We start from the raw sequence: 447,233 nt of genomic DNA on the forward strand, positions 1-447,233 counted from the left end.
CTGCGGTCAGCGTCGTCTTGCCGTGGTCAACGTGGCCAATCGTGCCAATGTTGACGTGCGGTTTTGTACGCTCAAACTTTTCCTTTGCCATGATGGCCTCCTTTTTCGGAAATGAAGGGAGCCCGGGCAGCAGGCTCCCTCTATTTTTCGGTTATGCGTATTTTGCCTGGATCTCTTCCGCGATGTTCTGCGGAACCGGATCATAGTGGTCGAACTGCATGGTGAACTGGGCGCGGCCCGACGACATCGAACGCAGAGTGTTGATGTAGCCGAACATGTTGGCCAGCGGCACGAATGCGTCGATCGCAATCGCGTTGCCGCGCGGCTCTTGTCCAGACACCTGGCCCCGACGCGAAGTCAGGTCGCCGATGATACCGCCGGTGTACTCTTCCGGGGTGATCACTTCGACCTTCATGATCGGTTCCAGCAGTTTCGCGCCGGCCTTTTTCAGACCTTCGCGCATGCACATCCGCGCCGCGATTTCGAACGCCAGAACGCTCGAGTCGACGTCGTGGAATTTACCGTCCAACAGGGCAACCTTGAAGTCGATCACGGGGAAGCCGGCCAGCGGGCCGCTGTCCATGACGGACTGGATGCCTTTTTCGACACCCGGGATGTATTCCTTCGGAACGGCACCACCAACGATGCGGCTTTCGAACGAATAACCTTCGCCCGGTTCGGTCGGAGTGATCTCGAGCTTGACCTCAGCAAACTGACCCGAACCACCCGACTGTTTCTTGTGGGTGTAGGTGTGTTCGATCGGCATCGAGATGGTCTCACGATAGGCCACCTGCGGCGCACCGATGTTGGCTTCGACCTTGAACTCGCGCTTCAGACGGTCGACCAGGATGTCCAGGTGAAGTTCGCCCATGCCCTTCATGATGGTCTGACCCGATTCCAGGTCGGTTTCCACGCGGAAGGACGGGTCTTCGGCGGCCAAACGGGCCAGACCCTGAGACATCTTTTCCTGGTCGCCCTTGGTTTTGGGCTCGACCGCGATCTCGATCACCGGATCGGGGAAGGTCATGGTTTCCAGAACCACGGGATCCTTCGGATCGCACAGGGTGTCACCGGTGGTGGTGTCTTTCAGACCCGCCAGAGCGATGATGTCGCCTGCGAACGCCTCTTCGATCTCTTCCCGGTTGTTCGAGTGCATCATCATCATACGACCGATGCGCTCTTTCTTGCCTTTGGTCGAGTTCAGGATCGAGTCGCCCTTGTTCAGAACGCCCGAGTAGATCCGGGTGAAGGTCAGCGAGCCAACGAAGGGGTCGTTCATGATTTTGAACGCCAGGCCCGAGAAGGCCATGTCATCGTCAGCGCGACGCGCGATGTTGCGGACTTCTTCCTCGTCACCGGGTTTGAAGCCCATGTAGTCGACAACGTCCAGCGGGCTGGGCAGATAGTCGATCACGGCGTTGAGCAGCGGCTGAACACCTTTGTTCTTGAACGCCGAACCACCCAGAACCGGCACGAAGTGCAGCGCCAGGGTGCCCTTGCGCAGCAGTTTGCGCAGGGTCGGAATGTCGGGCTCGTTGCCTTCCAGGTATTCCATCATCGCGTCGTCGTCTTCTTCGACGGCCGCTTCGATCATCTTGCCGCGCCATTCTTCAGCCATGTCCTTCAGGCTGTCGCGGATCGGAGCTTTGACCCAGCTTGCGCCCAGGTCTTCGCCCTGCCACAGCCATTCTTCCATGGTGACCAGGTCGATCAGGCCTTCCAGCTCGTTCTCTGCACCGATCGGGATACCGACAGGGACGGCGCGCGCGCCGGTGCGGTCTTCGATCATGCGAACGCAGTTGAAGAAGTCGGCGCCGATCTTGTCCATCTTGTTGACGAAGACCATGCGCGGAACTTTGTAGCGGTCAGCCTGACGCCACACGGTTTCGGTCTGGGGTTCAACACCGGCGTTTGCGTCCAGAACGCAGACGGCACCGTCGAGAACCGCCAGCGAACGCTCGACTTCGATGGTGAAGTCAACGTGGCCGGGGGTGTCGATGATGTTCAGGCGGTGCTTGGGGGTATCGGCGGTCTGACCGTCCTCGGTGCGCTCCCAGAAGGTGGTGGTCGCAGCCGAAGTGATGGTGATGCCGCGTTCCTGCTCCTGCTCCATCCAGTCCATGGTGGCTGCACCATCGTGCACCTCACCGATGTTGTGGGATTTGCCGGTGTAATACAGGATACGCTCCGAGCAGGTGGTCTTGCCTGCATCGATGTGCGCCATGATACCGAAGTTACGGTATAGTTCGAGCGGATATTCGCGTGCCATTTGGATAAGCCTCTGGGATTACCAACGATAGTGGCTGAAGGCTTTGTTCGCCTCGGCCATCTTGTGGGTGTCTTCGCGCTTCTTAACGGCAGTACCGCGGGACTGTACGGCGTCCAGCAGTTCGCCGGCGAGGCGTTCTTCCATGGTGTTTTCGTTGCGGCCGCGCGCGGCGGTGATCAGCCAGCGGATGGCCAGAGCTTCGCGGCGCTCGGGGCGCACTTCGACCGGAACCTGGTAGGTTGCACCACCAACCCGGCGCGAGCGAACCTCGACCGACGGCTTGATGTTGTCGAGTGCTTCGTGGAACACCTCGACAGGAGCGCGTTTGATCTTGCTCTCAACGCGGTCGAAGGCGTTGTAGACGATACGCTCTGCGACCGACTTCTTGCCGTCGATCATCAGGTTGTTCATGAACTTGGTCAGGACCTTGTCGCCAAATTTGGCGTCAGGCAGGACTTCGCGTTTTTCGGCGGCGTGACGACGTGACATATCAGCCTCTCCTTCTTACTTGGGACGCTTCGCGCCGTATTTCGAACGACGTTGCTTACGGTCTTTGACGCCCTGGGTATCCAAAACACCACGCAGGATGTGGTAGCGGACACCCGGAAGGTCTTTCACACGGCCGCCACGGATCAGAACAACCGAGTGCTCTTGCAGGTTGTGGCTTTCACCCGGGATGTACGAAATGACTTCGTAACCGTTGGTCAGGCGCACCTTGGCAACCTTACGCATAGCCGAGTTCGGCTTTTTCGGCGTGGTGGTGTACACGCGGGTGCAGACGCCACGCTTCTGCGGGCACTGCTCCAGGTGCATGGACTTCGAGCGTTTTACTTTGGGCTGCCGCGGTTTGCGGATCAGCTGTTGAATAGTTGGCATTCCGGTTTCTTCCCCGTTTTGCAACACACATGACATGCACGCGCGTTGCGTGCGGCTAACTTCGCTGCGCCAATGCGTCCACAAGCGCAAAACCCGCGAGCGTTCCCATTCCGAGGTGAACGTCGCGGTTGGTTATCAGAGGGCGCGAACTGCAAAATTGTCCGGGCCTTGACCAGTTCAATACTGAAATCGGTTTTGGGGCGGCCCCCGGTACCGAGATGACGGGCGTATAGGGGGAGTCGGCCCGACTGTCAACAGCCCCGGCAGATGCCTGCCCGCCTTGCAGCCTTGCGTCGCGGCGGAAGCGACATCGGTTGCGGTGTCACATCCCTCAGGGCATAGTCCGCACTGGTGTATTCCTACCGGAAGTGAAGATGCAAGTCATTGGTCTGTGCCGTTTCTCCTACCCGGCCATCGGCGGGTTCCAGACCATGCACGAGTCGGTCGAAGCGCGCCGGCGCTATCTGTATGACCCCCGGCGTCTGGACGCGCGGTTCCGCCTGTTCGAGACCTGCGCCCTGCCCGCCCTACGCGCCCAGACGGATCCGCGGTTTCAGTTTCTGATCGTGACGGGGGCCTGCCTGCCTCGGGCCGCCCGTGATCGTCTGAACGACCTGACTTCGGGCATGAAACAAGTGCAAATCGTCTCGCGGGAACCCGGCCGGCATCGCTCTATCATGAAGGACGTCCTGAACCGGGCACGCTTGAACCCTGACCTGCCATGCCTGCAATTCCGTCATGATGACGACGATGCGATTGCGGTGGATTTCGTCGAATTGCTGCGCCGCGCGGTTCAGGACGCCGAAGGGCTGGTGCGGCGCAACAAGATGGTTGCCATCGATTTCAATCACGGCTTTCTTGCCCGGTTCGACGCCAGCGGAATCCAGGCCACGCCGGTTCACCGGTCCCTGCTGGGTGTTGGTTTTGGGATGTATGTGCGCGGCGGTTGTGAGCTGACGATCATGAACTTTGCCCACCAAAAGATCGGCAACTTCATGCCAGTCATCAGCCAGAACGAACCGCCGATGTGGGTGCGCAGTCTCAACGGGTTCAACGATTCACCCAACACCCGCACAAGCAAGGCCAAGCTGGAACCGTTGACCCCCGCTCTGGCAAAGCAGTTCGAAACCCGGTTTGCAATTGATCCGGCGGTGGTCCGACGCGTCTATTCGGACGCCTGAAGTGCCCGCTCGCGAAAGAGGGTGAACAGGCCCGCGGTGACCACCAGTGCGGCACCCAGCATGGTGATCCGGTCAGGCCAATCTCCGAATACCGCCCATCCCAGACCCAAGGCCCAGATCAGGCTCGAGTATCGGAACGGCGCGACAAAGCTGACCTCGCCGACGCGCATCACCATGACGCTGAAGAGATACCCCAGCAGGACGAAAACAGCCGCCGAGGCAATCAACATCCCCGACCCGGGCGTCATCGGCACCCAACCCTGAAAAGCCGAGGCAATTGCCGCACCGGTGGTAATCGTCAATGAGGTTGCCAAGGTAACGACCATCGATGGCACCTCGGGCGACATTCGGCGGGTGATCAAATCCCGAGCCGTCACGCAGATGACGGCAATCAGGGCATACATGGCGTAGATGCTGAACCCGTCCGGACCCGGTCGCACGATCAGCAACATGCCTGCAAACCCCAATGCAATGGCCATGATCCGCCGCCACCCGATCTGTTCCGAAAAGAACAGGGCCGCACCCAGGGTTACGGTCAGCGGCAGGGCCTGCAGAACCGCGGTCACATTGGCCAGCGGCATGTGCATCAAAGCCGTGAGGAAGAAGAACGTCGCCGACAATTCCGCCACGCAGCGAAAAGCCACCAACCAGCGGTCGTGCCGCCCGAACCGCAGATGCAATGCCCCCAGATGCCGCGCCAACGCAAAAACCAGGATGGTCGCCAACAACCCACGCAGAGCCACCAGTTGGAACAGTGGCACCTCCTGACCAGCCGCTTTGACCAGCGTGTCGTTCACAGTGAATGCGGCCATGCTGCCCATCATCAGCAGGGCGCCTTTGACGTTCGGTGTCATTGCCGTGGCCCGGTTTCAATCTGGTCCCGGCATTGGCATCTCACCTGAGCAGATTGTCAACTTGTGATACGGCCAATTCGATTTTGTTTGGTCCGTTCGCAGTTGTTCCTGATCACTGCCATGGGGCGGGTTTCTGCGTTGCCGCCTACAGGTAGTTCAGCTTCTGCGTGACCCAGAACAGAATCTCTGCAAGTGGCGAAATCGGCCCCGCCTTGTCAGTCATCACAAGCGCGGTGCCCGACGCGCCGAATTGAAGTGTTTCCAGAGGTACATCGCCAGGCAGTTCGATGAGGACCGGAAAGCTGGAGATCCCGACAAGTTCGCGCATCGAAGGTAAACCGGAGCGGAGATCCAATGCGCCCTCAGACAGGGCCGGCGGAAACCCCGAAATAGTTCCCGTGATCTCGGATCCCGGCTGGGTTCGCAGCGCCACACGTATTTCATCGCCAAGGCCGACATTGGAACGGCTGGATTGGGGCAGCGAGGCCACCAACGCGTGGTTCGTCGGATCTATGAAGGTCAATGCGCCCTGGAAGGTTGTCGCGCGATTGCCCGGGCGCAGCGTGACCGCACTGACGATCCCGTCGCCCGGCGCGTAGACTTCCGTCTGCTTGAGGTTCCATTCGGCCTGCGCAAGCGCCTGTTCGGCCTCCACGACCGCCACATCCTCACCGTCGATCTGAGCTGCGATCCGGCGCTCCAGCCCCGCTTTTCGCGCTTCTGCTGCACGAATGCTTGCGGTGAGCTGTTCGATCGTCGCGACCGCTTCCTGCAGTTTGAAGGTGGTGGATGCGCCACGCTCTTCCAGTTGAACGATGTCATCCCGCCGCCGCTGCCCAAAAACAAGTTGCGCGGTCAATGAAGCGATATCGGCTTCGGCAGCCGCCAGATCCGTGGTCAATTGGTCCGCTGCCGACCGGGCGGCTTCCAGAGATGCCTCCAGCCGCGCTACCTCGAGCACGTAGAACTCGGGATCGATTCTGAACAAGAGATCGCCTTCGTTGACCTTCTGGTTCGGCTCAACGGCAACTTCGACGACCGTTCCGGAGACATTAGGCACAATGCTTGTCTGAACACCCAGAACCGACACAGGCCCCGTAGGCGCCGTGTGGTTGAGTGCGCCGATGACAACCAACGCGACGACGGCGGCCCCACCGTATGAAACGGTCTTCCAGAAGCCATTCCAGGGCAGCAGGCTGAACTTGGAGAAGACCAGCCAAATCACGCCAAAATACAATCCAAGGACTATGAGCATCCGATCAAGACCCGTGTTGAGATCCAAACAGTGATGACGGGAGCAATTCCATTACCACATTCTGATTTTTGAGTATGCAGCAGTTCCGTTTGAAATCACAGTGTTTGGATCGAACCCTGGCCGCTTCCGGCACCGGCCGAAACAAAAAAGGCCCCGCGGAACCGCAGGGCCTTTCTGAGTTTCTCGTCGCCGATATTATTCGCGGCTTTCCGGAGTTTCCACCAGCGAGTCCAGCTCATCGCCGACCATGTCATCATCCATCATCGGAGCGGCCAGCGCGGCTGCGGCCTCGGCCTCTTCGCGACGTGCCTCAATGACGACATTGTCACGCTGCTGCGCGATCTGGCGGACACGCTGTGTCGCACCACCGGTACCGGCCGGGATCAGACGGCCGACGATGACGTTCTCTTTCAGGCCAACCAGCTTGTCCTTCTTGCCCTGAACCGAAGCTTCGGTCAGCACGCGGGTGGTTTCCTGGAACGATGCCGCCGAGATGAACGAACGCGTTTGCAGCGAAGCCTTGGTGATCCCCAGCAGGATCGGCTCGCCCTGGGCCGGACGACCACCGCGGGCGATGGTCTTCTCGTTGGCCGCGTCGAACTCCTGTTTGTCGACATGCTCGCCCTTCAGCAGGGTGGTGTCGCCCGAGTCCAGGATCTCCCACTTCTGCAGCATCTGGCGTACGATGACTTCGATGTGCTTGTCGTTGATCTTCACGCCCTGCAGACGATAGACGTCCTGCACCTCGTCGATCATGTAATCCGCCAGCGCTTCGACACCCATGATGGACAGGATGTCGTGCGGAGCCGGGTTACCGTCCATGATGTAGTCACCCTTCTGCACGAAGTCGCCTTCCTGCACCGGGATGTGCTTGCCCTTGGGCACCATGTACTCGATCGTCTCCAGCGACTCGTCGACCGGCTCGATGCTGATGCGGCGCTTGTTCTTGTAATCGCGGCCAAAGCGCACGTAACCATCGGCTTCCGCGATGATTGCGTGATCTTTCGGACGACGCGCTTCGAACAGTTCGGCCACACGCGGCAGACCACCGGTGATGTCCTTGGTCTTGGCGCCTTCACGCGGAATACGCGCAACAACGTCACCGGCTTCGATCTTCTGACCGTCTTCGACCGACAGGATCGCGTCCACAGACATCGGATAGTGAACCGGGTTGCCCGCATCGTTGCGGACCGGCTCGCCATTGTCATCCACAAGAATGATCTCGGGCTTCAGATCGCTGCCTTTGGGGGCGGCGCGCCAGTCGATCACGATCTTCTGGGTCATGCCGGTTGCATCGTCGGTCTCGTCGCGGACAGCAATGCCCGAAACCAGGTCGACGTATTTTGCGGTACCGGCTTTCTCGGCGATGATCGGCAGGGTGTAGGGGTCCCACTCGAACAGCTTGTCGCCGCGCTTGACCTTGGTGCCTTCCTTGACGAACAGCTTCGAGCCGTAGCCCAGCTTGAAGCTGGCGCGTTCTTCGCCGTGTTCGTCGTTGATCACCAGCTTCATGTTCCGGCCCATGACCAGGCTTTCGCCGGCGGCATTGACCAGGATCTGCGGGTTCTCAAAGGCAACGACACCGTCCTGGTTCGCTTCCTGGAACGACTGCTGACCACCTTGCGCAACGCCACCGATGTGGAAGGTCCGCATCGTCAGCTGCGTACCCGGTTCACCGATCGACTGCGCGGCGATGATGCCGACAGCCTCACCGGTGTTCACCATGGTCCCGCGTGCAAGGTCACGACCGTAGCAGGTTGCACAGACGCCTTCCTCGGACTCACAAGTCAGAGGCGAGCGGATGCGCATCGAGGCAACACCGGCCTCGTCGATCGTATCGGCCATGCGTTCGTCGATCAGCTGTCCGGCGGCGACGATGACCTCGTCGGTTCCCGGACGCAGAACGTCATCTGCGGCCACACGGCCCAGAACGCGTTCCGCCAGCGACGCGACGACTTCACCGTCATTGACCGCAGCTTCGGCCGTGATCGCACGGTCGGTTCCACAATCAACCTCGCGCACGATGCAATCCTGCGCCACGTCAACAAGACGACGGGTCAGGTAGCCCGAGTTCGCCGTCTTCAGAGCGGTATCCGACAGACCCTTACGGGCACCGTGGGTCGAGTTGAAGTATTCAAGAACGGTCAGACCTTCCTTGAAGTTCGAGATGATCGGCGTCTCGATGATGTCGCCGTTCGGCTTGGCCATCAGGCCGCGCATGCCGCCCAGCTGCTTCATCTGGGTCACCGAGCCACGCGCACCGGAGTGCGCCATCATGTAGACCGAGTTCGGCTCTTTGTCGGCGCCGCCCTCATCCTTGGCCACGGCCGAGATGGTGCGCATCATGGCTTCGGTTACGCGGTCGTTACACTTCGACCAGGCATCGACAACCTTGTTGTACTTTTCGCCCTGAGTGATCAGGCCGTCCATGTACTGCTGTTCGAAGTCTTTCACTTGTTCGCGAGTTTCGTCCACGATGCCCCACTTGTCCTCGGGGATCACCATGTCGTCCTTGCCGAACGAAATACCGGCCTTGAAAGCTTCCTTGAAGCCCATCGACATGATCTGGTCGCAGAAGATCACCGACTCTTTCTGACCGCAGTAGCGGTAGACGGTGTCGATCACCTGCTGCACTTCTTTCTTCCGCAGCAGACGGTTGACCAGTTCAAACGGTGCCTTGTTGTTCTTGGGCAGCAAAGCCCCCAAGCGAACACGGCCCGGCGTGGTTTCAAAACGCTTCTGAACCTCGTTGCCTTCTTCGTCGATCTGGGTGATCCGCGCGGTGATTTTCGAGTGCAGGTGCACCTCGCCCGCGTCCAGCGCGTGCTGGACTTCGTCGATCGAACCAAAGACCTTGCCTTCGCCGGGCATGCCTTCGCGTTCCAGGGTCACGTAGTAGAGACCCAGGATCATGTCCTGCGACGGAACGATGATCGGAGCGCCGTTTGCAGGCGACAGAACGTTGTTCGTCGACATCATCAGAACACGCGCTTCCAGCTGCGCCTCAAGGCTCAGCGGGACGTGAACGGCCATCTGGTCACCGTCGAAGTCGGCGTTGAAGGCCGAACAGACCAGCGGGTGCAGCTGGATGGCTTTACCTTCGATCAGGACCGGCTCGAACGCCTGAATGCCAAGACGGTGCAGTGTCGGCGCACGGTTCAGCATGACTGGGTGTTCGCGGATCACCTCGTCGAGGATATCCCACACTTCGGGACGCTCTTTCTCGACCAGCTTCTTCGCCTGCTTCACGGTCGAAGACAGACCCTTGGCTTCAAGGCGCGAGTAGATGAACGGCTTGAACAGTTCCAGCGCCATCTTCTTGGGCAGACCACACTGGTGCAGCTTGAGTTCCGGACCGGTCACGATGACCGAACGGCCCGAGAAGTCGACGCGCTTACCCAGAAGGTTCTGACGGAAGCGGCCCTGCTTGCCTTTCAGCATGTCCGACAGCGATTTCAGCGGACGCTTGTTGGCGCCGGTGATCACGCGGCCACGACGGCCGTTGTCAAACAGAGCATCAACAGATTCCTGCAGCATCCGCTTTTCGTTGCGGACGATGATGTCAGGTGCACGCAGTTCGATCAGGCGCTTCAGACGGTTGTTCCGGTTGATGACACGGCGATACAGATCGTTCAGATCCGAAGTCGCAAAACGGCCACCATCCAGCGGAACCAGCGGACGCAGTTCCGGCGGAATGACCGGGATCACGGTCATCACCATCCACTCGGGGCGGTTGCCCGACTCGAGGAAGGATTCAACAACCTTCAGACGCTTGATGATCTTCTTGGGCTTCAACTCGCCGGTTGCTTCGGCCAGATCAGCGCGCAGCTGCTCGGCTTCGGCTTCCAGATCGATCTGGGCCAGCATCTCACGGATGGCTTCGGCACCGATATTCGCGGTGAACGCGTCCATGCCATAGGCATCCTGCGCGTCCATGTACTCTTCCTCGGTCAGCATCTGGCCGTAGGTCAGGTCCGTCAGACCGGGCTCGATGACGACGTAGTTTTCAAAGTACAGAACGCGTTCCAGATCGCGCAGCGTCATGTCCAACATCAGACCGATGCGGGACGGCAGCGATTTCAGGAACCAGATATGTGCGACGGGCGCGGCCAACTCGATGTGGCCCATACGCTCGCGGCGAACCTTCTGCAGGGTGACTTCCACACCGCATTTCTCGCAGACAACGCCGCGATACTTCATCCGCTTATATTTGCCGCACAGGCATTCGTAGTCTTTGATCGGGCCAAAGATACGCGCGCAGAACAGGCCGTCACGCTCGGGCTTGAACGTCCGGTAGTTGATGGTTTCGGGCTTCTTGATCTCGCCATAGGACCAAGACAGGATCCGCTCGGGCGACGCCAGCGAGACCTTGATCTCGTCGAAAACCTTGGGCGGCGTCAGCGGGTTGAACGGGTTGTTGGTGATTTCCTGGTTCATTTGTTACCTCAAATCTTGCGGAAGGGGGGACGGGAGAAAGGGCAGCGCCCTTACTCCTCAACCTCCGCATCCAGGAGTTCCATATTCAGGCCGAGGCCACGGACTTCTTTAACCAGAACGTTGAACGATTCCGGTACGCCCGCCTCGAAGTTATCCTCGCCCTTGACGATCGACTCATAGACCTTGGTCCGGCCGGCGACGTCATCCGATTTCACGGTGAGCATCTCCTGCAGGGTGTAGGCGGCGCCGTAAGCTTCCAGAGCCCAGACCTCCATCTCACCAAAGCGCTGACCACCGAACTGCGCCTTGCCACCCAGCGGCTGCTGGGTCACCAGGCTGTACGGCCCGGTCGAACGCGCGTGGATCTTGTCGTCCACCAGGTGGTGCAGTTTCAGCAGATACTTGATGCCCACGGTCACCGGACGCGCGAACTGCTCGCCGGTGCGGCCGTCGAACAGGATCGACTGACCGCTTTCCGAGAAACCGGCGCGGATCAGCGCGTCATTGACGTCGGCCTCTTTGGCGCCGTCAAAGACCGGGGTTGCGATCGGAACACCGCGGGTCACGTTGCTGGCCGCTTCGATCAGCTGATCCTCGTCCATGCCGCTGATGCCCTCTTCGTAGACATCCTCGCCATAGGCGTGTTTCATCGCGTCACGGACCGGCGTCAGGTCGCCCGAGCGGCGGTATTCCTGCAGCGCCTCGTCGATCTTCAGACCCAGACCGCGCGCGGCCCAACCCATGTGGGTTTCAAGGATCTGACCGACGTTCATACGCGACGGCACGCCCAGAGGGTTCAGACAGAAGTCGACCGGAGTACCATCCGCAAGGAACGGCATGTCCTCCATAGGCACGACCTTCGAGATCACACCCTTGTTCCCGTGACGGCCGGCCATCTTGTCGCCCGGCTGCAGCTTGCGCTTCACGGCGATGAAGACCTTGACCATCTTCATCACGCCGGGCGGCAGGTCGTCGCCACGGCGGACCTTCTCGACCTTGTCCTCGAAACGGGCATCCAGGGCGCGTTTCTGCACCTCATACTGCTCGTTCAGAGCCTCGACGATCTGGGCGTCCTTCTCGTCTTCCAGCGCCAGCTGCCACCACTGACCGCGGGTCAGCGATTCGAGAAGCTCTTCGGTGATCTCCGAGCCCGCCTTGATGCCTTTCGGCCCCTTGACGGCGGTTTTGCCCAGGATCATCGACTTGAGACGCGCATAGATGTTGCGGTCAAGGATGGCCAGTTCGTCGTCCCGGTCACGGGCCAGACGTTCGACTTCCTCACGCTCGATCTGCAGCGCACGCTCGTCTTTCTCGACACCGTGACGGTTGAAGACGCGGACTTCGACGACCGTACCGTAATCGCCCGGTTTCACGCGCAGCGAGGTATCGCGCACGTCAGATGCCTTTTCACCAAAGATGGCGCGCAGCAGCTTTTCTTCCGGGGTCATCGGGCTTTCGCCCTTCGGAGTGATCTTGCCGACCAGAATATCGCCCGGCTCGACGTCCGCACCGATGTAAACGATGCCCGCCTCGTCGAGGTTGCGCAGCGCTTCTTCACCGACGTTCGGGATGTCGCGGGTGATCTCTTCCGGACCCAGCTTGGTGTCACGGGCGGCGACTTCGAATTCCTCGATATGGACCGAGGTAAAGACGTCATCACGCGCGATGCGTTCCGAGATCAGGATCGAGTCTTCGTAGTTGTAACCGTTCCACGGCATGAACGCGACGACCACGTTCTTGCCCAGAGCCAGTTCACCCATATCGGTCGACGGACCATCAGCGATGACCTCGCCCTTTTGGACGGTGTCACCCACCTTGATCAGCGGACGCTGGTTGATGCAGGTGTTCTGGTTCGAACGCTGGAACTTGCGCAGACGATAGATGTCAACGCCAGCGTCGCCCAGTTCCAGATCTTCGGTGGCCCGGATAACGATACGCTGGGCATCAACCTGGTCGATGATGCCGGCACGTTTCGCCTGGATCGCAGCACCCGAGTCGATCGCAACCTTTTCCTCAATCCCGGTACCGACCAGCGGCGCCTCGGCCCGCAGCAGCGGAACCGCCTGACGTTGCATGTTCGAGCCCATCAGAGCGCGGTTGGCGTCGTCATTTTCAAGGAACGGGATCAGCGAGGCCGCAACCGAGACCAGCTGCTTCGGCGAAACGTCGATCAGGTCCACGTTCTCGCGCGGGGCAAGCGTGTAGTCACCGGCCTGACGGGTCGAGACCAGATCGTTGATGAACTTGCCATCCGTATCCAACGTCGCGTTGGCCTGGGCCACGGTGTGACGCATTTCCTCGGTCGCGGACATGTAGTGGACCTCATCGGTCACCTGCCCGCCTTTCACGACGCGATAGGGGGTTTCGATGAAACCGTACTTGTTCACGCGGGCAAAGGTGGCCAGCGAGTTGATCAGACCGATGTTCGGGCCTTCCGGCGTTTCAATCGGGCACATCCGGCCATAGTGGGTCGGGTGGACGTCGCGCACCTCAAAGCCCGCACGCTCGCGCGTCAGACCACCCGGGCCAAGCGCCGACAGGCGGCGTTTGTGGGTGACTTCCGACAGCGGGTTGGTCTGGTCCATGAACTGCGACAGCTGCGAGCTGCCGAAGAATTCACGCACGGCGGCCGCCGCCGGTTTCGCGTTGATCAGGTCCTGCGGCATGACGGTGTCGATCTCGACCGACGACATGCGCTCTTTGATGGCGCGTTCCATGCGCAGCAGGCCGACGCGGTACTGGTTTTCCATCAATTCGCCGACCGAGCGCACACGACGGTTGCCCAGGTGGTCGATGTCGTCCACGTCGCCCTTGCCGTCACGCAGCTCGACCAGTGCCTTGATGCAGGCCACGATGTCTTCGCGGCGCAGAGTCCGCAGGGTGTCCGGAGCATCCAGGTTCAGGCGCATGTTCATCTTCACGCGGCCAACGGCCGACAGATCATAGCGCTCGCTGTCGAAGAACAGGGTATCGAACAGAGCCGACGCGGCCTCGACGGTGGGTGGCTCGCCTGGGCGCATGACGCGGTAGATGTCCATCAGCGCGCTTTCGCGGCCCATGTTCTTGTCCTGCGCCATGGTGTTGCGGATGTACGGACCGACGTTGATGTTGTCGATGTCCAGAACCGGAATGTCGGTGATGCCGGCATCGATCAGCTCCTTCACGGTGCCGCCGATCAGCTCGCCATCCTTGTCATATTCCAGGGTCAGCTCATCACCGGCTTCGACATAGATCGCACCGGTTTCTTCATTGATGATGTCCTTGGCGACGAACTTGCCCACGATGTGGTCGAACGGCACCAGAAGGTCAGTGACCTTGCCCTCGTCAATCAGCTGTTTGACCGCGCGCGGGGTGACCTTCTTGCCGGCTTCGGCAATCACTTCACCGCTTTTTGCGTCGATCAGGTCATAGGTGGGGCGGGTGCCGCGCACACGTTCGGGGAAGAACGGGGTGACCCAGCCCTTCTTCTTGTTCAGCTTGTAGGACACGGTGTCGTAATACGCGTCCATGATCGCCTCCTGGTCCAGGCCCAGGGCATAGAGCAGCGTGGTCACCGGCAGTTTGCGGCGACGGTCGATGCGTGCGTAGACGATGTCCTTGGCGTCGAACTCGAAGTCCAGCCAGCTGCCGCGGTACGGGATAATGCGGCAGGCAAACAGCAGCTTGCCCGAGGAGTGAGTCTTGCCCTTGTCGTGGTCGAAGAACACACCGGGCGACCGGTGCATCTGGGACACGATCACGCGCTCGGTGCCGTTCACGATGAAGGTGCCGTTCGGCGTCATCAGGGGCATGTCGCCCATGAACACGTCCTGTTCCTTGATGTCCTTGACCGATTTGGCCCCGGTGTCTTCGTCGACATCAAACACGATCAGGCGCAGAGTGACCTTCAGCGGCGCGCTGTAGGTCATATCGCGCTGCATGCACTCTTCAACGTCGTATTTCGGCTTTTCCAGCTCGTATTTCACGAATTCCAGCACGGAAGTTTCGTTGAAATCCTTGATCGGAAAGACCGATTGGAACACGCCATTGATACCTTCGCCGTCGGTCGGCTGGTCGGCATCGCCAGAGCGCAGGAATAGATCATAGGAGGATTTCTGGACCTCGATGAGGTTCGGCATTTCCAGGACTTCGCGGATTTTGCCGTAGTATTTCCGAAGACGTTTCTGGCCAAGGAACGATTGAGCCATGTCAGATGTCACCTTTCGATGTTCTCAGCGGGCAAAAACACCGTCGGGCCCCGGCGCCTTGCACATACGAGACGACACGTCCGGATCAATTCGTGGCCACCGTCCCGAATGGTAGCCTCCCGATCCGCGAACCGCGTCTTAGAAAACGCCCCAGCACATGAGGCCCTTTCTAAGACAGGTTCGGCTGGACCCGGATTTCTCCGGGCCCAGCCAAATTCCACGGCGCATCCGCGATGCACCGAAAGACAGGCTTAGGCCAGCTCGACCTCGGCGCCAGCTGCTTCCAGCTTGCCCTTGATCTCTTCGGCTTCTGCCTTGTCCACGCCTTCTTTGATCTTGCCGCCGGCTTCGACCAGTTCCTTGGCTTCTTTCAGGCCCAGGCCGGTGATGCCGCGAACTTCTTTGATGACGTTGATTTTCGAAGCGCCGGCGTTCTTCAGAACGACGTCGAATTCGGTTTTCTCTTCCTCAGCTGCACCGCCGGCATCGCCAGCTGCGCCTGCGACCATGACGGCGCCGCCAGCTGCGGGCTCGATGCCGTACTCGTCCTTGAGGATGGTTTTCAGTTCTTGTGCTTCCAGCAGGGTCAGACCAACGATCTCTTCTGCCAGTTTCTTCAGATCAGCCATTGTATCAGCTCTTTCCGTTTACAGTGTGTGTTCCAACGTCAGGGCATGTGCCCCACGCAGATCATTCAGTGCCAACCGCTTACGCAGCTTCCGCCTTCTCTTCGATGGTGGAAAGGATGCTTGCGATGTTGCTTGCAGGTGCGCCAATTGCACCGGCGATGTTCGAAGCAGGCGCGCCGATGCAACCCACGATCGAAGCAATAAGCTCTTCACGCGACGGCATTTTCGACACGGCTGTAACACCAGCCCGGTCCAGAGCGTTCTCGCCCATTGCACCGCCAAGGATCTCGAACTTCTGGTTCTCCTTGGCGAAGTCCTCGGCCACCTTGGCTGCTGCCACGGGGTCCTCGGAATAGGTCAGAACAGTCATACCCGTCAGCAGGTCAGCAATGCTCGCACATGGCTTACCGTCGAGGGCGATTTTGGCGAGCCTGTTCTTGGCAACACGCACGGAGCCGCCCGCGTCACGAGCACGTGCGCGAAGGTCCTGCATCTCGGCAACTGTCAGACCGGCGTAGTGAGCAACCACTACGACGCCAGAGCTTTCGAAGATTTGGCCGAGTTCCTCGACCACTTTCTCTTTCTGGGCTCTATCCACAGTTCTCTCCAAGTTAGGGGCGATATTTCACCCCGGCTCATATTTGCCGAGGGCTGCGCCCCGGCGTTCAGGTCCGTTGTTACGGGATTGGCCAAAATGCGCCCGAGGGTCAGGACCCTCGAAATTCTTTGGTCTTACCCGTCTCAGGCAGGGAATTAAGGGGCCGGAAGGACCCACCCACCGTCTTGGACGAAACGAAATAAAGCGCACGACGAATCGCACGCTTTATTCCGCAGCCCTCTTTAGGGCAGATGGCCGGGGTTTCCAAGGGGTAAATTGACCGAACCCCAAGCCGGTAGACAATGACCGCAAACCCGAACAGGATCAACGGATGATCAAGTTGAAATCCATTTCCAAGCCGCAATTCCTGTTTCGTCAGATTTCTCGCCAATTATGGGTTCGAACCAGCCTGATTGCTGCTCTCGCCGTGGTCAGCGCGGGGATTGGCACCTACCTCGGTGGCTTCGTCCCCGACTTTCTCGCACAACGGCTGAGCACCGAGGCCGTGGCAAAGATCCTCGGCATTCTGGCGTCATCCATGCTAGCGGTCACGACCTTTTCGCTGTCGATCATGGTCGCGGCACAGCGATGGGCCTCGAACCAGTCCTCCCCCCGCGCCCAGCAGGTGATCGAAGAAGACAGTGTCTCGCAAAATGTGCTGGCCACGTTTCTCGGCGCATTCATCTTCGCGCTCGTATCGCTGATCCTTGTCGAAACCGGGGTCTACACCCAGCAATCCATCGCCGTTGCGCTTGCGTTCACCTTGGTGGTGATCTTTTTGGTGACACTGGCGCTCTTGCTCTGGATCGACCAATTGCCCAGCTATGGCAGCATCTCCGAAACGGCACGCAAGATAGAAAAAAACGCCAGGGACACCATGACCCGAGCCATGGAACTGCCGTGCCTCGGCGCCATTCCATATCAAGCCGCCGCGGATGTTCCGCGAACCGGGCACGACGTGCGGGCCAGTTCGACTGGGAACGTGCGCCACGTGGATGTCGGCATGCTGCATTCCTGCGCCGAAGAGAACGACTGCGAGATCTGGATCATGGCGCTGCCGGGGCAGTTCGTGACCGAAGGCCAACCCCTGGCCAGAGCGACCCGGAAAATGGATGGTGAAACCATCCGGGAAGCCTTCGTGATCGGGACCGAGCGCAGCTTCAATCAAGACCCCCGCTTTGGCATTCAAACCCTGTCGGAAATCGCACAGCGCGCGCTCTCGCCGGGTATCAACGACCCGATGACGGCAATTCAGATGGTCGAGAGGTTGCTGCGGGTTCTCCTGCCACTTGGCTCGCGGCCCACCCAGCCCGCCGACCCGCAATTCCCGAGAATCCATGCCCCGGAAATCGCGATCGACACATTCCTGCGTGACGCTTATGCGGCCATTTCCCGGGATGCCGGCGACAAGGTCGAAGTCCACGAGGCCATTCTCAGCGCGCTGACCCGACTGACGCAGACTCAAGACGGAGCAATGACAACCGCGGCGCGGGCGGCTGCGAACCAGGCATTGACCGTTGCCGAGCGCGACCTCAGGCTGGAGGCTGACAAGGCACGCGTGCGCGAAATACCCAATCAGGTCACAGTCGAACCTGCTATCTGAGAGCAAAAGAAAACCCCGGGCAGCATGACCGCCCGGGGTTCGAATTTCCGAAAGAACGTGTCAGCTTATTCGCCCGAAGCTTGCGCCACATCCACGGTCACGCCGGGGCCCATGGTCGAGCTCAGCGCGATTTTCTTCATATAGGTGCCCTTGGCGCCCGACGGCTTCGCCTTGGCAACGGCCGAGATGAAGGCGCGGACGTTTTCCGCCAGCTTGGCTTCGTCGAACGACGCCTTGCCGACGCCTGCGTGCACGACACCACCTTTTTCCGCCTTGAACTGAACTTCACCGCCCTTGGCTGCTTCCACGGCCGCTTTCACGTCCATGGTCACGGTGCCGACCTTGGGGTTCGGCATCAGGTTGCGGGGGCCCAGAACCTTACCCAGACGACCGACGATCGGCATCATGTCCGGGGTTGCGATGCAACGGTCAAAGTCGATGTTGCCGGCCTGGATGCTTTCCATCAGGTCCTCGGCGCCGACGATGTCCGCACCGGCTTCTTTCGCCTCTTCAGCCTTGGGGCCGCGCGCGAAGACAGCAACGCGCATGTCCTTGCCGGTACCGTTCGGCAAACCGACGACGCCGCGCACCATCTGGTCTGCGTGACGGGTGTCGACGCCCAGGTTCATGGCGATTTCGATGGTTTCGTCAAACTTCGAGGTTGCGTTGGCCTTGACCAGTGCAACTGCCTCTTCGACCGACAGGTTTTCCTTGCCGGCGACGGCTTCGCGCGCTGCGCGGGTACGTTTACCGAGTTTTGCCATCTTACTTCACCTCGATGCCCATGGAACGGGCCGAGCCCAGGATGATCTTCATTGCGCCTTCGACGTCGTTGGCGTTGAGATCCTTCATTTTGGCTTCGGCGATCTCGCGCACCTGCTTGGTGGTCACGGTTGCCACGGTCTCACGGCCGGGGTTCTCCGCGCCACGGGGGCGGTTGCGCTTGCCGACCGGCTTCAGACCGGCCGCCTTCTTCAGGTAGTAAGACGCGGGCGGCGTCTTGATGTCCATGGTGAAGGACTTGTCCTGATAGTAGGTGATCACGGTCGGGCACGGAGCGCCGGGCTCCATGTCTGCGGTCTTGGCGTTGAACGCCTTGCAGAATTCCATGATGTTGATGCCGCGCTGACCCAGCGCCGGACCAACTGGCGGCGACGGGTTCGCCTGACCTGCAGGAACCTGCAGCTTCATCGTACCAGCAAGCTTCTTGGCCATTTGGTTTTCCTTTCAACGTGAATGGGACGCGTCCCATCCGGTTTTATGTTGCGTGGTCCGATCCGGAATCGCGATCCCTGCGATCTCCCACGAGAGAATCTCGCCCGAAGACGATAGGGGCGGCGTTTACAGGGGAACGAATGGGTTGGCAAGTAGCCCAGTTCACGCCTTGGAAGCGCGTTTAACAGGGGGCATTCTAGATTGAGCTTAACACGGGCCTTCGCCTTACACTGCAAAGGATTGGAACCCTCAACTCGTCTGGCAGCTGCGCCAGACTAAATTTCATCGACTTTTAAGCTGATTACTCCTGCAAGTTTAACAATAACATACCAGCGGATTACTACACCAAAACCTTGTGGACGCGGCACAAAATTGTAGCTATGCGCATAATTGAGCAACCTAGTTTTTGGGTAATTTGCCCGTATCAACGCGTCATTTACAAATCGGAGAGAGGTTCTAATGCCTGTCGAAAAAAAAGCTCTTTTTCTGGGTTTTGTTTTATTTGGGTTGTTAATTGCAAAACACGACGCTTTTTTTCATGACGACGCCTACATCTCACTAAGGTACGCTCAAAACTTTTCCGAGACCGGCCTACTACAATGGAACCTCGGCGAAACAGTTGAGGGGTACACCAGTCTGCTGCATGTTCTGTTGGCTGGCTGGCTTATTGACGTTGGCATACCAGCGGTTTTGGCTGTTCAACTTTTGAATGCGATAGCAGCAGCTGCGGTAATTTTCATCACTTATCGTGCAACGAAAGAAATAACCAGCGATCCACAAGACAGGTTGGCGCGCTCGCTAACAACTTTAGCAGTCGCTTGCTCTTCGTCGATCGCAATATGGACCTTGGGTGGGCTGGAAGCGGTTTTCGTCGCGGCGCTTCTCATAGGCGGTGTTTGGGCGCTTCTTAGCTTTTTAAATAGAGAAGATCCTTGGGTGCTTGCCTGTTCTTGCACAGCATTTTCGCTCGCAGCCCTAACCAGACTAGATTCGTCAGTATTTATTTTTGGTGCAGCAATTGGCCTTTTACTCTCGTCCCAATTGCCTATTAGACAAAAATTCGTGGCAGCATCTTTAGTTGTGGGCGTTCCTGCGGCCGTGGCGTTTGCACAAGTCGGTTTACGCTTAAAGGTCTACGGTGAGGTTCTCCCACTAACTTACTACGCCAAAGCAGATCTTCCCATTTTGTTAAAAATTCAAAGCGGCGCACCCTATGTTGCCCGGGCCGTAGTGGTCGTTCCGGTAGTTGGCTTGGCGATACTCGGTGTTGCGTTAGCAACTATTAAGAAAAGGATTGATGGTTCCACAGTCTTGTTGCTTGTTCCCATAATCCTGCAGTTATCTTATGTGGTATGGGCGGGCGGAGACCACATGCCATCAAATCGTATGATTGTACCGCTTATCGCACCCAGTGCATTACTGCTACTTAGTGTAAGCATACAACTTGGAACTCGATGGCTTTATTGGCTGCCCCGAACCGCTTTTTTGCTGACGGTAGGCATAGCTGTCATGCAACCAAAAAAACACAAAGATCCTGCCGCGTTTTTTGGTGAGATTGTGGGTAGGCACATCGACGAGAAGTGGCCGCGCGACATCACTGTCGCATTAAACACAGCGGGCTCCACTCCTTTTTATGCCAACACTGGGCGAGTATTTATCGACATGCTTGGGCTGAACGACCCTGTAATCGCAAAACGAGAAAACATTCCGATACTGATTGACAACCAACTGAGACCGGGACATGCCAAAGGCGATGGTGAGTATGTGTTGACGCGAAAAGCGGATCGCATTGTGATTGGACCCTCGCAGGGCGCAAAGGCCGAAGATCCATGGTTTTTGTCTGACGTCGAGCTAAACCAATCGATTGAATTTCACTCTTGTTATGAAGAGCGTACTGAAGAAATTACCTATTCTCGTGATCCATTAAGGCTAGGTCCGGAACAACCTGAGTTGCTAATATTTACCTACTACGAACGTACATGCCCCCTAGGTTTGTAATGAATTCAATAAATCAAAAAAATAAGTGCGTTCTGAATTGATACGCCCCCCCCCTATGGACCGGCAGACGCCTCCGGCTGCACGGCGCGCTGGTAGAGATGCCAAGTGGTATGCCCTAGGATCGGCAACGTAACGACAAGCCCCAGAAACGCCGGCACCAGCGACAACAGCATAGTGACCGAGATGATGGCCGCCCAGCCAAGCATGACCACAGGGCTTTCGGCGACAACACGGAGCGATGCAAGCATTGCCGTTACGAAATCGGTGTCGCGATCCAGCAGCAAGGGCATGGCAACAACAGTCACCGAAAACAGAACGGCGGACAGAAACGCGCCGACGCAGGTGCCAACTGCCAGGAAAGCCCAGCCTTGGGGGGTAAAGAACACGGTGTTCAGGAAACCGTCGAAATCCGAAAACGAGGCATTCTGCAGGATGATCGCCAACCAAAGCCGAACCTGGTAGATCCATACCCAGAAAACGAACAGCGTAACGAAGGCCATCCAGCCCATTTCCCGCTTACGCTGATTGGCCATGACCGTCAGTATTTCCGACCAGCCAAAATCCTCTCCGGCCTGAAGTCGACGCGACATCTCATAGAGGCCTGCAGCGGCGAAAGGGGCGACCAGCGGAAATCCCACGACGGCAGGAATGATCATCCAAATCTTTCCAAGCCAGACCAGGCTCCAGACCAGCAGAAACCCGAAGACGGCATAGAACAGTCCGAAAAATCCGCTCATGATGGGACGCGCCAGAAAGTCGGAGAACCCGGCCTTCAGCGAGTCGGTGATGTCGGCGGCAGTGACCGTGTTGACCATAGGCATCGTCCGCTGAGGCGGGGTCAGCTTGTCGGGTGGCGTGGGGCCTGCAGCCTTGGATGTCATGACAGAGTCCTCCCAAAGCATCACTGCGCGCAAATCCTCTGGCCCATGAGCCCGGCTGCGCAACGGTCATACCTGTACCAAGCATAAGTGTGCATCAGGCAAGGAGTTAGGGCAAGCGGCCAAGGCTGTGGCGAAACCTTACCGGCAAGCACCAGAAACAGTTGCGCCGCCTGTTACGGCGGCGCGTTCGATTCCGGCACGATCAGTTCCTGCAGGAATGATCAGCTCTGCTTGGTGACCTGCGTAAAGTCCAACTCGACCGGAGTTTCGCGCCCGAAGATCGAGACGGTAACCTTCAGCTTCTGGTTCTCGTCGTCCACGCCCTCGACCATACCGTCGAAATCCTCGAACGGGCCGTCGTTGACTTTGACCTTCTCGCCAACCTCGAAGCTGATCATCAGCTTGGGTGCTTCCTCACCTTCCTGAACACGGTTGAGGATCTGGTTCACCTCGGCGTCGCGCATCGGCATTGGGCGGCCCTGCGGACCCAGGAAACCGGTGACCCGGTTGATCGAGTTGATCAGGTGATAGCCTTGATCCGACATTTCCATGTGCACCAGTACGTAGCCGGGCATGAAACGGCGTTCAGTCGTGACCTTCTTGCCCCGGCGCACCTCGATCACCTCTTCGGTGGGAACCAGAACCTCGTCGATCTCGTCCTCAAGGCCGTGCTCGGCCACCGACGTGCGGATCTGCTCTGCGATCTTCTTTTCGAAATTCGAAAGAACGCTGACCGAGTACCACCGTTTCGCCATGAACCTGTCGTCCTTGTTTGCCTTTGGCGCGCCGCGTCGGGCGGACGCACCTGAATTGAAATTTTGTCGCGGTCCGGCCGCGTGTTCCGGAATAAAAAGCGGCGCGCAGTCCGAATCGCCGCACGCCCATCCCGAAAGGTCCCGCGTCAACTACTCTGACATTGCCTGCTGTGCAAGGGGGCAGTGCCGGTCGGGCGCCCGAAGCGGGCGCGTCTCGGCGCGATCCGACGGGACCCGGCAGTCGGCTTTAGCTGAACATACCCAGGATCAGTTGCAGACCGCCGCGAATGCCCAAATCCACCAGAGCAAAGAACACGGCAGTCAGAGCCGCCATGATGAACACCATGACCGTGGTCAGCAGAACCTCGCGCCGCGTCGGCCAGACGACCTTTGCAACTTCGGCACGGACTTGCTGAATGAACTGGATCGGGTTTGTGGTGGCCATTAGGCTTGGTCTCTCTGCTAGCGGATGGGCCGGACATAGCCGGGCATTGCGGCAATTTCAAGGGCCGTCGGCATCACGATTGCACCCGGTCAGGACTTGGGGCGATCATCCCACTCATTGCTCAGAATCCGTCGGGCATCGCCTTCGGGGTCGTCATATTGGTTGCTGCGGACCGTGTAGATGAACGCCACCAGCCCAACACCGCCCAACAGCAGCGAAATCGGTATCAGATAGGCCAGAACTTCCATTCGGATCACCTCAGGCGCAGAGCGTTCAGAGATACGGTAATCGACGATGTGGACATCGCCAAGGCCGCGATCAAGGGCGTCGCAAGGCCGGCAACGGCCAAAGGCACCGCGATGACATTGTAGATCGTCGCAATCTGAAAATTCTCGCGGATGCGCTTCGTCGCCCGGACAGCAGTATGGCAGGCATCGGCGATCGGCGACAGGTCATTGCCCAGCAGGACGATGTCCGAAGCCACGCGGGCCGCATCCAGTGCCGATGCCGGAGAGATCGACGCATGGGCCGCCGCCAGCGCGGCTGTGTCGTTCAACCCGTCACCGACCATTAAAACCCGGCGGCCTTGGTCTGCCAGCCTCTGAATGTGTCGCGCCTTGTCCTGCGGCAGTGCCCGCGCGACCCAGGTCTCGATCCCCAGATTCTCGGCCAGGGTTTTCACGGCGTTGGTCGTGTCCCCGGACATGAGGATGACGTCCTTGCCCGCATCGCGCAAAGCCGCGACCGCGTCGGCGGCGCCGGGGCGCAATGAGTCGGCAAAGCGGAACTCGACCGGGCGATCGTCCCCCACCGCCAACCAAGCCGCGGTGTAATCACCTTCCGTCGCGCCCACCCATTCGGCTCGGCCCAGCCGCACGAGTTGCCCCTGAAACTGGCCTTCGGTCCCGCGACCGGGAATCTCGGTGACGTTTTCAACCTCGGCCGGGGTATACCCCTCGGCCCGAGCGGCCCGGGTCAGGGCGACCGCCAGCGGATGCGCCGAAGCCTGTGCCAAGGCCAGAGCGATCTCGATCTCACGGCCTGTGTGTTCGCCACCGTTGACCAGTTGAGGCGCGCCTGATGTGAGCGTTCCGGTCTTGTCGAACACTACGGTGTCGACCTCGGCCAACCGCTCCAACGCGGTGGCGTCCTTGATCAGCATCCCCTTGCGGAACAGCCGCCCCGAGGCTGCGGTGGTGACCGCAGGAACCGCCAACCCCAACGCACAGGGGCAGGTGATGATCAGCACAGCGGCGGCGATGTTCAGAGCTGTGCGCAGATCGCCAGAATAGATGTACCAGCCAACGAAACTGAGTGCGGACAGGATATGAACCCCGGGGGCATACAGCTTGGCCGCCTTGTCCGCCAAGGACGTATAGCGCGACCGCCCGGATTCCGCGATGGCCACAAGATCTGCCATGCGGTGCAGCGAAGTCTCTTCGCCCACCGCCGTTGCCTGAATGGTCAGCGGCCCGGTCAGGTTGACCTCACCCGCGCTGACCTGTGTTCCCGGCTGGGCGAATACCGGCAGGGTTTCACCGGTCAGCAAAGACCGGTCCAACTCGGATTCACCGGTCACGATCTTGCCGTCCACCGGCATCCGCCCCCCTGGTCGCACCAGGATCAGGTCACCGACGGCCAGTTCGGCAACAGCGACCTCGCGCTCGGCCCCGTCAACAAGACGGATGGCGCGCGGCACCTCGAGGGCTGTCAGCTCTTCCGCGGCGGACCGGGCCGCGGCACGGGTGCGGTAATCCAGATAGCGCCCCGCCAGCAGAAAGAACGTCAGCGTCAAAGCCGCATCGAAATAGGCGTGCTCACCGCTCAGCGCCGTTTCCCAAAGCGAAGTGACCAAGGCCAGCAGGATTGCCAGAACGATCGGCACGTCCATGTTCAGGCGGCGAACACGCAGCGCGCTCCACGCGTTGGCAAAAAACGGTTGGGCCGAGAACGCAATGGCCGGGAGGGCGATGGCCGCCGATATCCAATGAAACATGTCGCGCGTCGCGTCAGTGGCGCCGGACCAGACGGACACTGACAGCAGCATCACGTTCATCGATGCAAAGCCGGCGACAGCTAGCCGCATCAAAAGGTCTCGTCCGGCCTTGTCTGATTGCGTGGCTGACAGGGCACCGGGATCCAGCTCATGCGCCTCGTACCCGGCCCGATCGAGGACCGGGATCAGGTCCGTTGCCCGAACCTCGGGGCCCGCCTTGATCAGAACGCGCTTGAGCGTCAGGTTGACCCGCGCGTCCTGTACGCCGGGGTGCGCGTTCAACGCACGTTCGACATTGGCAATACAGGCCGAGCAATGAATGCCCGGCAGTGACAGCGCGATCTGAACGTCGACCGGTACCGGCCTGGCCGGTTCCGCCGGAGCCGCGATGCAGCCCGGACAGGCTGCGGTCCCGGATGTCACCTGCGACGACATCAGCCTAACCCTTGATGTACAACGGAATGCGCCGACTGAATTCCGCGCCGTCCGCATCGCGCGCGACGATACGGACATTCCAGTTGCCTTTTCCAAGTGTCGCCGGGGTGGAATACGCCACACCATCAAAGGTGAAGTCCGGCGAAAAATCCTCGCGCATATGAGTTGCGCGGCCGACCACGGCTTGCAGCTCGGCCACCCGCACAGGCACGCCTTGCGCATCCGTGATGCGAAGGATCAGCAGGCCGCCCTTGGTTTCCACGTCTGCATCCCAGCCCAGAGACTGCTGCTCCTGCAGCTTTTCATTGAACTCCTGACTGGCAACGTAGGAGTTCTTGACCTCGAGCCCGGGAAATGTCGCGACTGCTTTGTAGGCCAGCACCAGATTGACGGCGATGATGACCCCGAAGGCCCCGACAAAAACCGCGAGAGCGTGCTTTCCGGTGAATTTGCGCTCGGCCATGGTTCAGTTCCCCCGCCCGTTGAACGTGGTGTCCTTGTAGGCGCGCTCGCCGCTTTGCAGGTCTTCAACCCAGATCCGGACCGGTGTCGTTTCAGCCATTGCGGGCGCTGTATCTTTCGCGGCGACGATGTAGACCCGGGTCAACTGTGCCGTGTCCGCAGTTACGTTTACCGTATCCAAGTCCGTTCCTTCAATCTGAACCTGCAGGCTTGGGTCACCGACCAGAGACAGTTTGAACAGCCGGTCTTCGCCATGTTTGTTCCGCAACCGCACGTCGTAGGTGTTGCGGATCGAACCGTCGGACATGGTCACGAATGTCGGATTGCGCACCGGCGCCACCGTCAGATCGATATCCGACCGGATGAACAACGCAAACAGCAGGCCAAATCCCACCAGCGACCAAAGCGCGGTATACATGATCGTCCGGGGCCGCAGGATGTGCTTCCACACGTTCTTGGGAGCCTGGCCTGCGCGTTCACGCGTTTCGTCGCTGAGCGCCATATAGTCGATCAGACCGCGCGGCTTGCCGATCTTGGCCATCATGTCGTCGCAGGCATCGATGCACAGCGCGCAGGTTATGCACTCCAGCTGTTGGCCATCACGGATGTCGATCCCGACCGGGCAGACATTGACGCAGGCCATGCAATCGATGCAGTCGCCCAGTTCAGAGTCGGCCGTCCGTTTGCCCTTGCCGCGCGGCTCGCCCCGCCATTCTCGATAGCCAACCACCAGCGTGTCCTCGTCCATCATCGCCGCCTGAATTCGCGGCCACGGACAGGCATAGATGCAGATCTGCTCGCGCGCGAACCCGCCGAAGAAAAAGGTCGTGCCGGTCAGAACCAGCATGGTGGTATAGGCGATCGGATGAGCGTTGCCGGTCACAAGGTCCCGCGCCAGGGTCGGCGCATCCGCGAAATAGAACACCCAGGCCCCGCCGGTCGCCAGACCGATCAGGAACCAGACCACCCATTTGGTCAATCGCAGGCGGGCCTTACGGAAATCCAGCTTCTTCTGACGATGAAGGCGCAGGCGGGCGTTTCGATCGCCTTCGATCCAGCGCTCGACCAGAATGAAAAGGTCGGTCCAAACCGTCTGTGGGCAGGCATAGCCGCACCACACCCGCCCCAAGGCCGACGTAAACAGGAACAGGCCCAAGCCGGCCATGATCAGCAGTCCGGCCACAAAGTAGAATTCGTGTGGCCAGATCTCGATCCAGAAGAAGTAAAAGCGGCGGTTCGCAAGATCCAGCAGCACCGCCTGATCCGGAAGGCTGGGCCCCCGATCCCACCGGATCCACGGCGTCACATAGTAGATGCCAAGCGTGACGGCCATTATGATCCATTTGAGGTTCCGAAACTTGCCGGAAACGCGCCGTGGAAAGATCGGTTCCCTTGCGGCGTAAAGGCTGGGGGCTGGGGTGTGATCGCTCACGGCATGGCTCCGGATCTTGCTGTTTGTCGGGCGACTTGTTCCAGATCATACACCGGACAACTTTGACATGGGTCAAAAGCGCATCGCGCAGACACCTTTTGTCACACCTGGTTCGCTTGGCGTTTCAGCCACCCGACGAACGTCTTCACCGCCTTTCTCTGCGGCGTTTGCGCCGTCACGATGTGGTAGCCTCGGGCGTCAGGTGCGACATGCAGTTCAACTAGTCTTCCGGCCACGATATCACGTTCGACGAAATGTCGCACCGTCACCGTGACACCCTGCCCCGCGCGAACGCCCTCAAGGACCAGGTTGCCCGGCAGACTGGTCCGTCCGGCGCCTGGGTCCATGGCCGCCCCATGTTGTGCCAGCCATGTGCTGGCTTCGGTCGTGCCCACCTCTTCCAGCCACGGCAAACGGGCCAGATCAGCCGGCGACCACTCGGATCTGGACCCTAAGAGACTGGGCGCGGCAACGATGACCATCGGGGTTTTCAACAACATCTCGGACCGGACACCCGGCCAACCGCCTGCCCCATATCGAATCGCGACATCCACCCCGCCGGGGCGCAGATCGACCAGTTCCGGTGACGGATCCAAGGTCAGATCGATCCCGGGGTGATCCGACCGGAAAATCGGCAGCCGCGGCATCAGCCATGAAGCCGCAAATGAGGAGGTCAGCGAAACGTGTACCGGCCGATCCTCGCCCGCGTTCACCAGGTCCGAGACCGCCGCATGGATGGCGCCAAACCCCAGCTGAACGCTGCGCGCCAGGTGTTCGCCATCCGACGTCAGGACCAGCATCTTGCCCGACCGGTCCAACAGGGTCACGCCCATATGCGCCTCAAGCGCGCGCAACTGCTGGCTTATGGCGGCATGACTTACATTCAACGCATCGCCAGCTTTGACGATATTTCTGTGCTCGGCAAATGCAGCGAAAGCCCGTAGCGCCGATAGTGGCGGAAGGTTCAGCCAGTCCATATGTAACCTCTGCTTACATCGGAACACGGTAATTGAGTCGCAAGTATCCGGTCAAGAGCCGATGCTGGAACCCGAGTTCATCGCATCAGGAGAAAGACCATGCTGAACATCTACGCTGCTTCCTTCATGACCGCCACGCGGTTGAACGCCCCCAAGCTACGCGACGCGCCCAAACCGAATGCGCCAAAAAGGAAAAGATGGCTGCCCGCCGGACACTGGTGGGTCAGCAAGAGCCGCGAGTTGGATCCGCGCAACCTTTAGGATCAGTTTGCGTGCCCGCGCTGGACCGGGGCCATTGTCAGCACTATTTTCGGAAAATGCGGTGCCGGCTGTTCAGGAAACGCGCGAACAGATGGAACAGCCGGCACCTAGGCCTTCGGGCGGCACGCCGCCCGAAGGTGTTCCTGGATCTTATTGACCGCCACCCAACTGGTGGACATAGGCCGACACGGCGCGGATCTGCGCCTCGGTCAAACGCGTATCCCAGGGGGGCATGACGCCAAAGCGGCTGTAGGTCACCGTTTCGGTCAGCGTTTTCTCATCGCCGCCATACAACCAGATCGCATCCGTCAGGTTCGGTGCGCCCTGCGCGATATCGCCCTTGCCGTCTTCGCCGTGACAGGCCGCGCAATTGTCGTCGTAGACAACCTTGCCCGCCTGCGCCGCAGCATCGTCGGTTTGGGCGTTGGTCAGCGACATCACATATTGCACGACCTGGGTGATTTCCTCGGGCTCGAGGATCTCGCCGAATGCCGGCATTTCGGAGTAGCGCGCGTCGTCGCTTTCTTCGTTGCGAATGCCGTAGCTGACCGTGGTGACGATGTCATCCAAGGTGCCGCCCCACAGCCAGGCGTCGTCCAGAAGGTTCGGGAAACCCTTTGCGCCCTGCGCGCCCGATCCGTGGCACTGAGCGCACCAGGTGCGGAACACTGCACCACCGGCGTTGACCGCATATTGCTGCAGCTCGGCATCCTTGGCGATATCATCCAGCGGTGTCTCGACCAGCTTGGCGTTCCACGGAGCGTTGGCCTCTTCAAACGAAACCATCTCCTTCTGAACCAGCTCGCGCGAGGACCAGCCAAGCACACCGGCGGTTGCAGATTGCACCAGCGGCCACGCCGGATACATGATCGTGTAGATCACACCCCAGAAGATGGTCGCGTAGAAGGTCCACAACCACCAACGCGGCATCGGATTGTCGAATTCCTCGATGCCATCCCAGCTGTGACCGGTCGTCTTGGGATCACCCGGCTGTTTTTCAGGTGTCTTGCTCATTTCCGCGCCTCCTCGGATGTGGCGGGTTTGTCTTGATGCCGGAACGGGATGTTTGCGGTGTCCTTGTATTCCTTGCTGGCACCGGGGCGGAACACCCAGATGACGATGCCGACAAAGAAGGCGAACAACAGAAGCAGCATCCAGCTATCCGCGAATTGCCTCAGGATCGTGTATTCTTCCATCACACCCTCCTTTAGCGGCTTGCATCCGGGGTGAAGGTCGAGAAGTCGACCAGCGTTCCCAGCATCTGCAGATATGCAACCAACGCATCGGCTTCGGTCAGTTCCGGCTGACCATCGAAGTTGCGCACGTTGACGTTTTCGCCATAACGCTCCAGCAGCCCGTCATAGTCGCTGTCCGGATCGGCCTGCGCCCGGAAATCGGCAACTGCGTTTTCCAGCATCTCGTCTGTGTAAGGCGTGCCCAAAACCGCATTGGTGGCCATGATGTCACCGATATACCGGCCGTCGATCTTGCGGTTTTCCAGAAAGCCGTATTTCGGCATCACGGACTCCGGCACCACCGATTGCGGATCACGCAGATGGTCCACGTGCCATTGATCCGAGTAGCGGCCACCCACACGGGCCAGATCAGGCCCGGTGCGTTTGGACCCCCACTGGAACGGGTGGTCGTACATCGACTCGGCCGCCAGCGAGTAGTGGCCATAGCGCTCGACCTCGTCCCGCATCGGGCGGATCATCTGACTGTGGCAGACATAGCAGCCTTCGCGGATGTAGATCTCACGCCCCGCCATCTCGAGAGGGGTGTAAGGGCGCATGCCCTCCACCTTCTCGATTGTGTTCTCAAGGTAGAACAGCGGGGTGATCTGAACGATGCCACCGATGGTCACGACCAGGAAGCTGAAGATCAGCAGGAGGGTCGCGTTGGTCTCGAGGATCTTGTGTTTGTCGAGAATTGCCATTGCTCCGGCCCTCCTTATTCAGCCGGGACCGCGACGGTCAGGCTGGCCTCTTTGGCCGGAGCCCGCCGGACGGTCATCCAAAGGTTGTAGCACATGATCAGCGCACCAGCGACGAACAGAACACCGCCCAGCGCACGCACCACATACATCGGGAACTTGGCCGCCACGGTGTCGGCGAACGAGTTCACCAGGAAGCCGTTGGCATCCACTTCGCGCCACATCAGGCCTTCCATGATACCGGTGACCCACATCGACGCGGCGTAGAGCACGATACCGATGGTGGCGAGCCAGAAGTGCCAGCTGACCATCTGCAGCGAGTACAGACGCTCGCGCTTCCAAAGAACCGGCACCAGGAAGTACAGCGCACCAAATGTGATCATGCCGTTCCAGCCCAGCGCGCCGGAATGTACGTGACCAATGGTCCAGTCGGTGTAGTGCGACAGCGAGTTCACCGCGCGGATCGACATCATCGGGCCTTCGAAGGTGGACATGCCGTAGAAACCGACCGAGATCACCATCATGCGGATGACAGGGTCTGTGCGCAGCTTGTCCCAAGCGCCCGACAGGGTCATCAGACCGTTGATCATGCCACCCCACGAAGGCATCCACAGCACGACCGAGAACACCATGCCCAGCGTCGAGGCCCAGTCAGGCAGCGCGGTATAGTGCAGGTGGTGCGGACCAGCCCAGATATACAGGAAGATCAGCGCCCAGAAGTGGATGATCGACAGTTTGTAGCTGAAGACCGGGCGTTCGGCCTGCTTGGGAATGAAGTAGTACATCATGCCCAGGAAGCCCGCAGTCAGGAAAAAGCCCACGGCGTTGTGCCCATACCACCACTGGATCATGGCATCCTGAACGCCCGACCAGACGATGACCGATTTCGAACCCCAGATGCTGACCGGAATGGTCATGTTGTTGACTAGGTGCAGCATCGCGACGGTAACGATGAACGCCAGGTAGAACCAGTTCGCCACATAGATGTGGGGCTCTTTCCGCTTGACGATCGTCCCCAGGAACACGGCCAGATAGGCCACCCAGACGATGGTCAGCCACAGGTCTACATACCATTCAGGCTCGGCATATTCCTTGGACTGGGTCCCGCCCAACACATAGCCGGTCGCGGCAAGAACGATGAACAGCTGATAGCCCCAGAACACGAACCAGGCCAGGTTGCCGCCCCACAGACGCGCGGCGCTTGTGCGCTGCACGACGTAGAAGGATGTGGCGATCAGGGCGTTGCCGCCGAACGCGAAAATGACCGCTGATGTGTGCAGCGGGCGCAACCGGCCAAAGTTCAGAAGCCCCTGCGCCCATTCGAAGTTCAGCACCGGAAAGGCCAGCTGGAACGCGATGAAGGTTCCCACCAGGAACCCTACGACACCCCAAAAGGCGGTTGCGATCACGCCATAGCGGATCACGCCATCCATGTACTCACCCGAACGATCGACAAGAATATCCGGCTCATCCGTGTTTCGCAGCGTCCAGATGAACAGGCCACCGGCGATGAGCATCACCAGTATCGCGTGCACCTGATACGCCAAATCCCGCGCATAGTTGGATCCGATCGCTGCGAACAGCACGACCAGACCAAGCGCGATCAGCTTGATGTAATTCGACATATTGCGTCCCTTTGCCATGCTCCGGGCGATTCTTGTGCCGCATAGAGCTTTCGTTGACTGGTTGCTGTATGATCCATGCACAACCAATGCTGCTTTGATCTGCATCAAGACAATAGCCTGAAAACTGTGACAGGCATAAGCAAATGAATGGGTTACCTGGTCGCACAGGTTTCAGAACCCGAAACACGAGGTCGAAATGGCTTATAAATCTCTTCTCACCGTCATGACGGAAATCAAGTTTGCCAAGCCGGCTCTGGCCCAGTTGGTCGCCTTGGCCGAAGCGCAGGACGGCCATGCCGAAGCGCTGTGCCTCGGTGTCGACCGTAGCCAGACCGGCTACTACTACGCGGGCGCAAACGCCCTGATCCTTCAGGAGACCTTGAAGCGTGCAAATGCCGAGGCCGATGAAGTGCTTGCCTTTGCCGAGGATTTCCTGGGCAAGTCAGGCGTACGCTGGTCCGCTGAAAACGGCGTGGCGCAGATCGCCGACCTGGGTCGGCACGTCGCGCATCGGGCCCGTTTCTCGGACCTTGTCGTTTTGCCGCAGCCCTATGGCAAAGATCGCGGCGCCGAGGCCGAACCGATCATCGAAGCCGCCATGTTCGAGGGTCACGCCCCGGTTCTGGTGGTCCCGGATGACGCGAAACCGTTCGCCAGCCCTCGGACGGTGCTGATCGGCTGGAATGAGAGTGTCGAGGCGATGAATGCCATTCGGCGCGCGCTGCCGTTCCTGCGAGCGGCCGAGCTGACCCGGATCGTTGTGATCGATCCGCCGCGTCACGGCCCTGATCGCTCGGACCCGGGCGGTATGCTGTCGCAAATGCTGTCTCGCCATGGCGTGAAATGCGAAATCGACGTGCTGAGCAAGACGATGACGCGTGTGTCCGACATTCTGAATCGTCACGCCGCAGACGTCGAAGCCGACATGATCGTGATGGGCGCCTATGGTCACTCGCGGTTCCGCGAGGCCATTCTGGGTGGCGCTACCCGGAACATGTTGGAACAGTCCTCGGTTCCGGTTTTCCTGGCCCACTGAACCGCGGGCACGGCAAAAAAAATAACCGCCCCGTCCGGGGCGGTTTTTCGTCAGACCTTTTTGACCAAACCGATCAGGAACAGAAGGATGACGGCTCCGATCGTTGCAAAGAAGATCGACGACATCATACCGCCGCCGACGGAAAACCCGAGTGCGGGAAAAATCGTTCCGGCGAGAAAAGCGCCAACGATCCCGACGATGATGTTCCCGATCACGCCAAAGCCGCGCCCCTTCATGATCCTGCCCGACAACCAGCCCGCGATCGCGCCGATGATCAGCATTGCCAATAGGCTACTGAATTCCATGCCTTGCTCCTGAATATTGTTTCACGCAAAGGCATTAGAACACGGCCGGGCCGTTGGGTCACGCACGAACGTAGTGCATCCCCTGGAACCCGGATCGCAGATCCCGCACCTTGGGCGCAACCGATGCGGGATCATCCGCCGACAGCGCCTCGGCGAACAGGGCCACAAGGTCTCCGACATGTTCGGGGGTCACGCCCCGCCGGACCAACTCGGGCGTTCCGATCCGCAATCCGTTCATGTCACCCGCAACCGAGGCGATCGGCAAACCGATACCACATGCCAGAAACCCAGCCCGCCGCAGGTGTTTTGACACCGCCTGCCCGCCCCCATAGTCGGCGGCCTTCAGCGCGAATTGGTGCGAAGTGGTGGCTCCACCAGCCCCCTTGAACACTGGCAATCCCTGATCTTCCATCTCGCTGGCCATTGCCTGCGCAAGATCGATCATCGCTTGCCCATAGGCCGGCCCGAAGTCGACCCAGTCCAGCAACGAGATTGCCAGAGCCGCCGATTTCGCGGCATCGAAATTGGCCGTCATTCCGGGAAATGCGATGGCGTCCAGCCGTTCCGCGATTTCGGCCTCGTTGGTGACGATCAGCCCACCCGCCGGGCCGCCCAGGCTTTTGTAGGTGCTCATCGTCATCAGATGCGCGCCTTCATCCAACGGGTTCGCCCAAGCCCCGCTGGCGATGATCCCGCATTGGTGGGCCGCATCGAACAGAACCTTGGCCCCGATTTCGTCGGCAATTTCGCGCACGGCCGACACAGGATGCGGAAACAGGTTCAGCGAGCCACCGACGGTGATCAACCGGGGCTGGTGCGTTTTGGCCATGTCGCGCAGAGCGGCCAGATCCAGACTGTACCCGTCCGCATCCACTGGTGCATTGACCGTTTGCAGACCATAAAGCCCTGCGCAGCCACCCTCATGGTGGGTCACGTGCCCGCCGATCGCTGCCGGAGGCGCGATGATCGTATCGCCGGGCCGGGTCAGAGCCATGAAGCCATACAGATTGGCCAAGGCGCCGGATGCCACCCGGATCTCGGCGTATCGCGCGTTGAACACGCGGGCCGCAAGCTCGGCCGCGATCACCTCGATCTCCTCGATGGCCTCGAGACCCATCTCGTATTTGTCGCCCGGATAGCCCAAAGATGGACGACTGCCCAGACCCGCGGCCAGTGCTGCCTCGGCCCTTGGATTCATGACATTCGTCGCCGGATTCAGATTGAAACACTCGGCATCGTGAATATCCGAGTTTCGCGCGATCAACGCGTCGATCCGGGCCTCGATCGCCTCCGAGTTGCTGTCGGCAACCTTCTGGGCGATGGTCTGAACAAGGTTTTCGCAGTGGCCCGGAACCCAGGCACGGTGAGCAAGGTGCTGCATCTGATCCTCCGTCTTTGCGGCCAACGATGCAAAGATCCTGACTTGCGCGCAAATCAGTTTTGCGAAAAATTAGGGTCAGAAAAATTGAGCCTAAATCCATGCCCGTTGCTCCACCGCGCCCCAAACCCCTACCTCTGAACGCGCTGCGTGCGTTCGAGGCCGCAGCCCGCCTGGGCGGATTCTCGGCGGCGGCTACGGAACTTGGCGTCAGCGCCGGCGCGGTATCAGCCCATGTCAAAACGTTGGAAGACGAACTGGGTGCGCCCCTTTTCGAGCGCACCGCAAGAGGCGTTGCCCTGACCGCGCTGGGACAGAAGGCGTTGCCGGACCTGACCAAGGCCTTCGACACTTTGGGACAAGCCACATTGTCCATGCGCGCCCAGGCACAGCCGCAAGTGGTGCACATCGTGACGCTGCCCTCGATTGCACAGCTGTGGCTGTCGCCAAGGTTGCCCGAACTTCGAGCCGCAGAGCCCGAGATCGAAGTTTCACTCACGGCCGAGGAAACCCCGCCCAACCTCAAGCGCGCGCCCTTCGACATCTACCTGTTTTTCGGCGGAGACTTGGGGGACCCCATCGCCGAAGACGCCATCTTTCCGGTTTGCGCGCCGGCCTTGGCGCATCGCCTGACTACGCCCGAGGACTTGGCGAATGTGACCTGCCTGTCCGATTCGACCTGGTTCGACGATTGGCAAACATGGGTGGCGGCGGCGCGACCCGGATGGGCGTTCACACCCCGCGGGCCGGTCTTCTCTTTGTACGCGCTGGCGGTCGAAGAAGCGCTGAACGGTGCGGGTGTGTTGATGGGACACAAAGCGCTGGTCCAGCCGCATCTGGACAGCGGTCGACTGGTGGCTCCGTTCGAAACGACGGTCACTCTTCCCGACCGGCTCAAGCTGTGGTCGCCACGTGCCGTCCGACCGCAGACACCGGTCGGGCGCGTCGTCGGGTGGCTCAGAAAAACCGCTTAGACCAGAAATCCACCGTCCGAATCATCCCCGGCCTCTTCCATCAGGCGGCCGATATCCGGAACGGTCACGTGGCGCTTGCCCTGCAGCAGGATCACTTCATCCTTTTTCAGCGCAGATATCTGACGGCTGACGGTCTCCAGTGTCAGACCAAGGTAGTCGGCCATCGCCTCGCGGGTCAGCGGCAGGTCGAAGACGATGGGGCCGGATGAGCCCTTCTGGCTGGCAGACGCATCCCGGCGTGCGATGATCGACAACAGGCTGGCGATCTTCTCTCGCGCGGTCTTGCGGCCAAGAACCAGCATCCATTCACGCGCCGCGTCCAACTCGTCCAACGTCATTTGCAGCAAGCGGTGGGCAATATGCGGCGTGCTGTTCATCAGCTCTTCGAACGGTTTCTTTCGGAAACAGCACATGACCACGTCAGTGGTCGCTTGCACGTCATAAGGCGCCGAGTCGCGCCCCGGCCGCCCGACGAAGTCGCTGGGCAGCAGCAGGCCCACCATCTGTGTGCGCCCGTCCTCCATGGTTTGGGTCAGAGACGCGATCCCGGACACGACCGAGCCTACGAAATTCATCTGATCGCCCGACCAGATGATCGTCTGACCGGCCTCGAAGCTGCGGTAATACTTGATTTCTTCCAACGCGACCAACTCGTCTGCATCGCAGCGCGCGCAGACGGCTCGATGCCGAATTGGGCAATCTTCGCAATTGGAGTGGTCAACGAGGGTATTCAAAGTCATGCGCGCGTCCACTTGATCTCGGTCAAGGTTTTCTGGTCGTCGAGCCTATACCGGTGTCGTCATGATAGTAAAACCTCAATTGGCAAAGCTCGGACTATTTGACGCGAAGGTACCGCGTTATACCAGCTATCCGACCGCCCCCCACTTCAGCAATGACGTGGGGCCCGACATGTTCAGCGACTGGATTTCCGCCATCCGGCCGGGCAGTTCGATCTCGCTCTATGTCCATGTGCCGTTCTGTCGCCGGCTGTGCTGGTTCTGCGCCTGCCGCACTCAGGGCACCCAGACCGACAACCCCGTCATCGCCTATGTCGATGTCCTCAAGGCCGAGCTGGACTTGCTGGCCGCGCGCCTGCCCAGCGGGGTGACCCTGTCGCGCCTGCACTGGGGCGGGGGTACGCCCACGCTGCTGAACCCCGACCTGATGCGTGAACTGGCTGCGCATATTCTGGGCATCGTCCCACTTGGACCCAACGCGGAATTCTCGGTCGAGATCGACCCCAACGAGGTGGATGCCGCTCGACTGGATGCGCTGGCCGAAGCCGGGATGAACCGCGCCTCGATCGGGGTTCAGGATTTCGACGACGAGATCCAGAAGACCATCGGGCGCATCCAGAGCTATGACACCACCCGCGAGGCGATCGACATGATCCGCGAGCGCGGTGTGCCCAGCCTGAACGCCGACATCCTGTACGGACTGCCGCACCAGACCAAGGCGCGGATGACCGAAAGCGTGCAGAAGCTGCTGTCCCTCAACCCCGACCGGGTGGCCCTGTATGGCTACGCGCATGTGCCGTGGATGGCGAAACGCCAGCAGCTGATCCCGTCCGACGCCCTTCCGACGCCGGAACAGCGGCTTGATCTGTTCGACACCGCGCGCCGTCTGTTCCTGTGGGACAATTACGAAGAAATCGGCATCGATCATTTCGCCACCAAGGATGACGGGCTGACCCACGCGCTGAAGGCCGGGCGGCTGAAACGCAACTTCCAGGGCTATACCGACGACCAGGCCGAGGTTCTGATTGGCGTCGGCGCCAGCTCGATCTCGCGCTTCCCGCAGGGCTATGCGCAGAATGCACCGGCCACGTCGGCCCATACCAAAGCGGTGCGCGATGGCCGGTTCTCGACCTCGCGCGGGCATCTGTTCAAGGATCAGGACATTCTGCGCGCCCGCCTGATCGAGGCCCTGATGTGCGACTTCCGCATCGAAACGGCCGAGATCCTGCGCGACCACGACATCTCGGCGGCCGAGCTGAAGGCGATGTACCAGCGCGCCAATGACGCCTTCGACGGGTTGTTGCAAATCACCGATGACGGGCTGTTCATCCCGCCCGAAGCGCGCGCCTTGGCTCGGATGATCGCCCGGACCTTCGACGCTTATGACCTGAGCAAGGCAGGCCACAGTTCGGCGATCTGACGACGGGCGACAGGCCGCAAGCCGGCCAGTCGCCACAATGCAAAAAAGCGGGGGGTTGACGCGCGCGGGGGGTTTTCCCCACACTCGGAAGGCGGGCGGCAGGCCGCCCGACGCCGAGGCAGGCCATCATTCAGACAGACTCGCCGGCGCATCCGCGTTCGACAGCTCCTTTCGTGCAACCACTCTGCAACTTGACGAAGGGACAGCACCCATGCGCGTTTTTACCGTCCTCGGCCCCAGCCAATCGGGCAAGACAACACTGGTCGAGGCCATCAGTCGCCTTGATGGCCGGCCCACCACATTCGACCTGTCCGGAACCGTGCATCTGCACGGTTTTTCTTATCTGGACGAACCGTGGTGCGCGATCGACGTGGATGGCGGGGGCGATGCGCTGGCCTATGCCGGACCCGCCATGGCCATTTCCGACGCGGCGGTGGTGGTGGTTCCGCCAGACCCGGACGCGGCGGTTCTGTGCGCCCCCTATCTGCGGCTGGTCGAGGAGGCGGGCATTCCCTGCTTTCTGTTCATCAACCGGATGGACAACCCGAACGGCCGAATCCGCGACATCATCGCCGCGCTGCAGACCTATTGTAGCCATCACATTACCCTGCGACAGGTGCCGATCCGTGAAGGCGAAACCATCGTCGGCGCCGTCGACCTGATCTCAGAGCGCGCGTGGAAATATCAGGAAGGTCAGCCCTCGGCGCTGATCGAACTACCGCAATCGGTGGCCGATCGCGAGGCCGAAGCCCGTACCGAACTGCTCGAAACCTTGTCGGATTTCGACGATCACCTGCTCGAGCAGCTGATCGAGGACAAGCAGCCGCCCAGCGCCGAGATCTATGACCTGGCCGCGCAGGTGTTGCAGAACCATCAGTTGATCCCGGCCTGTCTGGGCGCGGCCAGCCATGGCAACGGGCTGACCCGCCTGATGAAGGCCCTGCGGCACGAGGCGCCCGAGTTCGACATCGCCGCCGACCGCGACGCGGCGCCAGAGGCCGCCCGCGCCATCGCAGGTTTTGCCGACGTCAAGAAGCACATCGGCAAGATCACCGTCCTGCGGGGGCTGGGCGACGGGATCAAGGCGCATGACCCGCTGGGCGGCGAAACCGTTGGCAACCTGACCGCGCTGGACGCCAAGACCCAGATCGACGGGCTGAAGGCCGGCGAGATCGGGCTGGCGGTGAAATCCGATCACCTCAACCCCGGCAATATCTATGACAGCAGCGGCTCCACGCCGCTGCCGGACTGGGCCACGGCGCATCCGGTCGCCTATCGGCAGGTGGTTTCGCCGGCCCATGAACGCGACGACGTGCGCCTGTCCAACGCGCTGTCCCGGCTGGTCGAGATCGACCCGGGCCTGACGCTGGAACAGGACGAGCTGAGCGGCCACGCCGTTCTCGGTTCCCAAGGGCCGCAGCACATGCGGCGGGTGGTCGCCAAGCTGGCCGAGGATTTCGGGATCGAGATCGAAACCTCTCCGGTCGAGACCGCGTATCGCGAGACCATCCGCGCCACCGTCGAACACCGGCACCGCCACCGCAAGCAATCCGGCGGCGCGGGGCAGTTCGCAGACGTGGTGATCTCGGTCGCGCCGCTGCCGCGCGGATCGGGTTTTCAATTCGACGAGGTGGTCAAGGGCGGCGCCGTGCCCAAGAACTATATCCCCTCGGTCGAACAAGGCGCAGTCGATGCACTGGCGCAGGGCCCCGAGGGCTTTCCGGTGGTGGATGTGAAGGTCACCCTACATGACGGCAAGCATCACAATGTGGACAGTTCCGATTTTGCCTTCCGGACGGCAGGCAAGAACGCCGTACGCGAGGCCTTGCCGCAGGCCAAACCCGTCGTGTTGCAGCCGATCCTGAACGCCGAGATCCACGTTCCGTCGGCCTTCGTGGGCGATCTGGTACCCACGATCAGTTCGCTTCAGGGGCAGGTCCTGGGGTTCGAGGGCAACCCGAACGCGCCGGGCTGGGAAATCTTCAACGCCAAACTGCCCGCCGTGGCCGAGGACGAGCTGCACCGCACGCTGGCCAGCGCCACGCGCGGGACCGGCTGGGTCAAGCTGCAGTTCGACCACTATGAAGAGCTTCGCGGCCCGGTGCCGAAATCGGCGGCGCGCGAAGCGGCCAACGCCTAGCCCGCCGCTGCGATCAGTTCGCGGGTATAGTCATCCTGGGCGTTGACGAAGAGGTCTTCGGCAGCGCCCATCTCGACCACGTCTCCGTTGCGCATGACGATCACCTTGTGTGACATCGCCCGCACCACCTTCAGGTCGTGACTGATGAACAGGTAGGCCAGCCCGTATTTCTTCTGCAGGTCGCGCAGCAGTTCGACGATCTGCACCTGCACCGTCATGTCCAACGCACTGGTGGGCTCGTCCAGCACCAACAGCTTGGGCCGCAGCACCATGGCGCGGGCAATCGCGATGCGCTGGCGCTGCCCGCCCGAGAATTCGTGCGGGTAGCGGTCCATGGCCGCCGGGTCCAGGCCCACTTCGGTCATCACCTCGGCCACCAGCTCGCGCGGGGCGCGGTGCGGATCAACCTTGTGGATCGCCAGACCCTCGGCAATGATCTGCTGGCAGGTCATACGCGGGCTGAGGCTGCCGAACGGGTCCTGAAACACGATCTGCATGTCCTTGCGCAAGCGGCGCAGCTCGCGCGTGGACCAGCGGCGCACATCCTGCCCGCGGAAGGTGATCCCGCCCTCGGAGGCGATCAGCCGCATGATCGCCAGCGCCAGCGTGGTCTTGCCCGAGCCGCTTTCGCCCACGATCCCAACGGTTTCGCCCGCCCGCACGCTGAGTGTGGCGTCGTTCACCGCCTTCACATAGCCGACCGTGCGCTTCAGGAACCCGCGCTGGATCGGAAACCAGACCTTCAGATGCTCGGTCCGGGCCACTTCTTCGGCGGCGGGGTCGATCGGGTCGGGTATACCCGTGGGTTCGGCCGCCAGCAGCTTGCGGGTATAGGGGTGCTGAGGGTTGTCGAAGATCTCGGCCACGGGGCCGGTCTCGACGATCTCGCCATCCTTCATCACGCAGACCCGGTCGGCGATGCGTCGCACGATGCCCAGATCATGGGTGATGAACAGCATCCCCATGTTTTCCGATTTCTGCAGTTCGGCCAGCAGTTCGAGGATCTGCGCCTGAATCGTCACGTCCAGCGCAGTGGTCGGCTCGTCCGCGATCAGGATGTCGGGCTTGTTGGCCAGCGCCATGGCGATCATCACCCGCTGCCGCTGTCCGCCGGACAGCTGATGGGGATAGGCGTCCAGCCGTTCCTCGGGGTCGCGGATACCGACCTTGTTCAACAATTCGACGATCCGGGCGCGCGCCGCGTCGCCCGTCAGACCCTGGTGCAGGGCCAGCGATTCCGCCATCTGCTTCTGGATCGTGTGCAGCGGGTTCAGCGAGGTCATCGGCTCCTGGAAGATGAAGCTGATGTCGTTGCCGCGCACCTCCATCAGGCGCTGCTCGGATGCGCCAATCATCTCCTGCCCGTCATAGGTGACCGACCCTTCGACGATCGCGCTGTCGCCCAGCAGCGACACGGTGGACAGCGCGGTGACCGATTTTCCCGACCCGGATTCGCCCACCAGCGCCACGGTTTCCCCGCGATCAACATGGAACGACACGCCCCGAACCGCCATGGTCACCTGCCCGTCCTGACGGAACGAGACCTTGAGGTTTTTGACATCCAGCAAGCTCATGAGAAGGTCTTTCGCGGGTCGAACGCGTCTCGCACGCCTTCGAAGATGAAGACCAGCAGAGACAGCATGATGGCAAAGGTGAAAAAGGCAGTGAAGGCCAGCCATGGCGCCTGCAGGTTCTGCTTGGCCTGCAGGGTCAGCTCACCCAGCGAGGGCGCCGAGGACGGCAGACCGAAGCCCAGAAAATCGAGGCTGGCCAGCCCCCCGATCGTGCCGGTCACGATGAAGGGCATGAAGGTCAGCGTGGCCACCATCGCGTTGGGCAGCATGTGGCGGAACATGATGGTCAGGTTGCCCACGCCCAGCGCCTTGGCCGCGCGCACGTACTCCAGATTGCGGGCGCGCAGGAACTCGGCCCGCACCACGCCCACCAGACCTGTCCAAGAGAACAGGATCATGAGGAACACCAGCAGCCAGAAACTTCGCCCCAGCACCGCGAACATGATGATGATGACGTAAAGCGAGGGCGTCGCCGACCAGATCTCGATGATGCGCTGGAAGATCAGGTCCAGCCAGCCGCCGAAAAAGCCCTGCAGCGCGCCGGCAAATATACCGATCAGGCTGGCTGCGCCGGTGACGATCAGGGTGAACAGGATCGACAGGCGGAATCCGTAGATGACGCGCGCCAGAACGTCGCGTTTGGTGTCGTCGGTGCCCAGCAGGTTCTGCCCGTTGGGCGGCAGGGGCGCCGCGCCGGGACGGTCGACGCTGGTGTTGTAGGAATAGGGGATCGGCGGCCAGATGGCCCAGCCGCGCTCGAATCCTTCGGCCTGGAACGTCCCCGCCTCAATCTGCTCGATGATGCCTTCGGGGTCGTCGAAACACTCCTCCAGCCCGCCGCTGTCGATCAGGCAACGGACCTCGGGGTCACGATAGATCGCCTCGGTCTGGAAGTCGCCGCCGAACTCGGTCTCGGCGTAGAAGTTGAAGATGGGCGTATAGAGCTCGCCCCGATACTTCACAAGGATCGGTTTGTCATTGGCGATGAATTCCGCGAACAGCGACAGACCGAACAGCACCGAGAAGATGATCAGCGACCAGAAGGCCCGGCGGTTGCGGCAGAAATTGCGCCAACGGCGCTGGTTCAGAGGAGAAAGTGCCATTTACCCCTCGCGTTTCTCGAAATCGATGCGCGGGTCGACCAGCACATACATCAGGTCGCTGATGATGCCGACGACCAGACCGAGCAGACCGAAAATGAACAGCGTCCCGAAGATCACCGGATAATCGCGCGCCACTGCGGCCTCAAAGCCCAGACGACCCAGACCATCCAGCGAGAAGATCGTCTCGATGATGATCGACCCGCCGAAGAACACGCCGATGAACACCGCCGGAAAACCGGCGATCACGATCAGCATCGCGTTGCGGAAGACGTGGCCGTACAGAACGCGCTGCTCGCTCAGCCCCTTGGCGCGGGCGGTCATGACGTATTGTTTCTTGATCTCGTCCAGAAACGAATTCTTGGTCAGCAGCGTCAGCGTGGCAAAAGCGGAAATCGTCAGTGCGATGGTGGGCAGGGCGATGTGCCAGAAATAGTCGGCCACTTTGCCCAGCAGGCTGAGGTCTTCCCAATTGTCCGAGGTCAGCCCGCGCAGCGGGAAGATCTGCCAGTAGGAGCCGCCCGCAAACAGCACCAGCAGCAGGATCGCGAACAGAAAGCCGGGAATCGCATAGGCCACGATGATGGTTGCGCTGGTCCATGTGTCAAAGCGTGAACCGTCCTTGACCGCCTTGCGGATGCCCAGCGGGATCGAGACCAGGTAAGCGATCAGCGTCGACCACAGGCCCAGCGAGATCGAGACCGGCATCTTTTCCAACACAAGGTCGATCACCGAAACCGAGCGGAAGTAGCTCTCGCCGAAATCCAGCGTAAGATAGTTGCCCATCATGTTCAGGAACCGCTCGACCGGCGGCTTGTCGAAGCCGAATTCCTTCTCCAGTTCGGCGATGAATTCCGGCGGTAGGCCGCGGGCGCCCACGTATTTGTCATCGAATACGCCACCGCCGGGTTCGGCCCCGGCGCCCGCGTCACCGGACCCCGCAAAACCCGCAAATACATCGCCCTGCCCTTCGATCTGGGCGATGATCTGCTCGACCGGACCGCCGGGTACGAACTGCACCAGCGTGAAGTTGACGATCATGATGCCCAGAAGGGTCGGAATGACCAGCAACAGGCGTCGAAGAATATATGCGCCCATGTTAACGCAGCGCGCCTTCTGCTTTCAGGGCCGCTTCCTTCTCGGGATTGATCCACCACAGATCAAGGTATCCCAGCGCATAGGGCGGCAACTGATCGGGGTATTCGTACATGTTGTAGTAGGCTGTCCAGTATTCCGCGATATACCCATCCGGTATGATGAAGAACTCATAGCGCAAGGCGCGATCCAAGGCCATAAGCGCTGCATCCTGATCGGTTTGATTGTTGGTCGCAAAAGACGCCTCGATGATGGCGTCCACCAACGGGCTTGCAAGGCCTGCCGGGTTGAACAGGCTGAACTCGGCCTCTTTCGAGCCATACATCTGACTGAGGCCGCCGCCAGTCGACAGGAACGCGCCATAGCGTGTCGAATAAACCATGTCATAGTCACGCTCGCGGCTGCGCAGGGTGTACTGCGCCGGATCGACCTTTTCGGCCGAAGCATCCACGCCCAGCGCCTGAAGGTTCTGGACAAAGGTCTCGATCATCGTGGCCGTCGATGTCGGCAGGTTGGACGGATAGGGGATGTTCACCCGCAGGGTCTGACCCTGAGCATTGCGGCGCAAGTTGCCGTCGCCCACCGGCCATCCGGCTTCGTCCAACAGTTTTGAGGCTTTGCGCAGGTTGCGCCGATCGTTCAGGCGCGCCGGGTTGGATTCGTGAACGGTCGTCACCGGTTCGGACAACAGCTCGGGTGGAACCACGTCGCCCAAGGCCTGCAGAAATGCCAGCTCTGCCCCCTGCGGTGTATCCATCGCTTCAAGCGGCGTGCCTTCGATGAACGAATCGCGGGGAGAGTTCAGGCCGAACAGCAGAGATTCATTGGCCCATTCAAAGTTGAATGCCAGCGCCAGTGCCTTTCGAACATTCTTGTCCGCGAATTGCGGACGCGCGAGGTTGAACACAAAGCCCGACGGGGTCGGCGGGCTGCCATTCGCTATCGCGTCCTTGACGACGTAGCCCTCTTTCAACTTGGGGAAGTCATAGCCGGTCGCCCACAGTTTGGGGTCGCTTTCGATCCGCAGCGTGTATTCGCCTGCCTTGAAGCCTTCAAAGGCGGCTGTCTGGTCCGCGAAATACTCGACTCGGATGGTATCGTAGTTGTGCCGGCCCTTGTTGAACGGCAAGTCCTTGCCCCAGTAGTCGTCCCGGCGTTTGTAGACGATGCGCCGGTTGATATCGTAGCTGTCCAATTTGTACGGCCCAGATCCAACGGCGACTTCAAGTCGCGGCTCGTCGAGACGGCGGGACGGGTCTGCCTCGAACCACGCTTTCGAGAATACGGGCGTCGCGCCGACGGTTTCGATCCGGCTGCGGGCCGTCAATTCGGGATTGAACGTGAACTTGACCGTGTGCTTATCCAGCGCCTCGGCGCCGGTCACCATCCGCCCGACGGCCTGTGCATATGACGGCAGGCCCTGTTCGATGAACAGGCGGTGGCTGTAGACCACATCCTCGGCGGTGACAGGCGTGCCATCCCAGAACGTCGCTTCGGGGCGCAGGTGGAAAATGACCCAGTTGCGGTCGGCGTCATACTCGAGGCTCTCGGCCAATACGCCGTAGTACTGACCGACACTGTCATCGGTGCTGTCCATCAGCCGATCGTATTGCAGTGTCGTCAACGCTCCGGGGCGACCTTTGCGCGAATATGGGTTCAGGGAATCAAACGTGCCCGATGCGGCCAATGACAGCTCGCCGCCCTTGGGTGCATCCGGATTGGCATAGTTCAAGTGCGTGTAGTCGGCGGGGTAGTCGAGATTGCCGAAGTACGAGTAGCCATGGCTGCGAATGATCTGGTCCTCGTCGGCCCGGACTGGCCCCGCCTGCCCCAGAACCAACGCCGCCGAAATGCCCAATGCCGCGACCCAATGACGAAAACCTTGTTCGCGCGCGCCAGGCAGATGGGAAATCATACGGGTCATCCTTCGATGTTGTCTTCTGTCCATGTCCTTGTGGGCAAGCTAAAAGCCCAGCACTGACACTTGCAAGTTTAGAATGCGTGAGCGCTTTGTGAAGTTTTGCTCAGACAAAAAAAGCCGCTGCACATGGCAGCGGCTTTCGCTTTTCGGTGTCTGGGTGGGCAGATCAGCCGCCAATCGTCTGCAGGTACGCGATCAGGTCTGCGCGTTCCTGAGCCTTTTTGAGACCGGCAAAGCTCATCGAAGTGCCTTGGATATAGCCTTTGGGGTTTGCAATGAACGCATCCAGCTCTTCCGGGGTCCAGTTGCCGCCATGCGACTGCATCGCCGCCGAGTAGCCGAAGCCCGCAGCCGCCGCCACAGGGCGGTCCACGACGCCATACAGGTAGGGACCGGTGCCATTGGCGCCTTCTTCCAGCTTGTGGCAAGCCGAACACTTGCGGAAAACCTTCGCGCCCTTTTCCGGGTCAGCCGCGGCCAGCAGATCGGCAAAGACCACCTCTTCGCCGTCAGCGCTTTCGCCCGAGCTTTCGGTTTCAATAACATAGGCGGCTTCGCCGTGCCCGCCGACATGGTAGAGAACATCGCCCCCCCATTTTGCCAGGAGGAGTACAAGGAAGGCACCGAACAGGCCGGCTGCGGCCTTGGTAACTGTCATCGTGTCGAACATTGATCGCGAGTCCATTTCAGCTGTCTTCGGGGTGTCTAAGGCTTCCCCTTGCAAGAGGCAAGGTATAGACACCGCGACGAAACGCCCAATTCTGGAACTTGTTGCACGGAATCGACCAAATGACCAAACGCATCGCCTTTCAGGGGGAACCCGGCGCCTACAGTCACGAAGCCTGTCGCAATGCGCGCCCGGATATGGAGGCGCTACCCTGCCGAACATTCGAGGACGTGATCGAATCGGTGCGCTCGGGCGAGGCCGATCTGGCCATGCTGCCGGTCGAAAACAGCACCTATGGACGAGTGGCCGATATCCACCGCCTTCTCCCGCACAGCGGGCTGCACATCGTGGACGAGGCCTTTGTGCGGGTTCACATCAACTTGCTGGGCGTGCCGGGCGCAAAACTCGAAGATATCACCGAAGCCCATTCGCATCTGGTGCTGTTGCCGCAATGCGCAAACTTCCTGAAGGCCCACGGCATCCGCGGGCGCGTCAGCCCTGACAACGCCCGCGCGGCGCGCGAGGTCTCGGAAGCGGGTGAGAAACATTCGGCGGCCCTGGCCAGCGAACTTGCTGGCGAAATCTATGGCCTTGAACTGCTGGCGCGCCACATCGAAGACAGCGACGACAACACGACCCGCTTTCTGGTGATGTCCCGCGAGGACGACCGCAGCCGCCGTGGCGAGCACGGGATGATCACCAGCTTCGTGTTCCAGGTCCGGAACATTCCGGCGGCGCTGTACAAGGCCATGGGCGGTTTTGCCACCAACGGCATCAACATGACCAAGCTGGAAAGCTACATGGTTGATGGCTCGTTCACGGCGACTCAGTTCTACGCCGACATCGTCGGCCACCCGGAAGACCGCAACGTGCAGCTCGCGATGGATGAACTGCAGCATTTCACCACGAATGTGGAAGTGCTGGGCGTGTACCCCGCTGCTCGACCACGCGGTTAGTCTGCGCCCACGGGCAAGCAGCTTGGGAGTGCCCGCCGCCGGTCAAACGCCGGCTCTCAAGCGCCGTGCAGATAGCGTTCTTCCATTTCGCGCGCAAAATCGCTCAGTCGCATCTGGAACTGGCGCCGGAATCTGGCCTTGCCCAGCTTCAACGACTGCAGAAGCAGACGCGCAGGCAAGGTCTTGGCCGCCAGTGACATCTCGATGCTCAGCCGCGTCTGCTTTTGCGACAGCGACAGAAGATCAATCGTGGTCAGGCCGTTCATCCCCTTGCTGGTCGATCGAAACCGCATGGCTGTGGGGCGATCAAACTCGGCCACCTCGATCGCGACGTGGCGTGGCTTGCCACGGATCATGATATCGGCTTCCCAGCACGACCCGACCCAGTGGCCCGGCATTTCGACAGTGCGTCGAACCTCGACACCGCGGCGCATCGCCATGCGCTCGAACCGTTCGAAGTCCGCGACCATGTCGAACACCGCATCGATCGGCGCCTGGATATCTTCGCGTGCTGAAACCTGCATGTCGGCCTTTTCTGCTCAGTCAGGGTGTCAGTGTTTCGTCAGTCCAGCGTATCTGCAAGCCAGTTACGCAAAAGAAAATGCGCGATTGCCCCCTTTCGCGCCGGCAGAAGCTTGGGGTGCTCGCCTGCAAAAGCCTGCATCATCTCGGACTTGGTGACCCACATCGCGTCCTCGATCTCGACTGGGTCGATCGTGATCTCGCGGGACAGCGCCTGCGCTGCACACCCGAACATCAGCGACGACGGAAATGGCCAGGGTTGACTTGCCAGATAGCTGACGTGTCCGACCGGAACGCCGGCCTCCTCCATGACCTCACGCCGCACGGCGGCTTCAAGGGTCTCGCCCGGCTCGACGAAACCGGCCAACAGGGAATACATGCCGTCGGGCCACCCCGGAGATCTGCCCATCAGGACGGAATCGCCCTGCGTGACCAACATGATCACCACCGGATCGGTCCGTGGAAAGTGCTGGCCGCCACAGGCCGGGCACAGTCGTTGCCACCCCGCCTGCGAAATGTTGGTCGGGTTGCCGCAGCGCGCGCAAAACCTGTGCGTCTCGTGCCAGCCGATCACGGCTTTGGCGGTGGCTGCCAATTCGGCGTCCCGGGCCGACAGCCGGGTCATGATCCGACGAAGCTCGGCGAACACGTGGCCGACGGGCAGCCCCGGATGCTGCTGTTCGGTTCGGTCCACGAACGCTCCAACACCCGACAGGTCCAACCCGTCGGCAGACCAATTCGAAATGTCCATTGCAAACAGCGGCGCACCCGCATCACTGCGCCCCAGCAAGATCGGTTGGTCAATCGCCCCGCCGGGTCCGTTCGCAACCAGATCGTGGTCCATCGGAACCATGGCCAACTGGTCCAGCGCTTCGCCCATGACCAGCGGTTTGCCCCGCCACATCAGGATGCACCGCGCAGTGGTATCGGACCGTGCTGCCTCCAAAGCTCTGGCATCGGTACGGATCTGCGCCGCCCGGTCCAGTCCAGAGCCGCCAAATGTCACGCTTTCCGCCCGTTTCATGCCTGTCCCTTTGGAATTTGCACAAGGGCTGCCACGACTTGGGCACTGGTGCAATGGGAATTCACACTCGCAAAAAGCATCGTTGTCGCAAAGGACGCATGGAAGCCCTGACGATTGCCTGTATTCTACCTTTCAGTGAAAACGTATGCACAACAGCACCTAAAAGAAGAAAATTGGCTCTGAAATCCTCCCTGCTTCAGGTACATCCCCACTTAAAAACCGCGCACATCCGGATTCTTGCAACGACCGATCTGCACATGAATCTGAACAGTTTCGACTATTATGCGGACCGGCAGGAACCAAGTGTGGGCTTCACCCGAACCGCCAGCTTGATCCGCTCTGCACGTCAAGAGGCGGAAAAGGCAAATGCAATTGTCCTGCTGTTCGACAACGGCGATTCCCTTCAGGGGACACTTCTGGGTGACTGGGCGGCCGAACAGACCGACGCGACCCACCCCTTGATGTCCGCCTTTGGGCGCTTGGGCTACGACACAATTGCGCTGGGGAACCACGACTTCGGCTTTGGTCTGCCAACTCTGGGCCGGATCGTTTCTCGGGTACCTTGCCCGGTTTTGTGCAGCAACATGCAGTGTCTAACCGGGGTCGCGCCCTGGCAGGAACAGGCCATCCTGACCCGTAATGTCCACATCAACGGCCAAAGCATTCCTGTCCGAATTGGCGTTTTCTCGATCCTGCCTCCGCAGACGGTGAAGTGGGAAGCACCACAATTGGAAGGCCAGGTTGCAGCCGAGGATGCCGTCGCCACGGCGCGCCGGATGGCCGAGAATTTGCGACGTCAGGGCTGCGATCTGATTGTGGCTCTTGCACATTCCGGCCTAGGCGAGCCCGACGCCGCGCCGATGTCGGAAAATGTGGTCGCACAGCTTTCTGCTCTGGACGGTATTGATGCAATCGTGGCCGGACACACCCACCTGACACTACCCGACCCAAGCGATGGTAACGCGCAGCTGGCCAGACCCGTGGTCATGCCCGGATCAGCGGGGTCGCATTTGGGGGTGATCGACCTGACGCTTGCCGTGAACGCCACGGGAGAAGTGAGAATTGCTGGTCACAGCGCGCATCTGCGCGCGATCTGCCCGGGCGGGGCTGAAACCGGCGCTCGGGTCGTTCCTGAAGACCCTGAGATGGTCGAACTTTTTGCCGCCGCCCATAAGGCGACCCGCAAAGCCGCTGCCCAGCCGGTGGGCCGGATCAATCGTACCCTGCACAGCTATTTCACCTTTTGCGGGGTGGATCAGGGGCTGAACTTGGTCGCCGCAGCACAGGCGGCAGCCCTGCGACCGGTTCTGGCCGGAACGACCTTTGAAACCCTCCCTGTTCTGTCCGCAGCCGCACCTTCGAAATTCGGAGGCCGGGCCGGACCACGGCATTACACCGAAGTCCCGGCTGGCGATGTCACCGTAAGGCATGTCTCGGACTTGCATGTGTTTCCAAACCAACTGGCCGCCATGCTGCTGGATGGCCGCCAGATCGCCGAGTGGCTGGAGATGTCGGCTGCCCAGTTTTCCCAACTTGGCAACAGCGACGAGCAGGTTCTGATCAACCCCGAGGGCACCGGGCACAATTTCGACGTGCTGCATGGGGTGACCTACAGGTTCGATCTGACCCAGCCCGCACGATATGATTTAAGCGGCCAGTTGATCGACACGTCCCATTCCCGCCTGCGCGATCTTGCCTTTCAGGGCCGCCCCGTCGATCCGGATGAACAATTCGTCGTTGCATCAAACAGCTACCGAGCCAATGGCGGCGGCAACTTTCCCGTCCCAGACCCGGCCCGCCTGATCCCGGTGCCGCCACTGAGCCTCCAGGGTATCTTGCGCGACTATCTGGCGGGACGATTGGGGCCAGATCCGGTGGAAAACACCGCCCAGAGCTTTTCCTTTGTTCCGCAGGCGGGCCGGTCCGTGATTCTGAAGACCGGGCCACGCGCTGCGAACTACCTGCACGAGCTCGACCACTTTGCAGCCACCACCGACGGGCAGGACGCGCGCGGGTTTCTTCGGGTACGCCTGTCTTTGTGACGGGTTGCCAAGCGGCTGCGTGATGCCTATATCGGCGGTCGAGAGGTTGGCGCGGGCAAGCGCCTCGCCAACCTGGTCAGGTCCGGAAGGAAGCAGCCACAACGAGCCCCGCTTGGGTCGATGTCCAACCTCTCACTTGACGCCGCTCCGCGTATTCGGCCGGGTCAATCAAACCTCTGCATTTCGTCGTTGTTCCTGAAAACCGCGCTTGCGGGCGGGTCAGGCGATCAATCGCGGCCAAACGGCACTGCTGCGCCGGGCGAAGGCGCCGATATGACCGATTTCGGACAGTCCGAAATCCTTGGGCTCCAACAAGTGCCGACGGGCGGTCGGACCATAGAGCTCAGCCAGCCGCCAGACGGCGGGCGGTGGCACTGTCTGGTCATCCTCGAACGCAATGATATCCGCCGTGGCGTTCGCCCGGCTCCAATCCGCCTGGGGAAGCGTGTCACCAAGTTCGGGCAGATAGCTGGTGGGCGATGTACACCACTTGCGCCATTGCCAATAGACGCCCGCCGGCAAGTCGGCTCCGAATCCCAGAAGTTTCCCCGGCAGGTACCCCAGAAGACGCACCAGAGGTGGCACATGGCCATACCAGAACAAAGTCGCCAAGCCCTTGTAGGGCCACGGGTGATCGGCCACCGTCACCAAACCTGCGCACACACAGATCATCCGGTCGATCTGTTCGATTTCCGGTTGCAGCGGACCCAGCATTCCACCGACCGAATGCCCGATCACCCACAGTTTTGCCTGCGGGTAGCGACGGCGCATCTCGGCACGCGCTGCGGGCATGTCGATCAGCGCCCAGTCCGCCATCGTGGCCTTCGAGTCCTTCAGCCGCCCGATCAGCGAATGCTCGAAATCCCGGTAATCATATGTCAGGCAAGCCATACCGCGCTCGGCGGCCAGCCAGCGAGCAAAGTGCTGATAGTAGTCACGTGGCACTCCTGTTGCGCCGTTGAGCACAACAACGGTTTGCGGCTCGACCGCCGGAGTGTAAAGCCGCGCCGCCAGCTGGGTCTGGCCCGACGGAAACTGAAAGTCTTCCACGTCAACCGCGTGCTGCGAATCCAACATCTTTGCCTCCAAACACTCTGGACCGATCGGTCTAATACTTTGTGTCTGGACCAATTGGTCTAGGCCTGTCAATATTTGGCCTGCATGACCCAACGTCCACCAAACACCAAAGATCGCCTGATTGTGACTGCCGCCCAACTGTTCCAGCGCTCGGGCTATAACGGTGTCGGTCTGGCGGAATTGCTGGCCGAAGCGCAGGCCCCCAAGGGTTCGCTTTATCACCATTTTCCAAAGGGCAAGCCGGATTTGGCCCTGGCGGCGGCCAGTTGGGCTTCGGACGGGATGTTGAGCATGATTGCTGCGGCATTCAACGACGCCGCGGATTTTCGCGACGGGGTCATCACCCTGTGCCACAAGATCGCGAAGCTGTTCGACACCTCGGCCCAATGGGAGACCTGCCCCATCGCCGCCACCCTTTTCGAAAGTCCCGACAACCGCGCGTTTCGGGAACATGCCGACCGTCTGTATGAAAGCTGGATCGTCGAAGTTCGAAATCACGCCGCGCGGTTCGGAGTTTCCGACCCTGAAAATGCTGCGGACACCCTGTTCATCGTAATGCAGGGCGGCTGGCAATTGGCCCGTGCCCGCAGGGATTCGAATGTGCTGCGCAGACTGCCTGATCTGTTCCCTTGGGACTCACTCCGGCAACCGGGCTGAAACCGTCTTGACTCGATCCCGGATACACCGCTAGCGATGAGGGGATGGTTCCCGTGCCGTTTCGGTCCGGGATGAAAAGGGAACACGGTGCGGTCCAACCCGGAACTCCGGAGCGGACCAAGGCCGCGACTGCCCCCGCAACTGTAGGCGGAGAGCGATGCCGAAATACCACTGACCGCAAGGTTGGGAAGGTCGGCAAAGCAAAGACCCGCAAGTCAGGAGACCTGCCATCAAACGTGAAACCGAAACTCGGACGGGGTGTCCGGGCAGGGTCTGGCCTTGAAACCGGCGTCTGTCCAAATCCACCCCGCCCAGCGCGCGGAGGGCGCAACATGATTTGGAAGACCGACACCCATGAATTCGCGGCAACCATCTGCCAGCGCACCGGAAAGACCTGCCCGGCACTGGCGCGCATGGCACGGGCCATCGCGCAGGCAATGGCGACGGCGCAGGCCGCGACATCCCCCGACTTCCAAGTGGAAGGCAGCGGCGAACTGGCCCACTGCGAACATGGCTGCACGGCGCGGTTCGATGCACGTTCCGAACGGATCCGCGTGTATTGCGGAGCGGCCGCCGACACCCCGTCCGACTGTCTTGAAACCTATGCCGACATGCTGTTTGACGACCAGAGCGACGCCCTGCCCGCGCAGGTCATCAGTGATCGACCCTGTGCGATGCTGCAGGCTACGGCGATCATGCCCGTGGTCAGGGCCGAGCGCGAGTTCCGCGCAACCGCCTGAAGGTCAGGTCGCCAGAGCCTCGCGCGCCGGGGCGGCGGCCCAATCCATCTGAGCATCGGTTTCGACCGCGCAGGGGCGTACGGCCCGCAGGCGTTTCAGAGCCTGTTCCGGCTGCTCGCCGCATTCGATCATCAAGCGCAGAACAACCATGCCCGACCGTCCGCAACCGCCCCGGCAGTGGACCAGTACCCGCCCGCCGCCCGACAGCGCATGGCGGGCGGCGGCGCTGACTGCGGGCCAGCGGCCGGATATCTCGGTCGACGGCGCCGAGAAGTCTGCGACCGGCAGATGTGCCCACCGACAGGCGCGCCGATGGATGTCACAACCCAATTCGCCCGCACCCACGGCAACCAGTTCGGCAAGGGTTGTCATCGAAATCACCAGCCCCGGCGCCCAAGCTGAAATCAGGTCTAGGTCTCCCTCATAGTCGCCGCCACCGCCGGGAACCGAGGTCAGGGCCAGCGTACCGCCGCCCACCTGCAATGCATGAACCACAAGATTTGTCATCAGACGTTCCCCCCGAAACTGGCTGATTGAACTTGATCCGCGCAGTATGCCTCACACCGCGCGCTCGCCAAAGCGAAAAACCTGCACCGGCGCTGTGGACGTGGGGCACCGGGAACTCTACCCTGCATTGTCAGTACGAATCCGTCAGAGCAGACATGACCACACAGTCCAGCCCCGCCTATCAGGTTCTCGCCCGAAAATACCGCCCGGAAACCTTTGCCGACCTGGTCGGTCAGGATGCTATGGTGCGCACGCTGAAAAACGCGTTCGAGGCGGACCGGATCGCGCAGGCCTTCATCATGACCGGCATCCGCGGCACCGGCAAGACGACCACGGCCCGGATCATCGCCAAGGGCATGAACTGCATCGGCCCCGACGGCAATGGCGGCCCAACGACCGAACCCTGCGGCCAGTGCGAGCATTGCGTGGCCATCATGGAAGGCCGCCATGTGGACGTGCTGGAAATGGACGCCGCCAGCCGCACCGGCGTGAACGACATCCGCGAGATCATCGACAGCGTGCGCTATCGCGCGGCCAGCGCGCGGTACAAGATCTACATCATCGACGAAGTCCACATGCTGTCGACCAGCGCCTTCAACGCGCTGTTGAAAACGCTGGAGGAACCGCCCGAGCATGTGAAATTCATCTTCGCCACGACCGAGATCCGCAAGGTTCCGGTCACCGTGCTGTCGCGCTGCCAACGGTTCGACCTGCGCCGGATCGAGCCCGAAGTGATGATCGGCCTGCTGCGCAAGATCGCCACCGCCGAGGGCGCGGAAATCTCGGATGACGCGCTGGCACTGATCACCCGCGCCGCCGAAGGCTCGGCCCGGGATGCGACCTCGCTGCTGGATCAGGCAATCAGCCATGGTGCCGGCGAAACCACCGCCGACCAGGTGCGCGCGATGCTGGGACTGGCCGACCGGGGCCGCGTGCTGGACCTGATGGACATGATCCTGCGCGGCGATGCGGCCGGGGCCCTGACCGAACTGGGCGCGCAATATGCCGAGGGCGCCGACCCGCTGGCGGTGCTGCGCGATCTGGCCGAAATCACGCATTGGGTCTCGGTGGTGAAGATCACCCCCGACGCGGCCGAAGACCCCACCGTCTCGCCCGATGAACGCACCCGCGGCCAGCAGATGGCCGAGGCGCTGCCGATGCGGGCGCTGACCCGGATGTGGCAGATGCTGCTGAAGGCGCTCGAAGAAGTCTCGGCCGCCCCCAACGCCATGATGGCCGCGGAAATGGCGGTGATCCGCCTGACCCATGTGGCCGATCTGCCCAGCCCGGAAGAGTTGATCAAACGCCTTCAGGACAGCCCTCCGCCGCCCGTCGGCGGGCCGGGGGGCGGCGTTCCGGTTGCCGGAAACAGCGCCCCGCCCGTGACCGCGACGGCCTCGGCCCATGCGCCTGCCCCGCGTGGCGTGGGCGGTGCGCCGACGGCGGCGTTGGCCCAGGACCTGCAGACCGCGCTGGCGCGTTATCCAACGTTCGAGCATGTGGTCGAGCTGATCCGCGCCAACCGCGACGTGAAGCTGCTGGTCGAGGTCGAGAACAGCGTCCGCCTCGTCTCGTACCAGCCGGGCCGGATCGAATTCACACCCACCGAAAAGGCCCCTACCGACTTGGCCGCGCGGCTCGGGTCCGCGCTGCAGCGCTGGACCGGAAATCGCTGGGCGGTCTCAATCGTCTCGGACGGGGACGCGCCCACCATCGCCGAACTGCGCGACGCGGCCGAGCTGGCGCTGAAGGCCAAGGCCGAAGAACACCCTTTGGTTCAGGCGGTTCTGAGTCAGTTCCCCAAGGCCCGCATCACCCGGATTGAAACACCCGAGGACCGTGCGGCCAAGGTCGAAACCGAAGCCCTGCCCGAGGTCGAAGACGAATGGGACCCGTTCGAGGAAGACTGATCATCCGCGCAGAAGGCGCGCTGCCCTTGTGAAGGACGCAGACGGCCCGTATTTAGGCCGCAAATCGAATGACAGGAGACATACAAATGCTCAAAGGACTCGGCGGTCTGGGCGACATGGCCAAGATGATGAAATCCGCGCAGGAACTGCAGACCAAGATGGCGCAGATGCAGGAAGAGCTGAACACCATCATGGTCGTCGGCGAATCCGGCGCGGGCCTGGTCAAGGCCACGGCCTCGGCCAAGGGCGAACTGAAAGGTCTGGACATCGACCCCTCGATCTTCAACAGCGACGACAAGGAAGTGGTCGAGGACCTGATCCTGGCCGCCATCAAGGATGCGCAGACCAAGGCGGCCGAGCGGTCGCAGGAAGAAATGGCCAAGCTGACCGAAAGCATGGGTCTGCCGGCGGACATCAAGCTGCCGTTCTGATCTTCGCCCCTCAAACCCCCGCCGCCAAAGCCACGCAGGACAGGCCATGAGTTCGAACAGTGACATCGACGCCCTGATCGACTTGATGGCCAAGCTGCCGGGGCTGGGGCCGCGCTCGGCACGGCGGGCGGTGCTGCACCTGATCCGCAAACGCGCCCTGCTGCTGACGCCGTTGTCGGACGCCATGCAGCAGGTCGCCGCCACCGCGCGCGAGTGCCTGAACTGCGGCAACGTGGGCACCACCGACATCTGCGACATCTGCAATTCCGAAGACCGCGCCACCGGTGAGCTGTGCGTGGTCGAAGACGTGGCCGACCTATGGGCGATGGAACGCGCGGGCGTGTTCAAAGGCCGCTACCATGTGCTGGGCGGAACGCTCTCGGCGCTGGACGGCGTCGGCCCGGAAGACCTGCGCATCCCCCGCCTGCGCGACCGCGTCACCGCCGAAAACATCACGGAAGTAATCCTGGCCCTGAACGCGACCGTCGACGGGCAGACCACGGCCCATTACATCGCAGATCAGTTGGAAGGACAGGTCCGCCTGACCTCGCTGGCGCAGGGCGTGCCGATCGGGGGCGAGTTGGACTATCTGGATGACGGGACCATCACCGCAGCGCTGCGGGCGCGAAAAGAACTGTAGCCGCCGCGTGCTGCCTGCAAGCAGCACGCTCTCGCCCCTCCCCGATTGCAAGGTACCACTTTACCCATCGGTCAGGTGTAGGCACCCGACGAGTAGGTCAATTCATAGGAATGGCTGTAGATCTCGAAGACTATCCCGAACGGATCCTCGACATAGACCATGCGGTAGGGTTTCTCGCCGGGGTAGTAGTATCGGATAGGCATGCGTTGTTTCCCGCCGGCCGCCACGATTTTTTCCACCAAGCCTTCGACATCAGGATCCTGGACGCAGAAATGGAACGTCCCGTTCCTGCGAAAGTCGATGTTGTTTTCCGGCGCGTAGTTTCCATCAAACTCAAAAAGCTCGATCCCGATACGATCGGCGGTCGCCAGATGCGCGATACGCAGTTTTTTCCAATTCGGGCCAAACACGTCCGTGCACATCACGCCGATGTCCGTGTCATCCTCGACCACGTCGGTTGGCGGCATGATCACGTAAAATCCCAAAACCTCGGAATAGAATTTCACGGCTTCGTCCACGTTCGGGACGGACAACCCGATGTGAGAGAATGTTCTTGGATGTTGAGGCATGGCTTGCTCCTTGGTCTATTGGGCAAGACGTATTTTGCAACGTCCTTGTTTCAAGCGCCCGCCCCACAAGGCAAAGCCGTGTTGTTCCATGCACATAGATCATCATGCACTGCTGCCGAGGCCTAGAATGATCTTTCCGTCGACCCCGCACCGTGTACTATGCCCTAGCCTGACCCATTTGATATCGGAACCCGCCATGAAACGCCTTCTCGCCCTGACCTTCGCCGCCTTCACCGCCACTTCCGCGTGGTCACAGCAACTGGTCGACAAGGGGTTCGTCGAAGGCTGGAACATCATGATGGACCCCAATCTGGGCAACGGCTGTCTGATCCAGACGGTGTATCAGGACCTGTCCGTGGTGCGCCTGGGCTATGATGCTCTGGACAATCGGGGCTATTTCACCGTTTTCCACAAGGGGTGGGGCAACATCGAGCCCGGCAAATCCTATCCGATCCGGTTCGAGCTGGACGGCAAGAGCTTTGACGCCACAGCCATCGGGTTCAAGCAGGATCGGGTGCCCGGTGCGACCGTGTTCTTCACCGACCGGAACTTTGTTGCGGCCATCGCCCAGAACAAGACGATGACGATCTACAACCCCGCGGGCGAGCGGGTTTTGGCGATCGATCTGAAAGGCACCGCCAAGGCATTGGACTATGCGCGGGACTGCCAGAACAAGAAGCTCTAGCGGATCGGATCGAACAACGAATCCGAAGCGGTGCAATCACGGATCACGTCCCGCCCACAGGGCACCGGGTCCAGATCACGTGACAGACAGACGCGCACTTCTTCGATGTAACCGTGCTTGCAAGTGACGGTGATCATGTCTGGCTCGAGCCCCGGATTGGCGTCGAGGAAGGCATCCTCGACCACGCGCGCCGGCAGTTTCACGGCTTTGTCCAACTTGCGAAACACCGGCGGTCGGGCGATGCGGTCATAGGCCTGCCGGGACAGCGCGTAGTAGTCCGCTGCGGACAGGCCCGAACAGGTGCCGTGTTTCTTCCACTGGTGCCAGGCCAGACCCGAACTGCCTTGAATATCTTCCATCTGTCGGGTCATCGCACGGGACGGCGGCGCCTTGGCTGTCGGGCAATAGGAGGGCCAGCCTTGGTGGTATTGCGGCCACAACCCGTGCAGGATCCAGCCGTGATCGTGGCGCGCATCGCATTGGTCGGATCCGCGCGCGTCGCCTTCGCGGGCGCACCAGTTGGGCGACCAGCTCAGCGACAGGACGTAATAGTCGAACTCGCCTGACTTCTCGCCATTGGCCAGCGCGGCCATCGCGCCGAAAATCCACACCAGCAGCCCCAATAATGCCCAGCGCATTCGCCTCTTCCCTTCTTGCATCTGCACGACTATATACGGGCCAAGTTCCCCGACAACGGAAACCTGCCCCAAGACCACGGGGCCGCCGAATTCCGGCGACGGGACAGATGTATTCAAAGGAGACGGGCTGATGGCAAAACCCCTGATGGCCAAGGCAACCGCCGTTTGGCTGGTGGACAATACCACGATCAGCTTCAAGCAGATCGCGGATTTCGTGGGCATGCACGAGTTGGAAGTGCAAGGCATCGCTGATGGCGATGTGGCGGCAGGCGTCAAAGGGTTCGACCCGATCGCCAACAACCAGCTGACTCAGGAAGAGATCGACAAGGCCGAGAAAGATCCGCTGCACAAGCTGAAGCTCAAGTTCAACCCCGCCGCCGCCGGCGAGGAAAAGCGCCGCGGTCCGCGCTACACGCCACTGTCCAAGCGCCAGGACCGCCCGAACTCGATCCTGTGGCTGGTCAAGTTCCACCCGGAGCTGACCGATGGCCAGATCGCCAAACTGGTTGGCACCACCAAGCCCACGATCCAGTCGATCCGCGAGCGCACCCACTGGAACATCGCCAACATGCAGCCGATCGACCCGGTCGCGCTGGGCCTGTGCAAACAGTCCGAACTGGATGCCGCCGTCCAGAAAGCCGCCGCCAAGAAGGCCGCGGAAGGTGGCGTCATGAGCGATGACGAGCGCCGCAAGCTGGTCTCGACCGAACAGTCGCTGGAAATGGATGCCGCTCCCAAGATCCCCACGGCGATCGAGGGGCTGGAAACCTTCTCGCTGTCCGATGACGGCGACGAGGAAAAAGAAGACGAAGCAGTGGTGGATGCCGACAGCTTCTTCAACCTGCCCAAGGGCGGTGCCGAAGAAGACGACGAGGACGATCTGCGCAACTGACACTGTGCTGGCCCCGGTCCGATGGACCGGGGCCTTTTTGGAACTGGACCATGCTGAACATTCTATCGTCTATCTTCGGGCCGCACCGGGCGGTTTCGATCTACGCTTTCGCAAAAACCAAGGGACTGGCCATTCTGGGCGGCGTGGCCGTTATCGCCGTAGCTGCCGGTCTGCTGCTGTTCAGCGGCGATGGAAAACACGAACACGAAGCGTTTCTGACCGTTCCCGTACTGTCGGCCACACCGATCAATGGTGATCTCAAAAACGGGGTCATCGCGTCGGTTCGGTTGCCGGACGGATCGGCAACTTCAATCACCGCGACCGAGGCGCCGATCGCGCGCAGCGTCGGAACCACGGCCTGTGTAGAAAAGCGGGTTTTCGTGGACAGCGGCGAACCACGCTATCGGTTCAAATTGCCAAGCAACTGCGGCGCAAGCTGATATGCAGAACCGCCCGGAGAATACTCCGGGCGGTTTTCTTCTTACAAAAGCTGGAACAGAATCCCTGCTGCAATAGCTCCGCTGATCCCAAGCCCGATATAGGCTGCGAACACACGGGGTTTGACCAGAGACCAGACAGCCGCCATGGCCGGAATGGAACTGACGGCCCCGGCGATCATGAAGGACATCGCCGCGCCCGCGCTCATCCCCTGCTCCATCAGGCCGGCCAGAAGCGGCGGCGCGACATACGAGTTCAGGTAGGCCGGCATCCCGACAAAGGCGGCGATCACGATCGGCACCGCACCGTCGCCACCAACCAGCCGCGCGATCAGATCAGCCGGAACATAGCTGACCAGCAGCGCCTCGAGCACATAGGCCAGAGCGAGCCACTTCAGCAGGAACAGGCCGTTCTGCACAAATTCCCGACGGAACCGGACGCGGCGTTCGGGCTCTTGCCAAAAGCGCCAAAGCAGCGTGTCTTTCTTCGGACCGCAGCCACAGCATCCGGCCGGTTCATAGTGGCGCAGAGGTTGGGCAAACGCACCCTGACGCATAAGAAAACGCACCGCGAACCCGCCGAACAATCCCAGTGCCACGGCGGCAACCGCTTTGCCGATCGCAAACGGCCAGCCCAAAGCGCCCGCCGTGATCAACAGCGTGGGCGGGTCAATCAACGGCGAGCTCAGCCAGAAGGCCATGACCGCTGACAAGGGCGCACCCAATGCAAGCAGGCCTGCGATGAACGGGATCACCTCGCAAGAGCAGAACGGAGCCAACCCGCCAAACAAAGCGGCCAGCAGGATCATCCGGGTTTCGCGGCCCTCGAAGGCCCGGGCAACCATAGTCTCGGCCCCGCTGGCCTTGAGGTAGGACAGCAACAGCACTGCAAACAGGATGTACTGACCGGTGTGCACCAGAGCCTTGGCTGCAAAAGTCGTGACGTTCACCCAATTGCCTGGGTCCAGAATGGCCACAAGCACAAGGATCGCCACGATCAGGGCCCAGGGTGTCTTCAGCAGACCGGACAGGGTTTGACCAACGGCCTTCGGGGATTGGGTCAATTCAGCCATCGTTTGCGACCTTTCTGGATTCATCCGCGCAGCATTCGCTGAGGATGAACTGCGCCAGTGATCTCAATTCATCGAAACATGCTCGGTTGATTGTGGTCCGCCCGGATTTCTCCTGCTCGACCACGCCGCCTGCCGCCAGGAATCGCAGGTGATGAGCCAGGGTGGACGGTGCCATCCCAGTCCGACTTTGGATCTCTCCGACCGTCAGACCAGCCTGTCCGGCCCGCACAAGGGTCTTGAGCACCTGCAATCGCGCCTCGGACCCCATCGCCGAAAACCCTGCAGCAGCTTTTTCCCACATTTGGTTATCTCCATTAAACTAGATTTCTAGTTTTTTAGTTTTTTAGTGATGAGCAAAGCTCGTGTCAACCGTATGGGTAAATTTCCATTGATCCTGAATAAGTCCAGATTGCCCTGCACTTAAGTCCAACATATAACGAGGCATGGGAATTTCGGTCGATACCTTCTTTCTGAAACCGGGCGGTCAGGGCACTCTGCAGGCGCAGATCCAGCAGATGATTGCCGAGGGCATCCTGTCAGGCCGCTTTCATGTCGGTGAGAAACTGCCGTCGTCGCGCAAACTGGCCGCGCATCTGGGTGTCAGCCGCATCACGGTGACGCTGGCCTATACCGAGTTGCTGGCAAATGACTATCTGACGGCCAAAGGCCGGTCCGGGTACTACGTGTCACAGAACGCGCCGGTGCCACCGAAATACACACCGGTTCAGCGCAGCGAAGAAACCGTCAACTGGGACGCCGCACTGGCCCGCCGCTTTTCCGAGGGTGATTTTCTGGCCAAGCCACCGGATTGGCGGGAATATAGCTATCCGTTCATCTACGGCCAGGCCGACCGCACCCTGTTTGATCATGCGAACTGGCGCCTCTGCGCCGTTCGGGCCCTTGGCCACAAGGATTTCGACTCGCTGACCGGCGACTACGTGGATCAGGACGATCCGTTGCTGATCGAGTTCATTGCCCGCCACACCTTGCCCCGCCGCGGTATCGCCGCTCGGCCCGAAGAAATCCTGATCACGCTGGGCGCTCAGAACGCCCTTTGGCTGACCTCGCGCATTCTTCTGGGCCATGGGCGCAAGGCTGCGATCGAGGATCCCAGCTACTACGCTCTGCACGAGCTTATGCGCTGCTCGGATGCCTCGATGACACCATTGCGGGTGGACAAGGATGGGTTACCGCCCGAGTCCATCCCGGACGGCACCGACGTGATCTACACCACGCCCAGCCACCAATGCCCGACAACCGCGACAATGCCCGTCGCCCGGCGTCACGACCTGTTGAAACGCGCCCGCGAACTGGACGCGATGATCGTCGAAGATGACTATGAGTTCGAGATGGCCTTCTTGGGTGCCCCGTCCCCGGCGCTCAAGTCCTTGGACAAGGACGGGCGTGTAGTCTACGTGGGCAGCTTTTCCAAGTCTTTGTTCCCGGGATTGCGGTTGGGGTACATGGTCGGATCCGAACCGTTCATCCGCGAGGCCCGCGCGCTGCGGTCGCTCGTTTTCCGACACCCACCCGGCCATATCCAGCGAACGGCGGCCTATTTCCTGTCGCTCGGGCACTATGACGCCCAGATACGGCGTATGTCCAAGGCTCTGATGCAGCGGCGCAAGACGATCGAGGACGCGATCGAGGCGAACGGGTTGACCGTGGCCGGACGCGGCGTCTTTGGTGGATCGTCGATGTGGATGAAGGCACCGGACCACGTCGACACCGCCGAACTGGCGAAAACGCTGCAGAATCAGAGTGTTCATATCGAGCCCGGTGCTGCGTTCTTCTCGGGGCCGGATCGGCCCAGGAACTATTACCGCCTGGGGTATTCCTCGATCTCGGCTGACCGGATACCTGCGGGAATCGAGCGGGTTGCGGCCGCAATCCGGGCCTGCTGAGGCCACACTGGACCTACTCCGGCGCCGTGTCTGGCCCTAACCCAGATGCCCCCGTTGCGCCAAAACCAATGGCAAGCCAAGGCGTATCGCCTGACCGTTTCCACCATTGCTTGGAGAGCGTCCAAATGAAAATGACGACAGAAGAGGCCTTTGTTAAGGTTCTGCAGATGCACGGCATCGAACACGCGTTCGGGATCATCGGCTCGGCCATGATGCCGATCTCGGACCTGTTCCCCAAGGCCGGGATCATGTTCTGGGACTGCGCTCATGAAGGCAGCGCCGGCATGATGGCCGACGGTTACACCCGCGCCACCGGCAAGATGTCCATGATGATCGCACAGAACGGCCCCGGCATCACCAACTTCGTCACTGCAGTCAAAACCGCCTACTGGAACCACACACCGCTGCTGCTGGTCACCCCGCAGGCCGCGAACAAGACCATCGGACAGGGCGGCTTTCAGGAAGTCGAACAGATGAAGCTGTTCGAAGACATGGTCGCGTATCAGGAAGAGGTCCGCGATCCATCCCGCGTTACCGAGGTTCTGAACCGCGTGATCATGAAGGCCAAGCGCGCGAGCGCCCCGGCCCAGATCAACATCCCGCGTGACATGTGGACTCAGGTCATTGACGTCGAACTGCCCGCGGTCGTCGATTTCGAGCGTCCCGCAGGCGGTGAAACCGCTGTCGCAAAGGCCGCCGAACTGCTGTCGAACGCCAAGAATCCCGTGATCCTGAACGGAGCGGGCGTGGTGCTGGCCAAAGGCGGCATCGAGGCCTCCAAGGCCCTGGCCGAGCGTCTGGATGCGCCGGTTTGCGTCGGCTACCAGCACAACGACGCCTTCCCCGGAAGCCATCCGCTGTTTGCCGGCCCGCTGGGCTACAACGGGTCCAAGGCAGCGATGGAGTTGATCAAGGAAGCCGACGTGGTCCTGTGTCTCGGCACGCGCCTGAACCCGTTCTCGACCCTGCCGGGCTATGGCATGGAATACTGGCCGGCCGACGCCAAGATCATCCAGGTCGACATCAACCCCGACCGGATCGGCCTGACCAAGAAGGTCTCGGTCGGTATCGTCGGCGACGCGGCCAAGGTTGCAAATGGCATTCTGGCGCAGCTGAGCGACACGGCCGGAGACGAAGGCCGCGCCGAGCGCAAGGCCAAGATTGCCGAGAAAAAGTCGCGTTGGGCCCAGCAACTCAGCAGCATGGACCACGAGGACGACGACCCGGGCACCACCTGGAACGAGCGCGCCCGCGCCGCCAAGCCCGACTGGATGAGCCCCCGCATGGCATGGCGCGCCATTCAGGCCGCGCTGCCGAAAGAAGCCATCATCAGCTCGGACATCGGCAACAACTGCGCCATCGGCAACGCCTACCCGTCCTTTGAGGAAGGTCGCAAGTATCTGGCCCCCGGCCTGTTCGGACCGTGCGGATATGGCCTGCCCGCCATCGTCGGCGCCAAGATCGGCTGCCCGGACGTGCCCGTAGTTGGCTTTGCCGGTGACGGCGCCTTCGGCATCGCGGTGAACGAGCTGACCGCCATCGGCCGCGAGGAATGGCCTGCCGTGACGCAGATCGTGTTCCGCAACTACCAGTGGGGCGCGGAAAAGCGCAACTCGACCCTGTGGTTCGACGACAACTTCGTGGGCACCGAACTGGACACCAAAGTGTCCTATGCCGGCATCGCCCAAGCCTGCGGCCTGAAGGGTGTCGTCGCCCGCACCATGGACGAGCTGACCGCCGCCCTGAATCAGGCCATCGAAGACCAGAAGAATGGCATCACCACCCTGATCGAAGCCCTGATCAACCAGGAACTGGGTGAACCGTTCCGCCGCGACGCGATGAAAAAGCCTGTGGCCGTGGCCGGCATTTCCGCCGACGACATGGTGCCGCAGCAGGTCTGAGCGGGAACGGAGCTGGAGCGGATGACCCTGACACCCATCGAGTTGTTGCGTCAGCAAGCTCCGGCAATCCGGCCAGTCGTTGCTCTGAGCGAAGGCAGTGATCCCCGCATCGTTGCGGGGGCGCTTGCCGCCCGGTCCGCAGGGCTGTCCGACATCATCCTTGTCGGTCCGCGGGCAGAAATCGAAGCCGAGTTGCTGGCGCAGGGCGCCGCACCGGGCGATGACCTCTCCATCCATGACCCGACCGAGTCGCCGCTGACCGAGGAGTTCGCGGCCATCTACCACGATCTGCGCCGGCACAAGGGCGTGGATGCGGTGTCGGCCCGGTCCGCCGCCGAAACGCCCTTGGTCTACGCGGCCATGCTGGTCCGGACAGGGCGCGTCACGGGAACGGTCGGTGGCGCTGTCCACACGACCGGTGATGTAGTTCGCACGGCGATTCAGGTGATCGGCCTGGCCCCGGATGCCGGATTGGTGTCCTCGTTTTTCCTGATGTACCCGCCGGACCAGGGCGGACCTGATGCGCGCGCGATGCTGTTTTCCGATTGCGGGCTCGTGATTGATCCGACCGCATCGGAGCTGGCCCATATCGCGGCGGCCTCGGCCCAGTCGGCCCGGGCCATCCTGCGGGAACAGCCCTCACTGGCGATGTTGAGCTTTTCGACCAAAGGCAGCGCAAGACATCCCGGTGTCGACAAGGTTACCGAGGCAACGCGCCATTTGCGCGAACAGCATCCCGAGCTGCATGTCGACGGCGAGCTGCAATTCGACGCGGCTTTTCACCCCCCCGTCGGCCAGAAAAAGGCTCCGGGATCGACAGTGGCCGGCAAAGCCAACGTCATGATCTTTCCCAATCTGGACGCGGGAAACATCAGCTACAAGATCACCCAGAGGATCGGTGGATACATGGCGATCGGCCCGGTGCTGCAGGGTCTGGCCCGACCGGCGAATGATCTGTCCCGGGGCTGCAGCGCCGAGGATGTCGAACAGATGATCGCCGTGACCGTGCTGCAGGCATTGGGAACATGACCATCAAATCTGGCGCCATCGTCAGAACAGTATTCTAAATCCGGGCTGAAAGTGACAAGTTCGTCCCGACGCAAACGACTGGATCCGCAAATGACCCATCAGCAGCCAATCCTCGACACGTCCCCCAAGGTCTCGGACGAGGTTCGCAAGACAACCTGCTACATGTGTGCCTGCCGGTGCGGGATCAACGTCCACATGAAGGATGGCAAGGTCGCTTACATCGAGGGCAACCGTGACCACCCGGTGAACAAGGGGGTTCTGTGCGCCAAAGGCAGCGCGGGCATCATGCAGGTCAACGCCCCGTCACGCCTGCGCGCTCCGCTCAAGCGGGTGGGTCCGCGCGGGTCGGGTGAGTTCGAGGAAATCAGCTGGGACGAAGCGTTGGACATCGCCGTCGGCTGGCTCAAACCGCTGCGCGAGGACAACCCCGAAAAGCTGGCCTTTTTCACCGGCCGCGACCAATCGCAATCCTTCACCAGCTTCTGGGCCCAGAATTTCGGCACCTGCAACTATGCCGCCCATGGCGGTTTCTGCTCGGTCAACATGGCGGCCGGCGGCATCTACACGATGGGCGGCGCGTTCTGGGAATTCGGCCAGCCCGATTGGGACCGCACCAAGCTGTTCATGCTGTTCGGCGTGGCCGAAGACCATGACAGCAACCCGATCAAGATGGGCATCGGCAAGATCAAGGCGCGCGGTGCCCGCGTGATTGGGGTGAACCCGATCCGCACCGGCTACAACGCAGTTGCCGATGACTGGGTCGGCATCACGCCCGGGACCGACGGGCTGTTCATCCTGTCGCTGATCCATGTGTTGATGAAAGCCGGCAAGATCGACCTGGATTACCTGAGCCGCTATACCAACGCCCCTGTTCTGGTGAATGCCGCCGAAGGCCCTGAAAAGGGCCTGTTTCTGCGGGACGCTGACGGCAAGCCGCTGGTGATCGACCGGGTAACGGGGCAACCGACGGCCTTCGACAAACCGGGCGTCCGGCCCGACCTGACCGCCACCTATGACATAGACGGCATCACCCACCGCCCGGTCTTCCACGTGATGGCGGAAAAATACCTCAGCGACGAATACGCCCCCGAAGCGGTGGCCCAGGATTGCGGCGTACCCGCCAGCCGGATCCGCGCCATCGCCGGTGAACTGGCGCGCGTCGCCTTTGACGAGGCCTTTGAGCTGGACCAGGAATGGACTGACTTCCGGGGCGAAAAGCACAGCAAGATGATCGGCCGGCCGGTGGCCATGCACGCGATGCGCGGCGTTTCGGCCCATGCCAACGGATTCCAGACCTGCCGCGCGCTGCACGTGCTGCAGATCCTGCTTGGCACGGTCGAAGTTCCGGGTGGGTTCCGCTTCAAGCCGCCCTATCCGAAGCCGGTCGAAGCACACCCGACCCCCCATTGCAAGGTCACGCCAAACTCGCCCCTGGACGGCCCGCATCTGGGTTTCGTGCGCGGCCCCGAAGATCTGGCCCTGAAGGCCGATGGCAGCCCGGCGCGCATCGACAAGGCCTTTACCTGGGAAAACCCGATGTCCAGCCACGGGCTGATGCACATGGTGATCTCGAACGCTCACGCGGGCGATCCCTACAAGATCGACACGCTGTTCATGTACATGGCCAACATGTCCTGGAACTCGACCATGAACACTAAGGGCGTGATCGAGATGCTGACGGACAAGGATGACAACGGAGACTACGTGATTCCGCGGATCATCTACTCCGATGCCTATTCCTCGGAAATGGTGGCCTATGCCGACCTGATCCTGCCCGACACCACCTATCTGGAGCGGCATGACTGCATCTCGCTCCTCGACCGCCCGATCTGCGAGGCCGACGGCGCCGCAGATGCGATCCGCTGGCCGGTGATCGAACCCGATCGCGACGTGCGCGGATTTCAGACGGTGCTGATCCAGCTGGCCAACAAGCTGGGTCTGCCGGGTTTCACCGATGAGGACGGCTCGGCCAAATACACGGACTATGCCGACTACATGGCCAACCATCAGCGCAAGCCAGGCATCGGCCCACTGGCTGGATTCCGCGGCGCAGATGGCTCGCAGGTGGGTCGAGGCGACGTGAACCCGAACCAACTGGACCGCTATATCGAGAATGGCGGCTTCTACCTGGAACACATCCCGGACGAGGCCCTGTTCTACAAACCCTGGAACGCCGCCTATCAGGACTGGGCAGTGGGAATGGGCCTGTATGACAGCCCGCAACCCTACCTGTTCCAGCTCTATTCCGAACCGATGCGCAAGTTCCAGCTGGCCGCCGAAGGCCATGGTGACCGCCAGCCCCCCGACCACCTGCGCGGCCGCATCACGGAAACCATGGACCCGCTTCCGATCTGGTACGAGACTGACCAGACCGGAAACGAAGGCTTTACCGTCAACGCCCTGACCCAGCGCCCCATGGCGATGTATCACAGCTGGGGCACCCAGAATGCCTGGTTGCGGCAACTGCACGGGCGCAACCCGCTGTATGTTCCCACCAAGCTGATGTGCGAACACGGACTGAAGGACGGGGACTGGGCCAAAGTCAGTTCTCCGCACGGAGAAATCACTGTGCCGGTGATGGAAATGGCGGCGTTGAACGACAACACCGTCTGGACATGGAACGCCATCGGCAAACGCAAAGGGGCATGGGCGTTGCAGCCCGACGCGCCCGAGGCAACCAAAGGATTCCTGCTCAACCACCTGATCCACGAACTGCTGCCGCCCAAGGGCGACGGTCTTCGCTGGGCCAATTCCGACCCGATCACCGGACAGGCCGCCTGGTTCGACCTCAAGGTCAAGATCGAAAAAGCCGAAGCACCGGCAGACGCCCAAAGCCAGCCGGAATTCCCGTCAATCAAATCTCCGGTCGGTACCGGCCCCAAGGATCTCGCATGGAAGGTTGGCAAATGACCCAGCGCCACACTCCATTTGGACCGCAATACTCCGGGGATGAATTGAGCCGAGCGGCTCAGGAGGGGGCTGCCCCCCTTTCGGCCCCGGGCCTCGACAAAGAGCAGACGCCATGACCCAACTTCCCCAATCCACCGAGCGAAAAATGGGCCTGGTCATTGACCTGGATACTTGCGTCGGCTGTCATGCCTGCGTGATCTCCTGCAAGGGCTGGAACACCGAGAACTACGGCGCCCCCCTGTCCGATCAGGACGCCTATGGCGCGGACCCCTCGGGCACATTCCTGAACCGGGTGCACTCGTACGAGGTGCAGCCGGCCGAAGGTGCCGCCCAGCTGATCCATTTCCCGAAATCCTGCCTGCATTGCGAGGATGCGCCCTGCGTCACCGTCTGCCCCACCGGCGCCAGTTACAAGCGGGTCGAGGACGGGATCGTGCTGGTCAACGAAAGCGACTGCATCGGCTGCGGCCTGTGTGCCTGGGCCTGCCCCTATGGCGCGCGCGAACTGGACGCAGCAGAGGGGGTCATGAAGAAATGCACCCTGTGCGTCGATCGCATCTACAACGACAACCTGCCCGAGGAAGACCGCGTTCCCGCCTGCGTGCGGACCTGCCCCGCGGGGGCCCGCCATTTCGGTGATCTGGGCGACCCCGACAGCGAGGTCAGCCAACTGGTGGTCGAGCGCGGCGGAATGGATCTGATGCCCGAAATGGGCACCAAACCGGTCAACAAATACCTGCCACCCCGCCCTAAGGATACGGTCGAAGAGCAGATCGACATCCTGGCGCCCCTGCTGGCGCCGGTCGCCGACGAGCCGAAGGGCTTCCTTGGCTGGCTGGACAAGGCATTGGAGAAGCTCTGACATGCATCCCGCACCTTCCGTCATCCTGTTCACCACTCTGTCGGGGCTGGGCTTCGGCCTGCTGTTTTTCCTGGGCCTCGGCTTTCCGAATGTCTCGGGCTGGGTGGCCTTCGTGTTTTTCGCCATCGCCTATGCACTGTCCGTGGGCGGGCTCATGGCCTCGACCTTTCACCTCGGCCACCCCGAGCGCGCGCTCAAGGCGTTCACCCAATGGAAGACAAGCTGGCTCAGCCGCGAGGGCTGGTGCGCAGTTCTGGCCCTGTTGGTCATGGGGCTCTATGCGATCGGCGCGATCTTTCTGGACCAACGCTGGTCCGGTCTGGGTCTGATCGGTTCGCTGCTCTCATTGGCGACCGTATTCACGACCTCGATGATCTACACGCAACTCAAGACGATCCCACGGTGGAACCTGACACTGACGCCCGTAATGTTTCTGAGCTTCAGCGTGGCCGGTGGCGCGCTTCTGGCGGGGCAGACCGCATTTGCGATCCCGCTGCTGTTGATCGCCGCGCTGGTTCAAATTCTTTACTGGCGTTCGGGCGATCAGGCCTTGGCCAACTCGGGAACCAACCTTGGTACGGCAACTGGTCTTGGCGACCGGGGTTCTGTCCGCGCGTTTGAACCGCCGCATACAGGAACCAACTATCTGCTGCGCGAATTCGTTCACGTTGTCGGACGCAAACACGCAGACAAGCTGCGGGCCATTTCCTTTGCCTTGGCCTTCGTGGTTCCCGTCGGTCTGTTGATCCTGCCGTTCAACCACCTGGTCGGAGCGCTGGCGGTGCTGTCTCATATGGCGGGTATCGCGACTTCTCGCTGGCTGTTCTTTGCCCAGGCCGAACATGTGGTCGGGCTGTACTATGGCAAGCGCTAAGTCGCTCTGCAGGCAAGCAAAGGGCGGTGCCGGTTCTCCCGGACACCGCCCTTTTTCTTTTGGAACACGCCTGATCAGATCAGGCCCGCATGCTCCATCGCGGCATCAATCGCGGCCTTTGTGCTGTCTTCCAGCGTCGTCAGCGGCGACCGCACTTCTTCGGCGCAGCGTCCCAGTTTGCTGAGCGCGTATTTCGCACCCACCAGGCCCGGTTCGATGAATATGGCCTCGTGCAGCGGCATCAACCGATCCTGATACTCCAGCGCCGTCGCATAGTCGCCCGACAGGGTCGCCTGCTGGAACTCGGCGCACAGCTTGGGGGCCACGTTCGCGGTGACCGAGATACAGCCAACGCCACCATGGGCGTTGAAACCCAGGGCCGTCGCGTCCTCACCAGAAAGCTGGCAGAAGTCTTTGCCGCAGGCAGCGCGCTGCTGGCTGACGCGGGCAAGATCGCCCGTGGCGTCCTTGACACCGATGATCCGAGGCAGTTGCGCCAGCGCACCCATGGTGTCCGGGTTCATGTCGATGACCGAGCGGCCCGGGATGTTGTAGATGATGATCGGAATATCCGCACAGTCATGCAGCGCCCGAAAATGGGACAACAGGCCTTTCTGAGTCGGCTTGTTGTAGTAGGGCGTGACGACCAATGCCGCATCCGCACCCACTTTCTGTGCGAATCGCACGAACCGGATGGCTTCGACCGTATTGTTCGACCCGGCCCCGGCGATGACCGGCACGCGCCCCGCGGCGGCCTTGACCACCTCGGCCACTACGGTTTCGTGTTCCTCGTGGCTCAGCGTCGGGCTTTCGCCGGTCGTGCCGACGGGCACCAGACCGGTCGACCCTTCGGCAATCTGCCATTCCACCAATTGTTTGAGCGTATCCAGGTCCAACTCGCCGTTGCGGAACGGGGTGACGAGAGCTGGCATCGAGCCTTTGAACATGGAACGCTCCTTGAGGTTCAATCGTGTGATGTGCGTCGCGGGCCGACACGAATTTAGGTTTCTTGAGTTGATCCCGGCGGCGCAAGGTTTATCCTGAATGGCTGTATCCTCGGTTGGTCGGGAAATGCAAGGGATGACACGGATTCTGTCGCTGATCGCGACGATGATTCTAGCTTTGACGCTTCAAACTCAGGCCGTGCGGGCCGATGCGGTGTCCGATCTTCGGGCCGCAATGTCCGAATTGCGCAAAGGCGACTGGAACGCCGCCTTGCGCGTGGCCGGCACCCGCGGCTCGGTCGCGCGCGACATCATCGTGTGGCACTGGCTGCGCCAAGGGTTCGGCAGCTCTGGCGATGTTCTGGTCTTTCTGGACCGGCGGCCCGATTGGCCGGGCCTTGCCTGGCTGCGCCGCAAAAGCGAGCCGTCCTTTACCGGCGCGGACCCGGACCGGGTGCTGAAGTTCTACAAGGACAACCCGCCACAGACTGCCGAAGGAGCTCTGAACTATGCCGTGGCACTGAAGGCCAAAGGCCGAACCGGTGAGGCCGAGGCGGATATCGTCACTGCCTGGCGGACGATGCCGATGGGCTCGGGCTTGCAGCAGGACTACGTTCAGAACTTCGGGTCACTGCTGAAACCGCATCACGAGGCTCGTCTGGACCGAATGCTGTGGGATGGTCATCTGATCAGCTCGGCCCAGATGCTGCCGCTGGTCAGCGAAGACTACCGCAAACTGGCCGAAGCGCGGATCGCCCTGCAAAAGCGCCAACCCGGCGTGGATGGCAAGGTTGCCGCCGTTCCGAAGGCGCTTGCCGATGATCCGGGGCTGGCCTTTGACCGGTTCGTATGGCGGGACCGCAAAGAGCTGGACGACAGCGCCATTGATCTGATGCTGGCGCGCTCGACCAGCCCGCAGGCACTGGGGGAACCCGACAAGTGGGCCGAAGGGCGACGCAGGCTGGCTCGGCTGGAAATGCGTCAGGGTGATGCGAACCGGGCCTATGCCATCGCCGCCAATCACCACATGACACCCGAGATGGGGTATGGATATGCCGACCTCGAGTGGCTGTCGGGTTTCCTGGCTTTGCGCAAGCTGAACGACCCGGCCACAGCCGTTCGGCATTTCCAGAACTTCCTGGGGGCTGTGAAGTCTCCGATCTCGATGGGTCGGGGCGGGTATTGGTTGGGCCGGGCCTACGCCGCAACCGGAAACGCCGAGAAAGCCTACGAGGCTTATGCAATCGGCGCCGACTACCAGACCTCGTTCTATGGCCTGTTGGCTGCAGAACAGATCGGACGGCCATTTGACAGCGACCTAGCCAACCCGCGCCGGGCGCCCCATTGGAAACAGGCCGAGTTCGCCAAGTCCAGTGTGCTTGAGGCGGGGCTGCTGCTGATACGAGCTGGCGAGCCGGAATTGGGCGAACGGTTCCTGACGCACCTGGTCGAAAGCCTGGATCCGGTGCAGGCCGGCCAGCTGGGTGATCTGGCGGTCGAGTTGAAGGAGCCGCATCTGGCGGTGATGATCGCCAAACGGGCCGCGACGAATGGAGTCGTATTGCCCGCGGCGTATTACCCGGTCCATCCCGTTGCGGATATCGGATTGCCCATGGCCAAGGAAATGACCCTGGCCATCGCACGCCGCGAAAGCGAATTCGACCCGGTCGTGATCAGCGGTGCCGGCGCGCGCGGCCTAATGCAGGTGATGCCTGCGACCGCCAAGCTGGTCGCGCAGGAACTGGGCATTCTCAGCGGTCATCAGACGGGACGTTTGACCTCGGATTGGCGATACAACGCCAAACTGGGGGCAAACTATCTGGCCGGGCTGGCTGCCGAATTCAACGGCAACGTCGTGATGATGGCCGCAGGTTACAATGCCGGCCCCAATCGCCCGAAATCATGGATGGACCGCTACGGCGACCCGCGAACCGGCGCGGTGGATATCGTCGACTGGATCGAGACGATCCCCTTCAACGAGACCCGCAACTATGTGATGCGGGTGACCGAGAGCCTGCCTGTCTACCGCGCAAGGCTGGGCAAACCCGCGCTGCCGATCCCCTTCTCGCAGGAGTTGCTCGGATCAACCCTGTCTGCGTTCGCGCCATAGGGTAAACAGACCCGCCGCCACCACCAGCCCCGCCCCGGCGACCACCGCGGGGCGCAGGGTCTCGTCAAAGATCGTGATGCCCAGAATTGCGCTCCACATCAGGTGGAAATAGGCAAAGGGCTGTACGGCGCTGGCCTCGGCCATCTCGTAGCACTTGATCAGCAGCCAATGCCCCAGAACGCCGGTAATGCACAGCAGCCCCATCCAGAACCAATCCCGCGGCATCATCGGCTCCCAGAACCACAGGCCGATGCAGGTCATGACCAATGCTCCGACGATCCCGGTCCAGAAGAAGCTGGTTGCGGTGCTGTCCTGACGCGCGGCATAGCGGGTCAGCAGACCATAGAACGCAAACATCAACGCCGAGATCAGGGGGACTACTGCCCACGGATTGAAAACGCCCATGCCGGGCTGCAGAATGATCAGCACGCCAACGCATCCGACCCCGATGGCCGACCAGCGCCGCCAGCCGACCTTCTCGCCCAGCACAGGGCCGCTGAGCGCGGCGACCAGAAGCGGATAGCAGATGAACACCGCCTGGCTCTCGATCAGACCGAGAATGGTAAAGCCGTAGACGGCGACGCAGATCTCGCCGGCAAGCAGCAGACCGCGCAGAATCTGCAGGCCCGGTTGCCGCGTCCTGGCGGCGGCCGCCAGACCACCGGGTGCACGCGCCGCCAAGGCAATCACGAAAGCTGCAAAGAACCAGTATCGCAGCATGACCACCATGTAGGTGTTGTACGTGCCTGCCAGATGGCGCGAGATGCCGTCCTGCAGCGCAAACACGATCGTGGCCGCGATCATCAGGGCAATACCCGCCCGCACGTTGTTTGTCTGGGTCATGCCTTGGTCGCCCGCGTCATGTGCCGTTTTCGGCCGTATCCCGGCGCGCGGGATACCGAAAACCCGGCATCCTGCAACCCTCGCCGCACAAACCCGGCTGCGGTATAGGTGGCAGCCGTCCCTTCGGGCGCTGTATGGACCGCCACTTGCCGCATCAGTTCCGGCTGCCACAGCTCAGGGTTCTTGGCGGGCGAGAACCCATCCAGGAACCAGGCATCGGCGAGCCCGTCCCAAAGGGGCAGGGTCTGGCGGGCATCACCTTCGATCACGGTCAGACGCAGCGTGTCCAAATCACGGCCGCCACCCTGCCATCGGTCAAGGAACCGGTCGGCCCAGGGCGCCAGCTCGGGAAAGGCCGCAAGCGCGCGTTTCATATCGGCAGGGGCCATCGGAAAGGCTTCGAAACTGGTAAACGTCAGCGGACCCGATTGCCCGGACTTCTCCCATTCCGACCAAGCGGTCAGCATGTTCAGTCCGGTTCCGAACCCCAACTCGGCGATGTGAAAACCAGGGGCAAAGCGCGCGGGCAGATCGTTGCCCTGCAAAAAGACATGACGGGTCTCCTCCAGTCCGTTCTGAAGGCTGAAATAGGGGTCGTCGAAACGATCAGAAACAGGGACTGTCTCATCCCTCCACGACAATTTGGCGCGCTGGTCTGCCATCGGGAATTCCTGTAGCTAAGCGGCGCGACACTGAACAAGGAAAAGGGGATTGGCAATGGTCGATGTGACGATCCGCGGGGCTGGTATATTTGGCCTGTCCATCGCCTGGACTTGTGCGCGACGTGGCGCCAGGGTCCGGGTCGTCGATCCCTACGGCGCGGGTTCAGGGTCCAGCGGCGGGCTGGTGGGTGCCCTTGCCCCGCACGTTCCGGAAAACTGGAACGACAAGAAAGCATTCCAATTCGAAAGCCTGCTGATGGCCGAACCGTTCTGGCGACAGGTGGAGGCCACCGGCGGCGTTTCGCCCGGCTATGCGCGTCTGGGGCGGATCCAGCCCATCAACGACCCAAAGTACCTCGACCTGGCGCATCAGCGTGCGGCCTCGGCCCGCGACCTTTGGCAGGGTCGGGCTGAATGGACCGTGGTCGAGGCGCGCTCGGTCGGATCATGGTGCCCGCCCAGCGCAACGGGTTTCGTCATCCACGATACGTTGAGTGCACGCATGCATCCACGCCGGGCCTGCGCCGCGCTGGTGGCCGCGCTGGCCGTGATGGGGGTTGAGGTCGTGCCCGAGGCCCCGGACACCGGGGCAGTCATTCATGCGACCGGGGTGTCCGGCCTGTTGGAACTGTCCGATGCTTTCGGCAAGGTGGTCGGAAACGGGGTCAAGGGACAGGCGGCACTGCTGCGGTTCGACGCGGGCCAAGTGCCGCAGCTGTTTGCGGAGTCGATCCATTTCGTGCCCCACGCCGACGGGACACTGGCCATCGGCTCGACGTCCGAGCGGGACTATGACGACCCGACCGGCACCGATGCTGCGCTTGACGATGTGATCCAGCGCGCGTTGCAGGCGGTTCCCGTTCTACACGGCGCGGAAGTGATCGAGCGTTGGGCCGGAGTCCGCCCCCGCAGCAAGAGCCGAGCGCCGATGCTGGGCGCACACCCGCTGCACAAGGGCCAGTTCATTGCCAATGGCGGCTTCAAGATCGGGTTCGGCATGGCCCCAAAGGTGGCCGAGATCATGGCAGACCTTGTACTGGACGGACAGGATTCGATCCCCGAAGGCTTCCGCCCCGAGGCGTCACTGTGACCGTGGAAGGGCCACGGCCTGCATGCACTGCCGACCGTCAGGACCGCGGACCCAAAAATCGTTCCCGTTTCGGCACAGCGTGGCAGCCTCGAGATGCATCAGCGGAGAGGACGCGCGAAAGGAAAACTCGGCCAGCGGCCCCATGAGATCAGTGGCGAGCAGCATCAGATGCTGCGCCAGAAGCGGTCCATGAACCACCAGCCCGGCATAGCCTTCGACATCGCGGGCATAGTCAAGGTCATAGTGGATGCGGTGGCCATTGAATGTCAGCGCCGAGTACCGAAACAGCAGCGTGGTGTCGAACGCGACCTGGCGCAGGTCTGTTTCGTCCGTCCGGGCAACCGGGGCCGCTGATTTTGGTGCATCGGCCGACGGATCCTCGCGATAGACAAGGTCCTGCCATTCGGTCAGGCACAGCGTGTCGTCCTGCCAGATTTCGTGCTTGAGGGTCACAAACCCCAAGGGCCCAGTCCGTCCGGTCTTGGTGCTTACATTGCTCAAGGTCGAGCGGCGTTCGGCCGGTGTGCCAGCGATCAGCGGAGCGGCGAACCGCAGTCGACCACCGGCCCACATCCGACGCGGAAGACCGAAGTCGGGGACCAGCCCTCCGCCCACCGCGGGATGGCCGTCGCGCCCCAAGCCCTCGGGCGGGCGCGGTGACCAGAAATACAACTGGTGAAAAAAAAGTGGCAGCGACGTGCCCATGCCGATCGAAGGTGCCTGCCCCAACGCCACCTGAAACGCCGCCGCCCGGGCAGGGTCCATCACGTCATGTTGAATTTCCGAGGAAACTTGATCCGTCATGGCCGCACCCTAAGCAGGCTCGGCCAGCCCGACAAGGCTCAGAAACCTGCTTCGGCCCGCAGCTTCTCCATCAACTGGCCCAGCGTCCGTTCGTACCGGTCGCTGCGCAACCGACCTGAATCGTCGAACTCGTTCGAGCTGTCGGCCAGATGAATTTCGGGGCCCTGAAGGATACGCGGCTGAAATGGCACCATGAACGACCGCAGGATCATCTGCGCCCGTTCGCCTCCGGCCCGGCCCGCCGCTGCTGACATCACCGCAACCGGTTTGTCGGCCCAGGGATTGCCCTTGGTCCGGCTGACCCAGTCCAGCGCGTTCTTCAGAACGCCTGACGGCCCCTTGTTGTATTCCGGAGTGGAAATGACCACCGCATGGGAACCGGCGATCTGGTCCGCCAGGATCTGAACTTCGGCCGGGACCCCCTCGGCCTCCTCAGCATCTCCATCATAGAGCGGCAGGTTCAGATCAGCTTCGATGAACGTTCCCGCGCCGAACAGGCGCGCCGCTTCGCGGATTAGGCGTCGATTGGTGGCGTTCTGCCGCAACGAGCCGGACAGGCCCAGAAGGATCGGTTCGGACATCAGGATATCTCCGTCATGTGTTTCGGCTGCAGTTTAGTCATCCCGACCGCAAACCATAGCCCGCCTGACGCGCAGTCAATGTGCAAAAAGAAAGGGGCCGCTCGCGGCGGCCCCCGGCGGTTGGCAGTTGATCGGCTCAGGCGTTGCCGCTTGGCACGATCACGATCTCGACCCGGCGGTTCTGCGCCTTGCCCTCGGGCGTCAGGTTCGAGGCGATCGGTTGGTTTTCTCCGCGGCCGATCGTGGCGATACGCGCATAGCTGACGCCATTGGCCTGCAGAACATCCGCCACCGCGTTGGCGCGGCGTTCAGACAGGATCTGATTGTAGCCGGCTTCACCATCGCTGTCGGTGTGCCCGATGATCTGTACGTTCGAGTTGGGATAGTTCACCAGGTTTTGCCCCACGCGGACCAGATCCGCTCTCAGCGCAGGCCGGACCGTGGCGCTGTCGGTGTCGAAGGTGATGTCATTCGGAACCGTGACGATCAGCCGGTCTCCGGCGTTGACGATCGTGATACCGTCATTGGCCAGTTGCTGACGCAGTTCGGCTGCCTGCCGGTCCAACTGGTTGCCGATCAACCCGCCGCCGGCAGCACCGATGGCCGCACCGGCAACGGCACCCAGCCCAGGGTTCGAGTCATTGGCGATGGCACCAACTCCGGCGCCAATCAGACCGCCCAACAACGCTCCCTGCTTGGCGTTCTGGTTCGGGTCGTCCTGAACCCGCAATGTACCGGGGTCGGTACAAGCCCCCAGCACAAATGCGGCGCTCAGCCCGACCGGCAGCAAGAATCTGGAAATTTTCATGGGTTCACCTTCTGCTCCTGCACCCGTTTTTCCGGGTTACGTGTTTGACGTGATTATAGCACGCCTGACACAAACAGGCTCAAGCGACAAAAACGTGAGATCGGCGAATACCCGCCGCCCCGAAGGCGCTCAGAAATCCGGCAGAGCGCGAAATTTCATCGATATGCCATCCTCGGGGTGTTTGACGCGCAATTCCTCGGAATGAAGCATCAGCCTGGGGAAATCGCGCGCCGGTCCTTCGGCATAGAACGGGTCGCCCAGGATCGGATGGCCCAGTGCCTGCATATGGACCCGCAACTGGTGCGAGCGACCGGTTTTTGGAAACAGGCGAACGCGGGTGGTGTCCCCGTCGTACCGGACGACCCGCCAATCCGTGACGGCCGGCTTTCCGGTCTCGTGGCACACCATCTGGCGCGGCCTGTTGGGCCAATCCACGATCAACGGCAAGTCTACCGTGCCGGTCTTTGGTTCCACCCGGCCCCACACACGGGCGACGTAGGTTTTTCGTGTCTGCCGGTTTTCGAATTGCTGTCCCAGATATCGTTGGGCGTGCGGTGTCTGGGCAAAGATCATGACGCCTGAGGTGTCGCGGTCCAACCGGTGGACCAGCAAGGCCTGCGGGAATGCGGCCTGCACACGGACCAGCAGACAATCGGCCAGGTGCTCTCCACGGCCGGGCACCGACAGCAGGCCCGCCGGCTTGTTCACCACGATCACCTGCGCATCCTCGTGCAGCACGTCCAGCGGCGTTTTAGGGGGATCATAGGTATCGCTCATGCGCGCTGCCTATCGCAGGGCGCCGCCTCTCGCAACGTCGTCCTTGCGATGAGAAGGCTTCTCGGCAACTCTCGCGCCAGGCAGAGGAGATGACATGCACCCGACGATCGAACGAATGCAGGAAGTGGTCGCCAAGGGCGACGAGAGCCTGATCCATGAATTGCTGGCCGAAGACGTGCAGTTCCTTCCGCCGACCTACTACAGCACCTGGACAGGCCGCGCCCCGGTGGCGGCGGTATTGGGTCATGTTGGACAGGTTTTTTCCGAGTTTCGCTACCGCCGGATCATGGGCGATGGCAAAGACTGGGCATTGGAGTTTCAATGCAAGGTGGGTGAACTGGACGCTGTTGGCGTTGACCTGATCAAGCTCAACGATGACGGGTTGATTCAGACATTCGAAGTCGCCATGCGTCCCTACAAGACCGTTGGCGCCCTGCGCGAGGCCATGATGGCGCGCGTCATGAAAGACCCCCGGTTCCTGGAATTTCGGAACGCTTTGAGCTGAGCCACCCGTGCCCATTGCCGCCGATCAGCTTCTGAGAGTTCCGCTGCTGCCGGTGCTGGCGGCACAGGCTCTGCTGGTGCGACGAAGGGCCGTGCAGCTGCCCGAACCTTCCGGTGCGCGTGAGGGCCGGCAAGGCCGCGGGCCGAGACTGCGCCTGCTGATCGCCGGCGACAGTTCAGCCGCAGGCGTTGGGGCAGGCACTCAGGAACAGGCGCTGTCGGGCCAGTTGGTGAAACTGCTCAGCCGCCAGTTCAGCGTTGAGTGGCGCCTTGTCGCAACGACCGGCCACACGACCAGTAACGCGATCGAAGACCTGCGCAGGATCGAAGGCCAGTTTGACGCGGCTGTTACGGCCTTGGGCGTCAACGACGTCACCCGAGCCGTGACCTGCAACCGGTTCAAACGTCAACAGGCCGAGTTGATGCGCTTGCTTTCCGTCGATCTGGGCGTGCGGACTGTGATCGTGACGGGCGTCCCGCAGATGGATCGGTTCCCGGCGCTACCACAGCCCTTGGCATGGATTTTGGGACGCCAATCCGCGCGCCTTGACGAAGGGCTGAGAGAGGTGATCGCGAGCTTCCCCAAGGCCCGGCATCTGGCGCTGCACCTGCCCGACGATCCGGCCCTGGCGGCTGTGGACGGCTATCACCCAAGCCCCAAAGCCTATCGGCTTTGGGCAGAGCAGGCCGCGCGAATGATCCTCGATCAGGTCTGACCGCGCACCTGACGGATCATGGGCACTGAATAGACTACCAGTGCGGCCCAGATCAACGGAAAGGCAATCATGCGCCCGCGGTCGATCTGCTCACCAAACAGCGTGATCGCCGTGATAAATATCATGGTCGGCGCGATGTACTGCAGGATACCCATGGTCGAAAGCCGCACCAGCTTGGCCCCGTTGGCATAGACCAGAAGCGGAACGGCGGTCACGATACCTGCCCCGGCCAACAGCATGGTATCTGTTGCGGCGCCTCCAAAATGTCCGGTACCCTCCGCGCCCAACCAGGTCACATAAGCCAGCGCGGGAACCAGCAAAATCAGAACCTCAAGCAGGAATCCCTGGTTTGGTCCGATGGGCAACGAGCGCTTGAAGAACGCGTAAAATCCCCAGCTGACCATCAACCCCAGCGCCGCCCATGGCAGACGGCCGGCCTCGACCACCAGAACCAGAACGCCCAAGGCGGCAAGCCCCACGGCAATCAACTGTGTTCGGGTCAGGGACTCGCGCAGCAGGATCGCTCCCAGCGCTATGCTGAACAGCGGGTTGATATAATACCCCAGCGCCGCGTCCAGAGCGTTGCCACTGGCGATCGCCCAGACGTAGATAGCCCAGTTCACTGAAATCAGGGCCGCCGTCAGGCATGCCATTCCCAACATGCGCGGATCGCGCAGCGCCGCCTTCAGATCACCGGTTCGCCCCAGCGCGACCAGCAACAGCCCGGCCACCGGCACCGACCAGATGATGCGATGCGCCACGATTTCGACGGGACCGATATGCGCCATTGCCTTCATGTAGAGCGGCAGAAAACCCCAAAGGACATACGCCGTAACAGCCAGCGCAAGGCCTTTTGGCGAATCCGTGTTCTGGGCTTGGGTCGGGCGCTCGGCCATGAATGGTCTCCAGCTGATACCCCCCGTCTTTAGGCAAAGTCCTTTGCCATTGAAACTCAGAAAAGCTTGAAGACGCCCATAACGAATTGTGATGGGTCGGCGGCCCTATCGTCCGGTGTGCGACCGGCAGAACCATGTTCGGCTATGCTTGGTTTTCCGGTAAAGTCTTGGCCAGACAGAGGCCTCGTCAAGAACCTCCGTCCGGCCCTATGCAATTGCATAGGAGCAACGCCCCCAACCCGCCATCAGACCTTCACACGTTCGGATTTCGGATCGTACATGGGTTTGAGCGACGCCTCGGCGCGGACCTTTACTCCGCAGACGTCAATCTCGTATGTCGAGGACAGCACGTCGGCCGCGCTTTCGCCCTTGCAGGGGACATAACCCATGCCGATCGCGCCACCCAAAGTGTGGCCATAGTTTCCTGAGCTGATGTAGCCCACATATTCGCCATCTCGGATAATCGGTTCGTTGTGGAACAGCAGAGGTTCAGGGTCGGTCAGCTTGAATTGCACCAGCCGGCTGTGGGGGCCGCTGTCCTTGCGGGCAATCACCGCATCTCGGCCAATGAAATCACATCCCTTGTCCACCTTGACGGCAAAGCCGAGACCGGCGTCCACAACGTGATCTTCGCAGGTGATGTCATGGCCGAAGTGACGGAAGCCCTTTTCGATCCGGCAGCTGTCCATCATGTGCATGCCGCACAGCTTCAGGCCCATGTCCTGCCCAGCCTCGTGCAGCGTTTCGAAAACGTGCCCGGCCATATCCGACGACACATAGACCTCCCACCCAAGTTCGCCCACATAGGTCACGCGGTGAACGCGTGCTAGGCCCATTCCGATCTCGATTTCCTGTGCGGTGCCGAATGGGTTTGCCGCGTTCGAGAAGTCGTTGGGCGAAACTTTTTCAAGCAAGGTCCGCGCGTTGGGGCCCATCACCGCCAGAACGCCTTCGCCGGCCGTGACATCGGTGATGACCACATTGAAATTGCCCGAATGACGCATCATCCACGTCTGGTCGGCCAGTCGCGTCGCCGCCGGGGTCACGACCAGATAGGCGGTCTCGGAAAGGCGGGTCACGGTCACGTCTGCCTCGATCCCGCCATGCCGGTTCAAGAATTGGGTGTAGACGATTTTGCCGTTTGGAACCGCGTAGTCGCCGCCACCGATATAGTTCATGAAAGCCTGGGCATCGGGGCCTTCGACCCGAATTTTTCCGAACGAGGACATGTCATACATGCCCACGTTCTCGCGCACTGCGCGGTGTTCGGCGGCCGAGTTCTCGAACCAGTTCTGGCGCTTCCAGCTGTAGCGGTATTCGCGTTCCTGCCCCTCATTGGCAAACCAGTTCGCGCGCTCCCAGCCGGCCAGCTCGCCAAAGACGGCCCCGTTTTCTTTCAGGTGGTGGTGGAACGGCGTCCGGCGCACGCCGCGCGCCGTGGCCTTTTGCCGATAGGGGTAGTGGTCGGCATAGAGCAGGCCCAGCGTTTCCTTGGACCGCTCGAATAGATACTGCTTGTTGCCCTGGAATGGCTGCATCCGGCTGATGTCCACGTCGCCCAGGTCAAAGGGTTTTTCACCCGAGTCCATCCATTCCGCCAGCGCCATTCCCGCGCCGCCCGCAGACTGGATCCCGATCGAGTTGAACCCGGCGGCGACCCAGACATTGTCCATCTCGGGCGCAAGGCCAAGGTGATAGGCGTCGTCGGGAGTGAAGGATTCCGGCCCGTTGAAGAAGGTATGGATGCCCGCCTCCGCCAACATCGGCATGCGGTTGCAGGCGGCCTCGAGGATCGGTTCGAAATGGTCGAAATCCTCGGGCAGTTGGTCGAACTCGAAACTGTCGGGGATGCCGTACATCGCCCAGGGCTTGGCGTTGGGCTCGAAGGCGCCCAGCAGGATTTTCCCGGCGTCCTCCTTGTAATAGGCGCATTCGTCCGGCACCCGCAGAACCGGAAGCTGGGTCAGGCCGTCGATGCCCTCTGTCACTATGTAGAAATGCTCGCAGGCATGCAGCGGAACGTTCACGCCCGCCATGCGCCCCACCTGATGCCCCCACATGCCGGCGCAGTTGACCACCATGTCACACTCGATATGGCCCGAGGCGCTGCCATCATCCGCCACCCAGTCGACGCCGGTAACTTTGCGGCCCTGCTTTGCGATCTCGGTGACCTTGACCCGTTCCTTGACGACGGCGCCGCGCTGACGGGCACCCTTGGCCAGCGCCAGCGCGATATTGGCCGGGTCGCCCTGGCCGTCCAGCGGCAGATAGACGGCGCCCTTGACCCCATCCAGATTCAGATGCGGATAAAGCTCGGCCACCCACTCGTTCGAGATCTCCTCGACCTCGACCCCGAAGGCGCGGGCCATGGCGGCCTGGCGGTAGATCTCTTCCTTGCGCTCATCCGTCAGCGCCACGGTGATCGAGCCACAGCGTTTGAAGCCGGTGCCGACGCCGGTTTCCTCCTCGAGCGCGCCATAGAGTTCCTGGCTGTATTTCGCCAGTTTGGTCATGTTCGCGGTGGCGCGCAGTTGGGCGATCAGGCCGGCCGCGTGCCATGTCGTGCCGCTGGTCAGCTGCTTGCGCTCCAGCAGAACAACGTCGTTCCAGCCTTTCTTGGTCAGGTGATAGGCCACCGAGCATCCGATCACACCGCCACCGATGATCACCACGCGGGCCTTGCTGGGAAGATCAACCATTCCGAAGTCTCCAATCTCGAGTCGGCATAAGAGTGCCACGAACAGGCGACAAAAAAGGCAGCAAAAACGTCAACTGCGGCACAAAAATCACCGCAGCGCCGATTGGCGTTTCTGGCGGCGCAGAGCGAATGGCGTGATCCCGAAAAAGCTTTTGTAGACGGATGAGAACCCGTTGGGAAAGCCGCAGGCGAGGCCGATTTCACGCACGCTCATAGTGGTATTCAAAAGCAGGTTGTTGGCCTTGGCCAACCGCATCTCCCGGTAGAACCCATTCGGTGTGGTGCCAAAAAACGTTTTGAATTTGCGCTCCAGCGAGCGGTTCGACATTCCAAGCTCTTCGACCAGTTGATTGATGGGCAACGGATCTTCGATATTGGCCTGCATCAACTTGATGCACTGATCCAGTCGGGCGTCCCCGGTCGTTGTCGTCTTGGCGCCCGAAAACGGCTGCAACGACGAAAAGTCGCGGATGTGTTCGTGCAGCATGATGTCAGCCACCGTCATCTTGGCCGGCCCCGAGATGTGACGCCCGATCACCGCCAAAGCAATATCGGCCGTGGCCCCCATTCCCGCGCAGGTCACGACCGGGCCCTGCTCGGTCGCGATCGAAAGCTTAGCCTCGAACCGGGCACCGCGTTCGCGGAAGATCGACGCGTTTTCCCAATGTGTTGCCATGTCGGGCGTTCCGTGTTCGTCGATGTATCGGCTGGCGGCCTCGGCCAGCAAAAAGACCTGCGCACCGCGATAGGTATAGTCGGACACAACCCGGCCCAGCGACAGCTCGGGCTGGTCCGGGTCGGTGTTGCCGATCACGAACAGATAGTCGGCGTCCGGTTGGCGCGTAACGGGCTGGGTCGGAATGCTGGCGCCGCTGCTGCTGACGATGGTCCCTCCCTTGAGCGACCGATAGGCATAAGTGAACGGCGGGTGCGGGCAAACCCGATTGGCGAGACGCAGCACATCCACCACCGACGCCAGTTCCAGCAGAACGAAGCCCGGCGCGGTGATGATGTCAAAATGCCACTGCGCCTTGACGCCTTCGGGTTTTCCAGGGTCCGATTTCTCCGCCATACCCGCCACTCACACGATCCTGTGCCCGGCCGAGCGCAGGGCGTTGGCCAAAGCTTCGATGTGCTCAGGGCCCACTTCGCAGCATCCACCGATGATCGTGGCCCCTTGGTCAACCCAACTCATCGCATGTACGGCATAGGCCGACGGGTCCAGATCGTGGCGCGCCTCCAGCGCGTCGACTGTCGGAGCGTCTTTCAGGAAGCCGTCGGAAATCCGGGTGAAACCATTCGCGTAGGCACCGTAGGGCTTTTCAAGTTCCGCAAGGATCTCCAGCGCCGCAGGAACCGCCTCGGGTCGGGTGCAATTGATCAGAACCGCCTGGGGATCGAAGCGTTCGACCAGTGGCGCGATCGCGCCCAGCGGTTCGCCCGACCTCAGCCGCGTACCGTCCTCGTCCATGACCGACAGGGCCAGCCAGACCGGCTTGCCACAGCCTTCAGTTCCACGCAGCGCGCCTTCGGCCTCGGTCACGGACGAGACGGTTTCGATCAGAAACAGGTCCACCCGGTTCTGCATCAATCGCACCAGTTCCGCGAATTTCTGCGCGGCCTCGTCGGGATCGGGGTTCAGATCGGGGCGATAGGTGGCCAGCAAGGGGCCCAGCGCACCGGCAATACGCCCCGCCCGCCCATAGCGCGCCAGTTCGGCCTGTGTCAGAGCCGCATCAATAAGTTGCTCCAGCTGGTCCTCGATCCCCGCTCGTACGAGGCGAGAACGGTGCACGGCGTAGGTGTTTGTCGTCGCGACGGTTGCCCCGCGGTCAAAATAATCCCGATGGATCTCTCCGACCAACCCCGGCTCGTCGATCATTACGCGGGTTGACCACAAGGCGGTTGGCTGTTCGCCACGACGTTTGACCAGCTCTTGACCGATCGAACCATCCAACAGCGTGATGTCTGCCATCTCGGTGCCTCCTTACGGTATGAGAACCAGCTTTCCGGGCAGGGTCTTTGATTGAAAGTCCGTCTGCGCCTGGACGATCTCGCGCAGCGGGTAAGTCTTGGAAATCAACGGCTTGATCCGACCCGCGTTCATCAACTCGACCAGTCGGCCAAAAACTTCGAAGGCTTGGTGAGTGCAGCCGTGGATCGTGATGTCGCGCAGGTAGATTTCGCGCAGATCAGCCTGCACGATCGGGCCGGCGATGGCCCCGGACACGGCATATTGGCCGCCCGGCTTCAGTGCCAGGATCAGGCCGGAAAAGGCCGGGCCGCCGACCACGTCGATCACCACGTCAAAGCTGTCCTGAGGCAGCGGCGCGTCGCGCTCGAACGTACCAGCCGCACCCTGCGCCCGTACCACTTCGGCCTTGGCGGCACTGGTCACCCCCCACACGGTTGCTCCCCGCAAGGCTGCCAATTGCACGGCCGCCAGCCCGACGCCGCCCGAGGCGCCGGTGATCAGCACCTTGTGCCCGGCAGTCACGCCCGCGCGGGTCAACAGGTTCTCGGCCGTGCCAAACGCACAGGGGATGGCGGCGATTTCCACGTCCGACAGCGGTGAGGCGGTCACGTCATAGAGGTCATCCGCCTCGAGCAGGCAGTATTGCGCAAAAGACCCGTCGATCTCGGACCCAAGCGCGATGAAGCCTGTCGGGTTACCCGGGCGCGGGCGCGGCAGGTTGATCGGGCAGGTCACGCGTTGCCCCGGTTTGACGCCGGCACCCGGCCCGATCTGCTCGACTATGCCGCAAATATCTCCGCCTTGAATGCGGGGAAAGGACAGCGCGCCGCCCCACCCGCCGGCTTCGACCTCTTGGTCAACCGCGTCCGTCGCGCCGGTGACGTCCGAGGAATACCATCCGATCCGCGTGTTGATGTCGGTGTTGTTGACGCCTGCCGCGACCACGCGAACCAGAACCTGCCCGGGCCCGGGTACTGGAACCGGAATATCCTCGCGCCATTCCAGAACTTCTGGACCACCGTGGCCTGTCAGATAGACACCGCACATCGTCTTTGGAGCATTCATTTCGCTGGCTTCTCAGGTCTGGTCGTCGGGATGGGGCGGCACCGGCCCCATCGGCACGATGTCGTAGCGGACATTCAGATCGGCCATCTTGGCCTCGTCCTCAAAATCTGCCTGGGTCATGGTTGCCAGTTCCGCAAGGAAACCGTCAAACCCGGAGGGTTGAAAGATCATGAGCATTCGTGCCGGTTTGTTGTCGGCGACGCGGCAGGCATGCGGCACACCCGGCGGAACATGCATGGTGGTGCCCGGCGTGCACAGGTGCCAATCTCCGTCGACGTAGAAATCCACGGCGCCCTCGAGGAAATAGAAAGTCTCGGCGTGGCTGTCGTGGCGATGAAGGCCAAGCGCGAAGCTGGCCTTCAAGTTGTCTTCCATCAGGGTGTAGGCCCCGCCCGTGTCCTGACCGGAAACCTTCACGAAGGTATGGTCATTCTCCCAGTCATAGTTGGGACCCTCACCGGGTCCCTGCTTGGAATATCGCGGGCGCATATTGGCCTCCTTGTGTCAGGCGCGCAGCCGCTCGTTGGCGGGATCCCACAGCGGCTGATCCTCCTGTACCACGGCGCGACACTTTTCGCCGTAGATTTCCACCTCGAGCTCGGTGCCCGGGTTGGCCAGATCGGCCTTGATCATGCCCAGCGCGACGGACTTGCCGACACGATAGCCCCAGGCGCCCGATGTGGTCTCGCCCACGATCTGGTCGCCCTGCCAGATGCAGGACATGTAAGGCGCATCGCAGTCACCGGCCTCGACGACCAGCGTGACGAAAGACTTCTTCACTCCACGCTGCTTTTCCGCCAGCAACGCGGTCTTGCCGGGGAAATCCTGCGGCTTGTCGAACTTGACGAAGCGCTCCAGCCCGCCTTCGAGCAGCGAGTAGTCGGTGCTGAGATCTCCCTTCCACGCGCGGTATCCCTTTTCGATGCGCAGGCTGTTCAGCGCATACATGCCGAACGGCTTGGCCCCGGCGGCAAGGATCGCGTCATAGATCGCGGGCATGTGCTCGTTGAGCGAATGCACCTCCCAGCCCAGTTCACCGGCAAAGGACACACGGATCAGGTGGGCGGGCTGTCCGGCCACGGTGGCCGCCTGATGGGTCAGCCAACCCAGCGAGAGGTCGGCATCGGTCAGACCCGACAGGATCTCACGCGATTTCGGACCGGTCACGATCAGCGTGTCGCGGGTGGTGGTCACGTCCTCGACCGCGACGCCCGCGGGCATTGCGTTCATCAGGATGTCGCGGTCGTGCCATTGCGCGGTGGCGGCGGTGATCATCACGAACTCATCCTCGCCCAGGCGCATGCAGGACATCTCGGTCAGGATGCGGCCGCGATTGTCGGCGATGTAGACGAGGTTGATCCGCCCCACCTTGGGCAGGCCGCCGGTGACCAGCCCGCGCAGCGCCTCGGCCGCGCCTTCGCCCTTGACGACAAAGCGCGAGAAACCCGGCAGGTCGAGCACGCCGCAATGGTCGCGCACGGCCTCGCATTCTTCCTTGATCCGCTGCTCCCACGGACCCGAGCGGCCCCAGGTGTGGGTGCTTTCCTCGGAGGTGTCGTCACCCGGCTGCGCGAACCAGTTGGCGCGCTCCCAGCCGTTGTAGACGCCCATGACGCCGCCCAGTTCCTTGACCTTGGCATGCACGGGCGACAGCTTCTTGTCGCGCGCGGCGGGCCATTCGTGATGGGGGAAGTGCATGGCGTATTCGTTGCCGTAGACCTCCATGCCCTTCTGGTTGCAGTAGTCCTGATCGGTGTAATCGGTGTAGCGTCGCGGATCGACGGCCCACATGTCCCATTCGGTGGCACCATCCACGATCCATTCGGCCAGCACTTTGCCTGCACCGCCGCCTTGGGCGATGCCGAAGGTGAAGGTATGCGCCTCGAAGGCGTTCTTGACGCCGGGCATCGGCCCGATCAGCGGCAGGCCGTCGGGCGCATAGGGGATCGGCCCGTTGATCACGCGGCCCACGCCCGAGGTCGCCATCAGCGGCACACGCTCCATCGCGTCAGTGACGATGTCCTCGATCCGGTCCAGATCGTCGTTCCACAGCTGAAAGCTGAAATCCTCAGGCATCGGGTCGTCCTCGGTCATCCAGTGGCCCTTGCAGTTGGGCTCGTAGGGGCCGAGATTGAAGCCGTGCTTTTCCTGTCGCAGGTAGTAGGAGATATCCACGTCGCGCAACAGCGGCAGCTTGCCGCCGTTTTCCTTGGACCAGGCTTCGACCTCGGGGATCTCGTCGGTCAGCAGGTACTGGTGGCTCATGACCATCGCGGGCACGGTGCGGCCGCCAAAGGGTTTGAACCATTCGCCCACGCGCTGCGCGTAGTAGCCGGCCGCGTTGACGACATAGTCGCAGTCGATGTCGCCTTTTTCGGTGTGGACGGTCCAGGTGCCGTCGTCATGCTGGGTCACGCCGGTGGCCGGGCAGAACCGGATGATCTTCTGCCCCATGTCGCGTGCGCCCTTGGCCAGCGCCTGGGTCAGCTGCGCAGGGTCGATGTCCCCATCGGTCGGGTCATACAGAACGCCCTCAAGATCATGAGTTTCCAGGAACGGGTAGCGTTCCTTGGCCTGCTCCGGCGTCCACATTTCCATCGGGATTCCCTGGTAGCGGCCCATCGACATGGCCCGCTGGAACTCCTGCATTCGCTCTTTGCTGTGCGCCAGACGGATCGAGCCGGACACGTGGTAGTTCATCGGGTAGTCGACCTCTTCGCCAAGACGTGAATACAGCTCGGTCGAATAGCGCTGCATGTTCATGATCGCCCACGAGGTCGAGAATGTCGGCACGTTGCCCGCCGCGTGCCAGGTCGACCCTGCGGTCAGCTCGTTCTTTTCCAGCAGAACGCAGTCGGTCCAGCCCTTTTTGGCCAAATGGTACAGCGAGGACGCCCCTACGACGCCGCCACCGATGATGACCACGCGGGCCTTGGTCGGAAAATCGCTCATGTTTCTAGATCCCTGTCATTGTGCCCTTTGGGGCAGTTCATCCGTGATGTCGTAGTAGTCGCCCTTGTCCGCCACGAAGATGTGGCGGGCCAGTTTCAACTGAGTGGGCTGGTCCAGAGCCCCCATCGAAACCGAAATCGTGTCTTCGTCCTTGTGCTGCCAGAACAGAAAGCTTCCGCATGCCTTGCAGAAACCACGCCGGGCCGTGTCCGAAACCTGAAACCATCCCAGTGTATCGCTGCTGTTCAGGGTCAGGTTGTCCTGGTGGGTCGCGGTCGAGGCCCAATAATGCCCAGACTGCCGACGGCATTGCCCGCAGTGGCAGGCCGAGGGCGGTGACAGCTCTCCGTTGATCGTGAAGGCCACCGAACCGCAAAGGCACGATCCTTTTTGCATGGCTCTATCCCTTTCCTGCAGGTGTCGCGCTGGTTCCCAGCAGGACGCCATAAATGATGAAACAGGTGGCCATGACGCGGCGCACCCAGACGTTGAACACGGCGCCCAGTGCAGCCCGCCCCATCACCGCACCCAACAGTGTGAACCCGGTGTAGCTGAGCGTCGTGATGATCAGCGCCGTCGGCATGATGATCGCCATTTGCTGCCAGATCGGCACATCAAGCTGCACGAACTGGGAAAACGCGGCCAGGTAACCTGCGACGCTCTTTGGATTGATCGTGGCGACGGCCAAGGCATGGAGATAGACATGGCGGGCCGGGCGCTGGCTGGCCGGCGCGGGACGCGCGGCGTTCATCCACCCGCGGAGTCCCATCCAGATCAGGAACCCCGCCCCGATCAGTTTAGCCACGAAAAACCCGGTTGGCGAGGCCGCGATGAGGGCTGTCACCCCCAGAGCCGACAGGATCAGAAAGGCGCTGGCCTGGGTCAGGATCGCCAGAACCCCAAGCATTGCCTTGGGAAATGGCAGGCTCATCCCGTTCGAGATACAATTCACCGCATTCGGACCCGGCGTGGTCACGAACACCACCCAGAACAGCGCGAATATGGTCCAGGCCTCAAAGCTCATCAGTACACCGGCGGAGCGATCACCCAGACGGCCACGGCGGGTTCGTCGTAAGGGTTCGCCCATTGATAGGGTTCGTGCTTGATCCGAAAGCTGTCCCCGACGCCGACGGTGAAATTTCGGCCTCCGATCGTAAGGTCGAGACGGCCCGAGATCATGTATCCAACCTCCTGCGTCGGACGGTTGGCCGGGGTCTGCATCCGGGAGTGGGGCTCAAAGGTGGAATGCACCATCTCGAAATCATCGGTCAGGTCAGGCGACAGCAATTCCTCGATCAGCCCTTCCTCGCCCGACCCCATCGGCCGGCGCGAACCGGCGCGCACCACATAGCCCTGTTCCTCGGCCAGAACGCCGGTATGGGCGAACAGCATCGACATCGGCACACCCAGGCATTCCGCGATCAGGCGCAGATCCGAGATCGACGGAGCAGACAAATCGCGCTCGACCTGGCTGAGCCAGCCCACCGACCGGTCCAACCGCGAAGCGATATCGGTCAGCGTCAACCCGCGCGCCTTGCGCAGCGCGCGAATGTCCGCCCCCAGCGTCGCAGCGATATGGGCCTGGTCGTTCACGCTACCACCCCCGATTCATGAAATTTACGTCACATTTTTCACGATGTCCCGAATCGGTGAAAATTCCAAGAGATTTTTCACTACCGATCCTGATCCTTCCACGCTATGGCTGCGGAATGTGGATCGTCATTCTGTATTTCTGGGCCATCAACGCGTTGACTTTGCTGGTGTTCGGCTGGGACAAGCTGCGGGCGATCCGACGCAGGCGGCGTGTCCCGGAGAAGTGGCTTTTGCGACTGGCGCTGTTGGGCGGCAGCCCCGCAGCTTAGTTGGGTCGCTGGATATTCGGGCACAAGACCCGGAAAAAGCGGCTGACGACTGTGCTGTATGCCATTACGGCTCTGCAGGCGGGCGCGATCTACCTGTTCCTCACCTACAGTTCTGTTTGAAACTGGCATTTGGCAGTGCGATCGGGCAATGGTTGCAAATGATTGACAGAACTTCGTCCCAGGCGCTGGCCATCGGGTCAGTGGCGGTGTCCCTGCTGGTGCTGCTGCTCAAGGTCCTGGCATGGCATTTGACCGGGTCGGTCGCTCTGTATTCCGACGCAATGGAGTCTTTGGTCAACGTGGTCGGCGCGCTGCTGGCGTGGTTTGCCATTCGGATGGCAGAGCGTCCTGCCGACAGCAATCACCCTTTCGGACATCACAAGGCCGAGAACTTCTCGGCCATCGCCGAGGGGACCCTGATCGTTCTCGCCGCAATCCTGATCATTCAGGAAGCCTGGGGCGCCTTGTTCGCCCCTCACCTCGACCAGCTCGGACCGATCGGACTGGCCGTGAACGCAGCGGCCATGGTCCTGAACCTGGTCTGGGCCCGCGTCTTGATCTCGGCGGGTCAGAAACGGCGCTCGCCGGCCATGACCGCCAATGGGCGCCACCTGATGACCGACGTCTGGACCTCGGCCGGGGTCTTGTTGGGACTGATCCTGGTATTGCTCACAGGCTGGGCCGTTCTTGACCCGTTGCTGGCCATTCTGGTGGCCGCGAATATTCTGCGCGAAGGTTGGAAGGTCATTTTCCATTCGGCCGGAGATCTGATGGATTCAGCGGCCCACACCGAGGACACGGACATCATCGAGGCCGCCGTTCGGAACTCGTCTCAGGGTGCCTTGCAGATCCACGATCTGCGCACCCGACGGGCCGGCAAAGCCGTGTTCATCGAATTTCATCTGGTCGTCGATCGCAACATGACAGTCGGTGACGCCCACGACATCTGTGACGCGATCGAAGATGCAATCGCCGAAAAGCTGCCCGAGGCCCGGACCATCATTCACGTGGAGCCGGACTCTCAGCTCAAAGCCTCGGGAATCGAACCGGAATAAAGGTTCTACAGACGCCCGAAAACCTGCGCGAGGATACGCGACAGCCCATCGGCATCGGCCTGCTCGAACGCATCGGGCTGATCGCTGTCGATATCAAAGACCCCGATGACCTGCCCCGCAGAGTCCCGCACCGGCAGAACCAATTCGGACCGGGTCGACGAGGCACAGGCAATGTGCCCCTCAAACGCATCCACATCCGGGACCAGCTGAACCTCTCCGGTCCGCGCTGCTGCCCCGCAGACCCCGCGCGAGAACGGGATGACCAAACAGCCGTGCCCGCCCTGATAGGGTCCGATCTTCAACAACTCCGGCTCGGTCACACGGTAAAACCCTGTCCAGTCAAAGCGGTTGTCGCTGTGATGCACCTCGCAGGCGACGGTGGCCATCAGAGCGACCTGGTCAGTTTCACCTTCCGTCAGGGCTTCGATGGTTTTGGACAAGAGCGCGTAGTCAGCTTTCATGGGGTCATTTCCAATGTGCAACCGGGCCGCAACCTCTGCGGCCCGGTTCAGCTAATGGCAAAAAGCCAAAGCGTCAAACCCGCTCGATCGCGATTGCGGTGCCCTCCCCGCCTCCGATGCAGATCGCGGCCACTCCGCGCTTCAGGCCACGCTTCTCGAGTGCATTTAGAAGCGTCACCATGATGCGTGCACCTGAGGCACCGATCGGATGACCAAGGGCGCAGGCGCCTCCGTTTACGTTGACCTTGTCGCGCGGCAGGCCCATCTCGTGCATGAAGGCCATGGGAACAACGGCAAAAGCCTCGTTCACTTCCCACAGGTCCACGTCGTCCTTGCTCCAACCGATCCGTTCCAGCAGCTTCTGCGCGGCCGGGACCGGAGCCGTCGTGAAAAGGCCGGGCGCCTGGGCGTGGCTCGCGTGGCCCAGGATGCGGGCACGTACATTCAGGCCGCGCGCCTCGGCCGTGTCAGCCGCGGCAAGAACCAACGCCGCCGCGCCATCCGAGATTGACGAGGAATTGGCCGCCGTCACCGTGCCATCCTTGCGGAATGCCGGCTTCAGCGTCGGTATCTTTTCCGGCCGCGCCGATTTGGGCTGCTCATCCGAATCCTGGATGATCTCACCTTTGCGGCTTCGGACCGTGACGGCTGCGATCTCGTCCGAGAAGGCTCCGCTGGCCTGCGCTTCGAGCGCATTCGACAGCGACTTCAACGCGTATTCGTCCTGCGCCTCTCGGGTGAATTGATAAGCCTCGGCGCAGTCTTCGGCAAAAGTGCCCATCAGGCGGCCCTTGTCATAGGCATCTTCCAACCCGTCCAGGAACATGTGATCCACCACCTGGCCGTGACCGATACGAGCCCCGCCGCGCATCTTGGGCAGCAAGTAGGGCGCATTCGTCATGCTTTCCATCCCACCCGCAACCATCGAGTCTGCATGGCCAAGCGCGATCTGATCGAACGCCATCATCGCCGCCTTCATGCCCGACCCGCACATCTTGTTCAGCGTGGTCGCAGGTACCTCTTCTCCCAGACCTGCCGCAAACCCTGCCTGACGCGCCGGAGCCTGCCCCTGACCGGCGGGCAGAACGCAGCCCATCAAAACCTCGTCGACCGTCTGCGTCTTGGCGTTTTCAAGCGCCGCGCGAATGGCGACGCCACCCAGTTCCGCCGCAGGCACGCCGTCGAACATTCCTTGAAACCCGCCCATCGGCGTCCGGGCCGCACCAGCGATCACAACCTCTTTCATGTGACGACTCCTCCTTTTGTCGAGTGCTTGGATACCGAATGGTAAGAAATGCCGTCTAGCGTATTTCTACGATCGATCGACGGAATCCGAGGGGAGTCACGTGGCACTGAGCAGCAAAACGACAGGCGAGACGCAGATCATCACAGTCGACGCCGCCCGCATCGACGCCGCCATGGCGATACAGTTCAAGGAAGACATGCGGACCCAAACCGCAGATGGCGCCGGACGGATCATCCTGGACCTGTCTGCGGTCGAGTTCATAGACTCCAGTGGATTGGGAGCGATCGTGGCGTCCATGAAGCAACTTGGAAATGGGCGCGGGCTGGAACTGGCGGGATTGCAGCCTGTCGTGGCAAAGGTTTTTCGGCTGACGCGGATGGATACGGTTTTCAAACTGCATCCCAACTTGGATGACGCGCTGGCCTCCGAGTTGGAGTGAAGCGCCAGGGAGCAAATGGCGTGACAGTCAAATGCGAAGACGGCCGACTCGAAGTGGCGTTCCCAGCCGTCGAAGCCGAGGCCAGCCGCGCCATCGCTTCGTTGCACGCGGGGCTGTCGAATCTCGGTTTGCCGGGGCAAAAGACTGCCGACATCAAGATCGTGTTGGCCGAGGCGATCAACAATGTTGTCGAACACGCCTATGCTGAGCGCGCGCCCGGAATGGTTCGGGTTTCCGTGCTGGACTCCAAAGATTACCTGGAGGTCCAGATCACTGACACCGGGCACCCCTTGCCCGGCCTGAAGATGCCTGATGGCATTCCTGCCAGTGTGGAAACCGATACTTCAAACCTGCCCGAAGGTGGATTCGGTTGGTTCCTGATCCGCACATTGGCCGACGAGGTGCGGTATGACCGCAGAAACGGCCAAAACCTGCTATTCTTGCGGTTTGAGCGCACAAAAAAAGCGGATCGGCCACAATAACGCCCAGATCGGACCATTGTCGCGCCGCAAACGACCGGCAGAAACAAGGGGTAGCTCAGATAGCTTCCCTCGGCGCCATGTGTCACAGCCCCCACCCAGTGAACGGCGCCGAGGACCTTCTCCTTGAAATGACTGGACATCAGCCAACGGCACCCTAGTGTCGACGCGTTCAGGAGGAGACCCATTCCATGCGCGATTTCCATGCCCCCGGCCGTTCCGAGGTTTCGTCGACCGAAGGGATGTGCGCAACCTCGCATCCGCTGGCTGCAAAGGTGGCGCTGGATATTCTGGGCCGCGGCGGAAACGCAATGGACGCCGCCATTGCCGCGGGCGTACTTCTGGGCATCTGCGAACCGCAGATGACAGGTCTGGGTGGCGACTGTTTCGTTCTTTACAATCGCGCTGGCGAAACGAAGGTGCGCGCGCTGAACGGATCCGGGCGGGCGCCCGCTGGCGCCTCGGCCGAAGATCTGCGGGCCCGTGGGTTGGCTGCGGTGCCACTTGACGGCCCCGAAGCGGTGACGATCCCCGGGGCTGTTGACGCATTCTGCCACCTGTCAGAGGCCGAGGGTCGATTGGGGATCGAGGCCCTTCTTCAACCTGCAATTCACTATGCCGAAACGGGCGTTCCGGTTGCACCTCGCGTCGCGCATGACTGGTCGATCGGGGCCGAAACGCTGCAGGGCGCAGCCCGGGATCACTATCTGATCGACGGCCGCGCCCCAACGACAGGTCAGATGTTTCGCGCTCCGGGTCAGGCAGAAGTCCTGCTTCGCGTGGCCCGAAGGGGGCGTGACGCCTTTTACGAGGGCGAAATCGCCGATGACATGCTGGCCGCGTTGAATTCTCGAGGCGGGATCCATTCGGCCACCGATTTTCACGACACAAAGTTCATCGAAGCCTCACCGGTCGGAGGTGACTACCGCAACGCTGAACTGCTGGAACATCCGCCGAACGGACAAGGCGCGACTGCGATCCTGCTTCTCAACATCCTCAAGCATTTCGACATTGCAGGCATGGACCCGTGGGGCGCCGAACGGGCGCATATCGAAGCCGAGGCGACCAAGCTGGCCTACGATGCACGCAACCGGTTCATCGCCGACCCGGATCAGTCGTCGCGCATGGAACATTTTCTGGCGCCGGAAACGGCGGCAAAGCTGGCCGAGCTGATTGATCCCCGGCGCGCCATGACCGCCGCCGCCCCGCTGACCGAAGCGGTGCACAAGGACACGGTTTATGTCACGGTCGTCGACCGGGATCGTATGGCTGTTTCTCTGATCTACTCCATCTTCCACAGCTTCGGATCGGGCATCGCCTCGGAAAAGTTTGGCATTCTCCTGCAGAACCGCGGATGTGGTTTCAACCTTGAACCGGGACATCCGAACGAACTGGGCGGCGGCAAGCGCCCGATGCACACAATCATTCCCGCGATACTGAAGCAAAACGGGCAGATAGCCATGCCGTTCGGCGTGATGGGCGGGGCCTATCAGCCGACAGGCCACGCGCGCCTGGTTTCCAACCTTCTGGATTTCGACTTGGGGCTGCAGCACGCCGTCGACGCACCCCGCGCTTTTGCCGACGGTTCGATCTTGAAGATCGAACCCGGCTACGACCGCAAGATCGCGCAACAATTGTCGGAAATGGGGCACAATGTCGTCGAAACGGAAACGCCTCTGGGCGGCGCGCAGGCGATCCGAATCCATCAAAGCGGAGTATTGGAGGGCGCCAGCGACCCCCGAAAGGACGGTTGCGCTTTGGGTTATTGACGCCTCAACGGCGTCAGCACCGTATCAGTTCAGCTGGAAGTGCAGCGGATAGCTGCCGTCCTGAAACGGCCCGAACATGTTGGGAATATCAGGATGATCAACAGGTTCGCCTGACTGGTCGGCAATCAGATTTTGCTCTGATACATAAGCCACATAGAAGGATTGATCGTTCTCGGCCAGCAAATGGTAGAACGGCTGATCCTTGATCGGGCGGCTGTCTTCGGGAATTGCCTCGTACCATTCCTCGGTGTTCGCAAATTCCGGATCCACGTCAAAAATCACCCCTCGGAAGGGATGTTTCTTGTGACGAACCACCTGGCCCAGGCGGTACTTTGCATGTGTCTTCAGCATTGTTTCAGCCCCCAAGGCACTTACTAAACCTTTCCGCCGGCAATTGCCAATCATTGATCTGAAATTCGCGGAAACAGTCTGTGAACCTATGCCTGACAGTCGTCGGCCTGCTGCAGGGTTTCTTATACGATTGTGATTTCCTCGGCCTGCAATCTGCGCTAGAATAAAGAAAAAAGGCACGAGGCACATGAGCAGAAAACTTCTCGTACTCTTCGGGGTGCTGTTTTTGGCATCCTGTGGGGGCGGCGCACAGCGTCCGCCCAGCAACCTCAATGACGCTTGCGCCATCGCGCGCGAACGGCCGGACATGATCAAGGCATTCAAAAGCACCGAACGCAAATGGGGTGTTCCGGTCCATGTCCAGATGGCAACCATCTACCAAGAAAGCCGCTATCGTCACGACGCCCGGACGCCCCACAAATATGTTCTTGGGGTTATTCCGATGGGCCGTCAGAGCAGCGCCTATGGCTTCAGCCAGGCCCTGGACGGAACCTGGGAAGAATACCAGCGCGAAACCGGGAAGCGGCGCGCCAAGCGTGACCGCATTCGTGACGCATCAGATTTCGTCGGATGGTACATGAACAAAAGCAGTCAGAAGATCGGCATCTCGACCAGCGACACGCGGAACCAGTATCTGGCGTATCACGAAGGTCGCGCGGGTTACGCACGCGGCAGCCATTACGGCAAGACCTGGTTATTGAACGTGGCCAATGACGTGGACGCACGCGCGCAGATGTACCAGGCGCAGCTGTCCAGCTGCCGCTATTGAAAGAGCCGCGGGTCAGCGATTTTCTGACCCGCGCCGCGCCTTGTTCGAAAACAGGCCGCTGTCGATTCTGACATCTTCGTTGAGGGGACCCAGCAGCACCGTGGTTTGACCCCCGGCGTTGTCGTAGATGACCCATTTCCTCAGCTCGATCGGATTAGCCGTGAACATCAGCTCGATCCGCCCGGACTCGGGGTTTTTCGGGTCCTGCGCGGTGACGACCGTGGCTGTGCCATCAAATGTGTGGCCTACTACCATGTTGGCCTGCGACAGGTTCACGTTTCGCGCCAGAACCAGCGACAGCGGCGTGCGCTTCAACGGGTACTGCTCGGGCGGCTGGTTTGATTTGGGGTCGAACACCATCACGGTGCCGGCATTGGCCAGCACGACCGCGCTGTTGGGCGGATCGTATTCGAACCGCATCTTTCCGGGCCGCTGCAGCCACAGCTTGCCGGTACTCAGCGATCCGTCATCGTTGACTTGGGTAAACGTCGTCTGAACGGCCTTCAATCCGTTCAGATAGTTCGAGATCTGCGACAAGGCCAGCTTGTCGGCGGCCCAGGCTGCAGGGGCAGTCAAAGCAAGGGCAAGGGCAAAGGCAATCTGTTTCATGACACACAGATATGCGCTCTGCCCTTGTTATTAAATATCCTACTGTTCCGGGACGAGGATTTCGCGTTTGCCCACGTGATTTGCTGCCGAAACAACGCCTTCGTCCTCCATCTGCTCGACCAGCCGCGCAGCCTTGTTGTAGCCGATGGCAAGTTTCCGCTGGATGTACGAGGTTGAACACTTGCGATCCTTGATCACGATGGCAACCGCCTGATCGTACAGGGCGTCCTCACCATTGGTGTTGCCGCCGGTATTCAGACCCAGAACCGCGTCGATATTGTCGGCCTTGTCCTCGGACGGACCATCCAGCACGCTGCCGACATAGTCCGGCGGACCATACTGCTTTAGGTGGTTCACGACCTCCTCGACCTCTTCATCCGACACGAACGGCCCGTGGCAGCGGGTGATCTTGGCGCCGCCAGCCATGTACAGCATATCGCCCTGCCCCAGCAGCTGTTCGGCCCCCATCTCGCCCAGAATAGTCCGGCTGTCGACTTTCGACGTCACCTGGAACGAGATCCGGGTCGGGAAGTTGGCCTTGATCGTACCGGTGATGACGTCCACCGAGGGCCGCTGCGTGGCCATGATCAGGTGAATGCCCGAGGCCCGCGCCATCTGCGCCAGGCGTTGAATGCAGGCCTCGATCTCTTTGCCTGCAACCATCATCAGGTCGGCCATCTCGTCGACGATGACGACGATGTATGGCATTGCCTGAGGTTCGAATTCTTCGGTTTCGAATATCGGCTCGCCGGTTTCATCGTCAAACCCGGTCTGGACCGTGCGGCTGAACAGCTCGCCCTTGGCCAGTGCGTCCTTCACGCGGCCGTTGTAGCCGGCGATGTTGCGCACACCCATCTTGGACATCTTGCGATAGCGGTCCTCCATCTCACCCACGACCCATTTCAGCGCCACGACCGCCTTTTTCGGGTCGGTCACGACCGGCGACAGCAGGTGCGGGATGCCGTCATAGACAGACAGTTCCAGCATCTTGGGGTCGATCATGATCAGGCGGCATTCATCCGGGGTCAGCTTGTACAGCAGCGACAGGATCATCGTGTTGATCGCCACCGATTTACCCGAACCAGTTGTGCCCGCGATCAGAAGGTGGGGCATCTTGGCCAAGTTCGCCACAACCGATTCACCGCCGATATCCTTGCCCAGCGCCAGCGGCAGCGCGTGGTTGCCATCGCCAAAGTCACGGCTGGCGAGAATTTCGCGCAGGACCACCATCTCGCGGTTTTCGTTAGGCAGTTCGATGCCGATGACTGAGCGTCCGGGCAGGGTCGAAACCCGCGCTGACAGGGCCGACATCGACCGGGCGATATCATCGGCCAGTCCGATCACGCGGCTGGCTTTCAGGCCCGGCGCGGGTTCCAACTCGTACATCGTGACGACAGGGCCGGGGCGGACACTGACGATCTCGCCTTTGACCCCATAATCATCCAGCACGTTCTCCAGCATCCGCGCGTTTTCCTCCAGCGCCTCGTCGCTCAGGTGATGGCGCGGGATGCCCGACGGGTTCGTCAGCAGGCTGAGCGGTGGCAGTTCGAAATCGGTGTGCCGCTCTTCGAAGGACAGGCTGGGCTGAGCCTCGGCCTGAGCCCGTCGCGAGGGCAGGACGTTGCGCCGGACCGGCTGCGCGACAACTGGCTTGCGCGGTTCGGCAACCGGGATCTTCATCGCCGGACGCGCCTCGGCGATTGGGTCTTCTGCATCCTCGAACACCTGATCGTCGTCGGCGTCCAAAGGCGAATACTCTGAGACCTGGTCTTCGGTGAACGTCTCAATTTCCGCATAAGGCTGCGCTGGCTGACTGGTCAACGGCGGCTCGGGCGGAAGCCCGGCAGCAGCCAGTGGTGGCTCGGGCGGAAGGTTGCCCGCTCGCGGCGCATTCAGGATCAGCGGGTCGGGGCCACGGCCACGCCCCTTGGTCAGCGGGCGGTTCGGATCAGGCTCGGGCGCGATTTCACCGGTGGCGACCTTGCGGTTCTGGATCACCGCGGAAATCTTCGAGCGGATCCGGTCCTCGCCCGGCATCTCGTCATATCCGGTGACGGGTTCCGGGTCGACCAGCTCGGGTTCGGGCATCGGCTCGGGGCGGCGGATCAGGCCGGGCATGCGCGCAAGCAGGCCCGTCTTGACGGGTTCGGGTGCTGCGATCTCGGGCTCTTCAAAGACCGGATCGGCATAGGCCAGTTCATCCTCAAATTCGGCGCCAGCGGCCTGGGTTGCCTTGCGTTCCTGCCATTTTTCCCGGCGCGCCTGTGCGGCCCGGGCGGTGGCCGACGCCCCCTGCCCCAGCGCGGTCATCAGCATGTCATAGGCCATCACCAGACCCAGCAGGAAAGCCCGGAACCCGTGCCGGACGTCCGATTTGGTGAAACCCAGCACAAAGACGCCCAATGCCAGCATGCCGGCCGCCATGGCCAGCGACATCAGCTTGACCATGAAATGCGACGAGATCGGCAACAGCGTCAGCAGCGCCCCCATCACCGTGTCGCCGAACAGACCGCCCAGGCCAAAGCTGTGCGTCGCGCGCCATTCGGCACCGGGCACAAGCGTTGCGGCATAGACCGAGAGCACGGCGATCCAGATCGGCGCGAAAATCAGGCGGGCCACGGCGCGATCCTCGCCGAAATGGCCGGCGAACCGCACGCCCCAGCCGACCAGCACCAGCGCGATGCCAAAGCTGCCCCAGCCCACGATCATGAACAACGGCGCAGCGATCGAGGCGCCGAACCGGCCCAGCCAGTTCTGCACCGGCGCGTCGGTCGAGACCATCCAGTTCGGATCATCCGGCGTGTAGGACCAGATCATCGCCGCGGCGGCCAGGCCGGCCAGGATCAAGGCGATCCCGATCAGTTCCTTGCTGCGCCGCTCGATCGCGGCCTGGGTGGTGCTGTCCAACAATGGGTCGCGGTTGCGCGCGTTGTAAGATGCCATGTGCCCTCGTACCTCACGAATAGATGCAGTCGCGGAGCGTGATCAGCCCGCGCTGCATCTCTGTTTTTGGGGCCACCATCGCGACCCTGATAAAGCCTTTGCCCGGGTTCTGCCCCGGATCCCCTTGTGAAAGATATGCGCCCGGCAGGACCCGAACCCCGGTTTCCCGCCACAGCTTCAATGCGGCCTGCTCGCCATCCTCGACGGGCAGCCAAAGAAAGAACCCCGCCTCGGGCGGCATATAGCCCTGAACGCCCGCAAACACCTGATCGGCGATCGCGTATTTTTCTTGATACAGCGCGCGGTTTTCTTGAACATGCGCCTCGTCGGCCCAGACCCTGGCCGCGGCGGCCTGCAACGGCGACGGCAAGGGCGCCCCGGCATAGGCGCGCAACTGCTTGACCCGCTTGATACTTTCCGGCCCGCCCGCGATCAGCCCCGACCGCAGCCCCGCCAGGTTCGAGCGTTTCGACAGCGAGTTGAACAGCGTGATCCGCTCGGGGTAGGCGCCCAGCTCCTGCGCGACGGTCAGGATGCCGGTGGGCGGCGCGTCGCGGTAGATTTCGGAATAGCACTCGTCGGCGAAGATGCGGAAATCGTACCGCTCGGCCAGCCGGATCAGATCGGCCCAGTAGTCGCGCGAGGCGACGGCACCCTGCGGGTTGGCGGGCGAACAGATATAGGCCACGGCGGTGCGGTTCAGCACATCCTCTGGAAGGCCGGCATAGTCCGGAAGATGCCCGGTGGCCGCGGTGGCGGGCACGAAATACGGCTGCGCCCCGACCGAGATCGAGGCCACCATGTAGACTTGGTAGAACGGGTTGGGGCACAAAACGATCGGCTGCTGGCCGTTCTTCTGCTCGGGGCAGAGCGCCATGGCGGCGTTGTACAACCCCTCGCGCGTGCCGTTCAGCGCCATGATGTTGGCCTCGGGGTCCATCCGCACGCCATAGCGGCGGTCGATCCAGTCGGCGATGGCCCCGCGCAGCGCGTCCGACCCCTCGTTCGGCGGGTATTTTTGAAATCCGGCGGCGTTTTCCACGATGACATCGGTCACCCAGGGCGGAAAGTCATGCTTGGGCTCGCCAATCGTCATATGCACGACTTCGCCGCCCGGCGCGTGATGGTCGAGCAGGGCGCGTAGACGCGGAAAAGCATAGGCCGGTAGGTTCGAAAACCGCTCGGGGAAATTCATGACTGCTGCCTCGATACCGGGATCATTGGCGCCCCGGTTTTCCAGCAGATTACAGGCCGAACCCCCGCGCGTCCAGACAAAGAGGTTCCGAATCAGGGGATTGTGGCATTCAGGCCAGAACCGCCTCGGCAGCCGCACCCAGCCGCAAAAGTGCCTCCTCCGAGCCCGGATAGCCCAACATCATCAGTCCGCAGGACGGTGTCGTGGTGGGCAGCGACAGCGCCGCCAGCCCCATCAGGTTGCCGATCCGGGTGTTGCGCAGGGCCAGAAGGTTCTCGGTGACGTAGTAGTCATGGTCATTCATCAGCCGGTCCAGATCCGGCGGCAGGATCGGCGCGGTGGGGGCCAGAACCGCGTCGAATCCGGCGGTAGCCGCGTCCCAGGCCGACCGGCAGGCCTTCAGCCGAGACCACGCGGCCACGTAATCCGGGCCGGAATGCCCCTTGCCCGCGCGGAACCGTTCAAGGATCTCGGGATACATCGCCTCGGGGTTGGCCTCGATAACGTCACGCCACAGGCCATAGGCTTCGGTGGTGTAAAGGACACCGGACAGGCCCATCGCCTCGACCAGCTCCGGCACCTCCAGCGGCACGATCTCGGCCCCGGCATCACGCAAGCGGTCCAGCGCCTCGGCATAGGCCTGGCGTGGCGCGTCGCGCAGATCGTCCTGCGCGATGGTCTGCAGATCGGCAAACCGCCGCCCCTTGAGGCTGGCGCCCCGCAGATCGGCCGGCGTTCCACCCTCCAGCAGCGCCAGCATCTGCCCCGCATCCTCGACCGACCGCGCCAGCGGGCCGACCGTGTCGAACCGCAGGCACAGGGGCACCACGCCCTCAAGGCTCAGCCGCCCCGAGGTGGTTTTCAGCCCAACCAAGCCGTTCCACGCGGCCGGAATGCGCACCGATCCGCCCGTATCCGAGCCGATTCCGCAGGCCGCCAGACCAAAGGCCACCGACGCCGCCGCGCCCGAGGACGACCCGCCCGGAACCGCCTTTTCGTCATTCACGCAGGGCGGCGTCGCGGTGACGGGGTTCAGGCCAAGGCCCGAGAAGGCCAGTTCGCTCATATGCGTCTTGCCCAGACAGACCGCGCCCATGGCCGTCGCGTTGCGCAGGACTGTTGCGTCATGCTCGGGCACGCGGCCGCGCAGCAGGGCCGATCCGGCCTCGGTTCCGATCCCGTCGGTGTCGAACAGATCCTTCCAGCTGATCGGCACCCCGTCCAGCAGGGACCGGCGCAGACCTTGGGCCGCCCGTTCCTTGGCCGCGCGGGCTTCGGCGCGGGCGCGGTCATGCGTGACACGGGCATAGATGCGGTCGCGGTGCGGATGGGCGTCGATGGCCGCCAGATAGACCTCGGTCAGTTCCTCGGGATCGATCTGGCCCATGCCGATCCCCCGGCCCAGGTCACATGCCGTCATGGTCAGCCAGTCCTGCATCTTTGCCCCCTTGTCGGAAAAATTCGTGTTTCGGCGACGGTAGCGACAGGACTGCACATGGACAATCCCGAAAGGGCGCGCATATTGCACCGCATGACACAGGTTTCCGATATCTTGATCGTGGGCGGCGGGCTGAACGGCCCCGCCCTCGCGCTGGCGCTGGCGCAGACCGGGCACAGCGTTACCGTGATCGACGCACTGGCCGAGAAGGTGCGCAAGACCGCGGCGTTCGACGGGCGCGCCTATGCGCTGGCGCTGGCCTCGCAACGGTTGCTGGCCGCGATCGGCATTTGGGAGCGGGTCGCGGACCACGCCCAGTCGATGTTGGAGATCAAGGTCACCGATGGCCATGCGGGCGCAGGCCCGTCGCCGTTTTTCATGCATTTCGACCATGCCGAGATCGAGGAAGGCCCGATGGGCTATATGGTCGAGGACCGTCACCTGCGGCGCGCGTTTCTTGCGGCGATGGAGGCAGAACCGGCGATCACTCGGGTCGATGGCAAAACCGTGGTTGCGCAGGAAACCGGGCCTGGTGGCGTGACCGTGACGCTGGATGACGGATCGGCGCTGTCCGGTCGGCTTCTGGTGGGGTGTGACGGCCGCCGCAGCGGCACCGCCGCCCGCGCCGGGATCAAGCGGACCGGATGGGACTACGGCCAGACCGCGCTGGTCTGCGCCATCGAACACGACCTGCCCCATCACGGCATCGCACATCAGTTCTTCATGCCCCCCGGCCCGCTGGCGATCCTGCCGCTGACCGGCAATCGCAGCTCGATCGTCTGGAGCGAACGCTCTGACACCGCGCAGCGCATCAACGCGCTGGACGAGGCCGAGTACCTTCAAGTTCTGCGGCCCAGATTCGGCGATTTTCTGGGTAACATCCGCCTGCAGGGCGACCGGTTCACCTATCCGCTGAACCTGACCATCGCCAATTCCTTCATCGCCGAGCGGCTGGCGCTGGTGGGTGATGCGGCCCATGGCATGCACCCGATCGCCGGTCAGGGGCTGAACGCCGGGTTGCGCGACGTCGGCGCGCTGGCCGAGGTTCTGACGCTGGCCGGGCGGCGCGGCGAGGACATCGGCTCGGTGCTGGTTCTGGAGCGCTATCAGGAATGGCGCCGCTTTGACACGGCGGCCCTGGCAATGGCGACGGATGTGTTCAACAAGCTGTTTTCGAACGACAATCCGATACTGCGGCTGGGGCGCGACATCGGAATGGGCATCGTGGGCTCCCTGCCCAGCCTGCGCCGCGGCTTCGTGCGCGAGGCCGCCGGTTTGACAGGCGACCTGCCCAAGCTGCTGCAGGGCCGCCCGATCTAGTCGAGCTTGCGCGCCTCATCCACCAGCATCACCGGAATCCCGTTGCGGATGGGAAAAGCCAGACCAGCGGCTTTCGAGACCAACTCCTGCCGCTCGGCGTCATATTCCAGGGTGGTGTGGGTCTGGGGGCAGATCAGCGCCTCGAGCATGTGGCGGTCGAACCCCGGTTCCGTTTCAGTCATTGCAGTTGTTCCTCGTTTGAACCCCCGCGCAGCGAGAATTCGATCAGTGTGACAAGCGTTTCGCGCCGGGTGCGCAGACAGGGCGCCTCAAGCAGGGCCTGCTTGTCCTCAGGGTCGAAATCCAGAAGCATAGACAGGGAATTGACCAGCAACTCGTCATCCGCCTCGTTAAGTGACTCCCAATCGGTCGAGAGTTGGCGGGCGGAAAAGTACCGCCCCAGCAAACGCAGGAAGCCGGACCGGTCGAACGTATCGTCTATTTCCCCTTTGCCCAGATCGCGGTCGAACCCGTCCCAGGTGACGGCGCAGCGACGATACGGCGTGAAACCATCCAATTCGGATTGGATGCGAAACCGGGATACACCGGACAGAGTGATCAGATAGCGCCCGTCTTCGGTCTCGGAAAACTGCGTGACACGTCCGGCGCATCCGATCCGATGCAACTTGGTGTCGTCGTTCTGACAAGGGTTCGGCTGGACCATGCCGATCAACCGCTCTTTGGTTTTCAAGGCGTCATCCAGCATTTGCAGGTAGCGTGGCTCGAAAATATGCAGCGGCAGGCGTGACCGGGGCAGCAACAGCGCCCCGGGCAGAGGAAACACGGACACCGTGTCCGGCAGATCGGCGGGATGCATCATGTTTCCGATTCTAGCTCTGATGCGCGGTTAGGCAAATATCATCGAGCTGAGTTTGCGGCGACCGTTCAAAACGATCGGGTCATTGGCCTTGAGCGCATCGAAGATGGTGAACAGCTGTGCCTTGGCTGCGCCATCATTCCATTCCCGATCGCGGCGGAACAGCTCCAGAAGCTGCTCAACCGCCTCGGCGGCCTTGCCGTTGGCATAGAGCGCCTGCGCCAGGTCAAACCGGGCCTGATGGTTGTCGGGATCAGCTTCGACCGCTGCCGTCAACTCGGCCACCGGCCCGGCATTTGCGGCCTGTTTGGCAAGTTCCAGCTGCGCATGGGCAGCTTCCAACTCGGCCGTCGTTGAAATCTCGGCCGGAGCGCCGTTCAGGATCGCCTCGGCCTGATCAAGGTCACCCATCGCGATTTGCGCCCGCACCAGGCCGCCATAGGCCGCGGCATGTTTGGGGTCTTCGCCAAGAATGGCGGCAAAGGTCTGGGCCGCATCCACTGCCGCGCCATCATTCAGCATCTCTTCGGCGGCCTCCACGGCCTCGTCCAGCTGGCCGCCCGGGCTCTGGCCCCCCGCGGCCTCGATCACACGGTCGATAAAGGCCTTGATCTCCGATCCTGGCAGCGCGCCTTGGAATCCGTCAACCGGCTGCCCCTTGAAAAAGGCATAGACGGTCGGAATCGACTGGATGCGCAATTGCGAGGCGATCAACTGAGCCTCATCCACGTTGATTTTCACCATCTTGACCGCGCCCTTGGCCGCGGTCACGGCCTCTTCCAATGCCGGACCCAAGGTCTTGCACGGTCCGCACCAAGGTGCCCAGAAGTCAACGATGATGGGCATTTCCTGCGATGCCTCGACGACATCGGCCATGAAAGTGGCCTCGGTTCCGTCTTTGATCAGATCGGTGGCTGCGGGGCTGCCTGCGCCGTTCAGAAGTTCCATGGCATTCACTCTCCGGATTCAGTCTTGCGCCTTATATGCAACCAGCCGACCGGGAAACCAAGGGCCGAGTTGCGGAATCCCGCACCGATCAAAGATCGAAACTGGCAAAGACGGGCGCGTGGTCGCTGGGCTTCTCCCAGCCGCGCGCGTCGCGCAGGATGCGGCTGGAATGGCCGGCGTTCGAGATATCAGGCGTCGCCCAGACGTGATCCAGGCGCCGCCCCTTGTCAGCCGCATCCCAGTCGCGGGCGCGATAGGACCACCAGCTGTAGAGCTGTCCCTCGGGGATGTCCTGCCGGGTGATATCGACCCAGCCCCCCGCATCTTGGGTTTCAGCCAGTTGCTCGACCTCGATCGGCGTGTGCGACACGACCTTTAGCAGTTGCTTGTGCGACCACACGTCATCCTCGCGCGGGGCGATGTTCAGGTCACCGACCAGAATGGATTTCTGCGGCTTTTCAGCGTGAAACCAGTCGCGCATGTCGGTCAGGTAATCCAGCTTCTGGCCAAATTTCTCGTTCACCTCGCGATCGGGAACGTCGCCGCCTGCCGGGACGTAGAAATTGTGGATGATCACCCCGTTTTCCAGTTGCCCCGCCACATGCCGAGCATGGCCCAGCCCGGCAAAGTCCTGATCGCCCAGATCCGTGATCGGCAGGCGCGACAGGATGGCCACGCCGTTATAGCCCTTTTGACCGCGGGCGATCATGTGGGTGTAGCCCAGTTCCGCAAATCCCTCGGTCGGGATCTTGTCGACCGGCGATTTGCACTCCTGCAGGCAGAGCACGTCCGGCGCTTCGTCCTGCAGCAGCTTCAGCACGATCGGCTCGCGCAGGCGAACGGAATTGATGTTCCAGGTGGCCAAAGTGAAAGGCATGATCGGGTTCCCTTGTCGCGACTCGGGCAAACTAGCGCGGCAGGTGCCGGGGTGCCATCCGAAAAAAAGCCGGGCCAAAGGCCCGGCAGTCCAACAGGGAGGTACATGTCATAACCCGGACATGCACGGGATGAGATTATCCTAAAGATGCTTTCAGAGTATCACTTTGATCCACATCAATCCACCTATGGTTACGACACCAGTCGATATCCACCAGATTCTGTGACCAAAAGGCGCGCATTGGAGGGATCGGGTTCGATTTTCTGACGCAGGCGGTAGATGTGCGTTTCCAGCGTATGTGTGGTTACACCGGCGTTGTAGCCCCAGACCTCGTGCAGCAGCACATCGCGCGCCACCACGCCGTCGGTCGAGCGATACAGGAATTTGAGAATGTTGGTTTCCTTCTCGGTCAGCCGAATCTTGCGGTCGTCCTCGGTGATCAACATCTTCATCGCGGGTTTGAAGGTATAGGGCCCCAGGACAAAAACCGCATCCTCGGATTGTTCATGCTGGCGCAGCTGCGCACGGATCCGGGCCAGAAGCACCGGGAACTTGAACGGCTTTGAGACATAGTCGTTGGCACCCGCGTCCAAACCCAGGATCGTATCGGCGTCGCTGTCATGGCCGGTCAGCATCAGGATCGGGCTCTTGACCCCCTGCTTGCGCATCAGCCGGCACAGCTCGCGCCCATCTGTGTCGGGCAAACCCACATCCAGGATCACAAGGTCATAGATGGCTTCGCGCGCCCGCTCCATCGCGGATTGGCCGTCGGAGGCTTCGAATACATCAAAGTCCTCGGTCATCACCAACTGCTCGCTGAGCGCTTCGCGCAGGTCTTCATCGTCATCGACCAGCAGAATTTTCTTGAGTTGCGCCATGTCCCGGTCCTCCTAAACCTTTTGCAACACTTGAGCTTGGAAGATGCAATCAACAAGTTTTGCTGCAATGCTCTCACGCCCTCGTGTCTGGTGGGCCGGAAATGTTTCACATTTCCTTTCGAACGGGCTAGGACGAGGGTCGAACGTTACAGGATAACATCAATGAGTCTCATTCCAGACATCACCGAGTTGCTGGCCCGGGCGCGTGCCGACCTTCGGATGGGCGTTCCGGTCGTGCTGACGGATGACGGGGATTTCAGCGTTGTTGCCGTCGCCGCAGAGACACTCAACCCGCAGCGTCTGGCGGACCTGAGGGGGCTTGGCGACACGCCTGTGGTTGCCATCACAGGACGACGGGCCGAAACGCTGAAAGCCCGCGCCTATGACGGTGATCTTGCTCGGGTCGTGATACCGGCCGAGGCTGATCTGGGGTGGGTGCAGGCGGTTGCAGACCCGTCCGATGACCTGAATGCCCCGATGAAGGGGCCCTTGATGACTCAGCGCCAGGGCAATGCGCACCTGCATCGCATCGCAATCGCACTGACAAAATCCGCCCGCCTGCTGCCCGCTGCGGTGGTGGTTGCGGTCGAAAACGGCCGGGCCTTTGCGGCGACACACGGTCTGACCTGCATCGACCACACACGCGCCGCGCCGCATCTGGCCGATCGCAGCCCCTTGCACGAGGTGGTTGCCGCGCGCCTGCCGATGGAGGTGTCCGAGGCCGGTCGTCTGCACGTCTTCCGCCCAGAGGACGGTGGCGAGGAGCACTATGCCATCGAAATCGGCCGGCCGGATCGCTCGAAACCTGTTCTGGCACGGTTGCATTCGGCCTGTTTTACCGGTGATCTGATGGGCAGCCTGAAATGCGACTGCGGCCCGCAACTGCGCGGTGCCCTGGCCCAGATGGGGGCCGAGGGGCATGGGGTTCTGCTGTATCTCAATCAGGAAGGTCGCGGGATCGGCCTGGCCAACAAGATGCGCGCCTATTTCCTGCAGGATCAGGGCTTCGACACGGTCGAGGCCAACCACCGGCTTGGGTTTGAAGATGACGAGCGCGACTTCCGCCTGGGATCGGACATCCTGAAATCGCTCGGGTTCAGTTCGGTCCGGTTGCTGACCAACAACCCGGCCAAGATCGCAATGATGGAACGGACCGGTATTGCCGTTACCGAGCGTGTGCCGTTGAAGGTCGGGGAAACCGCCCACAACCGGGCCTATCTGGCGACCAAGGCCTCAAAATCGGGCCACCTGCTGTGAGCCCTCTTGATCTGGTGGTAATGCAGACCGGAGTGCGGTTCTTCGGCCGCAGGTTTCCCTGCACCATCGGCAAAGGTGGCCTGAGCAACCACAAGCGCGAGGGCGACGGGGCCACCCCCACAGGGCACCACCACATTGTCGGGATGCTGTTCCGCCCGGATCGGATTGCGCTGCCCGCCCCGTGGGCTTTGCCCATCGGGCCGGGCGATCTGTGGTCGGATGACGATAGGGATCAGGACTACAACCAACACGTTCGGGCGCCCTATCCATGCAGTCACGAACGCCTGCGTCGGGCTGACCCGCTGTACGATCTGGTGCTGATTACCGATTGGAATTGGCCCGTCGCCACACCGGGCGGCGGATCAGCGATCTTTCTGCATCAGTGGCGCAGACCGGGTTATCCGACTGAAGGCTGCGTGGCGTTCCGGCGCGACCATCTACACTGGATCGCGCGGCGCGTCGCACCCGGAACCCGGATCATCATTCCTCGGGTTTGACCCGGTCACCAAAGATGGCCGACCCCACCCGGACATGAGTTGCACCCAGCGCGATCGCGGTTTCAAAATCGCTGCTCATCCCCATGGACAGGCCATCCAGCCCGTTCCTGCCCGCGATCTTGGCCAGCAAAGCAAAATGCAGCGCGGGCTCCTCGTCGACGGGCGGAATGCACATCAACCCACGCACCGGCAGGTCAAGTGATCGACATTCGGCGACAAAATCATCGGCCTCGGCGGGTATAACCCCGGCTTTCTGGGCCTCTTCGCCGGTATTTACCTGAATGAATAGATCAGGACACTGCCCCACCTCTTGCGCCAGCCGCGCAAGGGTTTTGGCCAGTTTGGGACGGTCGACCGAGTGGATCGCGTTGCACAGTTCCATCGCCTGCCGCGCCTTGTTGGTTTGCAGCGGACCAATCAGATGCAGATCAATATCGGGATAGCTTTCACGGAAGGCGGGCCACTTGCCGGCGGCCTCCTGCACCCGGTTTTCACCAAAACACCGGTGACCCTGCTTCAACACGGCCTCGACCCGGTTGTTGGGCTGCACCTTGGATACGGCAATCAGCCGGACCGAGCCCTTGGGGCGGCCGACTGCGGCTTCGGCCTTAGCGATGCGGGCGGTGATTTCTTGCAGCGACATGGATTCCCTCTGTTTCCATTTGTCCGCAGAAAAACACCATGTCGGCGCAAAAGAAAAGGGCGGGTCCGAAGACCCGCCCTCAAACCTTGCGGTTCAGATCAACTTAGAAGTTGAACTGAGCACCGAAGTCAGCGCGCAGGCGGCCGTCGCCGTCGCCAACTTTCGACTGGCCGATACCACCGCGCAGCGATGCACCGCCGCCCAGGTCGTAGATGGCGCCAATGCCGTACTGCTGGGTGTCGTTGTCAGCCGAACCGTCGCCGTAAGCGAAGGTCAGGGTGGTTGCAGCGCCAACGTTGTAGGCTGCCGACAGACCGTATGCAGTGCCGTTCAGCGAGTCGTCTGCAACGTCATCGTCTGCGACGAAGATGGTGCCCGAGAAGTCGCCGAATTCAGCACCCAGGGTCAGAACTGCCAGGCTCTGCTTCTCAACAACGTCGCCGATGGCGCTGGTTTCACCATAAGCAACAGCTGCGGTGAAGTTGTTGAAGCTGTAGGTGAAGCTGATGTCCCAGCGGTCTGCGCTGTCTGCAACACCGTTCAGGCCAAAGGTTGCCTGGTCGTACGATGCACCGAAGGCGAAGTCACCAACTGCGTACTGGAAGAACACAGCGTTCGAACCTGCACCGGTCGACGAGTAGCCCAGGAAGCTGTAGTCGACGCCCGAGTACTGACCGATGAAGTTTTCCAGGCCCGGCTCGTTACCGTAGTAGTTTGCCAAGTTGTCGAACGAACCAGCAACGTTGCCGGCGTCAACACGCAGACCACCGTAGATGACCGAGAAGCGAGCGCCGTTCAGGCCGGCTGCGTTTGCTTCGCCGGTGCCGGCGTTTTCGTCAGCCTGCAGACGAACACGTGCTTCAAAGCGGACGCCACCGTCGGTTTCCGCGATGCCGTCGATGTTCAGGCGGAAGCGCGAGACCAGGATGGTTTCGTCGGTTGCAACGGTTGCGGTGTTTGTGGTGGTCTGGTCGGTCAGCGTGGTGGTGGTGGTACCACCCGACGTGGTCGTCACGGTGACGCCGGTCAAGGTCACGCCGGTGTTGAAGTTGGTCACAACGCCGGTACGGTCTTCCAGGTAACCGATACCAAAGCGGCCATAACCGCTGAACTTAACTTCGGCCGCGGCAACCGATGCGGTTGCGATCAGTGCGGTCGATGCGAAGAGAACTTTTTTCATCTTGTTTCCCTCGGTTTCAATAATTTCTACTCGACACATACCTGCTGCATATGTCTCAGCACGCAGACCGTTTCGCTCTTTTTGCCCCTGTTGCGCAAGCATGCCTTGGACAGCTTCGGTTCTTTGGCCCCAAATTGGTGCAAGGATGCCACAGTCGAATTCACCCCGATATTTCAGCGGCACCGGTACGTAAGCCAAGAATGGGGTTGTTGCAGCACAGTACGTTGTCTAGGAGTATCTCCTAGCAAAGCAAAACATGTGAAAACAGGACCTGCCGACGATGCGCCTGCTGACGATTTTGGGTTTGACCGTTTTGACTGCCTCCGTTTCTGCGTGCGGACAGAATCGGAGCACGTCGCCCAACCCCAATGTTCTATCCGCCGACGGCAGCTCGTCCGAGGCCCGCGAGCTCAACGATCCGAATCGTTCGACCATCTGGGATGTGTTCGGCCCCAACAACTCGGAACAGGTCACTCAGGTCAACCGGTACCTGTGGGCGGCCTCGCTGGATGTGCTCAGCTTCCTGCCGGTGCAGGAGGTGGATCCGTTTACCGGCGTTATCATAACGGGTTACGGCAAACCGCCGGGCGGTGGGCGGTCCTATCGGGCGACGGTGCACATCAGTGATCCGGCCCTGGCGGCGCGGTCCCTGTCGGTGGCGCTGCAGACCAGCGGAGGCGCTCCGGTCAGCGCGGCGACCACGCGTGCGGTCGAAGATGCGATTCTTTCGCGGGCGCGTCAGCTGCGGATTGCGGACAACAAGCTCTAGCAACCCGCAAAAAATCACAATATTACCACGCCGGGCCCCTGCCCGGCGTTTTCATTCACGAAGGACCGCATGATGTCGCGTTACTCGGCCAACGAAATCGAAGCAAAATGGCAAGAGGCCTGGGACAAGGCCGGGATCTTCACCGCCAAACGGACGGCGGACAAGCCGAAATACTATGTGCTGGAAATGTTCCCCTATCCTTCGGGGCGCATCCACATGGGGCATGTGCGCAACTACACCATGGGTGACGTGATCGCGCGCCACAAGCTGAGCACCGGGCACAACGTTCTGCACCCGATGGGCTGGGACGCTTTCGGGATGCCGGCGGAAAACGCGGCCATGGCCATCGGCGGCCACCCCAAGGACTGGACCTATGGCAACATCGCCGACATGCGCGCGCAGATGAAGCCGCTGGGCCTGTCGATCGACTGGTCGCGCGAATTCGCGACCTGTGACCCGGAATATTACGGCCAGCAGCAGGCGCTGTTCCTCGACATGCTGGATGCGGGCCTGGTCTATCGCAAGAACGCCGTGGTCAACTGGGACCCGGTGGACATGACCGTGCTGGCCAACGAACAGGTGGAAAGCGGCCGCGGCTGGCGCTCGGGCGCATTGGTCGAGCGGCGCGAGCTGACCCAGTGGTTCTTCAAGATCTCCGAGTTCTCGGAAGAGCTGCTTGATGCGCTGGATACGCTCGACAACTGGCCCGCCAAGGTGCGGCTGATGCAGGAAAACTGGATCGGCAAGTCACGCGGTCTGGAGTTTTCCTTCGAGCGCACCGACGGCAGTGCACCCATCACCGTCTATACCACGCGGCCGGACACGCTGTTGGGGGCGTCTTTCGTGGGTATCTCGCCCGATCACCCGATAGCCAAGCAGCTTGAGGCCGAGAACCCCGAAGTCGCTGAATTCGTTGCGGAATGCCGCAAGGGTGGCACCACGGAAGAGGCTATCGAGACCGGCGAGAAGCTGGGTTTCGACACCGGCATCCGCGTCAAACACCCGCTGGACCCGAACTGGGAACTGCCGGTCTGGATCGCGAATTTCATCCTTATGGATTACGGCACCGGCGCGATCTTCGCCTGCCCCGCGCATGACCAGCGCGACTTGGATTTCTGCCGCAAATACGACCTGCCGGTGATCGACACCTTCTTTGCACTGGAGGACGACACGCCGGTGGACAAGATCGCTTTCGTCCCGCCGAAAGAGCAGAAAGTGCGCTGGGTCAACCATTTCGCCGGCCTAACCGAGGCCACAGGGCAAAAGGCGATCGACGCGACCATCGACTTTGCCGAGAAGGCCGGCTGGGGCAAGGGCGTGACCAAGTACCGCCTGCGCGACTGGGGCCTGTCGCGCCAGCGCTATTGGGGCTGTCCGATCCCGGTGGTGCATTGCGACGATTGCGGCGTGGTGCCCGAAAAGAAGGAAAACCTGCCGATTCGCCTGCCCGACGATGTCACCTTCGACAAACCAGGCAACCCGCTGGATCGTCACCCGACCTGGCGCGACTGTGCCTGCCCGTCCTGCGGCAAACCGGCCAAGCGCGAAACCGACACGATGGACACTTTCGTCGATTCGTCGTGGTATTTCGCCCGTTTCACCGCCCCGCGGGCGGAAACGCCGACCGATCTGGCCGAAGCCGAGTACTGGATGAACGTGGACCAGTATATCGGCGGCATCGAACACGCGATCCTGCACCTGCTGTATTCGCGGTTCTTCGCCCGCGCCATGCACATCACCGGGCATCTGCCGAAAAAGGCGATCGAGCCGTTCGACGCGCTGTTCACCCAGGGCATGGTCACCCATGAAATCTATCAGACCCGCGACGACAAGGGCCGCCCGGTCTATCACCTGCCGGAAGAGGTCGAGGACGGCAAGCTGAAGGCGACGGGCGAACCGGTCGAGATCATCCCCTCGGCCAAGATGTCGAAATCGAAGAAGAACGTGGTGGACCCGGTCAGCATCATCTCGGCCTTCGGGGCGGATACCGCGCGCTGGTTCGTTCTGTCCGATTCGCCGCCCGAGCGTGACGTGGAATGGACCGCCGCCGGCGCCGAGGCCGCGCACAAGCACCTCAGCCGCGTGCACCGCATCGTGTCCGAGATCGCCGCGTCCGACGCCCCGGCCAATGCCGAGGACGAAGCGCTGCTGCGCGAGATGCACAAGACCATCCATGACGTGACCGGCGGGGTCGAATCCTTCGGCTTCAACGCCTCGATCGCCAAGCTCTATGCCTTTACCAACACGCTGGCCAAATCCAAGGCGGGCGCACAGGCCAAGCGGCAGGCGGCCAAGACGCTGGCGCAGCTGATGTCGCCGATGACGCCGCACCTGTCCGAAGAGCTGTGGCAGATGCTGGGCGGCGAAGGGCTGGTGGCGCTGGCGCCCTGGCCGGTGGCGGACGAGTCGATGCTGGTCGATGATACCGTCACCCTGCCCATCCAGATCAACGGCAAGCGCCGTGCCGAAATCAGCGTGGCCAAGGATCTGGACAAGACGCAGGTTGAAAGAATCGCGCTCAGCACCGAAGCTGTGCAGAAGGCGCTGGATGGCGCTGCTCCGAAAAAGGTGATCGTTGTTCCGGGCCGGATCGTGAATGTCGTTGTTTGACCGCAGAAACCTGCTGCTTTCGTTGGCGGCGTTGACCGTGGCGCCCGCTTGTGGGTTCCAGCCGGTTTATGCCCCGGGCGGCGCTGGCAGCGAATTATACGGCAAGGTCGCCGTGTCAGCGCCAGATTCGGTCGAAAGCTACCTTCTGGTGCAGAATCTGGAGCAGTCCCTCGGGCGCAGCGTCAGTTCAGCCAAGGATTACAGCCTGAATGTGCAGGTCTCTACGGTGACCCGCGGGGCCGCCATCACGACCTCGAACGAGACCAACCGGTATTCGATTGACGGGCGCGCCAGCTATACGCTGAGATCCAATGAAACGGGCCAGATCCTTGTGTCCGGCACTGTGGCCGATTTCGTAGGTTACTCCGCCGCGGGGTCCACCGTTTCCACGCTCGCTGATGAACGGGATGCCAAAGAGAGGCTGATGGTCATCCTGTCCGATCAGATCGTCACGCGCCTGTATTCCGCACCGGGCCTGGCTTCATGAAGCTGTCCCCGCGCGACGCCGAGGGGTACTTCGCCAAACCTGACCCCGACAAGACGGGATTGTTGATCTACGGCGCCGACGCGATGCGCGTCGCGCTCAAGCGCCAGCAGGTATTGGCCGCGCTGTTGGGCCCGGGTGCCGAAGAGGAAATGCGCCTGACCCGTCTTCCGGCCTCGGATCTGCGGGCGGATCCTGCCCTTCTGCTGGATGCCGTGAAGGCTGTCGGGTTCTTTCCCGGCGCGCGCGCCGTATTCGTCGAGGATGCAACAGACGCCGCAACCCCGGCGGTCGCCGCTGCGCTCGAGGATTGGGCGCCAGGCGACGCTCAGATCATTGTGACCGCCGGGCAGCTCAAGGCCAGCTCGAAGCTGCGCAAAGCGTTCGAAGGCCATCGGGCCGCCTATGCGGTCGGGATCTATGACGACCCACCGTCGCGCGCGGAGATCGAGCGTGTTCTGGCCCAAGCCGGACTTGCGAGCGTTCCCCGTGACGCGATGTCCGTGCTCAGCGATCTGGCCACCGAACTCAGCCCGGGCGACTTTGCGCAAACCGTTGAAAAGCTGTCTCTTTACAAACGCGGTGATGCCTCAGACGTTGCCGTCGAAGACATCGAGGCCTGCGCGCCGCAATCCAATGAGGCGGCCCTGGATGACGTTCTCAACGTCGTTGCCGAAGGCCGATCCGGTGAAATCGGGCCCCTGATCCGGCGGTTGCAGGCGCAGGGAACAAATGCAGTGTCCCTGTGCATCGGCGCGACCCGCCATTTTCGCACGCTCTATGCCTGCGCCTCGGACCCCGGTGGCGCAGCGCAAGGGATCGGCAAACTCCGGCCGCCGGTTTATGGCAAACGGCGTGACCGGATCCTTCGGCAGGCGCAGAATTGGGGCGCGCACAAGCTGCAGACGGCTTTGACCGTGCTGACGGATACGGATCTGTCTCTCCGGTCGGCAGGGCAGACTGCCCCGGCCATGGCCCTGGTCGAGCGCGCTCTGATCCGGCTGGCCATGCTGGCGCGGTCACGCTGAATTGAACTGACGGCGCGTCCGACTTGACGCGGCGGCGCAGTCCCCCACCCTGTCGCCAGGGCAACCACGCAGGAGCATGACATGTACAAGATCTACGGGCGCATCCAGAGTCGTGCCTCTCGGGTGATCTGGCTATTGGAGGAACTGGGGCAGGACTATGAGTGGATCGATGCGGGCCCGCACGACCCGCGCGTTCTGGACCTGAACGGCACGGGCAAGATTCCTGTCCTGCAAGATGGTGATGCAGTCATTTCGGACAGCGCGGCGATCATGACTTATCTGGCGGACAAGCACAGGGCCTTCACCTACCCCGCCGGCACCCCGGAACGGGCCGAGCAGGATTCGTTGTTGCACGCGCTGTTGGAAGAATTCGATGCTCCGCTGTGGCTGGCCGCCCGCCATATGTTCATCCTGCCCAAGGACAAACGCGTTCCACAGGTCGTCGAAACCGCCCAGTGGGAGTTTGACCGCAGCTTTCAACGCATGGGGCAGCGATTCAAAGGGCCATTCCTCCAGGGCGAGCAGATGACGATCGCGGACATCCTGTGCATTCACTGCATGAGCTGGGCAAAATCGGCTGGCTTCCCGATGAATTCAGACAGCCTGAAAGCCTACGGCAAGCGCGTTCGCGAGCGTCCGGCCTACAAGAAACTGGGTGAAATGGCCAACTCCGCCTAATCCGCTTGGGACAGCCCGGCCCATTCTGCGGCCGAGCGCCCCGCCCAACGACCGGTCGCCAGGCATGCGGTCAGCAGATAGCCACCGGTCGGGGCTTCCCAGTCCAGCATCTCGCCTGCGCAAAACACGCCGGGCTTGGCTTTCAGCATCAGCCCCGAGTCCAGCCCGCTTCTCGCAACCCCGCCTGCGGTCGAAATGGCTTCGTCCAGCGGGCGCAAGCCTGCGTTGCGAACAGGCAAAGCCTTCAAAGTCTTGACCCAATCATCGCGCCGCTGATTCTGCCCATGTGTCATTTCGTGGAACAAGGCGATCTTTGGCGGCGGCAGTCGCATGCCGTTCTTCAACCAACGGGTCAAAGTGGTTTTCGGGCCAGCTTTTGACAGACGCCTGGACAGATCCTGAATCGTGCGGTCCGGCGCGAGGTCCACATACAGATCAGCACCCTGCCGCAGCGCGGGTGTCAGCGGGTAAAGACCGCCCCCTTCCAGGCCTTTGGCTGAAATGACCGCCTCGCCACGGCTGGCAAGGTCGCCCGCGCGCCACCGAACAGATTTCAGCGCCTGACCGAAATACGCGGCCATATGGGGGCTCCATTCGACGGACAGTGCGGCGTTCGATGGTGCAAAAGGGACCAGCGGAACCCCAGCATCGGCCAGAGCCGGCGCCCAGGCGCCATCCGACCCCAGACGCGCCCAGCTGGAACCGCCAAGCGCCAGAACCGTGATGTAAGCAACCACTTTCTGCCGACCTTCCGGCGTATCAAAGACCAGCGCGGGGCCGTCCCAACCCAACCAGCGCCAACGGGTGCGGATCTCGACCCGCATCTCGTCCAGCCGCGCCAGCCAGGCGCGCAGCAATGGCGAAGCTTTTTTTGATTTGGGAAATACCCGCCCTGTGGACCCCGTGAACAGATCTTGGCCCAAGTCCCGCGCCCAGCTTTGCACGCTCTGCGCATCGAATGCGGCAATCATTGGGTACAACCAGTCCGCCGCATCGCCGTAGGCCGAAATCAGGCGGTCAAACGGCTCGTCCTTTGTCAGGTTCAGACCGGACTTCCCCGCCATCAGGAATTTGCGGGCCACCGAGGGTTTGGCCTCGGCAACCAGCACATTGTGCCCGGCCCCGGCAAGCTCTTGGGCGGCCATCAGCCCGGCGGGGCCTGCCCCGATCACCACTGCCTGTGCCATATCTGCCCTCTTGCCTCACTTGCGTTCAGCCGCGACTGTGTTCCGGTGATGACGAACAGCGATCCGATCTGCCCGCTCTGCAACCGCCCGATCCCGAACGGGACCGGCAGCCTGCACCATCTGATCCCAAAACTCAAAGGTGGCAAGGGCGGTCCCACGGTTCTGCTGCACAAGATCTGCCACAAGGAGGTGCACGCCACCCTGACCGAAGCCGAGCTTGCGCGAGACTTCAACACTGTCGAAAGCCTGCGCACGCATCCCCGGCTGAACCGGTTTCTGGACTGGGTACGCAAACGTCCGCCGGGATTTCAATCCAAAGTCCCGGGCCGACGCCGCGGCCGTTGATCAGGCTGGCAAGAACGGGTCACCCATCGGGTCTGTTTCCGTTGCAGCCAGGCCCTCGACCTCGATGCCCAGAAAGTCTGGCGCGGGAACGATTCGCGCATCGGGAATATGCTGGTATTCCAGAATGGTATAGGGACGTTTCCACAGCCATTCGCGATTTGCGACCGCCCAGAGATCAGGGTCCGGCGGCACCTCGGTCGTGAAGGCATAGAAATGCAGATCAAACCCGTGCGAGGCCACGTCCTGCATGGAAAGCAGGCGCAGGCCCAAATCCCTGCAAAACGCATCCTCTGCCGAAATGTCGCCGGTCCGCAGAGTGATCTGGCCCACGGCGGCCTGTCCGAACGGGTTCTCATCCGGCTGCTTTTTGGGCCGCTTCCCCTCAAAATCATGCTGAAGAAGCTCGATCGAGAAGCCTTCGGGGTCCGAGAGGTGGCACATGTAACCGATATCTCGAAACTGGGCCGGACGGCTGACGTTGATGCCAGCGCGCCGAAGCCATTCCGCCGCTTGATCGAGATCTGGCAAGGTGATGCCGATCTTCCAGTATCTCTGACCCCGGTCGTGGGCGTATCCGCCGCCTTCGGGCAACAGCAGAAGGTCGGCGCTGGGCCCCGGATAGCCCACTCGCCGCGCATCTCCCTCGGCACGAACGACCATGCCGAAGTTTACCCTGTAGAAATCGGCCAGCCGTGCGGGATCAGCCACACGCAGGCGAAGGGCAGCGATCCTCATCCGCACATCCCGGCGATACCGGCCGCCGTCTGCGGATCAGCGGACAGACTGTCGGCAACTAGGTCCCGCGCGGTCTGCATCAGATCTTCCGGAGCGACCACCCGGTCCACCAGGCCAAAGGCAAGCGCTTCGTCCGCCGTGACCTTCTGGCCTGCCATCAGGATCAACTTGGTCCGGGCGGGGCCGATCAGCGCCCGCATGCGTTTCACGTCCGATGGCTGCGGCAGGAACCCCAACCGCATGACAGGGTAGAAGACCTTGGCCGTGGGTACCGCGATGCGCAGGTCACAGGCCAATGCCATACCGTTGGCCCCGCCCGCCATGGTGCCGTTCAACGCAGCGACGGTCAGGCAGGGCAGCGCCGCGATGGCTCCGGACAAACGCTCCCACAGGTCCGAGGTCGCAAGACCTGCCCGCGCCTCGTCCAGATCGGCGCCGGCACTGAACACCTTGCCCGCTCCGGTCAGGATCAGGGCGCGCGCCTCTTGGGCCGCTTCCGCGATCTGCAGTAGGTCCGACAACATGGCCCCGGTCAGGGCATTGGCCTTGCCGGGGTTGTTGATCGTGACCGTCCACAGACCGTCCTGCTGGGTCAGGTCGATCACGTCAGGCCGATCCTCTGGCGAATGTCATCACGGCGCAGCGAAATCTCGGTTCCCAGAAACTCGTCCGCATCTTCCGAGCACATCCACAGCAGCGCCCGCGCCGGCCAGTCGGCCGGGATGTGATCGTCCCAGTCCAACTGGCTGACCGGGTTGATGCCGCTGGCCTTGATGACCCGCTGCATGTCGGTCGCCACCGTGCCCGGGGACAGACCCATGGCACGTATGCCATGATGCGCCTCTTCCAGGTGAAGACATTCGGTCAGCATTTTCGCCCCGGCCTTGGACGCGCAGTAGTGGCTCCAGGCCTCGACCGGGTTCGAGGCGGCTCCGGAGGAAACGGTCAGGACCGTCCCGCCGCCCGCCGCCCGCATCAGCGGCAGAACCGCGCGCATCCCGTGGAACACACCTTTGAGGTTGATATCGATGGCCTTGCTCCAGGCCGCTGGATCGGCATTTGACAGGTGAAAAATCGGATCGATCACACCCGCATTGCCGATTAGCACGTCCACGCGGCCAAAGCGGTCGGCGCAATCCGCAACCGCTTGTTCCACCTGCGCAAAATCGCTGACGTCGCAGGACAGCGCGATGGCGTTCTCACCCAGTGCCGCGGCCAATGCATCGATCTGATCATGGCTGCGCGCTACCAGCGCGACATTGGCGCCGGCTGCGGCAAATACGCGCCCTGCTTCGGCGCCGATGCCGCGGCTGGCTCCGGTGATCAGTACTGTTTTGCCCTTCATGTGCATCCTGTAATCCTTTTGGATTGAAATCGGGTAAAGTGGTACCGCGCAAACGGGGAAATCGTCCAGCCCTTGCCCCTTGACGGCAGCCGCGACAACCACGACCATGCGCGCAATTTTTACCGAGAAGGGTTCCCTTATGTCCGTTTTTTTCCGCCGCAGCTGCGGTGCCGCGCTGGCTTATGCCGTTGCAACCCAAGGCGCTTTTGCCGATCTGTCCGCCAACGATGTCTGGTCGGATTGGCAGGCCTACATGGGCAGCATGGGGTACACCATCACCGGCGAGCAGAACACCTCTGGCGACGTCACCACCATCACGAACATGATCATGAAGATGGACCTTCCCGAGGGAGAAGGCTCGTTCGACATGGTCGTTCCGGAAATGACCCTGACGGAAAACGGCGACGGAACGGTCAGCATCGAATTCCCCGAAAGCTTCCCCATGACGGTATCCGGCCAGGCCGAGGAGGAAGAATTCTCGGTGGATATCCTGTACTCGCAGACCGGGTTGAAAATGCTGGTTTCGGGGTCGCCCGACGACATGACCTATGGCTACTCTGCCAGCAAGCTGGCACTGGCACTCGACAACATCATGGTCGATGGCGAAGCGATGCCCGACGACGCGCTGGATCTGGGTTTTGAGATGATCAACCTAGCCGGTGCATCCCGGATGCAGATCGGAGAGGGCCGCAAGGTCGACCAGAATTTCACCGCGGCAAACCTGACCTATGACCTGAATTTCCAAGACCCGGAAACGGGCGAAGATGCCCGCATCAACGGCAAGCTCGACCAGCTGGAGTTTGAAGGCAAGAACGTAATCCCCGAAGGCTTCAGCCTGGCGGACGTGGAAGGCGCATATGAGGCTGGTTTTGCCTTTGACGGGATCTTCACCTACGGCGCTGGCCAAACCAGCATCGCAGGCACCAGCGAGGGCGAGGCTTTCTCGATGGCCAGCAGTTCGGACGGTGGCCGCTTCGGTGCCAGTATCGACGCCGAGCGTCTGGCGTATGACGTCGAACAGAACAATGCAAAGCTCGAAGTAACCACGGCAGACCTGCCGTTTCCCATCGAGATTGCAATGGCGAAGGCCGGTCTGAAACTCGAGGCACCTATCCAGGCATCAGAAGAGGTCGAGCCGTTCGGCTTTGCGATGAATCTGACAGACTTCACCATGTCCGACATTCTGTGGAGCATGTTCGACCCCGCAGGCGCGTTGCCACGCGATCCAGCCACGATCGCGCTGGATGCGACGGGCACCGCAAAGGTTCTCCTGAACTTCCTGGACCCGGAAGTTGCCGAAGCATTGGAAGGCTCGGACGAGGTTCCGGCCGAACTGCATTCGCTCAAAATCAATGAACTGCTGGTCTCGATGGTCGGTGCCAAGCTGACAGGCACCGGTGATTTCACCTTCGACAACTCGAACACCGAAGAGTTCGGAGGCGTTCCGGCGCCGGTGGGTGAGGCAAACCTCCAGTTGGTGGGTGCCAACGCCCTGATCGACAAGCTGATTGGAATGGGGTTCATGTCCGAGAACGACGCCATGGGCGCGCGCATGATGATGGGGATGATGGCCGTTCCCGGCGACCAGCCCGACACGCTGAACTCCAAGATCGAGTTCACCAAGGACGGCCAGATTTTGGCCAATGGTCAACGGATCAAGTAAGCTCGCTTGGCCCGGCCTTCGACCAAGGGCGCGGTGTTCCGCGCCCTTTTTCTTTGGTCCGATGCAATCTCGGGCTTTTCAAGCCTTCAAATCAAGTTCCTGCACCAAAGCCCTGGCCATCCGACGCGTGACTTTGCGCCCGTCGAACAGTGCTGGTACGGGATGCTCAGCCGCGATGCTCGCCATATGAAATCGGTGGTTTCCATCGTAGAACTTGAAGTTTGTTTCGCACAAGAACAGTTGACCGGTCTTGGCACAGGGAAGGATATCGTGGGCATAAAGCCCGACACCCAAAGCGGCCTTTACACCCCTTGCAATCGAGTTGATCCGGCCAATGTTGGGCGTGATCAGCAACCTGTGAAAATACCTTATCATCTGAGGGTTTACGGGTGTGTCACGGGTATGGACGCTGGCTTCGCGTCCCGCTCTAACCCAAGAAAACAGAACCTGTTCGCCCACCGCTTGCGCACGAATGCAGACGTGCCACATCTCACCTTCATACTCGTGACGACAATCGACATACTCGGTGTTGTAACGATCCGGGTCCAACTCTGCGACATTCCCGACAAGCTGAACCGGAACATGAGCGTTCGAAACTTCGTTCGAGAACGCAGTTTCAAACGAAGACCCAGTCTCGATAAGCCGAGGCATTGGAACCCCTGCCGCTGTCAGAACCTTGTTCTGACGGATCTTGTGCCCGACGACGCGGCCATGTTCAACCGAGTGCAAAATCCTGTGGCCCAGTGCCTCGATTTCAGATTCCCGCGCACGCAGCCAGTCAACTTTTTCGTTCTGAACGACAAACAGCTCGTTGTAGTGAAGCAGAACGTAACTCTGCGGGTCGTCGATCGCACCGCGTGCCTTCAATTCGGCGAAGGGCAAAACCTCGGAGGGAACGCCCAGCTTACCCATCACCCGTGTCAGGCGCACGATGATGTTGCGGGACCCTTTGCCCTTGGCCAGGACGCCGGGCTCGTCAAACTCAACCACATAGAAGCGCGCCAAACCTCATACCTCAAATTTCAGTGCCGCCGGGCGACCGGTCATTCTCTGAAGTCAGCTTACCCTGCAGCTGCGGCCCTTCCCAGCGGGATCTATTTCCGTGGACCCCGATTTCCCAATGTGCCGTCACCATCCGTGACGCATTGGATACACCCAAGGGCTTGCGAGGCGGGTTGACCAAGGCTAGGTCCAATACAATCAATTGGAGGCACCATGACCCGATCACCCGAAGCAATCAGCCAAGAAATGCTGGACCTGGCCCGCAAGGCCGGAGCCGAAGCGGCCGACACGATCGTGATCGACGGATCCTCGGTCTCGGTCGAGGTGCGTGGTGGCGCTTTGGAGCACGCCGAACGCGCCGAAAGCACCGACGTGGGGTTGCGTGTTTTCATCGGCAAGCAGCAGGCCATCGTGTCCGGCTCGGACAGTCGTCCCGAAACGCTTGCCGCCATGGCCGAACGGGCCGTGGCCATGGCACGCGAAGCGCCCGAGGATCCGTTCGCTGGCTTGGCAGATCCGGAACAACTGGCCAGCGGTTTTTCCGTCGACTCCTTGGAGCTTTTTGACCCCACGCCCGAACCTTCAGCAGACGCTCTGATGCAGGACGCGCTGACCGCCGAGGCTGCGGCCCTGGCGGTGGAAGGCGTTACCCAGGTGTCTGATGCGGCGGCATCCTATGGCACCCACCGGGTTCATCTGTCCGCGACAAATGGATTTTCCGGTGGCTATGCGCGCAGCAGCCGCTCGGTTTCATGCGTGGCGATCTCGGGCGAAGGCACCGGGATGGAACGCGACTATGACGGAGACAGCCGCAGCTTTCAGTCCGACCTGCGCAGCCCCGACGAGATCGGCCGGATCGCGGGCGAGCGTGCCGTGCAGCGAGTGGGTGCCCGAAAGCCGGAAACAGGGCGTTTCCCCGTATTGTTCGACGAGCGGATTTCGTCCTCATTGATCGGGCATCTTCTGGCGGCCAGCAACGGCGCGGCGGTGGCCCGCGGTGCCTCCTGGCTCAAGGACAGCCTGGGCCAGCAGGTGCTGCCTGCACATCTGTCGCTGATCGAAGACCCCCATCGCCCGAGGATTGCGGGATCGCGCCCGTTTGATGCCGAAGGATTGCCGACCGCGCGCCGGATGATCGTCGAAAACGGCGTGCTGACCGGATGGACCCTGGATCTTTCAAGCGCGCGCAAACTGGGCATGAATTCCACCGGGAACGCCGCCCGTGGCGTGTCCGGTCCTCCATCTCCCAGCAACTGGAACCTGAGCCTGACCCAAGGCGAGGTCAGCCGCGACGACCTGCTTCGCGACATGGGAACGGGATTGCTGGTGACCTCGATGATCGGGTCCACCATCAACCCCAATACCGGCGATTACTCACGCGGTGCGTCGGGTTTCTGGGTCGAAAACGGCGAGATCTCGCACCCGGTCAACGAATGCACGATTGCCGGAAACCTGCGGGACATGCTGATGCGGATCATCCCGGCCAACGACGCGCGTACCTATCTGTCCCGGGTCGTGCCCTCGCTTCTGATCGAAGGGATGACACTTGCCGGAAACTGACCTGTCCCTGCTGATCGACGCCGCACGTGAGGCCGGCCGGATTGCCGTCGCCTATGCGGGCCGCGAGATGCAGAGCTGGGACAAACCCAAGGGCGCCGGGCCGGTGACCGAGGCTGATCTGGCCGTAAACGCGATGCTGGAACAACGCCTGCCCAGCGCGCGGCCCGGATATGGCTGGCTGAGCGAGGAGACCGAGGACAATCAGGACCGATTGGCCCGTGACCGAGTGTTCATCATCGACCCGATCGACGGCACCCGCAGCTTTGCCGAAGGGTCGCGCACCTGGGCTCATTCATTGGCGGTCGCCGATCGCGGACAGGTCATCGCCGGCGTGATCTACCTGCCGATGCGCGACATGCTGTTTGCAGCCGCGCGGGGACAGGGGGCAACCCTGAACGGTCAGCCGATCCGGGTGACCGCGGCGGCCACAGAGGCCGAAGCCGAGGTTCTGGCCGCAAAGCCGAACCTGAGCCCGGATCATTGGCAGGACGGGGTCGCGCCGATCTTCCGTCGGGCCTATCGCCCGTCGCTGGCCTACCGAATGGCGCTGGTCGCACAGGGCAGGTTCGACGGGATGCTGACCTTGCGCCCAAGCTGGGAATGGGACATCGCGGCCGGAGACCTGATCCTGCGCGAAGCAGGCGGCACCTGTACTGACCGTACCGGGCGCCCGTTGCGGTTCAACAACCCCAACCCACGGCTGAACGGTGTTGTTGGCGCCGGGTCCGACTTGCATAAGGTGCTGATGGGCCGACTGGATCAGCCAATTCAGGGGCATCGGGCATGAGCAAACCGCGATCCCTCAGCCTGGCGGCCTATCGCGCGTTGTCCTGGGGTGTTCCCAAGCCCACCGGACACAACACGCCGCCTCGCCCCGCGGGTGAGTTGCTGTGGATTCATGTTGCCAACGCTCAGCGCCTGCGCGCGGTGAACGACTTTTGCAAGCGGCTGCAGCAGTCCCGGCCAGGGCTGTCGATTTTGTTGACCGTCCCGCCTGACGCTGACCTGACACGCTGGGCAGGCTGCGACATGGAATTGGTTCCGCTGCCTGACGAAAAAACCGGCGCGGCGCGTGGATTCCTGGAGCACTGGCAGCCCGACATGGGGCTGTGGGTCGGCGGCGGCCTGATGCCCAACGTGATCACCCGCGCGGCCGAACGCGGTATACCCATGGTCCTGCTTGAGGGCGAGAACGACGTTCGTGTTGCCTTTGTCGGGAAATGGCTGCCGGACATCAACCGCTATACCTTTGACTGCTTCCGTGCGATCCACGTCACGTCCGAGGACGCAGCCCGGCAAATCCGACGTCTGGGCGTCCCGGCTTCGAAGGTGGCACTGTTTCCGCCGCTCAGTATCAGCCCCACCCTTCGCCCCTGGCCCGAGGACGAACTGATCGAGACGAACCATGCGTTGGCGGGGCGGCCGGTCTGGCTGGCGGCGTGGGTCGACGCCAAGGAATTCATCTCGGTTCTCAGCGCACATCGGCAGGCCATGCGGATGCTGCCGAGGCTGGCCCTGATCCTGCACGTCGCGGACATGTCCGAGGCGGCGCCCCTGCGCAAAAGGCTGGAAACGATGGACCTGCGCTGTGCCAACTGGGAAGATGGGGACATGATCGAAGACATGACCCAGGTCATCCTTGCGTCGGACCCCGAGGCCCTTGGCCTTTGGTATCGCGTCTCTCCGGTGACGTTCATGGGCAGCACGCTCGAGTCGGGAAAAGGCGGGCATGACCCGATCGCGGCCGCAGCCTTGGGCTCGGCCCTGATCCATGGACCAGACGTGAGCGGCCACAAGGCCCTGTATGACGCGCTTGATGGTGTAGGAGCCGCTCGAGAGATTCGCACCGCCACCGAACTGGGCGACACTGTCGTTGAATTGCTGGCCCCGGACCTGGCCGCGAACATGGCCCTTGCCGGTTGGCAACTGGTGACCGAGAGCGCGCCCCAGGTGGATACTCTGATCGACATGGTACAGGAACATCTGGACCAGCACGGAGCGGAACATGAGGGCGCCTGAATTCTGGAACAACGCGCCGGATCACCCCGGCCTGCGCGCAAGGCTGCTGGCGCCGCTTGGCCGCGTCTATGCGCGGGCAACGGCCCGGCGGGTGGCGTCGGGGCCCGGGGTTGATCCGGGTGTGCCCGTGATCTGCGTCGGCAACCTGAATGCTGGCGGCACCGGAAAAACGCCGACGGCGATCTGGGTTCTTGAACAGCTGCGCGACGCGTATCACACGCCGCATGTGGTCACCCGCGGCCATGGCGGATCGCTTGAGGGGCCGGTTCGGGTCGACCCGGTCCGACACACGGCGGCGCAGGTCGGAGACGAGCCATTGTTGCTGGCGGCCTTCGCCGAGGTCTGGGTCGCCAAGGACCGTGCCGCCGGCGCCCGCGCCGCCGTCGAGAACGGCGCTACCGTGATCGTGCTGGACGACGGGTTCCAGAACCCCTCGGTGGCCAAGACATTCTCGATCGTCGTGGTGGATGCGGCCCGCGGCTTTGGCAACGGCTTGTGCCTGCCGGCCGGACCGCTGCGCGAACCGGTCGACGTGGGGCTGCAACGGGCCGATCTGGTGCTGTCGCTGGGCGACTCGGCCGCGCAGGAGCGGTTCGCGCAGCTATGGGGCGACAAGCTGGGCGTTTCGCACGCAACCGGTCAGGTCACGGCGCTGCAAACCGGGATGGACTGGAGCGAAACTCCGGTTCTGGCCTTTGCCGGTATCGGCCACCCCGAGAAGTTCTTTCAGACCCTGCGCCAACAGGGTGCGCGACTGCTGCGGGCCGAGGCGCTGGATGATCACCAGCCGCTGACGCCGGCCCTGATGACCCGGTTGGAAAACGAGGCGCGGCTGCTGGGCGCGCAGATGGTCACCACCGAGAAAGACGCCGTGCGCCTGCCGCCCGCCTTCCGCAGCAAGGTCATCACCCTGCCGGTGCGCTTGCAGGTGGATCAGGCCGACGACGTGCGACAACGGTTGCTGACGGCCGCGCCGCCGCCCTAGTCGTCTTCGCCCAGTTTCGGGGCGGGGCGCGACAGGTTCAGATCGGCATCCGAAAAGACGAACGGCGCGCGAATCCCCGGCACCCCGTCCAGGTCGATCTGCATGCCGCGCGCGATCACCTGCGGATCGGCCATGACCTCGTCCAGCGTATTGATCGGCCCGGCGGGGATGCCTTGCGCCTCGCAGGCCGCCAGCAGGTCGGCCTTGGCCCAGGTCGCCGTGGCCCCGTTCAGCCGTGCGATCAGGGTGCGGCGATTGGCCAACCGGTCCTTGTTGTGCAGATATTCGGGCGCCTCGGCCATGTCAGGCAGGTTCAACACCTGGCACAGGCGCTGATATTGCCGGTCATTGCCGGTGGCGATGATGATGTGACCGTCGGCACAGTCGAACACCTGGTAGGGCGCCAGGTTCACATGCGCGTTGCCCATGCGCTGCGGCACCTGACCGGTGGTCTGATAGTTCAGCGCCTGATTTGCCGTAACCGCCACGGCGACGTCCAGCAGGGCCATGTCCACATGCTGCCCGCGCCCGGTGCGCTGGCGTTGGTGCAAGGCGGCCAGAACCCCGGCCACCGCATAAATGCCCGTAAACACATCGGTGATCGCCACGCCTGCCTTCTGCGGCTGGCCGTCGGGCTCTCCGGTCACGGACATCAGCCCCGACATGCCCTGGATGATGAAATCATACCCGGCCCGGTGCGCATAAGGCCCGGTCTGCCCGAACCCGGTGATCGAGCAATAGACGAGGCGCGGGTTCAACTGGCTGAGGCTGTCATAGTCCAGCCCGTATTTCTTCAGCCCGCCGACCTTGAAATTCTCGATCACCACATCGGCGTCAGCGACCAGCGCGCGCACCTTCTCCTGCCCTTCGGGGGTCGAGAAATCGGCGATCACCGACGCCTTGCCGCGGTTGGTCGAATGGTAATAGGCCGCCGAGACATCCTGATCGCGGGTCACGAAGGGCGGACCCCAGGCGCGGGTGTCGTCACCGGCCGGGGACTCCACCTTGATGACTTCGGCGCCCAGATCGGCAAAGGTCTGGCCGGCCCAGGGGCCAGCCAGAATGCGCGCCAGTTCGACAACCCTGAGACCGGCCAGAGGCCCGGTCATCAGTTGCCCAGTTCCTTTTCGATCAGCGCCTTGAACTCGTCATAGGACTGGTTATCTACCTTCTTGCCGTTGACGACAAAGGACGGGGTGGCCTGGATACCGTCTTTCTCGGCGTTTTTCTGATACCAGGCGACGAGGGTCTGCGCCTTGGTGCCGTCCTGCAGGCAGGCTTCCAGCTGATCGTTGCTCAGCCCGGCCAGACGGCCGATCTTGCGCAGTTCTTCCACGATCTCGGCCGGGCCTCCGGCGCGCGTCCATTCGGACTGACCCTGATAGATCAGGTCGGTGATGCCAAAGAACTTTTCGGGGCCACCGCAGCGCGCCACCATCGACGCCCAGATGCCGTAGCGGTCGAAATAGACCTCGCGGTAGATGAACTTGACCTTACCGGTGTCGATGTATTCCTTCTTGAGCTGCTTGTACGGCCCCTGATGGAAGTTCGCGCAGTGCGGGCAGGTATAGGACGCGTATTCGATGATTTCGACCGGTGCATCCTCGGCCCCCTGCACCATCTCGACGATGATCGAGGTGTCCAGATCGGCGTTTTGCGCTTCGGCGCTGCCGACCAGTTGTGGCACAGGCACGGTGCTTGGCGATTGGGTCAGCCAATAGCCGCCTGCGGCCAGCGCCACGGCCGCGCAGATTACGGTTGCAATACGGCTCATACTCAGCCCTTTCTCAGCGTTTTTGTTTGGATAGAACGTTCCGGCCCAGTCGTTCAAGGGCCGCGCGCAAGTCTTGGTCGTGAACCTCGCGCGTCACTTTGTCTGCCTCGGCAACGACTTCCGGTGCGATGGTGGGTTTCGCCTGTTTCGGCCGATGCTCGAAACTGGCCTGCCCCTCGGCAAATCCTGTAGGAGCAGTCTGGGTGATGCGGATGCGGCTGATGGCACTGTAGCCATAGACGGCATTCACTTTGTCGCGCAGACGGTCCTTCTGCATCTCGAGCATCGGGGCCTGCGGTCCGGTGGTCAGCACGGTCAATGTGGCGCCGAACCCACCCTTTCCATAGCCCACCTTGACCGGTCGGGCGATGGCGGCGATGTCGGGGCCCACGATATCGGCCCAATGGGTCAACAGGCGCGACACGGCAAAGCCGCGACTTTCACCGGCTTTGCGGATCCGATCGCTCAGCAAGGACGCGGTGCGTTTGAACCCGCGGGTGGTGGACCGTCTTGGTTGCATCTGGTTTCCAACTCCTGCGCCGCTATTGTAATGGGCGTGCATCCGGGCGCCAGCGAAACCCGACAGAGAAATGGATAAAACTTGCGTGACACCGCCACTTTCGACCTGAGCCGCAGCCTGCTTGCCTGGTACGACCGTCATGCCCGCGATCTGCCGTGGCGGGTCAGCCCCGCCAACAGGGCCGCGGGCGTGCAACCCGACCCCTACCGCGTGTGGCTGTCCGAGGTGATGCTGCAGCAGACCACGGTGGCCGCCGTGCGGGATTATTTCCTGCGCTTCACCTCGCGTTGGCCGGATGTCCGGGCGCTGGCCGCTGCGCCCGATGACCAGGTGATGGCAAAATGGGCCGGGCTGGGCTATTACGCCCGCGCCCGTAACCTGCTGAAATGCGCCCGCGCGGTGGTGGACCAGCACGACGGGCGCTTTCCCGACAGCCATGATGCGCTGCTGAAGCTGCCCGGCATCGGCCCCTACACCGCCGCCGCCATCGCGGCCATCGCCTTTGACCGGCCTGAAACCGTGCTGGACGGAAATGTCGAACGGGTCATGGCCCGGCTGCACGACATCCACGACCCGTTGCCGAAATCGAAACCTCTGCTGAAGGCGAAGGCCGCCGCGCTGACCCCGGACGACCGCCCCGGCGACTATGCTCAGGCGGTGATGGATCTGGGGGCCACGATCTGTACGCCGAAGTCTCCGGCCTGTGGCATCTGCCCCCTGCGAGACCCGTGCGAGGCCCGCGCTGCCGGAACACAGACGGACCTGCCGCGCAAAACACCCAAAGCGCCGAAGCCCACCCGTCTTGGCCACGTCTACATCGCGCAGCGCGCCGATGGCGCAATCCTGTTGGAGCGCCGACCGGAAACGGGGCTGTTGGGCGGGATGCTGGGCTTTCCGGGCTCGGACTGGGCCGAGGACGCGGCCGAGACGCCGCCCTTTCCGGCTGATTGGACCCTGTTGCCCGCCGAGGTGCGCCATACCTTTACCCATTTCCACCTGACCCTGCGCGTCTGGACCGCCGCCGTTCCCGCAGAGGTGGACCCCGTGGGCTTGGTCGTGACGCCCGTACATGCCTTTCGCCCCGGCGATCTTCCGACCGTGATGCGCAAGGCGCATGATCTGTGGCGCGGCAGTTCTGCATCTGGGAAAATGGATCGGGCAGGATTATCCTGACGGCAGAGTTTCGGAGCCTGACCATGATCTCGACTGATACCCTGTCGCGCTGGCAATCAGCCCTTCCTTTCTGGGTTTCGTTCCTATTGATCCCGATCCTGTGGTTCACTGCTTTCGCCGGTGGCTGGTGGGTGCTGCTGGTGCCGCTGTCCACCTGGTGGTTGTTTGCAGCGCTGGACGGGCTGACCGGGCTGAACCTTGAAAACGCCGACCCCGAAACGCCTGAGGACGCGCTGCGTTGGTACGTCCTGCTGACCAAGGCCTGGGTGCCGTTGCAGTTTTTCACGCTCTATGGCCTGATCTGGTACGCCACCCGCGCCGAACATCTGTCATCACTGGAAAAGATCGGGCTGTTCTTCGGGATGGGCGTGATCTCGGGCACGATCGGCATTAACTACAGCCACGAACTGATGCACCAGAAGGGCCGGCTGGAGCGGTGGCTGGGCGACATCCTGCTGGCGATGGTTCTGTATTCGCATTTCCGGTCCGAACACCTGCTGGTGCACCACCGCTATGTCGGCACGCCCCGCGACCCGGTGACCGCGCGCTACAACGAAGGGTTCCACCACTTCTACCCGCGCGTCCTGCGCCAGTGCCTGGTGTCCGCGTTTCAGGCCGAAAAGGCCAAGCTGGCGCGCAAGGGGCTGAACTGGACGGACCGGGCAAACCCGTTCTGGCGGTATTGGGCGCTGCAGGGGCTGATGCTGGCGCTGGCGCTGCTGCTCGGCGGGTGGCCAGGGCTGGGGCTGTTCCTGGTTCAGGCGGGCACCGCGATCTGGCAGCTGGAGCTGGTCAACTATGTCGAGCATTACGGGCTGACGCGCAAATACCTGGGCGACGGCAAATACGAACATGTCCGGCCGCGCCATTCGTGGAACGCCGCGCACAAGGCCTCGAACTGGCTGCTGATCAATCTGCAACGCCACTCGGACCACCATTACAAGCCCAACCGGCGGTTTCCGCTGCTGCAGAACCACCCTGCCGAAGCGGCCCCGCAACTGCCCTATGGCTATCCGGTGATGACGATCGCGGCGATGGTCCCGCCGCTGTGGTGGCGTGTGATGAACCCGCGGGTGCGGGCTTGGCGGCGACAGTACTACCCCGAGATCACGGACTGGAAGCCGTACAACAAGGCAATGCTTCCGATGCCGCGGTCCTGAGAGCGGTCAACGCAGCGCCCAGATATCGACCGGCCGCTCGACGCCGCCAACCGCCTGTGCATCGTGGCGCTGGAACCCGTTCATCAGATCGGCAGCCGTCGACGCTTCGCTTAGGGCCTTTTCGCGCAGCGCGTCGCTGATGACAATCCGCGCACCCATCTTTCGCGTCATTGCTTCAAGCTTGGCAGCCAGATTGACCGCGTCTCCGATCACCGCGAATTCCAGCCGGTTGGCCCCGATGTCGCCCAGAACGACCGGACCGTAGTGAACACCGATGCCAACCTGAATCTCCTGCTCGCCTGCCCGTCGGCGTTCCAGATTCCAACGGTCGATGATGTCAGCCATTGACCGCGCGCAGGACAGGGCGTTGACCGCGTCCAGCGGGGTTGGAACCGGCGTGCCGAACGTGGCCATCAGCCCGTCGCCCAGATACTTGTCCAAGGTTCCGTGGTGATGGAACACCTCGGCCTCCATTCGCGCATGGAAGCCCCGCAGCACCTCGATCACCTCATACGGGTCGCGGCCGGCAGCGAATTTCGTGAAGCCCACGATGTCGATGAACAGAACCGCGATGTTTTCCTTGCGCACCTGCTTGAGCGGTTCGTCGTTCTGGCTCAGCTCCTCGACCACGTTGGGCGAGAAGTATCGCGACAGGTTGGCGCGTTCCCGCTCCAGTCCGGCATTTGAGATCAACAGGCGATTGAGCCGCCGCATCGACACGCCCAGCGTAACCGCGACCATCATGAACACGATCACCTCTTGCACGCGCATCGGAACCATGAAGCTGTTGGGGTCCAACAATTCAGCCACGGCCGGATAGCCCCGCAAGGCGGCCGCAACCTTTTCGCTGAGGCCAGAGATGGGCGTGGCCACCCACCAGGCGACGACCCAGCCCGCCGTCCACATCAGGGCCGTCCAGCTGCCCATGGCGATCACCGTGCGCCAGGAATAGGCCAGCGTACCTGCGGCCAGGATGATGAAGAAATACTGGAAATTGTCGAACCGGTACTGCATCGCCAGCGGGCGCACATCGTCGCTGAACGGGTTGGGAACGACCATGCCCAGCGTCATGATCAGCAGATCGGCGAAAATCAGCAGAAGCTCGATCCGGGATTGGCCCACACGGCCAGCGCGCCGGATCAGCCAGCCGTTGCCGCAGAGCAGCAGCAGGATGAAATGATACCACATCACATCCCAGTTCGGATTCAGAAACACCAGCAGGACACCGGTCAACGCCATGGCGATCCAGCGGGCGCGGACGGCCAGTTCCAGCCCCTCGCGCTTGTGCCGTTCCAGCGCGGCTTCGGTGTATTTGTTGTCCAAATTGAATTTGTCCGGCGTGGTCACGAAAAACCGCTGAAACCGGGATTGGCTGGCCGTGGTATCAGACATTTCTGATGCTCCCTCGCTATGTAGCGGGATATGGGGTCGCACCATCCAAACATCACGGGGCCAAAAACAAAAGACCCCGCCGGGTTCGGCGGGGCAAGGCTTGGTACCATGTGTCAGGCCACAGGCACCGGCGGTATTGGTGTGATCAGTTGTGCAATTCGGCCCGGATCTGCTGGCGCAGCACGTCGATCGGAACGGTTTTTCCGTCGCGCTTGAAGCACCAGTATGTCCAGCCATTGCAGGACGGCGCGTTTTCCAGATGCGCGCCCACCTGATGGATCGAGCCCTTGATGTTGTCGCCCACCAGCGTGCCGTCGGCCCGCACCTTGGCCTTGTGTCGCTGGTTCATCGAATACAGCTCTTCGCCCGGGCGCAGCATGCCGCGTTCGACCAGCTGGCCAAAGGGCACGCGCGGCTCGGCGCGTTTGCTGGCGCTGACCTCCAGCGCGTCACGGTCGAACTTGCGCACCTTGGCGATGCGCTTTTCGGCCACCTTGCGATAGCTGTCCTCACGCTCAATCCCGATGAACTCGCGGCCCAGCATCTTGGCCACCGCGCCGGTGGTTCCGGTGCCGAAGAACGGGTCAAGCACCACGTCACCCGGATTGGTCGAACCAACCAGAACCCTGTGCAACAAAGACTCGGGCTTCTGCGTCGGGTGCGCCTTGTCGCCGTTTTCATCCTTCAGACGTTCATGGCCCGTGCAGATCGGCAGCACCCAGTCGCTGCGCATCTGCACGCCTTCATTCAAGGCCTTCAGCGCCTCATAGTTGAAGGTGTATTTCGCCCCTTCCCGCTTGCTGGCCCAGATCATCGTTTCATGCGCGTTGGTGAACCGCTTGCCCCGGAAATTCGGCATCGGGTTCGACTTGCGCCAGATCACGTCGTTCAAAATCCAATAGCCCGCATCCTGCAGGGCCGAGCCCACGCGGAAGATGTTATGATACGAGCCGATCACCCAGATCGCCCCATTGGGCTTGAGCAGGCGATGCGCGGCCTTCAGCCACTCGCGGGTAAACTGGTCATAGGCGGCAAAGCTCGAGAACTGGTCCCAATGATCATCGACCGCATCCACCTGGCTGTTGTCCGGGCGATGCAACTGTCCTTTCAGTTGCAAATTATACGGCGGATCCGCAAAAATCAGGTCAACCGACGCCTCGGGCAGACTGTTCATCACCTCGATGCAGTCGCCAGATAGAATCGTGTTTAAAGGGTGCGCGGATGCGCCCTTTGTCTTGGTAGTTGTCATGTCTCTGCCTCAAGTTCCACGGCGCTTTTGCGCTCATTTGGTTGAGACTAGGATGAGTCAAACCGGATTCGGCGTCAAATTCTTTTTTGAATCAGAGGGTTACGATTTACTCTTGATACAAGATATTGTGGACGGGCTTGAACGAACGTCTATGGTGTGGGGTTACCCCAAGATTTTGCAGCGCCTCGCGGTGTTGTTTGGACGGATAGCCCGCATTGGTTTCCCAGCCGTAGCCCGGATGCTGTTGCGCCAAATCCACCATCAGTTGATCGCGCCAATTCTTTGCAAGGATCGACGCCGCCGCAATCGAGACTGACTTCGCATCCCCTTTGACCACAGCCTGCGCCGGCAAGGTCAGCCCTTTGGGGATCAGATTGCCGTCGATCAACAGGTAGTCCGGCGCAGGATGCAGGGCGGCGACGGCGCGCTCCATCGCCAGATGAGAGGCATACAAGATATTGAGGTCATCAATTTCCTCAACCGACGCCTCGGCAATGGCAAACTCGGCCCGGGCGCGCAGATCTTCGTCAAGGGTGCGCCGCATGCGCGTCGTCAGCTTCTTGGAGTCATTCAAACCGTCGGGGATGTCCTGCGGATTCAGAATGACCGCGGCCGCCACGACTGGACCGGCCAACGGGCCGCGACCCACCTCGTCTACACCTGCTATTCGGGGATAGCCCTGCGCAATCTGCGCCTGTTCCAATTCAAACGTCGGAGTCGTCATCCCCTCGGCAAACCGCTTTTTGGTCCGAACCGCAACAAAAAAGAAGGAGGCGACCCAGGCCGCCCCCTTCCCGTACAGCGCTTCTGCGGCGCTGCTCCTGCTCGAAACCGACTACTGGTAAACCACGCGGTATCCTTTCTGGCGCAGGCAGGCGGGTTCGTAGGCCCGCTTCACCTTCTTGCCGTCCCAGAACCCCACTTTGCACTGTTGTGGCAGGCTATCGGCATGTTTGTAGTGTTTCTCGAGGCAATTCGGCCCCAGCAAAGGACGTTTCTTCGAATAGCCGTTGTAGGTCTTCAGGCAACGTTGCGGCAGGTCGTAGCGGGCGACGCGCCGGGGCAGTGGGCGGATATGATCGGGCCGAACGTTTTGCGGCTGGTAGACATAGTTGTTCTGCCGGGTGACACGCTCTTTGCGCTTTTCCTTGTTATAGTGATTGACGGCCGCACCGATGATGGCAATGGCCGCCAACCCGCCCAGAATATCATGGGCGTCGGCCGCCTTGGCCTGGGATGCGGAAACGCCGGTGATGGCGACTGCGGTGGCGACGACGAGGGCGATGAACTTCCGGTGCATGACAAGTGTCCTTTCAAAGCTGGACGCGGCGCCACTGGCTGACCGCGAAACTGATGCAACAGCTTTCGGCCACCCGCCGACAGACAAGCAATAACGGCCCGGTGTTATCCGATATCATCGCCGCAAACCCTTTGAGATATTGAATATCGTGCCAAGCCATGCGCAGGATGCAGCCTATGAAACAGATCCTCTCTTTCCTGGTCGTTGCGACGTTGATATCGCTGAGCACCACCGTTTCGGCGGCCGAATGCTATGCCGATTACAAGGCCAAACAGGACGACCCGCTGCGCCTGCACTATGGCGTGATGCAGGTGTCCGCCTGCAAAAAGGGGCAAGCCAAGCAAGAGGTGGCCAAAAGGCTGAAATCCTCGGGGTGGACGTTGCTCAACGTGATCAGCGTTTTTGGACCGGAAGGGTTGGATCAAAGGAAGGCCAATGCCGGAAAATTCTATCTCCGTTTCTGAGGCGCGGCGGTCTGGCACCCGGCTGGTCGGAGCAGGCATCGCCGCAATCGTCGTGATCCTGATCACGGCCGCAGCCTTTTTGTTCTGGACCCTGCCCGATGCCAATGCGTTCAACGCCCGGGTCGAGCGGCTGTTCGTCGAAAGCGATCTGACCACCCAGGCTGAAATCCGATTGCTGGAGATCCTCGCGCAATCCGGAACCGCATTTGCCGACACGCTGGCCAGCTACCGGATGGTGATCTTCGTACTGCTGATCTTTGCCACGGCCATGCTGTTGGCCGCCTTGGTCTTTCTGGTGATGCTGGTGACGTTGAACCGTCGAATGGCCCAGATCGAACGCACGGGAATCCAGGTCACGTCGCTGCTGATCAGTCGCGAAGAGAACACCGTCTACCTAAACAACATGGATTTCAAGCTGACGCCCGCAGCGATGGAAACGCTGGCCGTCCTAGCCGAGTCCCGCCTTGACAACGAAGTTCTGTCGGGGGTTCAGATCGAAGCCATGATCTCTGGCCGAGACATATCGGACTGTGACGAAGCTGCCGGGGCCACGCGCATCAAACGGCTGCGGGACGCGCTGGGCAATCAGATGGTCAGCGAGCTGTTGGTCAAAAACATCGCCAAAAAGGGCTATATGCTGGCGATCGAAAAAGACGTGATCCAGATGGTCTGACCACCTCGACCGTGGATCGCGATCGGTAAATTCTGTGTTGCGCCCCTTGGAAATCGGGCTGCAAAAGCCCATCCTCTAGGGACCCGGGCAAGGGAGACGGCCGATGAATGTCCACGCCACACGGAATACGAACGGCTACGGAATTTCGATCGAAACGCTTGACGGCAGGGTTGCCATCTACCGCGATGACATCCTTCTGGCTGAAAGCACGAATGCCAAGGTCATGTATGAAACCCGGCTGCCGCCTGCGATTTATGTTCCGCGCGAAGACGTGCGCGTTGATCTGAGCGGCGAGACCGAATTGCAGACCTTCTGCCCGTTCAAGGGCACAGCAACCTATCACGATGTCCTGATTGGCGACGAACGGTTGGCAAACTCGGTTTGGGCCTACGAGGATTCCCTGCCTGAGAGCAAAGCCATTCAGGGTCACATCGGCTTCATGCCGGCGGCCTACACTCATATCGATCTGGGCGACAATCAATTGCGCCAACCGCGAGACGGCAACATCAGCGGCCCGTTGATCGATTGGTTGATGCGTGGCGCGGGGTCAATCTCAACACCGGAAGATTTCACCAAGACCCTGGCCGAAAAAATGCTGGAACACGGCATCGCCATTCAACGTCTCAGCATCCTTGTCTGGTCGCTGCATCCCCTGATCGCAGGCAAGCACTACATCTGGGAAAAGGGTGCCGAGGAGATTTCGACCAATATTCCAACCTACGAGATTCACGACCACCCCGCGTTCATCAACAGCCCCTTGCGGCATGTCTCGAACGGGTTGGGCGGCGTTCGGCAACGGCTGAACGTAGACAACCCCCACAACAGTTTCCCCATCATGGAGGACCTGCGCGCCAAGGGGGGCACCGATTACGTGGCAATGCCTCTGCCGTTTTCCGACGGGCGTATCAATGTCCTGACGTTGACCTGCGACCACCCCAACGGCTTTACCACGGAAAACCTAGGGCTTGTCTTTGAGTGCTCGGCCGTCATCGCCCGCTACTATGAGGTGTTCATGCAGCGCGAGAATGCCCAGGCCCTTCTCGAGACCTATGTGGGCAAACGAACCGGGGCCCGCGTTTTGGGCGGCGACATTCGTCGCGGCGACGGAGACGACATCGACGCGGCCATCATGTTCTGTGACCTGCGCAACTCAACCAGCCTGGAAGAGGATCTGGGCCGCACGGAATACATCAACCTGTTGAACGAATTCTTCGAAACGGTGTCCGGCATCGTCCACGACAACGACGGTGAGGTTCTGAAATTCATCGGCGACGCCGTTCTTGCGGTTTTCCCGGCAAGTGAGGACCCCGGCAAGGCACGGTCAGACGCTCAGCGCAGTGCCGTTGAAATCGTCGAGAAATTGGCCGAGCTGCGTCGCTCCGACAAGAACCGGCAATGCGATTGTTCGATCGGGGTATCGTTCGGGCGTGTCACGTACGGAAATGTCGGTTCGCGCGAGCGGCTTGATTTCACGGTGATCGGACATGCAGCCAATGTCGCGGCGCGGTTGGGCGAGTTCGGCAAGCTCAATGGCCATCGGATCGTCGTTTCCGAAGATATCGAGCCGGCCTGTTCCCGGGCCGTTCCATTGGGGCCGGTCGACTTGCACAACGTTTCGCATCCGGTGATGTCTTTTGCCTTGCAGACATCCGCTGACACGGTTCTGGATGCCTGAGCATCCGGCACCCTCCCCCCCCGATCCCAAATAGCCATTCATAGCTGCGCACGGCACTGGTGCGCTTTCTGATCCTGGCGCGAGGTACTGACCTTAGCCCGAACGGTTCAACTTGCGGCGCCCAGCAAAATCAACGCAGTTTGCGCGGGAGAAATCGAACTCTGCATCTGTGCGATCTGAGTTCGGGCGAGATAAGTATCCGTCAGTTCGGCAATTGCATCGGCATCGACGAACTGCGAAAGGTTCGGCGAACCGGTCACTCTGCTCAGCTTGTCCCGAAATACGTCCAGCTGCTTGTCGATATCCAGCTGGCCAAAGCTTGACGGCAGGCCCAACGCTGTTTCCATCATGCTGCGCAACGGCGGCAGGCTCATCAGATCGTACCACTTCTTGGTCTCGCTTCCGGACTGCCAGGCAAGGTCTTTCAAAGCGTGCTGGGCAAAAAGTGCGATCCGCATCGAGTCGTCGGTTTCTCCGACCGAGCTTTCGAACCGGGCGACGACATTCTTCTGAGCGATCTTGTCCATGTCAGTGATCAGTGCGGTTTTCCGAACTTCGCCCGGACCCAAGCCGAATGCTTCGGAAAACTCCCGATATCTGCTGTCAGCAAGCCGGTTCGCAAGGGCGTCATCCGAACTCGTACCGTCTGACAAGACCTTTTGAATGAAGTACCGATTGTCCAGGTCACCTTCCAATCCGAACGCGCCCAACGCGACCTGCAGCAGGCGTCGGTCAGAGACCAGATCTTCTGCCGATCGGACGTTTCGGATGTTTTCCACAAAATACTGCGTGTCCCGGTCATTGACCGCCGAGGTGGAAAAGGCCTGCAACTGGGCGTCATAGGTGCGCTGCAAAAAACGCCACCCCACGATACCCCCAGTTGGAATGACCGGCAGGAATGTCATTGCCGATAGGCCATCAGACGCTCTTCGCGCGGCAGCAACGATCGAAGCGCCTTCAGGCATTTGTAGTACTGCTCGGTTACCAGGGCTTCGGTCGCCTGTGCCAGGACCTGGCGACTGTCGACATCCGTGAAGACCTGGCTCAGTTCCTCGATCCGTCGCAGCAGCTGTTGTTTTGCGTCTCCGGCTTCCAGATCTCCGGACAGGACCAGCTGGGCCGCGTAACACACGCGCCGGACCGGGGTTGTCACTTCGTCGGGATGTATCGCGTCGCGCAACCGAAGGACATTTGCCTCGGGCGTCATGATTGAAAAGCGGGTCCGCCGATCGCCGTTCTCGATCACTACGCCATTGATCAAAACCCGCTCTTTCGGCGCCAGCTTCAGAACCAGCCCGCCCATTACGCGGTCCCCCGCTGACGCAGCCCGCGCAAAACCGCCAGATTGATTTCAAGCAGCGGCTCGACCCCAGCCTTGCTGGCCAGAACCTGGCCCGTGTGCTGCTCGGTGAACTCGGCCAGATAGAAGATCCGCGCGCGCAGCTCATTCGGCAGTGCATTGTCCGAATCCACGACGCCGTTGGCCAGAACGGACCACAAGCGGCGGTTTTCATGCAGGGCCTGAACAAAGCCCGCGAAATCCGAGGCTTTGCGCGCGGCCGCTGCCTTGAGCCGATGCGTGATCTTTGAAATCGCCTCATATTCGGTATCACGCGGGGTTCGCGTCGGAGCGGCGGACTGAGCATATGCCCGTTGGGCAAGCGTTTGCGGGGTCACTTGAAATCCTTTCAAAAGGTCGTCGTACTTGCAGTCACAGCCGGGGCGCGTTGGTCACGCCCCGACCAAGTTTCCGCCCTAGCGGAACAGCGACAGGATCGACTGCGGGGCCTGGTTGGCAATCGACAGCGATTGTGTCGCCAATTGCTGCTGGACCTGCAGGGCCTGCAGACGGGCCGAGGTCTCTTCCATATCGGCGTCCACCAGCGAACCGATGCCGGATTTGAAAGAGTCAGTAAGGTTCGAGATGAACTCCTTCTGGGTCTCGATCCGCCCTTGCGCCGAACCGAACGCGGCCGACGCGTCAATCGCCGTGTCGATCAAGGTTTCGATCGTGCCCAGTGCTGCGGCAGCGCCGGCACTGGTCGAAACGTCAATCGACGACAGCGCACCAAGACCGCCAGAACCGGCATTGGTGAACTGGGCCGAAACGGTTACGTCGCGATCTGCGTCAGCACCAGCGGTTGCGGTCCCGGTCACGAAGGACAGGGTGCCCGGCGCGCTGGAGTCATAGTCGATCGCTACACCGGTGATCCCAAGCGCGTCGATCTGGTTCTTCAGCCCCACTGCCACGATGGCATCTGTGTAGGCAGAGTCATAGGTTCCCGAAGGGTCCAGATCGCTGGCCTGTACGGTGTATGATGCAACTTTGTCCCCGATGGTGATCGACACTTTGTCACCGACGGCGAAGTTGTCGGTCGAACTATCGATCACGATGTCACCGGACCCGCCGGACTTGTCCATTGTGAACCCGGCGGCGTCATTGTCAGTGGTCGCGTTGTCCGAGCCGGCCAGAACGCCCTTGCTGGCATATCCACCGGTCGACAGGTCCTGGCTGGCCACCGAAATCGACGACGCGGTCACGTTGCCAGCGCTGTCGCGATCCAGCGACGACAGGATCGATGCGGTACCCGCTGACCCGTCCACAAGATTGAGGCCGTTGAACTGTGCGGCACCGACAACCGATGCGATCTGGTCCCGCAAGGCGGTTACGTCATCATTGATCTTGCCGCGGTCGACGTTGTCCTCCTGCGCGGCGACGATCTTGTTCTTCATCTGGGTCAGCAGGTCGGTCACGGTTTCCGAAGCGTTCCGGGCCACGGCGACAGTCGATTCACCCAGTGCCAGGCTATCCTTGATCGCATTGAAACCGTTGACATCGGATTCCATCACCTTGGAAATCGCCCATACGGCCGAGTTGTCCTTGGCCGTAGCGACATCCTTACCCGTCGAAATCGCGTTCTGGGTTGCTGCAAGGTTCTTGTTGACCGATTTCAGGGTCTGCAGCGCAACCATCGCGCCGTTGTTTGTCAGAATGCTGGACATGTTTTTCATCCTTTTCCATTCGGGCCTTCTTCGCCCAGTGACGCCCGACCATCATTGGCGGACGTGTTGTCGTTCTGACCTGTGCGAGCTACCGATCGGTGTTCGCGCCACCTTCTTTCGAGGTGCGGGACCACTTTTGGGCCTGATCTCCTAACGGAGTGCTAAGGCGGTCCGACGGAAAAAGACGGATTTGAATCAAACCCGCCGCTAGGCACGTTTTTCCAGCTTGGGGTCCTGACGGACGGCGAAGCCATTGCGTTGCCCTGCCGCGTCATAGGTCGTGAATTCCTGCCGGATTTTTCTGAGTTCAGCCATCCGGTTCATGACCGCCCGAATCCCTTCGGCTGCGCTGGTCAGCAGGCCCTGATTGCGCTCGACCTTCTTGTGCAGTCGAATCAAGTCGTCACTGTCGTGCACCTGCATCTCGTTGAGTGCGCCGATCAGTTTTTCCTTCTGCGGCATCATCTGGCCCAGCCGATCCAGGTCCCCTTCGACCAAAGCCCTGCGCTCGAGATCGAGAACCTCCTCGAGAGCCTTAATCAGTCCCTGCTTGTGCTCAGTCGGCATGGGTCTTCTCCATCATTGCATTGAAAAGGGTTTCCGACAGTCCGATCCCGCCGGATCGGGCCAATTGCCTGGCCTGCTCCTGCAACAGGAAAGACGCGAACTGGTCTTCGCCCGCGCCACCTCCGAAAGCCTGCCGCGTCTTATCCAGGCCTGCGGCCTTCAGCATTTCGGCTAGAAAAGTTGCCTCAAGCTCGACCGCTGCGGCCTTGAGTCTTTGTTCGGTCATATTGCTGCGCGGTACCGGCGCGAAGTTTGGGATTTCCATCGCCCTCTCCGAAAATTGTTTCGATCTTTGTCGATCAAAGCGAAGAGCGGTTAAAATATACGTAACTACCTTGAGGGCAGGTTTGGGCCAAACAACCGGAGCCGGAGCAAAATGCCCAACGCCCTGACCATGATGACCAATGTGATTTCCGGCGGAAAGCCGGATTGGGCCGCAAAGTCCGAGCCCCCAACAAAAGGCGACTCTGATTTCGCGGAGCTCATGGCCGAAGATGAGATGCTGAACCTAGAGGCCGAGGCGAAACCTCATCCGGACAGCCGCGCGGGTCCGAAAATCGTGGATGGCGATGAAAACACCGACCCTGACGTCCCGCAGGTCGAACCCGATTTGGCTGAACCGCTGGAATTGCAGGGATCACAACAGGACGCTCGACAGAAAGACACGCCTCTGTCCGCGGCAACGCCCGGTGAATTTCCAAGGCACCAAACGACGGCGCACGCCACTCTCGAGGCACGTCCCCCTGCGGAGGGGAGCCAGTCAACTGCCGCCGCGGCCATGCGCGCAGAAACCTTTGATCCCGATCGCCGATCGCTCGCGGGCGACACGGGCAAGGGAACCGAAGCGCCCGAGCGTGCCGCGAGCACAGCGTCTCAACATGGGTCAGCCGCAAAAGAGCAGTTGAACGCCACCGAACCTGGAATGAGTGGGGGACTGCAGAACCGTAAGGACGAATTGCGCAATGCAGCAGGAAAAGAAGCCAGACGCGACGAGCAGGCAACCGGATCGGGGGTAGTGGTCCATCGACCGGCCAAACCTGCTGGCCAAGGGACGGAATCCATCATCCGGGCGCAGATCGTCGGGACATCGGAACGCGCAGCATTGAAGGACCCGATGTCTGAGGACAGTCTGCACGATCGGATGCCAACGCAGGACTTGGGTACGACCCCAGCGCAGAGGGATAGAGGCCCGACCAACGGCGCCCCGCTCTCGGGCCGGGCGGAAATTGCTCGGGCAGTCGCCGGGCAAATGGCGGCCACCATCGTCGCAAAGCCGGGAAGCGGAAGCGTGGAAATCGCACTGACTCCGGAAGAGCTGGGCAAAGTTTCGATCAAGGTGACCGGGCGCGAAGACGGGATGCACATGATGATCGTCGCTGACCGGCCCGAAACCATGGATCTCATGCGCCGGCATATTTCGATCCTGTCAGCCGAATTCAAGGAGATGGGGCTGGGCGATCTTTCCTTTGATCTGGGCACCTCGGCGAACCCAGAACAGGACGCTGAGCCAACTGAACGAAGCACATTCATCACCACAGGGGAGCTTGACCCTGCAACCGAAACACCCGCTCTGGCCCGCCCAACTCAGGTGGACCGGGCGTTGGACCTGAGGCTTTGACCCATGATCACCACAGCGGCATCCGCGACACATACACCCTCAACAGCGCAGCCAACGAGAACTTCGACAGCGACAGGGCTGACCTCGGACTTTGAGACGTTTCTGATGATGTTGACGGCGCAGGCGCGCAACCAGGATCCTCTGGAGCCACTGGATTCGTCGGAATATGCGTCGCAACTCGCCCAGTTTTCGATGGTCGAGCAGCAGGTGCAGACCAACGACCTTCTGGCAAACCTCACCGCCACCCTGAGCAGCGTCAATCTGGATGAGCTGTCCAACTGGATTGGGGTCGATGTTCAGGGGGCAGCCTCCTTCCGGTTTGATGGCCAGCCGCAGACCATATTCACTCAGCCCGACCTGGGCGCGGATGCGTCTGTGCTGGTCATCAAGGATTCTGACGGAACCGAAATCGACCGGGTCTCTGTTCCGGTCTCCGAGACCGAGTTTCTTTGGGCTGGAGTGGATGCATCGGGCAATCCGCTGCCCAACGGCACCTATTCCGCAACGCTGGAAAGCTATTTGGGGGATGAACTGCTCTCGGCGCGGCCCGCGGCCACCTACAGCCGCGTCGTCGAAGCCCAAGTCGGGGCCGGTGTCGTCATGTTGACCTTGGACAGCGGCGTCGTGATTCCGGCAACCGACGTCGTTGCCGTTCGTACCGGCGCTTGAACTCGGGAGCGCTGCGGGCCAAGGATTGGCCGTCCAGATTCGCAACGCTCCGGTGTCTCAACTGTCCGTTCCAACCGCTCCTCCACCCGGCCTTGCAGACCAACTTGTCGAAAGCGGGTTGATCGCAAAAGACGCCCAGTTCGAAACGCTGTATGGCGGACGCACGAACCAGGTGTGGAAGGTATTGGACGCCGAGCCGGACCGGGTTTTGAAGTTCTATCGGTCTTCCCTTCAAAACCCGCTGTTTCGCAACGACGCTCAACTCGAAGCAGCCTGTCTGCACGCACTTGCTGCGACGGGGTTTGTTCCGCGGCTTCGCGCCTCGGGCAGCTTTGGCCCGGATCGCTGGGTTTTCTATGACCATGCGGCCGGCACTCCGTGGCGAGAAGGGACCGCGCAGGTGGCGAAACTGCTGCATGATCTTCACGCCCAAGAAATCGGGCTAGAGGTCCCTAAGGGATGCAATGGAAGCGTTGATCTCGATCATCACGGCACCCGTATTTTGAACGGTTGCCGCTCGGAACTCAGCGCCGTTCTGGCCGAACGCAAACCCAGATCCCAGGTGCCGCCGACCCCCCGAGTATGCCTGATCCATGGCGACCCAGTGGCCGGCAACATCCTCGTCTCCCCCGCGGGGCTGACACTGATCGACTGGCAATGCCCGGCGATGGGTGACCCATGCGAGGATCTTGCCCTGTTCCTGTCACCCGCCATGCAGCATCTCTATCGCGGCAATCCGCTGAGCCCCGAGGAAGAGGCTACGTTTCTGTCGGCCTATGACAGCCCGCAGACGGTGCGCCGATACCTCGCGCTGAAGCCCTGGTACAATTGGCGTATGGCTGCCTACTGCCTGTGGCGGGCCGAGAATGGTGCGCCAGCCTATAGGGCCGGCTTTGACCTTGAGGTTGCGGCCCTCTGACTGTGAGCCGTATCACAAATCGGCAAGGGCCATGGCCGCATAAGCCGGCGGCATCAGCAGTCGCCGCCAGCGCCCGAATGGGAACTTTGACGGCGGTTTGGCGATGACGTCCGGAATATTCGCGGGCTCCCCCAAAACCAAGCGGGCCAATGCCCGCCCGCAATAGCTGCCCATCGCCACGCCGTTCCCGTGATAGGCCAGACCGGCAAACAAGCCCGGGTGGTCCGGAACCTCCCCGACAAAGGGCAGCAGGTCGCGGGTCAGGCAAACCATACCTGACCACATATGAGTTGCCTCAACCTCGGCCCAACCCGGGAACATGCGATCAAAGTCACGGCGTACTTTGCGACGGATCGCAGCTTCGGCGCGCGGAGAGGACATGAGGCCACCTCGCATTCCGAACAGGAACCGGTTGTCCGGCATCAGGCGGAAATAGTGCAGAAGGTTGCGCGTGTCGTACGCCATCTGGTGCGAAGTCCAACCCTGTGCCTGCAATTCAGCGCTGGTCAGCGGGCGTGTCACCATGACCGTAGACTGTGCGGGCATGTAACGGGCGGCCAACCAGTCGGGCAGATCGTCGCTGGAATAACCGTTGGTGCAGATCAACACCGTCTTGGCCTGAACACGGCCCGCGGGGGTGGTCATCTTGTACTCGGACCCGGCTTTTCTGATGTCCTGAACCGGGCTTTTCGAGAATACTGCGGCACCTTGCGCCTGCGCGGCCCGGGCCAACCCGAACAGGTATTTCCGCGGGTTCAGCCCAAAACCGACCGGGTCGGTATATCCGCCAAGGAAACGGCCCCCCATACCGAGGCTTTCCAAGTCCGAGGGCTCATGCAGAACCCCACCGCTTTCCGCGCGACGCCGCAGCCGCTCCATCGCGCGCGGGCTGTGCGCAAGCTGCGTCTCTCCTTCGGAGTGAACGTCTGCGTCGATCCGAAAGCGCTGCAAAAGATCCGCAACCAAGGCGACCGCGTCGGTTTCGGCCTGCGCATAATCCTGTGCCGCCGAAATCCCATAGCGCCGCGCAAGTGTCGCCGAACCAAGCTTGGACCCTCCTTGGCAGCAAAATCCACCATTGCGCCCCGAAGCGCCCCAGCCCGGAGTTTCGGCCTCGAACACTGCGACAGAAACACCGCGTTCAGCGAGGTGCAGGGCCGCAGACAGTCCGGTGAACCCGCCGCCGACAATCGCAACGTCGGTCGACAAATCACCCGAATGAACGGGCCAGTCAGGCGCCGTAGTGGTTTCATCCCACCAACACCCCTCACGGGGGCCGGGGCCATAGGTATAAGCCGGAAAGATCCGCCTCATTCGGTGCGCGCGGCGGCTTGTTCCTCTTGCCGCTGCCGGACCATCGCGCGTTTCGACACCAGCGACGCAGTGATCACACCGACGGTGACCACGGCGATCATGATGGTCGACAGCGCGTTGATTTCGGGGCTGACACCCAAACGCACCTGCGAGAAGATCTTGATCGGCAGGGTCGTGGCCGAGGGGCCGGACGTAAAGGACGCGATCACCAGGTCATCCAGCGAGAGGGTGAAGGCCAGCAACCACCCCGAGATCACCGCAGGCGCGATGATCGGGAGCGTCACCAACCGAAAGGCCTGCGCCGGCGAGCAGCCCAGATCCAACGCCGCCTCTTCCAGCGACTGATCGAACGTCACCAGCCGCGAAGACACCACGACCGACACGTAGCACATCGAAAAGGTCGTATGCGCCAGCACGATGGTCAGGATGCCTCGGTCCAGCCCGATCCCGATGAACAACAGCAACAGCGACAGGCCGGTGATCACCTCGGGCATCACCAGCGGCGCGTAGATCATCCCGGAAAACAGCGTGCGGCCAAAGAACCGCCCGCCCCGCACCATGACATAGGCGGCCATGGTGCCCAGAATGGTCGCCAGCGTCGACGAGAACACGGCGACGCGAACGGTGACCCAGGCCGCATCCAGAAACGCCTGGTTCTGCATCAGCTCGCCATACCATTTGGTCGAGAACCCTGCCCACACCGTGACCAGCTTGCTTTCATTGAAGCTGAAGATGATCAGGATCACCATCGGGATGTACAAAAACGCAAAGCCCAGCGTCAGCGAGACCGTGTTGAACCAGCTCAGCCTGTTCATTGCTCTGCCTCCGCCTGTTTCTGCTGGTTGCGCTGGAACAGCACGATCGGGATCACCAGGATCAGCAGCAGGATCACCGCCACGGCGCTGGCCACCGGCCAGTCGCGGTTCGAGAAGAACTCCTCCCACAAGACCTTGCCGATCATCAGCGTGCCCGACCCGCCCAGCAGCGAGGGGATCACGAATTCACCGATCACCGGAATCATCACCAGGAAGCATCCCGCAATGATGCCCGGGCGCGAAAGCGGAATGGTCACCAGCCAGAAGGCCTGCGTGCGCGAACAGCCCAGATCCTCGGCCGCCTCGATCAGCGAGCCGTCCAGCCGATCGAGCGCGGCGTAGATCGGCAGGATCATAAACGGCAGATAGGTGTAGACGATGCCGATATAGACGGCCGTCTGCGTGTTCAGAATGGTCAGCGGGGTCGAGATGATGCCCGTCCACAGCAGGAACTGGTTCAGGTAGCCTTCGTTCGACAGGATCCCCATCCACGCATAGACGCGGATCAGGAACGAGGTCCAGAACGGCAGGATCACCAGCATCATCAGCGTCGGACGCCATTCCTCGGGCGCGCGGGCCATGCCATAGGCGATGGGATAGCCCACCAGCAGGGTCAGCGCGGTCGCGATCAGCGCGATCTTGACGCTGGACAGGTAGGCTTTCCAGTACAGGTCATCCTCGGTCAGCCAGACGAAATTCTCGAAATCCAGTAGGCTGAAGAATTCCTTGATCCCGGCCCAGCCCTGCGACAGATCAAGGGTCGGGGTGTAGGGCGGGATCGCAAGCGCGATGTCCGACAGCGAGATCTTCAACACGATGAAGAACGGCACCAGGAACAGGGCCAGCAGCCAGACATAGGGAATGGCGATCAGGACTGCGCGGCGCATCAGTCTGCCAGCAGAACCGCCGCCGTGGCTGTCCAGGACAGCCAGACAGGGTCTTCCCAAGTAAAGGACCGGCGGGAAATCCGCCGTGTATTGGCCGTCTGCGCCTTGATGATCGTCCCGTTTGGCAATTCGACATGGTAGGTCGACAGGTTGCCCAGATAGGCAATGTCATGCACCTTGCCCTGCACGGCGTTGACGGCATCGGCAGGACGCTCGGCCGAGATCGTTACCTTTTCCGGCCGGATGGCCAGGTGACAGGCCTGCCCGTTTCCGAAGCTTGCCGCGGACGTGGCGGTCAGAGGCGGCTGGCCCTCGGCCCATTCGATACTGTACGTGCCCTCACCGGCTGCGGTTGCACGACCTTCGATAATGTTCACGTCCCCGATGAAATCGGCGACATAGACGGAATTGGGGTTTTCATAAATGCGGTCGGGCGTTGCGACCTGCATCAGCTTGCCCTGATCCATCACCGCAACACGGCTGGCCACCGTCATCGCCTCTTCCTGGTCGTGGGTCACGATCACGAAGGTGGTGCCGGTCTTTTCCTGAATGTCCATCAGTTCGAACTGGGTGTCCTGGCGCAACTTTTTATCCAGTGCACCAAGAGGTTCGTCCAGCAGCAGCAGTTTGGGCGCCTTGGCCAGCGACCGGGCCAGCGCCACGCGCTGACGCTGGCCACCGGAAATCTGGTGCGGTTTGCGGCGGGCGAATTTCTCAAGACGGGTCAGGCGCAGCATCTCCTCGACCCGGTCTTCCAAATCATGCTTGGGCATGTTGTCCCGGCGCAGGCCAAAGGCGATGTTGTCCCAGACGTTCAGATGGGGAAACAGCGCATAGGACTGGAACATCATGTTGACCGCCCGCTTGTTCGGCGGCACCGGATCGATGTCCTGACCACTCAGCATGATGTGGCCTTCGGTGGGTTTCTCGAACCCCGCCAGCATCCGCATCATCGTCGTCTTGCCGCAACCCGACGGCCCCAGCAAAGCAAAGAATTCCCGCTCGAAGATGTCCAGCGACAGATTGTCGATGGCAGTAAAGTCCCCGAATCGCTTGGTCACATTTTTGAACTGGATCAAGGGTTTCGCCTGCGGATCTTCCCACGGCGCAAAGACGGTAGAGTTCAAATCGGCCCCCGTAAGTCAGCCTGTACAGGTTGTGCGCAAGGCAGAACCATTCTGCCTTGCGCAATCATTTCGGATCAGGTGCCCGATTTGATCTTGGTCCACAGACGGGTCACGACCCGCTGCGTTTTGGCCGGGTAAGGCGTGGTGATGTAGAGGTTCTGCATCGTGGCATCATCCGGGTAGATCGCCGGATCGCCGATCACGTCTTCTTCCAGAAACTCCTGCGACGCCTTGTTGCCGTTGGCGTAGTAGACGTAGTTCGACGCCGCCGCCATGTTGTTGGCATCCAGGATGAAGTTCAGGAATTTATGCGCGCCGTCCGGGTTGGGTGCATCCACCGGAATGGCCATCTGGTCGAACCACATCAGCGAGCCTTCGGCAAACGGATGGTATTCGATGGTCACACCGTTGTCGGCCTCATCCGCCCGATCGCGGGCCTGCAGAATGTCGCCCGACCAGCCCACGGCCACGCAGATGTCCCCATTGGCCAGTGCATTGATGTATTCCGAGCTGTGGAACTTCTGGATGTAGGGACGCACGCCCGTCAGCACCTCTTCGGTCTTGGCGATCACGTCGGTGTCATGGCTGTCCGGATCTTCGCCAATGTACTGGAGTACCATGGGAATGATCTCGGACGGCGCGTCCAGGAAATGGACGCCGCATGAGGCCAGCTTTTCCATGTTCTCGGGCTTCAGCACCAGGTCCATGCTGTTCAAGGGCGCATCGTCGCCCAGAACTTCCTTGACCTTGTCGACATTCACGCCCAGCCCCGTGGTGCCCCACATGTAGTTGATCGAATAGGCGTTGTCCGGGTCATAGCCGGCCGTGCGTTCCTGGATCACGTCCCAGAGGTTAACTGCATTGGGCAGCTTGGACATGTCCAGTTTCTGGAAGGCTCCAGCCTGGATCTGGCGCTGAAGGAAGGTGCCCGACGGCACCACCACATCGTAACCGGATCCTCCGGCCAGCATCTTGGTTTCCAGAACCTCGTTGCTGTCGAACACGTCGTAGATCAGGGTCAGACCCGTCTCTTCCTGGAATTTGCTCAGCAACTCCTCGTCGATGTAGTCCGACCAGTTGTATACGCGCACCTCTTCCGCAACAGCGGCCGACGTCCCCAATGCGACAATTGCCGTCATCGTCAGCGTTTTGATTTTCATTTTCTTCTCCCTGCAAGTGTACGGGCATTTTCCCGTTTTTTTGGATTTGATCAAGTTTTGCGTTTTCCCTCGATACGTCGTATGGTTTCACGGGGCAAGAAACCTGACAAGCCGGGAGCATTGGGATCGGGGTGAACCAATTGGATTTGATCAAAAATAAGGCATCTGCTGCAGTGACCCAGACCGAAAAACGACCAGCACATGAACAGGTGTACCAGACACTGAAGTCGCAGATCATGTTCGGCGATCTGGTGCCGGGGCAACCGGTCACGATCCAAGGCTTGACCGATTCGCTGGGCGTGGGCATGACCCCGGTGCGCGAGGCTATCCGGCGCCTGATCTCGGACGGTGCGCTGATCTTTCAGGGCAACCGGCGGGTCAGCGTTCCCCTTCTGACCGCAACAGATGTCGAACAGATGATTTTCGCCAGAAATGCCGTAGAATCAGAGCTTTCCCGGCGCGCAGCAGTCAACATGACCACGGCGGATATCGACCAGCTTGAAAAGATCGACGAACAGCTGGATCGCACGATCGCCGACGGGGACGTTGGCGGCTATCTTCGCCTGAACCATGCATTCCACGAAAAACTCTATGACCATGCCGGCGCGCCGATTCTAAAGGATTTGGCCGAGCGCCTGTGGCTGCGATTCGGGCCGTCCTTGCGCGTCGTCTGCGGGCGCTTCGGCACCCAGAGCCTTCCAGACCGGCACAAGGACATCATCGATGCCTTGCGCGCCAGCGACGCTGAAAAAGTCGCAAAAGCAACGACCCAGGATATCGAACAGGGCATGGAATTGATGGCCGAGGCGCTGGCGACCGAATAGGTCAGCGCGATTCGATTGACAGAAAAAAATTTGATCATATTGTGACGGCAACCGCTGTTGCAGGAGTAGAGACCGATGTCGACCATCACCAACCACATGCCGACCGCCGAATTGCAGGCCCTGGATGCGGCGCATCACCTTCACCCGTTTTCGGCCAACGGCGCACTGGGCAAGGAAGGCGCGCGCGTCATCACCCGAGCCAAGGGCGTCTATCTGACCGACAGCGAGGGCGAAGAGATCCTGGATGCCATGGCCGGCCTGTGGTGCGTGAACGTCGGCTATGGCCGCGACGAACTGGCCGAAGTGGCGGCGCGCCAGATGCGCGAACTGCCCTATTACAACACCTTTTTCAAAACGACCCATGTCCCGGCGATCGCGCTGGCGGCCAAGCTGGCCGAACTGGCACCGGGTGACCTGAATCATGTCTTCTTCGCCGCCGGCGGGTCCGAGGCCAATGACACCAACATCCGTCTGGTCCGCACTTATTGGGCGGAAAAGGGTCACCCCAACAAGAACATCATCATCAGCCGCCACAACGCCTATCACGGGTCGACCGTCGGGTCGGCTTCGCTGGGCGGCATGGCCGGCATGCACGCGCAGGGCGGCATCCCGATCCCGAACATCCACCACATCAACCAGCCCAACTGGTGGGCCGAGGGCGGCGACATGACGCCCGAAGAGTTCGGTCTGGCCCGCGCACGCGAGCTGGAAGAGGCGATCTTGGAACTGGGCGAAGACCGCGTTGCCGCCTTCATCGCCGAGCCGGTCCAGGGTGCGGGCGGCGTGATCGTCGCGCCCGACACCTACTGGCCGGAAATCCAGCGCATCTGCGACAAGTACGACATCCTGCTGATCGCCGACGAGGTGATCTGCGGCTTTGGTCGAACCGGCAACTGGTTCGGCTCGCAGACCATGAACATCCGCCCGCATATCATGACCATCGCCAAAGGGCTCAGCTCGGGCTATGCGCCCATCGGCGGCTCGATCGTCAATGACGAGATTGCCGAGGTGATCGGCGGGACCGAGTTCAACCACGGCTATACCTATTCGGGCCACCCCGTCGCGGCGGCCGTCGCGCTGGAAAACCTGCGCATTCTGGAAGAAGAAAAGATCGTCGAGCATGTGCGCGATGTCGCGGCCCCCTATCTGAAACAGAAATGGGAGGCGCTGGTCGAGCACCCGCTGGTGGGCGAAGCCAAGATTGTGGGCATGATGGCCTCGATCGCGCTGACGCCGGACAAGGCCAGCCGGGCCAAGTTCGCATCCGATCCGGGTACTGTCGGGTACATCTGCCGCGATCGCTGCTTTGCCAACAACCTGATCATGCGCCATGTGGGCGACCGGATGATCATCTCGCCGCCGCTGATCCTGACCCCGGCCGATATCGACGAGATGTTTGTGCGTATCTACAAGTCGCTGGACGAGGCCCAAGCCGAGATCATCGCCCAGGGCCTGATGAAAGCGGCCTCCTGATTTCAGGGAAATATCGAAAAAGGGCGGTCCGGTAGGGCCGCCCTTGTTCGTTCACCGCATCCGTTCCAGCAATTGCACGGTTGCGTACCCATCCGGCAAAAGACCACGCGCCATCTGATAGGCCCGCAGCGCACTGATGGTGTTCGGACCGATCCGCCCGTCGATGGCCTGCGTGTCGAACCCGGCCAGGGTCAGGCGCAGCTGCAATTCCTTGCGTTCGCTAAAACTCAGCACCCGGTCGCCGCGCGGCCAGCTTGCGCGGAACGGACCCTGCCCGGCCAGCCGGTCTGACAGATGGCCGATGCCGATCACATAGGCATCGGCGCCGTTGTAACGCTCGATCACGCTGAAATTGTCAAAGATCATCAGGGCCACGCCACCGCTGCCGGCCGGCAACAGGATCGAGGCGGGTCCAAAATCTGGGATGCCACCGCCGTTCGCAGCGCGGACGCCGCGTGCGGCCCATTCCGAGGGCAACAGAGTAACGTCCCGACTGGCGCTGGCATAGTCGAACCCTTTCGGCAAACGCACCTCGACCGCCCAGGGCTGGCCTTTGGTCCACCCGAACTTGGCAAGGTAGGCGGCAGCGGACGCAAGCGCATCCGTAGGATCGTCCGACCAGATGTCGCGGCGTCCGTCGCCGTCGAAGTCAACCGCATGCTCGAGGTATGAGGTGGGCATGAATTGCGTGTGCCCCATGGCGCCTGCCCAACTGCCCGTCATTCGGTCCGAGGTGATGTCGCCGGCCTGCACGATTTGCAATGCCGCCAGCAACTGCGTTTCGAAGAACTGCGCACGCCGCCCGTCATGGGCAAGCGTTGCAAGCGACCGGATCGTCTGGCTGCTGCCCCGATACGTGCCGTAGGATGTTTCCAGCCCCCAGACCGCGACCACCACCTCTTTTTCGACCCCGTACCGGGCTTCGATCCGGTCCAGCGTATCCTTGTACCGCACCAGCGCCTTGCGCCCATTCGCGATGCGCAGGTCTGACACGGCCGAATCCAGATACTCCCAGATCGGTTTCGAGAACTCGGCCTGACTGCGATCGCGCTTGATGGCGTCGTTGTCGTAGGTCAGGCCTGACAATGACCGGTCCAGGACCTGCGGCCGGATACCTGCCGCAACTGCCCGGTGCCGGAAGGCGTTCAACCAAGTCTCGAAGCTGGTGTTGCCTTCGACGACCACCCGGTGCATGCCGGTGGTCGGCCTTGGCACCGGCCGGATCGAAACCGTCAGATCGGCCGACGCCAACTGGATCGAATCCAGCGCCGGTCTGATCTGTGGTCGTTTGGTTGTATTCGAAGTCTCCGCCTGCAAGATGGATGCCCAAAATGCGGCGGCCACAAAGCCACACACATATTTCATGATTCAGGTTTTCCTGATTACTGCTCGCAGACAGGGTACCCCAGATTGCGCAAATCACAAAGCGCTCAAGACTGGCTCCTTTGATCTTTTGCTTCACGCTCGGCCCGGATCTTGGCCAGCGCGTCGCGCAGCAATGGCACCCGGTTGGGGCGGAAACTGTCCTGGGTGACGGACATCGCGCGCATCCGGTCCAACCGAAACACGCGAAAATCCCGCCTCAGATGGCACCAGCTGAGCAGTACGCTGGCATGATCCATGTACACGATGCTCAGTGGGCTAACGCGGCGCTGGGTGTCGTCACCTTTCGCATCGGTATAGTCGAACTCGACCACACGCTCGTCCCACGTCGCCTGTCGCAGGTCGGCAACTTCGATGCTGGGGGCGGCAGGACGGTCGAACCGGGTGGCGGTCAGCACTGCGTGGCTCAGGCGGTGGGACTGGCGGTGGGGCAGCCGGCCCTGCAGTTTGCGCAGCGCCGCACCGGCGGCGTCCGACAAAGCCGGGTCTCCGATCAGTTGCACCTCGCGCAGGCCAAGAACCAGCGCCTCCAACTCGTCATCGGTGAATCCCAGCGGCGGCAGTGTCGCGTCTTCGATCAGGGTGAACCCGAACCCGGCCTCGCCATCAATGACTGCACCGAGACCACGCAGGGCGTCGATGTCGCGATGCACGGTGCGGGCCGAAACCCCCAGATCCTGCGCCAACTGCGCCGAGGTCTTGGGCGACGGGCCAGACCGCAAGGCCTGCATCAATTGGAACAGTCGGGCGGTGCGGGACATGATGTCATTCAATCTAAACCTAATGACAGAAACTGTCATTAGCCCGCGTTAGACCGGCAGCACCCCAATTTCGGAGCCCATTATGTTGACCCTTCTTACCTACCCTTCCGCTTTCGGACTTTTCAGCGCCAGCCCCTTCTGCGTCAAAACCGCCTATATGCTGCAGCTGGCCGGGCTGCACTGGCGCCGCTCGGACATGGTCGATCCGCGACAGATGCCGCACAGCAAGTTGCCGGTTTTGCGGACACCCGAACGCCTGGTGCCGGATAGCGACCAGATTCGCGACTGGTTGGAAGCGCAGGGCGCCGAATTCGACCGTGGCCTGAGCGATGTGCAAAAGGGCCAGTCCCGCGCGTTGATCCGCATGGCCGAGGAACATTTGTACTTCCAGATCGTCATGGACCGCTGGGCCAACGACGAGGTTTGGCCAGTTCTGCGCGACACTTTCTTCTATGAGATTCCCCGAATCGTCCGACGCCCGATCTCGAACTCGGTCCGGAAATCGGTCTTGAAAGGCCTTCGGTCGCAAGGGATCGGGCGCTTCTCCGAGGCTGAACGGATGGCGCGGGTCGAACGCGACCTCGAGGCGATCTCAGCCTATCTGTGGCAAGCCCCGTATCTTTTGGGGGATCACCCCACTTCGGCCGACCTCAGCGTCGGCCCGATGCTGGCTGCGATGCGGGCCACTCCGGCCGATACCCGGCTGACCCGGCGCATCAAACAGGATACGCTGCTGAACAGTTATGTTGACCGGATGGAACAGGCGATCCCCCTGCCATGAGGCCTTTCGATGACCCCAACGTGGCGTCTGCCTACGAGGCATTCGCCGCGGACACCAGAAGCGGCGCTCTGGCTCTGCGCGATCTGGTCTTCGCCACCGCGCAGGAACTTCAGCCGGCCGTTGCGGTGATCGAGGCTCTGCGATGGAGTCAACCGGCCTATCTAAGCCCCAGGGGGACAACCATCAGGCTGGGTGGACACACCTCCGCCCGGTTTGCCCTGTTTGTCCACTGCCAGACCCGGCTTATCGGTGAGTATACCTCAGCCTTTCCCAACGCTGACAGGATTGACGGCAATCGCGCCATCCTGTTCGACGGGATCGAACAGATCGACCCCGTCCGGCATGGATGGCTGATCGCCCGGGCGTTGACCTATCACCGCTGACGGCGCTTGCGCTCGACCTTGCGTTTGATCTTGTCCTTTTTGCGCTTGGTGCTGACCGCCTTGCGCCGTGTCGGACGGCCAGGCCGCCCACGTCCGCCGCCGCGCGGCATGGCCTGATCTTCGATCGACAGCAGCTCCAACTCCAACCCGCCGGTTACCGGCGTGGCCTCGGTCAGGCGCACGGTGACGCGCTGGCCGATGGCGATGGTCAGGCCGGTATCGGCCCCCATCAGGGTGCCGGCCTCGGCGTCGAAGTGAAAGAACTCGCGCCCCAGCGACCGCACCGGCACCAGCCCGTCGGCCCCGGTTTCGTCCAGTTTGACGAAGGCCCCGAACCGGGCGATGCCGCTGATGCGGCCGGTGAACTCGTTGCCGACGCGCTCGCTCAGATAGGCCGCCAGATAGCGGTCAGTCGTGTCGCGCTCGGCCATCATCGAGCGGCGCTCGGTGTCCGAGATGTGGGTAGCAATCTCCTCCAGCCGCTCAATCTCGTCGGCGGTCAGCCCGTCCTTGCCCCAGCCATGGGCCGAGATCAGCGCCCGGTGCACGATCAGGTCGGCGTAGCGGCGGATGGGCGAGGTGAAATGCGCATAGTTGCGCAGCGCCAGCCCGAAATGGCCAAAGTTCTCGGGGCTGTAATAGGCCTGCGCCATCGACCGCAAGGTGCTGAGATTGATCAGCTCAGCATCCTCGGTGCCGGCGGCGGCATTCAACAGCGCGTTCAGGTGACGGGTCTGCAGCACCTGCCCTTTGGCCAGATTCAGCCCGGCGGCCTGTGCCGTCTCACGCAGGCTTTCCAGCTTTTCGGGCGCGGGTTCCTCGTGCACCCGGAACAACAGAGGGCTGCGCTTGGCGATCAGCGTCTCGGCCGCGGCCACATTGGCCAGGATCATGAATTCCTCGATCAGCCGGTGCGCGTCCAGCCGTTCGCGGAAGGCCACGCTTTCGACCTCGCCCTTGTCGTTCAGCACGATCTTGCGTTCCGGCAGGTCCAGGTCCAGCGGCTGGCGTTCGTTGCGCGCCGTCTTCAGCGCGCCATAGGCGGCATAGAGCGGCTTCAGAACGCTCTCCAGCAGCGGGCCGGTCCGGTCATTGGGGGTGCCGTCGATGGCCGCCTGCACCTCGGCATAATGCAGAGACGCGGCCGAGCGCATCAGCCCGCGCACAAAGCGGTGGTCGATCTTGTTGCCGTTTGCATCGATCCGCATCCGCACCGCGACACAGGCGCGCGGCACGCCTTCGTGCAGCGAACACAGATCGCCCGACAGACGGTCGGGCAGCATCGGCACGACGCGGTCGGGGAAATAGGTCGAGTTGCCCCTTCTGCGCGCCTCGCGGTCCAGCGCACTGCCGGGGCGCACATAGGCCGCCACATCGGCAATGGCGACCCAAATCACGTGACCGCCCGGGTTTTTCGGATCATCATCGGCATGGGCATAGCAGGCGTCGTCATGGTCGCGCGCGTCCGAAGGGTCGATCGTCAGCAGAGGGATGTCCCGCAGATCCTCGCGCCCTTTCAGCCCGACGGGCTTGGCCCGGTCGGCCTCGGCGATCACGTCATCGGGAAAATCATCCGGGATGCCGTGCTGGTGAATCGCGATCAGCGACACCGCCTTGGGCGCGGACGGATCGCCCAGCCGTTCCACAATGCGCGCGCGCGGCAGCCCCATGCGGTTTTTCGGCCCCGCCTGCTCGGCCTCGACCAATTCGCCATCCTTGGCGCCCAGCGCCGCGCCTTCGGCAACCAGCCATTCGGTCGATCCGGCCTTGTCGATGGGCACGATTCGACCGCCCTCGGCGCCCTTGCGGAAAATGCCCACGACCCGGCGCGGATTGGCGCCGATGCGGCGGATCAGGCGGGCCTCGTAATTGTGGTCTTCTTCATGCACCTGGGTCAGCCGGGCCAAGATCCGGTCACCCTCGCCCAGCGCCGGGTCGCTGGCGCGGGAAATGATCAGCACGATCGGCTCGACCCCTTCGCCATGCCATTCCAGCGGCCGCGCGAACAGGTCGCCGTCGGCGTTCGGCGCCTTGACCTGCAGCACGCTGACCGGCGGCAGGCGGTCCGGGTCGCGATAGCTGCGCTTGCGCTTTTCCAGATGGCCCTCGGCCTCAAGCTCTTTGAGGATCCGTTTCAGGTCGATCCGGTCCGCGCCCTTGATGCCAAAGGCCTTGGCAATGTCGCGTTTCGAGGTGAGCGTGGGGTTCGCCGAGATCCAGTCGAGGATCTCCTGCTTGGTCGGTATGCGTTTCATGATTTCCGCCTAGCACGCCGATACGACCGCGTCATGACCAAAAAGTGGCCGGACGCATCAATCGCTCAGGCGAAATAATCGGCCAGGATCCGGGCATAGATCGCCTTGAGCTGGCGGATCTGCTCGACCGGGACGGATTCGTCCACCTGGTGCATGGTGCGTCCGACCAGGCCGAACTCGACCACGGGGCAATGATCCTTGATGAACCGCGCGTCCGAGGTGCCACCGGTGGTGGACAGCTCGGGCCGGCGGCCGGTCTCGGCCTCGACCGCGCGGGCCACCAGTTCCGACAGCGGCCCCGGAGGGGTCAGAAAGCTTTCGCCCGAGACCTTGATCCGCGTGTCGATCTGCACGCCGAACTCGGCCGCCACGTCGGCTGCCTGCGCCTTCAGCCAGTCACTGAGGCTGGCGCCTGTATGCAGGTCGTTGAACCGGATGTTCACCGCGCCACGGCACTGGGCGGGAATGACGTTGGTGGCCGCGTTGCCGGTGTCCATCGTGACCACCGCCAGGGTCGAAGCGTCGAAATGGTCCGTCCCCCGATCCAGTTCGTGACTGGCCAGCCGATCCATCAGCCGCGCCAAGGCCGGCAGCGGGTTCCTGGCGCGATGCGGATAGGCCGAATGACCCTGCACGCCCGTCACCTCGAACCACGCGGTCATCGACCCGCGGCGGCCGATCTTCATCATCTCGCCCATCTCGTTGGGGCAGGTCGGCTCGCCCACCAGACAGACCGACATCCGCTCGTCTTGCGCCTGCATGTAGTCCAGCAGCGCGGTGGTGCCGTCCACCGCATCGCCTTCTTCGTCCCCCGTGATAGTCAGGATGATCGCCCCGTCGGGCGGGGTGTCGCGCACGAAATCCACCGCCGCCGCGACAAAGGCCGCCACCCCCGATTTCATGTCGGTCGCGCCCCGACCGTACAGAATGCCATCATGGATTTCCGCGCCGAACGGCGGGCGGGTCCATGCGGCCTCATCGCCCACCGGCACCACGTCGGTATGGCCGTTGAACCCGAAACTGCGCGCATGCCCCTTGTCGCCCCACCGGGCGAACAGGTTGCAGACGCCGCCGCGATCCACCCGCGTGCAGGTGAAACCGGCCCGCGCCAGGATATCTTCCAGCAGAATCAGCGCCCCGCCTTCCTCGGGTGTGACCGAGGGGCAACGGATCAGGTCTGCGGTCAACTGGACAGAGTCGGTCATTCAGGGGCCTCGCAGGGTCGACAGGATGTGGGTTCACGCACAGATTCAACGAATTGGCCGCAATGCCAACCCCGATCGGTGGTTTTCCGGTCGCCCAGCCCGAAAAAACGGCAAAAAAGAAATCCCGGTCGATGACCTCGCGACGACCTTGCCGCGCCATGGCAAATTGCGCTAGAGCGCCGCGAAACAGGTGAACCAGCCATGACGCGCGCCCTTTTCGCATTGATCTGCCTGACCTTCGCGGTCTTTGCACGACACAGCCAAGCCGAAACTCTGACGGTCACGACGGTGGAGCGTCCTCCGTTCTCGTATGTGGATGAGGGCGAGGGCACCGGCTTCTCAATGGACCTGCTGGCCGCGCTGGCTGAAGAACTGGGCTGGGAATACACGGTCGTTCGAGTCGACGCGTTCGGGGACATGCTGTCGGCGGTCGAGAACCGCGAAGCCGACATGGCGATCGCGAATATTTCGATCACCGCAGGCCGAGAAGCCCGGATGGATTTTAGCCAACCGATTTTCGAAGCGGGCCTTCAGATCATGGTACCATCAGACGCGGCGCGCAGCCCGTCCTTGATGCAGGCGCTGCTGTCACGCGAGCTGTTCATCGCCATCGGGCTGGCCTTTGCCATCCTGCTGGGTGGCGGCATGCTGATGTGGGGGTTCGAACGCCGATCCCAACCCTATTTCGACCGCGACCTGAACGAGGCCTGGTTCCCATCCTTCTGGTGGGCGTTGAACCTGGTGGTCAATGGCGGATTTGAAGAGCGGATGCCCCGGACCCCATTCGGGCGAATTCTGGGTGTGATCCTGGTCGTATCCTCGCTGTTCATCGTGTCGGTTTTCACCGCAAGGATCACCTCGGTCATGACGGTGGATGCGATCACCAGCAACATCAACTCGGTCAATGATCTGTACGGCAAGCAGGTCGGGACGATCTCGGGTTCGACCGCCGCCAGTTTTCTGAACCGGCGCGAGGTCGAATTCACCGGGTACGAAGACCTGGACAGCATGTTGACCGCGTTCAGGGATGGAGACCTTGATGCCGTCGTGTTCGACGCACCGATCCTGTCGTATTTCGCCGCACATGAAGGCCGCAAGATTGCGGCGATGACCGGCGGCGTCTTCCTGCGCGAGAATTACGGTATCGTCTTCCCGACCGGGTCACCTCTGGTCGAGGATGTGAACCAGGCGCTTCTGGGCCTCCGGGAAGATGGCACCTATGACCAGATCTATCGCAAGTGGTTCGGCACGCGCCGCTAGGCGCTTTCGGGCTTGTCGCCGAAGAAGGGCGTCATCTGCGCAACAATAACCGCGTTTTCCTCAAGCGCCCTCTGCATCAGAGCGCGTTCGTCGGGGTCGATCTCGTGCCCCTGCGCCTCGCGCTCGGCCAGGGTGCCATAGCCGGTTACGTCCAGTGGAGCCGTATCGGCCTGCTTGAGAATGGCCACGGTTTCGCGCACGGCCTCGGCCTCGTCCACTCCGCTGGCATAGCACATAAGCGCCGCGCCGGTGGCGCCTTCGGGCAGGCCGTCGCCATCCTTGCGGCCAATCTGAACCAACAGAGTATAGACCTGCTGGCGCGAGGGTTTCTTTTGCTTTTCCATGCCGTGGGCCTTAGCCGGGGGCCGGTCGATGGTCAAGCATGGCAGCTGGACGCGGTTCTCGGATGCCGTGTCGTTTTTTGACGCGCTCAGGCCCACCGTCCGGTCAGACTGGTTCCGCAAAACGACGGAGGACATCATGACCAAACGCGGCCGCTGCCTGTGCGGCGAAACCCGCTGGGAGTTTGAGGGCGCCGAGAGCTGGAGCTGCTACTGCCATTGTGACGATTGCCGCCGCAACTGCGCCGCGCCCGTGGTCGCGTGGTTGGGCGTACCGTTGCGCAATTTCCGATGGACCGCCGCAACTCCCCGTATTTTCGCCAGTTCGAAAGGCGTTCAGCGACATTTCTGCGCAACCTGTGGCTCTCCGATGGGGTTCGAGGCCGACCACTATGAGGGCGGGATGCACCTGTACGCGGCCTCGTTGGAAGACCCTTCGGACTTTGCGCCAACCTTTCACGTCAACTATCAAAGCAAACTGCCCTGGCTGGATCTGCGCGATGACTTGCCGAAATACGACGGCACCCTGCTGCACGCGCCCGAGGATCTCGCCGACTACACGACGGGATAGGTCCGACCCTGCCGAACAAAAAAGGCCGCGGACCAGAGCCGCGACCTTTGGAACTTTGAACAATGCCTGCGATCAATCGCGCAGCAGCTCGTTGATCCCGGTCTTCGAGCGGGTCTTTTCATCCACCCGCTTCACGATCACCGCACAGTACAGGTTGATCCCGTTCTTTGACGGCATCGAACCGGACACCACCACCGAATAGGGCGGCACCTCGCCATAGAACACCTCGCCCGACTCGCGGTCGACGATCTTGGTGGACTGGCCGATATAGACTCCCATGCCCAGAACCGAGCCCTCGCGGATGATGCAGCCCTCGACCACCTCGGACCGCGCCCCGATAAAGCAGTTGTCCTCGATGATGGTCGGGCCGGCCTGCATGGGTTCCAGCACGCCGCCGATGCCGACGCCGCCCGACAGGTGCACGTTCTTGCCGATCTGCGCGCAGGACCCGACGGTGGCCCAGGTATCGACCATCGTGCCTTCGTCCACATAGGCGCCGAGGTTCACGAAAGACGGCATCAGCACCACGCCCGGCGCGACATAGGCCGACTTGCGAACCACGCAGTTGGGCACCGCGCGGAAACCGGCCGCGCGCCACTGGTTTTCACCCCAGCCGGCGAATTTGCTGTCGACCTTGTCCCACCAGCCGCCGCCCTGCGGGCCGCCGGGCTGAATTTCCATGTCCTTGATGCGAAAGCCCAGCAGAACCGCCTTCTTGGCCCACTGGTTCACATGCCAGCTGCCATCGGCCTGCTTCTCGGCGACCCGCAGCGTGCCGCTGTCCAGCGCGTTCAGCGTGTCCTCGATCGCTTCGCGCTGTTCACCGGTGGTGGCGGGCGTGATCGTGTCGCGGGCCTCCCATGCGGCCTCGATGGCGGTTTCCAGTTGGGCGTTGGACATGGGGTAACTCCGTGCTGACTCTCGTTTGGTTGGTGTTGCCTATATGAAAGCCGGGGCCAATGCGCAATGCGACGTTGGCGGAGCCGTTTGCGGCCACCCGGCGCGAAAACCCGTCGGTCTCAGCTGGCGCGGCGGATATGGCGCACCAGAATCGCTGTGGCCGTGGCGGTCTCGCGGCGCTTCATCGCCTGCACGATGGCGGCGTGGTCGGTGTCTTTCCGCTGGACCCAGCGGTGACGCCAATGGGCGAACAGATGGCGGGCGCTGGCGATATGCAGATCGTCGATCGTATGCAGCAGGCGCGGCCGCGCGCAGGGTGTCAGGATCGCCCGATGAAAGGCGCGGTTCCGGGTTTCCCATGTGGGCATGTCCTGCGCCTCGTCGCAGGCGATGCGGGCCTTGTCGGCCGCCTTGAGATCCGCCGGTGTCAAATTCTGGATCGCATGTTGCAGGGCCAGCGATTCCAGGGCCACCCGCATCTCGATCACCTCGCGCACCTCGGCCGGGTCCAACGCGGTGACGCGCATGCCGCGCCGTGGTTCGCTGTGGGCCAGGCCATGCGCCTGAAGCCGCAACAGCGCCTCGCGCACCGGGACATGGCTGGTGTCGAACGCCCGCGCGATATGGTCCTGCCGCAGTTTCTCACCCGCGGGGAGCTCGCCCGTGATGATGCGCTGGCTGAGCCGGTCATAGATGGAATCTGCGATCGTGGCGGTCATGGGATTTTATCTATAATCCCAAGGCTCGGGCCTCAAGGCGCAAATTCAGGCGGTCAGAGGGTCAGGTGCGATATTGCCCCCGCAGACCAGAACCGCGACCCGTTCGCCCGGTTCCGGCGTGTAGACGCCCGAGGTCAAGGCCGCCAGGGCCGTCGCGCCCGCCGGCTCGACCAGAATGCGATGCGCCTGCCACAGGCGCTGTTGCGCCTCGGCGATCGCGTCATCGCTGACCAGCACCGACGTCATCCGCTGCGCCAGCCCGAAACAGATGTCGCCGATCCGCCGCGCACCCAGCGCGTTGGCAGCTATGCCGGAAACGGACACATCCACCGGCGCTCCGGCCTGCAACGCCGCGTTCAAGGCACATGAGGTTTCCGGCTCGACCGCAACGACCTTGCGCGCGCCCTGAAACCAGGCCAACGCGCCCGCGATCAGCCCGCCGCCGCCCACCGCCACCAATACGGTATCGGCTTGAAGGCCTTGGCTGTCCCATTCGGCAAAACAGGTGCCCTGCCCGGCCACGGTGGCCGGCGCATCATAGGCATGGATCTGCATCGCACCTGTTCGATCTTCGTGTTCACGCGCCATCGCCAGGGCGTTTGCGTATTCACCCGGCACCACGCTCAGATCCGCGCCGATCCGTTCGATCAGGGCGATTTTGGACGGGCCGGCCATTTCGGGCACGAAGATCTTGACCGGATGGCCCAGCGCCCGCGCGGCATAGGCTGCAGCCGCACCGTGATTCCCGCCCGATGCCGCCACGACCCCTGCCGCCGGAACATCGAGGCTGAGCAACGTGTTGAACGCCCCGCGCGCCTTGAAACTGCCGGTGTGCTGGAAATGCTCCAGCTTCATCTCGACCGGCTGCGCCAGTCCCAGCGCGTCGCTTGTCATGACCGGTGTCACCTGCGCGTGGCCATTGATGCGTTCGGCTGCGGCCGAAATTTCAGTCTTCCAATCCATTCTCGTCTTTCCGTGACTGGCACTCTGCCCGCGAACCCTATAGCTGTTTGAAAAACACGCAAGCAGGGAACCCCCAGCAATGAGAGAAGACCGCCTCAGCCCTTTCCGCGATGCGCATACCGACCGCTCGACCGCAAGCGAAGTCCCCGACACGCCGCAGACACGCTCGCCCTCGTACCGGCTGGCCTTTGCCGATGACGATTTCCTGTGCCGCGAGGAACTGCGGCCCGTGCGTCTGCAACTGGAACTGCTGAAGCCCGAAATGATCATGGCCGAACGCCAGATCACGTCGACCATCGTGATGTTCGGCGGCGCGCGAATCCCGGAACCGGCCAAAAAGGACAGCGCCCGGACGGCCACGTTGGCCGGTCTGTCGCAATACTATGACGAGGCGCGCGAATTCGCCCGGCTGATGACCGAGAAATCCAAGCAAAGCGGGTGCCGCGAGAACGTCATCGTCACCGGCGGTGGCCCCGGCGTGATGGAGGCCGGAAATCGCGGCGCCAAGGATGCCGGTGGCTGCTCGATCGGGCTGAACATCGTGCTGCCGCACGAGCAGGCGCCCAATGCCTATGTCACCCCTGAGCTGAGCTTCAATTTCCACTATTTCGCCATACGCAAGATGCATTTCCTGATGCGCGCCCGTGCGATCACCATCTTCCCCGGCGGATTCGGCACGATGGATGAGTTGTTCGAGTCCCTCACCCTGATCCAGACCGGCCGGATGGAGCGCGTGCCGTTCCTGCTGTTCGGGCGCGAGTTCTGGGAGCGGGTGATCAATTGGGAAGCGCTGGCCGATGCCGGGACCATTTCCGAAGAAGATCTGGACCTGTTCCGCTTTGTCGATACCGCGCAGGAGGCGGTCGACATCATCGAGCGCTGGGAGCCCGCCCCGCCGCGCGACGACATTCCGGGGCGCTGAGCGATGGCGCGCACCCCCAAGGCCGGTGAGATGCTGCATCTGCGCGGCAATGCCCTGAGCAAAGGCGAACCGGTGGCCCTGCCGCTGACCCAAAGCAGCATGTTCCACCTGCCCGGCGCGCCGGACGGGCACCCGACCTATGGCCGCGTGGACAACCCGACCTGGACCCAAGTCGAGCATGTGCTGGCGCATCTCGAAGGCGCACCCTGCCTGATCTTTCCGTCCGGCATGGGCGCGATTTCGGCGGCGTTGTTCGCCACCGTGCGGTCGGGGTCGCGCATCCTGATCCCGTCGGACGGGTATTATGTCACCCGCCTGCTGGCCGACCGGTTCCTCGCCCCGCTGGGCGTGTCGGTCGAAGCGCGCCCCACGACTGCATTTGCGCAGGGCGGGCTCGACGGGTTCGATGTTGTCTTCGTCGAAAGCCCGTCCAACCCCGGGCTCGACATGATCGACCTGGCGCAGGTGGCCCGCGACGTGCGCGCCGCGGGAGGCATCACCATCGCCGACAACACGACGCTGACCCCGCTGGGACAGCGCCCGCTGGACCTGGGCATCGACATCGTCGTCGCCTCGGACACCAAGGCGATGGGCGGGCATTCCGATCTGCTGATGGGCCATGTGGCCAGCCGCGATGCCCAGATCATGGAACGGATCGAGGAATGGCGTCGCGTCTCGGGCGCGATCCCAGGCCCGCACGAAGCCTGGCTGCTGCATCGCGGGCTGGAGACGCTGGACGTTCGGTTCGACCGCATGTGCAGCTCGGCGCAGGTTCTGGCCGAACGGCTGGCCGATCATCCGGCGGTCACGCAGATCCGCTATCCCGGCCTGCCGACGGACCCATCGCACGATCTGGCCCGCGAACAGACCGCACGGTTCGGTTTTCTGCTGACGATCACGCTGGCCTCGGAAGACCAGGCCGAACGGTTCATAAATGGCTGCCCGCTGTTGCGCCCGGCCACGTCCTTTGGTGGCGTGCACAGCTCGGCCGAGCGGCGCGCGCGCTGGGGGGATCAGGTCGATCCCGGTTTCGTGCGTCTGTCGGTCGGGTGTGAACCGGTGGACGAGCTGTGGCAGGCTCTGAACGACAGCCTAAATGCGCTGGCCTGAGCCTTATTTCTTGGGCTCGCGCAGTTCGGTGAAGACGTAGATCGGCAGCAGAACCCCGGCGATCAAGGCGCCCAGCCACACCAGAAGCGTCGCCGCCAGCAGGTTCGAGATACCGCCCACGGTCAGCCCTGCAGCGACCAGATCGGTGATCAACAGACCCACGAAGGTGACCACCAGCGCGATGCCGCCCTTCAGCGCCGGCACGTTCTTTTCCCCGATCTTCAGGATCAATGGCTCGGCCACGACCTGAACCAGGGTGAACACGATCACCACCACGATGAAGGACACCGGCTTGATCGAAAAGCCGGTCAGCAACAGGCTGGCCAACAACAGACCGATGGCATTGCCCGCCAACAGGGCCAGGGCCGACTTGATTCTGCGTGACATGCGTTTGACTCCATCCGCAACAGTTCGAAACATGCGGATATTATCAGGATGCCGGAATTTTTCGAGAAAATTCAATCTTCTCGGTATTCGGTCCTGTTGAAATTCCATGACACGACACAATCTGAAAGGTTAACTGCCAACAACATCCACTGGCGCAACCCATCAGAAACGAGAGATATATGAGCGACAATCCATATTCGGTGTTGGGCGTCTCGAAAGACGCCAGTGCCGCCGAAATCAAGAAAGCCTACCGGCGCATCGCCAAGGACTGCCACCCGGACCTCAAACCCGGGGACGCCAAGGCCGAGGCCAAGTTCAAGGCCGCCGCCGCAGCCTATGACCTGCTGAAGGACCCCGAAACCCGGGCAAAATTCGATCGGGGCGAGATCGACGCCTCGGGCCAGGAGCGCCCGCAGCAGCAATACTACCGCGAATATGCGGAAACCGCGGGCAACCCCTATCGCGCGGGTGGCGGGGTTGAGGACGACGACATGTCCGATATCTTTGCCCAGTTCTTCGGCAACCGTGGCAACGGAGGCTTCAACGGGGGGCGTGCGCGCGAGTTTCATGCGCCCGGTCACAACGTGAACTACAGCCTGCAGATCAGCTTCCTGGACGCGGTCTTTGGTGCCACGCAAAAGTTGACCCTGCCCAATGGCGACCGGATCGAGGTGAAGATCCCCGCCGGCATCACCGACGGCCAGACCATCCGCCTGCGTGGCAAGGGCGCGCCGGGCTATGGCGAGGGGCCGCCGGGCGACGCGCTGGTCACGATCCGCGTGGCCGAACACCCGGTGTTCAAGCGCGAGGGCGACGACATCCGCATCACCCTGTCGATCACCATCGACGAGGCCGTTCTGGGCGGCAAGGTCCCCGCGCCCACGATCGACGGCCGCGTGAACGTGACCGTGCCCGAGGGCACCAGCAGCGGCAAGACCCTGCGCCTGCGCGGCAAGGGCGTCAGGAAACGCGGCTCGGACAAACGCGGCGACCAGCTGATCGAGCTGAGCGTGGTGATGCCCGACAAGATCGACGACGAACTGAAGCAGTTCATGCAGAACTGGCGCAAGTCACACAGCTATGACCCGCGGAAAGGAATGCCGGCATGACCCGTTCTCTGACCGAAGCCGAACTGATCGAAGCCGTCCAGAACCTGACGTCCGAGCGGTTGTCCCGATTCCTGTCCGCCCGGATCGTGATCCCGCGCCAGTCCGACCAGGGGCTGGTCTACGAGCGGCTGGACATGGCGCGCCTGCAACTGGCCTGCGAGCTGGACGACCAGTACGAGATGGAGCCCGACGCCCTGTCGATGGTGCTGTCGCTGATCGACCAGATGCACGGCCTGCGAGCCGAACTGCGCGAGGTGCTGCGCGCCATCGACGCCCAACCCGACCCGGTGCGCAGCCAACTGGTCGAACGGATCGGAACAGCGCGGTTCCGCCGCAGCTAGGGCCTGCGTGCAAGGCGGGTTTGCCCTTCTGGACTCGGTGGTTTTGCCTTAGAAGGCGCCATCGATTCAGAACCGGGTGCTGCGATGACACGGACCAAGTCGGAACTGCTGATGCCTGCGGGCAATCTGCGCAAGCTGAAACTGGCCATCCTGTACGGGGCGGATGCGGTGTATCTGGGCACGCCCGACATGTCCCTGCGCACCAAGTCCGAGTTTTCGCTGGACGAGGTGATTGAAGGGGTCGAGTTCTGCCACGCGCATGGCCGCCGCGCCTATCTGACGCTGAACCTGTTTTCGCACAACAAGGACATCCCCAAGCTGGACGAATACATCGACACCGTGCGCAAGGTACGGCCCGACGGGTTGATCATCGCGGACCCCGGCGTGTTCCAGTATGTGCGCGACCGCGCGCCCAAACTGCCGCTGCATATCTCGACCCAGGCCAATATCTGTTCGTGGCTGTCGGTGAAGTTCTGGCAGGATCAGGGGGCCGAACTGGTGGTGCTGGCGCGCGAGGTCTCGTACCCCGAACTGGTGGAAATCCGCGAGAAATGCCCCGACATCCGGCTCGAGGCTTTCGTGCACGGCGCCATGTGCATGACCTATTCGGGCCGCTGCCTGCTGTCGAATTTCATGGCGGAACGTGGCGCCAACCAGGGCAACTGCGCCAATTCCTGCCGCTGGAACTATGCGCTGAAGCTGCGGCTCAAGGACGGCACCCATCAGGAACTGCGGATCACCGAGGAAAACGCCGACCTGTTCGAATTCCTGCTGGAAGAAGGCTGCCGCCCGGGTGAACTGATGCCGATCGAAGAGGATGATCGCGGCTCGTACATCCTCAATTCGCGCGATCTGTGCATCATGCCCAAGCTGGACGAATATCTGAAGATCGGTGTCGACAGCCTCAAGGTCGAGGGGCGCGGCAAGTCGGAACATTATGCCGCCATCGTCGCGCGCGCCTATCGCATGGCCATAGACGACTACTATGCCGACCCCGAGAACTGGGACCCGAAGCCGTATATGCGAGAGTTGGAGACCGTGGGAAACCGCGGCTACACGCTGGCCTTTCACGAAGGGCGGCTGACCAATTACGCGCATGATTACGAGCACACCGCGACCATCGCCCAGTGGGAATATGCCGGACTGGTGACCGACGTGACCGAGGATGCCTTCCTGGTCGAGGTGAAGAACAAGCTTGAACCCGGCGACGTGCTGGATTTCGTCTCGCCCATCTCGCGCGAGACGGTCCTGCTGCGCGTCTACGAATTTGAACGCGCCAGCGACGGCGCCAAGCTGGACGTGGTGCATGGCAGCACGAAAACCGTGATCCGCCTGCCGTTTTCCCTGTTCGATCACGAAGACCCCGACGACCTGCGCGCCCGTTTCCCGGTATATTCGGTCCTGCGCAAGGAGCGCGCTCTGACCGACGAACATTGGAGCCGCATCCGTTTTGACAAGCTGGTGCAGGGCTTGGAAACCTCGGGGCGCGACAATCCCGCCGCCTATGCCCGCCGCCGGGACGAGCTGGTGGAGAAGATCGGTCAGGACGGCACCGCGCGCCGGTTCAAGACCAACCGCGTGGGCACCGAGGGCTGTTGCGGCAAGGGGTGCAACGGCTGCCTGATCTTCTGGCAGGATGACAGATACGCCCTGGCGCGCGAGGTTCTGTCGAAACGCAAGCAGGGTGAACAGCTCAGCCGGCGCGAGGCCGCCGCCCTGAAACTGCCCGGTGACGCGGCCCGCGATCAGTTGCCGACGCGGTAATCCTCGGGCACGAAGAACGTATAGTCGCGGTCAGCCACCGCTTCGTGGCAGTCATGGCAATAGGCAACCGCCCCCGCGCGATCCCCCATCGTGTCACCGAACAGAGACCCGTCGGGCATCACCATGACATAGCGCCAGTCGGCGGTGTCGGGGCTGGTGCCTTCGGGCAGTTTCTCCATCACGAACAGGGCGCCGGGATGCACCCGGCCCTCATCCGTGACGGTCATGCTGTCCTTGGCCAGAACCGAGCCCACGGGCAGCTTTTCCCCCGGTTGCAAGGTGCCGTAATTGTGGGCTATCCGGTTGGCATAGCTGTTGACGTAGCGCTGCCCATGCGTGGCCGACAGGTACGGCGCGTCGTTGAACAACGGCCAGTTCTGATAGTTCATCAGTTGATCCAGATGCGCGGTGGCATAGCCGCGATCCATCTGTTTCCTGAGGGCGCGATAGTGCTGCCGCGCGTCCTCTTTGCTCAGGTCCGCCGGATTCTCGATCGCCAGATGCGCCTCAGTCTCGTTGGATTGCGCCCATGCAATGGCGGCGCCCGATGCCACCAATACGGCGGTCATGCAGATCGTGGACAGGTTCGTCAGTGCGTTCATGTATTGGCCCACCCTGTTCCAGGCTTGCCTGAATTCCGCAGATTTCCCCGACAAATTTGAGCGGACTGGACGAAACGCACCAGAACCGGACTGTCCAACTCACCGTCTTGTGCGCAGATTTTACGTGCGCGCAACCGCGCACCTCTCATGCCTCAAGACTACCAAATTCAGCCGTAGAATTACAGACCATTTGCCCGCGAACCCGCGGGCATCGGATCAACCTTTCAGCCCGGCCTCGGCCTCGATCTGGCGGCGCGACTTGCGGGCGCGCTCGGTGGCTGATTTCAACTGACCGCAGGCGGCCATGATGTCCTCGCCCCGCGTCTTGCGGATGGGCGAGGCGTACCCGGCCTGATAGATGATGTTGGCAAAGGCCCGGATCCGGTTGTTCGAGCTGCGCTTGTAGGGCGCGCCGGGCCACTCGTTGAACGGGATCAGGTTGATCTTGGCCGGAATGTTGTGGCGTTTGATGTGGTCGATCAGGCGATGCGCGTCCTCGTCGCTGTCGTTTACGCCGTCCAGCATCACGTATTCAAAGGTGATCCGCTCGGAATTCGATGCGTTGGGATAGCTGGCCAGCGCCTGCAGCAGTTCCTCGATGTTCCAACGCTTGTTGATCGGGACCAGAACGTCGCGCACCTCGTCCGTGGTGGCGTGGAACGAGATCGCCAGCAGGCAGCCGATCTCTTCCGCCGTGCGGGCGATCTCGGGCACCACACCCGAGGTCGACAGGGTGATCCGCCGGCGCGACAGAGAAATGCCCTCGGGGTCCATCGCGATCTTCATCGCGTCGCGGACGTTTTCGAAATTGTACAGCGGCTCGCCCATGCCCATCAGCACGATGTTCGACAGCAGGCGCGTCTCGTTCTTGGGCGCGCCCGGGGTCGGCCATTCGTCCAGATCGTCACGCGCCATCATCACCTGACCGATGATCTCGGCCGCAGTCAGGTTGCGCACCAGCTTCTGCGTTCCGGTGTGGCAGAACGAACAGGTCAGCGTGCAGCCCACCTGCGAGGAGATGCACAGCGTGCCGCGATCCTCTTCGGGGATGTAGACGACCTCGACCTCGTGCCCTCCGGCAATGCGCACCAGGTACTTGCGAGTACCATCCTCCGAGACCTGGCGGGTAACCACCTCCGGGATTTCGATCACGAAATTCTCGGCCAGCTGCGCGCGATAGGCCTTGGCCAGATTGGTCATCTGGTCAAAGTCGCGCACGCCCCATTGATAGATCCACTGCCAGATCTGGTTCACCCGCATTTTGGCCTGCTTTTCAGGCGTTCCATGTTCGATCAGAACCTCGCGCAGCCGGTCGCGGGTCAGACCGACAAGGTTGATCGTTCCCTCGGGCAATTTGCGGGGAATGGTCATGACATCCTGGGTGATCGGCGCTTTGGCGGACATGGCGGTTCTCGGGCGTTCTGGCTTGGGATGCGCCTCTATATAGGAACGCCGCCAAAGATCAAAAGGATTCGTGAGAACCTGTCCGGACGTCAGTCGAGGAACCGCAACAGTTCGGTGACACGGGCCCGCCCCAACTCGACCCGGCACGAGGTGATCGCAATGCCCGTTCCGGATCCACCACCAAAAGACGCGCCAACTGCTTCGCACTGCGCATCGCGATAAGTCTTCCAGGCCTCTTGAGAAGTTTCAAGCGCTGGCAAAGCAACAGCCCGACCCGTCACTTCGTCCAGTTCCTTCGCCGCATCGACTGCGAACCCAAACGCCGCGACCAAAGCGGCCTCGACATTGGTCTCGGCCCGACCGACGCATGTCCCGATCTCGACCTGAGATCCGGCATCGGTACATTCCAGCGCCGGGTCTGCAAATGCCGATACCGGAAGAAGAATTGCTGCCCAAACCCAACGCATGTCCGTCTCCTCGCCTGTCTACCCATGGTTTCAGACAGAGCTTAGCACAGTGGTCAGGCTTGGGCACGTTTTAGGTGCAGCGAGCGATCACACCCCGGCTGGCGGGATGTAGCAGTCCTCGGCATCCAGTGTCTTGACCGGATCATTCGGGCCGCATTGCTCGCCCGTGACCGGATAGGTTTCGGTGGATTTCTCGCACGCGCTCAGAGTTGCCGCTGCAACAATCAGAACCGCAATAAGGGGTTTGGTCGACATGTCTGGACTCCTTCTTCGTTGTCTGAACCGATTGGTTCAGAAATCGAGTCCGTCAACCTTGATGCGGATCAAGTTTTGATACCGACGTTGCGTAAACGGATGCACAAAAACGCAAAACCCCGCCATTTTGGCGGGGCATGAGATCTGGACGGGTTGGGCAGTTACTTGGTGCAGCGCTTCTCGGCGTCTTCGATGGCTGCGGTAAAGCCCAGCAACGAGAACGTGTCCTTGGTCTGGGTCCCGCGTTCGGACCGTGCGGTCAACACGGCCTCGGTCCCGCGCTTCATCGCCGTGACGATCTTGGCATCATCCGCGGCGCTGGCGGGCCACGCCCACTCGCCCTCGGTGAACAGTTCGAACTCGGACCCGTCGATTTCCAGATTCACCGTGGACCCGGGGGCGAATGGGTAGCCTCCGGTGAATGTCACCTGGCCTTTGACCTCGGCGTTGGGGCGATAGAACACGAACAGCAAAATGTCGCTGCGACGCACCGATACCACACGGCCACCGCGGGTATTCACGGTCTCCTTGGGCGCGGATACGCTCCAGCACTCGGTCGGATCGTCTTCGACGAACACGCTCCAATCAGTCTGAGCGGACACACGGTTCGTACTGGTCGCCTGCTGGGCGATCGCTGTCGTGGCCATCCCTGCCACACAAAGGCCCGCGCATACGCGGGCGAGCATTGTTTTCATTCGTTCAGCCTCCTGGCTCGACCCACACCTCAACTCCATCCCGGAAGGCCGCGAACCCTGACGGTCCGTCTGTTGCAGTTGCGCATCCGGATGATTGCCGACATACACACACTAACGCAGGTTTCGCCACAGGCGAAAGGGCGATTGGCAGAATTTTGCGCACATTCCGGAGGGACGACATGACGCAGCCAGTACCGATGACCGAACTGTGGCGCGGACCGCTGTTGGAGAGCCTTCATCTGGGCAATGCGGTGATCTGCGACGACAGCGGTCAGATCGTGCGCAGCTGGGGCGATCCGAACGCGGAGATCTATCCGCGGTCGTCAGCCAAGATGATCCAGGCGCTGCCGCTGATCACCTCGGGCGCGGCGGCCAAATACGGGCTGGGCTCCGAGCATCTGGCGCTGGCCTGCGCCTCGCACAACGGCGCAGCGATCCATACCGAGCGCGTGACCGCCTGGCTGGATCACCTGGGCCTGTCCGAGCCCGATCTGCGCTGCGGCCCGCAGGAGCCGGCCGACATGGCCGCGCGCGACGGCCTGATCCTGGCCGACGACACCCCCTGCCAGATCCACAACAACTGCTCGGGCAAGCATTGCGGGTTCCTGACCCTGGCCCGGCACATGGGCGCAGGCCCGGATTATATCGAGATCGACCACCCCGTGCAGCAGGCCTGCCTGTCGGCTTTCGAAGAGACCACGGGCGAGGACAGCCCCTGTTACGGAATCGACGGTTGCTCGGCGCCCAATTTCGCCACTTCGCTGGTCGGGCTGGCGCGGTCGATGGCGTGGTTTGCCTCGGCCGGCGACCGGTCGGACCGGGCCAGCGACGCGGCCCTGCAATTGACCCGGGCGATGGTCTCCCACCCCGAGCTGGTGGCGGGCGAAACCCGCGCCTGCACCGAACTGATGCGGGCGATGAACGGCCGTGCCGCGATCAAGACCGGGGCCGAGGCCGTGTTCGTCGCGATCATCCCGGAAAAGAAGATGGGTGTGGCGCTGAAGATCACCGATGGCGCCACCCGCGCCAGCGAGTGTGCCATCGCCGCCATTCTCGTCAGCCTCGGCGTGCTCGAGGCCGATCACCCGGCCACGCGCAAATTCATGAACGCCACGCAATACAGCCGCCGCGGGCTGGAATGCGGCGTGATCCGCCCCGCGCCGGGTTTCCCCGGCTGAGGGTCACATCTCGATCTCGTGGATCTCGGCCACCTCGACCGAGCCCGAGCCGTTGACCACCATGGGGCAGCCCTTGGCCATCTCGGTGGCGGCTTCGACGCTGTCGGCCTTAACCACTGTAAAGCCCGAGGCCGGGTTCGGCCCGCCATTGCCGGCCACGCCATCGGCGCTGACGGTATGGGACTGGCCCACCGGGTTGCCGGGGATTTCCAGCGCCGGCCCTATGTTCTGGAACCACGCGCCCCAGGCGGCCATGGTGGCTTCGATCTCGGCCGGGTCGGTCGGCGTGGTGCCGCCGTGATAGACAAACAGGTACTGAGGCATTTTCTGGTCTCCCTTTTGGTCAGACGGGGTTGGCAAGCCGGGCTTCCAGCTTGCGCAGCGACGAAGTCCAGCCGCTTTCATGATTGGCCGAGACGTCGTCATCGCCCAGATCGCGGTGATCCAGGATCAGGCGCGCTCCGGTGTCGGTCGGCTCGACCGCCAGCTTCACATGGCTCTCGGCGCCGCGCTGGTCCTGGTCGTCATGCCAGCCCCAGGTGAACCCGACCGAGTTCGGTGGGTCCACATGGGTCACATGCCCGGACACCTTGAAACGCTGCCCCTCGCGATTGACCATGACCGAATACCACGGACCTAGGCGCGAGAAATCCAGATCGTGCTCCGGCACCTCGACCCCTTCGGGCCCCCACCACTGCAACAATCTGGTTCCGTCGCTGATCCAGGCGAACAGGGTTTCGGCGCTGACCGGAAAGTCACGCACCAGCTTCAGGTCGGCCATGAGGAGTCCTCCTGCAGAATGTCGCCCAGGCGGTTCAGGCTGGCCTCCCAGAACTGGCGTTTCGAGATGGTCCATTCGGCAATCGCCCGCAGCCCCTCGGGGCGGATCGAATAGATGCGCTGGGTACCGTTGACGCGCTGATTCACCAGCCCGGCCTGCCGCAGAACCTTCAGGTGCCGGGAAATGGCCGCGCCGGACATGCCCTTGCCCTGGGCTAGGTCTCCGGCAGGCAGTTCGCCGTGATCCATCAGTTGTTCAACGATCGTGAATCGGGTCGGGTCGGACAGGGCCGAAAAGGCATCGAGCAGCGTGTTCATAGCTATTGATTAACACGAATGTTAAACAATGGGAACCCGAAACCGTCGGATCAGCCCCGCGCAAAGTCCGATCGGGCATATCCCTGCAGGTACAGCAGCGCGGTCAGGTCTCCATGGTTGATGCGCACGTCGCATTGCGCGGCGACCGAGGGCTTGGCGTGCAGGGCCACGCCTGTTCCGGCGCGCTCCAGCATGCCCAGGTCATTCGCCCCGTCGCCCACGGCGATCACTTCGGCCTCGGAAATACCCAGCCGGGCCGATATCTGCTCCAGCGCCTCGACCTTGGCCTGACGGCCCAGGATCGGGCGCTGCACGTCACCGGTCAGCTTGCCGTCCTCCGCCAGTAGCGTGTTGGCGCGGTTCTCGTCAAAACCCAGCAGCTCGGCCACGCGGGCCGTGAACGCCGTGAACCCGCCCGAGACCAGCGCGGCATAGCCACCATTGGCCCGCATCGTCGCCACCAGTTCGCGGCCGCCCGGCATCAGGGTGATGCGCTGGTTCAGCACCCGGTCGATCACCGACACGTCCAGCCCCTTCAGCAGGCCCACCCGCTCGGTCAGCGCGCCTTCGAAATCCAGCTCGCCATTCATGGCGCGGGCGGTGATGTCCTTGACCCGCTCACCTACCCCGGCCTCGTCGGCCAGTTCGTCGATGCATTCCTGCTGGATCATCGTGCTGTCCATATCGGCCAGCAGCATCTTCTTGCGGCGGCCCTCGGCCGGCTGCACCACCAGATCGACGCCCAATTTCTGCAGGTCGGCCCAGACATCCCAACGGTTGGCCGGAACCGCCGGCAGGGCAAATTCGGCCGCCTCGTCGGGGCTCAGCCACTGGATGTCGCCCCCGCCCCAGGCATTGCGCAGCGAGTCGATCAGCGCCCCGTCCAGCGACGGCGTCTTGGGGTTGGTCAACAGGGTGGCAACGTACATCTTGATCCTCCGGCAGCCTGCCCTGCGCATATCGCAGGTGCAGCATTTCCGCCAGAGGCCAATTCCGCGCCGCTAGCCCAGAATGCCCGGCAGGCGCAGCCCGTGTTCGCGGGCGCAGTCCTTGGCGATGTCATACCCCGCATCCGCATGACGCCACACGCCCGAGGCCGGGTCGTTCCACAACACCCGCTCCAGCCGCCGCGCGGCGTCCTCGGTGCCGTCGGCGCAGATCACCACGCCCGCATGCTGGCTGAAGCCCATGCCGACCCCGCCGCCGTGATGCAACGACACCCAGGTCGCGCCGCTGGCGGTGTTGATCAACGCGTTCAGCAGCGGCCAGTCCGACACGGCGTCGGAGCCGTCCAGCATCGCCTCGGTCTCGCGGTTGGGGCTGGCGACCGAGCCGCTGTCCAGATGATCCCGGCCGATGACGACCGGTGCGCTCAGTTCTCCGTTCGCGACCATCTGGTTGAAGGCCAGTCCGGCCCGGTGCCGATCGCCCAGCCCGATCCAGCAAATCCGCGCGGGCAGGCCCTGAAACGCGATCCGATCCTGCGCCATATCCAGCCAACGATGCAGATGCTCGTTCTCGGGGAACAGCTCCTTCATCTTGGCGTCGGTCTTGTAGATATCCTCGGGGTCGCCCGACAGCGCGCACCAGCGGAACGGGCCGATGCCTCGGCAGAACAGCGGGCGGATATAGGCCGGGACGAAGCCGGGAAAGGCAAAGGCGTTCTCAAGCCCCTCGTCCTGCGCGACCTGACGGATGTTGTTGCCATAGTCCAGCGTCGGCACGCCCGCGTTCCAGAAATCGACCATCGCCGCGACATGCTGCTTCATCGAGGCGCGCGCGGCCTTTTCCACTAATTTAGAGTCTGTTTCCCGCTTTTCGCGCCACTGCGCCAGGGTCCAGCCCAAGGGCAGATACCCGTTGATCGGGTCATGGGCGCTGGTCTGGTCGGTTACGATGTCGGGGCGCATCCCGCCGGCGGCCATGCGGCGGTAGATCTCGGGAAAGATCTCGGCCGCATTGCCCAGCAAACCCACGGACTTCGCCTCGCCCGCCTTGGCCCAGCGGTCGATCATGGCGAGCGCCTCGTCCAGAGTTTCGGCCTTTTCATCCAGGTATTTGGTGCGCAGCCGGAAATCGATGCTGTCGGGGTTGCATTCCACCGCCAGACAGCAGGCCCCGGCGAAGACTGCCGCCAGAGGCTGTGCTCCGCCCATGCCGCCCAGCCCCCCGGTCAGGATCCATCGGCCGGTCAGGTCGCCGCCATAGTGCTGGCGCCCGGCCTCGGCGAAGGTTTCATAGGTGCCCTGAACGATGCCCTGCGTACCGATATAGATCCACGACCCGGCCGTCATCTGGCCGTACATCATCAGGCCCTTCCGATCCAATTCGTTGAAATGGTCCCAGGTCGCCCAATGCGGCACGAGGTTGGAATTGGCGATCAGAACCCGCGGCGCGTCCTTGTGCGTGCGGATGATCGCCACCGGCTTGCCGGACTGTACGATCAGGGTCTCGTCGGACTCGAGATCCTTCAAACTGGCAACAATAGTGTCGAAATCCTTCCAGGTTCGGGCCGCGCGGCCAATACCGCCATAGACCACCAATTCGTGCGGGTTTTCAGCCACGTCGGGGTGCAGGTTGTTCATCAGCATCCGCAACGGGGCCTCGGTCAACCAGCTTTTGGCATTCAGGTCCGGCCCGGTCGGCGGAAAGACGTCACGGGTGTTCTTGCGCGGGTCACTCATTTCGGGGCTCCTTTTTCGGCCAGCGCGCCCGACAGGGCCAGGGCGCGCAGGCGGTCAAGCATCTCTTGCAGGTGTGGGCGCAGGCGTTCGGCCCGGTCCGCGCGCCAAGTCCAAGGCGGGGTCTCGTCCATATAGGCGCGTTGGGCGATCTCCATCTGGATCGCATGTATGCCCGTGTCCGGACGGCCATAGTGCCGGGTGGTCCAGCCACCCTTGAACCGGCCGTTCAGCACTGCGGTACAGCCCGACGCCCGGGCCACGGCATCCACCGCCTGCGCGACCTCGGGTGCGCAGGTGGTGCCGTCATTGGTGCCCGTGTTGAACACCGGCAACTCTCCGTCGAACAGGAAGGGGATCAGGGACCGGATCGAGTGGCAGTCGAACAGGATCGCCACGCCATGCCTGGCCCGCACCCGCTCCAATTCTTCCTGCAACGCGGCGTGGTAGGGGGCGTGGAACTTCTCGCGCCTCTCCTCGATTTCATCTTCCGACGGCTCCTGCCCTTCCAGCCAGATGGGTTGCCCGTCGAAATCGGTCAGCGGCACCAGGGTCGTCGTGTTCTGCCCCGGATAGAGCGACTGACCTGCAGGGTCACGATTGGCGTCGATCACATAGCGGTGCACGCGGGACTGAACCACCGTCGCATCGCCCAATAGCCCTTTATAGAGCCTATTTATGTGCCAATCCGTGTCCGCCAACGCCCGGCCGGTCTGGTTCAGGCGCGCATGGATCTCCTCGGGCACGAAGGTTCCGCCATGCGGTTGGCCCAGCACGATCGGGCCCTGCCCCCGCTGCACCTCGACCACGGTCATGCCGTCACCTCCGGCAGCGGTACGCCCAGCGCCTCCAGCATCGCGCCGCTGGCCACAAGATCCTTGGCCTGCTCCAGTTCCGGGGCCAGGTACCGGTCCTCCGCCAAAGGCGGGATATCGGCGCGCAGCCGCGCAATCACCCGCTGCAAGGGCGCGCTGGTGACCAGCGGGGCGCGGAACTCGACGCCTTGGGCGGCGCAGAGCAGTTCGATCCCTAGAATGTGGTTCAGGTTTTCCACCATGCGCGTCAGACGCCGCGCCCCGTGGGCGGCCATCGAGACGTGATCTTCCTGGTTGGCCGAGGTGGGCGTGCTGTCGGTGACGCAGGGGTTGGCCAGATGCTTGTTCTCGCTCATCAGCGCGGCGGTCGTGACCTCGGCGATCATGAAGCCGGAATTCAGACCCGGATCGGGGGTCAGGAATGGCGGCAGATCGAAGCTGAGCGTCGGATCCACCATCAGTGCGATCCGGCGTTGCGCGATGGCCCCGATCTCGGACAGGGCCAGCGCGATCATGTCGGCGGCAAATCCCACCGGTTCGGCGTGAAAATTGCCGCCCGAAACGATCATGTCGGGATCGGACAGCACCAGCGGGTTGTCAGTGGCCGCGTTGGCCTCGGTCTGCAGGGTGGCGGCAGCCTGCCGGATCACGTCCATCGCGGCACCGGTGACCTGCGGCTGGCAGCGAATGCAATACGGATCCTGCACGCGGCTGTCGCCCTCGCGATGGCTTTCGCGTATTTCCGACCCCTGCAACACGGCCCGCATGGCGCTGGCGGCCTCGATCTGGCCGCGATGACCGCGCAGGGCATGGATCTCGGGTTGCAGCGGCGCGGTGGAGCCCATGATGGCATCGGTCGATACGGCCGAAACGACGAGCGCGTTCTGCGCCGCGCGCCAGCCCTCGAACAGGCCCGCCAAGGCGTAGGCCGTCGAAAACTGGGTGCCGTTGATGAAGGCCAGCCCCTCTTTCGGCCCCAGCTGAACAGGCTCTAATCCGGCCTTTTTCAAGGCTTGTGCGCCTGGCATGACCGTACCGTTCAGCTCGGCTTCGCCTTCGCCGATGATCACCGCCGTCATGTGCGCCAGCGGCGCCAGATCGCCCGAGGCCCCCACCGAGCCCTGCGCGGGGATCACCGGCGTCACGCCACGGGCCAGCATCTGCTGCAGCAGGTCCACCAGCACCCACCGCACCCCAGATGCGCCGCGCCCGAAAGACAACAGTTTGAGCGCCATCATCAGGCGCGCCAGCCGCCGGGGCACAGCCGGGCCGACCCCGCAGCAATGGCTGAGGATCAGGTTGCGCTGCAGCGCCGAGGTGTCCTTGGCCGCGATCTTGAGGCTGGCCAGCTTGCCGAAACCGGTATTCACGCCATAGACGGGCTGGTCACCGGCGGCGGCCTCGGCGATGCGGGCGGCGGCGGCCTCGAAAGCCGGGCGACAGCCCTGATCCAGAACCACCGGCGTTTCGTTCCAGTAGATCTCCGCCAGTTGGGCCAGCGAGACCAGCCCCGGAACCAATGTCAGAGCGCTCATGCCTCCCCTCCGAAAATGCGTGCGTGCAGCGGGTTGAACCCGATCCGGTAGGCCAGCTCGGCCGGGTGAGAGACGTCCCAAACGGCCAGATCCGCCCGCTGGCCCGGCGCGATCGTGTCGACATCGGTCAATCCAAGCGCGCGGGCAGCATTGCGGGTGACCCCGGCCAGCGCCTCGGCCGGGGTCATGCCAAACAGGGTGCAGCCCATGTTCATCGTCAGCAGCAGCGACGTCAGCGGCGAGGACCCCGGGTTGCAATCGGTGGCCAGGGCCATCGGCACCCCGGCCTTGCGGAAAAGGTCGATCGGTGGGACCTGCGTTTCCCGCAACGTGTAGAACGCGCCGGGCAGCAGAACCGCGGTCGTTCCGGCCTCGGCCATGGCAGCCACGCCGGCCGCGTCCACGTATTCGAGGTGATCGGCCGACAGGGCGCCGTAGGACGCGGCCAGCCGGGCCCCGCCCAGGTTCGACAATTGCTCGGCATGCAGTTTGACCGGAAGCCCCAGGTCACGCGCGGCATCGAACACCCGCGCGACCTGAGCCGTATCGAAGGCGATTCCCTCGCAGAACCCGTCGACCGCGTCGACCAGCCCCTCGGCATGGGCCGCGCGCAGGGTTGGGATGCAGACCGTGTCGATATAGGCGTCCGCGCGCCCGGTGAATTCGGGCGGGACCGCATGCGCGCCCAGAAAGCTGGTCCGAACCCGCACCGGGCGCTGTTTTGCAATTTCCCGGGCCGCGCGCAACATGCGCAGCTCGGTGTCCTGATCCAGTCCGTAACCGGACTTGATTTCAATGCAGGTCACACCCTCGGCCAACAGCGCGTCTATGCGAGGCAGCGCCTCTTCGATCAGGTTCTGAATACTGGCGGCGCGTGTGGCGGTGACCGTCGACAAAATTCCCCCGCCGGCGCGCGCGATCTCCTCGTAGGTTGCCCCGTTCAGCCGCAATTCGAACTCAACCGCCCGGTTGCCCCCGAAAATCGCATGCGTGTGCGGATCGATCAGGCCCGGAGTGATCAACCGATCTGCGAAATCGACGATCGGCCAGTCGGCGTGATCCGGCGGCAGATCTCGGTGCGGCCCGACCCATTGGATCCGGCCCGACGAAACAGCAATCGCCGCGTCTTCGACCAAGCCATAGGACGCAACCCCATCCGCCATGGTTGCGATCCGCCGACAACAAATCACCGAATTTCTGGTCATCGCGATTCTTTTGGACTCCCCTCGGGTTTCAATTTTTCGTATACGTGTAAAAAATTAAAGTCTACACAAAAAGAAGCACTGATGCCGATCCATGCCAAAACCGCCTTGTTAGGCTCTGACTGGGTTTCGGACCTGAGGGTCGAAACTGCGAATGGCGTCATCACCGGATTGGAGACCGGTGCGCGTCCGCAGTCGGCCGACACCTGCGTTGATGTCCTGCTGCCAGCCTTGTCGAACCTGCATAGCCACGCGTTTCAGCGCGCCATGGCAGGTATGACCGAGTTTCGCGCAGCCGGGCGGGAAAGCTTCTGGTCCTGGCGAAATCTGATGTACCGCTTTCTGGACAGGTTGACGCCCGAGCAGATGGAGGCCATCGCTGCGCTGGTGTTCCTTGAGATGCAGGAGGCCGGATATGCCGCGGTCGGGGAATTCCACTATGTGCATCACCAGCCCGGCGGCGCGCCCTACGACCAGCTTTCCGAGCTGAGCCAGCGTATCTTCGCAGCAGCTTTGCGGACGGGAATCGGTCTGACCCATTTGCCGGTTCTCTATTCCTACGGCGGCGTCCGGCAAGAGCCCCTGTCTGGCGGCCAGTTGCGGTTCGGCAATGACGTGGACCGGTTCATGGACCTGTATCACGAGTGCCGGTCGGCTGCCGCAGATCTTGCCGCGGACACGGTGGTCGGCATCGCGCCGCACTCGTTGCGCGCCACCTCACCCACGGACTTGGCCCTGCTGATGGCGCAGGTTCCGGAGGGTCCGGTTCACATCCATATCGCCGAACAGGTGAAAGAGGTCGAGGACGTGCAATCCGCTTTGGGCCAACGCCCGGTCGCCTGGCTTCTGGACAATGCCCAGATCGACTCACGCTGGTGTCTGATCCATGCCACCCAGATGAACGACGCCGAAACACGCGCTCTGGCGCGTTCGGAGGCCGTGGCCGGCCTGTGTCCGATCACAGAAGCCAACCTGGGCGACGGGATCTTCAACGGAGTGCCCTACCTTGACGCTGGAGGACGGTTCGGTGTCGGGTCAGACTCCAACTTGCGGATTTCTCTGCCAGAGGAGTTGCGCAGTCTGGAATATTCCCAGCGCCTTCGCGACCGATCCCGCGCGGTTCTGGCGGCAGCCAACGGTTCCGTAGGACATGCGTTGTACACCGGCGCGGCACAAGGCGGGGCGCAGGCTCTGGGCCGCAATGCCGGAGAGATCGCGGTCGGCAAACTGGCCGACCTGGTGGCGCTTGACCGGTCGCACCCAACGCTTTGCGCGCTGGCGGATCATCAGCTTCTGGACGGCTTGTGCTTTGCCGCACCCGATGGTCTGGTAACGGATCTGTGGTCGGCAGGCCGTCATATGGTGCGGGATGGCAGGCATATTGCGCGCGAGACGATAATCAGAGACTACAAAGCCGCGATTGCAGACCTGTTGACCGACGTCTGAACCGGCAAAGAACTGAGTTGAGATCAAGATGACCCAGACCGCTGACACGACCGGCTACAAGGAAATCAAGCAGACTGTGCTTGACCGCATCCGCTCGGGCCAGTGGCTGCCAGACATGTTGCTGCCCAACGAGCAGGACCTTGCGGTCGAATTTTCCTGCACGCGTACCACCGTCAATCGGGCATTGCGCGAACTGGCCGAGGAAGGATTTCTGGAACGTCGCCGCAAGGCCGGTACCCGGGTGCTGAGCGCGCCGCAGAGACAGGCCCGGTTCACCATCCCGTTGGTCCGGGAAGAGGTCGAGGCTCTGGGCGGCACCTACCGCTATGCACTTGTTTCAGCCCAAGCCGAACAGGCGCCCGAATGGCTGGCCGCGCGGCTGGCGCTGGGTTCGGATCAGCGGGTGATGCATGTGCGGTGCATGCATTTTTCGAACAACACCCCGTTTCAGTTCGAGGATCGCTGGATCGTTACGGCCAGCGTTCCGGCTGTCGAACAGGCTGATTTCTCGACGCTGGGACCCAATGAATGGCTGATTCAGACGGTCCCCTTCACCAATGTCGAGCTGTCTTTTCTGGCAAGCCGCGCCGATGCCGAACTGGCCGGATTTCTGGACGTAACGGTTGGCGAGCCGGTCTTTACCGCGGAACGTATCACCTGGTTGCAAGGCAGCCCAGTTACCTTCGCCAAGATGTATTTCGCGGCCGGTTACCGGATGACCACCCGGTTCTGAGGCTGTCCGGGCCTTTACCGCGGCCCGATTCCGGTACAGGTTCGCCTTGACCGAGCAACGGCAACACGGAGAACGGGATGAGCAACCCGCTATACGATCGACTTTTTGGCATTCACGCGGGTAAGACAACGCCGTTCCTGCATCTGCCGGACGGACGCGTTCTCTCACATGCCGATTTCCTGGACATGGCGGCCCGGATCGCCAACGCTTTGACGGCCTGCGGACTGGAACCGGATGACCGCGTTGCGGTGCAGGTCGCGAAATCGCCCGAGGCGCTGGCGCTTTATGCAGCCTGCGTTCAGGCCGGGCTGATATTTCTGCCGCTGAACACCGCCTACACGACAGACGAGCTGCGGTATTTCATCGAAAACAGCGGTGCTCGGATGGTTGTCGCGGATGCCAATTCACAAGCCGATATCGAGCCGATTGCCCAAGCGCAGAATGCAATGCTCGAAACCCTGAACGCGGACGGTTCCGGCAGCCTGATGCGGCGCGCACTTGGGATGTTGCCAGCCTTCGAACCCGCGCATAGGACCGAGGATGACCTCGCAGCTTTCCTTTACACATCGGGCACCACCGGGCGGTCCAAGGGTGCCATGCTGACGCAGGCGAACCTGCTGTCGAATGCCGAAACGCTGGTGCAGGAGTGGCGCTTCACCGCGGACGACGTGTTGCTGCACGCGCTGCCGATCTTTCACACCCACGGCCTGTTCGTGGCCACCAATGTCATGCTGTCGGCCGGTGGATCGATGATCTTTCTACCGGGCTTCGATCTGGACGACATCCTGCGCCTGATGCCCAAGGCCACCTCGATGATGGGGGTGCCGACCTTCTACACCCGGCTTCTGGACGACGACCGGTTCACCGGAGATCTGACCCGGCACATGCGGCTGTTCATTTCCGGCTCGGCGCCGCTGCTGGCCGAAACCCACACGCGGTTCGAGCAACGCACCGGCCACCGCATCCTTGAACGCTATGGCATGACCGAGACCAACATGAACACCTCGAACCCCTATGACGGCGAACGTCGGGCCGGAACCGTGGGCTTTTCGCTGCCGGGGGTCGAGTTGAAGATCACCGACCCCGAAACGGGCGATCCGCTGCCGCAGGGCGAGATCGGCATGATCGAGGTGCGCGGCCCGAACGTGTTCAAGGGTTATTGGCAGATGCCCGAGAAAACCGCCGCCGAACTGCGCGAGGACGGGTTCTTCATCACCGGTGATCTGGGCCGCATCGACGCGGACGGCTATGTGCATATCGTTGGGCGCGGCAAAGACCTGATCATCTCGGGCGGCTACAACATCTATCCCAAGGAAGTCGAGCTGGTTCTGGATGACCAGCCCGGCGTGCTGGAAAGCGCGGTGATCGGCGTACCGCACCCGGATTTCGGGGAGACCGTGCTGGGCATCCTGGTACCCGAGGCCGGCGCGGCGCCGGATCTGGATGCGATCATGGAGGCGGTGAGCCAGAGCCTTGCCCGTTTCAAACATCCCCGCAGGCTGATCCTGCTGGACGAACTGCCGCGCAATACGATGGGCAAGGTGCAGAAAAACGCCCTCCGCGAGGCCTACAAGAACATGTTCGCGGGCGGCTGATCAGGGGCGCAGCGGCACGCGTCCGGCTTCGGTCAGCAGCCAGCAGTCGCGCCGCTCGAACACGGCAACCCCGGTTTGGCGGCCATAGCCCGCGCCGCTGTCCAGGTTGATGCGGTTCCCGTAGTGGGTAGGGCGGTCCACCACCGTGTGGCCATGCACGATCAGCTTGGGGTGCGGGGTTTCGCAGGCGTGAAAACTCTGACGGATCCAGACCAGATCGTCCTCGGCCTGCGCGCCTAGCGGCACGCCCGGCCGGATGCCGGCGTGGACAAAGGCAATCTCGGGGGTCTGATGCATCCGCACCAGGTCGCGTAGAAAAGCCCTGTGCGCGACCGGCACTGCCGCAACGGCCGCGCGATGCACATCCTGCAGCCGGGTGCGGTCTTCGAACTCGACGCCATAGCTGCGCAGGGTTTCGGTGCCGCCCAGCCGCTCGTGCAGCCAGTGGTAGCCGACCAGAAGATGCGGATCATGGCGCGGCTCATCCTGCAGGAACCACGCGAACATCCGGTCATGGTTGCCCAGTAGCGTGACCCAGTTCCGCCCGGCGTCGCGCCCGGCAATCAGCCGGTCCAGCAGGCCCTTGCTGTCGGGGCCGCGATCGACGTAGTCGCCCAGAAACACGATCCGCGCCTCGCGCCCGCCATCCTGCTCGATCAGCGACAGGGCGCGGTCGAACTCAGCCGTCTGGCCGTGCAGATCTCCGATGGCGTAGATGGGCGCGGTCATGTCCATGTCTCCGTTCCGGGCGGGGTTGGATTTGCGGGCTTTTGCAACGACAACGCCTGCACCGGGCGGGTGCAGGCGTCAATCGCTTTCATCCGGGTCTTGCCGGATCAAACCACGTCGAACTCCAGCGGCTTGATCTGGGTGAACAGCCCGGTTTCGGCCAGCTTGGCGCGGGCTTCTGCCGGAACCGGCTCGTCAACATACAGCAGCGCGATCGCCTCGCCCCCCGCCTGGGCGCGGCCCAGGGTAAAGTTGGCGATGTTCACGCCATGCTCGCCCATGGTCTTGCCCAGGGTGCCGATGATGCCCGGCACGTCCTCGTTGGTGGTGTACAGCATGTGCGCACCGACTTCGGCATCGATGTTGATGCCCTTGATCTGGATGAAGCGCGGCTTGCCGTCGCTGAACACGGTGCCCCCGATCGAGCGTTCGCGCTTGTCGGTCACCACGGTCACCTTGATATAGCCCTCGAAGGCGCCCGACTTGTCCTGGTTGGTGGTCGAGATCTTGACGCCGCGCTCTTTGGCCACGACCGGAGCCGAGACCATATTCACCTCAGGGTTCGAGCGTTTCATGATCCCCGCCACCACCGCGCAGTTCAGCGCGGCCAGGTTCATCTGCGCCGCCACGCCGTCATACAGGATGTTGATCGCCTTGATCGGCTCGTCGGTCATCTGGCCGATGAAGCTGCCCAGATGGCCGGCCAGCTTGATCCACGGTCCCATGACCTTGGCCTCTTCGGCGGTGACGCTGGGCATGTTCAGTGCATTCTCGACCGCCCCGGTCAGCAGATAGTTCGAGATCTGCTCGGCCACCTGCAGCGCCACGTTTTCCTGCGCTTCTGTGGTCGCGGCGCCCAGATGCGGGGTGCAGACCACGTTGGGCAGGCCGAACAGCGGGTTCTCCTTGGCCGGTTCTTCGCTGAACACGTCGAACCCCGCGCCGGCGACATGGCCGGATTTGATCAGTTCGGCCAGCGCCTCTTCGTCGACCAGACCGCCGCGGGCGCAGTTGATGATGCGCACGCCCTTCTTGGTCTTGGCCAGATTCTCGCGGCTGAGGATGTTGCGGGTCTGGTCGGTCAGCGGCACGTGCAGGGTGATGAAATCGGCCCGTGCCAGCAGCTCGTCCAGCTCGACCTTTTCCACGCCCATCTTGTCGGCCTTCTCCTGGCCCAGATAGGGGTCATAGGCGATGACCTTCATCTTCAACCCGTGCGCCCGGTCGCAGACGATGCCGCCGATATTGCCGGCACCGATCACGCCCAACGTCTTGTTGGTCAGCTCGACCCCCATGAACTTGGACTTTTCCCACTTGCCTGCATGGGTGCTGGCATTGGCCTCGGGGATCTGACGCGCCACGGCGAACATCATCGCGATGGCATGCTCGGCAGTGGTGATCATGTTGCCGAAGGGCGTGTTCATCACGATCACGCCCTTTTTCGAGGCCGCGTCCTTGTCGATGTTGTCAGTGCCGATACCGGCGCGGCCGATCACTTTCAGCTTGTCGGCCTTTTCCAGAATCTTCTCGGTGACCTTGGTGGCCGAGCGGATGGCCAGGCCGTCATAGTTGCCGATGATCTCGGCCAGCTTTTCCTTGTCCTTGCCCACGTCGGGCATGAAATCCACGTCGATGCCGCGGTCGCGGAAGATCTGAACCGCGGTTTCGCTGAGCTTGTCGGATACGAGTACTTTGGGGGCCATGTGCGTGGTCCTTGAATGGAATGATGACTCCGGGCCGGACGCGGCCCGGATCTTGTCGGGGAAAGGAGTCAGGCGGCTTCGGCCTGGGCTGCGATCTCGGCCTCGAACGCCCATTTCAGCCAGGGCAGCATTGCCTGGATGTCGGACGTTTCGACCGTGCCGCCGCACCAGATGCGCAGCCCGGCCGGCGCGTCGCGATAGGCGCCAATGTCCAGCGCCACGTTCTCGGCCTCCAGCCGCTTGGCGACCGCCTTGGCAAAGCTGGCGCCGTCGCGAATGCGCGGATCGGTGAATTTAAGGCAGACGCTGGTGTTCGACCGGGTGGCCGGGTCTTCGGCCAGGTTCTCGATCCAGTCGTTCTGGTCGCAGAATTCGAAAATCGCCTGTGCATTGGCATCGGCGCGGGCGATCAGGCCCTGCAGCCCGCCGACCGAGCGCGCCCAGTCCAGCGCGAACAGGTAATCCTCGACCGCCAGCATCGACGGCGTGTTGATCGTGGCGCCCTGGAAGATGCCCTCGATCAGCTTGCCGCCCTTGGTCAGGCGGAAGATCTTTGGCAGCGGCCACGCGGGGGTATAGCTTTCCAGCCGCTCGACCGCGCGGGGGCTGAGGATCAGCATGCCATGCGCGGCCTCGCCACCCAGAACCTTCTGCCAGCTGAAGGTGGTGACATCCAGCTTGTCCCAGGGCAGGTCCATCGCGAAAGCGGCGCTGGTGGCGTCGCAGATGGTCAGGCCGGCGCGGTCATCGGCGATCCAGTCGCCATTCGGAACCCGCACGCCCGAGGTGGTCCCGTTCCAGGTAAAGACCACGTCATTGTTGAAATCGATGGACGCCAGATCGACGATCTGCCCGTAATCGGCGGTTTTCACCTCGGCGTCGATCTTCAGCTGTTTGACCACGTCGGTAACCCAACCCGCGCCAAAGCTTTCCCAGGCCAGCATCTCGACCTTGCGTTCGCCCAGAAGCGACCACAGCGCCATTTCCACCGCGCCGGTATCCGAGGCCGGAACGATCCCGATGCGATAGTCGGCCGGAATGCCCAGCAGCTCGCGCGTGCCTTCGATGGCGGCCTTCAGCTTGTCCTTGCCGACGGCGGCGCGGTGCGATCGGCCCAGCGCGGCACCAGCCAGCTTGTTCAGCTCGAATGTAGGGGGTTTGGCGCAGGGGCCCGAGGAAAAACGCGGATTGGCCGGCCGCGCTGCCGGTCGTTCGATGGTCATTGGTGTTACCCTTCCAGATATACGCCCCTCGTTGGGGAGGGGTGTCCCGCGGCCAGACCTAGGGGGCCGCGGATGGGCGGGCAAGCGGAAAAGACGCTTTGAATATCAAAAACGACACGGGCGGTGACGCCAAATCGGAACACAGGTTTCCGATCGGCGCATTTTGCACCCGCAGAAAGACCTCAGCGATCCAGCCGGACGGTTTCGCCCGTGGCCAGCGATTGCTGCGCCGCCAGACCCATGCGTACTGCCCACATGCCGTCGGTCAGGCTGACATCCGGGGCGTCGCGCTCACCGCGCACCAGCGCCAGAAAGCCCTGGTGCTGATAGAAGGTCGAGCCGTTGTGGTCGCCCGCCGCCAGCAGGCGCGGATCGACGGGAATGTCGCGGGCGATCGGGCCCTTGGGGTCGCGCGGGCTGACGATCAGCTGCGGCACCGGCGGCGCGCCCAGATGTTCGGGCCAGAACCGGCCCGGCCCGGGCACCAGCGCCTCGATCTTGGCCTTGGGGCCGATGACCGAGATTTCCTCCTGATACCGCGCGCCCTCGGCGAACATGCACAGCTCCAGCATCGCCCGCGCGCCCGAGGCGAAATCGACGATGACATAGCCGTGGTCGAGGATGTCGGGCGTCTCGCCGTCATAGGTTTCGTCCAGATGGTTCACGGCCTGCCCGCCGCTGGCGCTGACGCGTACAGGATCAGATTGCAGGATCAGGCGCATCAGGTCGAAGAAATGACAGCATTTCTCGACGAAGGTGCCGCCCGTGTTGCGGTTGAACCGGTTCCAGTTGCCGACCTTTTCCAGGAACGGAAAGCGGTGTTCGCGGATGCTCAGCATCTTTACCCCGCCGCTGGTGTCCTGCGCCTCGGTGATCAGGGCGGCGATGGGCGGCATGTAGCGATATTCCATCGCCACCCAGATCGGACAGGGATACCTGCGCTCGATCTCGGCCAAACGGGCCGCATCCCCGGGGTTGGTGAACAGCGGCTTTTCCACCAACAGCGGCAAGGGACGCGTTTCGGCGATCTGGGCGATCTGATCCACATGCAGATGGTTGGGGCTGGCGATGACCAGGCAGTCCAACTCCTCGACCGCCAGCAGATCCTGCACCGAAGCCACCATTCTGGCCCCCGGCGCAATCGCCAGCGCGGCGCGCGCCATCTCGGGGTCGGGCTCGAAAATGGCGGCCACTTGCGTGCCCTCCAGCAGGGCGATGTTGTGCAGGTGTTCCTGCCCCATCATGCCACATCCGATCAGCCCGTAATTGATGGTCCGGGTCATGCGCGTTTCCTCGTCATTTCAGTCGTTGGACGTAAGTTGCCCGGTCCGGGTCGAACCAGGTTTTCGAAAACTCGACGGGTTCAGGCCGTTCCGACCAGCTGAACCGCTCGATATAGCCGACGGTCTCGCCCGCCGGCCGGGTGAAGTGCGCGGGGGTCCAGTCGGGCAGCCGGCCGACCGAAACCCGATCCTCGGCGCGGGTGATCCAGAACCCAAGCTGCTGCTGGTAGTAGCGATAGAGCGAGTCCGACAGCAGCCGCTGGTCGATCAGACCGGCTGATTCGTCCAGCCAGATCTCCTCGACCGCGATGATTGTGTCATTCAGATAGCGCATCCGCCGCACGCGCGACCCGCGCCGCGAGGTGCCGAAATCGGGCAGGTCGGCGGGCTTGTCCAGGTGATCGACCGACAGGATGTCGGCGCGCGGCAGGCCGCCGCCCTCGGGCAGTTCCAGCCGGAACATGGCATAAACGCTGTTCTGGGTCCCGGTCTCGCGCACATAGTTGCCCGAGCCCTGGATCCGCTCGAGCATCCCCTTTTTTTCCAGCTCGGCGAGCGATTTTCGCAGCGTCCCGACCGAGACGTTCAACTGCGCCGCCATGTCCCGCTCGGGCGGCAGACGCTCGCCGTCGATCAGCCGGCCGGCGGCGATGTCGCGGATCAGCAGCTCGGCGATCTGCACATAGATCGGCAGGGCGTTGGGGTTTCTGGTGGATGGGGGCACGCGGGCGCTTCACTTGGTCGCAGAAAAAATTGATACACTATTGATCTACATCAATGTGGTTGCTACGCAAGAGAAAAGTTGAGCCCGGCAGGAGAGAGAATCAGATGACGATCGTCCCCATCACATCCCCCGATCTGGATGCGGCCGAGGTTTCGTGGTTCGCGGCGCTGTGCTCGGACGATTATCAGTTTCTCGGCGTGCCCGACGGTGATCTGCGCTCCAGTTGGGAGCATTGCTCGGGCATCGTGAAAGAGGCCGAGGCGCAGGGCTTCCGCAACATCCTGTGCCCGTCCTCGTATCAGGTGGGGCAGGACACACTGAGTTTCGTGGCCGGCTGCGCGCCGATCACGGAAAAGATCAACCTTTTGGCCGCCGTGCGCTGTGGCGAGATGCAGCCGATCATGCTGGCGCGCACCATCGCGACGCTGGATCACATGCTGAAGGGGCGGCTGACGGTCAACATCATCTCGTCGGATTTTCCGGGCGAAAAGGCCGAAAGCAGCTATCGCTACCAGCGCTCGCGCGAGGTGGTCGAGATTCTGAAACAGGCCTGGACACAGGATGAGATCAATTACCAGGGTCAGGTCTACAATTTCTCGGGTCTGACGACTGATCCGGCCAAACCCTATCAGACCGGCGGGCCGCTGCTGTATTTCGGGGGCTATTCGCCCGATGCGCTGAAGCTGTGCGGCCAGCATTGCGACGTCTATCTGATGTGGCCCGAAACCAAGGACCAACTGGCCGAGCGGATGAAGGCCGTGCACGCGGTGGCCGACGAGTACGGCCGCACGCTGGATTATGGCCTGCGGGTGCACATGATCGTGCGCGATACCGAGGCCGAGGCCAAGGAATACGCCGACTACATCGTGTCGAAACTGGATGACGAATACGGCCGCGCGATCCGCGAACGGGCGCTGGACGCCACCTCGCTCGGTGTTTCGCATCAGGCCAGGAACCGCGAGCTGGCCGACAAATACGGCTATGTCGAGCCGGGCCTGTGGACGGGCGTCGGGCGGGCGCGGTCAGGCTGCGGCGCGGCGCTGGTGGGCTCGACTGATCAGGTGCTGTCGAAGATCGAAGAGTATCAGAAGATGGGCATCCGCGCCTTCATCTTCTCGGGCTATCCGCATATGGACGAGGCCCGCCATTTCGGCACCCGCGTGATGCCGCATCTGAAAACCTGTTCCCTTCCCGAAGCCTATGGAAGGGTTCCTGCTGACACCCCGGCGACGCCGCTGGGCAACGGAGTTCGTCGTTGATGCAACGTATCAAGCTTTCCGACACCCTGGAACTGAGCCGCCTTGTCTATGGCATGTGGCGGCTGGGCGATGACAGCGACACCTCGGCCGCGCATGTGGCGGCCAAAATCCACGCCTGTCTGGATCAGGGCATCACCAGCTTCGATCAGGCCGACATCTATGGCGACTATGGAGCCGAGGCGATTCTGGGCAACGCCCTGCGCGCCAATCCCGGCCTGCGCGACCGGATGGAGATCGTCACCAAATGCGACATCGTCGCCCCCTGCGGGCGCTATGCGGATGCAAAGGTGAAATACTATGACACCTCGCGCGCGCACATTCTGAAATCGGTCGACACCTCGCTGCGGGAAATGGCGATCGACCATATCGACCTGCTGCTGATCCACCGCCCCGACCCGTTCATGGACCACCATGAAACCGGCGCCGCGCTGGACGAGGTCGTGGCCAGCGGCAAGGTCCGCACAGTGGGCGTGTCGAATTTTCGCCCCTGGGACTGGCAACTGCTGCAATCGGCCATGAAGACCCCGCTGGTGACCAACCAGATCGAGATTTCTCTGAGCGCGATCGCTCCGTTCACCAATGGCGATCTGGCCTTTCACCAGCAGCACGGCCACCCGGTGATGGCGTGGTCGCCGCTGGGCGGCGGAGCGCTGATGGCGGGTAATCCTCCGGTGGGCGTGGTCGCGGATGAGATCGGCGCGCAGTTCGGCGTCGACCGGGCCGCGGTGGCCGTGGCCTTCCTGCTGGCCCATCCGGCCGGCATCCTGCCGGTTCTGGGCACCAACAGCCTGGACCGCATCAAGCGCATTTCGGACGCCCTCAAAGTCAATCTGGATCGTGAAGTCTGGTTCCGCCTCTACGAGGCGGCGCTGGGGCATGAGGTACCATGATGAACGCATTTTCGAACGACATGGCGCGCACCTTCATTCCGCACAAGGACGACACCCGCACCCTGCGGGACGCTTTCGGCCGGTTCGCCACCGGCGTTACCGTGGTGACGTGCGACAGCCCCGACGGGCCGGTCTGCATCACGGCCAACAGCTTTTCCTCGCTGTCGCTGGACCCGCCCTTGGTGATGTGGGCCGGCGACCGGAACTCGCGCCGGTTCCCCTATTTTTACAAGGCGCGTCATTTCAGTGTTCATGTTCTGTCGGCCGACCAGGCCGAGCTGTGCTTTGGCTGCTCGAAAGACGCCTTTGCCCTACGCGACATCGACCACGACCGCTGCGAAAACGGCACGCCGCTGCTGCGCGGATGCCTGGCGCGGTTCGAATGTGAACAACATGCGTATCACGATGCGGGCGATCACGTTATCGTGGTGGGCAAGGTCTTGCGGGCCAGCATGGCGGACGGAGACGCGCTGACCTTTTACGCCGGCAAGCTCGGCCAATTCGCGCACCAATAAGCGCGGGACACGGTCGCGGGCAAAACCCGCGGCCTGAACAGGGAGGATCCGCATGGGCGGATTGACGTCGGTGCTTGCGCCGATTGCACTCGTGAACGAAACCGCGCTGCGTCTGGGCCGCGCGGTTGGTGTCGTTGCGATCGCCTTCATGGTGGTCGCGATACTGATCCAGGTGTTCTTCCGGTACGTTCTGGGCAACGCCCTGCCCTGGCCCGACGAGGCCGCGCGGTTCTGCATGTTGTGGATGACCGGCCTGATGGCGCCCACCGCATTCCGGCGCGGCGGGTTTGTGGCCATCGACATGCTGGTCCGCTTTCTGCCGCGCGTACCCGGCCAGTTGCTGAACCTGTTCCTGCTGCTGCTCAGCCTGACGGTTCTGGTGGTCGCCGTGCGCATCGGCTGGTCCGAGGTCACGGGCTTTGGCGGGCGTTTCGCCACCGCAGCGCTGTACCTGCCCACTTCGCTGGGCTTTGACGAATGGTACCGGATCCCGCGCAGCTGGATGATGGCCTCCCTGCTGGTGGGCGTGATCCTGCTGCTGTCGGTCAACATCGAACTGATCCTGCGGTCGATCATCACCATGCTGGGCGGCGGTGACCTGCTGCCCGAGATCCCCGAAGCCGCCGTGGGGGCCGAATAGATGCTGGTCTGGTTCCTGCCCGTCTTTCTGGTGTTTCTGCTGATCGGCCTGCCGGTCTTTTTCGCGCTGCTGGCCGCGCCCGGCCTGCTGCTGTGGCTGAACGGCCAGACCAACGACATCACCTTGCTGTATCGCAACGTCTACAACGGGATGGACAGCTTTCCGCTGATGGCCATCCCCTTCTTCATGCTGGCCGGAGAGCTGATGAACCGCGGCGGCATCACCATCCGTCTGGTCGAGTTCAGCCAGGCGCTGATGGGGCACCTGCGCGGCGGGCTGGCGCATGTAAACGTGCTTAGCTCGATCCTGTTCGCGGGGCTGTCGGGCTCGGCGGTGGCCGATACCTCGGCGCTGGGGTCGATGCTGATCCCGGCGATGGAGAAGCAGGGCTATACCCGCAAATTCGCCGCCGCGATCACCGCCGCCAGCTCGGTCATCGGGCCAATCATCCCGCCCTCGGGGATCATGATCATCTATGCCTATGTCATGGGCGAAAGCGTCGCGGCCCTGTTCCTGGCCGGCATCGTGCCGGGCGTCATGGTGGGCATCGGCCTGATGCTGATGATCAAGGTCATGGCCAACAGGTATGATTTCCCGGTGGCCAGCCGCAAATACACCTGGCCCGAGCGCGGTCAGGCCAGCCTCAAGGCCTTTTTCCCGCTGATGACGCCGGTAATCATCCTGGGCGGCATTCTGGGCGGCATCTTTACCCCGACCGAGGCCGCAGCCGTTGCGGTGGGTTATGCCTTCATCATCGGGTTTTTCGTGCTGCGCACGCTGACCTTGAAAGAGGTGCCCGAAGTCCTCAGCAACGCCGGCATGACCTCGGCCGTAGTGCTGCTGCTGGTGGGGGCCGCGATGGCGTTCAAGACCGTGGTCAGCCTCAGCCATGCGCCCGAGCAACTGGCCGCGCTGATTCTCGGACTGTCCGAAAACCCGCTGATCCTGCTGTTCCTGATCAACCTGCTGCTGTTCGTCGTGGGCATGTTCCTGGATGCAGGCCCGGCGATCATCATCCTGGGGCCGATCCTGGGACCGATCTTCACCAGCCTGGGCGTAGACCCGATCCATTTCGCCATCATCATGAGCGTCAACCTGACCGTTGGCCTGGCCACGCCGCCCATGGGGCTGGTGCTGTTCGTGGCCGCCGCCGTGTCACGCGAACGGGTGGAAACCATCGCCAAGGCGATCCTGCCGTTTCTGGCCGTCGAAATCGCGGTGATCTTCCTGATCACCTATGTCCCCGCAATATCCATGACGATCCCGAGACTGACGGGATTTGCAAACTAGACTGAGTACCACAGGGAGGAAACGCATGCTCAGAACATTCTTCAAAACCGCAGCACTGGCCACGTCGCTGGTGGCGGCCTCGGCGCTGGCAGCCTCGGCGGCCGACTATACGCTGCGCGCCACCGCCAACTCGAACGAAAACGACGAGGACTATGACGGCCTGGTCGTGTTCAAGAACTTCGTCGAGAACGCCTCGAATGGCGCGATCGAGGTCGAGCTGTTCATCGGCACGCAGCTGTGCTCGAACGGGGCCGAATGCCTGCAGGGCGTGGCCGACGGCACCATCGACATCTACATCTCGACCTCGGGCGGGGCCTCGGGCATCTTTCCGTATGTGCAGGTTCTGGACCTGCCCTATCTGATGGCCGACGACCGCATCGCCGAGCGGGTCCTGTCGGGTGATTTCACCCGCAAGATGCGCGAAATGGCGCTGGAGGATTCGGGCGGCGCGATCCGCCTGATGACCATTGGCAACACCGGCGGCTGGCGCAATTTCGCCAACACCAAGCGCCGCGTGACCCAGCCGTCCGACATGGACGGGCTGAAGATCCGCACCGTGGTCGCAGACCTGCCGCAGGAACTGGTCAAGGCCCTGGGCGCCTCGCCCACTCCGATCCCGTGGCCGGAACTCTTCACCAGTTTCCAGACCGGCGTGGTTGACGGCTCAAAAAACGGCATCACCGACATCATGGGCATGAAATTCCCCGATGCCGGCCTGCAATATGTAACGCTGGACGGGCACGCCTATATGGGCGCGCTTTGGTGGATGAACAACGCCAAGTTCCAGGAAATGCCCGAAGACCTGCGCCGTGTCGTCGTCGATGGGTTCTATGCGCTGCAGCAGGCCACCTTTGCCTCGCCCAAGCGCAAGTCGATCCAGGCCTACGAGGATTTCGTGGCCGGTGGCGGCGACCTGTACGTGCCGACCCCCGAGGAAAAAGAAGCGTTCAAGCAGGCCGCGACCCCGGTCTATGACTGGTTCCAGCAGAACGTCGCGCGCGGGGACGAGATCTATGGCGCTCTGACCGCGGCCGTGGCCGAGGCCGAGGCCGAGATCAACGCGGAACGCGCCGCCGACCTGAACTGATACGGTTCGGGCCGGGGTGTCGCGTCATCCCGGCCCGCCTTTACCGAAAGGGGTACATCCACCCCTTGTAGTCATTGACCAACACATGGGCCTTTTCGATCTGTTCGGGCGTCATCTTCTTGACCACCTCTTCCAGGCTGATCGCCGCATCGGGGTCGCCGCCGATGGCGCTGAGCGTGTACCACATGTAGGCCCGAACCAGATCGGGCGCGGGCAGTCCCAGGCCCAGCTCGTAATACCACCCGACACCCGATTGCGCGCCCGGATGCCCCTTCATCGAGGCGCGCAGATACCATTCGAACGCGCGCTCATAGTCCTGCTCGACCCCAAGGCCAAGGCCGTACATCACGCCGATCAGCTCCTCGGCCTCGGCGTTGCCCGACCGGGCCGCGGGCAGAAGCTGTTCGCGCGCGGCGGCAAACTCGCCCGCCTCCATCAGATCGCGGGCCTGTTCCAGTTCGGCCCAGACGGGCGTGGCGGCAACACAAAGGGCAAGCACAAGCTGGCGCATGGGGCGGCGGGTCTCCTGTTTTGCGGGGCGGCCTGGGCGCAGGAGCTACCCGCGCCGCTGACCGATGACGCCTTTCTGTTCTTTGATAGGGATCAGGCCGCGATCGGTCACCAGCTATTTTATGACGCGATCCTGTCGGGCAACCGCAACATCAGCTGCGCTCATTGCCACCACCCCGATTTCGGCACCTCCGACGGCCTGTCGCTGGGCATCGGCGAGGGCGGCCAGGGTCTAGGCCCCGACCGCACGCCCGGCACCGGGGCGGACCGCATCCGCAAGCGCATCCCGCGCAACGCGCCGGGCCTGTGGAACCTGGGCGCGCGCGGCATCCACACGATGTTCCATGACGGGCGGCTCAGCCTGTCGGACGTCTATGGCAACGGGTTCAATTCTCCCGCGCAGGAATGGCTGCCCGAAGGGCTGAACTCGCTGCTGGCCGCGCAGGCGCTGTTTCCGCTGACCGCTCAGTTCGAAATGGCCGGAAACGTGGCCGAGAACGAAGTTACAGGCGCCGTGCATGACCGGATCGACAAGGGCTGGCCGATCATCGCCAAACGGGTGCGGACCGACCCGAAATACGGCCCAGCGATGGTGGCCGCCTTTGACGACGTGGACAGCACCGAGGACATCACCATCACTCATGTCGCCAACGCTCTGGCCGCTTTCATGGCCATCGAATGGCGCAGCACCGACAGCCCGTTCGACCAGTACCTGGCCGGAGACAAGACCGCCCTGACCCCCGATCAGAAGGCCGGGATGCGGCTGTTCTACGGCAAGGCGCGGTGCGCCACCTGCCATTCGGGGCCGCTGCTGTCGGATCAGAAATTCCACGCACTGGCCCTGCCGCCTTTCGGCCCCGGCCGCACCCGGCAATGGGACGCCTATGCCCGCGACGTGGGTCGCATGGGCGAAAGTGACCGGCTGGAGGACGCCTACCGGTTCCGCACGCCGATGCTGCGCAACGTGGCGCTGACCTCACCCTATGGCCACAACGGCGCCTTTCCCGACCTCGAAGGGATCACCCGTCACCACCTGAACCCGGCAACCAGCCTGTCACGCTGGACAACCGATCAGGCCGCGCTGCCCCGGGTGCCGTGGCTGGAACAGGCCGATTTCATCGTCTGGCAGGACCAGTTCGAGATGGCACGCCAACGCGCCAAGGTCGACATCACGCCAGTTGACCTGAGCGACGGTGAAATCGCGCAACTGGTGGCGTTCCTGCACGCCCTGACCGGGACGAGCGTGGAGACGCCGCCCTTTGGCGTGCCCGCGGACTTCAAGCCCTGAGAAAACCCCCGCCGGATCGGGCGGGGGTTTCGGTGTTTTTATTCTGCGGCTTCTTCGTATGCGTCCATGGGCGGGCATGTGCAGACAAGGTTCCGGTCACCGTAGGCGTTATCGACGCGGTTGACGGGCGACCAGTATTTGTCGACGCCCATAGATCCCGGCGGGAAGCAGGCCTGTTCGCGGGTGTAGGGTCGGTCCCACTCGCCCACCAGGTCGCGCACCGTGTGGGGGGCGTTCTTCAGCGGGTTGTTCTCGGGGTCGATCCTGCCATCGATGACATCCTGCGCCTCGGCGCGGATCGACAGCATGGCGTCGCAGAATCGGTCCAGCTCGTCCTTGGGTTCCGATTCCGTCGGCTCGACCATCAGCGTGCCAGCAACCGGCCAGGACATGGTCGGCGCGTGGAAGCCGCTGTCGATCAGCCGCTTTGCGACGTCGTCGACGGTGATGTTGCCGGCCTCGGCCAGCGGGCGGGTGTCGAGGATGCATTCATGCGCCACACGACCGGTCTCGGAGGTGTAGAGGATCGGATAGGCCTCCTGCAGACGTGCGGCGATGTAGTTGGCGTTCAGGATCGCCACCTTGGTCGCCTGGGTCAGACCCGCGCCGCCCATCAGCAGCACATAGGCCCAGCTGACCGGCAGGATCGACGGAGACCCGAAAGGCGCCGCCGAGACCGGACCCACGGCGGTGCCGTATTCCGGGTGGCCCGGCAGGTAGGGCACCAGATGCGCCTTGACGCCGATCGGACCCATGCCCGGGCCGCCGCCGCCATGCGGGATGCAGAAGGTCTTGTGCAGGTTCAGGTGGCTGACATCGCCGCCGATGTCGCCGGGGCGCGACAGACCCACCATGGCGTTCATGTTGGCCCCGTCGATATAGACCTGCCCGCCGTGGTCATGGGTGATCTGGCAGACCTCCTGCACGGTTTCCTCGAAAACGCCGTGGGTCGAGGGGTAAGTGATCATGCAGCCGGCCAGGTTATCCGAGTGTTTCTCGGCCTTCTCGCGGAAGTCGACGATGTCGATGTTGCCATGCGCGTCCGCCTTCACCGGCACCACCTGCCAGCCGACCATCTGCGCCGAGGCCGGGTTGGTGCCATGCGCCGAGGTCGGGATCAGGCAGACGTTGCGGTGCCCCTGCCCGTTGGCGATGTGATAGTTGCGGATCGTCAGCAGGCCCGCATATTCGCCCTGCGCGCCCGAGTTGGGCTGTTGGCTGATCGCGTCATAGCCGGTGATCTGGCACAGCTTGTCGTTCAGATCGGCGATCATCTCGTGATAGCCCTGCGCCTGATCTTCCGGCACGAACGGGTGCATGTTGGCGAACTCGGGCCAGGTGACCGGGATCATCTCGATCGTCGCGTTCAGCTTCATGGTGCAGCTGCCCAGCGGGATCATCGCGCGATCGAGCGCCAGGTCGCGGTCAGCCAGACGGCGCATGTAGCGGGTCATCTCGGCCTCGGCCCGGTTCTTGTGGAAGATCGGGTGGGTCAGATAGGGCGTCTCGCGCAGCGCATAGTCCGGAAGGCGGTACTGCTTGTTCGAGCTGTCGTCCTTCTTGTCGATGCCGAAGGCGCCCCAGACCGCTTCGATCGTCTCGGCGCGGGTCTGTTCATCCAGGCTGATGCCGACGCGGGTCTCGCCCACCTTGCGCAGGTTGACGCCGCGCGACACCGCCGCCTCCATGACGGTCTTCTGCAGCGGGCCGACCTCGACCGTGATCGTGTCAAAGAACACCTCGGGCTCGACCTTGAAGCCGTGCTCTTCCAGCCCGGCGGCCAGGCGCGAGGTCTTGCGGTGCACCGACTGCGCGATCGCCTTGATCCCGTCGGGGCCGTGGTACACGGCATACATCGAGGCGATCACCGCCAGCAGCGCCTGCGCGGTGCAGACGTTCGAGTTGGCCTTCTCGCGGCGGATGTGCTGTTCGCGGGTCTGCAGCGCCAGGCGATAGGCCTTGTTGCCGCGGCTGTCGATGCTGACGCCGATGATCCGGCCCGGCATCGCGCGTTTCAGCTTGTCGGTGGTGGCCATGTAGGCGGCGTGCGGGCCGCCATAGCCCATCGGCACGCCGAAGCGCTGGGTCGAACCCACGGCGATGTCGGCCCCCATCTCGCCCGGGGATTTCAGCAGCGCCAGCGACAGGATGTCGGCGGCCACGATGGCGATGGCGTTGTGTTCATGCAGCGCGGCGATTTCCGATGTGAAGTCGCGTACATGGCCATAGGTGCCCGGATACTGGAAGATCGCGCCGAACACCGCGCCCGGATCCAGCTCGTCAGGGTCGGCGACCTTGACGTCGATGCCCAGCGGCTCGGCCCGGGTCTTGATCACCGCGATGGTCTGCGGGTGGCAGTTGCGGTCCACGAAGAAGGCCGCGTTGTTGGCCTTGGACCGGCCGCCGCGCTTGGCCATCGCCATCGCCTCAGCCGCCGCGGTCGCCTCGTCCAGCAAGGATGCGTTGGCCACGTCCAGCCCGGTCAGGTCGCTGACCATGGTCTGGAAGTTCAACAGCGCCTCGAGCCGGCCCTGGCTGATCTCGGGCTGATAGGGCGTGTAGGCGGTGTACCAGGCCGGGTTTTCCAGGATGTTGCGCAGGATCGGCGCAGGCGTGGTGGTGCCGTAATAGCCCTGACCGATCAGCGAGGTCAGAACCTTGTTCTTCCCCGCCACTTTTTTCATGTGATAGAGCGCGTCGCGTTCCGTCATCGCCGGGCCCCAGTCCAGCGGCTCTTTCTGCCGGATCGCCGGGGGGACGGTGGCGTCGATCAGATCGTCCAGCGTCTTGAAGCCGATCACCTTGAGCATGTCGCGCATCTCGGTCGGGCTGGGACCGATATGGCGACGGTTGGCAAAGTCATAGGCTTCGTAGTCGGTCAGTTTGAAGGCCATTGCAGCGCTCCCATGAATAGGTCAGGCCCGGCGGAGACTGCGGGAGCCTCCGGCGGGGAGTAAGGGCCGTCCCGGAAACTGTCCGGTGGACAGTTTCAGGCCCGAACGGGCGGAGCCCAAATTCGGCGGCATTTGTCAAAACGATGGAGCCCCAAGCCGGGACTCTGTTTGGGTTTACCCGATGAATGCCTTGTAGCCGGCCTCATCCATCAGATCTTCCAGCTGCGCGGCATCGGTGATCTTGATCTTGTAGATCCACGCCTCGCCCTCGGGATCCTCGTTCAAAGCGCCCGGATTGTCGGCCAGCGTCTCGTTCACCTCGAGGATCTCGCCATCGACCGGGGCATAAATCTCGGAGGCCGCCTTGACGGATTCGATCACCCCGATCTCGCCGTCCTTCGCAAACTCTTCACCCACGTCCTGCTGCTCGACGAACACCACCTCGCCCAGCTGCTCGGCCGCGTGCTTGGTGATGCCCAGCGTGGCCGTGTCGCCCTCGACCGTCAGCCATTCATGTTCTTCGGAATAATAGGTTGCCATGCTGTCTCTCTCCTGACTTCAACGCTTGTAATTCTGTTTGACGAAGGGCAGCGCCACGATCTGCGCCGGCTGCGCCTTGCCCCGGATGATCAGATTTACCTGTTCGCCCGGCTCGGTGTGGCCGGCGGCGACGTAACCCATCGCAACCGGGCCGCCGACCGTTGGCCCGAATCCGCCCGAGGTGATCTGACCGATCGTGTTGCCCTGAAGATCCTGCACCTCGACCCCCTGTCGCGCCGGGGCGCGGCCATCGGGCTTGATCCCCACCAGCTTGCGTGCCGGGCCTTCGGCCAGTTCGCGCTGGATGCGATCCGCGCCGGGAAAGCCGCCCTCTTCCTTGCGCCGCTTCTGGATCGCCCAGGCCAGGTTGGCCTCGATCGGCGAAGTGCTCTGGTCGATGTCATTGCCATACAGGCACAGACCCGCCTCCAGCCGCAGGCTGTCGCGCGCGCCCAGGCCCGCAGGTTCGCAATCCTCATGCGCCAACAGGGCGCGGGTGACCTCGATCGCCTTGTCCTCGGGGATCGAGATCTCATAGCCGTCCTCGCCCGTGTAACCAAGTCGCGAGATCCGGCATTCGACTCCGTCGATCGGGGCCACGGTGGTTTCCATAAACTTCAGATCGCGCGCCGCCGGGCACAGCGCGCCCACCACGTCCTCGGCTTTAGGGCCCTGAACCGCCACCAGCGCGCGGTCGAAGACCTCGGTCACCTCGACCCCGTCCAGGTGCGCGCGCATGTGCGGAATGTCCTGATCGCGCAGCGCCGCGTTCACCACCACGAAGAAATGATCGCCCGCGTTCGACACGATCAGATCGTCCATAATCCCGCCGTCCTCGTTGGTGAAGAACCCATAGCGCGCCTTGCCCTCGGGCAATGTCGCAAAAGCCTGCGGGCACAGCGCCTCGAGCTTCTCGCCCACATTCTCTCCCCGAAGGATCACCTGGCCCATGTGGCTCACATCGAACAGCGCCGCCTTCTCGCGGCATTGCTTGTGCTCGCCCATGATTCCCAAAGGATACTGAACGGGCATCTCCCAGCCCGCAAAATCAACCAGCTTGCCTCCCAACTCAACATGAAGGTCATACAACGGCGTGCGCTTCATTCCAGGCATGTCAGTGTTCTTTCTTTTGGCAAAAGTGGCGCGATGGACCGGATCCAAAAGCACATGGCTGGGAATAGCATGCCACGGCAGCCTTTCCGGATCGAGTCAGTGGAATTCTGGCTGGGCGACATGCATTTTCCGGTACCGGCAACTTCGCGGCTGGCGGTGTTCCGTCCGACTTCAGATCGCAGGTATTCATCACGGCCTAAATCGCTCATGGACAAGGAGTATACATCTGCATGCTGCAGCTTTGTGTCGTATAGGAAACTTTTTTCCGTTACGCAACAGCTGAAATTGCAATATTCACGGTCGGCGGCCCCATACCTCAGCGATCGGCAAGTGCCGCCTCCAAGGCCTTCAACCCCGTCACCAGATCGTCTTCGGCAGTGTCCTCCGCGAAGTCATGACTGATACCGTTGATGGATGGCACGAACAGCATTCCGACCGGCATCAAGGCTGCCACGTTCGACGCATCGTGCAAGGCCCCGGATGGCATGACCCGCCAGTTGCCGGGCGCGACGGTCTGGGCTCCGTGTTCCAGCGACCGCCGGAGGGTTGGATCCATCTCAACCGGTTCGATGCCCAACATTGGCCCGAACTGCGCATCGCCCCCGATGGATTCACTCACCTCTTGGGCGGTCGTACGAATGATGCTTTCCATTCGGGCCAGACGATCCGTCTCCTGATCGCGCCACTGCATCGAGAAACGGACCCGGCCGGGAACGATTGACGAGGCATTCGGAGACAGCTCAACATGACCGATCGTCCAGACCGTCTGCGGGGTCACCACGTTGCGGAACCGCTCGTTGATCAGGCCATTGAAGATCGTCAGAGCCTGGAACGCGTCTCGGCGCAGGTGCATCGGCGTCGTGCCAGCGTGGTTCTGCTGGCCGGAAAACTCGATGACCACGTCGCGAATGCCCACGATGTCCGAGACCACACCGATGGCCTCGGCGTTGGCATCCAGAACCGGACCCTGCTCGATATGCATTTCGATGAACCCGGTGAATTGGGCGGGGTTCACAAAATCCTGCGTCAGACTTTGCATCCGAGCGCGCGCATCGCCAAACCCTATGCCCGCGTGGTCGGTCAGGTCGTCGGCCTGCGCAAGGGGCAACTTGCCGGACCAGATGGCTGATCCGGTCGTGACGCCGAACCAGCCCTCCTCATCCTGAAAGCTGACCACCGAGATCGGGCGCTGGCTGGAGCGAGCCAGCTCCAACGCCGCGATTACGCCCAGCGCGCCATCCAGCCAACCGCCCTCGGGCTGGCTGTCTGAATGTGACCCCATCAAAAGCGACGGCGCGGATGCCAGACCGAACAGGTTTCCGACCGGATCAAAATGCGGTTGCAGCCCGGCCTCCTGAAATCGGTCGGCCAGCCATCGCCGCGCCGCAATGTCCGCGTCTGAATATGCCGGGCGCACGACGCCTTTACCAACCCCCGCAGCTCCGAATTCCCGCAGCTTGTGCAGATCATCCAGAAACCTCTGCGCATTCACGGCCATTGCGCTGTCCTTTCTTGTCGCTTGCTGGAACTCTATCGCCGGGCCGTCCGCCCGCAAGCCCGGTTGCAGGCTGTCCCGGTTTTTTGACGGCAACCGGCCGAACACCTCTGGCCCCTGCGGGCAAGCTGCCCTAAGACTTCGGGCCAAGAGGGACCGACATGTCATACATCACATTGGTACGCCACGGGCAGGCCAACACCACCGCACGAGACGAAGACAGTTATGACAAGCTCAGCGAGCTTGGGCATCAGCAGGCGCGCTGGCTTGGGGCCCATCTGCGCGAGACCAAAGCCCATTATCCACGGGTGTTTTGCGGCACCCTGACCCGGCATGTGGAAACGGCGGCAAGCATGGGTCTGCCGGAACCCGTCCGCGATGCACGTCTGAATGAAATCGAGTATTTCACCCTTGCGCAACTGTTCGAGGAACAGCACGGCGTGACGATCCCGACGGACCGCGAAGGCTTCGTTCAGCACCTGCCGCTGACCTTCAAGGCCTGGGCCAACGGCGACATTCGGAACGCGCCCGAAACCTTCGAGCAGTTTGAAACCCGCGTCTCGGACGCTCTGCGCGAAATCCATGACGGCGACGGGCCGGCCATCGTGGTGACCTCGGGTGGGTTAATCTCGATGGTGGTGCGGCAGGCGATGGGGCTGGACATCCCGGCGATGGCGCGCGTGGCCCTTGCCATCATGAACACCTCATTGCATCGTCTGCACCCGATCGGAGCGGACCTGAGCCCGGTTCTGTTCAACGCGGTTCCACATCTGGAAGCGCCGGACCGGCATTTCGCCCAGACCCACCTGTAACCGGATCGGAGGTCCCAGATGCAGATCTACTACGCACCCCGCACTATCTCGATCGCCGTCGTCATCGCGCTGGAGGAAGCCGGTCTGGACTATGAGGCGATCAGGCTCGACTTCGCAGCGGGCGAGCAGACGACGGCGGCCTACAAGCAGATCAACCCCAAGGGTCGCGTTCCCGCTCTGGTGGTCGATGGTGGCATTCTGACGGAAACCGGCGCTCTGCTTGAATACATCGCAGCCAAGGCCCCGAAGGCCGGGCTTGTTCCGGACGATCCGGTCCTGGCCGCGCGGATGCGCGAGGTGATGTACTACCTGGCTTCGACCATGCATGTGAACCATGCGCACAAGATGCGCGGTCACCGCTGGGCGGATCAGGAGTCCAGCTGGCAGGACATGAAGGGCAAAGTGGCCCAGACGATGACCGAGTCCTGCGCTTACATCTCGTCAAACGGGCTGCGCGGCCCGTTTGTTTTGGGCGAGGCATTCTCGCTGGCCGACGCCTATCTCTACGTAGTTTGCAGCTGGTTGGAAGGTGACGGTGTCGATGTCACTGCCTTTCCCAAGATCCAGGCCTTCCGCGCGGCGATGGAGGCCCGACCCTCGGTTCAGGCGGTACGGGCCGCCGGAATGCTCTGACAAAAGGACATCGCATGACACATCTCTGGGTCCGGGCTGAACAACGCCCGAACGAGGAACGGGTTGGCCTGACGCCCGAGGGCGCGGCGCGACTGATCGCCGCCGGCATTCGCGTGACGGTCGAGGAAAGCCATGTCCGCGCCATCCCGATCGACGGCTACCGCGACGCGGGCTGCGAAATCGCGCCGGAGAACTCGTGGCCGGATGCGCCGCTGGACGCGATCATCTTCGGCCTCAAGGAACTGCCCGAGGACGGTACGCCTCTGCCGCATCGCCACATCATGTTCGGCCATGCCTTCAAGGGCCAGCATTCGGGCCGCAAGCTGCTGGAGCGCTTCAAGGCCGGCGGCGGCACGCTGTATGATCTGGAGTATCTCGTCGATGAAACCAGGCGGCGAGTCGCGGCCTTTGGATATTGGGCCGGGTATGCCGGTGCGGCGGTCACGCTCAAGACCTGGGCGGCGCAACAGCGCGGCGAGATTTGCGGCCCTGTCGGCGTCTATCCCGGCAAGGACGCACTGAACGCCGAGTTGCTGGCCGAGCTGGACGCCACCGGCGCGCCCCGCCCCCGCGCCATCGTGATCGGCGCGTTGGGCCGCGTGGGCACCGGCGCGTCCGACCTGTGCGAGGCGATGGGGGTCGCCGTGACCAAGTGGGACATGGCCGAAACCGCCGATGGCGGGCCGTTCCCGGAAATCCTTGAACACGACATCTTCCTCAACTGCATCTTCGCGCGCCCCGGCACCCCGGTCTTCGTCCCGCGGGAGGCGCTGAATGCCCCGCGCAAGCTGACCGCTATCGGCGACGTGGCCTGCGACCCCGACAGCGACTACAACCCGGTGCCGGTCTATGACCGCGCCACAACCTGGGAAGAACCCGCCCTGCGCGTGGCCACCGACCCGGTGCTGGACGTGATGGCCATCGACAACCTGCCCTCGATGCTGCCGGTCGAAAGCTCGGAAGACTACGCCGCGCAACTTCTGCCCTCGTTGCTGACCCTGACAGACCTGACCTCGGGCGTTTGGGCGCGGGCCGAGGACACCTTCAAATCCCATATCGAAAGGATCTGAGCCATGGCGATTCACTGGTGTGGCACCGGCCTGTCGGCCATCCCCGGCCTGCGCCGCCTGATCGAGGCCGGCCACAAGGTCACCATCTGGAACCGGACCGTCGACAAGGCCCGCGCCGAGGTCGGCGACCTGACCGACGACATCCGGGCCTTCGACATTGATGCTCTGAGCGCGGTGCTGGAAAAGGGCGACGTGATCGTCTCGATGCTGCCGGGCGACTGGCACGTGCCGCTGGCGGAACTGGCGATCGAGAAGGGCGCGCATTTCGTCTCGTCCTCCTACATCGCGCCCGAGATGCGCCCGCTGGACGACAAGGCCCGCGAAGCCGGCGTCGCGCTGGTCAACGAGGTCGGGCTGGACCCCGGCATCGACCACCTGATGGCCCATGCGCTGGTCGATGACTACCGCGCGTCCGACGCCTTCGACCCGGAAAACCACCTCAGCTTCATTTCCTATTGCGGCGGCATCCCCAAGAACCCCAACCCGTTCCGCTACAAGTTCAGCTGGTCGCCCCTGGGCGTGCTCAAGGCGCTGCGCTCGCCCTCGCGGTCGATCCGCGACTATGCCCCGCTGGACGTGGCCCGGCCCTGGGACGCGATCAGCACCTATGTCGCGCCGCTGCCCACGCCCGAAAGCTTCGAGGTCTATCCCAACCGCGACTCGATCCCCTTCATGCAGCAGTACCATTTCGAGGAGCACTGGCCGGTCAAGGAATTCGTCCGCGGCACTCTGCGGCTGAACGGCTGGTCGGATGCGTGGTCGGACGTGTTCCGCGAAATCGAAACGCTGGAAGGCCCCGAGGGCGATGCCAGGCTCAAGGAAATGTCCGACCAGTTCTGGGCCGAGAACGCCTATGAGGAGGGCGAGCCCGACCGCGTCGTGCTCTGCGTCGGCCTGAAGGCCGAGAAGGACGGCGTACCGGTCTGGCACAAGACCTATGTGATGGACGCCTGGGGCGACGCACGCGGCAGCGCGATGGCGCGTCTGGTGTCGATCCCGGTCTCGCTTGCGGTCGAGGCGGTGCTGAACCGCGCCATCCCCGCCGGCGTCCATGCCGCGCCCAGCGATCCGAAACTGGTTCAGAGCTGGATGGCCGAGATCGACAAGCTGGCACAGCACCTGCAGGTGGTCGACCACCTGGCCTGACCCAACCAAAAAGCCATTCCGGACGCACCGGAATGGCTTTTTACTGGTGTTTTCACCAACCGTTGGATTGGCGCTTGTGGTTCAGATGTAGCGCTCGATCGTTTCCTCAAGATCGCTGCGGTTGATGCCAAGCTCGGACAACTGCCGGTCATCCAGACCGCTCAGATGTTGCGCTGCGCGTACGATGTCATCCTTTACCGCCCGGATGCGCATGGCGCGGTCGAACAGAAGCAGCGCGCTGGCGGATGGGCAGGGTTGTTGAGTCGGTTGCATTGTGTCGAGCATCGGCTGTTTCCTCCCAGTTTGGCCGGTGTCCTGGTGGGGCGCGGCCCCGGTTATTGCGTCAACGCGGCGCGCTGATAGACGCTCTGATAGGCCGTTTGAGGGATGTCCGCGCGGGTGATGCCGATATCGTAGAGCTGCTGGTCGCTCAGGCGTTCGAGGTCACGGACCGTCTTCGCAAAGATCTGCTTCCGAAACCGTTCGGTCTTGGCCTCGGCGTATTTTGCAAAAAGGTCATGAAACAGGCTGTGGTTCGACTGTGTGGTTTGTGCGGTTGCCATTGGTTTGTCCTCCTGAAATCCGAACTGCATTGCAGTACTGTCATCAGATAAAAGGACGCCGCGTTAACGGTTCCGGACCAACGGATTAAGCTTTGTTAACCTTACGTCAGGGTTGGTGGGGTCACTGACCGGTTGGCAGGGCCACCCGGATGGCGAAGGCGGTGGCGGGGTCGATCTGCGGGTCAGCCAGAAGCGCCCGCAGCGCAGGGGCAAGCGTGTCATCCCCCCAATCGCGCGTGGCCAGGGCGATCTGCCCGGCCGTGTTTTGGTCGTGCGCAATCTCGCCGGCAAAGATATCAAGGATCTTCCCGCGGTGTTCCGGCATCGCATCGCCGCCGTCAATCAGCGCCGCGATGATCGCCTGTCGATCCTGTGGGGAAAGCGGGCTGGCGGTCAGGGCCTCCTGGATCGTATTCAGGGCTTGGTCGCCGTCGATTTCGATACCGGCAAGCGCCCATTCGCGCAGGTTGAACCCTCCGGTGGCGACCGCCTTTGGATAGACCGCGCGCACTGCCTCTGCCGCTGCCGGATCAGATTGCAGGCCCAGCAGCCGGATCGTTGCCGGGGCATAGGCGACGCGATTCAGGCTCCGCAAATCGCGCAGAAGATCCGGGGTTGCAGCAGCATCGCGAAGGTCGCGCACAGCCGCATAGGGTGCCCGGTGGAGTTCGATGAGAGCGGTGTTCCGCAACAACCGGTCTCCGGAATTCAGATAGGCCGCGAAAAGCGCGGCGCGCTCGGCGGATCGGGATCCGTCCAACCGCCAACCTTGGCCTTGCGCCTGTACCTCGGCAACAAAATCGGCCCGCTGTGGCGTCATCAGAAACCCCTTGCTCCAGGACTGATCAAAGGCGCGCCCGGCCTTGTCCCGACTGCCGGGGCCATAGATCATCAAGACTACCCGGTCAGGATCGGCCCGCAGAGCATTCCGCGTGCTGCTGTCCACCAGAAACGGTATCTGGGGGAGGTCCGCAACCTCGTCCCAACTGCCTTTCAGCAACCCGACGGGTGCATAGCGGAACGGGTCGTCGGGCGCGGGCGCGGCCAGAACGATGACCGAAGCAGACAACAACCGGTCGGCCAGAGAGTTTTCGGGAAGCGCCAGACAAACGGTGCAGGCCTGCGCCGGACGCTGCGGCCACGCCGGCACGGCCATAAGGGCTAACAACAATATCGTCTTCAACATGCGCGGCATCTGGCGCCCCTGCTGTGGACCGGGCGCTGTGCCATACACGGCGCCCTCTGCCCCGGAGCATAGCGCAGAAACACCGTGCGGGCGACCAAGTCTACATCAGGTCGTTCTCGACATCTTCGGCCGAGATGCCCAACGCGTCCAACCCGTTCTCAAGGTGATCCGACAGATGCGGTGTGCCGATGAGGTAATCGGCGCATGGCGTCGAAGCCTCGGCCTTGGCCGTAGCGATCGCCTCGCTGAGGTCGTCCGGGAAAAAGCTTTCACGTCCAATCCACATGATCGCCACCAACTCGGCTTGCTCGTCCTCGTCCATGCGATCGATAAAAGCCCGCAGCTCGCCCTCGGCGCGATCCAGCTCGCGGCCCATCATGGCGACCTGGGCGACTTTGGTTGGCGAGATTTCCAGCATTGGTTTCAACTCCTCTGTCCGCAATTGGAGTCCATCTCAACCATTGCATCACGCCCGCGTCCTTGATCTTGCGCAAACTGCAGATCGTCACTCGTGCGGGCGCGAGACCGGGTGAGAGGGCACCGGTGCGGTGCGGAACGGTCGGAAAGTGGCCTTCTTGATCCACAGTTTCAGCGCCTGCCAGTGGATCAATGCAACCGCCCGCCGCGCGCCAAACGGGCGTCGCAGCAGCGAACGAAGGATCGCGCCATTGGTGAGAGGTTGCCGGACGCCCGTGAGCGTAGCAATCAAACCGCCCCCGTCGCGGACGTAGTCGATCCAAACCCCGACCCGGTCCGGGCGCAGGTCGAACCGGAAAGTGTAAGTGCCCTCGATCTTTTGAAACGGTGAGACATGCATCACCTTGGTCGCGCAAATCCGATCGGAAGGAGCGATCACGTCAAACCCCGGCTTGTGGCAGACATAGCTGTGCCGCGTTCCATGAGTGTTGGTGACCTCGGCCACCACGGCAAACAGCGCGCCTGCGTCATTCAGGCAAAACCAGAAACTGACCGGGTTGAATACGTGGCCCAGCACCCGGGGTTGGGTCAGCAACAGGACCTGCGCGGGTTGGGGGATTTGCATCGCCCGCAGACCGTCGCGGAGCCACGGTGCACCTCGACCATCGCCAGGCTCCCCTCCATGATCCCGGGTCCGCCAGCCGGTGAGGTTGGGTTTATCTAACGAAAACAACGCGGGCGTTTCCGCCACTTGTTCGGGATCCAGCAGGATGTAGTCGACCGAGTAGCGAAAGGCGTTCTCGATCGCACCTTTCCTTCCGTGAAAGGTATGGGCCGGAACGAAGTCGATTTCTGGCATGGTCGGACTGATCTTTTCTAGCGGTCAACATTCTGGATCGGCTGGGTTTTTCAGCGAACATCCATGGTCATGATACGAAAAAAACGCGCGACCGGATCAAAAATCTCGGGCAGGCGTGATCCGACTTGGGTGCGGCAGCGTAATACAGTTATGTTTACCGAGATGGACACCGTTGTTCCGGACGATGTCGCGACCGCCCCGGCGGCGCGGCCGGCTGGGCACGGCACGAAACGAACCAAGGGATCGTCGGTGAACGGTACGAAGAACAATGGCGCGGCAAAGTGCGAGTGGGTGTCCCACGTCAAACGCATCCGGCAGTCGCAGGATCAGGCGGCATTTGCCGAGCTGTTCCAGCACTTTGCCCCTCGGGTCAAAGCGTTCCTGATCCGGTCGGGTTCGGACGCGACGTTGGCCGAGGAGTGCGCGCAGGAAGTCATGGCCACGTTGTGGCACAAGGCGCATCTGTTTGATCCGTCACGGGCCACCGTGGCGACATGGGTCTTTACGATCGCGCGGAACAAACGCATCGACGCCATTCGCAAACAGCGGCGTCCTGAACCGGAAGAACTGACATGGGGCCCCGAGGCGGAACCCGAACAGGAAGACGTAATCGCGCTGCAACAGGAAACGGCGCAACTGAAGACGGCCCTGCTGCAATTGCCCGAGGCACAGCGGGAACTGATAGAGAAGGCATACTTTGGTGACCTGAGCCATCGCGAGATCGCCTCGCAGACCGGGCTTCCGTTGGGCACCATCAAATCGAGAATACGGCTGGCGCTGGACCGCTTGCGCCACGCGATGAACTGAGATGATAGAGATGAGCAACGAGATCAAACATCACCTGACGGACGACCTGCTGATGACCTACGCCTCGGGCACACTGCCCGAAGCGTTCGACCTGATGGTCGCGACCCACCTGTCCCTGTGCGACCATTGTCGCGCCCGCGCCGAGAGTTATGACGCGGTGGGCGGACACATGCTTGAGGACCAGGTCGAAGCCGCGCCTTTGTCCGCGGATGCCCTGTCGTCGACAATGGCTCTGATCGCGCAGGGTGCGCCGACCCCCAAGCCCGCGCGCGCGAAATGCGACGTGCTGCCGGCACCGTTGCAAGATTACGTTGGCGGCGATGTGAACAGCATCCGCTGGAAGCCGATTGGCATGGGCGTCAAGCAGGCCATTCTGCCAACCTCGCGCGACGCTACGGCGCGCCTGTTATTCATCCCGGCCGGTGCGGCGGTACCGGACCACGGCCACAAGGGCATGGAACTGACCATGGTTCTGCAAGGCGCGTTTTCCGACGAGGTGGATCATTTCGCCCGCGGCGATGTCGAGATCGCAGACGAGGACCTGGAACACACGCCCGTGGCCGACATGTCCGAGGATTGCATCTGCCTGGCGGTGACCGACGCTCCGCTGAAGTTCAACAGCCTGATCCCACGTTTGGTGCAGCCCTTCCTGCGAATCTGAACGGTCCCTCGGTTGTGCTAGGCTTGGAGCCGGGAATCACCGGGAGGATATGCAGAATGTTGAAACAAGCTCTGGCAGCCCTGTTCATTGCCGTTGTGGCCTTGCCCGCCTTGGCCCAAAGGACAGCCGAGGTGAGATTCCAGCCCGGAAACTTCGGGACGATGGTCAACGGCACCATTACGGGTGATGAATATTTCGACTACGTGCTGGGTGCAAAAGGCGGGCAGGAATTGTTTGCCGAGCTTCAGGTCAGCGATACCAACGGCAGCGGCGTAGTCTATTTCAACATCCTGCCGCCGGGCAGCGACGGGGTTGCGATCTACAATGGCTCAGTCAACGGCAACACAGCCCGCATCACCCTGCCCGAGGACGGAGACTATACCATCCGCGTCTACTTGATGGGCAACGACCGCGATACCGGCAAGACCGTCGGCTACAATCTGGACCTGTCGATCCAGTAGGCCTCAGCCCTCGGACTTGCCCAGCGGCACCACGTTGGCGCGGTCTTCGGGGGCCAGTTCCTCGAAATCGAAATTGTCCAGCCGCTGCGCGCGCCTGCCGGCCTTTTCGGCGCTGATCTTGATTTCCGAGATATCCTTGGCCGCCTGCCCGAAATGCCGGTCGAGATTGGCCACCCGGTCGCCCAGACGCTCCACATCCTTGTGCAGCATTCCCAGTTCCTTGCGGATCGCGCCCGCCTGTTCGCGCATCCGCGCATCCTTGAGGATCGCCCGCATCGTATTCAACGTGGCCATGCAGGTGGTCGGCGAGACGATCCAGACCCGTTTCGAGAAGCTCTCCTGCACCAGTTCGGGGAACTTGGCGTGCAGCTCGGCATAGACCGCCTCGGAGGGCAGGAACATCAGCGCCCCGTCGGCGGTTTCACCGTCCAGGATGTATTTCGTCGAGATGTCGGTGATGTGTTTGCGCACCGTGCTGCGGAACATCTGCACCGCCGCCTTCAACTCCATGTCATTGCCCGCGCCCACCAGCGCCTCATAGGCCTCCAGCGGGAACTTGCTGTCGATCACGATGGGCCCCGGCGGGTTGGGCAGGCGGATCAGGCAGTCGGCGCGTCTGCCGTTCGACAGGGTCGCCTGCAGCACATAGCTGTCCGAGGGCAGCGCCTTGGACACGATGTCGTTCAACTGGATCTCGCCGAAGGCGCCGCGGGTCTGCTTGTTCGACAGGATGTCCTGCAGCGACAGCACGTCGCCCGAAAGCTTGGTGATGTTGTCCTGCGCCTTGTCGATGGCGGCCAGCCGTTCCTGCAACTGGGTCAGCGAGGTCGCGGTCTGTTTCGAAGACCCATGCAGGGTTTCCTTCATCCGCTCCTGCATCTCGGCCAGCGCGCGGGCGGATTTCATGGCGTTGTCGGCCAGCCGGTCGTTCATGTGCTGCTGCACCGCCGACAGCCGCGCCTCGACCGTCTGGATCACCTGCACCTGCGCATTGGCCTGCGTGTCCGAGACATGCTGCAACCCGCCGCGCAATTGCTCCTGCCCCTGCCCCAACTGCTGCACATGCTGGCCCAGATAGGCCAGCTGCTGCGCCAGCGGCTCGGCCATCCGGGCCGAGCGGTTGGCCGCGCGCAGGGCCAGAAACAGCAGGACGAGGATCAACAGAACCACGCCCGCCCCGATCAGGGCGGCCATCACCATGGGGTCTTCCAGCGAATATCGGGTGCCTGCAATCTCGATCATCTCAACCTGTGCGTTCTTGTTTTGTTTCTTCTTTTCTACCGCCGATCGGCGGCCGGATCAACTGCGGCCGAACAACCGTTCGATATCGCTCAGCTTCAGCTCAACGTAAGTCGGCCGCCCGTGGTTGCACTGGCCGGAATGGGGCGTGGCCTCCATCTCGCGCAGCAGGGCGTTCATCTCTTCGGCGCGCATCCGGCGGCCCGAGCGGACCGAGCCATGGCAGGCCACCCGGCTGAGGATCGCCTCGATCCGCGCCTGCACCGTCTGGCTTTCGCCCTGATCGGCCAGCTCGTCCAGAATGTCGAGGATCATCGCCCGCGCGCTGACCTCGCCCAGAATGGCTGGGGTCTCGCGCACCGCCACCGCGCCCCCGCCGAAGGGCTCGATGGTCAGGCCCAGGCGCGACAGGTCGTCGGCCACCGCGAGCAGGCGGGCGCAGTCGCCCTCGGACAGTTCGACGATCTCGGGGATCAGCAGCGCCTGCGCGGCCACGCCGTTCTCGGCCATCTGTGTCTTGAGTTTCTCATAGACCAGCCGTTCATGCGCGGCGTGCTGGTCCACGATCACCATGCCGTCGGCGGTCTGGGCGATGATGTAGTTTTCATGCACCTGCCCGCGCGCGGCCCCCAGGGGTAGGTGCTCGGGCGGGGTCTGGTCGGGCTGCTCGGCTTCGGCCACGGGCTCGACCACGCTGCCGCTGTAGGCATTGGCCAGATCGGCAAAGCCGGGCGCCTGCGCCTGATAGGCCATGGCCCGCGCCGCGGGCGAGGGCCGGTCCATCTGATAGACCCGCGCGGGTACCGCGGGGGCCGGCTCGGGCCGCATCGCACCCAGCGTTGCGTTGGCCACGGTGGTCGAGGCGCGGTGCCCCGCCTCGGCCAGCGCGTGACGCAGGCTCGAGACGATCAGCCCGCGCGCCACGCCGGGATCGCGAAACCGCACCTCGGATTTCGCGGGGTGCACGTTCACGTCCACCAAGGTGGGCTCGCAGTCGATGAACAGCGCCGCCGCCGGGTGCCGGTCGCGGCTGAGGAAATCGAAATAGGCCGCCCGCAGCGCCCCGGTCAGCATCTTGTCGCGCACCGGCCGGCCGTTGACGAACAGGAACTGCGCCACCGCCGCGCCGCGCGAATAGGTGGGCAGAGCGGCATATCCGTACAGCCTGATCCCCTCGCGGGTGGCGTCGATCTGCAAGGCATTCTCGGCAAACTCGCGCCCCAGGATGCGGGCCAGGCGGGCGTGCAGCGCGTCGAACAGGTCTCCGTTCTCGCGGTCGGCGCGGAACACCACGCGCCCCTCGCCCCCGCCCGAGACATCGCGCAGGGTGAAGGTGATGGAGGGTTCCGCCATGGCCAGCCGCTTGACCGTGTCCGAGATCGCCTGCGCCTCGGCCCGGTCGGTGCGCATGAATTTCAGCCGCGCGGGCGTGGCATAGAACAGGTCGCGCAGCTCGACTACGGTGCCGGCGCGCAGGGCGGCGGGCTTCACCGGTTCCATCTTGCCGCCGGCCACGCGGATCTGGGCCGCCTCGGTCCCCGTCGCGCGGCTGGTGATGGTCAGGCGCCCCACCGCGCCCAGCGAGGGCAGCGCCTCGCCCCGGAACCCGAAGGTGTGAATGTTGAGCAGGTCCGACCCGTCGATCTTGGAGGTCGCGTGGCGCGACAGGGCCAGCGGCAGATCCTCGGGCGCGATACCGCATCCATCGTCGGTGACGCGAATCAAGGTCTTGCCGCCATCGGCGATGTCGATGGCGATCCGGGTCGCGCCGGCGTCGATCGCGTTCTCCACCAGTTCCTTGACGGCGGAAGCGGGGCGTTCGACCACTTCACCGGCGGCGATGCGGTTGATCGCGGCCTCGTCGAGTTGCCGGATTACCGGGCGATTTTCGCTGATATTGGGGTTTGCCTGCGCCATACCGCTAGACCTAGCACAATCGCACGCGATTCTGCCACCGGTTTACGCTGCTTTGGTATAGGGGGTCGGATCGCCCGGCCAATCGAGATGCACAACCCGAATTGGTTGCCATAAGTTTCACGATTGCCCGGACGATCCGTGGTGAGTGGTGGTCATTAACGATGTAATGGCGCGGTGTCTAACACGGTGCGTTGGACAAATCTGCTTAAGGTTCGCTTGCCCCGATTGGTGGGCAAAGTTTGGCCGATCACCGACCGGACCGGGTGGCGGGAACACGCCGGATCAGCCCGGACCCGGCGCTGCTGCGCGCATCCGGCAGGGGCCAAACACGGCCGTGAATGCCAGAATCAGGCCGGACATGGTGGCAATCATCCCGGCCGCACTGACGGCGTCCGACCCGCCCAACCACAGCGGGCCATATCCAGCCAGGATATAGCCGGACACGGCGGATAGGATGGCGAAGACAACACTCCAGGCAATCTGGGTCTCAAGCCGGTCGGTCATCATCCGGGCGGCGGCCGGCGGGCAGATGAACATTGCGATCACGATGATCGAGCCGACGGCATCAAACGCGGCCACGGCTGCAATCGCCGCCGCAATCACCAGCGCCATTCCCAGCGCCCCGGTTCGAATTCCGATCGTCCGGGCAAAGCCTTCGTCGAAGGTCGAGATCTTGAGCGGCCGCCAGAACAGCCAGACGAACAGGCTGACACCCACCAATGTCAGGGCGATCCGAGCAAGCTCGGGCGGCAGACCGGCCAGCGCGACCGGATCCAGCAGCGAGGACCAGCCAGTCGCGTCAAGCCAGATCAGGCTTTCCAGGCTGCCATAGAGTGCGTGTTCGACATCCAGATGAACGCTCGAGGTGTCGGTCTGCTCCAACAGCAGCACCCCTCCGGCGAACATGGTGGTGAACACGACGCCCATTGCGGCGCCCGGTTCGATCTGGCCCAGCCTCCGGATGGTCTCGATCAGCACGACGGCGACAACCGCCGCGCCCGCGGCGCCCAGCATCATCGGCCAGGTCGAGATCGCGCCGGTGACAAGAAAGGCCACGACGATCCCGGGCAGAACCACATGGCTGATGGCGTCGCCGATCAGTGCCTGTTTTCGGAGCACAAGGAAGTTTCCTGGCAAGGCGCAGGCGATGGCCGCGAAAGTCCCGATCAGCAGCGGCGTCAAGGACAGGGGAACAAACTCTTCACCGCTCATGGGCGAACCTCCCGTGGTCCGCCAATGCGGCGGTCGATGTCGTCGATCTGGTCCCGGGTCAGAACCGTTTCGATGTCGCGCAATCCGTCATACAGGGCGGCGGCTGCCTCGTGCGCATTGTCGGCGCGTACGATTTCCCAGCGTTTCTCGTCGCGCAGCGCCTTGGCCGCCTGCGCTCTGCCGGCATCTGTAGCCACCCCGTCGGGCCAGGCAAGTCCGGCCTGACGCAGCAGGCGCAATGTGTAGGGCTCATAGATGTTCTGGCCTTGTGCAAGCGCCAGCAACCCCTGTCGGATGTGAACCCGCCGCTGGAACCGTAGATGCCGCACGATCGCGGCCAATACGCCGCGCACCGGAGCCAGAAACAGCGATAGGACAAAAAAGCCAAAGCTGAACAGGACGATGATCGGTCCGGTCGGCAAGTTGGGCGCCGAGGCGGACACCGCCGCACCCAGATAGCCCGACAACCCACCAATGACCCCCGACAACACCACCACATGGTCGGACCGGTCCGACCAGAACCGCGCCGTGACCGCGGGTATGATCAGCAAAGCCACGATCAGGATCAATCCGACGATCTTCAGCCCGACAACCGTGACCGCCATGACAAGCCCCATCATCGCTAGGTCGATGCGATGCACGGGCAGCCCCAAGGCGGCCGCATATTCGGAATCGAACGCCACCATCATCATGGGGCGGCGGATGATCATGACGAGCAGCAGCGTTGCAGCGCCGCCGATCGCGATGATCAGAGCGTCAGACCACAGCATCCCGGCCGTCGAGCCCAGCAAGAACCCCTCAAGCCCGGCCTGTCGGCCCACTCCCATGGTCTGGATGATTGTCAGCAGAACGATACCAAAGCCGAAGAAGACCGACAGGACCGCCCCGATCGCTGCGTCCTCGGCCAGACGGGTGCGGCGGATCAGCCAGTTCATGCACAAAAGGCCCACGGCGGCCGAAATCGCGGAGCCGGACAGCAGTCCGATCAGGTTTCGCCCGGTTCCGCCCAGCGCCACCAAAACCATAAAGGCGATGCAGACGCCCGGAAGGGTCGCGTGGCTGATGGCGTCACTGACCAGCGCCCGCTTGCGCAGAAACAGAAAGGTGCCTGTCACGCCAGCCGAAAACCCAAGCAGCGTGGCCCCGATGGCAACCAAGGTGGCGTTGTACCCCAATTGCAGGGTCAGAGCGTCCCACAGCATGTGTCAGCCCGCAGTGCCCGAGATCTGGTTGATCTGGGCGGTGGCAAGCCGCCCCCCGTAGGCGGCCTGAAGAGTTTCGGCGGTAAAGGCCTGCTCGACCGGGCCCTCGGCGACCTTGCGGGTATTGATCAGGAACACGTGGTCGAAATAATCCGTGACCGTGGCAAGGTCATGGTGGACCACGACCACCGTCTTGCCGGCTTCCTTTAGGGATTTGAGGACCGAGATGATGGCTTTTTCGGTGGCGGCATCGACCCCGGCAAACGGTTCATCCAGCAGGTACAGATCGGCATCCTGAGCAAGTGCGCGCGCCAGGAACACCCGTTGCTGCTGACCACCCGAAAGCTGGCCGATCTGGCGGTCCGCAAACTCATGCATCCCGACCCGATGCAGGCACTCCATCGCGTGGGCCATGTGTCGCATCCGGACCCGGCCCAGCAAGCCCAGTTCCCGTGACAGGCCCATCAGGACCACGTCGATGACCCGCGTCGGGAAGTCCCAATCGACACTGGCGCGCTGCGGCACATAGGCGATACGGGCCCGCTGCCGGTCCAACGCCTTGCCGAACACCAGCACCTGGCCCGACAGCGGCTTGACGATACCCAGCGCCGCCTTGAGCAACGTCGATTTGCCAGCGCCGTTCGGTCCGATGATGGCCGTCATGGCCCCGGGTTGCACCGTCATGTCTACCGAGAAAATGGCCGGTTTCTGACCGTAGGATACCGTCATCCCCCGGATCACGAGCGGGCTGTCCTGCACCGTCAGGTCCCCGTTTGATGACGATTTGCCAGCCGCAAGCTCCAACATGGTCAGAGCCCCGCCGACAGCTTGCCGGACATGCCGCGTTCGGGCACATCCGCACCCAGGCCCCGTGCAATGACCGTGATGTTGTGATCCAGCATCCCGATATAGGTGCCCTCATAGGTGCCCGGCTCGCCCATGGCGTCCGAATACAACTCACCCCCGACCGAGACGGTATGACCCTTCGCCGCCGCACCCTCGATCAACGCCCGCATCGACCGATCCGAGACCGAGCTTTCAACGAAGACGGCGGTCAGGTTGCGCGCGACCAAAGTGTTGACCAATTCTCCGATCCGGTTCAGCCCCGCCTCGGACTGGGTCGAGATACCCTGTATCCCCAACACTTCGAACCCGAATTCCTCGCCGAAATAGGCAAAGGCGTCATGGGCGGTGACCAGCACCCGGTTGTCTTCGGGCACCTGGACCAGAACCTTTTTCCCATAGGCGTCCAACTGGTCAATTTCAGCCAGAAAACGCTGTGCGTTGGCGGCGAAATAAGCGGCGGAGTCTGGCCGCACGTCGGTCAGCGCCTTTTGCACCTCGACGACGACGTCTTTCCACAGAACCGGGCTCATCCACACATGCGGATCGTATTTGTCGGCATAGTCGGCATGCGCACGCAGTTTCGACTTGTCGATGGCATCCGCCACGGCAACGACTTTGCGTTTGCGCCCGAGGTCGTGGAAGAAGTCTTCCATCTGCGCCTCAAGATACAAGCCGTGCCACAAGACCAGGTCGGCCCTTGTCGCAGCAACGATATCGCTGCGGGTCTGGCGATAGCCGTGCGGGTCGACTCCGGGACCCATCAGCCCTTTGACTTCGACCTGATCACCGCCGACCTGCTGCACGGCGTCCGCAATCATTCCGGTCGTCGCCACGACCTTCAGCGGCGCCTCGGCCCACGCCGCCAAGGGCAGCGCGGCACCAAGAGCAAGGGCAAAAATAAAACTGCGGCGAATCATATGTGACCTCGTTCCGAGTACCAGTTGAGAATGAATATGCGAACCATTCGCAACTAAGTCAACCGTGTTGCGAATTACTCGCAAGAAAAAGCCGGATTTGTCCATTTGGTCAAAAAAGTGTCCAAAGGCGTCCAGTTTGCCTTTCCTTTGGCCGTTTCCCGTGCGATTTTGGCGCAAACCTCCCAAAGGACGTGACAATGGATACGCAGAGCTCAGAAAGCCCCGTGCGCACCGCGCATCTGCCGCAAGTGACCGAGCCCCGAAACCCCGGCATGGATCTGGACCTCGACTGGGTGCGCGCCGTGCAGGCCAACACCTCGGCCATTGAACGCCGGGCCGCGACCCTGCCCGGGCGCCGGTCGGTCAAGAAAGAGCATCAGGCCGCCTGGCTGCTGAAGGCGATCACCATGATCGACCTGACCACCCTGTCCGGCGATGACACCGAGGGCCGCGTGCGCCGCCTGTGCGCCAAGGCCCGGCAGCCGGTGTCCCCTGCCCTGCTGAGGGCGCTGGACATGCCGCCGATCACCACCGGCGCGGTCTGTGTCTATCACGACATGATCGAAACGGCGGTGGATGCGCTGACTGGCACCGGCATTCCGGTCGCGGCCGTGTCCACAGGCTTTCCGGCGGGCCTGTCGCCCTTTCACCTGCGCGTGGCCGAGATCGAGGAAAGCGTAAAGGCCGGGGCCGAGGAGATCGACATCGTGATCTCGCGCCGCCATGTGCTGAAGGGCGACTGGCAGGCGCTCTATGACGAGATGAAGGCGTTTCGCGCCGCCTGCGGCGATGCGCATGTAAAGGCCATCCTCGCCACCGGCGAGCTGGGCAGCCTGCGCAACGTGGCGCGCGCCTCGCTGGTCTGCATGATGGCGGGGGCGGATTTCATCAAGACCTCGACCGGCAAGGAAAGCGTCAACGCCACCCTGCCCGTGTCGCTGGTGATGATCCGGGCGATCCGTGACTATTTCGACCGCAGCGGCTATCGCGTGGGCTACAAGCCCGCGGGCGGGATTTCCAAGGCCAAGGATGCGCTGGTCTACCTGTCGCTGATCAAGGATGAGCTGGGCGACCGCTGGCTGCAACCCGACCTGTTCCGGTTCGGCGCGTCGTCGTTGCTGGGCGATATCGAGCGGCAGTTGGAACATTTCGTCACCGGGGCATACTCGGCCGGATACCGGCACCCGATGGGCTGAGGACAGGAACAATGACAGTCAAAGAGATTTTCGAGACCATGGAATACGGACCCGCCCCGGAAAGTGCCGCCGAAGCCCTGGCATGGCTGGTCGATCAGGGCGACAAGTTCGGCCATTTCATCGACGGCGCCTTCACCAAACCCGGCAAGGGTTTTGAAAGCCGCAACCCGGCCACGGGCGAGGTTCTGGCCAAGCTGACCCAGGCCACCCAAGCCGATGTGGACGCCGCCGTGGCCGCCGCCCGCAAGGCGCAACCCAAATGGGAAAAGCTGGGCGGCCCGACCCGCGCCCGATACCTATATGCAATCGCGCGGCTGATCCAGAAACACGCCCGCCTGTTCGCGGTGATGGAGACGCTCGACAACGGCAAGCCGATCCGGGAATCGCGCGACATCGACATTCCTCTGGTGCAGCGGCATTTCTACTATCACGCGGGTATGGCCCAGCTGATGGAAACCGAGCTGCCCGACGCACAGGCGTTGGGGGTCTGCGGCCAGATCATCCCGTGGAACTTCCCGCTGCTGATGCTGGCGTGGAAGGTGGCCCCGGCGCTGGCCATGGGCAACACGGTGGTGTTGAAGCCTGCCGAATACACTTCGCTGACGGCGCTGCTGTTTGCCGATATCTGCATGCAGGCCGGTCTGCCCAAGGGCGTGGTCAACATCGTCACCGGCGACGGCGCGGTGGGCGAGATGATCGTGAAGGCAGACGTGGACAAGATCGCCTTTACCGGCTCGACGATCGTGGGGCGCCGCATCCGCGAGGCCACAGCCGGGTCGGGCAAGGCCCTCACGCTCGAGCTGGGCGGCAAGTCGCCCTACATCGTCTTTGACGATGCCGACATCGACAGTGCCATCGAAGGTCTGGTCGATGCGATCTGGTTCAACCAGGGCCAGGTCTGCTGCGCGGGCTCGCGCCTGCTGGTGCAGGAGGGCATCGCCGAGCGGTTCTATGCCAAGCTGCGCGCCCGCATGGACACGCTGCGCATCGGCAACCCGCTGGACAAATGCATCGACGTGGGCGCCGTGGTGGACCCGGTGCAGCTGCAGACCATCAAGTCGATGGTCGAGGGCAACGCGGTAGGCCAGGTTTACCAACCCGCCTGTGAGTTGCCCGCGAACGGCTGCTACTACCCGCCAACGCTGATCACCGGACTCGAGACCTCGGACCCGCTGATGCAGGAGGAGATATTCGGTCCGGTTCTGGTCTCATCAACCTTCCGCACCCCGGCCGAGGCGGTCGAGCTGGCCAACAACACCCGTTACGGGCTGGCGGCCACGGTCTGGACCGAGAACGTCAACCTTGCGCTGGACATCGCACCCAAGCTGGTCGCGGGCGTGGTCTGGGTCAATGCCACCAACCTGTTCGACGCGGCCGCGGGCTTTGGCGGCGTGCGCGAAAGCGGCTTTGGCCGGGAAGGTGGCTGGGAAGGGCTGAGCGCCTATACCAAGCCCAAGGGCAAGACCAAGCCGCTGGCCAAGATCGAACCCGTCGCGGGCGAAGGCGGTCCGGTCGATCCGGTCGACCGTACCGCCAAACTGTACATCGGCGGCAAGCAGGCCCGGCCCGATGGCGGCTATTCCCGCGCGGTCTGGGGCAAGGCGGGGCTGCTGGGCCATGTGGGTCTGGCCAACCGCAAGGACGTGCGCAACGCGGTCGAGGCCGCGGCAGGTGCGGCGAACTGGTCGAAAACCACCGGCCATCTGCGAGCGCAGATCCTGTATTACATCGGCGAGAACCTCTCGGCCCGCACCGACGAGTTCGCGCATCGCATCGACGCGATGACCGGCCGCAAGGACGGCGCGAAAGAGGTCGACGCCGCGATCCAGCGCCTGTTTACCGCCGCCGCCTGGGCCGACAAGTATGACGGCCAGGTTCATGGCGTTCCGATCCGGGGCGTGGCGATTGCAATGAAGGAACCGGTGGGCGTGATTGGTGCGCTTTGCGCTGACGAAGCGCCACTGCTGGGTCTGGTCTCGGCCATGGCCCCGGCGATCGCGATGGGCAACCGGGTGGTTCTAGTGGCGTCCGAGCCCTATCCGCTGGCGGCCACCGATTTCTATCAGGTGCTGGACACCTCGGACGTGCCCGCAGGCGTGGTCAATATCCTGACGGGCAGCCACGAGGAACTGGCCAAACCGCTGGCCTCGCATCTGAACGTGGATGCGGTCTGGTCCTTCTCGTCATCGGACCTGTCAGCGCAGATCGAGGTCGTCTCGGCCGGGAACCTGAAACGGACCTGGGTCAATAACGCGACGGCATTCGATTGGGGCATGGACCACACCCGCCGCTTCCTGCAGGCTGCGACTGAGATCAAGAACATCTGGGTGCCCTACGGCGAGTAGGGCCCCTTCCAAAGCGGGAGGCTCTACATGGACTTTGCAGGAAAGACGGTCATCGTCATCGGCGGAACCAGCGGTATCAATCGGGGCATCGCCGAGGCCTTCGCGGCCTCGGGCGCCAAACTGGCCGTGGCCAGCCGCTCGCAGGAGAAGGTGGACGACACCATCGCCGCGCTGAAGACGGCCGGCGCGGCCGAGGCCATCGGCGCGGCCTTCGACGTTCGTGATGCCGAGGCGGTCGCGGCGGGGCTGGAACAGTTCCACGCGGCGCTCGGTGATTTCGACGTGCTGGTTTCGGGGGCGGCGGGCAACTTCCCGGCGCTGATGGCGGAGATGTCGGTCAACGCCTTCCGCACCGTGGTCGAGATCGACCTGATGGGCACCGTGCATGTGCTGAAAGGCGCCTATCCCTATCTGAAACGGCCCGGCGGCAACATCATCAACATTTCGGCCCCGCAATCCTATCTGCCCTACGAGGGCCAGGCCCATGTCTGCGCGGCCAAGGCGGGGGTCGATCAGATCACCCGCACCCTGTCGATGGAATGGGGCGTGGAAGGCATCCGGGTGAACTCGGTGGTGCCGGGTTTCATCGAAGGCACCGAGGGCGCCAAGCGTCTGGCCCCCACCCCCGACGCGGGCGAGCAGCTGCGCCGAGACGTGCCGCTGGGCCGCTGGGGCACGCCCCAGGACGTGGCCAACGCCTGTCTGTTCCTGGCCTCGGACATGGCCAGCTATGTCAGCGGTACGGTTCTGGCCGTGGACGGGGCGCTGTATCAGCGCGGCTCGGGTCAGTTCGGCCAGATGATGGGGCAGATGCTGCGCAGCATGAAAAAGGGGTGATCCGCGTCCGACAGGCTCGGCCGACCTTGCCGAACACAGGCAGGGCCGTGGCCGCTTGGCAAACCGCCTCTACTGCAACTGCAGGATATCCGGGATGCAGAGCTTTCTTTGTGCCGGCATCTGGTCTGCACCATCCGACCGCTTCAGCCTTTTCGGGCCGTCCTTGACTTTGACCTTGGGCTCAGCGAGCGCGCCCCTCAGGGTCACTGGCCACGGGCTGCGCGCAAGTGGCTCGCCAATCTTTCTTGGCTGGATGTTCAGGTCCAACACCTTGTCCGTCAGGTCGACAGCGCCAAAGACAACGACCTGAACATGATCTGTTTCCAGCGTCGTCTGTTTCGTCTCGATTCTTCCGTTGGAAATGCTGATCGGAGCGCGCAGGCACACGATTGGCGCCACTTTCTGTTTTTCCTTGGTAAATACCCAGGGAAGAATACCCAGCCCGGCCAGATCCAGAAGCTGGGTTTCGATCGAACCGTCACGCATGGAAACCGTAGCATTGCCACTCATGCTGCCAACGAATTGCTTGACGGTGTCCGTGCCCCCCGTAACCGAGAAATCTGCGTACACCGTACCGCTGGCGCCCTTCTTGAAGTTCAGGTTTTGCAGAAGGTCATCCAACTGCCATCCGCCCGCCTTTCCGGTCAGGGTCAGCAGATGCGCCTCATTCGAAAGATCCATTTGCCCGCTTACGTCGAAATGACCACCTCCGTATTCAAACTTCAGAGGTCCGGCCCGTAGCTCGTTTTCGTCCAGAGTCAGTTCGCTCTGCAGGCTGCTGATGCCCTTTGCACCCTCAATGTGACGCAGGTCTATGTCGACATCTACATTCACACCCGACAGCAAAATGGCCCGCCCGATGGGTTTGAGGGTCACATCCCTCAACGGACCTGTGTCACCGTCGCCTTGCTCGGCATCTTCCTGCTCCGGCGGTGAACCACCTATCTTGCGCAGTTGGGCGGCCGCCTGAACGATGGTCCGGATTTGATCGATTTTTATCAGATCGCTCTCGATCGACCCCTGCAGCACGGGATCGCTTGTTGCGTCATCAAGATCCGCCGCGATTTTCAAGACCGACTCGGAAACCTCGACATTGGCATTGGCATTCCAATCGGTGCCTTCACTTACCAGGTCGATTTCAAGATGGGCCCGCCCGGTGTCCACCGGCTCCAGCGACAAGGCCTTCAGAAGGTCCGCGCCAGACGGAACATCCACGTCGATTGCCAGATCCAGATTCTCGAACTTGAGGACATTTTCTACGGACCCGTGCACCTCCAGGTTCCAGACCTCGGTTTCGCTTGTCTGACCATCCAGATTGGTCAAAGCAAGCTGTTCGATGTTTCCGTCCAAATGAAAGTTTCCCGAAAACCTGCCCAGCTGGTCATCGGGGCCCAACAGTTCGGGCGAGATCAGACTGCTTGCCGGAATATCAATCAAACCTTCGGCGGATACGCCCTGCAACTGCAACGCATCCTCGACCGAACCGGTCAGAATTATAAACGGATCGGCGGGGTTTCCGATCCTCAAATTGATGTTGCCCACGCTCAGGGCGCCTTCGGGCGTTCTCGCAAGCTCAGAGAATTTGATCGGCGGCGGGCCCTCACCAGAGGTGTCCAAGGTGAAACCGTTCGTCTTGATGACCATCTGCCGTTGCGGGACCTGTCCCGGGACACTGTCGATGACCATATCCACAGCGATAAGCTTGAGGTCATACCGCGAGGCAGCCGGAGCCGGCTCGGCATCCTCTGGATACAGGCGAATGCGGGTCGTCAAAGAAACATCTTCCGGATTGCCCAATTCTCCGATTTGTCCGGTGACGGAAAGGCTTTGGCCACCATCCAGCTCGGCCAGAACAGACAGGTCATCAACCCGTGCGACGCCGTCTGCCAGCTTGAATGTTGCACCAACATTGCCCGAACCCTCCAACACGCGGTTGAGTTTCAAGACATCGAGCAGTTGACCCAATTGATCGACCTCAAAGGTCGTCTTGACCTGAAGGCCGGTCTCCACAGGAATCTGTTGGGCTTCAACCGAAATCTGATCAAAGTTCAATGCCACTTGGAACGGGTCCTGAGGCGGGAACGTGCCCTTCAAGTCAAAACTCTGACCGTTGAGCGACCCCGTTCCGACCGCCGAGGCAACATCGGTTTCGGCATCGCGCTGCAAAACCAGTTCTGGAAGCTGCAAGTCCAGCCCAATGCCGTTCAGGTCGTTCTGATAAAGTACCGTGACATCCTTCAGGTCGATCGTGCGATCCGTCAGGATACCGGCCAAAGGCTGGGTCGGACGTTCCGAAGCCGTGTCGGTTTCGGCCCCGGTGCGCGAAAAGGACTGCCAGTTGGTCACGCCTTCTTCGTCTGTGATCAGGTTCAGATGAACCCCAGACACTGAAAGATTGCTCACCGACAGCTTGCTGTTCCACAGGTCCCGTGCAGATACGTCGAACTCGATCTGATCGATCGCTGCCAGATCCGCCTCGGCCTTGGGCGTTGCAGGAAGGACCAGTCCCGCTGCTGATACCTGCAACTGACGGCCAAGGCCCAAACGCACCTCATCCTCAATCAAGACCGGCTGACCCAGCTTCTTTGAGATCAGGTTCTCAACGAAACTGGTCCGCACCGACGAAAACAAAGCGGACGACAGAAACAGCCACGCCGCGGCAAAAACCACAAGCGCGACCGCGCAACAGATCAAGACACCTTTGACAATTATTCGCACGTTATCCCTCAGTGTCCCGATTCAGCATGTGATTACCCTAGAGCATTTATCCATCATGTTAATGGAATACATGTTTCGCGCGCCTTCCGAGGCCACGAGATCGCCTTTGCCCCGGCCAACTCACCCTTTGGATTCACACAATCATCCAATTACTGCTATACGTGAATTCTTTTGCGAATGAGGGCATGATGAATTCACTGACCAGAATAACGCGTGGGATAGGTGTCGCTTTCAAGGACGGCAGAGTGAAAGGCATACTCGCCTTCACCGTCGGAATGATCCTTTGGGCGTCCGTGTTCTACCATTTTGTCGAGGGGTGGAGCTGGTTGGACTCCGTCTATTTTTCCGTAGTGACGATCTCGACCGTGGGTTTTGGCGACTTTTCTCCCGAAACCGCTGCGGGCAAGATCTTTACGATGGCGTACATAATCGTCGGTCTGGGTATCTTCGTCACCGCCGCGACGACCGTGGCCGACACGATCCTGTCCCAGGAGGATGAGACCCCGAAAAAATAGGCTCTGGCAAGGTGAGCCACTGCGTGCTTTGCGCCCCACGATCCGCTTGTAAATTTGGGGCTGAGTCAACCATCGCACTGCCGGGCATCCCCTAATAGCTCAAAAAATATACATATTTACTTTTTTGAGTGTAACATACGGAAAAACATACCAGGGGGATGGAATGGAAAAGACTCAGGACGCAAAGATTGTCGACCTTGCGATAAGGTTGCTGTTTCTCGGGCTGTTTCTCTACAGCGCCTTGGTCATGGTCGCCCCGCTTGCAAGCGTGGTCATCTGGGCCACAATTCTTTGCGTTGCGCTTTATCCGGCCTTCGATTGGCTTCAGTCCAAGCTGGGGGGACGGAAGAAGCTGGCAACGACGATCCTGGTTTTGCTGGGTCTGGTTCTCACATTGGGGCCGGTCGCAACGGCGGTATCTGGGGCTGCGGAACTGGGGTCCGAGTTTGCCGAGCAAGCTGACAAGGGCGAGTTGAAGATACCTCCGGCGCCGGAAGGCCTGAAGGATCTGCCTCTGGTCGGTGCCAAGCTTGCCGATGCCTGGGGCATGTTCGAACGGAACCTGGATGGTGCGCTTGCAAAATACGGCGCGCAAATCCTCGAGATCACCAAATCGCTCTTTGGCAAAGTTCTGGGGATCGGAATCGGGCTTCTCGGCCTTGCGCTGTCGGTGGTGATCATGGGCGCCCTGTTCAGCCCCGGACCGGATCTGGTGCAGGGCCTTCAGCGCTTTGCCAACCGCGTCTTTGCGCCACGCGGCGGCGAATTCGTCACTCTGGCAGGGGCCACGATCCGGAACGTCACCAAGGGAGTAATCGGGGTTGCCGCCATTCAGGCCGTCGTTGTCTGGGTCCTGTTGGCGCTGTTCGGGATATCCTCGGCCGCGACGCTGGCGTTCATCTGCCTGATCCTCTCGATCATCCAGATCGGCCCCGGCCTCGTTCTTCTGCCGTTGGTCATCTATGCATGGAGTTCCATGTCCGGCGGAGCGGCGCTGATCTTCACCGTTCTGGCCATTCCCGTCAGCATAATGGACAGCTTCTTGCGGCCGGTTTTCATCTCAAAAGGCCTGGAGACACCGATGCTCGTGATTCTCATCGGGGTTCTGGGCGGGATGATGGCCTATGGCCTGATCGGCATCTTCATGGGGCCGGTCTTGTTCGCCGTCTTCTACGAGTTGTTCAAGGTCTGGATCGACGCCTCACCAGCGACCGATGACACCGCCGAGGGAGCCGCAAAATGAGGAAGACGATCTGGACGACACTGGCCGTCATTCTCATCTTCCTCATCTGGTATCTGGTTGCCGACCGCAAGACGCCGTTCACCGGGAACGCACGGGTAAAGGCCGTGGCGACCCAAATCGTTCCGCAGGTCACGGGAACCGTGATCGAGGTATTGGTAGAAAACGGGCAGGTCGTCTCGGCCGGCGATCTGCTGGTTCGGATCGACCCGAGACCCTACGAGATTGATCGCGACAGAGCCCAGGCCGACCTTGAGGCGGCCACTCAGGAGGTCGGCGCATCCTCGGCCGAGGTAAGTGCGGCGCAAGCCAAGTTGGCCCGCGCGCAGAGCGATCTGGATACGATGCGCATTCAGACGGAGCGGGTCTTCGCGCTCGAGAAGAAAGGGCTGATTGCCATCTCGAAAGCTGACGATGCCCGAGGCCAGCTGGCCGAGTCCGAGGCGAACTATGAAAACGCCAAAGCAGATCTGGAGAAGGCCAAGCAAAGGCTTGGGGACGAAGGGAATGAGAATCCCAAAATCCAACGTGCCTTGGCGGCTTTGGCCGAAGCCGAGCTCAATCTGGAATGGACCGAACTGCGCGCGCCGGCTACGGGCGTCATATCCAACTTGTTAATTGCACCCGGCACATACGCCCGGTCCGGCCAGGATCTGCTGACGTTTCTTGATGCGACGGACGTGTGGATCGAGGCGTATTTCACCGAGAACAATCTGGGGCGCGCCACCGTCGGGTCTCCGGTGGATGTCGTGCTGGATATGCACCCCGGTCAGATCATACCGGGCAAAATCGAAAGCTTCAGCGCGGCGGTCTCGCTGAGTGGCGGCGACACACCCGGACAATTGGCAAGCCCGCCGAGCACCAAAGGCTTTCTGCGCGAACCTGAACGGTTTCCCGTGCGCATCATACTGCCGGGCTACGAGGCCGGAAGCGCGGAAGACGACCTCAGGTTTCAGTTGAACGGTCAGGCGGATGTCATCATGTACCTCAGCGACAACGGGATACTGAACGCGGTCGGCCGGACATACATTCGTTTGGTTTCGATCTTTTCTTATGCGTACTGAGGACAGAAACGCCGTTTACAGACTTGCACTGGGTGTGACCGCCGTCTTTTCCCTGGGGCTTTTCCTTGGGTGGCCATTGGCGGTTGTTGGCGCGGTGTTCACCGCGCTCTTCCTTCAGGCACCTACCGCATTACCGCTGGCCGCGTTTGCGAAACTGTTCATCTTCTCGATTGCGTTGATGTTCGTTTCTTTCCTGCTTTCATCGGTTTTCGCGCCCTATCCGGTCGTGTTTCTAATACTGGTGGCGATCGGGATAATCCTGTCCTTCATATGGTCCGTGTCTGGTGCCGGTGTCCTGCCGGGCGTCATCGCCCTGATGGGGGCGCTGATGATCCCTAGCCTCGTTCTGCAATCTCCGGATCTGGCGCTGGTGCTTGTATTCTGGATCCCGCTGAATCTGTTGTTTGCCGGTTTCGTATCGACGCTGATGTTCACGCTGATTCCAGCCGCCCCCCAGAACGCCACGCAGGCCAAAGCCGCATCCGCCGCTGATTTTGACAAGCATCGGCGCATCGTCAGAATGTCGCTTGTCACGGTTCCTTTCGCCCTGGCATTTTTTGTGTCTGGGGCGTCTGCCCTGCTGGTTCTGTTCTTTGTGGCTCTTCTCAGCCAGCAGCTCGCTGCGATGCCTGCCGCCGGCAAAGCCGTGGCCAAGGCGATGCTGACGGCAAACCTGCTCGGCGCAGCAGCGTCCATCATCTGCTACGAAGTCAACGTCATCGCGCCGGTCATTCTCACGCCGATCCTGCTGTGCTTTTTCGCCTGTGTGACGCTGGGCGCGCTCGGCAAATCCCAGATCCCGCTGGCCGCCGCCGCCGGATCGGCCCTGACGACGGTCCTGATTGTCTACGGCGGGTCGATTTCACCGTTTTCGGACGAGGCCGACGTCAAAAGCATCACTCGCGTTCTGCAAGTCGCAAGCGCGGCCCTGTTCGTCATCATAGCCTACGTGGTCGTGGATGAGTTCTGGCCGGAAAAGAAACGCGAAAACCCGGTGAATGCATGACGCAGCCGCCAACTTTGGCGCCCGAGGCAAATTGGACTGACATTAAAGCTGCAGGGGCGGCCCCAGAAACTCGATCTGCCATTTTTCGGAGAATGCATTCAGCACGTCCCGGTCGGGAACTCCGTCTGCCATGATGTCTCCCAGCCCGTTGAAAAAGGCGACCGTGTCGAAGGATGGCAGTATCATGACCAGTTGCCGCGCTGGCCCGTCGGAAAGGTTGCGAAACGCATGCGCGGCGCCCCCGGGGATCGTTACGACGTCGCCTGTTTCTGCAACAAAACGCTTTCCATCGCACTCATAGAGATACCGCCCGTCCAAAACGCGAAAGATCTCAGTTTGCGGGTGACGGTGCAGGGGCGGGCCAAAGCCCGGTTCGTTGATTGTCTCTATGACCGAGATATTCTCGTCGGTGGTGTCGTGCGGTATCCGGACAAACAACTGCAGTCCGATCGCCGGGACGTGGATGGGAGGGTCGGTCAACTTCGAATGCCAGAACTGATAGGGCATCGATGACCCCTCCTTCCTTACCCTCGACAATGGTTCCGCTTCATGATGACATCTGTCCATCAAGTGAAACAAGCCCGCCGACGGGCCCGCATGACCGTGAGCACCGTACCGGTTTTACGGAACAGGTGGCGGATACGCGGACGATCCAGAGGTTGCGGACGCTTCCGGTTCAAGGGACCCGGGGCGAGCGGCGTTGAATGGCCGCTCGTCGAGAATTCTGCAAAAGGCCTGCCGACTGCCGGCCCTTCGCGTCAGTTCGTGGTCTCAAGCCCCTCGGGTTTGCCCACAACCACGAAATGCAGCCCGTCCGGGTCCAGCAGCTCGGCCGCAACGCGGTTCACCTCGTCCAGCGTCACTGCGTTCACCTTGTCGTTTCGGGTCGCGATGTAGTCGATCGGCAGTTCTTCCATCTGCATGCCCACCATGATGCCCGCGATCTGGGAATTGCCGTCAAAGCGCAACGGATAGGCGCCGGTCAGATAGGTCTTGGCGTCGTCCAGCTCTTTCTGGGTTACACCTTCGGTCGCCGCGCGCCGCCATTCGTCGCGAATTACCTCGATAGCCTGCCCGATCCGGTCATTGGCCGAGGATACCGACCCCAGATAGACCGAGGCCAGATCCTTGGGCACCAGATAGGTCCCGACGCCATAGGTCAGGCCGCGTTTTTCGCGCACTTCCTGCATCAGGCGGCTTTCAAAGCCGCCGCCGCCGAGGATGTGGTTCAGGATGTAGGCTGCAAAGAAATCCGGATCGTCGCGGTCGATACCCTTCTGGCCGAACAGCGCCACCGATTGCGGCGTGTCGAACTCGACCACCGTGACGCCACCGGGAATCGTCACCTCTGCATTCCCGGGAATCGGTTTGCCCGTTTCGGGAAGGTCCGACAACAGATTGTCCAGCAACGCACCCAACTCTTGGGGTGTGATGTCGCCCACTGCGCCCACATACAGACGGTCCTTGGCGAAGACGCCTTTGTATGCGTCGATGATATCGTCACGGGTCAGGGCCGATACGCTGTCGATCGAGCCTTTGCCGTTGGATCCATACGGATGATCGCCATAGGCCATTTTGGCGAATGCCTCACCCGCGATGTCATTGGGGTCGGTCTGTTCCGAGCGCAGCCCGGACAGGACCTGCGCCCGAACCCGGTCGATCGCGTCCTGATCAAAGCGTGGTTGCTGGATTGTGGTGCGCAGCAGGTCAACGGCGTCGTCCCGGTTTTCAGTCAGGAACTGGGCCGAGATCGCAACACTGTCATCGGTGGCCCTGTATCCGATCGACGCCGCCAGGGATTCCAGCGCCCGCGCATAGGTGCGAGAATCCATGTCGCCCGCGCCTTCTTCGAGAAGGCCGCTCATCAGATAGACCGCGCCGCGTTTGTCGGGATCGTCCAGTGACGTGCCCCCGCGGAACCGCAGTTCCAGCGCAGTGAACGGGATCGAGTGATCCTCGACCAGCCAGGCCCGGATGCCGCCGGGCGAGGTGACCTCCTGAATCTTGATCTCGGCCCAGGCAGGCAGAGCGATCAGCAGGGCGATCAAGGGGGCAAGGAAACGGATCATTGGGTCACCTCGTCATCACGCATCAGCCAGCCGGTGACAGACGCTTCGGGCTGAAGCACCTCGCGCGCGGCGGCGATGATTTCTTCGCCGGTGACGGCCTGCAAGATGTCGGGCCAGGCTTGCACGTCCTCGACCGTCAGGCCGCTGGTCAGCGCCCGACCATAGCGATTGCCGATTCCATCGACATTGTCTCGGGCATAGACCTGTGCGGCGCGCAGCTGCATCTTGATCCGGTCCAGATCCTCCGGGTTGACGCCTTCGGCGATGAAATCGGCCACCGCCTGATCCATCGCATCCTCGGCCTCTTGCAGTGACACGCCTTCAGCCGGAACAACGATCAGATCAAAGGTCGTGTCATCCAGCGACACCCCACGATAAAACGCCCCGGCATAAACAGCCAGCTGCTGTTCAAGCTGGAGTTTCTCGTTCAGGTAGGACGTGGTGCTGCCGCCCAGCAGTTCGGCCAGCAGGAACAACGCCGCAGCTTTCTCCTGCGCACCGGCATCACGCTCGGGCGCGAGGTAGCTGCGCTGAACATATGGTTGCGACACCCGCGCATCCTTGAAGGTCAGACGCCGCTCGGCGGTCTGCGGCGGTTCCTGTGATCGGACCCGTTCAGGCAGGTCCGGGTTGGCGGGGATCACGCCATAATAGGTGTCGGCCAAGGCTTTGACCTCAGCCGGATCCACATCGCCGGTCACCACGAGGATCGCATTGTTGGGCGCGTAATAGGTCTGGTAGAAGGACAGCGCGTCCTCCATGTCCAATGTCTCCATCTCGTGCTTCCAGCCGATCACCGGAACGCCGTAACGGTGGTTGAGATACTGCGCCGCGCTCATCTGTTCGCCGAACAGGGCGCGGGGGTTGTTCTCGGTACGCTGGTTGCGTTCCTCCAGGATCACGTCGCGCTCGGTGGCAATGTCGCTCTCGGTCAGCCGGATGTTGCGCATCCGGTCGGCCTCCATCTTCATCATCAACTCCAGCCGGTCGGCCGCGACACGCTGGAAATAGGCCGTGTAGTCATACGACGTGAAAGCGTTGTCGTTGCCTCCATTGGCAGCAACGGTGGCCGAAAGCTCACCCGCCTCCATCGTATCGGTGGCCTTGAACAGAAGATGTTCGAGGAAATGCGCCACACCTGACGACCCGATCGGCTCGTCCGCCGATCCGGCCCGATACCAGACCATATGCTGAACCACGGGCGCGCGGTGATCTTCGACCACGACGACATCCATGCCGTTGTCCAGAGTAAAGGTGGTGACGGCCTCGTGCCCGGTTTCGGCCAAAACCGGGGTTGCGGTCATCAAAGCGGCGCAAAACGCCAAGGCCCGAGCCATGGGGCATCCTCCGTTTCGTTACGGTGTTCAAACTACGGTGACGCCGAACGGGTTCAAGAGCGATGACGGAAAGTTAAGAATTATTCATCCGGCGGCGACGAGGGTGTTTCCACGCCCTGTCTGCGCAAAGCTTCGGTCTGCACCTGGGGATCGATGGAATTGCGCTTGTAGACCTGCGAATAGCGGTCCACCTTGAACAGGCGCAACCGCGTCCAACGGCTTTGACGCTTGCGGAAATCCGCATCTTCCTGCGCCAGAACCTGGCGGGTGTTGGGGGAAACGCCATAGCGGCTGGAAGCCGTCACCAGCGCCCCGTCAGACGACGGAATACCGGTGCCGGGGTTCAGCGCCCCGGGATTGCCACCTAAGGCAGCTACGGCATCGGCATTCGGGTTCGGGTCGGTCAGGTTCCCGCCACCCGGCGTCGGCGCGGGCAGGAACGCATAATCTTTGGGCTGGGTCAGTGGCTTGACCGGCATGACCGAAAACTCGTCAGGCCCGGGCCCTGGCGCTTCGAGATGGCGCAGGCCGATATCGGAACATCCTGCGACCGCAGCAGCAAGTGTCAGAGCAATAATGGCGCGCGGCATCCGCATCTTGGTCTCCAGCCTGTTTCAGGCGCTTTTATCGCATAACATCCGGCGCGTCACGAGGGCTTTTTGCCTTCGAACAGCACCAACCCGAGGGCACCCGCGAAAATGAACACGTCGGCGAGGTTGAAGACGAACGGGTTGTTGATGCCACAGCAGGACATGTTCAGGAAATCCAGAACGTATCCATACAGCACCCGGTCAACCACGTTCCCCAACGCTCCGCCGATCAGCAATCCGCCGAAAACCAGCATCCGCCTTGAAGCGGCCGTACGCCAGAGCCAGACGAAAACGCCGATGCTGATGGCCAGCGAAATAGCGATGAGAAACCAGCGCGCGGCTTCGGAATTGCCTTGGAACAGGCCGAAATTGATGCCGCGGTTCTCGCCGTACCGAAAGGTCAGCAGCGGCGGCAGTACGTCGATGCCGCCGGGCCAGTCGGCCACGCGCAACACGTGGACCACCAGGTACTTGCTGAGCTGGTCGATCACAAATGCGGCCAGCCCGGCCCAGAGCAGAACCCGGGCCCGCATCAGTGACGGAAATGCCGCATGCCGGTGAACACCATGGCCAGACCGGCTTCGTCGGCGGCGGCGATCACCTCGTCATCGCGCATCGACCCGCCCGGCTGGATCACGCAGGTCGCGCCTGCGGCGGCGGCCTCCATCAGCCCGTCGGGGAAGGGGAAGAACGCGTCCGACGCCACGGCCGAGCCGATGGTCAGCGGTTCGGGCAGGCCCAGGGTTTCGGCCATGCGCTCGGCCTTCTTGGCGGCGATCAGGGCGGAATCCACCCGGCTCATCTGACCGGCGCCGACGCCCACCGTGGCCTCGTTCTTGACGTAGACGATGGCGTTCGACTTGACGTGCTTGGCCACTTTCCAGGCAAACAGCAGATCGCGCATCTGCTCAGGCGTGGGGGCCAGCTTGGTTACGACCTTGAGGTCATCCATCTCGATATGCCCGTTGTCTTTGTCCTGCACCAGCAGCCCGCCGGCCACCTGGCGCACGGTCTTGCCGCCGGCGCGCACGTCGGGCAGCGCTTCGGTGGTCAGCAGGCGCAGGTTCTTTTTGGCGGCAAAGATCGCCTTGGCCTCGTCGGTGGCGCCGGGGGCGATCACGACCTCGGTGAAGATGCCGGTGATTTCGCGCGCGGTTTCGGCGTCCAGCGGCCGGTTCAGCGCCACGATCCCGCCAAAAGCCGAGGTCCGGTCGCAGTCGAATGCGGCTTTGTATGCCTCGAGCAACGTGGCGCCCGTCGCAACGCCGCAAGGATTGGCATGTTTGATGATGGCACATGCGGCGCTGTCGCGCGGGTCGAACTCGGCCACCAGTTCAAAGGCGGCGTCGGTGTCGTTGATGTTGTTGTAGCTCAGCTCCTTGCCCTGATGCTGCACGGCGGTGGCGACGCCGGGGCGGCCCGAGCCATCGACATAGAACGCCGCCTGCTGGTGGCTGTTCTCGCCATAGCGCAGGGGCTGTTTCAGCTCGCCGGCGAACACGCGGCGCTTGGGGGTGTCGATTTGCAGTGCATCTGCCAGCCAGCTGGACACGGCCGCGTCATAGGCTCCGGCGCGGGCATAGGCCTTCTGCGCCAGCCACTGGCGGAAGCCCAGCGACGTCTTGCCGTAATTTTCCTCGAGCTGATCCAGCAGGGCCGAGTAGTCTTCGACATCCACCACCACGTTGACGAAGGTGTGGTTCTTGGCCGCGGCGCGGATCATCGCGGGACCGCCGATGTCGATGTTTTCGATGCATTCGTCATAGCCCGCGCCCTTGGCCACCGTTTCCTCGAACGGGTAGAGGTTGACCACCAGCAGGTCGATCGGGCCGATGCCATGCTCCTGCATCGCCGCCACATGGGCGTCATTGTCGCGCAGCGCCAGCAGGCCACCATGCACCATCGGGTGCAGCGTCTTGACCCGGCCATCCATCATCTCGGGGAACCCCGTGACCTCGCTGACATCCTTGACCGCAAGCCCCGCATCACGCAGCGCCTTGGCGGTGCCGCCGGTCGACAGCAGCTCGACCCCGCGGTCGGCCAGGGCCTTGCCCAGATCGATCAATCCGGTCTTGTCGGAAACGGAAAGCAACGCGCGGCGCACGGGGTGAAGGTCGGTCATGGGTCCAAAGATCCTTTTGGCTCAGTCGAAATCGGGCTCGTCCCGGTGCACGTCGCGCACGGCATAGGCTGTATCCTGCGCCTTGCTCAGCGTCCACCGGATGCGCGTCGCATACTCGATTGCGCGGCCGGATAGAACGATCTGTTTTGTCGCGCGGGGCTTCAGGCGGCCTTTTTCCAGGTAAACGCTTGGCTCAAGCGACAATTTTCCGGCGCCGTCATGGCGAAAAACCCAGATCTCGCCGCTTTTGAGCGCCATCGACACCGCGGATCCCCCCAGATCCAGCGCGGCGTCCACGTCCGGATGAAGGTGAAACAGGATGTCAAAACCGATCCCTGACAGCTTGGATGCGTCAACCGCCCGGTCGAACTGGCGTTTTGCCTTGTCGGTGGCCGTCAGAAGGATGTCTTCACCGGTTACCTCGCGCCCGTCAAAGCGCAGCTCGATCGTACGGGCATGGGTGAGTCCGAACACCTTGGCGTACCCATCATGGCCCGCCATCACGCGCGCGTCTTCGAACGAACCCTCGAACTCCACCGGCACCTCGCTCGGGGCGTCCACCATTGCTTCGTTCGCGGTTCCCTTGGCCGGAGCGGCCAACCGGGCGCTGGAGTATCCATCCAGGCAAAGGGTCGAGTGCGAAGGCGTGGCCCGCCCGGCCCGGCGCCACTCCAACCCGAAGCTTTCGCCCGAACCGCAGTTGACGATCAATGGCCGACGACCCGAGGTCAGCTCGAAAGCCAGCGTCGAGGCGTGCGCCATGTACGAGGCCGCCCCTTTGGCCGGGGGTGCTGCGTCGATGATCACCGTGGTGCGGGCGGCGGCCAGACGGGCATAGCCCATGGTCAGACCTTTGACGGGTTTGGGCTTGACCCCGCTTTGGGCCAGCGCCTGTTCCAACCGGCCTTCTATACCGCGGCCACCGCCGTGAAACCGGGCCAACCCGCCGTCTGCATGACGCAGGCTGCGCAGGGTCGGGGCAATCCGTTTGATTGCTGCCGTCTGAGCGGCAGGCGTACCGCGCCCCACTTCGCTGAGCGCGGCGGATGTCCAGGCCAGTAGGGTAAAGACCTCGAGCAGTTCCTCCGGATTCCGCGTGGGAATGCCCCCCTGCACGTCGATCTGGGCCTCGCATTCCCGCGCCAAAGCCCGAACGGCCGGGTCCGAGATATCTTCCATCGCCTCCAGCGCCAAACCGGCCTGAACCAGGCCGGCCAGCGCCTCGAACCGCGGCAGCCCCGGTGTCGCCGCGTGCCAGCGTTTGGACAGGAACCAGGTCTGCTGTGACAGAGACCGGAAAAACAGGCGGCTGTGGGCCTCGTCCATACCGCGCAGCAGGAACAGCGCGTGGTTGATCCAGCGGATCAGGCGGCGTCCGGTCAGGTCCGGGGCCCAACCCGGACCCTGCCCCTTGCCGTGGGTCTCGATCCAGCCCCAGACCCAGCGTTGCGCCTTTTCCCGTGCCGCGGCATCACCCACTGCGGCCAGATCGTCCAGCCAGGCAAATCCATGCCGTTCATCGTCGAATGCGGCGTTGGGGGCCGCGACCTCCCACAAGCCCGTGTCCGGGGCTTCGACCAGGTAACCCGCAAACAAGAGATTTCCCGCCACCAGTTGCCGCCCGCGCGCAAATGAACCGACGGTGCGCGGCTCGGGCTGACCGACAAAGCCGCTGACGGGTTTCCGGCGCTGGCTGAGGCGCGCGTAGAGACGGTTCTGAAACCGCACCCATCGGTTGGCCATGGTGTCCGAATTCGACATGACGTGTGTTGCTCTGCCCCTGCCGCTCTGCTGGCGTTTGAACCAACGATAGCCGGGCCGGTTCGTCAAGTCATCGAAAAGCGACCGATCAGGCCGATTTGTTCAGGCAGGCGATGTAGAACCCATCCATGCCGCCCAGATCGGGCCAAAAATCGGGACGCAGGCGCAGCCCGCCTTCCTCGGTCAGCCAGTCGGGCTGAACGCCGGGCACCTGCAACGCGGCGCGGTCCACCTGCATGTCGGGATGGAGCGGCAGAGCCTCTTCGATCTGCACTTCGCCTTCGTCGGGCAGCAGCGAGCAGGTGCAATAGACCAGACGCCCGCCGGGTTTCAGCAGGGTCCAGGCATGGGCCAGCATCCGCGCCTGCAACTCGATCAACCCGCCGAACTCGGAACCGTCTTTGGCAAAGGGCAGATCCGGGTGACGCCGGATGGTGCCGGTCGCCGAACAGGGCGCGTCCAGCAGGATCGCATCGTACTGGCCCTGATGGTCCAGCGCGTCGCCGGCGACCACCCGGGCCGACAGCCCGGTCCGTTCGAGGTTTTCCCGCACCCGCGCCAGCCGGGCGTCGGAAATGTCCAGCGCGGTGACCTCGCCCCCCGCCGCCGCCAGTTGCAGCGTCTTGCCGCCGGGCGCGGCGCACATGTCCAGAACCCGCTCGCCGGGCCGGGGCGCCAGAATCCGCGCCGGCAGGGCGGCGGCGGCATCCTGCACCCACCAGTCTCCGGCCGCATAGCCCGGCAGGGCCGAGACCTGACCTGCGTCAGCAACCCGCACCGAGCCGGTGGGCAGTTCGGTGCCCATCGGGATCGTTGCGCCGGGTTTTGGCGTCAGGTCCAGCGGTGCGCCGGCGAAATGGGCCTGCTCCATGCCCTTGAGCGCCTCCGCACCCCAGGCCGCGATCAGCGGTTCGCGCAGCCAGTCCGGCAGGCGCGGCACCCGCATCTTGGGCCAGGCCTCGGGACCTTCGGCGGCGATCTTGCGCAGAACCGCGTTGACCAGCCCCTTGAGCCGCCCGTGCTTGCGCGAGCGGCCGATGATCTCGACCATCGCGTTCACGACGCCATGCGCAGCCTCGCCCTGGCACAGTTCGACCGTTCCCAGACGCAGCGCGTTTTGGACGGTCAGCGCCGGTGTGCGCCGCAGATGTCCCTCCAGCAGGCGGTCTGCGCGCTCAAGCCCGCGCAGGGTCTCCAGCGTCAGCCGCTGCGCCCGCGCGCGGTCTTCGGGGGCCAGGCGATCCAGCGCCCCGGCCGCGAGGCATTCGGACAGCAAGCGCCCCTCGCCCAGGATCTGATCCAGCAGATAGATGGCGCTGCGCCGCGCCGCAGTCGGGGTGTTGGTCATGAAACCGCCTTTGCAAGGTTTTCGCCCGCATTGCCATCAGCGGACGAGGGCGTATATCAAGGCCATGCACGGAAAGGAACCCGATGTCATGAGCGACGACCGCACAGACCTGCCGCCCGCCGCCCGGCGCGCCCTGGCCGAGGCCGAAGAGCGCCGGCGCAAGGCTGAAGCCGAGGCCAAACCCCTGCCCAAGGAGCTGGGCGGGCGCGACGGACCCGATCCCGCGCGCTATGGCGATTGGGAGAAGAAGGGCATCGCGATCGATTTCTGACCGCTCAGACCGCCCCTCGCAGGGCCTGCAGGAAATCGCCGATCAGGGCCTGCTGCTTTTTCGACTGCGCCCGGTCCCGCGGCCAGGTCAGCCAGTATCCGTCGCGGGTTTTCAAATCGGGACGCCCCAGCCGGATCAGACGGCCCGAGGCCAGATCTGCCGAGGCCAAGGCGACCGACCCCAAAGCGACCCCCAGCCCCTGCCGCGCCGCGCCCAAGGCATGTTCCATCGAATCAAAGCTCAGACCGGCGCGTGGCAGATCCGTGTCGCCCGTCTTCTGCACCCAGTCCTGCCAGCCGGGCCGTTCGCCGCGCAGCTCGATCACCGGCGCGCCCCAGCTGACGCCCGGCGCCGCCATCGGGGTCAGAACCTCGGGCGCGATCAGCTCGGCGGCGCGCCCCGGCCAGCTGCCGCGCCCATAGCGGATCTGAAGCCAGGTCCGCTCGTCCTCCAGCGAGGACCGCCGAGCCACCGAATCCGTGGTGACCTGCACCTCGGGCCGGAGGGCGCGAAAGGCCCCCAGGCTGGGCAGCACCAGTGCCTGGATATGCGAAGACAGCCCGGCCACCCGCAGCGCGCGTGGGGCGGTGCCGAACAGATCCTCGGTGTTGCGTTCCAACGCGCGCAGACTGTCCTGCACCAGCGGCAGATAGCTTTCGCCCTCGACCGTCAGCGACACGCCGCGCGCCTCGCGCACGAACAGGGACCGGCCCAGCCAGGATTCCAGATTGGCGATGCGCTGGCTGACCGCCGCCTGGGTCAGGCCGAACTCGCGTGCCGCAGCCGAGAATCCGCCCAGCCGCCCGGCCGCCTCGAACACGCGCAGCCAGTCCAGAGGGGGCAGGCCGACCTTTTTCTTGCTCATTAGATTTTCCAACCCTCAGTGGAAACAAGCCTTAATTGTCGTAATGCCATATCCCGCGTATCTCCTCAATCAAAGCCCGCGCTGAACAGGAGAGCCCCATGCTGCGCCACGCCACCCATGACCCGGCGGTCGTTTCGGTTGAATTCGAAGACGGCACCCGCGCCCGTTTCCACGCCATCTGGCTGCGCGACAATGCGCTGGACCCGCAGACGCGCGACCCCGGCAACGGCCAGCGCCTGATCACGATCGGCGACATTCCGGCGAGGATCGCGATACAGGCGGCCGAGGTGGCGGGCGGTGACCTTCAGGTAACCTTCGCCCCCGAAGACAAGACCTTCACCTTCCCTGCAAACTGGCTGGCCGCGCATGTCTATGATCGGGACCAGACCCGCCCGATGGGCTGGCTGTCGCCCGGCATCACCACCTGGGACGGCGGGTTCGCAGCCCCAGCCGGCGACTGGACGCAGGTGCATGAAAACCCCGCCGCCAAGCGCGACTGGCTGGCGGCGGTCGCCGAATACGGCTTTGCCAAGCTGACCGGCGGCCCGACCGCGCCCGGTTCGCTGCTGAAGGTCGCCGATCTGTTCGGCTATGTGCGCGAGACCAATTATGGCCCCTATTTCGAGGTGCGGACCGAGGTGAACCCGACCAATCTGGCCTATACCGGCCTTGGCCTGCAGGCGCATACCGACAACCCCTATCGCGATCCGGTGCCCACGCTGCAGATCCTCTATTGCCTGGAAAACAGCGCCGAGGGCGGGGAATCGATCGTGGTCGACGGCTTTCGCGCGGCCCAGCGCCTGCGCGACGAAAACCCCGAGGGCTTTGCCCTGCTGGCCGGCTATCCCGCGCGGTTCGAATACCGCGGTTCGGACGGGGTCTGCCTGCGCGCGCGCCGCCCGATGATCGAGCTGTCGCCCGATGGCGAATTGATCGGCATCCGCTTCAACAACCGGTCCTCGGCCCCGTTCGTGGATGTGCCCTTCGACCGGATGGAGGCCTATTACGCCGCCTACCGTCGTTTGGGCGAGATTATCGACGACCCGGCCATGGGCGTTGCGTTCAAGCTGGAGCCGGGCGAGAGCTTCATCGTCGACAACACCCGCGTCCTGCACGCGCGTCTGGGCTATTCGGGTGCCGGGTCGCGCTGGCTGCAGGGATGCTATGCCGACAAGGACGGGCTGCTGTCGACTCTGGCCGCGATGCGGATGGCACAACCGGAGGCGGCGGAATGAGACCCGATTTCCAGACCCTGACCCGCGACAACATCGTTGCCTTCATCGCCGATATCTTCGACCGGCGCGGGGGCGAGGAATACTTGGGCGAGCCGGTGACAATGGCCCAGCACATGCTGCAGGGCGCCACCATCGCCGAGCAGAACGGCATGCCCGAAGAGATCATCGTGGGTGCCCTGCTGCACGATATCGGGCATTTCACCTCGGAATTCGGCACCTACCACCCCGACGACACCGAGGACCGCCACCACGAGGATGCCGGCGCCGAGGTGCTGGAGCGGTTCTTTCCCTCGGTCATCACCGATTGCTGCCGCTATCACGTCGCGGCCAAGCGGTACCTGTGTGCAACCAGGCCCGAGTATTTCAACCGCCTGTCGGCGGCCTCGGTCCATACGCTGGACCTGCAGGGCGGCCCGATGAGCGTCGAGGAAGTCGCCGCATTCGAGGCCAACCCGAACCTGAAGGAAATCATCCAGGTCCGGTATCTGGACGAGGCCGGCAAACGGCCCGACATGGACACCCCCGGCTTCGACCATTTCGCACCGATGGTTCAGCGCATGGTCGACCGGCATCTGGGCGAGGGTTAAAGCCCCAGCACATCCACCATGTCATATTGGCCGGGGGCCTTGCCCTGCCCCCACAGCGCCGCCTTCAGCGCGCCTCGGGCAAAGATCGCCCGGTCGGTCGCCACGTGGCGCAGCACGATCCGTTCGCCCGGCGCCGCAAACAGCACGTCGTGTTCGCCAACGATGTCGCCACCGCGGATGGCGTGGAAGCCGATATGACCCCGCTGCCGGGCGCCGGTGATCCCGTCGCGGCCCCGGTCGGCGACATCGGCCAGTTGCACGCCCCGCCCCTCGGCCGCGGCCTCGCCCAGCATCAGCGCCGTGCCCGAGGGCGCATCGACCTTGTGATGGTGATGCGCCTCGATCACCTCGATGTCGAAATCCTCGTCCAGCGCGGCGGCGACCTTCTTGGTCAGCTGCACCAGCAGGTTCACGCCCAGGCTCATATTTCCGGCCCGCACGATCACCGCATGGCGCGCTGCGGGTTCCAGCGCGGCGATCTGTTCGTTGCTCATGCCAGTGGTGCCGATCACATGCACGCAGCGCGCCTGCGCCGCCAGCGCGGCGAACTCCAGCGTCGCCTCGGGCGCGGTGAAGTCGATCACCGCCTGGGCCTGGGCAAAAGCCTCGAGCGGATCGTCGGTGACGGTCACGCCCAGCGGCTGGCCGCCCATCGCGGTGCCTACGTCCTCGCCGATCCAGTCATGGCCCGTGCGCTCGACCGCACCGACCAGCCGCGCCTGTTCGCTGTCGGTGATGGTCTTGATCAGCATCTGCCCCATCCGGCCCGAAGCCCCGGTCACGACGATTCCCGGAATATGCGTCATTGCGCTGGTCCTTCTTCTGAAATTCGGCTCAAAGCCTCCTACCCGGTTCGGGGCCGCTTGGCAAAGCCCCGCTTTGCGCTTAGATCGGGGACATGGCTAAGAACAAATTCCACGACGGCCCCGGCCCCTCGCAACGGCAGCTTCGCGTCGGCGAACTGATCCGCCGCACCCTGTCCGAGGTGCTGGCGCGCGGCGACGTGCACGACCCCGACCTGAACCGCCTGTCGATCACCGTGGGCGAAGTGCGCACCTCGCCCGATCTCAAGATCGCCACGGCCTATGTGCTGCCGCTGGGCGGCAAGGGGCAGGAGACCGTGATTGAGCTGCTGGCCCGCAACAAGGGCGAGCTGCGCCGCATGGTCGGCAAGAAGGTCGGCCTGAAATTCGCCCCCGACCTGCGCTTTCGGCTGGACGACACGTTCGACCGCATGGACGACACGCGCCGGATGTTCGAACAGGACGCCGTGCGCCGGGATCTGGACGAGTGATCCGCAGGACCGCCGCTGTGATCGCATTGCTCTGGGCCGGACAGGCCGGTGCGGTGACCTGCGAGCGCGTGGCACACGAAGACCGGCGCTATACCGTGTGCGAGGTCAACGCCACCACCGTGGACCTGCGCCTGTTCCTGTATGACGAAGCGGGCCAAGTCCTGGGACACTTCTCGTCGGTGAACGAGGAACTGGCCGATGCGGGCCAACGCCTGAGCTTTGCGATGAATGCCGGCATGTATCACGAGGACCGCTCGCCCGTGGGCCACTATGTCGAAGACGGGCAGGAACTCATGCGCGTGATTCCCAACTCCGGACCCGGCAATTTCGGCCTGCTGCCCAACGGGGTGTTCTGCATCCGCGAAGGCCGTGCCGACGTGTTCGAGACGCTGGACTATCTAGATCGCAAGCCCGAGTGCCGCTTTGCCACCCAATCCGGCCCGATGCTGGTGATCGACGGAGAATTGCATCCGCGGTTTCTCGAGGATTCGACCTCGCGCTATATCCGCAACGGGGTGGGCACCAGCGCCGATGGCAGCCGTGCGGTATTCGTGATTTCCGAAGATTACGTCACCTTCCACGAGTTCGGCCGCCTGTTCCGCGACGTTCTGAACACGCCCAACGCGCTATTTTTCGACGGCAACATCTCGCGCATGTATGATCGGGCGGCGAACCGATCGGACGTGGGATTCTCGCTGGGGCCGATCGTCGGCGTGGTCGAGGATATCCCGGCAAATTGACAGCGCCGGACCGATCCGCTAGGTCGCGCGCCTTAGCAGACGGCAAGGTGCATCATGGGACGCAAACGCAAGGGTCGTGACATTTCCGGTTGGCTGGTGGTCGACAAGCCAGCAGGCATGACCTCGACCGCCGTGGTCAACAAGGTCCGCTGGGCGCTGGACGCCAAAAAGGCGGGCCATGCCGGCACGCTCGACCCCGAAGCCACCGGCGTTCTGGCCGTCGCTTTGGGCGAGGCCACCAAGACCGTTCCCTACATCACCGATGCGCTCAAGGCCTATACCTTTACCGTGCGTCTGGGCCAGGCCACCAATACCGACGATGCCGAGGGCCGAGTGTTCGCGGAAAGCGACCTGCGCCCCACCGATGACGAGATCAAGCAGGCCCTGCTGCCCTTCGTGGGCGAGATCATGCAAGTGCCGCCCAAGTTCTCGGCGGTCAAGATCGACGGCCAGCGCGCCTACAAGATGGCCCGCGACGGCGAGGATGTCGAACTGGCCGCCCGGCCCCTGTGGGTCGAGGAACTGGTGCTGGTCGACCGGCCCGACCCCGACCATGTCGTGCTGGAAATGACCTGCGGCAAGGGTGGCTATGTCCGCTCGATCGCCCGCGATCTGGGTGAGGTGCTGGGTTGCCATGGCCACGTCAAGGAGCTGCGCCGGATCTGGTCCGGCCCATTCGAGGCGGAGGACGGCCTGAGCATCGAGCAGATCGACGAGATGGCGAAAACCCCGGCGCTGGATGACTACCTGCGCCCGCTGGAAGAAGGGCTGGCCGACCTGCCCGAGCTGAAATGCACCCCCGAAGGCGCCACCCGCCTGCGCAACGGCAACCCCGGCATGGTTCTGGCCAGCGACGTGGAATACGGCGACGAGGCCTGGGCCTCGTTCGACGGCAAGGCCGTGGCGGTGGGGGTCTACAAATCCGGTGAACTGCACCCCAGCCGGGTGTTCGCCGGTTAGGTCCCGTGCTAAGCGAAGGCGCATGATCACCCGGTCCCACACCAAGGGCGACGCGCCCTCGACAGCCGTCTATTCCGACTGCGAACGCTATCGCTACAGCCTGACCCGCATCTGGGATCCGGCCGGGCGCCGGGCGCTGTTCGTGATGCTGAACCCTTCGACCGCGACCGAGGTGCAGAATGACCCGACCGTCGAGCGTTGCGAGCGGCGCGCGCGGGCCTTGGGGTTCGGGGCGTTCCAGGTGACCAACATCTTTGCCTGGCGCGACACCGACCCGCGCAAGATGCGCGCGGCGGCCGACCCGGTGGGGCCCGAGAACGACGCTGCCATTCTGGCCGGCGTGGACTGGGCCGATCAGGTGATCGCCGCCTGGGGCACCCATGGCGCGCATCTGGATCGCGGCCCGGCGGTCGAGCGCCTGCTGCGCGGCACCGGCCAGCCGCTGTTCCACCTGGGGCTCAGCAAGGCAGGCCACCCCAAGCATCCGCTCTACATCGCGTATACCCAGCAACCCGAACCGTGGAACCGGTGACAAAGGGTTAACCACAGACTCAGGTTGGCTTTGACCAACCCTCTGGCGACATGGGATATTTCACACTCGGGGCGGCACGCTTTCGGAGGGTTCCCATGTTTCTGCTCGGATTGTTCGGCCTGGCCGCAATGGGCGGCGCAGCATACGCGATCAGCGACGTATTCTCGGGGGATGAGGACGAGGACAACGACGATGTCATCGAAGAAGATGCCGTCGAAGACATTCCCGAAGGAAACCTGCTTGAGATTGACGATTCTTTCGAAGACCCGGCCGAGGCCGAGGATGCGTCCACCGGAACCATACTTTCGGACGTAGACGGAAACCTGGTCATCGCCGGCGGACCGGGCGTGGACAATCTGAGCGGGGTCGAGGGCAACGATCAGATCAACGGCTATGACGGCGACGACATTATCGATGGTGGCGCCGGAAATGATACGTTGTTCGGCGCTGACGGGGATGACACGCTAAACGGAAACACTGGCAATGATGTTCTGCACGGTGGCAACGGTCACGATGACCTCTCGGGGAATGCCGGTGACGACATCTTGTACGGTCATGCCGGCGACGACCAGTTGGTTGGTGGCGAAGGCGATGACGATCTGTACGGCGGTCAGGGCAACGATGACCTTGCCGGGGGTGAGGGCGAAGACGCGCTGCAAGGCGGCGACGGCGAAGACATGCTCGCCGGCGGCGCGGGGGCAGACACGCTGTTCGGCGGTGATGGCGACGACACTCTGACCGGACGCGACGATGGCAACACGCCCGCCGGCGATTTTCTGAACGGCGGCGCGGGGGACGACACGATCCTGGCAGGTGCCGGAGATGTCGTCACCGGCGGTCAGGGAGCGGACCAGATCGCCATCGATGGAACGGGCACCGGGAAGGAAGTCAGCGTCGTGGATTTCACCCCCGGAGAAGACAAGCTGCTGATCGAATGGACCGGCCCTGACGCGCCCGAAATCGGGATCGAACAAGACGCGGACAACGCCGATCTGACGCGCGTTCTGGTCAACGGGCGTGAGGTGGTCTATCTGTTCGGCGCCCAAGGTCTTGGGCCCGAGGATATTCAACTGACTCCGGGTCTGGACCCGACCCTGACCAGCCCCAAGGGCTGAGATACGCAGAATCCCTTTGCCATTTATTCCAATTGCGCCTATACGCGCCCATCCGCATCGGAATCGGTGCGGTTTTCTCCATGGGCCTGCGCTGGACGACATCCCGGCCTGCGCCATCAACTCTAACCTTCGAAGGAGACCCCGATGTCGATCACTGCTGAAGAAAAAGCACGCGTTATGAAAGAATTCGCAACCAAGGACGGCGACACCGGTTCGCCGGAAGTCCAGGTTGCTATCCTGACCTCGCGCATCAACACCCTGACCGAGCACTTCAAGACCCACAAGAAAGACAATCACGGCCGCCGTGGTCTTCTGAAGATGGTCGCCCAGCGCCGCAAGCTGCTGGACTACCTGAAGGGCAAGGAAGAAGCGCGCTACCAGGACCTGATCAAAAAGCTGGGCATCCGCCGCTAAGCGCGGACTACACCGCTTTCAAGTTCGAGACGCCCGCCATTTGGCGGGCGTTTTTTTTCAGAGGCGCGCGGCGTTCAGTCCAGCGTGTTCTTGTAGACCAAACCGTCTTTCATGATCAGGTCGAAGTACTCGCCCGGATTCCCAACCAACTCAAGGTTTTCAAGCGGATTGCCGTCGACGAGGATCAGGTCGGCATAGGCACCCTCTTTGATGACCCCCAGCGGGCCGTCTTGATACGGGTGCCGGGGGCCGCTCAGTTCCAGCAACCGGGCGTTTTCAGAAGTGGCGATTTTCAACACTTCATACGGGGTGAACCATTCGCCCAATCGCACCAGATAAAGGCTTTGTTGATACGCCTTAGAGGCGTCCAGAAGCTGGTCGGTCCCAAAGGCCAGGTTCACCCCCACCTCTTTGGCCATCGGGTACAGGTTCGCAACGGCATCTGTGACCTGCTTGTATTTTGCCGCGCTGACCGGGCTGTCCCAGACCATGTCCTCTTCTTTCATGGTCTGGGGGCTTAGCCATGCCCCTTTTTCTTTCATGAGCTCGAGCGTTTCACGAGACGCGAAGAAACCATGCTCGATGCTCATGACGCCGGCTTCGACTGAGGTGCGAATCCCGCGGTCCGTCATTACATGGGCCAGTACGTAAGTATTGAAGTTCGCAGCTTCTTCGACGACCGCTTCGATCTCATCAACAGAGTATTCGCTCACATCCAGCGGATCATACTGTGAGGATACGCCACCGCCCGTGGTTATTTTGACTTGGGAGGCACCGTACTTGAGAATCTCGCGGGTCCTTTTGCGAACCTCGGGGACCCCATCGGCCACCATCGCCATCATGTTCTTTTCCCAATAACTCAACTCGGAAGTCGAGTTTCTTGGGTTTTCCAACAAACTGTGGAAATCGGCATGACCCGATGTTTGGCTCATGAACGGCCCCGAAGGCAGAATGCGGTGCCCGGGGTATTCGCCGGAATCGATCAGTCTCTTGATTGCAAATGGATTGCCGCCGGGATCGCGCACTGTTGTGAAGCCGCGCATCAGGGTTTCCTTTGCCCCTGTCATCGAACGAATGGCCACTTCCGACATATCGCCTTGATTGAAGATCAAGACGGTTGCTGGGGTATACGCATATGTCGTGTGCCAGTGTACATCGATCAGACCCGGGATCAGGGTGCGTCCACCGCCGTCGATCACCGTTGCTCCTTCGGCCGAGATCGGGTCTGCCGACACAGCTGCAATCAGGTTGCCCTCGATCAGAACATTCGCGTTCTCGATACGCCCGTCGTTGACGCCATCAAATACATGCACATTGGTGATCAGGGTCTGAGCCGGGTCTTGCTGCGCGGAAACCGAGGTGGCGGCAAGCAGCGCCACCAAAAGATGAATACGCATGAAGTATCTCCTGTCAAACATCGCCATCTTAGCAAATAATCCGATTTGTACATGCGGAATTTTACTCAAAAACATGCATCCTGAACGTATCCTCGAAACAACCCAAAGGCGTACAGAATGATAGCTCTGATCCTCAATGCCTACCGTCTGCTCAAGGCGATCGTCCGATCGTGGGATGATCCGCATTTTCGAGGCGGTTTGCTGCTATGTATGCTTATTCTTCTGTCCGGCACGTTGTTCTACAGCAGCGTCGAGGGCTGGCATTGGGTGGACGCGCTGTATTTCAGCGCAACCACATTATCGACGGTCGGGTTCGGCGATCTGTCCCCGGCGACCAAGATCGGCAAGGTCTTCACCGTGATCTACATTTTCGTCGGGGTCGGCGTGTTCATCGCAATGTTCATTCAATTTGCGAAGGCTTTGTTGCGAGATCCTGAATAGAGACTTCCGACCCGGGTCAAATCCTTGGAACTATGACTGGGCCCGGTTTAACCGAAAGAACGCCCGCCATTTGGCGGGCGTTCATTGGTCGATGAAGTCGGCTCAGATCTTGGCGCGTTCAGACTTCAGCGCCAGCCACAGGCAGTAGCACATGATCAGCACCACAAGCGTGAACGGGATGCCGGTTGACACCGCCGCCCCTTGCAGCGCGGCAAGCCCGCCACCCAGCAGGAGCGCGATCGCGACCAGACCTTCCAGCGTGCACCAGAACACACGCTGCACCACCGGGGCGTCCATCTTGCCGCCGGCGGTGATCGTGTCGATCACCAGCGACCCCGAGTCCGACGAGGTGACAAAGAAGACCACGATCAAAATCAGCGCGATCGGAGCCACGATGCCGTAGAGCGGAAGCTCTTTCAGGAAGCCGAACAGCGCGCCTTCGGGGGCATAGCTGTCGATCACCGTGGCCTTGACGCCCTCGGCGCCGCCGACGTTCAGCATGTCGATGGCCGCGCCACCAAAGGTGGACATCCACAGCGCACAGACCGCCGTAGGCGCCAGCAGCGCACAGATCACGAATTCACGCACCGTGCGCCCCTTGGAGATGCGGGCGATGAACATGCCCACGAAAGGCGACCACGCGATCCACCAGGCCCAGTAGAAGGTTGTCCAACCGTGGAAGAAGCTGGTGTCTTCCCGCCCGAACGGGTTCGACAAAGCCGGCAGCAGCCTGACGTAATCGGTCATCACGCTGAAATAGCGCGAGATCGCCGTGCCGATCCCGGTCACTGCGATCACGAACAGGAACAGGCCCACGGCCATGATCATGTTGATCTCGCTGAGCCGCTTCACGCCCGCGTCCATGCCCATCAGCACCGAGCCCAGCGCGATCATCGTGATACCGATGATCAGCAAGACGACGACGGTTGGGCTGGGTTCGATGCCGAACACCTCGTAGAGACCGGCGGCAACCTGTTGCGCGCCCAGCCCCAGCGATGTGGTCAGGCCGAACAGGGTGGCAAACACCGCCAGCGTGTCGATCGCATGGCCCCACCAGCCCCAGACACGCTCGCCCAGCAACGGGTAGAAGGCCGAGCGCAGGGTCAATGGCAGGCCGAGATTGTAGCTGAAGATCGCGAGGCTCAGGCCCACGGCGGCGTAGACCGCCCAGCCCTCCAGCCCCCAGTGGTGGATGGTACCGACAACACCAATGTACTCATTGCCCGGCACCGCGATGTCGATGCCCAAAGGACGGGCGCCGCCATCCTCGGCGAAATTGTAGTAGACCGGCTCTAACACGCCGAAAAACAGCAATCCGATGCCGATCCCGGCCGCGAACATCATCGCAATCCAGCCGGCGTAGGAGTAATCGGGCTTGGCGTCTTTGCCGCCGATGCGCACCTTGCCCACCGGCAGAACGATCAAGGCCAGGCAGAACAGCGTGATTGCATCCACGGACAGGACGAGGAACCAGTCGAAGGTGCTGGTCAGCCACGGCCGCAGCCAACCGAAGAACGTTGCTGCGGCCTCTTGATTGGCGAGAGCGATCAGCACGAAGGCAAAGATCAGGATGCTTGAGATAAGAAAAACCGGGTTGTGAATATCCAGCCCGAATGGGCGAACATTGTCCTGCCCCAGCTCGTATTCCGTTTCGAAATCATAGATCCGCGGATCCGGATCCAGCATTTTCTTGGTCTGAGACATGTGGCCGTCCCTTTCGTTCGCGCGAATTGCAAACGCCAAGGTATTCGGCCGTCGGACGACAGTGAGTAGTCTTACCCCCTTGGCGCCTTTTCGTCGTCTGGACCGCGGGTTCCGTGGTAAGAGGCTACACTGCAATCACTTTTTCACAAAATGCATTCGCCTACAGGAATATGTCTGCGCATGGCCAGCGATGGCCTGACCGAGGCCGAGAGGACGGGGTCGCATTAGTTTCGCGGCTTTCCTACCACCGTCGCAGCCCGGAGTTTCTCTCCAGCCTCTGCCGCGCCGATTTCCGATCTGCATATCCTCGATGACGAGCGATGGTCCTGTTTGCGAGCGGGTGCACGCCAGATGCTATGCGGGCTTACGCATCGGAACGTTCGCGGTGTCGGCTGACGCAAAGGCGAACCACGGCAGATGCAGGACCGTGTGCCTTCTGCGGCCTTATCCCTTTCAATCCGACGCAATCTCATGTATGCGCGCGGTATCTGAGACGTTGTGCCCTGACCCCGGCACTCGAATGGAAGATAAATTGGGGTCGGCGGCAATGGGGCCGCCACGCAAAACGGGAGACCCGCAGGGGCGGGAGTGCTCCCATCTAGGATACGCATATGTTTGATGTAACGAAGAAATCGATGCAGTGGGGCGAGGAAACGCTCACACTGGAAACCGGCAAGGTCGCCCGTCAGGCTGACGGCAGCGTGATTGCCACGCTGGGCGAGACCAGCGTCATGGCCAACGTGACCTTTGCCCGGGAACAGAAGCCCGGTCAGGACTTTTTCCCGCTGACCGTGCACTATCAGGAAAAATACTATGCCGCCGGTAAGGTGCCGGGTGGCTTCTTCAAGCGCGAGGCCCGTCCGACCGAGAAAGAGACGCTGACCGCGCGCCTGATCGACCGTCCGATCCGTCCGCTGTTCGTTGACGGGTTCAAGAACGAAGTTCTGGTGATGTGCACCGTACTGAGCCACGATCTGGTCAACGACCCCGACATCGTGGCGATGATCGCCGCATCGGCGGCCCTGACCATCTCGGGCGCGCCCTTCCGCGGCCCGATCGCCGGTGCCCGCGTTGGTTTCGTGGATGGCGAGTACGTCCTGAACCCGACCGTGGACGACATGCAGGACCTGCGCCTGAACCCTGAACAGCGTCTGGATCTGGTTGTGGCCGGCACCAAAGACGCCGTGATGATGGTGGAGTCGGAAGCCTACGAGCTGACCGAAGCCGAGATGCTGGGCGCCGTGACCTTCGCGCACGAACAGATCCAGCCGGTGATCGACCTGATCATCTCGCTGGCCGAAGACGCCGCGAAAGAGCCCTTTGCCTTCGAAGCCCCCGACTACTCGGAGCTGTACGCTGCCGTGAAAGCTGCCGGTGAAGAGCAGATGCGTGCCGCATTCGCAATCACCGACAAGCAAGAGCGCACCGCAGCCGTCGCTGCCGCGCGCGAGGCCATCAAGGCCGCTCTGACCGAAGAGCAGCTTGAGGACTCGAACCTGGGTTCGGCGATGAAAAAGCTCGAAGCCAGCATCCTGCGCGGCGACGTGGTGAAGGGCGGCAAGCGGATCGACGGTCGTTCGACCACCGACGTGCGCCCGATCGTGGCCGAAACCGGCCTGCTGCCGCGGACCCATGGTTCGGCCCTGTTCACCCGTGGTGAAACCCAGGCGCTGGCCGTGACGACGCTGGGCACTGGTGACGACGAGCAGTTCATCGACGCGCTGCACGGCAACTTCAAATCGAACTTCCTGCTGCACTACAACTTCCCGCCCTACTCGGTCGGCGAAGTGGGCCGCGTTGGTTCGCCCGGTCGCCGCGAAATCGGCCACGGCAAACTGGCATGGCGCGCCCTGCAGGCGGTTCTGCCGGCTCCGACCGATTTCCCCTACACCATCCGCGTGGTGTCCGAGATCACCGAGTCGAACGGCTCGTCCTCGATGGCATCGGTCTGCGGCGGTTCGCTGTCGATGATGGATGCGGGCGTTCCGCTCAAGGCTCCGGTGGCCGGTGTGGCCATGGGTCTGATCCTGGAAGACGACGGCGACTATGCCGTTCTGACCGACATCCTGGGTGACGAAGACCACCTGGGCGACATGGACTTCAAGGTTGCGGGTACCGAAAACGGCATCACCTCGCTGCAGATGGACATCAAGGTCGCGGGCATCACGCCCGAGATCATGGAGAAAGCCCTGGCTCAGGCCAAGGACGGCCGTCTGCACATCCTGAACGAGATGAGCAAGGCGCTGAGCGAGACTGCCGAGTTTTCGATCCACGCACCGCGCATCGAGACCATGCAGATCCCGACCGACAAGATCCGCGAAGTGATCGGCTCGGGCGGCAAGGTGATCCGCGAGATCGTGGAAACCAGCGGCGCCAAGGTCGACATCAACGATGACGGCATCATCAAGATCGCATCGCCCGATGGTGAGTCGATCAAGAAAGCCTACGAGATGATCCACTCGATCGTGGCTGAGCCGGAAGAAGGTCAGATCTATACCGGCAAGGTCGTGAAGATCGTCGATTTCGGCGCCTTCGTGAACTTCTTCGGCAAGCGTGACGGTCTGGTCCACGTGTCTCAGATCGAAAACCGTCGCCTGAACCACCCTTCGGACGTTCTGAAGGAAGGCCAGGAAGTGAAGGTCAAACTTCTGGGCTTCGACGATCGCGGCAAGGTCCGCCTGTCGATGAAATGCGTCGATCAGGAAACCGGCGAAGAGATCGTGCCCGAGAAGAAAGAAAAGAAAGAGGAAGGCGCGGAATAATCCGCCCTGCCCCTTGCTTGATCCAAGACCCCGGTTCCGGCCGGGGTCTTTTTTGTTTTACGGAGGCCTTTCCCGGGCGGCGCCCCTGTTCTATGCACGACACCATGCGATCCTTCGTCATCCATATGTCCTCCAGCACCGCGCGCCGACCCAATGCCGAGCAGCTCTGCGCCGACCTGCCCAATGCCGAACTGATCGAAGCGGTCAACGGGCGCGATCCGGCACAGATTGCTGGGGTCACGCTGCACCCGGGCAACCTGCATCGCCCACGCTACCCGTTCACCTTGCGCCCGGCCGAGATCGGCGTGTTCGAAAGCCACCGCCGGATCTGGCGCAAGATGGTCGACGAGGGGATCGACCTGGCAATCACCGCCGAGGATGATCTGCGCGTCGATCCTGACCGGATGTCGGCGGCGCTGGATCTGCTACGCCCAATCGCGACCCCTGACCATTATATCCGCATCCCGGTCAAGCAGCGCGAAACCGCAGCCCAGACCCTCGCTGAGCATGACGGCCTTCGTCTGATCCTGCCCAAGGTCATCGGACTGCAATGCGTCTGCCAGGTGGTGGGCCGGAAGGCGGCGGAACGTCTGCTGGCGGCCACCGACCGCATTGACCGCCCGGTGGACACCTTTCTGCAGATGCACTGGATCACGGGCCAGTCCGTCCACGCGCTGTTGGGCAGCGGCAACCAGGAAGTGGCCGGTGAAATCGGCGGCTCGACGATCCAGACGAAACCGCCGTTGACCGATAAGCTGACCCGCGAGTTCAAGCGCGCCGCCTATCGCGCGCAACTGCACCTGCATCCGCAGCGCCCCGCCTAGTCGGGCACCGCATCGCCCAGTTCCTCGACCAAGAAATCCATCGCCCGGCGCACCCGCAGCGGCAGATGACGCCGTTCAGGATAGACGATCCAACTCGCGCGGCTTGGATCTTCGTACCCCTGCAGTATCGGCTCCAGCTCAGGGGGGCGCTTCGCGCCCAGAAAAATCTCGGGCGCGTACATGACCCCCAGACCCTGCCGCGCGGCTGAAAGGATGGCGTGCGGGTTGTTTGCCTGCCACCGGCCATGCACCCGAACCTCGATCGGATCGCCCGAGCCGGGGTCGCGGAACACCCACCGGTCATTGTTGGTGACCAGGCACTGATGATGCCGCAGGTCGGCCGGATGGGTCGGCCTTCCGTGCCGGTCGAGATAGCCGCGCGCGGCCACGCAGACCATCCGTCGGGTTGCCAGACGTCGCGCGATCAGCCCGCTTTCGGTCAGCGTGCCATAGCGGATGGCAAAGTCGAAGCCTTCCTCGGTCAGGTTCAGAAGGCGCGAATTGAAGTCGATGGTGACCGAGAGCTTTGGGTGCAGGCTTGCGAACCGCGCCAAAGCGGGCGCCACGAACTGTTCAGCAAACGGCCCGGCGGCCGAAACGCGAATGCGCCCTGCGATCTGGGCCCGATCCCCTGCCGCCGACTGGTTCGCTTCTTCCAGACCCGCCACAAGCCCGGCCACCCGCGCGTGATAGTCGCGTCCGGCGTCGGTCAGGCGCACCACGCGGGTCGAACGCGCCAAAAGCTTGACGCCCAAACGATCCTCAAGCCGGGCGACCTGACGCGAGACATGACTGGCCGAAACCCCAAGCCGCCGGGCCGCAGCAGTGAAGCCCCCCGCCTCGACCACCATCAGGAATTCTTCCAGCCCGTCCCACAGCGCCATCTCGCAGCCTCATTATTGCCTGTCAGCAATAATACTTTGCCAAATCCGGCACTAATCAACAAGCGGCAACAGCCATATATCCCGTCACACAAGACACGGGCCGGGTGAACCGGCCGAACTAGGAGAAAACACATGGCTTCGACTGCAAAGAGAATTCTGGTCGTCCTGACATCGCATGACCAGCTGGGCGACACCGGAGAAAAGACCGGGTTCTGGCTCGAGGAGCTGGCCGCTCCGTATTACGTGTTCAAGGATGCCGGGGCCGAATTGACAATGGCCTCGCCCAAAGGTGGCCAGCCGCCGCTGGACCCCAAAAGCAGCGCACCCGACAGCCAGACCGACGACACCCGCCGGTTCGAGGCCGACCCCGAAGCGATGGCAGCATTGGCCAACACGGTCAAACTGTCCGAGGTGAACGCCCACGACTATGACGCAATCTTCTATCCCGGTGGGCACGGGCCGCTGTGGGACCTTGTGTCGGATGAGAAATCGATTGATCTGATCGAGACGTTCTGGTCAGCGGGGAAACCGGTCACCGCCGTGTGTCACGCCCCGATCGTTCTGGCGAACGCCAAGGCCGCGGACGGGTCGCCCTTGGTCAAGGGTCGTACCGTCACCGGCTTCACGAATGAAGAAGAAGACGCCGTCGGCCTGACCGAAATCGTGCCGCTGCTGGTGGAGGATACGATGAAAGACAGGGGTGCGCAGTTCAGCAAGGTGGAGCCGTTCCAACCGCATGCCGTGCAGGACGGCAAACTGATTACCGGGCAGAACCCGGCGTCGTCCGCTGCGGTTGCAAGGAAAGTGCTTGAGGCGCTTGAGGCCTGAGGACGTTCAATGCGGTACGGGGCGGGACATGATGTGCCCCGCCCCTTTTGATGTCAGCTCGGCGCCTTGGTCTTGCGCAGATAGGGGAAGATCGTCTCGAACTCGCCGAACTTCTCCTTGGCTTCGTCATTCGAAACCGACGGCGGGATGATCACGTCTTCGCCCGGCACCCAGTTGGCCGGAGTGGCCACGCCCTTGGCGCTCATCTGCAGGCCGTCCAGCGCGCGCAGAATTTCGGCGAAATTCCGGCCCACGGTCATCGGATAGGTCATCGACAGTTTCAGCTGCTTGTCCGGCCCGATGATGAAGACCGAGCGCACCGTGGCGCTGTCCGCCGGGGTTCGGCCGTCGGGCAGATATGCCTCGGCGGGCAGCATGTCGAAGGCCTTGGACACTGCCAGTCCGTCATCGGCGATGATCGGAAAACCAGGGTTGGCCTTGCCATAGGCCTCGATGTCTTTCTTCCACTTCTTATGGTCCTCGACCCCATCGACCGAAACACCGATCACCTTGGTGTTGCGCTTGGCCCATTCGTCGTTCAACTGCGCCACGGCCGAAAACTCGGTGGTGCAGACCGGAGTGAAATCCTTGGGGTGCGAGAAGAGGATCGCCCAGCTGTCGCCGATCCAGTCGTGGAACTGGATGGTGCCCTGGTCCGTTTCAGCGGTGAAATTGGGGACGGTATCGTTGATGCGCAAACCCATGATGCATCTCCTTTCCTGTGAAAACCCGAGTCGGTTGGTGCAAACCTAATCACTTTGCCCTCAGGTTAAACCATTGATGTGGCACAGGGGCAAAAAACGTGCGATCAATAATTTGATCAAATTTCCAGAATTGCCTTGCCCCAAGGGGGCCGCAGTGACAGAGTGCCCGGGAAAACCGACCGCGCGGTCGAATGAATACGGATCAAGAGGACACGCCATGATCGAGAAACGCGACTTTTACATCAACGGCCAGTGGGTCGCCCCCAGCCAAGCCAATGATTTCCATGTGATCGACCCCTCGACCGAGGAGCCTTGCACGGTGATTTCGCTGGGCGGGCAGGCCGATACCGACGCGGCCGTGGCGGCGGCCAAGGCGGCGCTGCCGGGCTGGATGGCCACCCCGGTCGAAGAGCGCATCGCGCTGGTGGAAAAGCTGATCGAGATCTACCCCACCCGCGCCGAAGACCTCGCGCAAGCGATGTCGATGGAGATGGGCGCGCCGATCGACATGTCGCGCACCCAACAGGTGGGCGCCGGGATCTGGCATCTGAAGAATTTCATTCGCGCTGCAAAGAATTTCCAGTTCGAACGCCCCCTGGGCGACCATGCCCCCAATGACCGGATCATCTACGAGGCGGTCGGCGTCGCCGCTCTGATCACCCCGTGGAACTGGCCGATGAACCAAATCACGCTCAAGGTGGGCGCGGCGGCGATCGCGGGTTGCACGATGGTTCTGAAACCGTCCGAGCAAAGCCCGCTGAACGCGATGATCTTTGCCGAGATGATGCTCGAGGCGGGCTTCCCGCCGGGTGTCTTCAACCTGGTGAACGGCGACGGCGTGGGCGTGGGTTCGCAACTGTCGGGGCATCCGGACGTCGACATGGTCAGCTTCACCGGCTCGACCCGTGCGGGCACGGCGATTTCCAAGAACGCCGCCGACACGCTCAAGAAGGTGCATCTGGAACTGGGCGGCAAGGGCGCCAACGTGATCTTTGCCGATGCCGATGACAAGGCGGTCAAGCGCGGCGTGCTGCACATGATGAACAACACCGGCCAGAGCTGCAACGCGCCCAGCCGGATGCTGGTGCAGCGCCCGATCTATGATCAAGCCGTGGAAACCGCGGCCGAGGTCGCCAATAAGGTCACCGTGGGCCCGGCGATGCAGGAAGGCCGCCATATCGGCCCCGTCGTGAACGAGCTGCAATGGACCAAGATCCAGGCCCTGATCACGAAAGGCATCGACGAGGGTGCGCGCCTGGTCGCCGGCGGTCCCGGTCGCCCCGAAGGGTTCAACAAAGGCTATTTCGTGCGCCCCACCGTGTTTGCCGACGCCAACAACCAGATGACCATCGCGCGCGAGGAGATCTTTGGCCCGGTCCTGACCATGATCCCCTTCGATACCGAGGAAGAGGCCATCGAGATCGCCAATGACACGCCCTATGGCCTGACCAACTATGTCCAGACGCAGGACGGCGCCCGCGCCAACCGCATGGCGCGCAAACTGCGCTCGGGCATGGTCGAGATGAACGGCCAGTCGCGCGCTGCCGGTTCGCCCTTTGGCGGCATGAAACAGTCCGGCAACGGGCGTGAAGGCGGTGTCTGGGGGCTGGAGGACTTTTTGGAGGTCAAGGCCGTCAGCGGCTGGACCCCGGAATAACCCCCGCACGGGAACGCACAAAATGTGGGGCAAGGCGCGGACAGGCACCTTGCCCCGTTTGCGTCAGGCCGGACGCACCACCAGTTGTGGCTCGCCGTTCGACGTATGGCGAGCTGACCGACCGTCCCAGCCGATCTGACCGCTGACGCGCTGGCGAAAGGCCGAGAAGCTGTCAAAGGTCACCACGTCGACCGGGGTGTCGAACTGCAGCGTGATCCGCCGCTGCGCGCCGTCGCCCAGCATCGTCAGGCCGCGGATTTCCCCGGTGAAGGGCTGGCCCAGATAGGTGCCCCGCACGCGGTCTCCGACCTTCAGGTGCAGCCGGTTTCCGGCCATCGCGTGCAACGTGTTCCAGTCGCGCGCGCCGTGCTGATGGGCGATCATCTCAAGCGATTGCGCATGGCTCAGGGCCACGCCGGCGCCACGCAGTTTCTCGCGCAGGCGTTTGGCCTGCACTTTCAACTCGCCCACGGGGGCGATGGTTCGGGTCTGTGTCATGTCTTGCCTCGTTTCCAAAAACGGGCGCGAGTATTGGACGGGGCTCGCCTTGCCATCCGCGCGCCGGGAAAGGGCAACAGATGTGTTTTGAACCGGGTTTCACCAAAGCCAAAGGGCCGCGAGCGGCAGGAGACCCGAACCTGCGCGCCTTGTGGCAGGCGCGCGGGCCTTAGTCAATCAGGCATCGGCCTGCGCCGCCTCATAGGCCAGCATGGCGCGTTTGACGGGCAACCCCCAGTGATAGCCGCCCAGACCCCCCGATTTGCGTAGCGCGCGGTGGCATGGGATCAGCCAGCTGACCGGGTTGCGGCCCACCGCCGTACCCACCGCCCGCACCGCCTGCGGCGTGCCCACGGCCTGCGCGATCTGGGAATAGGTCGTCACCTGGCCCGAGGGGATCTGCATCAGCGCCTCCCACACCTTGATCTGCAAGGGTGAGCCGATCAGGTACAGTGGTGTTGGTTCAAGCCGGTCACTGGCCGCGCCAAAGGCCGACAGGACCCACGGGCGCAGGCGCATCGGATCCTCGACATAGTCAGCCAGGGGCCAGCGCGACAGCATGTCCTGCATCGCGGCCTCTTCGCCGGTCTCGGCGGCAAAGGCCATGCCGCAGATGCCCTTGGCCGTGCCCATCACCAGCGTCGGGCCAAAAGGGCTTTCGAACCAGCCCCAATAGATGGTCAGCCCCGCGCCCTTGCGGGCGTATTCGCCGGGGCTCATCGCCTCCCATTTCAGGAACAGGTCGTGCAGGCGGCCGCTGCCGGACAGACCGACGCCGTGCGCGGTCTCCAGCGTGGTGAACCGCTCGCGCAGCAGCGCCTTGGCATGGCCCAGCGTCAGATATTGCTGGTAGCGTTTCGGCGACACGCCCGTCCAGCGCGAGAACAGGCGCTGGAAATGCGCGGGGCTCATGTCCATCTGGCGGGCCAGTTCTTCCAGTGACAGGGACTCGCCGCCCTGGTCGATCAGCTCGATTGCGCGCCGCATCACGTTGTAGTGGTACCCGGATTCGGATGTCTGGACGTTCATGGCATTCACCTTGCTGTGGCTTGTCCCATCCTAGCCGCGCCGGGCCCGACGGTGCGACCCGAAACTTGCGCATTGCCGGTGCAGCGGGCTTTGGGCTTGTCACCCGGCACCGCGGGCGGCATTAAGGCCCGGATGGCAAAGCAGCTTGATTATCACACGATCCGCGAGATCTTTACCCGGTTCCAGCAAGCCGACCCCGAACCCAAGGGCGAGCTTGAGCATGTGAACGTGTACACACTGGTCGTCGCCGTGGCGCTGTCGGCGCAGGCGACCGATGCGGGCGTCAACAAGGCCACCCGCGCGCTGTTCAAGATCGCGGACACGCCGCAGAAGATGCTCGACCTGGGCGAAGAGGGGTTGATCGAGCACATCAAGACCATCGGCCTGTTCCGCCAGAAGGCCAAGAACGTCATCAAGATGTCGCGCATCCTGGTCGAGGACTACGGCGGCGAGGTGCCCAACTCGCGCGCGGCGCTGCAGTCGCTGCCGGGTGTCGGGCGCAAGACCGCGAACGTGGTGCTGAACATGTGGTGGCGATACCCGGCGCAAGCGGTGGACACCCATATCTTTCGCGTCGGCAACCGCACCGGCATCTGCCCCGGCAAGGACGTGGACGCCGTGGAACGCGCCATCGAAGACAATATTCCCGTGGACTTTCAGCTTCACGCCCATCACTGGCTGATCCTGCACGGCCGGTACCACTGCAAGGCGCGCAAGCCGCAATGCGGCACCTGCCTGATCCGCGACCTGTGCCAATTCGAGGACAAGACCCTATGAAAACCTATCACCTGACCGGCATCGGCAACGCCGTTGTGGACGTCATCTCTCAGGCCGACGACAGCTTTCTCGAGATGATGGGGATCGAGAAGGGCATCATGCAGCTGATCGAACGCGAACGCGGCGAGGTGCTGTATGCAGCCATGGAAAACCGGGTGCAGACGCCGGGCGGGTCGGTGGCCAACACCATCGCGGGCGCGGGTGCGCTGGGTCTGGACGCGGCCTTCATCGGGCGGGTGCATGATGATGCACTGGGCCGGTTCTATGCCGATGCGATGAACGAGGACGGCGTGGATTTCGTAAACCCGCCCGTGCCGGGGGGCGAACTGCCAACCTCGCGCTCGATGATCTTCGTCTCGCCCGATGGCGAACGGTCGATGAACACCTATCTGGGGATTTCCTCGGAACTGTCATCGACGGACGTGCCGGCCGAGGTGGCGGGTAACAGCCAGATCATGTTCCTCGAGGGGTATCTGTTCGACAAGGAGAAGGGCAAAACCGCCTTCCTCGAGGCCGCGCGCGACTGTCGCAACGGCGGCGGCAAGACCGGTATCGCCATCTCCGACCCGTTCTGCGTCGAGCGCCATCGCACCGATTTCCTGCTGCTGATCGAACACGAGCTGGATTTCGTGATCGGCAACGAGGCCGAGATCAAATCGCTGTTCGAGACCGACGACCTGGAAGAGGCGCTGGCCAAGACCGCTGCGATCTGCCCGCTGGTGGTCTGCACCCGCTCGGGCGATGGGGTGACGGTTCTGCACGACGGCACGCGCATCGATGTACCGGTCGAGAAAGTGGTGCCGGTGGACGCCACCGGCGCGGGCGACCAGTTCGCCGCCGGATTCCTGTTCGGCATGGCGACAGGCCGCGACCTGGAGACCTGCGCCCGCATCGGCAACGTCTGCGCCCGCGAGGTGATCAGCCATATCGGGCCGCGCCCCGAGGCGAACATGCTGGAACTGCTGCGGGACGAAGGGTTGGTTTGAGCGGGGGCACCCGCTCAAAGGCTCACCGCTTCAAAGGCAGGATCTCGGCAATCAAGCCGTCGGGGTCCCGCCGAATCCAGCAGGTGAGCTTGGGCGTAGTTCGGGTGTTCTCCGGCACCAAGCACAGGTTCGCCGTGCTTTGCACACCAAAATTCAGCAACCGGCCACATAGCGCCGGTGGACGCCAGCAAGTTCAACCTGTTCAGTTGAGGGCGCGTGAGTTCCTTACCGGTCTGGCGGGGTCCAGTCCGTCTGGACCGACTCGCGCCGGCTGAGCCGCAGGGCAAGGCCAATGGCCACACCGACGCCGATGGCGACGGTCAGGTCGATGATCACGGTCAGCACCATGGTCAGCACCAACAAGGCCCGGTCGCTGCGCCGGGCGCGGGCGTATTCGCCCCATTTGTGCGGCTCGCTCATGTTCCAGGCCGTGATCATCAGCAGCGCGGCCAACGCCGGCATGGCCAGGTAGCCCGCCGCCGGGGCCGCAACCAGCATGATCAGCAAGATCGTCAGCGCGTGGATGATGCCCGCAACCGGCGTCTTGCCGCCCGCCTTGATGTTCGTCGCCGTGCGCGCGATTGCCCCGGTGGCCGGCAGCCCTCCGAACAGGGCCGAGGCGATGTTGGCCGCGCCCTGGGCCGTCAATTCCGCGTTGGGCCTGTGCTGCCCGCCGATCATCCGGTCGGCGACCATGGCCGACAGCAGCGATTCCACTCCGGCCAGAAAGGCGATCACGACCGCCGAAGGGAACAGCTCGACAAAGCGCGACAGCGACAGGTCGGGCAGCTGGGGCGCAGGCAGGGTCGAGGGCAGATCACCGAACCGCGAATGGATCGTGTCGACCCCCAGCCCCATCAGCGCGACCAGCGCCGAGGCAACGCCGACCGCGATGATCAGCCCCGGAAAACGCGGCGCGATCCGGCGCAGGGCAACGATCAGAACGGCCGCCAGCAGGGCGGTTCCCGTGGCCGGCAGGTTCAGCGTGTCGCGCGCGTCCCATAGCGCGGGTACTTTCTCAAGAAATTCGGCGGGCAGATTTTGAATCGACAGGCCGAAGAAATCCTTGATCTGGCTGGTGGCGATGATGACGGCGATGCCGATGGTAAAGCCGTTGACAACGGCCTCGGGCACGAATGAGATCAATCGCCCGGCCCGGAAATAACCCACGATCAGCAGGATGAACCCTGCCATGAAGGTGGCCATGACCAACCCGTCATATCCGTGTTCGGCAATCACGCCGAACACCACCACGATGAAGGCGCCGGTCGGGCCTCCGATCTGGACCCGGCTGCCCCCCAGCGCCGAAATGACGAACCCCGCGACGATGGCCGTGACCAACCCCTGCGCCGGGTCCGCGCCCGAGGCGATGGCGATCGCCAGGCTCAGCGGCAGGGCCACCATGGCAACCGAAATCCCGGCGATCAGATCCGCCGTAAACTGAGCCATGTCATAGGTTTTGAGCGTCGTCAGAATCTTTGGCTGGCGCATGAAATCCACCATCCGCAAAAGGCCGCTACTTCTGTGCGGCCCGGGAAACGCGCCAGATTTGCGCCGATTTATGCACCGGGTCAAGTGCGGCAGGTGTGCGCAGTCGATGCGCGCGGTCCGTAAAATGCGCCGGAATCGGCAACGCCTGCGCCCGAGAAGTGATCAGCCATATCGGCCCGCGGCCGGATACCCACTTGCCGGAGATGTTGCAGAAAGAAGGGTTGGTCTGAGGTAGAATCTACTTGCTTGGTTCATTTGCGATCACAGTGGTCAAGGTGCGTGTCGTTCGGCTTCTGGTGATTGCAATCGCACCAAGAACCAAAGCGCAGGCTATGGCTTGGGGTGCCGTGATTGCTTCGCCAAAAGCAACAAATCCGACCACGAACATTGTGGGCAATTCTACGCTTCCAACGACCGCGGTTTGAGAGGCGCCGATCAAGGGCGAGCAAATGGTGTAGAGGAGCTGCGGCACAAGCGCCGTGACCAGGCCAATTCCGACAATCAAGATCCAGTCGGATTGTCCCTCCGGGAGCAGCTGTTGCACATCGGCACTCAGAATCAGCGGCAAGAGCCCAAGAACCGATCCCAGGGAAACCGAGGCTATGCGCGCAAGCGGCGCGATTCGGGACAGCCTGTGGACCAAAACACAAATACCGAAACCAAAGCCGAACGGGGCCGCCAGTGCCGCCAATAGAGTTGGTATGTGTTGTGGGGACACGGATGCGGGAGCACCAGCAGTGATTGCCGCCAGAACGATAAGGCCAGAAGCGAGCAAGGCGCGCCGCGTGGGTGCATCAGAGAAAAGCGCCCAGGCAATGACCAATGTAAAAACCGGATAGGTCATGTAGAGCGCGCCCACGGTTGATGCGGGCAAGGCCTCCAACGCCGTCACGTATCCGATCCACCCAAGTCCCATCACGGCTCCTGCCGCAAGGCCCCAACAAATCTCGCGCCAAGCTTTTCGGTGCACGATGAGGACGGGCAGCAGCAGAGTTGCCGCGACGATGTAGCGATAGAACGCGACGGCATAGGGCGCAACGCCCTGCTGCGTCAGACCTCTGCTGAAATAGGGCACCAGCCCAAAGCAGATCGACGCGACAAGAACGCCTGCAACCGCAAGCGCATAGGGAATAGCCGGTCCGGTTTGTGTTGAGCTCCTTGCCATGAACAAGGCCTAGCACAGGTTCGCGAATTTCATAGCAGAGTTCCATGGACTGGGCACTTTGTCCGAAATGCGGAACCCGCTCGGCCGTGGTTTAGTTCATCCCAAATACCCCCAAAACGCCTCCATCACCCGCTCGTAGACCTCGCGCTTGAAGGGCACGATCTCGGCAATCAGGCGGTCGGGGTCCTGCCATTTCCAGCGGGTGAACTCGGGGTGGTCGGTCTCGATGTCTATCTGGTCGTCGGTTCCCAGAAACCGCAGCAGGAACCATTTCTGCTCCTGCCCGCGGAAGCGGCCCTTCCAGATGTGGGGCACGATGTCATGCGGCAGGTCATAGGGCAGCCAGCCGTCGGTCTCGGCCACGATTTCCACGAGGTCGGGAGTGACGCCGATTTCCTCCTGCAATTCGCGCAGGGCCGCCGCGCGCGGAGATTCACCCTCGTCCACGCCGCCCTGGGGCATCTGCCAGGCGTCCTCGAAGCGGTCGTTGCGCTGGCCGACGAAGATCTGGCCCTGATCGTTCATCAGCATCAGGCCCACGCAGGGGCGGTAGGGCAGTTTGGCGATCTGTTCTGGGGTCATGGGCGGGCCTCGTGATGTGGTTGGCCAAGCTGTAGCAACTGGCAAAGCGGCGGCAAAGGGGGTGACGTCAGGTTTCGCGTGACACCGGCGCGGTGCGGCGCGATTGTCGGCCCCGAATTGAGGGAGAGTTTCAAGATGACTGCGTACCCGAACCTGCTGGCCCCGCTGGATCTGGGCTTTACCACGTTGAAGAACCGGGTCCTGATGGGCTCGATGCATACCGGGCTGGAAGAAACCGGCGACTGGAACCGGGTGGCCGAATTCTATGCCTCGCGCGCACGCGGTGGCGTGGCGCTGATGGTGACGGGTGGCATCGGGCCGAACCTCGAAGGCTCGGTCCTGCCGGGGGCGGCGATGATGGCCAGCGACAAGGATGTGGCCAATCATTCCGTCGTCACCGACCGGGTGCATCAGGCGGGCGGCAAGATCGCCATGCAGATCCTGCACGCAGGCCGCTATGCCTATGGGCCGAAATGCGTGGCGCCCAGCCCGGTGAAATCTCCGATCTCGCCCTTCCCCCCCAACGAATTGGACGAGGACGGCATCGAGAAACAGATCAGCGACATCGTGAACGCCGCCGTGCTGGCCCAGAAGGCCGGCTACGACGGGGTCGAGATCATGGGGTCCGAGGGGTATTTCATCAACCAGTTTCTGGTGACCCACACCAACAAGCGCACAGACCGCTGGGGCGGGTCCTATGAGAACCGCATGCGCCTGCCGCTGGAAATCGTGCGCCGCACCCGCGCGGCGGTGGGCACCGATTTCATCATCATCTACCGCCTGTCGATGATCGACCTTGTGCCCAATGGCTCGACCCATGAAGAGGTGGTGCAGCTGGCGCAAGCGGTCGAGAAGGCCGGGGCGACGATCATCAACACAGGCATCGGCTGGCACGAGGCTCGGATTCCCACAATTGCCACCAGCGTCCCGCGCGCGGCCTTTGCCTGGGTGACGAAGAAGCTGATGGGCAAGGTGGGGATTCCGGTCATCACTTCGAACCGGATCAACACGCCCGAAGTCGCCGAAGAAGTGCTGTCGACCGGCTGCGCCGACATGGTCTCGCTGGCGCGGCCGATGCTGGCGGATGCGGATTTCGTGGCCAAGGCGATAGCCGGTGAATCGGCCAAGATCGCGCCCTGCATCGCCTGCAACCAGGCCTGCCTGGATCACACCTTCAGCGGCAAGCTGACATCGTGCCTGGTGAACCCGCGCGCCTGCCACGAGACCGAGCTGGTGATCGAAAAGGCCGCCGCGCCCAAGCGCGTGGTCATCGTGGGCGCGGGTCCGGCGGGCCTGTCCACCGCGATGACGGCGGCTGAACGCGGCCATGACGTGACCGTGTTCGACAAGGCCGACGAGATCGGCGGCCAGCTGAACATGGCCAAGCAGGTGCCGGGCAAGGAAGAGTTCTGGGGCTTGGTGGACTGGTATCGCACCATGCTGGACACGCTGGGCGTCACTGTGGAACTGGGCCGCGCGGTTGGCGCCGACGATCTGGCCGGGTTCGACGAGGTGGTGATCGCCACCGGCGTCAACCCGCGCGACCCGCAGATCCCCGGCGAGGACCGCGACAATGTCGTGAACTATATCGACGTGCTGCGCGACAAGGCCCCGGTGGGCAAATCGGTGGCCGTGATCGGCGCCGGCGGCATCGGCTTCGACGTGTCGGAATACCTGCTCGAGGAAGGCCACTCGCCCACCACCGACCTGCCCTTGTGGATGAAGGAATGGGGCGTCGCCGACCCTGAACAACACCGCTCGGGCCTGGCGCCCGAAGGCCCGCAGCCCGAGGCGCCCAAGCGGCAGGTCACGCTGCTTCAACGCAAGAAGCAGGCGCATGGCAAGGGGCTGGGCAAGACCACCGGCTGGATCCACCGCGCGACGCTGAAGATGAAGGACGTGAACTTCGTGGGCGGCGTGAACTACGAGCGCATCGACGACGAGGGGCTGCATGTCTCATTCGGAGAAGAGCGCGCGGACCCGACGGTTATCAAAGCCGAAACGATTGTCCTTTGTGCCGGACAGGTGCCCGAGCGGTCGTTGGCCGATGCACTGATCGAACGCGGGATCACCCCGCATGTGATCGGCGGCGCGGATGTTGCCGCGGAACTGGATGCCAAGCGGGCGATCAACCAGGGCACGCGGCTGGCCGCTGCACTTTAGGGAAGACCCGTTCCGTCCACTGCCCCAAGGCGAGAACACCCAGACAAAAGAAAGCCACCCGAACGATGCCCGGGTGGCTTTTTTGAGAGTTGAGCCAATTCCCCGCCTTAAACGGAAAAAGTCAGACCTGTCTCGTCCTCGAACAGTACCAGGTATTCCTGGTAGTCCCGAAAGGCGCGGCGCAGAAGAATTTGTGACGCTGGCTTCACGCGCCAGGGCTTCTTGCCCCCGATATAGTGCCACATCTTCGGGTTTCGGCTTGCCTGTTTCAGTTGGTCTCGAAATTCGGCAGAGGTATGCCGGAATTTCGGACTGTGCGCGTCGTACCAAATCTGCGGCCGCGTGTTCCACTGCTGAGGAAGTCTGAGCCACTGGCCCGCAAAAATCTGGTTCATCCGATCCTGCTCGGGCAGGTCGTGGATATGCGGGATCAGCTTGTCGAAATCGCCCAGCTCCTTGCCTGCGGGTGAGTTCCGGATCGCTTCGCAATCCATCAGAAGGATGCCCGCATTGAAGTAGTTCTCGCCGGGCAGAAAGCCCAACCGGATGCTGCGCAAAACGCGCGTCACCGACTTTTGGTGTTCGTGCCCCGGCCTCAGAACACTCTGAAGGGATGGGCGCAGAAAGCGGCCTTCGCCCAAGGTGACCAATCCCATGTCGACACAGGCCCCGATCCCGTGGCCATTCATGTCGAGATCCTGCAACTCGCAGACATCGCCCAGCACAAGAGTGTCGGCGTCAATGAACAAACACCGGCCCGAAAAGAAGTTTGGCAGAAACAACGGCAGCAGCGTGATTTTCGGGTATTTCGTCTTGAACTCTGAAAATCGGCCGAGCGTCTCGGACTGGAACTCCCGATAGCGGACCGTGCCGTTGTCGACGGCGCGGTCCAGCTGTTCGACGGCTGCGATGTCCTGTGCGGTGAAATCCTGACCGAAAATGGTAACGTCAACAGGCCGGCTGGCGTTCTTGACCACGGAATAGGCCGACAGCAATGCGGGATACAGAAAGTTCCGGTTGACCCCAAAAACAACGTTCATTCAAATACCATGGCTCCGCCCCTGATCGGGATCGTGTATAGGCGAGGCAAGCACATGCAATCAAACCGAAACCGTCCCGCCGCTGTCGGCGGGTTGGTCCCGGCGCTGCGGTTGGTCGGTACGGGTTACTCCACGGTGATCGTTATCACCTCGGAAACGATCGGCGTCGCGTGAGGCACATGACCCGCATCGCCCAGGACCAGTTGCAACGTGTGCGTCCCGGGGGCAAGCTCCAACGTGACTTCGGTCTGACCACCGCCAAAGTGCAGGTGGTTGTCATCAGCCGGCAGTCCATAGGCCAATTCGTCGGCCCCGTCCTCACCCTGACCCAATGGGGGGCGATCGACCAGCAAATGGTGATGGCCGGTGTTTTCCTTTTCGGTCCCGGCTGGCGCAACGCCCATACCGCGGAGGCCAAAGACCACCGTCACCGGCGACGTTACCGTGTCGCCGTCCGACAGGTTGACGAAATAGACCTCGGCGTCCGGGTTCGATGGCGTCTCCCCTCCGGCCCAGGCCAAGGGGGCAAACAGGCAAAAAATAGTTGCTAGAATGGCTTTCATGATCTCCTCCCTGGTCACAAAAATGCCATTCTGACTTTAGCACGTTGCGAGAAATTACCAGAAAAGAACACGCAAACAGGGGGCGGATGCAGGCGGGAAACCACTGTTTCCGCGTTTCCGAAGCGCAAACGATCCGATTCAAAACCCTGATATTATCCCATGTCTGCCCAGTTTCCGCCCAGATTGGAGGCGATGGTCGGTCAACGAACAGACGACCTGGGGAACGAGAATGGACCGACTGACAGAAATGGAGGCCTTCGCCAACGTGGTGGACCAAGGTGGTTTCACCGACGCGGCCAAAAAGATGGGCATTTCCAAATCAGCCGTGTCAAAGCACGTGTCGAGCTTGGAGGCCCGCTTGGGCGCGCGTTTGCTGAACCGCACGACGCGCCGCGTGTCGCCGACCGAGATCGGGCTGGCCTATTACGACCGCGCACGCCGCGTGCTGAATGATGCAGGCGAAGCCGACGCGCTGGTGACGTCGATGCAATCGGCGCCTTCGGGTCTGCTGCGCATCAGTGTGGCCACTGATTTCGGGGTGAACCACCTGTCGCCCGTTCTTTCGGGTTTCCTGGCGGCCTATCCCGACATCACCGTGAACATGGTCTTGAACAATCGCTATGTCGAACTGATTTCCGAAGGGTTCGACGTGGCCGTGCGTATCGGCGAACTGGAAGACAGCACCCTGCGCGCGCGCAAGCTGACCGAAACGGTCAAACGCATGGTTGCGGCCCCCAGCTATATCGAGAAGTTCGGGCGCCCGGCAAAGATCGATGACCTCAACGAACACAAGCTGCTGCATTACTCCAGCCAGTCCTCGGGCAACGTCTGGAAGTTGACTGCGCCCTCGGGCGAAAAGAGGCAGGTGCGCACGGCCGGTTGGCTGAGCGTGAACGACGGACAATCCCTGTTGAATGCGGCGATCTCGGGCCTCGGAATCGCTTATCTGCCCAGCTATCTTTACGCGGACGCGCTGAAATCCGGCCAGGTGGTCGACGCGATGCCATCGTTGCCGGACGAGGTTCAGGGCGTCTATGCGGTGTACCCGCCGGGCCGGTTCACCCAGCCCAAGGTGCGGGCGTTCATTGATTTCCTTGTCGAGTCCTTTGCCGAAAAAGGTCCGATGGATTGGTAAGACCTCCCAGTGAAGACTGACCGGCCCGCGCAAATTGCGCGGGCTTTTTTTTGTTGTCAGTTCAACAGCAGAACAGCCTCGACCCGGCGGTTCTGTTCGCGCCCTTCCGGGGTGGCGTTGGAAACGATCGGGGCGAGGTAGCCGACGCCCTGCGCCTGCACGCGGTCTTCGGCCACTCCATGTGCCTCGATCAACCGCGCTCGGACAGCTTGGGCGCGGCGTGTGCTGACCTCGATATTGGCCTGCAGGTCGCCTGTGTCGTCGGTGTGCCCAACCAGCGCCAGCCGCGCGCCGGGGGTCTCGGCCAGGTAACCGGCCAGCAGGCCCAGCGACTCGAACGGCCCGACCCCCAAGGCGACCTCGCCCGTCTCAAAGCTGAGATCGCCGAGTATCACGTGTCCATCCCGTACCAGGCTGGCAACCAGCCCGTCGCCGCCAATCACCGTTTCCTCGACCACCAGCGGCGGTGGAGTCTGACCCTTCGGTGTGACGCGGATCATCTGCACATACCCGTCGGGCTGGTTTCGGCTGATCAGCAAGGTCAGGGCTTCGGCTCCGCGAGTAGCTGACAGAAATCGATAATCATTGATTGCGACATACATGTCGGGCGTCGGCACCACCTCGGTTCCAAAGCGGAAGTCGAACCCACCGCAAGTGCGGGCCTCACATTCAAAAGCGATCTCGAAACCCTGCGCCCTGAGCTGATCCCGCAGCGGGTCGAGGATCTGCAGCGTCGTGCTGGAACCGGCCTGCAAGCGCCATGTGGTGCGCTCGATCCGGCCTTCGACCGTGCGCGCGGGAACGGCGTTGTCTGCAAACGGGCCGGTCGGCAATTGGTAGCTGTCCAACGGGCTGACGCGCTGGCTGATTTGTCGCGCGCTCGCCGGCAGCGACAGGTCCTGCGCCGCCACAGGACCCGCGATCAGACAGAAAAGAAGGACAGCAAATCGGGTCATCGAAACTGCGCGTGATACTCGTCATTGGGCACCATCGCCGTGGCACTGGCGACCCGGTTGGACATGTTGAAGAAGCCCGCAACATTTGCGATGTCCCAGATATCGCGGTCGGTGAACCCCGCATCGCGCAGGCGCTGGCGGTCCGGTTCCTCGATCTCGGCGCTGGCGGTGGTCATCTTGGCGGCGAAGTCCAACATCGCGCGATGGCGGGCATCCAGCGGCGCCACACGGTAGTTCATCACCAGCATTTCACCCAGCTTGGGATCACCTGACAGCTGCCGCACGGCGGCACCATGGGCCACCAGGCAATAAAAGCACCGATTGATCGACGAGACCACGACCGCGATCATCTCACGTTCCAGCTTGCTGAGCCCGCTGTCCGCCAGCATCAGGTCATTGTACATGCCCGTGAACGCATTCAGCTTGTCGATGTCAAAGGCGTTTGCCTTCAGTACGTTCGGGACCATGCCCAGCTTCTCGACGCAGACATCGAAGTATTTCTGAGTCTCGGGCGGCAGCGGATCCACCATTGGCAGGTCAAGCGCGGTGGGCATGTCTCGATCGGTCACGTCTGTCTCCTCTCAGACCAGCTGGCGATAGTGATACTCTCCGACGCGCTCCATCCCCAGAGAGTGGTAGAGCGCGTTGGCGCCGGTATTGGCCTTGGTGCAGATCACGCTAAGGGTATGCGCGCCATTGTCCAGCGCCCAAAAGGCCGCGGCGCGCATTGCCCATTGGCCCAGCCCCTGCCGTCGGTGGGCGGGTACGATCTCAAGCGCGTGCAGCATGGCGATGCCATCATGTATGGCGACATAAGCGGTGCCGGCCGGTTGATCGCGGTGACGCAGCAACAGTCCGGTTTTCGGACCTGTTGCCCGGTCCATAACGGCCAGCCGGGCAGGCCCGATGCCACCTTGGGCCCAGATTTCGCGCATGATTGCCAACGGCTCCCACAGGCAGAACACCGTGACCGGCGGGACCGGCTGGTCCGTCAGCTGTGAGACCGGGCAGGCATAGATGTTGACCGGATCCAGGACCTCGTATCCGCGTTGCGCCAGTATTTCGTCCAGGTCCGCGTCGTGGGGGCGCAGGCAGAGGATGCGCTTTTGGCCCATCGCAAGCATGACCGCCTCGGCCGCCTCGATGTCGGTCGCTGTGACCGGGCCGGTACGGCTGGCCGCCGATACGCGTGATCCACCGCCCTGCCCTTCGCGCAGCAGAAACGGACCCAATTGCTCATACCGTGCGGCGGGCCAGGTGCCATCGACCACTGCCGCCCAGTCTACCGTCACAGGCCAAGCTCCTTGGCCAGTCGCGTCGTGACCGCATCGATACGCGACCCGTCAGTGCCCCGAACAACCACGTTGGCCCCGAAGACGCCGTTGATCTGGAACGGGTAACACCCGATCGACACGTCGCTGAATTCCTCGGCCACGGCGGCCAGGGTCGCCGCGATGTCGCCTTCTCCCCGGTTGACCCGCAAGGTCTGCGACAACAACGGTTTTCCTCCGGTCAGGGTGGGCAGCACACTGGCCACCATCGCCTGGAACACCAATGGGACGCCGGCCATCACATGGACATTACCCAGTGTGAACCCTGGCGCGGTGGAAACCGGGTTGTCGATCAGCGTTGCCCCGTCAGGGATGCGCGCCATGCGCAGGCGCGCTTCGTTCAGCTCCAGCCCCGATTGGTCGTAGTGCGCCTGCAGCAGGGCGCGGGCATCGTCTCGCACATCGATTTGCGCCCCGAACGCGCGGGCGATGCAATCGGCGGTGATGTCGTCATGGGTGGGGCCGATGCCCCCGCTGGTGAACACATGGTCATAGCCCTGCGACAGCGCCGTGACGGCGGCCTCGATCGCCGGTGCCTCGTCGCTGACGATGCGGACCTCTTTCAGATCGATGCCGTGTTTGGTCAGCTCCTGCGCCAGATAATGCATGTTGGCGTCGCGGGTTCGGCCGGACAGGATTTCATCCCCGATCACCAGCATTGCAGCGGTTGGGTTGGGCATGGCACGCTCTCCTCTTGATCGACCTTTGCGGCAGGTATAGGCCCGGAACCATGCGCTTTCAAACCCCTCTTGTGCCCGCCCGCCTGATCCGCCGCTATAAACGCTTTCTGGCCGACTGCAGGCTTGAGGACGGGCGCGAGGTGACGGCCCATTGCGCCAATCCGGGTTCGATGATGGGTCTGGCCGAACCGGGCGAAAAGATCTGGCTTGAGCCTAATGAAGACCCGAAGAAAAAGCTCAAATTCGGCTGGCGGCTGGTCGATCATGAAAACGGCCATTTTACCGGCGTTGATACTTCGGTCCCCAACCGGGCCTTGCGCGCTGCGCTCCAAGCCCGGGAGATCCCCGCATTGGCCGCCTATGAAACCGTGCGGCCCGAGGTCAGATACGGCCAGAACAGCCGCATCGACTTTTTGCTGACGCAACCCGGGCTGCCTGACGCCTATGTCGAGGTCAAAAGCGTGACCCTGTCGCGCGAACCGGGGCTGGCCGAATTCCCCGACAGCGTCACCGCTCGGGGCACCAAACATCTGGGGGAGCTGGCCGAAATGGCCGCGCAAGGGCACCGGGCCATCCTGCTCTACCTGGTTCAGCGCACAGATTGCCGCAATTTCGCATTGGCCGCCGATATCGACCCGGCCTATGCGGCAGCGTTTTCGACTGCCCGGGCCAATGGGGTTGAACACTTGGTCTGTGGTACGCGCATTTCACCGGATGGCGTCTGGGTTCAGCCGCAGGCGACGATTTCCAGCGACTGAAGGCCGGTCGATTTCCGCCGCGTGGCGATTCAATCGGGGACGACGGCGTCGACCTCGATTTCAACCAACCATTCGGGATTTACGAACCGGTTGATCGCTATGATCGTGTCCACGGGTCGCGCGTCCAGACAGTACAGCTTGCGGGCCTCGATCGCCTGCTTCCAATTGTCGATATCGGTCAGGATCACGCGGGTTCGGACGATGTCCTGCAAACCCGATCCGGCACGCTCCAGCGCATCCTTGATGATCTCAAAGCATTGTTTGGTCTGCAAATAGACGTCCCCGACCCCGACTGTCTTGCCTTGCGCATCGACCGGGGCAGTCCCCCCGACCGCGATGAAATTCCCCACCCGGACGGCGCGGCTGAAGCCGACGACCGCCTCCATGGGGTTTCCATTCGATATCAGTTCCCGTTTCTGCGACATTCATCCGGCTCCTCTCTTCCCGACCAAATGAGTCTGTGTACATTCATTTGGCCCCAAATCCGGGCATCGGTCGAGGCCTTTTGACGCCGGGCCGGACCACCCGCGCAAAACGCGGCAACGTCCCTTGACGTTTCGCCCCCCGCATCCAAATTCAGATCAGGGCAGGCACCCGCGTCCCTGCGCCCTCTGGTACTTTCTGCACAAGCAGCGTAGAAAGGATGCTGCGCAGAATTTTTTGGAGCCCCGCACGAATGAAAGAGCATCGTGGCCGTCTGACGAAGGACGGTATCCGCATCTACGAACAGGCTGACTTTGCCGGAATGCACGCGGCAGGGGCTCTGGCGGCGCGCATCCTGGATGATATTGCCGAGCATGTCTTTCCCGGCCAGACCACTGGCGAGATCGACCGGATCATCACCCAGATGGTCGAGGACGCCGGCGCGAAATCGGCCACCATCGGTTACAAAGGCTATCAGCACGCCAGCTGCATCAGCGTGAACCATGTGGTCTGCCACGGGATTCCCGGGGACAAGAAGCTCAAGGATGGCGACATCCTGAATATCGACGTGACCGTGATCGTCGACGGTTGGTTCGGCGACACGTCGCGCATGTATGTGGCCGGAAAGCTGCCGCGCAAGGCCGAGCGGCTGATCCAGGTGACCCACGACGCCCTGTTCAAAGGCATTGAGATGGTCAAGCCGGGCAACACCTTCGGTGACATTGGCCACGCGATCCAGTCTTATGTCGAAGCCCACCGCATGAGCGTGGTGCGCGATTTCTGCGGGCACGGGCTTGGCCGCGTGTTCCACGCGCCGCCCAACGTGCTGCACTATGGCCGCCCGGGCACCGGCGCGGTTCTGGAAGAAGGCATGTTCTTCACCATCGAGCCGATGGTGAATTTGGGCCGCCCCGAGACCAAGACGCTGGCCGATGACTGGACCGCCGTGACCCGCGACAAGTCGCTGTCGGCGCAGTTCGAGCATTCGGTGGGCGTCACCGCAGACGGGGTCGAGATCTTTACCCTGTCACCGGGCGGCAAGTTCCACCCGACCTACTCCTCCTGATCGGCGGCCTGATCGCGCAGAAGCTTCAGCAGCAGGGTGTCCGGGCCCCATGACGTCACCGCGTCCTGAATGAAGACGGGTGCGGGCCGAGGCCGTGGCTCGGGTCCTGAGGTGGCCTGCGCCTCGAACCGGGCGGGCCAGAGTGGGCGTGAAAGTGCGCGGTCCATGACCGCAGTCTAGCACAGACCCGTCAATGACCCAAAAGCCGCGGCACGTCCTTCATGTCACGGATGACTTCAGCCCCGAGCCCGGCCAGGCGCGCGCCGTCATCATGCGGCGCATAGGCAAGGCACCTCATCCCGGCCCGGATCGCGGCAGTCACACCGTTCGCACTGTCCTCGATGACAACCGGCGACTTTGCACCGAAATGTTGGGCTGCGGTCTGGAACAACCCCGGCTCGGGCTTGGCGCTGCCGACCTCATGGGCCGAGAAGATCGCGCCCTGGAACCTATCCCACAGCCCGTTCTGGCCCAAGGTGATCTGCATCTTCTCGCGACGTCCGTTCGAGGCCACACAGAATGGAATGCGCTGTTCTTCCAGATGGCGCAGCAACTCGGGGATTCCCGGAATCACGGGAACTCCCGCGCGCAGCACATCATAGATCTGCGCATAGATCCGCTCGGTCCAGTCATCGGGCAGGTCAGCGCCCATCTTGCGCGCCGAGTCCCGGACGCCCGACATGGTTCCGCCCACAAACATCGACATGCAGTCCTGCAGCGACAGGTTCAGCCCATACCCGGCCAGGTTGTCGACCATCACTTGGTTGGAGATCGTTTCACTGTCGACCAACACACCGTCGCAGTCAAAGATCACCAGATCGTGCATTGGGCTCTCCGTCGCAGGTTTCGCACCTGCCTACCCCGGGGGGCACGCAGGCTCAAGCCGGACCCCCGGCGGGGTCCCGCCACATCAGCGAGATATGGGTGTCGCCGTATTTGCGTGCATCCTGCAACGTGAAGCCCTCGGGCGGCGCCATCGGGGTGATCTCTTCCCAGACCACCAGCGCGTCATCGGCCAGCCAGCCGCCCTTGAGCGCCGCTGCCAGCGCCTTTTGCCCCATTCCCTTGCCGTAGGGCGGGTCGAGGAAGATCAGGTCGAAAGGTTCCCCGGAATTGTCGCCCAGCCGGGTCGCGTCCCGGCGGATCAGGGCGGTGCGGTCGGCGCTGCGGGTCAGGTCGATATTCTTGCGGATCAGCCCCTGCGCCACCCGCCCGTCATCGACGAAGGTGACATGGGACGCGCCGCGCGACAGCGCCTCGAGGCCCAGCGCGCCGGTGCCGGCGAACAGGTCCAGCACCCGCAGCCCGCCGAAATCGATCAGGTGGTTCAGCACGTTGAACAGGCTTTCGCGCACCCGGTCGGTGGTGGGGCGCAGGTGCGCGCCCGCATCCCCCTTGCCGACCGAGGCCAGCGCCCGGCCCCGGAAATCTCCGGCGATGATCCTCACGCCTTGAGCAGCGGTTTCAGATCCGCTGCGGGGTCGGCCACCACCGCCGGATCGGCGGTTTTTCCCGCGTCGATCAGGCGCTTGCCGACCATATAGGCGCGCGGGTCGTTCATCGCATCCACGGCCAGCAGCTGATCGCCCTGGTAATACCAGAACGAGGTGGTCGCTCCCTCGCCCGGACGGGTTACGACGTGGTCATAACCCATGTTCAGCCCGGCGATCTGCAGCTTCACGTCATACTGGTCCGACCAGAACCAGGGCGTGGCCACGTAATTCTTGCCCGCGCCCAGCATGTTCTGCGCCACCACCTCGGCCTGGTCGATGGCGTTGGGCACGCTTTCCAGACGGATTCGCCGGCCCTTGTAGGGGAACGAGGCGCAATCGCCCGCCGCCCAGATATCGGCGGCAGAGGTGCGGCCATGCACATCGGTTTTGATACCGTTTTCGATGGCAAGCCCGGCCGCTTCGGCCAGTTCGGTGGCCGGAGCGATGCCCACGCCGATCACCACGAAATCGACCTCGAGTTCGGTCCCGTCGCCCAGCACCGCGCCGGTGACCTTGCCATTCTCGCCGGTGATCCGGTCCAGCCCTACGCCTTCGCGGATGTCCACGCCATGCGCGCTGTGCAGTGCGCGGAAATAGTCGCTGGTCTCGGGGGCCGCGACACGCTGCAGGATGCGGTCAGCCATCTCGACCAGCGTCACCTGCACGCCGCGTTTGGCGCAGACCGCCGCAGCCTCGAGCCCGATATAACCGCCGCCCACGATCAGCGCCCGCGCGCCTTGGGTGACGGCGGGGGCCATCGCGTCCACATCGGCCAGCGTGCGCACCACATGCACGGCCGCCAGGTCTCCGCCGATCGCGGCAGGCAGGCGGCGCGGGTGCGAGCCGGTGGTCAGGGCAAGCTGGTCGTAGGATATCACCTCACCGCTTATGGTCACGGTCTTGGCCGCCGGGTCGATCGCGCCCACCTGCTGGCCCAGACGCAGGGTGATATCGTTCTCGGCATAGAAACTTTCGGGGCGCAGGTAGAGCCGTTCAAGCTCCATCTCGCCCAGCAGATAGGCCTTGGACAGCGGCGGGCGCTGATAGGGCAGCACGGGTTCCGCCCCGATCAGGGTGATCGCCCCGTCAAACCCGCCTTTGCGCAGCCCGGCCACCAGTGATGACCCCGCCTGCCCGGCTCCGATCACGACGATATGGCTCATCTGGTCCGCCCCCTGTCAATTTCCCGTGGCTTGTGCCACCCGCCCACCTATATTGCGGCAAGGAGCGAGTTTGCAATTTCAATCGACAGGAGCATGAAGATGATTTCAACCGGCGACACCCTGCCCGAAGCAACCCTGATCCAGATGGGCGCTGATGGACCGGAAGAGGTGCGGGTCTCCAGCAAGGTCAAGGGCCGCAAGGTGGTGATCTTTGCCGTGCCCGGAGCGTTCACCCCCACCTGCCACTCGGCCCATGTGCCCAGCTTCATGCGCACCAAGGACCAGTTTGCGGCCAAGGGCGTGGACGAGATCATCTGCGTGTCGGTCAACGACCCCTTCGTTATGAAGGCTTGGGGCGAGGCCACGGGAGCGACCGGGGCCGGACTGACCATGCTGGCCGATCCGGCCTCGGAATTCACCAAGGCGATCGGCATGGATTTCGACGCCCCGCCAGCCGGCCTGATCGCGCGCTCCAAGCGCTATGCGATGCTGGTCGAAGACGGCAAGGTCGTGGCGCTGAACCTGGAGGAAAGCCCCGGCGCCTGCGAGATTTCGGCGGGCGAAGGCTTGCTCGAAGTCATCTGACAGGACGGCCCCGGTGCGCACCGGGGCCATGCCACAGATCACGTTGGATGAAGGCCAATTAACTTGGCCCGCACCCGCGGATTGTGCCAGTGTTCCTGCATGGGAACCGGGAGCTCATTCATGAAAAGAATTCTAGCAGTCATTACTTTGGGTGGCGCGGGGCTGTTGACCGCGTGCGGGCCTGCGCCAACACCGCAGCAACAGGCTGCGCGCCAGCACGAAATCGCCTGTCTTGGCGGCACCCTGGGCGGCGCGTTGATCGGCGGCGCCATCGGCAACCAGTTCGGCGGTGGGTCGGGCAAGGATATTCTGACCGCAGCCGGTGCCGTGGCCGGCGGGGTCGAAGGCCAGAGATTCGCATGCTGAGGAGCGCCAGGATGAAACACTCGGTTCTATTGATGACGGCCCTGATGATGGCAGCACCAGCCGCCGCAGACAGCGTGGCCGAACTGAATGAGCGCGAATTGAACGCGATCGACGCCAACAACGACGGTTTCCTGTCGCGCGACGAATTCGATGCCTTTTCGGATTACGCCTATCAGGAAATGGACGATGACAAGAATGGCACGCTCGGTCTGGACGAGGCCAAGCCGTTCATGGATATCAAGATGTTCCAGAAGATTGACCGCAATCGCGACAACTCTATCTCTCGGTCAGAGTATGACTCGCAGATGAATGACGATTTCCTGTCTGCGGACAAAGACCGGAACGGTCAGTTGGATTGAGGCCCGGCGCCCCGGCACGGCTGACCCTGAGACCAACAGGAGCGCAGGCATGAGAGTATTTTATTGGCTTGGCGCGGTCGTTCTGCTGGCAGCGTGCGACGTCCCGCAGGCGCCGGTCGTGACCGGGCCGGACGGGCAAGCGCGCATTCAGATCAATACGGCTGGTCTGACCTGCTATCAGACGCGTTGTCTGGACATCAATCCCGCGGCGCGCAGCGTACGGATGATGGGCAACCGCACCGCCGGAATCCCGCGCGACATCGACGTGAGCGACGGTACCGTGACCCCGGCCGAGTTCCGTCGTCTGGGCGAGGTAGCGATGTTGGCTGGGGGCATGGGGTCGCGGGGCGACCGCGGCTAAAGCAGGCTGTCCATCTTGCGCGCAAGCTTGGCGTCCTGAGACGACAGGCCGCCTACGTCATGGGTGGTCAGCACCACCTCGACCGTGCGGTAGACGTTGGACCATTCGGGATGATGGTTCCATTTTTCCGCGAAGATCGACACTTTGGTCATCCAGCCGAAGGCATCGACGAAATCGTCGAAGATGAAGGTCTTGGTGATCGCGTCACGATCCTTGACCATGGTCCAGCCGTTCTTGAACAGCGGATCCAGCAGCGGGCCACGGGTCTCGGTCGACAGAAGTTCGCTCATTGCTGTTCCTCCGGGTTGGCTTTTCTGAACGGGCCGTAATCCGTCAGAATTTCGATCTCTTCCCCCACCGCGCGGGCCTCGGCCTCGAGATACCGCGCGACGGCGTCCGCAAAGCCGGGATCGGCGATCCAGTGCAGGCTGTGCGTGCGCGTGGGCAGATAACCCCGCGCCAGCTTGTGTTCTCCCTGCGCGCCGGCTTCGACGCGGTCAAGACCATGCGCGATGGCAAAGTCGATCGCCCTATAGTAGCACAGTTCGAAATGCAGGCAGGGGTGATGTTCGTTGCAGCCCCAATAGCGCCCGAACAAGGTCTTGCGCCCGATGAAGTTCAGCGCCCCCGCGATCGGGTATCCGCCCCGCTCGGCCAGCACCAGCGCCACGTCATCGGCCATGGCTTCGTGAACGATGTCAAAGAATTGCCGCGTCAGGTAGGGCGAGCCCCACTTGCGCGCGCCGGTGTCCTGATAGAACTCCCAGAACGCGTCCCAGTGATCGGGGCGCAGATCGGCGCCGGTCAGGGTGCGGATCTCGCCGCCAAAGGCATTGGCCTGCGCCCGTTCCTTGCGGACGTTCTTTCGCTTGCGCGAGGACAGCGCGGTCAGAAAGGCTTCAAAATCGGCATAGTCGTCGTTCAGCCAGTGAAACTGCTGCGAGTCGCGCGCCAGCAGGCCCATCTGCTGCCCGGCCAGCGCCTCGTCCTGGGTGCAGAAGGTGACGTGAAGCGACGACAGGCGATTGTCGGCGGCCAGTTGCACCGCCCCCTGCACCAGCGCCGACATGGCGATCCCGTCATAGCCGGGCCGTGTCAGAAACCGCCGCCCGGTGGCCGGGGTGAAGGGCACCGCGATCTGCAATTTCGGGTAATACCGCCCGCCCGCGTTTTCATAGGCATGGGCCCAGCTGTGATCGAAAATGTACTCGCCCTGGCTATGCGACTTGGCAAACATCGGCGCGGCCCCGATCAACAGGCCGTCCAGATAGGCGGTCAGGTATTGCGGTTGCCAGCCGGTGCCCCGCCCGACCGAGCCGCTGTCTTCCAGCGCGCGCAGGAACCGATGCGTGGTGAACGGGTCCAGCGGGCGGGTGCCGTCGGCGGCCTCGGGGCAGGCGCAACTGTCCCATTCGGCCGCCGGGATCTGATCCAGCGCCGACAGAACCCGTATCTCGATCTGTGACTGGTCCATGTGCCCTCCTGCGTCCCCTGAACTATCTGTGACGCCAGCAGCCGGGTTCAACCCGGAATGGCGGCCAGATAGTTCTCGAAGGTCACGTTGTCGGCCACCTTGCGCGCCTCGGCCTCCTGTTCGGCCGAGCGCACCGTCCAGCACAGGATCGGCACGCCTTGCGCCTTCAACTCGGCCACGCGGGGGCGGGACAGGTCCTGCACCTCGTGGCTGATGAAGCTGGCGCCAACCCGGTCGAAATCGGGGATCTCGCGCAGGTGGTCGCAGACCTCGGCCGGCAGATGCTCGACTTCGGGCTTGTAGGAACAGGTCGTCAATCCACGCGGAATTTCTGGCGCCAGTCGGGCCAGCTCGGCCACCGAGTTGGGGTTGAATGACATCAGCGCGACCGGACCGTCATAGGACTTCAGCAGCGCGACCGCGTCTTGCTCCAGCCGCCCGTCCACAGGCCCCATCGCACCGTGCTGATCCTTGAACTCGATCAGCAGCGGCACGCGGCCGGCCACCAGTTGCAGAACTTCCTCAAGCGAAGGGATACCCTCGTCCCCGTGCAGCAGCGGAAGGTCCGCGGCCTCGGCCCGGGTGATCTGCTGAATGGCGCCCGGCCGCCCGGTCAGGCGCGCCATGTCATAATCGTGGAACACCATGGCATGACCGTCCGACGTCAACTGCAGGTCAATCTCGATCCCGTAGCCCGCAGCAATGGCGGCCCGGATGGCCGCCCGGCTGTTTTCCGGGCGGTTCTGGCGAATGTCATGCAACGCCCGATGCGCGATCGGCGCGCCCATGAACACACGAGGCAGAGACGGTGTCATTGGATCTCGAAAATCCCTTCGATCTCGACGGCCACACCCAACGGCAGCGACGCGGCGCTGACGGCCGAGCGCGAATGGCGGCCGGCATCGCCCAGCGCCTCGACCAGGAAGTCGGATGCGCCGTTGATCACCTGCGGCTGGTCGGTGAAATCGGCGGTCGAGTTCACGAAGCCGGTCAGCTTGATCACCCGCACCAGCTTGTCGATATCCCCGCCGCAGGCCGCCTTGACCTGGGCCAGCAGGTTGATAGCGCAGACCCGGGCCGCCGCTGCACCGGCAGCGACATCCATATCGGCGCCCAGCTTGCCGGTGATCAACGCATCGTCCTTCGAGATCTGACCCGACACATAGACGATGTTGCCCACCCGCACGAACGGCACGTAATTGGCTGCCGGTGCAGGGGCGTCCGGCAGGCTGACGCCCAGGGATTCCAGTTTGGCTGCGATGCTCATGTGATTGTCCTCAACTTTATGTGACTTTGGCGGACGCTAACCGGGAACACCGCCCACGAAAAGCCGGAAACCGGCAATTTCGCATTTGCCCGCGATTTGGGCAGGTCTCCACTCATGCGGATGTGTTGAATGCAGGCCACTTTACCCGGGTCCGGCGCGCGGGTTAAACGCTAGGAGTTTCCTTTCGGGTGCGAAACGACTATGTGCCGTTGAATTGGTCCGTTGTGCCAACGAGAAAACGTATTGATTGAGTGTCCGGCTGGATTACATCCGGACGATCGGGAGTAACCAAGACCGTGTCCAACCGGATCCGTTTCAAGCACATCGTCGCAGTGTCGCTGTTCGCGGTTCTGTCGGCCTGCGCGTCGCAGCCCCAGGACGCAGCGGCCCGCGGCGAGGTCTTCGACCCCTACGAAAACGCAAATCGCGGCATTCACAAGTTCAATCTGGGCGTCGACCGGTTCCTGTTCCGCCCGGCCTCGAAAGGCTATGTGAAAATCGTACCCGACCCGATGGTCACCAGCTTCAACAACTTCGCGGAAAACATCTCGTTGCCCGGACAGGCCGTCGACTATCTGCTGCAGGGCAATCTGAAACAGTCGGGCAACGCCCTGCTGCGGTTCGTGATCAACTCGACCGTGGGCGGGTTCGGTCTGTCCAAACCGGCGGATGAGTTGAACCTGCCGCCGGTTGATACCGATTTCGGCGAAACGCTTCATGTCTGGGGCTTCGGCGAAGGGGCTTATGTCGAACTGCCGTTCTACGGCCCCTCGACGACCCGGGATGCGGTCGGCGTTGTGGTCAACCTGTTCTCGAACCCGATCAACTTCTCGCCGACGCGACCGGCCGACAACCTGGGCGTCTATGCCGAGGTGGTACGGCGGATGGGCGATCGGGGCAGATTCTCGGACACGGTCGACTCGATTCTGTACGAAAGCGCAGACAGTTACGCTCAGGCCCGCCTGATCTATTTGCAAAACCGCCGGTTCGAACTGGCAAGGGACGATGAGGATGCCTATCTGGGTCTGTATTCCGATCCCTACGCCGATACCGGCACCGACCCGGTCAGGGACCCATACCTTGACCCTTACGAGGACCCATATGAGGACCCCTATGCTGAATAACGCCATGAACCGCCGTACCTTTGCCGCCACCGCCCTGGCCGGGCTGGCCGTGGCTGGCCTTCCACAGCAGACCCTGGCGTTGACCGAGGCCAGCGCGACACAACTGGTCAACAGCGTCGTTGCCGACATCACGCGCGTGATCGAGTCGGGCAAATCCGAAAGCGCCATGCTGCGCGATTTCGAAAAGATCTTCGTGCAATATGCCGACGTTCCGATCATGGCACGCTATGCGCTGGGCGCCGACGCCCGCAGCGCCAGCAATGCACAGATGCGCGAATTCACCAAGGCTTTCCAGGGGTATATCTCGCGCAAATACGGTCGACGCTTCCGCGAATTCATCGGGGGTGAGGTCACCGTGAAGAATGCCCGCAAGATCAAGGCCGGCTACGAGGTTCGCAGCAGCGTCAAGCTGCGCGGCGAAGCGCCGTTCGAAGTGACCTTCCTGGTGTCGGACAAATCGGGTCGCGACAAGTTCTACAACATGTTCATCGAAGGCGTGAACCTGCTGCTGACAGAGCGGACCGAGATCGGCGCCATGCTGGATGCGCGCAAGGGCAACCTGGATCAGTTGATCAATGACCTAAAAAAGACCGGCTGAACCAACCGGTCAGAGTAGTGATGACGCCGCGCAGGATCCCTGCGCGGCTTTTTTCGTGGCTCAGTTCAGGCGTTCGCCTGTCGCTTTCGCAAAATAGGACACTTTGCTCATGTCAAAGGCCAGGTTCAGCATCTGACCGGCCCTGGCGCTGGTCTCGGCGTGCAGGCGCGCAGTGACCTGTTTGCCGCCCAGTTCCGACACGACGTAGGTATCGGCACCGGCCGGTTCCACCATATCGACCAGGCAGGCGGCCTCTTGCACACAGGCACCAGCGCGGAACCCGGATTCAGCGATGTCCTCGGGGCGCAGGCCCAGGATCACCTCTTCGGGCAGGTCCAGATCGCGCGTATCCGTCAGCACGATCGGATCAGCCCCATCCCGCGCAATGGCGACCTGCGTGCCGGTCCCGTTGCGCTGGACCCGCGCCGGGATCAGGTTCATCGCCGGCGAGCCCATGAAATCGGCCACAAACAGGTTGGCGGGGCGATTGTATATCTCGGCTGGAGTGCCGATCTGCTGCACCACACCGCCCTTCAGCACCACGATCTTGGTGGCCAGGGTCATCGCTTCGATCTGATCATGGGTCACATAGACGATCGAGGCATCCAGCGTCTGATGCAGCTTCTTGATCTCGGTCCGCATCTCGACCCGCAGCTTGGCGTCCAGGTTCGACAGCGGCTCGTCGAACAGGAACAGCTTGGGGTCGCGCACCAGCGCCCGGCCCATCGCCACACGCTGACGCTGGCCGCCCGACAATTGGCTGGGGCGGCGGTTCAGCAACGGCTCGATCTGCAGAAGCGAGGCGACCTCTTTCAGCTTGGCGTCCTGAGTTGCCTGATCGACGCCGCGCACCTTCATGCCAAAGGTGATGTTCTTGGCCACCGACATGGTCGGGTACAGGGCGTAGGACTGGAACACCATCGCGATGTCGCGGTCTTTGGGGCTGACATGAGTCATGTCCTTGCCGCCAATCGACAGCGTCCCGCCCGAGATCGGCTCGAGCCCGGCGATGCAGTTCAGCAGGGTCGACTTGCCACAGCCGGAAGGGCCGACCAGCACCAGGAAGTCGCCCGGTTCGATCGAGATGTTGATGTCCTTCAGAATCTCGGTTGCGCCGTAATTCTTGTACAGGTTTTGGATATCGAGGATGGGAGCCATGGGTTATCCCTTCACGGAACCGGCGGTCAGGCCGCGGATGAAATACTTACCGGCAACGACATAGACGAGCAGCGTCGGCAGCCCCGCGATGATCGCGGCGGCCATGTCGACGTTGTACTCTTTGACGCCGGTGGTTGAGTTGACGATGTTGTTGAGCGCCACGGTCACGGGCTGCGTGCCCGCCTGGCTGAACGAAACGCCGAACAGGAAATCGTTCCAGATCTGGGTGAACTGCCAGATCACGGTCACCACGATGATGGGCAGCGACAGCGGCAGGAAGATCGACCAGAAGATCCGAAAGAACCCGGCACCATCCACTCGCGCCGCCTTGGTCAGCTCGGCCGGGATGGTGACGTAGTAGTTGCGGAAGAACAGCGTTGTGAAGCCAAGCCCATAGATCACGTGGACGAAGATCAGGCCCGGAATGGTTCCGGCGATCCCCATCATGCCCAGCAGACGCGCCATCGGCAGCAGGACCACCTGGAACGGGATGAAACAACCGAACAGCATCAGAGAAAAGATGATGTTGGCCCCTTTGAAACGCCATTGCGCGACGACAAATCCGTTCAACGCCCCCAGAAGGGTCGAGATTGCCACGGCAGGGACCGCAATCAGGACCGAGTTCCAGAAATAGGGCCGCAGGCCTTCGCACTGGATACCGGTGCAGGCGCCTGACCAGGCGGTTTTCCAGGCATCCAGACTGACCTCGCGCGGCAGCGAGATCAGCGATCCCGTGCGAATTTCCTCGAGGCTTTTGAGCGATGTGGTCAGCATCACGAAAAGCGGCATCAGGTAGTAGAGCGCAAAAAGACCAAGCAGGACATACAGCAACCAACGCAGGGCAATCTTGCCCGTGGCGCTCTGGCTGCGGGTTCGGGTTTGGGGCATCGACAGATCAGTCATTTTTCGCCCTCAGTTCTGAGTAGAGGTAAGGAACCACGATGGCAAAGACGACCAGCATCATGATCATCGCGGACGCCGCCGCCTGGCCGATATCGCCGCGCGAAAACGCCATGGCGTACATGTATGTTGCGGGCAGATCGGTCGCATAACCTGGGCCGCCGCCTGTCAGGGCGATGACAAGGTCAAAGCTCTTGATCGCAAGGTGCGCCAACACGATGAAGGCCGACAGGAAGATCGGAGCCATCGACGGAATGATGATTGCCGTATAGATCCGCCAAGTGGGGATGCCATCGACCTGCGCGGCCTTGATGATCTCACCATCCACCGAGCGCAGTCCGGCCAGGAACAGCGCCATGACAAAACCCGAGCTCTGCCAGATCGCGGCGATGACGATCGTGTAGATCGCGTAGTCCGGGTTCACCAGCCAGTCGAACTTGAAATTCGGAAAGCCCCAGCCCTGGACCATGGCCTCGATACCCAGACCCGGGTTCAGGATCCACTTCCACGCGGTGCCGGTCACGATCATCGACAGCGCCATCGGGTACAGGTAGATCGTACGGATCGCGCCTTCGACGCGGATCTTCTGATCCAGCAGAATCGCCAGCAGCAGGCCCAGAACCATCGCGATCACGATGAACAGCGCGCCAAAGACGTAAAGGTTGTTGATCGCCGTGTCCCAGCGGGGCGAGTCAAACAGGCGGTCATATTGGATGAAGCCCTTGATCTCGTATTTCGGCAGCAGTTTCGATCGGGTCAGCGACACCCAGGCGGTCCATCCGATAAATCCGTAGACAAAAATCAATACGGCGATGAACGACGGTGCCAGCACCACCTTGGGAAGGTGGTTTTCCAGCCATTCGGACATTTTTTCCTCCGGGGAAAGATGCTCTGCCCCGCAGTATAGGGGGCAGAGCGTGTTGGATCAGTAGCTGTTTGCCACCGCGTCCGCCAGTTGCTGAACCGCGTCAGCCGAGGACATATCCGAGTTGAAATGTGCGGTCACGACGTCGGTGATCGCACCAGCCTGCGCACCGCGCAGCGCCATGCCATGCGCGTAGGACGGCAGCAGCGAGCCATTGGCGGACGAAGCGCCCATGTCTTCGGCCGAGATCTTGGCGCAGATGTCGAACTTGTCCAGTGCGACGTCGGTCCGCGCCGGAATCGACCCCTTGTTCAGGTTGAACACTTCCTGGAACTTGGGGGCCACGATCAGCTTGGCGAGCAGTTCCTGACCGGCGCGCTTGTCGTCGCCGTCCACGTCGAACATGGCAAAGCTGTCGACGTTGTACAGATAGCCGTCACCGGGGGTCGAGGCGCACAGGAAGTCTTCGCCGGGGACCTTGCCCGCGGCCAGGAATTCACCCTTGGCCCAGTCACCCATGATTTGGAAGGCGGCCTCACCGTTCATGACCATGGCGGTGGCCAGGTTCCAGTCGCGGCCCGAGAAGTTCTCATCAACGAACCCGCGCAGGGTGCGCATCTGGTCAAAAATCTGAACCATCGTGTCCGAGGTCAGAGTCTCGGGGTCCAAATCGACAAAGGCCTTCTTGAAGAACTCGGGTCCGCCGATGCCCAGCGCAACTGCTTCGAAGACGGTTGCGTCTTGCCAGGCCTGACCACCGTGGGCCAGCGGGATGATGCCTGCGGCCTGCAGCTTCTCGGCAGCGGCGTTGAACTCTTCCCAGGTGGTCGGCATCTCGATCTCATTGGCGGCCAGGATATCGGCGTTTGCCCAGATCCAGTCGATACGGTGCACGTTGACCGGTGCGGCACACCAAGTGCCTTCGCATTGCATATGCGCCGCGATCGAGGCGGGCAGGACTTCGGCCCAGCCCTCGGCCTCGGCAACGTTCGAGATGTCCGCCAGAACACCCTCTTCGTACCATTCCTGGATCGCCGGGCCTTTCAGCTGAACGGCGGTCGGCGCGTTGCCGGCCAGAACGCGGGCGCGCAGCGCGGTCATCGCCGCGTCTCCGCCGCCGCCTGCAACGGGCATATCCGTCCAGGTGCCGCCATTGGCCGCAAACTCTTCCTGCAGAACGGCGACCGACTTGGCCTCGCCGCCCGACGTCCACCAGTGCAGAACTTCGGCCTGCGGTTCGGCCATCACCGACGTGCCAGCCAGAACGGCCAGCGACGACGCCGTGGCAAGTGCGAAACGTTTCATGTTTGGTATCCTCCCAGATCCTTGTTTGCTGCCGCGGGGCAGCGATGCGGGACATTACCGGCAGCCGCTTGCCGTCTGGCAATGGCAAATTCCCCATGTATCCGGCGCGGGCTGCAAATTTTCCCGCCTTTTGTTACAGCGTGTTACGTTGACCTTGAATCTGTTGCAGTCCGTTACAATTGAGGGCAGCGTCGAGGGGGAAATCGGGGAGGAACAGCGTGAGCATTCCACGTCTGCTGGTTGTGGATGACGATCCGGAAATCCGGTCGATGTTGACCCAGTTCTTTCACCAGAACGGGTTCATTGCCCTGCCAGCAGCCACCGAGCGCGAGGTGCAGGCACACCTGAAGTCAGGCCGCATCGACCTGATCCTTCTGGACGTGATGCTGGGTGACGAGAACGGGGTCGAGATCTGCGCCCGGCTGCGCCGCGAGCAGGACGTGCCGATCATCTTCGTGTCGGCCCTGTCTGCCGATCATCAGCGCATGGCCGGGTACGAGGTGGGCGCCGACGACTACATCGCCAAGCCGTTCAACCCGCAACTGCTGCTGGCGCGTGTGCGCGCGGTGATGCAGCGCGCGCGGCGTACGCCATCGCTGGCCTATCGCCGGCGGATCCGCACGTTCCGCTTTGGCGGATGGGTCTATGACGGCAAACGCGACGAGGTGCATGCCCCGGACGGGTACCAGGTGTCGCTGTCGCAGCGCGAAACCGCGTTGCTCAAGGTGCTGCTGGCCAACCCGCACATTCCGCTGACCCGCGACGAGATCGCCGCCGCGCTGGACGTGACCGGCACCGGTGACAAGCCCGAAGCGCAAGGTCGGGCCATCGACGTTCTGGTGGGGCGGCTGCGCTCCAAAATCGAGGCCAACCCCAAAGATCCGCAGATGCTGCGCACGGCCCGCGGTGTCGGCTATGTCTTCGCCTGCGAGGTCACCGTGGAACAGGAGGCATGACCCTGCGCCTGCGGGATCTGGGCTGGGCCTGGAGCCTGGGTGCGTTTGCTGCCGGGCTGCTGGCGGCAGGACTGTGGTTTTCATCCGTTCGCAACTGGGACGCCTATCTGACCCGGGCCTATGTTGCCGGGTTCTCGGTCTACGAAGATCTGCGCACAGGTCGCGCCTCGCATCCCGACGTGTTGATCACGCCATTGCCGCCCGAGGCCGCAAGTCTGGCCGATGCGGGTGAATTCGAGCAGTTGCCCGACCTTGCAGGACGCCGGTTTCTGACCAACCTGTCCATTCTGACCGACAGCTCCGCGCCGCTCAGCGGGCGGAACCTGACGCTTGCGGTCTTGTCCGACCGGCTGGTCTATCCGGTATCCGACATCGTGTCAGGCAACGACCAGACCGGGCCGCAGAAGATGGGCAACCTGACACGCCTGCTGGCCACCTATTGCAGCGAACCCATTCTGGTGGCCCGGTTCGGACAGGGCGCTTGGCAGAAGATCGACGGTACGCAGGTCTGGGGTTGCGATGCGGCCCCGACCGACCTGCGCCTGCCCGCGATCTTTCTGGCCGTCTTGGCACTTGCGATCATTCTGACATCAGTCGGCAATGTGACAGACAGCTTTTCGCGGTTCTCCCAGTCGCTGCGTGACCGCCGGCGCAGCGGGGGTCCGGACAGCTACGACATGTCCGGGCCGGCCGAACTGCGCGACATCGTATCGGCGGTCAATACGCATCTTGAGGACGAACGCGCACAGCTGGAAAAGCGTGCCACGGTCCTGTCCGGCGTCAGCCACGACCTTGGGACGCCAGCGGCCCGCGTGCGTCTGCGCGCGGCGCTGATTCCGGACGCCGAATTGCGAGAGAAGCTGGAGTCCGATGTCGACCAGATGACAGGTATGATCGAAAGCGTATTGACCTACACCCGCTCGGAACTGAGCGTCGAGGATCCGCGCCAGATCTCACTCACCTCACTGGTCGAGTCGCTGGTTGCCGACTATCAGGACATGGACCTGCCTGTGACCCTGAAACAAGTCGCCCGGGTCGAGGTGGAGGGCGCGGCGTCGCTCTTCATGTCGCGGCGCGGGCATGGCTCGCTTCCGGAAACCCGCCGCATCCTTGTCATGGCGCGACCGATCTCATTGAAACGGGCGTTGACGAACTTGATCGACAACGCGCTGAAATACGGGCGCCACGCAACGGTTGAACTGGAAACCGACGCGGAAACCGCCACGATTGTCGTCGAAGACAAGGGAACCAACTTGTCCGTTTCGGATATCGAGGCGCTGATGGCCCCGTTCCGGCGCGGTTCGAACATCGGGTCGTCCGACGGGTTTGGGCTGGGCCTGACAATCGTTGCAACCGTGGCAGAGCAGCATGGCGGCTCGCTGCGCTTTGAAGCGGGTGATCAGGGTCTGCGGGCACGGCTGCAGATCCGGCGCTGAGACCGTCCACACGCAGGCTAGGAATAGCTTCGCACCAAGGCACTGGCGATCAGGGACCACCCATCCGCAATCACGAAAAACGCCAGTTTGAACGGCAGCGAAACCGTGGCGGGCGGCACCATCATCATCCCCATCGACATGAGTACCGCAGCCACTACAAGATCGATGATCAGAAACGGTAGAAATATCAGGAATCCGATCTGGAACGCGCGGGCAACCTCGGACAACATGAACGACGGCATGAGAACCGACAGTGGCGCCTCCGGCGACAGCTCCATCGACGCGGTGTCGGGGCGCAAGGCCGCCATGGCCCGAAACGTGTCACCATCCAGCCGCGCCACCATGAACTCGCGGAACGGCACCATGGCACGTTCCAATGCAGGCTCTACCGCAAGTGTTTCTTCGACCATCGGTCGGATCCCGGTGTCCCAAGCCTGGGTAAAGACCGGCTCCATGATGAAATAGGTCAGAAACAGCGCCAGGCTGACGATCAGCATGTTGGGCGGGGACTGTTGCAATCCGATCCCCTGCCGCAGAATGGCCAGTACCGTGACCAGAAATGGAAAACAGGTCACCATGATCGCAAGGCCTGGTGCCAGGCTGAGCACCGTGATCAGCAGGATCAACTGAATGGTTCGCGCCGATATGGATCCGCCGTCGCCCAATGACAGCGACAGCTCCTGTGCCGATGCCAGTGCTGGCGTCAGCACAAGGATCGCAATTGCACACCAGGCCGCCCGGCGCATCATCCAAGTCCGTTCTGGAAATCCGAAATCTCGGTCAGACGCACCGCCAATTGACCGGCATTGTCCCCCTCCATTTCCTCGAGCAGACCACGGGCGACCAATTGATCGCCGACATACAGATCCACCGGATCTTCGACCCGTTTGTCCAAGGTCAGAACGGCGTTCTCACCCATGGTCAACAGGTCGCGTATCAAGGGGCGCGCCCGACCAACGGAAACCGTCACCTCGATGGGAACGGCTTCGAACGGATTGGGTCTTTCAGGTGTGGATGCAGGTGCGTCACTCATTTGACAAAGCCTCTTTTGCCTCAAAAACATATGCGTCGAAAGCGGCGGCGATCGCGTCCAGCAGCGCGGTGCAATCAACCTCGGACCGGGCGGTGCCGACCTGCAACCGCGCCTGACCTGGCAGCAACTCGGGGTCCGCGACGACCTTGGGGAGGGGCGTGATGTCGACGGGCAACAACGCCTCGACATCCCCTTCAACACCGGGTGGAACCAACAGAAGGATCGGTTCTGCAACCTGCGCATTGGCCATTTCGCTCAACTGCTCGATCACGCGGGCGGCAAGCCCCCGATCCAACGCCTGGGGAAGAACGGTCTGAACCAGAGCGCTGAACATCGGTTCAAGCGACAAGGTCATCCGGGTCAGAGCTTCCTGGTAGGTGAAGGACATGTCGGAGAAGGCTGCCCGCATATCCTCGGTCAGCGCAGCGCGATCTTGGGCTTGGGCCTGCAGCGCATCCTCCCACCCGGCACCATATCCGCGTTCGAAAGCGGCGAGCCGCTCTTCCTCCAAAGCTTCTTCGTCCAGCAATCGCAGATCCGCGCCGTCGGCCTGAGCGGCGAAATCCTCGAGGAGGTGGGCGATCGACATCAAACCTTCTCCTCGTTTTCTTCCAGCCAGCTCCGCAGAATTTCGACCGTCTCTTCCTGTTTGTCCCCGATCATGGCGCGCAGACGGCCGACCGCATCTTCGCTTGCCGTGGACCCAATCGCAGGCACAGAGCCTCCGTTTTCACCCTGGCCGGTGAGAGCGCTGAATTCCTGTCCATCAGCATCTGAGATTTCACCGACAAGATATGGCGCGCCGCCCTCGGCGGAGGCTGCGGCAGGCGGCAAGGCTGGCACTGCGGCCGAACCGGTCAGGATCGGCCGGATCACGAACAACCCCATGACCAGCGATACGATGGCCAACACTGCCATCTGTATCAGCGACATCGTATCCAGATGGATGCTTTGCCAGACCGAAGCGGTCGCCAGTGTTCCCTGCGGTTCGACATTGGGCAGTTCCAGGGATTTCAGCGTGATGACATCCCCGCGATCCGCATCGAAGCCTACGGCCGAGGCGACAAGCTCTTCCAGAGCGTCCAGTTCCGGCTGTGCCATCGGTTCAAAAACCTCGGCATCGGTGGCGTCCGTTGTGCGGGTACCGTTGACGAGAACGGCAACCGTCAGGCGTTTGATTGCCCCGGGCACCCGCAGAACTTCAAGCTCGGTCTCTGAAACCTCATAGTTGATCCGCTCACGGGTTTGCGTGGCTGAAGAATTCGATTCATCGCTGCCATTGCCGTCCCCGTCCGGCAGGTTGGACGCGACCGTCACATCCGACGACTGATTGCGGGAGGTATCCGACCGTTCCTCGACATCGGTGCTGATTGCGACGCGGCCCTTGGGGTCGAACCGCCGCTCTCTTATGGTTTCGGTCTCGGTGACCGTGTCGACGCTGACTTCGACCACCGCATTGCCGGGTCCGACGCGCGCCTCGACCAGCCGCAGGACGCGGTCGCGCAGGACCTTGGCCTTGTCATCGGCAGTGTCGGCGGCGACCGCCGTCTCTTGCGGGCCGATCACGGCGCCGCTGGAATCGATCACCGCAACATCCTCGGGCGCGAGGCCGGTCACGGCGGAGGCCACCAGAAATCGGATCGCCTTGGCCTGCTCAACCGTGATCTTGGCCCCGGATGGCACCAGATAGACCGAAGCGGTTGGCGAAACGCTGGGCTGGAACGGGCTTGTGGACCCGCTGGCAATGTGAACCCGCGCCTGCCCCACATGAGGGCTGCTGACGATGGTTCGCGCCAGTTCACCCTCCTTCGCGCGCCAATAGGCAGCGTCGAACATCTGCGAGGTCGTACCGAACCCACTCAGCGTATCCAGCAGTTCGTAACCCCGGTTGCCATTTGCAGGCAGACCCTCGCTTGCCAGGGTCATGCGCAACTCGTCGCGTTGCGAGCCCGGAACATAGATTGAGCCGCCACGAATCTCGTAGGTGACACCGCGTTGATCCAGGGCGCGGACGATATCCCCCGCCGCCCCGCTTTCCAGCCCCGCATAGAGGAGTGTCATGGACGGAGATGTCACCAACCGCGACATCGCCAGTACACTCAGGAACACGACGACAGCCGCGCCCGACACGATGATTTGTTTGCGCCTGCCCAAACTTGCCCAGACAGTTCCGATCTGCTGCACGCTCACCTCCGACTCGCCGACATTCTGTGCGGCTCGTGCCCTGTTTGAACGATTGCCCTTAACAATCGGTTAGTCCCTGCGGGGTTATGACGGGTGCCGAACGCAAGAATGAGGACGCCATGACAGACGCGACCGTGGATGAGGCAGAAGGCCCGAAGAAGTCGGGCAAAAAGGGACTGATGATTGGCGCGGTTCTGGCGCTGCTGGGTGCTGCGGGCGGGTACTATGTGACCGCGTCCGGGCTTTTGGGCAAAGCCCCAGAGGCCGAAGGAAAAACAGCGGAAACCGCGGACGTCGGAGATGCAATCGATGCGTTGCCGGATGTCGGGTTCGTCGACCTACCGCCCGTGATCGTGTCCGTGAATTCCGGCGATTCGCGCCATCTGAAATTCCACGCTCAACTTGAGGTGGCCGCCGGTCACGAGGCCGAGGTGGAAAAGATGATTCCCCGCATCATGGACGTGATGAACGGCTATCTCCGGGCCATCAACCTGTCTGACCTCGAAGACTCGCTGGCTCTGGTTCGCATCCGCGGGCACCTGCTGCGGCGCATCGGCATCGTCGTTGGCGAAGGTCGGGTACGTGACGTTCTGGTCACGGAATTCGTATTGAACTAGGAGGCGAAATTGGAACTGATCTCGGACATTCTGCTGGTCGCCGGCGCCTTGGGGGCCGGATTGTACTGTTTTGTTCTGTCCCGACGCCTCAGGCGGTTCACGGACCTGGAGCGGGGCGTCGGTGGCGCGGTTTCCGTGCTGTCCGCGCAGGCGGAAGAACTGAAAAAATCCCTGGATGCCGCGCGTGCTGCATCTGACCAGGCCGGGCACAAACTGCAGGATCTGACCGTGCGCGCCGAGTCAGTCGCACAGCGGCTTGAGTTGATCATGGCGTCGATGCACGACGTGATCCCCGAGGACAAACCCGCGGCTGAAGAGCCTGCAAATTCCTCGGCCGAAACCAAAAAGCCGTCACCTCTTGAGGTAGAACCGGTCTCGTTGGAAGAAGAGGTCGGGCCAAAGGACCCCGAGCAACCCGCCGAGCCTGCGGCTGTGGAACAAATTCCATCCAGGCCGGAAGCCGAGGTCAAATCCACCAACGACCCCGCAGAGGATCCGGCCCCGATTCCCAAGGGCGTATTGTTCTTCAGGCACAAGGCGCAAGGTAGCGAGGCCCGATCCTGATGCGCAGCCTGCAACCTGCCCAGCGTCGACCACGTGGTGGCGTTCTGACCCTCATTTCAGCCTTGATGATCAGTTCCGCCATCATACGGCTGGGGCTGGAGGCTGGGCCAGCTTTGGCAAGGGGGTCTGACCCCTCGGAAGTCTCTGCACACAGCGCCGGCTCGGACGAAAAGCCGGACATGCAAGCCTTGCTGACCGAATTGCTGCGTCGGGAAGCAGCCGTCAAACAGCGTGAGAGCGCGCTGCGCGGCAGGGAGCGCGCCCTGGAGATTGCCAACGAGGCCATTGCGACGCGCCTCTCTGATTTGCAAGAGGCCGAGGCATCGCTGCGCGAGACATTGGCCGTGGCGGACAAGGCGGCTGAATCCGACCTCACCCGTCTGACCGATGTCTATCAGAACATGAAGCCCAAGGACGCCGCGGCGCTTTTCGAAACGATGGATCCGGTTTTTGCGGCCGGCTTCCTGTCGCGTATGCCGCCTGAGGCTGCTGCGGGTGTGATGGCCGGTCTCAGCCCCGAGGCCGCCTATACCATCAGCGTCGTAATGGCCGGACGCAACGCCAACGCCCCCACTGAGTAGCCGCCATGAGCCCCACCCTCAAAGACCGCTCTGCCGGAGAGACCACATGATCGGAATTCTTGGAATCGTCGTTATTTTCGTAATGGTGTTCGGCGGCTACCTCGCCGCCGGCGGCAAGATGGCGATCATCCTCAAATCTCTGCCGTTCGAGATGATGATGATCGGCGGGGCCGCCATCGGCGCCTTTCTGATCAGCAATGACATGTCGGCGGTCAAACACACGATCAAGGATCTAGGCAAGGTTTTCAAAGGCCCGAAATGGAAGCCCGAAGACTACCGCGATCTGCTGTGCCTTCTGTTCTCGCTGATCCGGCTTGCCCGTTCAAATCCGGTCGAGCTCGAGCAGCATATAGAAGACCCTGAAAACTCGGCCATTTTCGTGGCCTTCCCCAAGATACAGGCGGACAAAGAGGCCGTGGACCTGATTTGCGACACCATGCGGTCGGCGGCGATGAACTATGACGATCCCCATCAGGTTGAAGAGGTTCTGGAAAAGCGGATGGATGCCAATTTCCACCACGCCATGCATTCCAGCCACGCCCTGCAAACCGTGGCGGACGGGTTGCCGGCACTGGGGATCGTCGCGGCCGTTCTGGGCGTGATCAAGACCATGGGCTCGATCGACCAACCGCCCGAGGTCTTGGGCAAGTTGATCGGAGGTGCCCTTGTCGGGACTTTCTTGGGCGTCTTTCTGGCCTACGGGCTGGTCGGCCCCTTCGCCGGAAAGCTGAAAGCGGTCGTGGAGGAAGACAATCACTTCTATCAACTGATCCGGGAAGTTCTGGTTGCCAACCTGCACAATCACAACCCTGCAATGTGTATCGAGGTTGGTCGCCAGAACACGCCGACCCACAATCGCCCCGGCTTCACCGAATTGGAAGAAGCCTTGAAAGAGATCAAGCAGGCGGCAGCATGATCCGGGTTTTGCTCCTGACCCTTGGCCTGAGCGCATCGGCAACTGGAGTGCTGGCAAAGGATGTTCCGGTGCGGTCCGGCGAACATGACGGCTTCACGCGGCTTGTTCTCAGCGTTCCTGCGGGCACCAACTGGAGCCTCGCCCACCGGAAAAACGGTGCGCGCCTGGCGGTCGAATTGGACGACGTGGAATTCAAGACCGGATCGGTCTTTGCACGATTGTCCGCAGGCCGGCTTGAGGCCATATCGCAGGCCGATTCCGGCGCGCCGCTTGAGTTGGACTTCGGCTGTGACTGCGCCGCGACCGCTTTTTTGTACAAGGATACGATGATCGTTGTGGACATAGCGGCGCAAAAAGCCTTGCCTCCGCCAAGTCTGGACATTCCATCGATCATGATCCCAGAGCAGACTTCCAAACGTCGTCCACAGGCCGAAGCCCCATCAATTGAATTGGTTGCCCCCCTTCTGCAACTGGATCGCGATGGCCTGCAGCAGCGCCTTTCGACCCGTCTGTTGCAAGGCGCGGATCGCGAGCTTGTCGACCTGAACGTCACACCTCCGGGTCCGCGTGCTTCGGTGCCGGAAGCGCTTCCAGACATCGCGCGGGATCTGCCTGCCCATATCCAGGTAAGCTCGATCCTTGACGAGTTGGGCAAACTGGGAGAGCCACCTCTGCAACCTCTGGAGTCACTGCCAGCCTGTATTTCGGATGCCGAATTGGGGTTCGACACCTGGTCTGACGGTCGGCCCTTTACGCATCAGGTGGCTGAGCTGCGAGCGGGCTTGTTCCTGGAGTTCGACAGGGTCGACAGATCCATCGCGCTCAAGCTCGCAAAGCTGTTGGCACACTGGGGTTTCGGTTCAGAGGCCATACAGGTTCTGCAGTTGATCGAAGATGCATCGCCGGAACAGGAATGGGTTCGAGCGGTCGCGCAAATAATTGATGATCAGTCTGTATCAGAGCCTAACCAACTGCATGGGTTGCAACGCTGCGACGGCGCGGTTGCCATGTGGGCCGCGATGGCGGATGGCCAGTTGCAGGAAGATGCGCAGCAGGAACGGATGGAACAGGCGTACCTGAGGCTTCCTGAGCATCTACGCCGGATCCTTGGCCCCCGGCTGGCCGAGATATTCGTCAACTCCGGCCAGCTTGAGGCCGCCCGGCGGGTACTGCGTTCGGTGGATCGCGTCCAAACTCTGCAACACCCCGAGGCGACACTCGCGCAGGCAACTGTTGCTGCCGCTGAGGGAGATGCGGACACCAGCGACACTTTGTTGAACGACGTCATCGACAACCCAAGCTCGGATTTGGAAGCCCCGCTTGCGCTGGCCCGGCTTGTTGAAAAGAAGTGGGCAGAGGATGGGGCCGTTTCGCGACGCCAAATCGATCTAATCTCGGGCTACGAGATCGAACTGCGCAATTCTGAATTGGGCCCGGTCATGGCCCGCGGTCACGCCCTGGCGCTTGCCCTGGGCGGCGAGTTTTCTGCGGCCTTCAATATCCTTGATGCCCATCGCGGAGACGAGACCTGGACCGGCACGCGCAATCGTATCTTGCATCTGGCAGCAGAGCGCGCGGATGACCTGACCTTTCTGCTGTATGCAAGTACCCTGAAACCACATGATTTAGAGTTTATTTCGACCGGGACTTCGCTGTTGCTTGCCAAGCGTTTTGCGGACCTCGGCTTTGCCAAGCAAGCCCGAGACTTGACGGGTGCAGGTTCGGATGGGACACGCAGGCGCGAACGCGCCATCCTTCGGGCGCGGGCCGCGCTGCTGGAAAACCGACCGGATCTGGCTCTGCGCGAATTGGCCGAGGATCCCTCAGATGACGCTGAAAGGCTGCGGGCACAAGCCCTGACGGATATGGGTAATTACGCGGCCGCCGTTGAGGCTTGGCGGGACATAGGGGATGAGGATTCCGCGGCGCGCCTGTCATGGTGGGCGGGGTTCAACTTGGAAGAAGTTGGAGCGAAGGACACCACGCTGGGGCAGGTCATAGATCTGAGCTCGGCCCTGCGTGCACCAGTGCAGCAAACCCCAGACAAGCCAATTTTGGATGCAGAACAACTTCTTGAGGCCAGCGCCGACACGCGGCAGAAGATAGCCGAATTGCTGAACGTGACGACTGAATTTGAATAGTCAGGACCCGCGCGACGAACAGCCGGCTTGTGCGCCTCGCATTGAGAGCGTGCGCTTGTCTGAAAGAGCAAGCACCGGCAGACTGCCCTGCAAATTCAACCTTATCCAGGTCAGGGGCAACGGATGTCCGGAGCGCTCATTCGATGTTTTGTCGCCATTCCCGTATCTTCCGAAATCGCCCAGCTATGCGCCGACGTCGCGCGCGCAGTACATTGCGGTCGAAGTTTGCCTGCTGAAAACCTTCATCTGACACTGGCTTTCCTGGGCGACCAGACCCGAAACGCCTTGATCGAATTGAATGATCACCTCGAAGCGCTGAAGCGCCCGGCCTTTTCCATCAGATTGTCCGGGCTAGGCAGTTTCGGAAACTCGCTGCACATGGCGGTAGAGCCCGATCCTGAACTCCTGCACCTGCATGAAAGCGTCCTGCAGTGCATTAGGCGGGCCGGGCTGAAGCTGCAACGCCGCCGATTTCGACCGCATATCACCATAGATCGGGGTATTGAATCGTCTCTAAACAGGGGCTTTTTGCATAACCCAGTTCCCCAAGCCACCATGTTCGTGACCCAGTTCAACCTCAACTCTTCGACATTACGGCCGGACGGGGCACGATATGAAACGCTGTCGACCTATCCTCTGCAGTTGCAAGGCTGGTCCGGTCAGGCTGACGACTTGGCCGACCGGTAGAGAGGCTGCACCATGTCACTAAACCGGGTGCCTGGATCGGTAAGGTTCAAAACCGCGCTGCTCAGATTCTTGGCAGCAGACCCTCCGATTTCCGGAGAAGAAAACTCGACAAACTTGTCGATGACGTCCTGTCGCGACATCGGAGACTCAGGCCCGCCCCGGGCATGGATGTCGCCCGAGCGGAAAACGCGACCGTCATGCGTCGTGACCTGAACGTCGGCCCAGCGCCCGGCGGGAAAGCGGGAATTATGGCGGTCCGACTCGGATACGGTGATGCGACTCAGGAAATCGGCGACCACCGGATCGGATAGTCCATCGCCGCTGATGTGCTCGACCCCGATCCGCCCGTGTACTGCAAAAGTCGAGACGGCAAATGGCAGCGAGTATTGCGCCTGCGACGTTGTCTCGGGCATCCCCGAATACAGTTGAACCGCTTCGTGAAAACTATGTATCTCGACGCGGGCGATCTGGTCATGGGTCAGATCGTGCGTGTTCATCACCGTGCGCAGCCCGTCGATGGCGGCATGGGCCCAGCGGCAGATCGGATAGGGTTTCACGTATTGATGTTCCATCTGCCAAAATGTGCCGAGGTCCTGCCAATAGGGTGCCGCGCGGGCTTCCTCGATGGTGATGGCGGGGGCGCCAGTAAAGCCGCGCTCGGCCAGAATCGCCGCCGACAAGCCTACCAGCGCGCCCCAGCCCGAGCCGTCATGCAGCATGGTCGGGTTGGCGATTTCGCGCATCATCTGGCTGCGGGGGCCGTGATATTCGGCAATGCCAAGGCCTTGGCGCAACTGGTCCGGTGAATGGCCCCGCAAGCGGGCCGCCATGGCAACCACGCCCAGTGCGTTCCACGCCCCCGAGGTGTGATAGTCACTGACGGTGGCGTGCAGGGCGATACCTGCGCGGCCCGCGATTTCGTAGCCGGTGATGACGGCGGCCAACGCATCGGGTCCCGACAGGTCTGGGCAGTGCTCGGTCAATGCGCACAGCGCGGGTATGACCACGACACCGATATGCCCCTTGGTCGGGTTGTAGCCGTCGTGTCCGTCGAGATTGTCGGTCTGCGTGGCGGCAGCGTAGGCCGCGCCCGCCAGACTGACCCGACGCCCATCACACAGCATCCGCGCCGAGAACGCATGATCGGTCGTTCCGTACAGCAATTCCGCAGTATCGCGGGCGATCACGCCGGCCTCCATCGGGGTCGAGCCGATCACGATGCCCAAAGTATCCAACAGCATCAGGGCCGCCGCTTCGCGCGCGCTGTCGGGCATCTGGTCCGCCGGGCGGTTCAGAACAAACTCGGCAACGCGGGCGAAGGTTTCGGTCACTTGGCACCCTCCATCGCCGGTTTCTGGTCTCGCAGGCGCAGGCCTTCGGGGTCGAACGCAGGCGCATGCAGGATCCGAGCCCTGTGCGGTTTGCCCAGGATGAAGATATGCACCTCGTCACCCGGCTGGGCCACGGCTGGGTTGGCGTATCCGATGGCCAGCGACTTGCCGACCGTATAGCCATAAGCGCCCGATGTGACGCGCCCGACGGGCGTACCATCTGGGGTGAAGATCGGCTCGCCCCCGCTGGCATCGGCATCGTGGGGGACATCGACCTCGAAAATCGACAGTACCTCGCGCGCGGGATTGTCTTTGATCGCCAGCCAAGCCGCCTTGTGCAGGAAATCCTTGTCTGGCTTGATCAACCCATCCAGACCGACCTCGTGCGGCCAGTACTCCTGCGAATACTCACGCCCCCATGAGCCATAGCCCTTTTCGATCCGCAACGCACCCAGAGCCCGGCCGCCGACCGGCCCTCCACCGCAGGCGCGGGCAGCGTACAGAAGCGCTGTATAGAGTCTGATCTGGTCGCTTTCGGCGCAGTGCAGCTCCCACCCCAGATCGCCGGTGAAGCTGACGCGGATGGCCAGGCAAGTGACCCCGGCAACCTCGATCGTGGCCGAGCGCATGAAGGGGAACGCCGCGTTCGACAGGTCGGCATTGGTCAGCCGTTGCAAGGCCTCTCGCGATTTCGGGCCGGCGATGTTGAAGCCCGCGATGCGGTTGGTGGCGACCTCGAAGGTGGTGCCCTCGGGCAGGTCCACCATGTTGAAGAACCGCTGGTGATAGCGTTCGGCCATACCCGAGCCGATCATCATGTATTCGTCTTGGGCCGTCTTGGTGATGGTGAAATCCCCCGCCACGCCACCGCGCACGGAAATCAGCGGGGTCAGGCAAGACCGCCCCACCTCGGTCGGCACCCGGTTGGCCACCAGCCGGTCGAGCCAGTCATGCGCGCCCGACCCCTTGACGACGTAGTTGGCAAAGTTCGAGATGTCGATCACGCCCACGCTCTCGCGCAGCATCCGGGCCTCGTGCCCCACCGGTTCGAACCAGTTCTGGCGGGTGAAGCCGGTGGTTTCGACCGTTCCGGGCCGGTCGGCGAACCACAGCGGGTGTTCCCAGCCGCAGTTGAGGCCGAAGACCGCGCCCAACTGTTTCTGCATCTCGTAGGCAGGGCGCACGCGGGCGGGGCGACCGGCGCTGCGTTCCTCGTTCGGGAAATGGATGGCGAAGCGGTGGGAATACTGATCGGCCACCCGCGCCTTGGTGAATTTCTTGTCGGCCCAGTCGCCGAACCGCGCCAGATCCCAGGCAAACATGTCGTATTGCGGCTCGCCCTCGATCATCCATTGCGCAGCCAACAGCCCCAGCCCGCCCGATTGCGAGAATCCGGGGATGATGCCGGTGCAGCAGAAATAGTTGCGCAGCTCGGGCACCGGCCCCCAGATGGCGTTGGAATCCGGCGACCAGATCATCGGGCCGTTGATCACCCGTTTCACGCCTGCGGTCGCGGCCACCGGCACACGCTCGGTCGCGCGGATCACGTTTTCCATGATCCGGTCCAGATCGTCAGGGAAGAGGTCATGGGCGAAATCCAGCGGCGTGCCGTCCTCGGCCCAGAACCGCATGTCTTTCTCGTAGGCGCCGATCAGCAACCCGTTGCCTTCCTGCCGGAAATAATACTCGCCATCGCGGTCGGCGATCGAGGGCAGACGACGGCCAAGGGCGGCGACCTCTTCAATCGCTTCGGTCACGAAATACTGGTGCTCGGTCGGTTGCAGCGGCAATTCCAGCCCCGCCAGCGCGGCCACCTCGCGTCCCCACAACCCGGCGGCGTTGACCACCCATTGCGTGTGGATGTCGCCCTTTTCCGTTCGCACGATCCACGAGCCGTCAGGCTGTTGTTCAGTCCCTGTTACGGGGCAAAACCGCTGAATCTCGGCCCCCAGAGCGCGCGCTCCGGCGGCATAGGCATGGGTCACGCCCGAGGGGTCCACGTTGCCGCCGTCGGGTTCATACATGATGCAGCGGATGTCATCGAACTGCGCCAGCGGGTGCAGCTCCATCGCCTGTTCGCGGCTGATCTCATGGAAGTTCAAGCCGTAGAACCGCGCCTTGGCCTCTTGCAGGCGCAACTGGTGCTCGCGCGCTTCGGTCTGGGCGAGATACAGCGATCCCGGCTGGAACACGCCGCAGCCCTGCCCGGTTTCCTGCTCCAGCTGCTTGTACAGGTTCATCGTGTAGTGCTGGATGCGCGTAACGTTGTTGTTGTCGTGCAGACCGTGGATGTTGGCCGCAGCGTGCCACGTTGAACCGCTGGTCAGTTCGTCCCGTTCCAGCAGGATCACGTCGGTCCAGCCCAGCTTGGCAAGATGGTAGAGGATCGAACAACCGACAAGGCCCCCTCCGATCACGACGGCCTGTGCATGGGTTCTCATTGGGCTTCTCTCCTGACTGGCGGGGGCGCGTCAGCCCTCTGCCTCAGAAGTCAGCCACAGTGTGCGGACACCGTATGCTCTGTTCCCGACCCCAAATGTCGGGAACAGGGCAAGTTGGGCCGGAATCCCGGTTTGGGATCGTCTAGTAGGGCGCCTCGACGTCGTTCATCGAGACATAGACGGTTTTCATTTCCGAATAGTGGTTGATCGCCAGCTTCGAATTCTCGCGCCCGACGCCCGACATTTTCGACCCCCCGAACGGCGCCTCGACCGGGGCTAGGTTGTAGGTGTTGATGTAGCAGGTGCCCGCCTCGAACCCGGCCACCACGCGATGGGCGCGGGTCAGGTCGTTGGTGAACACGCCGGCGGCCAGGCCGAACTCGGTGGCGTTGGCGCGGGCCATCACCTCGTCTTCGGTTTCGAAATCCAGCACCGACATGACGGGGCCAAAGATCTCCTCGCGGGCGATGGTCATGTCGTCGGTCACGTCGGCAAAGACAGTGGGCTGAAGGTAGAAGCCCGGGCGATCCAGCCGCGCGCCACCGTGGACCAGCCGCGCGCCCTCGGTCTTGCCCTTCTCGATATAGCCCAGAACGATGTTCATCTGGTTTTCGCTGACCATCGGGCCAAAGTTCACGGCCTCATCCATCGGGTCGCCGATCTTCACCTTGGCAAGGCGTTCGGTCAGGCGGGTCAGGAAGGCCTCTTTGATGCCCTTCTGTACGAAGACCCGCGTGCCGTTGGAGCAGACCTGACCGGATGAGTAGAAATTGCCCAGGATCGCGCCCGAGACGGCGTTGTCGATATCGGCATCGTCAAACACGATCATCGGCGACTTGCCGCCCAGTTCCATCGTGACGTGTTTCATGCCTTCGGCCGCGGCGGCATAGACCTTGCAGCCCGTGGGCACAGAACCTGTCAGCGACACCTTGGCCACGCGCGGGTCGGTGACCAGCGCGGCGCCCACATCGCCATAGCCCTGAACCACGTTGTAGATACCCTTGGGCGCACCAGCCTCGATCAGGATCTCGGCCACTTTCAACGCCGACAAGGGGGTGGTTTCCGAGGGTTTGAACACCATCGCATTGCCGCAGGCCAGCGCCGGGGCGCCCTTCCAGCAGGCGATCTGAGTGGGGTAGTTCCACGCGCCGATGCCGACGCAGACGCCCAGCGCCTCACGGATGGTATAGACGAAATCGCCGCTGCCCAGCGGGATGTGCTCGCCGGTCAGGGACCCGGCCAGCCCGCCGAAATATTCCAACGCATCCGCGCCCGAGGTCGCATCGGCCACCAGCGTTTCCTGCAACGGCTTGCCGGTGTCATGGGTTTCGAGGATCGACAGCTCGCGGTTGCGCTCGCGCATGATGTCGGCGGCGCGGCGCAGGACGCGGCCGCGCTCGGTTCCGGTCATCGCTGCCCAGGCCTTTTGTGCTCGTTTTGCACTGTTTAGAGCCTGTTCGATGATCTGCGGCGTGGCCGAATGCAGGCGGGCGATGACCTCGCCCGTGGCCGGATAGATCACGTCGATCGGGGTGCCTGCGGTGTCTTCGACATATTCGCCATCAATAAAGTGGCTGGCCTTGGGCTGAACTTTCATCGCGGATCCTTTTTTACTCGGGCCTCGGAGAACCGGTGCCGGTCGGTTTCATCCGCAGGTAATGATTATTGATTGATCAGTCAATAAAGCACTGCTTTGGGCGAATTCTTGCCAACAAAAAAAGGGGACCTCTTGAAAAAAATGGTTAATGTTCCATTTCTGTTCTACATGATCGGAGGATCACCAGATGGAACAGTCATTGCGCAAAACCACCCCGATGGGGCCGACCAACGACTACCACATTCTGCCCGTCACGGACCGTCAGATGCGCTATGCGCGCGCGATCGCCCAGCAGTCCGCGTTGGAGATTCCGGTCGAGGCGCAGCGCGACCGGCGATCCATGTCCGATTGGATCTCGGCGCACAAGCCGCACGATCCCTCCCCTTTTGCCGACTACCCGACGGGCAAACAGGTGGCCTTTGCCGAGCGGATCTCGCGCACCAAACGCCGCCCGATCCCCAGCGAGTGCTTCCGCGACAAACGCGCGATGTCGCGATGGATTGATCAGAACAAGTGAAGAAATGGGGCCGGCGGACTCAGGCGTCTTTGTCATGGCGATGGCGATGCGACCGACCATACAGCCCTACGGCCGCTGCCACGAACAGGCCCAGTAGAATATAGCCGGTAATCGCCTCAGCCACGGCAAGGGCGCGGCACACGCCAACTGGCCGCAAGTCACCAAAACCAACCGTCGTGAAGGTAACATACGAGAAGTACAGGACGTCCGCCGGACCGCGGGCGCCTTCAACGCACAGATCGTAGTACCCGTATGACCCGTAGACTGCAGCGAACAGGAACGGCACGACCTGGATGAAGGAAATCCCCATCAGCAGCAACTGCCGCTTGGGCGAGCGCACAAGCGCAATGTAGTACCAGGTTTGCGAGAACAGCCAAATCGCCAACCCGATGGTGGCTGCGGCTCCGATCGTGTCGCCGGCTGCGGATTCGGTCAGGTGTGAAAGGATGTACCAAGCCAGAGCGCTTAGCATGACAAGGCCCATCGCTGCGATCAGCGTGGGCTTCCAATCCTGCAATGTGGTTGGATCATGCGCCATCGTCCCCCTCCCCAAGCACGGGTACCGGCCATTTTTTAACGCCGGGCGCATCATCGCAAGCTTTTTTGCGGGATTCGAAGCTATTGGCCGCCGATATGCTCTTCGCCCCGCGCCCTTGCCAGCGAGATCTGTTTCTGCCGTTCGCGGAACCGGGCCTTGTCGGCCTCGGACGTCTCGTGGATGCATTGGTGGCAGGACACGCCGTGCTCGTATTCGGGGCGCTCCATGTCCTGGGGCAGGATCGGGCGGCGGCAGCCATGACACAGCTGGTGCGGTCCCTCGGCCAACCCGTGCCCTACGGAAACGCGATTGTCGAACACGAAGCACTCGCCCTTCCAGGTGCTGTCCTCGGGCGGGACCTCCTCGAGATAGCGCAGGATGCCGCCCTTCAGGTGATAGACATCCTCGATCCCCTGCCCCAGCAGATAGTTGGTGGATTTCTCGCAGCGGATGCCGCCTGTGCAGAACATGGCGACGCGCTTGTTGTGGAACCGGTCCTTGTTATGCTCCCACCAGGTAGGAAAATCGCGGAAACTGGCCGTTTTAGGGTCGATTGCGCCGTCGAACGTGCCGATCGACACCTCATAATCATTGCGCGTATCGATCACCACCACATCATCCGAACGGATCAGATCGTTCCAGTCCTGAGGCTCGACATAGTGGCCGGTGCGGGCGCGCGGATCGACATCCGGCTGGCCCATGGTCACGATCTCTTTCTTCAGGCGCACCTTCATCTTTCCAAAAGGCGGCTGGCTGGCGGTGGCCTCTTTCCATTCCAGATCGGCGCAACCCGGCAGCACCCGGATATGCGCCAGAACCGCGTCGATCCCGGCGCGTGGGCCGGCGATGGTGCCGTTGATGCCCTCATGCGCCAGCAGCAGCGTGCCCTTGACCGACTGCGCGCGGCACAGCTCCAGCAGCGGCGCGCGCAGGGCGTCCGGGTCGGCAAAACGGGTGAAGTGATACAGTGCGGCGATCGTGTACATGGCCGCGATCTAATGCGCGGCCCCACGCAACGCAAGAGACCGCATTGACGACCCATGCCCGCCCGCCTACCGATAGGACACGCAAAGGAGGCCGCCATGACCCATGCCCTGATCGTGATCGATGTCCAGAACGACTTTTGCCCCGGCGGCGCGCTGGCAGTTCCCAACGGGGATGAGATCGTCGCCCCGATCAATGCCATGATGCCCGATTTCGATGCGGTGATCCTGACGCAGGACTGGCACCCGGCGGGTCATTCCTCGTTCGCGTCCTCCCATCCGGGCAAGGCGCCTTATGATCTGGTCGAGATGCCCTATGGCCCGCAGGTCCTGTGGCCCGACCATTGCGTGCAGGGCACACCCGGCGCCGAATTCCACCCCGACCTGCGTACCGATGCCGACCTGATCCTGCGCAAGGGCTTCCGCAGCGCGATCGACAGCTATTCCGGCTTCTTCGAAAACGACCACACCACGCCCACCGGGCTGGAAGGCTATCTGCGCACGCGCGGGATCGACCGGCTGACGCTGGTAGGCTTGGCGACCGATTTCTGCGTGCATTATTCGGCGGTGGATGCGGCCCGGCTGGGCTTTGACGTGACCGTCAGAACCGGCGCTTGCCGCGCAATCGATCTGGATGGATCGCTCGCAGCGGCGGAACAGGCCATGCGCGACACGGGTGTTACGTTGGCCTAGCGGTTCAGGGCGTCGCTCCGGCCGCAGCCAGGTATTTCAGCAGGACGAACACGATCACCGCAAGGCCAAGGGCGAAGCCAATGCGCCCGGGCACGGTTCTTCGGTCAGGTTTTGCGGGCGCAGGTGTGGCCGGCTGCGGGCGGCGCACCGGATCGCGGCGTTTGATGCCGATCCCAGGCTGCGCGCTGCGAACATGGCGCAGAAAGTCGCGCAGATCGAATTCACCGCAATACTGGCCGCGCAATCCCGTGGCCCGAATATTTGCAAACAGCTGGCGCAGGATCTTTTCGCGGGCCGCGGCGTCTTCGGGCGGATAGAAACCACGCGATTCACCGCTGCCGTGGCTGTCCAGAATAAATCCGGCATCCACGAACACCTGACGCAGCTTCGGTGACGCCCCCCTCAGAGCATCGGCCGTCTTCACGTCGCGAAAACGCGCACAGACCGTTACGGTTTTCGGCTCGGTCTTAGCCGACGAACCGCAATCGCCCCCATCTTTTGCAATCGTTACAATATCAAAGTCGTAAGCCAGACCCATTCAACCAACTACTACCTTCTCGTACCATCCCACCGTTTAACTAGACCGCGAAAAGAACAGACATTATGCCCGCATTATGGCCTGTCCTTGGCATTGTTACCAAATCCGCGACTCTTGCCATTCACCGCCCTGATTGATCTAACAACGGAAATGGCAGGAGTTCCCCATGGTCGACATCGCGACCCGTGTCTACAATCACAAATGGAAGATCGACCCGATTGTCCGGTCTTTGATCGACACAGACTTCTACAAACTGCTGATGTGCCAGTCAGTGTTTCGAAACCGACCTCAAACAACGGTCGAGTTTTCCTTGATCAACCGGTCGAATCACGTCCCCCTGGCCAAGCTGATCGACGAGGGCGAGTTGCGCGAACAGCTGGATCACATCCGCTCGCTCAGCCTCAGCCGGGGTGAAAGCACCTGGCTGCGAGGCAATACATTCTACGGCAAACGCCAGATGTTCCGCCCCGATTTCATGGAATGGTTCGAGAATCTGCGCCTGCCGCCCTATCACCTCGAACGCCGCGGCGATCAGTACGAGCTGACATTCGAAGGCAAATGGCACGAGGTCATGCTGTGGGAAATCCCGGCGCTGGCGGTGCTGATGGAGCTGCGCTCGCGCGCGGTTTTGAACGACATGCGCCGGTTCGAGCTTCAGGTTCTCTATGCCCGCGCCATGACCCGTGTCTGGGAAAAGATCGAAACGCTGCGCGGCATTCCCGGTTTGGGGATCGCAGATTTCGGCACCCGGCGGCGGCATTCCTTCCTGTGGCAGGACTGGTGCGTGCAGGCGATGATCGAAGGGCTGGGCCCAGCGTTTACCGGCACGTCGAACTGCCTGATCGCCATGCGGCGCGAGGTCGAGGCGATCGGCACCAATGCACATGAACTGCCGATGGTCTATTCGGCGCTGGCCGAAACCGACGAAGAACTGGCCCGCGCGCCCTATGACGTGCTGAGCGACTGGCATGACGAACATGATGGCAACCTGCGGATCATCCTGCCCGACACCTATGGCACCAAGGGGTTTCTGGACCGCGCGCCCGACTGGCTGGCCGGATGGACCGGCATCCGCATCGACAGCGGCGATCCGGCCAAGGGCGCCGAGATCGCCATCGACTGGTGGAAATCGCGCGGCGAGGATCCCAGCCAGAAGCGGATCATTTTCTCGGACGGGCTCGACGTGGACAAGATCCGCGAATTGCATGGCCAATTCGCGGGCCGGGTGAAGGTCTCGTTCGGGTGGGGCACGTTGCTGACCAACGATTTCCGCGGGCTGGTGCCGGGGGATGCGCTGGCGCCGTTCTCGCTGGTGTGCAAGGCGGTCTCGGCCAATGGGCGTCCGACGGTGAAACTTTCGGACAACCCCGAAAAGGCGATGGGGCCGAAAGACGAGATCGAGCGCTACAAGCGCGTCTTTGGCGTAGGGGAACAAGAAGCGATCGAAGTGATCGTCTAGCCCGGCTCAGCCGTGATGGGCGGCCACGGTTTTCAACTGGGAAAAACCGTACAGCGCCTCGAACCCCTTTTCGCGGCCATGGCCCGATTTTCCGACCCCGCCGAACGGCAGCTCGACCCCGCCGCCCGCGCCGTAGTTGTTGATGAACACCTGCCCCGCGCGCAACCGTTTGGCCAGCCGCATCTGCCGCGCGCCGTCCCGCGTCCAGACCCCGGCCACCAGCCCATAGTCGGTGCCGTTGGCGATTTGAATGGCCTGTTCCTCGGTGTCGAAGGGGATCAAAACCTGGACGGGGCCAAAGATTTCCTTCTGCGCCAGCGGATGATCGGGCGGCACGTCCCCAAACAGCGTCGGGCGCACATAGGCCCCGCCCGGCGGCGCGTGATCCACGATCCGGCCTTGTGCTGCGATCTCAAGATCGGCCCCCTGCGCCAGAAACCCGGTCACGATCTGTTTCTGCCGGTCCGAAATCAGCGGCCCGACCCGCAGATCCTCGGTCGCGGGGCCGACGGTCAGGTCGGCATAGGCGGCAGCCATGCGCGCTTTGACCTCGGCATAGACCCCGCGCTGCACCAGAACGCGCGACCCGGCCGAGCAGGTCTGACCCGCGTTCTGGATGCCCGCATTCACCAGAAACGGCAGCGCGGCCTGCAAATCGGCATCATCGAACACCAATTGCGGAGATTTCCCGCCCAGTTCCAGCGTCACCGGCACCACGTTGCTTCCGGCCGCCTGCTGCACCAGCGCACCCGTCGCCACGGACCCGGTGAACGAGATATGATGCACACCCGGATGCGCCGACAGGGCCGCGCCCGCCTCGGACCCGATGCCGGACACCACGTTCAGCGCCCCCGGCGGCAGGCCGGCCTCGGCGGCCAGATGGGCAAAGGCCAGTGCTGTCAGACAGGCCTCTTCGGCCGGTTTCAGAACGCAGGCATTGCCCATGGCCAGCGCCGCCCCGACCGAGCGGCCGATGATCTGCATCGGGTAGTTCCACGGCACGATATGGCCGGTCACGCCATGCGGCTCGCGCAGGGTATAGACGGTGTAGCCGTCCAGATAGGGGATGGTCTGACCCATCACCTTGTCCGCCGCACCGCCGTAGAATTCGCAATACCGCGCCAGCGCCAGTGCGTCGGCGCGCGCCTGGGTCAGCGGTTTGCCAACGTCCAACGCTTCGAGCAGCGCAAGCTCTTCGGTCCTGTCCTGCACCAACTGCCCCAGCCGGGTCAGGATGCGGCCCCGCTCCAGCGCGGTCATCCGGCCCCAGTCGCCGTCCAGCGCCGCCTGCGCGGCCAGCACGGCGGCATCCATCTGCGGCGCCTCACCGCGCGCAATCCGGCACAGCGGCGTGCCGTCGGACGGGTTGGTCAGATCAAGCGTGTCTTCGGTCGCGACCCAATCGCCGCCGACGAGGCACAGGGTGGGATCAAACCAGATGGGATTTAGCATATCCGCCTCCAAATTAGGCTCTAACTAACGGGTTTCATGCCGCGCCTTGCCCGATCTCGGGCAATTTCGGCACGGCTTGGATCAAGGTTTGCGTATAAGGGTGCTGCGGGTCCGCGAACACGCGCTCGGTCTTGCCCTGCTCGACGATCCGGCCGGACTGCATAACCATTACCCGGTCGGTGATGGTGCGCACCACGCTCAGGTCATGGCTGATGAACAGGTAGGTCAGGTCATAGGCCGCACACAGCTCGGCCAGCAGGTCGAGGATCTGCGCCCGCACGGACACGTCAAGCGCCGAGACGGCTTCGTCGAACAGGATCAGCTCGGGCCGGATGATCAGGGCGCGGGCGATGGCGATGCGTTGGCGCTGCCCGCCCGAAAATTCGTGGATGTATTTCCCCGCATCATCGGGCGAGAGCCCCACGGCGGTCAGCATCTCGGCGATCCGGTCCTGCCGTTCCGCGCCTGCGGGCGGCGTTTCCAGCAGGTGGAAAGGCTCGGTGATCAGGCGGGCGACACGGTGGCGGGGGTTGAAGCTGCCGAACGGGTCCTGGAACACCACCTGCATCTTGCGGCGCACGGCCAGATTGGGTTTGCGACCGGTGAACACTGGCAGGCCGCCCAGCAGGATCTGCCCGCCCTGAACCTCCTCAAGCCCCAAAACAGCCCGTGTCAGGGTCGATTTTCCGCAGCCGGACTCGCCCACAAGTCCAAGGCGTTCGCCCCGGTTCAGCGTGAAACTGACGTGATCCACGGCCCGGTGATGACCCGGCTTTTCAAACAACCGCGTGCGCGGCAGGCGATAGTCGCGCACCACGTTGCGGACCTCGAGCAACGGCGCGGGTGCGGGCTGTGCAGGCAATGCGACCCGGTGGCCCGAGGCCTGAAACAGCATCCGCGTATAGGGATGCTGCATGTGGCGCAGCAGGTGGTCGGTGGCCCCGGTTTCGACCACCCGCCCCTTCTGCATCACCACGATCCGGTCGGCCATGCCCGCCACCACCGCCAGATCGTGGGTAATCATCAGCAGGCCCATGCCGTATTCCGTGACCAGCCCTCGCAGCAGATCGAGGATTTGCGCCTGCGTGGTCACGTCCAGCGCCGTCGTCGGCTCGTCCGCGATCAGCAGCCGGGGGCGCAGGGCGATGGCCATGGCGATCACCACCCGCTGCCGCTGCCCGCCCGACAGTTCGTGCGGATAGCGCGACAGGGGAAAGCGATCAGGCGGAAGGCCGACGCGGGTCAGAACCTCTTGGGCGCGCGCGCGGGCGGCGTCGGCGGGCATGGCCTTGTGGATCAGGATGGTCTCCATCACCTGATCACCGATGGTCTTCACCGGATTGAGCGCCGTCATCGGCTCTTGGAACACCATCCCGACGGCCGCGCCGCGCAGGGCGCACATTTCCGCCTCGGGGCTGTTCAGAACCTCGTGCCCGTTCAGGCGGACCGAGCCGCCGGCCACCGCCCCTGCGGGCAGCAACTGCATCACCGCCAGCGCGGTCATCGACTTGCCCGAGCCGCTCTCACCGGTGACGGCCACGATCTGCCCGGGGTCGATGGACAGGCTGACCTGGTCCAGAACGGGGACCCCGTGGATCGACAGCGACAGGTTATGGATTTCCAGCAGGCTCATGCGCGGGCCACCCGAATTCGGGGATCCAGCCAATCGCGCAACCCGTCGCCCAGCAGGTTCAGCCCCAGCACCGTCACGATGATCGCCAGCCCCGGAATCAGAGCCAAATGCGGGGCAAAACTGACCATCGTCTGCGCATCCGCCAGCATCCGACCCCAGCTGGGCGTGGGTGGCTGCGCACCGAGGCCGACATAGGACAGCCCCGCCTCGGCCAGAATACCCAGAGAGAACTGGATGGTGCCCTGCACGATCAACAGGTTGGCGACGTTGGGCAGGATGTGCTCGGCCGAGATGCGCGCCGCGCCCTTGCCCGCGACGCGGGCGGCCAGGATGAACTCGCGCTCCCACAGGGACAGCGCCGCGCCGCGGGTAATGCGGGCGAAGACGGGGATGTTGAAGATGCCGATGGCGATGATCGCGTTCACCGCACCGGGGCCGAAGACGGCGGTGATTAGGATGGCAATCACCAGCGAGGGAAAGGCAAAGACCAGATCGTTGCCGCGCATGATCAGCTCGTCCAGCCAAGACCCCTTGCGCGCCGCGGCCGTCAGGCCCAATGGCACGCCCAGCGCCATGCCGATGCCCACCGCCACCAGCGCCACCGCGATCGAGGTGCGCGCGCCGACCATGATCATCGAGAATATATCGCGCCCGAAATGATCGGTACCGAACCAGTGCTGCGCATTGGGCGGCTGCAGCTTTTCGGGGATGTTCAGCGCGGCGTGGTCATAGGGTGTCCAGACGAAGGACAGCAGGGCCATCAGCACCACCACCGAGGACAGCCCCGCCCCCAGGATCAGAGACCGGCTCATGTGCGGCTCCGCAACCGGGGGTCGACCGCGGCATAGGCCAGATCGACCAGGAAATTCACCGTGATGACCGCAAAGACCAGCAGCATCACCACCGACTCTACCACGATCAGGTCCCGCGCCGAGATCGCCTGGAACACCAGCCGCCCCAGCCCGGGCAGATAGAAGACCTGCTCGATGATGATCGACCCGGCCAGCAGGAAGGAAAACTGCAGCCCGATGATGGTCAGCACCGGGATCAGCGCGTTGCGCACCCCGTGCCGCCACAGCGCCTGGCGGCGCGACAGGCCCTTGGCGCGGGCGGTGCGCATGAAATCCTCACCCAGAATGTCCAGCAGCGCCGAGCGCATGACCCGCGCCAATATCGCCGCCTGTGGCAGAGCCAGCGCAATCGCCGGCAAGGTCAGCGAGTGCAGCCCGGCCCACAGGCCGTTGTCCCACCCAGCAAACCCGCCCGCGTTGAACCAGCGCAGGTTGATGGCGAAGATCAGCACCAGCATCATCGCGAACCAGAAATTCGGCACCGCGATGCCCAGCTGCGTGGCCCCCATCACCGCCAGATCGCCCGGTTTCCCCCGGCGCGCGGCGGCATAAATCCCGACCGGAAAGGCGATCAACGTCGACAGTGTCAGCGCATAGAGCGCCAGCGGCAGCGACACCCACAGCCGGTCGGCCACCATCTGCGCCACCGGCGTGCGATAGGTGTACGAGGTGCCGAAATCTCCGGCCAGCATGCCGCTGACCCAATTCAGATATCGCTGCGGCCGCGACACGTCCAAGCCCAGCTCGGCGCGCAGGGCGGCCAGCGTTTCGGGCTGGGCGTTCACCCCCAGCATGAACGAGGCCGGATCCCCCGGTGCCACCTCGATCACCGCGAAGATGACCACCGAAGCGACGGCCAGGCTGAGTGCCAGCGAAATCAGACGTTTGAGCGCATATCGGAGCATTGCCGCCACGTTAGGCCGGGATTGGCCGCCGGTCCAGCGGCACAGCGCGTCAGGACTGCATCAGAAACGCCCAGACCGCGTAGCCCACGATCGCGGCATAGCCCAGCGGATAGATCCACTTGATCGCATAGTTGTCCAGCTTGCGCGCCGTGTCCTCGCGCCCCGAGACCTTGAGCCGCCGCAGCATCACGTTGAACACCACCAGCGCCCCGGTCATCAGGAACATGCATTGCAGGATGGAATCCAGAAAGGTCAGATAGCCCAGCTTGGGCAGATCGGCCGAGATTGCCCAGTTGAAGGCGACAAAGACCAGCAGGTTGGCCCCGGCGATGTCGATCCGCTTGCGGTATTCGTCCAGAAAGAACAGCGCCCAGCCGACCAAAACCAGCACCAGCATCGGCAGGAACACCCGAATGACATAATAGGTCAGGTGGCGCTTGCCCTGAAAGACCAGCGACACCTGATCGCTTTCATTGCCCGACAGGCCGGTCGTGGTCGAGGCCAGCATACGGGCATTGCCCAGAATCCACTCCTCTTCGCCCAGCGTGTCGCCCAGCCCCGAAAACTGGTCCAGCGCGTAGTAATGCACGAAGTCGGACGGAAAGACCGAGACGACCTCGAAATGGAACTCCTGCGTGTCGAAGGGGAACCTGAGGAAGTTGAAATGCGGCGCCTGCAGCGTCAGCGAGGATTTCTCGACAAACGTCACATGCCCATCATAGCGCAGGGCGGCCGCGGATTCGTGCACCCAGCGGTTGGATTGCTGGTTGTGGATGACGAAGGCCGGAACCACCGCATCCCGTGTGGCTGCATGCCGCACGAAGGCCGGCGGATCGAACACGCGGAAATCGCGGCCCAGCTCATCCGGATCGAACGCCAGGGCCGGATCGCTCCATTCAAACCGCAGCACGACCACGGCGCCATAGTTCTCGGCCTTCTGATCGACCGAGGTGATCTGGTCGATCTTGATGCCGACGCCGACCTCGACCGGGTTTTCCGGGGTGCCCAACAGCGCGCTGTGGCCATCCTGAAACAACCCCTGCGCGCCCGAGGGCCCCGACAGGGCCAGGGCGACGATGAAGAAAAACACCGAAACAAGGCAACGTGTCATCTGATACAGACCCTAATCTGGGGAAACAGGTCCGCCGTGCGGACCCGCAAGGCTCATTCCGCCCAGCTGATCGCGGTCAGGTCGATGGCCGCCGTGGGCGCGTTTTCCCACAGGCCCTGAACCCCGGCCTTGGCCACGCCCAGCTTGGCAAGTTGGAACAGATAGGCGTTGACGTAATCCTCGGCGATCATGCGCTGCGCCTCACCCATAAGGCGGGTGCGTTCATCGGGGTCGGTGGTGGCGTTCAGCGTCGCCATCAGGGCCTGGAAGTCCGGGTTGTCATATTGGAAGTAGTAATCCGGCCGGGCATAGATGCCGATGTCCATCGGCTCGGTATGGCTGACGATGGTCAGGGCGAAATCCTTGCCCTTGAACACGGTTTCCAGCCACTGCGCCCATTCCACGTTGATGATCTCGGCCTTGATCCCGACCTCGGCCAGCTGCGCGGCCACGATCTCGCCCCCGCGGCGGGCGTAGGAGGGCGGCGGCAGGTGCAGCGTAGTTTCGAACCCGTCTGCGAACCCGGCCTCGGCCAGCAGGGCGCGGGCCTTGTCCGGGTCATGCGCCGAATTGCCGGTCAGATCGACATAGGCCGGGTTGTGCGGTGCGAAATGCGTGCCGATCGGCGTGCCATAGCCGAACATCGCGCCGTCGATGATCGCTTGACGGTCGATCGCATGGGCCAGCGCCTGCCGCACCTGCACGTCGTCAAAGGGCGGCTTCTTGTTGTTGGTCGCCAGAATGGTCTCGCCCTCGGTCGAGCCGACAAGCACCTGGAACCGCGGGTCGGCCTCGAACTGCGGCAGGTTCTCGGGGGCGGGGAAATTGTCGAACACGTCCACGTCCTCGGCCATCATCGCGGCAAAGGCCGCGGTGGGGTCCGAGATAAACTTGAACGTGGCCTTCTCCAGCGCGGGTTGGTCACCCCAGTAATCGGGGTTGCGCTCCAAGGTGATGCGGTCGCCCTGGACCCATTCGGCGAACTTGTAGGCACCGGTGCCGACCGGGTTGGTCTTGATGCCCTCGATGCTTTCGGGCGCCACGATCACCGCGTCGCCCCAGGCCAGGTTGAACAGGAAATTGCCGTTGGGTTCCGCCAGAGTGATTCTGACGGTCAGCGGGTCCACGACCTCGACGCTTTCGATCCCGGCGAACAGGGCCTTCTGCGCATTGGCGCTGTCCTCGGCGGTGGCGCGGTCCAGGCTGAACTTCACGTCCTCGGCATCCATCGTGGTGCCATCGTGAAAGGTGACGCCATCTTGCAGCTTGAAGGTATAGACCTTTCCGTCCTCGGAGATCTCCCAGCTTTCGGCCAGCCCGGGCACGACCGAGCCATCGCCCATGAACCGGGTCAGCCCTTCGAACACGTTGGTGTAGACGACCGAATCGATGGCTTGTGCGGCGGCGCTGGTCGGGTCCAGATGCGGCGGCTCCAGCTGCATGGCGATTGTGATGTCCGACCGGGCCATGGCCTGCGAGGCGAGAAGCCCCACGCCCAGCGCCATGGCGCCGGCAAAGGTGCGAAAGAACGGCTTGGTCATGTAAATTCCCTCCCAGAATGTGCGGATGGGCGGCGGATGACGCGGCCCTGACGGAATCAATGTCCCTGCAAACCTTGGGTCATTCAAGGAAATGTTCGCGCAACCGGGGTTTCTCTGGCCCCTGCCGATCTGCTATGCCGCGCTGCAACATGAACCCCGCGAGGAGCGAGCATGAGCGCCACCGCCCGCAAGACAGCCCCGAATGCCGAGGATATCCGCGCCCGCAAAGGGGGCGATCCGCTGGTCAGCCTGACCGCCTATACCACGCCGATGGCCCGGCTGATGGACCCCCATTGCGACTTCGTCCTGGTGGGTGACAGCGTGGGCATGGTGCTGCACGGGCTGAGCTCGACCCTGGGCGTGACGATGGAGATGATGATCCTGCACGGGCAGGCCGTGGCGCGCGGGCTGGAGACGGCGATGATGGTCATCGACATGCCCTTTGCCAGCTATGAAGAAAGCCCTGCGCAGGCCTTCCGCAACGCGGCCCGGCTGATGGCCGAGACCGGCGCCGGCGCGGTCAAGCTGGAAGGCGGGGTCGAGATGGCCGAGACGATCCGCTTTCTGGTCAAGCGCGGCATCCCGGTGATGGCGCATGTGGGTCTGACGCCGCAATCGATCAACACGCTGGGCGGCTATAAGGTGCAGGGCCGCGACGAACAGGCCGATGCGGTGCTGGCCGACGCCCGCGCCGTGGCCGAGGCCGGGGCGTTTTCGGTCGTGCTCGAGAAGGTTCCGCAGGGTCTGGCCGACCGGATCACCGCCGAGCTGCCCATCCCTACCATCGGCATTGGAGCCTCGGCCGGCTGTGACGGTCAGATCCTGGTGGTTGACGACATGTTGGGCTTTTTCACGGCCTTCAAACCGAAATTCGTCAAACGCTATGCCGATCTGGGCCCGCTGGCCGAGGCCGCCATCGCCGAATACGCCGCCGAGGTGCGCGCCCGCACCTTCCCCGCGGCCGAGCATGTGTTTGCCGATCAGGCGCCCGCCAAGGGGGGCAAGGCATGACCGCGCCCATCCTGCGCACCCTTTCGGAGCTGCGCGCCAAGACCCGGGCCTGGCGCCGGGCGGGCCAGACCATCGGCGTGGTGCCCACCATGGGCGCGCTGCATCAGGGGCACCTGTCGCTGGCACAGTCGGCGCGGGCCGATTGCGACCGGGTGATCGTGACGATCTTCGTCAATCCCAAGCAGTTCAACAACCCCGAGGATCTGGCCAAGTACCCGCGCACCGAGCAGGACGACGCGGCCAAGCTGGCGCCGCTGGGGGTCGATGCGATCTATGTCCCCGACCCGGACCAGATCTATCCGGACGGGTTCGTCACCACCGTGTCCGTCGCCGGCCTGACCGACGTAATGGAGGGCGAATTCCGCCCCGGACATTTCGACGGCGTGGCAACCGTTGTGGCAAAACTGTTCCTGCAGACGCAGGCAGACAGGGCCTATTTCGGGGAAAAGGACTATCAGCAGTTGATGGTCGTGCAGCGCATGGCCCGCGATCTGGACATCCCGATCGAGGTGATCGGCTGCCCCACCGTGCGCGAGCCCTCGGGGCTGGCGATGTCCTCGCGCAATCTGCGCCTGTCGGACCAGGGGCTGGCGACCGGGGCGCGGATGCATGCGGTGATGCAGGACATGGCCGGGCAGTTGGCGCAGGGCGCCGCGTTCGCCGATCTGGTGGGGCCGGCCCGCGAGACGCTGCTGGCGGCGGGCTTTTCCGAGGTGGAATATATCGACCTGCGCTGCGCCGAAACGCTTGCGCCGCTGACCGCCGCCACCCGCCCCGCGCGCCTGTTCGCCACCGCCTGGCTGGAGGGCGTGCGCCTGATCGACAATATCGACGTGCCGGTGGCCTGAAACTGGGGTCTGGAACGGCCCCGACCAATCGCCTAATGTCCCCTGAAAATGACGACCGGGGGGAACACGGGCATGACCTATATTCTGGCAATCGATCAGGGCACCACGTCCTCGCGCGCGATCCTGTTCGACGCGCAGATGCAGCGCGTGGGCACCGCACAGCAGGAATTCACCCAGTATTTCCCGCAGGAAGGCTGGGTCGAGCACGACCCCGAGGAAATCTGGGACAGCGTCCTGAACGTCTGCCGGCAGGTGACGGGCGAGGTGGGCGTCGCGGCCGACCAGATCGCCGGGATCGGCATCACCAACCAGCGTGAAACCACCGTGGTCTGGGACAAGGTGACCGGCAAGGCCATCCACAACGCCATCGTCTGGCAGGACCGCCGCACCGCCGAAATCTGCCAGCGGTTCCGCGACGCGGGCTGCGAGGATGACGTGACCGCCCAGACCGGCCTGCTGCTCGACCCGTATTTCTCAGGCACCAAGGTCAAGTGGATACTGGACACCGTACCCGGCGCGCGCGACCGGGCCGAGGCGGGCGAGCTGCTGTTCGGCACCATCGACAGTTTCCTGATCTGGCGCCTGACCGAGGGCCGCGTCCACGCCACCGACGCCACCAACGCCGCGCGCACCCTGCTGTTCGACATCCACAAGGGCAACTGGAGCGCCGAAATCTGCGATCTGCTGGACGTGCCGCTGTCGATGCTGCCCGAGGTGCGCGACTGCGCGGCCGATTTCGGCCAGACCGGCCTGTTCGGCGGAGCAATCCCGATTCTGGGCGTGGCCGGCGACCAGCAGGCCGCCACGATCGGGCAGGCCTGTTTCCAACCGGGGATGATGAAATCGACCTATGGCACGGGCTGTTTTGCGCTGCTGAACACCGGCACGCAGCCGGTGGAGTCGAAAAACCGCCTGCTGACCACCATCGCCTATCAGCTGGACGGTCAGCGGACCTATGCGCTGGAAGGCTCGATCTTCATCGCGGGCGCGGCGGTGCAGTGGCTGCGCGACGCGCTGCGGATCATCGACTCGGCCCCCCAAAGCGGCGAACTGGCCGCGCAGGCCGACCCCAACCAGCATGTGGTTCTGGTGCCCGCCTTCACCGGACTGGGCGCGCCCTATTGGAAGCCCGAATGTCGCGGCGCCATGTTCGGTCTGACCCGCAACTCGGGCCGGGCCGAGATCGCGCGGGCCACGCTGGAGAGCATCGCCTTCCAGACCCGCGACCTGTGGCACGCGATGCAGGGCGACTGGGGCGCCGAGGCCGACGTGATCCTGCGGGTCGATGGCGGGATGAGCGCGTCCGACTGGGCGATGCAGGGTCTGTCGGACATTCTGGGCGCGCCAGTCGACCGGCCGGTGATGCAGGAAACCACGGCGCTGGGCGCGGCCTGGCTGGCGGGGATGAAGGCCGGGGTCTATCCCGATCAGGCCGGATTTGCCGACACCTGGGCGCTGGACCAGCGGTTCGAACCGATCCTGCCCGAGGCTGACCGCGAAGCGGCCTATGCGCGCTGGAAACGGGCGGTGCAGGCCACCATGGCGTTCTGATTCAGTCTGACCCGCGGCGCAGCCCGAGTCAGCTGTGATCCTTCAGCAGGCGCTGTTTCTGGCGCGACCAGTCGCGCTTGGCTTGGGTTTCGCGCTTGTCGTGGATCTTCTTGCCCTTGGCGATGCCGATCTTCAGCTTGGCCCGACCCTTGTGGTTGAAATACAGAACCAGCGGCACCAGGGTCATGCCCTTGCGCTGCGTGGCGTTCCAAAGGTTCGACAGCTCTTTGCGGGACACCAGCAGCTTGCGCCGGCGGCGCTCGTCGTGCTTGAACGCCTTGGCCTGTTCGTAGGGTGCGATATAGCTGTTGATCAGCCACAGTTCGCCATCCTCGACCGCGGCATAGCTTTCGGCGATGTTGGCCCCGCCCGCGCGTAGAGACTTGACCTCGGACCCTTCCAGCACGATGCCGCACTCGATATCCTCTTCGATCGCGTAGTCGAAGCGGGCCCGCCGGTTTTCGGCGATCACCTTGTAGTTGGGGTCTGTCTTCTGTTTGGCCATGACGCCGTGATGTATGCGGCTTCGTCAGCCCTTGCAAGATGGGCGCGTCAGGATTTGGCCGAGATGATCAGGTCGGGGCCAAAGATCGTGTCGGCGTGATTGTGCAGATAGATCTTCAGCCACGGGGTGAACCGTTCGGGATGACGGCGCACTTCGGCCAGCAGGTCGTGATAGTCGATCCAGCGGATCTCCATCACCTCGTCGGGGTTGGGCTCGATCTTCAGCGGCCCGCGTACATGCGCCAGGAACACGTCCACGACCTCGTTCTCGACCATCCCGTTGCCGACATCCGCGTGATATTCCAGCCGGTGCCGGTATTCGGGATACAGCCCGGTGATGCCCAACTCCTCGCGCAGGCGGCGCACGGCGCAGTCCGAGGAGTTTTCGTCCCAGTCGGGATGGGTGCAACAGGTATTCGCCCACAGGCCGGGCGTGTGATACTTGCCCAGCGCGCGGCGCTGCATCAGAATCTCGGTGCCCCGCACGACGAAGACCGAGACCGCCTTGTGCTTGAGCCCCTTTTCGTGGGCTTCCAGCTTGTCCACGGGTGTCAGCTCGCCATGAACCCAAGCCGGGATCATGATTCCCATCTGTCCTCTCCTGATGTGACTGCGCCGGTCTGGCGGCATCGGCGACTGGGCGCGATGCGCTGGCGGGTTGGGCGCAGTGTTTTTTGTCTGCGACAAAACTGGCGATGATCGACGTTTCAATCAAGCGCACGAAAGGCCGCAGGGCTGCGGCCTTTTGTACTTGTTCCGATTTTTCAGCAAGTGCGGCTTATTCGGCCGAAACGCTCTGCAGATAGGCAAAGACGTCCTCGCCACCGCTTTTCAGCTTGAAGGTCATCTTCGACTTGGCCGAGGTTTCGCCTAGGTAGTCTTTCAGGAACGCCTTGGGGTCCTGAACATAGGCGACGAAGCTTTCCTCGTCCCAGACCAGACCTTTTTCGCCGGCCGCAACCAGGCTGTCGCCGTATTTGAAGCCTTCCTCGGTGCCGGCGGTACGGCCTGCAATGCCGTAGAGGTTCGGCCCGGTTTTGCCGCCCTTGACGATGGCTTCGCCGTCGGGCGTTGCGATCATGTGGCAGGACTTGCACTTGTTGAAGGTCTTGGCGCCGGCTTCGGCGTCGCCTTCGGCCAGGGCCGGCACAGCCAGCAGGCCGACGATGGCAGTCGCGATGATACGTTTCATTGGCGTTGCTCCGATATGAATTGGCTGCCCTTTAACCAGTATCAAACGCGCGCAGAGTCAATGCGCAATTTGACGCGCGGCGGCGACCTGACGCAGCCGAAAAGGTATATTTTCAAGGCGTATTTTGCAGATCCGACCAGCACGGCAACAGGTCGCTCTGCGCCGGTTTAGCATGGAATACCGCGCGTGCGATGGCGCGGGCCAGGCACAGGGCGGCGGCGTGGCCCAGCAGGGCCAGATCGGCCTCGGCCGAAGGGATCCGTCCCGTGCTGACGCCGAACACCAGGTCGCCATCGCCCGGCGTGTGGGCGGGCAGGATGGCGCGAGCGATCCCGTCATGGGCGGCCACCGCCATGCGCTGGCATTGCGGTTTGGTCAGGGCGGCATCGGTGGCGACGATGGCGATGGTCGTGTTGGCCTTGTCGGGCGGGGGATGGCCCATCGCCCGGGCCTTGCGGCTGGGCGCGGGGTCCCCCAGACCGGACGCCGCATCCGGCCCCAGCCCGCCAAACTCGGCCCCGATCTCGAACGGGGCGGCCCAGAAATGCCGGTCGCCCGGGGTGGTGACGCTGCCCAGCGGGTTGGCCGCAACCAGCGCACCCACGGTCACGCCGCCAGGCAACGCCGCCGAGGCAGAGCCCAGCCCGCCCTTGCACATGGCCGTCAGCGCGCCGGTTCCGGCCCCGGCGCTGCCCAGATCGAACGTCTCCGCCGCGGCGTCAAATGCGGCCCGGCCCAAGGCGCGGTACGGGTTTTCACCCCACGCCTTGTCGCCGCCGTTCAGCAGGTCGAACAGAATCGCCCCGGGTACGATCGGCACCACGGCCGGCCCCACCTGAAACCCGCGACCCTGTGCATGCAGCGCGTCCATCACGCCCGAGCAGGCATCCAGCCCGAAGGCCGAGCCACCAGAAAGAACGATCGCATCCACCCGGTCGACGGTTTTGTCGGCGGCCAGAAGATCGGTCTCGCGCGTGCCCGGGGCGCCCCCCATCACATGCACCGAGGCCCGCAGGGGCTGATCTCCGGTCAGGACGGTGACACCTGATTTCAGAGCCGCGTCCTGTGCGTTGCCCACCAGCAGGCCGGGCACGTCGGTGATCAGGTTTCTGGGTCCGGGGGTCATACGGATTTGTCCTTTTCTGCGGAAAAGCGCGCTGGCGCGCGCTGCCTCCGGCGGGGATATTTCGGGCCAGATGAAGGGGTGTTCAGATACAGCGGCCCCCGTCCACCTCAAGCGCGGCACCGGTGATCATGCTGGCCTCGTCCGAGCATAGGAAACAGGCGGCGTTGCCCATGTCCTGCGGGGTCGAGAACCGGCCCAACGGGATGGTCGACAGGAATTTGGCGCGAATTTCGGGCGTGTCCTCGCCCATGAAGGATTTCAGCAGGGGCGTTTCCCCCGCTACCGGGCAGATCGCGTTCACGCGGACACCGGAGGGGGCCAGTTCGACCGCCATCGTCTTGGTCGCGGTGATCATCCAGCCCTTGGAGGCGTTGTACCAGTTCAGATTCGGGCGCGGCGACAATCCGGCGGTCGAGGCGACGTTCAGGATCGCCCCCGCCCCGCGCGATTTCATATGTGGCACCAGCGCCCGCGCAGTCAGAAAGACCGACTTCATGTTCACACGATAGACGCGGTCGAAGTCTTCTTCGCTGACCTCCTCCAGCGGCGTCGGCAGGTGGGTCACGCCGGCATTGTTCACCAGGATGTCCAGGTGGCCATAGAGTCCTAGCGCCGCATCGGCCATCGCCTGGACCGAGTCGCCGTCGGAGACATCCACCTGGCAGTGGTCGGCCAGAGGACCCAACGTTGCCGCCATGTGACGCGCGGCATCCCCATTGATGTCGGCGATCATCACCCGCGCGCCCTCGGTCAGGAATTTCTGCACGATCCCGGCCCCGAACCCGGATGCGCCGCCGGTCACGATTGCGGTTTTTCCCTCCAGCCTCATGGCCTTGCCTCCCTGCCGCCTGTTGCGGTCAGACTAGCAACGGCAGGGAAAGATGCCAGATCAATCTTCTGCCACCTTGCCGCGCAGCGCCTTGACGTCGGACCGGGCCTTTTTTGCCGCCAGCCGGCGCTTGACCGAGCCATAGGTGGGCTTCGTCGCGATCCGCCGCTTGGGTTTGACCAGCGCCTTGCCGATCAGCTCGGCCAGACGGGCGCGGGCGATCTCGCGGTTGCGGGCCTGGCTGCGGGTCTCATCGCATTGGATGATGATCGCGCCATCCTTGGTCCAGCGCCGCCCGGCCAGCCGTTTCAGCCGCGCCTTGACCGGATCGGGCAGCGAGGGCGAGCGCGCCGCCTCGAAGCGCAGCTCGACCGCGGTCGAGACCTTGTTGACGTTCTGCCCGCCGGGACCCGAGGCGCGGATGAAGCTCTCGGTCATTTCCCAATCGTGCAGGGTGATATCGTCGGTGATGCGCAACATGGGCGCGACCTTACAGGCGACACCCGGAAACAGAAAGGGCCGCCCCGGCGGGACGGCCCTTCGAAAGTTCAGGAGGTCGGGTCGGTTAGATCAATCGACCAGCCGGAGCGCGCGCTCCGCCAAGGGCTGCCCTAGCAGGCGGTCCCCCCGGTTGTTCCGACACCTCTCTCCAATCTCTTTCTCGACACTGGATCACCTCCTTTTCTATCTGTTGCGGTTGAAAAGAAGCGTGACACAAGATGCGCCATTCTCAAAGCACTTTTTTTACGCAGGCTGTGCAGCGGTCAATCGCGCAACGATCACCTTGAAGGGGATCAGTGCGACCAGAGCCAGCGACAGCTTCACCAGCCAGTCTGCAAAGGCCAGCGTCACCCACAGAGGCGCCTCGGGGCCCGACAGCATGAAGGGCACGGGCTCCCACGCCCAGTTGATGGCCGCATCCGCATCGGCGCCGAAAAAGGTCACCGAGGCCGAGAACGCGATGGTGAAGAAGATCGCGGTATCCAGCGCCGATCCGACCAGTGTGGATACCAGCGGCGCGCGCCACCAGCGGCCTTCACGCATGGCGTTGAACACGGTGACGTCGGTCAGCTGCGCGATCAGGAACGCGGTTCCCGAAGCCACGGCGATGCGCAGCGGCACGGCGGCGTAGGTGAAGCCGTCGCCCTGCAGCATGATCTGGCTGCCGATCAGCGAGCAGATCACGCCGGTGACGAAGCCGGCAAACACGACCTTGCGGGCCGGACCCACGCCATAGACGCGGTTCATGATGTCGGTGACCAGAAAGGCCAGCGGGTAGGTGAAGGCACCCCAGGTCAACAGCCCGTCAAAGATCAGGAACTGGACCAGGATGTTCGAGGCCACGACGATGGCGGCCATGGCAAGAATGCCGGGGATAAAGTTGCGTTGCATGTTCTGATGCCCGTTTTGACAAGGTAGCGGCGACTTGGCCAAGGGACCGTCCCAAGGCAAGCCGCGCTTCTAGACCCGGGATCGGCCCGTGTCAATCCGGCAGCAGATACTCGACCAGTTCGGTACGCTGCAGCGCCAGAAAGTTGTCGTCCGAGATCATCGTGGCCCGCAACCGCCCCTGCCCGTCGCGCCAGACCGACAGCCCCTCGAGATTGTCATGGGTTCCGGTTCCGGTCTGGAACAGGATTTCCTCGGCCGCAGGTGTATCACCCGCGATCCGCCACCGACGCAAACGCGACCGGAACCCGGTCAGCGAGACCGCGCGTTCCAGAACGTAGAACCGCCCGTCCGGACCGAAATCGGCCGCTACGGGCAGAAAACCGTCCCGCTGCGTCAGGACAAAGGGCGTGGACCAGGCGCGCCCGTTCCACCGATAGACCGGAATGTCGCCATTTGCCGTGCGGCTTTTCTCGGGCAACGTGTACAGGCGACCCTGCGCGTCGATGGCCAGCCCCTCGAACGAACCATTCTGGTCGAGCGCGTCAAAGGCCTTGGGGCGCGGCAGCACCTGCGCATGGGCACCGGGCGCGGCATACCGGGCCACGCGATGCACGCCTTCGAACGAAATGAAGAAGCTGCCATCCGGCGCCAGCGCCAGCCCCTCGGAGTCACCCGAGCTGCCGGGCATGATCCGTCCCCGGCTGGACAGAACCGGCCAGTGGCCAACAATACGGATGCCGACAATCTCATCGCCATCCCGGTCGATGCGGACCGATGCCAGGGTGGAGCGGTCGCTCAGCACCCATGCGCGCTGCCCGTCACCCGAGACATGGATGGCGGAAAACCCGCCGAACCAGTCATGGCCGGCGCGCCATGCAAAGCTGCCCAGATATTCGGCCGATTTGACTTCGACCGCCCAGGCGGAACCGGCCAGAAACAGGCTGGCGATCAGTTGGACTGCAAGACGGCGGCGCATTGCTGGGGCAGATCCGCCAGAACATACTCACGACGTTTCTTCGGAGGCGGCGCGTTGGGGTCGGGCGGCGGCGGGTTCAGGATGTTGCGCACCCACTGTTCGGCCTCGGCGCAGCCGTCACCCTTGGGCGGCGGATCCTGATTGACGCACCCGCGCGAGCCGCGCGGGCAGTTCAGCCGGACGTGGAAGTGATAATGATGCCCCCACCAGGGCCGGATCTTGCGCAGATAGGCACGGTTGCCCTTCTCTTCCTTGCACATCTGCACCTTGGCGCCCGGAAACACGAAGATGCGGGCCACGCGTTTGTCCTTGGCCGCCTCGCGCAGGATGGCGTGGTGCTGTTTCGTCCAGTTGCCGTTCACATAGGCGCCGTTCGAGCGCCGCAAGGAGATGGACGAGATGTTCTCGCGCGCCTTGCGCGACAGGCGCATGTTGTCACCGGGCAGCATCCAGATGTCGATGTCCAAGCCAAGCTGGTGGCTGCGGTGGCCCGAGGTCATAGGCCCGCCCCGCGGCTGGCTGATATCCCCGATGTACAGCCCGTTCCATCCCGGTTGCTTTGCCGCAAAACGGCTGAGGTCCTGCACGAAGTCGATGGCTTGCGGATGGCCCCAGTTGCGGTTGCGCGACAGGCGCATCGCCTGCCAGGTGGGTCCGGTCTCGGGCAGTTGCACCGATCCGGCCGCGCATCCGCGCGAATAACTGCCGAAAGCGGCCGGCTTTTGTTGCGAACTGTCCTTCTGAGCCCCGAACAACTGCTTGGCCAGCGGTTGAGCCCCAGCCGCTCCGGCCAGCGCAATTCCTGCCAAAAACACCAAAAAACGTAATGAAATCATCTGCTCTGATCCCCTTCCGGTTTGACCCAGCGCATTAGGAACAATCCCAGAATAAACAACCCGACGATCGGAGACACCCCCAACCGCGCGCTGCCGGTCGCGGTTGTTGCAATTCCGATCATCAAAGGCGCCGCAAAAGCGGTGGCGCGGCCCGACAGACCATAGAGGCCAAAGCTCTCGACCGGGGCGGCCGGATCGGTGTGGCGCACCATCAACGACCGGCTGGCCGATTGCAGAATGCCCCCCATCCCGCCGATCAGGATGCCGCAGCCAAAGAACACCATGTCCGGCAGGCCCGAGCCTTGTGCCAGGGCGATGCCGAAGATCTGCGTCCGGTCCATCGACACGATGGTGGTGCAGACCAGGATCAGAACCCAGATCGCGGTCAGGATCACCGGCTTGGGGCCGAATTTCCGGTCCAGCTTGCCGCCGATCCAGGCGAAGACTGCCGAAGCCAGCACGCTGATGATGCCGAAGACGCCGATCTTGATCAGGTCCCATTCCAGCACCAGCCGCGCATAGACGCCGCCGAAACTGTACAGCCCGTTCAGCGCATCCCGGTAGAACATCGATGACCCCAGATAGCTGGCAAGGCTGACCCGGTACCGCAAGGCGGCCACGGACTTGCCCAGCAGGCGCAGCGCCTCGGATACGCTTCCCTTTTTGTCGGCTGCGGGATCGTCGCGCACCCACAGGAAATACGGGACCATGAACAGGATGAACCACCCGGCGGTGAACGGCCCCACGAAACGCGTGCCTTCGCGCGTGCCGGCGTCCAGACCGAACAGCGGCTCCATCCCGATCAGCGTCTTCCCGTTGGGCTGCTCGACGAACAGCGCCAGCATGATCGCCAAGGAAATCAGCCCGCCGAAATAGCCGAAGGCAAAGCCCGAGCCCGAGATCTCGCCCACCTCATCGTCGTCCCCCAGATCGGGCAGTTGCGAGTTGATGAAGATCAGCGCGTATTCCGCCCCCACGAAGCCCAGACCGAAGGCCGACAGCATCAGCCACATGTTCGACCCGTCCGGCAGCGTGAACCATAACGCGGCAGACCCCACGGCATACATCACCGAAAAGGCAAAGATCCACGGGATGCGCCGCCCCGAGACATCGGCCATCGCCCCCAAGAGCGGCGCGCCGAAAGCGATGATCAGACCGGTGATCGTCAGGCAGTTGGCCCAGACCGTCTGCGCCTGCGCGGCGGCAGCTTCGGCATCCATCCCGGCGGTTGCGTAATATTCAGCCGCAACACCGGCGAAATACGGGCCAAAGACAAAGGTCACCAACAGGGTGTGATACGGCTGGCTGGCCCAGTCGAAAAACCACCAGCCCCAGATGCGCCTGCGCTTGGAAATCTCTGCCATCTCTGCCCCTTGCCTGCTTTTGATTTCATAAGACGGGCCTTTGGGCCATTTCGCAAGCGTTCTGTGACTGCGGGCTTGCCTATTGCCGCTTGGGCACTTAGGTCTCAGGCCGTACGGAAAACGAGGTGCTCATGCTGTCGCTGATCCAAATCCTGCTGCTGATCCTGGACATCGTCTGGTTCATCATCCTGGCCCATGTGATCATGAGCTGGCTGATCAACTTCCAGGTCCTGAACCTGCATCAACAGCTGGTCGCCCAGATCTGGTACGGCCTGAACCGCTTGCTCGAACCGATCTACGGCCCGATCCGCCGCATTCTGCCCAACATGGGCGGTCTGGACCTGACGCCTCTGGTGGTGCTGATCGGGGTCTATGCGCTGCGGATCATCCTTATCAACAACGCGGTCTATTTCTACTGACCTCTTGTTCCCCGATTCCGACTGTGTGATTGTCCGTTCAAGAGCAGTCAAATCTTGAAACAGGGCACCCCCGCACATGTTCGACGCCGCGCCTCTGCTGCGAGATGTCTTTGGATTCGATGAGTTCCGCCCCGGGCAGGAAGAGATCGTCGATGCCGTGACCGCCGGCGAGAACGTGCTGGCCATCATGCCCACCGGGGGCGGCAAATCCCTGTGTTTCCAACTGCCTGCCCTGCTGCGCGACGGGGTCACGGTGGTGATTTCGCCGCTGATCGCCCTGATGCGCGACCAGGTGCGGGGGTTGCAAGAGGCCGGGGTCGAGGCCGGCGCGCTAACCTCGGGCAACACACCCGAGGAAACCGATGCCGTGTGGGAGGCGCTCGAGGCCGGGCGGCTGAAACTGCTGTATATGGCGCCCGAGCGGCTGGCCGCCGGGTCGGCGCTGGGGATGCTGCGGCGGATCAATGTCAGCCTGATCGCCGTGGACGAGGCGCATTGCGTCAGCCAGTGGGGCCATGATTTCCGCCCCGACTATCTGCGGATCGGAGAGCTGCGGCGCGCGCTGAACGTGCCCTTGGCCGCCTTCACCGCCACGGCGGATGCGGAAACCCAGGACGAGATCGTCGAGAAACTGTTCGACGGCACGCCCCCGCGCAAGTTCCTGCGCGGCTTTGATCGCCCGAACATCCACCTGGCCTTTGCCGCCAAGGACAGCCCGCGCAAGCAGATCCTGGATTTCGCCGACGCCCGCCGGGGCCAGTCGGGCATCGTCTATTGCGGCACCCGCAACAAGTCCGAAGTGCTGGCGCAGGCCCTGCGCGAACAGGGCCACAGCGCCTGCCACTACCACGGCGGGATGGAGGCCGAGGACCGCCGCATCGTCGAAACCCGTTTCGCGCGCGAGGACGGGCTGATCGTGGTGGCCACCGTGGCCTTCGGCATGGGCATCGACAAGCCCGACATCCGCTGGGTCGCCCATGCGGACCTGCCGAAATCGATCGAGGCCTATTACCAGGAAATCGGCCGCGCCGGACGCGACGGTGGGCCGGCCGAGACCCTGACCCTGTTCGGCCCCGACGACATCCGCCTGCGCCGCAGCCAGATCGACGAGGGGCTCGCCCCGCCCGAACGCCGCGCCGCCGACCACGCCCGCCTGAACGCGCTGCTGGGGCTGGCCGAAGCGCTGCACTGCCGCCGCCAAACCCTGCTGGGCTATTTCGGGGAAGAGGCCGAGCCCTGCGGCAAATGCGATCTGTGCGACAGCCCGCCTGAGCTGTTCGACGGCACCACCCCAGTGCGCATGGCCCTGTCGGCGATCCTGCGCACCGAGGAATGGTTCGGCTCGGGCCACCTGATCGACATCCTCTTGGGCAACGAAACCGACAAGATCCGCGCGCGGCGGCACGACGAATTGCCCACCTACGGCATCGGCAAGGACTGGTCGCGCCCGCAATGGCAGGCGATCTTCCGGCAGATGATGGGCCACGACCTTGTCCGCCCCGACCCTGAACGCCACGGCGCCTTGCGCATGACCGAGGCCGCCAAGCCGATCCTGAAGGGCGAGGCGCAGATCACCCTGCGCAAGGACACGCTGCGCAAGGCCACCCGCCGGCCCGCGGTCAAGATGATGGTCTCGGAAGAAGACGCGCCCCTGCTGTCGGCGCTCAAGGCCAAGCGCCGCGCGCTGGCCGAGGCCGCCCGCGTGCCCGCCTATGTCATCTTCCCCGACCGCACGCTGATCGAGATGGCGGAACAACGCCCCATGACCCTGGACGAGATGGCCCGGATCGGCGGTGTTGGCGCGAAAAAGCTGGACCGCTACGGCGACACCTTCCTTGAAGTGGTCGCGGGCGAGGCGCAGGCGGTCCACCCGGCGCGCCGCAAGCTGGCCGGGCGTGAGCAGGGAAATATCTATGACCGTCTGCTCGAGGTGCAGGCGCAATTGGCCCGAGGCCCGGACGGGATCGACAAACCACTCAGCTGCTCGGCTTCGCAACTGGCCAAGGTGGCGCAGATGCGCCCGGACGACGCGCGCACTCTGGAACAGGTGCTGGGCGACCGCCGCGCCGAACGTTTCGCGGCCGCCTTTCTGGACGTGCTGCGCGCGGCGGGCTAGGTATCGACGGGCAGGCACGAACACGGGGGCAGACATGCTGGTGGTGATCTCTCCGGCCAAACGGCTGGACTGGGCAGAGCGGGACGCGGCACCGACCCGGCCCGATTTTCAGGACGACGCGATCCGGTTGGCGAAGACCGCGCGCAACCTGACACTGGGGGATCTGAAAAGGCTTATGAGCCTCAGTGACGATCTGGCCCGACTGAACCGTGACCGGTTCCGCGCCTTTGCCGACGCGCCGCAGCCCGAGGCCACCCGCCCAGCCGCGCTGGCCTTTGCCGGCGACACCTATCAGGGGCTCGAGGCCGCTTCGCTGGACGTCGACGAACTGGCCTGGGCGCAGAACCATCTGCGCATCCTGTCGGGGCTTTATGGCCTGTTGCGCCCGCTGGACGCCATTCAGCCCTATCGGCTGGAAATGGGCAGCCGGCTGAAGACCCGACGCGGCACGTCCTTGTACGACTATTGGCGCGACCAGCTGAGCAAGGCGCTGAATGCGCAGGCCGACGAGATCGGCACCGGTACGCTAGTGAACTGCGCCAGCCAGGAGTATTTCGGCGCGGTGACCCCCAAGGCGCTGAAACTGCGGGTCATCACCCCTATCTTCATGGAGGACAAGGACGGCGCACCGAAGATCGTCAGCTTCTTCGCCAAAAAAGCTCGCGGCTCAATGGCGCGGTACATCATCCAGCACCGGCTGACCGACCCTGCGGGCCTCCGGGATTTCGACACCGGCGGCTATGCGTATCGGTCTGATTTGTCGGAACCGGACAAACCGGTATTCGTGCGCCCCTATCAGGCCTGATCCAGCATCGAGGCATCATACGCCACCAGTTCGACCGTGTTGCCCTCGGGGTCCGTGGTAAATACTCCGCGCCAACCGATCCAGCCGAACCGTTCGACGCGATAGGGCTGGCCGATTTGATCATACCAGCGCATGACGGCCTCTTGTTCCGCAAAGGGAAGAGACAAGGCGATATGGTGCAGCGACGATTGCGCCCCGGTCATGGGTTTGTCGGCACCGGTGGGGTGCAAACCCGGCCGCGGCGCTGCCCCATGATGAAACAGCGCCAGAACTTGTGTGTGTCCTTCGAACCCTTCCGCAATCCGAAAGAATGTGATGGCGCTGTCATGACCGCCATGCAGGCGGGTCAGCCCGATGACGTTTTCATAGAAATCGACCATCGCTGCCATGTCGGCGCAGCGTATTGCTATTTCACCCAAAGCGCGGGGGCGAAAACCTCGTTCCTGTGACATAGCGACAGCCTAGACCGCACCGGCCGGCTCGACAATGACAGGTTGCACATCCTTCGGGCAGTTGGACTGGATCATCTCGCAAATCAGCTTCTTCTGAAGCGGTTTCGTCAGGTAGTGATCCAGCCCGGCCCCAAGGATGCTGTGCTCGTCATCGGCCAAGGCATGAGCGGTCAGCGCCACGATCGGCACATGCTGCCCTGTGCCGATTTCGCGTCGGCGAATCTCACTCGTGGCCTGCTTTCCGTCCATCTTGGGCATCGAGATGTCCATGAGGATCAGGTCAGGGGCGAATTCCGCAAAGGCTTCGACAGCCTCAAGCCCGTTGGCCACCAGCTTGAGGTCTATGTTCAGATCCTTGGTCATCTTGCTCAGGATCAACTGGTTGGTGCGATTGTCCTCGGCGGCCAGAACCCGCATCTTGCGCAGCTTCGAGTTTCCGCCGGACGATTGGGCCGGCTCCGCGCGGCAGGGCGGGGAAACAGGCGCAGGCAACACAGCGGCGCCCAGCGCCTGAAGCCGCGAGAACAGCTCGGCCCGTGGGATCGGTTTCTGAACCACCCCTTGTATCAGCCGATGGTTCGGATCGGCGTGCACGATGGCCGGGTTTGCGGACATCAGCACGATCGGAACGTCGGACCAGCCTCGCTTGCGCAGAGTTTCCGCCAAATCCAGCCCGTCCATGTCAGGCAGATCGTGATCGCAAAGGATCAGGTCGACCGACGCATCCACCGCGCTCAGCGCTTCGGTGCCTGTGGCGCAAACCGTTACCTCGGCCCCCAAACGCCGCAGCTGCTTGTTCAGAATGGCCCGATTGACCGCCAGATCCTCGACCACGAGGACATGTTTCAGCCTGTCCGCCAAGGCAGGCGGAGCCGGTTGAGGGCCTTCGGCGGTGGGCAGCGTGATGCGGAACCCAAAGCACGATCCCTTGCTGGCCTCGCTCTCGACCCAGATCGAGCCACCCATCAAGGTAATCAGGCGTTTGGTGATGGCCAGACCAAGGCCAGTGCCGTCAAAGGCGCGGGTCTTTTCGTTTTCAACCTGATTGAACTCGCCAAATATGTGCTCGATCTTGTCCGCTTCGATGCCGATTCCGGTGTCTTCGATCGCAATGTGGATGTCGCAGGTCTTCTGATCGGCATGCGGTACTCCGGTGACCCGGATCAGAACATGGCCCTGGGCGGTGAATTTGACCGCGTTGCCCACCAGATTGGTCAGCACCTGACGCACCCGGCCCGGATCACCCACGAACAGCGTCGGCAGGAACAGGTCATAGTCGACCAGCAAGGTCAGCCCCTTGTCGCGCACCGTGGGCTGCAGCAGCATCGCAACTTCGAGGATGCAACGCTCAAGATCGAAACCCTCGGGATGCAGCACAAGCTTGTCGGCTTCGATCTTGGAATAGTCCAGAACGTCATTGATGATGACCAGAAGCGCGTCCCCCGAATTGCGGATCGTCTCGACATAAAGCCTCTGCTCCTCATTCAGAGGGGTTTCCGACAGCAGGTCGGTCATCCCGACGATGCCGTTCATCGGGGTCCGGATCTCATGGCTCATATTGGCAAGGAAAGCCGACTTGGCCCGGTTGGCGGCCTCGGCCTTTTCGCGCGCGGCCTGCAGTTGCGCCTCATGCTGGACCGAGGCCGTGATGTTCAGGGCCAGACTGACCACATCGCCGCCCTGCCCGCGCTGGTCGATCAGCTTGATATATTGCCCATTCCACAGCTGGATCACTTCGGGCGGCGGGTTGATCCGGGTCCAGCGGCGCATCATGCGGGTTTTCCACGCCTCGGCCGGTTCCGACCCGATATCGATGATGCCCTCTGTGGTCAGCAGATCAAGAATGCGGGGGTATGAAATCCCGGGCGCGACCTCGTCCAGTCCTTCGAACACGCTCAGATAGGCCGTATTTGCACTGATCAACCGATCACTGCCGTCGAAGAAGGCGAAACCGTCCTGGATCGTCTGGATCGAGTGCCAGAGGCGGCGTTCGGCCACTTCGATCTTGGCATTTGCAACGGTCAGGTCCGATTTGACCTTTTCATTCTCGCCACGCACGGTTTCGACCTCGGCCTCGGTCTCGCCGATACGTTTGGTCAGGGCCATCGCATATTCGCCCAGCTTGCGATTGGCCTCGGACAGTTCACTTTGCTTAAGTGCAAGCATGCGTTCGGCGGCCAGACGCGCCCGCCGTTCCTGTGCCAGTTTTTCTGCAAGACTCATGGTCATCTTCCCGGTCGGTTCGGGATCAGCATTCCCGCAGACCGTGAAAATCTGTTTAAGACCAAAGGCCGGTCAGCGCCGTCCTTCGCGCAGCCAGCCCGCCAGCAGGAAGCCACCCGCCAGCAGCAGCACCAGCCAGGGAGGCAACAGTCCGGCCTGGGTCACGTCACGGGTTTCATATGCCTCGCGCGGGGTCAGACCGATCCAGCCACGCCCGGCCGCAGGACGCCCGGCGCGCACGTTGCGGATTGCCGGCAGCCCGTCCTCGACCCGGATCACCCCGCCGCGCATCCCGGCCATGACCGGTTCAAGGATTTCGGCTGTTGCGATGGTGCGTTCGAATTCCCGCGGCGCCGCAGGGCCAAGGCCGATGACCGAGGACAGCTCACCTTCCTGCAGGCGATAAAGCCCAATTTCAGGGCCGAAATACTGCGCCTCGAACCGACCGGGGGACAATTCGCGCAAGGGCACTTCAAGCGTGTCGCCATTGGGTCGGGTGACCGTGACGGGGCCCACCTCTTCGTTCAGGGTCTGGCGGATGATGCGCATTGACTGCCCGTTGGCCTCTGCCCACAGCGCCTCTTCTTCAAGCTCGGGCTCTTTCATCATCCAGTGGGCAAGGCGGCGCAGCAATTCCAACTGCGGGCCACCGCCCTCGTAGCCACGGCTCCACAGCCAGGCGTGGTCCGAGGCCAGCAACGCCACGCGCCCTTCCCCCACCCGGTCCAGGACCAACAGCGGGCGGTCGTCGACGCCGGTCATCAGCAACTCACCCGAGCGCTGTTTCACGTCGATCTGCCGCAGCCATGCGCCCCAGTCGCCCGTCTCACCCAGATCGGCGGTCACCGGATGACGCTGGCCCAGGTCTGTCACCGTGGGCACGTAGCGTTCTTCGATGACCCGGGCCGAGGGTTGCGCCGGCAGGATCGCAGACAGGGGCGAGCGGAAGATGCTGTCGGCGGTGGCAAAGTCGGGTCCGGCCGCAATCAGCACCGCACCTCCGTCATTGATGTAGTTGGTCACGTTGTCCAGATAGATCGCCGGCAGGATGCCGCGCCGCTTGTAGCGGTCAAAGATGATCAGGTCGAAATCGTTGATCTTCTCCAGAAACAGCTCGCGCGTGGGGAATGCAATCAGCGACAGTTCGTCCACCGGAACCCCGTCCTGCTTCTCGGGCGGGCGCAGGATGGTGAAATGCACCAGATCGACCGAGCTGTCGGATTTCAGCAGATTGCGCCAGGTTCGCCCGCCCGGATGCGGCTCACCCGAGACCAACAGAACCCGAAGCCGATCGCGCACGCCGTTCATCTGGATCAAGGCGGTGTTGTTGCGGTCGGTCAGTTCGCCATCGGCCTGTGGCACCGTGAACTGGATGACGTTGCGCCCGCCATGGGGCAGGGTCACCGGCAGTTCGACATCCACACCGATCGGGATGCTGAACTGCTGCGGCTCGCCCCCGTCCACCGCGATCTCGAGCGGGGCGGACGCCGGACCGGCGGGCACCGCGCCACTGTCCTCGACCCGCAAGGTCAGAGTGACGGGCTCATCGATGATGGCAAAGGCCGGCGCATTGCGCACGATCAGGCGGCGGTCCCAGTCCTGCGCGCGACCGGTCTGCAGCAGGTGCATCGGCGCGGGCAGGTCGGGGGCCTGATCGACGTCATGCACGATGCCGTCGGACAGGACCAGAATTCCGGCGATCCGGGCGCGCGGTTCCTCGGCCAGCGCGGCATTCAGCGCCGCCATCACCTGGGTACCTTCGTCTCCGTCGCCGTCGCCCATGGTGATGCGGCGCAGTTCGGTGTTGTCGCGGGCCTCGATCTCGGCGGCCAGGGCCTCGGCGGTCTGCGCGGTCTGTTCGGCGCGGTCCGACAGGGTCTGGCTGGCGCTTTCATCCTCGATCATCAACACGATGTCGGTCAGCGGGGCGCGGTCCTCGATCTGGTACACCGGGCCGGACAAGGCTGCCAACAGCACCAGCGCGGCCAGTCCGCGCAACGCCCAACCTGACAGCCCGCGCCACAGCGCCAGAACCGTCGCGGCCAAAGCGATCGAACCGATGACCACCAGCACGGGCCACGGGATCAGCGGGTCAAAGATGACGGAACCGGTCATTGGCCCAACCTGTCAAGCAGAGCAGGCACGTGCACCTGATCGGATTTGTAGTTCCCGGTCAGCACGTGCATGACCAGGTTGACGCCGAACCGATTGGCCAGCTCGCGTTGGCGTTCTCCGGCATAGCCGCGCCCGACCGGCAGCAGCGCCTGCCCGTTCCGGTCGATTGCCCAGGCCCCGGCCCAGTCGTTGCCACCGATCACCACCGGGGTGACGTTGTCGTTGAGGTTGCGGAAGGGCATGCCTTCGATCTGTTCGGCGTCCAGCGGCGCGGCCTCGACCCAGACCTCGGTTCCGGCAAAGCGGCCGGGGAAATCCTGCAACAGGTAGAACGCGCGGGTCAGGACGTGATCGCGCGGAACAGGCTCCAACGCAGGGATATTCAGCGGAGCAGCCAGTTGCTGCAGCTTGCGGCCATTGGGGCTCGAGGCGCCAAACCCGGCGATGTTGGCGTCCCGCGTGTCAAACAGGATCATCCCGCCCGACCGCAGATAGCCATTCAGCTTGGCATAAGCTTCGGCCGAAGGCTGGGGCTGATCCGGCGTGATCGGCCAGTAGAGCAGCGGGAAGAAGGCCAGTTCATCACGTTCGAGGTCCACGCCCATAGGCTCGGCCGGTTCGACGGACGTGCGGTAGAACAGGGTTTGCGACAGGCCGCGCAGCCCGGCATGGGCGACGTCGTCAATCTGGGCATTGCCGGTCAGTACATGGGCCAGCACCAATTCCTTGGTCGCCTGCAGAGCGAACTCCGTCTCCTCGGGCGTCTGCGCATGCGCCTGCGGTGCGATCAGAACCGCACCCAGCGCGACCGCCGCCGCCCGCGCCAGCCCCAGACGCCCCGACAGCGCCAGCGAGGCCACGACGTCAACCGCCAGCAGGATCAGGGCCAGGCTCAGCAGCAGACCCCCGATCGGCGTCTCGGCACTGACCTCCTGCCCCTTGATCGGCACATCCGCAGGCCAACTTATCGGGCGCAGCGTGCTGTCCTCGGTGAGCACGTTCAGGGCCAGCTTCTGCTTGCCGCTTTCATACAGACCCGGGCGCAGGTCGGGTCCCAGGGCGCCGGATACCAGCGCCGGGCCATCGACACCGGCCAGATTGCCCGCATCAGACAGGGTTCCGAACCCGTCCATCACCTGAATCGGCTCCCACGTGGTGCCTTGCAGCTGTTCGACCTGCCGCGTCTTTGCGGCCGAGGCCACGGCCAGCCGGTCGAGCATTTCGACGAACAGGCCCGACAGCGGCAGAGTCGACCATTCGGCATCGGCGGTGACGTGGAACAGCACCACCTGACCCAGGCCCAGTGGCTTGCGCGTCACCAGCGGGGTGCCATCCGACAGCGCGGCGATCACCCGGTCGGCCAGGTTCGGGTCGGGCTGCGCCATCACCTGGGTGCTGACGGTCACGTCGTCTGGGATGCGCAACCCGTAAAAGGGCGAGCCTTCCTGGAAAGGCGCCAGCCCCTTGGCCTCGCCCCAGCTCATCGCGCCCCCGACCGAACGGCCACCGCTGCGCAGCCGTACCGGCAGCAGCGTGTCTTCGGCATCGCGGCCCAAATCGCTGGCCGCCATGTGCGGACCGGCAAAGCGCATCAACAGCCCGCCCTGCTCGACCCATTCGACCAATCCGGCCTGTTCGGCGGGGGTCAGTTTGGCCACATCGGCCAGCACGATCACATCCGGGTTGGCGGGCAGAACCTCGGTCAGCCCGCCCTCGACGAAATCGGCGGTGGGGATCAGCACCTGTGTCAGGTAGTGCAGCGGCGACAACAGCTCCAGCCCCTCGCGATTGACGGTTCCGGCGATCAGGGCGACCTCGCGCCGGCGCAGGCTGTCATCGGTCAGCGACACCGCCCCGGCCGACCGCTGGCCCTGCAGCTCGAACCGCGTGATGCGGGCGCGCAGCTCGGATGGCAAGGCCAGATCGGCCTGCGCCTGGGTCGCGCCGCTGTCAAAGCTGACCTCGACCGATTGCAGCAGGCGCATCACGCCCGCCGGGTCGCGCCCCTGCGCATTGATGGTGACGGTCTGCGCCGGTCCGGGTGTGGCGCGCACCGCGGTCAGTCGGATCGCCCCGTCCTGATAGGTGGCCGGCAGCAGCGCCAGGATCGGCGCCGCCGCGCGATAGACCGTGACCCCGCCCCGCGCCTGCAGCGCAGACAGCAGGGTTTCACGGCCCGGATAGTCCAGCTTGTCGGTGAACCAGTGCGTGTCGAACCCGCCCTCGACCGCCGACAGGTCGGCCAGGGCCTGTTCGATCTGCGCCGCGTCTGGCTGCCACGGCTGCGGAACCAGTCCGGGCAGGCGATTGCGCCAGGCTTCGGCGGCCTGGAAGACCGGCGGTTCCGGCTCGGTCAGGCGCAGGATCGACACGGGGCGTCCGGCCCGTCCGGCTTCGGTCAGCTGCGCGTCGATCTGATCCAGCGTGGCGGGCCAGCGCGTGGCCCCGGCCCAGCTGGCATCCAGCACCAGCAGCAGCGGCCCCGATCCGGTTTGGTCGCGCGACGGGTTCAGCACCGGGCCGGCCAGACCAATGATGATCGCCGCTGCCGCCAGCATCCGCAGCAGCAGCAGCCACCACGGGGTGCGGTCGGATACACTCTCGTCGTCCTTCAGGCCCAGCAACAGGGTCACCGCCGGGAACAGCCGGCGGATCGGCGCGGGCGGCACGGCGCGCAGGATCAGCCACAGGATCGGCAGGGTCAGCAGACCCAGCAACACCCATGGCGCGGTAAAGCCGATGCCCGCCAGAACCGTCATCGCGCCCCTCCGTCCAGCGCACGATAGAGCCACAATAGGGCCGCCTGCGCGCTGTCGCCCGTATGGTGCAGGCCCAGCTGCCAGCCGGTCACCCGGCACAGGCGCGTCAGGTCATCCTTGCGCCGCGCCAGCCGCGCCAGATACCGCTCTCGCAGGTCGCCCGCCTTCAGTGTCTCGTGCCGGACCGTCCCGCCGACGCTTTCGAAGATGGTGCGCCCGCGATAGGGAAAGTTCTCCTCGCCCGGGTCCAGAACCTGCAGCAGCACACCGCGCACGCCGCGGTCGGCGGCCTTGGTCAGGGCCAGTTCGACCTCGTCCAGCGGGCCGAGGAAGTCAGACATGAACACGGCGCGGGCATGGGGAATCATGGCGCGGTGCTCGGGCGGGGCATAATCGGCCTCGGTATCTTCGGACAAGGCCTGCGCCAGCCGGATGATCTGGGCATTGCCGCGCCGGGGCGGCAGGGTGGTTCCCGTCAGGCCCACACGCTCGCCCCCGCGCACCAGCAGGATCGCCGTGGCCAGCCCCAGCAAACGCGCCCGGTCGGCCTTGGTGGGCAGGGATTTATCGGACGCAAAGCGCATCGAGGCGCCCTGATCGACCCACAGCATGATCGACTGTGCGATCTGCCATTCGCGTTCGCGCACATATTGTTGATCGCCGCGGGCCGAGCGCCGATGGTCGATCATCCGCCGGCTGTCGCCGATCTGGGCCGGTCGATATTGCCAGAAATCATTGCCCAACCCCGAACGCCGCCGGCCGTGATCGCCCAGCAGCACGGTTCCGGCCAGGTGTTCGGCCCGCGCCAACAGCGGCGGCAGCCGGGACGCCTCGGCCTCGGATCTTTCGCGAAGGGTGCGGGCCGCGTTCACGCCGCCGCCTCAGCCCGGACAAGCCCGGCCGCGGTGGTTTCGATCAGGTCGGCCAGGCTGTCACCGCGCGCCCGCGCGGCGAAGTTCAGCGCCATCCGGTGGCTGAGCACAGGGCGCGCCATGTCCAGCACGTCCTCTGCATTGGGGGCCAGCCGGCCCTGCAGCATCGCCCGCGCCCGCACCGTCATCATCAGCGCCTGCGCCGCGCGCGGACCGGGGCCCCAAGCGACGGTCTCGGACACACGCTCGGACACGCCGGGTTCTTCGGGGCGGAACGCGCGCACCAGATCGAGGATCAGTTCGACGACAGACTCGCCCACCGGCATCCGGCGCAGCAGAACCTGCGCGGCCAGCAATTCTTCCTTGGTGAAGATCTGGTGCGCCTCTTCCTCGGCCACGCCGGTGGTGGTCAGCAGGATGTCACGCTCGGTCTGACGGTCGGGATAGTTCACGTCGATCTGCACCAGGAAACGGTCCAACTGGGCCTCGGGCAGCGGATAGGTGCCCTCCTGTTCGATCGGGTTCTGGGTGGCAAGCACATGGAACGGCACGCCCAGCGCGCGATCCTCGCCCGCGACGGTCACCGTGCGTTCCTGCATCGCCTGCAGCAGCGCCGACTGGGTGCGCGGGCTGGCGCGGTTGATCTCGTCCGCCATCAAGAGTTCACAGAAGATCGGGCCGGGAATGAAACGGAAATGGCGGCTGCCATCCTCGGCGGTGTCCAGAACCTCGGACCCCAGAATGTCGGCCGGCATCAGGTCGGGCGTGAACTGGATGCGGTTGCCATGCAGGCCCATGACCGTCGACAGGGTTTCTACCAGCCGCGTCTTGCCCAGGCCCGGCAGCCCGATCAGCAGGGCATGACCGCCACACAGCAGCGCCGTCAGCGTCAGGTCGACGACCCTCTCCTGCCCGATGAAGCGGCGGGTGATCGAGGATTTGGCCTGTTGCAGTTTCTCTTCCAGCGCTTCGATCTCGGAGACGAGGTCGGCAGGTTCGGTCATGACTTTCCCTTCCGTGGACTTATTATGGTTGAAGTGTATCGCGCTGAGAGGAAATGGCAAAAACAATGAGCGGACAAAATCCTGTGAAACCGTCCCCTGAGGGTCTGGCGGCCTCGGTCAAGGCGGCCAAACCGCGGGGTCTGCCCCCTGTCGACAGCTGGAATCCTCCGTTCTGCGGCGATCTGGACATGCGCATCGCGCGCGATGGCACCTGGTATTACCTAGGGTCGCCCATCACCCGGTTCGAGCTTGTGAAGCTTTTTTCCTCAATTCTTAAGAAAGAAGGGGACGCCTATTTTCTGGTCACCCCGGTCGAAAAGGTCGGCATCACGGTCGAAGACGCGCCGTTTGTGGCGGTCGATTTCGACCGGACCGGCGCGGACGAGGATCAGGTTCTGACCTTTACCACCCATGTCGGCGATACGGTGTCGGCGGGTCCGGATCACCCGATACGGGTGGCCACCGACCCGAAAACAAACGAGCCCAGACCCTATATATTGGTGCGATCGAACCTCGAGGCGCGGATCGACCGCAAGAGTTTCTACCGCCTTGTGGACATTGCGACGGAACGCGCCGGGCAGGTCGGGGTCTGGTCCGGCGGGCAGTTCTTTGTCTTGGGTCGCGCCGAGGAAACGCCTTAGGCAACCCGTCGTGCGGGACGGTCTTGCGCAAGGACAACCGCCAGCGCCACGACTCCGGCGCCCAGCGCCCGGGTCCAGTTCCACTCCGAACCCAGAACCACCATGATGAGCATCACGTAGAACGGGGCCACATTGATGTGGAATGACGCCAGAGCAACACCCAGCCGGCCGATCGAAGCGATGAACAGGACCTGGCTGAGGCCGAGAGAGATCACGGCGTAGATCGCCAGCATTCCTGCCTGCTGCGGGTCGATCGGCGACGATGGCCAGACTTCGAACCCGAGGACGCTCGACAGATAGAACAGCGCGCCGGCCATGAACGTGCCGCCGATCAGCGTGATCGTGGTACGTCCGGTCTGGCTGAGGTCCGGGAAGTCCCGCGCGGTCGCCATGCTGGCCCAGCAGAACAGCGCGGTCGAGGCGATGGCGCAAAGCGCGCCCAACCCCAGCTGGGCCGGCGCCACCGCGCTGGTTGCGATCAGGCCGCCTATGATCGAAACGGCAACCCCCAGCGCGAAGTTCCACCGCAATCTGCGCGTTCCCGCAGCCAGCTCGAGCAGTGTCGCAATCAAAGGCGCGCAGGAGGCGATGATGGCAACGGTTACGGGATCGGTCAGTTTCTGCGCCAGGATGATCAGGAACATGCCCAAGCCAAGTCCAAACCCGCCCACTCTCATCGCATGGGCCCAGCGCGCCCGCAGCACCGCATCCGCGCCATCGATCCACAGCCAGATCGGAATCATCACGGCCACCGCCAGCATCAGCCGCGCGGCCAGCAAGGCAACCGGCGGCCAGGTCTGCAGCAGGATTTCGGCCGCCGGGAATCCGGCCGCCCAGGTCAGCATCGACGCCACCGCCAACCCGTTTCCGGACAAGGCGGATTGCCGCGCACCGGGCACAGCGAAACTGGGCCCGCGAACGGGGTCCGGACTCATGGCCATCGGTTTCAATCCTTTTGTTGGTGCAGCGCTACGAAAATGATTCGCTGCAATACCCCGACCCTTCACATTCGGCCCACGCCGGTCTGGCCGATTTTCGACATATTGTCGTTTTCAAACCCTTTCTCTGCGCGCCGCCCGCGACTAAGGTCAGCACGCCATCGGACCGAGAGGACAATGCCCCGATTTGCCGCCAATATCTCGCTGCTCTTTGCCGAGCTGCCCTATCTCGACCGGTTCAAGGCGGCCGCGGATGCCGGGTTCAAGGCAGTCGAGATCCTGTTTCCCTATGACCTGGCGGCCAAGGAAACCCGCCGCGCATTGATGACCAACGATCTGGACTTGGTGCTGATCAACGCGCCGCCGCCCAACTATACCGGCGGCCAGCCGGGCTATGCGGCTGTTCCGAGGGGCGAAGGGCGGTTCCAGTCCGACATCCGCCGCGTCCTGCGCTATGCCGAGGCGCTGAAGCCCGGTTTGATCCACGTGATGGCGGGCTATGCCTCGGGGGCGGACGCGCAGGACTGTTTCGTACGCAACCTGCAATGGGCCGCGGATTTTGCACCGCATCAGCAGTTCACGATCGAACCGCTGAACCCCGTCTCGCAGCCCGGATACTTCCTGAATGACTATGATCTGGCCGCCGCGTGCCTGGACCGGATCGACCGTCCGAATGTGGGCCTGCAATTCGACAGCTTTCATGCCCGGATGATCCATGGCGATGCACAGGCCGTCTGGGACAGATTCCGCGGCCGGATCGTACATGTTCAGATCGGGTCGGCCCCCGACCGGTCGGAACCCGGCCGGGACGAGACCGATTTCCCCGCCCTGTTCGCAGCGATCGACGACAGCGGCTATGACGGCTGGGTCAGCGCCGAATACACGCCCTCGACGCGGCGCACCGACGCCTCTCTGCACTGGATGCGATAGGCCTGTGCACCTGCGCACTGGAAATCACATCTTGGATATCGCATACGAAACGGCAACTCAGCAGAGGAACAGCCGCATGATCCCCGCCCGCTTTGCCCCCGTCCTGTTCGGATTGATCCTGTCGGGGCTGATGTCCTGCATCGTGACCTGCATCGCAACGGTCAAAGAGATCGGGCTGGGCCCCGAGACCTTTGTCAGCTGGATGGGCGCGTGGAGCATCAGCTGGCCGGTGGCGTTTGCTGTGGTTCTGGTCATGGCACCGTTGACCCGTCGGCTGGTCGCGCTGTTAGTCAGGCCCGAGGCCTGACCTGCCGCGAAGATGGCCCGCCGGGCCTGATGAGCGGCACGGCGCTTGCCTAATGCGCCTCGGCCCAGTTGGCGCCTTTGCCCGCATCCACCGTCAGTTTCACGTCCAGCTTCACCGCTGGATCGGGCGCGTTTTCCATCACGTCTCGGGCAATCTCGATGGTCTTGTCCACCGCGTCTTCGGCCACTTCGAACAGCAGTTCGTCGTGCACCTGCAGCAGCATCTTGGCCGGCAGCCCGTCGATCGCCTCGGGCATCCGCACCATCGCCCGCCGGATCACGTCCGCCGCGGTACCCTGGATCGGCGCGTTGATCGCCGCCCGGCGGGCAAACCCCGCATGCGGCCCCTTGGCATTGATTTCTGCCGTGTGGATCTTGCGACCAAACAGGGTCTGCACATAGCCATGCTCTTTGGCAAAGGCGATGGTGTCATCCATGTAGCGCCGGATACCCGGGAAGCGTTCGAAATAGCGGTCGATGAAGCCCTGCGCCTCGGCCCGCGGAATACGCAGGTTGCGCGCCAGGCCAAAGCCCGAAATGCCGTAGATCACGCCGAAATTGATCGCCTTGGCCTTGCGGCGGATCTCGGGCGTCATCTCGTCCAGCGGCACGTCGAACATTTCCGACGCGGTCATGGCGTGAATGTCCAGCCCGTCGGCAAAGGCCTGTTTCAAGGCCGGAATGTCGGCGATATGCGCCAGGATGCGCAGCTCGATCTGTGAATAATCGAGCGACACCAGCACATTGCCCGGCTCGGCGATGAAAGCCTCGCGAATGCGGCGGCCTTCTTCGGTGCGCACCGGGATGTTCTGCAGGTTGGGGTCGGTCGAAGCCAGACGCCCCGTGTTCGCCCCGGTGATGGCATAGGATGTATGCACCCGCCCCGTGTCGGGGTTGATATGGGTCTGCAGCGCGTCGGTATAGGTCGATTTCAGCTTGGACAGTTGCCGCCAGTCCAGAACCCGGCGCGGCAGTTCATGCTCGGTCGCCAGATCTTCCAGCACGTCGGCACCGGTCGAATACTTGCCGGTCTTGCCCTTCTTGCCGCCTTCCAGACCCATCTTGTCGAACAGGATCTCGCCCAGCTGCGCGGGCGAGCCGACGTTGAAGGTTTCTCCGGCCAGCTCGTGGATTTCAGCCTCTAAACCAGCCATTTTCTGGGCAAACGCGTTCGACATACGGCTCAGCACGTCGCGGTCGACCTTGATGCCATACATCTCCATCTCGGCCAGAACCGGCACAAGGGGGCGCTCGAGCGTTTCATAGACGGTGGTCACCTGAACCCGGTGCAGCTGCGGCTTGAACAGCTTCCACAGACGCAGGGTGATGTCGGCATCCTCGGCGGCATAGGCGGTGGCCTCGTCGATCGGCACCTTGTCGAAGGTAATCGCCGATTTGCCCGACCCCAGCAGCGGTTTGATCGGGATCGGCGTATGGCCCAGATAGCGTTCGGACAGCGTGTCCATTCCATGCCCATGCTCGCCCGCATGCATGGCATAGGACATCAGCATCGTGTCGTCGATCGGGGCCACATCCACGCCATAGCGCGCAAATATCTTGGCGTCATATTTCATGTTCTGCCCGACCTTCAGGATCGACGGGTCCTCAAGCACCGGCTTGAGCATCTCCAGCGCCTCGTCCAGCGGCATCTGCCCCTCGGCCAGCGCGTCCGAGCCGAACAGGTCGTCGCTGGACCCATCGCGGTGGGTCAGCGGGATGTAACAGGCCTCGCCCGGCTCGATGCACAGCGAGATGCCGACCAGATCGGCGATCATTTCGTTCAGGCCCGTGGTCTCGGTGTCCACGGCCAGCCAGCCGCGCTCATTGGCCTGATCGATCCATTTCCGCAGCGCGGCCGCATCGCGCACGCATTCGTATTTGCTGGCATCGAACGGAATGTCCTCGGCCTGCGGCTCATCTGCCGCCTGCGCCGGAGTATCCGCGATCACCGGCGGTTCGACGCCCAGCTTGTCGGCGATCCGCTTGGTCAGAGTGCGGAACTCCATCTCGGCCAGAAACTCCATCAGCTTGTCCGGATCGGGATCGCGCAGCTCCAGATCATCCAGCGTGAAATCCAGCGGTGTCTCGCAATCCAGCTGCACCAGCCTCTTCGACAACTCGATCTGATCTCGTTTCTCGATCAGGGTTTCGCGGCGCTTGGGTTGCTTGATCTCCTCGGCGCGGTCCAGCAGCGTCTCCAGATCGCCGAACTCGTTGATCAGCAGTGCCGCCGTCTTGATCCCGATCCCCGGCGCGCCCGGCACGTTGTCGACGCTGTCGCCGGCCAGCGCCTGCACATCCACCACGCGCTCGGGATAGACGCCGAATTTCTCGAACACCCCTTCGCGGTCGATGCGCTTGTTCTTCATGGCATCCAGCATCTCGACACCGTCGCCCACCAGCTGCATCAGGTCCTTGTCGGAACTGACGATGGTCACCCGCCCGCCGGCCTGGCGCGCCTGGCAGGCCAGCGTGGCGATGATGTCGTCGGCCTCGTACCCCTCCAGCTCTTTGCAGGCGATGTTGAAGGCCTCGGTCGCCTGCCGGGTCAGCGGGATCTGCGGGCGCAGGTCCTCGGGCATCGCCTCGCGGTTGGCCTTGTAGAGGTCGTACATGTCATTGCGGAAGGTGTGCGAGCCCTTGTCGAAGATCACTGCCAGATGGGTCGGCGCGTCAGGGCCGTGGTCGCCATCCACGTAACGCTGCAGCATGTTGCAAAAGCCCGAAACGGCGCCAATCGGCAGCCCGTCCGATTTCCGCGTCAGCGGCGGAAGGGCGTGATAGGCGCGAAAGATGAAGGCCGATCCGTCGATCAGATGCAGATGGCAGCCTTTTCCGAATTTGCTCATGCGCGCTCTCCCTGTCGGTCAGGGACGGTTCTGCCACAGGGGCAGCCGGGTGACCAGTCAGGAACGCGCCCTAGCCGCCAAACAGACCGCTGAAAACATCCGAGAAACTGTTCAGCAGCGCCATGATGACCAGCGCGCCGAGGAATGCGAAAAACGCCATTGCGAAGAACTGGAACAGGATCGCGCCCGTTCCGATGACCACTCCGGCGATGGCCGGGCGGCGTTTTTCGTGCCGCAGGATGCCGATGACCGAGACGACGATCGCCAACCCGCCCAGCATGGCGACGCCGATCTGCAGAAAGTCATCCAGATCGCGGGTGGGCGCGACCGGCGCAGGCTGCTCCATCCCCGCGGCGGCCCGCAGGGTCGATTTACCCAACTCGGCGGCCAGTTCGCCCAGCGTCACGCCGGTGGATTGCTGCGGTGCGAACGGCCCTGCCCAGAACACGAACAAGGCTGCGAACAGGGCCAGTACCGCAAGCATAAACCCGGCCCAACCAAAAACCGGATTGCCGGTATCAGCAGCAGTCATATCGGTCATCATTCGCACCTACGTTGGTCACACCAACGCACTAGGCGAAAATCGCGGCGAGATTTGGGCAGACCGAGGTTGGGCGGGCAATCAGTGTTGCTGTGCGTCCTTCAGCACGTATTTGCAATCGCAATAGGGGCACTCGACCCAGCCCTGATCCTCGGGGATCTGCAACCAGACGCGCGGATGGCCCAGCGCGCCCTCGCCGCCATCACAGGCAACGCGGCTTGTCTCGACGATCTTGGTTTCCGGAGCTTCGATTGTCACGGCGTGCGATCCTTCACTGGTTGTCGGCCTCGCGGGCATGCATTAGGTGCGTTTATGAGGGATCAGGAAACCGGGGGCAAGAGCCAGCAATGACCGATGCAGCGATCAGCCTTCGCGGCCTGCGCAAAACCTATCGCGGCGGCAAGGGCCAGCCCGAGAAACACGCACTGAAGGGTATCGATCTGGATATCCCGCGCGGCTCGGTCTTCGGCCTGCTGGGGCCGAACGGGGCGGGCAAATCGACCCTGATCAACATTCTGGCAGGGCTGGTGATCAAGACCGCAGGCCAGGTGACGATCTGGGGCCATGACCAGGACCGCAACCCGCGCCAGGCCCGCGCCGCCATCGGCGTGATGCCGCAGGAGCTGAACCTCGACCCGTTCTTCACCCCCCGTGGCGCGCTCGAGGTGCAGGCCGGGCTCTATGGCGTCCCGAAATCGCAACGTCGCAGCGACGAGATCCTCGAACTGGTCGGCCTCAGCGACAAGGCCGAGGCCTATGCCCGCACGCTGTCGGGCGGGATGCGGCGGCGGCTGCTGCTGGCCAAGGCACTGGTGCACCACCCCAAAATCCTGGTTCTGGACGAACCCACCGCCGGCGTGGACATCGAACTGCGCCAGATGCTGTGGGCCAATGTTCGCAAGCTGAACCAGCAGGGCATGACCATCATCCTGACCACCCATTACCTGGAAGAAGCGCAGGAGATGTGCGACGAGATCGCCATCATCAACCACGGCGAGAAGGTGGCACAGGACAGCACCGCCAACCTGCTGGGCCGCATGGACGGCCGCACCATGGTCATCACCCCCGAGGCCCCCGTGACCGCCCTGCCCGCCGCCCCCGGCGTTCAGGCCAGCCTGCGCGACGACGGCAGCCTGGCGCTGCACTACCGCAGCCCGGAAACCAGCGCCGAGCAAGTGCTCGAGGCGGTCCGCCAGGCCGGCATCCGCATCCGCGACGTGCGCACCGAAGAGGCCGATCTCGAGGACGTGTTCCTTGCCCTCACCTCCTCGCGCGCCGACGATGCCCCGGCCGACGATCAGGACCAGCCGCGCCGGGGTCTGCACCGGGTCAAGCTGTGACCCGGTCGATCCGCGCCTGATAGCAGTTGTTCCGGGCCGAGCGTACATGGATATAGGCCACCTCGGGGCGGGCAAGTATTGCATCCACCGCCGCGCTGATCCGTCCGGTGGGTGTCACGACGCCGGTACCGTAGACAATCCGGTCATCGCGGCCATAGCCCTTGATCAGATAATCGGGCGATGAGGTCAGAACCTCTGGCAGATCAGTCCCTTCATACCGTTCACAAGGGCTTGCACACAGGAAGATCGGCCCCGTTTCGGCATAAGGATGTGTCTCTGCAAAAGGCCGATGGGCCAGAATCAGCATTTCTGCACCTTCGGGAATGTGCTGCAAGCAATGGCGGCACGGATTTCCGGTTCCGGTTGATACCGCGCGTTCAGGCGCGTGTCCGTAGGCATCGGGCGCGCCTGCCTGAAAGGCGCGTACTTCGTCGGTGGGCAGGGCGGTGATCTTGAACATCTCGAGTCTCCTTTTGTTGCCCTGACAATGCGCCTGCCACACGCGGGCAGACGACCCGTTTCCTGCGCAATGCAGACAGGGACTCGAAAAAGAACAAAACGTGAATATAATGTGGAATCGCCATGTATGCCGAGCTGTCGATCACGTCGAACTTCACCTTCCTCACCGGGGCCTCGCACCCCGAGGAGTACATGGAGCGCGCCGTCACCCTGGGCCTGCCCGCCATCGCCATCGCCGATGACAACTCGGTGGCCGGCATCGTCCGCGCCCATACCCAGGCGCGCGAGATCGCCCGCAAGGTGCGCGAGCGCCGCGCGTGGGAGGAGCAGAACACGCCCATCGGCCCGCCCCGCCCCGATCACATCCCGAAACCGCCCTCGTTCCCGGTGCATGCGGTGCCGCGCCTGATCCCGGCGGCGCGGCTGATCTTTACCGACGCCCCGCCCGTCACCGCCCTGCCCCTCAACCGGCAGGGCTGGGCCAGCCTGTGCCGCCTTCTGTCCACCGGACGGCTGCGCGCGGCCAAGGGCGACTGCATCCTGCACCTGTCCGACCTGCTGGAGTTTTCCGACGGCCTCCACCTGCTGCTCTGGCCACAGGCGGGCCGTCCGACCGGCGGCGCGAGCGGGTGGCGGACACAGGCGCAACAGCTGACGCGCCGCTTTACCGGGCGCATGCATTTGCTGATGCATCCGCGCTATGACGGGGCGGATTCGGCGTTTTTCCATTTGTTAGAGACTGAATCTTGCCACCTGGGCCTGCCCACCATCGCCAGCGCCGCGCCGATGATGCATCACGGCTCGCGCCGCCGGCTGGCCGATGTGCTGACCGCGATCCGGCTGCGCCGCAAGGTGGACGATCTGGGCCGTCACGCGCTGGCCAATGGCGAACAGCGCCTGCGCTCGGAACCCGAGATGCTGCGCATCTTCAAGGGGCATGAAGGCGCCGTGGCCCGCGCTTATGCGCTCAGCCAGGAACTCACCTTCTCGTTGGACGAGCTACGCTATGAATACCCAAGCGAGGTCAGCGGCACCGAAACCCCCGCCCAGCGCCTGCACCGTCTGGCGCATGAGGGGCTGGCCTGGCGCTATCCCGCCGGCGCGCCCGAAAAGGTCAAGGCGATGCTGGCGCATGAGCTGACCCTGATCGGCAAGCTGAAATACGAGCCCTATTTCCTGACCGTCCGCGACATCGTGCACTTCGCCCGCGGTCGCGGGATCCTGTGCCAGGGGCGCGGCTCGGCGGCCAATTCGGTGGTCTGCTACTGCCTGGGCGTCACCTCGGTCAGCCCCGAGATGGGCACCATGGTGTTCGAACGCTTCGTCTCCGAGGCGCGGGACGAGCCGCCCGACATCGACGTGGATTTCGAACATGAACGCCGCGAAGAGGTGATCCAGCACATCTATGAACGCTATGGCCGCCACCGCGCGGGGCTGTGCGCCACGGTGATCCACTATCGCGGCAAGCGCGCCATCCGCGAGGTGGGCCGCGCCATGGGCCTGACCGAAGACACGATTTCCGCCCTGTCCTCGCAGCTGTGGGGGTTCTTCTCGGCCTCGGGGCTCGAGGCCGAGCGGATGCGCGAAATCGGCCTCGACCCCGAGGACCGCCGCCTGAAACAGACTCTAACACTGGTAAATGAGATCAACGGCTTCCCCCGCCACCTGTCCCAGCATGTGGGCGGGTTCATCATCACCGAGGGCCGTCTGGACGAGCTGGTGCCCATCGAGAACGCCACGATGGAGGACCGCACGGTCATCTGCTGGGACAAGGACGACATCGATTCCCTGGGCATCCTCAAGGTCGATGTCCTCAGCCTTGGCATGCTGACCTGCATCCGCAAGGCGTTTGATCTGATCGCCCAGCACCATCAGACGAGTTACACGCTCGCCACCCTGCCGCCCGAGGACCCGGCGGTCTATGACATGTTGTGCCGCGCGGATTCGGTGGGCGTGTTCCAGGTGGAATCACGTGCGCAGATGAACTTCCTGCCCCGGATGCGGCCACGCAATTTCTATGATCTGGTGATCGAGGTCGCCATCATCCGCCCCGGCCCCATCCAGGGCGACATGGTGCATCCCTATATCCGGCGTCGGAACGGCGAGGAGGAGGTCAGCTTCCCCTCGGACGCGCTGGGCGAGGTGCTGGGCAAGACGCTGGGCGTGCCGCTGTTTCAGGAACAGGCGATGCAGATCGCCATCGTCGGCGCGGGCTTCACCCCCGAACAGGCCGACCGGCTGCGGCGGTCGCTGGCGACCTTCAAGAAGCACGGCAATGTCAGCGAATTCCGCACCCTGTTCCTGCGCGGGATGCAGCGCAACGGCTATGACGCCGAATTTGCCGAGCGCTGTTTCTCGCAGATCGAGGGGTTCGGCTCCTACGGCTTCCCCGAAAGCCATGCGGCCAGCTTTGCGCTGCTGGTCTATGCCAGCGCCTGGATCAAGTGCCACCATCCGGGGATTTTTGCCTGCGCGCTGCTGAATTCGCAACCAATGGGGTTCTATGCCCCCGCCCAGATCGTGCGCGATGCGCGCGAGCATGGCGTGCAAGTGCGTCCGGTCTGCATCAATGCCAGCTTCTGGGACAACGTGATGGAGCCAGACGGCCATGGCGGGCTGGCCCTGCGGCTGGGCTTTCGCCAGATCAAGGGCCTGAGCGAAGAGGACGCCAGTTGGCTGACCGCCGCGCGCGGCAACGGCTACCACCAGGTTGACGACGTCTGGCGCCGCGCGGGCCTTGGCCCCTCGGTGATCGAGCGTCTGGCCGAGGCCGATGCCTTTGCCGCCTGCGGCCTGACCCGGCGCGAGGCGCTGTGGCAGGCCAAGGCGATCGCCACCGCCAGGCCTCTGCCCCTGTTCGCGCAGGATCTGGAAGGCGAGGCGCTGGACGAGCCCGCCGCCCATCTGCCGCAGATGTCGCTGGGCGAGCAGGTGGTCGAGGATTACGTCGCCACCCGCCTGAGCCTGCGCGCGCATCCCGTGGCCCTGCTGCGGCACCTGCTGACGCCGGGGCAGCGCGACAATTCCGCCCCTGCATCCGGGCCGGAAAACGCGGTATCTGCCCGGAACAGAGCCTGAATCGAAAGCCCCGACCATGACCCGGCCCGTGCTGCCCCCACGTTTTCCCGCCACGCCCGACCAGATCCAAGCGCAGGTCACCGCATTCTACGCCCGCGTCCGGCAGGACGCCCTGCTGGGCCCGATCTTCAACCGCCACGTCACCGACTGGCCCGCGCATGAGGACCGGATCGCCGCCTTCTGGCGCAACGCCATCCTGTACGAGCGCGGCTACAGCGGCAATCCGCAGCGTGTGCATATCGAGCGTCCGGACGTGAAACCCGAAATGTTCGCCCATTGGCTGGACCTGTTCGAAGAGGTCGCCCACAGCACACTGCCCCCGGAAACGGCCACGCCCTGGGTGGCGCTGGCCCGACGCATCGGCGCGGGGATGCAGGCCGGTGTCGCGGCCGCCCGCCAACCGGCCGGGGCTCCGCCGATCCTGCGCTGAACGGCCGGCCCCGCAGGGATGTTAGCGGTAAAGTTTGGACTATCCGACTCTGCCGATTGGGTTTAATCAGGCCTCAGACACCTGCCACAGCATCCAATCGCCCGGGACCAGCCAGATGAGCACACAGAACTCGACCCTGCAGGGACTTGGCTTTGCCTTTCTCGGGTTTGCCGTCTTTGCCACCCATGACGCGCTGATCAAGACGCTGGGCGGCACCTATTCCGTGCTGCAGATCATCTTTTTTGCCACGCTGTTTTCCTTTGTGCCGATGGCGGTCACGATCCTCGCGGACCGGACCGCTGGCAATTTTCGGCCGCATCACCCGTGGCTGGTGATGCTACGCTCGGGGCTGATGGTCACGTCGATGTCCTGTGCCTTCTACGCCTTTTCGGTCCTGCCCCTGGCCGAAGTCTATTCGCTGCTGTTTTCCTTTCCGCTGATCGTCACCGTCCTGTCGATCCCGATACTGGGCGAGGTCGTGCGCGCCCAACGCTGGGCCGCAGTGGGCGTGGGCCTGATCGGAGTGCTGATCGTCCTGCGCCCCGGCGCGACCGAGATCACCCTCGGCCACCTTGCCGCCCTGACGGCCGCGTTTTGCAGCGCCTTCGCATCCGTGCTGGTGCGCAAGATCGGAAACGAGGAACGCTCGGCGGTGCTGATCCTTTATCCGATGCTGCTGGCGATCGCGGTCATGAGCCTGGCGCAACCGGCGGTCTATCAGCCGCCTTCGCTGATCCATCTGGCGATGATGGCCTTGGTCGGCGTGTTTTCGGTGATCGCCCAGCACCTGATCATCCTGGCCTATCGCGCGGCGCCCGCCGGCGTGGTCGCGCCCAGCCAGTACAGCCAGATCATCTGGGCCACGATATTCGGCGCGGTGTTCTTCGGCGAAAAGCCCGACAAATGGGTGGCCGTGGGGGCCGCGATCATCATCGCATCGGGCATCTTCGTCGTCTGGCGCGAAAGCCGGGCAAATGTATCGCCGAACAAGCCGGTTTTGCGCGTCCGCTCGCCGCGCTCTGACACCGGCGCCTCGGCGCGGCCGGGGTCTTAAGGGCAGGTGCAATTGTCAATTAAGCGCCTGCGTTACTTGTCCTTGCACCGGACCCTGAAGTTACCGTTTGAATCGTCCACTTCGAACCTGTCAATTCCAAGAACTAAGTCTTTGAGGGACGAAAATCCGTAGCTACGGGCGTCAAAATCCGGATAGATTTTCTCCAGCTGCCTTTCAATAAACTGCTCAAATGCCCACCCATCTGAAAATTTTGTCGTCAGCACAACGTTGCGAATGAGTTGGTATGCATGATTTGGGGTGCGTTCCGGCTTCTGATCGCTTGTCTCCTGCGCTCCTTTTGCCGTTTCAGACATGCTCTTTAAGTTTTCGATGTAGATAAACCTGTTGCACGCTTGGACGAACGCCTTCGGTGCCTTCTCCTCTCCGATCCCGTATACGGTCAACCCCTGTTCACGGATACGGCTGGCAAGCCGGGTAAAATCACTGTCCGATGAAACGAGGACGAATCCACCGAAACGGCCCGAATGCAGGATGTCCATGGCGTCGATCACCAACGCAATGTCGCCAGCATTCTTGCCGGTAGTGTTAGGAAACTGTTGGTGAGGAACGATAGCGTGTTTCGCCAGTTTCTCGGCGCTCCAACCCTGGAGCGTGCTGCTCGAAAAGTCGCCGTAAATCCGGCGCAAACCGGCCTCACCCAATGTGGCAACTTCTTCGAAAATCTCGGCAACATGCTTTGCCGGTACGTTTTCGGCGTCGATCAGAACGGCTAGGCGTTCCGTTGCTTCTGTGGTCAATTTAGTCCCTCTATTCAGATATTTATCAATACTCTGAAGATAGGAGACAAAAAGGGCGGGTTAAACCCCGCCCTTGCAATTCCCGATTGTCAGTAAACCACCACAGACCGGATGCTTTCGCCCTTGTGCATCAGGTCGAAGCCGGTGTTGATGTCGTCCAGACCCATGGTGTGGGTGATCATCGGGTCGATTTCGATCTTTCCCTCCATGTACCAGTCGACGATCTTGGGCACGTCCGTGCGCCCACGCGCGCCGCCGAAGGCGGTGCCGCGCCACGACCGGCCGGTGACCAGCTGGAACGGACGGGTCGATATCTCGGCCCCCGCGGGCGCCACGCCGATGATGATGGATTCGCCCCAGCCCTTGTGCGCCGATTCCAATGCCGCGCGCATCACCTGCACGTTGCCGGTGGCGTCAAAGGTGTAATCCGCTCCGCCCTTTGTCAGGTTCACCAGATAGGGGACAAGATCGCCCTCGACCTCGGACGGGTTCACGAAATCGGTCATGCCGAACTTTTCGGCCATCTCGACCTTGGCGGGGTTCAGGTCGACGCCGACGATCTGATCGGCCCCGGCCAGACGCAGGCCCTGAATCACGTTCAGTCCGATGCCGCCCAAGCCGAACACGATGGCACGGCTGCCGATCTCGACTTTGGCGGTGTTGATCACCGCGCCGATGCCGGTGGTCACGCCACAGCCGATATAGCAGATCTTGTCGAACGGCGCGTCCTCGCGCACCTTGGCCAGTGCAATCTCGGGCAGAATCGTGTGGTTCGAGAAGGTCGAGCAGCCCATGTAGTGCAGGATCGGATCCCCATCCAACGTCGAAAAACGCGAGGTGCCGTCGGGCATCAAACCCTTGCCCTGCGTCTCGCGGATGGCCTGGCACAGGTTGGTCTTGGGGTGCAGGCAGTATTCGCACTCGCGGCATTCGGGGGTGTAAAGCGGGATCACGTGATCGCCCGGCTTCAGGCTGGTCACGCCGGGGCCGACCTCGACCACGACGCCCGCGCCCTCGTGGCCCAGAATGGCCGGAAACAGGCCCTCGGGGTCGGCGCCCGACAGGGTGAATTCGTCGGTATGGCAGATGCCGGTGGCCTTGATCTCGACCAGAACCTCGCCCGCCTTGGGGCCTTCGAGGTTCACGTCCATCACTTCCAAGGGCTTGCCCGCCTGAACGGCGACGGCGGCACGGGTTCGCATGTTGCTTGTCTCCCTGTCTTGTTTGACCCGACCCTGCGTCAAATACAGGGTGTTTTCAACTGCGCTTTCATGGCAGTCTCTGTAAGCTTTTGATATTTCAGAAACGACATTGCCGAAAAGAGGAGCGCCAATGTACCGGTTCATCCCGATCCTGATCGTCCTGGCCGCCTGCGCCGAAACCGACCTGCCCGAACCGGGCTCTGCCGAGGTGGATGCCGCCCCGGTGGATCTGGCCTTCTGCAAGGGCGAACCCTTTGCCCAGTCCGTGGGGCAACCGGTCTCGACCATTCAGGCCAGCCTGCCGGAACGGAGCCGCGTTCTGGGCCCCGATGACATCGCCACGCAGGATTACCGCATCGACCGGCTAAACGTCTATGTGAACGGAGCCGGGGTCATTCAGCGGCTGACCTGCGGATAAGGCGGACTCGACTCGGGACATGATTCTCAGATAAGAACAAAATGAGAACACTTTGATGTCTGCCCGATGCCCAAACGCCGAATACTCTCGCTGTGGTTCCCCCGTCTGGGGGCCGAACGGCTGATCCGCGCCGCGCGGGGCCTGCATACAGGCCCGCTGGCGGTGGTGGCCGAACAGTCGAACATGCAGGTCATCACCTCGCTGAACACTGATGCACAGGCCGCCGGTCTGCGCGTGGGCCAGCCGGTGCGCGATGCCCATGCCATGTGCGCGGCCCTTGTCACCCGCCCCCGCAACGCCCCGGCCGAGGCTGCTTTTCTGACCGCGCTGCGCCGCTGGGCGGGCAAGTTCAGCCCCTGGGTCGCCGAAGAGGCGCCCGATGGCCTGATCGTCGATCTGTCGGGCTGCGCCCACCTGTTCGGCGGCGAAGAGGCGCTGCTGGACGTGATCGAGACCGACTGCGCCGACATGGGTCTGAGCGTGCAGATGGGCATTGCCGACACGCTGGGCGCGGCCTGGGCGCTGGCGCGCTATGCCGGGCAAGAGGCCACCTCGGACCGCAGCGGCGACGCCATCTCCCAAGAGGCCCGCGCCACCCGCGCCCGCGCCGGCAAGCGGCGGCACTGGACCAAGGGCGGTGCCGCGCCGCAGGTGGTGACCGTGGGCGGCGGGGCCCGGATCGCGCCGCCGGGGCAGGCCTATGGCGCGCTCGCCCCCCTGCCCATCGCGGCGCTGCGGCTGGACGACCAGACCGTGGCGCAGCTGAACCGGCTGGGCCTGCGGCGGATCGGCGACCTGCTGGGCCAGCCGCGTGCCAGTTTGGCCCGCCGATTCGGGCGCGGGCTGGTGCTACGGCTGGATCAGGCGATGGGCAGCGCACCCGAGCCGGTCTCGCCCGCGCGGCCCCCGCATCACTTTGCGGTGCGGATGACCCTGCCCAACCCGATCGGCCTGGCCGAGGACGTGATGGCCGCCATCGACCGGATGCTGCCGACCCTGTGCGCCCGGCTGGAAGAAAAGGCGCGCGGGGCGCGGACCCTGCGGCTCGAGGCGCACCGCACCGATCAGGCGGCCGAGATCATCGAGATCGGACTGGCCCGGCCGAGCCATGACAAACACCGCATTCTCCCTTTGTTAGAGATGAAAATCGACCAGATCGACGCAGGCTATGGCATCGACATGCTGCGGCTTGCGGCGGTGCAGACCGAGCCGGTGCATGCCCGCACCCTGACCGGCCATGCCGAGGCCAGCCGCGCCGTCCGCAACCGTCTGGAGGGGAACACGGCGCTGGACGATCTGATCGGAAAGCTGGGCGCGCGGGTGGGGCTCGAGGCGATCACGCGGCAACACCCGGCGGCTTCGCACATCCCCGAGAAAACCGCGCAGACGCTGGCGGCGGCCTGGTCGGAACCGGCCCGCGACTGGCCCGTCCCGCCGCGCCCGCGCCCCCTGCTGATGTGGCGGCCCGAGCCGGTGATGGCCCCCGACCACCCGGATGTGCCCACCAGCTTCCGCTGGCGCGGGCGCGACTGGCAACTGGCGCAGGCCACCGGCCCGGAGCGGATCGCCCCGGAATGGTGGCTGGACGACCCCAACTGGCGCAGCGGCGTGCGCGATTACTGGGTGGTGGTGACCGAACAGGGCGAGCGGCTGTGGCTGTTCTACGGCCATGGCGGCACAATGTCGGCGGGCTGGTTCTGTCAGGGACGCTTTGGTTAGAGTCTATTTTCCGCGATAAACCAGAAGATCCGGAAGGTAATCGATCAGCCGGATGACCCACGAGAACGGCGCCGGAAAGTCGGTCCGGAAGCGCCGGTGCGCCATTGCGCGCAGTACGCGCTGCGCGGCGTCTTCGGGCTCCATCAGCATCGGCATCTTGAAGCTGTTCTTGTCGGTCAGCCGGGTCTTGATGAACCCCGGATTGACGATGCGCACCGTCACCCCGGTTCCGGCCAGGTCATGCCGCATCGTTTCGGCCAGCGAGATCAGCGCCGCCTTGCTGGACCCGTACCCGATCGCCGCAGGCAGTCCGTGATAGCCCGCCAGCGACCCGATCAGGGTAATGTCGCCACGCCCCGCCTTCACCATGGCCGGCACGGTTTCCCCCAGAACCCGCAGCGCGCCTGAGTAGTTCACGTCGCTGATGGCCAGCGCGGCTTCGGTCTGCCAGTCCTGCGCGCGCATCGGCTCATAGGCCCCGGCGTTGTAGACCAGACCGTCAACTTGGCCGATCTCGGCCACGGCGCGGCGCACCTGCGCCAGATCGGTCACGTCCAGCGGTACCGCACGGGCATGAGGCAGCGCGGCGCAGATCTGCTCCAGCCGCTCGGCATTGCGTGCGGACAGCACAAGGTGCGCGCCCTGACCGCTCAAGCCTTCGGCCAGCGCCCGACCCAGACCTTCGCTGGCACCGATGATCCAGTAGGTTTTTCCGTCAAAACTGCTCATGCCGGGCGGTTCGCATATGCCGAAGCGTGAACAGCCGCGGTCTTGGGTTGGGTTGTCTCGATCATAACACCCTACATTACGCGGACGGGCAGACCTCGGATCACCAGCAAACGCGATTGATGCAATCCTGACGCACAGCCCGCCGATCAGCGGGAAACAGGTAAAAACATGGCCCGGATTTGATCCGCTCCGGCCTACCCTGCGTATCTTATTGTAAAATGTCGCACAAAGAGGATGGCATGTTCGACGAAACCCGGGGCGTACGGAAAAAAATCGCAATTGTAGGCGCAGGCATCTCAGGATTATCCGCGGCTTATTACCTGTCAGAGAGCCACGACGTCACCCTGTACGAGGCCGAACCCCGTCTGGGCGGACATGCCCGCACGGTGATGGCCGGCCGCAATGGTGATCAACCGGTTGATACCGGGTTCATCGTCTTCAACTATGCCACATATCCCTTTCTGACCAAGCTGTTCGGTGAACTGGACGTGCCGGTCATCAAAAGCGAGATGAGCTTTGGCGCCACCATCGACAATGGTCGCATCGAATATGGCCTGAATAATCTGCGCACCATCACCGCGCAGAAGCGCAACCTCGTGCGGCCCTCCTACTACAAGATGATCGCCGACATCCTGCGCTTTGGCAAAGAAGCGCCCGAGGCCGCCCGGGATGATGACACCACGATTGGTGAGCTGGTTGACCAGATGCGGCTGGGCCACTGGTTCCGCAACAATTACCTGATGCCGATGTGCGGCGCGATCTGGTCAACTCCGGTGGAGTTCGTCGATCAGTTTCCGGCGCGGTCGCTGGTGCAGTTCTTCCGCAACCACGCCTTGCTGTCCAGCAAACGCGGCGCCCAGCACCAGTGGTGGACGGTAAAGGGTGGCAGCATCGAATATGTCCGCCGGATCGAATCCGCGTTGCGCGGCCGGGGTTGCGACATCCGCCTGGGCGCGCCGGTCTCTAACGTCGAACGCGATGCCTTGGGCGTGACCGTTCAGGCGCAGGGCCGCTCGGATCAGTATGACGAGATCATCCTGGCCACCCATTCCGACCAGTCGTTGGCCATTCTGGGCCAGAACGCCACCGCCGACGAGGCCGCGGCGCTGGGCGCGATCCGCTATCAGCCCAACCGCGCGGTCTTGCACTGCGACCCCAGCCAGATGCCGCGCCGCCGCGCCTGCTGGTCCAGCTGGACCTACCGCTCGCAGGCGGGCAACGTGGGCGTGACCTATTGGATGAACCGGTTGCAGAACATCCCTGAAAGCGACCCGTTGTTCGTCACCCTGAACCCGTCTTCTGACATCGCGCCAGACAAGATCTATGACGAGGTGGAATTCGCCCATCCGGTGTTCGACAAGGCCGCGCTGAAAGCGCAGGGCCAGATCCGCGAGATGCAGGGTCGCAACCGGACCTGGTTCGCCGGTGCCTACAACCGGCACGGGTTCCACGAAGACGGAATCGCCAGCGCGATGCATGTTGTCGGGCTGTTGACCGGCGATCCGCAAACCATCGGAGCTGAAAATGCGATACCTGATCCAAGCGTCGCTGTCCCGGTTACGGCCAGCCCGTAACGCAGCGATCCTGAGCCTGGTTCTGCTGGCCCCTGCCGGGCTGGCGGCCACCCCCGTGACCAACGTGTTGCCCGATGCCGAGCTGCGTGGCACTGCCACCTTCCGGTTCCTCGGTCTGCCGATCTACGACGCGCAGCTTTTCACCAAAGGCGGCGGCCCCCTCAGCTGGTCGCAGGATTTCGGCCTAAAGCTGACCTATCGGAAATCGCTGAAGCAGAAGGCGCTGATCGAATCCACGCTGGACGAGATGGCCCGGCAGGGCAACAGCGCCCCGATCGAGGCGCAGTTGAAAACCTGCTATCAGGCGGTCGGCGCCGGGGACAGCTACCTGGCCGTCACCAAAGGCCCCGACGCGATCGAGTTCTGGCGCAACGGGCGCAAGACCTGCACCCTCTCCTATCCGGGGATCAAGCGCAGCTTCATGTCGATCTTTCTGGGCAACAACACCCGGTCCGCCGCCTTTACGCGTCAGCTGCGGGGTCAGTGATGCTGTATCCGCGTGTCAGCCTCTATGCGCTGATGCTTGCTGCGGCGGGTATCCCGCTCTACATCCACCTGCCGCGCTTTGCGGCGGTGAACCTCGGGATCGGCCTGGGCGTGATCGGCACGGTTCTGCTGCTGATCCGGCTGGTGGATCTGGTGCAAGACCCGCTGATTGGTTGGGCCATTGACCGCTGGCCCGGCGCGCAGATGGGTTTTGCCGTCTTGGCCGCCGGAGGTCTGGCGGTCGGTTTTCCGCTGTTGTTCTCACTGCCGCAGGGGGCGAGCGTTGGCGCTCTTGTGGCGATCCTGATCCTGCTGTTTTCCGCCTACAGCCTGGGCACCATTCTGCTTTATGGCCGCAGCGCGACGCTGGCCAAACAGGCCACCCCGCGCGAGTTGATGACCCTCGCCGCCTTCCGTGAGGGCGGGCAACTGGCCGGCGTGGTTCTGGCCGCCAGCGCACCGGCGCTGTTCGTGGCTTTAGGCGCGGGCGCGCAGGGCTATCCGGCCTTCGGGCTGTTTCTGGGCGCGCTGGCGCTGGTCACCATGGTGCTGACATTGCCGATCTGGCGGCGCGCGCCCATCACCGGGCAGGGGCTGTCGTTCGACGGGCTGGGTCAGGCCGGGGCCCTGCGTCTGCTGGCGCTGGCGCTGGTCAACAGCCTGCCGGTTGCGATCACTTCGACCCTGTTCCTGTTTTTCGTCGAGGACCGGTTGCAATTGCCGGGCAAGGCCGGGCCGCTGCTGATCCTGTTCTTCCTCAGCGCCGGGGCCACAGTGCCGCTCTGGGCACGGCTCAGCAACCGGATCGGTCCGAAACAGACTCTGATCATCGCGATGCCGCTGGCCATTCTGGGCTTTGTCGGCGCGGCCATGCTGGCGCCCGGGAACCTGGCCGGGTTCGCGGTGATCTGCCTGGCGTCGGGGGCGGCGCTGGGGGCGGACATGGTGGTTCTGCCGGCCATGTTCTCGGTGGTGCTGACACGCGCGGGGCTGAATGCCTCGGCCGCCTTCGGCATCTGGTCTTTCGCCGGCAAACTGGGGCTGGCATTGGCCGCATTCTTCACCCTTCCGCTGCTGGAACGCAGCGGCTTCATGCCCGGTCAGACGAATTCGGCGCAGGCGTTGGAAACGCTCAACCTGGCCTATGCTGTGCTGCCCTGCATCCTGAAACTCGGCGCGTTCGGAATGGTCCTGACGCTGCCTACAGAGGTACCCGCAAAATGACATTCCTTCTGATTGCCGCACTGGCCGTACTGGCCCTGATCGCGGTCAAAACCCGCCTTCTCAGCTTTCGCGCGCAATCGCCGTCGGACTATACCGGAACCGGCCCCGATTTCTCGCTGAAGGACAATCTGAACGGGGAAATCCTGTCCGAAGGGCTGATCTATGGCCCGACCGGCAAGATGTCGAACAGCTTCGTGGCGCGGATGATCGGGGAATGGAACGGCAATTCCGGCACCCTGACCGAGTATTTTACCTATTCCAACGGCAAGCAGATGACCCGAAAATGGTACCTGACCATGGGAACAGGCAACAGCTTTACCGCAACCGCCGACGACATCGTCGGCGAAGGCCGTGGCGTGATCTCGGGCGCGACGGTCAAGCTGACCTATCGCATCGTTCTGCCCGAAGATGCCGGGGGCCATACCCTGGATGTGACAGACTGGATGTACCTGACCGAGAGCGGCGCGATCATGAACCGCTCGGAAATGCGCAAGTTCGGCCTGAAGGTGGCCGAGCTGGTCGCCACGATGCGCCCCGCCCCGCCAGAAAAGACCGCGCATGTGCCCGGCGCAAACGGTCATGACCGCACGGCCGACCCGAGGGCCCTGCAATGACCCGGCTCATGAAACGACTGGCCTTCGCGTGCCTGCTGCTGACGGCGGCCTGTGCCTTCAAACCGAAAGTCCCGACCACTTTCCTGTCGGACCGCCAGCTGAACCTCGAAGAGTTCTTTGAGGGCCACACCGTGGCCTATGGGCAGTTCCAGGACGTTCTGGGCAATATCCCCCGCCGGTTCACGGTCGACATCAACGGAACATGGGACGGCCGGACGCTGACTTTGGTCGAAGACTTCGTCTATGACGACGGCGCCACCGAACAGCGCATCTGGACCCTGACCAAAACTGGCGAGGATACCTGGACCGGCACCGCGCCCGGCGTTCTGGGCACCGCGTCGGGAACCGAGCGTGGTGACACGTTCAACTGGAAGTACCGCATCGACCTGCCAGTGAAGGACGGTACGATGCGTGTCGATTTCGACGACTGGATGTGGCTGCTGGACAACGACCGCCTGCTGAACCGCGCCTATGTCTCGCGCTTTGGCATCCGGCTGGGGGAAGTCGTGTTGTTCTTCGAAAAGAAGTAACCGCGCGGCGCGGCGTCCTGGTCAATCTTTAAAAAAAGTGGTGAGCCGTGCAGGATTCGAACCTGCGACCCACTGATTAAAAGTCAGTTGCTCTACCAACTGAGCTAACGGCCCACTCTTTTCATCGGATCGTTGCGATCCGTGGCGCTGTCTAAGGCATTTTCCCGACCGGGTACAAGCCCTTTTTCGCACCGCGTTCCGCCTGAAATCATTGTGTTCCCGGCGTCCCGATAGGCGGCCTAATTAGGGTTGAGGCGGCGGGGGGTCAACCCCTTTTTTCAGGAATCTTCGCGCCGGGCTGGATTCATGTCTGCGGCAAGGCTATATGCCCGCCATGCAGCAACGATCCGACACCGGTTTGCCCTTCATGAAGATGCACGGGCTTGGCAATGACTTCGTCATTGTGGACGCGCGCGCGCATCCGGTGCAGATCACGCCGGCGCTGGCGCGCGGGATCGGACACCGGCAGTTCGGGGTCGGATTCGACCAGCTGGCCGTCATCGAAAACGGCGAATCGGATGCGCATCTGGTGTTCTACAATGCTGATGGGTCGATCTCGGCCACGTGCGGCAACGCCACCCGCTGCATCGCCCGGTTCCTGATGCAGGAAAGCGGCAAGTCCGAACTGACGCTGACCACCAGCCACGGCACGCTGCAGGCGCGAGACGCGGGCGACGGACTGACCTCGGTCAACATGGGGCATCCGCAGCTGGACTGGGCCGATATTCCATTGGCCGAAGAGGTGGATACGCTGGAACTGCCGATTGAAGGCGGACCGGTGGCCACCGGCATGGGCAACCCGCATTGCACCTTCTTCGTCGAGGATGCCGAGGCGATTCCGCTGGCAGAGTTCGGCGCGCGCTATGAGCATCACCCGCTCTATCCCCAGCGCACCAATGTGCAAATCGCCCAGATCATCGGCCCGGATCACATCCGCATGCGGGTGTGGGAGCGCGGCGTGGGCATCACGCTGGCTTCGGGCTCGTCCTCCTGCGCCACGGCCGTGGCCGCAGCGCGGCGCGGCCTGACCGGACGCAAGGTGCGGATCGACCTGGACGGCGGCACCATCTGGATTGATTGGCGCGAGGACGGCGTCTGGATGACCGGCCCCACCTGCCATGTCTTCTCGGGCACGCTGACGCCCGAGTTTCTGGAGTCGCTGGGATGAACCCGCCGAAATTCACCACGCTGGGCTGCCGGCTCAACGCCTACGAGACCGAGGCGATGAAAGAGCTGTCGCAGCAGGCCGGGCTGACCGACGCGGTGATCGTGAACACCTGCGCCGTCACCGCCGAAGCCGTGCGCAAGGCCCGGCAGGAAATCCGCAAGCTGCGCCGCGAGAACCCCAACGCCCGGCTGATCGTCACCGGCTGCGCGGCCCAGACCGAACCTCAGACCTTTGCCGAGATGGCCGAGGTCGATGCGGTGATCGGCAACACCGAAAAGATGCGCCCCGAGACCTGGAAGGGCATGGCCGCCGATTTCATCGGCGAGACCGAGGCGGTGCAGGTCGATGACATCATGTCGGTCACCGAAACGGCAGGGCACCTGATCGACGGGTTCGGCACCCGCTCGCGCGCTTATGTGCAGGTCCAGAACGGCTGTGATCATCGCTGCACCTTTTGCATCATCCCCTATGGCCGCGGCAACTCGCGCAGCGTCCCGGCGGGCGTGGTCGTGGACCAGATCAAGCGGCTGGTGGACCGGGGCTATAACGAGGTGGTGCTGACCGGGGTCGACCTGACCTCATGGGGCGCCGACCTGCCGGCAAGCCCCAAGTTGGGCGATCTGGTCATGCGCATACTGAAACTGGTGCCCGACCTGCCGCGCCTGCGGATCAGCTCGATCGATTCGATCGAGGTGGACGAGAACCTGATGCAGGCCATCGCGACTGAGTCGCGCCTGATGCCGCATCTGCATCTGTCGCTGCAGCATGGTGACGATCTGATTCTGAAACGGATGAAGCGCCGCCACCTGCGCGACGACGCCATCCGCTTCACCGAAGAGGCCCGCAGACTGCGCCCCGAGATCACCTTTGGCGCCGACATCATCGCGGGCTTTCCGACGGAAACCGAGGCCCATTTCGAGAACTCGCTGAAACTGGTCACCGACTGCGACCTGACCTGGCTGCACGTCTTCCCCTATTCCAAGCGAGAAGGCACGCCGGCGGCGCGCATTCCGCAGCAGGTCAACGGCAAGGTGATAAAGCAACGTGCGGCCAGGTTGCGTGAAGCGGGTGATGCGCAGGTCGCCAGACACCTCGCGGCCCAGCTGGGCAAGACCCATCACATCCTGATGGAGAATCCTCACATGGGCCGGACCGAGCAGTTCACCGAAGTAACATTTGCGAACGCGCAACCCGAAGGGCAGATCGTCACTGCCGCCATCACCGGGGTTCGCGATCAGCAGCTGGTGGCCTGACGTCTCTCAGACAGGCCCGTCGGTTGCCAGAAGCTCTTCCATGAAAACACTGATCAGTTGGGCGCGCCCGTCCACGCCGGCTTTTCCATAGATCGAAGCCGATTGCGCGCGAACGGTGCCCACGGCGCGGCCTCGGATCCGGGCGATATTCTCATTGTCGACGCCCTTGAGGATCAACAAGCCCACTTCGCGCTCGGCGCTGGTCAGGCCCCAGCGGGTAAAGAAAGTGTCGATCACGGCGCTCATTTCTCCCTGCGCCGCGCGCAGGCCTTGTTTTGCCTGGTCCATTCGCGCCAGCAATCTGCGCAGCTCGAGCATGAAGAACAGGACGCCAAGGCAAAGGACGGTCGCGACCAGGGATTCCAATACGAGATGTGCCAGGGGCTCGCTGCCATCGAGGTCCAGAATGGCGTCGCCCATGTAGAATGCGGCACATAGACCCTGAACCACGATCATCGCCGCCATCAGAACGGCCCGGCGTGCATCCGCATCGCCGGACCGCAGGTTTTCGGTGATCCATTTGATCATTTGGTCGACCAGCCATCAGGAATATTCTTGTCCCCTGATACCATGGCTTTGACCAGAGCGACACCGGTTCGACGTTGGTCCAAAAGCACGCCAAGCACGTGCAGAACAACGCTTAGCATCAGCCAGTTGAACGCCAGCTCGTGCGCATCCTCGACCCAGCTCCCCCCGAAGAAGGCCGCGGTACCCATCATGATGCCTGTGGCGCAGATAACGCCCAACGTCATCCAGATGTTGTAGACCATCAGCGCGCCCAGAGGATTGTGCGACAGGTGAACCGACCGGTCGCCCCGGACGGTGTCACGCACATGTCGGACCGCAGCATTCGGGCTGAACGGAAATGCCGAGAACCTGGCCGGTGCCGGCCCAAGGACGCCCCAGGCCAAGCGCAGCAGAACCAGCCCGAGCACGGCATAACCGACATATTCATGCAGCAGCCCCTCGGGGTCGGTCACAGCGGCGTTGAGCACAATGCCCAGAACCACCGACCAGTGGATCAGGCGGACCAACGGGTCCCAGACCCGGATGGTGCGGGCGCCCTCGCGCCCGCCCTGGTGCTGGATGGACTCGGACATTGCCGGTCACTTGTCCTCGATCTTTTGGATCTTGCCGGACGCGGGGTCCACATAGACCTCGGCCATCTGTCCGTCTTTCACGACATAGGCCTCGATTTCACCGTCCTCCATTTCGATCTTGCGCACGTCATAGCCAAGCTCGGTCAGAGCGGTGCGCACCTCGGTCTCTGTCTTGCCCAGTTCCGTATCCGGCACCAGGTCCAGAGCCAGAACCGGAGTGGCCACAAGCAACGCGGCTGCAAGTATGGGTAGTTTCATGTCGGGTCTCCTCGGTTTCGATCCTGCGTCAGACCGCCTGACGCTGTCGAAAACCTGAGCAGCCGACCCCGCCGGCGCCATGCGCATTCCGCTTAAAAGCTGTGAATAAGCCCGCGCTGATGCCCGGTTCGGCGAACTTCCGACCCCCAAAAAGAAAAAACCCCGCGCCATGCGCGGGGTTGTCTTGCTTTTGCAGGTGACCTTCATGTCAGACCGACTTTTTGCCTTTGACCGGCGCCCACAGGCGCTTGTTCACCAGGTAGAGAAGCACCGACATGATGGTCAGGAACAGAACCCCGACAAAGCCCGAGGCCTTGCGATCCATCATTTTTGGTTCAGCGGCCCACATCAGGAACGCAGCAACGTCCTGGGACATGGCCTCGACGGTGTTTTCGTGTCCGTCGGCAAACTCGACCTGTTCGTCAGACAACGGCGGGCCCATCGAAATCCAGCCGCCCGGGAAGGCGGTGTTTTCGTACAGGATCGTGCCGGCCTCTTCTTTTTCCTTGCCGGTATAGCCGTCCAGCAGCGAGGCGATGTATTCAGCGCCACCCATGCCTTTGACCAGCTGGTTGATCCCCAGACCGTAGGGGCCGTGGAAGCCTGCACGTGCCTTGGCCATCAGGCTCAGGTCAGGTGCGCCCACGGCATCGTTGGCCGGGAAGTGATCGGTCGGCCTGGCCGGGCGGAAATCGTCCAGCTCGGGATCGAACACCTCGAACGAGCCGGCGGCATAAGCGATGACTTCTTCTTCCGAGTAGCCCAGCGCCGTGAGGTCGCGCAGCGGTACGTATTTCAGACCGTGGCAGGCCGCGCAAACCTCGGTATAGATCTGCAGGCCGCGCTGAAGCTGGTTCTGATCGTAAGCGCCAAAGGGCCCTTCGAACGAGAAGTCGAAGTCCTCGATATGCTGCTCGCCGCCTCCGGCTGCGGATACCGCAGCAGGAGCAAGGGCGATGGCAAACGCGGCACCGATTGCAAGTTTCTTGAACATGGTTTCCGGTCCCTCTTCTTACTCGGCAGGCGTGGCGTCGGCGTCAGCCTTGCCATAATGCGCGTTGAAGTCTTCTTCGATGGTTTCCGGCTGGGCATCGGGCTTTTCGATGACACCCAGGATCGGCAGGATCACGAAGAAATAGGCGAACCAGTAGGCGGACGCGATCAGCGAGAAAGTCGCATAGGGCTCTTCCGCCGGCATCGCACCCAGCCACATCAGGGCAAAGAAGTCGATGACCAGCAGGTAGAACCACCATTTGAACATCGGGCGGTACTTGCCCGAACGCACGGTCGAAGTGTCCAGCCACGGCGCCAGCGCCATTGCCAGGATTGCACCGAACATCGCCAGAACACCAAAGAACTTGGCGTCGATGATGCCACCGGTAATGAAGCTGGCGAACTGCACGACCCAGACTTCGCTAGTGAAGGCACGCAGGATCGCGTAGAACGGCAGGAAGTACCATTCGGGCACGATGTGCGCGGGCGTGACCAGCGGGTTGGCTTCGATGTAGTTGTCCGGGTGGCCCAGGTAGTTCGGCATGAAGCCGACGATTGCCCAGAACACGACCAGGATGACGGCCAGCGCGAACAGGTCCTTGATCACGAAATAGGGCCAGAACGGCAGCGTGTCTTTCTCGGCCTCGGCTTTCGACGTGCGGCGAACTTCAACACCCGTGGGGTTGTTGTTGCCGGTGGTGTGGAAGGCCCAGATATGCACGATGACCAGCCCTGCGATGATGAAGGGCAGCAGATAGTGCAGCGAGAAGAAGCGGTTCAGCGTCGCGTTGTCGACGGCGGGTCCGCCCAGCAGCCAGGTCTGGATCGCTTCGCCCACGAAGGGGATCGCGCCGAACAGGCCGGTGATCACGGTAGCGCCCCAGAAGGACATCTGACCCCAAGGCAGGACATAACCCATGAAGGCGGTGCCCATCATCATCAGATAGATTAGCATGCCGATGATCCAGGTCACTTCGCGCGGCGCCTTGTACGATCCGTAGAACAGGCCGCGGAAGATGTGGATATAGACCGCCACGAAGAACAGCGACGCGCCGTTCATGTGCAGGTACCGCAGCATATAGCCGCCGTTTACGTTGCGCATGATGTGCTCGACGCTGGCAAAGGCCAGATCGACATGCGGGGTATAGTGCATCACTAGAACGATGCCGGTGACGATCTGCAACGCCAGGCAGAAGGTCAGGACGATGCCCCAGATCCACATCCAGTTCAGGTTCTTCGGGGTGGGGATCATCAAAGTGTCGTATAGAAGGCCGACGATGGGCAGACGGCTGTTCAGCCACTTCTCGCCGTTGGTCTTCGGTTCATAGTGATCGTGCGGGATACCGGACATGAGCGCGTCTCCTTAACCCAGCTTGATGGTGGTTTCGTCGAGGAACTCGGCGACCGGGATATGCAGGTTTTCCGGAGCGGGACCTTTGCGGATACGGCCCGCCGTATCGTAGTGCGATCCGTGGCACGGGCAGAACCACCCGTGAAAATCACCAGCGCCGTCGCCCAGAGGAACGCAGCCCAGATGGGTGCAGACGCCCATCATCACCAGCCATTCGCCGGCTTCGTCCAGCGTCCGGTTTTCATCGGTCGCGGGCAGGTTCGGCTTGTTTTCGTTCCGGTCGTTCTGATCCGGCAGATCCTCCAGCGGCACTTCGCGGCCCCAGTTGATCTCTTCTTCGGTACGGCGACGAATGAAGACGGGCTTGCCCAGCCACTTGACCGTGATCTGGGTGCCAATCTCGACGCCGCTGACGTCCACGCGGATCGAGGACAGCGCCTGAACGTCTGCCGAGGGGTTCATTTGGTTGACCAGGGGCCACACGGCGGCTCCCGTTGCAACGACACCTGCGCCGCCGGCGGCGTAGTAGAGGAAATCTCTGCGGGTGCCTTCGTGGTCTTCTGCGTGGGACACGAGGTTTTCTCCGATTCCAGCGCCCGGCTACGGGCAAACATGCATCAGCACCGCATCAAAGCGGCGTCTCATCGCGGGTATCTAGCTGGCGGAAATCGGTTCGTCCAGCGGTCATAGGCGCGCACTACGCCGCATCTGGGCATTCATGTCACAATGAAGGGGTCATTTTTCAAGAACTTCCTCGGATGTTGCGAAAATCGCCGTTCGAAGGCGCGAATCACTTCGCAGGTGATTCTCTGACCCTTCGCCACGGCTATCGCCCCTGGCCCGGCCGAGCACCTGTTCACTCGGGTACCCGGCACGAGGCATATACGACAGCAACCTGACCGCGCGGTTCCGGGACCATGAAACCCATGTAAACATCTATTTTGAAATCATTTTTTTAGTTGCGTCGCGATAAATTTCCCGGTTGCGACCCCGGGGTTTTTCAAGCAAAGGCGGCGGGCGCGCGACCGATCTGAATGAGGACCCAAATGACTTTGTCAAAAAATGCCATTCTGCTGCTCGCGTTCACCGCCGCACACCAGGCCGCCGCCGAAGGCGACGCAGCGCGCGGCGAGAAACTCTACAACCGCTGCTCGTCCTGTCACGCCATCATCAAGGATGGCGAGGTTCTGATCAAAGGCGGCATCACCGGCCCGAATCTCTATGGTGTGGTCGGCAGGGCCGCCGGAACCGAAAACGACTATCTGAACGGCAGCGAACGGCTGCCCATCGGCATGTTCACCGATGACATGATCCGCGCCGGTGAAAACGGCCTGGTCTGGACGCAAGAGAATATTGCCGCCTACGCCCGCGACCCGATCGGGTTCATCCAGGACTTCCTGAAGGACGAGACCGCCCGCCCGAACATGAGCGTCAAGCTGAAGACAGGTGCCGAGGATATCGCCGCCTATCTGGCCACGTTCACCGACTGAACCCAACCCGGCGCCGGTCAACTGTCCCGCATCAGGGCGGCCAGTTGACCAAGCTCGGTGCCGATCCCGGACTGCTCGACATCCTCGGCGGCGGCCAGCCGCGCCGTCCCGGGCTTGTTCTGGTTCAGTTTCCAGGTGCCGTCGATCTGAGTGATCTGCATCCAGCAGGGCACGATCATGCGCATCATGCGCTCCAGCGCCGCCGGGTCCATCTTGTCGGCGCGCCAGGGCGGCTTGGGTTGCAGCCGCTGTTCGAAAAAGGCCGATTGCCGGTCCAGCAGATCGCGCAGCCGGTCCTGCGGCTGCAATTCCAGCCGGCCGGTCAGGTGCACCGCCACGTAATTCCACGTGGGCACCTGATCCGCGACCTCGTACCAATCGGGCGAAACATAGCCGTCAGGCCCCTGAACCGCGATCCGCGCCTCCTGCGGGTTGGCCAGCGCCCGCACGATCGGGTTCGAACGCACCAGATGCAGCTCGGCCACCGCGCCATCCTCGGACAGCAGAAAGGGCACATGGCTGATCAATGGCGGGCCGTCGACCGACAGCGCCAGTACGCCGAATCCCCGGCTGCGGGCAAACTCCACATGGCGCGCGCGGTCCTCGGCGCGAAAGGCTGGGTTGGGGTGCATGACCGTCCTCCTGCAGACAGGTCTTGCAGATCGCGCGCACGCTTGGCAAGGTCGCGCCGTTCTCAGGGCGGGGCGGAATTCCCCACCGGCGGTATGCGGGCCCAGACCCGCCAGCCCGCGAGCGGCTCTGTCATTCAACCGACAGAGTGTCAGCAGATCTGGTGAGAGGCCAGAGCCGACGGTTAAAGTCCGGATGAAAGAGAACGAGCAGCGCGCCCCGCCAAGGGCGCGTCTGTCCGTGATCGCCTTGGGTGACGTGTCATGCCGCGCTGGCAGCGAAACCGTTCGCACCCGCCAGCAGGCCACCAAGCTGAAAGGAGATCACGATGACACACACCCGCTATGCTTTCGTCAAAGCCAACTGGCATGCCGATATCGTCGACCGCGCGCTGGACGGTTTTCTGGAGCTGATCCCCGCCGATCAGGTCGATGTGTTCGACGTGCCGGGCGCGTTCGAGATGCCCCTGCTGGCCCGCGACCTGGCCCAAACGGGCCGCTATGCCGCCGTGGCCTGCGCGGCCTTTGTCGTCGATGGCGGCATCTACCGGCACGATTTCGTGGCGCAGGCCGTGGTTGACGGGCTGATGCGCGCGGGGCTGGAAACCGGAGTACCGGTCCTGTCGGTGTCGCTGACGCCGCACCAGTACCAGGAAACCGACCATCACAACGCCGTCTACCGCGCGCATTTCGTGGAAAAGGGGCGCGAGGCAGCTCGGGCGGCGCTGAAAATCGTCGAAACTCGCGCCGCACTGACCCGTGCGGCCTAGGCACACCGGGTTGGGGCAGCGATGCCCCAACCGCAAATCCGCTTGAGGCGGCAGGCTCTCGCCGTTAATCACGACCCTCAAAGGAGCACGCCCCATGTCGATGAACAGCTTTGGACACCTTTTCCGCGTCACCACCTGGGGTGAAAGCCACGGCCCCGCGCTGGGCGCCACGGTCGATGGCTGCCCGCCCGGAGTCCCGATCGACGAGGGCATGATCCAGCACTGGCTGGACAAGCGCAAACCGGGGCAGAACAAGTTCACCACCCAGCGGCGCGAGCCCGATCAGGTGAAAATCCTGTCGGGCGTGTTCGAGGGCCAGACAACCGGCACCCCCGTCCAGCTTATGATCGAAAACACCGATCAACGCTCGAAGGATTACGGGGACATCATTGACAAGTTCCGCCCCGGTCATGCCGACATCACCTATTGGCAGAAATACGGCATCCGCGACTATCGCGGCGGCGGTCGCAGCTCGGCCCGGGAAACGGCGGCGCGGGTGGCCGCGGGCGGGCTGGCGCGCGAGGCGATCAAGCAGATCGCGCCCAATGTCCAGATCACCGGCTATATGACCCAGATCGGCCCGCACCGGATCGACCGCACCAACTTTGATTGGGCGCAGATCGAACAGAACCCGTTCTGGACCCCGGACGCGCAGGCGGCACAGGACTGGGCGGCCTATCTGGACGATCTGCGCAAATCCGGCAACTCGGTCGGCGCGGTGGTCGAAGTGGTGGCGCGTGGCGTTCCCGCGGGCCTCGGCGCGCCGGTCTATGGCAAGCTCGACACCGATCTGGCCGCAGCGATGATGTCGATCAACGCGGTCAAGGGCGTCGAGATCGGCGAAGGCATGGCCGCCGCCGAACTGACCGGTGAGGCCAATGCCGACGAAATCTTCATGGGCCAGGACGGCCCGCAATACAGCTCGAACCACGCAGGCGGCATCCTGGGCGGCATCTCGACCGGGCAGGACATCGTGGTACGTTTCGCGGTCAAGCCCACCTCGTCGATCCTGACCACCCGCAAGACCATCACCAAATCGGGCGAAGAGACCGAGATCATCACCAAGGGCCGCCACGACCCCTGCGTCGGCATCCGCGCCGTGCCGGTGGGCGAGGCGATGATGGCCTGCGTGATCCTGGACCACCTGCTGCTGCATCGGGGCCAGATCGGTGAGAACCGTGGACGGATTGGCTGAGCTGCGCGACCGCCTACGCGCGGTCGTCGCGCAGCGGATGATCACCGACCCGGCCCATGACCTGGCCCATCTGGACCGTGTCTGGGTCAATGCCCGCGCCATCGCCGATGCGCAAACCGACAGGACCGTGCTGCTGGCGGCCTGCTATCTGCACGATCTGGTCAACCTGCCCAAGAACGACCCCGACCGACACCTGGCCTCGCGCCGGTCGGCCCAGGAGTCCGAGCCTGTTCTGCGAGAACTGGGCCTGAGCGATGCCCAGATCGCCGCCACCCGCCACGCGATCGAGGCGCACAGTTTTTCCGCCAACATCCCGCCCGAGACGCCCGAGGCGCGAATCCTGCGCGATGCCGACCGGTTGGATGCGCTGGGCGCCATCGGGATCGCGCGGAATTTCTCGGTGTCCGGCGCTTTGGGGCGGACGCTCTATGATCCGGCCGATCCGTTCGCATCGCACCGGCCGCTGGACGATCTGCACTATTCCATCGACCACTGGAAGGTGAAGCTGCTGGCCCTGCCCAACGACATGCTGACCGAAGCCGGACGGCAGATCGCTCAGCAACGGGTCCGGCGCATGATCCGGTTTCTGACCGAATTTGCCGAAGAGATCGGCAGCCCCCTGCCCGACAGCTGGACACGCCCCAATCCGACCCGTTGATCTTTGCCGCGCAAAGGCGCAGGGTCGCGCCGATGGCCCAATCCCTGACCTCTCATCGCCCCGTGCTGGCCGTGACGCTGAAACTCAGCGCGCTGTTCCTGTTCACGGCGATGTCGGCGCTGGTCAAGGCGCTGTCGGCGGATTTCCCGCCAGGCCAGATGGTGTTTTTCCGTTCGCTTTTCGCGGTGCCGGTGATCGTGGCTTGGCTGATCTCGCGCGGGGAACTGGCGCAGGGCTTTGTCGTCAGGAAACCCATGGGCCATTTCTGGCGCGGGGTGCTGGGCACCACCGCCATGGGCCTGACCTTCACCGGGCTCAGCTTTCTGCCGCTGCCCGAGGTTACGGCGATCGGCTATGCCACTCCGATCTTCACCCTGATCCTGGCCGCGCTGCTGCTGGGCGAGCGCATCCGCCTGATCCGCATCGGCGCGGTGGCGATCGGGCTCTTGGGCGTGCTGATCATGATCTGGCCGCGGCTGGGCTCGGCCGATCTGGGCACCGGAGCCACGATCGGCGCGCTGTGCGTGCTGGGCGCGACCGTGGCCCGTGGCTTCGTGCAGATCCACATCCGGCAACTGGTGCAGGTCGACCACCCCGCCGCGATCGTCTTCTATTTCTCGATGACCGCCACGCTGCTGTCGGTGCTGACCGTGTTCTGGGGCTGGACCGTGCCCACCCTGAACCAGCTGCTGATCCTGATCACGATGGGCCTGATCGGCGGCGTCGCGCAGATTCTGGTGACCTCGTCCTACCGGTTCGGGCAGGCCTCGATGCTGGCGCCGTATGACTATACGTCGATGCTGTTCGCCATCTTCATCGGCTATGTCTGGTTTGACGAGCTGCCGACCCTGGCGATCCTGCTGGGGGCGGCGCTGGTGATCGCCGGCAATGCGGTGGTGATCTGGCGCGAACACCAGCTGGGTCTGGAACGCGGCAAGGCGCGGTCGCTGACCGATCACAAACCCTGACTTTACCTTTCGCGCCCATCGCCTAGGTTGGCGCGGACAATCAACGAGGTTTTGCCATGAGCGACGCACAGGACCACAAACAGAAGATGCAACAGGTGCAGGCCCAGCACCGCAAGAAAGTGTCCGAGGCCGTGGATCCCGGCCGGGGGCTGGTGCTGATCAACACCGGCAAGGGCAAGGGCAAATCCTCGGCCGCGTTCGGCGTGGTGATCCGCGCATTGGGCTGGGGCCAGAAGGTCGCCGTGGTGCAGTTCATCAAGGGCAAATGGAAGACTGGCGAGCGGCGGTTCTTCGAAGAGCGCGATCTGGTCACCTGGCACACGATGGGCGAAGGCTTCACCTGGGACACCCAGAACCGCGACCGCGACATCACCGCCGCCACCGCCGCCTTCGACAAGGCGCGCGACCTGATGGCCAGCGGCGACTATGACCTTGTGGTGCTGGACGAGATCAACATCGCCCTGCGCTATGAATACCTGTCGGTGGACGCAGTGATCGAGGGGCTGAAGGCCCGCTCGGACCGGACCAGCGTGTTCCTGACCGGGCGCGACGCGCCGCAGGCGCTGCGCGACTATGCCGATCTGGTCACCGAAATGACCGAGGAAAAGCACCCGTTTCAGGCCGGCATCAAGGCCCAGCGCGGCGTCGATTTCTGATCAGTCAACGCGGGACGGCACCACTTGCCGGTGCCGCCGGCGTGCTCTGCGGGACAGTGGCGATCCGGGCGTCCGCAACCCCGGCCGCCCGGTCACAGCGTCCGTCCTGGCATTTGCAGTCCAGGTAGGCCACCAGGTCGCCATCGGCGCAGCACCCGCTGCCAAGGGGCAGGTCTGAACTGGACAGAAGTTCAAGTATCGGGTCGCGCATCGCGTGGCCTTTCCGAAATCGTTTCCGAGACGGTGGCGCGCCCTCGCGGGTGTACGGCTTGGCGTGCAGGCCGTCTCGGAATCAAAGGCTTGATACCGGGGTATCTGGCGTTGGGCTAAAACTGACAATTTCTGTCGGACTTTTCAAGACCAAAATTCGCCCCGGCCAAATGGCCGGAGCAAGGGGTCAGGCGGTGGCTGTCTGGTCGGGCGCGCTGAGCGAGATTACGGCCACCACGGCGGCGCCATTCAGCCAGTAGTAGACCGCATCCAGACCGGTGAAGCCGAACAGGCTAGGCGCGAACAGGAAGGTGAGCCCCACCAGCAGATCGACGGCCAGGTGAAACCTGTAGGGCAGCACGCGCCAGACGCCCAGGTGATGATCCGTCAGCACCGTCAGCATGAAAGCCGCCACGCCGGTGGCCACCGAGAGCCACAGCGCAATCGGGTTCGACGCGCCCAGTCCCAGAAGAAATGGCAACCCCATCAGGGCCAGGGCAACCGGGTAGTCCAGATAGGCATGAATGGTGCGGGTAACGAAACGCAGAGACATGATGTTTCCTTTCCTTGATTGAGGACGGATCAAGGATATGTTCGCCATCCCGAACGTAGCAGCCCAGATCGTTTGGAGTACCTTGCAGATCGTCCGCCAGTTTGCCGGATCAGTGCATCGCCCTGTAGGCGGCTGGAGACAGGCCGATCTGCTTCTTGAACACCCGCGAAAACGCCGCCTCGGAGGCATAGCCGACCTGAGCCGCCGCGTCGGCCACGTTCCAGCGGCTTTCGATCAGTCCGTGGCAGGCGATCTGCATACGCCAGTCGGTCAGGTATTGCATGGGCGTGGCGCCCATCTTCTGGGTGAACAACTGTGCGAAGGTCGTGCGCGACATGCCGGCTTCACGCGCCAGCGATGCCACGCTCCACTCGCGGGCCGGGTCGCGGTGAAAGGCGCCCAGCGCGCGTGATATACGTGGATCGGCGAAGCCCGACAGGGCCGCATCGGTGGGGCTTTGATGTTCCAGATAGGCGCGGATCGCCTGGGCGAACAGAACCTCAGACAGTTTCAGCGCGATCAGGTCCCCGCCGATCCGGGCACCCGCAACCTCGGTTTCGATCATCCGCAGCGTCGCCTCGATCCAGGCCCCAGCGGATTCGCCGTAATTCTCGATCAGGATATAGGGCGGCAGACGGTCGATCAGCATATGCCCTGTGCCGCGCCGCCCGGCCGGACCGGCAAACGAGAAATGCCCGCAGATCAGTTGGGTGTCACGGTCCTGATCGGCTCCGCCATAGACCAGCACACCGTCACCTTTGTAGCCGGCCCGGTCCAGAACCTGCTCCAGCGGCAGAGCATCCACGGGCCGGACCTCGCTGCACAGCAGCGCATGTGCGGCCCCGTGCGGGATCAGGATCAGATCCCCCTGCCGCAACCGCAGGGTCTCGCCGGTGGTGGACACATGCACCTTCAGCTCTCCGCGTTGGACGAAGTGAAACCGGGCGACGTTTTCGAATGCAGGCACCTGCACGCCGAAGGGCGGCGTGAACGAGGTCCGGAAATACAGGGTGCCCCGCAGGGACAGGCGCGTCAGGATATCGCTGAGCAGGTCCAACATGCGCCAAGGATACGGATTCGCACCCGACCGTCCAGCGCAGCGGACGATCTGTAACAAGGTCCGGACGGGCGGCAAGGCCGGTCGGCCACCGCCCGCGCGGATGTCGGATCAGCTGCGGACCAGCTGTTCGTAATCGTTGGCGATCTCACGGGTCAGGTCGCCGACCTCGAAGGTATACTCGCCGATCTGGCCCACCGGCGTGACCTCGGCCGCGGTGCCGGTCAGCCAGCACTGTTCGAAATCGGCCATCTCCTCGGGCAGGATGTGGCGTTCGTGTACGGTGATGCCCTTGTCTTTCAGCATCTGGATCACCGTCTGCCGGGTAATCCCGTTCAGGAAGCAGTCGGCTAGCGGTGTATGCACTTCGCCATCCTTGACGAAGAATACGTTGGCACCGGTCGCCTCGGCCACATAGCCGCGGTAATCCATAAACAAGGCATCCGAACAGCCTTTGGCCTCGGCCTTGTGCTTGGAGATGGTGCAGATCATGTACAGCCCCGCCGCCTTGGCATGGACCGGGATGGTTTCCGGGCTGGGCCGCTTCCACTCGGCGATGTCCAGCTTGGCGCCCTGCATCTTGGCATCGCCGTAATAGGCGCCCCAGGGCCAGACCGCGATGGCCATGCGCACCGGGTTGCGCGCCGAGGCCACGCCCATGTCCTCGCCCGAGCCGCGCCAGACCAGCGCGCGCACATAAGCGTCCTTGAGTCCGCTTTTTTCCAGCGTTTCGGCCTTGGCCGCCTCGATCTGATCGACCGTGTAGGGCATCGGCATGTCCAGCGCCTCGGCCGACTTGATCAACCGCTCGGAATGTTCGCGGCTTTTGAAAATCTTGCCGTTATAGGCGCGTTCGCCCTCGAAGACCGAGCTGGCATAGTGCATCGCATGGGTCAGGACATGCACCTTGGCGTCGCGCCAGGGCACAAATTCGCCATCCATCCAGATGACACCGTCACGATCGTCATATCCCGCCATCCGAAACCTCCTGACCCGGGCCACATTTCCGATTGTTGCGCTACTTAGGTCCGACCCGGACACAAAATTGCGCAAAAACTGCGATTCGATACCTGTCCGCCCTTGGAATGTCAATAACGCTGACTTAAAGTCGGGGCGTGTAACGAATGAGGCCCGATATGTCCGAGATCCGCCCCGCCCCGGTCTTTGGCGGAGAAAGCCTGTTGTTTCTGACGGATGAACAGCTTCGCCAGGGGATCGAGGCGATGTTCTTCGCCTATCGTGGCTTTACCGCCGACCCCGACCGCATCTTGAGCGAAATGGCCTATGGCCGGGCGCATCACCGGGCGATCCATTTCATCAACCGTGCGCCTGGCACCACGGTGAACAACCTGCTGGCGATTCTGGGGGTGACCAAGCAGTCGCTGAACCGGGTGCTGCGCACGCTGATCGACGACGGCCTGGTCGAAAGCCGGGTCGGCACCGTCGACAAGCGCGAACGCCACCTGTACCTGACCGAAAAGGGCAAGGCGCTGGAGTCGCAGCTGTCGGACGCCCAGCGCGCCCGGATGCGCGCGGCCTACAAGGATGCCGGCCCCGAGGCGGTTGCCGGGTTCCGCAAAGTTCTTGAAGCGATGATGGATGCTGATATGCGTCGGGCCTACACGAAACTGCGGGATTCAACTTCATGAGCGATGTGGACGCCCATCTTCTGATCGTCGATGACGATGAACGCATCCGCGATCTGCTCAAGAAATTCTTGATGCGCAGCGGATTTTTGGTGACGGCGGCGCGTGATGCAGCCCATGCGCGGCGGGTCCTGTCGGGGCTAGATTTCGACCTGATCGTGATGGATGTGATGATGCCGGGCGAGGATGGCGTCAGCCTGACCCGAGCCCTACGCGAAACGCATGACACGCCGATCCTGCTGCTGACGGCACGCGGCGAGACCGAGCACCGGATCGCCGGGTTGGAAGCCGGGGCCGACGATTACCTGGCCAAGCCGTTCGAGCCCAAGGAACTACTGCTGCGTATCAACGCGATCCTGCGGCGGATGCCGGAAACCACGGCGCAGGATACGGCTGCCAAGATCCTGCATCTGGGGCCGATCCGCTATGACATCGAACGCGGCGAGATGTGGCAGGGCGAAGAGCCGGTGCGGCTGACCGCCACCGAAAGCCAGCTGATGAAGATCTTCTCGGCTCAGCCGGGCGAGCCGATCAGCCGGTCGAAGCTGGTCGAGGATCTGGGGCGCGACAAGGGGCAGGCGCAGGAACGTGCAGTGGACGTGCAGATCACGCGCCTGCGCCGCAAGATCGAGCAGGACCCCAAGCAGCCGCGCTATCTGCAGACGGTGCGGGGCGCGGGATATATGCTGGCGCCCGATTGATTTTGCCGCTGCGCGGCGTTTTCTTGCCTTCGGCGAGGATATTTTTTGGCCAGATGAAGTTGGGGGAGTTTCATGAAGACCGCTGTTTTGACGCATGCCGACTGTCTGGGTCATGTCACCCCTGAGGGGCACCCCGAGCGGGTGGCCCGGCTGGAACATATTTTGCATGCGCTGGAGCCGCTGGACCTGCAGCGGGTGACCGCGCCGCTGGCGGCGGACGATGATCTGCTGCGCATCCATCCCGAGAGTTACATCCGCGAAATCCGTGACAGCCGCCCGACCGAGGGGTTCCGCCAGATCGACGGGGATACGTTCATGTCACCCGGCTCGGTCGATGCGGCCTATCGGGCGGCGGGGGCCGTGGTGCGGGCGGTGGACATGGTGCTGGGCGGTGAGGCGCCGAATGCGTTCTGCGCCAGTCGGCCGCCGGGCCATCACGCCGAACGGGAAACCGCCATGGGGTTCTGCCTGTTCGGCAATGCCGCTCTGGCGGCGAAACATGCGCTGGACCATCACGGGCTGGATCGGGTCGCGGTGGTGGATTTCGACGTGCATCACGGCAATGGCACGCAGGATCTGCTGTGGGACGAGGCCCGCGCGCTGGTAATCACCAGCCAGCAGATGCCGCTGTGGCCGGGCTCGGGGCGGCCGGATGAAACCGGGGCGCATGACACCATCGTGAACATCCCGCTGGCCCCCGGCACCGGTGGGGCCGAGATGCGCGCGGCCTACGAAGCGCAAGCCTTTCCCCGGCTGCGTGCGTTCAGGCCCGAGCTGATCATCATCTCGGCCGGATTCGACGCTCATCAGGACGATCCGCTGGCCAATCTGAACTGGTCCACCGACGACTTCGCCTGGATCACCGCGCAGCTGTGCCGGATCGCTGATGAGCTGTGTGGGGGCCGTATCGTCTCGACTCTGGAAGGCGGGTATGATCTGAACGCACTGGCCAAGGCCACACGCGCCCATGTTGAAGAACTGATGAAGGCAGCCCGATGACCGAGACCCCCGTTGAACAGATGACATTCGAACAGGCGATGAAAGAGCTGGAGGCCGTGGTCGGCCAGCTGGAGCGCGGCGACGTGGCGCTGGACCAGTCGATCGCCCTGTACGAGCGCGGCGCCAAGCTGAAGAAACGCTGCGAAGACGAGTTGAAGCGCGCCGAGGAGAAAGTGGCCGCCATCACGCTGGATGCCGATGGGCAGCCCACCGGGACGACCCCTGTCGAAGGCCTGTAATGTTTTCCGAAAGGCTGGTGCAGGATGCTGCGCTGATCCAGGCGCAGTTCGATCTGGTTCTGAATGCGTTCGAACCGGTCGATGTCACCCGGGCGATGGCCTATGCCACGCAGGGCGGCAAGCGGCTGCGCGGATTTCTGGTGCTGGAAAGCGCCCGGCTGCACGGAATGGACGAGACCTGCGCGATCTGGCCAGCGACCGGTATCGAGGCGCTGCACGCCTACAGTCTGGTGCATGATGATCTGCCCTGCATGGACGATGACGACCTGCGGCGCGGCCGCCCGACCGTGCACAAGCAATGGAACGACGGCATCGCGGTTCTGGCCGGCGACGCTTTGCAGGCGCTCGCGTTCGAGCTTTGCACCCGGCCCGAGGTCGGATCTTCAGACGTTCGGGCGGAACTGGCGCTGACCCTCGCCCGGGCCAGCGGCGCGGAAGGCATGGTTCTGGGTCAGGCGTTGGACATCGCTGCCGAAACTGCCGAACAACCTTTGACCCTGCCGGAAATCACGCATCTTCAGGCCGGCAAGACCGGGGCGCTGATCGAATGGTCGGCGTGCGCCGGCGCGGTTCTGGCGGAGGCTGATCCGACCCCATTGCGCCAATATGCCCGTGCGCTGGGTCTTGCCTTTCAGATCGCCGACGACATCCTTGATGTGGAAGGTGACAGCGAAAAGGCAGGGAAACGATTGCAAAAGGACGCACAGGCGGGAAAGGCGACATTCGTGTCCCTGCTGGGCCTCGACGCCGCCAAGGCCCGCGCGATCGAGCTGATTGATCAGGCCTGCGCCGCGTTGGATGGGTACGGAGCACGGGCCGAAACCTTGAAGGACGCCGCCCGCTTCGTTATTGCGCGTGAAAGCTGAACCGTAAGGGATGCCATGTCAGACCGTCCGAACACCCCGCTTCTGGACCTTGTGAACCGCCCGGCGGATCTCAAGCAGTTTTCGGACGCGCAGCTTCATCAGTTGGCAAACGAGTTGCGGGCCGAGACGATCTCGGCCGTGTCGGTCACCGGCGGGCATCTGGGCGCGGGGCTGGGCGTGGTCGAGCTGACCGTGGCCCTACACTCGGTGTTCGACACGCCGCGCGACAAGATCATCTGGGATGTCGGGCACCAGTGCTATCCGCACAAGATCCTGACCGAGCGGCGCGACCGCATCCGCACCCTTCGCCAGAAGGATGGCCTGAGCGGGTTCACCAAACGCAGCGAAAGCCCCTATGACCCGTTCGGCGCGGCGCACAGTTCGACCTCGATCAGCGCGGCATTGGGCTTTTCCGTGGCCCGCGACCTGGGTGGGGTCACGCCCGAGGGGCTGGGCGACGCGATCGCGGTGATCGGCGACGGGTCGATGTCGGCTGGCATGGCTTTCGAGGCGATGAACAACGCCGGCCACCTGAAAAAACGCCTGATCGTGATCCTGAACGACAACGAGATGAGCATCGCCCCGCCCGTGGGTGCGCTGTCGAACTATCTCTCGCGCATCTATGCCGAAGAGCCGTTCCACGATCTGAAGGCCGCCGCCAAGGGGGCGGTGTCGCTGCTGCCCGAACCGTTCCGCGAAGGCGCCAAGCGCGCCAAGGAGATGCTCAAGGGCATGGCGGTCGGCGGCACGCTGTTCGAAGAACTGGGATTCTCCTATGTCGGCCCGATCGACGGGCATGACCTGGACCAATTGCTGCCGGTTCTGCGCACCGTCAAGGCGCGGGCGACCGGGCCGATCCTGATCCACGCGCTGACCAAAAAGGGCAAGGGCTATGCCCCGGCCGAGCAGGCCCGCGACAAGGGCCATGCCACCGCCAAGTTCGACGTGGTCACCGGCAAGCAGCAGAAGGCGCCGTCGAACGCACCGTCCTATACCTCGGTCTTCGGCAAGACCCTGGTGGACGAGGCCAGCCGCGACGATAAGATCGTGGCAGTGACCGCGGCGATGCCCGACGGCACCGGGCTGAACCTGTTCGCCGAACGCTACCCGTCGCGCTGTTTCGACGTAGCGATTGCCGAGCAGCACGGGGTCACTTTCTCGGCCGCGCTGGCTGCGGGCGGGCTGAAACCGTTCTGCGCGATGTATTCCACGTTTTTGCAGCGCGGCTATGACCAGGTGGTGCACGACGTGGCGATCCAACGCCTGCCGGTGCGCTTTGCCATCGACCGTGCGGGGCTGGTTGGTGCTGATGGCGCGACCCATGCCGGGTCGTTCGACATCGCCTACCTGTCCAACCTGCCGGGCATGGTGGTGATGGCCGCCGCCGACGAGGCCGAGCTGGTGCACATGGTCGCCACCGCCGCCGCCCATAACGACGGCCCCATCGCATTCCGCTATCCGCGGGGCGAAGGCGTGGGCGTCGATCTGCCCGAACGTGGACAGGTTCTGGAAATCGGCAAGGGCCGCCTGATCCAGTCGGGGGCGCGGGTGGCGATCCTGTCCTTCGGGACGCGCCTGGCCGAGGTGCAGAAGGCCGCCGAATCTTTGGCCGCGCGCGGCATCACCCCCACCATCGCCGACGCCCGGTTCGCCAAGCCGCTGGACCGCGACCTGATCCTGGACCTGGCCGCCAACCACGAGGCGCTGATCACCATCGAAGAAGGCGCCATCGGCGGGTTCGGCAGCCACGTGGCACAACTGCTGGCGGATGAGGGCGTGTTCGACCGCGGACTGAAATACCGTTCGATGGTGCTGCCGGACATTTTCATCGACCAGGCCAGCCCCGCTGACATGTACGCGGTCGCGGGCATGAACGCCGAACATATCGAAGCCAAGGTGCTTGCCGTTCTGGGCATCGCATCAATCGGCGAAAAACGCGCCTGATCCCGGCCGGATCGTCTATTGCCCTCGGCCACTGCGGATTTCGGGTCGAACGACGGGTAAGCAAGGCCAGTCGCCCTCCAGCAAAACCTCACATCGGGGTCAATAACCGGTCTTGCCTACGGCCGTTGGACGGTTTAAACGATCCTTCGCACCACATACCGCGCTCTAACGGGCACGGGTGCGCGTCGAAAAATGGGCCGCTGTAGCTCAGCTGGTAGAGCACGTCATTCGTAAGTAGCGGGTCCATCCGCAATTGACGTTCGAGGCCAGTAGGTTAGAGAAGGCGCACAGTAACTAGTAGGGCCATAGTAGGGCCGCAGAAAAAGAAGGATGCCGCTGTAGCTCAGCTGGTAGAGCACGTCATTCGTAATGATGGGGTCGTAGGTTCGAGTCCTATCAGCGGCACCACCCTTCTTCGACAACACACCGATTTTGGCACTGGAATCAACACCTTCGACAAGCCCACAAGGTGACGTTTGCGCTTTCGATTTTCAGACATCCGGGCTAGGCTGCGTTCAGGATTGGCAGATAGAGCCAGTCTCGGGGCGTAGTAACCCCTCCCGTAGCGGTCGGTGCAGACCGTAATGCACCTCCTCGAACCTTATGGTCGGGGAGGCACTGGCGTATGTCCAGGGCTTCGGCCTAAAGGCCAGCGCGGTTGTCTACGTGCGGCTTACTAACTCCCCGGCTGCCAGAGGAAACTCTGGTGGCCGATTTCGTTAGTAGAGGACCGCTATGAGCAGAAAAATTGCACTTTCGTATTTGTTTGCAGGCGTGGTGTATGCAGGCGTAACGCACGCGTCGGATGCCGATTCTTGGATCGCCAAATCCGATGATTTGGAGATACATCGCGATGCATTCCTGATCGCTGCTACCGAGTTGGTAGAGAACGGCACATGCACGCCGAGCGAGTTTGTAGAACATGGAGGGTGGGTGAGGTCGAACTCATTTGAATCTAGGTCCGTGTACTTCATGTATTGCGGCTGACCTACAGTCGCCAATCGTTTGTATCTCGACGCCTCCACCGGCGAAGTGTTTCGTTAATTTTCAATTCGTTAAAGAGAACGTATCACATGAAAAACTCAACACGACCCTGTCCGTTCTGCGCAAAAAAAAATCAAACCTGCCGCCATCATTTGCAAGCATTGTGGCAGCAACCTTGGCGATGTTTCGGCACCTATCAGTACCGACCAGAACACTGACACGGTTATCACCAAACCAGCAGATCATCGTGAAGCCGTAAAACTTGGAAAGTCCGCGGTGCGCGGGTTCATCCGATTCCAGATACTGATCTTGGAACTTATTGCCTTCGGATTTGCTCTCCATCTACTGTAAAAACAGGACGCCGATATCCAAACCGCAGTGGCGATGCTGCTTTTCGTACTGTTTCTATTCACCTTGATAACAGGCATTGGTATTCCTCATTTCCAGCATCGCGGAAAAGCTCTGTTGTTTCTGGCGGTCGCGACATTCTTTTCGCTCCAAGGCGCTGGGATAGTGAGCGACCAACGGGTGGCTCGTCTCGCCGAACTCCGCGAAACTGACCCCACTGCGTATCTCACCGAACTTCGGAGCATTGACGAAAATCGCTGGTTTACGGAACTCCGAACCTTGGATCCTGATGCCCATGCAGCGGAAGCCGAGCGTCGCGGAAGAAAGGCCAAAGCAGAACGCCTTTCCAAATGCACAGACAAGAATAAAAGCCTTGCATATGTAATGATCCAAACCGACGTGCAGAAATTCTCTGCGCTCACCATCTACGGCAGAATTTCCCGGTCGATACGGTTCGGGAACCGGGCACATTGGCGATTGCGTCTATCAGGTTATTGGAAACTTCGATGCTCAGAACGGATTTGGCGCGATGATCCGAGGCAGTTTCGCTGGAACAATTCAGTTCTATCCTGAGCGTGGTAGTTGGCGAACACTGACTTTGGACGTGCAGGGCTAGATTGCCCAACTGACAATGAACCTAGTTGGCAGGCAACCGCTGCGCAGAACTGCCCAGCGCGTCCTCTGGCGTCCGCTGAGTCGGTTGGCAGCCCAATGGGTGGGGGTGCCCCCGCAACGTTGTTAAGCCCACAGCGTGGCTGTGGCGTCCGCTAAGGTCGCTTAGCCGTTTACCGCAGTCATAAAAATACACCCCGCGAAACACATTTCTCGCGAGCAAATTTTTTCAATCGCATCACCGCTTGAGTAAGGAGAGAGGTACATATCTGCATAGGTAGTATAGGGTATATAGGTAATATTTCCAACCGCAGTTGGAGCGCAAAAAAGGGCGGCCAAAAGCCGCCCTGTTTGCCTATTTCACCTATATCAAAACGGTGTTTCGCCGCTGTTTTCCAAGCCACTATAGTCATGCGGGGGATCAATATCGCCCAGCCATTCGTCGGTGTCGTCCGACCAAGGGATCGGCTGACCGATGTAATCTTCGAACATCACCCTACAATCGCGCAGAAGCGGAAAATGGTAACGCATGGACCGCACCACCATTGGTTCCCCGTGACTGCCGTAACCTGTAATGAACTTTCCGCTTTGAACTTTTTTGATGCCCGAGAAGATCTTGCCGAGGTCGCGACCGAACAGTGTTTCCTGAACAAACTGAGCGCTGGGGTGAGACCGTTTCATGTCGGAGTACATCGCGGCAATAGTGGTAATACCCGGTCCATTTCCGGGAGCGTCCGCCTGCGGAAGGATGCCCGTGTCCAACATCTGGTAGATGTATTTTTCCACCGGCCCTTGAGCCTGAATGATCTGATCGAACAGTTCAGGTGTACGGATCGTTTTCCGTGGGTCAGGTCCATTGGAGATGTCCCGCTCAAGAAGTTCGTGCAGCATGGCTTCATATCCGCCTGCGTTCATCTGTTGTGCTATCGCTGCGAAGTAGGCTTTGTCTTCTCTCTTCCGATCAGAAACTTCGAAGACCTGCCAGCGGCGGTCGCCAATGTCAGCAGGAACAACTGACCGTTCGTTGGACGTGATCATGAAAATCATGTGATTCTTGAGCCAGATCGGATCAACACCCTTCCGCTCAATCATGATCTGAGGTTCGGTCAACATAGTTTTGATGACACCTGCATTCTTGCGATCACCGCCGAACATGGCTTCGTCCACATAGACAAATCTCCGACCTTCCATATGCTGATTGAAGCGGCCTCGGACGTGATCGTCCTTCGTGATCGACACAAAGTGCGGCATCCAAAGCTGACCATACGCGTTGGCAAGAACACCTTTACCTGTGCCGGGGAGGCCCTTGAGAACCGGGGCAGTTCCGATGACAAGTGCAGGCTGCTGAACGCCCAGCGCAAGCCAATTCATCAACCAGTTGAAGTATTCATCGTTTCCGCGGCAGATGTTGTCGAAGATATGGTCTTTCAGCTTACTCCAATCACCAGGAATGGGCTCGACCGCGAAGCCCCGCCACATGTTCCAGACATGACCATTGTGACCCGGTGGTAGCGAGGGATCAAAATCCACTTCGTGATAGTGGGCCGCATATGGATGCTGCATCCAGAATTTGGCTTTGGGCCTCCAAGCTGTGTTGCCGCTATCGTCCGTAACAGGAAACTTTTCGGGTGCCAGCCGATCTTCAAAAGGCCCTTTGCCCAGCAACGACAGCACTTCAGTGCTCACACTGTTCTTCAAAATAATCCGAGTCGTGGTGCCATACGTCAAAATACCAAACCGGGAATTCATGTCGCGAACAACGGAATTCATCGGCCCGTTCCATCCGAGATCTTTTGCGTACTGAAACACCGTGCCAATCGTCAGGCTGCCATCAGGTTCGAGACCGTCCCAAACCTCGACGGAATTTTCATAGCCATCGTATTTCGCGGACGTCTTTGCCCACTCATCCCAGATTTCAAACGATGTAGCACCCAGACTGTTTTTGATGGCGAGGCCGAACTTGATCCATATGTCGTAGTCATCGGCATCAACATGCTTGAGCGCCGCACGAACTTCGTTTTCATCCCCCGGCAAGACCTCGCTAGACAACGCAGCCACCGGCAGTTTCGGCGTCGGGGCTTTCCGGGGCTTCGCAGCCGGCGGATCGTAGATTGTAGATATATCGGGATTGTAGAGGTCTTCGATCTTGGGTGGAGTGAAGCCATCCCAATCCATGGGTTGCAAATCTGCATCCAGCGGCACCGATTCGCGGGCGAAGGGCAAAGCCACAAGGTTTCCCAAGCCGCCTTCGCCAACGCGATCATTTTTCGGAAATACCTCCACCTCGCGCTTCAGAACGCCCTTCGTCCCGTGCTTGAAGCCGCAGGAGGCAACGAGTTCACGAAGAAACACCTTCATAAGATTAGCCGGTTGCGGGGTCGGCCAGACCAGCCAGATATGAAGGCCAGCACCACCGCCGGAACGGCAGCACAACGGCTGAAGACCTGTATCGGTCAGCTTTTTCTTAATGGGTTTTACCAAAGTGACCATTTGGCCCCAATTCATGGAATTGTCGTGGTCGTCGAAATCGATAACCGCAACTTGGCAAGTGTCGCCAAAAACGAAATAGCAGCCGATTGGTTGCTCTCCCGTAAGGTGTGCTTTCACGACCTCTGTTGTGATATCAGCTTCGCGCGGCTGATATTTCGCCTTTGCCTTATGGTTGTAGATTGCGTGGTTTTTCTTGTTTCCGAGGGAGGCAATCGAATGAACGAACGCCACGATTTCATTGGAGGCTTTCAGCTGATTAGACATTTGCGCCTCCCTGCGGTGTGCATTCATGTGCGGTCAGCCAGCTATCAATTTCGGACAGGCGGTAGAGTACCTTTCCGCGAATACGCAGGAACTTCGGGCCATATCCATAAACACGGCCCTTCTCGAAATACGAAGTGCTGAAACCGGTTAGGTTCGCCACCTCTTTGGTGGTCAACAATTCCATCAGGTTGCGGGAACGTTTGGCCACATTTGCGGCATTATGATGCGCAGAGTAAGCGCGCAGCTTTTTGGTGCGAGGCATGTGATAGCCCTTCTCACAGGTGTTTCAAACTAAGATTGAGAACGCCAGAGAACGCTGCGCCCAAACCCGCGCTTGCTTCTCCTTGATAGGCCATCGGCCTCGGGCAGGACTACCTGCTTGTGGGGTCCGTTTGACCGGTCAAGTACACCTTCTGTGTAAGTCCCCACCCGGAGATCGCGGACTTTCACCGCCCCACGGTCGCCACACCGCTTTTGGGATATCTTCCTTTAAACCATCCATGCACCGAAAGAAAATTGATCGTCAAGAACAGTTTGTTTGGATTCCAAGGCAGTCCAAAATCATCCAACACGCGCGCGCACGAAGGGGCAACCATAGGATCACTCGTTAAACACTAATACGTCTGTATTCCTCGAGAATCGACATTCACTCGTGGATTCGATCTGAACCCGTAGCCCACTGCCCACCAACGATCAGGCTGCCGTCGATGGGGTGGGGTCACCGCACGATCAGTCGTGCGGCTCTTTCAGTTCCAGGATGCGCTGTGCCACCAGTTCGACTGGTTCCCGCAGGCGCTCAGCGTTCACCACGATATAGCCTCCTGTCACATCGCCATTGGTCCGGTGATTAAGCAAGCGCTTGAGCGCATAGTAGGGCACGTCGAGGCTCTCAGCGATGGTGATGAACGTGCGCCGCAGGTCATGCAGGGTGAAACTGACGCCAGACCCTGCTGTGACACGCTGGAGGAACTTCTTGGTTTCGACAAGATGACCGGTCTTACCCGGCCCGGGGAACACCCACGGGGAGCCTTTGTTCAATTCACGCCGTTGGGCCAACAGGTTCACCAGAAACTCCGACAGAGGCAAGGTCAACGGGTCGCCGTTCTTGGTCGTCGGCAGGTGAAGAGTCTTGGCAGACAGGTCAACGTTCTCCCAGCGAAGTTTCAACACCTCGCTACGGCGCATTCCTGTGAACAGGGTCGTAAGCAGGAAGTCCCGCGAGTAGTCCGGTTCCGCCATCACCGCTTTCCACCATGCGGGTAGATCGGCCGAAGTTACGACAGTCTGACGGCGCTGATCCTTAAACCATGCCCGCGCTTGGGTCAGGATTTGCACCGGATTAGGTGGATATTCGTCCTGCGTTGCGGACGTGAAATTGTAGAGCGAGCGAAAGTGCCGCATCACGTTGTTGGCGGTGGTTTTCCCATGCTTCTTGCCGATATCCTGATGCTTCTTGAGCACCATCTGACGGGTAATTTCCTTCATCTCCAGTTTGCGCCACGCTTTAAGATACAGTTGAACTGTCCGCCGGTAGTGTTCGACTGTGCTGGGTGACAAGGTGTTGCGCGTCTCGAAGAACCGTTCCATTGCCAACTCCAAGGTGACCCGCTCCTGCTTCTCCTTCCGTTTTTCGGCATTGGGGTCACGCCCCTCGGCCATCTCGCCCAGATTGACCAACGCCTTCTTGCGGGCGATCTCGGGGGCGAACACATCCGCGCGGCCTATTGTGACGCGGCGTGTGCGCCGGTTCACCTGCCCCTCGGCAAAGAACACCTTGGAATTGGCGCCGACCCGCAAGCCGAAACCTGAGAGCAATGTGTCGCGGTAGAATACTTGACCGCTCGTGGGATACGAAATTTCATCGACCGCGCGGCGCGTAAGACGTAGATTTGGCATTGTGACCCTCCTATTGGCCACAAATCATTATAAGCACGCATTGAGAAAAAGCTCGACTTTTCATCGTATTATGATGGAGAATGGGATGTAATCTAATCCAATGAAGAGCTGTCCAGCATTGAAGTTAGCAAAGCTGCACGGCTTACCCAGTGTGATCGGGTTCGCCGATTTTGCAGGAAATAAGCCTCCCGCTGAATTCTGCTGGAAAGACACACGTTATCGTCGTAAACGCTAGACGAACGCTTATCCCTAGTTGTCGTATCTCTTTGTGGAAACCGCGAAGCAGATGTTCGCGGATGGGCTGCAGCAAATGTATCTCCAGGGGGTTTCTTTATGGTATTGGATGTTTTCTTGTCGTCGAGCAGCCGTGATGGGTATTCTCAGGACATTGTTGATCTCTTTGCGAAGCCGGTCGGTGCAAAACAGCAATTTCGATATGCATCAAAGTGGATTTCGTCCGTTGTTGATGACAGAAAATCGAAGGAGGTATACGGAAACTCCAAGCCCGCTATTTTGTGCTACCTTGATCAAGAAGAAGAGAACGTTACACCGCAGATTTTACCTATTCGCTTTGCCGATATAGTCGAAGTGCGTAGCCATGGATCAACGGTTAGTGTTGTTTTTGAGCTAGGTGCGTTTTGTAAATTTGATGACTTATGCTCCCTTAACGCCAAGTTGCGAGCGTCCCAGCTGGAATTTCCTGATTTCGAGGATGGAAAACTCTCCGGCAAATACTGGGTGTTCGATGATCAAAGTTGTTTTGATGGTGTAGTAGGTTCAAATGATCTCGCGGATTGGGAGAACCTTGTTGAAAAGTATTTTCAAACACCCAATCATATTGAAGATACCCCATTTTACCGCCTCCAGAATGTTAAGGACTTGCAGGCGAACAAAACGGTTGAACCATTCGAAGACGAGGGTTCACTAACCTTTGAATTGGAAGGTGGTAAAAATTACGAAGTCCAAGTTTACCACTATCACCCCAAACGGCACTTCAGCGAGTATACGCTTGAAGTAAGCTCAGGGGATGATGTGATAAAGTCTCTAAATGGTGAGACACGCGCCATGAACACGCGATACGATCGCAAAGATTTTCGCTTCAAAACGAGAATGAGTCCTCTGGGTGAAGACACGCGATTGGCATTTAGGCGTAAAGAAAGCACCACCGAAAAGCTAATTTGGGAAGACTTTCAGATCAGAATAGTAACCAAACCCTCATTTGGATTGGCAGCCCTTAGTGTGATTGTCACCGCCATAGGTTTCGCGCTTCCGTTTGTCGTTCGAACACTGACTGACCCTTCTAAGGATTGGCCGGTGATTATTGGCGCTGTTGTTGGCGGTGTTATCGTTGGAACGACTGCTATTGCGAAAGACGACTACTCAAAAGCAGTACAAATATTGGGGCGCTGGAAGCGAAAGTTATTTGGGTAAGCCCCTAAAGAACGAACTGTGGCTCCCCATCCTTCACCTGCCATTTGAGATGTATCCAATTCAAGGGTACGTAGTGCGAAACCCCAGCGGCATCTAGGAGTCGGTGACCATTGTCACTTACATAGAGCTTTAGGGGTTTTTCAATACGAACGGTTTGCCCGTCTGCAAAGATGTACTCGCGCCACTGTTCAGAGGAAATATCCTTGAACTCCAAACCTGATTCATTTCGGAAGTCTACGATCTGAGACATGTGCTCGCCTCCATTGCTTGTTCTCGTTTGGTTCTTATATCGGGGTTTTTGTGCCTCAAGTCAATGTTTCGTGCACGGACTCTTCAGCACAACCACAGAGTCTAAGACAACTGTATTCAGTGCAGCAGTCAAGAGTTCTGCATTTTCGATGTAAAAACAATGACCTGACTTCTTAATGCGGTTGACTCGAGCTTAGTGAGACCAAATCATCTGAGTGCAATTCAAGAAAAGTTCTCCTAACCAACTCGAATCTGCCAGGATTGCTGCTATATTGAGAATACGTCGGAGGTTCTTCGGATCGACGCGGTCGAAAATGGCTGCATGTATGAAAAAGAACTGAGTACACTGATTTTGTGAACCTCCAAAATGCTAACTACAAAGCAAGGAGGTTCCTGTTATGGATCCCCATTTCTACCCCATGTGTAATGTAGGCCTTGAAAGCCTGCACGGTCTCGCGAACGTTGGCTCGACTAATGAGACTGTCCAATTCGAAGATGGTTCTGTTGTAGAGGTAGGCGATACCGTCGCCGACCCTAAGCCTACGATCGAAGAACAAATGATCCTCGAAGACATGCGTGGAGAGGTTCGCGCCTTCGTGGAAGGTCTGACACCCTATCTGCAATGTGTTGTCATCCGTCGTTTTTGGATGAATCATTCTCCCCAGAAAATCGCTGACGACCTCGGACGCCGCCGTCCCGCCATTTATGATGCGTTGGCTCGTGTTACGCGCTTGGGAAAACGCGATTTGGCGCCTGTGCTCGCTCAGTAAAACAATGTGGTGGCCCACTTGGGCCACCCCCTCAGTCTACGCGGTCGAAAATGGCTGCAAACAAGAAGGAAAAGATCATGGCTACTCAACTTGAACTCCAAATCGAATATGCGAACGCCCTCGATGCGAACAAGGTCGACTATACCTTCGCAATTGGCGAAGCTTTTGTCGAAAGTATGCGTTCCACCCATTACAAACACACTGGCACCGCTATTGATGAATTGATCGACAATGCAATCGAGGCCGGTGCCAACACCGTGAGTGTTGCTTTTGGCTTCAAAAAGAATGGGGAAAAGAAACCGGATGCCATTGCAATCATCGACAATGGGCACGGTATGCCGCCTAACATGGTCCGTCGTGCAGCTTCATGGGGCGGCACTCACCGCCATCAAAATGAAACACGCGAAGGCATGGGCCGGTTTGGGTTCGGTCTTCCCAGTGCCTCTGTAAATCAGGGCAAGCGCTTTACGATCTACTCAAAGCTGAGAGGCGAGGACTGGTATGCTGTCACGGTCGATTTGGATGAAGTTGCCGAACTGAAGTATTCCTCTGTTCCAGGAAAAGTGGAGGTTCCCGGTTATCAGAAAGCCTCCCCGCCGGACTGGGTTCTGAAAAACGTCGAGGAGAACTTCCCCGAAGGCGAGTTCAATCACGGTACGGTAGTCGTCTGGGAAAAACTGGACCGACTGACGTGGTCCACCGTGAATGGCTTGCGGAATAATTTGCTTTCGCATTTCGGGACGATCTATCGGAACTACCTCTCCCAGACCCAGATCGTATTTGACAATACGATTGTAGGGGCCGTTGACCCGTTGTTCATCACACCGGGGGCACGCTTCTTTGATGAAGACTCTCAGCGAGCAGTTGCACTGGAGCCGGGTGAAATCACCGTTCGTTCAGCACGGACAGGGAAGCCGTGCAAAATCAAAGTCCGCTACGCCTCCATGCCAATTGGATTTTACTCGGTCGACAAGGCGAAGGACGCCAAGGGCAACAACGTAAATGCAAGGTTCCGAGTAAAGAATGACAACCTTGGGATTGTCGTCTGCCGCATGGGTCGGCAAATCCACGTGGTGGACAAGCCAACCACTAATGATGGAGCGCAAGGTTGGTCTGGAATTGGTCGCTTTACAAATAATGATGCCCGCTACTGGGGGCTGGAAATCGACTTCCCGGCTGACCTAGATGAGGAATTCACGATCTCCAACTCAAAACAAGATGTTGTGATGTCTGACCGCATTTGGCAGCTCCTCAAGGAAAACGGTGTGCTGACGGGTCTCAAGTCTCTGCGGAAAATGTACGAGGACGCGAAGAAGGCTAAGAGGTCGCAAGAACCTGATGAGGATAATAAGCCACGTCCGTCTGAAGTTGCTGCAAAGGAAGGCTCGGAGCAGGCTCGCCCCGGACGCGTTCACCCCATGTCGCAAGAGCGCGAGGAGCAGGCCAAGAAGAACTTCGAAGAATTTTTCAAAAACGCTGCAAAGGAACGCAAGGTCCCCGAAAAGGTAGCCAGAGAGGAACTGGTAGAAGAAACTAAACAGCGCCCCTACAAGGTCGAATTCGAGACCATGCCTGATGCACCATTTTATCGTATGGAGCAGCGCGGCGCGATGAAGGTTCTCAAGATTAACATGGCCCACAGGTTTTACCGAGATATCTATGCGAACCAGTCTGCCACTAGCTTCATGCGGTACGCCTTGGAGGTCGTTCTCTTTTCAATCGGTGACGGTGAACTCGATGCGATCGGAAACGTAAGCAAAGAGAGTTTTTACCACGTTGAGAAACTTGAGTGGTCGAAAAAGATGAACGTGATGCTTGGTGTGCTGAGTGAGTACGCAGACGAAGACGACGAAGACGCGGCGGCATAACCTTTTGAGGAACAGCAGGAGAGCCCATTGCGGTGGGTTCTTTCTGCTATTGTGAACTATGAAGAACAACAATCATAAGAAAGCGTTCGCCCCCAATAGGTTGCCAACGAAACTACTCGATGCGCTCGTAACAACGGTTAATTCTCAAGCCAAGGAAGACTCATACGATGTAGCGGCCTATTACCGGGGGCAAGCACGCAAGCATTCTTCTAGCCAGACCGATGGGGATGCAAACTCCGATCAGATTCGTCTCGCCGTCTGCTATTCGATGTTGGCCGATTTTACGGAACAGGGATGGGGTATAAGTGTTCAAGATAACCAAATCTTCGTTGAGCAGCCTTCCATTGATTGGACGGAAGACGAAACGGAAGCACAAGTTAAGAAACGAATTCGCAAGGGATTTGAAGCCATCAGCAACCGCCAACTGGCCGACCCTACCAACCGCGAGTTTATTCGCCGGATGGAAGCTCCAAGAGAATTCGAAGGCAAGATGGTATCGGTGCTCGATGTTGTCGATGACGGAGCGGAACTTGCCAATGAACTAAGGCAGTTCGCTATCGAGCGTTCGGAAAAGGAATTGGAAGAGGTCTCGGCGATAATATGTCCAGAGTTGGTTGAGTGTCGGGGGGACGACAAATGCCCATACACTGGTTACCGACTACAGGACATTTGGAGGTACTTCCGACATACATGGTCCCTCGAATACAAGCTGTTGCCGGGTAGAACGATGCGGCTGCTGGTTCGAAATGCGGCTCGCCCAAACAAGCCTGTTATCGGCATTGTGCTGCTAGCCAGCCCAACGGCGAACCTCCTAAGCCGGGACAAGTGGATTGGGTGGACATTTGAGGAAGTCGTCTCCGGCCTTCTGGCACGGAAGTGGAGCGCCGACGATGTCGGGCGCAAGCTCTTTGACGCGATCAAAACTGCGATTAAACAGATTCGAACCGACGATTTGGTACCTCGAAGCGCCCTAAACCATCCAAAGCCAGAGCATTTCTTTGCGCTTGACCAGACAGTTCACAAGGCTTTGCAGAACCGGGCCCGAGACTTGGAAGCAAAATCTACTGATTACCTCGTAGACATCCGTGGGCTCGACAAATCGAAAATCACAAACAAGCAGTGGAAGGAGCTTTCCGAGACTGCATTGTTCAAAAAGAAGCGAGCTGAACAACTTATTCCGCTCCTGAAGGCGCTCGGGACCATGAAAGGGTATGGGTTCGATAAGCATCCCGGCACCGCCCTCTACGAAGCCCTTGTTGAAAAGAATGGGAAACAAGCGGTTCAAACGGCGCTTGGCGAAATAAAGAAAGTGCATTTGGCCTCGGAAGTCGCCGATCTTTCCGTTTGCGGGGCCGTCGCGCCTTACAACAAGATTATCGGTGGGAAGCTGGTTACTGCCTTGATGACATCAGAAGAAATACGTGAAATCTACAAGCAAAGGTATGGAAAGCAGGTTAGTGAAATCTCTTCCCAGATCAAAGGCCAAAGGGTACAACGGTCTTCCGATTTGAAGCTGCTGACAACAACTGCCCTGTATGGAGTTGGCAGTAACCAATACAGTAGCCTTACATTGCGGGCATCTAAGCACTCTGAGTTAGCAAGCGATGTCGTCTGGAAAAAAATTGACAGCAGCACCGGCTTTACTGTCACCCACATTAGTGACGAAACGGTTCAACTTATGCGCTCTTTGGGAATTAGCGAATACGGTCGCCGAAGGATCAATAGCGTTTTCGGAGAAGGAAGTAGCCCCAGAACTCGCCAAATCCGAGAAGGTCTAAATCTGTTGGGCATCAACAACAGCGAACTCCTAGAACAGCCCAACAAAAAGAAAGTCTATGGTTGCGAAATGTTTCCGGGTGCGAAAGACCAACTACTCGGATTTAAGGGAGACGAACTCGACGCCTATGAAAAAACGAATTCTGTCTCAGCGATTTCGAAAAGCTGGGCGAGGCGTTGGTTATTGCCCCGGTTGAAAAGTGAGAGTGTGCTCAATGAGCTAGCAGACTTCAAACCTTCCCACGTTTCTGATGAATTAAAGTCCCGATCAGACAAATATGGTGAGATACGGCCAGAGTGAATAATTACCCTTCCTCGTAAGGTTGCCCAATTTCGTCCAGTATTGCACTCGCGATTTGTGCAAGCCTCTGAATACGATCAGGGCAGATACTATTGGAACGTCCTTCATCTACTAAAGACTGGAGGATGCTTTTCATTTCTGGGCTTCTGCGGATAAGCGACACTTCGGCTTCAAATCTTTCGAGGTATTTTCTACTACCAGAAATGATCGTGCCAACGTGGTGTTGGTTGCCTTCCGCAAAGCAAAAGATGTCTTTTCGGTCAGTTCTTACGGTGTCTGCGACAAGCCAAGCGCGTCTTCTCATAGGTGTCCTCGTGTAGTTTTCACCCCATGAAATATCATAACTATCTGAAATGTATCTGAAAATCGTCAGGCATTCGGCAGCTAAGTTTTTCAGCGAAGCCAGGATGCCCATGAGCTCCAGTAGAGTTTCGTTAGAGAAAGGTAGCATTCTATAGCGACTAAAACACGGTTTTCCGCGTTCCAAAACCCAATGAACATATGACTGAGATGACGCAATTTGGACGCGCCCTCGCTGAATCGAGCATAGCCGAAGGAAATACTTGGCGGTCACATTGGTCTGTACAGTGACGCATCAGCGTCTACCGATTTTGTCCCCGCGTGCCTTTTGCTTTGTAACCAGCAGCAGAGGTAGAACATTCACATGAGGAGTTTGATAGCCCCTCTTCACTGAAAACTGAAAAGGAACGTAAAATGGCAAAAGGTCAAGGTAACGCTGGTGGCTGGCCGTCAACAACTGGGAAACCTTCTGGTGGCGGTCGCTCAGACAACGGTTCTGGCGGCAGCAAGGGCAAGTGAGCCAACTGTGACTAAGGCGTAACGATTTGTTGGTTTTCCTGAGGGGTGGAACAAGTTGGTATCACCCCTCTTTCAAAATCGCGGAAGTCATTGACTAAGTCTTCATACTTGAAATCAGCCTGATCTGCGACGTTCTCCCAATATTTCCAATCCTTCCTCATCCTGATCGACAAGCAGCAAAAAACTGCAATCAAAAACAGACTGGATCGAATATACCTGTTTGCAACAGTCATGTGATCCTCATTGAGTGATGCAAACCTTGGGTTTTCGCTGTGATCAACCAAGCTAATGTACTGGGTAAAGGTATCTATAAAGGGTGTTGTGTCTCGCTCGGTGAACGTCTTAATGCGATCTATAGGCGTTGCCGCCCACATCGCTGATTTATCGGGCCACTGACTATTGGGTAGAAGATAGTATTCAACAAAGACGGTTTTGACCTGTGACGGTTTCTCCTGAATAGCCACATTGCTGCACATTCTATTGTTCTGGGTTACCCGTTGCAGGATGTACCCAAGCGTTAGGAACTCCAGGGGATGAAGTGTCGGAAATGGGTTGAGTTTCCATGTTTCAAAAGCCGCAGGAGAACTAAAAGCCTGGAATGTTCGAGAGTTCAATATACTAAGAGGTCCCCCAATACTAAGATCCCAATTCGTTTCTTGGTCATAGTAGAGTTTTTTTCGCAGAACCCATGAGTTATATTCCAGTTTCCTGAATTCTGTCAGCGTCTTGAGATTTTGCCTGGTCTTTGGGAGTCCTCCCGCGATTTCTCCGGCGCTTAGCTGTTTTGAAATGATCGCGAAATCCCGCCAATCGAATGATGATTTGATGCGCTCCTGAAACTCCACCAATGGCGCTGATCGATCTCCAAATCGCTTTATAAATTTCCCTATCTGCTTTTCTGAATCGGTGGCTGTAAGTTGGCCTTCCTGAAACTTCCTCCGAAGATTTCTTTGGGATCGGACAATGAAGCGTTTGTCGGCCTCATTGCCGCCCTCTCCTTCGATACGCTTAAGAGGCGAGAACCACTTCGTGGTGTCCATTTTCAGTATTTCTGCAAAGGCGTCTAGAGTGGGGACGAACATTTAGATGCACTGTGTTTCCTGAAATCGGTGAAGAACAGCATTGTCAGAGGCAACTTACGATGTCACCCCATCTAAGTTCCAAAAGTATGAAACGGATAGCTATTGCTAGTGTCCAATCAGGGTAGGGCCAAACGCGAAGCCTCTGCCCCCGCTCAAATACATCCATTTATCGATAGTTTTGGGAATCGTGATCGATTTTGCGCTGAACCTTAGAGCCAACCGCCCCTCCCGATAACGGGCTTTCATGTACGCCGCAGCAAATTGCAGCTTTGTCCCGCTGAATAGACCTTCGGACTACCCCTCAAGAACGGCTGTTCAATTCAATTGTTTGAACCTGTAGGGATCCCGATTGATGGTCGAACTCCTGTTGTATTTCTCCAACTCTGGCGGAACGGGGTTGCCTGAGAGCAAGCTTTTCCGGAAGCCGTCGATGGGGTGGGGTCAATTAGTAGGGTCCTACTAATAGAGTTAGTAGGGCATTAGTAGGGCGTGTTCGTCAAAAGTTCTGAAACTCGGTGCGATGGCGTCCAAAAGCGAAGCCGGAATTAGTTTAGCAATTGTATGGTCTTATGAGGTTTCCTGCAGCGTTGTCATGCTCCGTGCAATAACTCGACGTCAAAATTCGTAATGATGGGGTCGGGGGTTCGAGTCCCTTCAGCGGCACCAAAGCTTCTCGGAACAAACTTCGGTGGCTTGCCGCCAGTTTTCCCGTCTGTTGCTTCGGTTCTTCAATTTATCTGCCGTGCAACCTTTCCGGAAGTTTGGGTTGCTCATCCGCGTGGCGGCCCTAACTCGACGGAAATGACGCAGACAAACGAACGCTCCCCCAGCCGGCTGATCTTGGTGCTGGGCGACCAACTGAGCCAAGACTTAAGCGCCTTGAGTCAGGCGGAGAAGGCGCGCGACACGGTGTTGATGGCCGAAGTCGCGGACGAGGCGGGATATGTTCCGCATCACAAAAAGAAGATCGCGTTTGTCTTTTCGGCGATGCGCTATTTCGCACAGGAACTCGGTGCGGCGGGGTGGCAGGTTCGCTATGTCAGACTGGATGACCCTGACAATACCGGCTCTATCACAGGCGAGATCGCGCGGGCCACCGCGGATCTGTCTATTGAGAGCGTTCAGGTGACCGAGCCCGGCGAGTACCGGCTGAAAACCGCCTTGCTGGAATGGGCGGACCAGAGCCAAACCGATCTACATATGCTGGAAGATGACCGGTTTGTCGCCATGCATCAGGAGTTCCGCAATTGGGCGGACGGACGCAAGCAGTTGCGGATGGAGTATTTCTATCGTGAGATGCGGCGCAAAACGGGGCTGTTGATGAACGGCGACCAACCCGAAGGCGGGCGCTGGAACTTTGATGCGGAAAACCGCAAGCCCGCCACTGCCGATCTGTTTATGCCCCGACCGCCCCGATCCGACCCGGATGACATCACCACCGAGGTTCTGAGCCTTGTCGAAACCCAGTTTGGCGACAACTTCGGACAGCTGCGCCCGTTCTGGTTCGCGGTGACCCGCGCCGGCGCGCTCGAGGCGCTGGACCATTTCGTGGAACACGCTCTGCCTTTGTTCGGGGACCATCAGGACGCAATGCTACAGGCAGAACCGTTCCTCTATCACTCGGTCCTGTCGCATTACCTGAACGCGGGTCTACTGGGGCCGATGGAGATCTGCCGGCAGGTCGAGCGTGCCTACTATGAAGGCCGCGCGCCTTTGAATGCGGTCGAGGGCTTTATCCGTCAGATCATCGGCTGGCGAGAATATGTTCGGGGCCTCTATTGGCTGAACATGCCCGGGTACACGGAGCGCAACCACTTCGGGGCAACCCGCCCGCTGCCGGATTTCTACTGGACGGCCAAAACGGAAATGGCCTGCATGGCGGCCGCAATCGGGCAGACGCGCGACCACGCCTATGCCCACCATATCCAGCGCCTGATGGTGACTGGCAATTTCGCGATGCTGGCCGGGGTCGATCCGCACGAAGTCCACGAGTGGTACCTGGCGGTTTACGCCGATGCGTATGAATGGGTCGAGGCCCCCAACGTGATCGGAATGAGCCAATTCGCCGATGGCGGATTGCTTGGGTCAAAACCCTACGCAGCAAGCGGAAACTACATCAACAAGATGTCGGATCACTGTTCGCATTGCCGCTATGACGTGAAACGCAAGTTCGGTGCGAATGCCTGCCCTTTCAATCCATTGTATTGGGATTTCCTAGCACGCAACGCCGACAAGCTGCGTGGCAATCCCAGATTGGGCCATGCCTACCGAACCTGGGACCGGATGGACCCCGAAAAACAGGCCCAATACCGCGACAGCGCGCGCGAGATACTCGAGAGCCTCTAGCGTTGGCCGGTCGAAGATGATCGGGCTCGGCGGCAACGCTGCGAGCAGTGGCGGACCTCGTCCCAGACCTTGGCCCATTTTCGCCGCCAGGTGAAAGGACGCCCGCATGTGGCGCAGGTTTTCGTCGGAAGATCCGACTTTTTCCGCATCCGCATCTAGTCCCCCAGATCCAATGACAATTGCGCCGGGTTGCGGGTGACCGCACGGCTGTTTCCTTTCCGCAAGCGCCCCTTACGGCTGCCATGCCGGGCCAAGACCTTCGCAGCCTCGTCCCGGAAACCTTCCCCGCGCCGCACCGCCCAGATCCGATCCCGGGCGAATCGGGCCGCCGCGACGTGATCGACGATGGGCATCGGGTAGCGTTTGCCCAGCACGGCACCTGCATTCTCGGCCTTCCACGGCTCTTGCAGATGGCGATCCGGGATATCCGCCAATTCCGGCAACCAACGGCGGGTAAAGGTCCCGGTCGGGTCCTGATCATGGCCCTGTTTCACCGGGTTGTAGATCCGCAGCGCGTTGATACCTGTGGTGCCAGCCTGCATCTGCACCTGGCTCCAGTGGATGCCCGGTTCGTAATCGGTGAACACGCGGGCGAGAACCTCACCGGGCGCGCGCCAGTCAAGCCACAGGTGATAGCTGGCCGTCGCCATCACCATCGCGCGCATTCGAAAGTTGAGCCACCCTGTTGCCCGCAAGTACCGCATGCAAGCGTCAACAAATGGCAGGCCGGTCTCACCGTTGGCCCAAGCCTCCAGCCGATGCGAATCCGGGGCCGAGGGGCGGATCCCGTTATAAGCGCGATGCACGTTCTGGAACTCGATCCGGGGGTCATCCTCCAGTTTCTGGATAAAATGGCAGTGCCAATGCAGCCGGCCTTCGAACGAGGACATCGCCCCCCGCCACTGTTTGTCGGAGGTGTGGCTCAGCGCTTTTTGCCGCGCCCATGTGGCCTGCATCACCTCGCGCATCGACAGCGTTCCCCATGCCAGATGCGGGGACAGGCGCGAACACGCGTGTTCCCCCAACTGAGGTGAGGACATCGCGCTGCGATAGGTCCGGCCGCGCGTGCTCAGGAATGTGGTCAACCGGTCCGACGCCGCCGTGTGGCCGCCCGACTGGCGCCGTGGACATGGGTCCGGGTGCAACCCCAGTTCCCTACTGGACGGGATCCCACCCGGGTCCATCGGGATGGGCCGCAATATGGGTGCGGGCGTGATCGGTTCGCTCATGAAGCGATCCCACTCTTTGGCCCAGCCATCGCGCGAAACCAGGCGGCGGCGAACCCCGTGATTGCGCGGCTGGTGCCAGGGAATGCCCCGGGTTCGGCACCAGGACGCCACGCGTTTGTCCCGTTGATAGGTCCAGTCGTTTCCCGTTTCTTCATGCGACCAAAGGGCCGTGAGGTCGAAACTTTGCGCAAGATCGTCCAGGACCGACAGCATCTCGCCCGTCCGTACGATCAGGGGCTGGCCCAATTCCGCAAGCTGACTGCGCAGCTCGACCAGGGTTTCGCGGATGAACGCCCATTGGCGAGCGGACATGTCGGGTTGACGCCAAAGATCGGGTTCAACCACGTAAAGCGGCACCAGCGCCCCCCGCTGTGCCGCCTGAGCCAGGGCACGATTGTCCTGCACCCTGAGATCCCGCTTGAACCAAACGATCTGCAAAACCGTTCTCCGAACCAAATCTGGGCAATAGCTAGTCTGGTCCGGCCAGCCCTCAACCGGGTTCAATACGCCCCGGTAGGACCAGGACGCAAATAGCGCGCGGAACCGGTTCCGTCATGACCCGTTGCGACCGAAGCCTGTCGGGAAATGGGCAGGCCAGTTCACAAAGCGCTGCCTTGACGGGCGCTTTTTCGGTTGCAATGATCAATACATGGGCGCTTTGAAAACTATTTTCGTTTCAGCACTATGCACTTTCTCATCCATCGGATTGCTTCATGCTGAAACCGACATGGTCAAATCGTTTGCCGGCTGCGCCGGGCGTTTTTCGGCCGAGATGGAGCATGCCTGGCTTCTGAACGACCCCAAGGCGCAGGACTATGAGTTGCTTCGCGGCGGTTTCGTGTCCTTGCTTGAGGCGACCGTGACGGCAGAGGAGGCCGAACTGGTCCTGAGCCACCGGGTGAACTCAAAACACGCTCATGCGCGATTGCTCCATACGGCGACCTTTGGCTCGGACATCACGGCGGCCAGCGCCGCGCGGCAAACGGCCAGCGACCTTCTGGATCAGTGCAGCCTGCTGATACTGGGCGGCGTCTGAGACCACCCTTCGCTGCAGTGCCGCATTTTTGGGCGAACCATGCGGCACCGCCGCAAATTTGGGCAACACGCTGAATCAATCCAAAAACTCGCACCACCGGACTCTGAGCCTCGGCAAAAGCTGACCTAGCAATGTGGTGCGCCGAAAGACGGCTTGGAAAATGTGCGAAGGTGCCCGGCCTAGGAACCTGATGACGCCCTCGCACACCGCAATTAAGCGTGGGGGGTATATGGGATGTTTCGGCGTTCCGGACAAGCCTGCTGCGCATCGCACAAAAGGAAACGCTGATGCACTCCAAACTACTCAACACTACTGCTGCTGTATTGTTCGCAACCGCCCTGCCCGCACTGGCCGATTGCCCGATCAAAGTGGGCGTTCTGCACTCATTGTCCGGTACGATGGCCATCTCCGAGACCACGCTGAAAGACACGATGGAGATGCTGGTCGAACAGCAGAACGAAGCTGGTGGCCTGCTGGGCTGCGAGTTGGAAGCCGTAGTTGTCGACCCCGCCTCGGACTGGCCACTGTTTGCCGAGAAAGCGCGCGAACTGCTGACCGTCCACGAAGTTGACGTGATCTTTGGCAACTGGACATCGGTCTCCCGCAAATCCGTGTTGCCGGTCATCGAAGAGCTCAACGGTTTGCTGTTCTATCCGGTTCAGTACGAAGGCGAAGAAAGCTCGAAGAACGTCTTCTACACCGGTGCCGCACCGAACCAGCAGGCGATCCCCGCAACGGACTACTTCCTTGAGGAACTGGGGGTCGAGAAATTCGCCCTTTTGGGCACCGACTACGTGTATCCGCGCACGACGAACAACATCCTCGAAAGCTATCTGAAGCAGAAAGGCATCGCCGAAGAGGACATCTTCGTGAACTACACCCCCTTTGGCCATTCCGACTGGTCCAAGATCGTGGCGGATGTCGTTGCGCTGGGCGCGGACGGCAAGAAAGTCGGCGTCATCTCGACCATCAACGGCGACGCGAATGTGGGCTTCTACAAGGAACTGGCCGCCGCAGGTATCTCGGCGGATGACATCCCAGTAGTTGCCTTCTCGGTCGGCGAGGAAGAATTGGCCGGTCTGGACACAACCAACCTTGTCGGGCATCTGGCGGCGTGGAACTACTTCCAGTCGGCAGAGAGCGAAGCGAACGAGGCCTGGGTTGCCGCCTGGAAAGCCCGCATGGGCGAAGATCGGGTGACCAACGATCCGATGGAAGCGCATTACATCGGCTTCAACATGTGGGTTAACGCCGCGACCGAGGCGGGCTCGACGGATGTCGATGCCGTGCGCGCAGCCATGTACGGCCAGGAATTCCCGAACCTGACGGGCGGCACGGCCGTCATGCTGCCGAACCACCACCTCGCCAAGCCGGTTCTGATCGGCGAAATCCAGGAAGACGGTCAGTTCGACATCATCAGCCAGACCGAAGAGGTTCCGGGCGATGCCTGGACGGACTACCTGCCCGAATCCGCGGTTCTGATCTCGGATTGGAAAGAGCTGGGTTGCGGTATGTACAACACCGAAACGAAAAGCTGCGTACAGATCAAATCGAACTACTAAGATCTGAACCGGAATACCTCGGGGCGCATCACATGTGCCCCGGGGCCCAATGCCGAGGTCTCCCCAAATGACGCTTTCGATTTGCCGGGCTTTGCTTGCCCTGCTGCTGTTCGTGGCCCCTGGTCTTTTGCAAGCCCAATCCTCCGACGCGCCGGTCCAGAAGCTTTTGCAGGCCCATGCGGAGGTCATTCAAAAATCCTCTCGCAAGACGATCGGCCCTGCGATTGACGCCCTGGCGCAGAGTGGATTGCCCGAGGCACAAACCGTCCTGGAGCGGTGGCAGGCCAAGGACATGTGGTTCAACCGGGATACGGGCCTTTTCGTTTTTGCGTCCAAAGCCGATGGCGAATTGCGGGTTTTCGACATCTCGGATGGGGCCGAGATCGGTGTCGTCGACAAGAATAACTACAAACAACTCAAGCCGAACTCGGGCATTCGCGGGTTGATCGCTTCGGCGCTGGTGCAGTTTCAATTGAACGACCCCGACCCGCTGAACCGAAGCGCAGCGCTGACGGCGATCGAGCGGGACGCGGAACCCTCGCACCTATCCGCCCTGCGCGGCGCCATTGCCGGAGAGCAGGACGCGGATCTGCGGGCCCGCAAGGACCGGCTCGAGCGTCTGTTGACGATCCGGTTTGATGATGACGCGGTCGCAAGGCTGGCTGCAATCGACAGCTTCGCCGGCGATCTGGGCGTTGACGTGCGCGCAACGCTCAATCCCCTTGTTGCATCTGAAATCAAGGTGTCCGACACGGCTCCGGATGGCGCTGTGACCATCGAGGCCGGGTCGGACGAACTGACACAGAAACAGGCCTATGACCTGTTGGTTGAGAACGGGTTGGCACCGGCCCTGGTGGACGACGGCACCATCAAAGAGACCCTGATTTCGAATATCGACGGTGACAGGGTCGCAGGCGTACAGGTGGCAAGTCTGGACGAAGATGCGGCACGACAAGCGGCATACCAGCTGCTGGCCGATCAGGGGCTCGCCGCTCCGTTGGTGACGCAGGACGACATCGCAGAGGCCGTGCAACAGTACAAGTTCTACCGGGTCTACACCTCGGCGCCGTTGCCGGTGGCGCTGGCGGCGCAGGCCGTGCTGGACAATATCGAGACGCAAGTCGCTCTCAACCAGACGGCGGATCTGGTTCTGGATGCGCTGTCGCTCGCCTCGATCTATTTCCTTGCCGCCATCGGCCTTGCCATCACTTTCGGCGTCATGGGCGTCATCAACATGGCGCATGGTGAGTTCATCATGATGGGCGCCTATACCGGATATGTGGTTCAACTGTTCATTCCGGACCTGACCCTGTCGATCATTGTCGCCATTCCCTGCGCATTCCTGGTGACCTTCGGCGCCGGTGTTCTGCTGGAACGTCTGGTCATTCGCTGGCTGTATCACCGTCCGCTGGAGACGCTGCTTGCGACCTTCGGGGTTTCCATCGCGCTGCAGCAACTGGCCAAGAACATCTTTGGAACCCAGGCGCGTCCCCTGACCGCCCCGGCCTGGCTGGACGGTTCGATGGTGCTGAACGATATCGTCTCCATCAGTTACATCCGCATCGCGATCTTTGTTCTGGCGCTGCTGTTCCTCGCGCTTTTCCTCATCGTCATGAACCGGACCCGGCTGGGGCTTGAGGTGCGCGCCGTGACGCAGAACCCGCGCATGGCGTCCTCGATGGGTATCAATCCCGACCGGATCAACATGCTGACCTTCGGCTTTGGCTCGGGCATCGCGGGCATTGCCGGTGTGGCGATCGGACTTTACGCAAAGGTCACGTCCGAGATGGGTTCCGACTATATCGTGCAAAGCTTCATGACAGTGGTCGTGGGCGGTGTGGGCAACATCTGGGGGACGCTGCTGGGGGCCACGATGGTCGGCACGCTGCAGAAGGGGATCGAATGGTTCAACCCGTCCAATACCCTTGCGGCGCAGACCTACATGATCCTGTTCATCATCCTGTTCATTCAATTCCGGCCGCGCGGCATCATCGCGCTCAAGGGTCGGGCGGCGGAAGCGTGATATGGTTGACATGACATCCACAGCCAGCCCGATGCGAAAGCCATTTGTTCTGCGCTATCCCTCGGTCGCGATCTTTCTGATCGTTCTGGCGCTGTTCACGGCGACCATAACAGTGCTGGGCGAAGGGTTCGGGATCGGCCTGATATCCACCAGTTTCGTCAAGACATTGGGCAAGACCCTCTGCCTTTGCCTTGCGGCCCTGGCGATGGACCTGGTGTGGGGCTACACGGGCATCCTGTCCTTGGGGCATATGGCCTTCTTCGGTATCGGCGGATACGCCATCGGCATGTGGCTGATGTATGCGCGGACCGAGATCATCGTGATCGAAAGCCTCGCGTCCTCGGCCCTGCCACCAACGGCCCAGGAAGTCTCCGACGGCATCGCCACCCAGATCTTCGGAGTCGTCGGCGCATCCGAGTTCCCACCGATCTGGGCTGTTGCGCATTCGCTGCCCTTGCAACTGGCTGCGGTCGTACTGGTGCCCGGCTTGCTGGCCCTTGTGTTCGGGTGGCTGGCCTTCCGCAGCCGCGTGACCGGGGTCTACCTGTCGATCCTGACACAGGCGATGACGCTGGCGCTGTCTCTGTACCTGTTTCAGAACGACAGCGGGCTGCGCGGGAACAACGGCCTGTCGGGTCTGCAGAATCTGCCGGGTCTGGATTCGGTGCCGCAATCGACGGTTTCGATCCTGTTCTTCTGGGCGTCGGCCCTGGCGCTGGGGCTGGGCTATCTGGTCTGCGCCTGGATGGTGTCCGGCAAGTTCGGATCGGTCATTCGCGCCATCCGGGACGACGAAAGCCGGGTTCGGTTCCTTGGGTATTCGGTCGAAGCCTACAAGCTGTTCATCTTCACCTTCACCGCCGTGATCTGCGGCATCGCAGGTGCCCTGTATTACCCCCAAGCCGGCATCATCAATCCAGCCGAGATCGCGCCCATTGCATCAATCTACCTGGCTGTCTGGGTGGCGATCGGCGGACGGGGCCGTCTGTACGGAGCGGTGATCGGCGCGGCATTCGTTTCTCTGCTGTCCACATGGTTCACGGGTGGTCAGGCCCCCAACATCTCGCTGGGATTCTACACGATCCAATGGGTCGACTGGTGGACCATCCTGCTTGGGCTGTCATTTGTCGCGGTCACGCTGTTTGCGCCTCGGGGCATCGGCGGCCTGATCGACAGGTTTGCCGAACGGCGCGCCCCGGATCGCCACGGCGCCGATCTGGGCCCGGACCTTGGGTCGCTGCGCGAAAAGGAGGCTGACGAATGAGTACGTTGCTTGAAGTCTCCGGCGTGTCCGTAACCTTCGACGGATTCAAAGCCATCAACAACCTGACATTCCAGATTGGCCCAGCCGAAATGCGCGCGGTCATCGGCCCGAACGGGGCGGGCAAGACAACGTTCATGGACATCATTACCGGCAAGACCAAACCGGATGATGGCCATGTCCTGTGGGGTGACAAATCCGTGTCGCTCCTGTCGATGAGCGAAAGCCAGATTGCCCAGGCCGGCATCGGCCGAAAGTTCCAGCGCCCCACCGTTTTTGAGGACCAGAGCGTTCGCGAGAACCTGATGCTGGCCCTCAGGAACAAACGCGGCCCGCTGGCTGTCCTGCGGTTTCGGGCCGGACAGGCCGATCATCAGAAGGTCGCCGACCTGGCCGAGGAAATCGGACTGCAGAATGCCTTGAACCGCAAGGCGGGCGAACTGAGCCACGGGCAGAAGCAGTGGCTGGAGATCGGCATGCTGCTGGCGCAGGATCCGCAGTTGCTGCTGGTCGATGAGCCGGCCGCCGGAATGACCCCCGCCGAGCGCGAGCACACGACCGACATTCTTGTCGCCGCCGCCAAAACCCGCGCCGTGGTGGTGGTTGAACATGACATGGAGTTCGTCCGCCGCCTGAACTGTAAGGTCACGGTGCTGCACGAGGGGTCAGTTCTGGCCGAAGGATCGCTGGACCACGTCACCAATAATGACAAAGTGATTGAGGTGTATCTTGGCCGCTGAGCTTCTGGAAATCTCGGACCTGTCCCTGCACTACGGCGGCAGCCAGATCCTGAACGGGATCGACATCACCGCACGTCAGGGCCAGGTCACCTGCGTGATGGGCACCAACGGCGTCGGCAAGACCAGCCTGTTGAAAGCCATCTCCGGAACCCACCCCCGCAGCGGCGGTGAATACCGGCTTGGCGGCGAGGAGATCGGCAAGGCCACATCCTATGAGCTGGCTCGAAAAGGTGTGGCTTATGTTCCGCAAGGACGAGAAATCTTTCCGTTTCTGACGGTCCGCGAGAACCTGGAAACCGGTTTTGCCTGCCTGCCCCGCAGCGAACACAGGATACCTGACTACATCTTCGAACTGTTCCCGATTCTCAAAGAGTTCCTGTCGCGGCGCGGTGGTGATCTGTCAGGCGGTCAGCAGCAGCAGCTCGCAATTGCGCGGGCCTTGATCACGAAACCCAGGCTGCTTTTGCTGGATGAACCAACCGAGGGCATCCAGCCCAATATCATCAAGCAGATCGGCGAAGTCATCCGCCTGTTGCGCGATCAAGGTGAGATGGCGATCGTCCTGGTCGAGCAGTATTTTGATTTCGCGTATTCCCTGGGCGACAGTTTTCTGGTGCTGGAACGCGGGTCGCCATTCCTGAAAGGATCAAAATCCGAACTTGGTCAGCAGCAGCTCAGGGCGGCCGTTTCGGTTTGACCTTACCGGCCCAGTGCTTCGGGCAGGTGTTCCACCAAGGCCCGCTGCACGACGGCAAACCGCGGCGTGCGCGCAATCTCTTCAAGCGTGGCCACCCACAGAGGAACCTCGATCGCCGGATCCATGTCCGGCGCCCGCTGCAACCGCGGGTCCGCATCACCGATGAACGTCGGCAAAAATGCCTTGCCGACACCTGTCGCAGCCATCTGCTGGAGCACAAGGAAACTGTCCGCGCCGATGGTGGTGTCTTCATCCCGCACATGTTCGGACATCCATCTGGCCGGGACCGAACCGCTCAGCGCCCCGTCCAAACGCATCCATTTTCGGTTGGGGGACCCATCGTCGTAGACCCCGAAGGCCAACGCGCCAGCCCGCTCGCCCACCAAGTCTTCGCCCAGGCGTATTGATGGACGCACGGCAATGTCAGCGGTCAGCCGCGACAGGTCATGGTGATTGTTCCCGCTCAGCAGACTCAGTTCCAAACCCGGATAAAGCGCAGAAATGCGGTTCAGTATCCCGGGCAAAACAAGCTGGCAAAGGCTGTCGGTCGAGGCAATCCGCACCCGCCCGGTCGGCGAACGGTCCGCGCCCACGATTGCCCGTTCAACCGAAAGCACCGCATCCTCGACATTTTCCATGGCAGAAAGAATGGCCCGGGCCTCGGGCAGCGTGCTGTAGCCCGTCGGGTTCTTTTGAAAGATCACGCACCCATGGCGTCGTTCAAACGCGGCCACCCTGCGCAGCACCGTTGCATGGGTCACGCCCAGCGCTGTGGCCGCTGCATTCAACGAGCCGTGCCGGCTTACGGCGAGTGCGTATCGGATGTCATCCCAGTTTTGATTGTTCATAAGTTAACAAGAAACGCAGAGAAATAAACAATTACAAGAAATTTCGATCAAGTTACCATTCGACACATTCATGTGGGAGAGATACCATGATCAAGAAATTCTCAATCCTTGCGGCGAGTTTGATTTCTGTGGCCGTAATTGGCACGGCCGTAGCCCAGGAAAGCGAAAACCCGGCCGTCAAGGCGCGGAAGGCCGTCATGCAGCTGTATGCGTTCAATCTGGGCACGCTTGGCGGCATGGCCAAGGGCGAGGTGGAATACAACGCCGAGGCCGCGACGCGCGCTGCAAACAACCTGGTTGCCGTGACGCAGATCGATCAGTCGGCCATGTGGCCAGCCGGGTCCGACAATGTCTCCGACCCATCTTCCCGTGCGCTTCCGGCGATCTGGGAGAACTTCCCGGATGTCAGCGCCAAGGGCCAGGCAATGGCTGAAGCCGCGGTTGCGATGCAGGCCGCCGCCGGGCAAGATGTCGAAGCGCTGAAAGCAGCGATGGGACCATTGGGTGGAGCCTGTTCGGCATGTCACAAGGCTTACAGAGCCCCAAAGAACTGACAAGGCCCTGACGGTGCGGCGGCTTCTGTCGATTGCCGCGGGCGTCGCGGTCGTGGCCGGGCTGACCGGTCTGGTTCTGACCCGACCGCAACACGTCGATCCGGCCGAGTTGGACGGTATTGCCCCTGATCTTGTCAGGGGCGAGACCGTGTTCTTTGCGGCCGGATGCGCCTCGTGCCATTCAGCGCCGAACTCCGAGGGTGAGGAAAAGCTGGTGCTGGCGGGCGGACGCCGGTTCGAGACAGATTTCGGTACGTTCATAGCTCCGAACATATCCAGCGACCCAGAAGCCGGGATTGGGTCATGGTCGGCGCTGGAACTGGCGGATGCCCTGATCTACGGAACCGGGCCGGACGGGCAACACTATTACCCGGCCTTCCCTTACACGACCTATACGAACATGACGCCGGAGGATGTCGTGTCGCTGCGCGCATTCCTCGGCACCCTGCCGGCCGCCTCGCAGGAAAGCAGAGCGCACGAGGTCGGTTTCCCCTTCAACATCCGGCGAAGCTTGGGCGGCTGGAAGCTTCTCTACCTTGAACCAGAGTGGGTGGTGGACGGTAATCTTGATGTGCAGCAGCAGCGCGGACGCTACCTGGTCGAAGCCTTGGGCCATTGCGCCGAGTGCCACACGCCCAGAGATGGCCTTGGCGGCTTGAGCCGGGATCAATGGCTGACGGGTGCGCCAAACCCCAGCGGAAAAGGGCGCATTCCCGGCCTGACCACCAACCACCTGGATTGGTCCGAAGCCGACATCGCCGAATACCTGAAGTCCGGTTTCACTCCGGACTATGACAGCGCCGGCGGAGAGATGGCCGAGGTCATCGAGAACACTTCCCGTCTGTCCGATGAGGACCGGTTGGCGATTGCCGCATATCTCAAGGCTGTTCCGGTACCGGCCAACGACGCCACAACAGACTGAGCCGACGCCCACATCCCCCGGCAACCTATGAGCCTTGGCGATTCGTCTGGCGGCGTGATCTTGGCACCTTGGGTCTTTTCGCTTCCCCCGTCGGACGTTTGGTTGGAAATTCGTCAGACCTAAGCCCGATGTGGACGGATCCAACCCGCTTTAGCCTCCCTACGACAACCAGACATTTGTCGAACAGCAAAGGAGGCTGAAATGATTGCGAACCGGAAACTGGGACAACTTCTCAGCACTGTGGCACTGGCGACGTTGATTTCGGCGGCGCCATACACTCCCAAGTTCAGTACCGAGGGCGGCTTGCAGCTTGAACCCGCTTTCGCGTTTGCCAAAAGCGGCAAAGGCAAGAGTGGCAGCGGTCGGGACGACGATGATGATGATGACGACGATCGGGATGACGACGATCGGGATGACGACGACGACGATGATGATCGGGATGATGACGACGACGATGACGACGATCGGTCAAGTCGCAGCGGCAGCAAAAAGGGATCGTCGCAATCCGGAAGCACCCCGACCGGGTCGGCCGGCATAACCAAGGTCGAAACAACTGCGAACGGGATCGAAGTTCGCTATGCAGACGGAACAAAGGAAGAAATCGAAAACGGCCGGTACGAGAGAAAGAATGCTCAGAACCGGACTATTGAGGAACGGCCAGCCACAGGAGCCGATATCTCAAGGCTTCGTTCTCTGGCGAACGGTATTTCGATCAAGAATGTAAGCGCATCCGGGCAAGGCGGCACGGCCGGAAGCCGCCCCACAAAGATCGAACGTCAGGGCAACAACATCGAAGTCAACTACGCCAACGGCTGGAAAGAAGAGATCGAGTTCGGGCGCTACGAGCTGAAAGACCCCTTCAACCGGACCGTTGTGGAAAGAACTGCCACGGCCGCCGATATTCGAAGGCTGCAATCGGTCGCGAACTGACGGACAGCGCGAATTTCCCGGACGGTCTCTCGGTCAGAGAGGCCGTTTCGGCGTTTACAGGCTATGCGGGCTTGTTTTTCTTGCCCCACGCGTCGTGCGCGATAAGTGCGGCCTCGACCCGGTTCCGCGCGTGCAGCTTGGACAGGATCGCCGTCATATAGTGTTTCACGGTCTTTTCCTGAAGATCCAGTTCCACGGCGATCTCGCGATTGCTCAAACCCTTGGCCACGCGCCTGAGTATCTCCTCTTCGCGATGCGTGAGATCATCCAGGACATCGCTGCTGTTCGCAGGGCTTGCGTCGTTGTCGATCTGAAGCAGTACCCGCGAAGCCAGCCCCGGCGAAACGAACCCCTCCCCCGCGGCGATGCTGCGCAGGGAGGCGGTCAGTTCGCTCGCGGTAACGCCTTTGACAATATACCCAATCGCTCCGGCCTCTAGTGCATCGGCAACATCGCTGCTGTTCTCCGAAACCGTCAGAATCGCGATGCAGGGCGGTTTCTCCATTGCGGCGATCCGGCGTGTCGCGTTGATCCCACCGCCGGGCATCGAGAGATCGAGAATTGCGATGTCGGGCTGGTGCTGAGCGACAAGCGCAACCGCTTCGTCGGCGCTGGATCCGGCCGCGAGAACTTCGAACCCTTCTGCCTCATCCAAGGTCCGCCGCAGCCCATCCCGGAAAATCGGATGATCATCTGCTATGACAAGTGTCTTGGTCATGGTGAGCTCGTTTTGTTGGGAAACAGGGTCATTTCGACGGTGGTGCCCTGACCGGGACTGGACGAGACCTGAAACCTGCCGCCGATGCTTTCGACCCGATCGCGCAGCCCCAGCAGCCCCTGGCCGCCATCATCGCGCAGAACAGTGCCGTCCAAAGGATCAAAGCCGGGTCCATCGTCCTTGACCTGAATGACAATGCAATCGTCGCGAACATGGCAGGTGACGCTGCAGCGGGACTGCGGAGCATATCGCGCGGTATTCGAGAGTGTTTCCTGAAGAAAGCGAAAAACGCACAGTTTGTCAGACACCGACAAATCCGGCATGTCACTGCCATGAAACGAGATTTCAGGCCGCAACGGGCTGTGCTCCGCGTGGTCCTCGACCGCTCTTTTCACGACATCAATCAAGGTCAGGTTGTCGATATCGGGCGCAGACAGCCCCCGGGACAGCGCGCGGATTTCGGTCAAGGACTTCTGCAGCGACTGCTGGATTTCCTCGGCCTCCTTCGGTTTTGGGGATTTGTCCGAAAACGCGGCCTCCAACCGAAGGGCGGCAAGTGAAAGGTACTGCGCCGGGCCGTCATGAAGTTCGGCGCCGAGTTTCTTCAGAAACCGGTCCGTCTGCGCGGCATACCGCCCCGAGGCCTCGACCACCCGCGACCGCAGCATCGCATTCTGCGCCGCCATCCTTTCGCTTTCCGCCAGCCGTTTCTTCAATAGCCTCGCCTGCCGCCGGATGGTGTTGTCCCCGATCGCAACGATGCAAAAAAGGACAACCGTGCTTGCCAGAAAGGCGGAACCGACCACCAACCAGCTTGTGCGCCTGGCTTTTGCCAGATCCATCTCCAATTGATCGGCTCTTTCATAGAACTCGGCCACGGCAATGATTTCACCGGACCACAGCTCACGAATGGGGCTGTAGACCTCGAGCAGCGGTATCCCCAACGCCGCTTCGGCAGCGCTTTCATCGTGATCCAGTTCCTCGAACGAGCCCGAGATTTCGCCGATCCAGGCGCGCTGAAGGTCGCCCGTCGGCTCGAAACGGTTACCGATGATGCCTGTGTCCGAGGCGTGTACGACCACACCGCCCTGCTTCCAGAACTTGTATGATACGATACGATCGCGCATCGGCTGGGTCATGAATATCTCGTCCAGCGCCCGCCTCGCCTGTTCGGACAGGCGGTCACCCAAAGCCAGTTCCTGGCTGAGAGGTGAGACGATGCTTTCCATATACAGCGCCGCCGAATTGGCCGAGTTCTGCACGACCGCGTTCTGGATTCGATTTGAAACCCATACACCGACGATCGCGGTTGCAGATCCCATCACAAGGATGCTTGCCGCAAGAAAAACTCGCGACAACGACCAATTCCCAATCGTCAGCTCAGCAACTTTCGTCCTCATCGTGGCCCCGACTATGACCCACAATCGATAACCGCACCACAGACCTTGGTCTGACACGATCCAGATGTTTGCCTCAGCAAGCCCCGCCCGCAGCCTCAGAAACACACCCCGATTTGCAATGCCTTTTTCGACTTGAAAAACACCCCGCGCCCCGCAAGCATTGACACAACCGTTACCCCTATGGTTGAGCGTCGGCCGACCGACGTTTCAGCGAAAATCAAGTAGTTCAAAGGTTTTTGATGCGCGCCGCCGTATTTTTCTTGTCGATCGTCTTTTTGATTTTTTCGGGATCCGCTCAGGCTCAGAGCATCATTCCGCTTGCCCAGAAGGGCGGGCTGCACGCGGCATATGTGGTTCCAGTGGACGACTTCGACCGCGTAGATGTTCAGTTGATCGTTCTTTCGGGGTCGTATGACGACCCGGACCCGTCCGGCACAGCCCATCTGACCGAGCATCTCGCCGCGTTCTCGGCCGACGCCACCATTCTCAGAAAACCGCGCGAACGCGACATCTACGCCACCACGCACAATGTCGCGACCGTGTACACGAATTCCGGGTTGCCATCCGAGGCGGAGATGTTGTTGCGGCTTTCCCGCGCCGTTCTGGACACGCCATCCGTATCCAGGCAATTTGCGGAGAGCGAAGTCGCTATCGTCCAGCGGGAAACCTTGCTGCGTGAACGGCAATATCCGTTTCGCTGGCTCAGCCGAATGGCACTTCAAAACCTCTACGGCACCTTGCGCGGCCGGGCAGACAACACCGTCGAGGATCTGCCCAAGCTGAGCCTCGAAAAGGCCTATCAGTTTCACAAGGAACACTATGTCCCGTCCAACGTGACGTTGATCGTCTCCGGAAACATTGACCCAGCCCGGGCCGAAGACCTGGTGGCGCGGGTGTTTGGCGACACCGAACCCTCGGAGGCTCCGAAAAAACCGTGGTTGGATCACAAGCCGGATCCCGGGAAACAGTCTGTCGTGCGCCTGCAGTCGGATCGGTTGCAACGCGACACCGTGCTGTTCGCAAAATTCGTGGAATTCGAAGACCGCTCCACGAGCATCGACATGCAAGGCGCGTTCTTCATCGCAAGCGGGATCCTGAACGAACGGATCGCCAAGGTCCTGCGCCACGAGGACACGCGGATACTCAACCATGGCGTCAACTGGTATTTTGCGAAGAATGCCGATGTTGAACTGGTGATCGACCTGCAACTCATGCCCGGCTTCAGCGTGGATGAAGCCAAGGATCTGCTGACCGAGACCTTGGCTGGCTTGCTGGACGAGCCGATCAGCAAATACGAAATTCATGAGCTCCGTCAAAAGGAGGTGGTCTGGTCCCAGAACATGGCCCGCCGTCCTTCGGCCTTTCTGTGGTTTCTGCAGAACGTCGCCGCGGACGGATTCCCGCCCATCAGCCCGTCGGTCTTTGCCGAAACACTGAGCAACACCACAGATCAGGAAGTTGTCGATTTTGCGGAAAAAGTCTTGCAGCCTTCCGCGTCATCTTTCGTTCTTGCAGAGAAAGCTGACTGACATGAGCGTTTTCAAGGGCCGGCTTCTCGCAGTTCTCTTTGCGGCGCTTACCTTGCTGCCGGGTGAGCGGGCACAGGCGGAACTGATTGCGACTGCAGGCGAAACGAAACTGGTCGAGCTCTCTTCGCTTGAGAACGGCACGTCCGCATTGACCCTGGTTTGGACGATTGACCACCCGACGCTGGACCGCACTGCCGCCATGTCGGCCGTCATTGCGAGCGTTGTGACAGGCGGGACCTCGACCCGCTCATCCTACGAAGTCAGTTCGTTCCTGAAGCTGAAAGGTGTCGAACAGAAAATCGGCAGAAGCGGCAAGAACCTGACGCTCACCGTCTCGGCGCCAAGCGACGTCTTCCCGGAAGTCCTGGTACACCTTGAGAACGTATTGCTCGAACCCCGATACACACCAGACTGGTACGCACGAGAGCTTGAGGCGTTTCGCCCAGTTATCTCGACCAGAACCAGACAGCCGTCGGATGTGTTGAACGAGGTTACCAATTATCTGGAATTCGACCCTGCCGCCACGGACGAAGAAACCCTTGAAACCGACTTTCAGTTCGGACGACCTGCTCAGGTCATCCTCAGATCAGAGGAAGAAGAGGTAACGCGCCGCACCGTCCGATTGATCAATTCGCTGCCGGGCGCGCGGTTCCGGCTGGGGCGCGCCCTGAGCAAATGGGCCGAAGGGTGGACGGGCGCGAACGGGGCGCCCTTTGCCCTGCCCAAAGGTATCGTGCATCTCGCCGATCCCGACGCATCCGAAATGTTGATCCTGCTTGCCAATGCAAAGGCGTTTTCGAACGCACAGGACCAGCTTGGCTCGAACCTTCTTGTTGACTACATCGGCGCCAATCAGGGCTCGGAGATGTTTCGGGTCATCCGCCAGTCCATGCGTGCATCCTACGATCCACGTTCGGACTTTGTGGTCGTGGGCAAGAACAAGGCCGTGATCGCGCTGAGCGCGACCGTCGAAGCCAGCGCATGGCCCGAGGTCCACGGCAAGATCATGGAAATCTATCAAGGCGTCCGCGACGGAGGCGTTGTCCCGGAAAGTCTGGAAATCCAGAAAGATCGGTTGGACCGCACCTACTATCACAGATTCTTCACAGACCCTGACTGGGGCGCGCGCCAGTTTCTGGACGAACATCCTGACGGCGTAGAAGGCGAAATCACCCTTCCACTGTTTGAGGCATTCCGGACAGTCTCGACCGAAGAGACGATTGAGAACGCCGATACGCTGTTGCCCCCGATTGAGGAGTTCCTGGTGATCTTGATCGGAGGAGGTGTTTCCCCGTCGGCCGACATGCGGTCGGACGGGTACTGTGCCCTGCCCAAAGGCGCACCGATCAGCCGTTGCCTTAACAAGCTGTCAAACGCGGAATACTGACTGTCCGCGGGCCAATGCTGCGGTGCTTCAAAGAGCAGATGATCCCCGCGATACATCGTCTCGAAGGTACCGTGGGATTGACCCTTTGGGATTGTCTGTCGGTCACGTAAGCTTGGACTTGCCTGTCGCGCAGCAAGGAGAACGCTATGCGTGTTCTTGAGATACTATCTTTGGTTGGTCTGTGTTTGGTGTTGGTATCGCCACTTCCCGGAAGTGCGGCCCCAACGGCAGCAGAGTGCAATAGTGCGGGAGGAAAAACCGTCACGATCAAGGGAAAGACCGCTTGCGCGTTCGCGGGCGGAGCATGCCCAGAGGGGTGGCGCTCATACGATTCCTACCGAAAATGGCAGCCGAAAACCTGCGGTGGAGCGCAATGCACTGGGAATACCAAATGCACGACGAGCCGAGGCTGGTCCAAAACCGCACCAGAATGCAGATTTGAGAGAGGCAGAAACTCTCAGGGCGACTGCACCAAAAGAAGTGTATGCACGGCAAACAGGATCGCCAGGACTGCATGTACGAAGTAAGCGCGCCATCGCGGTTGAGCGGTGAAACCGAACCCGAAATCCGACTCGCGCTGAGTTGCTGGCGACCCCGGCAGGATTCGAACCTGCAACCTGCCCCTTAGGAGGGGGCTGCTCTATCCAGTTGAGCCACGGGGCCGCGCGGCGCCTTCTGTAGCCGGGTTTTTTCGGCTTGTCATGACCTTTGCACAACAGTTGAACAGATTGCCCTGTTCGCGCTAGCATCGGGGAAACAACAATGCAGGTATCCCCGGTGACAACAGAAACGAAACGCCCGCTTACTCTCCGTGATGTCTCAGAAGCGTCCGGTGTGTCGGAAATGACGGTCAGCCGGGTCCTGCGCAATCGGGGCGATGTGTCGGACGCGACCCGCACCCGGGTTCTGGCCGCCGCTAAGGAGCTGGGATACGTGCCCAACAAGATCGCTGGGGCACTGGCTTCGAGCCGGGTGAACCTGGTGGCTGTGATCATCCCGTCGCTGTCGAACATGGTCTTCCCAGAGGTGCTGACCGGCATCAACCAGGTGCTTGAGGATACCGAGCTGCAGCCCGTGGTCGGCGTCACCGATTATCTGCCGGAAAAAGAGGAGAAGGTCCTGTACGAGATGCTCTCGTGGCGCCCGTCGGGCGTGATCATCGCCGGGCTGGAACACACCGAGGCCGCGCGGGCCATGCTGGATTCGGCGGGCATCCCGGTAGTCGAGATCATGGATACGGACGGCAAGCCTGTGGACGCGATGGTGGGCATTTCGCATCGTCGCGCGGGGCGCGAGATGGCGCAGGCGATCCTCAAGGCCGGGTATCTGCATATCGGCTTCATGGGCACCAAGATGCCGTTGGACCACCGCGCGCGCAAACGGTTCGAGGGCTTCACCGAAGTTCTGGGCAAGCATGGGATCGAAATCGAGGACCGAGAGTTCTATTCCGGCGGTTCGGCCCTGGCCAAGGGGCGCGAGATGACCAAAGCCATGCTAGAACGCTCCCCGGAGTTGGACTTCCTGTATTATTCCAACGACATGATCGGCGCGGGCGGGCTGCTGTACCTGCTTGAGCAGGGTATCGACGTGCCCGGACAGATCGGCCTTGCGGGATTCAACAACGTCGAACTGCTACAGGGTCTGCCGCGCAAGCTGGCCACCATGGACGCCTGCCGACTGGAAATCGGTCGCAAGGCCGCAGAAATCATCGCCGCCCAACTGGCCGACCCAAATACCGAGATCGAAACACGCATTACCTTGACCCCCAAGATCAGCTATGGCGACACGCTCAAGCGGCGCTGAACGGGGCAAGCTGCAACAACTCGACAACCGAACCGCCCGTGCGTTGTTCATGGACCGTCACGCGCTGGCGGAACAGCCCGCAGGTCCGGCCAAGGGTCCCGATCTGCTGCACCTGATCCACCGGCTGGGCTTCGTGCAGCTCGACAGCATCAACACCGTGGCGCGCGCCCATGACATGATCCTGTTCTCGCGCCGCCCGTCTTATCGGCCGAACGACCTCAAGCGCCTGTACGAGCGCGACCGAGGCCTGTTCGAACACTGGACCCACGACGCCGCCGCGATCCCGATGGCGTTCTACCCGCATTGGCACCTGCGCTTCCAGCGCGACGCCGAGATGCTGCGGGCCCGCTGGCGCAACTGGCGGCGCGACGGGTTCGAACAGCAGTTCGAAACCGTGCTGCAACACATCCGCGACCACGGCCCAGTGTGCTCGGCCGATCTGGGACAGGATGAGAAAAAGGGCTCGGGCGGCTGGTGGGATTGGCACCCCTCGAAAACGGCGCTGGAATACCTGTGGCGCTCGGGCGCGCTGACGGTGGTGGGGCGCCGAGGGTTTCAAAAGCAATACGACCTGACCGAGCGTGTGATCGATACCCATCTGTGCCCCGGCGTGATGGAGTGTGACCACCAGGCGACGGTGGACTGGCTGTGCCACGCGGCGCTCGACCGGCTGGGCTTTGCCACCTCGGGCGAACTGGCCGCCTTTTGGGACACGGTCACCCCTGCCGAGGCGAAAGAGTGGTGCAAACAGGCTCTGACACGGGGGGATTTGCAGGAAATCGAAGTGGAATGCGCCGATGGCCGAATGCGCCGCGTGTTTGCGTGGCCCGGCTTGGCGGACCAGGCTGCCGACCCTGCCCCCGCCCCGGGGCGGATCCGTGTGCTCAGCCCGTTCGACCCGATGCTGCGCGACCGCAACCGCGCCCAGCGCCTGTTCGGCTTCCACTATCGGATCGAGGTCTTCGTGCCCGAGGCCAAGCGCACCTATGGGTACTACGTCTTTCCGCTGCTCGAAAAAGACCGTCTGATTGGACGGATCGACATGAAGGCCCATCGCGACGAAGGTATCTTGCGGGTCCGCGCCCTGTGGCCCGAGCGTGGGGTCAGATGGTCGGACGCCCGTACCCGGCGGCTCGAGGCCGAGTTGGACCGGGTGCGCCGTTTTGCCGGGCTGGATCGGGTCACCTTTAACGCAGACTGGCTGCGCGCGCCTGTTTGAGCGGCCAACAATCCCTTTTTAGGGTCTATTCCGCCGGCCCGAGGGTCAGGCGGATGGGCTCCAACCCGTCGATGCCGCCGGTCAGCTCGTCTCCGGCGACGACCGGGCCGACACCGGCGGGCGTTCCGGTCAGGATCAGGTCGCCGGGCCGCAGGTGATAGAACCGGGACAGGTGCATGACGATCTCGTCGATCTTCCAGATCAGTTCGGACAGGGTGGCGTCCTGCCGGACCTCACCGTTCACGCTCAGATGGATGCGGATGTCATCGGTCGGCGCCCAATCGGCGGCGCGGGTCAGCGGCGCGAACACCGCGCCATTTTCCACATCCTTGCCCAGATCCCAGGGGCGCTGCTTGTTGCGCTCGCGGATCTGCAGGTCGCGCCGGGTCATGTCCAATGCGCAGCAATATCCGAACACGGCATCCCAAGCCTGCTGCGACGTCGCCTGGAACACCGGGCGACCGATGGCCAAGGCCAGTTCCATTTCGTGGTGATAATTCTCGGTGCCCGGCGGGTAAGGCACGGTTTGCCCGGTCAGAATGGCATTCTGCGGGGACTTGGTGAAATAGAACGGCGCCTCGCGGTCAACCTCGTTTCCCATCTCGGCCGCATGGGCGGCATAGTTCCGTCCCACGCAGAAGATGCGCCCCACCGGATAGGTGTTGGCCTCTCCAACTACTGGTATCTGCACCACATCCGGCAGGGAAAACAGAGATTTGGCCATATTGCATCCTTTCCTTCATATTGCCGCGCAGACTAAAGGAGACACTCCGCTGTTCAACCCGGCAAACACGCCGATTATTGCCGGCCCGCCTGTACGTTTCGGCGCGAAGTTGCCAAGGCCGCGGACCTGGGCGCAAACCAGTTTCATCCGCGCAGACTATCCGTCTTTATTCTAGGGAAACTTGGGACCGCCCTGTTTAATAAACCGCACAGGCCGCGCATCATGAACGGACATATCGGGCAGATATTCGAAGGCAGCGCAACAGGCCCACTGGCCGCGTCACTTTATTGCGACTTGGTTTCGCGGTCAGGTGCGCTAGGTTTTCTTTCAGGCGGTCGGCGCGCCCAGCCAATCAAGCTTTGTTCATCGGCGTGCCACCGTCACGAATACCAAGGAAAAATTACGGTTTCGGAGAACCGCCGCTCTGGCCTCATCCCCCTGGGTGCTTGGGCTGCGCTGTCGGGGTGCAATTTGGGCACCTCACATTCTCCGATTCAGGGCCGGAGCCCTTCAACACAGGGATTCTTCGGCCCCGGGCCAGGCAAATAACTTCAGACACCGTCTGGCCACCCCGCCGGAGTCGACCCCTAGTTTCTCCGGCGGGGTTCTCCGATCCGCACAGCCGGTGCGATTTTCTTTATTAGAGCCTGATTTTGGCCCGAACGGCCGCCACGGTCCCACCTCACAGCGCCATCGTCGTCCGGAATTTGATTGACCTGCCCGCCTGCATCGCCATCACTTGCCCGCGAAAGATGCGAAGGCGGAAGGCAAGGCAGATGAGATGGGATGAATTCTCGGAATGGGGCAAACGCATTTCCGAGTGGACGCAGCATTATCACCAAACCGTCGGCCAGCACCCGGTGCGCGCCCGGACCGAGCCCGGCGAGGTGCTGAACGCGCTTCCCGCGAAGGCGCCGGAGCATGGCGAACCGATAGAAGGGATTTTTCAAGACTTCGAGCGGATCGTGATGCCCGGCATCACCCATTGGCAGCACCCGCGCTTCTTCGCCTATTTCAACTCGAACGCCTCGGCGCCGTCGGTGCTGGCCGAGTTTCTGGCCAGCGCGATCGCGCCGCAATGCATGCTGTGGCAGACCTCGCCCGCGGCGACCGAGATGGAAACCCGGATGATGGACTGGCTGCGGCAGGCGCTGGACCTGCCAGAAGGCTTTGCAGGGGTGATCCAGGATTCAGCCTCGTCGGCCACGCTGGCCGCCGTTCTGACCATGCGGGAAAAGGCGCTGAACTGGCAGGGCAACCGTCAGGGCCTGTTTGGGCAGACACCCTTGCGCGTCTATTGCTCGTCCGAGGTGCACACATCAATCGACCGCGCCATCTGGGTGGCCGGGATCGGGCAGGACAACCTGGTGCGCGTCCCGATCAAGGGTGATTGGCGCGGGATGGACCCCGCCGCGCTCGAGGCCGCGATCCGGGCCGATCTGGACGCCGGACTTCACCCCGCAGGGGTAATCATGTGCGTCGGCGGTACCGGGACCGGCGCGACCGATCCGGTGGATGAGTGTCTGAAAGTCGCGCAGAAATATGGGCTGTACACGCATGTGGATGCAGCCTGGGCCGGGTCGGCGATGATCTGCCCCGAATACCGCCACTATTGGCCGGGGATCGGCCAGGCCGACAGCATCGTTTTCAACCCGCACAAATGGCTGGGGGTTCAGTTCGACTGCTGCGCGCATTTCCTGAAAGACCCCGACGATCTGGTACAGACGCTGGCGATCAGCCCCGAATTCCTCAAAACCCACGGCAAGGACGGGATCGTCAACTACTCGGAATGGTCGGTGCCGCTGGGCCGTCGGTTCCGGGCGCTGAAACTGTGGTTCGTGATCCGCGCCTACGGGCTGGAAGGCTTGCGCGCGCGGCTGCGCAACCACGTCAACTGGTCGCGCGACCTGCATGATCGGCTGGCGGCCGAGCCGGATTTCCGGATCGCCACCCCGCCCATGTGGTCCCTGTGGACCTTCCGATATGAGCCACCCGGAGCCGCGGATCTGGACCACCTGAATCTGCGGCTGGTGAACGCCATCAACGATGACGGGCGCATCTATCTGACCCAGACCCGAGTCGATGGCGACATCGTCATCCGCTTTCAGGCTGGCCAGTTCGAAACCACCGAGGAGGACGTCCGGATGGCCTTTGACGTGATCACCGAAATCGCCCGCACCTTGCCCACACCCCCGCAGGAGGACCGCTGATGCCCGCCCCCAAAAACCCGTTCAAACAGGCTCTGACACAGGGCGAAATGCAGATCGGCTGCTGGATGAGCTTTGCCGAAGCCATCACCGCTGAAATAATGGGAACCGCCGGTTTCGACTGGCTGGTGATCGATGGCGAACATGCGCCGAATGACATCCGTTCGATCCGCGATCAGCTGATTGCGCTGGCCAACAGCCCCTCGCACCCGGTGGTGCGGCTGCCCATCGGCGAGACCTGGATGATCAAGACCGTGCTGGACGCCGGCGCCCAGACCATTCTGGTACCGATGGTCGAAAGCGCGGATCAGGCGCGCGAGCTGGTTCGGGCCTGCCAGTACCCGCCCAAAGGTGTGCGGGGTGTCGGGGCCGCCGCAACACGGGCGACAATGTACGGCACCATCCCCGATTACGTGGCCACGGCCGACCCCGAAATCTGTTTGCTGGTTCAGGTGGAAAACCTTGCGGGCATGGCCGCGCTGGACGACATCCTTCAGGTCGAGGGCGTGGATGGCGTTTTCATCGGCCCGGCCGATCTGTCCACCGACATGGGTTACAAAGGCGACAGCACGGTGCCGGAGGTGCGCACCGCCATCGCCGATGCTTTGAAGCGGATCCGGGCGGCAGGCAAGGCGCCGGGTATTCTGGGCACCAATGATGAAGCGGTTCAAGCGTATCGGGACATGGGCGCGCAGTTCCTGGCGGTCGGTATCGACGTCATGCTGCTGGCTCAGGCCGCCCGCGGGCTGGCCGCGAAATGGCGTTCCTGAGGGCGGCTCACCCCTGCATTGCGGCGGCGGCCTGCGCATAGCCGCCCGATGCACCATCGACGAAATGTACGTGATCGTCGCGCGTGGCGGCGGGCACGAAGCAGGTCATCATCGCCTCTTGCTGGGAATGGATGCCATATCTGATTTTGCCGCGTCCGCGCGCATCCTCAAGGGTCCGGGCGATGCGCGACAGGGTCTCGTCGTCGCAATCCAGCGTCATCTTCAACCCGTCATCAAATTTGCGGAAATCCGCATTTCGGCTGACCATGTTCTTGTAGTGGCCCGGCTCGAAGTCGCCCAGTCGCTTGCCCGATTTGAACAGCAGCCAGATCAGCAGGTTCTGCACAAGCAGCGCGGCCTTGCGCACGGCCAGATTGCGCCCAGCGCGCGAAACATGGGCATCCAGTGCAAGCCCCGGAGGTGGCCACTTGATCGGAGGGCCGCCGGCCGGCACGGGATGACCCGCGCGCTCCAGAGCCTCGGATGCGGACAGGACTGATTGCGCCAGATCAGCAAAGTCGCGTTCTGTCGCCTGCGCAGTGGGCTGGATGACAAGTGAAACGATCTGCCCATGCCGCGCAGGGCTGTTGGACCAGCGGCAGGACAGTCCCGTCAGGTCAGGCTTTGCGTCGGACCCGGCGGGCGGAACCTCGTACCGGCCAGCCTTCATCTGCGCCTCGGCCCAGGCCAGTCCGCCACCGGTGAACATGGCGTAATCCACCCCCGAGGACGGCGCATAGCGCGCCACCCGCAAGTCGAGCCCCTCCGCGCGCAGGTCGGACACAGGAACCAAAGCCGCACGCAGCGCGATGCCGAACTCGGTTTCCGCCCAACTGCGCAGCGCGGCCAAGGTGGCGCGCGCCATGTCGGCATCGTCCTTCGGGATGGCAAATCCGGCGCCGTCGCCACCAAATACATAGGGAAAAACTCGCCCGCTCAGCGCGTTGATCATGCCTGAGATCACCGCCGCGCCCACCATGTTCACCGTCTTGTAGCGACCACGCGCGATTTCGCCGGTCGAATCCACGATATCCGCGACGCCCACGATCCAGTCATCCGGGACCGGGGTGAATTGTTCCGGATCCGACAGGGCAAGAAAGTCGCGTGTAATGGGTACGCGGTCATAGAATCCGATATCGGCGGTCTTCATTGTCCCTCCCGTTTGCTTGCCGCAATGATAGCGTAGTGCGGGGGCGTTTCCCGATACTGCAACATATCACACGCGCTTGTGCATGGCATCGGGACGTGCCAAGCATCCCGGTGAGGCGGACGGCAGGGAGACCGACATGCAGGCAGGTTTGGTGATCTTGTGTCTGGCCTATGTCCTCAGCCAGTTCTTCCGCGCGTTCCTTGCGGTTCTGACTGCCGATCTGGCGCGAGACATCGGCGCCACGCCCGAAGATCTGGCCTGGGCCTCGGGTCTGTGGTTTCTGGTCTTTGCGGCGATGCAGATCCCGGTGGGCTGGGCGCTGGACCGGGTTGGCCCCCGGCAGACGGCGGCGGTTCTGCTACTGATCGGCGGCGCGGGTGGGGCCGCGGTGTTCGCGCTGGCCGCGACGCCCCTGCATGTGGCGGTGGCGATGGCGTTGATCGGGGTCGGATGTTCGCCGGTTCTGATGGCCTCGTATTTCATCTTTGCCCGCGAATACCCGCCCGCGAAGTTCGCTACCCTGGCCGCTGTTATGCTGGGCGTGGGGTCGGTCGGCAACCTCGTGGCCTCGTACCCCACGGCGCTGGCGGTCGAGTTGATGGGCTGGCGCGCGACTCTGGCGGGGCTGGCCGCGATCTCAGGCGCCGTGGCAGTGGGCATCTGGGTCACGGTCAACGACCCCGCGCGGGTGGTGTCCGAGCAGAAAGGGTCGGTTCTGGACCTGCTGCGCGAACCTGCGCTGTGGGCGATTTTGCCGTTGATGCTGGTGGCCTATGCACCCTCGGCCGCGCTGCGGGGGTTGTGGGCCGGCCCCTATCTGCTGGACGTGTTCGGGCTAAGCGCCACCCAGATCGGGCAGGCCACGCTGGTCATGGGCGCCGCGATGATCGCGGGCACCTTTGCCTATGGCCCGCTGGACCGGCTGCTGAACACCCGAAAATGGGTGATCTTCGGCGGCAACGCGCTGGCGGTGCTGGCGCTGGGGCTGCTGGGGCTGTGGGTCGCCGAGGCCGTCTGGCTGTCGGTTCTACTGATGGCGCTGATCGGGTTTCTGGGGGCATCCTTCCCGGTGATCATGGCGCATGGGCGCGCCTTCATCCCGGCGCATCTGGTGGGGCGCGGCGTGACCCTGCTGAACCTGTTTGGGATCGGCGGCGTGGGGCTGGCGCAATTCGCCACCGGCCGCATCCATGCGGCGACGGTGGACATGGGGCCAACCACACCCTACACAGCGATATTCGCCTTCTTTGCCGTCACGCTGACGATCGGCTGCGTGATCTACCTGTTCAGCCGTGACAGCATGGAGTGAGACCCGCAGGAGCGCGCGCCGTGAACGACCCCGTTGTTATTGCCCCAAACCTCAAACGCCGCCTGTCCGGCGTGACCGCCACGATCGCGCGGCTGGTGCCGTTGCAGGCACAGTGGATCGACATCGCAGCCACCGGCCCGGGCCTGCCTTCGGATATCCCGCACATCCCGCTGGGCCGCCTGCCCTTTCTGTCGCGCAAGACGCTGCGGGTCTGGCACGCCCGCCGCAACACCGAGATGCTGCTGGGCCTGATCCTGCGCGACCTGCTGCGGCTGCGGCTGAAACTGCTGTTCACCAGCGCCTCGCAGCGGGCGCACACGGGCTATACCAAGTGGCTGATCGGCAAGATGGACGCGGTGGTGGCGACCTCGCGCAAGACGGCCGGATACCTCGAGCGCGACGCGCAGGTGATCATGCACGGCATCAACCTGCAGGATTTCACGCCACCCGCCGACAAGGCGGGGCTGCGGACGCAAATGGGCCTGCCCGACGGGCTGCTGCTGGGCTGCTACGGCCGCATCCGCCACCAGAAAGGCACCGACGCCTTCGTCGATGCGATGATCGACCTGTGCGGGCAGGTCCCCGACGTACATGGCATCGTCATGGGCCGCGCGACCGAGAAACACAGCGCTTTCCTGACCGAACTGAAGGACAAGGTGGCCCAAGCCGGCCTGTCCGACCGCATCCTGTTCAAGCCCGAGGTCACCGTGGACAAGATTGCCCAATGGTACCAGGTGCTGGATCTGTTCATCGCCCCCCAACGCTGGGAGGGGTTCGGACTGACCCCCCTCGAAGCGATGGCCTGCGGTGTGCCGGTGGTGGCCACCGATGTGGGCGCATTCTCCGAGATCGTGACCGACCCGACGCTGGGTCGGGTGGTGGCTCCGGGCGACATTCCGGCGCTGGCCGCGGCCGCGGCCGAGATGCTGGCGGACCGTGATTCCCTCGCCCGCGCAGGCAAGGCCGCCCGCGCCCATGTGGAACGGAATTTCGACATCAACGGCGAGGCGCAGGCGCTGGTTGCGCTCTATCAGCAGCTGCTGAAGGCCTGAGTCGCCGCAAAACTGCGTCATTCGGTCAATTCCGCCGCGAAGGCCCTTTTTTATTTTCTGCAACGCGGCTATGAACGCGCGTCCTTAATTCAGGAGACTAGACATGGGCTATCGCGTCGTTGTCGTCGGCGCCACGGGTAACGTGGGCCGCGAAATGCTGAACATCCTGGCTGAACGCCAGTTCCCCGTGGACGAAATTGCCGTTCTGGCAAGCCGTCGTTCGCTGGGCACCGAAGTCAGCTTTGGCGACAAGACACTCAAGACCCAGGATCTGGACACTTTCGATTTCACCGGCTGGGACATGGCGCTGTTCGCCGTGGGGTCCGCCGCGACCAAGGATTACGCCCCCAAAGCGGCCGCGGCTGGCTGCGTGGTGATCGACAATTCGTCGCTCTATCGCTACGACCCCGAGATCCCGCTGATCGTGCCCGAGTGCAACCCGCAGGCGATCCACGACTACAAGAACAAAAACATCATCGCCAACCCCAACTGCTCGACTGCGCAGATGGTGGTGGCGCTGAAGCCGCTGCATGACCGCGCCAAGATCAAGCGCGTCGTGGTCTCGACCTATCAGTCGGTCTCGGGCGCAGGCAAAGAGGGTATGGATGAGCTCTGGGATCAGACCAAGGCCGTCTACAACCCGATCAACGAGGTCGCCCCGAAGAAATTCCAGAAGCAGATCGCCTTCAACGTCATTCCGCATATCGACGTCTTCATGGAAGACGGCTCGACCAAGGAAGAGTGGAAGATGGTCGTCGAGACCAAGAAGATCGTCGACCCGTCGATCAAGGTCACCGCGACCTGTGTGCGGGTGCCGGTTTTTGTCGGACATTCGGAATCGGTGAACATCGAGTTCGAGGAATTCCTGGACGAGGACGAGGCCCGTGACATCCTGCGCGAAGCTCCGGGCGTGATGGTGATCGACAAGCGCGAGGCCGGTGGCTATGTCACGCCGGTTGAATGCGTCGGCGATTTCGCCACCTTCATCAGCCGGATCCGTCAGGACTCGACCGTGGAAAACGGCCTGAACCTGTGGTGTGTCTCGGACAACCTGCGCAAAGGCGCGGCCCTGAACGCTGTGCAAATCGCCGAGCTGCTGGGCCGCGAGGTCCTGAAGAAGGGCTGATATCCGGACCAGACTGAAGCCTTAAAACCTCGCGGCATGGGCTGCGGGGTTTTTTCATTTTTGGCAATGCGAGAAGGAAGGCGCGCCGGGTATCACCGCAGGTTCTGCCCAAGCAAAAGTAAATTCGCCAGGTGAATAGCTATTATTCACATAATCAATTTTTCATATTTCACAGCTGCTGGTATTTTTCCGCCCATTGAAGGCGCCTTCGTTTCAATCTCAGCCGAGGGGAAACGAGCCATGATTGACCAAACAGAGCCTGACCTGTCGCAGGAACCGGGGTTCGACACCGCGCGATCCCACGTGCTCTGGAACCGCTGACTAGTCCGATGTTTTTCTGACCTTTAGTGCTCGACGCCGCACTGCCAGACGGTTCGGGCCGGGTTGGGCAGCATGGTTCGGATGCCCGCGTCAGAACACACCTTTTCCGGCAAACCCAGTTTTCAACGCCCCGTGCGGCTCATCGAATATTCAAAGGAGACCGTTATGACCAGATTGCCCATCTTTTTTCTGACCACCGCAGCAATATTTGCCGTTTTGGGCATGTTGTGGGGAATCCAGATGTCCGCCAGCCATGACCACACGCTGTCCCCGGCACATGGCCACCTGAACCTGATCGGGTTCGTTGCGCTGGCAGTGTTCGGATTCTACTACGCTCTGACCCCCGAGGCGGCGCGCAGCGGTCTGGCGAAACTCCACTATGGGCTGTCCGTGGCAACGGTGCTGGTGCTCGTTCCCGGAATCGTGCTGGCAATCACCGAAAGGGGCGAAACCCTTGCCCAGATCGGATCGCTTCTGGCTGTTCTGACCATGGTCCTGTTCGTGTTCATCCTGCTGCGTCACGGTTTCGGAGCGACAGACGCGGACAACCGCAGGCCGGTGGCCGGCAATCCCAACCCAGCCGAATGAACAAGACCGCCCCGCCTGCGCGAGGCGGGGCTTCGCTTCACGGAACGACCGTTTATCCCGGGGTGTACCAGATTGGCGACGTATAGGCCCGTTCGGTCGTGATCATCGGAACATAGTCCGGCATCTCGATCCCGAACCGTTTGGCCTCGTAGGCGGTCCAGCGGGGGGTCGGGATCTCAATCACACGGGCATAGTAGAACGCAGACAGGTTGGGGTCGAAATCCGGATCCTGCCACGTGGTGATCAACTCACTTGCCCCGATGGTGTTGGTCCACGTGGCGTTTTCGACATCGACGGTGTTGCCGACTTCGGGCAGCTTGCCGTTCTCGTCCAGCTGGCGATCGCCGGCCCAGACGACGTTGTAGACTTTCTCCTGCAAGGCCCCGTCAGCATCGACCCAGCCCTTGACGATCTGGATGCGATCCAGGTTGCCGGAAATCGGGTCCTTCAATGCAAAAACAAGGAAGTTCGGAGCCCGCCCATCGGGAGACGCCTGCAGGTTGCCCCCCATCGGTACGCCTTTTTTGTAGCCCGCATCCGCAGGAACACGGCTTGCGGCATCCTCATCGGTGAAGTCATAGCCGCCAAAAAACCGAACCCCCATGCGCGACCCCGTGGTCGCGTAGGTCTCCCTGCGCTGCATCGCGTCAAAGATCGCCTCGCGAGTATTTTCCGTCGCCCAGACCGCACCCAGTCCACCAGCGGCCTGTTTCCAGCCATAGATCGACAGCTCTGGATCGGGTGCTTCGATTACCAGGTGTTCCCAACGGTTCGGGCCGGGCTCGACCCCGGAATGTTTGCCGAAAAAGTTGTCTTCCTGGGCCGTTGCCATACCGGTATGCGAATCCGTCGCGCCGACCATTCCGAACTTGAACGGGTTCACACCCAGCTCCTGTTCGATCTTGAGCCCGCGCTTCAACGCCTCGCGTGCATACTCACCGGCCAGCATCTCTGGTTGCTTCAACTCGGTTCCGTTCAGATTGGCCGCGTCCCATGTGTCGAAATCTGCGAACTCATCATCGGGGCTGAGGAACGGATGCGCCTCACCGTCGCCCTTGATCTGCGTCGGTTCGTACAGCGGCTCGAACCGGGCGCGCAGACTTGCGATCTCTTGGGTCAGTGCGGATCCATCATAGGCGTTCAGAGAGAACATCCGCCCGTTCGACAGGTTGCCGTTATGCGCGATGGCCAGGACCTCGCCGCCTGTCCGTTCCTCGTATTCGGCCAGAAAGGCCCACAGGTCCTCGGGGTTCTTGCTGTCATATTGCGAGAACGGGCGGGTCTGGTTGGCCCGGTCGCGCCCATCGCGGAACAGCACGTTCCGGTGCAGGTTGTTGGCGCCCTCGGTGGTGTATTCATAGCCGATGATGGCTGAAAAGACTCCCGGCTCGTTGAAGCTGTCCGCGAGGGCCGTGTACTCCTCCCACGCATGCTTGATGGCCTTGGGGTTGTCGATGGGCGGGACGTCATCCGACAACGAGGCGACGATCTCCATTGCCGTGTCAAACGCAAGCTGGCTGTCACCCGCCGTCAGCGCCTCGTACCAGGCCTTGCCCTGGGGCGTCGCCAGAACCTCGGCGTCTCCGGCCAGCAGTTGCGGCATCAGCCCATACATCTCGGCATGGTCCGAGACGACCAGCCAATCGAGCGGGCGGGACAGCTTGGCCCGAAGGCCGTGGGTTGTCGTGACCTCTTCGCCGCGGGCAAAGCGAAACGCCTGTTCCTGGGTCAGCCTGGTCATCGTGCCGGCGTCAACCGAAACCGAAGTATGCAAATGCGAGTCTCCCCACAGCGGCCGTTGGGGAAAGTTCCGCCCCGCATAGGGAGAGAAATCATCAGGCGCCAATACGACGTCCGTGCTGTCCTGCTCGGTCTGGAACTCCTGCGCGGACACGGATGTGGCGGTCAGCGCGGCCAGACAGGCCAACGTCCACAAAGGACGTTGTGAAACGATTGCGAAAGACTTGGTCATGAAATCCCTCCCAGATGTGTCATTTCCATTCGGTTGGTTCCGGAAATGACGGCATCCTATCACGAATTTGGATATACGAATAAAATTTACTATCGACAGAACCCGGACCTCGCGCTGCAGTGGTTCAGCGCGCGGGCGATAGACCAATCCAGGGCTGAGGAATCACTCTCCGTTCGAGTCTCTCTGGGCCAGGTCGGCGTTCTGTTGATGCTGGCTGCAGGTACGGTCATTAGCGGGACCCACAGCGCCAGTGTCGGCCGCCCCGTCAGGTTCGTCCCCGAACAGGAACCATCCACCGGTGCGGCACCCAAGTTCGCGCGAACCTTCTTTCGAGAGATGGCGACCATCCCGATAGTATGCCGTCGAGCCGTCGCTGGCGCGGCACATGCCGTCGGAATCGCAGAGTATCCGATCCAGCCAGACGACCTTGTGACGGCCCTCGAGCTGGTGCAGTATCTCAGCAACCACAAGAAGCTCCGGCTGTATGTCCGCGAACGGATAATCGCACAGATCCGGGTCAGCGCCTCGGAGTTCGGCATTCACCACGCAATAGCCCAAGTTTTGGCCATTCGAGGGGGGCGGAGACACAACGATCGGGGTTTTACCGGCAGACACAAGCCGTTCGAGCGTTTTTTCCAGGTTCCGCAGAACCGTGCTCTGCGGGCCTTCGGGGTCCATTGCGTCGTCAACGGCGGCGAGTCCGCCCGGCTCGAACAGGTAGTAGAACGGCGATGAGACGATGACATAGTCAATGCTGTCGGTCGAAGTGACATAATCCAGCACCTGGTCGCTGAAATCCAGACAGGCTTGCGGGGATTCTCCGGTCCGGCCGCGATCGGCAAAGGCGATACCGGCGATCGGCGCGCAGAGCGACTTGGTCAGCTGGACGACCCCAAGCTCGGGATAGGCCGCGGTCAGGCCGACCACCAGATGCATGGCGAAACTGTCCCCCCAAACCGCAACCTTGGGAGACTCGGATGTCGCACAGCTGTCCGGCACCGGCATCCGACCGTTGCATTCATTGCTCAAACCGCGGTTCGGAGCCAGGCTTTCGGTCAGTCTCGGCAGATCGAGATCGCGCAGCGCCTTGCGATCGGGCGCACCATCGGTTGCGAAGATCGCCACCCCAACCGAGAACACCATAGCCGATATCGCGGCGCTTCCGATGAAGATCCCCCGGCGGCTGAACAGACCTTCCCTGCGACGGCGAAAGGGTTGCTCGACGAAGCGCCATGTCAAGGCGGAGAGCACAAAGGCCAGCACGACAAGGCTGGCGACGGTCAGCGGCGAGGGCGCCGGAACACTCCGGATCTTGGCAAAGACAAACAACGGGTAGTGCCACAGGTAAAGGCTGTAGCTGATCAGGCCGATCCAGACCATGATCCGAGACGACAACAGCGCCCCCACCGGGTCCCGTTGGCTGGCGAAAAGGATGACCAGAACGGTTCCCAGAACGGGCACGGCCGTAAGGATTGACGGGTGCGGCGTGTACCGGTCGAACATCACGTAAGACACCAGCAGCCCGGCCATGCCCAGCAGGGGCAGCACAGTCGAGAAACGCCCCTTGTCCTGCCGCGGAACGAAGGCGCATATCGCGCCGGCCAAAAGCTCCCACGCGCGGGTATAGATGAGGTAGAACCCTGCCCTCGGTTCGTTTTCCGATGTCCACTGCGCCAGCAACAGACTAGCCAAAAGCAACACCGTTAGGCCAATGATGCAGGTCCGGGTCCCTCTTCGAAACAGAAACAGCAGCAGTAGCGGAAACAGCAGGTAGAACTGTTCTTCCACCGCAAGGCTCCAGGTGTGGAGGAGCGGATGCATGTCGAATTCATCCGCGAAATAGTCCTTGTTCCGGAAGAAGAAGACGTTCGACAGGAAAACCGCGACGGATGACAGGCTTCGCGAATAGACCCTGAGATCGGCCGGCAGCATCCAGATCCACGCCAGGCAGGTCGTCACGGCCAGAACCACGAAAAGGGCCGGAAGAATCCGCCTGGCTCGCCTTTCGTAGAAATCAACGATGGACAACCGTCCGCGTTGAATATCCCCGATCAGAAGCGACGTGATCAAGTAGCCGCTGATGACGAAGAAGACATCAACACCCAGAAACCCACCGGACAGCCATGACAATCCGGCGTGGTAGAAGACCACTGGCAACACGGCAATTGCCCGAAGGCCGTCAATTTCCCTTCTGTAGGCGATGCTCAATACGGCCAACCTCAAGATGCTGGCTGAAATGCTAGCGCCCGTCCGGGTTGCCATCAACGATGTTTGTCAGTCAGCCCGCTCTGAAGGAAAATGTGTGGTTTTGCGAACAGGGGTTTGCCTGTTCGCTCCGCACATCGTGCATGGGTCCACGCCATGAATCCGGTAGTTAGGCGCGCATCCGATCCCAAGATCTCCGGGTCAGAAACGCTCGGCCCGCAGAACCTGGCAATCGGTGACGCTTACAACCCCGATATGGCGATCAAGTACGGGAAGGATCGCGCTCAGCAGCCCGTCCAAGCGGTCGGGGCGAATGATGCAGATGACCTGGACCATCCCGCTGGCGCGGCTGACCTGGCCAGAACGGCTCCATTCACCCGATCGTCCCGATCCGCCGAGCACCGGCAGGATCGTGAACCCGGTCACACCTTGATCGACCAGAGCATCCGTCAGACGGGATTTCACGATGGCTTCGATGGTGATCTCGACCCGTTTGGCATCATGTGTCTGCATCGCTTTATCCTCCGGTAACGGCCCGGGCGACCGAGACGTAGATCGGCAGGCCCAGCGCCAGGTTGAATGGGAACGTGACGCCCAAAGACAGGGTCAGATAGATGGACGGGTTCGCCTCGGGCACGGCCACGCGCATCGCCGCCGGAACCGCGATGTACGAGGCGGAGGCGCCCAATACCATCAGCAACACCGCTCCACCGGTGGACAGACCCAACAGGAGCGCGGCCACCAACCCGGCACCGGCCCCGATCAGGGGCATCAGCACGCCAAAGCCAAGCAGACCCATCGTGATCAGCCCGCGCCCGGCACGCAATCCGCGCCCGGCAACGATACCCATGTCCAGCAGGAACAGGCACAGAACCCCCTTGAACGGTGCGACCACGAAGCTGCTGATCTCGGCCAGACCGTCCTCGCCCGTGATCCAGCCGATTGCAAACGACCCGACCAGCAGAACGATCGAACCATTGAGGGCAATCTCGCGCCAGAGATCCGAGTCCATCCGGCGGGCTCCGCCGCCGCGGGAGATCAGCCACAGAGCGGACAGGATCGCCGGCGCTTCCATCGCCGCCGCAACGGCCACCATGTAGCCCTCGTACACCAGGCCCTGACTTTCCAGAACCGACGTACCGGCCACGAATGTGACGATCGAGATTGAGCCGTAATGCGCTGCAACCGCGCCTGCGTTGACATGGTCAAGGTTGGTCAGCACGCGCAACAGGCCGAACGCCACCAGGGGCAGCAATGCGGACAGAATGACACCTGCAATGAGGGACAAGCCAAGCGTGGCGTCGATCCCGTGTGCGGCAACACTGACACCACCCTTGAAGCCGATCGCAAACAGCAGATAGATCGACATCGCCTTGGCGATGGCCTCGGGAATAGTCAGGTCAGATCGGGCCAATGCGGCTGACAGACCAAGCACAAAACTGAGAATGATCGGCGAGACCAGATTGTCGGCCGCCAAAGACAACAGGTTTTCCATACAGTCACCGCACCCTAATTGAACTATCGTTCAATTAGGGTGCGTTTCTCCGATTTAAAGACTAAACCGGCAGGAATTTTTTTCCTGACGGATCATAATACTCCAGACCGCCTTCGCCGATGTCGGTCCACAAGCCGTGCAGCGATATCGAGCCGTTCTGTACGGCCTCGGCCACGAACGGGAAGGTCATCAGGTTTTCGAGCGACGCGACGACCGCCTGACGCTCGAACTGGCGCGCCTGTTCGGCGGGGTCCTCGACATCGGAGACCAGATCGAATTTCGGCTTGAGGATGTCCATCCAGCGTCCGACAAAGCTCTCTTTGGCTTCCAGTTGCGGCGCTTCGCCCTTGCACATGTCGATACAGCCCTGCACCCCGCCGCATTGCGAATGCCCCAGTACGATCAGATGCGCCACTTTCAATGCCGTCACCGCATATTCGATGGTTGCACTGGTGCCGTGGCGCTCGCCGTCCGGTTCGTAGGGCGGCACCAGGTTGGCAATATTGCGGTGGATAAAAAACTCGCCCTGGTCGGCCCCGAAAATCGAGGTGACATGGACCCGGCTGTCACAGCAGGAAATCACCATCGCCCGCGGACGCTGACCCTCGGTCGCCAGCCGGCGGTACCAGGCCTGGTTCTCGGAATAGGACGTGGCTTTCCAACCGTGGTACCGTTTGACCAGATAGCTCGGCAGAGGTTTGGCGTGGTGCATCGCGTTTTCCCAAATTTGCAGTTCGACCGCCGATCTAACGCAAGTTCGAACAAAATTCGAGACATTATCCCGATTGGCCGAAAGGAATTGCAAAGGTCTTTTGTGACAGGTTCGCAGATGCCGTGGGGGCAGAAAGATTGGGGTGAATGTGGTGGACAAGATCGTCACGCTTGAACAGAAGGAGTCCGTGCGGCTGGATCCGGACCGGCTGAACGGGCTGTATCGGCAATTGGGTGACACGAACGCGGTCGACGTTCTGTGCCGAACGGTCGAGGAGCTGGCAGTACGCCTGTCGAATTGTGAACGGCTCTGGCGTCAACGTGACTGGGCGGGGCTGCGCAAATGCGCCAAGTCTCTGGTCGCGATATCCGAACAGGTCGGCATGACGGCGCTGGCCCGGGTCGCCGGCGACGTGGCCCGGACGGTAGATGCCGGCGATGCGGTGGCGACCGGAGCCACGCTCAGCCGACTGATCCGGGTGGGAGAGCGGTCGCTGACCGCAGTATGGGATCAACAGGATCTTTCGATATGACGGGTTGCGGGCGAACAACAGGCGGCTAGTGTAGGCGGCACCAGAACAGTCCGAGGCGCCCATGTCCCTGTCTTTTGCACCTTCCGATGCTCCTGCCATTGATCTGCATGTTCTTGCGCAGGACGGGCTCGTGCCATGGCTGAAGTCTCAGCCCGATGAGACACAGGCCTGGGTGGTCGCGAACGGGTTCACCGGCGCAATCGGGCAGGTTCTGCTGGTTCCCGGACCGACGGGTGCGCCGCAATTCGCGCTGGCAGGCTATGGAACAGACACCCGGCGCGCTCGGGTACGCTTTCCGCTTGCCGCCGCCGCCGAGGTTCTGCCCGAAGGCACTTACCGGATTGCGTCCGGTTTGCCGGCTGACAGAGCCGAAATCGAAGCCCTGGGCTGGTTGCTGACCGGGTACAGTTTCGACCGATATGCCGAACAGTCCGGCGCAAAGGCTCGATTGGTCGCGCCGGACGGTGTGAATGCTCCGCGGATTGAGATCATGGCCAATGCCGAAGCTCTCACCCGTGACCTGGTCAACACTCCGACGGCCGACATGGGACCTCAGGCCCTGCAAGACGCCGTTGAAACGCTGGCACAGGAGTACGGGGCTCGTTGTGCCGTCACCATTGGCGACAGCTTGCTGGAACAGAACTTTCCCATGATCCACGCGGTGGGTCGGGCCGCCGAACAGGCTCCGCGCCTTATCGAGATGACCTGGGGCACAAGCGGTCCGAAGCTGACCTTGGTCGGCAAGGGCGTCTGCTTTGACACCGGCGGACTGAACCTGAAGCCGGGTGCCTCGATGGGGTTGATGAAAAAGGACATGGGCGGCGCGGCGAACGTGCTGGGACTGGCGCGCATGATCATGGCGCTGGATCTGCCGCTGCAGTTGCGCGTGCTGATCCCGGCGGTGGAAAACGCGGTGGCGGGCAACGCGTTCCGGCCGGGCGACATCCTGACCTCACGCAAAGGCCTGACGGTCGAGATCAACAACACCGATGCCGAGGGGCGGCTGGTTCTGGCCGACGCGCTGGCGCTGGCGGATGAGGGTGCGTCGGATCTGGTGGTCTCGATGGCGACGCTGACCGGCGCGGCGCGGGTGGCGGTGGGGGCGGATCTGGCCCCGTTCTACACCGATGACGATGCCGCCGCGCAGGCGTTGGCGCAGGCCGCCGTTCAGGCGGCTGACCCGGTTTGGCGGATGCCGTTCCACACGCCCTATGAGACGTTGATCGAGCCGGGCATCGCCGATCTCGACAACGCGCCGGCGGGCGGGTTCGCAGGGTCGATCACCGCGGCGCTGTTCCTGCGGCGGTTCGTGGAAAACAGCCGGTACATGCATTTCGACATCTACTCCTGGCAAAAGGCCAAAGAGCCCGGCCGCAGCAAAGGCGGGTTGGGACAAGGGCCGCGCGCCCTGCTGACCGCCCTGCCCGGGATGTTGGGCCTGTGAACCGCGCTCGCGTCATCCGCCCCGTCGTGGACCTGCTGCGCAGTCCGAAGGGCCCGCGCGACCGTCAGCTGCTGTATGGCGACGGCCTGGACGTCGCCGAACAATCCGGCGGCTGGTGCCGGGTGGTTTCCGACAAGGATGGGTATCAAGGCTGGCTGCGCGCGGACCAGTTGGGCCCTGACGCCCCGGCCACGCATTGGATCTGGGCCCCGGCGACCCATGCCTATTCGGAACCCGACATCAAAAGCCCCGACCGGGTCAGTCTGAGCTTTGCCAGCCGGATCGTGGTGGTGTCGCAGCAGGACCGCTTTGTCGAGACCGAGCTTGGGTTCATCCCCGCAGTGCATATCAAACCCGTCGGAACCCTGCTGAACGACCCGGTGGCCGTGGCCGAACTGTTTCTGGGAACCCCCTACCTGTGGGGCGGCAACAGCCGGTGGGGGCTGGATTGTTCAGGCCTGATTCAGGCCGGGCTGCTGGCCTGCGGCGTTGCCTGCCCCGGCGACAGCGGCGACCAGGAGCGGGAGCTTGGCACGGCACTGCCCGACGGCACCCCGGCGCAGCGTGGCGATCTGTTGTTCTGGAAAGGCCATGTGGCCTGGGTGTCCGGCGACAACATGCTGCTGCATGCCAATGCCCATCACATGGCGGTGGTCTTTGAACCGATGGATCAGGCCATTGCCCGGATCGAGACCCAGGGCGACGGGCCGGTCACGGCGCACAAACGGCTCTAATCCGGGTCGACCGAGCGGATCAGCTTGCGCTCCAGCACCCGCAGAACGGCGCGCAGGTCGTGCCCACGTTTCAGGATGCGCCCGTCCATACCCATCACCGAATACATCCCCTGCTTTGAACGCAGCCGGGGGTGTTTTTCAACACGATAGATCGGGTGCTCGGCGGTACGCCGGAAGATCGAGAATATGGCAACGTCGCGCAGATTTGATATTCCGTAGTCACGCCATTCTCCGGCGGCGACCATCCGTCCATAGACGGAGAGAATCTGTGACATCTCTTGCCGGTTGAAGGCCACCGGCATCTGGACCGGACTTGCAGGGTTCCGGCTGGGAGGCTGCATGTTCATGACTTAAGCCTTGCCGGAAAATGCGATCAGATCAAGCCTGTCACGACATGGTGTGGTATTTTTGAACCGCCCGTCAGGGCCGGCGCCCGACCTGGCGGCAGATCAGGATCACCGGCAGCAGCCCCACGGCCAGGATCACCAGCGACGGAACGGCCGCGCCCTCCAACCGTTCGTCCGAGGCCAGCCGATAGGCCTGAACCGCCAGAGTGTCAAAGTTGAAGGGCCGCATGATCAGCGTGGCCGGCAGTTCCTTCATCACGTCCACGAACACGATCAGCAGCGCCGTCAGCAGCGAGGGTGTGAGGATCGGCAGATGCACCCGCCGCAACGTGCCCAATGGCGTCTGCCCCAGCGAGCGGGCAGCGGCATCCATGTTGGCATGTACCGTGCTCTGACCGCTTTCATAGGCGCTGAGCGCGGCGGCCAAAAAGCGCACCATATAGGCCGCCACCAAAAGCCAGATCGAGCCGGTGACCAGCAACCCGGTCGACACGCCGAAGGTCTGCCGCATCCAGGCGTCCAGCGCATTGTCGAACCCGGCAAAGGGCACGATCAGCCCGACCGCGATCACGCCGCCTGGTACGGCATAGCCCAACCGCGCCACATAAGCCGCCATGGCCGAACCGCGCCCGGGTCTCAGCCGTTGGAAGAAACCGACGCAGACCGCGGCGCAGACGGTGATCACCGCTGCTGTTCCTGCCAGCGTCAGAGAGTTCCGAATGAACCCCAGATAGCGGGCCGAAAGCAGGTTCTGCTCGGACTCCAATCCCATCTGAGTCAGCACGATCACCGGAAGCAGAAAGCCGAACAAAACTGGAATGGCGCACAAAACCCATGCCGCCGCAGCCTGCCAGCCGCTCAGCTGTGCAGCGGGCAATGCCGCGTGGCGTTTGCCGGGTTGGTAGTATTTGGCCTTGCCACGCTGGGTGCGCTCGGTCACGGCCATGACCAGCGCAAAGGCCAGAAGGCACAGCGCCAGCTGCGCCGCCGCCGCGCGGTCGGCCATCGAAAACCAGCTTGTGTAGATGCCGGTGGCAAAGGTCTGAACCCCGAAATAGGCTACGGTGCCGAAATCAGCGATGGTCTCCATCACTGCCAGCAGCACGCCACCGGCAATCGCGGGCCGCGCCATCGGCAGCGAGACCCGCCAAAAGGCCGACCACGGGCTGCTGCCCAGCGCCCGCGCCGCCAGAAAGGCGGTGGCACTTTGCTGCAGAAAGGCGGCGCGCGCCAACAGATAGACATAGGGATACAACACCAGGATCAGCATCACCGCCGCGCCCTCGGTCGAGCGGATCTCGGGGAACCAATAGTCGCGCGGACCCCAGCCGGTCACCTGGCGCAGCGTGGTCTGAACGATGCCGGGATGATCGAGGATGAAGGTATAGGCATAGGCCAGCACATAGGCTGGAAAGGCCAGCGGCAGCACCAATGCCACCTCGAACAGGCGTACGCCGGGAAAACGGGTCATGGTGACCAGCCACGCGGCTCCGACCCCGATGGCGAATGTTCCCACCGAAACCAATGAGACCAGGATCAGCGTGGTGGCCGCATAGCCGGGCAGGACCGTGTCCAGCAGATGCCGGATCGTGTCAGTGCCGCCGGTGACGGTCGCCAGCACCACGGCGACCATCGGTAACAGGCAGGCCGCCGCCACCAGATAGGCCAAGGCCCCGACGAACCGGGTACCCAAAGCCCCGCGGTTGCGCGATCCATGTTCTGAGAATTCGATCTGGGCCATGGCCTCGGGTCGGCAAAGGTTGCGGTTCCCCTTTAATCGACCAAAAAACTCGGAAACGCCAGTGGGCAGGCACAGGTTTCTGCGGCGCATTTGGCCGCAGAACCCCGGGCCGGATCAGTCGTAGACGCGCTGATCCTCGATCACCAGCCCGTCCTTGGGCAGCGAACCGGGCGGCACCACCTGAACCGTGCCCTTCAGCTTGAGCACCTCGACCACAGACTTGGCATAGGTGCCATCATCGCCGCCGGGGCTTTCGATCTGCACGGTCATCGTGTCCATCTCGCCCTGCCGGGCAGCGATGACGCGGGCCTTGACGATCTCGTCATGCTTGGCGACCAGCGCGGCCACCTGTTCGGGGCGCACGAACATGCCCTTGATCTTGGTGGTCTGGTCGGCGCGCCCCATCCAGCCCTTGATGCGCAGGTTGGTACGGCCACAGGGCGACTGCCCGGGCAGCACCGCCGACAGATCACCGGTGGCAAAGCGGATCAGCGGGTAGTCGGGGTTGAGGGAGGTCACCACGACCTCGCCGACCTCGCCTTCCGCCACCGGTGTTCCGGTGCCGGGGGTCACGATTTCCACGATGACATGCTCGTCGATGATCATGCCCTCCATCGCGGCGCTTTCATAGGCGATGTTGCCCAGATCGGCCGTGGCGTAGCATTGCAGGCAGGAAATGCCCCGATCGGCATAGGCCTGGCGCAGGCTGGGGAACAATGCCCCGCCGCCCACGACCGCCTTCGAGAAGTTCAAAGCGACGCCCATCTCGTCGGCCTTGTCCAGGATCACCTTCAGGTAATCGGGCGTGCCGGCATAGGCGGTGCAGCCCACGTCGCGGGCGGCGGTGACCTGAAGTTCGGTCTGGCCGGTGCCCGCGGGCAGCACGGCGGCGCCCACGGCACGCGCGCCGTTCTCAAAGATCATGCCCGCCGGTGTCAGGTGATAGCCAAAGCAGTTCTGCACGATATCGCCCTGGCCCACGCCCGCCGCATGCAGGAACCGGCCCATGCGCCACCAGTCGTGATCGACTCCGCCGGGTTCATAGATCGGCCCGGGTGACTGGAACACATGGGCAAAGCCATGCGCGGGTTTGACCGTAAAGCCGCCAAAGGGCGGGTGCTGACCCTGCGCTTTGGTCAGGTCGGACTTGCGCAGAACCGGCAGCTTGGGCAGATCCGCGATGGTCTGGATCGCGTCCAGATCGACATCGGCGAAATGGGCCGCGAAACCGGGCGCGGATTTCGCCCGCGCCAGCTGTTCGCGCAGACCAGTCGATTGCTCGGCAGCGCGCTGATCGGCCGAACGGGTTTCCAGAGCGTCGTAGAATGTCATCGCCAGATCCTCCATCCGCTCACAGCCACCTCTTGCGGCGACGATAGGACCGCACGTCGCGGAAGCTCTTGCGGCCTTCGTCGGACATGCCGAGGTAGAATTCCTTGACGTCCGGGTTCTCGCGCAGTTCGGCGGCTGGGCCGTCCATCACCACGCGCCCCGATTCCAGGATATATCCGTAATGG

441 protein-coding genes, 3 tRNA genes, 1 other RNA gene and 2 riboswitches (1 of these 447 running past the window's edge) are annotated in these 447,233 nt (G+C 62.2%); of the genes, 192 read left to right on the forward strand and 253 right to left on the reverse strand.

Annotation, left to right across the window (positions count from 1 at the left end; all coding sequences use genetic code 11):
• The 4 genes from ACR0CU_RS10305 to rpsL all read right to left on the reverse strand — a co-directional run.
• A partial coding sequence (locus tag ACR0CU_RS10305; RefSeq protein ID WP_215675807.1) for a GTP-binding protein occupies positions 1-91 on the reverse strand: 91 nt, incomplete at its 3' end.
• Between the two features lie 60 nt (positions 92-151).
• Positions 152-2,269, reverse strand: coding sequence for an elongation factor G (fusA, locus tag ACR0CU_RS10310; RefSeq protein WP_170360942.1), 2,118 nt, complete (start codon positions 2,267-2,269; stop codon positions 152-154).
• Between the two features lie 18 nt (positions 2,270-2,287).
• Positions 2,288-2,758, reverse strand: coding sequence for a 30S ribosomal protein S7 (gene rpsG, locus ACR0CU_RS10315; protein ID WP_093964348.1), 471 nt, complete (start codon positions 2,756-2,758; stop codon positions 2,288-2,290).
• A gap of 15 nt (positions 2,759-2,773) precedes the next feature.
• Positions 2,774-3,145 carry a 30S ribosomal protein S12 gene (gene rpsL, locus ACR0CU_RS10320; RefSeq protein ID WP_005980675.1) on the reverse strand — a complete coding sequence of 124 codons (372 nt, stop codon included), beginning with the start codon at positions 3,143-3,145 and terminating at the stop codon, positions 2,774-2,776.
• A gap of 374 nt (positions 3,146-3,519) precedes the next feature.
• Here rpsL and ACR0CU_RS10325 point away from each other — a divergent pair, with 374 nt between their 5' ends.
• A complete protein-coding gene (locus ACR0CU_RS10325) occupies positions 3,520-4,326 on the forward strand; it encodes a putative rhamnosyl transferase (protein ID WP_170525786.1) in 807 nt (268 codons plus the stop codon).
• On the opposite strand, the gene ACR0CU_RS10330 is transcribed toward ACR0CU_RS10325, so the two are convergent.
• The 6 genes from ACR0CU_RS10330 to rplJ form a co-directional block, all read right to left on the reverse strand.
• Entirely contained in the window at positions 4,311-5,180 is an 870-nt protein-coding gene (locus ACR0CU_RS10330; protein WP_480642994.1) for a DMT family transporter, read from the reverse strand. The genes ACR0CU_RS10325 and ACR0CU_RS10330 overlap by 16 nt on opposite strands.
• Positions 5,181-5,325: 145 nt before the next feature.
• Positions 5,326-6,435: an HlyD family secretion protein gene (locus ACR0CU_RS10335; protein WP_170447800.1), complete on the reverse strand. Its 1,110-nt coding sequence runs from the start codon at positions 6,433-6,435 to the stop codon at positions 5,326-5,328.
• 195 nt (positions 6,436-6,630) lie between these two features.
• Positions 6,631-10,872, reverse strand: a complete 4,242-nt coding sequence (gene rpoC / locus ACR0CU_RS10340; protein ID WP_170360935.1) for a DNA-directed RNA polymerase subunit beta' — start codon at positions 10,870-10,872, stop codon at positions 6,631-6,633.
• Positions 10,873-10,922: 50 nt separating this feature from the next.
• Entirely contained in the window at positions 10,923-15,059 is a 4,137-nt protein-coding gene (gene rpoB, locus ACR0CU_RS10345; protein ID WP_170447798.1) for a DNA-directed RNA polymerase subunit beta, read from the reverse strand.
• A gap of 251 nt (positions 15,060-15,310) precedes the next feature.
• Complete coding sequence (gene rplL, locus ACR0CU_RS10350) at positions 15,311-15,688, reverse strand: 50S ribosomal protein L7/L12 (RefSeq protein WP_093964343.1); 378 nt, start codon at positions 15,686-15,688, stop codon at positions 15,311-15,313.
• Positions 15,689-15,767: 79 nt separating this feature from the next.
• Positions 15,768-16,286 (reverse strand): 50S ribosomal protein L10, encoded by a 519-nt coding sequence (rplJ, locus tag ACR0CU_RS10355; RefSeq protein WP_093964423.1) that lies wholly within the window; start codon positions 16,284-16,286, stop codon positions 15,768-15,770.
• A 331-nt stretch (positions 16,287-16,617) separates the two neighbouring features.
• On the opposite strand from rplJ, the gene ACR0CU_RS10360 reads away from it, so the two are divergent.
• Complete coding sequence (locus ACR0CU_RS10360; RefSeq protein ID WP_170447796.1) at positions 16,618-17,889, forward strand: DUF2254 domain-containing protein; 1,272 nt, start codon at positions 16,618-16,620, stop codon at positions 17,887-17,889.
• 65 nt (positions 17,890-17,954) lie between these two features.
• On the opposite strand, the gene rplA is transcribed toward ACR0CU_RS10360, so the two are convergent.
• Entirely contained in the window at positions 17,955-18,653 is a 699-nt protein-coding gene (gene rplA / locus ACR0CU_RS10365; protein ID WP_170360931.1) for a 50S ribosomal protein L1, read from the reverse strand.
• A 1-nt stretch (position 18,654) separates the two neighbouring features.
• Positions 18,655-19,104, reverse strand: a complete 450-nt coding sequence (gene rplK, locus ACR0CU_RS10370) for a 50S ribosomal protein L11 (protein ID WP_093964340.1) — start codon at positions 19,102-19,104, stop codon at positions 18,655-18,657.
• 459 nt (positions 19,105-19,563) lie between these two features.
• On the opposite strand from rplK, the gene ACR0CU_RS10375 reads away from it, so the two are divergent.
• Positions 19,564-21,102, forward strand: a complete 1,539-nt coding sequence (locus ACR0CU_RS10375) for a hypothetical protein (RefSeq protein WP_170447794.1) — start codon at positions 19,564-19,566, stop codon at positions 21,100-21,102.
• A gap of 53 nt (positions 21,103-21,155) precedes the next feature.
• Here ACR0CU_RS10375 and ACR0CU_RS10380 read toward each other — a convergent pair whose 3' ends face one another.
• The 8 genes from ACR0CU_RS10380 to ACR0CU_RS10415 form a co-directional block, all read right to left on the reverse strand.
• Positions 21,156-21,983, reverse strand: a complete 828-nt coding sequence (locus tag ACR0CU_RS10380; RefSeq protein ID WP_480642998.1) for a DUF2189 domain-containing protein — start codon at positions 21,981-21,983, stop codon at positions 21,156-21,158.
• A gap of 221 nt (positions 21,984-22,204) precedes the next feature.
• Positions 22,205-22,738, reverse strand: a complete 534-nt coding sequence (nusG, locus tag ACR0CU_RS10385; RefSeq protein ID WP_093964422.1) for a transcription termination/antitermination protein NusG — start codon at positions 22,736-22,738, stop codon at positions 22,205-22,207.
• Between the two features lie 247 nt (positions 22,739-22,985).
• Positions 22,986-23,183, reverse strand: coding sequence for a preprotein translocase subunit SecE (secE, locus tag ACR0CU_RS10390; protein ID WP_093964338.1), 198 nt, complete (start codon positions 23,181-23,183; stop codon positions 22,986-22,988).
• An 89-nt stretch (positions 23,184-23,272) separates the two neighbouring features.
• A complete protein-coding gene (ccoS, locus tag ACR0CU_RS10395; protein WP_093964337.1) occupies positions 23,273-23,431 on the reverse strand; it encodes a cbb3-type cytochrome oxidase assembly protein CcoS in 159 nt (52 codons plus the stop codon).
• A gap of 5 nt (positions 23,432-23,436) precedes the next feature.
• Positions 23,437-25,614 (reverse strand): heavy metal translocating P-type ATPase, encoded by a 2,178-nt coding sequence (locus ACR0CU_RS10400; protein ID WP_170447790.1) that lies wholly within the window; start codon positions 25,612-25,614, stop codon positions 23,437-23,439.
• Positions 25,615-25,618: 4 nt separating this feature from the next.
• Positions 25,619-26,077, reverse strand: coding sequence for a FixH family protein (locus ACR0CU_RS10405; protein WP_170364356.1), 459 nt, complete (start codon positions 26,075-26,077; stop codon positions 25,619-25,621).
• A gap of 3 nt (positions 26,078-26,080) precedes the next feature.
• Positions 26,081-27,508 (reverse strand): cytochrome c oxidase accessory protein CcoG, encoded by a 1,428-nt coding sequence (gene ccoG, locus ACR0CU_RS10410; RefSeq protein WP_170447787.1) that lies wholly within the window; start codon positions 27,506-27,508, stop codon positions 26,081-26,083.
• A gap of 101 nt (positions 27,509-27,609) precedes the next feature.
• Complete coding sequence (locus ACR0CU_RS10415) at positions 27,610-28,485, reverse strand: LysR family transcriptional regulator (RefSeq protein WP_170447785.1); 876 nt, start codon at positions 28,483-28,485, stop codon at positions 27,610-27,612.
• A 99-nt stretch (positions 28,486-28,584) separates the two neighbouring features.
• On the opposite strand from ACR0CU_RS10415, the gene ACR0CU_RS10420 reads away from it, so the two are divergent.
• Entirely contained in the window at positions 28,585-28,746 is a 162-nt protein-coding gene (locus ACR0CU_RS10420; RefSeq protein ID WP_170364352.1) for a hypothetical protein, read from the forward strand.
• Between the two features lie 150 nt (positions 28,747-28,896).
• On the opposite strand, the gene ccoP is transcribed toward ACR0CU_RS10420, so the two are convergent.
• From ccoP to ccoN, 4 genes are read right to left on the reverse strand one after another with little or no spacing between them, the layout of a single operon-like run.
• Positions 28,897-29,760, reverse strand: coding sequence for a cytochrome-c oxidase, cbb3-type subunit III (gene ccoP, locus ACR0CU_RS10425; RefSeq protein ID WP_170447783.1), 864 nt, complete (start codon positions 29,758-29,760; stop codon positions 28,897-28,899).
• Complete coding sequence (locus ACR0CU_RS10430) at positions 29,757-29,942, reverse strand: cbb3-type cytochrome c oxidase subunit 3 (RefSeq protein ID WP_093964331.1); 186 nt, start codon at positions 29,940-29,942, stop codon at positions 29,757-29,759. The genes ccoP and ACR0CU_RS10430 overlap by 4 nt, the downstream gene beginning before the upstream one ends.
• Positions 29,943-29,953: 11 nt before the next feature.
• Positions 29,954-30,682, reverse strand: a complete 729-nt coding sequence (gene ccoO, locus ACR0CU_RS10435; protein WP_093964330.1) for a cytochrome-c oxidase, cbb3-type subunit II — start codon at positions 30,680-30,682, stop codon at positions 29,954-29,956.
• Between the two features lie 14 nt (positions 30,683-30,696).
• Complete coding sequence (gene ccoN / locus ACR0CU_RS10440) at positions 30,697-32,304, reverse strand: cytochrome-c oxidase, cbb3-type subunit I (protein WP_093964421.1); 1,608 nt, start codon at positions 32,302-32,304, stop codon at positions 30,697-30,699.
• A gap of 196 nt (positions 32,305-32,500) precedes the next feature.
• On the opposite strand from ccoN, the gene ACR0CU_RS10445 reads away from it, so the two are divergent.
• Entirely contained in the window at positions 32,501-33,340 is an 840-nt protein-coding gene (locus tag ACR0CU_RS10445; protein WP_170447782.1) for a universal stress protein, read from the forward strand.
• 50 nt (positions 33,341-33,390) lie between these two features.
• On the opposite strand, the gene ACR0CU_RS10450 is transcribed toward ACR0CU_RS10445, so the two are convergent.
• Both ACR0CU_RS10450 and ACR0CU_RS10455 read right to left on the reverse strand, forming a co-directional pair.
• A complete protein-coding gene (locus tag ACR0CU_RS10450) occupies positions 33,391-33,645 on the reverse strand; it encodes a GlsB/YeaQ/YmgE family stress response membrane protein (protein ID WP_170434054.1) in 255 nt (84 codons plus the stop codon).
• Between the two features lie 58 nt (positions 33,646-33,703).
• Entirely contained in the window at positions 33,704-35,026 is a 1,323-nt protein-coding gene (locus ACR0CU_RS10455) for a serine hydroxymethyltransferase (RefSeq protein ID WP_170447779.1), read from the reverse strand.
• Between the two features lie 98 nt (positions 35,027-35,124).
• On the opposite strand from ACR0CU_RS10455, the gene ACR0CU_RS10460 reads away from it, so the two are divergent.
• Entirely contained in the window at positions 35,125-35,997 is an 873-nt protein-coding gene (locus tag ACR0CU_RS10460) for a LysR family transcriptional regulator (RefSeq protein ID WP_170342389.1), read from the forward strand.
• Here the strand turns inward: ACR0CU_RS10460 and fnrL are convergent.
• The gene (gene fnrL / locus ACR0CU_RS10465; protein WP_170391116.1) at positions 35,994-36,737 is read right to left on the reverse strand and encodes a transcriptional regulator FnrL; all 744 of its coding nucleotides are present in this window, start codon (positions 36,735-36,737) and stop codon (positions 35,994-35,996) included. The two genes, ACR0CU_RS10460 and fnrL, sit on opposite strands and share 4 nt — an antisense overlap.
• Before the next feature lie 61 nt (positions 36,738-36,798).
• Here fnrL and hemN point away from each other — a divergent pair, with 61 nt between their 5' ends.
• Together hemN and ACR0CU_RS10475 are read left to right on the forward strand one after the other, a co-directional pair.
• Complete coding sequence (hemN, locus tag ACR0CU_RS10470; RefSeq protein ID WP_170434050.1) at positions 36,799-38,154, forward strand: oxygen-independent coproporphyrinogen III oxidase; 1,356 nt, start codon at positions 36,799-36,801, stop codon at positions 38,152-38,154.
• 211 nt (positions 38,155-38,365) lie between these two features.
• Positions 38,366-40,294, forward strand: a complete 1,929-nt coding sequence (locus tag ACR0CU_RS10475; RefSeq protein ID WP_170447777.1) for an elongation factor G — start codon at positions 38,366-38,368, stop codon at positions 40,292-40,294.
• On the opposite strand, the gene ACR0CU_RS10480 is transcribed toward ACR0CU_RS10475, so the two are convergent.
• The 5 genes from ACR0CU_RS10480 to ACR0CU_RS10500 all read right to left on the reverse strand — a co-directional run bounded on the left by ACR0CU_RS10480 (position 40,291) and on the right by ACR0CU_RS10500 (position 46,654).
• A complete protein-coding gene (locus ACR0CU_RS10480; protein WP_170447775.1) occupies positions 40,291-41,868 on the reverse strand; it encodes an ABC transporter ATP-binding protein in 1,578 nt (525 codons plus the stop codon). The two genes, ACR0CU_RS10475 and ACR0CU_RS10480, sit on opposite strands and share 4 nt — an antisense overlap.
• Complete coding sequence (locus ACR0CU_RS10485) at positions 41,865-42,971, reverse strand: ABC transporter permease (RefSeq protein WP_170439371.1); 1,107 nt, start codon at positions 42,969-42,971, stop codon at positions 41,865-41,867. Before ACR0CU_RS10485 ends, ACR0CU_RS10480 begins: the two co-directional genes overlap by 4 nt.
• Entirely contained in the window at positions 42,972-44,066 is a 1,095-nt protein-coding gene (locus ACR0CU_RS10490; protein ID WP_170341405.1) for a microcin C ABC transporter permease YejB, read from the reverse strand.
• Between the two features lies 1 nt (position 44,067).
• On the reverse strand, positions 44,068-45,978 hold the full coding sequence (locus ACR0CU_RS10495) for an extracellular solute-binding protein (RefSeq protein WP_480643198.1): 1,911 nt from the start codon (positions 45,976-45,978) through the stop codon (positions 44,068-44,070).
• A 172-nt stretch (positions 45,979-46,150) separates the two neighbouring features.
• Positions 46,151-46,654 (reverse strand): c-type cytochrome, encoded by a 504-nt coding sequence (locus tag ACR0CU_RS10500; protein ID WP_170341467.1) that lies wholly within the window; start codon positions 46,652-46,654, stop codon positions 46,151-46,153.
• 119 nt (positions 46,655-46,773) lie between these two features.
• Here ACR0CU_RS10500 and ACR0CU_RS10505 point away from each other — a divergent pair, with 119 nt between their 5' ends.
• Positions 46,774-47,607 (forward strand): prephenate dehydratase, encoded by an 834-nt coding sequence (locus tag ACR0CU_RS10505; protein WP_170360906.1) that lies wholly within the window; start codon positions 46,774-46,776, stop codon positions 47,605-47,607.
• Positions 47,608-47,663: 56 nt separating this feature from the next.
• On the opposite strand, the gene ACR0CU_RS10510 is transcribed toward ACR0CU_RS10505, so the two are convergent.
• Both ACR0CU_RS10510 and nudC read right to left on the reverse strand, forming a co-directional pair.
• Complete coding sequence (locus ACR0CU_RS10510) at positions 47,664-48,131, reverse strand: SRPBCC family protein (RefSeq protein WP_170360904.1); 468 nt, start codon at positions 48,129-48,131, stop codon at positions 47,664-47,666.
• A 38-nt stretch (positions 48,132-48,169) separates the two neighbouring features.
• Positions 48,170-49,153: an NAD(+) diphosphatase gene (gene nudC, locus ACR0CU_RS10515; RefSeq protein ID WP_480643003.1), complete on the reverse strand. Its 984-nt coding sequence runs from the start codon at positions 49,151-49,153 to the stop codon at positions 48,170-48,172.
• A gap of 173 nt (positions 49,154-49,326) precedes the next feature.
• Here nudC and ACR0CU_RS10520 point away from each other — a divergent pair, with 173 nt between their 5' ends.
• Positions 49,327-51,195 carry a bifunctional 2',3'-cyclic-nucleotide 2'-phosphodiesterase/3'-nucleotidase gene (locus tag ACR0CU_RS10520; protein WP_254437589.1) on the forward strand — a complete coding sequence of 623 codons (1,869 nt, stop codon included), beginning with the start codon at positions 49,327-49,329 and terminating at the stop codon, positions 51,193-51,195.
• Positions 51,196-51,234: 39 nt separating this feature from the next.
• Positions 51,235-51,333: signal recognition particle sRNA small type (ffs, locus tag ACR0CU_RS10525), an RNA gene on the forward strand.
• 81 nt (positions 51,334-51,414) lie between these two features.
• Here ffs and ACR0CU_RS10530 read toward each other — a convergent pair.
• Entirely contained in the window at positions 51,415-52,272 is an 858-nt protein-coding gene (locus tag ACR0CU_RS10530; protein WP_170447769.1) for an alpha/beta hydrolase family protein, read from the reverse strand.
• An 84-nt stretch (positions 52,273-52,356) separates the two neighbouring features.
• Between ACR0CU_RS10530 and ACR0CU_RS10535 the strand changes: the two genes are divergently transcribed.
• A complete protein-coding gene (locus ACR0CU_RS10535) occupies positions 52,357-52,929 on the forward strand; it encodes a TetR/AcrR family transcriptional regulator (RefSeq protein ID WP_170447767.1) in 573 nt (190 codons plus the stop codon).
• 30 nt (positions 52,930-52,959) lie between these two features.
• A riboswitch (cobalamin riboswitch) is annotated at positions 52,960-53,175 on the forward strand.
• Positions 53,176-53,261: 86 nt separating this feature from the next.
• Positions 53,262-53,669, forward strand: a complete 408-nt coding sequence (locus ACR0CU_RS10540) for a hypothetical protein (RefSeq protein ID WP_170447766.1) — start codon at positions 53,262-53,264, stop codon at positions 53,667-53,669.
• Between the two features lie 3 nt (positions 53,670-53,672).
• Here the strand turns inward: ACR0CU_RS10540 and ACR0CU_RS10545 are convergent, their stop codons facing one another.
• Complete coding sequence (locus tag ACR0CU_RS10545; protein WP_170447764.1) at positions 53,673-54,176, reverse strand: protein-tyrosine phosphatase family protein; 504 nt, start codon at positions 54,174-54,176, stop codon at positions 53,673-53,675.
• A gap of 155 nt (positions 54,177-54,331) precedes the next feature.
• Between ACR0CU_RS10545 and ACR0CU_RS10550 the strand changes: the two genes are divergently transcribed.
• From ACR0CU_RS10550 to recR, 3 genes are all read left to right on the forward strand, one after another.
• Positions 54,332-56,086 (forward strand): DNA polymerase III subunit gamma/tau, encoded by a 1,755-nt coding sequence (locus tag ACR0CU_RS10550; RefSeq protein ID WP_170447761.1) that lies wholly within the window; start codon positions 54,332-54,334, stop codon positions 56,084-56,086.
• Positions 56,087-56,172: 86 nt separating this feature from the next.
• Positions 56,173-56,517: a YbaB/EbfC family nucleoid-associated protein gene (locus ACR0CU_RS10555; protein ID WP_005980576.1), complete on the forward strand. Its 345-nt coding sequence runs from the start codon at positions 56,173-56,175 to the stop codon at positions 56,515-56,517.
• Between the two features lie 46 nt (positions 56,518-56,563).
• On the forward strand, positions 56,564-57,157 hold the full coding sequence (gene recR / locus ACR0CU_RS10560; protein WP_170341385.1) for a recombination mediator RecR: 594 nt from the start codon (positions 56,564-56,566) through the stop codon (positions 57,155-57,157).
• A 71-nt stretch (positions 57,158-57,228) separates the two neighbouring features.
• On the opposite strand, the gene ACR0CU_RS10565 is transcribed toward recR, so the two are convergent.
• Positions 57,229-57,726, reverse strand: a complete 498-nt coding sequence (locus tag ACR0CU_RS10565) for a lactoylglutathione lyase family protein (protein WP_093964418.1) — start codon at positions 57,724-57,726, stop codon at positions 57,229-57,231.
• Positions 57,727-57,922: 196 nt separating this feature from the next.
• Here ACR0CU_RS10565 and ACR0CU_RS10570 point away from each other — a divergent pair, with 196 nt between their 5' ends.
• On the forward strand, positions 57,923-58,411 hold the full coding sequence (locus tag ACR0CU_RS10570) for a hypothetical protein (RefSeq protein WP_170341383.1): 489 nt from the start codon (positions 57,923-57,925) through the stop codon (positions 58,409-58,411).
• Here the strand turns inward: ACR0CU_RS10570 and ACR0CU_RS10575 are convergent.
• Entirely contained in the window at positions 58,408-59,049 is a 642-nt protein-coding gene (locus ACR0CU_RS10575) for a ribonuclease T2 family protein (RefSeq protein WP_170447759.1), read from the reverse strand. The genes ACR0CU_RS10570 and ACR0CU_RS10575 overlap by 4 nt on opposite strands.
• A gap of 130 nt (positions 59,050-59,179) precedes the next feature.
• On the opposite strand from ACR0CU_RS10575, the gene ACR0CU_RS10580 reads away from it, so the two are divergent.
• Both ACR0CU_RS10580 and ACR0CU_RS10585 read left to right on the forward strand, forming a co-directional pair.
• Complete coding sequence (locus ACR0CU_RS10580; RefSeq protein WP_093964307.1) at positions 59,180-59,941, forward strand: DUF1013 domain-containing protein; 762 nt, start codon at positions 59,180-59,182, stop codon at positions 59,939-59,941.
• A gap of 50 nt (positions 59,942-59,991) precedes the next feature.
• On the forward strand, positions 59,992-60,381 hold the full coding sequence (locus ACR0CU_RS10585) for a hypothetical protein (RefSeq protein ID WP_170364313.1): 390 nt from the start codon (positions 59,992-59,994) through the stop codon (positions 60,379-60,381).
• Positions 60,382-60,422: 41 nt separating this feature from the next.
• Here the strand turns inward: ACR0CU_RS10585 and ACR0CU_RS10590 are convergent, their stop codons facing one another.
• Both ACR0CU_RS10590 and ACR0CU_RS10595 read right to left on the reverse strand, forming a co-directional pair.
• Positions 60,423-61,451 carry a permease gene (locus ACR0CU_RS10590; RefSeq protein WP_480643007.1) on the reverse strand — a complete coding sequence of 343 codons (1,029 nt, stop codon included), beginning with the start codon at positions 61,449-61,451 and terminating at the stop codon, positions 60,423-60,425.
• Entirely contained in the window at positions 61,444-61,752 is a 309-nt protein-coding gene (locus ACR0CU_RS10595) for an ArsR/SmtB family transcription factor (RefSeq protein ID WP_093964304.1), read from the reverse strand. Before ACR0CU_RS10595 ends, ACR0CU_RS10590 begins: the two co-directional genes overlap by 8 nt.
• Positions 61,753-61,894: 142 nt before the next feature.
• Here ACR0CU_RS10595 and pdxR point away from each other — a divergent pair, with 142 nt between their 5' ends.
• The 6 genes from pdxR to ACR0CU_RS10625 all read left to right on the forward strand — a co-directional run bounded on the left by pdxR (position 61,895) and on the right by ACR0CU_RS10625 (position 70,931).
• The gene (gene pdxR / locus ACR0CU_RS10600) at positions 61,895-63,355 is read left to right on the forward strand and encodes a MocR-like pyridoxine biosynthesis transcription factor PdxR (protein ID WP_170439354.1); all 1,461 of its coding nucleotides are present in this window, start codon (positions 61,895-61,897) and stop codon (positions 63,353-63,355) included.
• 125 nt (positions 63,356-63,480) lie between these two features.
• Positions 63,481-65,256, forward strand: a complete 1,776-nt coding sequence (xsc, locus tag ACR0CU_RS10605) for a sulfoacetaldehyde acetyltransferase (RefSeq protein ID WP_170447755.1) — start codon at positions 63,481-63,483, stop codon at positions 65,254-65,256.
• A 21-nt stretch (positions 65,257-65,277) separates the two neighbouring features.
• A complete protein-coding gene (pta, locus tag ACR0CU_RS10610) occupies positions 65,278-66,285 on the forward strand; it encodes a phosphate acetyltransferase (RefSeq protein ID WP_170370017.1) in 1,008 nt (335 codons plus the stop codon).
• A 90-nt stretch (positions 66,286-66,375) separates the two neighbouring features.
• On the forward strand, positions 66,376-69,195 hold the full coding sequence (locus tag ACR0CU_RS10615; RefSeq protein ID WP_480643010.1) for a molybdopterin oxidoreductase family protein: 2,820 nt from the start codon (positions 66,376-66,378) through the stop codon (positions 69,193-69,195).
• Between the two features lie 112 nt (positions 69,196-69,307).
• Positions 69,308-70,057: a 4Fe-4S dicluster domain-containing protein gene (locus ACR0CU_RS10620; protein WP_170420047.1), complete on the forward strand. Its 750-nt coding sequence runs from the start codon at positions 69,308-69,310 to the stop codon at positions 70,055-70,057.
• Between the two features lies 1 nt (position 70,058).
• Complete coding sequence (locus ACR0CU_RS10625; protein WP_170439708.1) at positions 70,059-70,931, forward strand: dimethyl sulfoxide reductase anchor subunit family protein; 873 nt, start codon at positions 70,059-70,061, stop codon at positions 70,929-70,931.
• A 74-nt stretch (positions 70,932-71,005) separates the two neighbouring features.
• Here the strand turns inward: ACR0CU_RS10625 and dapA are convergent, their stop codons facing one another.
• The gene (gene dapA, locus ACR0CU_RS10630; protein WP_170447751.1) at positions 71,006-71,878 is read right to left on the reverse strand and encodes a 4-hydroxy-tetrahydrodipicolinate synthase; all 873 of its coding nucleotides are present in this window, start codon (positions 71,876-71,878) and stop codon (positions 71,006-71,008) included.
• Between the two features lie 133 nt (positions 71,879-72,011).
• Here dapA and ACR0CU_RS10635 point away from each other — a divergent pair, with 133 nt between their 5' ends.
• Positions 72,012-73,985 (forward strand): lytic transglycosylase domain-containing protein, encoded by a 1,974-nt coding sequence (locus tag ACR0CU_RS10635; protein ID WP_170447749.1) that lies wholly within the window; start codon positions 72,012-72,014, stop codon positions 73,983-73,985.
• Here ACR0CU_RS10635 and ACR0CU_RS10640 read toward each other — a convergent pair.
• Entirely contained in the window at positions 73,959-74,828 is an 870-nt protein-coding gene (locus ACR0CU_RS10640; RefSeq protein ID WP_170447747.1) for a DMT family transporter, read from the reverse strand. The genes ACR0CU_RS10635 and ACR0CU_RS10640 overlap by 27 nt on opposite strands.
• Positions 74,825-75,490, reverse strand: a complete 666-nt coding sequence (gene mnmC2 / locus ACR0CU_RS10645; protein ID WP_170447745.1) for a tRNA (5-methylaminomethyl-2-thiouridine)(34)-methyltransferase MnmC2 — start codon at positions 75,488-75,490, stop codon at positions 74,825-74,827. The genes ACR0CU_RS10640 and mnmC2 overlap by 4 nt, the downstream gene beginning before the upstream one ends.
• 55 nt (positions 75,491-75,545) lie before the next feature.
• Here mnmC2 and ACR0CU_RS10650 point away from each other — a divergent pair, with 55 nt between their 5' ends.
• Positions 75,546-76,580 carry an NAD(P)/FAD-dependent oxidoreductase gene (locus tag ACR0CU_RS10650; protein ID WP_170447743.1) on the forward strand — a complete coding sequence of 345 codons (1,035 nt, stop codon included), beginning with the start codon at positions 75,546-75,548 and terminating at the stop codon, positions 76,578-76,580.
• Here the strand turns inward: ACR0CU_RS10650 and ACR0CU_RS10655 are convergent.
• The 4 genes from ACR0CU_RS10655 to ACR0CU_RS10670 all read right to left on the reverse strand — a co-directional run bounded on the left by ACR0CU_RS10655 (position 76,572) and on the right by ACR0CU_RS10670 (position 79,550).
• The gene (locus tag ACR0CU_RS10655; RefSeq protein WP_170447741.1) at positions 76,572-77,384 is read right to left on the reverse strand and encodes an HTD2 family dehydratase; all 813 of its coding nucleotides are present in this window, start codon (positions 77,382-77,384) and stop codon (positions 76,572-76,574) included. The genes ACR0CU_RS10650 and ACR0CU_RS10655 overlap by 9 nt on opposite strands.
• A gap of 38 nt (positions 77,385-77,422) precedes the next feature.
• On the reverse strand, positions 77,423-77,965 hold the full coding sequence (locus tag ACR0CU_RS10660; protein WP_170439715.1) for an NADPH-dependent FMN reductase: 543 nt from the start codon (positions 77,963-77,965) through the stop codon (positions 77,423-77,425).
• Positions 77,966-78,101: 136 nt separating this feature from the next.
• Positions 78,102-78,773, reverse strand: a complete 672-nt coding sequence (locus ACR0CU_RS10665; RefSeq protein WP_170341353.1) for a YiaD family glycine zipper/OmpA-like lipoprotein — start codon at positions 78,771-78,773, stop codon at positions 78,102-78,104.
• A 129-nt stretch (positions 78,774-78,902) separates the two neighbouring features.
• A complete protein-coding gene (locus tag ACR0CU_RS10670; RefSeq protein ID WP_170447739.1) occupies positions 78,903-79,550 on the reverse strand; it encodes an RluA family pseudouridine synthase in 648 nt (215 codons plus the stop codon).
• A 94-nt stretch (positions 79,551-79,644) separates the two neighbouring features.
• On the opposite strand from ACR0CU_RS10670, the gene ACR0CU_RS10675 reads away from it, so the two are divergent.
• Both ACR0CU_RS10675 and ACR0CU_RS10680 read left to right on the forward strand, forming a co-directional pair.
• On the forward strand, positions 79,645-80,055 hold the full coding sequence (locus tag ACR0CU_RS10675) for a nuclear transport factor 2 family protein (protein ID WP_170360856.1): 411 nt from the start codon (positions 79,645-79,647) through the stop codon (positions 80,053-80,055).
• Between the two features lie 7 nt (positions 80,056-80,062).
• Complete coding sequence (locus ACR0CU_RS10680; RefSeq protein WP_367647590.1) at positions 80,063-80,770, forward strand: SGNH/GDSL hydrolase family protein; 708 nt, start codon at positions 80,063-80,065, stop codon at positions 80,768-80,770.
• Here the strand turns inward: ACR0CU_RS10680 and rarD are convergent.
• The 10 genes from rarD to ACR0CU_RS10730 form a co-directional block, all read right to left on the reverse strand.
• Positions 80,761-81,666 (reverse strand): EamA family transporter RarD, encoded by a 906-nt coding sequence (rarD, locus tag ACR0CU_RS10685; RefSeq protein WP_170360854.1) that lies wholly within the window; start codon positions 81,664-81,666, stop codon positions 80,761-80,763. The genes ACR0CU_RS10680 and rarD overlap by 10 nt on opposite strands.
• Before the next feature lie 245 nt (positions 81,667-81,911).
• Positions 81,912-84,365, reverse strand: a complete 2,454-nt coding sequence (locus tag ACR0CU_RS10690; RefSeq protein WP_170447737.1) for a GcvT family protein — start codon at positions 84,363-84,365, stop codon at positions 81,912-81,914.
• Positions 84,366-84,452: 87 nt separating this feature from the next.
• On the reverse strand, positions 84,453-85,436 hold the full coding sequence (locus ACR0CU_RS10695; protein ID WP_170447735.1) for a GlxA family transcriptional regulator: 984 nt from the start codon (positions 85,434-85,436) through the stop codon (positions 84,453-84,455).
• A gap of 9 nt (positions 85,437-85,445) precedes the next feature.
• Positions 85,446-86,339, reverse strand: coding sequence for a homocysteine S-methyltransferase family protein (locus ACR0CU_RS10700; RefSeq protein ID WP_170447733.1), 894 nt, complete (start codon positions 86,337-86,339; stop codon positions 85,446-85,448).
• A gap of 12 nt (positions 86,340-86,351) precedes the next feature.
• Entirely contained in the window at positions 86,352-87,404 is a 1,053-nt protein-coding gene (locus ACR0CU_RS10705) for an alcohol dehydrogenase family protein (RefSeq protein WP_170364283.1), read from the reverse strand.
• 12 nt (positions 87,405-87,416) lie between these two features.
• Positions 87,417-87,893 carry a cupin domain-containing protein gene (locus ACR0CU_RS10710; RefSeq protein WP_170447731.1) on the reverse strand — a complete coding sequence of 159 codons (477 nt, stop codon included), beginning with the start codon at positions 87,891-87,893 and terminating at the stop codon, positions 87,417-87,419.
• Positions 87,894-87,908: 15 nt separating this feature from the next.
• Entirely contained in the window at positions 87,909-90,356 is a 2,448-nt protein-coding gene (locus tag ACR0CU_RS10715; protein WP_170447729.1) for a GcvT family protein, read from the reverse strand.
• Between the two features lie 15 nt (positions 90,357-90,371).
• A complete protein-coding gene (locus ACR0CU_RS10720) occupies positions 90,372-90,752 on the reverse strand; it encodes a GFA family protein (RefSeq protein ID WP_480643016.1) in 381 nt (126 codons plus the stop codon).
• Between the two features lie 4 nt (positions 90,753-90,756).
• Entirely contained in the window at positions 90,757-91,380 is a 624-nt protein-coding gene (locus tag ACR0CU_RS10725) for a LysE family translocator (RefSeq protein ID WP_170406351.1), read from the reverse strand.
• Positions 91,380-91,949 (reverse strand): helix-turn-helix domain-containing protein, encoded by a 570-nt coding sequence (locus ACR0CU_RS10730; protein ID WP_093964278.1) that lies wholly within the window; start codon positions 91,947-91,949, stop codon positions 91,380-91,382. Before ACR0CU_RS10730 ends, ACR0CU_RS10725 begins: the two co-directional genes overlap by 1 nt.
• Before the next feature lie 56 nt (positions 91,950-92,005).
• Here ACR0CU_RS10730 and ACR0CU_RS10735 point away from each other — a divergent pair, with 56 nt between their 5' ends.
• Entirely contained in the window at positions 92,006-92,218 is a 213-nt protein-coding gene (locus ACR0CU_RS10735; protein ID WP_480643018.1) for a DUF1294 domain-containing protein, read from the forward strand.
• A gap of 158 nt (positions 92,219-92,376) precedes the next feature.
• Positions 92,377-93,273 (forward strand): cation diffusion facilitator family transporter, encoded by an 897-nt coding sequence (locus tag ACR0CU_RS10740; RefSeq protein ID WP_170341329.1) that lies wholly within the window; start codon positions 92,377-92,379, stop codon positions 93,271-93,273.
• A gap of 5 nt (positions 93,274-93,278) precedes the next feature.
• Here ACR0CU_RS10740 and ACR0CU_RS10745 read toward each other — a convergent pair whose 3' ends face one another.
• Positions 93,279-93,734 (reverse strand): GAF domain-containing protein, encoded by a 456-nt coding sequence (locus ACR0CU_RS10745; RefSeq protein ID WP_480643020.1) that lies wholly within the window; start codon positions 93,732-93,734, stop codon positions 93,279-93,281.
• Between the two features lie 73 nt (positions 93,735-93,807).
• A complete protein-coding gene (locus tag ACR0CU_RS10750; protein ID WP_170341327.1) occupies positions 93,808-94,980 on the reverse strand; it encodes an acetyl-CoA C-acyltransferase in 1,173 nt (390 codons plus the stop codon).
• A 100-nt stretch (positions 94,981-95,080) separates the two neighbouring features.
• Between ACR0CU_RS10750 and ACR0CU_RS10755 the strand changes: the two genes are divergently transcribed.
• From ACR0CU_RS10755 to ACR0CU_RS10765, 3 genes are all read left to right on the forward strand, one after another.
• Positions 95,081-95,419: an STAS domain-containing protein gene (locus tag ACR0CU_RS10755; protein WP_170341326.1), complete on the forward strand. Its 339-nt coding sequence runs from the start codon at positions 95,081-95,083 to the stop codon at positions 95,417-95,419.
• A 20-nt stretch (positions 95,420-95,439) separates the two neighbouring features.
• A complete protein-coding gene (locus tag ACR0CU_RS10760; RefSeq protein WP_170370043.1) occupies positions 95,440-95,901 on the forward strand; it encodes an ATP-binding protein in 462 nt (153 codons plus the stop codon).
• 188 nt (positions 95,902-96,089) lie between these two features.
• Complete coding sequence (locus tag ACR0CU_RS10765; protein WP_480643023.1) at positions 96,090-97,667, forward strand: gamma-glutamyltransferase family protein; 1,578 nt, start codon at positions 96,090-96,092, stop codon at positions 97,665-97,667.
• Positions 97,668-97,691: 24 nt separating this feature from the next.
• On the opposite strand, the gene hspQ is transcribed toward ACR0CU_RS10765, so the two are convergent.
• Positions 97,692-98,018, reverse strand: a complete 327-nt coding sequence (gene hspQ / locus ACR0CU_RS10770) for a heat shock protein HspQ (protein ID WP_170341320.1) — start codon at positions 98,016-98,018, stop codon at positions 97,692-97,694.
• A 187-nt stretch (positions 98,019-98,205) separates the two neighbouring features.
• Here hspQ and ACR0CU_RS10775 point away from each other — a divergent pair, with 187 nt between their 5' ends.
• Entirely contained in the window at positions 98,206-98,787 is a 582-nt protein-coding gene (locus ACR0CU_RS10775) for a transglycosylase SLT domain-containing protein (protein WP_093964271.1), read from the forward strand.
• A 12-nt stretch (positions 98,788-98,799) separates the two neighbouring features.
• On the opposite strand, the gene ACR0CU_RS10780 is transcribed toward ACR0CU_RS10775, so the two are convergent.
• The 4 genes from ACR0CU_RS10780 to ACR0CU_RS10795 all read right to left on the reverse strand — a co-directional run bounded on the left by ACR0CU_RS10780 (position 98,800) and on the right by ACR0CU_RS10795 (position 104,972).
• The gene (locus ACR0CU_RS10780) at positions 98,800-99,396 is read right to left on the reverse strand and encodes a LolA family protein (protein WP_170447719.1); all 597 of its coding nucleotides are present in this window, start codon (positions 99,394-99,396) and stop codon (positions 98,800-98,802) included.
• Between the two features lie 39 nt (positions 99,397-99,435).
• Positions 99,436-102,339: a DNA translocase FtsK gene (locus ACR0CU_RS10785; protein ID WP_170447717.1), complete on the reverse strand. Its 2,904-nt coding sequence runs from the start codon at positions 102,337-102,339 to the stop codon at positions 99,436-99,438.
• Between the two features lie 13 nt (positions 102,340-102,352).
• Positions 102,353-103,534, reverse strand: a complete 1,182-nt coding sequence (locus ACR0CU_RS10790) for an aminotransferase class I/II-fold pyridoxal phosphate-dependent enzyme (RefSeq protein WP_480643025.1) — start codon at positions 103,532-103,534, stop codon at positions 102,353-102,355.
• 109 nt (positions 103,535-103,643) lie between these two features.
• Positions 103,644-104,972: an amidase gene (locus ACR0CU_RS10795; RefSeq protein WP_170447713.1), complete on the reverse strand. Its 1,329-nt coding sequence runs from the start codon at positions 104,970-104,972 to the stop codon at positions 103,644-103,646.
• Positions 104,973-105,065: 93 nt separating this feature from the next.
• On the opposite strand from ACR0CU_RS10795, the gene ACR0CU_RS10800 reads away from it, so the two are divergent.
• On the forward strand, positions 105,066-106,292 hold the full coding sequence (locus ACR0CU_RS10800) for an FAD-dependent monooxygenase (protein WP_170447711.1): 1,227 nt from the start codon (positions 105,066-105,068) through the stop codon (positions 106,290-106,292).
• Here ACR0CU_RS10800 and ACR0CU_RS10805 read toward each other — a convergent pair.
• The 5 genes from ACR0CU_RS10805 to ACR0CU_RS10825 form a co-directional block, all read right to left on the reverse strand.
• Positions 106,289-106,474, reverse strand: coding sequence for a Trm112 family protein (locus ACR0CU_RS10805; RefSeq protein ID WP_093964266.1), 186 nt, complete (start codon positions 106,472-106,474; stop codon positions 106,289-106,291). The two genes, ACR0CU_RS10800 and ACR0CU_RS10805, sit on opposite strands and share 4 nt — an antisense overlap.
• On the reverse strand, positions 106,471-107,112 hold the full coding sequence (locus ACR0CU_RS10810; protein ID WP_093964265.1) for an LON peptidase substrate-binding domain-containing protein: 642 nt from the start codon (positions 107,110-107,112) through the stop codon (positions 106,471-106,473). The genes ACR0CU_RS10805 and ACR0CU_RS10810 overlap by 4 nt, the downstream gene beginning before the upstream one ends.
• A gap of 27 nt (positions 107,113-107,139) precedes the next feature.
• Positions 107,140-108,057, reverse strand: coding sequence for a thioredoxin family protein (locus tag ACR0CU_RS10815; RefSeq protein ID WP_170447709.1), 918 nt, complete (start codon positions 108,055-108,057; stop codon positions 107,140-107,142).
• Between the two features lie 88 nt (positions 108,058-108,145).
• Positions 108,146-108,934: an exodeoxyribonuclease III gene (locus tag ACR0CU_RS10820; RefSeq protein ID WP_170447707.1), complete on the reverse strand. Its 789-nt coding sequence runs from the start codon at positions 108,932-108,934 to the stop codon at positions 108,146-108,148.
• Positions 108,935-109,125: 191 nt separating this feature from the next.
• Positions 109,126-109,812, reverse strand: coding sequence for a response regulator transcription factor (locus ACR0CU_RS10825; RefSeq protein ID WP_093964262.1), 687 nt, complete (start codon positions 109,810-109,812; stop codon positions 109,126-109,128).
• Between the two features lie 162 nt (positions 109,813-109,974).
• Here ACR0CU_RS10825 and ribA point away from each other — a divergent pair, with 162 nt between their 5' ends.
• Together ribA and ACR0CU_RS10835 are read left to right on the forward strand one after the other, a co-directional pair.
• Positions 109,975-111,069 (forward strand): GTP cyclohydrolase II, encoded by a 1,095-nt coding sequence (gene ribA, locus ACR0CU_RS10830; RefSeq protein WP_170406327.1) that lies wholly within the window; start codon positions 109,975-109,977, stop codon positions 111,067-111,069.
• A complete protein-coding gene (locus ACR0CU_RS10835) occupies positions 111,066-111,566 on the forward strand; it encodes a L,D-transpeptidase family protein (protein WP_170447705.1) in 501 nt (166 codons plus the stop codon). The genes ribA and ACR0CU_RS10835 overlap by 4 nt, the downstream gene beginning before the upstream one ends.
• Here ACR0CU_RS10835 and ACR0CU_RS10840 read toward each other — a convergent pair.
• Both ACR0CU_RS10840 and ACR0CU_RS10845 read right to left on the reverse strand, forming a co-directional pair.
• Complete coding sequence (locus ACR0CU_RS10840) at positions 111,550-112,209, reverse strand: YggS family pyridoxal phosphate-dependent enzyme (RefSeq protein WP_480643029.1); 660 nt, start codon at positions 112,207-112,209, stop codon at positions 111,550-111,552. The two genes, ACR0CU_RS10835 and ACR0CU_RS10840, sit on opposite strands and share 17 nt — an antisense overlap.
• Before the next feature lie 103 nt (positions 112,210-112,312).
• The gene (locus ACR0CU_RS10845) at positions 112,313-113,389 is read right to left on the reverse strand and encodes a porin (RefSeq protein WP_170447846.1); all 1,077 of its coding nucleotides are present in this window, start codon (positions 113,387-113,389) and stop codon (positions 112,313-112,315) included.
• Between the two features lie 280 nt (positions 113,390-113,669).
• Between ACR0CU_RS10845 and ACR0CU_RS10850 the strand changes: the two genes are divergently transcribed.
• From ACR0CU_RS10850 to ACR0CU_RS10870, 5 genes are all read left to right on the forward strand, one after another.
• Positions 113,670-114,158, forward strand: coding sequence for a DUF3576 domain-containing protein (locus tag ACR0CU_RS10850; protein WP_170341302.1), 489 nt, complete (start codon positions 113,670-113,672; stop codon positions 114,156-114,158).
• Between the two features lie 72 nt (positions 114,159-114,230).
• Entirely contained in the window at positions 114,231-116,768 is a 2,538-nt protein-coding gene (leuS, locus tag ACR0CU_RS10855; RefSeq protein WP_480643031.1) for a leucine--tRNA ligase, read from the forward strand.
• Positions 116,755-117,255: an LPS assembly lipoprotein LptE gene (lptE, locus tag ACR0CU_RS10860; protein WP_170342238.1), complete on the forward strand. Its 501-nt coding sequence runs from the start codon at positions 116,755-116,757 to the stop codon at positions 117,253-117,255. The genes leuS and lptE overlap by 14 nt, the downstream gene beginning before the upstream one ends.
• Complete coding sequence (holA, locus tag ACR0CU_RS10865) at positions 117,252-118,280, forward strand: DNA polymerase III subunit delta (RefSeq protein WP_170447699.1); 1,029 nt, start codon at positions 117,252-117,254, stop codon at positions 118,278-118,280. Before lptE ends, holA begins: the two co-directional genes overlap by 4 nt.
• 81 nt (positions 118,281-118,361) lie before the next feature.
• Positions 118,362-118,958 (forward strand): glutathione S-transferase family protein, encoded by a 597-nt coding sequence (locus ACR0CU_RS10870; protein ID WP_170447697.1) that lies wholly within the window; start codon positions 118,362-118,364, stop codon positions 118,956-118,958.
• Here ACR0CU_RS10870 and ACR0CU_RS10875 read toward each other — a convergent pair.
• Complete coding sequence (locus ACR0CU_RS10875; protein WP_170447695.1) at positions 118,955-120,145, reverse strand: TIGR03862 family flavoprotein; 1,191 nt, start codon at positions 120,143-120,145, stop codon at positions 118,955-118,957. The genes ACR0CU_RS10870 and ACR0CU_RS10875 overlap by 4 nt on opposite strands.
• 48 nt (positions 120,146-120,193) lie before the next feature.
• Between ACR0CU_RS10875 and ACR0CU_RS10880 the strand changes: the two genes are divergently transcribed.
• The gene (locus ACR0CU_RS10880) at positions 120,194-120,490 is read left to right on the forward strand and encodes an HNH endonuclease (RefSeq protein ID WP_170342229.1); all 297 of its coding nucleotides are present in this window, start codon (positions 120,194-120,196) and stop codon (positions 120,488-120,490) included.
• Here the strand turns inward: ACR0CU_RS10880 and ACR0CU_RS10885 are convergent, their stop codons facing one another.
• Genes ACR0CU_RS10885 through ACR0CU_RS10895 form a run of 3 tightly spaced genes read right to left on the reverse strand, consistent with a single transcriptional unit; the run spans position 120,491 to position 122,576 of the window.
• The gene (locus ACR0CU_RS10885; RefSeq protein ID WP_170447693.1) at positions 120,491-121,225 is read right to left on the reverse strand and encodes a VOC family protein; all 735 of its coding nucleotides are present in this window, start codon (positions 121,223-121,225) and stop codon (positions 120,491-120,493) included.
• Positions 121,222-121,830: an enoyl-CoA hydratase/isomerase family protein gene (locus ACR0CU_RS10890; RefSeq protein WP_170447691.1), complete on the reverse strand. Its 609-nt coding sequence runs from the start codon at positions 121,828-121,830 to the stop codon at positions 121,222-121,224. The genes ACR0CU_RS10885 and ACR0CU_RS10890 overlap by 4 nt, the downstream gene beginning before the upstream one ends.
• Positions 121,827-122,576, reverse strand: a complete 750-nt coding sequence (locus ACR0CU_RS10895; RefSeq protein WP_093964250.1) for an SDR family oxidoreductase — start codon at positions 122,574-122,576, stop codon at positions 121,827-121,829. The genes ACR0CU_RS10890 and ACR0CU_RS10895 overlap by 4 nt, the downstream gene beginning before the upstream one ends.
• 133 nt (positions 122,577-122,709) lie before the next feature.
• Here ACR0CU_RS10895 and ACR0CU_RS10900 point away from each other — a divergent pair, with 133 nt between their 5' ends.
• Positions 122,710-124,233 carry a DUF2125 domain-containing protein gene (locus tag ACR0CU_RS10900; protein ID WP_480643034.1) on the forward strand — a complete coding sequence of 508 codons (1,524 nt, stop codon included), beginning with the start codon at positions 122,710-122,712 and terminating at the stop codon, positions 124,231-124,233.
• Positions 124,234-124,311: 78 nt separating this feature from the next.
• Here the strand turns inward: ACR0CU_RS10900 and ACR0CU_RS10905 are convergent, their stop codons facing one another.
• A complete protein-coding gene (locus ACR0CU_RS10905; RefSeq protein WP_170447687.1) occupies positions 124,312-125,223 on the reverse strand; it encodes a hypothetical protein in 912 nt (303 codons plus the stop codon).
• Between the two features lie 225 nt (positions 125,224-125,448).
• On the opposite strand from ACR0CU_RS10905, the gene ACR0CU_RS10910 reads away from it, so the two are divergent.
• The 4 genes from ACR0CU_RS10910 to lpxK are packed head-to-tail and all read left to right on the forward strand — an operon-like array spanning position 125,449 to position 129,799.
• Positions 125,449-126,795 carry a TldD/PmbA family protein gene (locus tag ACR0CU_RS10910; protein ID WP_170447685.1) on the forward strand — a complete coding sequence of 449 codons (1,347 nt, stop codon included), beginning with the start codon at positions 125,449-125,451 and terminating at the stop codon, positions 126,793-126,795.
• Positions 126,782-127,582: a 3'(2'),5'-bisphosphate nucleotidase CysQ gene (locus tag ACR0CU_RS10915; protein ID WP_170447684.1), complete on the forward strand. Its 801-nt coding sequence runs from the start codon at positions 126,782-126,784 to the stop codon at positions 127,580-127,582. Before ACR0CU_RS10910 ends, ACR0CU_RS10915 begins: the two co-directional genes overlap by 14 nt.
• Positions 127,579-128,814 (forward strand): 3-deoxy-D-manno-octulosonic acid transferase, encoded by a 1,236-nt coding sequence (locus tag ACR0CU_RS10920; RefSeq protein ID WP_170447682.1) that lies wholly within the window; start codon positions 127,579-127,581, stop codon positions 128,812-128,814. Before ACR0CU_RS10915 ends, ACR0CU_RS10920 begins: the two co-directional genes overlap by 4 nt.
• Positions 128,801-129,799, forward strand: a complete 999-nt coding sequence (gene lpxK, locus ACR0CU_RS10925) for a tetraacyldisaccharide 4'-kinase (protein ID WP_170447680.1) — start codon at positions 128,801-128,803, stop codon at positions 129,797-129,799. Before ACR0CU_RS10920 ends, lpxK begins: the two co-directional genes overlap by 14 nt.
• Here lpxK and ACR0CU_RS10930 read toward each other — a convergent pair.
• Genes ACR0CU_RS10930 through ACR0CU_RS10940 form a run of 3 tightly spaced genes read right to left on the reverse strand, consistent with a single transcriptional unit; the run spans position 129,796 to position 132,093 of the window.
• Positions 129,796-130,908, reverse strand: a complete 1,113-nt coding sequence (locus tag ACR0CU_RS10930) for a CaiB/BaiF CoA transferase family protein (protein WP_170447678.1) — start codon at positions 130,906-130,908, stop codon at positions 129,796-129,798. The genes lpxK and ACR0CU_RS10930 overlap by 4 nt on opposite strands.
• Complete coding sequence (locus tag ACR0CU_RS10935; protein WP_170342211.1) at positions 130,908-131,573, reverse strand: DsbA family protein; 666 nt, start codon at positions 131,571-131,573, stop codon at positions 130,908-130,910. The genes ACR0CU_RS10930 and ACR0CU_RS10935 overlap by 1 nt, the downstream gene beginning before the upstream one ends.
• A 13-nt stretch (positions 131,574-131,586) precedes the next feature.
• Positions 131,587-132,093 carry a DUF721 domain-containing protein gene (locus ACR0CU_RS10940; protein ID WP_170341278.1) on the reverse strand — a complete coding sequence of 169 codons (507 nt, stop codon included), beginning with the start codon at positions 132,091-132,093 and terminating at the stop codon, positions 131,587-131,589.
• Positions 132,094-132,174: 81 nt separating this feature from the next.
• On the opposite strand from ACR0CU_RS10940, the gene mutY reads away from it, so the two are divergent.
• Both mutY and ACR0CU_RS10950 read left to right on the forward strand, forming a co-directional pair.
• Positions 132,175-133,266, forward strand: a complete 1,092-nt coding sequence (gene mutY, locus ACR0CU_RS10945) for an A/G-specific adenine glycosylase (protein ID WP_170447676.1) — start codon at positions 132,175-132,177, stop codon at positions 133,264-133,266.
• Positions 133,267-133,289: 23 nt separating this feature from the next.
• Positions 133,290-134,426, forward strand: a complete 1,137-nt coding sequence (locus ACR0CU_RS10950) for an alkane 1-monooxygenase (RefSeq protein ID WP_170447674.1) — start codon at positions 133,290-133,292, stop codon at positions 134,424-134,426.
• A gap of 6 nt (positions 134,427-134,432) precedes the next feature.
• Here the strand turns inward: ACR0CU_RS10950 and ACR0CU_RS10955 are convergent, their stop codons facing one another.
• The 4 genes from ACR0CU_RS10955 to ACR0CU_RS10970 form a co-directional block, all read right to left on the reverse strand.
• Positions 134,433-135,818, reverse strand: coding sequence for an adenylate/guanylate cyclase domain-containing protein (locus ACR0CU_RS10955; RefSeq protein WP_170447672.1), 1,386 nt, complete (start codon positions 135,816-135,818; stop codon positions 134,433-134,435).
• A gap of 145 nt (positions 135,819-135,963) precedes the next feature.
• Positions 135,964-137,067 carry a site-specific DNA-methyltransferase gene (locus ACR0CU_RS10960; protein WP_170447669.1) on the reverse strand — a complete coding sequence of 368 codons (1,104 nt, stop codon included), beginning with the start codon at positions 137,065-137,067 and terminating at the stop codon, positions 135,964-135,966.
• 106 nt (positions 137,068-137,173) lie between these two features.
• A complete protein-coding gene (locus tag ACR0CU_RS10965; RefSeq protein WP_170447667.1) occupies positions 137,174-137,791 on the reverse strand; it encodes a ribonuclease HII in 618 nt (205 codons plus the stop codon).
• Between the two features lie 111 nt (positions 137,792-137,902).
• The gene (locus tag ACR0CU_RS10970) at positions 137,903-138,367 is read right to left on the reverse strand and encodes a hypothetical protein (protein WP_170447665.1); all 465 of its coding nucleotides are present in this window, start codon (positions 138,365-138,367) and stop codon (positions 137,903-137,905) included.
• 176 nt (positions 138,368-138,543) lie between these two features.
• Between ACR0CU_RS10970 and ACR0CU_RS10975 the strand changes: the two genes are divergently transcribed.
• From ACR0CU_RS10975 to ACR0CU_RS10985, 3 genes are all read left to right on the forward strand, one after another.
• Positions 138,544-138,831: a hypothetical protein gene (locus ACR0CU_RS10975; RefSeq protein WP_170433957.1), complete on the forward strand. Its 288-nt coding sequence runs from the start codon at positions 138,544-138,546 to the stop codon at positions 138,829-138,831.
• Positions 138,803-139,504: a winged helix-turn-helix domain-containing protein gene (locus ACR0CU_RS10980; protein ID WP_170447663.1), complete on the forward strand. Its 702-nt coding sequence runs from the start codon at positions 138,803-138,805 to the stop codon at positions 139,502-139,504. Before ACR0CU_RS10975 ends, ACR0CU_RS10980 begins: the two co-directional genes overlap by 29 nt.
• A 103-nt stretch (positions 139,505-139,607) precedes the next feature.
• Positions 139,608-141,179, forward strand: coding sequence for a DUF427 domain-containing protein (locus ACR0CU_RS10985; protein ID WP_170447662.1), 1,572 nt, complete (start codon positions 139,608-139,610; stop codon positions 141,177-141,179).
• A gap of 107 nt (positions 141,180-141,286) precedes the next feature.
• Here ACR0CU_RS10985 and ACR0CU_RS10990 read toward each other — a convergent pair whose 3' ends face one another.
• The 6 genes from ACR0CU_RS10990 to ACR0CU_RS11015 form a co-directional block, all read right to left on the reverse strand.
• The gene (locus ACR0CU_RS10990; protein WP_170447660.1) at positions 141,287-142,084 is read right to left on the reverse strand and encodes a DUF1217 domain-containing protein; all 798 of its coding nucleotides are present in this window, start codon (positions 142,082-142,084) and stop codon (positions 141,287-141,289) included.
• On the reverse strand, positions 142,081-142,482 hold the full coding sequence (gene flbT / locus ACR0CU_RS10995) for a flagellar biosynthesis repressor FlbT (RefSeq protein WP_170360764.1): 402 nt from the start codon (positions 142,480-142,482) through the stop codon (positions 142,081-142,083). The genes ACR0CU_RS10990 and flbT overlap by 4 nt, the downstream gene beginning before the upstream one ends.
• On the reverse strand, positions 142,482-142,856 hold the full coding sequence (flaF, locus tag ACR0CU_RS11000) for a flagellar biosynthesis regulator FlaF (protein WP_170369173.1): 375 nt from the start codon (positions 142,854-142,856) through the stop codon (positions 142,482-142,484). The genes flbT and flaF overlap by 1 nt, the downstream gene beginning before the upstream one ends.
• A 78-nt stretch (positions 142,857-142,934) precedes the next feature.
• The gene (locus ACR0CU_RS11005; RefSeq protein ID WP_170364222.1) at positions 142,935-144,182 is read right to left on the reverse strand and encodes a flagellin; all 1,248 of its coding nucleotides are present in this window, start codon (positions 144,180-144,182) and stop codon (positions 142,935-142,937) included.
• A 207-nt stretch (positions 144,183-144,389) separates the two neighbouring features.
• Positions 144,390-144,749, reverse strand: a complete 360-nt coding sequence (locus ACR0CU_RS11010) for a flagellar biosynthesis protein FlgN (RefSeq protein WP_170360758.1) — start codon at positions 144,747-144,749, stop codon at positions 144,390-144,392.
• A complete protein-coding gene (locus tag ACR0CU_RS11015; RefSeq protein WP_480643041.1) occupies positions 144,739-144,975 on the reverse strand; it encodes a rod-binding protein in 237 nt (78 codons plus the stop codon). Before ACR0CU_RS11015 ends, ACR0CU_RS11010 begins: the two co-directional genes overlap by 11 nt.
• Positions 144,976-145,125: 150 nt before the next feature.
• On the opposite strand from ACR0CU_RS11015, the gene ACR0CU_RS11020 reads away from it, so the two are divergent.
• From ACR0CU_RS11020 to ACR0CU_RS11030, 3 genes are read left to right on the forward strand one after another with little or no spacing between them, the layout of a single operon-like run.
• Positions 145,126-146,367, forward strand: a complete 1,242-nt coding sequence (locus tag ACR0CU_RS11020) for a flagellar hook-length control protein FliK (RefSeq protein ID WP_170447658.1) — start codon at positions 145,126-145,128, stop codon at positions 146,365-146,367.
• A 3-nt stretch (positions 146,368-146,370) separates the two neighbouring features.
• The gene (locus ACR0CU_RS11025) at positions 146,371-147,036 is read left to right on the forward strand and encodes a flagellar hook capping FlgD N-terminal domain-containing protein (RefSeq protein WP_170447656.1); all 666 of its coding nucleotides are present in this window, start codon (positions 146,371-146,373) and stop codon (positions 147,034-147,036) included.
• Between the two features lie 25 nt (positions 147,037-147,061).
• A complete protein-coding gene (locus tag ACR0CU_RS11030) occupies positions 147,062-147,955 on the forward strand; it encodes an aminoglycoside phosphotransferase family protein (protein ID WP_254437588.1) in 894 nt (297 codons plus the stop codon).
• 12 nt (positions 147,956-147,967) lie between these two features.
• Here ACR0CU_RS11030 and ACR0CU_RS11035 read toward each other — a convergent pair whose 3' ends face one another.
• The 5 genes from ACR0CU_RS11035 to ACR0CU_RS11055 form a co-directional block, all read right to left on the reverse strand.
• A complete protein-coding gene (locus ACR0CU_RS11035) occupies positions 147,968-149,269 on the reverse strand; it encodes an NAD(P)/FAD-dependent oxidoreductase (RefSeq protein WP_170447654.1) in 1,302 nt (433 codons plus the stop codon).
• Complete coding sequence (locus ACR0CU_RS11040) at positions 149,266-150,084, reverse strand: ABC transporter permease (protein WP_170419991.1); 819 nt, start codon at positions 150,082-150,084, stop codon at positions 149,266-149,268. Before ACR0CU_RS11040 ends, ACR0CU_RS11035 begins: the two co-directional genes overlap by 4 nt.
• Positions 150,081-150,971 carry an ABC transporter permease subunit gene (locus ACR0CU_RS11045; RefSeq protein ID WP_170342177.1) on the reverse strand — a complete coding sequence of 297 codons (891 nt, stop codon included), beginning with the start codon at positions 150,969-150,971 and terminating at the stop codon, positions 150,081-150,083. Before ACR0CU_RS11045 ends, ACR0CU_RS11040 begins: the two co-directional genes overlap by 4 nt.
• Positions 150,971-152,098, reverse strand: a complete 1,128-nt coding sequence (locus tag ACR0CU_RS11050) for an ABC transporter ATP-binding protein (protein ID WP_170372953.1) — start codon at positions 152,096-152,098, stop codon at positions 150,971-150,973. The genes ACR0CU_RS11045 and ACR0CU_RS11050 overlap by 1 nt, the downstream gene beginning before the upstream one ends.
• 74 nt (positions 152,099-152,172) lie before the next feature.
• Positions 152,173-153,258 (reverse strand): polyamine ABC transporter substrate-binding protein, encoded by a 1,086-nt coding sequence (locus ACR0CU_RS11055; RefSeq protein ID WP_093964222.1) that lies wholly within the window; start codon positions 153,256-153,258, stop codon positions 152,173-152,175.
• A 140-nt stretch (positions 153,259-153,398) separates the two neighbouring features.
• Here ACR0CU_RS11055 and ACR0CU_RS11060 point away from each other — a divergent pair, with 140 nt between their 5' ends.
• Positions 153,399-154,082, forward strand: coding sequence for a GntR family transcriptional regulator (locus tag ACR0CU_RS11060; RefSeq protein ID WP_093964408.1), 684 nt, complete (start codon positions 153,399-153,401; stop codon positions 154,080-154,082).
• 75 nt (positions 154,083-154,157) lie between these two features.
• The gene (locus tag ACR0CU_RS11065) at positions 154,158-155,555 is read left to right on the forward strand and encodes an aspartate aminotransferase family protein (RefSeq protein WP_170433940.1); all 1,398 of its coding nucleotides are present in this window, start codon (positions 154,158-154,160) and stop codon (positions 155,553-155,555) included.
• 51 nt (positions 155,556-155,606) lie between these two features.
• Here the strand turns inward: ACR0CU_RS11065 and ACR0CU_RS11070 are convergent, their stop codons facing one another.
• The gene (locus ACR0CU_RS11070; protein WP_170447651.1) at positions 155,607-156,920 is read right to left on the reverse strand and encodes a lytic murein transglycosylase; all 1,314 of its coding nucleotides are present in this window, start codon (positions 156,918-156,920) and stop codon (positions 155,607-155,609) included.
• Between the two features lie 65 nt (positions 156,921-156,985).
• Positions 156,986-157,699 carry a helix-turn-helix transcriptional regulator gene (locus ACR0CU_RS11075; RefSeq protein WP_170447649.1) on the reverse strand — a complete coding sequence of 238 codons (714 nt, stop codon included), beginning with the start codon at positions 157,697-157,699 and terminating at the stop codon, positions 156,986-156,988.
• A gap of 82 nt (positions 157,700-157,781) precedes the next feature.
• On the opposite strand from ACR0CU_RS11075, the gene ACR0CU_RS11080 reads away from it, so the two are divergent.
• The gene (locus tag ACR0CU_RS11080; protein ID WP_093964218.1) at positions 157,782-158,480 is read left to right on the forward strand and encodes a glutathione S-transferase family protein; all 699 of its coding nucleotides are present in this window, start codon (positions 157,782-157,784) and stop codon (positions 158,478-158,480) included.
• Complete coding sequence (locus ACR0CU_RS11085; protein ID WP_170447648.1) at positions 158,477-158,863, forward strand: DUF1801 domain-containing protein; 387 nt, start codon at positions 158,477-158,479, stop codon at positions 158,861-158,863. The genes ACR0CU_RS11080 and ACR0CU_RS11085 overlap by 4 nt, the downstream gene beginning before the upstream one ends.
• Here the strand turns inward: ACR0CU_RS11085 and rnr are convergent.
• Entirely contained in the window at positions 158,854-161,118 is a 2,265-nt protein-coding gene (rnr, locus tag ACR0CU_RS11090; protein ID WP_170447645.1) for a ribonuclease R, read from the reverse strand. The genes ACR0CU_RS11085 and rnr overlap by 10 nt on opposite strands.
• A gap of 65 nt (positions 161,119-161,183) precedes the next feature.
• Positions 161,184-162,323 carry a succinyl-diaminopimelate desuccinylase gene (gene dapE, locus ACR0CU_RS11095; RefSeq protein WP_170447643.1) on the reverse strand — a complete coding sequence of 380 codons (1,140 nt, stop codon included), beginning with the start codon at positions 162,321-162,323 and terminating at the stop codon, positions 161,184-161,186.
• Positions 162,324-162,524: 201 nt separating this feature from the next.
• On the opposite strand from dapE, the gene ACR0CU_RS11100 reads away from it, so the two are divergent.
• Positions 162,525-163,583 (forward strand): transporter substrate-binding domain-containing protein, encoded by a 1,059-nt coding sequence (locus ACR0CU_RS11100; RefSeq protein WP_170447641.1) that lies wholly within the window; start codon positions 162,525-162,527, stop codon positions 163,581-163,583.
• On the opposite strand, the gene ACR0CU_RS11105 is transcribed toward ACR0CU_RS11100, so the two are convergent.
• On the reverse strand, positions 163,580-163,927 hold the full coding sequence (locus ACR0CU_RS11105; RefSeq protein ID WP_170370135.1) for a hypothetical protein: 348 nt from the start codon (positions 163,925-163,927) through the stop codon (positions 163,580-163,582). The genes ACR0CU_RS11100 and ACR0CU_RS11105 overlap by 4 nt on opposite strands.
• A 28-nt stretch (positions 163,928-163,955) precedes the next feature.
• Here ACR0CU_RS11105 and ACR0CU_RS11110 point away from each other — a divergent pair, with 28 nt between their 5' ends.
• Positions 163,956-164,495, forward strand: a complete 540-nt coding sequence (locus ACR0CU_RS11110) for a GFA family protein (RefSeq protein WP_170447639.1) — start codon at positions 163,956-163,958, stop codon at positions 164,493-164,495.
• 72 nt (positions 164,496-164,567) lie between these two features.
• Here the strand turns inward: ACR0CU_RS11110 and dapD are convergent, their stop codons facing one another.
• The 3 genes from dapD to ACR0CU_RS11125 form a co-directional block, all read right to left on the reverse strand.
• Positions 164,568-165,395 (reverse strand): 2,3,4,5-tetrahydropyridine-2,6-dicarboxylate N-succinyltransferase, encoded by an 828-nt coding sequence (gene dapD / locus ACR0CU_RS11115; RefSeq protein ID WP_170447637.1) that lies wholly within the window; start codon positions 165,393-165,395, stop codon positions 164,568-164,570.
• Positions 165,396-165,514: 119 nt separating this feature from the next.
• Positions 165,515-166,114, reverse strand: a complete 600-nt coding sequence (locus ACR0CU_RS11120; RefSeq protein ID WP_170447635.1) for a GntR family transcriptional regulator — start codon at positions 166,112-166,114, stop codon at positions 165,515-165,517.
• Between the two features lie 45 nt (positions 166,115-166,159).
• The gene (locus ACR0CU_RS11125) at positions 166,160-167,077 is read right to left on the reverse strand and encodes a threonine/serine dehydratase (RefSeq protein WP_170447633.1); all 918 of its coding nucleotides are present in this window, start codon (positions 167,075-167,077) and stop codon (positions 166,160-166,162) included.
• A gap of 79 nt (positions 167,078-167,156) precedes the next feature.
• Between ACR0CU_RS11125 and ACR0CU_RS11130 the strand changes: the two genes are divergently transcribed.
• On the forward strand, positions 167,157-167,999 hold the full coding sequence (locus ACR0CU_RS11130) for an LOG family protein (RefSeq protein ID WP_093964208.1): 843 nt from the start codon (positions 167,157-167,159) through the stop codon (positions 167,997-167,999).
• A gap of 3 nt (positions 168,000-168,002) precedes the next feature.
• A complete protein-coding gene (locus ACR0CU_RS11135) occupies positions 168,003-169,109 on the forward strand; it encodes a cystathionine gamma-lyase (protein ID WP_170447631.1) in 1,107 nt (368 codons plus the stop codon).
• A gap of 3 nt (positions 169,110-169,112) precedes the next feature.
• On the opposite strand, the gene ACR0CU_RS11140 is transcribed toward ACR0CU_RS11135, so the two are convergent.
• Positions 169,113-169,496: a hypothetical protein gene (locus ACR0CU_RS11140; RefSeq protein WP_093964407.1), complete on the reverse strand. Its 384-nt coding sequence runs from the start codon at positions 169,494-169,496 to the stop codon at positions 169,113-169,115.
• Between the two features lie 179 nt (positions 169,497-169,675).
• Between ACR0CU_RS11140 and ACR0CU_RS11145 the strand changes: the two genes are divergently transcribed.
• The 3 genes from ACR0CU_RS11145 to ACR0CU_RS11155 all read left to right on the forward strand — a co-directional run bounded on the left by ACR0CU_RS11145 (position 169,676) and on the right by ACR0CU_RS11155 (position 172,710).
• Complete coding sequence (locus ACR0CU_RS11145; protein WP_170447629.1) at positions 169,676-170,605, forward strand: DnaJ C-terminal domain-containing protein; 930 nt, start codon at positions 169,676-169,678, stop codon at positions 170,603-170,605.
• Positions 170,602-170,946 (forward strand): hypothetical protein, encoded by a 345-nt coding sequence (locus ACR0CU_RS11150; RefSeq protein WP_093964205.1) that lies wholly within the window; start codon positions 170,602-170,604, stop codon positions 170,944-170,946. The genes ACR0CU_RS11145 and ACR0CU_RS11150 overlap by 4 nt, the downstream gene beginning before the upstream one ends.
• An 84-nt stretch (positions 170,947-171,030) precedes the next feature.
• Positions 171,031-172,710, forward strand: a complete 1,680-nt coding sequence (locus tag ACR0CU_RS11155; RefSeq protein WP_170447627.1) for a U32 family peptidase — start codon at positions 171,031-171,033, stop codon at positions 172,708-172,710.
• Here the strand turns inward: ACR0CU_RS11155 and ACR0CU_RS11160 are convergent.
• The 5 genes from ACR0CU_RS11160 to ACR0CU_RS11180 all read right to left on the reverse strand — a co-directional run bounded on the left by ACR0CU_RS11160 (position 172,692) and on the right by ACR0CU_RS11180 (position 176,133).
• Positions 172,692-173,312, reverse strand: a complete 621-nt coding sequence (locus ACR0CU_RS11160; RefSeq protein ID WP_170447625.1) for a cytochrome P460 family protein — start codon at positions 173,310-173,312, stop codon at positions 172,692-172,694. The two genes, ACR0CU_RS11155 and ACR0CU_RS11160, sit on opposite strands and share 19 nt — an antisense overlap.
• A 216-nt stretch (positions 173,313-173,528) precedes the next feature.
• Positions 173,529-174,716, reverse strand: a complete 1,188-nt coding sequence (rlmN, locus tag ACR0CU_RS11165; protein WP_170364829.1) for a dual-specificity RNA methyltransferase RlmN — start codon at positions 174,714-174,716, stop codon at positions 173,529-173,531.
• Positions 174,717-174,805: 89 nt separating this feature from the next.
• Entirely contained in the window at positions 174,806-175,183 is a 378-nt protein-coding gene (locus tag ACR0CU_RS11170) for a lysozyme inhibitor LprI family protein (protein ID WP_170370152.1), read from the reverse strand.
• A gap of 87 nt (positions 175,184-175,270) precedes the next feature.
• On the reverse strand, positions 175,271-175,438 hold the full coding sequence (locus ACR0CU_RS11175; RefSeq protein ID WP_170342136.1) for a hypothetical protein: 168 nt from the start codon (positions 175,436-175,438) through the stop codon (positions 175,271-175,273).
• Between the two features lie 161 nt (positions 175,439-175,599).
• Positions 175,600-176,133 carry an invasion associated locus B family protein gene (locus tag ACR0CU_RS11180; RefSeq protein ID WP_170342134.1) on the reverse strand — a complete coding sequence of 178 codons (534 nt, stop codon included), beginning with the start codon at positions 176,131-176,133 and terminating at the stop codon, positions 175,600-175,602.
• Between the two features lie 179 nt (positions 176,134-176,312).
• Here ACR0CU_RS11180 and ACR0CU_RS11185 point away from each other — a divergent pair, with 179 nt between their 5' ends.
• Positions 176,313-177,311 (forward strand): asparaginase, encoded by a 999-nt coding sequence (locus tag ACR0CU_RS11185; protein ID WP_170447623.1) that lies wholly within the window; start codon positions 176,313-176,315, stop codon positions 177,309-177,311.
• Between the two features lie 3 nt (positions 177,312-177,314).
• On the opposite strand, the gene ACR0CU_RS11190 is transcribed toward ACR0CU_RS11185, so the two are convergent.
• From ACR0CU_RS11190 to hutI, 8 genes are all read right to left on the reverse strand, one after another.
• Entirely contained in the window at positions 177,315-177,635 is a 321-nt protein-coding gene (locus tag ACR0CU_RS11190; protein ID WP_170447621.1) for a YciI family protein, read from the reverse strand.
• 19 nt (positions 177,636-177,654) lie between these two features.
• Positions 177,655-178,092: an SRPBCC family protein gene (locus tag ACR0CU_RS11195; RefSeq protein ID WP_170341210.1), complete on the reverse strand. Its 438-nt coding sequence runs from the start codon at positions 178,090-178,092 to the stop codon at positions 177,655-177,657.
• A complete protein-coding gene (locus ACR0CU_RS11200) occupies positions 178,080-178,409 on the reverse strand; it encodes an ArsR/SmtB family transcription factor (RefSeq protein WP_170406196.1) in 330 nt (109 codons plus the stop codon). The genes ACR0CU_RS11195 and ACR0CU_RS11200 overlap by 13 nt, the downstream gene beginning before the upstream one ends.
• Positions 178,410-178,459: 50 nt before the next feature.
• The gene (serB, locus tag ACR0CU_RS11205; RefSeq protein WP_170370156.1) at positions 178,460-179,338 is read right to left on the reverse strand and encodes a phosphoserine phosphatase SerB; all 879 of its coding nucleotides are present in this window, start codon (positions 179,336-179,338) and stop codon (positions 178,460-178,462) included.
• Positions 179,339-179,410: 72 nt separating this feature from the next.
• Positions 179,411-181,093, reverse strand: coding sequence for a urocanate hydratase (hutU, locus tag ACR0CU_RS11210; RefSeq protein WP_480643050.1), 1,683 nt, complete (start codon positions 181,091-181,093; stop codon positions 179,411-179,413).
• Positions 181,090-181,905, reverse strand: a complete 816-nt coding sequence (gene hutG / locus ACR0CU_RS11215) for an N-formylglutamate deformylase (protein ID WP_170447615.1) — start codon at positions 181,903-181,905, stop codon at positions 181,090-181,092. The genes hutU and hutG overlap by 4 nt, the downstream gene beginning before the upstream one ends.
• Positions 181,902-183,440: a histidine ammonia-lyase gene (gene hutH / locus ACR0CU_RS11220; RefSeq protein WP_170447612.1), complete on the reverse strand. Its 1,539-nt coding sequence runs from the start codon at positions 183,438-183,440 to the stop codon at positions 181,902-181,904. The genes hutG and hutH overlap by 4 nt, the downstream gene beginning before the upstream one ends.
• Entirely contained in the window at positions 183,437-184,645 is a 1,209-nt protein-coding gene (hutI, locus tag ACR0CU_RS11225; protein ID WP_170447610.1) for an imidazolonepropionase, read from the reverse strand. The genes hutH and hutI overlap by 4 nt, the downstream gene beginning before the upstream one ends.
• Positions 184,646-184,726: 81 nt before the next feature.
• Here hutI and ACR0CU_RS11230 point away from each other — a divergent pair, with 81 nt between their 5' ends.
• The 3 genes from ACR0CU_RS11230 to ACR0CU_RS11240 all read left to right on the forward strand — a co-directional run bounded on the left by ACR0CU_RS11230 (position 184,727) and on the right by ACR0CU_RS11240 (position 188,416).
• Entirely contained in the window at positions 184,727-186,088 is a 1,362-nt protein-coding gene (locus ACR0CU_RS11230) for a formimidoylglutamate deiminase (RefSeq protein WP_170447608.1), read from the forward strand.
• A gap of 28 nt (positions 186,089-186,116) precedes the next feature.
• The gene (locus tag ACR0CU_RS11235) at positions 186,117-186,821 is read left to right on the forward strand and encodes a GntR family transcriptional regulator (protein WP_170447606.1); all 705 of its coding nucleotides are present in this window, start codon (positions 186,117-186,119) and stop codon (positions 186,819-186,821) included.
• A 77-nt stretch (positions 186,822-186,898) separates the two neighbouring features.
• Positions 186,899-188,416: a malonate--CoA ligase gene (locus ACR0CU_RS11240; protein ID WP_170447604.1), complete on the forward strand. Its 1,518-nt coding sequence runs from the start codon at positions 186,899-186,901 to the stop codon at positions 188,414-188,416.
• On the opposite strand, the gene ACR0CU_RS11245 is transcribed toward ACR0CU_RS11240, so the two are convergent.
• The 5 genes from ACR0CU_RS11245 to ACR0CU_RS11265 form a co-directional block, all read right to left on the reverse strand.
• Positions 188,417-189,145 carry a metallophosphoesterase gene (locus tag ACR0CU_RS11245; RefSeq protein ID WP_170447602.1) on the reverse strand — a complete coding sequence of 243 codons (729 nt, stop codon included), beginning with the start codon at positions 189,143-189,145 and terminating at the stop codon, positions 188,417-188,419.
• Between the two features lie 107 nt (positions 189,146-189,252).
• Complete coding sequence (gene serA, locus ACR0CU_RS11250) at positions 189,253-190,848, reverse strand: phosphoglycerate dehydrogenase (protein ID WP_170447600.1); 1,596 nt, start codon at positions 190,846-190,848, stop codon at positions 189,253-189,255.
• A gap of 68 nt (positions 190,849-190,916) precedes the next feature.
• On the reverse strand, positions 190,917-192,071 hold the full coding sequence (locus ACR0CU_RS11255; protein ID WP_170447598.1) for a phosphoserine transaminase: 1,155 nt from the start codon (positions 192,069-192,071) through the stop codon (positions 190,917-190,919).
• 182 nt (positions 192,072-192,253) lie between these two features.
• Complete coding sequence (locus tag ACR0CU_RS11260; RefSeq protein ID WP_170447596.1) at positions 192,254-193,354, reverse strand: Gfo/Idh/MocA family protein; 1,101 nt, start codon at positions 193,352-193,354, stop codon at positions 192,254-192,256.
• A 13-nt stretch (positions 193,355-193,367) separates the two neighbouring features.
• A complete protein-coding gene (locus ACR0CU_RS11265; RefSeq protein ID WP_170447594.1) occupies positions 193,368-194,078 on the reverse strand; it encodes a GntR family transcriptional regulator in 711 nt (236 codons plus the stop codon).
• 104 nt (positions 194,079-194,182) lie between these two features.
• Between ACR0CU_RS11265 and ACR0CU_RS11270 the strand changes: the two genes are divergently transcribed.
• The 6 genes from ACR0CU_RS11270 to ACR0CU_RS11295 are packed head-to-tail and all read left to right on the forward strand — an operon-like array spanning position 194,183 to position 199,759.
• Positions 194,183-195,337 carry an LLM class flavin-dependent oxidoreductase gene (locus ACR0CU_RS11270; protein WP_093964187.1) on the forward strand — a complete coding sequence of 385 codons (1,155 nt, stop codon included), beginning with the start codon at positions 194,183-194,185 and terminating at the stop codon, positions 195,335-195,337.
• On the forward strand, positions 195,337-196,227 hold the full coding sequence (locus ACR0CU_RS11275; protein ID WP_170447592.1) for an aldo/keto reductase: 891 nt from the start codon (positions 195,337-195,339) through the stop codon (positions 196,225-196,227). The genes ACR0CU_RS11270 and ACR0CU_RS11275 overlap by 1 nt, the downstream gene beginning before the upstream one ends.
• Positions 196,224-196,742, forward strand: coding sequence for a flavin reductase family protein (locus ACR0CU_RS11280; protein WP_170444191.1), 519 nt, complete (start codon positions 196,224-196,226; stop codon positions 196,740-196,742). The genes ACR0CU_RS11275 and ACR0CU_RS11280 overlap by 4 nt, the downstream gene beginning before the upstream one ends.
• 52 nt (positions 196,743-196,794) lie before the next feature.
• Positions 196,795-197,382, forward strand: coding sequence for a TRAP transporter small permease (locus tag ACR0CU_RS11285; protein ID WP_170447590.1), 588 nt, complete (start codon positions 196,795-196,797; stop codon positions 197,380-197,382).
• Positions 197,383-198,672: a TRAP transporter large permease gene (locus ACR0CU_RS11290; protein WP_093964183.1), complete on the forward strand. Its 1,290-nt coding sequence runs from the start codon at positions 197,383-197,385 to the stop codon at positions 198,670-198,672.
• 25 nt (positions 198,673-198,697) lie between these two features.
• Complete coding sequence (locus tag ACR0CU_RS11295; protein ID WP_170341179.1) at positions 198,698-199,759, forward strand: TRAP transporter substrate-binding protein; 1,062 nt, start codon at positions 198,698-198,700, stop codon at positions 199,757-199,759.
• Between the two features lie 40 nt (positions 199,760-199,799).
• On the opposite strand, the gene ACR0CU_RS11300 is transcribed toward ACR0CU_RS11295, so the two are convergent.
• Positions 199,800-200,270, reverse strand: a complete 471-nt coding sequence (locus tag ACR0CU_RS11300; protein WP_170447588.1) for a tetratricopeptide repeat protein — start codon at positions 200,268-200,270, stop codon at positions 199,800-199,802.
• A gap of 102 nt (positions 200,271-200,372) precedes the next feature.
• Here ACR0CU_RS11300 and ACR0CU_RS11305 point away from each other — a divergent pair, with 102 nt between their 5' ends.
• Complete coding sequence (locus tag ACR0CU_RS11305; protein WP_480643201.1) at positions 200,373-201,557, forward strand: cytochrome-c peroxidase; 1,185 nt, start codon at positions 200,373-200,375, stop codon at positions 201,555-201,557.
• Between the two features lie 38 nt (positions 201,558-201,595).
• Here ACR0CU_RS11305 and gcvP read toward each other — a convergent pair whose 3' ends face one another.
• The 4 genes from gcvP to ACR0CU_RS11325 all read right to left on the reverse strand — a co-directional run bounded on the left by gcvP (position 201,596) and on the right by ACR0CU_RS11325 (position 207,602).
• Positions 201,596-204,451 (reverse strand): aminomethyl-transferring glycine dehydrogenase, encoded by a 2,856-nt coding sequence (gene gcvP, locus ACR0CU_RS11310; protein ID WP_170447586.1) that lies wholly within the window; start codon positions 204,449-204,451, stop codon positions 201,596-201,598.
• Positions 204,452-204,625: 174 nt separating this feature from the next.
• Positions 204,626-204,991, reverse strand: a complete 366-nt coding sequence (gene gcvH, locus ACR0CU_RS11315) for a glycine cleavage system protein GcvH (RefSeq protein WP_093964179.1) — start codon at positions 204,989-204,991, stop codon at positions 204,626-204,628.
• 18 nt (positions 204,992-205,009) lie between these two features.
• On the reverse strand, positions 205,010-206,104 hold the full coding sequence (gene gcvT / locus ACR0CU_RS11320) for a glycine cleavage system aminomethyltransferase GcvT (protein ID WP_170447584.1): 1,095 nt from the start codon (positions 206,102-206,104) through the stop codon (positions 205,010-205,012).
• Positions 206,105-206,420: 316 nt separating this feature from the next.
• Positions 206,421-207,602, reverse strand: coding sequence for a hydantoinase/carbamoylase family amidase (locus ACR0CU_RS11325; RefSeq protein ID WP_170447582.1), 1,182 nt, complete (start codon positions 207,600-207,602; stop codon positions 206,421-206,423).
• 158 nt (positions 207,603-207,760) lie between these two features.
• On the opposite strand from ACR0CU_RS11325, the gene ACR0CU_RS11330 reads away from it, so the two are divergent.
• From ACR0CU_RS11330 to ACR0CU_RS11345, 4 genes are read left to right on the forward strand one after another with little or no spacing between them, the layout of a single operon-like run.
• Positions 207,761-208,411: a histidine phosphatase family protein gene (locus ACR0CU_RS11330; protein ID WP_170342072.1), complete on the forward strand. Its 651-nt coding sequence runs from the start codon at positions 207,761-207,763 to the stop codon at positions 208,409-208,411.
• Between the two features lie 18 nt (positions 208,412-208,429).
• On the forward strand, positions 208,430-209,044 hold the full coding sequence (locus ACR0CU_RS11335) for a glutathione S-transferase family protein (RefSeq protein WP_170447580.1): 615 nt from the start codon (positions 208,430-208,432) through the stop codon (positions 209,042-209,044).
• A gap of 14 nt (positions 209,045-209,058) precedes the next feature.
• Positions 209,059-210,114 (forward strand): saccharopine dehydrogenase, encoded by a 1,056-nt coding sequence (locus tag ACR0CU_RS11340; protein WP_170447578.1) that lies wholly within the window; start codon positions 209,059-209,061, stop codon positions 210,112-210,114.
• A 3-nt stretch (positions 210,115-210,117) separates the two neighbouring features.
• Entirely contained in the window at positions 210,118-211,260 is a 1,143-nt protein-coding gene (locus tag ACR0CU_RS11345; RefSeq protein WP_170447576.1) for a saccharopine dehydrogenase family protein, read from the forward strand.
• 81 nt (positions 211,261-211,341) lie between these two features.
• On the opposite strand, the gene ACR0CU_RS11350 is transcribed toward ACR0CU_RS11345, so the two are convergent.
• From ACR0CU_RS11350 to ACR0CU_RS11370, 5 genes are all read right to left on the reverse strand, one after another.
• Positions 211,342-211,545 (reverse strand): DUF1127 domain-containing protein, encoded by a 204-nt coding sequence (locus ACR0CU_RS11350; protein ID WP_093964173.1) that lies wholly within the window; start codon positions 211,543-211,545, stop codon positions 211,342-211,344.
• 50 nt (positions 211,546-211,595) lie between these two features.
• Entirely contained in the window at positions 211,596-211,823 is a 228-nt protein-coding gene (locus tag ACR0CU_RS11355; RefSeq protein WP_170447573.1) for a DUF1127 domain-containing protein, read from the reverse strand.
• A gap of 121 nt (positions 211,824-211,944) precedes the next feature.
• Entirely contained in the window at positions 211,945-213,018 is a 1,074-nt protein-coding gene (locus tag ACR0CU_RS11360) for a hypothetical protein (RefSeq protein WP_170447571.1), read from the reverse strand.
• Between the two features lie 91 nt (positions 213,019-213,109).
• Entirely contained in the window at positions 213,110-213,427 is a 318-nt protein-coding gene (locus tag ACR0CU_RS11365; RefSeq protein ID WP_093964170.1) for a DUF3775 domain-containing protein, read from the reverse strand.
• A gap of 87 nt (positions 213,428-213,514) precedes the next feature.
• Complete coding sequence (locus tag ACR0CU_RS11370) at positions 213,515-214,285, reverse strand: DUF1365 domain-containing protein (RefSeq protein ID WP_170447569.1); 771 nt, start codon at positions 214,283-214,285, stop codon at positions 213,515-213,517.
• Positions 214,286-214,435: 150 nt separating this feature from the next.
• On the opposite strand from ACR0CU_RS11370, the gene ACR0CU_RS11375 reads away from it, so the two are divergent.
• Genes ACR0CU_RS11375 through ACR0CU_RS11385 form a run of 3 tightly spaced genes read left to right on the forward strand, consistent with a single transcriptional unit; the run spans position 214,436 to position 216,214 of the window.
• Positions 214,436-215,092, forward strand: a complete 657-nt coding sequence (locus tag ACR0CU_RS11375) for a sigma-70 family RNA polymerase sigma factor (RefSeq protein WP_217356827.1) — start codon at positions 214,436-214,438, stop codon at positions 215,090-215,092.
• A 10-nt stretch (positions 215,093-215,102) separates the two neighbouring features.
• A complete protein-coding gene (locus ACR0CU_RS11380) occupies positions 215,103-215,753 on the forward strand; it encodes a ChrR family anti-sigma-E factor (protein ID WP_170447567.1) in 651 nt (216 codons plus the stop codon).
• Between the two features lie 56 nt (positions 215,754-215,809).
• The gene (locus tag ACR0CU_RS11385) at positions 215,810-216,214 is read left to right on the forward strand and encodes a hypothetical protein (protein ID WP_170447565.1); all 405 of its coding nucleotides are present in this window, start codon (positions 215,810-215,812) and stop codon (positions 216,212-216,214) included.
• 3 nt (positions 216,215-216,217) lie between these two features.
• Here the strand turns inward: ACR0CU_RS11385 and ACR0CU_RS11390 are convergent, their stop codons facing one another.
• The 6 genes from ACR0CU_RS11390 to ACR0CU_RS11415 form a co-directional block, all read right to left on the reverse strand.
• Complete coding sequence (locus ACR0CU_RS11390) at positions 216,218-217,456, reverse strand: DNA recombination protein RmuC (protein ID WP_170391230.1); 1,239 nt, start codon at positions 217,454-217,456, stop codon at positions 216,218-216,220.
• Positions 217,457-217,513: 57 nt separating this feature from the next.
• The gene (mutL, locus tag ACR0CU_RS11395) at positions 217,514-219,370 is read right to left on the reverse strand and encodes a DNA mismatch repair endonuclease MutL (RefSeq protein ID WP_170447563.1); all 1,857 of its coding nucleotides are present in this window, start codon (positions 219,368-219,370) and stop codon (positions 217,514-217,516) included.
• Positions 219,371-219,652: 282 nt separating this feature from the next.
• The gene (locus ACR0CU_RS11400) at positions 219,653-220,582 is read right to left on the reverse strand and encodes a metal ABC transporter permease (protein WP_170447561.1); all 930 of its coding nucleotides are present in this window, start codon (positions 220,580-220,582) and stop codon (positions 219,653-219,655) included.
• The gene (locus ACR0CU_RS11405) at positions 220,579-221,784 is read right to left on the reverse strand and encodes a metal ABC transporter permease (protein ID WP_170447549.1); all 1,206 of its coding nucleotides are present in this window, start codon (positions 221,782-221,784) and stop codon (positions 220,579-220,581) included. The genes ACR0CU_RS11400 and ACR0CU_RS11405 overlap by 4 nt, the downstream gene beginning before the upstream one ends.
• A gap of 3 nt (positions 221,785-221,787) precedes the next feature.
• Complete coding sequence (locus ACR0CU_RS11410; RefSeq protein WP_170433862.1) at positions 221,788-222,591, reverse strand: metal ABC transporter ATP-binding protein; 804 nt, start codon at positions 222,589-222,591, stop codon at positions 221,788-221,790.
• A 2-nt stretch (positions 222,592-222,593) separates the two neighbouring features.
• Positions 222,594-223,547: a metal ABC transporter solute-binding protein, Zn/Mn family gene (locus tag ACR0CU_RS11415; protein ID WP_170447547.1), complete on the reverse strand. Its 954-nt coding sequence runs from the start codon at positions 223,545-223,547 to the stop codon at positions 222,594-222,596.
• A gap of 197 nt (positions 223,548-223,744) precedes the next feature.
• Between ACR0CU_RS11415 and deoC the strand changes: the two genes are divergently transcribed.
• The 3 genes from deoC to ACR0CU_RS11430 are packed head-to-tail and all read left to right on the forward strand — an operon-like array spanning position 223,745 to position 227,925.
• Positions 223,745-224,743 carry a deoxyribose-phosphate aldolase gene (gene deoC / locus ACR0CU_RS11420; RefSeq protein WP_170447545.1) on the forward strand — a complete coding sequence of 333 codons (999 nt, stop codon included), beginning with the start codon at positions 223,745-223,747 and terminating at the stop codon, positions 224,741-224,743.
• An 11-nt stretch (positions 224,744-224,754) separates the two neighbouring features.
• Complete coding sequence (locus ACR0CU_RS11425) at positions 224,755-227,088, forward strand: aldehyde dehydrogenase family protein (RefSeq protein WP_170447543.1); 2,334 nt, start codon at positions 224,755-224,757, stop codon at positions 227,086-227,088.
• Positions 227,089-227,115: 27 nt separating this feature from the next.
• Positions 227,116-227,925, forward strand: coding sequence for an SDR family oxidoreductase (locus ACR0CU_RS11430; RefSeq protein WP_170370221.1), 810 nt, complete (start codon positions 227,116-227,118; stop codon positions 227,923-227,925).
• Between the two features lie 69 nt (positions 227,926-227,994).
• Here ACR0CU_RS11430 and ACR0CU_RS11435 read toward each other — a convergent pair whose 3' ends face one another.
• Positions 227,995-230,643 (reverse strand): AsmA family protein, encoded by a 2,649-nt coding sequence (locus ACR0CU_RS11435; RefSeq protein ID WP_170447541.1) that lies wholly within the window; start codon positions 230,641-230,643, stop codon positions 227,995-227,997.
• Between the two features lie 245 nt (positions 230,644-230,888).
• Between ACR0CU_RS11435 and ACR0CU_RS11440 the strand changes: the two genes are divergently transcribed.
• The 4 genes from ACR0CU_RS11440 (at position 230,889) to ACR0CU_RS11455 (ending at position 234,468) form a co-directional block, all read left to right on the forward strand.
• Positions 230,889-231,158, forward strand: a complete 270-nt coding sequence (locus ACR0CU_RS11440; RefSeq protein ID WP_315901678.1) for a potassium channel family protein — start codon at positions 230,889-230,891, stop codon at positions 231,156-231,158.
• Between the two features lie 163 nt (positions 231,159-231,321).
• On the forward strand, positions 231,322-232,401 hold the full coding sequence (locus ACR0CU_RS11445; protein ID WP_170369119.1) for an AI-2E family transporter: 1,080 nt from the start codon (positions 231,322-231,324) through the stop codon (positions 232,399-232,401).
• Positions 232,398-233,462, forward strand: a complete 1,065-nt coding sequence (locus tag ACR0CU_RS11450; RefSeq protein ID WP_170447539.1) for an HlyD family secretion protein — start codon at positions 232,398-232,400, stop codon at positions 233,460-233,462. Before ACR0CU_RS11445 ends, ACR0CU_RS11450 begins: the two co-directional genes overlap by 4 nt.
• Positions 233,452-234,468, forward strand: a complete 1,017-nt coding sequence (locus tag ACR0CU_RS11455) for a DUF2955 domain-containing protein (protein ID WP_254437587.1) — start codon at positions 233,452-233,454, stop codon at positions 234,466-234,468. The genes ACR0CU_RS11450 and ACR0CU_RS11455 overlap by 11 nt, the downstream gene beginning before the upstream one ends.
• Positions 234,469-234,510: 42 nt before the next feature.
• Here ACR0CU_RS11455 and ACR0CU_RS11460 read toward each other — a convergent pair whose 3' ends face one another.
• The 8 genes from ACR0CU_RS11460 to ACR0CU_RS11495 all read right to left on the reverse strand — a co-directional run bounded on the left by ACR0CU_RS11460 (position 234,511) and on the right by ACR0CU_RS11495 (position 243,695).
• Positions 234,511-234,975: a cupin domain-containing protein gene (locus tag ACR0CU_RS11460; RefSeq protein ID WP_170447535.1), complete on the reverse strand. Its 465-nt coding sequence runs from the start codon at positions 234,973-234,975 to the stop codon at positions 234,511-234,513.
• Positions 234,976-235,226: 251 nt separating this feature from the next.
• The gene (locus ACR0CU_RS11465; protein WP_170447533.1) at positions 235,227-236,537 is read right to left on the reverse strand and encodes a M16 family metallopeptidase; all 1,311 of its coding nucleotides are present in this window, start codon (positions 236,535-236,537) and stop codon (positions 235,227-235,229) included.
• Positions 236,534-237,874, reverse strand: coding sequence for a M16 family metallopeptidase (locus ACR0CU_RS11470; RefSeq protein WP_170447531.1), 1,341 nt, complete (start codon positions 237,872-237,874; stop codon positions 236,534-236,536). Before ACR0CU_RS11470 ends, ACR0CU_RS11465 begins: the two co-directional genes overlap by 4 nt.
• Before the next feature lie 80 nt (positions 237,875-237,954).
• Positions 237,955-238,470 (reverse strand): DUF3035 domain-containing protein, encoded by a 516-nt coding sequence (locus ACR0CU_RS11475; protein ID WP_170447529.1) that lies wholly within the window; start codon positions 238,468-238,470, stop codon positions 237,955-237,957.
• 50 nt (positions 238,471-238,520) lie between these two features.
• Positions 238,521-238,997 (reverse strand): signal peptidase II, encoded by a 477-nt coding sequence (lspA, locus tag ACR0CU_RS11480; RefSeq protein WP_170447527.1) that lies wholly within the window; start codon positions 238,995-238,997, stop codon positions 238,521-238,523.
• Positions 238,997-240,586 carry a bifunctional phosphoribosylaminoimidazolecarboxamide formyltransferase/IMP cyclohydrolase gene (purH, locus tag ACR0CU_RS11485; protein ID WP_170447525.1) on the reverse strand — a complete coding sequence of 530 codons (1,590 nt, stop codon included), beginning with the start codon at positions 240,584-240,586 and terminating at the stop codon, positions 238,997-238,999. Before purH ends, lspA begins: the two co-directional genes overlap by 1 nt.
• Positions 240,587-240,607: 21 nt before the next feature.
• Positions 240,608-242,347: a heparinase II/III family protein gene (locus ACR0CU_RS11490; protein ID WP_170447523.1), complete on the reverse strand. Its 1,740-nt coding sequence runs from the start codon at positions 242,345-242,347 to the stop codon at positions 240,608-240,610.
• An 88-nt stretch (positions 242,348-242,435) separates the two neighbouring features.
• Complete coding sequence (locus tag ACR0CU_RS11495) at positions 242,436-243,695, reverse strand: RsmB/NOP family class I SAM-dependent RNA methyltransferase (protein ID WP_170447521.1); 1,260 nt, start codon at positions 243,693-243,695, stop codon at positions 242,436-242,438.
• 88 nt (positions 243,696-243,783) lie between these two features.
• On the opposite strand from ACR0CU_RS11495, the gene ACR0CU_RS11500 reads away from it, so the two are divergent.
• Positions 243,784-243,966 (forward strand): DUF1674 domain-containing protein, encoded by a 183-nt coding sequence (locus ACR0CU_RS11500; protein WP_040634455.1) that lies wholly within the window; start codon positions 243,784-243,786, stop codon positions 243,964-243,966.
• Between the two features lie 4 nt (positions 243,967-243,970).
• On the opposite strand, the gene ACR0CU_RS11505 is transcribed toward ACR0CU_RS11500, so the two are convergent.
• The gene (locus ACR0CU_RS11505) at positions 243,971-244,831 is read right to left on the reverse strand and encodes a LysR family transcriptional regulator (protein WP_170447519.1); all 861 of its coding nucleotides are present in this window, start codon (positions 244,829-244,831) and stop codon (positions 243,971-243,973) included.
• 98 nt (positions 244,832-244,929) lie between these two features.
• On the opposite strand from ACR0CU_RS11505, the gene tmpA reads away from it, so the two are divergent.
• The gene (tmpA, locus tag ACR0CU_RS11510; protein ID WP_170447517.1) at positions 244,930-246,066 is read left to right on the forward strand and encodes a 2-trimethylaminoethylphosphonate dioxygenase; all 1,137 of its coding nucleotides are present in this window, start codon (positions 244,930-244,932) and stop codon (positions 246,064-246,066) included.
• Positions 246,063-246,653 (forward strand): (R)-1-hydroxy-2-trimethylaminoethylphosphonate oxygenase, encoded by a 591-nt coding sequence (tmpB, locus tag ACR0CU_RS11515; RefSeq protein WP_170447515.1) that lies wholly within the window; start codon positions 246,063-246,065, stop codon positions 246,651-246,653. The genes tmpA and tmpB overlap by 4 nt, the downstream gene beginning before the upstream one ends.
• Here the strand turns inward: tmpB and dapB are convergent.
• Positions 246,650-247,459 (reverse strand): 4-hydroxy-tetrahydrodipicolinate reductase, encoded by an 810-nt coding sequence (gene dapB, locus ACR0CU_RS11520; RefSeq protein WP_170433833.1) that lies wholly within the window; start codon positions 247,457-247,459, stop codon positions 246,650-246,652. The two genes, tmpB and dapB, sit on opposite strands and share 4 nt — an antisense overlap.
• Before the next feature lie 92 nt (positions 247,460-247,551).
• Between dapB and rbfA the strand changes: the two genes are divergently transcribed.
• The 6 genes from rbfA to rpsO all read left to right on the forward strand — a co-directional run bounded on the left by rbfA (position 247,552) and on the right by rpsO (position 251,708).
• Positions 247,552-247,947 (forward strand): 30S ribosome-binding factor RbfA, encoded by a 396-nt coding sequence (rbfA, locus tag ACR0CU_RS11525; RefSeq protein WP_170447513.1) that lies wholly within the window; start codon positions 247,552-247,554, stop codon positions 247,945-247,947.
• A complete protein-coding gene (locus tag ACR0CU_RS11530; protein ID WP_170447511.1) occupies positions 247,944-248,687 on the forward strand; it encodes a phosphodiester glycosidase family protein in 744 nt (247 codons plus the stop codon). The genes rbfA and ACR0CU_RS11530 overlap by 4 nt, the downstream gene beginning before the upstream one ends.
• 54 nt (positions 248,688-248,741) lie before the next feature.
• Positions 248,742-249,647: a tRNA pseudouridine(55) synthase TruB gene (truB, locus tag ACR0CU_RS11535; RefSeq protein ID WP_170447509.1), complete on the forward strand. Its 906-nt coding sequence runs from the start codon at positions 248,742-248,744 to the stop codon at positions 249,645-249,647.
• Positions 249,648-249,669: 22 nt separating this feature from the next.
• Complete coding sequence (locus ACR0CU_RS11540; RefSeq protein ID WP_170341998.1) at positions 249,670-250,179, forward strand: DUF1643 domain-containing protein; 510 nt, start codon at positions 249,670-249,672, stop codon at positions 250,177-250,179.
• Between the two features lie 95 nt (positions 250,180-250,274).
• A complete protein-coding gene (locus ACR0CU_RS11545) occupies positions 250,275-251,294 on the forward strand; it encodes a calcium-binding protein (RefSeq protein ID WP_480643069.1) in 1,020 nt (339 codons plus the stop codon).
• A 144-nt stretch (positions 251,295-251,438) separates the two neighbouring features.
• The gene (gene rpsO, locus ACR0CU_RS11550) at positions 251,439-251,708 is read left to right on the forward strand and encodes a 30S ribosomal protein S15 (RefSeq protein ID WP_005980247.1); all 270 of its coding nucleotides are present in this window, start codon (positions 251,439-251,441) and stop codon (positions 251,706-251,708) included.
• 74 nt (positions 251,709-251,782) lie between these two features.
• Here rpsO and ACR0CU_RS11555 read toward each other — a convergent pair whose 3' ends face one another.
• Complete coding sequence (locus ACR0CU_RS11555; protein ID WP_480643071.1) at positions 251,783-253,132, reverse strand: metal-dependent hydrolase family protein; 1,350 nt, start codon at positions 253,130-253,132, stop codon at positions 251,783-251,785.
• Positions 253,133-253,222: 90 nt separating this feature from the next.
• Here ACR0CU_RS11555 and ACR0CU_RS11560 point away from each other — a divergent pair, with 90 nt between their 5' ends.
• A complete protein-coding gene (locus ACR0CU_RS11560) occupies positions 253,223-253,546 on the forward strand; it encodes a potassium channel family protein (protein ID WP_170364134.1) in 324 nt (107 codons plus the stop codon).
• A 102-nt stretch (positions 253,547-253,648) separates the two neighbouring features.
• Here ACR0CU_RS11560 and ACR0CU_RS11565 read toward each other — a convergent pair whose 3' ends face one another.
• Positions 253,649-255,250, reverse strand: a complete 1,602-nt coding sequence (locus ACR0CU_RS11565) for a BCCT family transporter (RefSeq protein ID WP_170341096.1) — start codon at positions 255,248-255,250, stop codon at positions 253,649-253,651.
• Positions 255,251-255,861: 611 nt separating this feature from the next.
• Between ACR0CU_RS11565 and pnp the strand changes: the two genes are divergently transcribed.
• A complete protein-coding gene (gene pnp, locus ACR0CU_RS11570) occupies positions 255,862-258,012 on the forward strand; it encodes a polyribonucleotide nucleotidyltransferase (RefSeq protein WP_170341993.1) in 2,151 nt (716 codons plus the stop codon).
• Between the two features lie 92 nt (positions 258,013-258,104).
• Positions 258,105-258,836 carry a glycosyltransferase family 25 protein gene (locus ACR0CU_RS11575; protein ID WP_254437585.1) on the forward strand — a complete coding sequence of 244 codons (732 nt, stop codon included), beginning with the start codon at positions 258,105-258,107 and terminating at the stop codon, positions 258,834-258,836.
• Here the strand turns inward: ACR0CU_RS11575 and ACR0CU_RS11580 are convergent.
• Entirely contained in the window at positions 258,833-259,720 is an 888-nt protein-coding gene (locus tag ACR0CU_RS11580; protein WP_170433823.1) for a LysR family transcriptional regulator, read from the reverse strand. The genes ACR0CU_RS11575 and ACR0CU_RS11580 overlap by 4 nt on opposite strands.
• 132 nt (positions 259,721-259,852) lie before the next feature.
• Between ACR0CU_RS11580 and ACR0CU_RS11585 the strand changes: the two genes are divergently transcribed.
• The gene (locus ACR0CU_RS11585) at positions 259,853-260,548 is read left to right on the forward strand and encodes a type 1 glutamine amidotransferase domain-containing protein (protein ID WP_480643075.1); all 696 of its coding nucleotides are present in this window, start codon (positions 259,853-259,855) and stop codon (positions 260,546-260,548) included.
• 53 nt (positions 260,549-260,601) lie between these two features.
• Here the strand turns inward: ACR0CU_RS11585 and ACR0CU_RS11590 are convergent, their stop codons facing one another.
• Positions 260,602-261,252 (reverse strand): peroxiredoxin, encoded by a 651-nt coding sequence (locus ACR0CU_RS11590; RefSeq protein WP_093964131.1) that lies wholly within the window; start codon positions 261,250-261,252, stop codon positions 260,602-260,604.
• Positions 261,253-261,469: 217 nt separating this feature from the next.
• Here ACR0CU_RS11590 and ACR0CU_RS11595 point away from each other — a divergent pair, with 217 nt between their 5' ends.
• Positions 261,470-262,909 (forward strand): aldehyde dehydrogenase family protein, encoded by a 1,440-nt coding sequence (locus ACR0CU_RS11595; RefSeq protein ID WP_170447501.1) that lies wholly within the window; start codon positions 261,470-261,472, stop codon positions 262,907-262,909.
• A 63-nt stretch (positions 262,910-262,972) separates the two neighbouring features.
• Here the strand turns inward: ACR0CU_RS11595 and ACR0CU_RS11600 are convergent, their stop codons facing one another.
• On the reverse strand, positions 262,973-263,407 hold the full coding sequence (locus ACR0CU_RS11600) for a glyoxalase superfamily protein (RefSeq protein WP_170447499.1): 435 nt from the start codon (positions 263,405-263,407) through the stop codon (positions 262,973-262,975).
• Between the two features lie 177 nt (positions 263,408-263,584).
• Positions 263,585-264,436, reverse strand: coding sequence for a bifunctional helix-turn-helix domain-containing protein/methylated-DNA--[protein]-cysteine S-methyltransferase (locus ACR0CU_RS11605; protein WP_170447497.1), 852 nt, complete (start codon positions 264,434-264,436; stop codon positions 263,585-263,587).
• A 132-nt stretch (positions 264,437-264,568) separates the two neighbouring features.
• Between ACR0CU_RS11605 and nth the strand changes: the two genes are divergently transcribed.
• On the forward strand, positions 264,569-265,213 hold the full coding sequence (gene nth / locus ACR0CU_RS11610) for an endonuclease III (protein WP_170360575.1): 645 nt from the start codon (positions 264,569-264,571) through the stop codon (positions 265,211-265,213).
• Positions 265,210-266,199, forward strand: a complete 990-nt coding sequence (locus ACR0CU_RS11615) for an adenosine kinase (protein ID WP_170447495.1) — start codon at positions 265,210-265,212, stop codon at positions 266,197-266,199. Before nth ends, ACR0CU_RS11615 begins: the two co-directional genes overlap by 4 nt.
• A gap of 225 nt (positions 266,200-266,424) precedes the next feature.
• Here the strand turns inward: ACR0CU_RS11615 and ACR0CU_RS11620 are convergent, their stop codons facing one another.
• From ACR0CU_RS11620 to ACR0CU_RS11630, 3 genes are all read right to left on the reverse strand, one after another.
• On the reverse strand, positions 266,425-267,690 hold the full coding sequence (locus ACR0CU_RS11620; protein WP_170447493.1) for a SulP family inorganic anion transporter: 1,266 nt from the start codon (positions 267,688-267,690) through the stop codon (positions 266,425-266,427).
• A 238-nt stretch (positions 267,691-267,928) separates the two neighbouring features.
• Positions 267,929-268,855 carry a DMT family transporter gene (locus tag ACR0CU_RS11625; protein ID WP_170447491.1) on the reverse strand — a complete coding sequence of 309 codons (927 nt, stop codon included), beginning with the start codon at positions 268,853-268,855 and terminating at the stop codon, positions 267,929-267,931.
• A 96-nt stretch (positions 268,856-268,951) separates the two neighbouring features.
• Entirely contained in the window at positions 268,952-269,437 is a 486-nt protein-coding gene (locus tag ACR0CU_RS11630) for an RNA pyrophosphohydrolase (RefSeq protein WP_170447489.1), read from the reverse strand.
• Positions 269,438-269,572: 135 nt separating this feature from the next.
• On the opposite strand from ACR0CU_RS11630, the gene ACR0CU_RS11635 reads away from it, so the two are divergent.
• The gene (locus ACR0CU_RS11635; RefSeq protein WP_170447487.1) at positions 269,573-271,600 is read left to right on the forward strand and encodes an NADPH-dependent 2,4-dienoyl-CoA reductase; all 2,028 of its coding nucleotides are present in this window, start codon (positions 269,573-269,575) and stop codon (positions 271,598-271,600) included.
• 107 nt (positions 271,601-271,707) lie between these two features.
• On the opposite strand, the gene ACR0CU_RS11640 is transcribed toward ACR0CU_RS11635, so the two are convergent.
• Positions 271,708-272,640 carry a glycosyltransferase family 8 protein gene (locus ACR0CU_RS11640; protein ID WP_170447485.1) on the reverse strand — a complete coding sequence of 311 codons (933 nt, stop codon included), beginning with the start codon at positions 272,638-272,640 and terminating at the stop codon, positions 271,708-271,710.
• A 125-nt stretch (positions 272,641-272,765) separates the two neighbouring features.
• A complete protein-coding gene (locus ACR0CU_RS11645; RefSeq protein WP_170447483.1) occupies positions 272,766-273,203 on the reverse strand; it encodes a DUF4399 domain-containing protein in 438 nt (145 codons plus the stop codon).
• Between the two features lie 229 nt (positions 273,204-273,432).
• On the opposite strand from ACR0CU_RS11645, the gene ACR0CU_RS11650 reads away from it, so the two are divergent.
• Positions 273,433-274,338: a LysR family transcriptional regulator gene (locus ACR0CU_RS11650; RefSeq protein ID WP_093964122.1), complete on the forward strand. Its 906-nt coding sequence runs from the start codon at positions 273,433-273,435 to the stop codon at positions 274,336-274,338.
• A 56-nt stretch (positions 274,339-274,394) separates the two neighbouring features.
• On the opposite strand, the gene ACR0CU_RS11655 is transcribed toward ACR0CU_RS11650, so the two are convergent.
• The 4 genes from ACR0CU_RS11655 to ACR0CU_RS11670 are packed head-to-tail and all read right to left on the reverse strand — an operon-like array spanning position 274,395 to position 277,305.
• Positions 274,395-275,294: an OmpA family protein gene (locus ACR0CU_RS11655; RefSeq protein WP_170447482.1), complete on the reverse strand. Its 900-nt coding sequence runs from the start codon at positions 275,292-275,294 to the stop codon at positions 274,395-274,397.
• Positions 275,291-275,863, reverse strand: coding sequence for a peroxidase-related enzyme (locus ACR0CU_RS11660; protein ID WP_170372886.1), 573 nt, complete (start codon positions 275,861-275,863; stop codon positions 275,291-275,293). Before ACR0CU_RS11660 ends, ACR0CU_RS11655 begins: the two co-directional genes overlap by 4 nt.
• Before the next feature lie 12 nt (positions 275,864-275,875).
• A complete protein-coding gene (locus ACR0CU_RS11665) occupies positions 275,876-276,586 on the reverse strand; it encodes a GNAT family N-acetyltransferase (protein WP_170447480.1) in 711 nt (236 codons plus the stop codon).
• Positions 276,583-277,305 (reverse strand): competence/damage-inducible protein A, encoded by a 723-nt coding sequence (locus tag ACR0CU_RS11670; protein ID WP_170372881.1) that lies wholly within the window; start codon positions 277,303-277,305, stop codon positions 276,583-276,585. The genes ACR0CU_RS11665 and ACR0CU_RS11670 overlap by 4 nt, the downstream gene beginning before the upstream one ends.
• 50 nt (positions 277,306-277,355) lie before the next feature.
• Between ACR0CU_RS11670 and sfsA the strand changes: the two genes are divergently transcribed.
• Positions 277,356-278,063 (forward strand): DNA/RNA nuclease SfsA, encoded by a 708-nt coding sequence (gene sfsA / locus ACR0CU_RS11675; RefSeq protein ID WP_170447477.1) that lies wholly within the window; start codon positions 277,356-277,358, stop codon positions 278,061-278,063.
• Between the two features lie 29 nt (positions 278,064-278,092).
• Here sfsA and ACR0CU_RS11680 read toward each other — a convergent pair whose 3' ends face one another.
• Positions 278,093-278,488, reverse strand: a complete 396-nt coding sequence (locus tag ACR0CU_RS11680; RefSeq protein WP_254437584.1) for a RidA family protein — start codon at positions 278,486-278,488, stop codon at positions 278,093-278,095.
• 251 nt (positions 278,489-278,739) lie between these two features.
• Here ACR0CU_RS11680 and map point away from each other — a divergent pair, with 251 nt between their 5' ends.
• Positions 278,740-279,552, forward strand: a complete 813-nt coding sequence (map, locus tag ACR0CU_RS11685) for a type I methionyl aminopeptidase (protein WP_170360548.1) — start codon at positions 278,740-278,742, stop codon at positions 279,550-279,552.
• On the opposite strand, the gene ACR0CU_RS11690 is transcribed toward map, so the two are convergent.
• Genes ACR0CU_RS11690 through ACR0CU_RS11705 form a run of 4 tightly spaced genes read right to left on the reverse strand, consistent with a single transcriptional unit; the run spans position 279,540 to position 282,208 of the window.
• Positions 279,540-279,719 carry a hypothetical protein gene (locus ACR0CU_RS11690; protein WP_170360546.1) on the reverse strand — a complete coding sequence of 60 codons (180 nt, stop codon included), beginning with the start codon at positions 279,717-279,719 and terminating at the stop codon, positions 279,540-279,542. The two genes, map and ACR0CU_RS11690, sit on opposite strands and share 13 nt — an antisense overlap.
• 23 nt (positions 279,720-279,742) lie before the next feature.
• Positions 279,743-280,378: an HAD family hydrolase gene (locus ACR0CU_RS11695; RefSeq protein ID WP_170447475.1), complete on the reverse strand. Its 636-nt coding sequence runs from the start codon at positions 280,376-280,378 to the stop codon at positions 279,743-279,745.
• A gap of 52 nt (positions 280,379-280,430) precedes the next feature.
• Positions 280,431-281,000: a 16S rRNA (guanine(966)-N(2))-methyltransferase RsmD gene (gene rsmD / locus ACR0CU_RS11700; RefSeq protein WP_480643082.1), complete on the reverse strand. Its 570-nt coding sequence runs from the start codon at positions 280,998-281,000 to the stop codon at positions 280,431-280,433.
• Positions 280,997-282,208 carry an NAD(P)/FAD-dependent oxidoreductase gene (locus ACR0CU_RS11705; protein WP_170447471.1) on the reverse strand — a complete coding sequence of 404 codons (1,212 nt, stop codon included), beginning with the start codon at positions 282,206-282,208 and terminating at the stop codon, positions 280,997-280,999. The genes rsmD and ACR0CU_RS11705 overlap by 4 nt, the downstream gene beginning before the upstream one ends.
• A 99-nt stretch (positions 282,209-282,307) precedes the next feature.
• On the opposite strand from ACR0CU_RS11705, the gene ACR0CU_RS11710 reads away from it, so the two are divergent.
• From ACR0CU_RS11710 to ACR0CU_RS11725, 4 genes are all read left to right on the forward strand, one after another.
• Entirely contained in the window at positions 282,308-282,793 is a 486-nt protein-coding gene (locus ACR0CU_RS11710) for a peroxiredoxin (RefSeq protein ID WP_170447834.1), read from the forward strand.
• Between the two features lie 120 nt (positions 282,794-282,913).
• Positions 282,914-283,159 carry a glycine zipper 2TM domain-containing protein gene (locus tag ACR0CU_RS11715; protein WP_170439942.1) on the forward strand — a complete coding sequence of 82 codons (246 nt, stop codon included), beginning with the start codon at positions 282,914-282,916 and terminating at the stop codon, positions 283,157-283,159.
• 11 nt (positions 283,160-283,170) lie between these two features.
• Positions 283,171-283,518 carry an EF-hand domain-containing protein gene (locus ACR0CU_RS11720; protein ID WP_170360535.1) on the forward strand — a complete coding sequence of 116 codons (348 nt, stop codon included), beginning with the start codon at positions 283,171-283,173 and terminating at the stop codon, positions 283,516-283,518.
• A gap of 49 nt (positions 283,519-283,567) precedes the next feature.
• Positions 283,568-283,879 (forward strand): hypothetical protein, encoded by a 312-nt coding sequence (locus ACR0CU_RS11725; RefSeq protein WP_093964392.1) that lies wholly within the window; start codon positions 283,568-283,570, stop codon positions 283,877-283,879.
• Here the strand turns inward: ACR0CU_RS11725 and ACR0CU_RS11730 are convergent.
• From ACR0CU_RS11730 to ACR0CU_RS11745, 4 genes are read right to left on the reverse strand one after another with little or no spacing between them, the layout of a single operon-like run.
• Positions 283,876-284,169, reverse strand: a complete 294-nt coding sequence (locus ACR0CU_RS11730) for a 4a-hydroxytetrahydrobiopterin dehydratase (protein ID WP_170341049.1) — start codon at positions 284,167-284,169, stop codon at positions 283,876-283,878. The two genes, ACR0CU_RS11725 and ACR0CU_RS11730, sit on opposite strands and share 4 nt — an antisense overlap.
• Entirely contained in the window at positions 284,166-285,353 is a 1,188-nt protein-coding gene (locus ACR0CU_RS11735; protein ID WP_170447469.1) for a GNAT family N-acetyltransferase, read from the reverse strand. The genes ACR0CU_RS11730 and ACR0CU_RS11735 overlap by 4 nt, the downstream gene beginning before the upstream one ends.
• Before the next feature lie 47 nt (positions 285,354-285,400).
• A complete protein-coding gene (locus ACR0CU_RS11740) occupies positions 285,401-286,168 on the reverse strand; it encodes a glycerophosphodiester phosphodiesterase family protein (RefSeq protein WP_170447467.1) in 768 nt (255 codons plus the stop codon).
• The gene (locus tag ACR0CU_RS11745; protein WP_170439101.1) at positions 286,165-286,620 is read right to left on the reverse strand and encodes a RidA family protein; all 456 of its coding nucleotides are present in this window, start codon (positions 286,618-286,620) and stop codon (positions 286,165-286,167) included. Before ACR0CU_RS11745 ends, ACR0CU_RS11740 begins: the two co-directional genes overlap by 4 nt.
• 296 nt (positions 286,621-286,916) lie before the next feature.
• On the opposite strand from ACR0CU_RS11745, the gene ACR0CU_RS11750 reads away from it, so the two are divergent.
• Together ACR0CU_RS11750 and ACR0CU_RS11755 are read left to right on the forward strand one after the other, a co-directional pair.
• The gene (locus ACR0CU_RS11750; RefSeq protein ID WP_170341043.1) at positions 286,917-287,744 is read left to right on the forward strand and encodes an MlaA family lipoprotein; all 828 of its coding nucleotides are present in this window, start codon (positions 286,917-286,919) and stop codon (positions 287,742-287,744) included.
• On the forward strand, positions 287,734-288,342 hold the full coding sequence (locus tag ACR0CU_RS11755; RefSeq protein ID WP_170341935.1) for an MlaC/ttg2D family ABC transporter substrate-binding protein: 609 nt from the start codon (positions 287,734-287,736) through the stop codon (positions 288,340-288,342). Before ACR0CU_RS11750 ends, ACR0CU_RS11755 begins: the two co-directional genes overlap by 11 nt.
• A 60-nt stretch (positions 288,343-288,402) precedes the next feature.
• Here ACR0CU_RS11755 and ACR0CU_RS11760 read toward each other — a convergent pair whose 3' ends face one another.
• The 4 genes from ACR0CU_RS11760 to ACR0CU_RS11775 are packed head-to-tail and all read right to left on the reverse strand — an operon-like array spanning position 288,403 to position 292,570.
• Positions 288,403-289,500: an ABC transporter ATP-binding protein gene (locus tag ACR0CU_RS11760; RefSeq protein ID WP_170447465.1), complete on the reverse strand. Its 1,098-nt coding sequence runs from the start codon at positions 289,498-289,500 to the stop codon at positions 288,403-288,405.
• A 3-nt stretch (positions 289,501-289,503) separates the two neighbouring features.
• On the reverse strand, positions 289,504-290,403 hold the full coding sequence (locus tag ACR0CU_RS11765; protein WP_170341932.1) for a carbohydrate ABC transporter permease: 900 nt from the start codon (positions 290,401-290,403) through the stop codon (positions 289,504-289,506).
• The gene (locus tag ACR0CU_RS11770) at positions 290,396-291,268 is read right to left on the reverse strand and encodes a carbohydrate ABC transporter permease (protein ID WP_170360524.1); all 873 of its coding nucleotides are present in this window, start codon (positions 291,266-291,268) and stop codon (positions 290,396-290,398) included. Before ACR0CU_RS11770 ends, ACR0CU_RS11765 begins: the two co-directional genes overlap by 8 nt.
• Positions 291,269-291,325: 57 nt before the next feature.
• Positions 291,326-292,570 carry an ABC transporter substrate-binding protein gene (locus ACR0CU_RS11775; RefSeq protein WP_170447463.1) on the reverse strand — a complete coding sequence of 415 codons (1,245 nt, stop codon included), beginning with the start codon at positions 292,568-292,570 and terminating at the stop codon, positions 291,326-291,328.
• Positions 292,571-292,788: 218 nt separating this feature from the next.
• On the opposite strand from ACR0CU_RS11775, the gene ACR0CU_RS11780 reads away from it, so the two are divergent.
• Together ACR0CU_RS11780 and ACR0CU_RS11785 are read left to right on the forward strand one after the other, a co-directional pair.
• A complete protein-coding gene (locus tag ACR0CU_RS11780; RefSeq protein WP_170360520.1) occupies positions 292,789-293,526 on the forward strand; it encodes a response regulator transcription factor in 738 nt (245 codons plus the stop codon).
• Positions 293,523-294,962 (forward strand): sensor histidine kinase, encoded by a 1,440-nt coding sequence (locus tag ACR0CU_RS11785; protein ID WP_480643087.1) that lies wholly within the window; start codon positions 293,523-293,525, stop codon positions 294,960-294,962. The genes ACR0CU_RS11780 and ACR0CU_RS11785 overlap by 4 nt, the downstream gene beginning before the upstream one ends.
• Positions 294,963-294,979: 17 nt before the next feature.
• Here ACR0CU_RS11785 and fliP read toward each other — a convergent pair whose 3' ends face one another.
• The 4 genes from fliP to fliF are packed head-to-tail and all read right to left on the reverse strand — an operon-like array spanning position 294,980 to position 298,179.
• The gene (gene fliP, locus ACR0CU_RS11790) at positions 294,980-295,708 is read right to left on the reverse strand and encodes a flagellar type III secretion system pore protein FliP (RefSeq protein ID WP_170341924.1); all 729 of its coding nucleotides are present in this window, start codon (positions 295,706-295,708) and stop codon (positions 294,980-294,982) included.
• Complete coding sequence (locus ACR0CU_RS11795; RefSeq protein WP_170370277.1) at positions 295,708-295,995, reverse strand: FliM/FliN family flagellar motor switch protein; 288 nt, start codon at positions 295,993-295,995, stop codon at positions 295,708-295,710. The genes fliP and ACR0CU_RS11795 overlap by 1 nt, the downstream gene beginning before the upstream one ends.
• Positions 295,988-296,584, reverse strand: coding sequence for a FliH/SctL family protein (locus tag ACR0CU_RS11800; RefSeq protein WP_480643090.1), 597 nt, complete (start codon positions 296,582-296,584; stop codon positions 295,988-295,990). Before ACR0CU_RS11800 ends, ACR0CU_RS11795 begins: the two co-directional genes overlap by 8 nt.
• Positions 296,584-298,179: a flagellar basal-body MS-ring/collar protein FliF gene (fliF, locus tag ACR0CU_RS11805; RefSeq protein WP_480643092.1), complete on the reverse strand. Its 1,596-nt coding sequence runs from the start codon at positions 298,177-298,179 to the stop codon at positions 296,584-296,586. Before fliF ends, ACR0CU_RS11800 begins: the two co-directional genes overlap by 1 nt.
• A gap of 119 nt (positions 298,180-298,298) precedes the next feature.
• Here fliF and ACR0CU_RS11810 point away from each other — a divergent pair, with 119 nt between their 5' ends.
• The 6 genes from ACR0CU_RS11810 to thpR all read left to right on the forward strand — a co-directional run bounded on the left by ACR0CU_RS11810 (position 298,299) and on the right by thpR (position 303,685).
• A complete protein-coding gene (locus ACR0CU_RS11810; protein ID WP_170341917.1) occupies positions 298,299-298,796 on the forward strand; it encodes a flagellar basal body-associated FliL family protein in 498 nt (165 codons plus the stop codon).
• A gap of 9 nt (positions 298,797-298,805) precedes the next feature.
• On the forward strand, positions 298,806-299,360 hold the full coding sequence (locus ACR0CU_RS11815) for a hypothetical protein (protein ID WP_170447451.1): 555 nt from the start codon (positions 298,806-298,808) through the stop codon (positions 299,358-299,360).
• Positions 299,360-299,941, forward strand: a complete 582-nt coding sequence (locus ACR0CU_RS11820) for a MotE family protein (protein ID WP_170447449.1) — start codon at positions 299,360-299,362, stop codon at positions 299,939-299,941. The genes ACR0CU_RS11815 and ACR0CU_RS11820 overlap by 1 nt, the downstream gene beginning before the upstream one ends.
• 46 nt (positions 299,942-299,987) lie before the next feature.
• Positions 299,988-300,857: a flagellar motor stator protein MotA gene (gene motA / locus ACR0CU_RS11825; protein ID WP_170405933.1), complete on the forward strand. Its 870-nt coding sequence runs from the start codon at positions 299,988-299,990 to the stop codon at positions 300,855-300,857.
• Positions 300,854-302,998 carry a hypothetical protein gene (locus ACR0CU_RS11830; RefSeq protein WP_170447447.1) on the forward strand — a complete coding sequence of 715 codons (2,145 nt, stop codon included), beginning with the start codon at positions 300,854-300,856 and terminating at the stop codon, positions 302,996-302,998. Before motA ends, ACR0CU_RS11830 begins: the two co-directional genes overlap by 4 nt.
• Before the next feature lie 123 nt (positions 302,999-303,121).
• Positions 303,122-303,685, forward strand: coding sequence for an RNA 2',3'-cyclic phosphodiesterase (gene thpR / locus ACR0CU_RS11835; protein WP_170447445.1), 564 nt, complete (start codon positions 303,122-303,124; stop codon positions 303,683-303,685).
• On the opposite strand, the gene ACR0CU_RS11840 is transcribed toward thpR, so the two are convergent.
• The 3 genes from ACR0CU_RS11840 to betB form a co-directional block, all read right to left on the reverse strand.
• A complete protein-coding gene (locus ACR0CU_RS11840) occupies positions 303,658-305,016 on the reverse strand; it encodes an MmgE/PrpD family protein (RefSeq protein ID WP_170447444.1) in 1,359 nt (452 codons plus the stop codon). The genes thpR and ACR0CU_RS11840 overlap by 28 nt on opposite strands.
• Positions 305,013-307,457, reverse strand: a complete 2,445-nt coding sequence (locus ACR0CU_RS11845; protein WP_170447442.1) for a GcvT family protein — start codon at positions 307,455-307,457, stop codon at positions 305,013-305,015. The genes ACR0CU_RS11840 and ACR0CU_RS11845 overlap by 4 nt, the downstream gene beginning before the upstream one ends.
• Positions 307,458-307,599: 142 nt before the next feature.
• On the reverse strand, positions 307,600-309,054 hold the full coding sequence (betB, locus tag ACR0CU_RS11850; RefSeq protein ID WP_170447440.1) for a betaine-aldehyde dehydrogenase: 1,455 nt from the start codon (positions 309,052-309,054) through the stop codon (positions 307,600-307,602).
• A 187-nt stretch (positions 309,055-309,241) separates the two neighbouring features.
• Between betB and ACR0CU_RS11855 the strand changes: the two genes are divergently transcribed.
• Entirely contained in the window at positions 309,242-309,571 is a 330-nt protein-coding gene (locus ACR0CU_RS11855) for a hypothetical protein (RefSeq protein ID WP_170364639.1), read from the forward strand.
• A gap of 19 nt (positions 309,572-309,590) precedes the next feature.
• On the opposite strand, the gene ACR0CU_RS11860 is transcribed toward ACR0CU_RS11855, so the two are convergent.
• A complete protein-coding gene (locus ACR0CU_RS11860) occupies positions 309,591-310,109 on the reverse strand; it encodes a potassium channel family protein (protein WP_170364636.1) in 519 nt (172 codons plus the stop codon).
• 80 nt (positions 310,110-310,189) lie between these two features.
• Positions 310,190-311,095 (reverse strand): oxygen-dependent tRNA uridine(34) hydroxylase TrhO, encoded by a 906-nt coding sequence (trhO, locus tag ACR0CU_RS11865; protein WP_480643097.1) that lies wholly within the window; start codon positions 311,093-311,095, stop codon positions 310,190-310,192.
• Between the two features lie 96 nt (positions 311,096-311,191).
• Here trhO and pncA point away from each other — a divergent pair, with 96 nt between their 5' ends.
• Positions 311,192-311,785 carry a bifunctional nicotinamidase/pyrazinamidase gene (gene pncA / locus ACR0CU_RS11870; RefSeq protein ID WP_170364632.1) on the forward strand — a complete coding sequence of 198 codons (594 nt, stop codon included), beginning with the start codon at positions 311,192-311,194 and terminating at the stop codon, positions 311,783-311,785.
• A gap of 4 nt (positions 311,786-311,789) precedes the next feature.
• Here pncA and ACR0CU_RS11875 read toward each other — a convergent pair whose 3' ends face one another.
• A complete protein-coding gene (locus ACR0CU_RS11875) occupies positions 311,790-312,323 on the reverse strand; it encodes a hypothetical protein (protein WP_170364630.1) in 534 nt (177 codons plus the stop codon).
• Positions 312,324-312,489: 166 nt separating this feature from the next.
• Here ACR0CU_RS11875 and pncB point away from each other — a divergent pair, with 166 nt between their 5' ends.
• Complete coding sequence (gene pncB, locus ACR0CU_RS11880) at positions 312,490-313,782, forward strand: nicotinate phosphoribosyltransferase (RefSeq protein ID WP_170364085.1); 1,293 nt, start codon at positions 312,490-312,492, stop codon at positions 313,780-313,782.
• Positions 313,783-313,788: 6 nt separating this feature from the next.
• Here the strand turns inward: pncB and ACR0CU_RS11885 are convergent, their stop codons facing one another.
• The 6 genes from ACR0CU_RS11885 to ACR0CU_RS11910 are packed head-to-tail and all read right to left on the reverse strand — an operon-like array spanning position 313,789 to position 321,275.
• On the reverse strand, positions 313,789-315,234 hold the full coding sequence (locus ACR0CU_RS11885; RefSeq protein WP_170447437.1) for an aldehyde dehydrogenase family protein: 1,446 nt from the start codon (positions 315,232-315,234) through the stop codon (positions 313,789-313,791).
• 34 nt (positions 315,235-315,268) lie between these two features.
• Complete coding sequence (locus ACR0CU_RS11890; protein ID WP_170447436.1) at positions 315,269-316,867, reverse strand: ABC transporter ATP-binding protein; 1,599 nt, start codon at positions 316,865-316,867, stop codon at positions 315,269-315,271.
• Complete coding sequence (locus tag ACR0CU_RS11895; RefSeq protein ID WP_170447435.1) at positions 316,864-317,679, reverse strand: ABC transporter permease; 816 nt, start codon at positions 317,677-317,679, stop codon at positions 316,864-316,866. The genes ACR0CU_RS11890 and ACR0CU_RS11895 overlap by 4 nt, the downstream gene beginning before the upstream one ends.
• Entirely contained in the window at positions 317,676-318,623 is a 948-nt protein-coding gene (locus ACR0CU_RS11900) for an ABC transporter permease (RefSeq protein WP_149774225.1), read from the reverse strand. Before ACR0CU_RS11900 ends, ACR0CU_RS11895 begins: the two co-directional genes overlap by 4 nt.
• A 49-nt stretch (positions 318,624-318,672) precedes the next feature.
• Positions 318,673-319,734 carry a ligand-gated ion channel gene (locus tag ACR0CU_RS11905; RefSeq protein ID WP_170447434.1) on the reverse strand — a complete coding sequence of 354 codons (1,062 nt, stop codon included), beginning with the start codon at positions 319,732-319,734 and terminating at the stop codon, positions 318,673-318,675.
• 53 nt (positions 319,735-319,787) lie between these two features.
• On the reverse strand, positions 319,788-321,275 hold the full coding sequence (locus ACR0CU_RS11910) for an ABC transporter substrate-binding protein (protein WP_170447432.1): 1,488 nt from the start codon (positions 321,273-321,275) through the stop codon (positions 319,788-319,790).
• 171 nt (positions 321,276-321,446) lie between these two features.
• Here ACR0CU_RS11910 and panB point away from each other — a divergent pair, with 171 nt between their 5' ends.
• The 3 genes from panB to glpK all read left to right on the forward strand — a co-directional run bounded on the left by panB (position 321,447) and on the right by glpK (position 324,685).
• Positions 321,447-322,286 (forward strand): 3-methyl-2-oxobutanoate hydroxymethyltransferase, encoded by an 840-nt coding sequence (gene panB, locus ACR0CU_RS11915; protein WP_170447430.1) that lies wholly within the window; start codon positions 321,447-321,449, stop codon positions 322,284-322,286.
• Entirely contained in the window at positions 322,283-323,134 is an 852-nt protein-coding gene (gene panC / locus ACR0CU_RS11920; RefSeq protein ID WP_170447427.1) for a pantoate--beta-alanine ligase, read from the forward strand. The genes panB and panC overlap by 4 nt, the downstream gene beginning before the upstream one ends.
• Before the next feature lie 72 nt (positions 323,135-323,206).
• Positions 323,207-324,685 (forward strand): glycerol kinase GlpK, encoded by a 1,479-nt coding sequence (gene glpK / locus ACR0CU_RS11925; protein WP_170447425.1) that lies wholly within the window; start codon positions 323,207-323,209, stop codon positions 324,683-324,685.
• A gap of 28 nt (positions 324,686-324,713) precedes the next feature.
• Here glpK and smpB read toward each other — a convergent pair whose 3' ends face one another.
• The 10 genes from smpB to ACR0CU_RS11975 all read right to left on the reverse strand — a co-directional run bounded on the left by smpB (position 324,714) and on the right by ACR0CU_RS11975 (position 332,904).
• Entirely contained in the window at positions 324,714-325,190 is a 477-nt protein-coding gene (gene smpB / locus ACR0CU_RS11930; protein ID WP_170447423.1) for an SsrA-binding protein SmpB, read from the reverse strand.
• 47 nt (positions 325,191-325,237) lie between these two features.
• Positions 325,238-325,780 carry an isopentenyl-diphosphate Delta-isomerase gene (gene idi / locus ACR0CU_RS11935; RefSeq protein ID WP_093964071.1) on the reverse strand — a complete coding sequence of 181 codons (543 nt, stop codon included), beginning with the start codon at positions 325,778-325,780 and terminating at the stop codon, positions 325,238-325,240.
• A gap of 187 nt (positions 325,781-325,967) precedes the next feature.
• Positions 325,968-326,381: a c-type cytochrome gene (locus tag ACR0CU_RS11940; protein WP_170405871.1), complete on the reverse strand. Its 414-nt coding sequence runs from the start codon at positions 326,379-326,381 to the stop codon at positions 325,968-325,970.
• Between the two features lie 112 nt (positions 326,382-326,493).
• Positions 326,494-327,507 (reverse strand): P1 family peptidase, encoded by a 1,014-nt coding sequence (locus tag ACR0CU_RS11945; protein ID WP_170447421.1) that lies wholly within the window; start codon positions 327,505-327,507, stop codon positions 326,494-326,496.
• 82 nt (positions 327,508-327,589) lie between these two features.
• The gene (locus tag ACR0CU_RS11950) at positions 327,590-328,336 is read right to left on the reverse strand and encodes an SDR family oxidoreductase (RefSeq protein ID WP_170447419.1); all 747 of its coding nucleotides are present in this window, start codon (positions 328,334-328,336) and stop codon (positions 327,590-327,592) included.
• Positions 328,337-328,396: 60 nt separating this feature from the next.
• Entirely contained in the window at positions 328,397-328,816 is a 420-nt protein-coding gene (arfB, locus tag ACR0CU_RS11955) for an alternative ribosome rescue aminoacyl-tRNA hydrolase ArfB (RefSeq protein WP_005980088.1), read from the reverse strand.
• 264 nt (positions 328,817-329,080) lie between these two features.
• Positions 329,081-329,728, reverse strand: coding sequence for a queuosine precursor transporter (locus tag ACR0CU_RS11960; RefSeq protein WP_170391300.1), 648 nt, complete (start codon positions 329,726-329,728; stop codon positions 329,081-329,083).
• A 91-nt stretch (positions 329,729-329,819) separates the two neighbouring features.
• Complete coding sequence (locus ACR0CU_RS11965) at positions 329,820-330,704, reverse strand: esterase-like activity of phytase family protein (protein ID WP_170447417.1); 885 nt, start codon at positions 330,702-330,704, stop codon at positions 329,820-329,822.
• Positions 330,677-331,540, reverse strand: a complete 864-nt coding sequence (gene mepA, locus ACR0CU_RS11970; RefSeq protein ID WP_170360435.1) for a penicillin-insensitive murein endopeptidase — start codon at positions 331,538-331,540, stop codon at positions 330,677-330,679. The genes ACR0CU_RS11965 and mepA overlap by 28 nt, the downstream gene beginning before the upstream one ends.
• Positions 331,537-332,904, reverse strand: coding sequence for an MFS transporter (locus ACR0CU_RS11975; protein WP_170447415.1), 1,368 nt, complete (start codon positions 332,902-332,904; stop codon positions 331,537-331,539). Before ACR0CU_RS11975 ends, mepA begins: the two co-directional genes overlap by 4 nt.
• A gap of 131 nt (positions 332,905-333,035) precedes the next feature.
• Here ACR0CU_RS11975 and ACR0CU_RS11980 point away from each other — a divergent pair, with 131 nt between their 5' ends.
• The 3 genes from ACR0CU_RS11980 (at position 333,036) to yaaA (ending at position 336,244) form a co-directional block, all read left to right on the forward strand.
• Entirely contained in the window at positions 333,036-333,323 is a 288-nt protein-coding gene (locus ACR0CU_RS11980) for a YggT family protein (RefSeq protein WP_005980077.1), read from the forward strand.
• A gap of 76 nt (positions 333,324-333,399) precedes the next feature.
• Positions 333,400-335,439: a DNA helicase RecQ gene (gene recQ / locus ACR0CU_RS11985; protein ID WP_170447414.1), complete on the forward strand. Its 2,040-nt coding sequence runs from the start codon at positions 333,400-333,402 to the stop codon at positions 335,437-335,439.
• 34 nt (positions 335,440-335,473) lie between these two features.
• On the forward strand, positions 335,474-336,244 hold the full coding sequence (gene yaaA / locus ACR0CU_RS11990) for a peroxide stress protein YaaA (RefSeq protein WP_170447412.1): 771 nt from the start codon (positions 335,474-335,476) through the stop codon (positions 336,242-336,244).
• Here yaaA and ACR0CU_RS11995 read toward each other — a convergent pair.
• The 6 genes from ACR0CU_RS11995 to ACR0CU_RS12020 all read right to left on the reverse strand — a co-directional run bounded on the left by ACR0CU_RS11995 (position 336,235) and on the right by ACR0CU_RS12020 (position 345,669).
• On the reverse strand, positions 336,235-336,696 hold the full coding sequence (locus tag ACR0CU_RS11995; RefSeq protein WP_170364067.1) for a VOC family protein: 462 nt from the start codon (positions 336,694-336,696) through the stop codon (positions 336,235-336,237). The genes yaaA and ACR0CU_RS11995 overlap by 10 nt on opposite strands.
• A gap of 9 nt (positions 336,697-336,705) precedes the next feature.
• Entirely contained in the window at positions 336,706-338,919 is a 2,214-nt protein-coding gene (locus ACR0CU_RS12000; RefSeq protein WP_170447409.1) for a response regulator, read from the reverse strand.
• Between the two features lie 72 nt (positions 338,920-338,991).
• Positions 338,992-341,034: a DUF7408 domain-containing protein gene (locus ACR0CU_RS12005; RefSeq protein WP_170447407.1), complete on the reverse strand. Its 2,043-nt coding sequence runs from the start codon at positions 341,032-341,034 to the stop codon at positions 338,992-338,994.
• Positions 341,031-343,793, reverse strand: a complete 2,763-nt coding sequence (locus tag ACR0CU_RS12010) for a DUF4159 domain-containing protein (RefSeq protein ID WP_170447405.1) — start codon at positions 343,791-343,793, stop codon at positions 341,031-341,033. The genes ACR0CU_RS12005 and ACR0CU_RS12010 overlap by 4 nt, the downstream gene beginning before the upstream one ends.
• Positions 343,790-344,665, reverse strand: coding sequence for a DUF58 domain-containing protein (locus ACR0CU_RS12015; RefSeq protein ID WP_170447402.1), 876 nt, complete (start codon positions 344,663-344,665; stop codon positions 343,790-343,792). The genes ACR0CU_RS12010 and ACR0CU_RS12015 overlap by 4 nt, the downstream gene beginning before the upstream one ends.
• Positions 344,662-345,669, reverse strand: a complete 1,008-nt coding sequence (locus tag ACR0CU_RS12020) for an AAA family ATPase (protein WP_170447400.1) — start codon at positions 345,667-345,669, stop codon at positions 344,662-344,664. Before ACR0CU_RS12020 ends, ACR0CU_RS12015 begins: the two co-directional genes overlap by 4 nt.
• A gap of 65 nt (positions 345,670-345,734) precedes the next feature.
• Between ACR0CU_RS12020 and ACR0CU_RS12025 the strand changes: the two genes are divergently transcribed.
• Complete coding sequence (locus ACR0CU_RS12025; RefSeq protein ID WP_170447398.1) at positions 345,735-346,310, forward strand: DUF1285 domain-containing protein; 576 nt, start codon at positions 345,735-345,737, stop codon at positions 346,308-346,310.
• On the opposite strand, the gene ACR0CU_RS12030 is transcribed toward ACR0CU_RS12025, so the two are convergent.
• A complete protein-coding gene (locus ACR0CU_RS12030; protein WP_170373009.1) occupies positions 346,307-347,245 on the reverse strand; it encodes a DMT family transporter in 939 nt (312 codons plus the stop codon). The two genes, ACR0CU_RS12025 and ACR0CU_RS12030, sit on opposite strands and share 4 nt — an antisense overlap.
• 180 nt (positions 347,246-347,425) lie before the next feature.
• On the opposite strand from ACR0CU_RS12030, the gene ACR0CU_RS12035 reads away from it, so the two are divergent.
• Together ACR0CU_RS12035 and ACR0CU_RS12040 are read left to right on the forward strand one after the other, a co-directional pair.
• Positions 347,426-348,178 (forward strand): hydroxypyruvate isomerase family protein, encoded by a 753-nt coding sequence (locus tag ACR0CU_RS12035; protein WP_170364060.1) that lies wholly within the window; start codon positions 347,426-347,428, stop codon positions 348,176-348,178.
• A 76-nt stretch (positions 348,179-348,254) separates the two neighbouring features.
• Positions 348,255-348,485 (forward strand): DUF2798 domain-containing protein, encoded by a 231-nt coding sequence (locus ACR0CU_RS12040; protein WP_170341832.1) that lies wholly within the window; start codon positions 348,255-348,257, stop codon positions 348,483-348,485.
• A gap of 49 nt (positions 348,486-348,534) precedes the next feature.
• On the opposite strand, the gene polA is transcribed toward ACR0CU_RS12040, so the two are convergent.
• The 3 genes from polA to ACR0CU_RS12055 all read right to left on the reverse strand — a co-directional run bounded on the left by polA (position 348,535) and on the right by ACR0CU_RS12055 (position 352,132).
• Positions 348,535-351,333 carry a DNA polymerase I gene (gene polA, locus ACR0CU_RS12045; protein ID WP_170447396.1) on the reverse strand — a complete coding sequence of 933 codons (2,799 nt, stop codon included), beginning with the start codon at positions 351,331-351,333 and terminating at the stop codon, positions 348,535-348,537.
• A gap of 70 nt (positions 351,334-351,403) precedes the next feature.
• Positions 351,404-351,874: a hypothetical protein gene (locus tag ACR0CU_RS12050; RefSeq protein WP_170447394.1), complete on the reverse strand. Its 471-nt coding sequence runs from the start codon at positions 351,872-351,874 to the stop codon at positions 351,404-351,406.
• An 81-nt stretch (positions 351,875-351,955) separates the two neighbouring features.
• Positions 351,956-352,132 carry a zinc-finger domain-containing protein gene (locus ACR0CU_RS12055; RefSeq protein WP_005980050.1) on the reverse strand — a complete coding sequence of 59 codons (177 nt, stop codon included), beginning with the start codon at positions 352,130-352,132 and terminating at the stop codon, positions 351,956-351,958.
• An 89-nt stretch (positions 352,133-352,221) separates the two neighbouring features.
• Between ACR0CU_RS12055 and ACR0CU_RS12060 the strand changes: the two genes are divergently transcribed.
• Positions 352,222-353,214 carry an ABC transporter ATP-binding protein gene (locus ACR0CU_RS12060; protein WP_170447392.1) on the forward strand — a complete coding sequence of 331 codons (993 nt, stop codon included), beginning with the start codon at positions 352,222-352,224 and terminating at the stop codon, positions 353,212-353,214.
• Here the strand turns inward: ACR0CU_RS12060 and ACR0CU_RS12065 are convergent.
• On the reverse strand, positions 353,204-353,674 hold the full coding sequence (locus ACR0CU_RS12065; RefSeq protein WP_170340942.1) for a DUF1203 domain-containing protein: 471 nt from the start codon (positions 353,672-353,674) through the stop codon (positions 353,204-353,206). The two genes, ACR0CU_RS12060 and ACR0CU_RS12065, sit on opposite strands and share 11 nt — an antisense overlap.
• Before the next feature lie 122 nt (positions 353,675-353,796).
• Here ACR0CU_RS12065 and ACR0CU_RS12070 point away from each other — a divergent pair, with 122 nt between their 5' ends.
• From ACR0CU_RS12070 to ACR0CU_RS12080, 3 genes are all read left to right on the forward strand, one after another.
• Positions 353,797-356,751 (forward strand): error-prone DNA polymerase, encoded by a 2,955-nt coding sequence (locus ACR0CU_RS12070; RefSeq protein WP_480643108.1) that lies wholly within the window; start codon positions 353,797-353,799, stop codon positions 356,749-356,751.
• 16 nt (positions 356,752-356,767) lie between these two features.
• Positions 356,768-357,181: a group III truncated hemoglobin gene (locus ACR0CU_RS12075; RefSeq protein WP_480643110.1), complete on the forward strand. Its 414-nt coding sequence runs from the start codon at positions 356,768-356,770 to the stop codon at positions 357,179-357,181.
• A gap of 115 nt (positions 357,182-357,296) precedes the next feature.
• Positions 357,297-358,235 (forward strand): DMT family transporter, encoded by a 939-nt coding sequence (locus ACR0CU_RS12080; RefSeq protein ID WP_170360399.1) that lies wholly within the window; start codon positions 357,297-357,299, stop codon positions 358,233-358,235.
• Between the two features lie 32 nt (positions 358,236-358,267).
• Here the strand turns inward: ACR0CU_RS12080 and ACR0CU_RS12085 are convergent, their stop codons facing one another.
• Positions 358,268-358,993 (reverse strand): NYN domain-containing protein, encoded by a 726-nt coding sequence (locus ACR0CU_RS12085; protein WP_170439022.1) that lies wholly within the window; start codon positions 358,991-358,993, stop codon positions 358,268-358,270.
• A gap of 89 nt (positions 358,994-359,082) precedes the next feature.
• On the reverse strand, positions 359,083-360,195 hold the full coding sequence (locus tag ACR0CU_RS12090) for an S-(hydroxymethyl)glutathione dehydrogenase/class III alcohol dehydrogenase (protein WP_480643112.1): 1,113 nt from the start codon (positions 360,193-360,195) through the stop codon (positions 359,083-359,085).
• Positions 360,196-360,325: 130 nt separating this feature from the next.
• On the opposite strand from ACR0CU_RS12090, the gene ACR0CU_RS12095 reads away from it, so the two are divergent.
• The gene (locus tag ACR0CU_RS12095; RefSeq protein WP_170341819.1) at positions 360,326-360,613 is read left to right on the forward strand and encodes an I78 family peptidase inhibitor; all 288 of its coding nucleotides are present in this window, start codon (positions 360,326-360,328) and stop codon (positions 360,611-360,613) included.
• Positions 360,614-360,679: 66 nt separating this feature from the next.
• Positions 360,680-362,332: a DUF6504 family protein gene (locus ACR0CU_RS12100; protein WP_170447384.1), complete on the forward strand. Its 1,653-nt coding sequence runs from the start codon at positions 360,680-360,682 to the stop codon at positions 362,330-362,332.
• Positions 362,333-362,335: 3 nt separating this feature from the next.
• On the opposite strand, the gene ACR0CU_RS12105 is transcribed toward ACR0CU_RS12100, so the two are convergent.
• A complete protein-coding gene (locus ACR0CU_RS12105) occupies positions 362,336-363,061 on the reverse strand; it encodes an SDR family NAD(P)-dependent oxidoreductase (protein ID WP_170447382.1) in 726 nt (241 codons plus the stop codon).
• Between the two features lie 239 nt (positions 363,062-363,300).
• Between ACR0CU_RS12105 and ACR0CU_RS12110 the strand changes: the two genes are divergently transcribed.
• The 5 genes from ACR0CU_RS12110 to ACR0CU_RS12130 are packed head-to-tail and all read left to right on the forward strand — an operon-like array spanning position 363,301 to position 367,489.
• Positions 363,301-364,635: an NAD(P)/FAD-dependent oxidoreductase gene (locus tag ACR0CU_RS12110; RefSeq protein ID WP_170391315.1), complete on the forward strand. Its 1,335-nt coding sequence runs from the start codon at positions 363,301-363,303 to the stop codon at positions 364,633-364,635.
• Positions 364,586-365,122 (forward strand): hypothetical protein, encoded by a 537-nt coding sequence (locus ACR0CU_RS12115; protein WP_170440030.1) that lies wholly within the window; start codon positions 364,586-364,588, stop codon positions 365,120-365,122. The genes ACR0CU_RS12110 and ACR0CU_RS12115 overlap by 50 nt, the downstream gene beginning before the upstream one ends.
• The gene (locus ACR0CU_RS12120; protein WP_170391316.1) at positions 365,122-366,345 is read left to right on the forward strand and encodes an MFS transporter; all 1,224 of its coding nucleotides are present in this window, start codon (positions 365,122-365,124) and stop codon (positions 366,343-366,345) included. The genes ACR0CU_RS12115 and ACR0CU_RS12120 overlap by 1 nt, the downstream gene beginning before the upstream one ends.
• On the forward strand, positions 366,342-366,959 hold the full coding sequence (locus ACR0CU_RS12125) for a DUF3833 family protein (protein WP_170342870.1): 618 nt from the start codon (positions 366,342-366,344) through the stop codon (positions 366,957-366,959). The genes ACR0CU_RS12120 and ACR0CU_RS12125 overlap by 4 nt, the downstream gene beginning before the upstream one ends.
• An 8-nt stretch (positions 366,960-366,967) precedes the next feature.
• Entirely contained in the window at positions 366,968-367,489 is a 522-nt protein-coding gene (locus ACR0CU_RS12130; RefSeq protein WP_170391448.1) for a DUF3833 domain-containing protein, read from the forward strand.
• Between the two features lie 38 nt (positions 367,490-367,527).
• Here ACR0CU_RS12130 and ACR0CU_RS12135 read toward each other — a convergent pair.
• A tRNA-Lys gene (locus ACR0CU_RS12135) sits at positions 367,528-367,603 on the reverse strand.
• 211 nt (positions 367,604-367,814) lie between these two features.
• Here ACR0CU_RS12135 and dapF point away from each other — a divergent pair.
• Both dapF and mtaB read left to right on the forward strand, forming a co-directional pair.
• Positions 367,815-368,657 (forward strand): diaminopimelate epimerase, encoded by an 843-nt coding sequence (dapF, locus tag ACR0CU_RS12140; protein ID WP_170447380.1) that lies wholly within the window; start codon positions 367,815-367,817, stop codon positions 368,655-368,657.
• The gene (gene mtaB, locus ACR0CU_RS12145; RefSeq protein WP_170447377.1) at positions 368,654-369,910 is read left to right on the forward strand and encodes a tRNA (N(6)-L-threonylcarbamoyladenosine(37)-C(2))-methylthiotransferase MtaB; all 1,257 of its coding nucleotides are present in this window, start codon (positions 368,654-368,656) and stop codon (positions 369,908-369,910) included. Before dapF ends, mtaB begins: the two co-directional genes overlap by 4 nt.
• Before the next feature lie 6 nt (positions 369,911-369,916).
• On the opposite strand, the gene ACR0CU_RS12150 is transcribed toward mtaB, so the two are convergent.
• The 6 genes from ACR0CU_RS12150 to petA all read right to left on the reverse strand — a co-directional run bounded on the left by ACR0CU_RS12150 (position 369,917) and on the right by petA (position 374,185).
• The gene (locus ACR0CU_RS12150; protein WP_170447375.1) at positions 369,917-370,438 is read right to left on the reverse strand and encodes a helix-turn-helix transcriptional regulator; all 522 of its coding nucleotides are present in this window, start codon (positions 370,436-370,438) and stop codon (positions 369,917-369,919) included.
• On the reverse strand, positions 370,435-371,010 hold the full coding sequence (locus ACR0CU_RS12155) for a cytochrome b/b6 domain-containing protein (RefSeq protein ID WP_170447373.1): 576 nt from the start codon (positions 371,008-371,010) through the stop codon (positions 370,435-370,437). Before ACR0CU_RS12155 ends, ACR0CU_RS12150 begins: the two co-directional genes overlap by 4 nt.
• A 6-nt stretch (positions 371,011-371,016) precedes the next feature.
• Complete coding sequence (locus tag ACR0CU_RS12160) at positions 371,017-371,268, reverse strand: PepSY domain-containing protein (protein WP_170364537.1); 252 nt, start codon at positions 371,266-371,268, stop codon at positions 371,017-371,019.
• 208 nt (positions 371,269-371,476) lie between these two features.
• Positions 371,477-372,262, reverse strand: a complete 786-nt coding sequence (locus ACR0CU_RS12165) for a cytochrome c1 (protein ID WP_170361312.1) — start codon at positions 372,260-372,262, stop codon at positions 371,477-371,479.
• 18 nt (positions 372,263-372,280) lie between these two features.
• Entirely contained in the window at positions 372,281-373,612 is a 1,332-nt protein-coding gene (gene petB, locus ACR0CU_RS12170; RefSeq protein WP_093964026.1) for a cytochrome b, read from the reverse strand.
• 12 nt (positions 373,613-373,624) lie between these two features.
• Positions 373,625-374,185: a ubiquinol-cytochrome c reductase iron-sulfur subunit gene (gene petA, locus ACR0CU_RS12175; protein ID WP_093964025.1), complete on the reverse strand. Its 561-nt coding sequence runs from the start codon at positions 374,183-374,185 to the stop codon at positions 373,625-373,627.
• A 473-nt stretch (positions 374,186-374,658) separates the two neighbouring features.
• Between petA and ACR0CU_RS12180 the strand changes: the two genes are divergently transcribed.
• Complete coding sequence (locus ACR0CU_RS12180; RefSeq protein WP_170364534.1) at positions 374,659-375,102, forward strand: c-type cytochrome; 444 nt, start codon at positions 374,659-374,661, stop codon at positions 375,100-375,102.
• A gap of 17 nt (positions 375,103-375,119) precedes the next feature.
• Here the strand turns inward: ACR0CU_RS12180 and ACR0CU_RS12185 are convergent, their stop codons facing one another.
• Positions 375,120-375,734, reverse strand: coding sequence for an FMN-binding negative transcriptional regulator (locus tag ACR0CU_RS12185; protein WP_170447371.1), 615 nt, complete (start codon positions 375,732-375,734; stop codon positions 375,120-375,122).
• A 54-nt stretch (positions 375,735-375,788) separates the two neighbouring features.
• A riboswitch (FMN riboswitch) is annotated at positions 375,789-375,943 on the forward strand.
• A gap of 117 nt (positions 375,944-376,060) precedes the next feature.
• Between ACR0CU_RS12185 and ACR0CU_RS12190 the strand changes: the two genes are divergently transcribed.
• The 5 genes from ACR0CU_RS12190 (at position 376,061) to cobO (ending at position 379,978) form a co-directional block, all read left to right on the forward strand.
• Complete coding sequence (locus ACR0CU_RS12190; RefSeq protein ID WP_170447369.1) at positions 376,061-376,501, forward strand: 6,7-dimethyl-8-ribityllumazine synthase; 441 nt, start codon at positions 376,061-376,063, stop codon at positions 376,499-376,501.
• A gap of 94 nt (positions 376,502-376,595) precedes the next feature.
• Positions 376,596-377,696, forward strand: a complete 1,101-nt coding sequence (gene aroC / locus ACR0CU_RS12195) for a chorismate synthase (protein ID WP_170447367.1) — start codon at positions 376,596-376,598, stop codon at positions 377,694-377,696.
• Positions 377,680-378,354: an HD domain-containing protein gene (locus ACR0CU_RS12200; RefSeq protein WP_170447365.1), complete on the forward strand. Its 675-nt coding sequence runs from the start codon at positions 377,680-377,682 to the stop codon at positions 378,352-378,354. The genes aroC and ACR0CU_RS12200 overlap by 17 nt, the downstream gene beginning before the upstream one ends.
• Positions 378,355-378,386: 32 nt before the next feature.
• On the forward strand, positions 378,387-379,322 hold the full coding sequence (locus ACR0CU_RS12205) for a DMT family transporter (protein ID WP_170447363.1): 936 nt from the start codon (positions 378,387-378,389) through the stop codon (positions 379,320-379,322).
• 56 nt (positions 379,323-379,378) lie between these two features.
• The gene (gene cobO, locus ACR0CU_RS12210) at positions 379,379-379,978 is read left to right on the forward strand and encodes a cob(I)yrinic acid a,c-diamide adenosyltransferase (protein ID WP_170447361.1); all 600 of its coding nucleotides are present in this window, start codon (positions 379,379-379,381) and stop codon (positions 379,976-379,978) included.
• A 4-nt stretch (positions 379,979-379,982) separates the two neighbouring features.
• Here the strand turns inward: cobO and ACR0CU_RS12215 are convergent, their stop codons facing one another.
• From ACR0CU_RS12215 to ACR0CU_RS12230, 4 genes are all read right to left on the reverse strand, one after another.
• Positions 379,983-380,189 (reverse strand): hypothetical protein, encoded by a 207-nt coding sequence (locus ACR0CU_RS12215; RefSeq protein WP_093964018.1) that lies wholly within the window; start codon positions 380,187-380,189, stop codon positions 379,983-379,985.
• Between the two features lie 186 nt (positions 380,190-380,375).
• The gene (locus tag ACR0CU_RS12220) at positions 380,376-380,741 is read right to left on the reverse strand and encodes a hypothetical protein (protein WP_170342836.1); all 366 of its coding nucleotides are present in this window, start codon (positions 380,739-380,741) and stop codon (positions 380,376-380,378) included.
• Between the two features lie 109 nt (positions 380,742-380,850).
• Entirely contained in the window at positions 380,851-381,801 is a 951-nt protein-coding gene (locus ACR0CU_RS12225; RefSeq protein WP_170447359.1) for an AraC family transcriptional regulator, read from the reverse strand.
• Positions 381,802-381,909: 108 nt separating this feature from the next.
• Positions 381,910-382,776 carry a branched-chain amino acid aminotransferase gene (locus tag ACR0CU_RS12230; RefSeq protein ID WP_170340845.1) on the reverse strand — a complete coding sequence of 289 codons (867 nt, stop codon included), beginning with the start codon at positions 382,774-382,776 and terminating at the stop codon, positions 381,910-381,912.
• A gap of 158 nt (positions 382,777-382,934) precedes the next feature.
• Between ACR0CU_RS12230 and ACR0CU_RS12235 the strand changes: the two genes are divergently transcribed.
• The 7 genes from ACR0CU_RS12235 to ACR0CU_RS12265 all read left to right on the forward strand — a co-directional run bounded on the left by ACR0CU_RS12235 (position 382,935) and on the right by ACR0CU_RS12265 (position 388,601).
• On the forward strand, positions 382,935-383,447 hold the full coding sequence (locus ACR0CU_RS12235) for a MarR family winged helix-turn-helix transcriptional regulator (protein ID WP_170342830.1): 513 nt from the start codon (positions 382,935-382,937) through the stop codon (positions 383,445-383,447).
• A complete protein-coding gene (locus ACR0CU_RS12240; protein ID WP_093964013.1) occupies positions 383,444-384,145 on the forward strand; it encodes a response regulator in 702 nt (233 codons plus the stop codon). The genes ACR0CU_RS12235 and ACR0CU_RS12240 overlap by 4 nt, the downstream gene beginning before the upstream one ends.
• A 72-nt stretch (positions 384,146-384,217) precedes the next feature.
• Complete coding sequence (locus ACR0CU_RS12245) at positions 384,218-385,144, forward strand: histone deacetylase family protein (protein WP_170447357.1); 927 nt, start codon at positions 384,218-384,220, stop codon at positions 385,142-385,144.
• Positions 385,141-385,383: an exodeoxyribonuclease VII small subunit gene (locus tag ACR0CU_RS12250; protein ID WP_005979588.1), complete on the forward strand. Its 243-nt coding sequence runs from the start codon at positions 385,141-385,143 to the stop codon at positions 385,381-385,383. Before ACR0CU_RS12245 ends, ACR0CU_RS12250 begins: the two co-directional genes overlap by 4 nt.
• A complete protein-coding gene (locus tag ACR0CU_RS12255) occupies positions 385,383-386,249 on the forward strand; it encodes a polyprenyl synthetase family protein (protein ID WP_170447355.1) in 867 nt (288 codons plus the stop codon). The genes ACR0CU_RS12250 and ACR0CU_RS12255 overlap by 1 nt, the downstream gene beginning before the upstream one ends.
• Positions 386,250-386,264: 15 nt before the next feature.
• The gene (gene dxs, locus ACR0CU_RS12260; RefSeq protein ID WP_170447353.1) at positions 386,265-388,193 is read left to right on the forward strand and encodes a 1-deoxy-D-xylulose-5-phosphate synthase; all 1,929 of its coding nucleotides are present in this window, start codon (positions 386,265-386,267) and stop codon (positions 388,191-388,193) included.
• A gap of 332 nt (positions 388,194-388,525) precedes the next feature.
• Positions 388,526-388,601 (forward strand) — tRNA-Thr (locus ACR0CU_RS12265).
• Between the two features lie 639 nt (positions 388,602-389,240).
• On the opposite strand, the gene ACR0CU_RS12270 is transcribed toward ACR0CU_RS12265, so the two are convergent.
• From ACR0CU_RS12270 to ACR0CU_RS12290, 5 genes are all read right to left on the reverse strand, one after another.
• Entirely contained in the window at positions 389,241-389,519 is a 279-nt protein-coding gene (locus tag ACR0CU_RS12270) for a hypothetical protein (RefSeq protein WP_170447349.1), read from the reverse strand.
• A gap of 63 nt (positions 389,520-389,582) precedes the next feature.
• Positions 389,583-389,996: a hypothetical protein gene (locus tag ACR0CU_RS12275; protein WP_170447347.1), complete on the reverse strand. Its 414-nt coding sequence runs from the start codon at positions 389,994-389,996 to the stop codon at positions 389,583-389,585.
• A 510-nt stretch (positions 389,997-390,506) separates the two neighbouring features.
• On the reverse strand, positions 390,507-392,891 hold the full coding sequence (locus ACR0CU_RS12280) for a DUF5906 domain-containing protein (protein WP_170447346.1): 2,385 nt from the start codon (positions 392,889-392,891) through the stop codon (positions 390,507-390,509).
• Entirely contained in the window at positions 392,884-393,153 is a 270-nt protein-coding gene (locus ACR0CU_RS12285; protein WP_170447344.1) for a helix-turn-helix transcriptional regulator, read from the reverse strand. Before ACR0CU_RS12285 ends, ACR0CU_RS12280 begins: the two co-directional genes overlap by 8 nt.
• Before the next feature lie 467 nt (positions 393,154-393,620).
• Positions 393,621-394,787, reverse strand: coding sequence for a tyrosine-type recombinase/integrase (locus tag ACR0CU_RS12290; RefSeq protein WP_170447342.1), 1,167 nt, complete (start codon positions 394,785-394,787; stop codon positions 393,621-393,623).
• A 333-nt stretch (positions 394,788-395,120) separates the two neighbouring features.
• Between ACR0CU_RS12290 and ACR0CU_RS12295 the strand changes: the two genes are divergently transcribed.
• Positions 395,121-396,218 (forward strand): hypothetical protein, encoded by a 1,098-nt coding sequence (locus ACR0CU_RS12295; RefSeq protein WP_170447340.1) that lies wholly within the window; start codon positions 395,121-395,123, stop codon positions 396,216-396,218.
• A gap of 4 nt (positions 396,219-396,222) precedes the next feature.
• Here ACR0CU_RS12295 and ACR0CU_RS12300 read toward each other — a convergent pair whose 3' ends face one another.
• A complete protein-coding gene (locus ACR0CU_RS12300; protein ID WP_170447338.1) occupies positions 396,223-396,468 on the reverse strand; it encodes a hypothetical protein in 246 nt (81 codons plus the stop codon).
• 397 nt (positions 396,469-396,865) lie between these two features.
• On the opposite strand from ACR0CU_RS12300, the gene ACR0CU_RS12305 reads away from it, so the two are divergent.
• From ACR0CU_RS12305 to ACR0CU_RS12315, 3 genes are read left to right on the forward strand one after another with little or no spacing between them, the layout of a single operon-like run.
• Positions 396,866-397,237 (forward strand): sigma-70 family RNA polymerase sigma factor, encoded by a 372-nt coding sequence (locus ACR0CU_RS12305; RefSeq protein WP_170447336.1) that lies wholly within the window; start codon positions 396,866-396,868, stop codon positions 397,235-397,237.
• Between the two features lie 50 nt (positions 397,238-397,287).
• Complete coding sequence (locus tag ACR0CU_RS12310) at positions 397,288-399,105, forward strand: ATP-binding protein (protein ID WP_480643122.1); 1,818 nt, start codon at positions 397,288-397,290, stop codon at positions 399,103-399,105.
• 58 nt (positions 399,106-399,163) lie between these two features.
• Complete coding sequence (locus ACR0CU_RS12315) at positions 399,164-401,182, forward strand: Druantia anti-phage system protein DruA (protein WP_170447331.1); 2,019 nt, start codon at positions 399,164-399,166, stop codon at positions 401,180-401,182.
• A gap of 4 nt (positions 401,183-401,186) precedes the next feature.
• Here ACR0CU_RS12315 and ACR0CU_RS12320 read toward each other — a convergent pair whose 3' ends face one another.
• Positions 401,187-401,633 carry a hypothetical protein gene (locus tag ACR0CU_RS12320; RefSeq protein WP_217356824.1) on the reverse strand — a complete coding sequence of 149 codons (447 nt, stop codon included), beginning with the start codon at positions 401,631-401,633 and terminating at the stop codon, positions 401,187-401,189.
• A 379-nt stretch (positions 401,634-402,012) separates the two neighbouring features.
• Complete coding sequence (locus ACR0CU_RS12325) at positions 402,013-403,041, reverse strand: hypothetical protein (RefSeq protein ID WP_170447327.1); 1,029 nt, start codon at positions 403,039-403,041, stop codon at positions 402,013-402,015.
• Between the two features lie 843 nt (positions 403,042-403,884).
• Here ACR0CU_RS12325 and ACR0CU_RS12330 point away from each other — a divergent pair.
• Positions 403,885-405,429 (forward strand): cryptochrome/photolyase family protein, encoded by a 1,545-nt coding sequence (locus ACR0CU_RS12330; protein WP_480643126.1) that lies wholly within the window; start codon positions 403,885-403,887, stop codon positions 405,427-405,429.
• On the opposite strand, the gene ACR0CU_RS12335 is transcribed toward ACR0CU_RS12330, so the two are convergent.
• Positions 405,426-405,578, reverse strand: coding sequence for a DUF2256 domain-containing protein (locus ACR0CU_RS12335; protein ID WP_217353607.1), 153 nt, complete (start codon positions 405,576-405,578; stop codon positions 405,426-405,428). The two genes, ACR0CU_RS12330 and ACR0CU_RS12335, sit on opposite strands and share 4 nt — an antisense overlap.
• A 6-nt stretch (positions 405,579-405,584) precedes the next feature.
• The gene (locus ACR0CU_RS12340) at positions 405,585-407,096 is read right to left on the reverse strand and encodes an FAD-binding domain-containing protein (RefSeq protein WP_480643128.1); all 1,512 of its coding nucleotides are present in this window, start codon (positions 407,094-407,096) and stop codon (positions 405,585-405,587) included.
• Positions 407,097-407,385: 289 nt separating this feature from the next.
• Between ACR0CU_RS12340 and ACR0CU_RS12345 the strand changes: the two genes are divergently transcribed.
• The 6 genes from ACR0CU_RS12345 (at position 407,386) to urtE (ending at position 413,977) form a co-directional block, all read left to right on the forward strand.
• Positions 407,386-407,694, forward strand: a complete 309-nt coding sequence (locus tag ACR0CU_RS12345) for a hypothetical protein (RefSeq protein WP_170340832.1) — start codon at positions 407,386-407,388, stop codon at positions 407,692-407,694.
• 287 nt (positions 407,695-407,981) lie between these two features.
• Entirely contained in the window at positions 407,982-409,256 is a 1,275-nt protein-coding gene (urtA, locus tag ACR0CU_RS12350; protein ID WP_170340831.1) for an urea ABC transporter substrate-binding protein, read from the forward strand.
• A 67-nt stretch (positions 409,257-409,323) separates the two neighbouring features.
• Positions 409,324-411,279, forward strand: coding sequence for an urea ABC transporter permease subunit UrtB (urtB, locus tag ACR0CU_RS12355; protein WP_170447321.1), 1,956 nt, complete (start codon positions 409,324-409,326; stop codon positions 411,277-411,279).
• 10 nt (positions 411,280-411,289) lie between these two features.
• Complete coding sequence (urtC, locus tag ACR0CU_RS12360) at positions 411,290-412,543, forward strand: urea ABC transporter permease subunit UrtC (protein ID WP_437436494.1); 1,254 nt, start codon at positions 411,290-411,292, stop codon at positions 412,541-412,543.
• Positions 412,540-413,280, forward strand: coding sequence for an urea ABC transporter ATP-binding protein UrtD (gene urtD, locus ACR0CU_RS12365; RefSeq protein WP_170342806.1), 741 nt, complete (start codon positions 412,540-412,542; stop codon positions 413,278-413,280). The genes urtC and urtD overlap by 4 nt, the downstream gene beginning before the upstream one ends.
• On the forward strand, positions 413,270-413,977 hold the full coding sequence (gene urtE, locus ACR0CU_RS12370; protein ID WP_170447319.1) for an urea ABC transporter ATP-binding subunit UrtE: 708 nt from the start codon (positions 413,270-413,272) through the stop codon (positions 413,975-413,977). Before urtD ends, urtE begins: the two co-directional genes overlap by 11 nt.
• Before the next feature lie 2 nt (positions 413,978-413,979).
• On the opposite strand, the gene ACR0CU_RS12375 is transcribed toward urtE, so the two are convergent.
• Complete coding sequence (locus ACR0CU_RS12375; protein ID WP_170447317.1) at positions 413,980-414,825, reverse strand: LysR family transcriptional regulator; 846 nt, start codon at positions 414,823-414,825, stop codon at positions 413,980-413,982.
• A gap of 86 nt (positions 414,826-414,911) precedes the next feature.
• Here ACR0CU_RS12375 and ACR0CU_RS12380 point away from each other — a divergent pair, with 86 nt between their 5' ends.
• From ACR0CU_RS12380 to ACR0CU_RS12390, 3 genes are all read left to right on the forward strand, one after another.
• Complete coding sequence (locus tag ACR0CU_RS12380) at positions 414,912-415,379, forward strand: c-type cytochrome (RefSeq protein WP_170370342.1); 468 nt, start codon at positions 414,912-414,914, stop codon at positions 415,377-415,379.
• A gap of 13 nt (positions 415,380-415,392) precedes the next feature.
• Entirely contained in the window at positions 415,393-416,301 is a 909-nt protein-coding gene (locus ACR0CU_RS12385; RefSeq protein WP_170447315.1) for a c-type cytochrome, read from the forward strand.
• 240 nt (positions 416,302-416,541) lie between these two features.
• Complete coding sequence (locus ACR0CU_RS12390) at positions 416,542-417,231, forward strand: hypothetical protein (protein ID WP_480643132.1); 690 nt, start codon at positions 416,542-416,544, stop codon at positions 417,229-417,231.
• A gap of 61 nt (positions 417,232-417,292) precedes the next feature.
• Here ACR0CU_RS12390 and ACR0CU_RS12395 read toward each other — a convergent pair whose 3' ends face one another.
• Together ACR0CU_RS12395 and ACR0CU_RS12400 are read right to left on the reverse strand one after the other, a co-directional pair.
• Complete coding sequence (locus ACR0CU_RS12395; RefSeq protein WP_170447313.1) at positions 417,293-417,949, reverse strand: response regulator; 657 nt, start codon at positions 417,947-417,949, stop codon at positions 417,293-417,295.
• Positions 417,946-419,271, reverse strand: a complete 1,326-nt coding sequence (locus ACR0CU_RS12400; protein WP_170447311.1) for a sensor histidine kinase — start codon at positions 419,269-419,271, stop codon at positions 417,946-417,948. Before ACR0CU_RS12400 ends, ACR0CU_RS12395 begins: the two co-directional genes overlap by 4 nt.
• A gap of 338 nt (positions 419,272-419,609) precedes the next feature.
• Between ACR0CU_RS12400 and ACR0CU_RS12405 the strand changes: the two genes are divergently transcribed.
• Positions 419,610-420,878 (forward strand): M16 family metallopeptidase, encoded by a 1,269-nt coding sequence (locus ACR0CU_RS12405; protein WP_254437581.1) that lies wholly within the window; start codon positions 419,610-419,612, stop codon positions 420,876-420,878.
• Position 420,879: 1 nt separating this feature from the next.
• Positions 420,880-422,265: a peptidase M16 family protein gene (locus ACR0CU_RS12410; protein ID WP_170447307.1), complete on the forward strand. Its 1,386-nt coding sequence runs from the start codon at positions 420,880-420,882 to the stop codon at positions 422,263-422,265.
• A gap of 586 nt (positions 422,266-422,851) precedes the next feature.
• On the opposite strand, the gene ACR0CU_RS12415 is transcribed toward ACR0CU_RS12410, so the two are convergent.
• A tRNA-Arg gene (locus tag ACR0CU_RS12415) sits at positions 422,852-422,928 on the reverse strand.
• 114 nt (positions 422,929-423,042) lie between these two features.
• On the opposite strand from ACR0CU_RS12415, the gene ACR0CU_RS12420 reads away from it, so the two are divergent.
• On the forward strand, positions 423,043-424,068 hold the full coding sequence (locus ACR0CU_RS12420) for a LacI family DNA-binding transcriptional regulator (RefSeq protein ID WP_170447305.1): 1,026 nt from the start codon (positions 423,043-423,045) through the stop codon (positions 424,066-424,068).
• Complete coding sequence (locus tag ACR0CU_RS12425; RefSeq protein ID WP_170447303.1) at positions 424,043-425,287, forward strand: winged helix-turn-helix domain-containing protein; 1,245 nt, start codon at positions 424,043-424,045, stop codon at positions 425,285-425,287. Before ACR0CU_RS12420 ends, ACR0CU_RS12425 begins: the two co-directional genes overlap by 26 nt.
• Positions 425,288-425,312: 25 nt before the next feature.
• Here the strand turns inward: ACR0CU_RS12425 and ACR0CU_RS12430 are convergent, their stop codons facing one another.
• Complete coding sequence (locus tag ACR0CU_RS12430) at positions 425,313-426,011, reverse strand: fumarylacetoacetate hydrolase family protein (protein ID WP_170447302.1); 699 nt, start codon at positions 426,009-426,011, stop codon at positions 425,313-425,315.
• A gap of 776 nt (positions 426,012-426,787) precedes the next feature.
• Here ACR0CU_RS12430 and ACR0CU_RS12435 point away from each other — a divergent pair.
• Together ACR0CU_RS12435 and ACR0CU_RS12440 are read left to right on the forward strand one after the other, a co-directional pair.
• Entirely contained in the window at positions 426,788-428,221 is a 1,434-nt protein-coding gene (locus tag ACR0CU_RS12435) for a pyridoxal phosphate-dependent decarboxylase family protein (RefSeq protein ID WP_170447299.1), read from the forward strand.
• Complete coding sequence (locus ACR0CU_RS12440; RefSeq protein ID WP_170361209.1) at positions 428,221-428,988, forward strand: HpcH/HpaI aldolase family protein; 768 nt, start codon at positions 428,221-428,223, stop codon at positions 428,986-428,988. The genes ACR0CU_RS12435 and ACR0CU_RS12440 overlap by 1 nt, the downstream gene beginning before the upstream one ends.
• A gap of 7 nt (positions 428,989-428,995) precedes the next feature.
• Here ACR0CU_RS12440 and ACR0CU_RS12445 read toward each other — a convergent pair whose 3' ends face one another.
• Positions 428,996-430,138 carry a DUF3095 domain-containing protein gene (locus tag ACR0CU_RS12445; RefSeq protein WP_170447297.1) on the reverse strand — a complete coding sequence of 381 codons (1,143 nt, stop codon included), beginning with the start codon at positions 430,136-430,138 and terminating at the stop codon, positions 428,996-428,998.
• 136 nt (positions 430,139-430,274) lie between these two features.
• Between ACR0CU_RS12445 and ACR0CU_RS12450 the strand changes: the two genes are divergently transcribed.
• The 4 genes from ACR0CU_RS12450 (at position 430,275) to ACR0CU_RS12465 (ending at position 434,534) form a co-directional block, all read left to right on the forward strand.
• Positions 430,275-431,447 (forward strand): MFS transporter, encoded by a 1,173-nt coding sequence (locus tag ACR0CU_RS12450; protein ID WP_170447826.1) that lies wholly within the window; start codon positions 430,275-430,277, stop codon positions 431,445-431,447.
• A 20-nt stretch (positions 431,448-431,467) separates the two neighbouring features.
• The gene (locus ACR0CU_RS12455) at positions 431,468-432,499 is read left to right on the forward strand and encodes a glycosyltransferase family 4 protein (protein ID WP_170447295.1); all 1,032 of its coding nucleotides are present in this window, start codon (positions 431,468-431,470) and stop codon (positions 432,497-432,499) included.
• Between the two features lie 103 nt (positions 432,500-432,602).
• Positions 432,603-433,625, forward strand: a complete 1,023-nt coding sequence (locus ACR0CU_RS12460) for an aspartate-semialdehyde dehydrogenase (RefSeq protein WP_170340798.1) — start codon at positions 432,603-432,605, stop codon at positions 433,623-433,625.
• Between the two features lie 486 nt (positions 433,626-434,111).
• A complete protein-coding gene (locus tag ACR0CU_RS12465) occupies positions 434,112-434,534 on the forward strand; it encodes a hypothetical protein (protein ID WP_170340791.1) in 423 nt (140 codons plus the stop codon).
• A gap of 52 nt (positions 434,535-434,586) precedes the next feature.
• Here the strand turns inward: ACR0CU_RS12465 and ACR0CU_RS12470 are convergent, their stop codons facing one another.
• The 5 genes from ACR0CU_RS12470 to ACR0CU_RS12490 all read right to left on the reverse strand — a co-directional run bounded on the left by ACR0CU_RS12470 (position 434,587) and on the right by ACR0CU_RS12490 (position 440,918).
• Positions 434,587-436,506, reverse strand: coding sequence for a DUF3604 domain-containing protein (locus ACR0CU_RS12470; RefSeq protein ID WP_170447293.1), 1,920 nt, complete (start codon positions 436,504-436,506; stop codon positions 434,587-434,589).
• A 162-nt stretch (positions 436,507-436,668) separates the two neighbouring features.
• Positions 436,669-438,768: an acyltransferase family protein gene (locus tag ACR0CU_RS12475; protein ID WP_480643138.1), complete on the reverse strand. Its 2,100-nt coding sequence runs from the start codon at positions 438,766-438,768 to the stop codon at positions 436,669-436,671.
• Between the two features lie 144 nt (positions 438,769-438,912).
• Positions 438,913-439,224, reverse strand: a complete 312-nt coding sequence (locus ACR0CU_RS12480) for a P-II family nitrogen regulator (protein ID WP_093963956.1) — start codon at positions 439,222-439,224, stop codon at positions 438,913-438,915.
• Positions 439,225-439,228: 4 nt separating this feature from the next.
• Entirely contained in the window at positions 439,229-440,206 is a 978-nt protein-coding gene (locus ACR0CU_RS12485; protein WP_170361196.1) for a sodium-dependent bicarbonate transport family permease, read from the reverse strand.
• Between the two features lie 61 nt (positions 440,207-440,267).
• Positions 440,268-440,918, reverse strand: a complete 651-nt coding sequence (locus ACR0CU_RS12490) for a carbonic anhydrase (protein WP_093963954.1) — start codon at positions 440,916-440,918, stop codon at positions 440,268-440,270.
• A 142-nt stretch (positions 440,919-441,060) separates the two neighbouring features.
• Here ACR0CU_RS12490 and ACR0CU_RS12495 point away from each other — a divergent pair, with 142 nt between their 5' ends.
• From ACR0CU_RS12495 to ACR0CU_RS12505, 3 genes are all read left to right on the forward strand, one after another.
• Positions 441,061-441,450 carry a hypothetical protein gene (locus ACR0CU_RS12495; RefSeq protein WP_093963953.1) on the forward strand — a complete coding sequence of 130 codons (390 nt, stop codon included), beginning with the start codon at positions 441,061-441,063 and terminating at the stop codon, positions 441,448-441,450.
• 61 nt (positions 441,451-441,511) lie between these two features.
• Entirely contained in the window at positions 441,512-442,894 is a 1,383-nt protein-coding gene (locus ACR0CU_RS12500; RefSeq protein WP_170447289.1) for a leucyl aminopeptidase family protein, read from the forward strand.
• A complete protein-coding gene (locus ACR0CU_RS12505; RefSeq protein ID WP_480643141.1) occupies positions 442,891-443,628 on the forward strand; it encodes a C40 family peptidase in 738 nt (245 codons plus the stop codon). Before ACR0CU_RS12500 ends, ACR0CU_RS12505 begins: the two co-directional genes overlap by 4 nt.
• Here ACR0CU_RS12505 and ACR0CU_RS12510 read toward each other — a convergent pair.
• The 4 genes from ACR0CU_RS12510 to ACR0CU_RS12525 form a co-directional block, all read right to left on the reverse strand.
• Positions 443,625-443,975, reverse strand: coding sequence for a DUF2794 domain-containing protein (locus tag ACR0CU_RS12510; RefSeq protein WP_170342743.1), 351 nt, complete (start codon positions 443,973-443,975; stop codon positions 443,625-443,627). The two genes, ACR0CU_RS12505 and ACR0CU_RS12510, sit on opposite strands and share 4 nt — an antisense overlap.
• A gap of 73 nt (positions 443,976-444,048) precedes the next feature.
• Positions 444,049-445,716 carry an ABC transporter permease gene (locus ACR0CU_RS12515; protein WP_170447285.1) on the reverse strand — a complete coding sequence of 556 codons (1,668 nt, stop codon included), beginning with the start codon at positions 445,714-445,716 and terminating at the stop codon, positions 444,049-444,051.
• A 114-nt stretch (positions 445,717-445,830) separates the two neighbouring features.
• Positions 445,831-447,048, reverse strand: coding sequence for a phenylacetate--CoA ligase family protein (locus tag ACR0CU_RS12520; protein ID WP_170447283.1), 1,218 nt, complete (start codon positions 447,046-447,048; stop codon positions 445,831-445,833).
• Positions 447,049-447,067: 19 nt separating this feature from the next.
• Positions 447,068-447,233 carry the 3' end of an ABC transporter ATP-binding protein gene (locus tag ACR0CU_RS12525; RefSeq protein ID WP_170342738.1) on the reverse strand. 668 nt of this gene lie beyond the right edge of the window, so 166 of the gene's 834 nt are visible here — the last part of the coding sequence; its start codon lies beyond the right edge, outside the window; its stop codon occupies positions 447,068-447,070.

It is taken from the genome of Ruegeria sp. BC2, from assembly GCF_056539245.1.

What these genes read in the sequence shown, in the direction of transcription:
- ACR0CU_RS11620 (WP_170447493.1), bottom strand. Translation starts at nt 267,690, where the DNA reads ATGCGCCAGCCAAAGATTCTGACGACGCTCAAAACCTATGACATGGCT.
- ACR0CU_RS11860 (WP_170364636.1), bottom strand. Translation starts at nt 310,109, where the DNA reads ATGGCGCATGATCCAACCACATTGCAGGATTGGAAGCCCACGCTGATC.
- ACR0CU_RS10780 (WP_170447719.1), bottom strand. Translation starts at nt 99,396, where the DNA reads ATGAAACAGATTGCCTTTGCCCTTGCCCTTGCTTTGACTGCCCCTGCA.
- ACR0CU_RS12310 (WP_480643122.1), top strand. Translation starts at nt 397,288, where the DNA reads ATGGCTGCAAACAAGAAGGAAAAGATCATGGCTACTCAACTTGAACTC.
- ACR0CU_RS10880 (WP_170342229.1), top strand. Translation starts at nt 120,194, where the DNA reads ATGACGAACAGCGATCCGATCTGCCCGCTCTGCAACCGCCCGATCCCG.
- ACR0CU_RS11505 (WP_170447519.1), bottom strand. Translation starts at nt 244,831, where the DNA reads ATGAGCAAGAAAAAGGTCGGCCTGCCCCCTCTGGACTGGCTGCGCGTG.
- map (WP_170360548.1), top strand. Translation starts at nt 278,740, where the DNA reads ATGAAAGAGCATCGTGGCCGTCTGACGAAGGACGGTATCCGCATCTAC.
- ACR0CU_RS11695 (WP_170447475.1), bottom strand. Translation starts at nt 280,378, where the DNA reads ATGCACGATCTGGTGATCTTTGACTGCGACGGTGTGTTGGTCGACAGT.
- ACR0CU_RS12300 (WP_170447338.1), bottom strand. Translation starts at nt 396,468, where the DNA reads ATGTCTCAGATCGTAGACTTCCGAAATGAATCAGGTTTGGAGTTCAAG.
- nudC (WP_480643003.1), bottom strand. Translation starts at nt 49,153, where the DNA reads ATGAAACGGGCGGAAAGCGTGACATTTGGCGGCTCTGGACTGGACCGG.
- ACR0CU_RS11365 (WP_093964170.1), bottom strand. Translation starts at nt 213,427, where the DNA reads ATGCTGGAAATCTCGCCAACCAAAGTCGCCCAGGTCGCCATGATGGGC.
- ACR0CU_RS10725 (WP_170406351.1), bottom strand. Translation starts at nt 91,380, where the DNA reads ATGAGCTTTGAGGCCTGGACCATATTCGCGCTGTTCTGGGTGGTGTTC.
- petB (WP_093964026.1), bottom strand. Translation starts at nt 373,612, where the DNA reads ATGTCCGGTATCCCGCACGATCACTATGAACCGAAGACCAACGGCGAG.
- rpoC (WP_170360935.1), bottom strand. Translation starts at nt 10,872, where the DNA reads ATGAACCAGGAAATCACCAACAACCCGTTCAACCCGCTGACGCCGCCC.
- ACR0CU_RS12000 (WP_170447409.1), bottom strand. Translation starts at nt 338,919, where the DNA reads ATGAGTCTTGCAGAAAAACTGGCACAGGAACGGCGGGCGCGTCTGGCC.
- ACR0CU_RS10675 (WP_170360856.1), top strand. Translation starts at nt 79,645, where the DNA reads ATGCACCCGACGATCGAACGAATGCAGGAAGTGGTCGCCAAGGGCGAC.
- ACR0CU_RS10910 (WP_170447685.1), top strand. Translation starts at nt 125,449, where the DNA reads ATGACCCGATCACCCGAAGCAATCAGCCAAGAAATGCTGGACCTGGCC.
- ACR0CU_RS12465 (WP_170340791.1), top strand. Translation starts at nt 434,112, where the DNA reads ATGACCAGATTGCCCATCTTTTTTCTGACCACCGCAGCAATATTTGCC.
- ACR0CU_RS12425 (WP_170447303.1), top strand. Translation starts at nt 424,043, where the DNA reads ATGGCGACACGCTCAAGCGGCGCTGAACGGGGCAAGCTGCAACAACTC.
- ACR0CU_RS11640 (WP_170447485.1), bottom strand. Translation starts at nt 272,640, where the DNA reads ATGAACGTTGTTTTTGGGGTCAACCGGAACTTTCTGTATCCCGCATTG.
- dapD (WP_170447637.1), bottom strand. Translation starts at nt 165,395, where the DNA reads ATGTCCAACGCCCAACTGGAAACCGCCATCGAGGCCGCATGGGAGGCC.
- ACR0CU_RS12115 (WP_170440030.1), top strand. Translation starts at nt 364,586, where the DNA reads ATGCGATACCTGATCCAAGCGTCGCTGTCCCGGTTACGGCCAGCCCGT.
- ACR0CU_RS11110 (WP_170447639.1), top strand. Translation starts at nt 163,956, where the DNA reads ATGGTCAAGCATGGCAGCTGGACGCGGTTCTCGGATGCCGTGTCGTTT.
- urtC (WP_437436494.1), top strand. Translation starts at nt 411,290, where the DNA reads ATGACATCCACAGCCAGCCCGATGCGAAAGCCATTTGTTCTGCGCTAT.
- ACR0CU_RS10400 (WP_170447790.1), bottom strand. Translation starts at nt 25,614, where the DNA reads ATGTCGTCGCAGGTGACATCCGGGACCGCAGCCTGTCCGGGCTGCATC.
- ACR0CU_RS11120 (WP_170447635.1), bottom strand. Translation starts at nt 166,114, where the DNA reads ATGACCGCCACGATCGCAGATTCCATCTATGACCGGCTCAGCCAGCGC.
- ACR0CU_RS11965 (WP_170447417.1), bottom strand. Translation starts at nt 330,704, where the DNA reads ATGCGCCGCCGTCTTGCAGTCCAACTGATCGCCAGCCTGTTTCTGGCC.
- ACR0CU_RS10775 (WP_093964271.1), top strand. Translation starts at nt 98,206, where the DNA reads ATGAGCAGAAAACTTCTCGTACTCTTCGGGGTGCTGTTTTTGGCATCC.
- pdxR (WP_170439354.1), top strand. Translation starts at nt 61,895, where the DNA reads ATGGGAATTTCGGTCGATACCTTCTTTCTGAAACCGGGCGGTCAGGGC.
- fliP (WP_170341924.1), bottom strand. Translation starts at nt 295,708, where the DNA reads ATGCGCCGGGCGGCCTGGTGTGCAATTGCGATCCTTGTGCTGACGCCA.
- ACR0CU_RS12490 (WP_093963954.1), bottom strand. Translation starts at nt 440,918, where the DNA reads ATGCACCACGCCAAACCTCTGCCGAGCTATCTGGTCAAACGGTACCAC.
- ACR0CU_RS11180 (WP_170342134.1), bottom strand. Translation starts at nt 176,133, where the DNA reads ATGAAAACAATGCTCGCCCGCGTATGCGCGGGCCTTTGTGTGGCAGGG.
- ACR0CU_RS12345 (WP_170340832.1), top strand. Translation starts at nt 407,386, where the DNA reads ATGGTCAAATCGTTTGCCGGCTGCGCCGGGCGTTTTTCGGCCGAGATG.
- ACR0CU_RS10580 (WP_093964307.1), top strand. Translation starts at nt 59,180, where the DNA reads ATGGCAAAACCCCTGATGGCCAAGGCAACCGCCGTTTGGCTGGTGGAC.
- lspA (WP_170447527.1), bottom strand. Translation starts at nt 238,997, where the DNA reads ATGCGGGCCCGGGTTCTGCTCTGGGCCGGGCTGGCCGCATTTGTGATC.
- urtB (WP_170447321.1), top strand. Translation starts at nt 409,324, where the DNA reads ATGACGCTTTCGATTTGCCGGGCTTTGCTTGCCCTGCTGCTGTTCGTG.
- ACR0CU_RS12470 (WP_170447293.1), bottom strand. Translation starts at nt 436,506, where the DNA reads ATGACCAAGTCTTTCGCAATCGTTTCACAACGTCCTTTGTGGACGTTG.
- gcvT (WP_170447584.1), bottom strand. Translation starts at nt 206,104, where the DNA reads ATGCCTGGAATGAAGCGCACGCCGTTGTATGACCTTCATGTTGAGTTG.
- cobO (WP_170447361.1), top strand. Translation starts at nt 379,379, where the DNA reads ATGAGCGACGCACAGGACCACAAACAGAAGATGCAACAGGTGCAGGCC.
- ACR0CU_RS11035 (WP_170447654.1), bottom strand. Translation starts at nt 149,269, where the DNA reads ATGAGGCGGATCTTTCCGGCTTATACCTATGGCCCCGGCCCCCGTGAG.
- pnp (WP_170341993.1), top strand. Translation starts at nt 255,862, where the DNA reads ATGTTTGATGTAACGAAGAAATCGATGCAGTGGGGCGAGGAAACGCTC.
- ACR0CU_RS10330 (WP_480642994.1), bottom strand. Translation starts at nt 5,180, where the DNA reads ATGACACCGAACGTCAAAGGCGCCCTGCTGATGATGGGCAGCATGGCC.
- ACR0CU_RS11355 (WP_170447573.1), bottom strand. Translation starts at nt 211,823, where the DNA reads ATGGCAACCGCACAAACCACACAGTCGAACCACAGCCTGTTTCATGAC.
- ACR0CU_RS12400 (WP_170447311.1), bottom strand. Translation starts at nt 419,271, where the DNA reads ATGGGATCTGCAACCGCGATCGTCGGTGTATGGGTTTCAAATCGAATC.
- urtA (WP_170340831.1), top strand. Translation starts at nt 407,982, where the DNA reads ATGCACTCCAAACTACTCAACACTACTGCTGCTGTATTGTTCGCAACC.
- ACR0CU_RS12125 (WP_170342870.1), top strand. Translation starts at nt 366,342, where the DNA reads ATGACATTCCTTCTGATTGCCGCACTGGCCGTACTGGCCCTGATCGCG.
- thpR (WP_170447445.1), top strand. Translation starts at nt 303,122, where the DNA reads ATGTCCGGAGCGCTCATTCGATGTTTTGTCGCCATTCCCGTATCTTCC.
- ACR0CU_RS10955 (WP_170447672.1), bottom strand. Translation starts at nt 135,818, where the DNA reads ATGTCTGATACCACGGCCAGCCAATCCCGGTTTCAGCGGTTTTTCGTG.
- hutH (WP_170447612.1), bottom strand. Translation starts at nt 183,440, where the DNA reads ATGAGCGCTCTGACATTGGTTCCGGGGCTGGTCTCGCTGGCCCAACTG.
- ACR0CU_RS10505 (WP_170360906.1), top strand. Translation starts at nt 46,774, where the DNA reads ATGACCAAACGCATCGCCTTTCAGGGGGAACCCGGCGCCTACAGTCAC.
- ACR0CU_RS11710 (WP_170447834.1), top strand. Translation starts at nt 282,308, where the DNA reads ATGATTTCAACCGGCGACACCCTGCCCGAAGCAACCCTGATCCAGATG.
- ACR0CU_RS11820 (WP_170447449.1), top strand. Translation starts at nt 299,360, where the DNA reads ATGCGCAGCCTGCAACCTGCCCAGCGTCGACCACGTGGTGGCGTTCTG.
- ACR0CU_RS10490 (WP_170341405.1), bottom strand. Translation starts at nt 44,066, where the DNA reads ATGGGCGCATATATTCTTCGACGCCTGTTGCTGGTCATTCCGACCCTT.
- dapB (WP_170433833.1), bottom strand. Translation starts at nt 247,459, where the DNA reads ATGACGCATATTCCGGGAATCGTCGTGACCGGGGCTTCGGGCCGGATG.
- dapE (WP_170447643.1), bottom strand. Translation starts at nt 162,323, where the DNA reads ATGACCGACTCTGTCCAGTTGACCGCAGACCTGATCCGTTGCCCCTCG.
- ACR0CU_RS11600 (WP_170447499.1), bottom strand. Translation starts at nt 263,407, where the DNA reads ATGACACAGACCCGAACCATCGCCCCCGTGGGCGAGTTGAAAGTGCAG.
- ACR0CU_RS10535 (WP_170447767.1), top strand. Translation starts at nt 52,357, where the DNA reads ATGACCCAACGTCCACCAAACACCAAAGATCGCCTGATTGTGACTGCC.
- ACR0CU_RS11405 (WP_170447549.1), bottom strand. Translation starts at nt 221,784, where the DNA reads ATGCTGTGGGACGCTCTGACCCTGCAATTGGGGTACAACGCCACCTTG.
- ACR0CU_RS12160 (WP_170364537.1), bottom strand. Translation starts at nt 371,268, where the DNA reads ATGAAACTACCCATACTTGCAGCCGCGTTGCTTGTGGCCACTCCGGTT.
- glpK (WP_170447425.1), top strand. Translation starts at nt 323,207, where the DNA reads ATGACCTATATTCTGGCAATCGATCAGGGCACCACGTCCTCGCGCGCG.
- ccoP (WP_170447783.1), bottom strand. Translation starts at nt 29,760, where the DNA reads ATGAGCAAGACACCTGAAAAACAGCCGGGTGATCCCAAGACGACCGGT.
- ACR0CU_RS11740 (WP_170447467.1), bottom strand. Translation starts at nt 286,168, where the DNA reads ATGACACCGTCTCTGCCTCGTGTGTTCATGGGCGCGCCGATCGCGCAT.
- ACR0CU_RS10570 (WP_170341383.1), top strand. Translation starts at nt 57,923, where the DNA reads ATGAAACGCCTTCTCGCCCTGACCTTCGCCGCCTTCACCGCCACTTCC.
- serB (WP_170370156.1), bottom strand. Translation starts at nt 179,338, where the DNA reads ATGTACGTTGCCACCCTGTTGACCAACCCCAAGACGCCGTCGCTGGAC.
- deoC (WP_170447545.1), top strand. Translation starts at nt 223,745, where the DNA reads ATGGATACGCAGAGCTCAGAAAGCCCCGTGCGCACCGCGCATCTGCCG.
- ACR0CU_RS10745 (WP_480643020.1), bottom strand. Translation starts at nt 93,734, where the DNA reads ATGAAAGCTGACTACGCGCTCTTGTCCAAAACCATCGAAGCCCTGACG.
- secE (WP_093964338.1), bottom strand. Translation starts at nt 23,183, where the DNA reads ATGGCCACCACAAACCCGATCCAGTTCATTCAGCAAGTCCGTGCCGAA.
- ACR0CU_RS11170 (WP_170370152.1), bottom strand. Translation starts at nt 175,183, where the DNA reads ATGCGTTGGGTTTGGGCAGCAATTCTTCTTCCGGTATCGGCATTTGCA.
- ACR0CU_RS11350 (WP_093964173.1), bottom strand. Translation starts at nt 211,545, where the DNA reads ATGCTCGACACAATGCAACCGACTCAACAACCCTGCCCATCCGCCAGC.
- ACR0CU_RS11905 (WP_170447434.1), bottom strand. Translation starts at nt 319,734, where the DNA reads ATGACACGTTGCCTTGTTTCGGTGTTTTTCTTCATCGTCGCCCTGGCC.
- ACR0CU_RS10695 (WP_170447735.1), bottom strand. Translation starts at nt 85,436, where the DNA reads ATGGCGGAGAAATCGGACCCTGGAAAACCCGAAGGCGTCAAGGCGCAG.
- ACR0CU_RS12460 (WP_170340798.1), top strand. Translation starts at nt 432,603, where the DNA reads ATGGGCTATCGCGTCGTTGTCGTCGGCGCCACGGGTAACGTGGGCCGC.
- ACR0CU_RS12010 (WP_170447405.1), bottom strand. Translation starts at nt 343,793, where the DNA reads ATGACGGTTCTGGCGGGCATCGGCTTTACCGCGCCATGGGTGTTGCTG.
- ACR0CU_RS11785 (WP_480643087.1), top strand. Translation starts at nt 293,523, where the DNA reads ATGACCCTGCGCCTGCGGGATCTGGGCTGGGCCTGGAGCCTGGGTGCG.
- ACR0CU_RS11590 (WP_093964131.1), bottom strand. Translation starts at nt 261,252, where the DNA reads ATGGGTTTGCGCATCAACGATACCGTCCCCAATTTCACCGCTGAAACG.
- ACR0CU_RS11155 (WP_170447627.1), top strand. Translation starts at nt 171,031, where the DNA reads ATGACACGGACCAAGTCGGAACTGCTGATGCCTGCGGGCAATCTGCGC.
- rnr (WP_170447645.1), bottom strand. Translation starts at nt 161,118, where the DNA reads ATGAAACGCATACCGACCAAGCAGGAGATCCTCGACTGGATCTCGGCG.
- ACR0CU_RS10650 (WP_170447743.1), top strand. Translation starts at nt 75,546, where the DNA reads ATGGTCGATGTGACGATCCGCGGGGCTGGTATATTTGGCCTGTCCATC.
- ACR0CU_RS12120 (WP_170391316.1), top strand. Translation starts at nt 365,122, where the DNA reads ATGCTGTATCCGCGTGTCAGCCTCTATGCGCTGATGCTTGCTGCGGCG.
- ACR0CU_RS11450 (WP_170447539.1), top strand. Translation starts at nt 232,398, where the DNA reads ATGAGGAAGACGATCTGGACGACACTGGCCGTCATTCTCATCTTCCTC.
- ACR0CU_RS11500 (WP_040634455.1), top strand. Translation starts at nt 243,784, where the DNA reads ATGAGCGACGACCGCACAGACCTGCCGCCCGCCGCCCGGCGCGCCCTG.
- ACR0CU_RS11845 (WP_170447442.1), bottom strand. Translation starts at nt 307,457, where the DNA reads ATGAGAACCCATGCACAGGCCGTCGTGATCGGAGGGGGCCTTGTCGGT.
- rplL (WP_093964343.1), bottom strand. Translation starts at nt 15,688, where the DNA reads ATGGCTGATCTGAAGAAACTGGCAGAAGAGATCGTTGGTCTGACCCTG.
- fnrL (WP_170391116.1), bottom strand. Translation starts at nt 36,737, where the DNA reads ATGACTTTGAATACCCTCGTTGACCACTCCAATTGCGAAGATTGCCCA.
- ACR0CU_RS12285 (WP_170447344.1), bottom strand. Translation starts at nt 393,153, where the DNA reads ATGCCTCGCACCAAAAAGCTGCGCGCTTACTCTGCGCATCATAATGCC.
- ACR0CU_RS10715 (WP_170447729.1), bottom strand. Translation starts at nt 90,356, where the DNA reads ATGAGCGATTTTCCGACCAAGGCCCGCGTGGTCATCATCGGTGGCGGC.
- ACR0CU_RS11010 (WP_170360758.1), bottom strand. Translation starts at nt 144,749, where the DNA reads ATGCCGACTGAGCACAAGCAGGGACTGATTAAGGCTCTCGAGGAGGTT.
- ACR0CU_RS12180 (WP_170364534.1), top strand. Translation starts at nt 374,659, where the DNA reads ATGACTTTGTCAAAAAATGCCATTCTGCTGCTCGCGTTCACCGCCGCA.
- ACR0CU_RS12065 (WP_170340942.1), bottom strand. Translation starts at nt 353,674, where the DNA reads ATGTTCAAGATCACCGCCCTGCCCACCGACGAAGTACGCGCCTTTCAG.
- ACR0CU_RS11390 (WP_170391230.1), bottom strand. Translation starts at nt 217,456, where the DNA reads ATGATCGAGATTGCAGGCACCCGATATTCGCTGGAAGACCCCATGGTG.
- pncA (WP_170364632.1), top strand. Translation starts at nt 311,192, where the DNA reads ATGACCCATGCCCTGATCGTGATCGATGTCCAGAACGACTTTTGCCCC.
- ACR0CU_RS12245 (WP_170447357.1), top strand. Translation starts at nt 384,218, where the DNA reads ATGAAGACCGCTGTTTTGACGCATGCCGACTGTCTGGGTCATGTCACC.
- ACR0CU_RS11285 (WP_170447590.1), top strand. Translation starts at nt 196,795, where the DNA reads ATGGGCGGATTGACGTCGGTGCTTGCGCCGATTGCACTCGTGAACGAA.
- ACR0CU_RS11745 (WP_170439101.1), bottom strand. Translation starts at nt 286,620, where the DNA reads ATGAGCATCGCAGCCAAACTGGAATCCCTGGGCGTCAGCCTGCCGGAC.
- ACR0CU_RS10335 (WP_170447800.1), bottom strand. Translation starts at nt 6,435, where the DNA reads ATGCTCATAGTCCTTGGATTGTATTTTGGCGTGATTTGGCTGGTCTTC.
- ACR0CU_RS11720 (WP_170360535.1), top strand. Translation starts at nt 283,171, where the DNA reads ATGAAACACTCGGTTCTATTGATGACGGCCCTGATGATGGCAGCACCA.
- ACR0CU_RS11580 (WP_170433823.1), bottom strand. Translation starts at nt 259,720, where the DNA reads ATGGCGCTGTGGGACGGGCTGGAAGAATTCCTGATGGTGGTCGAGGCG.
- ACR0CU_RS12225 (WP_170447359.1), bottom strand. Translation starts at nt 381,801, where the DNA reads ATGTTGGACCTGCTCAGCGATATCCTGACGCGCCTGTCCCTGCGGGGC.
- ACR0CU_RS11855 (WP_170364639.1), top strand. Translation starts at nt 309,242, where the DNA reads ATGGAACAGTCATTGCGCAAAACCACCCCGATGGGGCCGACCAACGAC.
- gcvP (WP_170447586.1), bottom strand. Translation starts at nt 204,451, where the DNA reads ATGGCCTTCAAACTGACCGACTACGAAGCCTATGACTTTGCCAACCGT.
- ACR0CU_RS11755 (WP_170341935.1), top strand. Translation starts at nt 287,734, where the DNA reads ATGCTGAATAACGCCATGAACCGCCGTACCTTTGCCGCCACCGCCCTG.
- ACR0CU_RS10920 (WP_170447682.1), top strand. Translation starts at nt 127,579, where the DNA reads ATGAGCAAACCGCGATCCCTCAGCCTGGCGGCCTATCGCGCGTTGTCC.
- ACR0CU_RS10870 (WP_170447697.1), top strand. Translation starts at nt 118,362, where the DNA reads ATGTACAAGATCTACGGGCGCATCCAGAGTCGTGCCTCTCGGGTGATC.
- ACR0CU_RS12275 (WP_170447347.1), bottom strand. Translation starts at nt 389,996, where the DNA reads ATGTGCCCGGTTCCCGAACCGTATCGACCGGGAAATTCTGCCGTAGAT.
- ACR0CU_RS10420 (WP_170364352.1), top strand. Translation starts at nt 28,585, where the DNA reads ATGCTGAACATCTACGCTGCTTCCTTCATGACCGCCACGCGGTTGAAC.
- ACR0CU_RS11260 (WP_170447596.1), bottom strand. Translation starts at nt 193,354, where the DNA reads ATGACCCGGACCATCAATTACGGGCTGATCGGATGTGGCATGATGGGG.
- ACR0CU_RS10985 (WP_170447662.1), top strand. Translation starts at nt 139,608, where the DNA reads ATGAATGTCCACGCCACACGGAATACGAACGGCTACGGAATTTCGATC.
- ACR0CU_RS11975 (WP_170447415.1), bottom strand. Translation starts at nt 332,904, where the DNA reads ATGGCAGAGATTTCCAAGCGCAGGCGCATCTGGGGCTGGTGGTTTTTC.
- ACR0CU_RS11950 (WP_170447419.1), bottom strand. Translation starts at nt 328,336, where the DNA reads ATGAGGCTGGAGGGAAAAACCGCAATCGTGACCGGCGGCGCATCCGGG.
- ACR0CU_RS11240 (WP_170447604.1), top strand. Translation starts at nt 186,899, where the DNA reads ATGAGCAACCCGCTATACGATCGACTTTTTGGCATTCACGCGGGTAAG.
- ACR0CU_RS11045 (WP_170342177.1), bottom strand. Translation starts at nt 150,971, where the DNA reads ATGCGCCGCGCAGTCCTGATCGCCATTCCCTATGTCTGGCTGCTGGCC.
- ACR0CU_RS10750 (WP_170341327.1), bottom strand. Translation starts at nt 94,980, where the DNA reads ATGAAAGAGGTTGTGATCGCTGGTGCGGCCCGGACGCCGATGGGCGGG.
- ACR0CU_RS11385 (WP_170447565.1), top strand. Translation starts at nt 215,810, where the DNA reads ATGTTGAAACAAGCTCTGGCAGCCCTGTTCATTGCCGTTGTGGCCTTG.
- ACR0CU_RS10740 (WP_170341329.1), top strand. Translation starts at nt 92,377, where the DNA reads ATGATTGACAGAACTTCGTCCCAGGCGCTGGCCATCGGGTCAGTGGCG.
- ACR0CU_RS11445 (WP_170369119.1), top strand. Translation starts at nt 231,322, where the DNA reads ATGGAAAAGACTCAGGACGCAAAGATTGTCGACCTTGCGATAAGGTTG.
- yaaA (WP_170447412.1), top strand. Translation starts at nt 335,474, where the DNA reads ATGCTGGTGGTGATCTCTCCGGCCAAACGGCTGGACTGGGCAGAGCGG.
- ACR0CU_RS10825 (WP_093964262.1), bottom strand. Translation starts at nt 109,812, where the DNA reads ATGGCGCAACTCAAGAAAATTCTGCTGGTCGATGACGATGAAGACCTG.
- ACR0CU_RS12230 (WP_170340845.1), bottom strand. Translation starts at nt 382,776, where the DNA reads ATGGCGGGATATGACGATCGTGACGGTGTCATCTGGATGGATGGCGAA.
- pncB (WP_170364085.1), top strand. Translation starts at nt 312,490, where the DNA reads ATGGTCGACATCGCGACCCGTGTCTACAATCACAAATGGAAGATCGAC.
- rbfA (WP_170447513.1), top strand. Translation starts at nt 247,552, where the DNA reads ATGGCTAAGAACAAATTCCACGACGGCCCCGGCCCCTCGCAACGGCAG.
- ACR0CU_RS12325 (WP_170447327.1), bottom strand. Translation starts at nt 403,041, where the DNA reads ATGGACACCACGAAGTGGTTCTCGCCTCTTAAGCGTATCGAAGGAGAG.
- ACR0CU_RS11415 (WP_170447547.1), bottom strand. Translation starts at nt 223,547, where the DNA reads ATGATTCGCCGCAGTTTTATTTTTGCCCTTGCTCTTGGTGCCGCGCTG.
- ACR0CU_RS11290 (WP_093964183.1), top strand. Translation starts at nt 197,383, where the DNA reads ATGCTGGTCTGGTTCCTGCCCGTCTTTCTGGTGTTTCTGCTGATCGGC.
- ACR0CU_RS11335 (WP_170447580.1), top strand. Translation starts at nt 208,430, where the DNA reads ATGCAGATCTACTACGCACCCCGCACTATCTCGATCGCCGTCGTCATC.
- ACR0CU_RS11020 (WP_170447658.1), top strand. Translation starts at nt 145,126, where the DNA reads ATGCCCAACGCCCTGACCATGATGACCAATGTGATTTCCGGCGGAAAG.
- ACR0CU_RS10655 (WP_170447741.1), bottom strand. Translation starts at nt 77,384, where the DNA reads ATGACGGATCAAGTTTCCTCGGAAATTCAACATGACGTGATGGACCCT.
- ACR0CU_RS10960 (WP_170447669.1), bottom strand. Translation starts at nt 137,067, where the DNA reads ATGACAACTACCAAGACAAAGGGCGCATCCGCGCACCCTTTAAACACG.
- ACR0CU_RS12315 (WP_170447331.1), top strand. Translation starts at nt 399,164, where the DNA reads ATGAAGAACAACAATCATAAGAAAGCGTTCGCCCCCAATAGGTTGCCA.
- ACR0CU_RS11565 (WP_170341096.1), bottom strand. Translation starts at nt 255,250, where the DNA reads ATGTCTCAGACCAAGAAAATGCTGGATCCGGATCCGCGGATCTATGAT.
- ACR0CU_RS10620 (WP_170420047.1), top strand. Translation starts at nt 69,308, where the DNA reads ATGACCCAACTTCCCCAATCCACCGAGCGAAAAATGGGCCTGGTCATT.
- ACR0CU_RS10405 (WP_170364356.1), bottom strand. Translation starts at nt 26,077, where the DNA reads ATGGCCGAGCGCAAATTCACCGGAAAGCACGCTCTCGCGGTTTTTGTC.
- ACR0CU_RS10530 (WP_170447769.1), bottom strand. Translation starts at nt 52,272, where the DNA reads ATGTTGGATTCGCAGCACGCGGTTGACGTGGAAGACTTTCAGTTTCCG.
- ACR0CU_RS11430 (WP_170370221.1), top strand. Translation starts at nt 227,116, where the DNA reads ATGGACTTTGCAGGAAAGACGGTCATCGTCATCGGCGGAACCAGCGGT.
- ACR0CU_RS10975 (WP_170433957.1), top strand. Translation starts at nt 138,544, where the DNA reads ATGAAACAGATCCTCTCTTTCCTGGTCGTTGCGACGTTGATATCGCTG.
- ACR0CU_RS12005 (WP_170447407.1), bottom strand. Translation starts at nt 341,034, where the DNA reads ATGACCGGTTCCGTCATCTTTGACCCGCTGATCCCGTGGCCCGTGCTG.
- ACR0CU_RS11370 (WP_170447569.1), bottom strand. Translation starts at nt 214,285, where the DNA reads ATGCCAGAAATCGACTTCGTTCCGGCCCATACCTTTCACGGAAGGAAA.
- mutL (WP_170447563.1), bottom strand. Translation starts at nt 219,370, where the DNA reads ATGGCGCAGGCAAACCCCAATATCAGCGAAAATCGCCCGGTAATCCGG.
- ACR0CU_RS11650 (WP_093964122.1), top strand. Translation starts at nt 273,433, where the DNA reads ATGGACCGACTGACAGAAATGGAGGCCTTCGCCAACGTGGTGGACCAA.
- ACR0CU_RS11145 (WP_170447629.1), top strand. Translation starts at nt 169,676, where the DNA reads ATGAGCGACAATCCATATTCGGTGTTGGGCGTCTCGAAAGACGCCAGT.
- ACR0CU_RS11400 (WP_170447561.1), bottom strand. Translation starts at nt 220,582, where the DNA reads ATGAGCGGTGAAGAGTTTGTTCCCCTGTCCTTGACGCCGCTGCTGATC.
- ACR0CU_RS11495 (WP_170447521.1), bottom strand. Translation starts at nt 243,695, where the DNA reads ATGACCAACACCCCGACTGCGGCGCGGCGCAGCGCCATCTATCTGCTG.
- hemN (WP_170434050.1), top strand. Translation starts at nt 36,799, where the DNA reads ATGATAGTAAAACCTCAATTGGCAAAGCTCGGACTATTTGACGCGAAG.
- rlmN (WP_170364829.1), bottom strand. Translation starts at nt 174,716, where the DNA reads ATGTCCGCCAAAGCGCCGATCACCCAGGATGTCATGACCATTCCCCGC.
- ACR0CU_RS11795 (WP_170370277.1), bottom strand. Translation starts at nt 295,995, where the DNA reads ATGAGTGACGCACCTGCATCCACACCTGAAAGACCCAATCCGTTCGAA.
- ACR0CU_RS11380 (WP_170447567.1), top strand. Translation starts at nt 215,103, where the DNA reads ATGAGCAACGAGATCAAACATCACCTGACGGACGACCTGCTGATGACC.
- ACR0CU_RS10480 (WP_170447775.1), bottom strand. Translation starts at nt 41,868, where the DNA reads ATGAGCTTGCTGGATGTCAAAAACCTCAAGGTCTCGTTCCGTCAGGAC.
- dxs (WP_170447353.1), top strand. Translation starts at nt 386,265, where the DNA reads ATGTCAGACCGTCCGAACACCCCGCTTCTGGACCTTGTGAACCGCCCG.
- xsc (WP_170447755.1), top strand. Translation starts at nt 63,481, where the DNA reads ATGAAAATGACGACAGAAGAGGCCTTTGTTAAGGTTCTGCAGATGCAC.
- purH (WP_170447525.1), bottom strand. Translation starts at nt 240,586, where the DNA reads ATGACCGACCTTCACCCCGTGCGCCGCGCGTTGCTTTCCGTTTCCGAC.
- ACR0CU_RS11605 (WP_170447497.1), bottom strand. Translation starts at nt 264,436, where the DNA reads ATGAACGTCCAGACATCCGAATCCGGGTACCACTACAACGTGATGCGG.
- ACR0CU_RS11105 (WP_170370135.1), bottom strand. Translation starts at nt 163,927, where the DNA reads ATGGAAAAGCAAAAGAAACCCTCGCGCCAGCAGGTCTATACTCTGTTG.
- ACR0CU_RS12270 (WP_170447349.1), bottom strand. Translation starts at nt 389,519, where the DNA reads ATGGAGAGCAAATCCGAAGGCAATAAGTTCCAAGATCAGTATCTGGAA.
- ACR0CU_RS12475 (WP_480643138.1), bottom strand. Translation starts at nt 438,768, where the DNA reads ATGGCAACCCGGACGGGCGCTAGCATTTCAGCCAGCATCTTGAGGTTG.
- ACR0CU_RS12130 (WP_170391448.1), top strand. Translation starts at nt 366,968, where the DNA reads ATGAAACGACTGGCCTTCGCGTGCCTGCTGCTGACGGCGGCCTGTGCC.
- ACR0CU_RS10795 (WP_170447713.1), bottom strand. Translation starts at nt 104,972, where the DNA reads ATGCAGGACTGGCTGACCATGACGGCATGTGACCTGGGCCGGGGGATC.
- ACR0CU_RS11560 (WP_170364134.1), top strand. Translation starts at nt 253,223, where the DNA reads ATGATAGCTCTGATCCTCAATGCCTACCGTCTGCTCAAGGCGATCGTC.
- ACR0CU_RS11980 (WP_005980077.1), top strand. Translation starts at nt 333,036, where the DNA reads ATGCTGTCGCTGATCCAAATCCTGCTGCTGATCCTGGACATCGTCTGG.
- ACR0CU_RS12215 (WP_093964018.1), bottom strand. Translation starts at nt 380,189, where the DNA reads ATGCGCGACCCGATACTTGAACTTCTGTCCAGTTCAGACCTGCCCCTT.
- ACR0CU_RS10500 (WP_170341467.1), bottom strand. Translation starts at nt 46,654, where the DNA reads ATGTTCGACACGATGACAGTTACCAAGGCCGCAGCCGGCCTGTTCGGT.
- ACR0CU_RS10375 (WP_170447794.1), top strand. Translation starts at nt 19,564, where the DNA reads ATGCCTGTCGAAAAAAAAGCTCTTTTTCTGGGTTTTGTTTTATTTGGG.
- ACR0CU_RS11890 (WP_170447436.1), bottom strand. Translation starts at nt 316,867, where the DNA reads ATGAGCCTGCTGGAAATCCATAACCTGTCGCTGTCGATCCACGGGGTC.
- rpsG (WP_093964348.1), bottom strand. Translation starts at nt 2,758, where the DNA reads ATGTCACGTCGTCACGCCGCCGAAAAACGCGAAGTCCTGCCTGACGCC.
- hspQ (WP_170341320.1), bottom strand. Translation starts at nt 98,018, where the DNA reads ATGCTGAAGACACATGCAAAGTACCGCCTGGGCCAGGTGGTTCGTCAC.
- ACR0CU_RS10485 (WP_170439371.1), bottom strand. Translation starts at nt 42,971, where the DNA reads ATGGCACTTTCTCCTCTGAACCAGCGCCGTTGGCGCAATTTCTGCCGC.
- ACR0CU_RS10805 (WP_093964266.1), bottom strand. Translation starts at nt 106,474, where the DNA reads ATGACTGAAACGGAACCGGGGTTCGACCGCCACATGCTCGAGGCGCTG.
- ACR0CU_RS12095 (WP_170341819.1), top strand. Translation starts at nt 360,326, where the DNA reads ATGTACCGGTTCATCCCGATCCTGATCGTCCTGGCCGCCTGCGCCGAA.
- ACR0CU_RS10575 (WP_170447759.1), bottom strand. Translation starts at nt 59,049, where the DNA reads ATGCGCTGGGCATTATTGGGGCTGCTGGTGTGGATTTTCGGCGCGATG.
- ACR0CU_RS11810 (WP_170341917.1), top strand. Translation starts at nt 298,299, where the DNA reads ATGACAGACGCGACCGTGGATGAGGCAGAAGGCCCGAAGAAGTCGGGC.
- ACR0CU_RS11630 (WP_170447489.1), bottom strand. Translation starts at nt 269,437, where the DNA reads ATGACCCCAGAACAGATCGCCAAACTGCCCTACCGCCCCTGCGTGGGC.
- ACR0CU_RS11080 (WP_093964218.1), top strand. Translation starts at nt 157,782, where the DNA reads ATGTTGACCCTTCTTACCTACCCTTCCGCTTTCGGACTTTTCAGCGCC.
- ACR0CU_RS11540 (WP_170341998.1), top strand. Translation starts at nt 249,670, where the DNA reads ATGATCACCCGGTCCCACACCAAGGGCGACGCGCCCTCGACAGCCGTC.
- lptE (WP_170342238.1), top strand. Translation starts at nt 116,755, where the DNA reads ATGTCGTTGTTTGACCGCAGAAACCTGCTGCTTTCGTTGGCGGCGTTG.
- ACR0CU_RS10545 (WP_170447764.1), bottom strand. Translation starts at nt 54,176, where the DNA reads ATGACAAATCTTGTGGTTCATGCATTGCAGGTGGGCGGCGGTACGCTG.
- ACR0CU_RS11005 (WP_170364222.1), bottom strand. Translation starts at nt 144,182, where the DNA reads ATGTCCAGCATTCTGACAAACAACGGCGCGATGGTTGCGCTGCAGACC.
- rarD (WP_170360854.1), bottom strand. Translation starts at nt 81,666, where the DNA reads ATGGCCGAGCGCCCGACCCAAGCCCAGAACACGGATTCGCCAAAAGGC.
- ACR0CU_RS10845 (WP_170447846.1), bottom strand. Translation starts at nt 113,389, where the DNA reads ATGAAAAAAGTTCTCTTCGCATCGACCGCACTGATCGCAACCGCATCG.
- ACR0CU_RS11765 (WP_170341932.1), bottom strand. Translation starts at nt 290,403, where the DNA reads ATGACTGATCTGTCGATGCCCCAAACCCGAACCCGCAGCCAGAGCGCC.
- mepA (WP_170360435.1), bottom strand. Translation starts at nt 331,540, where the DNA reads ATGATTTCATTACGTTTTTTGGTGTTTTTGGCAGGAATTGCGCTGGCC.
- ACR0CU_RS12295 (WP_170447340.1), top strand. Translation starts at nt 395,121, where the DNA reads ATGGTATTGGATGTTTTCTTGTCGTCGAGCAGCCGTGATGGGTATTCT.
- ACR0CU_RS12110 (WP_170391315.1), top strand. Translation starts at nt 363,301, where the DNA reads ATGTTCGACGAAACCCGGGGCGTACGGAAAAAAATCGCAATTGTAGGC.
- ACR0CU_RS10495 (WP_480643198.1), bottom strand. Translation starts at nt 45,978, where the DNA reads ATGATTTCCCATCTGCCTGGCGCGCGCGAACAAGGTTTTCGTCATTGG.
- ACR0CU_RS10510 (WP_170360904.1), bottom strand. Translation starts at nt 48,131, where the DNA reads ATGCAGGTTTCAGCACGCGAAGATATCCAGGCGCCGATCGATGCGGTG.
- ACR0CU_RS10595 (WP_093964304.1), bottom strand. Translation starts at nt 61,752, where the DNA reads ATGTGGGAAAAAGCTGCTGCAGGGTTTTCGGCGATGGGGTCCGAGGCG.
- ACR0CU_RS10615 (WP_480643010.1), top strand. Translation starts at nt 66,376, where the DNA reads ATGACCCATCAGCAGCCAATCCTCGACACGTCCCCCAAGGTCTCGGAC.
- ACR0CU_RS12255 (WP_170447355.1), top strand. Translation starts at nt 385,383, where the DNA reads ATGTTTTCCGAAAGGCTGGTGCAGGATGCTGCGCTGATCCAGGCGCAG.
- panC (WP_170447427.1), top strand. Translation starts at nt 322,283, where the DNA reads ATGACCGCGCCCATCCTGCGCACCCTTTCGGAGCTGCGCGCCAAGACC.
- ACR0CU_RS11960 (WP_170391300.1), bottom strand. Translation starts at nt 329,728, where the DNA reads ATGCAACGCAACTTTATCCCCGGCATTCTTGCCATGGCCGCCATCGTC.
- leuS (WP_480643031.1), top strand. Translation starts at nt 114,231, where the DNA reads ATGTCGCGTTACTCGGCCAACGAAATCGAAGCAAAATGGCAAGAGGCC.
- ACR0CU_RS12515 (WP_170447285.1), bottom strand. Translation starts at nt 445,716, where the DNA reads ATGGCCCAGATCGAATTCTCAGAACATGGATCGCGCAACCGCGGGGCT.
- ACR0CU_RS10635 (WP_170447749.1), top strand. Translation starts at nt 72,012, where the DNA reads ATGACACGGATTCTGTCGCTGATCGCGACGATGATTCTAGCTTTGACG.
- ACR0CU_RS11300 (WP_170447588.1), bottom strand. Translation starts at nt 200,270, where the DNA reads ATGCGCCAGCTTGTGCTTGCCCTTTGTGTTGCCGCCACGCCCGTCTGG.
- ACR0CU_RS11735 (WP_170447469.1), bottom strand. Translation starts at nt 285,353, where the DNA reads ATGGACCAGTCACAGATCGAGATACGGGTTCTGTCGGCGCTGGATCAG.
- ACR0CU_RS11325 (WP_170447582.1), bottom strand. Translation starts at nt 207,602, where the DNA reads ATGGCCGTGAATGCGCAGAGGTTTCTGGATGATCTGCACAAGCTGCGG.
- ACR0CU_RS10360 (WP_170447796.1), top strand. Translation starts at nt 16,618, where the DNA reads ATGATCAAGTTGAAATCCATTTCCAAGCCGCAATTCCTGTTTCGTCAG.
- ribA (WP_170406327.1), top strand. Translation starts at nt 109,975, where the DNA reads ATGAGTCTCATTCCAGACATCACCGAGTTGCTGGCCCGGGCGCGTGCC.
- ACR0CU_RS11690 (WP_170360546.1), bottom strand. Translation starts at nt 279,719, where the DNA reads ATGGACCGCGCACTTTCACGCCCACTCTGGCCCGCCCGGTTCGAGGCG.
- ACR0CU_RS12380 (WP_170370342.1), top strand. Translation starts at nt 414,912, where the DNA reads ATGATCAAGAAATTCTCAATCCTTGCGGCGAGTTTGATTTCTGTGGCC.
- ACR0CU_RS11055 (WP_093964222.1), bottom strand. Translation starts at nt 153,258, where the DNA reads ATGAAAATCAAAACGCTGACGATGACGGCAATTGTCGCATTGGGGACG.
- ACR0CU_RS11465 (WP_170447533.1), bottom strand. Translation starts at nt 236,537, where the DNA reads ATGATCCGTTTCCTTGCCCCCTTGATCGCCCTGCTGATCGCTCTGCCT.
- ACR0CU_RS12090 (WP_480643112.1), bottom strand. Translation starts at nt 360,195, where the DNA reads ATGCGAACCCGTGCCGCCGTCGCCGTTCAGGCGGGCAAGCCCTTGGAA.
- hutI (WP_170447610.1), bottom strand. Translation starts at nt 184,645, where the DNA reads ATGACCAGAAATTCGGTGATTTGTTGTCGGCGGATCGCAACCATGGCG.
- ACR0CU_RS11175 (WP_170342136.1), bottom strand. Translation starts at nt 175,438, where the DNA reads ATGTCGACCAAACCCCTTATTGCGGTTCTGATTGTTGCAGCGGCAACT.
- ACR0CU_RS11270 (WP_093964187.1), top strand. Translation starts at nt 194,183, where the DNA reads ATGACGATCGTCCCCATCACATCCCCCGATCTGGATGCGGCCGAGGTT.
- dapF (WP_170447380.1), top strand. Translation starts at nt 367,815, where the DNA reads ATGCCCGCCATGCAGCAACGATCCGACACCGGTTTGCCCTTCATGAAG.
- ACR0CU_RS12335 (WP_217353607.1), bottom strand. Translation starts at nt 405,578, where the DNA reads ATGCGGAAAAAGTCGGATCTTCCGACGAAAACCTGCGCCACATGCGGG.
- ACR0CU_RS10430 (WP_093964331.1), bottom strand. Translation starts at nt 29,942, where the DNA reads ATGGAAGAATACACGATCCTGAGGCAATTCGCGGATAGCTGGATGCTG.
- ACR0CU_RS11245 (WP_170447602.1), bottom strand. Translation starts at nt 189,145, where the DNA reads ATGACCGCGCCCATCTACGCCATCGGAGATCTGCACGGCCAGACGGCT.
- ACR0CU_RS12035 (WP_170364060.1), top strand. Translation starts at nt 347,426, where the DNA reads ATGCCCCGATTTGCCGCCAATATCTCGCTGCTCTTTGCCGAGCTGCCC.
- ACR0CU_RS11940 (WP_170405871.1), bottom strand. Translation starts at nt 326,381, where the DNA reads ATGAAACGTATCATCGCGACTGCCATCGTCGGCCTGCTGGCTGTGCCG.
- ACR0CU_RS12375 (WP_170447317.1), bottom strand. Translation starts at nt 414,825, where the DNA reads ATGAACAATCAAAACTGGGATGACATCCGATACGCACTCGCCGTAAGC.
- ACR0CU_RS11360 (WP_170447571.1), bottom strand. Translation starts at nt 213,018, where the DNA reads ATGCCGCGCATGTTGAAGACGATATTGTTGTTAGCCCTTATGGCCGTG.
- motA (WP_170405933.1), top strand. Translation starts at nt 299,988, where the DNA reads ATGATCGGAATTCTTGGAATCGTCGTTATTTTCGTAATGGTGTTCGGC.
- ACR0CU_RS11595 (WP_170447501.1), top strand. Translation starts at nt 261,470, where the DNA reads ATGATCGAGAAACGCGACTTTTACATCAACGGCCAGTGGGTCGCCCCC.
- ACR0CU_RS11800 (WP_480643090.1), bottom strand. Translation starts at nt 296,584, where the DNA reads ATGTCGATCGCCCACCTCCTCGAGGATTTCGCCGCTCAGGCCGACGGC.
- ACR0CU_RS10810 (WP_093964265.1), bottom strand. Translation starts at nt 107,112, where the DNA reads ATGATGCATCCCGCCGATCTGCCGGACACGGTGTCCGTGTTTCCTCTG.
- recQ (WP_170447414.1), top strand. Translation starts at nt 333,400, where the DNA reads ATGTTCGACGCCGCGCCTCTGCTGCGAGATGTCTTTGGATTCGATGAG.
- ACR0CU_RS12070 (WP_480643108.1), top strand. Translation starts at nt 353,797, where the DNA reads ATGTATGCCGAGCTGTCGATCACGTCGAACTTCACCTTCCTCACCGGG.
- dapA (WP_170447751.1), bottom strand. Translation starts at nt 71,878, where the DNA reads ATGTTCAAAGGCTCGATGCCAGCTCTCGTCACCCCGTTCCGCAACGGC.
- ACR0CU_RS12100 (WP_170447384.1), top strand. Translation starts at nt 360,680, where the DNA reads ATGCCCAAACGCCGAATACTCTCGCTGTGGTTCCCCCGTCTGGGGGCC.
- ACR0CU_RS10555 (WP_005980576.1), top strand. Translation starts at nt 56,173, where the DNA reads ATGCTCAAAGGACTCGGCGGTCTGGGCGACATGGCCAAGATGATGAAA.
- ACR0CU_RS12500 (WP_170447289.1), top strand. Translation starts at nt 441,512, where the DNA reads ATGTCCCTGTCTTTTGCACCTTCCGATGCTCCTGCCATTGATCTGCAT.
- ACR0CU_RS11425 (WP_170447543.1), top strand. Translation starts at nt 224,755, where the DNA reads ATGACAGTCAAAGAGATTTTCGAGACCATGGAATACGGACCCGCCCCG.
- ACR0CU_RS10475 (WP_170447777.1), top strand. Translation starts at nt 38,366, where the DNA reads ATGCGCGTTTTTACCGTCCTCGGCCCCAGCCAATCGGGCAAGACAACA.
- panB (WP_170447430.1), top strand. Translation starts at nt 321,447, where the DNA reads ATGAGCGCCACCGCCCGCAAGACAGCCCCGAATGCCGAGGATATCCGC.
- ACR0CU_RS10460 (WP_170342389.1), top strand. Translation starts at nt 35,125, where the DNA reads ATGCCCGTTGCTCCACCGCGCCCCAAACCCCTACCTCTGAACGCGCTG.
- trhO (WP_480643097.1), bottom strand. Translation starts at nt 311,095, where the DNA reads ATGTACACGATCGCCGCACTGTATCACTTCACCCGTTTTGCCGACCCG.
- ACR0CU_RS11995 (WP_170364067.1), bottom strand. Translation starts at nt 336,696, where the DNA reads ATGTCACAGGAACGAGGTTTTCGCCCCCGCGCTTTGGGTGAAATAGCA.
- ACR0CU_RS12165 (WP_170361312.1), bottom strand. Translation starts at nt 372,262, where the DNA reads ATGTTCAAGAAACTTGCAATCGGTGCCGCGTTTGCCATCGCCCTTGCT.
- ACR0CU_RS10380 (WP_480642998.1), bottom strand. Translation starts at nt 21,983, where the DNA reads ATGACATCCAAGGCTGCAGGCCCCACGCCACCCGACAAGCTGACCCCG.
- ACR0CU_RS11615 (WP_170447495.1), top strand. Translation starts at nt 265,210, where the DNA reads ATGAAAACCTATCACCTGACCGGCATCGGCAACGCCGTTGTGGACGTC.
- ACR0CU_RS11195 (WP_170341210.1), bottom strand. Translation starts at nt 178,092, where the DNA reads ATGGCCGACCTGAAGCTGGTGCGTGACTTTCCGGTCAGCGCCGAAACC.
- ACR0CU_RS12185 (WP_170447371.1), bottom strand. Translation starts at nt 375,734, where the DNA reads ATGCACCCCAACCCAGCCTTTCGCGCCGAGGACCGCGCGCGCCATGTG.
- ACR0CU_RS11490 (WP_170447523.1), bottom strand. Translation starts at nt 242,347, where the DNA reads ATGTCGAATTCGGACACCATGGCCAACCGATGGGTGCGGTTTCAGAAC.
- ACR0CU_RS10990 (WP_170447660.1), bottom strand. Translation starts at nt 142,084, where the DNA reads ATGACATTCCTGCCGGTCATTCCAACTGGGGGTATCGTGGGGTGGCGT.
- ACR0CU_RS11375 (WP_217356827.1), top strand. Translation starts at nt 214,436, where the DNA reads ATGTTTACCGAGATGGACACCGTTGTTCCGGACGATGTCGCGACCGCC.
- ACR0CU_RS12305 (WP_170447336.1), top strand. Translation starts at nt 396,866, where the DNA reads ATGGATCCCCATTTCTACCCCATGTGTAATGTAGGCCTTGAAAGCCTG.
- hutU (WP_480643050.1), bottom strand. Translation starts at nt 181,093, where the DNA reads ATGAGTGACCCGCGCAAGAACACCCGTGACGTCTTTCCGCCGACCGGG.
- ACR0CU_RS10625 (WP_170439708.1), top strand. Translation starts at nt 70,059, where the DNA reads ATGCATCCCGCACCTTCCGTCATCCTGTTCACCACTCTGTCGGGGCTG.
- ACR0CU_RS10705 (WP_170364283.1), bottom strand. Translation starts at nt 87,404, where the DNA reads ATGAATGCTCCAAAGACGATGTGCGGTGTCTATCTGACAGGCCACGGT.
- ACR0CU_RS12440 (WP_170361209.1), top strand. Translation starts at nt 428,221, where the DNA reads ATGCCCGCCCCCAAAAACCCGTTCAAACAGGCTCTGACACAGGGCGAA.
- nusG (WP_093964422.1), bottom strand. Translation starts at nt 22,738, where the DNA reads ATGGCGAAACGGTGGTACTCGGTCAGCGTTCTTTCGAATTTCGAAAAG.
- hutG (WP_170447615.1), bottom strand. Translation starts at nt 181,905, where the DNA reads ATGACCGTGGTCGAGGTGCAGCGGGGGCAGGGCCCGATCGTGCTGGGC.
- ACR0CU_RS12155 (WP_170447373.1), bottom strand. Translation starts at nt 371,010, where the DNA reads ATGTCCGAGTCCATCCAGCACCAGGGCGGGCGCGAGGGCGCCCGCACC.
- ACR0CU_RS10640 (WP_170447747.1), bottom strand. Translation starts at nt 74,828, where the DNA reads ATGACCCAGACAAACAACGTGCGGGCGGGTATTGCCCTGATGATCGCG.
- tmpA (WP_170447517.1), top strand. Translation starts at nt 244,930, where the DNA reads ATGCTGCGCCACGCCACCCATGACCCGGCGGTCGTTTCGGTTGAATTC.
- ACR0CU_RS10720 (WP_480643016.1), bottom strand. Translation starts at nt 90,752, where the DNA reads ATGCAAAAAGGATCGTGCCTTTGCGGTTCGGTGGCCTTCACGATCAAC.
- ACR0CU_RS12030 (WP_170373009.1), bottom strand. Translation starts at nt 347,245, where the DNA reads ATGAGTCCGGACCCCGTTCGCGGGCCCAGTTTCGCTGTGCCCGGTGCG.
- ACR0CU_RS11775 (WP_170447463.1), bottom strand. Translation starts at nt 292,570, where the DNA reads ATGAAACGTTTCGCACTTGCCACGGCGTCGTCGCTGGCCGTTCTGGCT.
- ACR0CU_RS12520 (WP_170447283.1), bottom strand. Translation starts at nt 447,048, where the DNA reads ATGACATTCTACGACGCTCTGGAAACCCGTTCGGCCGATCAGCGCGCT.
- ccoS (WP_093964337.1), bottom strand. Translation starts at nt 23,431, where the DNA reads ATGGAAGTTCTGGCCTATCTGATACCGATTTCGCTGCTGTTGGGCGGT.
- pta (WP_170370017.1), top strand. Translation starts at nt 65,278, where the DNA reads ATGACCCTGACACCCATCGAGTTGTTGCGTCAGCAAGCTCCGGCAATC.
- ACR0CU_RS11280 (WP_170444191.1), top strand. Translation starts at nt 196,224, where the DNA reads ATGATGAACGCATTTTCGAACGACATGGCGCGCACCTTCATTCCGCAC.
- ACR0CU_RS11680 (WP_254437584.1), bottom strand. Translation starts at nt 278,488, where the DNA reads ATGTCGCAGAAACGGGAACTGATATCGAATGGAAACCCCATGGAGGCG.
- ACR0CU_RS11275 (WP_170447592.1), top strand. Translation starts at nt 195,337, where the DNA reads ATGCAACGTATCAAGCTTTCCGACACCCTGGAACTGAGCCGCCTTGTC.
- ACR0CU_RS11190 (WP_170447621.1), bottom strand. Translation starts at nt 177,635, where the DNA reads ATGCCTCAGTACCTGTTTGTCTATCACGGCGGCACCACGCCGACCGAC.
- ACR0CU_RS11025 (WP_170447656.1), top strand. Translation starts at nt 146,371, where the DNA reads ATGATCACCACAGCGGCATCCGCGACACATACACCCTCAACAGCGCAG.
- betB (WP_170447440.1), bottom strand. Translation starts at nt 309,054, where the DNA reads ATGAAAGTTCAGCCCAAGGCCAGCCACTTTATTGATGGCGAATATGTC.
- ACR0CU_RS10965 (WP_170447667.1), bottom strand. Translation starts at nt 137,791, where the DNA reads ATGACGACTCCGACGTTTGAATTGGAACAGGCGCAGATTGCGCAGGGC.
- ACR0CU_RS11410 (WP_170433862.1), bottom strand. Translation starts at nt 222,591, where the DNA reads ATGTTGGAGCTTGCGGCTGGCAAATCGTCATCAAACGGGGACCTGACG.
- ACR0CU_RS11255 (WP_170447598.1), bottom strand. Translation starts at nt 192,071, where the DNA reads ATGACCATCGAACGACCGGCAGCGCGGCCGGCCAATCCGCGTTTTTCC.
- rpsL (WP_005980675.1), bottom strand. Translation starts at nt 3,145, where the DNA reads ATGCCAACTATTCAACAGCTGATCCGCAAACCGCGGCAGCCCAAAGTA.
- ACR0CU_RS10850 (WP_170341302.1), top strand. Translation starts at nt 113,670, where the DNA reads ATGCGCCTGCTGACGATTTTGGGTTTGACCGTTTTGACTGCCTCCGTT.
- ACR0CU_RS11625 (WP_170447491.1), bottom strand. Translation starts at nt 268,855, where the DNA reads ATGGCAAGGAGCTCAACACAAACCGGACCGGCTATTCCCTATGCGCTT.
- ACR0CU_RS11160 (WP_170447625.1), bottom strand. Translation starts at nt 173,312, where the DNA reads ATGAACGCACTGACGAACCTGTCCACGATCTGCATGACCGCCGTATTG.
- ACR0CU_RS11235 (WP_170447606.1), top strand. Translation starts at nt 186,117, where the DNA reads ATGACCCAGACCGCTGACACGACCGGCTACAAGGAAATCAAGCAGACT.
- ACR0CU_RS12240 (WP_093964013.1), top strand. Translation starts at nt 383,444, where the DNA reads ATGAGCGATGTGGACGCCCATCTTCTGATCGTCGATGACGATGAACGC.
- ACR0CU_RS12150 (WP_170447375.1), bottom strand. Translation starts at nt 370,438, where the DNA reads ATGATCAAATGGATCACCGAAAACCTGCGGTCCGGCGATGCGGATGCA.
- ACR0CU_RS12220 (WP_170342836.1), bottom strand. Translation starts at nt 380,741, where the DNA reads ATGTCTCTGCGTTTCGTTACCCGCACCATTCATGCCTATCTGGACTAC.
- ACR0CU_RS10785 (WP_170447717.1), bottom strand. Translation starts at nt 102,339, where the DNA reads ATGGCATCTTACAACGCGCGCAACCGCGACCCATTGTTGGACAGCACC.
- ACR0CU_RS11875 (WP_170364630.1), bottom strand. Translation starts at nt 312,323, where the DNA reads ATGGGTCTGGCTTACGACTTTGATATTGTAACGATTGCAAAAGATGGG.
- ACR0CU_RS10875 (WP_170447695.1), bottom strand. Translation starts at nt 120,145, where the DNA reads ATGGCACAGGCAGTGGTGATCGGGGCAGGCCCCGCCGGGCTGATGGCC.
- ACR0CU_RS10790 (WP_480643025.1), bottom strand. Translation starts at nt 103,534, where the DNA reads ATGAATTTCCCCGAGCGGTTTTCGAACCTACCGGCCTATGCTTTTCCG.
- ACR0CU_RS12020 (WP_170447400.1), bottom strand. Translation starts at nt 345,669, where the DNA reads ATGACCGAACCTGCCGACCTCGTCTCCGAGATCGAAGCGCTGGAAGAG.
- ACR0CU_RS10935 (WP_170342211.1), bottom strand. Translation starts at nt 131,573, where the DNA reads ATGAGCCGTATTGCAACCGTAATCTGCGCGGCCGTGGCGCTGGCCGCA.
- nth (WP_170360575.1), top strand. Translation starts at nt 264,569, where the DNA reads ATGGCAAAGCAGCTTGATTATCACACGATCCGCGAGATCTTTACCCGG.
- ACR0CU_RS11330 (WP_170342072.1), top strand. Translation starts at nt 207,761, where the DNA reads ATGTCATACATCACATTGGTACGCCACGGGCAGGCCAACACCACCGCA.
- ACR0CU_RS11770 (WP_170360524.1), bottom strand. Translation starts at nt 291,268, where the DNA reads ATGTCCGAATGGCTGGAAAACCACCTTCCCAAGGTGGTGCTGGCACCG.
- ACR0CU_RS10665 (WP_170341353.1), bottom strand. Translation starts at nt 78,773, where the DNA reads ATGAAAATTTCCAGATTCTTGCTGCCGGTCGGGCTGAGCGCCGCATTT.
- ACR0CU_RS11100 (WP_170447641.1), top strand. Translation starts at nt 162,525, where the DNA reads ATGACGCGCGCCCTTTTCGCATTGATCTGCCTGACCTTCGCGGTCTTT.
- lpxK (WP_170447680.1), top strand. Translation starts at nt 128,801, where the DNA reads ATGAGGGCGCCTGAATTCTGGAACAACGCGCCGGATCACCCCGGCCTG.
- serA (WP_170447600.1), bottom strand. Translation starts at nt 190,848, where the DNA reads ATGGCCCCCAAAGTACTCGTATCCGACAAGCTCAGCGAAACCGCGGTT.
- ACR0CU_RS10930 (WP_170447678.1), bottom strand. Translation starts at nt 130,908, where the DNA reads ATGACCGGGCCTCTGGCCGGTCTCAGGGTTGTCGAACTGGCGCGCATT.
- ACR0CU_RS11575 (WP_254437585.1), top strand. Translation starts at nt 258,105, where the DNA reads ATGCACGACACCATGCGATCCTTCGTCATCCATATGTCCTCCAGCACC.
- ACR0CU_RS10550 (WP_170447761.1), top strand. Translation starts at nt 54,332, where the DNA reads ATGACCACACAGTCCAGCCCCGCCTATCAGGTTCTCGCCCGAAAATAC.
- ACR0CU_RS12050 (WP_170447394.1), bottom strand. Translation starts at nt 351,874, where the DNA reads ATGACCGATATGACTGCTGCTGATACCGGCAATCCGGTTTTTGGTTGG.
- mtaB (WP_170447377.1), top strand. Translation starts at nt 368,654, where the DNA reads ATGAACCCGCCGAAATTCACCACGCTGGGCTGCCGGCTCAACGCCTAC.
- ACR0CU_RS10800 (WP_170447711.1), top strand. Translation starts at nt 105,066, where the DNA reads ATGACACAGGTTTCCGATATCTTGATCGTGGGCGGCGGGCTGAACGGC.
- ACR0CU_RS11140 (WP_093964407.1), bottom strand. Translation starts at nt 169,496, where the DNA reads ATGTCACGCAGAATCAAGTCGGCCCTGGCCCTGTTGGCGGGCAATGCC.
- ACR0CU_RS11345 (WP_170447576.1), top strand. Translation starts at nt 210,118, where the DNA reads ATGGCGATTCACTGGTGTGGCACCGGCCTGTCGGCCATCCCCGGCCTG.
- ACR0CU_RS12075 (WP_480643110.1), top strand. Translation starts at nt 356,768, where the DNA reads ATGACCCGGCCCGTGCTGCCCCCACGTTTTCCCGCCACGCCCGACCAG.
- ACR0CU_RS11670 (WP_170372881.1), bottom strand. Translation starts at nt 277,305, where the DNA reads ATGCCCAACCCAACCGCTGCAATGCTGGTGATCGGGGATGAAATCCTG.
- ACR0CU_RS11135 (WP_170447631.1), top strand. Translation starts at nt 168,003, where the DNA reads ATGGCGCGCACCCCCAAGGCCGGTGAGATGCTGCATCTGCGCGGCAAT.
- ACR0CU_RS12040 (WP_170341832.1), top strand. Translation starts at nt 348,255, where the DNA reads ATGATCCCCGCCCGCTTTGCCCCCGTCCTGTTCGGATTGATCCTGTCG.
- ACR0CU_RS12430 (WP_170447302.1), bottom strand. Translation starts at nt 426,011, where the DNA reads ATGGCCAAATCTCTGTTTTCCCTGCCGGATGTGGTGCAGATACCAGTA.
- ACR0CU_RS11150 (WP_093964205.1), top strand. Translation starts at nt 170,602, where the DNA reads ATGACCCGTTCTCTGACCGAAGCCGAACTGATCGAAGCCGTCCAGAAC.
- ACR0CU_RS12435 (WP_170447299.1), top strand. Translation starts at nt 426,788, where the DNA reads ATGAGATGGGATGAATTCTCGGAATGGGGCAAACGCATTTCCGAGTGG.
- ACR0CU_RS12410 (WP_170447307.1), top strand. Translation starts at nt 420,880, where the DNA reads ATGAGCGTTTTCAAGGGCCGGCTTCTCGCAGTTCTCTTTGCGGCGCTT.
- ACR0CU_RS10540 (WP_170447766.1), top strand. Translation starts at nt 53,262, where the DNA reads ATGATTTGGAAGACCGACACCCATGAATTCGCGGCAACCATCTGCCAG.
- ACR0CU_RS11460 (WP_170447535.1), bottom strand. Translation starts at nt 234,975, where the DNA reads ATGCCCTATCAGTTCTGGCATTCGAAGTTGACCGACCCTCCCATCCAC.
- ACR0CU_RS11885 (WP_170447437.1), bottom strand. Translation starts at nt 315,234, where the DNA reads ATGCTAAATCCCATCTGGTTTGATCCCACCCTGTGCCTCGTCGGCGGC.
- ACR0CU_RS11910 (WP_170447432.1), bottom strand. Translation starts at nt 321,275, where the DNA reads ATGACCAAGCCGTTCTTTCGCACCTTTGCCGGCGCCATGGCGCTGGGC.
- ACR0CU_RS10700 (WP_170447733.1), bottom strand. Translation starts at nt 86,339, where the DNA reads ATGGCAGACATCACGCTGTTGGATGGTTCGATCGGTCAAGAGCTGGTC.
- ACR0CU_RS12235 (WP_170342830.1), top strand. Translation starts at nt 382,935, where the DNA reads ATGTCCGAGATCCGCCCCGCCCCGGTCTTTGGCGGAGAAAGCCTGTTG.
- ACR0CU_RS10565 (WP_093964418.1), bottom strand. Translation starts at nt 57,726, where the DNA reads ATGCCTCAACATCCAAGAACATTCTCTCACATCGGGTTGTCCGTCCCG.
- sfsA (WP_170447477.1), top strand. Translation starts at nt 277,356, where the DNA reads ATGCGCTTTCAAACCCCTCTTGTGCCCGCCCGCCTGATCCGCCGCTAT.
- rpoB (WP_170447798.1), bottom strand. Translation starts at nt 15,059, where the DNA reads ATGGCTCAATCGTTCCTTGGCCAGAAACGTCTTCGGAAATACTACGGC.
- ACR0CU_RS11645 (WP_170447483.1), bottom strand. Translation starts at nt 273,203, where the DNA reads ATGAAAGCCATTCTAGCAACTATTTTTTGCCTGTTTGCCCCCTTGGCC.
- ACR0CU_RS12280 (WP_170447346.1), bottom strand. Translation starts at nt 392,891, where the DNA reads ATGTCTAATCAGCTGAAAGCCTCCAATGAAATCGTGGCGTTCGTTCAT.
- ACR0CU_RS12510 (WP_170342743.1), bottom strand. Translation starts at nt 443,975, where the DNA reads ATGAACATGCAGCCTCCCAGCCGGAACCCTGCAAGTCCGGTCCAGATG.
- recR (WP_170341385.1), top strand. Translation starts at nt 56,564, where the DNA reads ATGAGTTCGAACAGTGACATCGACGCCCTGATCGACTTGATGGCCAAG.
- ACR0CU_RS12060 (WP_170447392.1), top strand. Translation starts at nt 352,222, where the DNA reads ATGACCGATGCAGCGATCAGCCTTCGCGGCCTGCGCAAAACCTATCGC.
- ACR0CU_RS11900 (WP_149774225.1), bottom strand. Translation starts at nt 318,623, where the DNA reads ATGCTCCGATATGCGCTCAAACGTCTGATTTCGCTGGCACTCAGCCTG.
- ACR0CU_RS10415 (WP_170447785.1), bottom strand. Translation starts at nt 28,485, where the DNA reads ATGGACTGGCTGAACCTTCCGCCACTATCGGCGCTACGGGCTTTCGCT.
- ACR0CU_RS10710 (WP_170447731.1), bottom strand. Translation starts at nt 87,893, where the DNA reads ATGCGCCCGCGATATTCCAAGCAGGGACCCGGTGAGGGTCCCAACTAT.
- ACR0CU_RS10950 (WP_170447674.1), top strand. Translation starts at nt 133,290, where the DNA reads ATGATCTCGACTGATACCCTGTCGCGCTGGCAATCAGCCCTTCCTTTC.
- ACR0CU_RS12290 (WP_170447342.1), bottom strand. Translation starts at nt 394,787, where the DNA reads ATGCCAAATCTACGTCTTACGCGCCGCGCGGTCGATGAAATTTCGTAT.
- ACR0CU_RS10585 (WP_170364313.1), top strand. Translation starts at nt 59,992, where the DNA reads ATGCTGAACATTCTATCGTCTATCTTCGGGCCGCACCGGGCGGTTTCG.
- flbT (WP_170360764.1), bottom strand. Translation starts at nt 142,482, where the DNA reads ATGGGCGGGCTGGTTCTGAAGCTGGCGCCGAAAGAGCGGGTTTTGATC.
- fusA (WP_170360942.1), bottom strand. Translation starts at nt 2,269, where the DNA reads ATGGCACGCGAATATCCGCTCGAACTATACCGTAACTTCGGTATCATG.
- ACR0CU_RS11635 (WP_170447487.1), top strand. Translation starts at nt 269,573, where the DNA reads ATGACTGCGTACCCGAACCTGCTGGCCCCGCTGGATCTGGGCTTTACC.
- ACR0CU_RS11730 (WP_170341049.1), bottom strand. Translation starts at nt 284,169, where the DNA reads ATGAGCGAACTTCTGTCGACCGAGACCCGTGGCCCGCTGCTGGATCCG.
- holA (WP_170447699.1), top strand. Translation starts at nt 117,252, where the DNA reads ATGAAGCTGTCCCCGCGCGACGCCGAGGGGTACTTCGCCAAACCTGAC.
- ACR0CU_RS12080 (WP_170360399.1), top strand. Translation starts at nt 357,297, where the DNA reads ATGAGCACACAGAACTCGACCCTGCAGGGACTTGGCTTTGCCTTTCTC.
- mnmC2 (WP_170447745.1), bottom strand. Translation starts at nt 75,490, where the DNA reads ATGGCAGACCAGCGCGCCAAATTGTCGTGGAGGGATGAGACAGTCCCT.
- ACR0CU_RS11230 (WP_170447608.1), top strand. Translation starts at nt 184,727, where the DNA reads ATGCCGATCCATGCCAAAACCGCCTTGTTAGGCTCTGACTGGGTTTCG.
- polA (WP_170447396.1), bottom strand. Translation starts at nt 351,333, where the DNA reads ATGAGCAAATTCGGAAAAGGCTGCCATCTGCATCTGATCGACGGATCG.
- ACR0CU_RS10445 (WP_170447782.1), top strand. Translation starts at nt 32,501, where the DNA reads ATGGCTTATAAATCTCTTCTCACCGTCATGACGGAAATCAAGTTTGCC.
- ACR0CU_RS10450 (WP_170434054.1), bottom strand. Translation starts at nt 33,645, where the DNA reads ATGGAATTCAGTAGCCTATTGGCAATGCTGATCATCGGCGCGATCGCG.
- ACR0CU_RS11295 (WP_170341179.1), top strand. Translation starts at nt 198,698, where the DNA reads ATGCTCAGAACATTCTTCAAAACCGCAGCACTGGCCACGTCGCTGGTG.
- ACR0CU_RS11895 (WP_170447435.1), bottom strand. Translation starts at nt 317,679, where the DNA reads ATGAGCCGGTCTCTGATCCTGGGGGCGGGGCTGTCCTCGGTGGTGGTG.
- rplA (WP_170360931.1), bottom strand. Translation starts at nt 18,653, where the DNA reads ATGGCAAAACTCGGTAAACGTACCCGCGCAGCGCGCGAAGCCGTCGCC.
- ACR0CU_RS11585 (WP_480643075.1), top strand. Translation starts at nt 259,853, where the DNA reads ATGGCTTCGACTGCAAAGAGAATTCTGGTCGTCCTGACATCGCATGAC.
- ACR0CU_RS10815 (WP_170447709.1), bottom strand. Translation starts at nt 108,057, where the DNA reads ATGGAACTTCTGAACGGCGCAGGCAGCCCCGCAGCCACCGATCTGATC.
- ACR0CU_RS11545 (WP_480643069.1), top strand. Translation starts at nt 250,275, where the DNA reads ATGTTTCTGCTCGGATTGTTCGGCCTGGCCGCAATGGGCGGCGCAGCA.
- ACR0CU_RS12480 (WP_093963956.1), bottom strand. Translation starts at nt 439,224, where the DNA reads ATGCAGACACATGATGCCAAACGGGTCGAGATCACCATCGAAGCCATC.
- ACR0CU_RS10895 (WP_093964250.1), bottom strand. Translation starts at nt 122,576, where the DNA reads ATGCACATGAAGGGCAAAACAGTACTGATCACCGGAGCCAGCCGCGGC.
- gcvH (WP_093964179.1), bottom strand. Translation starts at nt 204,991, where the DNA reads ATGGCAACCTATTATTCCGAAGAACATGAATGGCTGACGGTCGAGGGC.
- ACR0CU_RS11340 (WP_170447578.1), top strand. Translation starts at nt 209,059, where the DNA reads ATGACACATCTCTGGGTCCGGGCTGAACAACGCCCGAACGAGGAACGG.
- ACR0CU_RS12330 (WP_480643126.1), top strand. Translation starts at nt 403,885, where the DNA reads ATGACGCAGACAAACGAACGCTCCCCCAGCCGGCTGATCTTGGTGCTG.
- ACR0CU_RS10660 (WP_170439715.1), bottom strand. Translation starts at nt 77,965, where the DNA reads ATGTCCGAACCGATCCTTCTGGGCCTGTCCGGCTCGTTGCGGCAGAAC.
- ACR0CU_RS11555 (WP_480643071.1), bottom strand. Translation starts at nt 253,132, where the DNA reads ATGGCGATGTTTGACAGGAGATACTTCATGCGTATTCATCTTTTGGTG.
- aroC (WP_170447367.1), top strand. Translation starts at nt 376,596, where the DNA reads ATGTCGATGAACAGCTTTGGACACCTTTTCCGCGTCACCACCTGGGGT.
- ACR0CU_RS12190 (WP_170447369.1), top strand. Translation starts at nt 376,061, where the DNA reads ATGACACACACCCGCTATGCTTTCGTCAAAGCCAACTGGCATGCCGAT.
- ACR0CU_RS11125 (WP_170447633.1), bottom strand. Translation starts at nt 167,077, where the DNA reads ATGGATTGGAAGACTGAAATTTCGGCCGCAGCCGAACGCATCAATGGC.
- truB (WP_170447509.1), top strand. Translation starts at nt 248,742, where the DNA reads ATGGGACGCAAACGCAAGGGTCGTGACATTTCCGGTTGGCTGGTGGTC.
- ACR0CU_RS12450 (WP_170447826.1), top strand. Translation starts at nt 430,275, where the DNA reads ATGCAGGCAGGTTTGGTGATCTTGTGTCTGGCCTATGTCCTCAGCCAG.
- ACR0CU_RS12205 (WP_170447363.1), top strand. Translation starts at nt 378,387, where the DNA reads ATGGCCCAATCCCTGACCTCTCATCGCCCCGTGCTGGCCGTGACGCTG.
- ACR0CU_RS10455 (WP_170447779.1), bottom strand. Translation starts at nt 35,026, where the DNA reads ATGCAGCACCTTGCTCACCGTGCCTGGGTTCCGGGCCACTGCGAAAAC.
- ccoO (WP_093964330.1), bottom strand. Translation starts at nt 30,682, where the DNA reads ATGGCAATTCTCGACAAACACAAGATCCTCGAGACCAACGCGACCCTC.
- ACR0CU_RS12485 (WP_170361196.1), bottom strand. Translation starts at nt 440,206, where the DNA reads ATGGAAAACCTGTTGTCTTTGGCGGCCGACAATCTGGTCTCGCCGATC.
- ACR0CU_RS10940 (WP_170341278.1), bottom strand. Translation starts at nt 132,093, where the DNA reads ATGCAACCAAGACGGTCCACCACCCGCGGGTTCAAACGCACCGCGTCC.
- ACR0CU_RS10885 (WP_170447693.1), bottom strand. Translation starts at nt 121,225, where the DNA reads ATGAGGATCGCTGCCCTTCGCCTGCGTGTGGCTGATCCCGCACGGCTG.
- ACR0CU_RS10765 (WP_480643023.1), top strand. Translation starts at nt 96,090, where the DNA reads ATGCGCGATTTCCATGCCCCCGGCCGTTCCGAGGTTTCGTCGACCGAA.
- ACR0CU_RS11725 (WP_093964392.1), top strand. Translation starts at nt 283,568, where the DNA reads ATGAGAGTATTTTATTGGCTTGGCGCGGTCGTTCTGCTGGCAGCGTGC.
- rpsO (WP_005980247.1), top strand. Translation starts at nt 251,439, where the DNA reads ATGTCGATCACTGCTGAAGAAAAAGCACGCGTTATGAAAGAATTCGCA.
- urtD (WP_170342806.1), top strand. Translation starts at nt 412,540, where the DNA reads ATGAGTACGTTGCTTGAAGTCTCCGGCGTGTCCGTAACCTTCGACGGA.
- idi (WP_093964071.1), bottom strand. Translation starts at nt 325,780, where the DNA reads ATGGGAATCATGATCCCGGCTTGGGTTCATGGCGAGCTGACACCCGTG.
- ACR0CU_RS11655 (WP_170447482.1), bottom strand. Translation starts at nt 275,294, where the DNA reads ATGACCCGATTTGCTGTCCTTCTTTTCTGTCTGATCGCGGGTCCTGTG.
- ACR0CU_RS12025 (WP_170447398.1), top strand. Translation starts at nt 345,735, where the DNA reads ATGAGCGGACAAAATCCTGTGAAACCGTCCCCTGAGGGTCTGGCGGCC.
- ACR0CU_RS11130 (WP_093964208.1), top strand. Translation starts at nt 167,157, where the DNA reads ATGAGAGAAGACCGCCTCAGCCCTTTCCGCGATGCGCATACCGACCGC.
- ACR0CU_RS10690 (WP_170447737.1), bottom strand. Translation starts at nt 84,365, where the DNA reads ATGGTTGATCTTCCCAGCAAGGCCCGCGTGGTGATCATCGGTGGCGGT.
- rplK (WP_093964340.1), bottom strand. Translation starts at nt 19,104, where the DNA reads ATGGCCAAGAAGCTTGCTGGTACGATGAAGCTGCAGGTTCCTGCAGGT.
- ACR0CU_RS11475 (WP_170447529.1), bottom strand. Translation starts at nt 238,470, where the DNA reads ATGCGGATGCCGCGCGCCATTATTGCTCTGACACTTGCTGCTGCGGTC.
- ACR0CU_RS10980 (WP_170447663.1), top strand. Translation starts at nt 138,803, where the DNA reads ATGCCGGAAAATTCTATCTCCGTTTCTGAGGCGCGGCGGTCTGGCACC.
- ccoN (WP_093964421.1), bottom strand. Translation starts at nt 32,304, where the DNA reads ATGTCGAATTACATCAAGCTGATCGCGCTTGGTCTGGTCGTGCTGTTC.
- ACR0CU_RS10325 (WP_170525786.1), top strand. Translation starts at nt 3,520, where the DNA reads ATGCAAGTCATTGGTCTGTGCCGTTTCTCCTACCCGGCCATCGGCGGG.
- ACR0CU_RS11070 (WP_170447651.1), bottom strand. Translation starts at nt 156,920, where the DNA reads ATGAAATATGTGTGTGGCTTTGTGGCCGCCGCATTTTGGGCATCCATC.
- smpB (WP_170447423.1), bottom strand. Translation starts at nt 325,190, where the DNA reads ATGGCCAAACAGAAGACAGACCCCAACTACAAGGTGATCGCCGAAAAC.
- ACR0CU_RS12250 (WP_005979588.1), top strand. Translation starts at nt 385,141, where the DNA reads ATGACCGAGACCCCCGTTGAACAGATGACATTCGAACAGGCGATGAAA.
- ACR0CU_RS11455 (WP_254437587.1), top strand. Translation starts at nt 233,452, where the DNA reads ATGCGTACTGAGGACAGAAACGCCGTTTACAGACTTGCACTGGGTGTG.
- ACR0CU_RS10670 (WP_170447739.1), bottom strand. Translation starts at nt 79,550, where the DNA reads ATGAGCGATACCTATGATCCCCCTAAAACGCCGCTGGACGTGCTGCAC.
- ACR0CU_RS12395 (WP_170447313.1), bottom strand. Translation starts at nt 417,949, where the DNA reads ATGACCAAGACACTTGTCATAGCAGATGATCATCCGATTTTCCGGGAT.
- ACR0CU_RS11085 (WP_170447648.1), top strand. Translation starts at nt 158,477, where the DNA reads ATGAGGCCTTTCGATGACCCCAACGTGGCGTCTGCCTACGAGGCATTC.
- ACR0CU_RS10820 (WP_170447707.1), bottom strand. Translation starts at nt 108,934, where the DNA reads ATGCCTTTCACTTTGGCCACCTGGAACATCAATTCCGTTCGCCTGCGC.
- ACR0CU_RS11040 (WP_170419991.1), bottom strand. Translation starts at nt 150,084, where the DNA reads ATGAACAGGCTGAGCTGGTTCAACACGGTCTCGCTGACGCTGGGCTTT.
- arfB (WP_005980088.1), bottom strand. Translation starts at nt 328,816, where the DNA reads ATGTTGCGCATCACCGACGATATCACCCTGCACGATTGGGAAATGACC.
- ACR0CU_RS11945 (WP_170447421.1), bottom strand. Translation starts at nt 327,507, where the DNA reads ATGACCCCCGGACCCAGAAACCTGATCACCGACGTGCCCGGCCTGCTG.
- ACR0CU_RS11065 (WP_170433940.1), top strand. Translation starts at nt 154,158, where the DNA reads ATGTCGACCATCACCAACCACATGCCGACCGCCGAATTGCAGGCCCTG.
- ACR0CU_RS11470 (WP_170447531.1), bottom strand. Translation starts at nt 237,874, where the DNA reads ATGGCTCGGGCCTTGGCGTTTTGCGCCGCTTTGATGACCGCAACCCCG.
- ACR0CU_RS11185 (WP_170447623.1), top strand. Translation starts at nt 176,313, where the DNA reads ATGACGCAGCCAGTACCGATGACCGAACTGTGGCGCGGACCGCTGTTG.
- ACR0CU_RS11200 (WP_170406196.1), bottom strand. Translation starts at nt 178,409, where the DNA reads ATGAACACGCTGCTCGATGCCTTTTCGGCCCTGTCCGACCCGACCCGA.
- ACR0CU_RS10840 (WP_480643029.1), bottom strand. Translation starts at nt 112,209, where the DNA reads ATGTCGCTGCAAGAAATCACCGCCCGCATCGCTAAGGCCGAAGCCGCA.
- ACR0CU_RS11015 (WP_480643041.1), bottom strand. Translation starts at nt 144,975, where the DNA reads ATGACCGAACAAAGACTCAAGGCCGCAGCGGTCGAGCTTGAGGCAACT.
- ACR0CU_RS12320 (WP_217356824.1), bottom strand. Translation starts at nt 401,633, where the DNA reads ATGCTACCTTTCTCTAACGAAACTCTACTGGAGCTCATGGGCATCCTG.
- ACR0CU_RS11715 (WP_170439942.1), top strand. Translation starts at nt 282,914, where the DNA reads ATGAAAAGAATTCTAGCAGTCATTACTTTGGGTGGCGCGGGGCTGTTG.
- ACR0CU_RS12105 (WP_170447382.1), bottom strand. Translation starts at nt 363,061, where the DNA reads ATGAGCAGTTTTGACGGAAAAACCTACTGGATCATCGGTGCCAGCGAA.
- ACR0CU_RS10970 (WP_170447665.1), bottom strand. Translation starts at nt 138,367, where the DNA reads ATGCACCGGAAGTTCATCGCCCTCGTCGTCGCCACCGCAGTCGCCATC.
- ACR0CU_RS10900 (WP_480643034.1), top strand. Translation starts at nt 122,710, where the DNA reads ATGTCCGTTTTTTTCCGCCGCAGCTGCGGTGCCGCGCTGGCTTATGCC.
- tmpB (WP_170447515.1), top strand. Translation starts at nt 246,063, where the DNA reads ATGAGACCCGATTTCCAGACCCTGACCCGCGACAACATCGTTGCCTTC.
- ACR0CU_RS11075 (WP_170447649.1), bottom strand. Translation starts at nt 157,699, where the DNA reads ATGTCCCGCACCGCCCGACTGTTCCAATTGATGCAGGCCTTGCGGTCT.
- ACR0CU_RS12445 (WP_170447297.1), bottom strand. Translation starts at nt 430,138, where the DNA reads ATGAAGACCGCCGATATCGGATTCTATGACCGCGTACCCATTACACGC.
- ACR0CU_RS10590 (WP_480643007.1), bottom strand. Translation starts at nt 61,451, where the DNA reads ATGGCTGAATTGACCCAATCCCCGAAGGCCGTTGGTCAAACCCTGTCC.
- ACR0CU_RS11830 (WP_170447447.1), top strand. Translation starts at nt 300,854, where the DNA reads ATGATCCGGGTTTTGCTCCTGACCCTTGGCCTGAGCGCATCGGCAACT.
- ACR0CU_RS11705 (WP_170447471.1), bottom strand. Translation starts at nt 282,208, where the DNA reads ATGAGCCATATCGTCGTGATCGGAGCCGGGCAGGCGGGGTCATCACTG.
- ACR0CU_RS11760 (WP_170447465.1), bottom strand. Translation starts at nt 289,500, where the DNA reads ATGGCTCCCATCCTCGATATCCAAAACCTGTACAAGAATTACGGCGCA.